At 71.2% G+C, this 453,851-nt stretch carries 413 protein-coding genes, 7 tRNA genes, 9 pseudogenes and 2 riboswitches (1 of these 431 running past the window's edge); of the genes and pseudogenes, 243 read left to right on the top strand and 186 right to left on the bottom strand.

What is annotated here, in order from left to right; genetic code table 11:
* Positions 1-401: 401 nt before the first annotated feature.
* Positions 402-914, top strand: coding sequence for a helix-turn-helix domain-containing protein (locus tag GQF42_RS47290; protein WP_325100339.1), 513 nt, complete (start codon positions 402-404; stop codon positions 912-914).
* Positions 915-993: 79 nt separating this feature from the next.
* Here the strand turns inward: GQF42_RS47290 and GQF42_RS21260 are convergent, their stop codons facing one another.
* The gene (locus GQF42_RS21260) at positions 994-1,665 is read right to left on the bottom strand and encodes an AAA family ATPase (protein WP_158922232.1); all 672 of its coding nucleotides are present in this window, start codon (positions 1,663-1,665) and stop codon (positions 994-996) included.
* Positions 1,662-2,420: a GntR family transcriptional regulator gene (locus GQF42_RS21255; RefSeq protein ID WP_158922230.1), complete on the bottom strand. Its 759-nt coding sequence runs from the start codon at positions 2,418-2,420 to the stop codon at positions 1,662-1,664. The genes GQF42_RS21260 and GQF42_RS21255 overlap by 4 nt, the downstream gene beginning before the upstream one ends.
* 411 nt (positions 2,421-2,831) lie before the next feature.
* Between GQF42_RS21255 and GQF42_RS21250 the strand changes: the two genes are divergently transcribed.
* The 10 genes from GQF42_RS21250 (at position 2,832) to GQF42_RS21205 (ending at position 12,080) form a co-directional block, all read left to right on the top strand.
* Complete coding sequence (locus GQF42_RS21250; protein WP_158922228.1) at positions 2,832-3,215, top strand: RapZ C-terminal domain-containing protein; 384 nt, start codon at positions 2,832-2,834, stop codon at positions 3,213-3,215.
* Positions 3,216-3,411: 196 nt separating this feature from the next.
* Positions 3,412-3,669: a DUF6284 family protein gene (locus GQF42_RS21245; RefSeq protein ID WP_158922226.1), complete on the top strand. Its 258-nt coding sequence runs from the start codon at positions 3,412-3,414 to the stop codon at positions 3,667-3,669.
* Complete coding sequence (locus tag GQF42_RS21240) at positions 3,666-4,679, top strand: DUF2637 domain-containing protein (protein ID WP_158922224.1); 1,014 nt, start codon at positions 3,666-3,668, stop codon at positions 4,677-4,679. Before GQF42_RS21245 ends, GQF42_RS21240 begins: the two co-directional genes overlap by 4 nt.
* A complete protein-coding gene (locus GQF42_RS21235) occupies positions 4,676-5,017 on the top strand; it encodes an RRQRL motif-containing zinc-binding protein (RefSeq protein WP_158922222.1) in 342 nt (113 codons plus the stop codon). Before GQF42_RS21240 ends, GQF42_RS21235 begins: the two co-directional genes overlap by 4 nt.
* Positions 5,018-5,053: 36 nt before the next feature.
* Complete coding sequence (locus GQF42_RS21230) at positions 5,054-5,416, top strand: DUF6251 family protein (RefSeq protein WP_158930398.1); 363 nt, start codon at positions 5,054-5,056, stop codon at positions 5,414-5,416.
* Positions 5,417-5,755: 339 nt separating this feature from the next.
* The gene (locus GQF42_RS21225; RefSeq protein ID WP_158922220.1) at positions 5,756-7,600 is read left to right on the top strand and encodes a P-loop NTPase family protein; all 1,845 of its coding nucleotides are present in this window, start codon (positions 5,756-5,758) and stop codon (positions 7,598-7,600) included.
* Positions 7,601-7,694: 94 nt separating this feature from the next.
* Positions 7,695-8,555, top strand: coding sequence for a bifunctional DNA primase/polymerase (locus GQF42_RS21220; RefSeq protein WP_158922218.1), 861 nt, complete (start codon positions 7,695-7,697; stop codon positions 8,553-8,555).
* Positions 8,556-8,557: 2 nt separating this feature from the next.
* Positions 8,558-10,033, top strand: coding sequence for an ATP-binding protein (locus tag GQF42_RS21215; protein ID WP_158922216.1), 1,476 nt, complete (start codon positions 8,558-8,560; stop codon positions 10,031-10,033).
* A gap of 481 nt (positions 10,034-10,514) precedes the next feature.
* Positions 10,515-10,754, top strand: a complete 240-nt coding sequence (locus GQF42_RS21210) for a helix-turn-helix transcriptional regulator (RefSeq protein WP_158922214.1) — start codon at positions 10,515-10,517, stop codon at positions 10,752-10,754.
* A gap of 90 nt (positions 10,755-10,844) precedes the next feature.
* Positions 10,845-12,080, top strand: coding sequence for a tyrosine-type recombinase/integrase (locus GQF42_RS21205; protein ID WP_158922212.1), 1,236 nt, complete (start codon positions 10,845-10,847; stop codon positions 12,078-12,080).
* Between the two features lie 78 nt (positions 12,081-12,158).
* Here the strand turns inward: GQF42_RS21205 and GQF42_RS21200 are convergent, their stop codons facing one another.
* Positions 12,159-12,920: a phosphoglyceromutase gene (locus GQF42_RS21200; RefSeq protein ID WP_158922210.1), complete on the bottom strand. Its 762-nt coding sequence runs from the start codon at positions 12,918-12,920 to the stop codon at positions 12,159-12,161.
* Positions 12,921-13,110: 190 nt separating this feature from the next.
* Between GQF42_RS21200 and GQF42_RS21195 the strand changes: the two genes are divergently transcribed.
* Positions 13,111-14,400 carry an MDR family MFS transporter gene (locus GQF42_RS21195; protein ID WP_158922208.1) on the top strand — a complete coding sequence of 430 codons (1,290 nt, stop codon included), beginning with the start codon at positions 13,111-13,113 and terminating at the stop codon, positions 14,398-14,400.
* A gap of 114 nt (positions 14,401-14,514) precedes the next feature.
* Here GQF42_RS21195 and GQF42_RS21190 read toward each other — a convergent pair whose 3' ends face one another.
* The 3 genes from GQF42_RS21190 to phoU all read right to left on the bottom strand — a co-directional run bounded on the left by GQF42_RS21190 (position 14,515) and on the right by phoU (position 16,303).
* Entirely contained in the window at positions 14,515-14,724 is a 210-nt protein-coding gene (locus GQF42_RS21190) for a hypothetical protein (protein WP_158922206.1), read from the bottom strand.
* Positions 14,725-15,165: 441 nt separating this feature from the next.
* The gene (locus tag GQF42_RS44980; RefSeq protein WP_199272745.1) at positions 15,166-15,321 is read right to left on the bottom strand and encodes a hypothetical protein; all 156 of its coding nucleotides are present in this window, start codon (positions 15,319-15,321) and stop codon (positions 15,166-15,168) included.
* Positions 15,322-15,613: 292 nt separating this feature from the next.
* The gene (gene phoU / locus GQF42_RS21185; RefSeq protein ID WP_158922204.1) at positions 15,614-16,303 is read right to left on the bottom strand and encodes a phosphate signaling complex protein PhoU; all 690 of its coding nucleotides are present in this window, start codon (positions 16,301-16,303) and stop codon (positions 15,614-15,616) included.
* Between the two features lie 266 nt (positions 16,304-16,569).
* Here phoU and GQF42_RS21180 point away from each other — a divergent pair, with 266 nt between their 5' ends.
* Together GQF42_RS21180 and GQF42_RS21175 are read left to right on the top strand one after the other, a co-directional pair.
* Positions 16,570-17,820, top strand: coding sequence for a sensor histidine kinase (locus tag GQF42_RS21180; protein WP_158922202.1), 1,251 nt, complete (start codon positions 16,570-16,572; stop codon positions 17,818-17,820).
* Complete coding sequence (locus tag GQF42_RS21175) at positions 17,817-18,497, top strand: response regulator transcription factor (RefSeq protein ID WP_030342036.1); 681 nt, start codon at positions 17,817-17,819, stop codon at positions 18,495-18,497. The genes GQF42_RS21180 and GQF42_RS21175 overlap by 4 nt, the downstream gene beginning before the upstream one ends.
* A 91-nt stretch (positions 18,498-18,588) precedes the next feature.
* Here the strand turns inward: GQF42_RS21175 and GQF42_RS21170 are convergent, their stop codons facing one another.
* The gene (locus tag GQF42_RS21170; protein ID WP_158922200.1) at positions 18,589-19,284 is read right to left on the bottom strand and encodes a DUF461 domain-containing protein; all 696 of its coding nucleotides are present in this window, start codon (positions 19,282-19,284) and stop codon (positions 18,589-18,591) included.
* Between the two features lie 674 nt (positions 19,285-19,958).
* Here GQF42_RS21170 and GQF42_RS21160 point away from each other — a divergent pair.
* From GQF42_RS21160 to GQF42_RS21130, 7 genes are all read left to right on the top strand, one after another.
* The gene (locus GQF42_RS21160) at positions 19,959-20,441 is read left to right on the top strand and encodes a CarD family transcriptional regulator (RefSeq protein WP_003953493.1); all 483 of its coding nucleotides are present in this window, start codon (positions 19,959-19,961) and stop codon (positions 20,439-20,441) included.
* A 315-nt stretch (positions 20,442-20,756) separates the two neighbouring features.
* A complete protein-coding gene (gene ispD / locus GQF42_RS21155; protein WP_158922198.1) occupies positions 20,757-21,509 on the top strand; it encodes a 2-C-methyl-D-erythritol 4-phosphate cytidylyltransferase in 753 nt (250 codons plus the stop codon).
* Positions 21,499-21,996, top strand: coding sequence for a 2-C-methyl-D-erythritol 2,4-cyclodiphosphate synthase (gene ispF / locus GQF42_RS21150; protein ID WP_158922196.1), 498 nt, complete (start codon positions 21,499-21,501; stop codon positions 21,994-21,996). The genes ispD and ispF overlap by 11 nt, the downstream gene beginning before the upstream one ends.
* 174 nt (positions 21,997-22,170) lie before the next feature.
* The gene (locus tag GQF42_RS21145) at positions 22,171-22,581 is read left to right on the top strand and encodes a PPOX class F420-dependent oxidoreductase (RefSeq protein WP_158922194.1); all 411 of its coding nucleotides are present in this window, start codon (positions 22,171-22,173) and stop codon (positions 22,579-22,581) included.
* Between the two features lie 59 nt (positions 22,582-22,640).
* Positions 22,641-24,044 (top strand): cysteine--tRNA ligase, encoded by a 1,404-nt coding sequence (gene cysS, locus GQF42_RS21140; RefSeq protein WP_158922192.1) that lies wholly within the window; start codon positions 22,641-22,643, stop codon positions 24,042-24,044.
* 104 nt (positions 24,045-24,148) lie between these two features.
* A complete protein-coding gene (gene rlmB, locus GQF42_RS21135) occupies positions 24,149-25,090 on the top strand; it encodes a 23S rRNA (guanosine(2251)-2'-O)-methyltransferase RlmB (protein ID WP_158922190.1) in 942 nt (313 codons plus the stop codon).
* A gap of 128 nt (positions 25,091-25,218) precedes the next feature.
* Positions 25,219-26,922, top strand: coding sequence for a DoxX family protein (locus tag GQF42_RS21130; protein ID WP_199272744.1), 1,704 nt, complete (start codon positions 25,219-25,221; stop codon positions 26,920-26,922).
* Between the two features lie 122 nt (positions 26,923-27,044).
* On the opposite strand, the gene GQF42_RS21125 is transcribed toward GQF42_RS21130, so the two are convergent.
* The 3 genes from GQF42_RS21125 to msiK all read right to left on the bottom strand — a co-directional run bounded on the left by GQF42_RS21125 (position 27,045) and on the right by msiK (position 29,666).
* Entirely contained in the window at positions 27,045-27,776 is a 732-nt protein-coding gene (locus GQF42_RS21125; RefSeq protein WP_158922188.1) for a nucleotidyltransferase family protein, read from the bottom strand.
* Positions 27,777-27,848: 72 nt separating this feature from the next.
* Entirely contained in the window at positions 27,849-28,310 is a 462-nt protein-coding gene (locus tag GQF42_RS21120; RefSeq protein ID WP_158922186.1) for a hypothetical protein, read from the bottom strand.
* A gap of 219 nt (positions 28,311-28,529) precedes the next feature.
* Positions 28,530-29,666, bottom strand: coding sequence for a diacetylchitobiose ABC transporter ATP-binding protein MsiK (msiK, locus tag GQF42_RS21115; protein WP_158922184.1), 1,137 nt, complete (start codon positions 29,664-29,666; stop codon positions 28,530-28,532).
* Positions 29,667-29,886: 220 nt separating this feature from the next.
* Between msiK and GQF42_RS21110 the strand changes: the two genes are divergently transcribed.
* Positions 29,887-29,960, top strand: a tRNA-Thr gene (locus tag GQF42_RS21110).
* 83 nt (positions 29,961-30,043) lie between these two features.
* Here the strand turns inward: GQF42_RS21110 and GQF42_RS45985 are convergent.
* A complete protein-coding gene (locus GQF42_RS45985; protein ID WP_233273412.1) occupies positions 30,044-30,307 on the bottom strand; it encodes a hypothetical protein in 264 nt (87 codons plus the stop codon).
* 594 nt (positions 30,308-30,901) lie between these two features.
* Here GQF42_RS45985 and GQF42_RS21100 point away from each other — a divergent pair.
* From GQF42_RS21100 to GQF42_RS21085, 3 genes are all read left to right on the top strand, one after another.
* On the top strand, positions 30,902-33,004 hold the full coding sequence (locus GQF42_RS21100; protein ID WP_233273411.1) for a trypsin-like serine peptidase: 2,103 nt from the start codon (positions 30,902-30,904) through the stop codon (positions 33,002-33,004).
* 250 nt (positions 33,005-33,254) lie between these two features.
* On the top strand, positions 33,255-34,133 hold the full coding sequence (locus GQF42_RS21095; protein ID WP_158922180.1) for a hypothetical protein: 879 nt from the start codon (positions 33,255-33,257) through the stop codon (positions 34,131-34,133).
* Between the two features lie 488 nt (positions 34,134-34,621).
* A complete protein-coding gene (locus GQF42_RS21085; protein ID WP_199272743.1) occupies positions 34,622-35,353 on the top strand; it encodes an LAETG motif-containing sortase-dependent surface protein in 732 nt (243 codons plus the stop codon).
* Positions 35,354-35,540: 187 nt separating this feature from the next.
* Here the strand turns inward: GQF42_RS21085 and GQF42_RS21080 are convergent, their stop codons facing one another.
* On the bottom strand, positions 35,541-37,901 hold the full coding sequence (locus GQF42_RS21080) for a bifunctional polysaccharide deacetylase/glycosyltransferase family 2 protein (protein WP_233273410.1): 2,361 nt from the start codon (positions 37,899-37,901) through the stop codon (positions 35,541-35,543).
* Between the two features lie 14 nt (positions 37,902-37,915).
* Positions 37,916-38,686, bottom strand: coding sequence for a hypothetical protein (locus GQF42_RS21075; protein WP_158922176.1), 771 nt, complete (start codon positions 38,684-38,686; stop codon positions 37,916-37,918).
* A gap of 633 nt (positions 38,687-39,319) precedes the next feature.
* On the opposite strand from GQF42_RS21075, the gene GQF42_RS21070 reads away from it, so the two are divergent.
* From GQF42_RS21070 to GQF42_RS21060, 3 genes are all read left to right on the top strand, one after another.
* Positions 39,320-39,961 carry an RNA polymerase sigma factor gene (locus GQF42_RS21070; RefSeq protein WP_158922174.1) on the top strand — a complete coding sequence of 214 codons (642 nt, stop codon included), beginning with the start codon at positions 39,320-39,322 and terminating at the stop codon, positions 39,959-39,961.
* A 369-nt stretch (positions 39,962-40,330) separates the two neighbouring features.
* Positions 40,331-40,891 carry a dynein light intermediate chain family protein gene (locus tag GQF42_RS21065; RefSeq protein WP_233273409.1) on the top strand — a complete coding sequence of 187 codons (561 nt, stop codon included), beginning with the start codon at positions 40,331-40,333 and terminating at the stop codon, positions 40,889-40,891.
* Between the two features lie 162 nt (positions 40,892-41,053).
* Positions 41,054-41,122: transfer RNA gene (locus GQF42_RS21060), tRNA-Tyr, on the top strand.
* A gap of 61 nt (positions 41,123-41,183) precedes the next feature.
* Here the strand turns inward: GQF42_RS21060 and GQF42_RS45975 are convergent.
* A complete protein-coding gene (locus GQF42_RS45975) occupies positions 41,184-43,175 on the bottom strand; it encodes a hypothetical protein (protein ID WP_233273408.1) in 1,992 nt (663 codons plus the stop codon).
* 124 nt (positions 43,176-43,299) lie between these two features.
* Positions 43,300-44,214 carry an aminoglycoside phosphotransferase family protein gene (locus GQF42_RS21050; RefSeq protein ID WP_199272742.1) on the bottom strand — a complete coding sequence of 305 codons (915 nt, stop codon included), beginning with the start codon at positions 44,212-44,214 and terminating at the stop codon, positions 43,300-43,302.
* Between GQF42_RS21050 and GQF42_RS21045 the strand changes: the two genes are divergently transcribed.
* The 4 genes from GQF42_RS21045 (at position 44,213) to GQF42_RS21030 (ending at position 47,597) form a co-directional block, all read left to right on the top strand.
* Entirely contained in the window at positions 44,213-44,866 is a 654-nt protein-coding gene (locus GQF42_RS21045; RefSeq protein ID WP_199272741.1) for a rhomboid-like protein, read from the top strand. The genes GQF42_RS21050 and GQF42_RS21045 overlap by 2 nt on opposite strands.
* A gap of 9 nt (positions 44,867-44,875) precedes the next feature.
* Complete coding sequence (locus tag GQF42_RS21040) at positions 44,876-46,306, top strand: NAD(P)/FAD-dependent oxidoreductase (protein ID WP_158922170.1); 1,431 nt, start codon at positions 44,876-44,878, stop codon at positions 46,304-46,306.
* A 47-nt stretch (positions 46,307-46,353) separates the two neighbouring features.
* On the top strand, positions 46,354-46,836 hold the full coding sequence (locus tag GQF42_RS21035) for a GNAT family N-acetyltransferase (protein WP_158922168.1): 483 nt from the start codon (positions 46,354-46,356) through the stop codon (positions 46,834-46,836).
* 80 nt (positions 46,837-46,916) lie between these two features.
* Entirely contained in the window at positions 46,917-47,597 is a 681-nt protein-coding gene (locus GQF42_RS21030) for a pentapeptide repeat-containing protein (protein WP_158922166.1), read from the top strand.
* A 3-nt stretch (positions 47,598-47,600) separates the two neighbouring features.
* Here GQF42_RS21030 and GQF42_RS21025 read toward each other — a convergent pair whose 3' ends face one another.
* Positions 47,601-48,101: a hypothetical protein gene (locus GQF42_RS21025; protein WP_158922164.1), complete on the bottom strand. Its 501-nt coding sequence runs from the start codon at positions 48,099-48,101 to the stop codon at positions 47,601-47,603.
* A 92-nt stretch (positions 48,102-48,193) separates the two neighbouring features.
* Between GQF42_RS21025 and GQF42_RS21020 the strand changes: the two genes are divergently transcribed.
* Positions 48,194-49,591, top strand: a complete 1,398-nt coding sequence (locus tag GQF42_RS21020) for a M1 family metallopeptidase (protein WP_233273406.1) — start codon at positions 48,194-48,196, stop codon at positions 49,589-49,591.
* A gap of 109 nt (positions 49,592-49,700) precedes the next feature.
* Here GQF42_RS21020 and GQF42_RS21015 read toward each other — a convergent pair whose 3' ends face one another.
* On the bottom strand, positions 49,701-50,276 hold the full coding sequence (locus GQF42_RS21015) for a TerD family protein (protein ID WP_158922162.1): 576 nt from the start codon (positions 50,274-50,276) through the stop codon (positions 49,701-49,703).
* Between the two features lie 169 nt (positions 50,277-50,445).
* On the opposite strand from GQF42_RS21015, the gene arfB reads away from it, so the two are divergent.
* The gene (arfB, locus tag GQF42_RS21010; protein ID WP_158922160.1) at positions 50,446-50,883 is read left to right on the top strand and encodes an alternative ribosome rescue aminoacyl-tRNA hydrolase ArfB; all 438 of its coding nucleotides are present in this window, start codon (positions 50,446-50,448) and stop codon (positions 50,881-50,883) included.
* Positions 50,884-50,983: 100 nt separating this feature from the next.
* Positions 50,984-51,853, top strand: a complete 870-nt coding sequence (locus GQF42_RS21005) for a sigma-70 family RNA polymerase sigma factor (protein ID WP_158922158.1) — start codon at positions 50,984-50,986, stop codon at positions 51,851-51,853.
* 24 nt (positions 51,854-51,877) lie between these two features.
* Here the strand turns inward: GQF42_RS21005 and GQF42_RS21000 are convergent, their stop codons facing one another.
* Both GQF42_RS21000 and GQF42_RS20995 read right to left on the bottom strand, forming a co-directional pair.
* Positions 51,878-52,336, bottom strand: coding sequence for a GNAT family N-acetyltransferase (locus tag GQF42_RS21000; RefSeq protein WP_158922156.1), 459 nt, complete (start codon positions 52,334-52,336; stop codon positions 51,878-51,880).
* Positions 52,337-52,396: 60 nt separating this feature from the next.
* Positions 52,397-52,969, bottom strand: a complete 573-nt coding sequence (locus tag GQF42_RS20995; RefSeq protein WP_233273405.1) for a flavin reductase family protein — start codon at positions 52,967-52,969, stop codon at positions 52,397-52,399.
* Between the two features lie 353 nt (positions 52,970-53,322).
* On the opposite strand from GQF42_RS20995, the gene cdgB reads away from it, so the two are divergent.
* Complete coding sequence (cdgB, locus tag GQF42_RS20990; RefSeq protein ID WP_158922154.1) at positions 53,323-54,978, top strand: diguanylate cyclase CdgB; 1,656 nt, start codon at positions 53,323-53,325, stop codon at positions 54,976-54,978.
* A 118-nt stretch (positions 54,979-55,096) separates the two neighbouring features.
* Positions 55,097-56,056 carry a carbohydrate-binding protein gene (locus GQF42_RS20985; protein ID WP_158922152.1) on the top strand — a complete coding sequence of 320 codons (960 nt, stop codon included), beginning with the start codon at positions 55,097-55,099 and terminating at the stop codon, positions 56,054-56,056.
* A 104-nt stretch (positions 56,057-56,160) separates the two neighbouring features.
* Here the strand turns inward: GQF42_RS20985 and GQF42_RS20980 are convergent, their stop codons facing one another.
* From GQF42_RS20980 to GQF42_RS20970, 3 genes are all read right to left on the bottom strand, one after another.
* Positions 56,161-57,078, bottom strand: coding sequence for a 1-phosphofructokinase family hexose kinase (locus GQF42_RS20980; protein WP_158922150.1), 918 nt, complete (start codon positions 57,076-57,078; stop codon positions 56,161-56,163).
* A gap of 122 nt (positions 57,079-57,200) precedes the next feature.
* Positions 57,201-58,343, bottom strand: a complete 1,143-nt coding sequence (gene nagA, locus GQF42_RS20975; protein WP_158922148.1) for an N-acetylglucosamine-6-phosphate deacetylase — start codon at positions 58,341-58,343, stop codon at positions 57,201-57,203.
* The gene (locus tag GQF42_RS20970) at positions 58,343-59,329 is read right to left on the bottom strand and encodes an ROK family protein (RefSeq protein WP_158930383.1); all 987 of its coding nucleotides are present in this window, start codon (positions 59,327-59,329) and stop codon (positions 58,343-58,345) included. The genes nagA and GQF42_RS20970 overlap by 1 nt, the downstream gene beginning before the upstream one ends.
* Positions 59,330-59,440: 111 nt before the next feature.
* Here GQF42_RS20970 and GQF42_RS20965 point away from each other — a divergent pair, with 111 nt between their 5' ends.
* The 3 genes from GQF42_RS20965 (at position 59,441) to otsB (ending at position 61,929) form a co-directional block, all read left to right on the top strand.
* The gene (locus GQF42_RS20965; RefSeq protein WP_446447341.1) at positions 59,441-60,730 is read left to right on the top strand and encodes an ABC transporter substrate-binding protein; all 1,290 of its coding nucleotides are present in this window, start codon (positions 59,441-59,443) and stop codon (positions 60,728-60,730) included.
* A 49-nt stretch (positions 60,731-60,779) separates the two neighbouring features.
* A complete protein-coding gene (locus tag GQF42_RS20960; RefSeq protein ID WP_158922144.1) occupies positions 60,780-61,004 on the top strand; it encodes a DUF3263 domain-containing protein in 225 nt (74 codons plus the stop codon).
* A gap of 64 nt (positions 61,005-61,068) precedes the next feature.
* Positions 61,069-61,929 (top strand): trehalose-phosphatase, encoded by an 861-nt coding sequence (gene otsB, locus GQF42_RS20955; RefSeq protein WP_158922142.1) that lies wholly within the window; start codon positions 61,069-61,071, stop codon positions 61,927-61,929.
* On the opposite strand, the gene GQF42_RS20950 is transcribed toward otsB, so the two are convergent.
* Both GQF42_RS20950 and GQF42_RS20945 read right to left on the bottom strand, forming a co-directional pair.
* Positions 61,905-63,323 (bottom strand): alpha,alpha-trehalose-phosphate synthase (UDP-forming), encoded by a 1,419-nt coding sequence (locus tag GQF42_RS20950; protein WP_158922140.1) that lies wholly within the window; start codon positions 63,321-63,323, stop codon positions 61,905-61,907. The genes otsB and GQF42_RS20950 overlap by 25 nt on opposite strands.
* A gap of 86 nt (positions 63,324-63,409) precedes the next feature.
* A complete protein-coding gene (locus tag GQF42_RS20945; protein ID WP_158922138.1) occupies positions 63,410-64,354 on the bottom strand; it encodes a glucosyl-3-phosphoglycerate synthase in 945 nt (314 codons plus the stop codon).
* Positions 64,355-64,514: 160 nt separating this feature from the next.
* A riboswitch (SAM riboswitch) is annotated at positions 64,515-64,658 on the top strand.
* Positions 64,659-64,675: 17 nt separating this feature from the next.
* Between GQF42_RS20945 and thrC the strand changes: the two genes are divergently transcribed.
* The 6 genes from thrC (at position 64,676) to GQF42_RS20915 (ending at position 71,842) form a co-directional block, all read left to right on the top strand.
* The gene (thrC, locus tag GQF42_RS20940; RefSeq protein ID WP_158922136.1) at positions 64,676-65,959 is read left to right on the top strand and encodes a threonine synthase; all 1,284 of its coding nucleotides are present in this window, start codon (positions 64,676-64,678) and stop codon (positions 65,957-65,959) included.
* On the top strand, positions 65,956-66,231 hold the full coding sequence (locus GQF42_RS20935; protein WP_158922134.1) for a MoaD/ThiS family protein: 276 nt from the start codon (positions 65,956-65,958) through the stop codon (positions 66,229-66,231). Before thrC ends, GQF42_RS20935 begins: the two co-directional genes overlap by 4 nt.
* Positions 66,232-66,663: 432 nt before the next feature.
* Positions 66,664-66,867, top strand: a complete 204-nt coding sequence (locus tag GQF42_RS20930; RefSeq protein ID WP_004929928.1) for a cold-shock protein — start codon at positions 66,664-66,666, stop codon at positions 66,865-66,867.
* 355 nt (positions 66,868-67,222) lie between these two features.
* On the top strand, positions 67,223-68,845 hold the full coding sequence (groL, locus tag GQF42_RS20925) for a chaperonin GroEL (protein WP_158922132.1): 1,623 nt from the start codon (positions 67,223-67,225) through the stop codon (positions 68,843-68,845).
* A gap of 232 nt (positions 68,846-69,077) precedes the next feature.
* Positions 69,078-70,202 carry an NADH:flavin oxidoreductase gene (locus tag GQF42_RS20920; RefSeq protein WP_158922130.1) on the top strand — a complete coding sequence of 375 codons (1,125 nt, stop codon included), beginning with the start codon at positions 69,078-69,080 and terminating at the stop codon, positions 70,200-70,202.
* An 80-nt stretch (positions 70,203-70,282) separates the two neighbouring features.
* A complete protein-coding gene (locus GQF42_RS20915) occupies positions 70,283-71,842 on the top strand; it encodes a carboxylesterase/lipase family protein (RefSeq protein ID WP_158922128.1) in 1,560 nt (519 codons plus the stop codon).
* A gap of 7 nt (positions 71,843-71,849) precedes the next feature.
* Here the strand turns inward: GQF42_RS20915 and GQF42_RS20910 are convergent, their stop codons facing one another.
* From GQF42_RS20910 to GQF42_RS20900, 3 genes are all read right to left on the bottom strand, one after another.
* Positions 71,850-72,431, bottom strand: a complete 582-nt coding sequence (locus tag GQF42_RS20910; protein ID WP_158922126.1) for a hypothetical protein — start codon at positions 72,429-72,431, stop codon at positions 71,850-71,852.
* 316 nt (positions 72,432-72,747) lie between these two features.
* A complete protein-coding gene (locus GQF42_RS20905; RefSeq protein ID WP_158922124.1) occupies positions 72,748-72,945 on the bottom strand; it encodes a DUF397 domain-containing protein in 198 nt (65 codons plus the stop codon).
* On the bottom strand, positions 72,929-73,768 hold the full coding sequence (locus tag GQF42_RS20900) for a helix-turn-helix domain-containing protein (RefSeq protein ID WP_158922122.1): 840 nt from the start codon (positions 73,766-73,768) through the stop codon (positions 72,929-72,931). Before GQF42_RS20900 ends, GQF42_RS20905 begins: the two co-directional genes overlap by 17 nt.
* Before the next feature lie 110 nt (positions 73,769-73,878).
* On the opposite strand from GQF42_RS20900, the pseudogene GQF42_RS20895 reads away from it, so the two are divergent.
* A pseudogene (locus GQF42_RS20895) lies at positions 73,879-74,058 on the top strand (hypothetical protein); the annotation flags it as partial.
* Positions 74,059-74,157: 99 nt separating this feature from the next.
* Here the strand turns inward: GQF42_RS20895 and GQF42_RS20890 are convergent.
* From GQF42_RS20890 to GQF42_RS20870, 5 genes are all read right to left on the bottom strand, one after another.
* On the bottom strand, positions 74,158-74,331 hold the full coding sequence (locus GQF42_RS20890; protein ID WP_199273077.1) for a helix-turn-helix domain-containing protein: 174 nt from the start codon (positions 74,329-74,331) through the stop codon (positions 74,158-74,160).
* An 88-nt stretch (positions 74,332-74,419) separates the two neighbouring features.
* Positions 74,420-74,746 (bottom strand): hypothetical protein, encoded by a 327-nt coding sequence (locus GQF42_RS20885; RefSeq protein WP_158922118.1) that lies wholly within the window; start codon positions 74,744-74,746, stop codon positions 74,420-74,422.
* Positions 74,747-74,751: 5 nt separating this feature from the next.
* Entirely contained in the window at positions 74,752-76,209 is a 1,458-nt protein-coding gene (locus tag GQF42_RS20880) for a PTS transporter subunit EIIC (RefSeq protein ID WP_158922116.1), read from the bottom strand.
* A 16-nt stretch (positions 76,210-76,225) separates the two neighbouring features.
* On the bottom strand, positions 76,226-77,149 hold the full coding sequence (gene murQ, locus GQF42_RS20875; protein ID WP_158922114.1) for an N-acetylmuramic acid 6-phosphate etherase: 924 nt from the start codon (positions 77,147-77,149) through the stop codon (positions 76,226-76,228).
* Positions 77,150-77,225: 76 nt separating this feature from the next.
* On the bottom strand, positions 77,226-78,131 hold the full coding sequence (locus GQF42_RS20870) for a MurR/RpiR family transcriptional regulator (protein WP_158922112.1): 906 nt from the start codon (positions 78,129-78,131) through the stop codon (positions 77,226-77,228).
* 56 nt (positions 78,132-78,187) lie between these two features.
* Between GQF42_RS20870 and GQF42_RS20865 the strand changes: the two genes are divergently transcribed.
* Both GQF42_RS20865 and GQF42_RS20860 read left to right on the top strand, forming a co-directional pair.
* A complete protein-coding gene (locus tag GQF42_RS20865; protein WP_158922110.1) occupies positions 78,188-78,571 on the top strand; it encodes a hypothetical protein in 384 nt (127 codons plus the stop codon).
* Positions 78,568-78,849, top strand: coding sequence for a DUF4031 domain-containing protein (locus GQF42_RS20860; RefSeq protein WP_158922108.1), 282 nt, complete (start codon positions 78,568-78,570; stop codon positions 78,847-78,849). Before GQF42_RS20865 ends, GQF42_RS20860 begins: the two co-directional genes overlap by 4 nt.
* Here the strand turns inward: GQF42_RS20860 and GQF42_RS20855 are convergent.
* On the bottom strand, positions 78,831-79,934 hold the full coding sequence (locus tag GQF42_RS20855) for a GNAT family N-acetyltransferase (RefSeq protein WP_233273404.1): 1,104 nt from the start codon (positions 79,932-79,934) through the stop codon (positions 78,831-78,833). The two genes, GQF42_RS20860 and GQF42_RS20855, sit on opposite strands and share 19 nt — an antisense overlap.
* Positions 79,935-79,961: 27 nt before the next feature.
* Positions 79,962-80,606, bottom strand: a complete 645-nt coding sequence (locus GQF42_RS20850) for an HD domain-containing protein (RefSeq protein WP_158922106.1) — start codon at positions 80,604-80,606, stop codon at positions 79,962-79,964.
* Between the two features lie 116 nt (positions 80,607-80,722).
* On the opposite strand from GQF42_RS20850, the gene GQF42_RS20845 reads away from it, so the two are divergent.
* Positions 80,723-81,424: a copper homeostasis protein CutC gene (locus GQF42_RS20845; protein WP_158922104.1), complete on the top strand. Its 702-nt coding sequence runs from the start codon at positions 80,723-80,725 to the stop codon at positions 81,422-81,424.
* 274 nt (positions 81,425-81,698) lie between these two features.
* Here the strand turns inward: GQF42_RS20845 and GQF42_RS20840 are convergent, their stop codons facing one another.
* Positions 81,699-82,352: a hypothetical protein gene (locus GQF42_RS20840; RefSeq protein WP_158922102.1), complete on the bottom strand. Its 654-nt coding sequence runs from the start codon at positions 82,350-82,352 to the stop codon at positions 81,699-81,701.
* Positions 82,353-82,394: 42 nt separating this feature from the next.
* Positions 82,395-84,464 (bottom strand): HelD family protein, encoded by a 2,070-nt coding sequence (locus GQF42_RS20835; RefSeq protein WP_158922100.1) that lies wholly within the window; start codon positions 84,462-84,464, stop codon positions 82,395-82,397.
* Between the two features lie 351 nt (positions 84,465-84,815).
* On the opposite strand from GQF42_RS20835, the gene GQF42_RS20830 reads away from it, so the two are divergent.
* Positions 84,816-85,004, top strand: a complete 189-nt coding sequence (locus tag GQF42_RS20830) for a hypothetical protein (RefSeq protein ID WP_158922098.1) — start codon at positions 84,816-84,818, stop codon at positions 85,002-85,004.
* Positions 85,005-85,028: 24 nt separating this feature from the next.
* Here the strand turns inward: GQF42_RS20830 and GQF42_RS20825 are convergent, their stop codons facing one another.
* Together GQF42_RS20825 and GQF42_RS20820 are read right to left on the bottom strand one after the other, a co-directional pair.
* Complete coding sequence (locus GQF42_RS20825) at positions 85,029-86,672, bottom strand: DNA repair helicase XPB (RefSeq protein WP_158922096.1); 1,644 nt, start codon at positions 86,670-86,672, stop codon at positions 85,029-85,031.
* An 86-nt stretch (positions 86,673-86,758) separates the two neighbouring features.
* Complete coding sequence (locus GQF42_RS20820; protein WP_158922094.1) at positions 86,759-89,308, bottom strand: helicase-associated domain-containing protein; 2,550 nt, start codon at positions 89,306-89,308, stop codon at positions 86,759-86,761.
* A gap of 127 nt (positions 89,309-89,435) precedes the next feature.
* Here GQF42_RS20820 and GQF42_RS20815 point away from each other — a divergent pair, with 127 nt between their 5' ends.
* Positions 89,436-90,506 carry a hypothetical protein gene (locus tag GQF42_RS20815; RefSeq protein WP_158922092.1) on the top strand — a complete coding sequence of 357 codons (1,071 nt, stop codon included), beginning with the start codon at positions 89,436-89,438 and terminating at the stop codon, positions 90,504-90,506.
* 79 nt (positions 90,507-90,585) lie between these two features.
* Positions 90,586-91,215 (top strand): HAD family hydrolase, encoded by a 630-nt coding sequence (locus tag GQF42_RS20810; RefSeq protein ID WP_158922090.1) that lies wholly within the window; start codon positions 90,586-90,588, stop codon positions 91,213-91,215.
* Here the strand turns inward: GQF42_RS20810 and GQF42_RS20805 are convergent.
* Positions 91,188-91,442 (bottom strand): hypothetical protein, encoded by a 255-nt coding sequence (locus tag GQF42_RS20805; protein WP_158922088.1) that lies wholly within the window; start codon positions 91,440-91,442, stop codon positions 91,188-91,190. The genes GQF42_RS20810 and GQF42_RS20805 overlap by 28 nt on opposite strands.
* Before the next feature lie 176 nt (positions 91,443-91,618).
* Here GQF42_RS20805 and GQF42_RS47285 point away from each other — a divergent pair, with 176 nt between their 5' ends.
* Complete coding sequence (locus tag GQF42_RS47285) at positions 91,619-92,002, top strand: cold-shock protein (RefSeq protein WP_158922086.1); 384 nt, start codon at positions 91,619-91,621, stop codon at positions 92,000-92,002.
* Between the two features lie 6 nt (positions 92,003-92,008).
* Here GQF42_RS47285 and GQF42_RS20795 read toward each other — a convergent pair whose 3' ends face one another.
* The 4 genes from GQF42_RS20795 to GQF42_RS20780 all read right to left on the bottom strand — a co-directional run bounded on the left by GQF42_RS20795 (position 92,009) and on the right by GQF42_RS20780 (position 95,644).
* Positions 92,009-92,875, bottom strand: coding sequence for a 1,4-dihydroxy-6-naphthoate synthase (locus tag GQF42_RS20795; RefSeq protein WP_158922084.1), 867 nt, complete (start codon positions 92,873-92,875; stop codon positions 92,009-92,011).
* The gene (locus GQF42_RS20790; protein ID WP_158922082.1) at positions 92,847-93,650 is read right to left on the bottom strand and encodes a futalosine hydrolase; all 804 of its coding nucleotides are present in this window, start codon (positions 93,648-93,650) and stop codon (positions 92,847-92,849) included. Before GQF42_RS20790 ends, GQF42_RS20795 begins: the two co-directional genes overlap by 29 nt.
* Complete coding sequence (locus tag GQF42_RS20785; RefSeq protein ID WP_158922080.1) at positions 93,620-94,099, bottom strand: DUF2771 domain-containing protein; 480 nt, start codon at positions 94,097-94,099, stop codon at positions 93,620-93,622. Before GQF42_RS20785 ends, GQF42_RS20790 begins: the two co-directional genes overlap by 31 nt.
* A 141-nt stretch (positions 94,100-94,240) precedes the next feature.
* Positions 94,241-95,644, bottom strand: a complete 1,404-nt coding sequence (locus tag GQF42_RS20780) for an MFS transporter (RefSeq protein WP_158922078.1) — start codon at positions 95,642-95,644, stop codon at positions 94,241-94,243.
* A 286-nt stretch (positions 95,645-95,930) separates the two neighbouring features.
* On the opposite strand from GQF42_RS20780, the gene GQF42_RS20775 reads away from it, so the two are divergent.
* The 5 genes and pseudogenes from GQF42_RS20775 to GQF42_RS45965 form a co-directional block, all read left to right on the top strand.
* Positions 95,931-96,857, top strand: coding sequence for a DUF3027 domain-containing protein (locus tag GQF42_RS20775; protein WP_158922076.1), 927 nt, complete (start codon positions 95,931-95,933; stop codon positions 96,855-96,857).
* Positions 96,858-97,073: 216 nt separating this feature from the next.
* Positions 97,074-100,217: a sacsin N-terminal ATP-binding-like domain-containing protein gene (locus tag GQF42_RS20770; protein ID WP_158922074.1), complete on the top strand. Its 3,144-nt coding sequence runs from the start codon at positions 97,074-97,076 to the stop codon at positions 100,215-100,217.
* Between the two features lie 111 nt (positions 100,218-100,328).
* Positions 100,329-101,087: a calcium-binding protein gene (locus GQF42_RS20765; protein ID WP_158922072.1), complete on the top strand. Its 759-nt coding sequence runs from the start codon at positions 100,329-100,331 to the stop codon at positions 101,085-101,087.
* 125 nt (positions 101,088-101,212) lie between these two features.
* Entirely contained in the window at positions 101,213-102,094 is an 882-nt protein-coding gene (locus GQF42_RS20760) for a hypothetical protein (RefSeq protein WP_158922070.1), read from the top strand.
* A gap of 222 nt (positions 102,095-102,316) precedes the next feature.
* Positions 102,317-102,640: pseudogene (locus tag GQF42_RS45965) on the top strand (hypothetical protein); the annotation flags it as partial.
* A 25-nt stretch (positions 102,641-102,665) separates the two neighbouring features.
* Here the strand turns inward: GQF42_RS45965 and GQF42_RS20750 are convergent.
* Both GQF42_RS20750 and GQF42_RS20745 read right to left on the bottom strand, forming a co-directional pair.
* On the bottom strand, positions 102,666-105,062 hold the full coding sequence (locus tag GQF42_RS20750) for an HAD-IC family P-type ATPase (protein WP_158922066.1): 2,397 nt from the start codon (positions 105,060-105,062) through the stop codon (positions 102,666-102,668).
* A 37-nt stretch (positions 105,063-105,099) separates the two neighbouring features.
* Positions 105,100-105,366, bottom strand: a complete 267-nt coding sequence (locus tag GQF42_RS20745) for a DUF2530 domain-containing protein (RefSeq protein WP_158922064.1) — start codon at positions 105,364-105,366, stop codon at positions 105,100-105,102.
* Between the two features lie 150 nt (positions 105,367-105,516).
* On the opposite strand from GQF42_RS20745, the gene GQF42_RS20740 reads away from it, so the two are divergent.
* Positions 105,517-106,968, top strand: coding sequence for an NCS2 family permease (locus tag GQF42_RS20740; protein ID WP_158922062.1), 1,452 nt, complete (start codon positions 105,517-105,519; stop codon positions 106,966-106,968).
* On the opposite strand, the gene GQF42_RS20735 is transcribed toward GQF42_RS20740, so the two are convergent.
* A complete protein-coding gene (locus GQF42_RS20735; RefSeq protein WP_158922060.1) occupies positions 106,961-107,161 on the bottom strand; it encodes a ribbon-helix-helix protein, CopG family in 201 nt (66 codons plus the stop codon). The two genes, GQF42_RS20740 and GQF42_RS20735, sit on opposite strands and share 8 nt — an antisense overlap.
* Before the next feature lie 154 nt (positions 107,162-107,315).
* Here GQF42_RS20735 and GQF42_RS20730 point away from each other — a divergent pair, with 154 nt between their 5' ends.
* Together GQF42_RS20730 and GQF42_RS20725 are read left to right on the top strand one after the other, a co-directional pair.
* On the top strand, positions 107,316-107,759 hold the full coding sequence (locus tag GQF42_RS20730) for a MarR family winged helix-turn-helix transcriptional regulator (RefSeq protein WP_158922058.1): 444 nt from the start codon (positions 107,316-107,318) through the stop codon (positions 107,757-107,759).
* A 26-nt stretch (positions 107,760-107,785) separates the two neighbouring features.
* A complete protein-coding gene (locus tag GQF42_RS20725) occupies positions 107,786-109,132 on the top strand; it encodes an MFS transporter (protein ID WP_158922056.1) in 1,347 nt (448 codons plus the stop codon).
* Positions 109,133-109,150: 18 nt separating this feature from the next.
* Here the strand turns inward: GQF42_RS20725 and GQF42_RS20720 are convergent, their stop codons facing one another.
* Positions 109,151-109,666: a GNAT family N-acetyltransferase gene (locus tag GQF42_RS20720; protein ID WP_158922054.1), complete on the bottom strand. Its 516-nt coding sequence runs from the start codon at positions 109,664-109,666 to the stop codon at positions 109,151-109,153.
* 39 nt (positions 109,667-109,705) lie between these two features.
* Here GQF42_RS20720 and thpR point away from each other — a divergent pair, with 39 nt between their 5' ends.
* On the top strand, positions 109,706-110,278 hold the full coding sequence (gene thpR / locus GQF42_RS20715) for an RNA 2',3'-cyclic phosphodiesterase (protein WP_158922052.1): 573 nt from the start codon (positions 109,706-109,708) through the stop codon (positions 110,276-110,278).
* A 43-nt stretch (positions 110,279-110,321) separates the two neighbouring features.
* Here thpR and GQF42_RS20710 read toward each other — a convergent pair whose 3' ends face one another.
* The 3 genes from GQF42_RS20710 to GQF42_RS20700 form a co-directional block, all read right to left on the bottom strand.
* Positions 110,322-111,281 carry a L,D-transpeptidase gene (locus GQF42_RS20710; protein WP_233273403.1) on the bottom strand — a complete coding sequence of 320 codons (960 nt, stop codon included), beginning with the start codon at positions 111,279-111,281 and terminating at the stop codon, positions 110,322-110,324.
* Between the two features lie 436 nt (positions 111,282-111,717).
* On the bottom strand, positions 111,718-112,713 hold the full coding sequence (locus tag GQF42_RS20705) for an aldo/keto reductase (protein WP_158922048.1): 996 nt from the start codon (positions 112,711-112,713) through the stop codon (positions 111,718-111,720).
* Entirely contained in the window at positions 112,710-113,456 is a 747-nt protein-coding gene (locus tag GQF42_RS20700) for a GDSL-type esterase/lipase family protein (protein ID WP_158922046.1), read from the bottom strand. The genes GQF42_RS20705 and GQF42_RS20700 overlap by 4 nt, the downstream gene beginning before the upstream one ends.
* A gap of 113 nt (positions 113,457-113,569) precedes the next feature.
* On the opposite strand from GQF42_RS20700, the gene GQF42_RS20695 reads away from it, so the two are divergent.
* The gene (locus GQF42_RS20695) at positions 113,570-114,562 is read left to right on the top strand and encodes a WD40 repeat domain-containing protein (RefSeq protein WP_158922044.1); all 993 of its coding nucleotides are present in this window, start codon (positions 113,570-113,572) and stop codon (positions 114,560-114,562) included.
* 84 nt (positions 114,563-114,646) lie between these two features.
* Here the strand turns inward: GQF42_RS20695 and GQF42_RS20690 are convergent, their stop codons facing one another.
* The 3 genes from GQF42_RS20690 to serC all read right to left on the bottom strand — a co-directional run bounded on the left by GQF42_RS20690 (position 114,647) and on the right by serC (position 117,200).
* A complete protein-coding gene (locus GQF42_RS20690; RefSeq protein WP_158922042.1) occupies positions 114,647-115,087 on the bottom strand; it encodes a PPOX class F420-dependent oxidoreductase in 441 nt (146 codons plus the stop codon).
* A gap of 104 nt (positions 115,088-115,191) precedes the next feature.
* A complete protein-coding gene (locus GQF42_RS20685; RefSeq protein WP_158922040.1) occupies positions 115,192-115,911 on the bottom strand; it encodes a hypothetical protein in 720 nt (239 codons plus the stop codon).
* A gap of 170 nt (positions 115,912-116,081) precedes the next feature.
* A complete protein-coding gene (serC, locus tag GQF42_RS20680) occupies positions 116,082-117,200 on the bottom strand; it encodes a phosphoserine transaminase (RefSeq protein WP_158922038.1) in 1,119 nt (372 codons plus the stop codon).
* A 156-nt stretch (positions 117,201-117,356) separates the two neighbouring features.
* Here serC and GQF42_RS20675 point away from each other — a divergent pair, with 156 nt between their 5' ends.
* From GQF42_RS20675 to GQF42_RS20615, 13 genes and pseudogenes are all read left to right on the top strand, one after another.
* Positions 117,357-120,245, top strand: coding sequence for an FAD-binding and (Fe-S)-binding domain-containing protein (locus tag GQF42_RS20675; protein WP_158922036.1), 2,889 nt, complete (start codon positions 117,357-117,359; stop codon positions 120,243-120,245).
* Between the two features lie 16 nt (positions 120,246-120,261).
* Positions 120,262-121,291 (top strand): annotated as a pseudogene (locus tag GQF42_RS20670) (ABC transporter ATP-binding protein); the annotation flags it as partial.
* A gap of 375 nt (positions 121,292-121,666) precedes the next feature.
* On the top strand, positions 121,667-122,638 hold the full coding sequence (locus GQF42_RS20665) for an EamA family transporter (protein WP_158922034.1): 972 nt from the start codon (positions 121,667-121,669) through the stop codon (positions 122,636-122,638).
* A 193-nt stretch (positions 122,639-122,831) separates the two neighbouring features.
* A complete protein-coding gene (locus tag GQF42_RS20660; RefSeq protein ID WP_158922032.1) occupies positions 122,832-124,616 on the top strand; it encodes an NAD-dependent malic enzyme in 1,785 nt (594 codons plus the stop codon).
* A gap of 138 nt (positions 124,617-124,754) precedes the next feature.
* Complete coding sequence (locus GQF42_RS20655) at positions 124,755-125,549, top strand: TIGR03084 family metal-binding protein (protein ID WP_158922030.1); 795 nt, start codon at positions 124,755-124,757, stop codon at positions 125,547-125,549.
* On the top strand, positions 125,546-127,261 hold the full coding sequence (locus GQF42_RS20650; protein ID WP_158922028.1) for an acyclic terpene utilization AtuA family protein: 1,716 nt from the start codon (positions 125,546-125,548) through the stop codon (positions 127,259-127,261). The genes GQF42_RS20655 and GQF42_RS20650 overlap by 4 nt, the downstream gene beginning before the upstream one ends.
* Positions 127,258-128,856 (top strand): acyl-CoA carboxylase subunit beta, encoded by a 1,599-nt coding sequence (locus tag GQF42_RS20645; RefSeq protein ID WP_158922026.1) that lies wholly within the window; start codon positions 127,258-127,260, stop codon positions 128,854-128,856. The genes GQF42_RS20650 and GQF42_RS20645 overlap by 4 nt, the downstream gene beginning before the upstream one ends.
* Before the next feature lie 8 nt (positions 128,857-128,864).
* Positions 128,865-130,718: an acetyl/propionyl/methylcrotonyl-CoA carboxylase subunit alpha gene (locus GQF42_RS20640; protein ID WP_158922024.1), complete on the top strand. Its 1,854-nt coding sequence runs from the start codon at positions 128,865-128,867 to the stop codon at positions 130,716-130,718.
* 7 nt (positions 130,719-130,725) lie between these two features.
* Entirely contained in the window at positions 130,726-131,886 is a 1,161-nt protein-coding gene (locus GQF42_RS20635) for an acyl-CoA dehydrogenase family protein (protein WP_158922022.1), read from the top strand.
* A gap of 20 nt (positions 131,887-131,906) precedes the next feature.
* Positions 131,907-133,484, top strand: a complete 1,578-nt coding sequence (locus tag GQF42_RS20630) for a 4-coumarate--CoA ligase family protein (RefSeq protein ID WP_158922020.1) — start codon at positions 131,907-131,909, stop codon at positions 133,482-133,484.
* Positions 133,481-134,218, top strand: coding sequence for an enoyl-CoA hydratase family protein (locus GQF42_RS20625; RefSeq protein WP_158922018.1), 738 nt, complete (start codon positions 133,481-133,483; stop codon positions 134,216-134,218). Before GQF42_RS20630 ends, GQF42_RS20625 begins: the two co-directional genes overlap by 4 nt.
* Positions 134,219-134,228: 10 nt before the next feature.
* Positions 134,229-134,822, top strand: a complete 594-nt coding sequence (locus GQF42_RS20620) for a TetR/AcrR family transcriptional regulator (protein ID WP_233273402.1) — start codon at positions 134,229-134,231, stop codon at positions 134,820-134,822.
* Positions 134,823-135,322: 500 nt separating this feature from the next.
* A complete protein-coding gene (locus tag GQF42_RS20615; RefSeq protein ID WP_158922014.1) occupies positions 135,323-136,357 on the top strand; it encodes an isopenicillin N synthase family dioxygenase in 1,035 nt (344 codons plus the stop codon).
* A gap of 98 nt (positions 136,358-136,455) precedes the next feature.
* Here GQF42_RS20615 and GQF42_RS20610 read toward each other — a convergent pair whose 3' ends face one another.
* Positions 136,456-137,556 (bottom strand): citrate synthase 2, encoded by a 1,101-nt coding sequence (locus tag GQF42_RS20610; RefSeq protein ID WP_158922012.1) that lies wholly within the window; start codon positions 137,554-137,556, stop codon positions 136,456-136,458.
* 194 nt (positions 137,557-137,750) lie between these two features.
* On the opposite strand from GQF42_RS20610, the gene pdxH reads away from it, so the two are divergent.
* From pdxH to GQF42_RS20595, 3 genes are all read left to right on the top strand, one after another.
* On the top strand, positions 137,751-138,437 hold the full coding sequence (pdxH, locus tag GQF42_RS20605; RefSeq protein ID WP_158922010.1) for a pyridoxamine 5'-phosphate oxidase: 687 nt from the start codon (positions 137,751-137,753) through the stop codon (positions 138,435-138,437).
* Positions 138,438-138,764: 327 nt separating this feature from the next.
* Positions 138,765-138,941: a hypothetical protein gene (locus GQF42_RS47280; protein ID WP_325100338.1), complete on the top strand. Its 177-nt coding sequence runs from the start codon at positions 138,765-138,767 to the stop codon at positions 138,939-138,941.
* Between the two features lie 223 nt (positions 138,942-139,164).
* Positions 139,165-140,595 (top strand): PAS domain-containing protein, encoded by a 1,431-nt coding sequence (locus GQF42_RS20595; RefSeq protein ID WP_158922008.1) that lies wholly within the window; start codon positions 139,165-139,167, stop codon positions 140,593-140,595.
* 36 nt (positions 140,596-140,631) lie between these two features.
* On the opposite strand, the gene GQF42_RS20590 is transcribed toward GQF42_RS20595, so the two are convergent.
* Positions 140,632-141,387, bottom strand: a complete 756-nt coding sequence (locus GQF42_RS20590; protein WP_158922006.1) for an SIS domain-containing protein — start codon at positions 141,385-141,387, stop codon at positions 140,632-140,634.
* A gap of 272 nt (positions 141,388-141,659) precedes the next feature.
* Between GQF42_RS20590 and GQF42_RS20585 the strand changes: the two genes are divergently transcribed.
* The gene (locus GQF42_RS20585; RefSeq protein WP_067053471.1) at positions 141,660-142,352 is read left to right on the top strand and encodes a metal-dependent transcriptional regulator; all 693 of its coding nucleotides are present in this window, start codon (positions 141,660-141,662) and stop codon (positions 142,350-142,352) included.
* Between the two features lie 317 nt (positions 142,353-142,669).
* A complete protein-coding gene (locus tag GQF42_RS20580; protein WP_158922004.1) occupies positions 142,670-143,545 on the top strand; it encodes an alpha/beta fold hydrolase in 876 nt (291 codons plus the stop codon).
* 113 nt (positions 143,546-143,658) lie between these two features.
* On the opposite strand, the gene GQF42_RS20575 is transcribed toward GQF42_RS20580, so the two are convergent.
* Positions 143,659-144,324, bottom strand: a complete 666-nt coding sequence (locus GQF42_RS20575; protein ID WP_158922002.1) for a bifunctional DNA primase/polymerase — start codon at positions 144,322-144,324, stop codon at positions 143,659-143,661.
* A gap of 348 nt (positions 144,325-144,672) precedes the next feature.
* On the opposite strand from GQF42_RS20575, the gene GQF42_RS20570 reads away from it, so the two are divergent.
* Both GQF42_RS20570 and GQF42_RS20565 read left to right on the top strand, forming a co-directional pair.
* A complete protein-coding gene (locus GQF42_RS20570) occupies positions 144,673-146,058 on the top strand; it encodes a tetratricopeptide repeat protein (RefSeq protein WP_158922000.1) in 1,386 nt (461 codons plus the stop codon).
* Between the two features lie 213 nt (positions 146,059-146,271).
* A complete protein-coding gene (locus GQF42_RS20565; RefSeq protein ID WP_158921998.1) occupies positions 146,272-147,921 on the top strand; it encodes a hypothetical protein in 1,650 nt (549 codons plus the stop codon).
* Positions 147,922-147,960: 39 nt separating this feature from the next.
* Here the strand turns inward: GQF42_RS20565 and GQF42_RS20560 are convergent, their stop codons facing one another.
* Positions 147,961-149,286, bottom strand: coding sequence for an ABC transporter substrate-binding protein (locus GQF42_RS20560; protein ID WP_158921996.1), 1,326 nt, complete (start codon positions 149,284-149,286; stop codon positions 147,961-147,963).
* 117 nt (positions 149,287-149,403) lie between these two features.
* On the opposite strand from GQF42_RS20560, the gene GQF42_RS20555 reads away from it, so the two are divergent.
* A complete protein-coding gene (locus tag GQF42_RS20555; RefSeq protein WP_158921994.1) occupies positions 149,404-149,904 on the top strand; it encodes an SCO4402 family protein in 501 nt (166 codons plus the stop codon).
* 76 nt (positions 149,905-149,980) lie between these two features.
* Positions 149,981-150,862 (top strand): formyltetrahydrofolate deformylase, encoded by an 882-nt coding sequence (gene purU, locus GQF42_RS20550; protein ID WP_158921992.1) that lies wholly within the window; start codon positions 149,981-149,983, stop codon positions 150,860-150,862.
* Between the two features lie 45 nt (positions 150,863-150,907).
* Here the strand turns inward: purU and GQF42_RS20545 are convergent, their stop codons facing one another.
* Both GQF42_RS20545 and GQF42_RS20540 read right to left on the bottom strand, forming a co-directional pair.
* Entirely contained in the window at positions 150,908-151,420 is a 513-nt protein-coding gene (locus GQF42_RS20545) for an EF-hand domain-containing protein (RefSeq protein WP_158921990.1), read from the bottom strand.
* A gap of 151 nt (positions 151,421-151,571) precedes the next feature.
* Complete coding sequence (locus GQF42_RS20540) at positions 151,572-151,982, bottom strand: STAS domain-containing protein (protein WP_158921988.1); 411 nt, start codon at positions 151,980-151,982, stop codon at positions 151,572-151,574.
* 340 nt (positions 151,983-152,322) lie between these two features.
* On the opposite strand from GQF42_RS20540, the gene GQF42_RS20535 reads away from it, so the two are divergent.
* Both GQF42_RS20535 and GQF42_RS20530 read left to right on the top strand, forming a co-directional pair.
* The gene (locus GQF42_RS20535) at positions 152,323-152,895 is read left to right on the top strand and encodes a sigma-70 family RNA polymerase sigma factor (RefSeq protein WP_158921986.1); all 573 of its coding nucleotides are present in this window, start codon (positions 152,323-152,325) and stop codon (positions 152,893-152,895) included.
* On the top strand, positions 152,892-154,310 hold the full coding sequence (locus tag GQF42_RS20530) for a zf-HC2 domain-containing protein (protein WP_199272738.1): 1,419 nt from the start codon (positions 152,892-152,894) through the stop codon (positions 154,308-154,310). Before GQF42_RS20535 ends, GQF42_RS20530 begins: the two co-directional genes overlap by 4 nt.
* A gap of 15 nt (positions 154,311-154,325) precedes the next feature.
* Here the strand turns inward: GQF42_RS20530 and GQF42_RS20525 are convergent, their stop codons facing one another.
* Positions 154,326-155,828 carry a class I adenylate-forming enzyme family protein gene (locus tag GQF42_RS20525; protein WP_158921984.1) on the bottom strand — a complete coding sequence of 501 codons (1,503 nt, stop codon included), beginning with the start codon at positions 155,826-155,828 and terminating at the stop codon, positions 154,326-154,328.
* Positions 155,829-155,931: 103 nt separating this feature from the next.
* Here GQF42_RS20525 and GQF42_RS20520 point away from each other — a divergent pair, with 103 nt between their 5' ends.
* From GQF42_RS20520 to GQF42_RS20500, 4 genes are all read left to right on the top strand, one after another.
* On the top strand, positions 155,932-157,125 hold the full coding sequence (locus GQF42_RS20520; protein ID WP_158921982.1) for an amidohydrolase family protein: 1,194 nt from the start codon (positions 155,932-155,934) through the stop codon (positions 157,123-157,125).
* Positions 157,125-158,258: an acyl-CoA dehydrogenase family protein gene (locus GQF42_RS20515; RefSeq protein ID WP_158921980.1), complete on the top strand. Its 1,134-nt coding sequence runs from the start codon at positions 157,125-157,127 to the stop codon at positions 158,256-158,258. Before GQF42_RS20520 ends, GQF42_RS20515 begins: the two co-directional genes overlap by 1 nt.
* A gap of 2 nt (positions 158,259-158,260) precedes the next feature.
* Entirely contained in the window at positions 158,261-159,127 is an 867-nt protein-coding gene (locus GQF42_RS20510) for an acyl-CoA dehydrogenase (protein ID WP_158921978.1), read from the top strand.
* A 565-nt stretch (positions 159,128-159,692) separates the two neighbouring features.
* Positions 159,693-160,178 carry an ATP-binding protein gene (locus tag GQF42_RS20500; RefSeq protein ID WP_199273075.1) on the top strand — a complete coding sequence of 162 codons (486 nt, stop codon included), beginning with the start codon at positions 159,693-159,695 and terminating at the stop codon, positions 160,176-160,178.
* A gap of 241 nt (positions 160,179-160,419) precedes the next feature.
* Here GQF42_RS20500 and GQF42_RS20495 read toward each other — a convergent pair whose 3' ends face one another.
* Positions 160,420-161,346, bottom strand: a complete 927-nt coding sequence (locus GQF42_RS20495) for a cyclase family protein (RefSeq protein WP_158921972.1) — start codon at positions 161,344-161,346, stop codon at positions 160,420-160,422.
* An 86-nt stretch (positions 161,347-161,432) separates the two neighbouring features.
* On the opposite strand from GQF42_RS20495, the gene GQF42_RS20490 reads away from it, so the two are divergent.
* The 4 genes from GQF42_RS20490 (at position 161,433) to GQF42_RS20475 (ending at position 165,953) form a co-directional block, all read left to right on the top strand.
* Positions 161,433-162,347, top strand: a complete 915-nt coding sequence (locus GQF42_RS20490) for an SDR family NAD(P)-dependent oxidoreductase (protein WP_158921970.1) — start codon at positions 161,433-161,435, stop codon at positions 162,345-162,347.
* 96 nt (positions 162,348-162,443) lie between these two features.
* Positions 162,444-163,592, top strand: a complete 1,149-nt coding sequence (locus GQF42_RS20485; RefSeq protein WP_158921968.1) for an acyl-CoA dehydrogenase family protein — start codon at positions 162,444-162,446, stop codon at positions 163,590-163,592.
* A complete protein-coding gene (locus GQF42_RS20480) occupies positions 163,592-164,641 on the top strand; it encodes a Zn-dependent alcohol dehydrogenase (RefSeq protein WP_158921966.1) in 1,050 nt (349 codons plus the stop codon). The genes GQF42_RS20485 and GQF42_RS20480 overlap by 1 nt, the downstream gene beginning before the upstream one ends.
* 91 nt (positions 164,642-164,732) lie before the next feature.
* Entirely contained in the window at positions 164,733-165,953 is a 1,221-nt protein-coding gene (locus tag GQF42_RS20475; RefSeq protein ID WP_233273401.1) for an MFS transporter, read from the top strand.
* Positions 165,954-165,975: 22 nt separating this feature from the next.
* On the opposite strand, the gene GQF42_RS20470 is transcribed toward GQF42_RS20475, so the two are convergent.
* Positions 165,976-167,004 carry a GlxA family transcriptional regulator gene (locus GQF42_RS20470; RefSeq protein ID WP_158921964.1) on the bottom strand — a complete coding sequence of 343 codons (1,029 nt, stop codon included), beginning with the start codon at positions 167,002-167,004 and terminating at the stop codon, positions 165,976-165,978.
* Between the two features lie 71 nt (positions 167,005-167,075).
* Here GQF42_RS20470 and GQF42_RS20465 point away from each other — a divergent pair, with 71 nt between their 5' ends.
* On the top strand, positions 167,076-168,383 hold the full coding sequence (locus tag GQF42_RS20465; protein WP_199272737.1) for an MFS transporter: 1,308 nt from the start codon (positions 167,076-167,078) through the stop codon (positions 168,381-168,383).
* 41 nt (positions 168,384-168,424) lie between these two features.
* Here GQF42_RS20465 and GQF42_RS20460 read toward each other — a convergent pair whose 3' ends face one another.
* The 5 genes from GQF42_RS20460 to GQF42_RS20440 form a co-directional block, all read right to left on the bottom strand.
* Positions 168,425-169,027, bottom strand: a complete 603-nt coding sequence (locus GQF42_RS20460) for a flavin reductase family protein (protein WP_158921962.1) — start codon at positions 169,025-169,027, stop codon at positions 168,425-168,427.
* Positions 169,028-169,092: 65 nt separating this feature from the next.
* The gene (locus tag GQF42_RS20455) at positions 169,093-169,881 is read right to left on the bottom strand and encodes an enoyl-CoA hydratase/isomerase family protein (protein WP_199272736.1); all 789 of its coding nucleotides are present in this window, start codon (positions 169,879-169,881) and stop codon (positions 169,093-169,095) included.
* Positions 169,878-172,100 (bottom strand): acetate--CoA ligase family protein, encoded by a 2,223-nt coding sequence (locus tag GQF42_RS20450; RefSeq protein ID WP_158921958.1) that lies wholly within the window; start codon positions 172,098-172,100, stop codon positions 169,878-169,880. Before GQF42_RS20450 ends, GQF42_RS20455 begins: the two co-directional genes overlap by 4 nt.
* 119 nt (positions 172,101-172,219) lie before the next feature.
* Positions 172,220-173,407: a flavin-containing monooxygenase gene (locus tag GQF42_RS20445; protein ID WP_158921956.1), complete on the bottom strand. Its 1,188-nt coding sequence runs from the start codon at positions 173,405-173,407 to the stop codon at positions 172,220-172,222.
* Positions 173,408-173,547: 140 nt separating this feature from the next.
* Complete coding sequence (locus GQF42_RS20440) at positions 173,548-173,787, bottom strand: hypothetical protein (RefSeq protein WP_233273400.1); 240 nt, start codon at positions 173,785-173,787, stop codon at positions 173,548-173,550.
* Here GQF42_RS20440 and GQF42_RS20435 point away from each other — a divergent pair.
* The 3 genes from GQF42_RS20435 to GQF42_RS20425 are packed head-to-tail and all read left to right on the top strand — an operon-like array spanning position 173,786 to position 175,556.
* Positions 173,786-174,235, top strand: coding sequence for a DoxX family membrane protein (locus tag GQF42_RS20435; RefSeq protein WP_158921954.1), 450 nt, complete (start codon positions 173,786-173,788; stop codon positions 174,233-174,235). The two genes, GQF42_RS20440 and GQF42_RS20435, sit on opposite strands and share 2 nt — an antisense overlap.
* 25 nt (positions 174,236-174,260) lie before the next feature.
* Positions 174,261-174,656, top strand: coding sequence for a Zn-ribbon domain-containing OB-fold protein (locus GQF42_RS20430; protein ID WP_158921952.1), 396 nt, complete (start codon positions 174,261-174,263; stop codon positions 174,654-174,656).
* Positions 174,657-174,674: 18 nt separating this feature from the next.
* Positions 174,675-175,556 carry a GNAT family N-acetyltransferase gene (locus tag GQF42_RS20425; RefSeq protein ID WP_158921950.1) on the top strand — a complete coding sequence of 294 codons (882 nt, stop codon included), beginning with the start codon at positions 174,675-174,677 and terminating at the stop codon, positions 175,554-175,556.
* 160 nt (positions 175,557-175,716) lie between these two features.
* On the opposite strand, the gene GQF42_RS20420 is transcribed toward GQF42_RS20425, so the two are convergent.
* From GQF42_RS20420 to GQF42_RS20405, 4 genes are all read right to left on the bottom strand, one after another.
* Positions 175,717-176,901 carry an IS701 family transposase gene (locus tag GQF42_RS20420; protein WP_158921948.1) on the bottom strand — a complete coding sequence of 395 codons (1,185 nt, stop codon included), beginning with the start codon at positions 176,899-176,901 and terminating at the stop codon, positions 175,717-175,719.
* Between the two features lie 53 nt (positions 176,902-176,954).
* Positions 176,955-177,620 carry a pyridoxine/pyridoxamine 5'-phosphate oxidase gene (locus GQF42_RS20415; RefSeq protein WP_158921947.1) on the bottom strand — a complete coding sequence of 222 codons (666 nt, stop codon included), beginning with the start codon at positions 177,618-177,620 and terminating at the stop codon, positions 176,955-176,957.
* A 10-nt stretch (positions 177,621-177,630) separates the two neighbouring features.
* The gene (locus GQF42_RS20410; RefSeq protein WP_158921945.1) at positions 177,631-178,056 is read right to left on the bottom strand and encodes a pyridoxamine 5'-phosphate oxidase family protein; all 426 of its coding nucleotides are present in this window, start codon (positions 178,054-178,056) and stop codon (positions 177,631-177,633) included.
* A gap of 83 nt (positions 178,057-178,139) precedes the next feature.
* Positions 178,140-179,312: a thiolase C-terminal domain-containing protein gene (locus GQF42_RS20405; protein WP_158921943.1), complete on the bottom strand. Its 1,173-nt coding sequence runs from the start codon at positions 179,310-179,312 to the stop codon at positions 178,140-178,142.
* Positions 179,313-179,397: 85 nt separating this feature from the next.
* Between GQF42_RS20405 and GQF42_RS20400 the strand changes: the two genes are divergently transcribed.
* Both GQF42_RS20400 and GQF42_RS20395 read left to right on the top strand, forming a co-directional pair.
* Positions 179,398-180,591 (top strand): acyl-CoA dehydrogenase family protein, encoded by a 1,194-nt coding sequence (locus GQF42_RS20400; RefSeq protein ID WP_158921941.1) that lies wholly within the window; start codon positions 179,398-179,400, stop codon positions 180,589-180,591.
* Positions 180,591-181,070 carry a nitroreductase family deazaflavin-dependent oxidoreductase gene (locus GQF42_RS20395; RefSeq protein WP_158921939.1) on the top strand — a complete coding sequence of 160 codons (480 nt, stop codon included), beginning with the start codon at positions 180,591-180,593 and terminating at the stop codon, positions 181,068-181,070. The genes GQF42_RS20400 and GQF42_RS20395 overlap by 1 nt, the downstream gene beginning before the upstream one ends.
* Positions 181,071-181,093: 23 nt before the next feature.
* Here GQF42_RS20395 and GQF42_RS20390 read toward each other — a convergent pair whose 3' ends face one another.
* Entirely contained in the window at positions 181,094-181,711 is a 618-nt protein-coding gene (locus GQF42_RS20390) for a LysE family translocator (protein ID WP_158921937.1), read from the bottom strand.
* An 82-nt stretch (positions 181,712-181,793) separates the two neighbouring features.
* On the opposite strand from GQF42_RS20390, the gene GQF42_RS20385 reads away from it, so the two are divergent.
* Positions 181,794-182,246, top strand: a complete 453-nt coding sequence (locus tag GQF42_RS20385) for an Lrp/AsnC family transcriptional regulator (protein ID WP_158921935.1) — start codon at positions 181,794-181,796, stop codon at positions 182,244-182,246.
* A gap of 100 nt (positions 182,247-182,346) precedes the next feature.
* On the opposite strand, the gene GQF42_RS20380 is transcribed toward GQF42_RS20385, so the two are convergent.
* Positions 182,347-182,982: a TetR family transcriptional regulator gene (locus GQF42_RS20380; RefSeq protein WP_158930375.1), complete on the bottom strand. Its 636-nt coding sequence runs from the start codon at positions 182,980-182,982 to the stop codon at positions 182,347-182,349.
* Positions 182,983-183,236: 254 nt separating this feature from the next.
* On the opposite strand from GQF42_RS20380, the gene GQF42_RS20375 reads away from it, so the two are divergent.
* The 3 genes from GQF42_RS20375 to GQF42_RS20365 all read left to right on the top strand — a co-directional run bounded on the left by GQF42_RS20375 (position 183,237) and on the right by GQF42_RS20365 (position 186,825).
* Positions 183,237-183,911 (top strand): VOC family protein, encoded by a 675-nt coding sequence (locus tag GQF42_RS20375; RefSeq protein ID WP_158930373.1) that lies wholly within the window; start codon positions 183,237-183,239, stop codon positions 183,909-183,911.
* 177 nt (positions 183,912-184,088) lie between these two features.
* A complete protein-coding gene (locus tag GQF42_RS20370; RefSeq protein ID WP_158921933.1) occupies positions 184,089-186,428 on the top strand; it encodes a serine/threonine-protein kinase in 2,340 nt (779 codons plus the stop codon).
* 7 nt (positions 186,429-186,435) lie between these two features.
* Complete coding sequence (locus tag GQF42_RS20365; protein WP_158921931.1) at positions 186,436-186,825, top strand: hypothetical protein; 390 nt, start codon at positions 186,436-186,438, stop codon at positions 186,823-186,825.
* 9 nt (positions 186,826-186,834) lie between these two features.
* Here the strand turns inward: GQF42_RS20365 and GQF42_RS20360 are convergent, their stop codons facing one another.
* The 3 genes from GQF42_RS20360 to GQF42_RS20350 are packed head-to-tail and all read right to left on the bottom strand — an operon-like array spanning position 186,835 to position 189,182.
* Complete coding sequence (locus GQF42_RS20360; RefSeq protein WP_233273399.1) at positions 186,835-187,608, bottom strand: enoyl-CoA hydratase/isomerase family protein; 774 nt, start codon at positions 187,606-187,608, stop codon at positions 186,835-186,837.
* Positions 187,605-188,012: a Zn-ribbon domain-containing OB-fold protein gene (locus GQF42_RS20355; protein WP_158921927.1), complete on the bottom strand. Its 408-nt coding sequence runs from the start codon at positions 188,010-188,012 to the stop codon at positions 187,605-187,607. Before GQF42_RS20355 ends, GQF42_RS20360 begins: the two co-directional genes overlap by 4 nt.
* A gap of 15 nt (positions 188,013-188,027) precedes the next feature.
* Entirely contained in the window at positions 188,028-189,182 is a 1,155-nt protein-coding gene (locus GQF42_RS20350) for a lipid-transfer protein (protein ID WP_158921925.1), read from the bottom strand.
* 105 nt (positions 189,183-189,287) lie between these two features.
* Between GQF42_RS20350 and GQF42_RS20345 the strand changes: the two genes are divergently transcribed.
* Positions 189,288-190,889, top strand: coding sequence for a FadD3 family acyl-CoA ligase (locus GQF42_RS20345; protein WP_158921923.1), 1,602 nt, complete (start codon positions 189,288-189,290; stop codon positions 190,887-190,889).
* Positions 190,890-190,985: 96 nt separating this feature from the next.
* Here the strand turns inward: GQF42_RS20345 and GQF42_RS20340 are convergent, their stop codons facing one another.
* Positions 190,986-191,171 (bottom strand): hypothetical protein, encoded by a 186-nt coding sequence (locus GQF42_RS20340; RefSeq protein WP_158921921.1) that lies wholly within the window; start codon positions 191,169-191,171, stop codon positions 190,986-190,988.
* Between the two features lie 215 nt (positions 191,172-191,386).
* Positions 191,387-194,365 carry an AfsR/SARP family transcriptional regulator gene (locus GQF42_RS20335; protein ID WP_158921919.1) on the bottom strand — a complete coding sequence of 993 codons (2,979 nt, stop codon included), beginning with the start codon at positions 194,363-194,365 and terminating at the stop codon, positions 191,387-191,389.
* 200 nt (positions 194,366-194,565) lie between these two features.
* On the opposite strand from GQF42_RS20335, the gene GQF42_RS20330 reads away from it, so the two are divergent.
* The 6 genes from GQF42_RS20330 (at position 194,566) to GQF42_RS20305 (ending at position 201,899) form a co-directional block, all read left to right on the top strand.
* Positions 194,566-195,798: an amidohydrolase family protein gene (locus tag GQF42_RS20330; protein WP_158921917.1), complete on the top strand. Its 1,233-nt coding sequence runs from the start codon at positions 194,566-194,568 to the stop codon at positions 195,796-195,798.
* Positions 195,795-196,718 (top strand): LLM class F420-dependent oxidoreductase, encoded by a 924-nt coding sequence (locus tag GQF42_RS20325; protein WP_375990257.1) that lies wholly within the window; start codon positions 195,795-195,797, stop codon positions 196,716-196,718. The genes GQF42_RS20330 and GQF42_RS20325 overlap by 4 nt, the downstream gene beginning before the upstream one ends.
* 9 nt (positions 196,719-196,727) lie before the next feature.
* Entirely contained in the window at positions 196,728-197,498 is a 771-nt protein-coding gene (locus GQF42_RS20320) for an SDR family NAD(P)-dependent oxidoreductase (protein ID WP_158921913.1), read from the top strand.
* An 88-nt stretch (positions 197,499-197,586) separates the two neighbouring features.
* Complete coding sequence (locus GQF42_RS20315) at positions 197,587-198,705, top strand: LLM class flavin-dependent oxidoreductase (RefSeq protein ID WP_158921911.1); 1,119 nt, start codon at positions 197,587-197,589, stop codon at positions 198,703-198,705.
* Positions 198,706-198,720: 15 nt separating this feature from the next.
* Positions 198,721-200,451 carry an N-acyl-D-amino-acid deacylase family protein gene (locus tag GQF42_RS20310; protein WP_158921909.1) on the top strand — a complete coding sequence of 577 codons (1,731 nt, stop codon included), beginning with the start codon at positions 198,721-198,723 and terminating at the stop codon, positions 200,449-200,451.
* Complete coding sequence (locus GQF42_RS20305; RefSeq protein WP_158921907.1) at positions 200,448-201,899, top strand: aldehyde dehydrogenase family protein; 1,452 nt, start codon at positions 200,448-200,450, stop codon at positions 201,897-201,899. Before GQF42_RS20310 ends, GQF42_RS20305 begins: the two co-directional genes overlap by 4 nt.
* Before the next feature lie 24 nt (positions 201,900-201,923).
* On the opposite strand, the gene GQF42_RS20300 is transcribed toward GQF42_RS20305, so the two are convergent.
* Together GQF42_RS20300 and GQF42_RS20295 are read right to left on the bottom strand one after the other, a co-directional pair.
* A complete protein-coding gene (locus GQF42_RS20300) occupies positions 201,924-202,319 on the bottom strand; it encodes a nitroreductase/quinone reductase family protein (protein WP_158921905.1) in 396 nt (131 codons plus the stop codon).
* Positions 202,320-202,628: 309 nt separating this feature from the next.
* On the bottom strand, positions 202,629-204,146 hold the full coding sequence (locus GQF42_RS20295) for a CehA/McbA family metallohydrolase (protein ID WP_158921903.1): 1,518 nt from the start codon (positions 204,144-204,146) through the stop codon (positions 202,629-202,631).
* 166 nt (positions 204,147-204,312) lie between these two features.
* Between GQF42_RS20295 and GQF42_RS20290 the strand changes: the two genes are divergently transcribed.
* The 3 genes from GQF42_RS20290 to GQF42_RS20280 all read left to right on the top strand — a co-directional run bounded on the left by GQF42_RS20290 (position 204,313) and on the right by GQF42_RS20280 (position 208,618).
* The gene (locus tag GQF42_RS20290; RefSeq protein WP_158921901.1) at positions 204,313-205,158 is read left to right on the top strand and encodes an LLM class F420-dependent oxidoreductase; all 846 of its coding nucleotides are present in this window, start codon (positions 204,313-204,315) and stop codon (positions 205,156-205,158) included.
* A gap of 217 nt (positions 205,159-205,375) precedes the next feature.
* Positions 205,376-207,961, top strand: a complete 2,586-nt coding sequence (locus GQF42_RS20285) for a bifunctional FO biosynthesis protein CofGH (RefSeq protein WP_158921899.1) — start codon at positions 205,376-205,378, stop codon at positions 207,959-207,961.
* Positions 207,962-208,054: 93 nt separating this feature from the next.
* A complete protein-coding gene (locus tag GQF42_RS20280) occupies positions 208,055-208,618 on the top strand; it encodes a hypothetical protein (RefSeq protein ID WP_158921897.1) in 564 nt (187 codons plus the stop codon).
* Here GQF42_RS20280 and GQF42_RS20275 read toward each other — a convergent pair.
* Positions 208,611-209,120 (bottom strand): DUF2165 domain-containing protein, encoded by a 510-nt coding sequence (locus GQF42_RS20275; RefSeq protein ID WP_158921895.1) that lies wholly within the window; start codon positions 209,118-209,120, stop codon positions 208,611-208,613. The genes GQF42_RS20280 and GQF42_RS20275 overlap by 8 nt on opposite strands.
* Before the next feature lie 88 nt (positions 209,121-209,208).
* Between GQF42_RS20275 and GQF42_RS20270 the strand changes: the two genes are divergently transcribed.
* Positions 209,209-212,217 carry an ATP-binding protein gene (locus tag GQF42_RS20270; protein ID WP_158921893.1) on the top strand — a complete coding sequence of 1,003 codons (3,009 nt, stop codon included), beginning with the start codon at positions 209,209-209,211 and terminating at the stop codon, positions 212,215-212,217.
* Here the strand turns inward: GQF42_RS20270 and GQF42_RS20265 are convergent.
* Both GQF42_RS20265 and GQF42_RS20260 read right to left on the bottom strand, forming a co-directional pair.
* Positions 212,205-212,387, bottom strand: coding sequence for a DUF397 domain-containing protein (locus GQF42_RS20265; protein WP_158921891.1), 183 nt, complete (start codon positions 212,385-212,387; stop codon positions 212,205-212,207). The two genes, GQF42_RS20270 and GQF42_RS20265, sit on opposite strands and share 13 nt — an antisense overlap.
* A complete protein-coding gene (locus tag GQF42_RS20260; protein ID WP_158921889.1) occupies positions 212,384-213,196 on the bottom strand; it encodes a helix-turn-helix domain-containing protein in 813 nt (270 codons plus the stop codon). The genes GQF42_RS20265 and GQF42_RS20260 overlap by 4 nt, the downstream gene beginning before the upstream one ends.
* Positions 213,197-213,309: 113 nt before the next feature.
* Here GQF42_RS20260 and GQF42_RS20255 point away from each other — a divergent pair, with 113 nt between their 5' ends.
* The 4 genes from GQF42_RS20255 (at position 213,310) to GQF42_RS20245 (ending at position 215,057) form a co-directional block, all read left to right on the top strand.
* Complete coding sequence (locus tag GQF42_RS20255) at positions 213,310-213,717, top strand: ATP-binding protein (RefSeq protein WP_158921887.1); 408 nt, start codon at positions 213,310-213,312, stop codon at positions 213,715-213,717.
* 225 nt (positions 213,718-213,942) lie between these two features.
* Positions 213,943-214,695: a helix-turn-helix domain-containing protein gene (locus GQF42_RS44975; protein ID WP_199272734.1), complete on the top strand. Its 753-nt coding sequence runs from the start codon at positions 213,943-213,945 to the stop codon at positions 214,693-214,695.
* Positions 214,623-214,799: a hypothetical protein gene (locus GQF42_RS47275; RefSeq protein WP_325100337.1), complete on the top strand. Its 177-nt coding sequence runs from the start codon at positions 214,623-214,625 to the stop codon at positions 214,797-214,799. The genes GQF42_RS44975 and GQF42_RS47275 overlap by 73 nt, the downstream gene beginning before the upstream one ends.
* A gap of 66 nt (positions 214,800-214,865) precedes the next feature.
* Positions 214,866-215,057, top strand: coding sequence for a hypothetical protein (locus GQF42_RS20245; protein WP_233273398.1), 192 nt, complete (start codon positions 214,866-214,868; stop codon positions 215,055-215,057).
* Here the strand turns inward: GQF42_RS20245 and GQF42_RS20240 are convergent.
* On the bottom strand, positions 215,041-216,072 hold the full coding sequence (locus GQF42_RS20240) for an alpha/beta fold hydrolase (protein WP_233273397.1): 1,032 nt from the start codon (positions 216,070-216,072) through the stop codon (positions 215,041-215,043). The two genes, GQF42_RS20245 and GQF42_RS20240, sit on opposite strands and share 17 nt — an antisense overlap.
* 109 nt (positions 216,073-216,181) lie before the next feature.
* Here GQF42_RS20240 and GQF42_RS20235 point away from each other — a divergent pair, with 109 nt between their 5' ends.
* Positions 216,182-216,925 carry a TetR/AcrR family transcriptional regulator gene (locus GQF42_RS20235; protein ID WP_158921885.1) on the top strand — a complete coding sequence of 248 codons (744 nt, stop codon included), beginning with the start codon at positions 216,182-216,184 and terminating at the stop codon, positions 216,923-216,925.
* A gap of 96 nt (positions 216,926-217,021) precedes the next feature.
* Positions 217,022-218,134, top strand: coding sequence for an ADP-ribosylglycohydrolase family protein (locus GQF42_RS20230; RefSeq protein ID WP_158921883.1), 1,113 nt, complete (start codon positions 217,022-217,024; stop codon positions 218,132-218,134).
* A gap of 83 nt (positions 218,135-218,217) precedes the next feature.
* Here the strand turns inward: GQF42_RS20230 and GQF42_RS20225 are convergent, their stop codons facing one another.
* Together GQF42_RS20225 and GQF42_RS20220 are read right to left on the bottom strand one after the other, a co-directional pair.
* Positions 218,218-219,786, bottom strand: coding sequence for a sodium:solute symporter family protein (locus GQF42_RS20225; RefSeq protein WP_158921881.1), 1,569 nt, complete (start codon positions 219,784-219,786; stop codon positions 218,218-218,220).
* A 142-nt stretch (positions 219,787-219,928) separates the two neighbouring features.
* Entirely contained in the window at positions 219,929-220,717 is a 789-nt protein-coding gene (locus tag GQF42_RS20220; protein ID WP_158921879.1) for an SDR family oxidoreductase, read from the bottom strand.
* A gap of 90 nt (positions 220,718-220,807) precedes the next feature.
* Between GQF42_RS20220 and GQF42_RS20215 the strand changes: the two genes are divergently transcribed.
* Entirely contained in the window at positions 220,808-221,647 is an 840-nt protein-coding gene (locus tag GQF42_RS20215) for a hypothetical protein (RefSeq protein WP_158921877.1), read from the top strand.
* A gap of 3 nt (positions 221,648-221,650) precedes the next feature.
* Here GQF42_RS20215 and GQF42_RS20210 read toward each other — a convergent pair whose 3' ends face one another.
* The gene (locus GQF42_RS20210) at positions 221,651-223,525 is read right to left on the bottom strand and encodes an MFS transporter (RefSeq protein WP_199272733.1); all 1,875 of its coding nucleotides are present in this window, start codon (positions 223,523-223,525) and stop codon (positions 221,651-221,653) included.
* 221 nt (positions 223,526-223,746) lie between these two features.
* Positions 223,747-226,320: a D-alanyl-D-alanine carboxypeptidase family protein gene (locus GQF42_RS20205; protein WP_233273396.1), complete on the bottom strand. Its 2,574-nt coding sequence runs from the start codon at positions 226,318-226,320 to the stop codon at positions 223,747-223,749.
* Positions 226,321-226,515: 195 nt separating this feature from the next.
* Between GQF42_RS20205 and GQF42_RS20200 the strand changes: the two genes are divergently transcribed.
* From GQF42_RS20200 to GQF42_RS20190, 3 genes are all read left to right on the top strand, one after another.
* Positions 226,516-227,289, top strand: coding sequence for a GOLPH3/VPS74 family protein (locus GQF42_RS20200; protein ID WP_158921873.1), 774 nt, complete (start codon positions 226,516-226,518; stop codon positions 227,287-227,289).
* Between the two features lie 280 nt (positions 227,290-227,569).
* Complete coding sequence (locus GQF42_RS20195) at positions 227,570-228,427, top strand: helix-turn-helix domain-containing protein (RefSeq protein WP_158921872.1); 858 nt, start codon at positions 227,570-227,572, stop codon at positions 228,425-228,427.
* A gap of 189 nt (positions 228,428-228,616) precedes the next feature.
* Positions 228,617-228,808: a DUF397 domain-containing protein gene (locus tag GQF42_RS20190; protein ID WP_158921870.1), complete on the top strand. Its 192-nt coding sequence runs from the start codon at positions 228,617-228,619 to the stop codon at positions 228,806-228,808.
* Positions 228,809-228,958: 150 nt separating this feature from the next.
* Here GQF42_RS20190 and GQF42_RS20185 read toward each other — a convergent pair whose 3' ends face one another.
* Both GQF42_RS20185 and GQF42_RS20180 read right to left on the bottom strand, forming a co-directional pair.
* Positions 228,959-229,447 (bottom strand): glutathione peroxidase, encoded by a 489-nt coding sequence (locus GQF42_RS20185; RefSeq protein ID WP_158921868.1) that lies wholly within the window; start codon positions 229,445-229,447, stop codon positions 228,959-228,961.
* Positions 229,440-230,486 (bottom strand): ArsR/SmtB family transcription factor, encoded by a 1,047-nt coding sequence (locus GQF42_RS20180; protein ID WP_158921866.1) that lies wholly within the window; start codon positions 230,484-230,486, stop codon positions 229,440-229,442. The genes GQF42_RS20185 and GQF42_RS20180 overlap by 8 nt, the downstream gene beginning before the upstream one ends.
* A 109-nt stretch (positions 230,487-230,595) precedes the next feature.
* On the opposite strand from GQF42_RS20180, the gene GQF42_RS20175 reads away from it, so the two are divergent.
* Positions 230,596-231,861, top strand: a complete 1,266-nt coding sequence (locus GQF42_RS20175; RefSeq protein WP_158921864.1) for an MFS transporter — start codon at positions 230,596-230,598, stop codon at positions 231,859-231,861.
* Here the strand turns inward: GQF42_RS20175 and GQF42_RS20170 are convergent.
* Entirely contained in the window at positions 231,746-232,639 is an 894-nt protein-coding gene (locus GQF42_RS20170; protein ID WP_158921862.1) for a slipin family protein, read from the bottom strand. The two genes, GQF42_RS20175 and GQF42_RS20170, sit on opposite strands and share 116 nt — an antisense overlap.
* A gap of 251 nt (positions 232,640-232,890) precedes the next feature.
* Between GQF42_RS20170 and GQF42_RS20165 the strand changes: the two genes are divergently transcribed.
* Positions 232,891-233,538 carry a hypothetical protein gene (locus GQF42_RS20165; RefSeq protein ID WP_158921860.1) on the top strand — a complete coding sequence of 216 codons (648 nt, stop codon included), beginning with the start codon at positions 232,891-232,893 and terminating at the stop codon, positions 233,536-233,538.
* Between the two features lie 51 nt (positions 233,539-233,589).
* Here the strand turns inward: GQF42_RS20165 and GQF42_RS20160 are convergent, their stop codons facing one another.
* A complete protein-coding gene (locus GQF42_RS20160) occupies positions 233,590-234,159 on the bottom strand; it encodes a hypothetical protein (RefSeq protein WP_158921858.1) in 570 nt (189 codons plus the stop codon).
* A 315-nt stretch (positions 234,160-234,474) separates the two neighbouring features.
* Here GQF42_RS20160 and GQF42_RS47270 point away from each other — a divergent pair, with 315 nt between their 5' ends.
* Positions 234,475-234,795, top strand: coding sequence for an MDR/zinc-dependent alcohol dehydrogenase-like family protein (locus GQF42_RS47270; protein WP_325100336.1), 321 nt, complete (start codon positions 234,475-234,477; stop codon positions 234,793-234,795).
* A gap of 401 nt (positions 234,796-235,196) precedes the next feature.
* Here GQF42_RS47270 and GQF42_RS20150 read toward each other — a convergent pair whose 3' ends face one another.
* Positions 235,197-235,418, bottom strand: a complete 222-nt coding sequence (locus tag GQF42_RS20150) for a hypothetical protein (protein WP_158921854.1) — start codon at positions 235,416-235,418, stop codon at positions 235,197-235,199.
* 1,683 nt (positions 235,419-237,101) lie between these two features.
* On the opposite strand from GQF42_RS20150, the gene GQF42_RS20145 reads away from it, so the two are divergent.
* Both GQF42_RS20145 and GQF42_RS20140 read left to right on the top strand, forming a co-directional pair.
* Entirely contained in the window at positions 237,102-237,497 is a 396-nt protein-coding gene (locus GQF42_RS20145; RefSeq protein ID WP_158921852.1) for a BlaI/MecI/CopY family transcriptional regulator, read from the top strand.
* Positions 237,498-237,500: 3 nt separating this feature from the next.
* Positions 237,501-238,436: a M56 family metallopeptidase gene (locus GQF42_RS20140; RefSeq protein ID WP_158921850.1), complete on the top strand. Its 936-nt coding sequence runs from the start codon at positions 237,501-237,503 to the stop codon at positions 238,434-238,436.
* A gap of 275 nt (positions 238,437-238,711) precedes the next feature.
* On the opposite strand, the gene GQF42_RS20135 is transcribed toward GQF42_RS20140, so the two are convergent.
* Entirely contained in the window at positions 238,712-240,085 is a 1,374-nt protein-coding gene (locus GQF42_RS20135) for an ATP-binding protein (RefSeq protein WP_158921848.1), read from the bottom strand.
* Entirely contained in the window at positions 240,082-240,753 is a 672-nt protein-coding gene (locus GQF42_RS20130; RefSeq protein ID WP_158921846.1) for a response regulator transcription factor, read from the bottom strand. The genes GQF42_RS20135 and GQF42_RS20130 overlap by 4 nt, the downstream gene beginning before the upstream one ends.
* Before the next feature lie 152 nt (positions 240,754-240,905).
* On the opposite strand from GQF42_RS20130, the gene GQF42_RS20125 reads away from it, so the two are divergent.
* Genes GQF42_RS20125 through GQF42_RS20115 form a run of 3 tightly spaced genes read left to right on the top strand, consistent with a single transcriptional unit; the run spans position 240,906 to position 243,225 of the window.
* The gene (locus tag GQF42_RS20125) at positions 240,906-241,559 is read left to right on the top strand and encodes a DUF4956 domain-containing protein (RefSeq protein WP_158921844.1); all 654 of its coding nucleotides are present in this window, start codon (positions 240,906-240,908) and stop codon (positions 241,557-241,559) included.
* Positions 241,556-242,374: a VTC domain-containing protein gene (locus tag GQF42_RS20120; protein WP_158921842.1), complete on the top strand. Its 819-nt coding sequence runs from the start codon at positions 241,556-241,558 to the stop codon at positions 242,372-242,374. The genes GQF42_RS20125 and GQF42_RS20120 overlap by 4 nt, the downstream gene beginning before the upstream one ends.
* The gene (locus tag GQF42_RS20115) at positions 242,371-243,225 is read left to right on the top strand and encodes a phosphatase PAP2 family protein (RefSeq protein ID WP_158921840.1); all 855 of its coding nucleotides are present in this window, start codon (positions 242,371-242,373) and stop codon (positions 243,223-243,225) included. The genes GQF42_RS20120 and GQF42_RS20115 overlap by 4 nt, the downstream gene beginning before the upstream one ends.
* A 39-nt stretch (positions 243,226-243,264) precedes the next feature.
* Here GQF42_RS20115 and GQF42_RS20110 read toward each other — a convergent pair whose 3' ends face one another.
* Genes GQF42_RS20110 through GQF42_RS20100 form a run of 3 tightly spaced genes read right to left on the bottom strand, consistent with a single transcriptional unit; the run spans position 243,265 to position 245,984 of the window.
* Positions 243,265-244,401 carry an MFS transporter gene (locus tag GQF42_RS20110; protein ID WP_158930364.1) on the bottom strand — a complete coding sequence of 379 codons (1,137 nt, stop codon included), beginning with the start codon at positions 244,399-244,401 and terminating at the stop codon, positions 243,265-243,267.
* 38 nt (positions 244,402-244,439) lie between these two features.
* Positions 244,440-245,006 (bottom strand): Chromate resistance protein ChrB, encoded by a 567-nt coding sequence (locus GQF42_RS20105; RefSeq protein WP_158921838.1) that lies wholly within the window; start codon positions 245,004-245,006, stop codon positions 244,440-244,442.
* A 57-nt stretch (positions 245,007-245,063) separates the two neighbouring features.
* Complete coding sequence (locus tag GQF42_RS20100; RefSeq protein WP_158921836.1) at positions 245,064-245,984, bottom strand: undecaprenyl-diphosphate phosphatase; 921 nt, start codon at positions 245,982-245,984, stop codon at positions 245,064-245,066.
* A 534-nt stretch (positions 245,985-246,518) separates the two neighbouring features.
* On the opposite strand from GQF42_RS20100, the gene GQF42_RS20095 reads away from it, so the two are divergent.
* Positions 246,519-247,157 (top strand): hypothetical protein, encoded by a 639-nt coding sequence (locus tag GQF42_RS20095; RefSeq protein ID WP_158921834.1) that lies wholly within the window; start codon positions 246,519-246,521, stop codon positions 247,155-247,157.
* Positions 247,158-247,198: 41 nt separating this feature from the next.
* Here the strand turns inward: GQF42_RS20095 and GQF42_RS20090 are convergent, their stop codons facing one another.
* From GQF42_RS20090 to GQF42_RS20075, 4 genes are all read right to left on the bottom strand, one after another.
* Complete coding sequence (locus GQF42_RS20090; protein WP_158921832.1) at positions 247,199-247,588, bottom strand: hypothetical protein; 390 nt, start codon at positions 247,586-247,588, stop codon at positions 247,199-247,201.
* Positions 247,589-247,661: 73 nt separating this feature from the next.
* Positions 247,662-249,992: a heavy metal translocating P-type ATPase gene (locus GQF42_RS20085; RefSeq protein WP_158921830.1), complete on the bottom strand. Its 2,331-nt coding sequence runs from the start codon at positions 249,990-249,992 to the stop codon at positions 247,662-247,664.
* Between the two features lie 99 nt (positions 249,993-250,091).
* Positions 250,092-250,385, bottom strand: coding sequence for a hypothetical protein (locus GQF42_RS20080; RefSeq protein WP_158921828.1), 294 nt, complete (start codon positions 250,383-250,385; stop codon positions 250,092-250,094).
* A gap of 255 nt (positions 250,386-250,640) precedes the next feature.
* Positions 250,641-251,603 carry a ferritin family protein gene (locus tag GQF42_RS20075; protein WP_233273395.1) on the bottom strand — a complete coding sequence of 321 codons (963 nt, stop codon included), beginning with the start codon at positions 251,601-251,603 and terminating at the stop codon, positions 250,641-250,643.
* Positions 251,604-251,907: 304 nt separating this feature from the next.
* Here GQF42_RS20075 and GQF42_RS20070 point away from each other — a divergent pair, with 304 nt between their 5' ends.
* Positions 251,908-252,786 (top strand): universal stress protein, encoded by an 879-nt coding sequence (locus tag GQF42_RS20070; RefSeq protein WP_158921826.1) that lies wholly within the window; start codon positions 251,908-251,910, stop codon positions 252,784-252,786.
* 656 nt (positions 252,787-253,442) lie between these two features.
* Here the strand turns inward: GQF42_RS20070 and GQF42_RS20065 are convergent.
* The gene (locus GQF42_RS20065; protein ID WP_158921824.1) at positions 253,443-254,768 is read right to left on the bottom strand and encodes a sensor histidine kinase; all 1,326 of its coding nucleotides are present in this window, start codon (positions 254,766-254,768) and stop codon (positions 253,443-253,445) included.
* 153 nt (positions 254,769-254,921) lie between these two features.
* On the opposite strand from GQF42_RS20065, the gene GQF42_RS20060 reads away from it, so the two are divergent.
* Genes GQF42_RS20060 through GQF42_RS20040 form a run of 5 tightly spaced genes read left to right on the top strand, consistent with a single transcriptional unit; the run spans position 254,922 to position 260,373 of the window.
* Positions 254,922-255,578, top strand: coding sequence for a hypothetical protein (locus GQF42_RS20060; protein WP_158921822.1), 657 nt, complete (start codon positions 254,922-254,924; stop codon positions 255,576-255,578).
* A gap of 5 nt (positions 255,579-255,583) precedes the next feature.
* The gene (locus tag GQF42_RS20055; RefSeq protein WP_158921820.1) at positions 255,584-256,306 is read left to right on the top strand and encodes an ABC transporter ATP-binding protein; all 723 of its coding nucleotides are present in this window, start codon (positions 255,584-255,586) and stop codon (positions 256,304-256,306) included.
* The gene (locus tag GQF42_RS20050) at positions 256,293-256,955 is read left to right on the top strand and encodes an ABC transporter ATP-binding protein (RefSeq protein WP_158921818.1); all 663 of its coding nucleotides are present in this window, start codon (positions 256,293-256,295) and stop codon (positions 256,953-256,955) included. The genes GQF42_RS20055 and GQF42_RS20050 overlap by 14 nt, the downstream gene beginning before the upstream one ends.
* On the top strand, positions 256,952-259,600 hold the full coding sequence (locus GQF42_RS20045; protein ID WP_158921816.1) for an ABC transporter permease: 2,649 nt from the start codon (positions 256,952-256,954) through the stop codon (positions 259,598-259,600). The genes GQF42_RS20050 and GQF42_RS20045 overlap by 4 nt, the downstream gene beginning before the upstream one ends.
* A gap of 38 nt (positions 259,601-259,638) precedes the next feature.
* A complete protein-coding gene (locus GQF42_RS20040; RefSeq protein WP_158921814.1) occupies positions 259,639-260,373 on the top strand; it encodes a response regulator transcription factor in 735 nt (244 codons plus the stop codon).
* Between the two features lie 114 nt (positions 260,374-260,487).
* Here the strand turns inward: GQF42_RS20040 and GQF42_RS20035 are convergent, their stop codons facing one another.
* The 4 genes from GQF42_RS20035 to GQF42_RS20020 form a co-directional block, all read right to left on the bottom strand.
* Positions 260,488-261,762, bottom strand: a complete 1,275-nt coding sequence (locus GQF42_RS20035; RefSeq protein ID WP_158921812.1) for a COG4705 family protein — start codon at positions 261,760-261,762, stop codon at positions 260,488-260,490.
* Positions 261,763-261,800: 38 nt separating this feature from the next.
* Positions 261,801-263,069: a sensor histidine kinase gene (locus tag GQF42_RS20030; RefSeq protein ID WP_158921810.1), complete on the bottom strand. Its 1,269-nt coding sequence runs from the start codon at positions 263,067-263,069 to the stop codon at positions 261,801-261,803.
* Positions 263,060-263,713 (bottom strand): response regulator transcription factor, encoded by a 654-nt coding sequence (locus GQF42_RS20025; protein ID WP_158921808.1) that lies wholly within the window; start codon positions 263,711-263,713, stop codon positions 263,060-263,062. Before GQF42_RS20025 ends, GQF42_RS20030 begins: the two co-directional genes overlap by 10 nt.
* A gap of 223 nt (positions 263,714-263,936) precedes the next feature.
* Positions 263,937-265,013 (bottom strand): bile acid:sodium symporter family protein, encoded by a 1,077-nt coding sequence (locus GQF42_RS20020; protein ID WP_158921806.1) that lies wholly within the window; start codon positions 265,011-265,013, stop codon positions 263,937-263,939.
* A 168-nt stretch (positions 265,014-265,181) separates the two neighbouring features.
* On the opposite strand from GQF42_RS20020, the gene GQF42_RS20015 reads away from it, so the two are divergent.
* Positions 265,182-266,015 (top strand): COG4705 family protein, encoded by an 834-nt coding sequence (locus GQF42_RS20015; RefSeq protein WP_158921804.1) that lies wholly within the window; start codon positions 265,182-265,184, stop codon positions 266,013-266,015.
* A gap of 346 nt (positions 266,016-266,361) precedes the next feature.
* Here GQF42_RS20015 and GQF42_RS20010 read toward each other — a convergent pair whose 3' ends face one another.
* The 3 genes from GQF42_RS20010 to GQF42_RS20005 all read right to left on the bottom strand — a co-directional run bounded on the left by GQF42_RS20010 (position 266,362) and on the right by GQF42_RS20005 (position 268,743).
* Positions 266,362-266,613, bottom strand: coding sequence for a hypothetical protein (locus tag GQF42_RS20010; protein WP_158921802.1), 252 nt, complete (start codon positions 266,611-266,613; stop codon positions 266,362-266,364).
* A 444-nt stretch (positions 266,614-267,057) separates the two neighbouring features.
* A complete protein-coding gene (locus GQF42_RS46975; RefSeq protein ID WP_267906145.1) occupies positions 267,058-267,180 on the bottom strand; it encodes a hypothetical protein in 123 nt (40 codons plus the stop codon).
* 174 nt (positions 267,181-267,354) lie between these two features.
* Positions 267,355-268,743, bottom strand: a complete 1,389-nt coding sequence (locus GQF42_RS20005; RefSeq protein WP_158917100.1) for an IS1380 family transposase — start codon at positions 268,741-268,743, stop codon at positions 267,355-267,357.
* A 337-nt stretch (positions 268,744-269,080) separates the two neighbouring features.
* On the opposite strand from GQF42_RS20005, the gene GQF42_RS20000 reads away from it, so the two are divergent.
* Both GQF42_RS20000 and GQF42_RS19995 read left to right on the top strand, forming a co-directional pair.
* On the top strand, positions 269,081-269,902 hold the full coding sequence (locus GQF42_RS20000; RefSeq protein ID WP_119987691.1) for an SDR family oxidoreductase: 822 nt from the start codon (positions 269,081-269,083) through the stop codon (positions 269,900-269,902).
* Positions 269,903-269,942: 40 nt separating this feature from the next.
* Positions 269,943-270,827 (top strand): helix-turn-helix transcriptional regulator, encoded by an 885-nt coding sequence (locus GQF42_RS19995; protein ID WP_199273016.1) that lies wholly within the window; start codon positions 269,943-269,945, stop codon positions 270,825-270,827.
* 195 nt (positions 270,828-271,022) lie between these two features.
* Here the strand turns inward: GQF42_RS19995 and GQF42_RS44970 are convergent, their stop codons facing one another.
* The 3 genes from GQF42_RS44970 to GQF42_RS19980 form a co-directional block, all read right to left on the bottom strand.
* Positions 271,023-271,205: a hypothetical protein gene (locus GQF42_RS44970; protein ID WP_199272732.1), complete on the bottom strand. Its 183-nt coding sequence runs from the start codon at positions 271,203-271,205 to the stop codon at positions 271,023-271,025.
* An 875-nt stretch (positions 271,206-272,080) separates the two neighbouring features.
* Entirely contained in the window at positions 272,081-272,317 is a 237-nt protein-coding gene (locus GQF42_RS19985; RefSeq protein ID WP_158930360.1) for a hypothetical protein, read from the bottom strand.
* Positions 272,317-272,520, bottom strand: a complete 204-nt coding sequence (locus GQF42_RS19980) for a hypothetical protein (protein ID WP_158921800.1) — start codon at positions 272,518-272,520, stop codon at positions 272,317-272,319. The genes GQF42_RS19985 and GQF42_RS19980 overlap by 1 nt, the downstream gene beginning before the upstream one ends.
* Positions 272,521-272,677: 157 nt before the next feature.
* Between GQF42_RS19980 and GQF42_RS19975 the strand changes: the two are divergent.
* Positions 272,678-273,283 (top strand): annotated as a pseudogene (locus tag GQF42_RS19975) (DUF6879 family protein); the annotation flags it as partial.
* A 12-nt stretch (positions 273,284-273,295) separates the two neighbouring features.
* On the top strand, positions 273,296-274,147 hold the full coding sequence (locus GQF42_RS19970; protein WP_158921798.1) for a helix-turn-helix domain-containing protein: 852 nt from the start codon (positions 273,296-273,298) through the stop codon (positions 274,145-274,147).
* A 388-nt stretch (positions 274,148-274,535) separates the two neighbouring features.
* Here GQF42_RS19970 and GQF42_RS19965 read toward each other — a convergent pair whose 3' ends face one another.
* Positions 274,536-274,733: a hypothetical protein gene (locus tag GQF42_RS19965; protein ID WP_158921797.1), complete on the bottom strand. Its 198-nt coding sequence runs from the start codon at positions 274,731-274,733 to the stop codon at positions 274,536-274,538.
* A 511-nt stretch (positions 274,734-275,244) separates the two neighbouring features.
* On the opposite strand from GQF42_RS19965, the gene GQF42_RS19960 reads away from it, so the two are divergent.
* Positions 275,245-276,033, top strand: coding sequence for a TRADD-N-associated membrane domain-containing protein (locus GQF42_RS19960; RefSeq protein WP_233273393.1), 789 nt, complete (start codon positions 275,245-275,247; stop codon positions 276,031-276,033).
* Here the strand turns inward: GQF42_RS19960 and GQF42_RS19955 are convergent.
* Both GQF42_RS19955 and GQF42_RS19950 read right to left on the bottom strand, forming a co-directional pair.
* Entirely contained in the window at positions 275,972-276,859 is an 888-nt protein-coding gene (locus GQF42_RS19955; protein ID WP_158921795.1) for a site-specific integrase, read from the bottom strand. The genes GQF42_RS19960 and GQF42_RS19955 overlap by 62 nt on opposite strands.
* A gap of 1,589 nt (positions 276,860-278,448) precedes the next feature.
* Positions 278,449-278,883 carry a GIY-YIG nuclease family protein gene (locus GQF42_RS19950; protein ID WP_233273392.1) on the bottom strand — a complete coding sequence of 145 codons (435 nt, stop codon included), beginning with the start codon at positions 278,881-278,883 and terminating at the stop codon, positions 278,449-278,451.
* A gap of 1,816 nt (positions 278,884-280,699) precedes the next feature.
* Here GQF42_RS19950 and GQF42_RS19945 point away from each other — a divergent pair.
* The 3 genes from GQF42_RS19945 to GQF42_RS19935 all read left to right on the top strand — a co-directional run bounded on the left by GQF42_RS19945 (position 280,700) and on the right by GQF42_RS19935 (position 283,392).
* Complete coding sequence (locus GQF42_RS19945) at positions 280,700-281,548, top strand: helix-turn-helix domain-containing protein (protein ID WP_158921793.1); 849 nt, start codon at positions 280,700-280,702, stop codon at positions 281,546-281,548.
* A 360-nt stretch (positions 281,549-281,908) separates the two neighbouring features.
* Entirely contained in the window at positions 281,909-282,490 is a 582-nt protein-coding gene (locus GQF42_RS19940) for a DUF6932 family protein (RefSeq protein WP_158921791.1), read from the top strand.
* Complete coding sequence (locus tag GQF42_RS19935; protein ID WP_158921789.1) at positions 282,487-283,392, top strand: hypothetical protein; 906 nt, start codon at positions 282,487-282,489, stop codon at positions 283,390-283,392. The genes GQF42_RS19940 and GQF42_RS19935 overlap by 4 nt, the downstream gene beginning before the upstream one ends.
* Before the next feature lie 426 nt (positions 283,393-283,818).
* On the opposite strand, the gene GQF42_RS19930 is transcribed toward GQF42_RS19935, so the two are convergent.
* The 3 genes from GQF42_RS19930 to GQF42_RS19920 all read right to left on the bottom strand — a co-directional run bounded on the left by GQF42_RS19930 (position 283,819) and on the right by GQF42_RS19920 (position 285,416).
* A complete protein-coding gene (locus GQF42_RS19930; RefSeq protein WP_158921787.1) occupies positions 283,819-284,196 on the bottom strand; it encodes a hypothetical protein in 378 nt (125 codons plus the stop codon).
* A gap of 337 nt (positions 284,197-284,533) precedes the next feature.
* On the bottom strand, positions 284,534-284,962 hold the full coding sequence (locus GQF42_RS19925) for an ATP-binding protein (protein ID WP_158921785.1): 429 nt from the start codon (positions 284,960-284,962) through the stop codon (positions 284,534-284,536).
* Positions 284,963-285,008: 46 nt separating this feature from the next.
* Positions 285,009-285,416: an NUDIX hydrolase gene (locus GQF42_RS19920; RefSeq protein ID WP_158930354.1), complete on the bottom strand. Its 408-nt coding sequence runs from the start codon at positions 285,414-285,416 to the stop codon at positions 285,009-285,011.
* Positions 285,417-285,526: 110 nt separating this feature from the next.
* Between GQF42_RS19920 and GQF42_RS19915 the strand changes: the two genes are divergently transcribed.
* The 11 genes from GQF42_RS19915 (at position 285,527) to GQF42_RS19865 (ending at position 292,702) form a co-directional block, all read left to right on the top strand.
* Positions 285,527-286,315 (top strand): GntR family transcriptional regulator, encoded by a 789-nt coding sequence (locus GQF42_RS19915; RefSeq protein WP_158921783.1) that lies wholly within the window; start codon positions 285,527-285,529, stop codon positions 286,313-286,315.
* A 66-nt stretch (positions 286,316-286,381) separates the two neighbouring features.
* Positions 286,382-286,639 (top strand): hypothetical protein, encoded by a 258-nt coding sequence (locus GQF42_RS19910; RefSeq protein WP_233273390.1) that lies wholly within the window; start codon positions 286,382-286,384, stop codon positions 286,637-286,639.
* A gap of 161 nt (positions 286,640-286,800) precedes the next feature.
* Entirely contained in the window at positions 286,801-287,157 is a 357-nt protein-coding gene (locus GQF42_RS19905) for an SCO3933 family regulatory protein (RefSeq protein ID WP_158921779.1), read from the top strand.
* On the top strand, positions 287,157-288,533 hold the full coding sequence (locus GQF42_RS19900) for an FtsK/SpoIIIE domain-containing protein (RefSeq protein WP_158921777.1): 1,377 nt from the start codon (positions 287,157-287,159) through the stop codon (positions 288,531-288,533). The genes GQF42_RS19905 and GQF42_RS19900 overlap by 1 nt, the downstream gene beginning before the upstream one ends.
* An 83-nt stretch (positions 288,534-288,616) precedes the next feature.
* Positions 288,617-289,243, top strand: a complete 627-nt coding sequence (locus GQF42_RS19895; protein WP_158921775.1) for a DUF2637 domain-containing protein — start codon at positions 288,617-288,619, stop codon at positions 289,241-289,243.
* Between the two features lie 13 nt (positions 289,244-289,256).
* Entirely contained in the window at positions 289,257-289,448 is a 192-nt protein-coding gene (locus GQF42_RS19890; RefSeq protein ID WP_158921773.1) for a mobile element transfer protein, read from the top strand.
* Between the two features lie 16 nt (positions 289,449-289,464).
* Positions 289,465-289,659: a hypothetical protein gene (locus GQF42_RS19885; RefSeq protein ID WP_158921771.1), complete on the top strand. Its 195-nt coding sequence runs from the start codon at positions 289,465-289,467 to the stop codon at positions 289,657-289,659.
* Between the two features lie 25 nt (positions 289,660-289,684).
* Positions 289,685-289,930 carry a SpdD protein gene (locus GQF42_RS19880; RefSeq protein WP_158921769.1) on the top strand — a complete coding sequence of 82 codons (246 nt, stop codon included), beginning with the start codon at positions 289,685-289,687 and terminating at the stop codon, positions 289,928-289,930.
* Between the two features lie 144 nt (positions 289,931-290,074).
* Positions 290,075-291,373: a replication initiator gene (locus GQF42_RS19875; RefSeq protein ID WP_407699533.1), complete on the top strand. Its 1,299-nt coding sequence runs from the start codon at positions 290,075-290,077 to the stop codon at positions 291,371-291,373.
* Entirely contained in the window at positions 291,366-291,548 is a 183-nt protein-coding gene (locus GQF42_RS19870; RefSeq protein WP_158921767.1) for a helix-turn-helix domain-containing protein, read from the top strand. The genes GQF42_RS19875 and GQF42_RS19870 overlap by 8 nt, the downstream gene beginning before the upstream one ends.
* On the top strand, positions 291,548-292,702 hold the full coding sequence (locus GQF42_RS19865; RefSeq protein WP_158921765.1) for a tyrosine-type recombinase/integrase: 1,155 nt from the start codon (positions 291,548-291,550) through the stop codon (positions 292,700-292,702). Before GQF42_RS19870 ends, GQF42_RS19865 begins: the two co-directional genes overlap by 1 nt.
* A gap of 68 nt (positions 292,703-292,770) precedes the next feature.
* Here GQF42_RS19865 and GQF42_RS19860 read toward each other — a convergent pair.
* The 4 genes from GQF42_RS19860 to GQF42_RS19845 form a co-directional block, all read right to left on the bottom strand.
* Positions 292,771-292,846 (bottom strand) — tRNA-Arg (locus tag GQF42_RS19860).
* A gap of 53 nt (positions 292,847-292,899) precedes the next feature.
* Positions 292,900-294,507, bottom strand: a complete 1,608-nt coding sequence (locus GQF42_RS19855; protein ID WP_158921763.1) for an IclR family transcriptional regulator domain-containing protein — start codon at positions 294,505-294,507, stop codon at positions 292,900-292,902.
* Between the two features lie 146 nt (positions 294,508-294,653).
* Positions 294,654-295,886, bottom strand: coding sequence for a M6 family metalloprotease domain-containing protein (locus tag GQF42_RS19850; protein ID WP_158921761.1), 1,233 nt, complete (start codon positions 295,884-295,886; stop codon positions 294,654-294,656).
* Positions 295,865-296,239: a hypothetical protein gene (locus tag GQF42_RS19845; protein ID WP_158921759.1), complete on the bottom strand. Its 375-nt coding sequence runs from the start codon at positions 296,237-296,239 to the stop codon at positions 295,865-295,867. The genes GQF42_RS19850 and GQF42_RS19845 overlap by 22 nt, the downstream gene beginning before the upstream one ends.
* A gap of 802 nt (positions 296,240-297,041) precedes the next feature.
* Between GQF42_RS19845 and GQF42_RS19840 the strand changes: the two genes are divergently transcribed.
* The gene (locus tag GQF42_RS19840; protein ID WP_158921757.1) at positions 297,042-297,689 is read left to right on the top strand and encodes a TetR/AcrR family transcriptional regulator; all 648 of its coding nucleotides are present in this window, start codon (positions 297,042-297,044) and stop codon (positions 297,687-297,689) included.
* 244 nt (positions 297,690-297,933) lie between these two features.
* Positions 297,934-299,472, top strand: a complete 1,539-nt coding sequence (locus GQF42_RS19835) for an MFS transporter (RefSeq protein WP_158921755.1) — start codon at positions 297,934-297,936, stop codon at positions 299,470-299,472.
* 42 nt (positions 299,473-299,514) lie between these two features.
* Here the strand turns inward: GQF42_RS19835 and GQF42_RS19830 are convergent, their stop codons facing one another.
* The gene (locus GQF42_RS19830; protein ID WP_158921753.1) at positions 299,515-300,027 is read right to left on the bottom strand and encodes a MarR family winged helix-turn-helix transcriptional regulator; all 513 of its coding nucleotides are present in this window, start codon (positions 300,025-300,027) and stop codon (positions 299,515-299,517) included.
* Between the two features lie 107 nt (positions 300,028-300,134).
* Here GQF42_RS19830 and GQF42_RS19825 point away from each other — a divergent pair, with 107 nt between their 5' ends.
* Entirely contained in the window at positions 300,135-300,926 is a 792-nt protein-coding gene (locus GQF42_RS19825) for a dioxygenase family protein (RefSeq protein WP_158921751.1), read from the top strand.
* A 588-nt stretch (positions 300,927-301,514) separates the two neighbouring features.
* Complete coding sequence (locus GQF42_RS19820; RefSeq protein ID WP_158921749.1) at positions 301,515-302,513, top strand: sigma-70 family RNA polymerase sigma factor; 999 nt, start codon at positions 301,515-301,517, stop codon at positions 302,511-302,513.
* Positions 302,514-303,130: 617 nt separating this feature from the next.
* Here GQF42_RS19820 and GQF42_RS19815 read toward each other — a convergent pair.
* Complete coding sequence (locus GQF42_RS19815) at positions 303,131-304,060, bottom strand: MerR family transcriptional regulator (RefSeq protein WP_158921747.1); 930 nt, start codon at positions 304,058-304,060, stop codon at positions 303,131-303,133.
* Positions 304,061-304,169: 109 nt separating this feature from the next.
* Here GQF42_RS19815 and GQF42_RS19810 point away from each other — a divergent pair, with 109 nt between their 5' ends.
* Together GQF42_RS19810 and GQF42_RS19805 are read left to right on the top strand one after the other, a co-directional pair.
* A complete protein-coding gene (locus GQF42_RS19810; RefSeq protein WP_158921745.1) occupies positions 304,170-304,946 on the top strand; it encodes a methyltransferase domain-containing protein in 777 nt (258 codons plus the stop codon).
* Positions 304,947-305,194: 248 nt separating this feature from the next.
* A complete protein-coding gene (locus GQF42_RS19805) occupies positions 305,195-305,782 on the top strand; it encodes a TetR/AcrR family transcriptional regulator (protein WP_158930350.1) in 588 nt (195 codons plus the stop codon).
* A 127-nt stretch (positions 305,783-305,909) separates the two neighbouring features.
* Here the strand turns inward: GQF42_RS19805 and GQF42_RS19800 are convergent, their stop codons facing one another.
* On the bottom strand, positions 305,910-306,881 hold the full coding sequence (locus GQF42_RS19800) for a helix-turn-helix transcriptional regulator (protein WP_158921743.1): 972 nt from the start codon (positions 306,879-306,881) through the stop codon (positions 305,910-305,912).
* Positions 306,882-306,944: 63 nt separating this feature from the next.
* Here GQF42_RS19800 and GQF42_RS19795 point away from each other — a divergent pair, with 63 nt between their 5' ends.
* The 5 genes from GQF42_RS19795 to GQF42_RS19775 all read left to right on the top strand — a co-directional run bounded on the left by GQF42_RS19795 (position 306,945) and on the right by GQF42_RS19775 (position 313,348).
* The gene (locus tag GQF42_RS19795) at positions 306,945-308,489 is read left to right on the top strand and encodes an MFS transporter (protein WP_158921741.1); all 1,545 of its coding nucleotides are present in this window, start codon (positions 306,945-306,947) and stop codon (positions 308,487-308,489) included.
* Positions 308,490-308,716: 227 nt separating this feature from the next.
* Positions 308,717-309,478 carry a DeoR/GlpR family DNA-binding transcription regulator gene (locus tag GQF42_RS19790; protein ID WP_158921739.1) on the top strand — a complete coding sequence of 254 codons (762 nt, stop codon included), beginning with the start codon at positions 308,717-308,719 and terminating at the stop codon, positions 309,476-309,478.
* A complete protein-coding gene (gene pfkB, locus GQF42_RS19785) occupies positions 309,475-310,422 on the top strand; it encodes a 1-phosphofructokinase (protein ID WP_158921737.1) in 948 nt (315 codons plus the stop codon). Before GQF42_RS19790 ends, pfkB begins: the two co-directional genes overlap by 4 nt.
* A 283-nt stretch (positions 310,423-310,705) precedes the next feature.
* Positions 310,706-312,943 (top strand): PTS fructose transporter subunit IIABC, encoded by a 2,238-nt coding sequence (locus GQF42_RS19780; RefSeq protein WP_158921735.1) that lies wholly within the window; start codon positions 310,706-310,708, stop codon positions 312,941-312,943.
* Positions 312,944-313,096: 153 nt separating this feature from the next.
* Positions 313,097-313,348: a hypothetical protein gene (locus GQF42_RS19775; protein ID WP_158921733.1), complete on the top strand. Its 252-nt coding sequence runs from the start codon at positions 313,097-313,099 to the stop codon at positions 313,346-313,348.
* A gap of 80 nt (positions 313,349-313,428) precedes the next feature.
* Here GQF42_RS19775 and GQF42_RS19770 read toward each other — a convergent pair whose 3' ends face one another.
* The 4 genes from GQF42_RS19770 to GQF42_RS19755 form a co-directional block, all read right to left on the bottom strand.
* Entirely contained in the window at positions 313,429-314,175 is a 747-nt protein-coding gene (locus GQF42_RS19770) for a DUF6227 family protein (RefSeq protein ID WP_158921731.1), read from the bottom strand.
* A gap of 157 nt (positions 314,176-314,332) precedes the next feature.
* Positions 314,333-315,565 (bottom strand): L,D-transpeptidase, encoded by a 1,233-nt coding sequence (locus GQF42_RS19765; RefSeq protein ID WP_199272730.1) that lies wholly within the window; start codon positions 315,563-315,565, stop codon positions 314,333-314,335.
* Between the two features lie 236 nt (positions 315,566-315,801).
* The gene (locus tag GQF42_RS19760; protein ID WP_158921729.1) at positions 315,802-316,830 is read right to left on the bottom strand and encodes a P1 family peptidase; all 1,029 of its coding nucleotides are present in this window, start codon (positions 316,828-316,830) and stop codon (positions 315,802-315,804) included.
* Between the two features lie 35 nt (positions 316,831-316,865).
* Complete coding sequence (locus GQF42_RS19755) at positions 316,866-318,104, bottom strand: low temperature requirement protein A (protein ID WP_158921727.1); 1,239 nt, start codon at positions 318,102-318,104, stop codon at positions 316,866-316,868.
* Between the two features lie 265 nt (positions 318,105-318,369).
* Between GQF42_RS19755 and GQF42_RS19750 the strand changes: the two genes are divergently transcribed.
* On the top strand, positions 318,370-318,546 hold the full coding sequence (locus GQF42_RS19750) for a hypothetical protein (RefSeq protein ID WP_158921725.1): 177 nt from the start codon (positions 318,370-318,372) through the stop codon (positions 318,544-318,546).
* Positions 318,547-318,565: 19 nt separating this feature from the next.
* On the opposite strand, the gene mscL is transcribed toward GQF42_RS19750, so the two are convergent.
* From mscL to GQF42_RS19715, 6 genes are all read right to left on the bottom strand, one after another.
* The gene (mscL, locus tag GQF42_RS19745; RefSeq protein WP_158921723.1) at positions 318,566-319,042 is read right to left on the bottom strand and encodes a large conductance mechanosensitive channel protein MscL; all 477 of its coding nucleotides are present in this window, start codon (positions 319,040-319,042) and stop codon (positions 318,566-318,568) included.
* A gap of 138 nt (positions 319,043-319,180) precedes the next feature.
* Complete coding sequence (locus GQF42_RS19740) at positions 319,181-319,867, bottom strand: CpaB family protein (protein WP_233273389.1); 687 nt, start codon at positions 319,865-319,867, stop codon at positions 319,181-319,183.
* 115 nt (positions 319,868-319,982) lie between these two features.
* Positions 319,983-320,816, bottom strand: coding sequence for an S-methyl-5'-thioadenosine phosphorylase (locus tag GQF42_RS19735; protein ID WP_158921721.1), 834 nt, complete (start codon positions 320,814-320,816; stop codon positions 319,983-319,985).
* Between the two features lie 100 nt (positions 320,817-320,916).
* Positions 320,917-321,225, bottom strand: a complete 309-nt coding sequence (locus GQF42_RS19730; RefSeq protein ID WP_158921719.1) for an FmdB family zinc ribbon protein — start codon at positions 321,223-321,225, stop codon at positions 320,917-320,919.
* 67 nt (positions 321,226-321,292) lie between these two features.
* Positions 321,293-322,588 carry an MFS transporter gene (locus GQF42_RS19725; RefSeq protein WP_158921717.1) on the bottom strand — a complete coding sequence of 432 codons (1,296 nt, stop codon included), beginning with the start codon at positions 322,586-322,588 and terminating at the stop codon, positions 321,293-321,295.
* Positions 322,589-322,874: 286 nt separating this feature from the next.
* Positions 322,875-324,431, bottom strand: coding sequence for a potassium/proton antiporter (locus GQF42_RS19715; protein ID WP_199272729.1), 1,557 nt, complete (start codon positions 324,429-324,431; stop codon positions 322,875-322,877).
* A 217-nt stretch (positions 324,432-324,648) separates the two neighbouring features.
* Between GQF42_RS19715 and GQF42_RS19710 the strand changes: the two genes are divergently transcribed.
* Positions 324,649-327,483 carry a penicillin acylase family protein gene (locus GQF42_RS19710; RefSeq protein WP_158921715.1) on the top strand — a complete coding sequence of 945 codons (2,835 nt, stop codon included), beginning with the start codon at positions 324,649-324,651 and terminating at the stop codon, positions 327,481-327,483.
* Between the two features lie 116 nt (positions 327,484-327,599).
* On the opposite strand, the gene GQF42_RS19705 is transcribed toward GQF42_RS19710, so the two are convergent.
* Entirely contained in the window at positions 327,600-328,220 is a 621-nt protein-coding gene (locus GQF42_RS19705; RefSeq protein ID WP_158921713.1) for a 5-formyltetrahydrofolate cyclo-ligase, read from the bottom strand.
* 101 nt (positions 328,221-328,321) lie between these two features.
* On the opposite strand from GQF42_RS19705, the gene galU reads away from it, so the two are divergent.
* The 7 genes from galU to GQF42_RS19670 all read left to right on the top strand — a co-directional run bounded on the left by galU (position 328,322) and on the right by GQF42_RS19670 (position 333,955).
* Complete coding sequence (gene galU / locus GQF42_RS19700; RefSeq protein ID WP_158921711.1) at positions 328,322-329,233, top strand: UTP--glucose-1-phosphate uridylyltransferase GalU; 912 nt, start codon at positions 328,322-328,324, stop codon at positions 329,231-329,233.
* Positions 329,230-330,552, top strand: a complete 1,323-nt coding sequence (gene glp / locus GQF42_RS19695; RefSeq protein ID WP_158921709.1) for a molybdotransferase-like divisome protein Glp — start codon at positions 329,230-329,232, stop codon at positions 330,550-330,552. Before galU ends, glp begins: the two co-directional genes overlap by 4 nt.
* Before the next feature lie 136 nt (positions 330,553-330,688).
* Positions 330,689-331,168, top strand: coding sequence for a cyclic pyranopterin monophosphate synthase MoaC (gene moaC / locus GQF42_RS19690; RefSeq protein WP_158921707.1), 480 nt, complete (start codon positions 330,689-330,691; stop codon positions 331,166-331,168).
* On the top strand, positions 331,165-331,665 hold the full coding sequence (locus GQF42_RS19685; protein ID WP_158921705.1) for a MogA/MoaB family molybdenum cofactor biosynthesis protein: 501 nt from the start codon (positions 331,165-331,167) through the stop codon (positions 331,663-331,665). Before moaC ends, GQF42_RS19685 begins: the two co-directional genes overlap by 4 nt.
* A gap of 20 nt (positions 331,666-331,685) precedes the next feature.
* Positions 331,686-332,390, top strand: a complete 705-nt coding sequence (locus tag GQF42_RS19680; RefSeq protein ID WP_158921703.1) for a GNAT family N-acetyltransferase — start codon at positions 331,686-331,688, stop codon at positions 332,388-332,390.
* Between the two features lie 189 nt (positions 332,391-332,579).
* Positions 332,580-333,755 carry a divisome protein SepX/GlpR gene (sepX, locus tag GQF42_RS19675; protein WP_158921701.1) on the top strand — a complete coding sequence of 392 codons (1,176 nt, stop codon included), beginning with the start codon at positions 332,580-332,582 and terminating at the stop codon, positions 333,753-333,755.
* Positions 333,756-333,881: 126 nt separating this feature from the next.
* Positions 333,882-333,955: transfer RNA gene (locus GQF42_RS19670), tRNA-Ala, on the top strand.
* A 122-nt stretch (positions 333,956-334,077) separates the two neighbouring features.
* Here GQF42_RS19670 and GQF42_RS19665 read toward each other — a convergent pair.
* Positions 334,078-334,554 (bottom strand): GNAT family N-acetyltransferase, encoded by a 477-nt coding sequence (locus GQF42_RS19665; protein WP_158921699.1) that lies wholly within the window; start codon positions 334,552-334,554, stop codon positions 334,078-334,080.
* Positions 334,555-334,582: 28 nt separating this feature from the next.
* Between GQF42_RS19665 and GQF42_RS19660 the strand changes: the two genes are divergently transcribed.
* Positions 334,583-335,437, top strand: coding sequence for an exodeoxyribonuclease III (locus GQF42_RS19660; protein ID WP_158921697.1), 855 nt, complete (start codon positions 334,583-334,585; stop codon positions 335,435-335,437).
* Between the two features lie 31 nt (positions 335,438-335,468).
* Here GQF42_RS19660 and GQF42_RS19655 read toward each other — a convergent pair whose 3' ends face one another.
* Entirely contained in the window at positions 335,469-336,104 is a 636-nt protein-coding gene (locus GQF42_RS19655) for a MerR family transcriptional regulator (protein ID WP_158930342.1), read from the bottom strand.
* 261 nt (positions 336,105-336,365) lie between these two features.
* Between GQF42_RS19655 and GQF42_RS19650 the strand changes: the two genes are divergently transcribed.
* From GQF42_RS19650 to GQF42_RS19635, 4 genes are all read left to right on the top strand, one after another.
* Complete coding sequence (locus GQF42_RS19650; RefSeq protein ID WP_158921695.1) at positions 336,366-338,102, top strand: flavin-containing monooxygenase; 1,737 nt, start codon at positions 336,366-336,368, stop codon at positions 338,100-338,102.
* A complete protein-coding gene (locus tag GQF42_RS19645; RefSeq protein ID WP_158921693.1) occupies positions 338,099-339,124 on the top strand; it encodes an alpha/beta fold hydrolase in 1,026 nt (341 codons plus the stop codon). The genes GQF42_RS19650 and GQF42_RS19645 overlap by 4 nt, the downstream gene beginning before the upstream one ends.
* Positions 339,121-340,005 (top strand): SDR family oxidoreductase, encoded by an 885-nt coding sequence (locus GQF42_RS19640; protein ID WP_158921691.1) that lies wholly within the window; start codon positions 339,121-339,123, stop codon positions 340,003-340,005. Before GQF42_RS19645 ends, GQF42_RS19640 begins: the two co-directional genes overlap by 4 nt.
* 94 nt (positions 340,006-340,099) lie before the next feature.
* Entirely contained in the window at positions 340,100-340,321 is a 222-nt protein-coding gene (locus GQF42_RS19635) for a hypothetical protein (protein WP_158921689.1), read from the top strand.
* 182 nt (positions 340,322-340,503) lie between these two features.
* Here GQF42_RS19635 and GQF42_RS19630 read toward each other — a convergent pair whose 3' ends face one another.
* The gene (locus GQF42_RS19630; protein WP_158921687.1) at positions 340,504-343,866 is read right to left on the bottom strand and encodes a S41 family peptidase; all 3,363 of its coding nucleotides are present in this window, start codon (positions 343,864-343,866) and stop codon (positions 340,504-340,506) included.
* Between the two features lie 179 nt (positions 343,867-344,045).
* Between GQF42_RS19630 and GQF42_RS19625 the strand changes: the two genes are divergently transcribed.
* Positions 344,046-344,654 carry a TetR/AcrR family transcriptional regulator gene (locus GQF42_RS19625; RefSeq protein ID WP_158921685.1) on the top strand — a complete coding sequence of 203 codons (609 nt, stop codon included), beginning with the start codon at positions 344,046-344,048 and terminating at the stop codon, positions 344,652-344,654.
* A gap of 103 nt (positions 344,655-344,757) precedes the next feature.
* Entirely contained in the window at positions 344,758-346,983 is a 2,226-nt protein-coding gene (locus GQF42_RS19620; RefSeq protein WP_158921683.1) for an MMPL family transporter, read from the top strand.
* 80 nt (positions 346,984-347,063) lie between these two features.
* Here the strand turns inward: GQF42_RS19620 and GQF42_RS19615 are convergent, their stop codons facing one another.
* From GQF42_RS19615 to GQF42_RS19605, 3 genes are read right to left on the bottom strand one after another with little or no spacing between them, the layout of a single operon-like run.
* On the bottom strand, positions 347,064-347,603 hold the full coding sequence (locus GQF42_RS19615; RefSeq protein ID WP_158921681.1) for a hypothetical protein: 540 nt from the start codon (positions 347,601-347,603) through the stop codon (positions 347,064-347,066).
* A 4-nt stretch (positions 347,604-347,607) separates the two neighbouring features.
* Complete coding sequence (locus tag GQF42_RS19610; protein WP_158921679.1) at positions 347,608-348,747, bottom strand: hypothetical protein; 1,140 nt, start codon at positions 348,745-348,747, stop codon at positions 347,608-347,610.
* Position 348,748: 1 nt separating this feature from the next.
* The gene (locus tag GQF42_RS19605) at positions 348,749-349,345 is read right to left on the bottom strand and encodes a hypothetical protein (protein ID WP_158921677.1); all 597 of its coding nucleotides are present in this window, start codon (positions 349,343-349,345) and stop codon (positions 348,749-348,751) included.
* Between the two features lie 200 nt (positions 349,346-349,545).
* On the opposite strand from GQF42_RS19605, the gene GQF42_RS19600 reads away from it, so the two are divergent.
* The 6 genes and pseudogenes from GQF42_RS19600 to GQF42_RS19575 all read left to right on the top strand — a co-directional run bounded on the left by GQF42_RS19600 (position 349,546) and on the right by GQF42_RS19575 (position 352,338).
* The gene (locus GQF42_RS19600; protein ID WP_158921675.1) at positions 349,546-350,058 is read left to right on the top strand and encodes a YbaK/EbsC family protein; all 513 of its coding nucleotides are present in this window, start codon (positions 349,546-349,548) and stop codon (positions 350,056-350,058) included.
* A pseudogene (locus GQF42_RS19595) lies at positions 350,055-350,548 on the top strand (EamA family transporter); the annotation flags it as partial. The gene GQF42_RS19600 and the pseudogene GQF42_RS19595, both read left to right, overlap by 4 nt.
* 56 nt (positions 350,549-350,604) lie before the next feature.
* A tRNA-Met gene (locus GQF42_RS19590) sits at positions 350,605-350,678 on the top strand.
* Positions 350,679-350,752: 74 nt separating this feature from the next.
* Positions 350,753-350,882: pseudogene (locus tag GQF42_RS46970) on the top strand (EamA family transporter); the annotation flags it as partial.
* Positions 350,883-351,053: 171 nt separating this feature from the next.
* Complete coding sequence (locus GQF42_RS19580; protein WP_158921671.1) at positions 351,054-351,941, top strand: NAD(P)-dependent oxidoreductase; 888 nt, start codon at positions 351,054-351,056, stop codon at positions 351,939-351,941.
* Positions 351,942-352,062: 121 nt separating this feature from the next.
* Positions 352,063-352,338 carry a DUF1876 domain-containing protein gene (locus tag GQF42_RS19575; RefSeq protein WP_158921670.1) on the top strand — a complete coding sequence of 92 codons (276 nt, stop codon included), beginning with the start codon at positions 352,063-352,065 and terminating at the stop codon, positions 352,336-352,338.
* Between the two features lie 95 nt (positions 352,339-352,433).
* Here the strand turns inward: GQF42_RS19575 and GQF42_RS19570 are convergent, their stop codons facing one another.
* From GQF42_RS19570 to GQF42_RS19545, 6 genes are all read right to left on the bottom strand, one after another.
* Positions 352,434-353,621 (bottom strand): serine hydrolase domain-containing protein, encoded by a 1,188-nt coding sequence (locus GQF42_RS19570; protein WP_158921668.1) that lies wholly within the window; start codon positions 353,619-353,621, stop codon positions 352,434-352,436.
* Between the two features lie 83 nt (positions 353,622-353,704).
* On the bottom strand, positions 353,705-354,151 hold the full coding sequence (locus tag GQF42_RS19565) for an organic hydroperoxide resistance protein (protein WP_158921666.1): 447 nt from the start codon (positions 354,149-354,151) through the stop codon (positions 353,705-353,707).
* Between the two features lie 106 nt (positions 354,152-354,257).
* Positions 354,258-354,752 carry a MarR family winged helix-turn-helix transcriptional regulator gene (locus tag GQF42_RS19560; RefSeq protein ID WP_158921664.1) on the bottom strand — a complete coding sequence of 165 codons (495 nt, stop codon included), beginning with the start codon at positions 354,750-354,752 and terminating at the stop codon, positions 354,258-354,260.
* Positions 354,753-354,883: 131 nt separating this feature from the next.
* Positions 354,884-355,675 carry an energy-coupling factor ABC transporter ATP-binding protein gene (locus GQF42_RS19555; RefSeq protein ID WP_158921662.1) on the bottom strand — a complete coding sequence of 264 codons (792 nt, stop codon included), beginning with the start codon at positions 355,673-355,675 and terminating at the stop codon, positions 354,884-354,886.
* Positions 355,663-356,454 carry a cobalt ECF transporter T component CbiQ gene (gene cbiQ, locus GQF42_RS19550; RefSeq protein WP_158921660.1) on the bottom strand — a complete coding sequence of 264 codons (792 nt, stop codon included), beginning with the start codon at positions 356,452-356,454 and terminating at the stop codon, positions 355,663-355,665. Before cbiQ ends, GQF42_RS19555 begins: the two co-directional genes overlap by 13 nt.
* 1 nt (position 356,455) lies before the next feature.
* Positions 356,456-357,508, bottom strand: coding sequence for an energy-coupling factor ABC transporter permease (locus GQF42_RS19545; protein WP_158921658.1), 1,053 nt, complete (start codon positions 357,506-357,508; stop codon positions 356,456-356,458).
* A gap of 201 nt (positions 357,509-357,709) precedes the next feature.
* Here GQF42_RS19545 and GQF42_RS19540 point away from each other — a divergent pair, with 201 nt between their 5' ends.
* Complete coding sequence (locus tag GQF42_RS19540; RefSeq protein ID WP_158921656.1) at positions 357,710-358,048, top strand: SsgA family sporulation/cell division regulator; 339 nt, start codon at positions 357,710-357,712, stop codon at positions 358,046-358,048.
* Here the strand turns inward: GQF42_RS19540 and GQF42_RS19535 are convergent, their stop codons facing one another.
* From GQF42_RS19535 to GQF42_RS19525, 3 genes are all read right to left on the bottom strand, one after another.
* Positions 358,049-359,719, bottom strand: coding sequence for a penicillin-binding transpeptidase domain-containing protein (locus tag GQF42_RS19535; RefSeq protein WP_158921654.1), 1,671 nt, complete (start codon positions 359,717-359,719; stop codon positions 358,049-358,051).
* A 98-nt stretch (positions 359,720-359,817) separates the two neighbouring features.
* On the bottom strand, positions 359,818-361,446 hold the full coding sequence (locus GQF42_RS19530; RefSeq protein ID WP_158921652.1) for a penicillin-binding transpeptidase domain-containing protein: 1,629 nt from the start codon (positions 361,444-361,446) through the stop codon (positions 359,818-359,820).
* Between the two features lie 106 nt (positions 361,447-361,552).
* Positions 361,553-363,301, bottom strand: a complete 1,749-nt coding sequence (locus GQF42_RS19525) for a dolichyl-phosphate-mannose--protein mannosyltransferase (protein WP_199272728.1) — start codon at positions 363,299-363,301, stop codon at positions 361,553-361,555.
* A gap of 133 nt (positions 363,302-363,434) precedes the next feature.
* Between GQF42_RS19525 and rsmI the strand changes: the two genes are divergently transcribed.
* The 6 genes from rsmI (at position 363,435) to GQF42_RS19495 (ending at position 369,329) form a co-directional block, all read left to right on the top strand.
* Complete coding sequence (rsmI, locus tag GQF42_RS19520) at positions 363,435-364,283, top strand: 16S rRNA (cytidine(1402)-2'-O)-methyltransferase (RefSeq protein ID WP_158921650.1); 849 nt, start codon at positions 363,435-363,437, stop codon at positions 364,281-364,283.
* A 359-nt stretch (positions 364,284-364,642) separates the two neighbouring features.
* On the top strand, positions 364,643-365,053 hold the full coding sequence (locus GQF42_RS19515; RefSeq protein ID WP_158921648.1) for a hypothetical protein: 411 nt from the start codon (positions 364,643-364,645) through the stop codon (positions 365,051-365,053).
* A gap of 48 nt (positions 365,054-365,101) precedes the next feature.
* Positions 365,102-365,998 (top strand): TatD family hydrolase, encoded by an 897-nt coding sequence (locus GQF42_RS19510; RefSeq protein WP_158921646.1) that lies wholly within the window; start codon positions 365,102-365,104, stop codon positions 365,996-365,998.
* 122 nt (positions 365,999-366,120) lie between these two features.
* The gene (locus GQF42_RS19505; RefSeq protein ID WP_158921644.1) at positions 366,121-367,539 is read left to right on the top strand and encodes a resuscitation-promoting factor; all 1,419 of its coding nucleotides are present in this window, start codon (positions 366,121-366,123) and stop codon (positions 367,537-367,539) included.
* Positions 367,540-367,569: 30 nt separating this feature from the next.
* A complete protein-coding gene (gene rsmA, locus GQF42_RS19500) occupies positions 367,570-368,439 on the top strand; it encodes a 16S rRNA (adenine(1518)-N(6)/adenine(1519)-N(6))-dimethyltransferase RsmA (RefSeq protein WP_158921642.1) in 870 nt (289 codons plus the stop codon).
* Positions 368,436-369,329, top strand: a complete 894-nt coding sequence (locus GQF42_RS19495) for a 4-(cytidine 5'-diphospho)-2-C-methyl-D-erythritol kinase (RefSeq protein WP_158921640.1) — start codon at positions 368,436-368,438, stop codon at positions 369,327-369,329. Before rsmA ends, GQF42_RS19495 begins: the two co-directional genes overlap by 4 nt.
* A gap of 59 nt (positions 369,330-369,388) precedes the next feature.
* On the opposite strand, the pseudogene GQF42_RS19490 reads toward GQF42_RS19495, so the two are convergent.
* Positions 369,389-369,598 (bottom strand): annotated as a pseudogene (locus GQF42_RS19490) (Uma2 family endonuclease); the annotation flags it as partial.
* 145 nt (positions 369,599-369,743) lie between these two features.
* Between GQF42_RS19490 and GQF42_RS19485 the strand changes: the two are divergent.
* From GQF42_RS19485 to GQF42_RS19470, 4 genes are all read left to right on the top strand, one after another.
* Complete coding sequence (locus tag GQF42_RS19485; protein ID WP_158921638.1) at positions 369,744-371,552, top strand: ABC-F family ATP-binding cassette domain-containing protein; 1,809 nt, start codon at positions 369,744-369,746, stop codon at positions 371,550-371,552.
* A 342-nt stretch (positions 371,553-371,894) separates the two neighbouring features.
* A complete protein-coding gene (locus GQF42_RS19480) occupies positions 371,895-373,703 on the top strand; it encodes an outer membrane protein assembly factor BamB family protein (RefSeq protein WP_158921636.1) in 1,809 nt (602 codons plus the stop codon).
* Between the two features lie 90 nt (positions 373,704-373,793).
* Positions 373,794-375,623: an outer membrane protein assembly factor BamB family protein gene (locus GQF42_RS19475; RefSeq protein ID WP_158921634.1), complete on the top strand. Its 1,830-nt coding sequence runs from the start codon at positions 373,794-373,796 to the stop codon at positions 375,621-375,623.
* A 228-nt stretch (positions 375,624-375,851) separates the two neighbouring features.
* Positions 375,852-376,535: a helix-turn-helix transcriptional regulator gene (locus tag GQF42_RS19470; protein WP_158921632.1), complete on the top strand. Its 684-nt coding sequence runs from the start codon at positions 375,852-375,854 to the stop codon at positions 376,533-376,535.
* 174 nt (positions 376,536-376,709) lie between these two features.
* On the opposite strand, the gene GQF42_RS19465 is transcribed toward GQF42_RS19470, so the two are convergent.
* Both GQF42_RS19465 and GQF42_RS19460 read right to left on the bottom strand, forming a co-directional pair.
* A complete protein-coding gene (locus tag GQF42_RS19465) occupies positions 376,710-377,063 on the bottom strand; it encodes a hypothetical protein (RefSeq protein ID WP_158921630.1) in 354 nt (117 codons plus the stop codon).
* A 20-nt stretch (positions 377,064-377,083) separates the two neighbouring features.
* On the bottom strand, positions 377,084-378,775 hold the full coding sequence (locus GQF42_RS19460; RefSeq protein ID WP_158921628.1) for a sodium:solute symporter family protein: 1,692 nt from the start codon (positions 378,773-378,775) through the stop codon (positions 377,084-377,086).
* Positions 378,776-378,955: 180 nt separating this feature from the next.
* Here GQF42_RS19460 and galT point away from each other — a divergent pair, with 180 nt between their 5' ends.
* Genes galT through galK form a run of 3 tightly spaced genes read left to right on the top strand, consistent with a single transcriptional unit; the run spans position 378,956 to position 382,163 of the window.
* Entirely contained in the window at positions 378,956-380,038 is a 1,083-nt protein-coding gene (gene galT / locus GQF42_RS19455; protein ID WP_158921626.1) for a galactose-1-phosphate uridylyltransferase, read from the top strand.
* On the top strand, positions 380,038-381,000 hold the full coding sequence (gene galE / locus GQF42_RS19450) for a UDP-glucose 4-epimerase GalE (protein ID WP_158921624.1): 963 nt from the start codon (positions 380,038-380,040) through the stop codon (positions 380,998-381,000). The genes galT and galE overlap by 1 nt, the downstream gene beginning before the upstream one ends.
* 8 nt (positions 381,001-381,008) lie before the next feature.
* A complete protein-coding gene (gene galK / locus GQF42_RS19445; RefSeq protein ID WP_158930338.1) occupies positions 381,009-382,163 on the top strand; it encodes a galactokinase in 1,155 nt (384 codons plus the stop codon).
* A gap of 33 nt (positions 382,164-382,196) precedes the next feature.
* Here galK and GQF42_RS19440 read toward each other — a convergent pair whose 3' ends face one another.
* Positions 382,197-382,487, bottom strand: a complete 291-nt coding sequence (locus tag GQF42_RS19440) for a hypothetical protein (RefSeq protein WP_158921622.1) — start codon at positions 382,485-382,487, stop codon at positions 382,197-382,199.
* Between the two features lie 227 nt (positions 382,488-382,714).
* Positions 382,715-383,164 (bottom strand): GNAT family N-acetyltransferase, encoded by a 450-nt coding sequence (locus GQF42_RS19435; protein WP_158921620.1) that lies wholly within the window; start codon positions 383,162-383,164, stop codon positions 382,715-382,717.
* 377 nt (positions 383,165-383,541) lie between these two features.
* On the opposite strand from GQF42_RS19435, the gene GQF42_RS19430 reads away from it, so the two are divergent.
* Positions 383,542-384,309: a LuxR C-terminal-related transcriptional regulator gene (locus tag GQF42_RS19430; protein ID WP_158921618.1), complete on the top strand. Its 768-nt coding sequence runs from the start codon at positions 383,542-383,544 to the stop codon at positions 384,307-384,309.
* Here the strand turns inward: GQF42_RS19430 and tamR are convergent.
* Positions 384,268-384,765 (bottom strand): MarR family transcriptional regulator TamR, encoded by a 498-nt coding sequence (gene tamR, locus GQF42_RS19425; protein ID WP_158921616.1) that lies wholly within the window; start codon positions 384,763-384,765, stop codon positions 384,268-384,270. The two genes, GQF42_RS19430 and tamR, sit on opposite strands and share 42 nt — an antisense overlap.
* An 88-nt stretch (positions 384,766-384,853) precedes the next feature.
* Here tamR and GQF42_RS19420 point away from each other — a divergent pair, with 88 nt between their 5' ends.
* Positions 384,854-385,678, top strand: coding sequence for a trans-aconitate 2-methyltransferase (locus tag GQF42_RS19420; protein WP_158921614.1), 825 nt, complete (start codon positions 384,854-384,856; stop codon positions 385,676-385,678).
* Between the two features lie 2 nt (positions 385,679-385,680).
* On the top strand, positions 385,681-386,094 hold the full coding sequence (locus GQF42_RS19415) for a VOC family protein (RefSeq protein ID WP_158921612.1): 414 nt from the start codon (positions 385,681-385,683) through the stop codon (positions 386,092-386,094).
* A 118-nt stretch (positions 386,095-386,212) separates the two neighbouring features.
* On the opposite strand, the gene GQF42_RS19405 is transcribed toward GQF42_RS19415, so the two are convergent.
* Positions 386,213-386,890, bottom strand: a complete 678-nt coding sequence (locus tag GQF42_RS19405) for a TetR/AcrR family transcriptional regulator (RefSeq protein ID WP_158921608.1) — start codon at positions 386,888-386,890, stop codon at positions 386,213-386,215.
* The gene (locus GQF42_RS19400; RefSeq protein ID WP_158921606.1) at positions 386,887-387,897 is read right to left on the bottom strand and encodes an acyl-CoA desaturase; all 1,011 of its coding nucleotides are present in this window, start codon (positions 387,895-387,897) and stop codon (positions 386,887-386,889) included. Before GQF42_RS19400 ends, GQF42_RS19405 begins: the two co-directional genes overlap by 4 nt.
* A gap of 316 nt (positions 387,898-388,213) precedes the next feature.
* Between GQF42_RS19400 and ppc the strand changes: the two genes are divergently transcribed.
* Positions 388,214-390,946 carry a phosphoenolpyruvate carboxylase gene (gene ppc, locus GQF42_RS19395; protein WP_158921604.1) on the top strand — a complete coding sequence of 911 codons (2,733 nt, stop codon included), beginning with the start codon at positions 388,214-388,216 and terminating at the stop codon, positions 390,944-390,946.
* A 65-nt stretch (positions 390,947-391,011) separates the two neighbouring features.
* On the opposite strand, the gene GQF42_RS19390 is transcribed toward ppc, so the two are convergent.
* From GQF42_RS19390 to GQF42_RS19360, 7 genes and pseudogenes are all read right to left on the bottom strand, one after another.
* Positions 391,012-391,518: a hypothetical protein gene (locus GQF42_RS19390; RefSeq protein ID WP_199273073.1), complete on the bottom strand. Its 507-nt coding sequence runs from the start codon at positions 391,516-391,518 to the stop codon at positions 391,012-391,014.
* A gap of 75 nt (positions 391,519-391,593) precedes the next feature.
* Positions 391,594-392,196: an aminoacyl-tRNA hydrolase gene (gene pth / locus GQF42_RS19385; RefSeq protein WP_158921602.1), complete on the bottom strand. Its 603-nt coding sequence runs from the start codon at positions 392,194-392,196 to the stop codon at positions 391,594-391,596.
* Positions 392,197-392,271: 75 nt separating this feature from the next.
* Positions 392,272-392,865: a 50S ribosomal protein L25/general stress protein Ctc gene (locus GQF42_RS19380; RefSeq protein ID WP_158921600.1), complete on the bottom strand. Its 594-nt coding sequence runs from the start codon at positions 392,863-392,865 to the stop codon at positions 392,272-392,274.
* Between the two features lie 197 nt (positions 392,866-393,062).
* Positions 393,063-394,043, bottom strand: coding sequence for a ribose-phosphate diphosphokinase (locus tag GQF42_RS19375; RefSeq protein WP_158921598.1), 981 nt, complete (start codon positions 394,041-394,043; stop codon positions 393,063-393,065).
* 154 nt (positions 394,044-394,197) lie between these two features.
* Positions 394,198-395,646, bottom strand: coding sequence for a bifunctional UDP-N-acetylglucosamine diphosphorylase/glucosamine-1-phosphate N-acetyltransferase GlmU (glmU, locus tag GQF42_RS19370; protein WP_158921596.1), 1,449 nt, complete (start codon positions 395,644-395,646; stop codon positions 394,198-394,200).
* 134 nt (positions 395,647-395,780) lie between these two features.
* Positions 395,781-395,851: transfer RNA gene (locus GQF42_RS19365), tRNA-Gln, on the bottom strand.
* Between the two features lie 6 nt (positions 395,852-395,857).
* Positions 395,858-396,743 (bottom strand): annotated as a pseudogene (locus tag GQF42_RS19360) (hypothetical protein).
* Between the two features lie 166 nt (positions 396,744-396,909).
* Between GQF42_RS19360 and GQF42_RS19355 the strand changes: the two are divergent.
* On the top strand, positions 396,910-398,217 hold the full coding sequence (locus tag GQF42_RS19355) for a sensor histidine kinase (RefSeq protein WP_158921594.1): 1,308 nt from the start codon (positions 396,910-396,912) through the stop codon (positions 398,215-398,217).
* A 140-nt stretch (positions 398,218-398,357) separates the two neighbouring features.
* On the opposite strand, the gene GQF42_RS19350 is transcribed toward GQF42_RS19355, so the two are convergent.
* Positions 398,358-398,891, bottom strand: coding sequence for an SUKH-3 domain-containing protein (locus GQF42_RS19350; RefSeq protein ID WP_158921592.1), 534 nt, complete (start codon positions 398,889-398,891; stop codon positions 398,358-398,360).
* A gap of 61 nt (positions 398,892-398,952) precedes the next feature.
* Positions 398,953-399,468: a YwqJ-related putative deaminase gene (locus GQF42_RS19345; protein WP_158921590.1), complete on the bottom strand. Its 516-nt coding sequence runs from the start codon at positions 399,466-399,468 to the stop codon at positions 398,953-398,955.
* A gap of 260 nt (positions 399,469-399,728) precedes the next feature.
* Here GQF42_RS19345 and GQF42_RS19340 point away from each other — a divergent pair, with 260 nt between their 5' ends.
* The 3 genes from GQF42_RS19340 to GQF42_RS19330 all read left to right on the top strand — a co-directional run bounded on the left by GQF42_RS19340 (position 399,729) and on the right by GQF42_RS19330 (position 404,749).
* The gene (locus tag GQF42_RS19340) at positions 399,729-400,739 is read left to right on the top strand and encodes an SMI1/KNR4 family protein (protein WP_158921588.1); all 1,011 of its coding nucleotides are present in this window, start codon (positions 399,729-399,731) and stop codon (positions 400,737-400,739) included.
* A 10-nt stretch (positions 400,740-400,749) separates the two neighbouring features.
* Positions 400,750-403,644: an SUKH-4 family immunity protein gene (locus GQF42_RS19335; protein ID WP_158921586.1), complete on the top strand. Its 2,895-nt coding sequence runs from the start codon at positions 400,750-400,752 to the stop codon at positions 403,642-403,644.
* A 220-nt stretch (positions 403,645-403,864) separates the two neighbouring features.
* Complete coding sequence (locus GQF42_RS19330; RefSeq protein ID WP_233273387.1) at positions 403,865-404,749, top strand: DivIVA domain-containing protein; 885 nt, start codon at positions 403,865-403,867, stop codon at positions 404,747-404,749.
* Between the two features lie 519 nt (positions 404,750-405,268).
* On the opposite strand, the gene GQF42_RS19325 is transcribed toward GQF42_RS19330, so the two are convergent.
* The 7 genes from GQF42_RS19325 to GQF42_RS19295 form a co-directional block, all read right to left on the bottom strand.
* Positions 405,269-406,057: an enoyl-CoA hydratase/isomerase family protein gene (locus GQF42_RS19325; RefSeq protein ID WP_158921584.1), complete on the bottom strand. Its 789-nt coding sequence runs from the start codon at positions 406,055-406,057 to the stop codon at positions 405,269-405,271.
* The gene (locus tag GQF42_RS19320; protein WP_158921582.1) at positions 406,054-407,316 is read right to left on the bottom strand and encodes a cytochrome P450; all 1,263 of its coding nucleotides are present in this window, start codon (positions 407,314-407,316) and stop codon (positions 406,054-406,056) included. The genes GQF42_RS19325 and GQF42_RS19320 overlap by 4 nt, the downstream gene beginning before the upstream one ends.
* Positions 407,317-407,472: 156 nt before the next feature.
* On the bottom strand, positions 407,473-408,777 hold the full coding sequence (locus tag GQF42_RS19315; protein ID WP_158930332.1) for a cytochrome P450 family protein: 1,305 nt from the start codon (positions 408,775-408,777) through the stop codon (positions 407,473-407,475).
* A gap of 100 nt (positions 408,778-408,877) precedes the next feature.
* Positions 408,878-409,480: a GTP-binding protein gene (locus GQF42_RS19310; RefSeq protein ID WP_158921580.1), complete on the bottom strand. Its 603-nt coding sequence runs from the start codon at positions 409,478-409,480 to the stop codon at positions 408,878-408,880.
* On the bottom strand, positions 409,455-409,826 hold the full coding sequence (locus tag GQF42_RS19305) for a DUF742 domain-containing protein (RefSeq protein ID WP_158921578.1): 372 nt from the start codon (positions 409,824-409,826) through the stop codon (positions 409,455-409,457). Before GQF42_RS19305 ends, GQF42_RS19310 begins: the two co-directional genes overlap by 26 nt.
* Positions 409,823-410,224, bottom strand: a complete 402-nt coding sequence (locus tag GQF42_RS19300) for a roadblock/LC7 domain-containing protein (RefSeq protein ID WP_158921576.1) — start codon at positions 410,222-410,224, stop codon at positions 409,823-409,825. The genes GQF42_RS19305 and GQF42_RS19300 overlap by 4 nt, the downstream gene beginning before the upstream one ends.
* Positions 410,221-411,216 (bottom strand): ATP-binding protein, encoded by a 996-nt coding sequence (locus GQF42_RS19295; RefSeq protein ID WP_233273386.1) that lies wholly within the window; start codon positions 411,214-411,216, stop codon positions 410,221-410,223. Before GQF42_RS19295 ends, GQF42_RS19300 begins: the two co-directional genes overlap by 4 nt.
* Before the next feature lie 12 nt (positions 411,217-411,228).
* On the opposite strand from GQF42_RS19295, the gene GQF42_RS45955 reads away from it, so the two are divergent.
* Positions 411,229-411,426 (top strand): hypothetical protein, encoded by a 198-nt coding sequence (locus GQF42_RS45955; RefSeq protein WP_233273385.1) that lies wholly within the window; start codon positions 411,229-411,231, stop codon positions 411,424-411,426.
* Between the two features lie 266 nt (positions 411,427-411,692).
* Here GQF42_RS45955 and GQF42_RS19290 read toward each other — a convergent pair whose 3' ends face one another.
* The 3 genes from GQF42_RS19290 to GQF42_RS19280 all read right to left on the bottom strand — a co-directional run bounded on the left by GQF42_RS19290 (position 411,693) and on the right by GQF42_RS19280 (position 415,582).
* Positions 411,693-413,339, bottom strand: coding sequence for a sodium/solute symporter (locus tag GQF42_RS19290; protein ID WP_158921574.1), 1,647 nt, complete (start codon positions 413,337-413,339; stop codon positions 411,693-411,695).
* Positions 413,336-413,857, bottom strand: a complete 522-nt coding sequence (locus GQF42_RS19285; protein ID WP_158921572.1) for a DUF485 domain-containing protein — start codon at positions 413,855-413,857, stop codon at positions 413,336-413,338. Before GQF42_RS19285 ends, GQF42_RS19290 begins: the two co-directional genes overlap by 4 nt.
* 210 nt (positions 413,858-414,067) lie before the next feature.
* On the bottom strand, positions 414,068-415,582 hold the full coding sequence (locus GQF42_RS19280) for an MFS transporter (protein ID WP_158921570.1): 1,515 nt from the start codon (positions 415,580-415,582) through the stop codon (positions 414,068-414,070).
* Between the two features lie 475 nt (positions 415,583-416,057).
* Here GQF42_RS19280 and GQF42_RS19275 point away from each other — a divergent pair, with 475 nt between their 5' ends.
* The 4 genes from GQF42_RS19275 to GQF42_RS19260 all read left to right on the top strand — a co-directional run bounded on the left by GQF42_RS19275 (position 416,058) and on the right by GQF42_RS19260 (position 423,627).
* A complete protein-coding gene (locus tag GQF42_RS19275; protein ID WP_158921568.1) occupies positions 416,058-416,846 on the top strand; it encodes an ABC transporter ATP-binding protein in 789 nt (262 codons plus the stop codon).
* On the top strand, positions 416,843-419,425 hold the full coding sequence (locus GQF42_RS19270; RefSeq protein ID WP_158921566.1) for an ABC transporter permease: 2,583 nt from the start codon (positions 416,843-416,845) through the stop codon (positions 419,423-419,425). The genes GQF42_RS19275 and GQF42_RS19270 overlap by 4 nt, the downstream gene beginning before the upstream one ends.
* A 232-nt stretch (positions 419,426-419,657) precedes the next feature.
* A complete protein-coding gene (gene mfd, locus GQF42_RS19265; RefSeq protein ID WP_158921564.1) occupies positions 419,658-423,203 on the top strand; it encodes a transcription-repair coupling factor in 3,546 nt (1,181 codons plus the stop codon).
* Between the two features lie 64 nt (positions 423,204-423,267).
* Complete coding sequence (locus tag GQF42_RS19260; RefSeq protein ID WP_158930328.1) at positions 423,268-423,627, top strand: MerR family transcriptional regulator; 360 nt, start codon at positions 423,268-423,270, stop codon at positions 423,625-423,627.
* 18 nt (positions 423,628-423,645) lie between these two features.
* Here GQF42_RS19260 and GQF42_RS19255 read toward each other — a convergent pair whose 3' ends face one another.
* Positions 423,646-424,404, bottom strand: coding sequence for an SDR family NAD(P)-dependent oxidoreductase (locus GQF42_RS19255; protein ID WP_158921562.1), 759 nt, complete (start codon positions 424,402-424,404; stop codon positions 423,646-423,648).
* A 274-nt stretch (positions 424,405-424,678) separates the two neighbouring features.
* Between GQF42_RS19255 and GQF42_RS19250 the strand changes: the two genes are divergently transcribed.
* Entirely contained in the window at positions 424,679-425,398 is a 720-nt protein-coding gene (locus GQF42_RS19250; RefSeq protein ID WP_158921560.1) for an HNH endonuclease family protein, read from the top strand.
* A gap of 73 nt (positions 425,399-425,471) precedes the next feature.
* Positions 425,472-426,212: pseudogene (locus tag GQF42_RS45950) on the top strand (N-acetyltransferase).
* 134 nt (positions 426,213-426,346) lie between these two features.
* On the opposite strand, the gene GQF42_RS19245 reads toward GQF42_RS45950, so the two are convergent.
* Both GQF42_RS19245 and GQF42_RS19240 read right to left on the bottom strand, forming a co-directional pair.
* Positions 426,347-427,069, bottom strand: a complete 723-nt coding sequence (locus tag GQF42_RS19245; protein WP_158921558.1) for a hypothetical protein — start codon at positions 427,067-427,069, stop codon at positions 426,347-426,349.
* A gap of 232 nt (positions 427,070-427,301) precedes the next feature.
* On the bottom strand, positions 427,302-427,994 hold the full coding sequence (locus GQF42_RS19240) for a hypothetical protein (protein ID WP_158921556.1): 693 nt from the start codon (positions 427,992-427,994) through the stop codon (positions 427,302-427,304).
* Between the two features lie 188 nt (positions 427,995-428,182).
* On the opposite strand from GQF42_RS19240, the gene GQF42_RS19235 reads away from it, so the two are divergent.
* From GQF42_RS19235 to GQF42_RS19165, 15 genes are all read left to right on the top strand, one after another.
* On the top strand, positions 428,183-430,387 hold the full coding sequence (locus GQF42_RS19235) for an N-6 DNA methylase (protein WP_158921554.1): 2,205 nt from the start codon (positions 428,183-428,185) through the stop codon (positions 430,385-430,387).
* 110 nt (positions 430,388-430,497) lie between these two features.
* Positions 430,498-431,124: a hypothetical protein gene (locus tag GQF42_RS19230; RefSeq protein WP_158921552.1), complete on the top strand. Its 627-nt coding sequence runs from the start codon at positions 430,498-430,500 to the stop codon at positions 431,122-431,124.
* Positions 431,125-431,162: 38 nt separating this feature from the next.
* Positions 431,163-432,656 carry a serine/threonine-protein kinase gene (locus tag GQF42_RS19225; protein ID WP_267906181.1) on the top strand — a complete coding sequence of 498 codons (1,494 nt, stop codon included), beginning with the start codon at positions 431,163-431,165 and terminating at the stop codon, positions 432,654-432,656.
* Positions 432,657-432,728: 72 nt separating this feature from the next.
* On the top strand, positions 432,729-433,556 hold the full coding sequence (locus GQF42_RS19220; RefSeq protein WP_158921548.1) for a glycoside hydrolase domain-containing protein: 828 nt from the start codon (positions 432,729-432,731) through the stop codon (positions 433,554-433,556).
* Between the two features lie 173 nt (positions 433,557-433,729).
* A complete protein-coding gene (locus tag GQF42_RS19215) occupies positions 433,730-434,392 on the top strand; it encodes a SurA N-terminal domain-containing protein (protein ID WP_158930326.1) in 663 nt (220 codons plus the stop codon).
* A gap of 106 nt (positions 434,393-434,498) precedes the next feature.
* Complete coding sequence (locus GQF42_RS19210; protein ID WP_158921546.1) at positions 434,499-435,548, top strand: nucleoside triphosphate pyrophosphohydrolase; 1,050 nt, start codon at positions 434,499-434,501, stop codon at positions 435,546-435,548.
* Positions 435,545-436,843 carry a cytochrome P450 family protein gene (locus GQF42_RS19205; RefSeq protein ID WP_199272726.1) on the top strand — a complete coding sequence of 433 codons (1,299 nt, stop codon included), beginning with the start codon at positions 435,545-435,547 and terminating at the stop codon, positions 436,841-436,843. The genes GQF42_RS19210 and GQF42_RS19205 overlap by 4 nt, the downstream gene beginning before the upstream one ends.
* A gap of 179 nt (positions 436,844-437,022) precedes the next feature.
* Positions 437,023-438,102: a LysM peptidoglycan-binding domain-containing protein gene (locus GQF42_RS19200; protein WP_158921544.1), complete on the top strand. Its 1,080-nt coding sequence runs from the start codon at positions 437,023-437,025 to the stop codon at positions 438,100-438,102.
* A gap of 182 nt (positions 438,103-438,284) precedes the next feature.
* A riboswitch (cyclic di-AMP (ydaO/yuaA leader) is annotated at positions 438,285-438,459 on the top strand.
* A gap of 4 nt (positions 438,460-438,463) precedes the next feature.
* Positions 438,464-439,180: a LysM peptidoglycan-binding domain-containing protein gene (locus tag GQF42_RS19195; protein WP_158921542.1), complete on the top strand. Its 717-nt coding sequence runs from the start codon at positions 438,464-438,466 to the stop codon at positions 439,178-439,180.
* Positions 439,181-439,715: 535 nt separating this feature from the next.
* Positions 439,716-441,002 carry a phosphopyruvate hydratase gene (gene eno / locus GQF42_RS19190; RefSeq protein WP_067121346.1) on the top strand — a complete coding sequence of 429 codons (1,287 nt, stop codon included), beginning with the start codon at positions 439,716-439,718 and terminating at the stop codon, positions 441,000-441,002.
* Between the two features lie 105 nt (positions 441,003-441,107).
* Positions 441,108-441,584 carry an FtsB family cell division protein gene (locus GQF42_RS19185; RefSeq protein WP_158921540.1) on the top strand — a complete coding sequence of 159 codons (477 nt, stop codon included), beginning with the start codon at positions 441,108-441,110 and terminating at the stop codon, positions 441,582-441,584.
* 51 nt (positions 441,585-441,635) lie between these two features.
* Positions 441,636-442,175 (top strand): DUF501 domain-containing protein, encoded by a 540-nt coding sequence (locus tag GQF42_RS19180; RefSeq protein WP_158921538.1) that lies wholly within the window; start codon positions 441,636-441,638, stop codon positions 442,173-442,175.
* A complete protein-coding gene (locus GQF42_RS19175; RefSeq protein WP_158921536.1) occupies positions 442,172-443,113 on the top strand; it encodes a Ppx/GppA phosphatase family protein in 942 nt (313 codons plus the stop codon). The genes GQF42_RS19180 and GQF42_RS19175 overlap by 4 nt, the downstream gene beginning before the upstream one ends.
* A 506-nt stretch (positions 443,114-443,619) precedes the next feature.
* Complete coding sequence (locus GQF42_RS19170) at positions 443,620-444,999, top strand: NAD(P)/FAD-dependent oxidoreductase (RefSeq protein WP_158921534.1); 1,380 nt, start codon at positions 443,620-443,622, stop codon at positions 444,997-444,999.
* Positions 445,000-445,217: 218 nt separating this feature from the next.
* Complete coding sequence (locus GQF42_RS19165) at positions 445,218-446,510, top strand: class I SAM-dependent methyltransferase (protein ID WP_158921532.1); 1,293 nt, start codon at positions 445,218-445,220, stop codon at positions 446,508-446,510.
* A gap of 79 nt (positions 446,511-446,589) precedes the next feature.
* Here the strand turns inward: GQF42_RS19165 and GQF42_RS19160 are convergent, their stop codons facing one another.
* Both GQF42_RS19160 and GQF42_RS19155 read right to left on the bottom strand, forming a co-directional pair.
* A complete protein-coding gene (locus GQF42_RS19160; protein ID WP_158921530.1) occupies positions 446,590-449,118 on the bottom strand; it encodes an ABC transporter permease in 2,529 nt (842 codons plus the stop codon).
* Positions 449,118-449,888 (bottom strand): ABC transporter ATP-binding protein, encoded by a 771-nt coding sequence (locus GQF42_RS19155; RefSeq protein WP_158921528.1) that lies wholly within the window; start codon positions 449,886-449,888, stop codon positions 449,118-449,120. The genes GQF42_RS19160 and GQF42_RS19155 overlap by 1 nt, the downstream gene beginning before the upstream one ends.
* A 531-nt stretch (positions 449,889-450,419) precedes the next feature.
* On the opposite strand from GQF42_RS19155, the gene GQF42_RS19150 reads away from it, so the two are divergent.
* From GQF42_RS19150 to GQF42_RS19140, 3 genes are all read left to right on the top strand, one after another.
* A tRNA-Leu gene (locus tag GQF42_RS19150) sits at positions 450,420-450,506 on the top strand.
* 126 nt (positions 450,507-450,632) lie between these two features.
* On the top strand, positions 450,633-451,808 hold the full coding sequence (locus GQF42_RS19145) for a 4-hydroxybenzoate 3-monooxygenase (RefSeq protein ID WP_158921526.1): 1,176 nt from the start codon (positions 450,633-450,635) through the stop codon (positions 451,806-451,808).
* Between the two features lie 198 nt (positions 451,809-452,006).
* On the top strand, positions 452,007-452,867 hold the full coding sequence (locus GQF42_RS19140; protein ID WP_158921524.1) for a Bax inhibitor-1/YccA family protein: 861 nt from the start codon (positions 452,007-452,009) through the stop codon (positions 452,865-452,867).
* Between the two features lie 75 nt (positions 452,868-452,942).
* On the opposite strand, the gene GQF42_RS19135 is transcribed toward GQF42_RS19140, so the two are convergent.
* A complete protein-coding gene (locus GQF42_RS19135) occupies positions 452,943-453,173 on the bottom strand; it encodes a DUF4287 domain-containing protein (RefSeq protein WP_067045839.1) in 231 nt (76 codons plus the stop codon).
* A 99-nt stretch (positions 453,174-453,272) separates the two neighbouring features.
* On the opposite strand from GQF42_RS19135, the gene GQF42_RS19130 reads away from it, so the two are divergent.
* Positions 453,273-453,584 carry a hypothetical protein gene (locus tag GQF42_RS19130; RefSeq protein WP_199272725.1) on the top strand — a complete coding sequence of 104 codons (312 nt, stop codon included), beginning with the start codon at positions 453,273-453,275 and terminating at the stop codon, positions 453,582-453,584.
* Between the two features lie 17 nt (positions 453,585-453,601).
* Here GQF42_RS19130 and GQF42_RS19125 read toward each other — a convergent pair whose 3' ends face one another.
* Positions 453,602-453,851, bottom strand: partial view of a hypothetical protein gene (locus GQF42_RS19125; protein WP_158921520.1) — the end only. The gene runs 527 nt beyond the window's last position; the window shows 250 of its 777 coding nt (coding positions 528-777); its start codon lies off the right edge, out of view — the gene reads right to left on this strand; its stop codon occupies positions 453,602-453,604.

Below are 453,851 nucleotides of genomic sequence, written 5' to 3'. Positions count from 1 at the left end.
CGGCTCTTGCGGTTCTTGCTCTTTCGCGAACGCGTAACGTTACCCATTGAGGGTCCCCTTTCCGGAGTGGCGGTCCTTGAGTGGCCCGTCGGCCTGGTTGGACGCCCGCCGACGGGCCATCTCAATAGCAGCACTTAGCGGTCAGCCTGTTCAGATTTCTGGTGTCATAAGCATGCAGACGCAGCCTGGCGGGAGTTCGCGGGAGTTGCCGGGAGTTCCCGAGGCCGGTCACCACAGGAGGGGATGTGCCGAACAGGCGTCGCCCACTCGACCCCAACCATCCACTTGGCCAACTGGCTCTACGCCTACGAGCTCTCCAGCACTCGGCCATCGTTCGTGCGGGCTCAACGAAGGCAGCACAGAAGATCAGCATCACCAACATCGCTGCCGGGGATCGCTGGATGACGAGCGAGACATCGATTTACGCTGCGCTAAGCGGCACCCGGCTTCCCTCGACAGACACCATCTGCGCCATGGCGGCAGCTTGGGACGAAGACGGAGAGGCATCACTGACCAAGTGGTTGCGCTACCGCGACAACGCAGATGACGCGCTCGCTCGTCGGCTGGCCCAGTCAGCGCCCATCCAGCAGCCGTTCAGCCCGCCCCCAGCCGTGCCCGCAATGAGCAATGACGGGGCACCGCAGCCTCCCCAGACTGAGCACGATGACGAACTAGCCCTCCGAGCATTGGCCGAACTCAGGAACCGGCTGGAGGTCAGCCGTAGCACCCTCGGCTTGTCTCGAGTGCAGTTGGCAGCGCGCGCATCTCTCGGCAGGACGACCGTGAGCCAGGCGCTCAGCAGCAGCGCGCCACCGCCTTCCGCCGACACTGTGGTCGCGCTAGCACGAGCCCTCCGCCTAGACGTGAACGAGCTGCTCCGACTGCGACGTACCGCAGTCGAAGGCGTGAGTTAGCTGTTCACCGTTGTTCACCAACGCTCGGCTGAACGATGGTGAACACGCGCGGAGCATGCCGCCCTTGAGCTGTGACAGTTCAGGAGGCTTCCATGGCCGCGATCACATCCGCAGTGTCGCCCTCGTAGAGAAGGTGCGGTTCGTCTTCATGAGGGGGGATGAACCGGGTTCGGTACCGCTGCAGGTCACTTTCTGAGAAGTAGATCGCGTTCGGATCGTCGGCGTGGAACTCGTTGCGTTTACTGATCCTCGCCCAGAGCTCATCGTGGCTGGCCGCGAGGTAGACCAGTACCGGGGTGGCGCCGACTTCGGTGGCGATGGCTCGCCATTTCGCCCGATCTGCCGGGGTCCAAAAGCCGTGGTCGACCACGACGTCATGTCCGGACTTGAGCTGTTCCCTGAGTTCAAGCGCCACGTCTTCGAGCACGGGCCGCTCAAGGGTGGGGAACGTGCCTCGTGGGAAGTCGACTCCGTAGACGCCATGCCGGCGGTACATCTCTTCATCCGGGCACAGACGAACGAACCCGCGATCCGTGAGGGCACGGGAAAGGGTGGTCTTGCCGGAGCCGGGGAGGCCGGCCATCAGGACGCAGAACGGTGGACGTGGTGGCATCGGTCTCGCCATGGTCTGGGAGATGGCGGCCATCTCCGCTTCGGCTTCGAGCGTGATTGTGTCAGCCCTGCGGGCCACAAGCAGTGACCCTAGGCGCTCATCGGGGGCGTTCGCGAGGGAGTCATCCGTCACCGTCACGAGGCCACCTCCGACTCCGTGCGCCACGTACGGCCCGGGCCTCCGAGGTCCACGCCGTATTCCACGATGGTCCCTTCGCTGTCCACGAACTTCGCAGTCATCACGACCACGGGTTCCGTCGGCGGCTGTTCGGGGTCCAACTCCAAGAGCTGCGCGTACTCCGGTGTCACCAGGCGGGCTGAAGCCGTGTCGACGCGGTGACTGATCGGGTTGCCGGTCACCTGGGCGATGAGCTGAAGCGAGGTTCCCCCGGTCAGTCGCTCGCACTCGGCTAGCTGCGGGATCAACTTCCCGTAGCGGGCGGGAATCCATGACGTGCTGTGAGCCACGATGCCGTGCCGGTCTCGGTACACCCGGCTTCGGCGGATCACCTCGGAGCCGGGCTGAATGTCCAGCGCTTGGGCCACATCAGGGGGGGCGGACACGACGGCCGCTTGGTGTGAGTCGGACCTTTCGCCTGCCCCCCAGCTAGATCCGGTACGGCGCCCCCGGTCCTGACGCTGGGACCCCGATGACATGGGAGCAGGCTGGTCCAAGACCTCTGTCCCGATTCCGTGAATCCCTCGTACAAGCCCCTCGTTGCGGAGCTTGCGCAGGGCCTTTTCTGCCGTCGCGGTACTCACTTTCCACTCTTCCGCGAGGTTCTTGATGCTCGGCAAGAGGGTGCCTGGCTCTAGCTGGCCAGACGTAATCAGCTCTGTGTAGTGGGCGGCAATCTTCGCGTACGGCGCCCGGTTGTCGGCCTGGCCTGCCATCACGCCTGCTCCTTTTCGTCACTTCCCTGAGGTTCCCTACCTTACCGCTTGACACCACAAGGAACCCTAGGGAACCTTAGGGATGTGCCCGCCGGTCGGTTCGACGGATCGGAGGGTGCTGGGTCTCGACGTGCTTCGTCGAGATCAAGGGGCCCGGGACAGAGCGGGCCGAGGGCACCGGACAGTCGCCGTTTCGGGGGCGATCCCTTGGCAGTCCGGATGGCAGACCGAAAGGTCAGGTCTCTGCCTACAACGGGGCCCTAGCGAGCTGTTCCTTGATCCGGCAGCCGCGTCCCCGAAAGAGACCACTCATCCACCGCAGCTCACTGCGGCCGGTTGCCTCCGCTGCTCGTCTCGTACGAGCAGCGCCGAGGGGAGCCGGAACCACACCCTTCGTCTCTTGGAGTCCGCATGGCCGCGAATGTCGAGATTGTCTCGTTCGGCTATCTGCATGACGCGCCTCCGTCGGCGCATCTCACGATCGACCTGCGTCACCACTTCCGTGACCCGCACGTGTCACCGGAACTGCGGTGCATGACCGCCGATGATGAACCGGTCCGTGTCGCCGTGATGGGCACGCCCGGCATCGCCGCACTGGTCGAGGCGACCGCCACGGCGGTGGCCGCGTTCGCCGCCGGCCCCAGCGCCGGAACGGTCACGGTCGCCGACGGCTGCGCCGGCGGGCGCCACCGCGCTCCTACCTTCGCCCGCGCGCTCGCCGACCGGCTGACCGCCGCCGGGCACACGGTGAGCGTCCAGCACCGCGACATGGGCAAGGACGTCGTCCAGCGCTAACCCCGCCCCAACAAGCCCCGGCATCCAGCCGTGAAGGGCACCAGATCGAATCCGGCCCGGGGCACAGGCCGCCCCTCGCGCGGCCCGTCGCACACCTCACGTGCGGCACTTCCCCTCTCAACGGCGCGCGGCCCCGGTGCGCGAACACCGGGACCGCTGTTCGGGCCGTTCCACCTGCAAGGGAGACCACGACCCAATGAACCACATCGTCACTGTTCAGGACGCTGTTACCGCGTTCGCCGACTTCATCGAGCCGACGGACGCCGAGCTGGACGCGATCGAGCTGGAGATGCCCGCGATCCTCGCGGACGTCGACCTGTTGGACGCGCAGATCATCACCCTTGACCGCACCCCCACGGAGCTGGACGTGCGGCGTATCCGCCGGGCCCGCCGCCGGCTGCTGGCCGCGCTGGCGAACCAGGCCACGGACGTGCACCGGGGTGGCGCTGCATGAACGCTGTTCAAGTCCGTTCAGCGGAGAAGGCGCTGAGCGTCGGGACGTGGCTGATCGTGTTCGGGGCCATGCTCTACTCGGTCCTCACCGTGACCCCGCTCGCCGCCGCGCACACGCCCGATCGGTGGGCCTGGACCGCGCCCATCCTGCCCCTCGTTGTCGATGCGGCGGTGGTCATCGTGGTCCGCCTTGACGCGGTGCTCGCCCGGCTCGGGGGCCATGGCGGCAAGTGGCCGATCGCGCTGCGGTGGATGACCGGCTGCATGACGCTCGCCCTCAACGTCGCCGACTCCGCCTTGAAGAACGACCTGGTGGGCGTGGCCGTGCACGCGGTCGCGCCGCTGCTGCTGATCGTCACGGCCGAGACCGGGCTTGCCTACCGGCGCGCGATCACCGCCGCCGTGGTGGAGCTGGAAGCCAAGCAGCAAGCCGAACGGGAAGCCCGCGAGCGGGCCGCGATCGAGCGGCGCGAGGAAGCCGCGCGGCGGGCCCGCGAGGAACGCGAGCACACGGCGGCGCTGGCCCGTGAACAGCGCGAGCACGAAGCCCGCCTGGCCCGTGAACAGGCCGAGCGGGAGGCCACCGCACGGCGCGAGGAACGCGAGCGCGAGCAGGCCCGGGAACGTGCCGAGCGCGAGGAGCGTGAACGCCAGGAGCGCGAGCGTGAACAGCTCCGGGTGGAGCGTGAACGCCGTGAACGGGAGGCCGCCGAACGCGCCGAACGCGACCGGCGTGAGCGCGTGGAGCGAGAGCGCCGTGAACGGGCGGAGCGGGAGCAGCGGGCCGCGCGTGAACGCGCCGCGCTGCTGTCCGGCGGCCCGGTCACGGACAAGCTCCCGGAGGACGACGCGCGCGCCATCGTGGCCGCCGCACAAGCCGAGGGCCTGTCGGTGCGTCAGGCAGCGGAGCTGTGCGGCTGGTCGGTCGGCTGGGTCTCCACCCGGTACGCCGAACTACGCGGGAGCGTCAACGGCGTCCCCGTTGACCTCGCCGGAACGAGTCACGGATGACCGCCACTCCGGTGGGTGGCTCGCTGCCGGTGTACCGGTGGCGGCTCGCCCCTGACGGACTGGCCACCCGCAGACAGCTCCGCGCGATGGGGCTGCGCCCGGGCGGTCAGGACGTGGCCGCCGAAGTTCAGCGTCCCCGCCGCAAGCGAGGCCCGCTGGTCGCCTACCTCTACCGCATCGACCGCGCAAAGCCCGTCCGGCCGATGACACCGGGCCGGTGGTCCGCGCTCGCCCGGGCCAACCGTGCCCGCCGCATCTGCCCCACCTGCCGGCGCGATGCCGGATACGTCATCCCCGCCGCTCTCGGCGCGTGCGTGCCCTGCGCCGACTCCAACTGACCTGGGAGGTCCCTGGTGGACTCCGACAACCTGCCCATGCCCAGCGTCGTCCGTCTCCCGGACGGCCGCTACGTCTACAACGACCGGCCCGCCACCCTCACCCCCATGCCGCCCGCGCAGGTGGCGCCGCCGATGGTGGTGCAGCACATCCACCACGCGCCGCCGGACCGCACGGTGCAGCGCATCGCGCTCGGCTCCGGCGTCGGGGCCGGTGCGGTGGCCGCCGGGGTGTACTTCGGCCCGCTGTTGGTCGGCGTGCTGACCGCGATGGCCGCCGATCTCGCCATGCTCGCCTTTCTGGCCGCTGTCATGGCCTGGGGCGTGGTCACCGTCGTCCGCTCGGTCGGCGGAAGTGACGGCAAGGCCGCCGCCAAGAGGCTTGGCCGCAAGGGACGTTGACCCTCTCAACCGCCCGACAAAAGGCGGAAGCCGTAGGCGGCCCGTAGAGCCTTCGTCCCCCCTCGCAGATAGGTCGAGACCCCCCGGGCCGTGAACGGCCGTTCAGGGCCCCGTGAGGGGGTTGCACGGCCCGATTTTCCGGCCCTCCACGCGCGCGTGCGCGTAGGGCCCCCACCCCTCCCACCACTCAACTCTGCAACATCGCAGGTCAGACGTGGTTGCAGGGGTTCAACCGGTGCTGTCGACGCAACCGACAGCCCCATCTCTGCAACTCGGGCGGGCCGGTGACGCCACGCAACGGCGCACCGGCCCTCATCCACGGTCTCGGAGGACCCTTTCGTGGACTGGAAGCAAGCATGGATGACCACCACCAACACCACCACGACGGCACTGGACTCGCTCGCTCCGGTGTGCGCTCCGTTCGCGGCCCGCTGGGACCTTGAGGCGGAGCGGCGCAACAAGCTGCGCACCCCGGAGCACTTGAAGGCGCTCATGGCCGCGCAGAAGGAGCACAACGCCGCGCGCTCCACGCTGTCCACGGCCAAGTCGCAGCAACTGTCCGCGCGGGCCGCGTCGAACAACCCCTTCGCGGCCGGTCGCCGCGCGGCCCGCGTCGCTGCCAAGGCAGCGTTGAAGCACGAGCGCGACACGCGCGCCAAGCTCAAGGCCGCGCGCGTGAACTACCCGACCACGCTCAAGGCCCGCGCCGTTCAGGTGCACTCGGTCCACGCGGTGCCGAGCGCGGTCGCGTCCGCGCTCATGTCCACCGCGCACCTGACCCTGTGGCCCACCGCGACCTCGGCCGTGCTGATCGGGGCGAACGTGGCCGCGCTCGCGCTCGGTCGGCGCAAGCTGCGCGTGCCGGTGGATGCCTCGCTGTCGCCGGAAGAGCGTCAGCTCATGGAACGGCTCGACCCGTCGTACTGGGTCGAGCACGCGCCGGACCGGGGGCTGTCCGGGACGGTCACCACGCCCCCGGCGATCGAGCCGGGCGGCATCCGGTGTGAGATCCGCCTGGACGGCACGTGGACCGTCAAGACGCTCGCGGACAAGGCCGATTCGGTCCGTGCACTGCTGGGTGCGCGCACCGCGCTGCGCATCCGGATCACGTCCGCCTCGCGCGGCGGGTGGGCCGTCCTCACGCTGGCGACCCGGTCGGCAGCCGCGGGCGTCTCCTCGCTGTGGACCCCGGACCGCATCCCGTCCGACCCGCTGATGATGAGCCTCGGTCTGGACACCGAAACCGGCGATGAGGTCCTGGTCCCCTTCGATGAGCGACTGCTGGTATCCGGCGCTTCGGGTACCGGCAAGTCGTGGTCGTTCCGTCCGCTGATGGCCACCGCCCACCTGCGCGGTGACCTGCTGCTCATCGACGGCAAGGGCGAAGAGGCCAACATCTGGGAAGCGGTCTGCCGCGTCGCCGTGGAACAGGACGAGATCACCGACGCGGTGGACCAGGCTCACGCGGAGATGACCCGCCGCAAGCACGACATGAAGCAGCGCGGGATCAGCGTGTGGGACGGCCGTCAGCTCACCGTCGTCGTGGACGAGGGACAGGTGATCCTGGCTCTGATCAGCAAGGACAAGGACCGCTTGCAGCGGCTGATCGAGCTGTCCTCGCTGGGTCGCTCGCGCGGTGTCGTCCTGTGGTGGGCCACGCAGTACCCGCTCACCGACGGCGGCGCCCCGGGCGTGCACAAGCTGATCGCGCCGAACCTCCTGACGCGGTTCTCGCTGCGGGTGGCCGGCACCACTCAGGCACAGGTCGCCTTGGATGACTGCGCGCACTACGCGCCGCACCAGATCCCCGACGGCCGCGAGTACCGGGGCCACGGCTACCTCAAGGGCTACGGGCCGCGCATGCTGCGCACCTGGACCCTGGACGACGCGGGCGTACGCGACCTGCCCAAGTCCATCTGGTCCCCCGCACGGTCCACCAGCGGGCAGGCGCCGCGCACACCGCTGCACCTGGTCAAGAACACCGCCCCGCAGCCGGGAGCCGTGAGCAACCGGGACAAGGTGCTCGCCGCCGTGCAGTCCGGGGCCCGCACCGCCAAGGACGTGGCCGACGCCACCGGCCTCAACAAGGGAACCGTCTCCCGCGAGATCAAGACCCTCACCTCCAGCGGCGCCCTGCACCGGACCGCCGACGGCCGGCTGCTGCCCGGCAGCCAGGCAGCCTGACCGTCCCCGTGAACAACAACGGCGGCCCCCATCCGACCAAGAACCGGGGCCGCCGCCAATCCAGCACGTCCATAGCGAACTGGAGACCTCCAGGATGACCCAACCGACCACCATTCGGGGAGAGCACCTGCGGACCGCTCTCGCCCTGGCCGCCTCTGGACTGCCCGTGCTGCCGTTACGAGCCGGGAAGGTGCCGTTCGGCAACTGCCCTCGCTGCACCAACAACGCCTGCGGCGGCCGACCCAACATGAAGACCCCCGGGCCGTGCACCTGCCCCGGACCCTGCCACGCGTGGGCCGCCGCGACCACCGACCCGCGCATCCTCACCTCCGACCCCTGGCGCCGCGCATGGCTGCACGCCGAAGCCGTCGCCTACCACCCGGGCGGAGCGGGACTGACGGTCGTGGACCTGGACAACGCCGACGCAATCGCGTTGGCCCGCGAGACCCTGCCCGCCACGCAGGTCGTACCCACCACCCGTGGCGAGCACTGGCTTTACCAGGGCGCCATGCAGTCCGCCAACGCCGTACGGCCCGGCGTGGACATCAAGTCCACGATGGCCTACGCCCGTTGGCTCGGGTTCGGCACCGGCACCATGACCACCCTGCCGGATGCCGTGCGCGCGCTGGTCGTGAGCAGGCCCGCCACGGTCCGGCCCGCACCGCAGGCCATCACCATGACCGCACCGGCCGGCACGGGCGAGTGCCGCCATCGCACGCCCACCTATCTCGAACGCGGCATCGCCATGGCGGAGCAGCGCATCACGGAGGCCCGTAGCGCGATCCACGCCACGGTCTACCGCACGTTCCTCGCGGTGCTCTCGACGCACGGCCGGTGTGGCTGCCTGACCGACGCCCACGTTGCCCGGCTGTTCACCGCTGCGCAGGCCAAGGGCGAAACGCCACGGCACTGCACCGACGCGTGGACCAACGCCCGCACCGCACTGGGGATGTAGCCATGCCCGAGGACGAGAAGAACCCCGCCCGCGAGATCATCACCGACTACGCCCAAGCGCACTTCCGCTACTTCCGCACCGCCGACGGCACCGTGTACGCGCAGCGCAACGGCCACCCCGTTGCCCGCCCGATCCGCTCCCAGGGCACCACCGGCAGCCACCGCCAGGAACTCATGGTCGGACTGTTCAAGGACGGGCGCGGCGTGTTCAACGGGACCGCACTCAAGGAGGCGTTGGATTTGATCGAAGCACTCGCGCTGACCGAGGACGTACAGCCCGTGCACATCCGCGTGGCCCCCGGCTTCGACGGCGCCACGTGGCTGGACCTGGGCCGCGACGACGGACAGTCGGTCCGTATCCACCCCACCGGGTGGGACATCGCCGTCCCGGACCCGCGCGAGGTGTCCTGGCGGCGCACCCAGCTCACCGGGGAACTGCCCCTGCCGGCCAAGGACACCAACGGCAAAGGCATCGACCTGCTGCTCCGCCTGTGCAACTTCGCCACGGCGGAGACCGAGTGCCTGGCCATCGCGTGGCTGATCGGCTGCCTCGGGCCGTCCGTGCCCGTCCCCGCCCCGTTCCTCACCGGACCGCAGGGTGCGGGCAAGTCCACCGGCGGGCGGATGCTGGTGCGCATCATCGAGGGCATGAGCGGGGACCTGCGCCGCGCCCCCAAGGATGAGGAGAACCTGATCACGGCGGTAGCGGCCGGATGGGTCACCGCCCTGGACAACCTCTCCCACATGACCCCGGAACTGTCGGACGCGATGTGCTGCATCGTCACCGGAGCCGAGAACGTCAAGCGGGCCCTGTTCACCGACGGGGACGTCTTCCGCGTCGGCTACCGCCGCCCCCTGCTCATGACCGGTATCGACGTCGGTGTCATCCGCCCCGACCTCGCCGAACGGCTGCTGCCGCTGCGGTTGGAGCGGCCCCGGGTACGGCGCACCGAGGATGAGCTGTGGACCGAGTACGCGCAGATCCTGCCCGTGGTCCTCGGCTCGCTCCTCGACCTCACCGTCAAGGTCCGCGCGGCAGAGGCCGAGACCCCCATCGACCTGCGCATGGCCGACTTCGCGCACCTGTGCGCGCAGCTCGACGCAGCCACCGGCCTGGGGGCTCTCACCGCCTACCGGGCCAGCCTGGACGACCTGAACGACGACGTGATCGAGGGCGACCTGTTGGCACAGACCGTCCTCCAGTACGCCGACACCCTCGAACCGGGCGCGGACCAGCGGATGACCTCGACCGAGTGGCTGCACTGCCTCACCCGCCTCTACACCGGCGAGGAGTACCGGCCCCTGCCCAAAGGCTGGCCGACCACCGGAAAGGTGCTCTCCGACCGGCTCAAGCGGCTACAGCCCACCCTCGCCGCCCGAGGCGTCCTCATCGACTCCGGGCGCACTAAAGAGGGCCGCTACCTCGAAATGACCCGGCTGCTGCCACCGCCCCCGCACGAGCAGCAACCGGCCTTCTAGCGGCCTCGCCGCACCACCGCACAAGCAAGAAGAGCACCACTGCCCGCGCGTGCTCTTCTTGCTGTTCGGCGGCGGCGCCGCCCTGCTCAGGTCGTGCCGCGCAGCGGCTCCTTCTTCACGTCCTGAGCGGCACCGCACCACCACAGGCAGCCCCCACTTTTTCCTAAGTAGGGGAACGCTGCGTCACCTGCGTCACCCGGGCCCAGAAAACGGCCGGTGACCTGCGCAGACAGGGGTGACGCAGACGGCCTAGGGCTGCGTCACCCTGCGTCATCTGCGTCACCGACGACGAACGGCCTGCGTCACCGGTGACGCACCCCCACCGCTCTGCGTCACCCGAAACCGCAGGTCAGAAGCCCGGGTGACGCTGATGACGCGGGTGACGCAGAAATCCGAACCTCGGACACACACGAGCCCCGCCCTCGTCCCCACCGCAGGACGCCTCACCCCATCCCACAACGGACATGAGGAGTCACCAGCCATGGCCAGCGAAGAGCCGACCGACCCGCGCGCTCTCCTGCACGGCGGCCTCCCAGACCGCTACCTCACCCCCGAAGACCTGGTCACCATGTTCAGCCTCCCGAGCGTCGAGACCGTCTACCAGTGGCGCCGCAAGCGCATCGGCCCGCCCGGCTTCCGCGTGGGCCGCTACATCCGCTTCAACCCCGCCGCCGTACAGGCGTGGGAGGCCGAACGCACCGCCCTCGAAGACGTCGCCTGAGGCTTCCCGCACTCTGTGCCACCCAACTCCCCGGGGAGGGCCACACCGTGGCCCTCCCCATCCCATGCCCAGAAGGGACCACGCCCCCGCATGGCAGGCAGCATCCAAGACCGCTGGTTCAAGACCGAGACGGACGCCGACGGCAAGAAGCACAAGGTCAAGACAGCCCGGTATGGAACCGGCATGCGCTACAGGGCGCGCTACTTCGCGCCCGACGGGAAGCGCAAGAGCAAGTCGTTCGCCGACGGACAGAAGCGGCTCGCTGAGCAGTGGCTGGCCAAGATGGCTGCGGACGTGGCTCGTGGCGACTACATCGATCCGAACGCGTCCCGGACGTCCTTCCAGGAGTTCGCGGAAGGATGGTTGGCAAGCCAGAGCGGCGACCCGAATACCCGCGCGTCGATGCAGTCTCAGCTCAGCCTGCACGCGTTCCCGCGCATCGGGTCACGCTCGCTGGGATCGTTTCAGCCGAGCCATATTCGCGAGTTCGTGACCCAGCTCGAAGAGTCCGGCATGTCCGGCGCGTACGCGCGCGTGATCTTCTCCAACGTCCGCGCTGTCCTCTCCGCAGCCGTGGAGGACGGTTACCTTCGCCGGAACCCCTGCAACTCTCGGACGGTCACGCTCCCCGAGATGGGCACGCGTCGTGTCGTCCCGTGGCAGCCGGAACGCGTCTTTGCCGTCCGTGACGCCATGGTTGAACGCTTCCGGACCATGGTCGACGTGGGCGCCGGTTGTGGTCTGCGGCAGGGCGAGATTCTCGGGCTGTCCGTTGATGAGCTGGACTTCGAGACCGGCACCCTGCACGTGGTGCAGCAACTCAAGCTGAGCCTGAGTAAGGCCGTTTTCGCGCCCCCGAAGGGCGGCAAGCTCCGTGACGTGCCTCTGCCCGATCCCGTGGTGGAAGCCCTCCAGGAGCACATCAAGCGCTTCCCGCCCGTCGAAGTCACGTTGCCGTGGATGCGAGCGGCCGGCCAGCCGGTGACCAAGCGGCTCATCTTCAGCGGGCCCAATGGCGGCCACGTCTGGCGTACGTCGCTGAACGAGGACCACTGGAAGCCCTCGCTCGCCAAGGCGGGTGTCATCCCCAGGGCGAAGAGCCGTGAGCATGCCGCCGCGCGAGAGCACGGCATGCACGCCCTGAGGCACTTCTACGCGTCGGTTCTGCTGGACGCGGGAGAGAGCATCAAGGCCGTCAGTGAGTACCTCGGGCACTCCGACCCGGGGCTGACGCTGAAGGTGTACGCGCACCTCATGCCCAGTAGCCAGGACCGGGCCCGGAACGCCATCGGTCGCGTACTTCGGCCACAAGATCCGGGGCACTGAGGGCCCACAGTGGGCCCAGGCCGTGAAAACGCCCCTGCCTTGCGCCATGTGCGCAGGTCAGGGGCATGATCACAAACCCTACTTCTTCTTGCCCTGGTTCTTGACCGCCTCGATCGCCGCCGCGGCCGCCTCGGGGTCGAGGTACGTGCCGCCGGGGGTGATCGGCTTGAAGTTCTCGTCCAGCTCGTAGGACAGCGGGATGCCGGTCGGGATGTTCAGGCCCGCGATGTCGGCGTCGGAGATGCCGTCGAGGTGCTTGACGAGGGCGCGCAGCGAGTTGCCGTGGGCCGCGACCAGGACGGTGTGGCCGTCGAGGAGGTCCGGGACGATCGCGTCGTACCAGTACGGAAGCATGCGGAAGACGACGTCCTTCAGGCACTCCGTCCTCGGGCGCAGCTCCGGCGGGAGCGTGGCGTACCGCGCGTCGTCGAACTGGGAGAACTCGGAGTCGTCCGACAGCGGCGGGGGCGGGGTGTCGTAGGAGCGGCGCCAGAGCATGAACTGCTCCTCGCCGAACTCGGCCAGGGTGGCCGCCTTGTCCTTGCCCTGGAGGGCGCCGTAGTGGCGTTCGTTCAGGCGCCAGCTGCGATGGACCGGGATCCAGTGGCGGTCCGCGGACTCGAGGGCCAGTTGGGCCGTACGGATCGCGCGCTTCTGCAGGGACGTGTGGACCACGTCGGGGAGGAGGCCGGCGTCCTTCAGTAGCTCGCCACCGCGGACCGCCTCCTTCTCGCCCTTCTCGTTGAGGTTGACGTCCACCCAGCCGGTGAACAGGTTCTTCGCGTTCCACTCGCTCTCGCCGTGGCGGAGGAGGATCAGCTTGTACGGTGCGTCGGCCATGGGAAAGAGCGTAATCCACGCGTTCGAGGCGCTGCCCGGACCGGCCGGTGGGTGGACGGTTGACGGGGTCTGTTAATTGAGTGGCCACCGACAGCCCGGTTTCTGTAAGTTGTGCCTACCGCTTGCGCCGCTTACATCGCCCCTGCGACCGGGGCGTCGTACATCCATGCATCCACGGGGGTCTCCTGCCATGTCCGTCGCCCGTCTCAGACGAGCCGCCCGGGAGACCGTCTCCGGGCTCCCCCGTGAGTTCTGGTGGTTGTGGACCAGCACGCTGGTCAACCGGCTCGGTGCCTTCGTGGCCACCTTCATGGCCCTGTACCTGACCCTCGACCGCGGCTACTCCGCCTCCTACGCCGGTCTCGTCGCCTCGCTGCACGGACTCGGCGGAGTCGTCTCCTCGCTGGGCGGCGGGGTGATGGCCGACCGGCTAGGACGGCGGCCCACCCTGCTCATCGCCCAGTCCGCCACCGCCGCCTCGGTCGCGCTGCTCGGCTTCATGACGAACCCCGCGGCCATCGCCGCCGTCGCCTTCCTCGTCGGTATGGCCTCCAACGCCTCCCGGCCGGCCGTGCAGGCGATGATGGCCGACATCGTCCGGCCCGAGGACCGGGTGCGGGCCTTCTCGCTCAACTACTGGGCCATCAACCTCGGTTTCGCCGTCTCCTCCACGGCGGCCGGGTTCATCGCCGAGTTCAGCTATCTCGCCGGGTTCCTGATCGAGGCCGGGATGACCCTGGCCTGCGCGCTCGTCGTCTTCCTCAAGGTGCCCGAGTCCCGGCCGGCGGCCACGGACGCGGCCAAGGGCGCGGACGACGCCGTCAGCCTGGGGACGGTGCTGCGCGACGGGCGGTACATGGCGGTGGTCGGGCTGTCCTTCCTGGTCGCCCTGATCTTCCAACAGGGTTCCGTCGGACTGCCGGTGGCAATGGGCCGGGCCGGGTTCTCGCCCGCCGACTACGGCCTCGCCATCGCCGTCAACGGCATCCTGATCGTGGCCCTGCAGATCCCGGTCACCCGGTTCATCGAGCACCGCGATCCGCGCACCCTGCTGGTCGTCTCCTCGCTGCTCGCCGGGTACGGCTTCGGGCTCACCGCCTTCGCCGGGTCGGTCGGTGTCTTCATGGTCACCGTCTGCGTGTGGACCCTGGCCGAGATCGTCAACGCGCCGACCCAGACCGGACTCGTCGTCCGGCTCTCACCGGTACACGGGCGCGGGCGCTACCAGGGCGTGTACACCCTGTCCTGGTCCCTCGCCGCGCTGGTCGCCCCGCTGATGTCCGGCGCGGTCATCGACCGGCTGGGCGCGCAGTGGCTGTGGGGGACGTGCGCCGTGATCGGGACGGTCGCCGGGCTCGGGTACGGGCTGCTCATGCGGGGGCTGTCGCAGGAGAGCCCGGCGGCGGTGTCCGCCCCGGAGGAGGTGTCCGCACCGGCGGCGGATGCGGAAGGTGTCGAGGCCGAGATGGGTACGGTCTGAGCGGCCGGGACGTCCGCGCGGCGTACGCAGCCGGGTCGGCCGTGCTGCGGCATGCGCGGGCCTCCTGCCGGGAGTTCTTCTTCCGGCAGGAGGCCCGGTGCGGTGATCGCTCGATCAGAGAGAGGCGTCGGTGCTGAGCTGGAACTGGCCGAAGAGGCCCAGCGCCGCCCCGCCCTTGGCGCCGTCGAACTGGGAGGTCACGTCGGCGCCGCCGAGGAGCGTGCCGCCCAGCGCGCCGCCCAGCGTGACGCTGGAGCCGGCGGAGACGGTGTCGAGGTCGGCGTCGGAGATCTCGGCGGTCTGAACCTGGTGAGCGGAGTTCATGGGGAAACTGTCCTTCGCATGGAGGGGCCACAGGGGAAACGGACCCGCTGGGGAGAGCGCGGGGCGCTGCCGCGGGTGTGCGCCGTCCCTTCCGGGACCTGGGCGCGAACCCGGCGGTGCGAGCGATCCAACCACGGCGCCCGCCGGGCATCCAGCCAACCGCCCGTCGGGTCCGGTCCGTTGGTCGTAGCGGTGACTGCTGCGTGCGGACGCGGTCACGCGTTGGGGGCAGCTTCTCCACCACCCTGCCACACCGGCGGACCACAGCTCTCGCCGTCGCCGCGCCGACCGGGACAACTCCGTACCAACGGAACCCCGTCGCTGCACAGGTGCGGCGGGTGCGGCGGACACTGTGCAGATTCCGTTCACAGATGCGTACGGCATGACAAAGGGCCGGTGTGAAGCGAGTTCACACCGGCCCAAGGTGTTTCGGGTGTTTCTTCAGTTGCACTGGCAGGGGTTGCCCGACTGGCACCCGCAGCCACAGCCCGAGCCGCAGCCGCACGCACCGAACAGTGGAAGGCTCCTGGTCTCGGCGGGCTGGTCGGTCTCGCGCTCCTGCGTGGGGTCGGGCGTGGTGCCGGGGGATTCGGCCATGGGTCCCTCCTAAACGCTGGGGCAGGGATGCCCTCGCCCATCTCATGCCCGTTTCCCCGGGCGCATCAACGGCGCACGGAGGCGCCCGCGCGCCCTGCCCGGCCTACCGCAAGCCCCGTGGGAGGTCTCGCGCCGGGACGGAGAGATCGCGGGCGCCATGGCCGTCCGGCGGGTCGGCCATCCGGACACCGGGTTCCGGAGATGAGGCCCGAAACCAGACCCGAAGGCCGAAGTCGGTCCCGAAACCAGACCCGAAGCCGGGCCGAAGCCGGTCCCGGAGTCAGACCCGGGATCAGGCCCCCTCGACCCCCGTCACCGGCTGGATGTCGGCCTGCAGCTCGTCCGCGTGCTCGCCCGTGACCAGGTAGACCACGCGCTTGGCGACGGCCACGGCGTGGTCGGCGTAGCGCTCGTAGTAGCGGCCGAGGAGGGTGACGTCGACGGCCGTCTCGATGCCGTGCTTCCAGCGGTCGTCGATCAGGTGCTGGAAGAGCGTGCGGTGCAGCTGGTCCATCTCGTCGTCGTCCTGCTCCAGCTGCATCGCGAGGTCGACGTCCTTCGTGATGATCACCTCGGCCGCCTTCGCCATCAGGCGCTGCGCAAGCTGGCCCATCTCCAGGATCGTGGCGTGCAGGTCCTGGGGGACCGCGCGCTCGGGGAAGCGCAGCCGGGCCAGCTTCGCCACGTGCTGGGCGAGGTCGCCGGAGCGCTCCAGGTCGGCGGACATACGGAGCGAGGTGACGACGATCCGCAGGTCCGTGGCCACCGGCTGCTGCCGGGCCAGCAGGGCTATCGCGCGCGCCTCCAGGTCGTGCTGGAGTTCGTCGACCTTCTGGTCCGCCTCGATCACGCTCTCGGCGAGCTTCAGGTCGGCGTCCAGGATGGCGGTCGTGGCGCGCCCGATCGCCGACCCGACCAGCCGGGTCATCTCCACCAGACCGTCGCCGATCGAGTCAAGTTCCTCGTGGTACGCGTCCCGCATCAGGGTTCCCTCTCCTACGTGCGTGTTCTTGTGGGTTCCGGGGCTGTGACACCCGTCGACAACCGGTCGACACCGGACGCCCCGGTGGTCCGGTGGCGAAAACCGGCGGTGCGGTTCCCACGCTCTCACCGTGTGGCCCGTACGCGTCCGTTTCTGCCACCACAAATGAATCAATGCTGGCTCCAAGGTGAACTCTGGGCGACGAGTGTTCGAGGTCGCACCCGGACGGCTGTGGTCATGTCGTACGCCCTGCTTAACCTGGATGCATGGACGTGAACGCGGCGGTCGCCGCAGCGGCAGCGATCGCCGGGGTAGCCACCGGTGTCATCGCCATGCTGGCGTTCCGCTGGAGCGAACGCGACCAGAAGCGACCCACCAGGACTTCCTTGCACACCGATCCCGTACTCCCGCCGGGCGTGGACACAGTGCTGTCCGTGCTCCGCTCCTCGGCCGTCGTTCTCGACGAGGCCGACGCCGTTGTCAAGGCCAGCTCGGCCGCCTACGCCCTCGGACTGGTGCGCGGCGGCAAGCTGGCCGTCGAGCCCATGCTGCAGATGACCCGGGACACCAGAAGGGACGGTGAGATACGCCAGGTCGAGCTGGACCTGCCGCGGCGCGGCACCGGACGCGGCGAGGCGCTCGCCGTCTCCGCGCGCGTGGCCCCGCTCGGATCCCGACTGGTTCTGCTGCTGGTCGAGGACCTCACCGAGGCCCGACGGATCGAGGCCGTACGGCGCGACTTCGTGGCGAACGTCAGCCATGAGCTGAAGACGCCCGTCGGCGCGCTGTCGCTGCTCTCCGAGGCGGTCATGGACGCCTCCGACGATCCCGAGGCGGTCCAGCGCTTCGCCGGCCGCATGCAGATCGAGGCCACCCGGCTGACCAACCTGGTCCAGGAACTCATCGACCTGTCGCGCGTGCAGAACGACGACCCTCTCGAAGACGCGGAGCCCGTCCGCGTGGACGAACTCGTCGCCGAGGCCGTCGACCGCTGCCGCCACCAGGCCGGTACCAAACAGATCACCATGGCTGCCGGTGGTACGGCCGATCTGCACGTCTGGGGCAACCGCGGCCAGCTGGCCGCCGCCCTCGGCAACCTCGTCGAGAACGCCGTGAACTACTCCCCGGCCCGCACCCGTGTCGGCATAGCCGCCCGCCGGGTCTCCGCACCCGGTGGCGACATGATCGAACTCGCCGTCACGGACCAGGGCATCGGCATCTCCGAGAAGGACAAGGAGCGCGTCTTCGAGCGCTTCTACCGCGTCGACCCGGCCCGCTCGCGGGCCACCGGGGGCACCGGTCTGGGTCTCGCGATCGTCAAGCACGTGGTCGCCTCGCACGGCGGGGAGGTCACGGTCTGGAGCGCCGAAGGCCAGGGCTCCACCTTCACCCTCAGACTGCCGGAGGCGGCCGCGGCCCGCGACCGCACCGGCCAGCACCCCGACCTCGACGAAGAGGCGGGCACCACCGACTCATCCCCGTACGAACCGCTTCCCGCCCCGGAGGTCCTTCCGTGACCCGAGTGCTCGTCGTCGAGGACGAGGAGTCCTTCTCCGACGCCCTGTCGTACATGCTCCGCAAGGAGGGCTTCGAGGTCGCCGTCGCGGCCACAGGGCCCGACGGACTCGACGAGTTCGAGCGCAACGGCGCCGACCTCGTCCTCCTCGACCTGATGCTGCCGGGTCTGCCCGGCACGGAGGTGTGCCGCCAGCTGCGCGGCCGCTCCAACGTCCCCGTGATCATGGTGACCGCGAAGGACAGCGAGATCGACAAGGTCGTCGGCCTGGAGATAGGAGCCGACGACTATGTCACCAAGCCCTTCTCCTCGCGCGAGCTGGTCGCCCGCATCCGCGCCGTGCTGCGCCGCCGCGGTGAGCCGGAGGAGGTCACCCCGGCCGCGCTGGAGGCCGGCCCGGTCCGCATGGACGTCGACCGCCACGTGGTGACGGTGGCCGGCTCCAAGGTCGACCTCCCGCTAAAGGAGTTCGACCTGCTCGAGATGCTCCTGCGCAACGCCGGCCGCGTCCTGACCCGTATGCAGCTGATCGACCGCGTCTGGGGTGCCGACTACGTGGGCGACACCAAGACCCTCGACGTCCACGTCAAGCGCCTGCGCGCCAAGATCGAGCCCGACCCGGGGGCGCCGCGCTACCTGGTGACGGTCCGCGGCCTGGGCTACAAGTTCGAGCCGTAGACCGACCCGCCGCGTGGACCACGCGGACCGGCCGTACGGCGAAGGGCGGCACCCCCGCGGGGGTGCCGCCCTTCGTGCGTGGCGGGGAGGGTCAGTGACCGGCGACCGACTGGGACGCCGAGTCGGTCGGGGTCGCTCCGGTGGACGCGGACCCGCTCGCGGTGGACGACGGGGTCGCCTTGCCGCCCTTGCCCTTGCCGGTGTGCTTGGCCGGCTTGCCGCTGCTGGAGGCGGACGCGCCCGGGGCGCCGGTCGGGGTCGCCGGGGCGGACGGGATCTGGCTCGGGCCCCACTTGTCGAAGTAGCTGGTGGCCGGGACCACGAAGGAGTCCAGGCTCACGGCGCCGGTCGTGCTGAAGGTGAAGGTGAGCTTCTGGACGTTGCCGTCCATGACCGCCGACCGCCCGTTGGGCAGTTCCGCGGAGGCGTTGCCCTGGCCGCCGAGGATCAGGGAGCCGTGCGCCGGGACCGTCAGGCTCTGGCCCTTGGCGGGGGTCAGCGTGACCGTCGAGCTGGTGCCCGGCAGGGAGATCGACTGCAGGGTCTCGTCACTGGCGCCCTGGTTGAACAGGGTCGCGGAGACCACGGCCGGCCCGGTCGACTGCAGATCGGGCTGCGTGATGATCAGCGCGTTCTGGACCTTGATGTTGCCGACCTTGGTGGCTGCGTTGTCCGGCTTGATCTCCAGCGTCTGTGAGTCGTTGCCGGCACCGCAGGCGGCCAGCGAGGCGATCGAGAAGACGATGGCGGAAGCGGCGAGGGCGCCGCGTCGAAGGCTGCTGCTCACGGCGGCGGCAACTCCTTGAACGCACGGGCGGCTCCTCTTGTAAAGCCACCCTAAGTGTCTGTCAGCGGCCTTAGGTTACCGAGCCGTTCCCACGCCACCACACCCGACCCTCCCCAAGCGTCCGGCTTCCCTCCGGCTGGGGGTACTGCCCCACTCTCGTCACTCCAGCCACAAGTGACTCTTGAGTCACTTTGCCGAGCGCTCGTCCGTCATTCACATAACCGCGCGCAAAATTTCCGTGAAGGAATGCGCGAGCTGTCGATGAGGGCTTCGAAGACCGTCTCGGTTGACCGCCCTCGATATTGATCACCGAGCACCCTCCGGCAACCGTTGATCAATTCCGGATTCGTGTCGCATGCCCTCCGGATCCGCCTCCGGATCCGCCTCCGGATCCGCCTCCCGGCACCGAACGGAGTAGCGGAAGTCGTACGCTTGGAACGGGACAAATCGGGACGTTAAGCCACTTGGAGGGGGCGCCCGGAGTGTGTAACGTACGCGTTTCCCTCCGCCCGAAGAGCCCCTCCGACCTGCGAATACCCGCTTGTGCAGGGCCCTCGAAGCACGTTCCTGTTGCTGTTGTCAAGCCCCGAGATATGCCCTGACCTGCGAAAACGCCATTCAGAAGACGCCGTATCCGTGTTACCCTGGATAGCCACGGAAGGGGTACCTGTCACATGACGTTCAAGGTTGGCGACACCGTGGTCTATCCCCATCACGGGGCCGCGCTGATCGAGGCCATCGAAACTCGCCAGATCAAAGGCGTGGACAAGACCTACTTGGTGCTGAAGGTCGCCCAGGGTGACCTGACGGTACGTGTGCCAGCGGACAATGCTGAGTTCGTGGGCGTACGTGATGTGGTCGGTCAGGACGGGCTGGACCGGGTCTTCGAGGTGCTGCGTGCACCGTACGCCGAGGAGCCCACGAACTGGTCCCGTCGCTACAAGGCAAACCTGGAGAAGCTCGCCTCCGGCGATGTCATCAAGGTCGCCGAAGTCGTGCGTGACCTGTGGCGTCGCGAGCGCGAGCGCGGACTGTCCGCCGGTGAGAAGCGCATGCTCGCCAAGGCCCGCCAGATCCTGGTGAGCGAGCTGGCCCTCGCGGAGAACACGAACGAGGACAAGGCAGAGGCCCTGCTCGACGAGGTGCTCGCCTCCTGACGCGCCACGGCGGCGATCCCTCGCCTCCGGCTCGCGCAGCACGCTCAGCACAGTGAAATGCCGCGGTGCCCGATGACACGGATTCGACACTGACTCTGTCGGATCCCGTCGCCGGGCGCTGCGGCATGTTCATACCCGCTTCGTCCCCGCGCAGCGTCGGTCGGGGAACTTCTGAGAAGAAAGCCCCCCGATACTTGGTGTACCGGGCTGATGGCCTCGACCAGGGTCACGGAAGGGTCCGGTCAAGGGCGTCGCGCCCGGCACTCCTCCAGGCCATACCCACCTAGGTCGAGCACACAAACCTGACAGGAACCGATGTCTGACGAATCGCGCCCCTCACCTGCGCAGACCCCCGTCGCCGCCGTGATTCCCGCCGCCGGCCGGGGCGTACGCCTCGGCCCGGGCGCCCCCAAGGCGCTGCGCGCGCTGAGCGGCACGCCCATGCTCATCCACGCCGTCCGGGCACTCGCCGCGTCCCGCCATGTCTCCCTGGTGATCGTCGTCGCGCCCTCCGAAGGCGCCGCCGAGGTCAAGTCCCTGCTCGACGCGCACGCGCTGCCCGAGCGCACGGACTTCCTGGTCGTACCCGGCGGAGAGACCCGCCAGGAATCGGTCAGGCTCGGTCTGGACGCGCTGCCCCCGGAGTACGGCGTCGTCCTCGTGCACGACGCGGCCCGCCCGCTCGTGCCGGTCGACACGGTCGACGCGGTCATCGAGGCCGTGCGCGAGGGCGCGCCCGCCGTCGTACCCGCGCTGCCGCTGGCCGACACCGTCAAGGAGGTCGAGCCCGCGACCGTCGCCGGCACCCCGGAACCGGTCGTCGCCACGCCCGAGCGGGCCCGCCTGCGCGCGGTCCAGACGCCGCAGGGCTTCGACCGCGCGACCCTGGTCCGTGCGCACGAGACCGTCACCGACGACGTGACGGACGACGCAAGCATGGTCGAGCAGCTCGGCCTGCGTGTCGTGACCGTCCCCGGCCACGAGGAGGCCTTCAAGGTCACCCGCCCCCTCGACCTCGTCCTCGCCGAGGCGGTCCTGGCCCGCAGGAGGCTGAACGATGGCTTCTGAGCAGCCCCCGATGCTCCCCCAGGTCGGCATCGGCACCGACATCCACGCCTTCGAGGAGGGCCGCGAGCTGTGGTGCGCGGGCCTGAAGTGGGAGGGCGAGGGGCCGGGGCTGGCCGGCCACTCCGACGCGGACGTCGTCGCGCACGCGGCCTGCAACGCGCTCTTCTCCGCCGCCGGCCTCGGTGACCTGGGGCAGCACTTCGGTACCGGGCGCCCGGAGTGGTCCGGCGCCTCGGGCGTGACCCTGCTGACGGAGGCGGCCCGCCTGGTCCGCGAGGCGGGTTTCGGCATCGGCAACATCGCCGTCCAGGTCGTCGGTCCCCGCCCGAAGATCGGCAAGCGCCGGGACGAGGCCCAGAAGGTCCTCTCCGAGGCGGCCGGCGCCCCCGTCTCCGTCTCCGGCGCCACGACGGACGGCCTCGGCTTCCCGGGGCGCGAGGAGGGGCTGATGGCGATCGCCACGGCACTGGTGGTGCGGACGGGCTGACGGACCGACGGGTCCCCGGGCGGACGGACCGACGGGTCGGCGGATCGACGGGCGGCCGGGCTGATCGGCGTACGGGTCGACGGCGCGTTCCCGGTGCGGGGGAGCCGGGAGCGTGCGAGGGTACCCGGAGAGTCTCCCGAGTCACCGTCGACCACGGCTTTTCCGGAGGTACCCATGTCCGCCGCCCTGTCCGAGGACCTCAAGGCCCTGCTCGACCAGAAGGTGTTCATCGTCGTCGGCACCCTCCAGCCCGACGGCAGCCCGCAGATGTCCCCGGTCTGGGTGAAGCGGGACGGCGACGACATCCTCTTCTCCACGACGGTCGACCGGCGCAAGTACAAGAACCTGCGGCACGACCCGCGGGTGACGATCGTCGTCTCGCCCCCCGAGCAGCCCTACGCGTACGCCGAGATCCGCGGCACAGCCGAACTGACCACCGAGGGCGCCCCGGAACTCATCGACGAACTGAGCATGAAGTACACCGGCAAGCAGTACGCGGACTTCAACCCGGCCTCGAAGGACGACGCCGCGCGGGTGGTCGTGCGGGTGCGTCCGCGCAAGGTCGTCGGGCAGGGGCCGCTCTGAGGCGGCGGCAACGCGGGGAAGGGCGTGAGGCACCCTCTCGCGCCCACTACCCTGGAGTGGTGACCATTCGCCTGTACGACACCAGCGCCCGGCAGATCCGTGACTTCACCCCGCTCAAGCCGGGTTGTGTCTCGATCTACCTCTGTGGCGCCACCGTGCAGGCGGCACCCCACATCGGGCACATCCGCTCGGGGCTCAACTTCGACATCATGCGCCGCTGGTTCGCGTACCGCGGCTATGACGTGACGTTCATCCGGAACGTCACGGACATCGACGACAAGATCATCGCCAAGGCCCGCGAACAGGGCCGCCCGTGGTGGTCCATCGGGTACGAGAACGAGCGCGCCTTCAACGACGGCTACACCGCGCTCGGCTGCCTGCCGCCGACGTACGAGCCGCGCGCCACCGGCCACATCCCCGAGATGGTCGAGATGATGCAGCGCCTCATCGAGCGCGGGCACGCGTACGAGGCCGACGGCAACGTCTACTTCGACGTGCGGTCCTTCCCGCAGTACCTGCAGCTGTCCCGGCAGGAGCTGGACAACCTGCTCCAGCCGTCCGGCGAGGGTGAGACCGGCAAGCGGGACCCGCGGGACTTCGCCATGTGGAAGTCGGCCAAGCCGGGCGAGCCGACCTGGCCGACCCCGTGGGGCCCGGGCCGCCCCGGCTGGCACCTGGAGTGCTCGGCGATGGCGCACAAGTACCTGGGCAGCGCCTTCGACATCCACGGCGGCGGCCTCGACCTGATCTTCCCGCACCACGAGAACGAGATCGCCCAGGCCAAGGCCTACGGCGACGACTTCGCCCGGTACTGGGTGCACAACGCCTGGGTCACCATGGCCGGCGACAAGATGTCCAAGTCGCTCGGCAATTCGGTCCTGGTCAGCGAGATGGTCAAGCAGTGGCGGCCGATCGTGCTCCGCTACTACCTGGGCACCCCGCACTACCGCTCGATGATCGAGTACAGCGAGGAGTCCCTGCGCGAGGCCGAGTCCGCGTTCGCGCGGATCGAGGGCTTCGTGCAGCGCGTGGTGGAGAAGGCCGGGGGCACGGTCGAGCCGGCCGCCGAGGTCCCGCCCGCCTTCGCCGAGGCGATGGACGACGACCTGGGCGTCCCGCAGGCCCTCGCGATCGTGCACACCACCGTCCGGCAGGGCAACAGCGCACTGGCCGCGGACGACAAGGAGGCCGCCGTCGCCCGGCTCGCCGAGGTGCGGGCCATGCTCGGTGTCCTCGGCCTCGACCCGCTGGACGCGTTCTGGGCCGGTGAGGACGCGGGCCGTGGCGAAGACCTGCACGGCGTGGTCGACAGCCTCGTCCGTCTGGTCCTGGACCAGCGCGAGTCGGCCCGCGCCCGCAAGGACTGGGCCACCGCCGACGCCATCCGCGACCAGCTCGGCCAGTCGGGCCTGGTCATCGAGGACAGCCCGCAGGGCCCGCGCTGGTCGCTCGGCCAGCGCTGACCGCCCTGCTTGATCGACTGTGCCGCCCGGCCCTCCGGGCGGCACACTGCATAAGACACAGACGCGTAAGACGTACGTACGAAGCTCACGGAGACGAGTGACTCATGGCCGCGAACAACCGCCGCATGTCCGGCAAGAAGGGCGCGCAGGTCGGCAGTGGCGGCCAGCGACGCCGGGGCCTGGAGGGCAAGGGTCCGACCCCGCCCGCCGAGATGCGCAAGGGACACAAGAAGAACCGCATCGCCACCGCCAAGGCCAAGCAGGCCCAGCGCCGTCCGGTGGCGCGCGGCCGGGGCGGCAGGGGCACGTCCGAGATGGTCGTCGGCCGTAACCCGGTCGTCGAGGCGCTGCGCGAGGGCGTCCCGGCCTCGACCCTCTACGTCCAGCAGTTCATCGACAACGACGAGCGCGTCCGCGAGGCCCTCCAGCTCGCCGCCGAGCGCGGCGGGATCAACCTGATGGAGGCCCCGCGCCCCGAGCTGGACCGCATGACGAACGGCCTGAACCACCAGGGCCTCGTCCTGCAGGTCCCGCCGTACGAGTACGCGCACCCCGAGGACCTCACCGAGGCGGCCTACGACGAGGGCGAGGACCCGCTGATCGTTGCGCTCGACGGGGTCACCGACCCGCGCAACCTCGGCGCGGTCGTCCGCTCCGTCTCCGCCTTCGGCGGTCACGGTGTGGTCGTGCCCGAGCGCCGCTCGGCCGGTATGACCGCCGGGGCCTGGAAGACCTCCGCCGGTACGGCCGCCCGCACCCCGGTGGCCCGCGCCACCAACCTCACCCGCGCCCTGGAGGCCTACAAGAAGGCCGGCATCACGGTCGTGGGCCTGGCGGCGGACGGCGAGGTCGAACTCGGCGACCTCCAGGCCCTGCAGGGTCCGGTGGTCATCGTGGTCGGCAGCGAGGGCAAGGGCCTGTCCCGCCTGGTCGGCGAGACGTGCGACTTCCGGGTGCGCATCCCGATGCCGGGTGGCGCGGAGTCGCTCAACGCCGGTGTGGCGGCGGGCATCGTCCTGTACGAGGCGGCACGCAGGCGGAGCTGAACATCCGTCCAGGTTTTCACCTGTTCGGATTAATTCCGGTGCCCGTGGGGTGCTCCGGGCCCCTTTGACGGGGTCCGGACACATCCGCCCGGTCAAAGCAGTGTCCTAACTCCGGGTCACTCGGTTAGATGAGTGTGGACACCAGAACACCCCGCACACCCACGGGGGGCCGCTCGTCGGGATTCAATTCCGGATTCACGTCCGCGCCCGACGACGCTCCCGCGCTGAGCATGGTGAAGGTGCCGAGCGATCCGGCGCAGGTCATCGTCAATCACGCCAGCTTCCGCGTGCAGCTGGGAGCGTCGGCGAAGCGCACCCAATCCCCGCGGATCGCCCGGCATCTGAGCACCGCCCAGGACACCGGCCGGATGCCGGTGATGGGCACCGCGCGCCGCCGCCCCGTCGTGTGGAGCGGCAGGTCCGCCCCCGACGACACCGGCGCCCACCGGCTCCTCCAGGCCGTACGGGGCAGCGTCCGCCGGGCCGACGAGCCCGAGGCCGGCGCCACCCAGGTCATCCCGCGGGTCGGGACCGGGTACGCCGACGCCTACGACGGCCTGGACCAGACGGTCGAGACCCCGGTCGTGGGCCACCAGCGCACCGCCCCCGACACCGCCGACGGCACCCGCCTCCTGCCGCACATGCGCACGGGCGGCGGCGCCTACGGCGAACCCCCGTACCCGGAAGCCGACTTCGCGCACCCCGACGGCTACGACGGCTACGACGGCTACGACGAGTACGCGGACTACACGGACTACACGGACCCCTCCGCCCCCGACACCACCCCGCGGGCCGCCCGGCGCCAGGGCGACGACCCGGCCCGGCACGCCTACTACCCGGGCCGCCGGATGAACCTCGGCGTGGTCCTGCTCCCGCTGCGGATCTTCCTCGGCTTCATCTCCATCTACGCCGGCATGGGCAAGCTGTGCGACCCCGTCTACTTCGACGGAGGCAAGCGCGGCTCCATGGTCAAGTGGCTCAACACCCTGCACCCGTGGGACGTGGCCGAGCCGCTGCGCCAGTTCGCCCTGCACCATCCGGTCGGCTCGGGCCTGGTCATCGCCTTCCTCCAGGTGGTCGTCGGGGTCCTGACGATCCTCGGCTGCTGGCAGCGCGTGGCCGCGGTCGTCGGGGCCCTGCTCTCCGCCGCCCTGATCGTCACGGTCAGCTGGAAGACGGTCCCGGCCTACGACGCCCCCGACATCATCTACATGGCCGCCTGGTCCCCACTGATCATCGCCGGCGCCCCCGTCTACTCCGTGGACGGCCGCCTCGCCGCCGGCGCCTGGCGCCGGCTCGGCCCCCGCTCCGACCTCTGGGAGCTGCGCCGGTACGTCCTGCGCCGCGGCGCGCTGATCACGACGGTCACGGTCGGCTTCACCCTGCTCGTCGGCTCCCTGCTGGGCGGCGCCGTACGCGACTCCAGCCGCGTGGTCGTCCCCGGCCCCGGCGAGGCCCCCCGCAACAACCTCCCCGGCTCCCCGCTCCCGCAGGGGCCGGGCAGGCGGCACCGTGGCACCACCCCGTCGGCCTCCACGGCCCCCACGGGCGGCGCCACGGCCGGTGCGAGCCCGTCCGGCGCGGCGACGACACCGGGCGCCACGAGGAGCGCCGGCGGGACGACCGCGGCCCCGAGCCAGACCCAGGGCACCACGGGCCAGGTCCCGCCCCGCCAGTCCGCCCCGACCGGCGGCGCGCCGAGTTCGTCGGCGGGCCCGACGAGCACCGGTGGTACGTCGACCGGGGGCGGCTCGTCCTCGGGCGGCACCGGCAGCTCGGGCGGCTCCTCGTCCTCCGGCGATCCGGGCCTGGTGGGCGGCCTGCTCGGCTAGCCCGTCCGGCAGACCAAGGGCCCCGCATCGCGAAGATGCGGGGCCCTTTCGGCTGGGGGGAAGAGGAGGGGGAAGAGACCGTTCCCGGCTCGACGGCCGGGGCGCCGGTCGCGGCGGGCGGCCTAACGACCCAGGGCCGCCAGTTCCTTGGCCGCCTCGGTCAGGTCCTTCGCGGTGTCGATGGCCCGCCAGTACGCCCCCTGCGGAATGGGGAACCCGAACAGCCGTCGTTCCCGGGCCAGCCGGGGAAACGTGGTGCGCTCGTGATCCCCCTGATCCGGGAGCATCTCGGCGAACTCGGGCGAGAAGACGTACACACCGGCGTTGATCTCGAACGTCGACGGCGGCGCCTCGATGAAGTCGGTGATGTGCCCGAACCCGTCGGTCTCGACCGCGCCCCAGGGGATGCGCGGCCGCGCCAGGGCCAGGGTCGCGGCAGCGTCCCGCTCGGTGTGGAAGTCGGCCATGTCCCGCAGGGAGAAGCGGGTCCAGATGTCGCCGTTGGTGGCGTACCACGGCCGGTCGGGGTGGGGCAGACGCGCGGCGGCGTACTTGAGGCCGCCGCCGCGGCCGAGGGGTTCGGTCTCCACGACGGTGGTGACGGAGAGCGGCAGGTCGGCAGAGTCCAGCCACTTCTGCAGGACCTCGGCGAGGTGGCCGCAGGAGACCACCACGTCCGTCACGCCTTCCTCGGCCAGCCAGGTCAGCTGATGGCCGATGATCGGGGTGCCCGTGCCGGGGATCTCGACCATCGGCTTGGGCCGGTCGTCGGTGTACGGACGCAGCCGGGAGCCCTGGCCACCGGCCAGGACCACGGCCTGGGTGGGGCGCGACGCGGCGTTGGGATGGGTCATGTCCGCACTGTACGTGGCGCCCCGTCCGGGCCGGCCCATGGCGACGCGCTTGCTGCGGGCGTCGCCGTGCTCTCAGCTGTGCGCGGCGAGCACGCCCGAGGCGAACGCCGTGTCGCACACCGGGCGGGCGTAGGACTGGGCGCGCGTGGCGCCGTAGATGCGCTCCGCGGCCTGGCCCAGGGCGTGGGCGATGGAGGAGCAGTGCCGGGCCAGCGACGGGCGCCCGTTGACGGCCTGCTGGAGGTGGGTGAGGACCACCCCCGGGTTCTCGTTCTGGAGCTCGCCGATCAGCCGGTCGCGGAGCACGTCCTGCGGGGCGTCGGAGACCGTCTTGGCGGAGACCTCCGCGGGGGAGACGTCCGAGGCGGTCAGCGCCGAGCCGGAGGGGCTCCGGGTCCAGCTGACCCGGGTGACCGCGAGGGTCCCGGAGAGCACCAGGACGACGGGCAGGACAAGGGCGAGAGTGCGGCCGATCCGGCGGGCAGGGCCGCCCCGGTGGCCGCGTCGCGTCTGAGGGGTGGTGGAGTGCTTCACGCGTGTGAGGGTAGCGCCCGGTGATGATTTGGCGACATTGAGTCACTCTTACGGGGGATGAGACTGTGGCGTTTTCTGGGTAAGGGGTTGACGCCGTTCGCCCGGAATGATCGCTGCGCCGGGGTATGTCCGCAAGGACATTCGGGTAGGAAAGGGGCCCCGCGGCGCTCCGCGGGGCCCCTTTCGTCAACTCGCGCGCGAATGCGCAGCTCAGTCCGCTCAGTCGGTCAGGCGCTCGCCGGTGGAGGTGGAGAACACGTGGATCTCGCCCGGCCGCGGCACGACGTGCAGCGTGGAGCCCTTCTCCGGCACGGCGCGGCTGCTGACGCGGACCACGAGGTCCCTGCGCTCGCCGCCGACCTCGACGGTGCCGTAGACGTAGCCGTCGGCGCCGGTCTCCTCGACCACGTTCACGGAGACGGCGAGACCGGCCGGGGCGTCGGCGCTGTCCTTGCTCAGGGAGGCCGCCACGCCTCCGTTGTGCTCGACCACGTCGAAGTGCTCGGGGCGCACGCCCACGGTCACCGTCTTGTCACCCTTGTCGGTGGCGGCCTTGAGGGCCTCGCGGTTGACCGGGACGACGCTGTTGCCGAACTTCACGCCGCCGTCGGTGACCGGGACCTCGATCAGGTTCATGGCCGGGGAGCCGATGAAGCCGGCGACGAAGAGGTTCGCGGGCTTGTCGTACATGTTGCGCGGCGAGTCGACCTGCTGGAGCAGACCGTCCTTGAGGACAGCCACCCGGTCGCCCATCGTCATGGCCTCGACCTGGTCGTGGGTGACGTAGACGGTGGTGATGCCGAGGCGGCGCTGCAGGGACGCGATCTGGGTACGGGTCGAGACGCGGAGCTTGGCGTCCAGGTTGGACAGCGGCTCGTCCATGAGGAACACCTGCGGCTCCCGGACGATCGCGCGGCCCATGGCGACACGCTGGCGCTGACCGCCGGACAGGGCCTTGGGCTTGCGGTCCAGGTACTCGGTGAGGTCGAGGATCTTCGCGGCCTCCTCGACCTTCTGCCGGATCTCCGCCTTGTTGACGCCGGCGATCTTGAGCGCGAAGCCCATGTTGTCGGCGACGGTCATGTGCGGGTACAGGGCGTAGTTCTGGAACACCATGGCGATGTCCCGGTCCTTGGGCGGCAGGTGGGTGACGTCGCGGTCACCGATACGGATGGCGCCGGCGTTGACGTCCTCCAGGCCCGCGAGCATCCGCAGGGAGGTGGACTTTCCGCAACCGGACGGGCCGACCAGGACGAGGAACTCGCCGTCCTCGATCGCGATGTCGAGACCGTCGACGGCGGGCTTGGTGGAACCCGGGTAGATCCGGGTCGCCTTGTCGAACGTGACAGTGGCCATGGTGAAGGGCCCCCTTCTACCGGCAGGAACGTGCCGGACGATCCGTTGTAGGAAGGTGGTTGGTGTAGTCCACGCGGTGTAGTCCACACGGATGAACTGGCTCAGGACCGTACCTGGCGTTCACTCGATCTGTCAGTACCCGGGTGACGGTGAACTTCGCGGAAATTTTCGACAGGAGGGGGTCCGGACCTGGGTACACTGCACGGGCGCCCATGCGCAGGCCTCCTTAGCTCAGCTGGTCAGAGCGCCGCTCTTGTAAAGCGAAGGTCGTCGGTTCGAATCCGACAGGGGGCTCTGGAAAACCGGCTCTGACCTGGGGTTTCTCTCAGGCGGGACGCTCTGTTCGGCCTCGGACTCCGCGTCCGGGGCCGTTTGGGTCAGCGGTGCGTGAGCGGTGCGCCGCCACGGCCCGGCTGGGCGGCGGATGCCTCGGCATCCGCCGGCATCCCGTCGGTGCCGGATTTCCCGCCGTCAGCCGCCTCTGGCTCGGTTTCGGGCTTCTCGGCATCACTCGCCCGGCGGGCGCGCGGTACGAGCCGCGCTGCGGCCTCGGCGATCGCCAGGTCCGCCTCGGGCAGCAGGCTCGTGTACGTGTCGGCCAGGCAAAACCGGATCGAGCATGATCGCCCATCACCCGTCACGATCTTGCAGGCCCTCGTAATCCGTGCCCGGGGTCGATCCGATCCCCGTGGAGGAGTACCGGCAGACAGGGCGAACTCGGGCTTACGAGTAGGACCGAAATCAGCCGTGTCGACGCGTGCCGGTGGTGCTGGTTTCGCCGAGCGTGCATGGCTACAGGCATCTCTGCTCGTCCAGAGTCATTCGCGGCCCATGAGTTGGGCGAGTAGTGCCACCACCGCAGTGGCTCCGACCAAGGCCGCCCCGGCTTCGGGCGCATGCAGGGTCAGAGCGACGACGAGGACTCCGACCAGCAGGAGTACTACGAGGCGCACGCCGATCTGTTCCATGAGGATCCGAGTTGGCTGACCAGCCTGACCTGAAGAAGCTGAACGCGGCGCCTCACCCCGATGCCGCTGTGCGTCCGGGAGCAGGCACCGGCCGCCGGCTCATCACCCAGGCGAATTCGCCCCATAGTTCGATCGCCGAGCAACAGTGCCGTACTCTCTGCTAGTCCTATCGCCTGCGTGGCGGGGAGCCACGCCAAGTGGGGGGAATTCAGCCCAAAAGTGAGCAGAACTGCCGGGCACCGCGCGAGTCGGCGCGGTGCCCTTCTCGTGGCCGCCGTAGGCGCGATCACCGCGCTGGCCGGAACTCTCGTCGTCTCGGTCGAAACGGCAGGCGCCACGAACGCCCCTCCGGCGTACACGTCCGCGATACCGGACACCGCTCCGCGTCTCCCAGCCGCCGCGCCGCACTGGACAGCCCTTGCGGCCAAGCGGTTCTGGACCGCGCAGCGCATGGCAGAAGCGAAGCCGCTTCCGGACGCCAAACCGCGGAGCACGGGCAAGGCCGCCGCCCACCCCACGCTCCAGGGGCTCGTCAAGCCGCCGGTGACCGGTGGTCCGAAGGCCCAGGACCTGCGTGAGGCTCCGATGGACGCCACGCCGAGCGCCACCGTGGGCCCGACGGACACACCCACCGACACCTCGACCCCGGATCCCTCCGCCACCGCTACAGACACCCCGACCGCCGCCCCGACGGACACCTCGTCCGCCGCCCCGAGCACCTCCCCCAGCGCGTCGGACTCGGCGAGCCCCACCGCCTCTCCGAGCCCGTCCCCCACGAGCACGGGCGGGACGGGTCCCGGCAGCTCCTACTTCGGCGGGCTGCCGATGGTCGGCCGGATGTACATGCAGACCAGCAGCGGGTCCTACTTCTGCACCGCGAGCGTCATCAACAGCCCGCACCACAACATCGTGCTCACCGCCGGGCACTGCCTGGACGGGCGGGCAGGCGGCGGCTCGCTCGCGTTCGTCCCCCAGTGGACCGCGGCCAACCCCCAGCCGTACGGCATCTTCCCCGTCGCCACGGACTCCGAAGGCCGCAGCCGGGTCTGGATCGATCCCCGCTACTACGACCGCGGACACGTCCAGGGCGCCCCGTGGGACATGGCGTTCGCCCAGGTCGGCCCGCGCAGCGACGGCAAGCAGGTGCAGGACGTGGTGGGCGGCAACAACCTGGCCACCGGCCGCGGCTACGCCTTCCCCAGCATTCGGCTGGTCGGCTACCCGGGCACCGCCACGCAGCCCCTGACCTGCGACAACAACACCACGCAGTACACCCCGAGCGACGGCACCCCCGGCTCGTACCTCCGGATCGCCTGCGACGGCTTCGCAACCGGCACCAGCGGCAGCCCGTTCCTGGAGAACTTCGACCCGGCCACCGGCACCGGCGACGTGGTGGGCACCATCGGCGGCTGGGACACCGGCGGACCGACCGCCGACGTCTCCTACAGCTCCGCCTACGGCTCCGACGTCCAGAACCTGTACAACGCGGCGGTCGCCGGCACCGCCCCCGCACGTCCCAATGTGCTGCCCGGCGCCTCCACACTCACCCATACCGCCCTCGTCGCCTCCGGCTCCTTCACGCCCTCGCCTTCGCCCGATCCGGACAAGAGCGATCTGATCGTGCGCTGGTCGGACGGCGAGCTGACGCTGTACCGGGGAGGTGGCAACGGACGGTTCGACAAGGAGATACAGCTCGTCGCGGCCAACACCACCTGGACGAAGGCCGTCTCCATCACGGCCGGCGACTTCACAGGCTCTGACACCTACGACCTGCTGGTGCGCTGGAGCGACGGCAGCCTCACCCTCTTCCCCGACGTCGACGCGCACGGCCTGCACAGCCAGATCACGCTCGTCAAGCCGGGCACGCTGTGGCAGCACGAGGTCGGCATGACGGCGGGCCGGTACACCACCGACGACCACTGGCCCGACGACCTGATCGTGCGCTGGTCCGACGGCGAGACCACGCTCTACAAGAACATCAACTCCACCGGCCTCCACAGCGAGGTCCGGCTCAATCCTGCCAACTCCACCTGGACACACGCCACATCCCTCACGTCCGCCGACTTCGCCGGGACCAACGAGTCGGACCTCGTGGTCCGCTGGTCCGACGGCGAACTGACCCTGTACCCGGACATCAACCAGTACGGCTTCCACGGAGAAGTGCGACTGCGGGCCCCGAGCACGCTGTGGACCCACGCCACGCTCACCACGGCGGGCAACTTCACCAGCACCGACAGCCGGTCCAACGACTACCTCGTGCGCTGGTCCGACGGCCAGCTGTCCATGTACCAGGACAGCGGCAACAGCCTCGGCACGGAAGCCGTACTCGCGACCGCGTCCGGCTCGTCGCTGCCGTACTACCGACGCTGACCACGAACTCCCCTGGGCCTCGGCCCAGGGGACTCCTGGACGACGACGGTGGATGTCAGCCCGGCAGCGATCCACGGGGACTGTCTTGGGCCGGTCGGAGCCCCCACATCTGCCCCGGAGATATCTCGCACCTTCTACCGCGTTCGGTTCGCCCAACCCTGAGGCTGGCATGGCCGGTTCCGTGCGCTAGTCTGCGCCCACTATTCGAACATCCGACTCGTCGGACAAGAGAAAACGGGGGAGGCGTGCCATGCGTGGCATGCGGTTCCGTACGGTTCTGGCGGTCACGGCCGCCACGGCGACTCTGGGCACTGTCTCCGCCTGCGGCGGCAAGTCCACTTCTGCGACGGCCCCCCACCCGTCCGCCACGCCGTCAACGGTCGCTGTCTCACCGGTGGCCTACCTGCTTCAGGTGGAGAACGCCACGGCCAAGGTCCACTCGGCCAGGATCGACCAGACGATCACGATGGGCACGCTGCGGCAGATGCGGAACGTCGGGGACCAGGACTGGGCCAACGGTCTGCAGGGCAACGTCACGCTGTCGGTGAAGTCCTCCACCCCGACGCCGGTCCCCCCGATGCAAATGAAGATCCGCAGCGACGCCCTGTACGCGAAGGTGCCCGCGCAGAAGTTGGCCAGGTTCGGCGGCAAGCACTGGATCAAGGAGCCGCTCGCCCTCATCGCTGCGCAAGGTGCCGCCGGCAAGGCCGGCACCGACCAGCTGAAGCAGGCGAACCCCGCCCTGGCCGTACGGATGCTGATCTCCAGCGGCGATCTGCGCAAGGTCGGCCGGGAGACGGTACGCGGCACTGCCACCACCCATTACACGGGCACGTTGGACGTGGCCAAGATGATCGCCGGCAGGCAGGGCCTGACGCCTGACGACGTGAAGTTCCTCAAGAAGCGACTCGCGGCATCAGGTGCTGCCGACGACCACATCGACCTCTGGGTCAACAGCGAGAACCTGCCGGTGCAGATGCAGGAACAGATGCAGACGGACACCGCCGAGGTCACCTCGACCACCTATTTCTCCGACTACGGCGTCGCGGTCGACCTGTCCGTCCCCGATGCGTCGGACACCTTCACTCTCCACTCCGTGACGGGCGGCAACCAGACCGGCACGACCTGATCCGAAAGGTTCCAGCACGCCCCTGGCCCTGTACTGCGGGGCCCAACAGGGCGAAAGGCGCAGCCCAGTTTGTAGGGGTTGGTCCCCTCCCGGCCGCCGGAGAGCGCGCGAGCCGAGGCCGGAGCCGGCATCATCGCCGACTCCAGCCCAGTGGCGGAGGGCCGGGAGTGCCGCGGCAAGGTGGCCCGTGGTCCTCCGCGCGGTGTGTACGGCCGATCGGCCCGGCCCGTAGGTATCAGCGGGTAGGCGGCGCTGGTGCCGCCGAAGACCATCCAGCCGCTGCCCTGGCCGTAGGTGTCGTAGACCGCGACACCGGTGTTGGGGTCGGCGACCGCGGAGACGTCCGCGACCGCCGAGACGTCCGCGACCGTGCGGTTCGCGCAGCCGGAGTCCTTCTGCCAGCTGGGCTTGGCGTCGTAGGCGGAGCAGCCGGAGCCCGCCCCGCTCCACACCGTGTCGGTCCAGCCGCGGGTGTCCCGACGCCGACCGTGGAACCCACCGACCTCGGGTTCTGCGAGGACCAGAACCCGCAGTACAAGGCCACTCTCCGGATCGGGCTGAGCGGCCTGCCCGGCAAGATCGTGAAGGGCAGCGGCTGGCATCCGTTCAAGATGACGGTGGCCAACCCGTCCAAGGACGCCATCAAGAACATCGAACTGGCCGCGGGCGCCGGTCCGGTGAAGGGCGACACCCCGTTCATGCTCAAGCAGGTCGTGCTCCAGGCGTACGACCCGGACGCCAAGCAGTGGTTCGACGTCACGGACGACGGCACATACGCCTTCGGCTCGCTGGGCCCGGGTGACCTGCCCGGCAAGACCGCGGTCGACCTCAGCTTCCGGCTGGACGTCACGGCCAAGGCCCCGGTCGGCAAGGCCCTCACCGTAGGCCTGGGCGTCTACCCGGACACGAAGAACAACTGCGTGGCGACGGGCTTCGCCGCCTACAAGGTCGACATCGTGAAGCCGGGCACCCCGACCACGGGCTCCGGCCCGGTCCCGCAGACCGGCGGAGAGGCTCCGCTGCCGTCCAAGGCCCCGGCCAAGCACGGCACTTCCCACGTGGTCCCGGTCTCGGACACGAACGCGGCGGGCTCGCTGGCCCACACCGGTACCTCCTCCGCGCTCCCGCTGATCGCCGGTATCGGGGGCGCGGCCGTGGTGGTCGGCGCCGGCGCGGTGTTCGTCGGGCGTCGCCGCAAGTCGGGCGGCGCAGCGGTCTGACGCCGTGACCAGGCCGTGAACGAGCCGAGGGCCCGCATCCGGACACGGATGCGGGCCCTTTCACGTGGCAGGGGCAACGGCAGGTCACGCTCTCAATGCTGGACTCTCGTGAGAGCCGGCAGCACCACGGTGAGGACCTGGATGGCGATGACCACCGTGATCAGCATGCCCTCACGGGGCACAACTCTCAGTACCAGTGGGTGGTGTCGTGGGGCGTGGGCTGAGGAGGTGCAGCGTATGACCAGGACTGCGGGTGAGCCTCGTACGCTTCGGGCCCCGGGGCTGCTGTGTACGGTCCGGCATTGGTGACCGCCTCGTACGGTTGCGGCTTCCGGGCGGCCTCGTACGGTTCCGGCTGCACGGCGCCCGTGGTGTCGTCGTCCCGGGAGGGTTCCGCTCCCGTAGGAGCCTGGAGGCTGCCGTAGCGCTCCATGCGCTGCCAGCGCAGGCGTGATCCGGACACGGCGGTGAAGACGGACTGGATGACCACCAGATACATGAGCTGGCGGTAGACGAACTGCTGCAACGGCAGGCTCCACAGCGGGCCGGGGCGTTCCCCGTCCAGGCGGAACGCGTACAGGCCCATGCCGAGTTGCAGGAGGAGGAAGCCGAGCCACAGGGCGGTGATCCGGACCGGGTCCAGGAAGACCAGGCCGTACACGGCGAAGATGTCCACGACCGGTGCGAGCAGGGGCAGCAGGACCTGGAAGAGGAGGAGGTAGACCAGGCCGCGGCGGCCCAGTTTGCCGGCGGCGCCGCGCTGGACCAGTGCGCCGCGGTGCTTCCACATCGCCTGGAGGGTGCCGTAGCACCAGCGGTACCGCTGCCGCCACAGGGTGTTCAGGGAGGCGGGCGCCTCGGTCCAGGCCACCGCGCCCTCCTCGTAGACCACGCGCCAGCCGGCCCGGCACAGCGCCATGGTGAGGTCGGTGTCCTCGGCGAGGGTGACGTCGCTGACGCCGCCGAGGGCCAGCAGTGCCCGGCGGCGGAACGCGCCCACCGCACCCGGCACGGTCGGCATGCACTCGGCGAGGTCGAACAGGCGGCGGTCGAGGTTGAAGCCGACCACGTACTCGATGTGCTGCCAACGGCCCAGCAGGCCACCGCGGTTGACGACCTTGGCGTTGCCGGAGACCGCGCCCACGCGGGGGTCGGCGAAGGGCTGCACGAGGGTGCGGACGGTGCCGGGTTCGAAGACGGTGTCGCCGTCGACCATGACCACCAGGTCACAAGTAGCGGCGGCGAGACCGGTGTTGAGAGCGGCCGGTTTGCCCGCGTTCTCCTGCCGGATCACCCGCACCCCCGGCAGGTGGAGCGACTCGACCAGGTCGGCGGTGCCGTCGGTGGAACCGTCGTCCACCACGATGATCTCCACCGGATGGTCCGAGGCGAGCAGGGAGCGCACGGCCGCCTCGATCCCGGCGCTCTCGTTGTACGCGGGGACGATGACGCTGACGGGTTCGGTCACCGGTGGTCCCCAGGACGCGCTCCGGCGTCCTGCCCTGCGCAGGCGTCGGTGCCGGCGGGCCGTGATCACCACGACTGCCGCGCGCAGCACGCTGATCACTCCGGCTGCGTACATCAGCACGCCCAGCAGCCGTACGATCCAGTCGCCGGCCTGCAACGCGTTGACGAGGGCCATGCCCTGGAGGTGTTCGCCGAGGCCGGCGGGCTGGACGGGGCCGGCCATGCCGACGGCGGCGCCGACGGTCGCGAACTGGAAGCCCTGTGCCTTGAGCCGGGGGATCAGGGTGTTCAGCGCGGTGACGGTCTGGGAGCGGTCACCGCCTGCGTCGTGCATCAGCAGGATCTGCCCGGCGTGTCCGTGCGGGGTCGCGTTGGCGAGGATGCGGTCCACGCCGGGGCGCTGCCAGTCCTCGGCGTCCTGGGTGGAGAGCACCGTGACGTAGCCCGCCGTGTCGGCCTGTTTGAGGACGGACCAGTCGGCGTCGGACAGCGCGTCGTTCTGCGAGGAGTACGGCGGTCTCAGCAGCGCGGTGGTGACTCCGGCCGCGCCGGCCACCGCCAGCTGGGTCTCGTGGAGTTCCAGGGAGCGCTGCCACGGGGCGAGGCGGGACAGGTCGGGGTGGGTGAAGGTGTGGATGCCGATCTGGTGGCCGTCGGCGACGATCCGGCGGACCAGTTCCGGGTGGGCCACGACCTGGGTTCCGACGACGAAGAAGGTCGCGCGCACATGGTTGCGGCGCAGCACGTCGAGGATGCGCGGGGTCCAGACGGGGTCGGGCCCGTCGTCGAAGGTGAGGGCGATGGTGCGGTCCCGGGGCCGGGCGGTGTGCACGGCGCCCGCGGCGTTCGCGATCACCGGGCCGCCGCGGACCACCTGGCCGGGCACCGCCTCGCTGCGGCCACGGGCACCGGTCACGTCGTCCGAGGTGATCCCGAACATGTGATGGGTGTACCCCTGGAGCAGGAGGGCCGTCGACAAGGTCACCGCGAGCACGCTCAGCAGCAGCCAGTGGGTGCGGGGGGTGGTCTGGCGGGTGCGGCCGTGGCGGTGAGCGGGGGCGGTACGGCGGCGATCGGTCACGTCAGGGCCTTGGGTCACTTCGCGGGCTTGTGGGACGTCCCGCGGGCACGTCCCCGGGAGGAGAAGGTCGGGGTCGGACTGGCGGTGGCCGTCGGGGAAGTGACCCTGGTGGGGGTGGTGGTCGCGGGGGCGGTCGAGGCTGTCGGCCGGACGGGCTGGGCGGTCCGCTGAGCCGTGGGGAGGGAGTCGGCGTGCCCTGCGGCGGAGTTCACGCGCCCCGCCGAGTGGCTGGGGGCGGGCGGGGAGTCGGAGGCGGTCACGTGGGGTGTCGCCCGGTGCGCGGCGTCCGACTGCGGGACGAAGGGAGCGCCGGCGCCGGGGCCGCCCAGCACGGTGCTGATCAGCAGGGCGACGTAGCCGCCGGCGGGGATCACCAGCAGCCGTGCGGCGCGCAGCACGCGGCGCTGGCGTCGACCCGAGGCGTCCACGAAGACCGGCCGCACCGGCTCGCCCTCCGCTGTGTCCGGGTCCGGCTCGGATTTGGGTGCCGGCACCGGAACGAAGGGGATGGGCTGTGTGTCGCTCTCCGGGCCGGTCGCGGTGAGGACGTCGCCGTGGGCGGCCCCCCACGCCGGACCGCCTGCGCCGTCCCATGTCGTCGGGTGCGGCTGTGCCCACTGCGTCGGCTGCACCGGGTCCCAGGTCAGCGTGTCCGTGTCGCCGCCGTACGCCTCGTAGCCGTATCCGTTGTGGCCGTACTCCGCGTGGCCGTAGGCATACGCGTACCCGGCACCGGCGTACGGATCCTCGCCGTACGCTCCGCCGTTTCCGTTCGTCCCCTGCACGAGTCGTGTCCCCTGTCCTGGCCGGCCGGTGCGGCCGTCCGTTTGGACAGAGCGCGGCGGGCCGAAACTGTTACACCTCACCCACAACTCACGCCCCGCACATCCACTTCACCACTGCATCCCCGCACCCGGCCGTGCCAGTCGGCGCGGAACACCGGCCGGCCTGCGAGCGCGACCTGGGTCCGGGGCAGGTCCACGGGGTTGTGCGGAACGTGCAGGCGTAACGGAACCGGGGTTGCGGATCGAGCACCGCCCGCCCGACAGGTGCGAGAGGCCGGGGCCTCGGTCAGTGGTCGGGGCCCCGGCCGTCCCGCCCCTCTCCGTGCCGCCCACGGGGGGAGTCACGGACGGCACGGCGAGAGGTCCGGGTGGGTGGCGGCACCGGCACCGGTGGGCGGTCGCCCTGGGCCTGCCCGGTGCCGAACCCGGCATTCCCCCCAGCGCACGGGCCTCACGAAACGTCACCTCACCCGGGCCCGGACTGCACCAGCTACACGTACGAGAACGTGATGGACGCCTGATGCGTGGTGACACTTCTGTGGCGGCGGACGCTGAACACGAGGGGCCGTCGATGCGACCGGAGCGCGGCGGACGACAGGCACTGGCTATGAACCGGCGTGAACGAGGACGATCTTGGGCCAGGTACGGCAGCCCCGGCGCACGCAGCCGCGCGACGGGGAACTGGGCGCGGCGGTCGCACGGGCCCAGGACGGCGACGAGACCGCCTTCGCAATCGCCTACCGGATCGTCCAGCCCGGCCTTCTCGGCTACCTACGCGGCATTGTCGGCGACGACGCGGAGGATGTGGCGTCCGACGCCTGGCTGGAGATAGCCCGCAATTTCGGGCGCTTCAAGGGTGACGGCGCGGGCTTTCGCGGCTGGACCGCGACCATCGCCCGGCATCGGGCCCTGGACCATCTGCGCCGCCAGCGTGTACGGCCCCAGAATGGCGGGACCGAACAGGACGTACTGGACCTGCCGGGTCCGCACAGCACCCATGAGCAGGCGCTGGAGTCCCTCTCCACCGAGCGGGCCCTGGAGCTGGTCCGCGGGCTGCCCAGGGACCAGGCCGAGGCCGTGCTCCTGCGGGTCGTCGTCGGCCTGGACGGTCCCGCCGCCGCACGCGTCCTCGGCAAACGCCCGGGAGCGGTGCGCACCGCCGCCCACCGGGGTCTGAAACGCCTCGGCCACCAGCTCGGGATCGGCGGCGAGGGGGACGAGGGAGTGACGGATGTGACGGATGCGGCTTCCCGCACGCTGGGGAAATCGAGATGAACGACGACAGCGGTCCGGCGGACGGGGCATCAGCACATGCCACGCCGGACGAATCGAACCTGTCGGACAGGAACGGAAGCGGACATGGGTGAACGGCTGAGCGGCGGCAGAGTGCCGGGCCGTCAACATGCGCAGCCTGGCGGCGGCACGTCTGGCCCTTGGGACACGTGTGATGCCCGCGCCCTGGAATCGGTTCTGGCTGCAGCCGTACGCCAAGGCGATCCCGATCTTCGGGCCGAACAGCAGGCGGTGGCCGCCTTCCGCGCCGCGCACGCCGCGGGTCCGCACCGCGCCCGCACCCGACGCCGGGACGACTGGCGGCCTCCCGAGAGGCGATGTGCCCGGCGCCCGCTGAAGATGACGTTCGGCGTGGCGTTCGCCAGCCTCACCCTGGGCGGTGTCGCGGTCGCGGCCGTCGGTTACGTCGGCTCAACGTCAAACGGCTCCAGTGGCGGCAGGGGGACGGCACACCCGTCGGCCCTCGCTCCGGTCCGGCCGGGCGATACGGCCCCGTCGACGCCCTCCGGCGGCCCTCGTCCGACGGACAGGCCGGCCTCCGCCCAGGACGCCGAAGCCCACTGCCGCGCCTACCAGCAGGTCCAGGGCCGGGGCAAGGCGCTCGACGCGAAGGTCTGGCAACAGCTCGTCGCTGCGGCCGGCGGCAAGGACGGGGTGGCCGACTACTGCTCCGAGCAGCTGAGGCGGGCGACCGCGACGCCGAACAGATCAGCCGACACGGGCAAGGCCGGCAAGGATTCAGCGGGCTCCGGAAACGGCGCGACGGGCAGGACCGGTACCTCCTCCGACAAGGGCACGTCCGGCAGCAGCCGTACCTCCGGCAACGGCACGTCCGGCACCAGCACCGGCGGCACGGGCAAGACGGGCGTGGACGGCCGGAGGAGCGGCCAGGGCGGCGGGAAACGCAAGTAGCCCCTGCCGTCCCCATATGGCATCCGAGCAGCGATCGCCGAGGTCACACATGCGTGCGCGATGCGTGAGCGGACTGCCCGGCACAGGTCAGCATGAGCCGGATCGTGCACGAAGCCGCGTGGCGCTGATCAGGGAAAACAGCACCACGCGGCAGCGCCACGCACCACTCGGCAAGGATTCGACCCACTTGTAAAGCGAAGGTCGTCGGTTCGAATCCGACAGGGGGCTCCAAAAAGGCCGATGACCTGGGGTTTTCCCCCAGGTCATCGGCTTTTTCACGGGAGCTTGCGGCTCACGGCACGTCCGTGCGGGTGTCGCTCGCCCACAGGGCGCCGCCCGTGCCGGTGCCGCCGGAGGCGGTGTAGACGACGAAGTTGGCGTCGCTCTGCAGGAGCGCGTACGCGCCGCTGTGGCCGTTGGTGTGGGTGGACCACAGGGCGCCGCCCCTGCCCGGGCCGCCGCTGCTCGAGTAGACGACCAGGTTGCCGTCGGTCTGCATGTACGCGTACGCGCCGGTGTGGCCGGAGGTCCCCGTGGACCAGATCGCCTTGCCGTCGTGCTTGCGGTACAGGACGAGGTTGCCGTCCGGCTGCATCACCAGGCGGACGTACTGGGTCTGGGCCCACCAGCCGCCCTGGAGCTGCTGGTCCGAGGCGATCTTCGTCGACCGCGCGTAGGTGCCGTCCGACCACAGGGAGCCGCCGGTGCTCGGGCCGCCGCCGGAGCCGTAGACCACCAGGTTGCCGTCGTCCTGGACCAGGAAGTAGGCACCGCTGTGGCCGCTGGTGTGGGTGGACCACAGCGCGCTGCCGCTGCTCGAGTAGACGACCAGGTTGCCGTCGGTCTGCATGGAGGCGTACGCGCCGGAGTGGCCGGAGGTGTGGCTGGACCAGATCGCCGGGCCGCTGCCGCTCGTGCCGTTCGTCTTGAGGTAGGCGACGAGGTTGCCGTCGCTGCCCATCGACAGCGTGATGTCCGCGCTGCTCAGCTTGTGCCCGGAGGTGAGCTGCTGGCCCGGCTGGAGCGAGTTGACCGGCGTCGCCCCGCCGGCGAAGGCGGCGGTGCCGTTGGGCGTGCCGAGGCCGGTCGGGCCGTCGTAGCCGGTGCGCGCGGTGCAGAAGTAGCTCGTGGAGCAGGAGCCGTCGCTGCCCGTCGTCACGTCGTTCAGCGCCGAGGTGTGCCCGTAGGGGTACGAGGACGGGTAGCTGTTCGCGACCGGGGTGCCGGCGAGGGCGTAGGTGCCGGCGATGATGGGCGCGGAGGCGCTGGTGCCGCCGTAGACGTCCCAGCCGGAGGCACCGTAGGTGTCGTAGACGGCGACGCCGGTGGCCGGGTCGGCGACCGCGGAGACGTCCGCGACCGTGCGGTGGGAGCAGCCGGTGTCGGTCTGCCAGGTGGGCTTGGCCTCGTCCGCGGAGCAGCCGGATCCGGTGCCCTCGGTGCTGGACGTGGACCAGACCGACTCGCTCCAGCCGCGGGTGCTGCTCGTCCGGCTGAGCGAGGTGCCGCCGACCGCGGTGACGTAGGGGGAGGACGCCGGGTACTCCACGCCGTAGCCGCCGTCGCCCGAGCTGACCGTGATGGCGACGCCCGGGTGGTTGAAGTACTGCACGTCGGCGGTGGTCTCGCTCGGGTCCTCGGTGCCCCCGAAGGAGTTGGAGACGTACTTGGCGCCGAGGGCGACGGCCTCGTTCTCGGCCTTGCCGATGTCGCTCGTGCTCGTGGAGGACGCCTCGACGAGCGTGATGTGACACTGCGGACAGACGGCGCTGACCATGTCGAGGTCGAGGGAGATCTCGCCGGCCCAGCCCGCGTCCGCCGTGGGATAGCTGGTGCCGCCGGTCTGGTTGACCTTGTGGAAGCAGCCGTTCGCGGTGGTGCAGGCGGGAAGGTTGTACTGGGACCGGTAGGCGGCGAGGTCGGACTCGGCGCTGGGGTCGTCCATGGCGTCGACGATGGCCACGGTCCGGCCCGAACCGGCCGTGGCGGACGGCAGGTTGTAGGCGCTCTGCAGGTCCGCGGGGCCGTAGCCGGACGGGGTGGTGTGCGGGGCGACGGTCAGGCGCTGGAGGATGTCCGTCCGGGCCTCGGCGAGGCACGCCACATGGCCCGGCGTGGAGGCGTGCGCGCACAGGTGCTTGACGTGGGCCGCGCCCTTGGCCGACGGCGCGGCCGGTGCGGCGGAGGCGGCGGCCGTGAACCAGCCGGTCGACAGTGCGGTGGATATGAGTGCCGTGGTGGACAGCAGGGCGGTGGATGCCGCCCTATGTCTCCCTGAGAGCAAGGAAGTGCCCTTCTGATGCGGTGGTGTGAGTGACCGAATGGTCTGCTCATGCCAGCCGAATGCTGCCGAGGCACGTCAGCCGCGAACAATGAGAAGCAAGTAAATCCTTGATCAGGTTTCGGAATTATTTTCGCAGCCGGCGGGCGACCTCCAGTTGGTGTTCCTCGACCGGCCGGCCGTCCGCCACGTCCCACAGGGCGTTCTGCAGCAGCCGGCCCAGTGTCCAGGCGCGGGCCCGCTCCCGGTCCAGGCCCAGCGCGTCCGTCAGCGCGTCGAAGCGCCAGGCGACCTCGGCCGCCTCGAACCGGTTGTGCAGCGCGGGCCACAACTCGAATCCGGGGTCGCCGGCCAGCGGCTTGGGGTCGATGGCGAGCCAGTCGGCGCGGTCGGCGGCGAGGACGTTCTCGTCGTGCAGGTCCCAGTGCAGCAGCCGGTCACCGGGTTCGGCGACGACCTCGCGCACGGCGGCCGCGCAGTCGGCGACCAGGCGGCGGGCCGCGGGGTCGCCGATGCGCTCCAGCGCCCACGGGGTCCGCTCCAGCATGGCCCGGGCGATGTCACCGAGCCGGCGCAGGCCGGGCGGGGCCGGGAAGGAGGTCAGGTGCGCCAGCAGCCGGGCGATGACCAGGGTGGTGGCGCGGGTGTCGGCCAGCGAGGCGAGCATGCGCGACTCGTCCAGACGCTCCAGCAGCATCGTGCCCGTCGCCGGGTCGTGGTCGAGGAGTCGTACGGCCCCGTCGCCGTCCCAGACCCGCAGCGCGACCGGTTCGCCGAGGGTCTCCGCGTCGGGCAGCTGGAGCTTGAGGACGGCCCGTGTGCCGTCGGCCCGGGCGACCGGCAGGACCAGGGCGCTGACGCCGTTCATGGAGGGGCCGTCGGGCCGCAGTTGCCAGCGGTCCAGGAAGGCGGCGGCGAGAGCGGGCAGGGCGGCGATGAAGGCCCGCCCCGCCGCGCCGTTGTACGTCTCTTGGGCCTCGGCCAGTTCGGCGGGGATGTCAATCACGGGCCGGACGATACTGGCGTGCGTGAATCGGCTCATGCGAATCAACCGGGGCCTGAGGAGAGTGGGGGCGTGGATCCGCAGTGCCCCCGGCACGTATGTGTGGCTGGTGGTCCTGTTCATCACGACCGTCGCCCTGCACCGCATGTCGCCCCAGTTCGAGCAGCACTTCCTGCGGCAGCGCTCGACCAACATCCACGAGCTGTCGCACAACCCGGTACGGGTGCTGGTGGCGAGCGCGTTCTGGATCGACAGCGGCCACTGGATTCCGTACGCCTTCCTGTACACGGTGTTCCACGCGCCGGTCGAGCGCTGGCTGGGTACGGCCCGCTGGCTCGCGGTGTGCGTGCTGGCGCACGTCCTGGCGACCCTGACCAGCGAGGGCGCCCTGCTGAAGGCGATCCGTGACGGCATCGCCCCACACTCGGCGGTCAACTCCCTGGACATCGGGGTCAGTTACGCGCTGGCGGGGGTCATCGCGGCGCTCACCTACCGGATCGCGACGCCCTGGCGGTACGGGTATCTGCCGGCGGTGCTGGTCGTCTTCACGCTGCCGCTGGTCGAGGGGCGGACCTTCACCGATCTCGGCCACTTCGTCTCGATACTGATCGGGCTGGCCTGCTATCCGCTGGTCAGAGGGCGTGGAAAAGCATGGAATCCGAAGGAGACACTGGCCGCTCTGAGGGGTTAACGTCCGGCCATGAGCAGCTCGGCAAGCAGAGTCCTGGGCGGTGTCGTGGGCGGCGTCGTCAATGGCGGGATCTCCTTCTGGTACGCGGACGACGGTCTGCCGGTGGTGCGTGAGCCGCTGTCCGGGGACGCGTCGGCGGACGTCGTCATCGTCGGCGGCGGCTACACGGGCCTGTGGACGGCGTACTACCTGAAGAAGGCCGCCCCCTTCCTGCGGATCACGGTCCTGGAGCAGAAGTTCTGCGGGTACGGCGCCTCGGGGCGCAACGGCGGCTGGCTGTACAACGGCATCGCCGGCCGCGACCGGTACGCGGCACTGCACGGCCACGAGGCCGCCGTACGCCTGCAGAAGGCGATGAACGACACCGTCGCCGAGGTGATCGCGGTGGCCGGGGCGGAGGGCATCGACGCGGACGTCCACCGCGGCGGCGTCCTCGAAGTGGCCACCGGCCCGGCCCAGTTGGCGCGCCTGAAGGCCTTCCACGCGCACGAGCTGTCGTACGGCGAGAAGGACCGGGAGCTGTACGGCGCCCGGGAGACCGCCGAGCGGATCCGGGTCGCGGACGCGGTCGGCTCGACCTGGACCCCGCACGGGGCCCGGCTGCACCCGGTGAAGCTGGTGAAGGGGCTGGCGGCGGCCGTGGAGGCCCTGGGGGTGACCATCCACGAGTCGACACCGGTGACCGAGATCCGTCCCAAGCACGCGGTGACCCCCTACGGCACCGTCCGCGCCCCCTACGTCCTGCGCTGCACGGAGGGCTTCACGGCCTCCCTCAAGGGCCAGCGGCGCACCTGGCTGCCGATGAACTCCTCGATGATCGCGACCGAGCCGCTGACCGAGGAGCAGTGGGCGTCCGTCGGCTGGGACGGCCGGGAGACCCTCGGCGACATGGCCCACGCCTACATGTACGCCCAGCGCACGGCCGACGGGCGGATCGCGCTGGGCGGGCGCGGGGTGCCGTACCGCTTCGGGTCGAGGACGGACAACGACGGCCGTACGCAGGCGGCGACCGTCGAGGCCCTGCACGAGATCCTGACCCGCTTCTTCCCGTCCCTCGCCGGGGTGCGGGTGGAGCACGCCTGGTCGGGCGTGCTCGGGGTGCCCCGCGACTGGTGTGCGACCGTCACCCTGGACCGCTCGACGGGCCTCGGCTGGGCGGGCGGCTACGTCGGCTCCGGGGTCGCCACCACCAACCTGGCCGCCCGCACCCTGCGCGACCTGGTCCAGCAGGACTCCGGCCAGGGCGGCCGCACCGAGCTGACGGACCTGCCCTGGGTGAATCACAAGGTCCGCAAGTGGGAGCCGGAACCCTTGCGCTGGCTGGGCGTCCACGGCATGTACGCCACCTACCGCGCCGCCGACCAGCGCGAACGCCTCCGCCCGGGCACGGAGTCCTCCCGCCTGGCGAAGGTGGCGGACAAGGTGGCCGGGCGGCACTGACCGGGTCCCCCGGCGGGCCTTGGGCGCGGGGCCGTTAGCCTCGCCTCATGATTCGTGCCGCGACCCCCGCCGACGTCCCTGTCATCCACGCCCTGATCCGCGAGCTGGCCGAGTACGAGAAGTGCGTGGATCAGGCGCGGGCGAGCGAGGAGCAGCTGCGCGAGGCGCTGTTCGGGGCGCGGCCGGCCGCGTACGCGCACCTCGCGGTGGACGACGCGAGCGGCGAGCCGGTCGGCCTCGCGCTGTGGTTCCTGAACTTCTCCACCTGGCGCGGGGTGCACGGCATCTACCTGGAGGACCTGTACGTGCGCCCGAGCGCGCGCGGTGGCGGCCACGGCCGGGCGCTGCTGACCGAGCTGGCCCGGATCTGCGTGGAGCGCGGCTACGGGCGGCTGGAGTGGGCCGTGCTGAACTGGAACCGGCCCGCCATCGGCTTCTACGAGTCGCTGGGCGCCCGCCCGCAGGACGAGTGGACGGTGTACCGGCTTACCGACGAGGCGCTGGAGAAGCTGGGCGGTCCGGCGGCCTGACCCCCTCCCGCGCCGTCCCCGGTGGGCCGCCGTCCTCCCTGGTCGGAAGGATTGTCAGTGGCGGGGTGCAGCATGGGGGCATGGCGAGGAGAGCAGCGGGTGCGGGCGGGAACCGGGTGAAGGGCGCGCGGCGGCCGGAAGTGCGGCTGCCGCCCCTTCAGCCGTGGCCGGGCGGGGAACTGGCGCCCGACGGTGACTACGACGGCCTGGAGTTCCGGGAGGCGGACCTGGCCGGGCAGGACGGCGCCGGGGCCCGGTTCATGGACTGCGCGCTGCGGGAGTGCGCGGTGGCCGAGACCGGGCTGTCCCACGCCCGTTTCCTCGACACCGTCCTGCACGGGCTGCGCGGGGTCGGTACGGATCTCGCCGAGGCGACCTTCCGTGACGTCGAGCTGACCGACGCCCGCCTGGGCGGCACCCAGCTGCACGGCGCCGTCCTGGAGCGGGTCGTCGTCCACGGCGGCAAGATCGACTACCTCAACCTCCGCATGGCCCGCCTCAGGGATGTCGTCTTCGACTCCTGTGTGCTCGTCGAGCCGGACTTCGCCGGTGCCCGCCTGGAGCGGGTCGAGTTCGTGAACTGCTCCCTCAAGGGCGCCGACTTCGGCGGGGCGACGCTGGTGGACGTCGATCTGCGCGGGGCCGTCCCGCTGGAGATCACCCGGGGACTGGACCGGATGTCCGGGGCGGTGATCAGCACGGGTCAGCTGCTGGACCTGGCCCCGGCGCTGGCCGCGGAGCTGGGGATCACCGTGGAGTAGGGGCTAGGGCACGCGGGGAAAGCGGGCCTGGAGGGTCCAGATCGCCGGGTTCTCCGCCAGGCCCTCGTGCAGGTCGGTGAGGTCCGCGATCAGGTCGTGCAGGAAGTCGCGGGCCTCGCGGCGCAGCGCGGAGTGCGCGAAGGTCAGCGGCGCCTCCTCGGCCGGCATCCAGTCGGCCTCGACGTCCACCCAGCCGAAGCGGCGCTCGAACAGCATCCGGTCCGTGGACTCGGTGAAGTCCAGCTCCGCGTGCTGCGCCCGGGAGGCGCGGGAGCCCATCGGGTCCCGGTCCAGCTGCTCCACGATGTCGCACAGCGCCCACGCGAAGTCCAGCACGGGCACCCATCCCCAGGCTGTGGACAGCTCCCGGTCCGTCTCGGTGTCCGCGAGATAGACGTCGCCGCAGAACAGGTCGTGCCGCAGCGCGCGGACGTCCGCGCGGCGGTAGTCGGTCTGCGGCGGGTCCGGGAACTTGTTGGAGAGGGCATAGCCGATGTCGAGCACGCAGAGATGGTGTCACGCTGCGGACGGAGTCCCCGCGCCGCTCTTGATTTCGGGCCCCATAAGTAAGACCGGTGCCCCCTAAGATCGCTGGCGTGCCCCGATCCGTACGCCTCGTCCCGGCTGCCGTGGTCATGCTCACCTTCAGCCTCGTGCTCACCGGCACCGTGTGCGACGGCGGTGTGCGCGGCACTGCGGGCGGCTCCGGCGTCGGCGACCCGTACTTCCCCGAGGCGGGCAACGGCGGCTACGACGTCGCGCACTACGGCCTCACCCTGGACTACACCCCGGCCACCCGGCATCTCACCGGTACGGCGGTGATCACCGCCACGGCCACCCAGGACCTGTCCGCCTTCGATCTCGACCTCGCCGGACTGCACGTCGACTCGGTCACCGTCGAGGGCGAGGACGCGCGCTTCAGCCGGGCCGGGCAGGAACTCACCGTCCGCCCGCGCGCCGATCTGCGCAAGGACCAGACGTTCCGCACGACCGTGCACTACTCGGGCACCCCCGGCACCCTCACCGACCCCGACGGCTCCAAGGAGGGCTGGCTGCCCACCGCCGACGGCGCCCTCGGCCTCGGCGAGCCCGTCGGCTCCATGGCGTGGTTCCCCGGCAACGACCACCCCTCCGACAAGGCGGCGTACGACATCACGGTCACCGTCCCCAAGGGGCTCCAGGCCGTCTCCAACGGTGAGTTGACGGGCCAGAGCACCCGGGGTGGCCGTACGTCGTACCGCTGGCACACCGCCGAGCCGATGGCGAGTTATCTGGCCACGGTCGCCATCGGCCACTTCGACATCGCGCGCACCACCGGCCCGCACGGGCTGCCGATCCTCACCGCGGTCGACGCCGGCGAGGCCGGGGACAGCGCGGACGTGCTGGCGCAGCTCCCCGGCATCATCAAGTGGGAGGAGGACACCTTCGGCCCGTTCCCGTTCTCCTGCGCCGGTGTCGTGGTCACAGGGACCGGTGCCGCGGGATACGCCCTGGAGACCCAGAACCGGCCCACCTTCCCCGGCGCCCCGGACACCGGCACGGTCGTGCACGAACTCGCCCACCAGTGGTACGGCGACTCGGTCACCCCCAAGTCCTGGCAGGACATGTGGCTCAACGAGGGCTTCGCCACCTACGCGCAGTGGCTGTGGACGGAGGACCACGGCGGCCCGACCGCCCAGCAGACCTTCATGGACACGTACAACGGAGACGACGACTCCATCTGGGCCTATCCGCCGGCGAAGCCGTCGGGCGCCGCGCACATCTCCGACAGCCCCGTCTACCAGCGCGGTGCGATGGTCCTGCACAAGATCCGCCAGGCCATCGGCGACAAGGCCTTCTTCGCCCTCCTGCGCGCCTGGCCGGCCACCCACCGGTTCGCCTACGCGGACACCGCCGACTTCACCGCCTGGGTCCAGAAGCAGTGCCCCGGCAAGGACTTCACCGGCATCTGGAAGACCTGGCTGTACGGCAACGGCAAGCCCGCCCACCCGTGACCCCGGTGTCGCCGGCGCCGGACCGGCACCCACCCGGACCCGGCATACGGCCGTACGCCCCGGGCCGTGGCCGGCCATCGCCCGGGGCCGTTGCTCGGTACGGCGTCGGTCAGACGTTCACGCCGAAGTCCTGGGCGATGCCGACCAGGCCCGAGGCGTAACCCTGGCCCACCGCGCGGAACTTCCACTCCGTGCCGTTGCGGTACAGCTCGCCGAAGACCATGGCCGTCTCGGTGGCGGCGTCCTCCGACAGGTCGTAGCGGGCGATCTCGGTGCCGCCGGCCTGGTTCACGATGCGGATGTACGCGTTGCGGACCTGGCCGAAGTTCTGGCCGCGGTTCTCGGCGTCGTAGATGGAGACGGGGAAGACGACCTTGTCGATGTCGGCAGGGAGCGCGGCCAGGTTGACGTTGATCGCCTCGTCGTCGCCCTCGCCCTGGCCGGTGACGTTGTCACCCGTGTGGACGATCGAGTTGTCCGGGGTCTGCTTGTTGTTGAAGAAGACGAAGTGGGCGTCCGAGTAGACCTTGCCCTGTGCGTTGACCGCGATGGCGGAGGCGTCCAGGTCGAAGTCCGTGCCGGTGGTGGTGCGGACGTCCCAGCCGAGGCCCACGGTGACGGCGGTCAGGCCCGGAGCCTCCTTGGTGAGCGAGACGTTGCCACCCTTGGACAGGCTTACAGCCATTCTCGGGAGTCCTTTCCCTTGGTTCGGTACGGCGGAAAAGCTACAGCTACCCCTATGAACGCCAAGGAGGGTGGCGAAGGTTCCAGGTCGCTTTACTTTCTTTACCCGCCGCACCCGATTCCTCCACGGGGGATATTTCGCGTGACGTGGACCTGCCTGTCGGGCGACCATGGTGAGCATGTCCGGTCCCTACGTCATCCGTGGCTCCGTCTCCCTGCCCGAGGCCGAGCTGATGTGGCGTTTCTCCAGATCGTCGGGGCCCGGCGGACAGCACGTCAACACCAGCGACTCGCAGGCGGAGCTGCGCTTCGACCTCGCGCGCACCGAGGCGCTGCCTGCGGTGTGGAAGGAGCGGGCGTTGCAGCGGCTGGCCGGCCGGCTCGTCGACGGAGTCGTCACCGTCCGCGCCTCCGAGCACCGTTCCCAGTGGCGCAACCGCGAGGCCGCCGCCGTACGCCTCGCCTCGCTCCTCGCGGAGGCCACCGCGCCGCCGCCCAGGCCCCGCAGGCCGACCCGCATCCCGCGCGGCATCAACGAACGCCGGCTGCGCGAGAAGAAGCAGCGCTCGCAGACCAAGCGGGGCCGCACGGGCCGCGACTGGCAGTGAGGCGGCGGGCCGGTCCCGGGCCGGCCGCACGTCACACTTGCGGCCCGCCGTTCGTCAGGTGAGCAGAGACCCGACGACGACGCAGAGACCGGAGCGACCCATGAGCGAGCACCACCAGCCGCAGCGCCGGCCCGACGACGACGCCGCCCTCGCCGAGCGGTTCGAGGCGTACCGGGGGCATCTGCGGGCCGTCGCCCACCGGATGCTGGGCTCGGCCGCGGAGGCCGAGGACGCCGTGCAGGAGGCGTGGTTGCGGCTGAGCCGGTCCGACACGAGCGAGGTGGCCAATCTCGGGGGCTGGCTGACGACCGTCGTCGGCCGGGTCTGCCTCGACATGCTCCGCTCCCGCCGCACCCGGGGCGAGGAGCCCCTGGACGTCTGGCGTCCGGCGCCCGCCGTCGAGCCGGACCCGGCGCAGGACGCCCTGCTCGCCGACTCGGTCGGCGCGGCCCTGCTCGTCGTCCTCGACACCCTCACCCCGGCCGAGCGGCTGGCGTTCGTGCTGCACGACCTGTTCGGGGTGCCGTTCGAGGAGGTCGGCGCCGTCCTCGGGCGCACTGCGGCCGCCGCGCGGCAACTGGCCAGCCGGGGCCGGCGCCGGGTGCGGGGCGCGGACGCGCCGGAGGCCGACCTGGTGCGGCAGCGGGAGGTGGTCGACGCGTTCCTGGCGGCGGCGCGGGGCGGCGACTTCGACGGGCTGCTGGCCGTCCTCGATCCGGATGTGCTGGCCCGTTCCGATGCCGGTACGACCGCCGGCGCGGTCATGGTCGCCTCCGGCGCGAGGAGCTTCGCCCACCTGGCCGCCGTAGCGATCCCGGCACTGGTCGACGGCGCCACCGGCCTCGTCCTGTATGCCGACGGCAGCCTCGAGCGCGTCCTGACCTTCACCTTCGTCGCCGACCGCATCGCCACGATCGATGTCGTGACGGACCCGGCACGGCTGGCCGGGCTGACGGTCGAGCCGGTGTAGCCCAAGCGCGCGGAGGGGCGACCCTCACAGCTCCAGCACCCCGACCCGCTCCCCTGCGTCCATCTCTTCGGTGGGGCAAAAGCCCAGGCCCAGATGGAAGGCCTCGGGGCCGTCGGGGCCGGGGTGCCGGCTGACGTACATCTCGCCGGCGCCGCGGCGGCGGAGTTCCGCGGCCACCGACTCCACGGCGAACCGGCCGTACCCGCGGCCCTGTGCGTCCGCCGAGACATTGAGCCGCCACAGGACGGAGCGGTACAGGCTGCCGTCGCGGTGCCAGTCGATGTCGAAGAAGGCCGTCAGGAAGCCGACCGGTCGCCCGTCGTCGACGATCAGGCGCGGCCAGGCGACGCCGGCGGGGTGGGCGTAGGCCTCGGCGAGGGACTGCGCCACGGGGGCGACGGCGTACTCCTGCTCGGGGCGGACACGGATGCCGATCGCCGCGTCGAGATTCCGCGGTGTGATCTCTTCCAGGCGAGGGCTCATACGCGCACCCTGGGCACGCCACCGGGCGCTGACCACGGAATATCGGGCGGCCGGCGTCGTTCAGCCCAACTGCCGGTACCGACCCCGGAAGTACAGCAGCGGCCCGCCCTCGGCGCTCGGCACCTGCGCGGTGAGGACCCGGCCGACGACCAGCGTGTGGTCCCCGGCGCGCACCCGCTGTTCGGTACGGCACTCCAGTGTGGCCAGCGCGCCGCCCACCAGGGGTGCGCCGGTGGCCTCGCCGCGGGCGCAGGGGATGTCCGCGAAGAGCAGCCGGTCGCTGATGCGGCCCTTCATCGCGAAGCGGCCGGCGATGTGCCGCTGGTTCTCGGTGAGCACCGACACGGCCCACAGCGGCTGTTCGTCCAGCAGGTCGTCCATGCGGGAGCCCTCGCGCAGGCTGACGAGGACCAGCGGCGGGTCGAGCGAGACCGACATGAAGGCGGTGGCGGTCATGCCGACGTCCTCCACACCCGGCGCGTCCGGGTCGTTCGGGTCGAGCGGCGGTTCCTGCGCGGTCACCAGGACCACGCCCGCGGCCAGCCGGGACATTGCGGCCCGGAACTCGTCGTTGCTCACGCCCTCAGCATGCCCGGAAGCGGCGAGGGCGGTGGGGGAGGCGGTCTTCAGCACGCCGGAAACGCTAGTCTCCGCCCTGCGCGGGCCGCATCGGGCCGGCGGCCGAGCCTGGTCCTAGGACCAGGGGACCAGGGGGTGACCGGTACGACAACTGCGGGCATCATGTGCGCACGTTCGCAAAACTTGCGTTCAGTATTCACACGTGGCAAACGCAGAAACTCCACTCAATTGTTCACGTTCTCCTGTGACTTGAGTCACAAGGGGTGGGAATTGTTGACCCTGTGTACCGAGTGGGCAGCGCGCTGTGATTCAGTGGCAGGGGGCTGAAAGAGCACCGTAAGAGGCAGAGCAAACAGACGCCGACGACAACCCTTGATTCGCTGCGAGGTCTCGGGGGGAGGGCGAGCATGGAGACCGAGTCGGAGCCGTATGTCCGCCTTGCGTCCCTGCGGCAGCTGCACCAGGTCATGGCCGACATGAACACGGCACGCAGCCTCGCGGACACACTGCAGACCGTCGCCGACGGCGTCGTACAGGCTCTCGGGTACGAGATGGCGTGCGTGAACCTCGTCCGCCCGGACGGCGACCTCGTCGTCGCCGCGCTCTCCGGAAACTCCGCCGCCGAGGCCCTGATCACCGGCCGAGTCGGCTCACGCGACTCCTGGGACCGGCGGCTGCACATGGGCGAGCGCTGGGGCGACCTGGTCTTCATCCCGCACACCGAGGGCTGGGTCCTCGACGACGACGACGTCCCCCAGTGGTACACGGACGGGCCCGCGCCCCGCTTCGAGGACGAGTGGCACCCCTCCGACCGGCTCTTCGCGCCGATGTACACACCCGGCGTGCAGGGCGGCTCCTCCGGCGAACTGCTCGGCGTCATATCCGTGGACCGGCCGCGCAACGGCCGGCACCCGGGCGCCTGGGGCCGCGAGGCCCTGCAGATGTACGCCTTCCAGGCCGCCATCGCCATCAGCAACGCGCGTCTACGCGCGAATATGCAAAGGGCACTTGTCCGCCTGGAACGCGATCAGCAGGCCCTGCGCGCGAGCGAGGAATCCTTCCGGCAGGCCTTCGAGTACGCCCCCTCCGGCATGGCCATCGCCGAGATGGGCGGCGACCAGCACGGCCGCATACTGCGCACCAACGACGCCCTGTGCCGCCTGCTGGGCCGCCCCGCCTCCGCGATGCGCCGCTACTCCTTCTCCGACCTCGTCCACCCCGAGGACATCGGCACCCTCCTGCGGACCTCCGCCGAGGGCGGCCGGGCCGAGCTGCGCCTCGGCCGCCGCGACGGCACGTACGTCTGGGTGTCGCTGCGCAACTCGGTCGTCGCGGACGCGGCCGACGGCCCGCGTTTCCTGCTCACCCACGTCGAGGACATAGAGGAGCGCAAGCGGCGCGAGCTGCAGCTCGCCCACCGCGCCTCGCACGACTCCCTGACCGGCCTGCCGAACTCCGCCGAGCTGCGCTCGCGTCTGTCGGCCCGGCTGTGCCAGCGCCCCGCGCTCCCCGGCGCGCTGGAGTCCCTGGACGCGGCCTACGGCCACCCCGTCTTCGACGGCCCGGCCGGCCACGGCTTCGACTTCCGCCCGGGCACGGAGGGGTTCGACGCCTTCGACCATCATGTGCACACCGCCGCCCCCGAGGACGAGCGCGACGACGGCGCCAAGGGCCTCGCGGTCCTCTTCTGCGACCTCGACGGCTTCAAGTCGATCAACGACCGGTTCGGCCACAACGCGGGCGACGCGGTGCTGATCGAGGTCGCCCGCCGGCTGTCGCGCGGGGTCCGGGACGGCGACACGGTCGCCCGGCTCGGCGGCGACGAGTTCGTGATCCTCGCCGACGGCCTCGGCCGGGCCGACGCCCAGGACCTCGCCGTACGGCTGCGCAACGAGATCATCCAGCCGATCCGGGCCGAGGGCCGGGCCGTTCGGGTGGGCGCCAGTTTCGGCATCGGGTGGGCGCACTGCGGCATGACTGCGGACGAGGTGTTGAAGTCTGCCGACGAGCGCATGTACGTAGAGAAACGATCTCGTCCCAAACAACATCGACGCGCCGGATGAACCGCAGGTCAGCGAGTTGATGCGGTCTGGGTCACCTGTTTGGCTCAGCCAGAGCAGGTAGGCTCGCTAGTCCATACCCCCTATCGCATCCGCCCGCACCTGCTGAGGAGTACCAGGGATGACGCCCGGCGACAACGGCGCGAGCACGCCCGAGGACGACGACCCGTTCGGCTATCTGTACGCCGATGGCCAGGCCAGAGGAGCCCAGCCGCCGTCCGGCGGTTACGGCTACCCGAACGCGGTCAGCAGGGTGCGTGCGGTCGGCGAGCGCCAGTACGGCCAGCAGGCGCCGTACGGCCAGCAGACCCCGTACGGGCAGCAGGCCCCGTACGGCCAGAGCGTGCCCCAGCAGGGCGCCTACGGGCAGCCGAACGCGCACTACCAGGCCCCCGAGACCCTCCCCGGGGGTGCCCAGACCACCGGCCGGCCGGCTCAGCCCGCCCCCGGCCGGCGCGGCCCCAACACCAAGGGTCTGCTGATCGGCGCGATCGCGGTGGTCGCGGCGGTCGTCATCGGCATCAGCGTGGCGATGATGAACGGCAACTCGGGCGACAAGAAGTCCGACAACCAGGCGGGTACGACCCCGAGCCAGTCCCAGAGCAGCGGGCCGAGCCCGTCGGGGAGCAGTTCGGCGGGGAGCGGCGCGCTGAAGACCGACGCGAGCGCCCTCCAGCTGGCCGGCGGTGCGGCGAAGGCCACGGACGTCAAGGGTGCCCAGACCTCCGACGGTTCCTACGTGGGCGGGCTGAACCAGGCCGGCTCCTCGATCACCTGGACCGTCAACAACGTTCCTTCGGACGGCCTTTACACCCTGTTCGCGCACTTCAGCGTGCCCGGTGCGGACCAGCAGATGACGGTCAGCATCAACGGCAAGCCGTTCGCCACCGGGCTGCCGCTGAAGAACTACGCGAATGCCAAGGCCGGCGACTACGTGGGTGGCTGGACCACGACCTACGTGTGGCCCACCCTCAGCAGGGGCTCCAACACGATCTCCATCTCCTGCCAGCCCGGCGACAAGTGCGACGCACTGATCGACCAGTTGTGGCTCCAGCAGGGCAAGCACACACGGAACGGCTAGGCCGGCCGGCCGCCCAGGGCGTCAGAACGCGGTGCTCCGCCCGTCACGGGCGGAGCACCGTCGTGCGTCCAGGGGGGAAGGGTGGTTCTCGGCCGAACCGACTTTCACGCCGCCGTCACCGACACGCGCGTCAGGAGTTCCTCGTACGCCGCCCGGTCGAACTCGCCCGCCGTCGCGGCCCGTACGGTCGCCGTCGACAGTGCGACCGCGCGGGCCAGGCGGTCCGGCCAGGGGAGTTTTTCCACGAGTCCCGACAGCAGGCCCGCGACCGCCGAGTCGCCCGCGCCCGTCGGGTTCCCGTGGGCGGGGGCGGGCGGGACGGCCTGCCAGCGGCCCTCGGGGGCGACGGCCAGGAGTCCTTCGGCGCCCAGGGAGGCGACGACCGCGTGGGCACCGCGCCGCCGGGCGTCCTGGGTGGCGCGCAACGGCTCGTGGGAACCGGTCAGTTCGGCCAGTTCGTCGATGTTCGGTTTGATGAGGTCGGGGCGCGCGGCGACTCCCCGGCGCAGGGGTTCGCCACTGGTGTCCAGCAACACGAAGACGCCGTGGGCCCGCGCGGCCCGCACGAGGTTCGCGTATGCGCCCACCGGCACGCCCGGCGGCAGGCTGCCGCACAGGGCCACCACCGAGACACCGGGCAGCAGCTCCTCGTACCGGTCCAGGAAGGTGCCCCACTCGGCCGGGTCGATCTGCGGGCCCGGCTCGTTCAACTGGGTCGTGTCACCGGACCGTTCGTCCACGACGGCGACCGTGCGCCGGGTCGCGCCGGCGACCGGGAGCAGCGCGTCCGTCAGCCCGGGGACGCCGGCTAGGCGGTCGCGCACCGCGCGCCCGGTCCCGCCGCCCGTGAACCCCGTGACCGTCACCTCGTGCCCCAGCGCGGCCAGCACCCGGGCGACGTTCACGCCCTTGCCGCCCGGCCGCTCGACGACCTCCGAGACCCGGTGCGAGGTGTGCGGACGCAGCGACCGGACCCGGTAGGTGAGGTCGAGAGCGGTGTTCAGCGTGACCGTGAGGATCACCCGGGCCGACCTCCCTCCACGTTCCTGCGCCTGTCATCGGTTTCCGGGGCCACGATCATGCCAAACAGACGGCGGCCGGCCCAGTCGTGGGTCGGCCGCCGTTCGCGGAAAAGACGGGCAGATCAGGCCAGTTGGGGAGTGATCACCCACACGCCGTGCCGCATCACGCCCTTGAGGTCGAAGTGCGCGTCGAGTACGACGAGATCGGCGTCCTTGCCCGGTTCCAGCGAGCCGATGCGGTCGGACAGGCCGAGCAGCCGGGCCGGGTTGACGGACAGGGCCGTCACCGCGTCCTGGACCGACAGCCGGTCGATCGTCACCGCCCGCTTGAACGCGCGGTCCTGGGTCAGTGTGGAGCCCGCGATCGAACCGCCCTGCACCAGCCGGGCCACGCCCTCGCTGACCTCGACCTCCAGCGGGCCGAGCATGTAGCGGCCGTCGCCGATGCCGGCCGCGTCCATCGCGTCCGTGATGAACGCGACCCGGTCCGCGCCCGCGTGGTGGAACGCCAGCTCCAGCGCGGCCGGATGCAGGTGCGTGCCGTCGTTGATCAGCTCGACGGTGACCCGCTCGTCCTCCAGCAGGGCCGTGATCGGGCCGGGGGAGCGGTGGCCGAGCGGGGGCATCGCGTTGAAGAGGTGGGTGGCGACGGTGGCGCCCGCGTCGATCGCCTCCACCGTCTGCTCGTACGTCGCGTCCGTGTGCCCGATCGCCGCGATCACACCGTGCTCGGCGAGCAGCCGTACGGAGTCGACACCACCCGGCAGCTCGGCGGCGAGGGTGACCATCTTCGCCTTGCCGCGCGCCGCGTCGATCAGTTTGCGGACCTCGGCCGGGTCCGGGTGGCGCAGCAGTTTCTCGGAGTGCGCGCCCTTGCGGCACGGCGAGATGAACGGCCCCTCGAAGTGGACACCGGCGATCTCGCCCTGCTCGGTCAGCTCGCTGAGCAGTCCGGCCTGGCGGACCAGCAGGTCCATCTCGTCGGTCACGGTGGAGGCGACGAGGGTGGTGGTGCCGTGCGCGCGGTGGGTGCGAACGGCCTTGAGCACGTCCTCGGCGCTGCCCGAGAAGGAGGCCCCGCCGCCGCCGTGGTTGTGGATGTCGACGAAGCCGGGCACCAGCCAGTGGCCGGTGAGGTCGATCGTCTCGGCGCTCTCGGCGGCCGCAGCCACGATCTTCGTACCCTCGACGGACACGCGCCCGTCGTCCACCACGCCGCTGGGCAGCACCACCCGAGCACCTGTGAGAACCAAGCTGGGAGCCATCAGGCGGTTACCTCCGAGGGGTCGGTGGGATCGAGGTCGGTCGTGTCGGGGGCGGGGGAGCCGGGGCCGGCCGGGTCGAGCAGGTCGCGGGCCAGCAGGCCCGCGCCCAGGCAGCCTGCGGTGTCGCCGAGGGCGGCGGGCACGATGGTCGGCAGTTTCTGGAAGGTGACCCGGCGCCGGACGGCGTCGCGCAGTGGTGAGAACAACACTTCCCCTGCCTCGGCGAGACCGCCACCGATGATCAGTGTGCGAGGGTCCAGCAGGGTGAGCGCGGTGACCAGTCCGTCGGCCAGCGCGTCCACCGCCGCCTGCCAGACCCGGACGGCCTCCGGGTCGCCGGAGGCCACGGCCTTGGCGCAGTCGGCCGCGTCCGCGGCCGGGTCCCCGCAGGCCGCCGCCCAGGCCTCGCTGACGGCGGACGCGGAGGCGTACCGCTCCAGGCAGCCGTGCTGTCCGCACGGGCAGGGCGTGCCGCCGGGCCGTACGACGACGTGGCCGATCTCGCCCGCGAAGCCGTGCGCGCCCGCCTCCACCCGGCCGTCGATGCCGATGGCGCCCGCGATCCCGGTGCCGAGCGGCACGAACAGGAACCGGTCGGCGCCCTTGCCCGCGCCGATGCGGCCCTCGGCGAGCCCGCCGGTGCGCACGTCGTGCCCGAGGGCGACGGGGACGCCGAGCCGCTCGGCGAGCAGGGCGCGCAGCGGTACGTCCTTCCAGCCGAGGTTGGCCGCGTAGGCGGCGACGCCCCGCTCCTCGTCGACGATGCCGGGGACCGCGATGCCGGCGGCGAGCGCGGGTGCGCCGTAGTGCGTGACGCCGTACGCGTGCAGTTCGGCGGCGAAGTCGAGGATCGCCCCGACCACCGCGTCCGGACCGCGCTCGCGGCCGGTGGCGCGGCGGGCGCGGTGGAGCAGCTCGCCGTCGTCGCCGACGAGGGCGGCCTTCATCCCGGTACCGCCCACGTCCAGGGCGATGACATGTCTCACCACGGCCCTAGTGTGGCCCTCGTACCCGCGAGAGGTCTAGTCCACTCACGTGGTGTAGACCTTATGTGTCCATATATTGAACGGTCAGACAGCAGGGTTGGGGCTTTGAGCGTGCGTCGGCGTACGACAGGATCGGTTGCGGCAGCGTCTGCCATGGGCATGACATTGCTGCTGGGGGGTTGCGGGAGCACGGGTTCGTCCGACGTGACTCTGAGACTCGTCGCCGCCGACTACGGCGACTCCGCCGCCAACAGCTCCAAGAAGTACTGGGACAGCCTGGTCAAGGCCTACGAGGCCAAGCACTCCGGGGTGAAGGTCGAGGTCAGCGTCTACTCCTGGAACGACGTCGACGCCAAGGTCAAGGAGATGGTCGCCGCCGGCCACGCCCCCGACCTGGCCCAGATCGGCGCCTACGCCGACTACGCGGCCGCCGGCAAGCTCTACCCGGCCTCCGACCTGCTCTCCATCCGCACCCAGGCCGACTTCCTCTCCCAGCTCTCCGACGCCGGGCAGTGGAACCACACGCAGTACGGCATCCCCTTCGCCGCCTCCACGCGCGTGCTCTTCTACAACAAGACCCTGTTCGCCAAGGCCGGCATCACCCCGCCCACCACCTGGGACCAGCTGGCCGCCGACGCCAAGGTGCTCAAGGACAAGGGCGTGAAGTACCCCGTCGCGCTGCCGCTCGGGCCCGAGGAGGCCCAGGCGGAGACGATGCAGTGGATGCTGAGCGGCGCCGGTGCGGACACCGGCGGCAGCGGCTACACCGACGACGTCGGCACCTACACGATCGACTCCGCGCAGAACGTCGACACCTTCACCTGGCTCAAGGACGACCTGGTCGGCAAGGGCCTGACCGGCCCGGTCGCGCCCGGCAGGCTCAACCGTGCGGACGCCTTCGCCGCCTTCGCCGACGGCCAGGTCGGCATGCTCAACGGGCACCCCACGCTGATCCAGCAGGCCGAGAAGAAGGGCGTGCAGTTCGGCACGGTGCCGATGCCGGGACGCACCGGCACGGCCCGGGCCTCGATGGGCGTCACCGACTGGATGATGGCCTTCAAGCAGAACGGGCACGCCGACCGAATAGGCGACTTCCTCAACTTCGTCTACAGCGAGAAGAACGTCCTGGACTTCTCGCGCGACTACGGCCTGCTGCCCGTCACGGGCTCCGCCTCGACGGCGATGAGCGACTCGGACGCCGCCTCCGACAAGGCCCTGCACCCCTTCCTGGACCAGCTGCCCACCTCCGAGCTGTATCCGGTCGGCAAGACCTCCTGGGCGGCGGTCGCCGCGGCCGTGAAGCAGAACATCGGCCAGGCCGTCGCCCCCGGCGGCAGCCCCTCCGCCGTCCTCACCCGCCTGCAGGCCACCGCCACGGCGGCCGACAGCAGCGCGAGCTGAGCCGCTGAGCCGGGCCGGACTGTCCGTGCCCGGCGTTACGGTGGCTGCCATGGAACTGGGCAGCCGGGAGAAGGCCATCCTCGCGCTGGAACGCCGGGGCTTTGCGGGCCCCGGCGCGAAGGAGCGGGCGATACGCGAACAGCTGGGCCTGGCCCCGGTGCGCTACTACCAGCTCCTCAACGCCCTCCTCGACGACGAGCGGGCCCTGGCCCACGACCCGGTGACGGTGAACCGCCTGCGCCGGGTCAGGGACGCCCGCCGTACGGAGCGCTGAACCGGGCGGGAGAGGAGGCGCAGCCCCAGGCGTGACAACGGGCCGCGCTGGATACTGTCGCTGTATGGACGCTGACGCTCTGCCCACCCCGCAGACCCGGCCCGGCCGGGACGGACTCGCCGCGCTGCTCGCGCAGCCCGGCGCAGCGATCGTCGGCCTGGACTTCGACGGCACACTGGCCCCCATCGTCGCCGACCCCGAACAGGCCCGCGCCCACCCCGACGCCGTACCCGCCCTCGCCGCCCTCGCCCCCAAGGTCGCCTCCGTCGCCGTGATCACCGGCCGCCCGGCCGGCGTCGCGGTCCGCTACGGCGGCTTCGCCGGCGTCCCCGGCCTGGACCACCTCACCGTCCTCGGCCACTACGGCGCCGAACGCTGGGACGCCGTCACCGGCACCGTCACCGCCCCCGCCCCGCACCCCGGCGTCGCCGCGGTCCGCGCGGAGCTGCCGGGCGTCCTGGACCGGGCCGGTGCCTGGCCCGGCACCTGGATCGAGGAGAAGGGCCGGGCGGTCGCGGTCCACACCCGCCGCGCCGCCGACCCCGAGGCCGCGTTCGAGGCCCTGCGCGCCCCGCTCGCCGATCTCGCCGCCCGCCACGGCCTGATCGTCGAACCCGGCCGCATGGTCCTGGAACTGCGCCCGCCGGGTGTGGACAAGGGCGCGGCGCTCGGCGAGTTCGTCCGCAAGACCGGCGCCGAGTCGGTCCTCTACGCCGGCGACGACCTGGGCGATCTGCCCGCCTTCGCAGCCGTCGAGCAGCTCCGCTCGGACGGCGTCCCCGGCCTGCTGGTCTGCAGCGGCAGCACGGAGGTCACGGAACTGGCCGAACGGGCGGACGTGGTGGTCGACGGCCCGGCCGGCGTCGTCGCGCTGCTGCGGTCGCTGGCGGCCGAGATCGATCACCGCTCCAGCGCGGCCAGCTGATCCAGGAACCACTTCGCGGGCGGCAGCGCCGTGGCCGCCGCGGCCAGCCGCTTGGACCGCTCCGCCCGCTCGCCCGCCGGCATGCCCAGCGCCGCGTGCAGCGCCTGGGCCATACCCCCGATGTCGTACGGGTTCACCCCGATCGCGTCCTCGCCCAGCTCCTCGTACGCCCCGGCCTCCCGCGACAGCACCAGCACGCACCCCTCGTCGGAGACGACCGGCACCTCCTTGGCGACCAGGTTCATACCGTCCCGGATCGGATTGACCAGGGCGACGTCGGCGAGCCGGTACGCGGCGAGCGAGCGCGCGAAGTCGTCCTTGACGTGCAGCACCACCGGGCGCCAACCAGCCGTCCCGTACTGCGCGTTGATCTCCTCCGCGACCCGCTGCACCTCGGCGGTGTACTCCCGGTACACGGCGAGATCCTGCCGGGAGGGGTAGGCGAACGCGAGGTGCACCACGCGCTCGCGCCACTCGGGGTGGTCGTCCAGCAGCTGCCGGTACGCCAGCAGTCCGCGCACGATGTTCTTGGACAGCTCGGTGCGGTCCACCCGGACGATCGTCCTGCGGTTCTCGCCGATCTCGCGGCGCAGCGCCGTCATCCGCTCGTCCACGTCCGGCTCGTGCGCCCGTGTGCGCAGGAAGTCCGCGTCCGCGCCGAGCCCGTGCACGCCGATCGCCGTACCCGTGGTGATCCCGGGTCCGAGGACCGCCTCGCAGCACGCCGTGAACGCGTCCGCCCAGCGCCCCGTCAGGAAGGCCGCCCGGTCCGCGCCCAGGATGCCCTGCAGCAACTCGGCCGCGATGTCGTCGGGCAGCAGCCGGAAGTAGTCCGGCGGGGCCCACGGGGTGTGCGAGAAGTGGCCGATGCGCAGGTCGGGCCTGAGGTGCCGGAGCATCCGGGGCGCGAGCGCGAGGTGGTAGTCCTGCACGACCACCGCGGCCCCCACGGCCGCCTCCTCGGCCAGCGCCTCCGCGAACGCCCGGTTGTAGGCCTGGTACGACGCCCACTGCCGCCGGAACCGCGCGTCGAAGACCGGCTCCAGCGGGGTCTGGTACAGCATGTGGTGGACGAACCACAGCACCGAGTTGGCGATCCCGTTGTACGCGTCGGCGAAGACGTCCGGGGCGATGTCCAGCATCCGCACCCGCTGCCCGCCGGTGTCCTCGGCCGGCAGCAGCCCGCCCTGCGCCCGCCGGACGGCCTCCCGGTCGCCGTCGCCCAGCGCCGCGCACACCCACACCGAGTCCGCGTCCGACCCGATGGCCGACAGCCCCGAGACCAGCCCGCCGCCGCCCCGCTTGGCGCGCAGCGAGCCCTTCTCGTCCGCCGTGTACGAAACCGGGCCGCGGTTGGACGCGACCAGCACCTCGGCACCGTGCGTGGAAGCCATGGTCCTCAACCTAGCCCGGCCCGGAAACCCTCAAACGTGTGCCCACGCCCGACACCGCCGCCGTATACGAACTCAGGCCATCCTCCTCAGGCCACCTTGCGCTCGGCGTACTCCGCGATCTCCACCATCGGCGGCCGCTCCTCGGTGTCCACCGAGTAGGTGCGCGGCTCGAAGCCGTCCTCGCCCCGCTCGAACTGGGTCAGCGAGGGGCGCACCAGGTGGCCCCGGGCCAGCCGGAGCTGGGCGGTGCGGTAGATGGCCGCGGCCATCCGGCCGAGCGCCTGGCCGTCCTGGTGCCGGTGCCTGCGCACGCCGACGTCCACCTGGGCCAGCGCGTCGAGGCCCACCAGGTGCAGGGCGTCGACCAGCATGCCCAGTTCCACGCCGTAGCCGACCGGGAAGGGCAGTTGTTCCAGCAGGCCGCGGCGGGCCGCGTACTCGCCGCCGAGCGGCTGCACGAACCCGGCCAGCTGCGGCCAGTGCATGTTCAGCAGCGGGCGGGCCATCAGCTCGGTGACCCGTCCGCCCTGCCCGGCGGCCGAGCCGAGAGGGCGGTCGTACATGGCCTTGACCAGGGCCACCTCGGGGTCGGTGAGCAGCGGGCCGACGATTCCCGAGACGAAGTCGGAGGAGAACTCCCTGAGGTCCGCGTCGATGAAACAGATGATGTCCCCGGAGGTGACGAGAAGCGAGCGCCACAGGACTTCACCCTTGCCGGGGACGGCCGCGATGCGGGGCAGGATCTCGTCGCGGTGAACGACCCGCGCGCCCGCGGCGGCGGCGACCTGGGAGGTGCGGTCGGTGGAGCCGGAGTCGACGACGACGATCTCGTCGACGAGACGGACCTCCTCCACGAGGTCGCGGCGGATGGCCGTGACGATGTCGCCGACGGTCTGCTCCTCGTTGAGCGCGGGCAGCACGACGCTGATCGTCTGGCCCGTGCGCTGCTTGGCGGCCAGGATCCGGTGCAGCGGGCGGTCGGCCACGGACCAGGAACGGGTGGCCAGCCAGCGCTCGACTTCTTCCAGCACGGTCTGTGGCTCCTCACTGTTCGTGATCACGTGGGGTCATGCGGTGATCAATCTCGCGGTTCGGACGACTATCTCAACTGTCCTGGGCTTCGGTTACAGTCTTGAGCAACGCCGATGACCATCGCATGTCGAGGGGCGCGCGCGTTCCACAACCGCATACAGCTCATCCAGAGGGGCAGAGGGACACGGCCCGATGAAGCCCCGGCAACCCTCCAGCCGGTCTCGTTTTTCACAAGCGAGGCTCCCGGCTAGGGAAGGTGCCAAATCCGTCTCACGGCGAGATGCGTCGTGAGGAAGATGAGGAGAAAGGGCCTCGCCTCCATGGCTGTGCAGACAGTTGCAAGTTCCAGCACCTCCACCGTCGACCTCGGTCCCGCCGTGGCGCTGAGCTGTCGCGAGTGCGGTCACCGCGTCCCGCTCGGCCCGGTCTTCGCGTGCGAGGAGTGTTTCGGTCCGCTGGAGGCCGCCTACGACTTCTCCGGCTACGACACCGAGGAACTGCGCCGGCGGATCGAGTCCGGTCCGGCCAGCATCTGGCGGTACGCGCCCCTGCTGCCCGTCCCGGCGGACGTGGCCGACAAGCCGAACCTGAACCCGGGCTGGACCAACCTCGTCAAGGCCGACAACCTCGCCCGCGAACTGGGCGTCACCGGCGAGCTGTTCGTGAAGGACGACTCCGGCAACCCGACGCACTCCTTCAAGGACCGCGTCGTCGCCCAGGCCCTGGAGGCCGCCCGCGCCTTCGGCTTCACCACCCTGTCCTGCTCCTCCACGGGCAACCTGGCGGGTGCCGTCGGTGCCGCCGCCGCCCGCGCCGGCTTCCGGTCCTGCGTGTTCATCCCGCACGACCTGGAGGAGGGCAAGGTCGTCATGGCCGCGGTCTACGGCGGCGAGCTGGTCGGCATCGAGGGGAACTACGACGACGTCAACCGCTTCTGTTCCGAGCTGATCGGCGACCCGGCCGGCGAGGGCTGGGGCTTCGTCAACGTCAACCTGCGCCCGTACTACGCGGAGGGCTCCAAGACCCTGGCGTACGAGATCTGCGAGCAGCTCGGCTGGCGGCTGCCGGACCAGCTGGTGATCCCGATCGCCTCCGGCTCCCAGCTCACGAAGATCGACAAGGGTCTGAAGGAGCTGATCGAGCTGGGCCTGGTCGAGGACAGGCCGTACAAGATCTTCGGCGCGCAGGCCGCGGGCTGCTCGCCGGTGTCCACCGCCTTCAAGGCCGGTCACGACGTGGTCCGCCCGCAGAAGCCGAACACCATCGCCAAGTCCCTCGCCATCGGCAACCCGGCCGACGGGCCGTACGTCCTGGACATCGCGCGCCGTACCGGCGGTGCGGTGGAGGACGTGACCGACGAGGAAGTCGTCGACGCGATCAAGCTGCTGGCCCGCACGGAGGGCGTCTTCGCGGAGACGGCGGGCGGTGTGACGGTCGGCGTCACCCGCAAGCTGCTCAAGGAAGGCCTCCTGGACCCGGCGAAGACCACGGTGGTCCTCAACACCGGCGACGGGCTCAAGACCCTCGACGCGGTGGCCGGCACCGGCCTGAGCGCCACCATCCGCCCGACCCTGGACTCCTTCCGAGAGGCTGGCCTCGCATGAGCGTGACCGTTCGCATCCCCACCATCCTGCGCACCTACACCGGCGGCCGGGCCGAGGTCGCCGCCGAGGGGGCGACCCTCGCCGAGGTCATCGAGGACCTGGAGAAGAACCACACCGGGATCTCCGCCCGTGTCCTGGACGACCAGGGCAAGCTGCGCCGGTTCGTGAATGTCTACGTCAACGACGACGACGTCCGCTTCGAGCAGGGCCTTGAGACGGTGACCCCCGACGGCGCCGGTGTCTCCATCATTCCGGCGGTCGCCGGCGGCTGATATATACCCTCGGTAACCGCAGTTACCGACTGTTCATCGAATGGCCCCTTCCGTGAGAGAAACGGAGGGGGCCATTCAGCGTGATTGAGCGCGGTAGAGTTGGGGAACGCGTTCCGATCTCGAAGGTCACGGGCCCCGGATTCCCCACCGCGGGCCCGATAAGAAGCAGCCAAAGTGTGCGGGCTTTCTGTGGCTTTTGTTCCGCTTTGCGCGGCCCGACTTGCCCTGAATTCAGCCGAAGTTTAGGTAGATTCCGGACCGGGCTCGTCCAGATTTCTCGTCCGATTGACCTGTTGCAGACGGCAGTTGGACAGATACATTCAGCCGCGGTCGACGCGTTCCGGCGCACGCCCCCGACCGATGGGGGGTGAGGTCTGACCCGGGTCCGCGAAGTGTGGATCTGTGCAAGGGCCAGTAATAGGGGAGTTAGGCATGGCTCAGGGCACCGTCAAGTGGTTCAACGCGGAGAAGGGGTACGGCTTCATCGCGGTCGACGGTGGTGCGGACGTCTTCGTCCATTACAGCGCCATTCAGATGGACGGCTACCGCACCCTTGAAGAGGGGCAGCGGGTGGAGTTCGAGATCTCGCAGGGCCAGAAGGGCCCGCAGGCCGACATGGTTCGCCTCAGCGCCTGAACGTTTCTTGTCCCAAGGGCCCGCACCTCGCGAGGGGTGTGGGCCCTTCGCCGTCCCCGGGCCACGCTGTCCGCGGGTGGCCGAGCGCCCCCCCGGACCCGCCGTAGGCGCTTGCGCCCACCCGTCACCCGACCACCACCCCATCGAGCCCGCTTCGCGGGCGCACCTTGCACTCGACCATGCCGAGTGCTAATCATTGGCGTTAGCACTCTGAAGGTGAGAGTGACAAAGAAGGACCGGGTCGGTGAGGCCCGCAGGCCATGTGGGGCAAGGAACCACAGGTCGGCGAGCCGTCCGTCGCGGGCGCGGGCGCGGTCCGAAGGAATCACCCCCAGTCCTGGAGGGACCACTTCACATGGCCAAGATCATCGCGTTCGACGAGGAGGCGCGGCGCGGCCTCGAGCGCGGCATGAACCAGCTCGCGGACGCCGTCAAGGTGACGCTCGGCCCCAAGGGTCGCAACGTCGTCCTCGAGAAGAAGTGGGGCGCCCCCACGATCACCAACGATGGTGTCTCCATCGCCAAGGAGATCGAGCTCGAGGACCCGTACGAGAAGATCGGCGCCGAGCTGGTCAAGGAAGTCGCCAAGAAGACGGACGACGTCGCCGGTGACGGTACGACCACCGCGACCGTGCTCGCCCAGGCCCTGGTCAAGGAAGGCCTGCGCAACGTCGCCGCCGGTGCCAACCCGATGGCTCTCAAGCGCGGTATCGAGAAGGCCGTCGAGGCCGTCTCCGCCGCCCTGCTGGAGCAGGCGAAGGACGTCGAGACCAAGGAGCAGATCGCCTCCACCGCGTCCATCTCCGCCGCCGACACCCAGATCGGCGAGCTGATCGCCGAGGCCATGGACAAGGTCGGCAAGGAAGGCGTCATCACCGTCGAGGAGAGCAACACCTTCGGTCTGGAGCTCGAGCTCACCGAGGGCATGCGCTTCGACAAGGGCTACATCTCCGCCTACTTCGCGACCGACATGGAGCGCATGGAGGCGTCGCTCGAGGACCCCTACATCCTCATCGCCAACTCCAAGATCTCCTCGGTCAAGGACCTGCTCCCGCTCCTCGAGAAGGTCATGCAGTCGGGCAAGCCGCTGCTGATCATCGCCGAGGACGTCGAGGGCGAGGCCCTGTCGACCCTGGTCGTCAACAAGATCCGTGGCACCTTCAAGTCCGTCGCCGTCAAGGCCCCGGGCTTCGGTGACCGCCGCAAGGCCATGCTCGGCGACATCGCCATCCTCACGGGCGGCGAGGTCATCTCCGAGGAGGTCGGCCTCAAGCTGGAGAACGCGACCCTGGACCTCCTGGGCCGCGCCCGCAAGGTCGTCATCACCAAGGACGAGACCACCATCGTCGACGGCGCCGGCTCCTCGGAGCAGGTCGGCGGCCGGGTCAACCAGATCCGCGCCGAGATCGAGAACAGCGACTCGGACTACGACCGCGAGAAGCTGCAGGAGCGCCTGGCGAAGCTCGCCGGCGGTGTCGCGGTCATCAAGGCCGGTGCCGCCACCGAGGTGGAGCTCAAGGAGCGCAAGCACCGCATCGAGGACGCCGTCCGCAACGCCAAGGCGGCCGTCGAGGAGGGCATCGTCGCCGGTGGTGGCGTGGCCCTGCTGCAGGCCTCCTCGGTCTTCGAGAAGCTGGACCTGGAGGGTGACGAGGCGACCGGCGCCAACGCCGTGAAGCTCGCCCTGGAGGCCCCGCTGAAGCAGATCGCCGTCAACGGTGGTCTCGAGGGTGGCGTCGTCGTGGAGAAGGTGCGCAACCTGGCCGTCGGCCACGGTCTGAACGCCGCCACCGGCGAGTACGTCGACATGATCGCCGAGGGCATCATCGACCCGGCGAAGGTGACCCGCTCTGCCCTGCAGAACGCCGCCTCCATCGCCGCGCTGTTCCTCACCACCGAGGCCGTCATCGCCGACAAGCCGGAGAAGGCCGCCGCGGCCGCTCCGGGCGGCATGCCGGGCGGTGACATGGACTTCTGATCGACCTGACGGTTGATCGCGTCCTTACCGAGGGCGGCACTCCCTGTCGTGAGGCAGGGGGTGCCGCCCTCGGGCGTGTTCGCAGTGGCCCGGATCACACAGGGGTGGGTCGTGGTCCGGAATGGGGGCGGCGCGCACGTCGTTACTTAATGAGCTGCAACAATGCGCACACACATACCGGTCGGTTGGCACCCGTCGACCGCTCACCCCGCACTCACGAGGAGCCCCCCACGTGACCGCCACCCCCTCCGCCTCCCGCGCGGCCCAGATCCTGTCCCGCCCGATCGCCCTCAACGGCCTCACCGTTCCCAACCGGATCGTGATGGCGCCGATGACCCGGATGTTCTCCCCCGGCGGCATCCCCGGCGAGGACGTGCGCTCCTACTACGCGCGCCGCGCCGCCGCCGGTGTCGGCCTGATCGTCACCGAGGGCACCTACGTGGGCCACGACTCGGCCGGCCAGAGCGATCGCGTGCCCCGCTTCCACGGCGAGGAGCAGCTGGCGGGCTGGGCCAAGGTCGCCGAGGACGTGCACGCGGCCGGCGGCACGATCGTCCCGCAGCTGTGGCACATCGGCATGGTCCGCAAGCAGGGCGAGCCGCCCTTCGCGGACGCCCCCGCCGTCGGCCCCTCCGGCCTGGTCACCGCCGGTGCCGAGCCCACCGGCAAGGCGATGACCCAGCAGGACGTCGACGACGTCATCGCCGCGTTCGCCGAGGCTGCTGCCGCCGCCGAGCGCATCGGCTTCGACGGCGTGGAGCTGCACGGCGCCCACGGCTACCTCCTGGACCAGTTCCTGTGGGACAGCACCAACACCCGTACCGACGCCTATGGCGGCGACCCGGTGGCCCGTGCGCAGTTCTCGGCGGAGATAGTCGCCGCGGTCCGCGCGGCGGTGTCCGCGGAGTTCCCGATCATCTTCCGCTACTCCCAGTGGAAGCAGCAGGACTACACCGCCCGCCTCGCCGAGACCCCCGAGGAACTGGAGGCCATCCTGGCCCCGCTCGCCGCGGCCGGTGTCGACGTCTTCCACGCCTCCACCCGCCGCTACTGGGTGCCGGAGTTCGACGGCTCGGACCTCAACCTGGCCGGCTGGACGAAGAAGATCACCGGCAAGCAGGTCATCAGCGTCGGCTCGGTCGGCCTCGACGGCGACTTCATCAACGCCTTCCAGGGCGAGGGCTCCGCGGTCAAGGGCATCGACAACCTCCTCGACCGCCTCGAGGCCGACGAGTTCGACATGGTCGCGGTCGGCCGCGCCCTGCTGCAGGACCCGGAGTGGGCGGCCAAGGTCCTCGCCGACCGCTTCGAGGAGCTGAAGCCGTACGACGCCGCCGCGGTGAAGACCCTCAGCTGACTGCGCCCTTGGGGCACTTGTGATCGTCGTCGTCCGTTCCCTGATGAGAGTTGCGGCATGAGGGAAGCGAGGAGTTAGCGATGACGACGACCGAGTCCCAGGCGGTCCCGGACACCGGCGGCCCGGACGGCCCCGTGGTGCGCACCGCGTCCGGCGCGGTGCGCGGCCTGCGGGAGCAGGGCCTGTCGGTGTTCCGGGGCATCCCCTACGCCGCACCCCCCGTCGGCCCGGACCGCTTCCAGGCCCCGCGCCCGCCCCACCCCTGGGACGGCGTCCGCGAGGCCTACGCGTTCGGGCCCCCGCCCCCGCAGGAGGAGGGCCTGCTCGGCCGCGCGCCCCAGCTCCCGGCCGCGTCCGGCGACGAATGGCTGACGGTCAACGTGTGGACTCCCGACCCGGACCCGTCGACCGCCCGCCCGGTGATGGTGTGGCTCTACGGCGGCGCCTTCAAGGTGGGCCACGGCGGCCAGCCGGGCTACGACGCCCAGCATCTCGCCCGCGAGGGCGACGCGGTGCTCGTCAGCTTCAACTACCGCCTGGGCATGGAGGGTTTCGCCCACTGGACCGGCGCTCCCGCCAACCGCGGCCTGCTGGACCAGGTGGCCGCCCTGGAGTGGGTCCAGGAGAACATCACTGCGTTCGGCGGCGACCCGGACCGGGTCACCGTCTTCGGCGAGTCGGCGGGCGCGGGCTGCATCGCCGCACTGCTCGCCATGCCCGCCGCCCGCGGCCTGTTCGGGCGCGCGATCGCCCAGAGCGTGCCCGGCACGTTCTTCTCCCTGGACCTGGCCCGCGACATCGCCACCGCCCTCGCGGCCGAGGCGGGCCGCCCGCCCACGGCCGCCGACCTGGCCGCGCTGGACCCCCGGCAGCTCACCGAGGCGGGCAAGGCACTGGGCGCGAAGATGCGTGCGTACACCGATCGTTGGGGCCAGGTGGCCCCGAGCGCGGTCCCCTTCTCCCCGGTGGTCGACGGCGAGGTCCTGCCGACCACCCCCTGGGCGGCCCTGGCCGCGGGCGCGGCCCGTGACGTGGACCTCCTCGTCGGCCACAACCGCGACGAGTTCCGCCTGTTCCTGGTCATGGCGGGCCTGCCCGGCAAGATCACGGACGAGATGGCGACGCAGACCCTGCGCCTGTACGCGCCGGGCGGGCAGGCAGGAGAGGCGGCCTACCGAGCGGCCTTCCCCGGGGCGGGCGCGGAGCAGCTCTTCGAACGGGTACAGACGGACTGGCTGTTCGCCCTGCCGAGCCTGCGTCTGGCGGAGGCCCAGCGGGCGGGCGGCGGCCGTGCCCACGTCTACGAACTGACCTGGCCGGCCCCGGAGACCATCGGCCGGCTGGGCGCCTGCCACGGCCTGGACCTCCCGCTGCTCTTCGGCACGTTCGGCGCCGACCTGGGCGCCCTCATCTTCCCCGGGGGCAAGCCCACCCCGGAGGCGGAGCGGCTCTCGGCGTTCATCCGCAGCGCCTGGACGACGTACGCCCGGACCGGCGACCCGGGCTGGCCGCAGTACGACTCGCAGGCGCGCCTGGTGCAGGTCCTGGACGTGGAGCCGAGGGTGGCCCCGTATCCGGAGGAGCAGAGCAGGAGCATCTGGGAGGGCCACGAGTTCGGCGCCCTGCCGCTGCTGACCTGAGCGCCGCCTACAGATTGCCCAGAGGACCGTTCATGGGCTCGATGTCGACACGCACGGGCGTTCCCCACACCCGCAGCACCTCGTAGTCGGTGAACTCGTGGACGAGCCGGTAGGCCATGGCGGCCCGGGACGAGCGTCGCTGGGCGGCGAGATACGTCTCGGCCTCGCGCCGGTCCCGCCGGGGCGTGCCGCACAGCTGCCACTCCTGCCCGTTCCAGGCCTCCGGCAGCCAGCGCTGCTGCGGCTGGGGCCGGTCGGCACGGACGCCGTAGCGGGAGGGGGCGGTGGCGGGCGCGGCTTCGGCCCTGCCGCCGCTCTGGTACTCCGACCGGCGGGCGGCCCGGCGCCGGGTCTCGCACAGCAGGCACAGATCGGGCGCGCTCTCGTCCACGGGCCCCTGCGGGTGCTCGGGACACCGGGTGGCGGGCGCGCTGCTGCCGGCGCTCTCCTCCACGAGGTCGAGCGCCCGGCGCAGATCGGCCTTGATCTCGTGCAGCCGGGAGTCCGGGGTGTCGCCGGTCAGGGCCTCCCCGTGTTCCCCGACGAGGCGTAGGGCGCGGCCGAGGGCGGCCAGCTGGGCGTGGTTCATGGTCAGTCCGCGTAGTCCTTCAGTTTCTCGGTGTCCAGTGTGCTGCCGACGGGCGCCGGCAGTTCGACGGTAGCGCCCCAGGGGTAGCCGGGGGGACTGCAGGTAGTGGCCTTCCTTGTAGGTCAGGCCCCTGCGCGGTGTTGGCGCACCGGCGGGGGCCGTTTGCTCATGGCCGCACGCCAGAGCCTCGTGACTCTGTGTCGCAAGTCGAACGCGTCAGGTCAATCGTGGGGTGGGAGGGCGGGTTGAGGCCCTCCACCCATTCCTTGAAAAGGGCGCTCGGGGCTGGGGGCTCGGGGCTTGAGCTTCGGGACGGCTACCTGAGGGACGAGGTGAACGCAGCCCACGCGGCCGAGCTGAAGAAGAGCTTTGGGCCGTGGGGGGTCTTCGAGTCTCGGACGGGGACGAGGGTGGGGTGGCCGTCGGCGACTTCCAGACAGTTGTTGCCGCCTTGGCTGTAGCTGGACTTGCTCCATACGGCCGTGCTCGGGTCGTAGTCAGGGGTGTTCCTCATGCGCGTAATCCTGCGCCAACTCCTCAATCAGGACCAGGGACTTCTCCCGCGAGAGCGCGGAGGCCACAAGGAGGTCGAACGTGAACCTCAGCTGGGCGACGGTGGCCGGGTCGTCCTCCAGGCGCCCGGTGCGGACCCCCTCGAAGTAGACCAGCGGAGGGGCGTCCGTGAACTCCATCAGCTTGACGGCGCCCTGCATCGCCGCATGTGCGCCCGCGCCGAGTGGCAGAACCTGCATGATGACCCGGTTTCGCCGGGCCAGCCCGGAGATGTGGTGCAAGGCCTCCGCCATTACCTTTCGACCGCCGGTCTCCCGGCGCAACGACGCCTCGTCAAGCACTGTCCACAACAATGGCTTTGTTGGATGGTCGAGCAGACGGATCCGCTCCATCCGGCCTTCCGTCCACTCCTCGACGGTCTCCTCCGGCACTGTCGGGTCGTACGCACGGTTCGCAGCCCGTGCGTACGCGGGTGTCTGGAGCAATCCGGGGATCAGGAGCGGTGCGTACTCCCTGATAGCCGTGGCCTGCGCCTCCGCCTCGGCTGCCTCCTCGAAGGGCTCCTCGTACTTCGACTTGGCTGCTGCTCCGCAGTTCCGCTGGAAGAAGCCGTCCGTCCCCAGGGCTTCGTCCAGCATCCGCGCGTACTCCCACTGCATCCGCCGCGTCCCCGACTCCAGCTGCCCGATGAACGAACCGCTCACGAAGAGCAGTTGGCCCAGCTGCTCCTGGCTGATCCCCTTCCGCTCACGGGCGTGACGTAACTCGGCGCCCAGCATGGCGCGGGGTGAGGAGGACGGATCGAGGTCCTTCGGGCCTGCCATAGCGACTCCCTGTCACACAGCTCGGATTGTTGGGGCGCCCTGTCTGGCCAGGCTAGCGACCTGTCGACCACTCTGTGTAGCGGAAGCGGAACTCACTGTGGAGGTAGGGCATGCTGCGTACGACCGAGGACATCGTGGAGTCGCTGCGGGACGCGCTCGCCGGGGTCGGGGTCCTGTTGCCGTCGCTGCGGGTCGACCCGGTGACCGGCGCCAGTGACGAGCCCTTCGCGCTGGTGGACCTGGGGCGTTGCAACGTCCGCACCGCCGAGCGGCTGACGGACGTGCTCAAGGCGATGCCCGTCGCCGAGGAACTGCGGGTCAAGGTGCGGCAGGTGAACCGGGAGCGGCGCAGCCGCTGAGGCCGCGGTGGTCGGCTCCAGGTCCTGTCGTCAAACTCCCGCCGTCCGCCCGCAGGGCAGGCGGGAGTTTGACGACAGGACCTGGGCCGGCTCAGTGGGGTCGTGGGTGATCAGGTCTCCCGGCTGGCACCGCAGGACCTCGCAGATCCTCGACAGGGTCGAGAAGCGGATGGCCTTGGCCCGCCCGTTCTTCAGCACGGACAGGTTGACGACGGGCGGAGCATATCGATATTCGACAAGTCCATGACCGCTGACGAGACCGGCCCGGCGGGCTGGAAAGCGGGTGAGTCCCTCAGTGGTTGGCGTGCGGACCCTGGTTGCCGTGCGGACCCTGGTGGCCGCGGGGGCCCTGGTGGATCAGGCTGCCCTCTCCGCACGCGGGGGCGGTGTCGCGCAGCGGCAGCGGCGAGACCTCCTTGAGCACCGGGACCACCGCGAGGTCGTCGGCGCACTTCGCGGTCCCGGAGATCGTCCAGTGGCCGTTGTCGTGGACCGCGGCGGATGCGGATGCGGGTGCGGGGGTGGTGGAGTGGGAGTGGGGGTGGGTGTCCGCGTGGGCGGGGGCGGCCAGGGCGGCGGCGGAGGCGGCGGTGAGGGCGGCCGTGGCAAGGAGCTTCATGGTCGTCATGCCAGGGGAACGACCGGCAACGGCCGTGCGTCACGCGGGAGTGACCGGTCCGGCCGGCGCGGCAGGCCGAAGAGATACGTCGCCGCGAAGCCCACCGCGTATCCGGTCAGCAGGCCACCGGCGTAGATCGCCATCGCCGCTCCCGCGCCCCTGTTGCCCGTCAGCAGCGGGAACAACGCCCAGCCCGAAGGGCCGATCGCGGTCGCGCCCACCTTGGTGCCGAGCATCGCGAAGAAGCCGACGAACGCCCCGCCCGCCGCCCCGCCCGCGCAGGCCGTCAGGAAGGGGCGGCCCAGGGGGAGACAGACGCCGTAGATCAGGGGTTCGCCCACGCCCAGCAGGCCTGCGGGGAGCGCCGACCTGATCGTCGTACGCAAGGACGTGTCGTGGCGCAGGCGGACGTAGACCGCGAGGGCCGCGCCCACCTGGCCCGCGCCCGCCATGGCCAGCAGTGGGAGCAGGACCGTGTAGCCCTGCTGCTCGATCAGCGTGGTGTGGATGGGGATGAGGGCCTGGTGCAGGCCCAGCATGACCAGGGGCAGGAAGAGACCGCCCAGGAGCAGTCCGGCGCCCGCTCCGGCGGTGGTCAGCAGCCAGTTCGCCGCCGTGCCGATCGCCGTCGCCAGCGTGCCGGCGGCGTACATCAGGCCGTACAGCGTCACCAGGCCGGGCACGAGCACGGTGACGGTGGGGGTGAGCAGGACGTCCAGTGCGCCCGGGACCCGGCCGCGTACCCACTTCTCCACGCGGGTGGCGAGCAGGGCCGCCGCCAGCGCGCCGAGCACTCCGCCCTGGCCCGGTGCCAGGTGCGCCCCGAACGCCGTCACCTTCGCCACGCCCGGATACACCACCACGGCCGCGACGGCTCCGCCGAGCACCGGGGTGCCGCCGAACTCGCGTGCCGTGTTGATGCCGACGAACACCGCGATCAGGGCGAGGAAGGCGGAGGCGATCGCGGACAGGGCGGGGGTGAGGCCGGGCAGCCAACCGGTGTTCAGCAGCAGGCCGTTGAGGCCCGCGAGGATGCCGCAGCCGATCAGGGCGGGGACGAGCGGGACGAAGACGTTCGCCACCCGGCGCAGGGCGGCCTTCACCGGCCCTTCTGCCGAGGGCGCTTCCAGGGGCTTTCCCGAGGCCTCTGCCGAGGGCTTTTCCGAGGGCTCCTCCGCGGACTCCTCCGAGGGCTCCTCCGGCGGCCCGGTGGTGACCCGCTGCGCCACCTCCTGCGTGACCTCCCCGACCACCCCCGGCCCGAGCACGATCTGCCAGCTGGGCCCGGCGGACACCAGGCCCAGCACGCCGGGCACCGCCCTAAGGCCCTCCGCGTCCGCCGCCGCCGGGTCGGCGAGGGTCAGGCGCAGGCGGGTCATGCAGTGGGTCACGGAGGTGACGTTGGCCGGGCCGCCGACCCGGGTGAGGACGGCGGTCGCGGTGGAGGCGGGGTCGATGCGCACGCCCCGAGCGTGCGGGTCAGCGGGCCGCGTGCGCCAGCGCGGCACGCAGATGGCCGCCGGACTCCTCCAGAAGGCGGGCGGCGGTTGGGCCGTCGACGTCGGCGAGGAGGGAGAGGATCGCGTGCTTCACCTCGCCGCCGGACTCGGCGAGGGCCCGCTCGATCTCGTCGTCGCCCGCTCCCGTGGCCAGGGAGACGATCCGGCGGGAGCGGGCGCGGAGCTTGTCGTTCGAGGCGCGGACGTCGACCATCAGGTTTCCGTAGGTCTTGCCGAGCCGGATCATCGTGATGGTCGAGAGCATGTTCAGGACCAGCTTCTGCGCGGTGCCCGCCTTCAGCCGCGTCGAGCCCGTGATCAGCTCGGGGCCCACGACCACCTCGATGCCGTGCTCGGCCGCCGCCGCGAGCGCGCTGTGCTCGTTGCAGGCCAGGCCGATCGTCAGTGCGCCCACCGCCCGGGCGTGCTCGACCGCGCCGACGGCGTAGGGGGTTCGGCCGGAGGCGGAGACGCCGACAACGGTGTCATCGGCCGTGACCTTCAGGGCGTCCAGGTCCTGGCGGGCCAGCTCCCCGGAGTCCTCGGCGCCCTCCACCGAGGTGACCATGGCAGGGGGTCCGCCCGCGATCAGACCGACGACCTGGGCGGGATCGGTGTTGAAGGTGGGCGGGCACTCGGAGGCGTCCAGGACGCCGAGCCGTCCGGCGGTACCGGCACCGGCGTAGATCAGCCGTCCGCCGCGGGCCATCCGCTCGGCCACGGCGTCGATGGCGGCGGAGATCCGGGGAAGCTGGGCGGCGACGGCCGTGGGCACGGTGGCGTCCTCGCCGTTCATCAGGCGGGCGATGTCGAGGGTGGACAGGCGGTCGATGTCGGCGAGTTCGGGACGGAAGGCTTCGGTGGTCAGGGAAGCCAGCTGACTGCGCAGGTCATGGGAGGTCATGGGGGGGGCGGCTCTCTCAGGTCTGGGTGCCGTTGTGCGTGCTGTGCTCACCCGGGGGACTCACCTGGAGGGTGACTCACCTGGGGCTGGTGCGATGCCGATGGGCCAGCGCCTCGTACGACGCGGCCAGCGCGGGCGCCGCCGTCTCGTACGTCCGCTGGGCCACTCCCACGAACAGGCAGTCCACCACGAGCAGTTGACTGGTCCGCGAGGACATCGCGGCCGGTCGCAGCTCGCTCTCCCGTGAGGTGGACGTGGTCAGTACGTGGTCGGCGTACTGGGTGACCGGCGCGTCCGGCCGGCCGGTGATGGCCACCGTCGTGGCCCCGTGCTCGAACGCGACCCGCAACGGCTCGATGACGTCCCCCGTCGTGCCGGAGTGGGTGATCGCGATCGCCACGTCGCCCGAGCGGAGCTGCACCGCGTTGGTCACCGCGAGGTGCGGGTCGCTGTGGGCGTGCGCTATGAGGCCGATGCGCAGGAGCTTCTGGGTGAGGTCCTGGGCGACGAGGCCGGAGGCGCCGATGCCGTAGACGTCGGTGCGGCGGGCGGCGGCCAGCGCGGTGACGGCGGCGCCCAGCTGGGCGGTGTCGAGCCCGGCGGCGGTGTCGGCGAGGGTCTGCTGCTCCTCGTAGGCCAGCTTGGTGACGACGTCGGCGATGGGGTCGTCCACCGCGATGTCGGTCGTGATGGCCGGTGCCCGGCCCGACTGCTGCTGCGCGGCCAGCCCGGCGAGGGCGAGCCGCAGGTCCCGGTAACCCGGATAGCCGAGCAGGCGGGCGGTGCGCACGACCGTGGCCTCGCTGGTGCCGGTCAGTTCGGCGAGGCCGGTGACCGTGAGGGCGGCGCAGCCGGCCGGGTCGCCCGCGACGGCCTCGGCGACGCGCTGCATGGACCTGGTCATGGAAGGGGCGAGGGTGCGCACCTTCGCGGCGAGGGAACCGCCCGGACTGCCGAAAATTTCCTTCACGTCCTGGGTCACGAATGAAAGATATTTTCGGTTCGGTGCGCCGGTCAAGAGTGCGCACAATGGGTTGTATGGAGCCCATCAGTCCCGTTGAACAGGCCTTGCACACCGCCCGTGCCCTCGTGCTCGCCGATCTCGTCGCGGGCGAGGTCGCGCACGCGGACGTGGTCTCGCTGGTCGAGGACTCGGTCGCGGGGCGGCGCTGGTGGGTCGAGCAGTGGCCGCAGGGCGCGACCTATGTCGCCGGGCTGATCGCGCAGGACGTGCAGGACGCGCTGCTGGAGCGGTACGGCCGCTGGCCGCTGTGCCCGGTGTGCGGCTCGGGCGACCCGCACGCCCTCGACGTGGAGCCGGAGCTGGGCCCCGACCCGCACTGGGTCTGCCACAAGGCGGGCGTGAAGGTCGCGGCGGTGGGCTCACTGGGCTCGGCCACCGGCGGAACGATCTCGTCGTGACCCTGTACATCGACCCGCCCACCTGGCCGGGGCACGGGCGCATGTGGTCACACCTGGTCAGCGATGTGTCCTACGACGAACTCCACGCGTTCGCCCAGAAGCTGGACGTGCCGAGACGCGCCTTCGACGGCGACCACTACGACCTTCCGGCGCACCGGTACGCGGACGCGGTGGCGGCCGGGGCGCTCGAGGTCGGCAGCCGTGAGGTGGTGCGGCTGCTGCACGCCTCCGGGCTGCGCCGGCGCAAGCGCCAGGGGGCTCAGGCCCGGCGGATGTAGAGCTGGAGCCCGTCCTCCAGGCCGTGCTCGGCGTGGGCGAGGCGCTCCTCCTCCACGGTCGCCCGGGCGAACCCGGCCCGGGACGCCACGCGCTGGGAGGGGACGTTGGTGTGCTCGATGGTCGCGAACACCATCTCGACGTCGTCCCGGGCCAGCGCCCAGTCCGCCAGCGTGCGCAGCGCCTCGGTGGCGTAGCCCCGGCCCCGGGCGCCCTCGGCGAGGTCGTAGCCGATCTCCACCCAGCCGTGCTCGTCCGGGACGCCGTGGAAGCCGATGCCGCCGACGGCGCGGCCGTCCTCGTGCCGGACGAGCGCGAAGACCCCGAACTCCGGCCGGTGCACGCCTGCTTCGTACGCCTTCACCAGAAAGCCGGAGGCGTCCCGGGTGCCCTCGTACGGGCCGCCCTCGATCCAGTCCAGGCCGCCGTCGCCACCGAGGCGCAGATCGCGGGCGGCGGCCGGGCGCAGGCCGGTGAGCGTGACGCGCTCGGCGGGCAGGGTGAGGTTGTTGCGCCAGCGCCAGTCGGTGACCGGGGCGCGGCCGGGCAGCTCGCCGCGGCCGGTGGCCCACAGCAGGGTCGGCCAGGCCGCGGGGCCGGGCTGGACGTGCGGGAAGAGCCAGGTCAGGACGGACTCGGCCAGATCCTCGTCCGGGGTGTAGGCGAGTTCGAGGCCCTCGGCGATGTCATGCGTGTGCAGCAGTACCTCGGCGATGCCCATCGCCGCGAAGCCCTCACGGTCGGCACTGCGGAACGGGTAGGGGTGGAAAGCGCGCACACCGGGCGCGGTGGTGCGGACGGCGGCGGCGAGCAGCGCGCCGGTCGCCTCGATCACGTGCAGGAGACCGGCGTTGCCGGTGCCCTCGTCGAGGGTGATGTCGAAGGGGACGTACGCGTCCTGGGCGCGGCCGGCCAACTGGCCCGCATAGGCGATGAGATCGCTCGCGACGTGCTCGGCCGTCTGCCGGCAACTCCATTCCAGCCGCCCGGCGTTGACGGCCGTCCAGTCCCGGTCCACCGTCGGCCGCAGCGCCGCCACACAGCTCGCGACGGCCTTGTTCACGTCATCCCCGTTGATCGTTCGCATGAGGCGCACTCTAGGGAAGCGGCGGCCTCAGGTCGACAGCAATTCCAGCTCGGAACCGAGGTTGTAGCGGGCGGTGGCCTCCCAGTGCTCCTGCCCGTGCCGGGTGTGGAACAGCCTTGGCAGATCGAGGAGTTGGCGCAGAACCGCCGAACGGCCCGCGCGGAACGCGTCGTTCGGCACGAAGTGGTACTCCTCGCGGACCTCGGCGGTGTAGGCGGCGTACGCCGACGGGGGCGCGGCCAGGATCGCGAGGTCCGCGTCGCACAGCACCTGGCCGTCGGGGTCGGCCGCGGCCGGGGCGTGTGTGACGGTGAGCCGGACCAGGCGGGCCACCTCGGCCGTCTTCGCCTCCGGTACGCCCGCCTCGCCCAGCGCGCGTTCGGCGAGCCGTGCCGAGCGTTCTTCGTTCTCGGACCGCTCGGGCAGGTAGACGGCGTCGTGGAACCAGGCGGCCAGGCGCACGACGTCCGGGTCCGCGGCATGCCCCTGGAGTACGTCGATGTGATCGAGCACCGCGGTCAGGTGGGCCACCGCGTGGTACCGGCGCTGCGGCTCCTGCCAGCGGGCGAGCAGGTTGTCGGCGTACGGCGCCGGGTCGGGGCCGCCGCCGGGGGCGCGGGCGGCTTCCAGGGCGCGGGCGAAGCGGAGGCGCAGGGCGTCGAGGTCGGCCATGGGCTCATTCTCGCCGGTGTGCCGTGCGGTGTGCCGGGTAGGTGGGCGTAGTCTTGGAATTGGACTAGACCTGTAGACCTTGTTGAGACCTGTCAGCGGCCGATGAATGGGGTGCCATGAGCAAGCGTGCAGTCCTGGAGGTGATCGCGCTCGACGTCGGGGACGCGGTCGCCGCCCAGGCGGGAGGCGCGGACCGCCTCGAGCTGGTCACCGAGATGGCGGCCGACGGGCTCACCCCCGCGCCCGCCACCGTCGCCGGCATCCGGGCCGCCGTCGACATCGATCTGCGCGTGATGCTCCGGCTGGCGGACGGCTTCGCCGCCGGATCCGCCGAGGACGTCGACAGGCTGGTCCGGGCGGCGCACGCGATGCGGGACGCGGGCGCCGACCAGTTCGTGCTCGGATTCCTCGACACGACCGGAGCGGTCGACCTGGCGGCGGTGGAGCGGGTGGTCGGCGCGCTGGACGGCTGTGCCTGGACCTTCCACCGGGCGATCGACCGCGCCGCCGACCGCGACGCCCTGCGCAAGCAACTCGCCGACCTGCCCGGACTGGACACCTACCTCACGGCGGGCGCCGCGGCAGGGGTGGGCGAGGGGCTGCCCACGCTGGTCGCGGAGGCCGGGCGCCGGGGCGAGCCGGGGTACGACCAGACGCTCCTCGTGGGCGGAGGACTGCAGTTGGAGCACGTGCGGCCGCTGCGGAACGCGGGGATCGACGCATTCCACATCGGCGGCGCGGCCCGGCCCTCCGGGTGGCAGGGACCGGTCTCCGAGGAGGCTGTACGGGAGTGGCGCAGGGCGCTGGACGGGGAGTAGACCCGACCCCGACCGGTCCGTACTCGGCCCGGCCCCGACCGGTCCGGCCCCGACCGGTCCGTACTCGGCCCGGCCCCGACCGACCCGACTGCCCCGACCTGCTCGACCTGGCCGATCGGCCCTGTCCGGCTCGACGGGGCTCGAGTGATCCGATCGGCCTTGGCCTGCTCGATCGGCCTGACCGGCCTGACCGGGCCAGTCCGACCCGATCGGCCCGTCCGACCCGATCGGCCCGTCCGGACCCGTCCGGACCCGTCCGGCCCGACCGGCATCGTCACGCCGTCGCGAGTACCGCCAGGACGAAGAGGAACGTCACCGTGAAGCCCGTGAGCGGGATCAGGCCGAACATTCCGGCCGGGCGGCGCAGCACCGGGCGGCCCGGGTCCAGGCCGGGGCCCAGGGGGGCCATCGGCGCGGGGAGTTTGCGGATCTTGGACAGGGTGAACAGGTTGATCAGCAGCGTGATGGGCGTGATGATCATCGACATCGGACCCCACCAGCCCTGCGCCATGGTGTCCGACTGCATCTTCCGGAAGACGGCGAGCCCACAGGTGTGGCAGAAGGTGCCCTTCCGCCACAGGTTGCGCATCACGATCAGCATGCCCTGGTGGCCGCGGATCCTCATCTGTGCGGCGGGCGCGGCTCCGCACACCTCGCACCCGGGGCCGCCGGGAGCGGGGGCGGCGGCAGGGTGGGCGCCGGGGGCCTGCTGGTACGGAGCCTGCTGGTAAGGGGCCTGCTGGTACGGAGTGGGCTGGCCGTAGCCGCCGGGTGCCTGCTGGGGCGGGTACGGCCCGGGCGCGGGCTGCTGGTACGCCCCAGGTGCCTGCGCATACGGCCCGGGCGCCTGCTGGTACGGAGCCGGCTGCTGCGGGTACGGCCCGGGTGCCTGCGGGTAGGCGGGATGCGGGGACGGCGGTGTGCTCAACGGAGACCCTTCCATGGGGACGAGGCGGAACGGATCAGCACCCTACTCACCGTTCTTCTCCGTGAGTTGCGCGGGCAGCGGTGCCGCGTGGGTCACGATCAGACCCGAGACCGCCCGGGTGAGGGCCACGTACAGCCGCCGCAGCCCCGTCCGCTCGTCCGGCTCGCCGTCCACCACCGCCTGGGGCTCGTCCAGGACCACGTAGTCGTACTCGAGGCCCTTGGCGAGGGACGCCGGGACCAGGGTGAGGCGGGTCTCGCGGGTGGTCTCCGCACCGGGGGCGAGATGGGCGAGCCCCGCTGCCGTCAGGGCCTCGGCCAGGGCCGGGATGCGGGCATCGGCGGCGATCAGGCCCGTCGAGCCCTCGTTGCGCAGCAACTCCTCGCAGGCCGCGACGACTTCGGCGGTCCGCGTCGCCGTACGAACCTCGAAGAAGCCGGGGTTCTCACGGACCGAGGCGACCGGAGTGAGGCCCGGCGCGATGTGCGGCAGGAGCCGGGAGGCGTACGTGATGACGTCCGTCGGCACACGGAAACCGGCCGTCAGCTCCTCGATCACGCCCTCGCGCTTGCCGAGATGACCCAGCGCCTCGTCCCAGCTCCGGGTCGCCCACGGGGTCGTGCCCTGGGCCAGGTCGCCGAGGACGGTCGCGCTGCCGGTGCTGCAGCGGCGGCCCACCGCGCGGTACTGCATGGGGGACAGATCCTGCGCCTCGTCCAGGACGACATGGCCGAGCGAGTGGGTGCGCTGGATCAGATCGGCCGCCTCGTCGATCAGCACCGCGTCCGCCGACGACCACTTGGCGGACTTCACGCTGCGCACTGGCCGGTCCCACAGGATCGTCTTCTGCTCGTCCTCGTCGAGGACCCCCTCGGCATGCTCGGCGAGGAAGTCCGCGTCCGTCAGCAGACGCAGCACCAGCTTCGCCGGGTCGACGGCCGGCCAGAGCGCCTTCACGGCCGCCTTGACCGCGGTGTTGCGGGCCACCGCGTCCTGCACCCGGTCGTCCGGCGCCTCCCCGGACCGCTCCATCTGCACCAGCACCGCGTGCGCGATCCGCTGCGGCAGGGCCTCGCGGGCGGCGCCGTAACGGATGTCGCGCTGCAGCAACTCCTTTACAACGTCCTCGAGTTCGTGCGCCGCCACCCGCCAGCGGCGGGAGCCGCGCACCACCACCACCGGCTCCGTCGGCATGCTGACGTGCGCGTACAGGGCCCGGCGCAGCACCTCGGCCATCCGGGCGTCGCCCTTGACCACGGCCGCCGCCGCCTCGTCCGTGCCGCGTACCACCTCCCCGCGCGCCACCAGGTCGTCCACGGTGGCCTGCTGCACGGCCAACTCGCCCAGCGCCGGGAGAACTTGCTCGATGTAGTGCAGGAAGGACCTGTTCGGTCCGATGACGAGGGTGCCGGTGCGGGCCAGCCGCTCCCGGTGGGCGTAGAGGAGGTAGGCGACCCGGTGCAGGCCTACCGCGGTCTTCCCGGTGCCCGGCCCTCCCTGCACACACACCGTGCCGGACAGGCCGGAGCGGACGATCTCGTCCTGCTCGGGCTGGATGGTGGCGACGATGTCCCGCATGGGGCCGACGCGCGGCCGCTCGATCTCCTGCTGGAGCAGCTTGCTGGTGGTGGCCGTCTCGGCCGGGTCGGACAGGTGCTCGTCCTCGTACGCCGTGAGGTCGCCGCCGGTGTAGCCGAAACGGCGGCGCAGCCCGACGTCCATCGGGTTCTTCTTGGACGCCCGGTAGAACGGCTGCGAGACCGGGGCCCGCCAGTCGATGACCATGGGGTCGCCGTCGGCGTCGTGCACATGCCGGCGCCCGATGTAGAACTGCTCGCCCTCGGCGCCCTCGGCCCGGTCCGCGCCCGGAGCGTGCAGATAGTCGAGCCGCCCGAAGAACAGCGGGGTGTCGCTGAGGTCGGCCAGCGCCTTGATCCGCTCGTCGATCTGGCGGGCCAGCACCTCGGCGTTCACCCAGTTCGCGGTGACGTCCTTGATGTCCAGCGCCTCCACGTCCTCGCGCATGGCGCGCAGCGCGCCACGGGACGCGCTCAGGTGGGCGCGCTCCCGGGCGAGGGGGGCTGGTGGCGGCTCATGGGCGGGCGTGGACAAGGGATGCCTCCGGTCGGCCTGCTGGGTGACTACGACGAAGCCGCACGGTTTCCGACCGGGCGACGGCACTCCGCTGGGGGGAGGCGGGCAAGAGCGGAGATTGTAGGTGAGGGGGCGAGGAAGGAGCCAATGGATTTTCCGCCGGTGAATTCCCCGCTCCGCCGCGCCCTGTTGCCTCCTTCTGCGCCGCGCCCCGTCCGGCTCCCCCTCCCACCGTCCCCTAGGGGGCACGTGATCCCTGACGTAGGGGGCGGGGGCCGTCCGTGTCCATCCGCAGGCCTAGTCGCAGACGTCCGGGATTGGCTCCGGAGACCGATGCGGGCGATGTGTCCGGGGATCCACCATGGAGGCATGAGCGCAGCAACCATCTCCCCGTCCCCGTCCCCGGCCCGGCCCCCGTCCGGTGCCACGGCGACGGACGGCCCCCATCACCACCCGCTCGGCAACGCCCTGCGCGCGATCAAGGTGTTCGCGCAAGCGGCGTTCAACGTCGTGCTCCTCGGCGAGTACGGCGAGGAGGCGGGCATACACCGTCGGTGACCGCCCGGTCGGCCCGCCGTCGGCTCAGCCCTCCGCCAGGATCTCGTCGGCGTCCACGATCCGGTAGGCGTAGCCCTGTTCGGCCAGGAAGCGCTGGCGGTGGGCGGCGAAGTCCTGGTCGATGGTGTCGCGGGCGACGACCGAGTAGAAGTGCGCCTGGTGGCCGTCGGCCTTGGGACGCAGCACCCGGCCGAGGCGCTGTGCCTCCTCCTGCCGGGAGCCGAAGGTGCCCGACACCTGGATGGCGACCGTCGCCTCGGGCAGGTCGATGGAGAAGTTCGCGACCTTCGAGACGACCAGCACGCTGATCTCGCCCTCACGGAAGGCGTCGAAGAGCTTCTCACGCTGCGCGTTGGAGGTCTCGCCCTTGATGACGGGGGCGTTCAAGTGCTCGCCCAGCTCGTCGAGTTGGTCGATGTACTGCCCGATGACGAGGATCTGCTGGCCGGCGAACCGGCGCACGATCGCCTCGGTCACCTTCCGCTTGGTGTCCGTCGTCGCACAGAAGCGATACTTCTCCTCCGTCTCGGCGGTGGCGTACGCCAGCCGCTCGGAGTCGGTCAGATTCACCCGCACCTCGACACAGTCGGCGGGCGCGATGTACCCCTGCGCCTCGATCTCCTTCCAGGGCGCGTCGAACCGCTTGGGCCCGATGAGGGAGAACACGTCGGACTCACGGCCGTCCTCACGGACGAGCGTGGCCGTCAGCCCCAGCCGGCGCCGGGCCTGCAGATCGGCGGTGAACTTGAAGACGGGAGCCGGCAGCAGATGCACCTCGTCGTAGACGATCAGCCCCCAGTCCCGGGAGTCGAACAGCTCCAGATGCGGGTAGACACCCTTCCGCTTCGTGGTCAGCACCTGGTACGTGGCGATGGTGACCGGCCGGATCTCCTTCTTCGTCCCGCTGTACTCGCCGATCTCGTCCTCGGTCAGCGACGTCCGCTTCACCAGCTCGTGCTTCCACTGCCGGGCCGAGACGGTGTTGGTGACGAGAATGAGGGTGGTCGACTTGGCCTGGGCCATGGACCCCGCCCCGACCAGCGTCTTCCCGGCGCCACAGGGCAGCACGACGACCCCGCTGCCGCCGTGCCAGAAGTTCTCCACGGCCTGCTTCTGGTAGGGCCGCAGGGTCCAGCCGTCCTCGAGCAGCTCGATCGGGTGCGCCTCGCCGTCGACGTACCCGGCGAGGTCCTCGGCCGGCCAGCCCAGCTTGAGCAGCACCTGCTTGATCTGCCCGCGCTCGGAGGGGTGCACCACGACCGTGTCCTGGTCGATCCGCGCCCCGACCAGCGGGACGATCCGCCTGGACTTGAGCACCTCCTCCAGCACCGGCCGGTCGGTGGTGCTGAGCACGAGCCCGTGCGCGGGGTGCTTGGACAGGGTCAGGCGGCCGTAGCGGTCCATGGTCTCGGCGATGTCGACCAGCAGCGCGTGCGGCACCGGATACCGGCTGTACTGCACCAGCGCGTCCACGACCTGCTCGGCATCGTGCCCGGCCGCGCGCGCGTTCCACAGTCCGAGCGGCGTGACCCGGTAGGTGTGGATGTGCTCCGGAGCCCGCTCCAGCTCGGCGAACGGCGCGATGGCACGCCGGCAGTCGTCGGCCCGCTCGTGGTCGACTTCCAGGAGCAGGGTCTTGTCGGACTGGACGATCAGCGGTCCGTTCACGGGCGGCACACCTTTCCACTACGGCCTTCACTGCGGCCAAACGTCCAGTCTGCCGCATCCGCCGCCCGAGCGGGTCGGTGAGCGGGTCAGTCCTCCGCCAGCTCCGCCACTCCCGTGATCCGGTGCAGGGGATAGGTGCGTACCTCGTCCGCCGTGTGGTCGTACGCCGTGACGAAGCCGCCCTCGACGCGGACCGGGGCGATGACGCGCTGGGTGGCGGAGCCCTCGGCGTTGACGTAGCCGATCCACAGGGCGCCGCCGGTCAGGACGGCCGCCTGCATGGTGGCCAGGGTCTCCGCGGAGGACGTGCGGGGCAGCTCGCCGGCCGCCGGCGGGGCGCCGGCGGCCGTCCCGGCGGGTTTGCGCGGCGTGGTCGCGGCGAGGTCACCGGCCCGGATGGCCCGGATCGCCGCCGTGAGAAGCGTGGCATCGGGCGGCGGCGGGCCGTCCGGGACCGGCTCGGGGGCGGTGCGCGGCGGGGTGCGGTGGGCATGGGCGCGGGCGATCAGCACGTCGCCCTCGGCGGACTCGGCGGCCGGTGCGTAGCCCATCGCGCGCAGCCCTTCCAGCAGCGCCGCCGGGTCGGACTGGGCGGCCAGCACGGTCGGCGCGAGCCGGCGCAGCCGCAGCGGGGCGGAGCGCTTGTCGGCCAGGATCTCGTTCAGCAGGGTGTCGTCGTCGCAGCGCACGTACGCCGAGGCCGCGCCCACCCGCAGATGACCGTGCCTGCGGGCCACGTCGTCGATCAGGTACGCGAGCGGCTGCGGGACCGGCGTACGGGAGTGCTCGGCGAGGAAGGCGTGCAGGTCGGTGGCGGTGCGGCCGGCGTCCAGGGCACGGCGGACCGAGGCGGGCGTGAAGCGGTAGACCGTCGCCCCGCCCTTCGACTCGACGTCCGCGAGCACACCCAGCGTGTCGGCGAGCGGGCGCCGCAGCGGTCCCGGCGCCACCGCCGTCAGGTCGGCCTGGAGCAGGACGTGGTCCAGGGGTTCGGGCAGGAGCGGGGCGAGGACGCGCGCGGCGGCGGCCGTCGCCACCGCCTGCTCCGTGGCGGAGAGCGGGGCGGGAGCGGGCGCGTGGTGGTGATGGACCGGGAGCTTGGCGCCCGGGCCCGCCTCCTCGTCCGCGGGCGCCGTGGCCGCGGACGCCGTCGGTGCGCCCAGCAGCGTGCGGCCGTGTGCCGACAGCGCGCCCCGGCCGGTGATCCCCAGCAGCTCCGCCTCCGACAGGGTCCAGCGGGCCAGCCGGGAGCGCAGGTCCTCCTCGCCGTCGTGCCGAGGGCCGCGCAGGGGCCGTTCCCAGCGCAGCCGGGCCAGGACCGACCCGGTGTCCGGGGCCGTGCCGGTCGGCAGCCCGGCCAGCAGGACCAGCACCCGGTGCCGTACCTCGGAGGCGGCCGAGCGGTCCAGGCCCGGGCCGAGCGCGGAGAGCGTACGGTCCTTCGCGTCCCGCCCGCCCACCAGCCCCGGCGTCCGGGTGACCGCCAGCCAGGTCTCGGCGAGCCGGGCCCAGCGCTCGGCGGCGGGCTGCTCCAGCCACTCGTCGTAGGCGGGCGTGGCCGCGTACCGCTCGTCGGCCTCGCCGTCGGAGGCGATCAGGCCGGCCGCGTACGCCAGTTCCACCCAGAACGCGGCGACCGGCTCCGCCACGTCCAGGGCGACGGCCGTGCGCTTGAGGTCGCGCACGCTCAGGCCGCCCGCCCGCAGCACCGCCGGGCCGCCCTCGTCCCAGTCCTTCAGCAGCTCCTCGACGGTCGCGAGCGCGGTGTACGCCTGCCCGGCCGCCGTCGCGTCCACCACCTGCGGGCTGTGGACCGCCGCCGGTTCCACGGCCGGCGGCAGCGGCTCGGGCGTTCGGTGCGCGCGGCCTTCGCGCAGCCGCAGGGCCACCTCGCGGGGCAGGACGACCGTGCCGGGCGCGGTCGGCAGCAGCAGGCCCCGGTCGAGCAGCCAGCGCAGATGTGCGGCCGGATCCGGGGTGACCTGCCCGTACGGCGGCCCCCACACCAGCCGGTCGAGCACCTCGCGGGCGCCCTCCGGGGCCCCGGCGAGCAGCTTCGCCATCTTCCTGCGGTTGCCGAACAGCGCGGTGAGCGCGGCCACGGCGGACACCGCGTCGTGCGTCGACGGCAGCCCGGCCGTCGCCACGATCTGCTGGATCCGGCCGGGCGACATGCCCGAGGACGCCTCCTGCACGGAGGGCCCGAGCCCGGTAGGGGAGGGGTGCTGCGCGGACGGCGCGAGGAGTTCACGGGCCGTGCGGACCAGCCGCAGCCGCTCGTCGTCACCCCAGACCAGCGCCTGCTCGCGCAGCGTGGCGAGGGCACGCGGCAGCGCCGCGGCCACCGTCTCGTCGCCCGCGTCACCGGCCATCAGCCCGTGCAGGGCGCCGTACGGCGCCGGGTCCGGGGCCACGGCCAGCGCCTCCGCCGTCTGCAGCGCGAACCGGTCCAGCCGCTCCAGCGCGCGCAGCACCGAGGCGCGGGTGCCGGCGCGGGTGGCCAGCTGGGTGAGGTCGGTCGGGACCGGCGTGATGAGGTCGGGCCGGCTGCGCAGGAGCGCGGACAGCGAGGCGTCGTCCCTGGCGCGCAGTGCTTCCGCCAGGGAACGGGGAGCTGGGTGGGCCGCTTGGCTCATCTGACCCACGGTAGCGGGTGCCGTCCCCGGCGGTCCTGCCACCGGACCCCGGTCACGGGCTTCTTGACGCCGCTCTGCGCTACCGTCCTCACGGGGTTCCATCGCCGTCGCCCCGGAGGGGTTTCCGTTGGGGATCGAGAGCGACCAGGTCGTCTACGAGTACCTGAGCCGTGTCGGGGACATCGCTCAGCAGCGGCAGCTGCCGTCGTCCACACGGATGCGGCTCGTGTCCGAGCTGCGGGGCGAGATCGACCGGCACCGGGCCAAGGTGACGGTGGACTCTCCCGCCGCCGTCCGCCGCATCCTGGAACGGCTGGGCAGCCCGGACGAGGTCGTGGAGGCGGCGGGCGGCACCTCCGGCACCCTTGGCCGGTTCCCGCAGTCGTCCGCCGCCGTGCCCGAACAGCCCGTACGGCCCGAGCCTTCCGCAGGGCCCGCGGCACGCGGGCGCAAGCCGGGGCGGGCGGACACCGAGGGCCGGGAACGGCCCAAGGGCCTGCGCCGGGTCGTCCCCCGCCAGCGCCCCGCCGACCCCGAGCCCGGACCCGCCGTCCCGCGCGACGCACCGTCCCCGCCGCATCTCGCCGCCGCCCACGAACTCGGTGACAGCGCGACCCGCCCCGACTGGTGGCGGCTCGGCGGCGGTCCCTTCGGCGGCGGGGCCGAGACCGACTCGGTGCCGGGGTTCGTCGGCGGTGTGGAGATCCCGGAACTGCTCAGGCGCCCGCCGGGGGAGACGGAGCCGAAGCAGACGCAGAGCACCGGGCAGGCGGCGGCGCCGGAGTCCGCGGCCGAGCCGGAGGCGGACGCAGTCGAGGCCGAGCCCGCCCGGCGCCGCCGCCTCCTGCCGCGCCCCGCCGCCGGCTGGACCAACCCCCTCCTGCTGCTGGCCGCCGCCGCGCTGGTCGCGGGCGCGGTGCTCGGGAACTGGTTCGCGCTGCTGCTCGGCTGGGTGATCGCGTACGGCTCCAGGCGGCTGACGCCCACGGAGACCAGGACGGCGGTGATGATCCTGCCCGGCACGGCGGTTGCGGCCGGTCTGGTGTGGCTGTGGGGGCGGGACAGCGGGCGCTGGGGGCAGCCGATCGCTCAGGGGCACATGGGGGACGCGGTCTCGGGGACCTGGCCGTGGGTGGTCAGGGGGGCGGCGATCGCCTCGGCGCTGTACCTGGTGTGGCGGTCGCAGCGGCGGAGGTGAAGCGCCCCGCAGGAGGAGAGCGCCCCGCAGGAGCGGGGGGAACCGCGCGGCGCAGGCCCGTCGGGAGGCACCCGGCACAATGGCGCATATGACTTTCACCGTCGGTTTCGACCTCGACATGACCCTCATCGACTCCCGCCCGGGCATCCACGCCTGCTACCTGGCCCTGTCGGAGCGGACGGGGACGTACATCGACGCCGATCTGGCGGTGACGCGGCTGGGGCCGCCGCTCGTGGAAGAGCTGGTCAACTGGTACCCCGAGGAGCAGATCCCCGCGATGGCCGACCTGTACCGGGAGATGTACCCGACGATCGCCATCGCCGCGACCCCCGCCATGGCCGGCGCCCGTGAGGCCATGGCCGCGGTGCGGGCGGCCGGCGGGCGGACCATGGTCGTCACGGCGAAGTACGAGCCGAACGCCAAGCTGCACCTGGCGCACCTCGGCATCGAGCCCGACGTGGTCGTGGGTGACCTGTGGGCCGAGCAGAAGGCGCAGGCGCTGCGCGAGTACGGCGCCACCGTGTACGTCGGCGACCACGTCGGCGACGTGCGCGGGGCCCGCACGGCGGGTGCCCTGTCCGTCGCCGTGGCCACCGGCCCCTGTCCGGCCGACGAACTGCGCGCGGCCGGAGCGGGTGTCGTGCTGGACGACCTGCAGGCGTTCCCGGGCTGGCTCGCGGGCTACCGCTCGGCGGCGGCCCGCGCCTGACGCCGTCCGGCCGTCACCGACACGAGCACCCCGGCGCCCGCGAGCACGAAACCGACGCCCATGAGCATGCTCAACAGGTACATGTATGTCGGAAATGGCTTGGCGCCGAGGAACAGCGGAGCCACCGTGACGAGGGTGGCCAGGGCACCGATGAAGAAGACGATGGCACCGGTGCGGATCAGTCGGTCACCGGGTGCGGCGGAATTCGTTTGGGTTTTGTCACGCACCGGACCAGGGTAGTTCCCAGCCGCAGAGAACAACCGGGGGACGTCTTGTCACCCGCTGGAAGACCATTAGCCTTGGTAGCGCTTGGTATGGGCGGGTCACGGTCGACCCGCTCCAGTGCTATCAAGAGCCGTTTCCTGAGTAGTTTTCCCGACGACATACGAGGACGAGGACAGACGTGCCTACCGGCAAGGTCAAGTGGTTCAACAGCGAGAAGGGCTTCGGCTTTCTCTCCCGCGACGACGGCGGTGACGTCTTCGTCCATTCCTCGGTTCTCCCCGCCGGAGTCGACGTACTCAAGCCGGGACAGCGCGTGGAGTTCGGCGTTGTCGCCGGTCAGCGCGGTGACCAGGCACTTTCGGTGACTGTGCTCGACCCGACGCCGTCCGTCGCCGCCGCCCAGCGCAAGAAGCCCGACGAGCTGGCCTCGATCGTGCAGGACCTGACGACCCTTCTCGAGAACATCACGCCGATGCTCGAGAAGGGCCGTTACCCGGACAAGGCCTCCGGCAAGAAGATCGCCGGCCTGCTGCGGGCGGTCGCCGACCAGCTGGACGTCTAGGACCCGTCAGGGGAAAGCGAGCGCATCCGGGCCGAGGGGCGGCAGCAGCCCCTCGGCCGCCGCGCGTGTGAGCAGTCCGCGGATCGCCGCGTAGCCGTCCTCGCCGAGGTCGGCGGTGAACTCGTTGACGTACAGCCCGATGTGCTGGTCCGCCACGGCCGGGTCCATCTCCTGGGCGTGCTCCATGACGTACGGCCTGGAGACCTCGGGGTCGTCCCAGGCGGCCCGTACGGAGGCGCGGATGGCGTCGGCGAGCCGGGTGAGCGCCTCCTCGCCCAGCGAGCGCTTGGCGATGATCGCGCCCAGCGGGATCGGCAGCCCGGTGGTCCGCTCCCAGTGCTCGCCCATGTCGGCGAGCTTGTGCAGCCCGTAGTTCTGGTACGTGAAGCGGGCCTCGTGGATGACCAGTCCGGCGTCCACCTTGCCGTCCCGCACGGCCGGCATGATCTCGTGGAACGGCATGACGACGATCTCGCCGACCCCTGCGGGGAGCGTGTCGGCCGCCCAGAGGCGGAAGAGGAGATAGGCGGTCGACTTCTCACTGGGCACCGCGACCGTACGGCCCGTCAGATCGACGCCCTCCTCGCGGGTGAGCACCAGCGGCCCGCAGCCGCGGCCCAGCGCACCGCCGCACGGCAGCAGCGCGTACTCGCCGAGGACGTACGGCAGGACGGCGTACGACACCTTCAGCACGTCGAACTCGCCGCGCTCCGCCATGCCGTTGGTGATGTCGATGTCGGCGAAGGTCACGTCGAGCGCGGGGGCGCCGGGGACGCGGCCGTGGGCGAGGGCGTCGAAGACGAAGGTGTCGTTCGGGCAGGGGGAGTACGCGATCTTCACAGGCTCACCGGTCGTGTGCGTCGTGTGCGTCATGTGCGTTCCAACTCTCCAGTACGGGGGCGAGGTTCCCGAACGCTGCGGTGAGTGCGGTGAGCGCGTCGCCGATGCGCCACGCGGCGCGGTCGCGTGGGCCGACCGGGTTGGAGATCGCGCGGATCTCCAGCACCGGCACCCCGTGCGCGGCGGCGGCCTCCGCGATGCCGAATCCCTCCATGCCCTCGGCGAGCGCGCCGGGGTGCCGGGCGCGCAGGGCGTCGGCGCGGGCGGCGGTGCCGGTGACGGTGGAGACGGTGAGGATCGGGCCGGTACGGGCGCCGGTGGCCGCGGACGCGACCCGCACGAGTGATTCCGGCGTGCGATGGGTGACGGTGCCGAAGCCCAGTTCGGTGACGGCGAGGAAGCCGTCGGCGGTCTCGGCGCCCAGGTCCGCCACGGTGATCGCGTCGGCGACGACGAGCGAGCCGACGGGCGCGTGCGGCGCGAAGCCGCCGCCGATCCCGGCCGAGACGACCAGGTCGTAGGGGGTGCCGTCGAGGGCGGCGGCGGTGAGGGCGGCCGCGGCGGAGGCGGCGGCACGGGCCGGGCCGACCCCGGCGGCGAGCAGATCCCAGCCGGCGGCAGCGCGGCACACGGCCGCGCCGGGCAGCCGTATCTCCGTGAGGCCTTCGAGGCCCGTCCCGGCCCCGGCCTTCGTGCCGGCTCCGGAGAACGCCCGTGCCACCGCGTCCCGTTCGGCGGGTACCGCGGTGGCTACGAGGACACGTGGGGAAGACGTGGTCAGGACGCCTTCTTCAGCTTGAAGGACCACAGGCCCTTGCCCGGGCTGCTGGTTCCCATCTGGATGGAGACCGTGTTGGTGTCGCCCTGGGTGCCGTACTGGGCGTTGAAGAACGCGCTGCCCGGGATCGTGCGGTACGTCTTCTTGCTGGAGTCGGTGAACTGGCGGCCGTTCACCAGGATGACCCAGCCGGCGTCCGCGATCTTCGGGTCGACACCGAAGCGGACCGTGTCGTCCGTGTCCACCGTGATCGACTTGACGTCGTTCACCTTCTTGGCGCACTTCGCCAGCGAGTTGGCGTCCAGCGCGTTGCCGTCGTTGTAGCAGAGGGCCTCGGAGTTGACCGAGCTTCGGCCGACGGTGATCGTCGCGACCGGCGTCGGTTTCTCACAGGCCGAGAGCAGGAGCAGTCCAGCGGAAACGGCGCCGGCAGCGGCGACGGCGCGGCGGCGTCGCACAGCGGATTGCAGCGTGGTCATGGCCGAAGGTTATCGGGCGTCCCGAGCCGTCCGCCCACGTGGGGTGCGGCGTGCCCGGTTCGTTACGCCAGGTGTGCCTGCGGCCGGGGAGGCCGTGTCCGCATCGTTATGCCGGGCGGGTGGTGGCGGACGCCGGGCGCGTCAGACCACGCGGGTCCGGGGACGGCCGCCGTGCCGGGCCGAGGCGAGCAGTCCCCTGAGGGTGGCCAGCCAGCCGACGGCCACGAACGCGGCGCCGATGAACAGGCCGACGGTGCCGTTGAGCGGCAGCACGATGCCGACGGCGCCGCCGAACACCCAGGCCATCTGGAGCAGGGTCTCCGAGCGCGCGAACGCCGAGGTGCGCACCTGCTCCGGCACGTCCCGCTGGATCAGCGCGTCCAGGGCCAGCTTGGCCAGCGCCTGGGCGAACCCGGCGACCGCGGCGAGACAGGCCACCAGCAACGCGCCGAAGAACACGGCGGCCACGAGCGCCGTACCGAGCACCACCGCGACGACGGTCACGATGATGATCTCCGGAGCGCGCGATCTCAGCCAGTTCCCCACGGCCGTGCCGAGCGCGTTGCCCGTCCCCGCGGCGACACCGACTATCCCCAGCGAGACCGCGGCGCTCTCCCCGGTCAGCGGGTGCTCGCGGAGCAGGAAGGCGAGGAAGAAGATCAGAAATCCGGACAGACAGCGCAGGGCGGCGTTGGCGCCGAGCGCGTGGGTCACGGCCGGCCCCACGGTCCGCAGCCCCGGCCGTTTCGCCTGCTCCTTCCTGCGCGGCCCGCGCAGATGCTCCGCGCCGGCCGCGAGCAGCGCCACGTCCTCGCCCTTGGCCGAGTCGACCTTGGGCGGCAGGGTGAACGACAGGACCGTGCCCGCGACGAAGATCACGAAGGCGCCGTAGAGCGGCCATGGATCGCCCACCTTGTGCAGCCCCGCCGCGATCGGCGCGGCGGCCCCGGTGGCCAGTAGCCCGGCCAGGGTGACCCGGGAGTTGGCCTTCACGAGCGAGAACCGGGGCGGCAGCAGCCGCGGTACGACGGCACTTCTGACCACGCCGTACGCCTTCGACGCCACCAGCACGCCCAGCGCGGCGGGATACAGCTCCAGGCTGCCGCTCGCCACCGCGCCCGAGATGATCAGCGCGAGCAGGGCCCGGGCCAGCATGGCGGCGGCCATCGCGGCGCGCCGCCCGTGCGGCAGCCGGTCGAGCAGGGGGCCGATGACCGGGGCGAGGACGGTGAAGGGCGCCATCGTGATGGCGAGGTACAGCGCGACCCGGCCGCGCGCCTCGGCGGTCGGCACGGAGAAGAACACCGTGGAGGCGAGCGCCACGGTGATCATCACGTCACCGGCACCGTTCACCGCGTGCAGCTCGATCAGCTTGCCCAGCCCCGACTCGCCCGCGCCCTGGGCGTGCGTGGCCTTGCGGATCCCGCGTGCGGTACCGGTGACCGGGAAGTGCAGGGCACGGCCGACGGAGCGGACGGCGCCTCCGACCCGGCTCGCACCGCCGCCCCGAACCCCACGCCTGTCCGCGGTCGCCACGTGCTTCATAGTGCCCCGAGAAGCGGCCGGATAGTGCGGTACGGCGCGCACGGCGGCGCACGGACCGAGAACGGGGCACTTACCGGCGGGTGGGCGGGCGAGAGAGAATGCCGCGTAGCGGTGACGAATCCTGTTCGGTGTAGCGTGCGTATCTCAGCCATAACGCAGAATGGATGGCAGAGGTGCGCCCGAGCGCGCGGATGCATGACGTCGATGCGGTCCCCCGGTCCGCTCCGTCGGCGGCCCGCCGGAGGCAGCCGCACTCGTGAGACGGCGTAGGAGAGAAGCGATACCTGTGAGCGCAGCGACAACGCGAAGCCGCACCCCCGACCGTCTGTGCGCGGAGGCCGTCGACCTCGCCCGCGCCGCCGCCGAGGAGGCCGCCGCACCCGGCGTGGTCGGCGAGCACGTCGGCCTGGTGTCGGAGGGCGACCGTGTTGTCACGCACTTCTTCGAGTGCAAGGAACTGGGCTACCGCGGCTGGCGCTGGGCGGTGACGGTGGCCCGCGCCTCCCGCGCCAAGGTCGTCACCCTCGACGAGGCGGTCCTGCTGCCCGGCCCCGACGCGCTCCTCGCCCCCGAGTGGGTCCCCTGGAGCGAGCGGCTGCGCCCCGGCGACCTGGGCCCCGGCGACCTCCTGCCCACCGACCAGGAGGACCTGCGCCTGGAGCCCGGCTACACGGGCGAGGAGGAGCCGCCGGTGAACTCGCCGCTCTCGCAGGAGCTGGCGGAGCTGGCGGAGGCGGAGGACGCCGACGTCACCCCCGGCGCCCCGGCGGCCCAGCCCACGGCCTCCTCCCGGGGCTCCATCGCCGCCGTCGCCGAGGAACTGGGCTTGCGTCGCGCCCGGGTCCTGTCCCGCTACGGACTGCATGTCGCGGCCGACCGCTGGGAGGAGGCCTTCGGCCCCAAGACCCCGATGGCCCAGGCGGCCCCGGCCACCTGTATGACCTGTGGCTTCCTCACCCCGATCGGCGGCTCGCTGGGCCAGGCCTTCGGCGTCTGTGCCAACGAGTTCTCCCCGGCCGACGGCCGTGTGGTCTCCCTCGCCTACGGCTGCGGCGGCCACTCGGAGGCCGCGGTCATGCCCAAGCCCCCGCAGCCGGCCCCGCCGGTCATCGACGAGACCAAGGTCGACCACTTCCCCCTCCGTCCCGCCCGCGACTCCGGCTCGGTCCCGGAGACGAGCGACGAGGAGACGGCGGAACTGGGCCACTCGTAGGTCACTCGAAGGGGCACCGGGTTCGCAGGGGCCGCTCCGCCCGTCGAGGGCCGCCCCGAGCCCGGGGCGGCCCGTTCCGCCGCCCGTCACAGACCGCTTCGCCGCCGCCCGCGACAGGTCCCTTCGCCGGCCCGGGCGGCCACCGCACCCCCCGTCGACAGCACCCCCACCCCCGCCCGCTGTACCTTCGTCCTCACGTCGACGAGGAGTGTGAACGTGACCAGCAAGTTCGTGCGGCCGGCGGCCGAGGGCGCCGACCCCTTCGGCACCGCTCGGCTGCGGCGCGGTGTGCTCGACGCCTGGGCCACCAGCCCCGCCCGGTTCCGGGAGGACGCCAACGCCGAGGAGGACCTGGTCCTCGGCGGCTACCGGGACCGGCTCGTCGTCGAGTTGGCCCAGAACGCCGCCGACGCCGCCGCGCGTGCGAACACCCCCGGGCGGCTGCGGCTCACCCTGCGCGACGGCGTGCTCGTGGCCGCCAACACCGGTGCTCCGCTGGACGCGGCCGGTGCCGAGTCGCTCTCCACGCTGCGCGCCTCCGCCAAGCGCGACACCGTGGGAACCCAGGGCGCCCAGGGAGCCGTCGGGCGGTTCGGCGTAGGGTTCGCCGCCGTACTCGCCGTCACCGACGAGCCCGCGATCGTGGGCCGGCACGGGGGCGTGCGGTGGTCGCTCGCCGAGGCGCGGGAGCTGGCCGCGGACACCGCCCGGCACAGCCCCGGGCTGGGGGACGAGGTCCGGCGGCGGGACGGGCATGTGCCCCTGCTCCGGCTGCCCTTCGCCGCTGAGGGCACCGCCCCGGAGTCGTACGACACCGCCGTCATCCTGCCCCTGCGCGACACGGCCGCCGCCGACCTCGCCGAGCGGCTCCTGGACGCCGTGGACGACGCCCTGCTCCTCGCCCTTCCCGGGCTCGAGGAGGTCGTCGTCGAGACCGACGGCGAGACCGCGCGCGTCCTTCGCCGGCGCAGCGACGGTGCCGTCACCGTCGTGGAGGACTCCCGGGCCGGTACCACCCGGTGGCGCACCGTCCTTGCGCACGGGCCGCTCACCCCCGACCTGCTCGCCGACCGGCCCGTGGAGGAGCGGCTGCGGCCCCACTGGTCCGTCACCTGGGCCGTGCCCGAGGACGAGGCCGGGCGGCCGGTACGGCCCCGGACCGCGTCCGTCGTGCACGCGCCCACCCCCAGCGACGAGCCCCTCGGCGTCCCGGCGCTGCTCATCGCCTCCTTCCCCCTCGACACCACCCGCCGGCACGCGGCCCCCGGCCCCCTCACCGACTTCCTGGTGCAGCGCGCGGCCGACGCCTACACCGAACTCCTCGCCGCATGGCGGCCGGTGACGGACGGAATCATCGACCTCGTGCCCGGGCCGCTGGGCAGGGGCGAGCTGGACGGCGCGCTGCGCCAGGCCGTGCTCGAGCGGCTGCCGCGCACCGCCTTCCTGCCCCCGGCCGTTGCGCCGGAGGCGGGTGACGACGAGCTTCCCGACGTTCTGCGGCCCCGGGACGCGGAGCTGGTGGAGGGTGCCGGGGCCGCGACCGTCCGGGTGCTCGCCGAGGTGCTGCCCACCCTGCTGCCCGCCGGGCTCGAGCGCCGCGCCGAACTGCGCGGCCTCGGCGTCGCCCGGCTCTCGCTCGCCGACGCCGTCGACCGGCTCGCCGGGCTGGAGAGGGACCCCGACTGGTGGTGGCGGCTCTACGACAGCCTCGCCGGGGTCGATCCGGACCGGCTCTCCGGTCTTCCCGTGCCGCTCGCGGACGGCCGGACCACCATTGGGCCCCGGCAGGTGCTGCTGCCCACCCCGGACGCCGCCCGCATCGACGCGGACGTGCTCGGCCGGCTCGGGTTGAAGGTCGCCCACGAAGACGCCGCGCACCCGCTGCTGGAGAAGCTGGGCGCACTGCCCGCCACCGCGCGCGCGGTGCTCACCACCCCGCAGGTGCGGGCCGCCGTCGCGGCCTCCCTGGACGAGGAGGGCGCACTGGGCTGGGAGGAGGACGCGCCGGACGCGGAGGAGCTGGCCGACACGGTCCTCGCACTGGTGCGCGACGCCGGGCTCGAGCCCGGGGACGAGCCCTGGCTGGGTGCCCTCGCCCTGCCCGACGAGGACGGGGAGTTGGCCCCGGCGGGCGAGCTGGTCCTTCCCGGCAGCCACCTCGCCCGGGTGATCCGCGAAGGCGAACTGGCCGCGGTGGACCACGAGCTGGCGGAGCGGTGGGGCGAACAGCCGCTGACCGCCTGCGGAGTGCTCGCGAACTTCGCGCTGGTCCGCGCCGCCGACGTCGTCCTCGACCCGGACGAACTGGAGCCCCGGGAGGGCGACTTCGCCGAGCCGGACGACGCCGGGCTGCTCGACGCCGTCGACGTGTGGTGCGAGGACATCCTCGACCGCTTCCCGGACAGCCCCGTACCGCCGGTCGCCACCGAGCTGATCGCCGTCCGTGACCTGGACCTGGTGGACGACGACCACTGGCCCGAGGCGCTCGCCCTGCTGGCCCGGCCGCCGCTGCGGGACGCCCTCACCCAGCCGGTCCGCATCCTGCTGCCCGACGGCACCCACGAGGTCGTACGGCCGTACACGGCATGGTGGCTGCGCGGCCACCCCGTGCTCGACGGGCGCAGGCCCGCGGGCCTGCTCGCGGCCGGCGGCGACCGGCTCCTGCGCGGCCTGTACGACGAGGCCGACGCGACCGGGTTCGAGGACGAGCAGGTGCTGCGCGCCCTCGGGGTGCGGACCTCGGTCGCGGCCCTGCTGGACGAGCCCGGCGGCGCCGCCGAACTGCTGGACCGGCTGGCCGACCCCGACCGGCCGGTCACCTCGGCGCAACTGCACGGACTGTACGGCGCGTTGGCCGAGCTGGACCCCGAACAGGTGACCCTTCCGGACGAGCTGCGGGCCGTGGCCGACGGGCGGGTGGAGGTCGTGGACGCGACCGAGGCGGTCGTGGTCGACTCGCCCGACCTGCTGCCCTTCACCTCCGGGGTGCCGCTGCTGCCGGTCCGGCCGGCCCGGGCCGCCGAACTGGCGGAGCTGTTCCAGGTGCGGCGGCTGAGCGAGTCCGTCACCGGCGAGGTGCACTCCGAGGGGACCGAGCACGACGTACCGGAGTCGGTGCGGGTGCTGCTCGGGCCGCGCACCCCCGAGACGTACGTCGAACACGAGGAACTGGTCGTGGACGGCGTGGAGATCGACTGGCGGCTCACCGACGACGGGGTGCTGCACGCGGCCACCCTGGAAGGGGTCGCGGCCGGTCTGGCGTGGGCGGCCGGCCAGTGGCCGCGCCGGTTCGAGGTGGCCGCGCTGCTGGAGGACCCGTCGCGGACGGAGGAGCTGGCCCGGGACCGCTGGTTCGACTAGCTTCGCAGTTCTCTCACCAAATCTTCAAACTTCGTACAACTGTCCCCCTGCGTGCCGAGTCTGACGCACCGGAGTCAACGGATTCCGATCACTACGCACGCAGGGGAACACATGCGTATTCGCGCCTCTGTCGCCGTCGTCGGCGGCGCTCTGGCCCTGTCCGCCCTCGCCGTGCCGGCCGCCCAGGCCGACGGCAGCCAGGGCGACACCAGGATCACCAGGGTGGTCGTGGACGGCGACAACAAGGTGTCCATCGGGACCTCGGGTGCGCCGACCGTCGAGGTCAGCGTGACCGCTACGGACAACTCGGGCATCAAGGGTGCCGAGGAGTTCGCGCTCTCCGGCCCGGACAGCGGCTTCTTCCAGACCGTCAAGCCGACCTGCACCGCGGTCAACGCCACCACCTCCACCTGCACCGCCTCGGTGAAGATCGACCCGAAGGTCGACTACCTCACGAACAAGAGCGCCGGCACCTGGTACGTGGACGCGTGGATCGACGCCAAGGACGGCGACTTCGTCTGGAAGGAGAAGGCCGGCTCCTTCTGGTTCCAGCGCGCCTCCAGGCTGTCGGTCAACGCCACTCCGGAGCCGGTGAAGAAGGGCCGGACCGTCACCGTCACCGGTGCCCTCACCCGCGCCGACTGGGAGTCGCTCAAGTACGGCGGCTACGGCTCGCAGTCCGTGCAGCTGCAGTTCCGCAAGAAGGGCAGCAGCACGTACACCACGCTCAAGACGGTCAAGGCGGACTCCAGGGGCAACCTGAAGACCACCACCACGGCCACGGTCGACGGCTACTACCGCTACTCCTTCGCCGGCAACTCCGCCACCGCCGCGGTCAGTGCCGCCGGTGACTACGTCGACGTGCAGTAGTCGCCGCAGATTCACGGCATCACCGGTACAACCACCCACTCCCTTCACGGGTCTGATCACCCGAGTCGACTGACTCCCTGATCACTTGGACCCGTGTCCACCTTTCTCCATACAGGGGAACGCACATGCGCATACGTGCCACCGTGGCCGCCGTCTCCGGCGCCCTGGCCCTCTCCGCCCTCGTCGTGCCCGCCGCCCAGGCCGCCGACGCCGGTTCGTCGTCCTTCCGCGCCGACGCCGCGAAGGTCCTCTCGCACGCCGCGTCCGGCAAGTCCGCCTTCAGCGCCGCCACCGCGACCGCGAAGCTGAACGTCACCTTCTCCAACCTCAAGATCGCCAAGGCGGTCAGGGTCGGGACGACCAACCACGTCTCCACCAGCGTCACCTTCACGCTGACGCACGGCGCCGACGTCGACATCAAGTCCTCCGACTTCGCGACCGGCCCGTTCCTCTACAAGGGCTCCTCCAGCAACCCGGGCAACATGCTGTTCGGCGACAACCCGGCCACCTGCACGGCCACCTCGGCGACCACGGCCAGCTGCAAGGGCCTGATCGACATCTACCCCGGCCCGAAGGACGAGGAGCTGGTCAACTCCGACGCGGGCACCTGGCACGCCGGCGCGCTGGCCCTCAAGTACAGCACCACGGACTCCGCCGCCCAGTTCAACCTCGGCACCACCCTGGTGCAGCGCAACTCCACGCTGACGGTCGACGCCGCCCCGGAGCCGGTGAAGAAGGGCGCCACCGTGACGGTGACGGGCAAGCTCTCCCGCGCCAACTGGGAGGACCACCACTACCACGGCTACACCGGCCAGTCCGTGCTGCTGCAGTTCCGCAAGCAGGGCTCCAGCACCTACACGACGCTCAAGACCGTCAAGACGGACTCCACGGGCAACATCCGGACGACGACCAAGGCCACGGTCGACGGCTACTACCGCTACTCCTTCGCGGGCACCTCGACCACCACGGCGGTCAACGCCACGGGTGACTTCGTCGACGTGAAGTAGGCCTGTGCCCGAGGCGGGCATTGCTCACGTCATGCATGGCTGACGTCATGGACAGGCAATGCCCGCCCCAAATCCGGCCGGAAATCGATTTGCTGTACAACCGGTTGCGGGGGCCACGGATCTGCGTGAGTCAACCGACTCCCCGATCACTTCTCCCTCCAGGGGAACGCACATGCGCATACGTGCCACCGTGGCCGCCGTCACCGGCGCCCTGGCCCACTGGTCCAGCGCGCCTCCAAGCTGACGACCGGCACGAGCGCGACGTCGGTCACCAAGGGCAGGACCCTCACCGTCACCGGCAGGCTGACCCGCGCCGACTGGGAGAAGCACACGTACAACACGGTGGGCGGCCAGTCGGTCAAGCTCCAGTTCCGCAAGTCCGGCACGAGCACGTACACCACGGTCAAGACGGTGACGACGGACTCGTCCGGCAACCTCAGGACCACCGCGACCGCGAGCGCCGGCGGGTACTGGCGCTACAGCTACGGCGGCATCTCCACCACCCCGGGTGTCAGCGCCACGGGCGTGTACGTCGGTGTGAAGTAGTCACCGGCCGGTAAGCAGTCACCGGCTAGTCCGGAAAGCGGCGGTCGACCCACTTCCACATCCACTCCAGGGCGGCCGCCGCCACCACCGCGATGCCGACGGCGGTCCACGGCATCGTCACCCCCACCAGCTTGAGCGCGAAGAAGCGCTGCAGCGCCGGGACGGCCAGGACCAGCAGGAAGGCCACGCCCATCGCGACCACGAGCGTCACCCGCCACCAGGTGTAGGGGCGGGCGATGATCGCAAGGATCCACAGGGAGACCAGGAACAGCGTCAGGGTGGCCGCACTGGTCTCGGCGTTCAACTGGCCGGGTCCGGCGTAGTGGTGGCGGGCGATCAGATACGTCACGAAGGTCGCCACCCCGCACACCACGCCCCCCGGGATCGAGTACCGCATCACCCGCCGCACGAAATGCGGTTTCGCCCGTTCCCTGTTGGGGGCGAGGGCCAGGAAGAAGGCCGGGATGCCGATGGTGAGGGTGGACAGCATGGTCAAGTGCCGGGGCAGGAAGGGGTATTCGACCTGCCAGCACACCACCAGGACCGCCAGCAGCACCGAGTAGACGGTCTTCACCAGGAACAGCGTCGCCACACGCGTGATGTTGCCGATCACCCGGCGGCCCTCGCCGACGACCGACGGCAGGCTGGCGAAGCTGTTGTTCAGCAGCACGATCTGCGCCACCGCCCGGGTGGCCTCCGAGCCCGACCCCATGGCGACGCCGATGTCGGCGTCCTTGAGTGCGAGCACGTCGTTGACGCCGTCGCCGGTCATCGCGACCGTGTGCCCCTTCGACTGCAGAGCGCCGACCATGTCCCGCTTCTGCTGCGGTGTGACCCGTCCGAAGACGGTCCCGGCGTCCAGCGCCTCGGCCATCCGCGCCGCGTCGGCGGGCAGCTGCCGTGCGTCCACCGCCGTACCCTCCAGCCCCAGCTCGGCGGCGACCGCGCCGACCGAGACCGCGTTGTCCCCGGAGATGACCTTGGCGCGGACGTCCTGCTCGGCGAAGTAGCGCAGGGTGTCGGCCGCGTCGGGGCGCAGGCGCTGGGCGAGGACGACGAGGGCGGCGGCGCGGGCGCCATGGGCCGGCTCGGGCTCGTCCAGGTCGCGGCGCGCGCGGGCCAGCAGCAGCACCCGCAGCCCCTGCTGGTTGAGCCGCTCGGTGTCGGCGAGGGCCGGGTCGCCGGGGGCGAGAAGGACGTCCGGGGCGCCCAGCAGCCAGGTGCTGGTCTCGCCGTCGCCCTCGCTGAACGCGGCCCCGCTGTACTTGCGGGCCGAGGAGAAGGGCAGCGATTCCACGCAGCGCCAGTCCTCGCTGTCGGGGTAGGAGTCGATGATCGCCTGGAGGGAGGCGTTGGGGCGAGGGTCGGACTCGCCGAGCGCGCCGAGGACCTTGCCCACGTACGTCTCGTCGTACCCGTCGAGGACCCTGAGCTGGGTGACGTCCATGCCGCCCTCGGTCAGCGTGCCGGTCTTGTCCAGGCAGACGGTGTCGACGCGGGCCAGCCCTTCGATCGCCGGGAGTTCCTGCACCAGGCACTGCTTGCGGCCCAGCCGGATGACCCCGATCGCGAAGGCGACGGAGGTGAGCAGCACCAGCCCCTCGGGGACCATCGGGACGATGCCGCCGACGGTACGGCCCACTGCGTCCTTGAAGCCGTTGCTCTTGACGACGAGCTGGGTGATGACGAGGCCGATCGCGGCCGGGACCATCATCCAGGTGACGTACTTGAGGATCGTGGAGATACCGCTGCGCAGCTCGGAGTGGACCAGGGTGAAGCGGGAGGCCTCCTCGGCGAGCCGGGAGGCGTAGGCCTCACGGCCGACCTTGGTGGCCTCGAAGGCCCCGCCGCCCGCGACCACGAAGCTCCCGGACATGACCTGGTCGCCGCGGCGCTTGACGACGGGGTCGGCCTCGCCGGTCAGCAGCGACTCGTCGATCTCCAGCCTGTCGGACTCGGCACACACGCCGTCCACGACGATCTTGTCCCCGGGACCGATCTCGATCAGGTCGTCGAGCACGATCTCACTGGTGGCGACCTCGACGGCCGTCCCGTCCCTGCGGACCGTCGGCCGGGCCTCGCCGACCACGGCGAGCGAGTCGAGGGTCTGTTTGGCCCGCCATTCCTGGACGATGCCGATACCGGTGTTGGCGAGGATCACAAAGCCGAACAGGCTGTCCTGGATCGGCGCGACACACAGCATGATCACCCAGAGCACACCGATGATCGCGTTGAACCGGGTGAAGACGTTCGCCCGGACGATCTCCCCGAGTGACCGGCTGCTGCGCACGGGGACGTCGTTGACCTGCCCCCGCGCGATGCGCTGCGCCACTTCGGCGCCGGTCAGCCCGGCCGACGGGCTCCTCGGCAGGGCCACGGGATGCACGGGGTCGAGTTCGGAGCCCGCGTCTATGTGGGTCATGTAATCGACGGTACGTGGGGCTTTGCCCCCCTGCCTGCTATCCGACCGATGTCGCCCCCGCGGCGGTCGCCCGCCTGATCGCCGCGTCCCGCTTCCTGACGTACCAGATCCCGATCAGCCCGAGCCCGCCCCCGGCCAGGCAGGTCCACAGCCACCACAGATGGCCATGGCTGTCGAACCAGCCGTAGAAGGGCAGCTGGACGAGGAAGAGGACGAACCACACGATCGTGCCGCCCGTGATGGTGGCGACCACGGGGCCCTCCAGGGGTTCCGGCGCCTCGTGCCTAGGGGTCCACTTAGCCATGGGCACAGCTTACGAGGCCGTCAGGTCTACGCGCGGAGATAGCGATCTAGCACTCATACGTTCATACTGAAACCGTTTGTCTTTGTCCACTTCTGCTCGTATGAAACTCCAAAGAGGCTCGGGGGAACCTCTCTGGTGATGAGGTCCTGCATGTCCACCTCGGCACCCGCCAAGGCCCCCACCCCCGAAGTGCCGGGCGGTTCGCCGGCCCACGGCGCGCTCGACCGCTACTTCAAGATCTCCGAGCGGGGCAGCACCGTCGCCCGCGAGATCCGCGGCGGTCTCGCCACCTTCTTCGCGATGGCGTACATCATCGTGCTGAACCCGATCATCCTCGGCAGCGCGAAGGACATGTACGGGCACCACCTGGACAACGGCCAGCTGGTGACCGCGACCGTCCTGACGGCCGCCTTCACCACCCTCCTCATGGGTGTCATCGGCAACGTCCCGATCGCGCTCGCCGCCGGCCTCGGCGTGAACTCGGTCGTCGCGCTCCAGCTCGCGCCCCGGATGTCCTGGCCGGACGCCATGGGCATGGTCGTGCTGGCCGGTTTCGTGGTCATGCTGCTGGTCGCCACGGGCCTGCGCGAGCGCGTGATGAACGCCGTGCCGTTCGGGCTGCGCAAGTCGATCTCGATCGGTATCGGCCTGTTCATCATGCTGATCGGCCTCGTCGACTCCGGCTTCGTCACCCGTATGCCGGACGCCGCCCAGACCACCGTCCCGCTCCAGCTCGGCGTCGGCGGCCATCTGCACGGCTGGCCGGTGCTGGTGTTCGTCCTCGGCGTGCTGCTGACCTTCGCGCTGATCGTCCGCAAGACGCCCGGCGCGATCCTGATCTCGATCGTCGGCATGACCGTCCTCGCGCTGATCATCAACGCGGTCACCCACGTCGCGTCCTGGGGGCTGACGGTCCCCAAGTGGCCGGGCAATCCGGTCTCCACCCCGGACTTCGGCCTGGTCGGCCAGGTCAGCCTGTTCGGAGGCTTCTCCAAGGTCGGCGTGCTGACCGGCATCCTGTTCGTCTTCACGGTCCTGCTGTCGTGCTTCTTCGACGCGATGGGCACGATCATGGGCGTCAGCGACGAGGCCAAGCTGACCGACGCCCAGGGCTACATGCCCGGCATCAACAAGGTCCTCTTCATCGACGGCCTGTCGGTGGCGGCGGGCGGCGCCAGCTCCTCCTCGGCCACGACCGCGTTCGTGGAGTCCACGGCCGGTGTCGGCGAGGGCGCCCGGACGGGTCTCGCGAACGTCGTCACGGGCGGACTCTTCGCCGTCGCGCTGTTCCTCACCCCGGTCGCCACGATGGTGCCGTCCCAGGCGGCCACCCCGGCGCTGGTCGCGGTCGGCTTCCTGATCCTGTCGAACTCGATCAAGGAGATCGACTGGGCCGACTACACCATCGCGATCCCGGCGTTCGTGACGATGCTGATGATGCCGTTCACCTACTCGATCACCAACGGCATCGGCATGGGCTTCATCACCTTCACGGTCCTGCGCCTGGCCGCAGGGCGGTTCCGGGAGATCCCGGCCGCCATGTACGTCGTCTCGGCCGTCTTCGCCTTCTACTACCTGATGCCGGCCCTGGGTCTCACGTGATCAGGCCGGGGCCCGTGGCCCCGTAGAACTTCTCCGTCTCCTCGACGGCGGCCTGGAACCGCTCGTCGAAGTCATCGCGAATGAGCGTCCGGACGACATAGTCCTGGACGCTCATTCCTCTTTTCGCCGCGTGCAGCCGGAGCCGCTCGAGCAGCTCCCCGTCTATCCGCAGGCTGAGCACACTGGTCCCCATGCCTACGAGGGTCGCCACATCCGGCCGCCCCGCGCGTCACTTTCCGGAATCGACTCACTCATATGGGTGATCGAGGGGTTCAGTGGCCAGGGTCACGGGCATTGCACGGGTGTCGCGGTGGTCTTTAGAAAGAGTAATGAGTTACTCTAAGGACATGCCGGACCTGGACCTGACCCATGGCGACGACGCTGCCGCCGTGAACTCCCTCCGCTCGGCCGTGATGCGGCTGAGCCGTCGGCTCAAGCACCAGCGGGTCGACGAGTCGCTGAGCCCCACCGAGATGTCGGTGCTCGGCACCCTCTCCCGCTGCGGCTCGGCCACACCGGGCGAGCTGGCCCGCAAGGAGCACGTCCAGCCGCCGTCGATGACCCGCATCGTGGCGCTGCTCGAAGCCAAGGGGCTGGTCCGGCTGGAGCCGCATCCCGAGGACCGGCGCCAGAAGGTCGTCACCCAGACCGAACAGGCCGAGGCGATGCTCGAGGAGAGCCGCCGCAAGCGCAACGCGTTCCTGTCCGGACTGGTCGAGGGCCTCGACGAGGACGAGTGGGCCAAGCTGCGCGCTGCGGCCCCCGTGCTGGAGAAGCTCGCACACCTGTAGACCGCCGATAGAGGAGGCGACCGACTTTGAGTACGGGATCCGGAGCACCTTCCGCCCCCGCACCGACCGCACCTACGACCCCCACCGCCCCCAAGTCCTCGATGTTCAGCTCGCTGAAGGTCAGGAACTACCGCCTCTTCTTCATCGGCCAGGTCGTCTCCAACACCGGCACCTGGATGCAGCGCATCGCCCAGGACTGGCTCGTCCTCAGCCTGACCGGTTCCTCCGCGGCCGTGGGCATCACCACGGCCCTGCAGTTCCTGCCGATGCTCCTCTTCGGTCTGTACGGCGGTGTCCTGGTGGACCGCCTGCCCAAGCGCCCCACGCTGCTGGTGACCCAGTCGGCCATGGCCCTGTCCGGTCTGGCGCTCGCCGCGCTGACCCTCACCGGCCACGTCCAGGTCTGGCACGTCTACCTCGCCGCGTTCGCCGTCGGTCTGGCGACCGTGGTCGACAACCCGGCCCGGCAGTCCTTCGTCTCGGAGATGGTCGGTCCCGAGCAGCTGCAGAACGCGGTCAGCCTGAACTCGGCGAACTTCCAGTCCGCCCGCCTGGTCGGCCCGGCCGTCGCCGGCCTGATGATCACCGGCGTGGGCACCGGCTGGGCGTTCCTCGCCAACGGCCTGTCCTTCGCGGCCCCCATCACCGGTCTGCTGCTGATGCGCGCCCGTGAGCTGCACGCCGTCCAGCGCGCGCCGCGGGGCAAGGGACAGCTGCGCGAGGGCCTGCAGTACGTGGCCGGGCGTCCGGAGCTGATCTGGCCGATCGTCCTCGTCGGCTTCATCGGCACTTTCGGCTTCAACTTCCCGGTGTGGCTCTCGGCCTACGCCGAGCACATCTTCCACGCCGGGGCCGGCGGCTACAGCCTCTTCAACACCCTGATGGCCGTCGGCTCCCTGGTCGGCGCCCTGCTGGCCGCCCGGCGCGGCACGGCCCGGCTGCGCATCCTGATCGCCGCCGCGCTCGCCTTCGGCGCGCTGGAGATCGTGGCCGCGCTCGCGCCGTCGTACGGGCTGTTCGCCCTGCTCATGGTCCCGATCGGGATCTTCGGGCTCACGGTGAACGTCACGGCGAACACCGCGGTGCAGATGGCCACCGACCCGGCCATGCGCGGCCGGGTGATGGCCCTGTTCATGATGGTGTTCATGGGTGGCACGCCGCTCGGCGCGCCGGTCGTCGGCTGGATCACCGACACCTACGGCGCGCGCGTCGGCTTCGCCCTCGGCGGCATCGTCTCCGCCGCCGCGGCCGGTGTGATCGGCCTGGTCCTGACCCGCATCGGCGGCCTGCGCCTGTCGGTGGGCTGGTACCACGGCCACCCCCGGTTCCGCTTCGTCCCGCGCGAGCGGGAGGAACTGGCGACGGCGGCCTGACGGTCCGGCCCGCAGGGGCTACAGCACCCTGCGGGCCAGCACCTGCCCCGGCCACTTGTCCTCGCCCACCGTGAACGCCTCGGTGCGGGTGAATCCGTTGCTCTCGTAGTAGGCGACCAGCTTGCCGTCGTCGCCCGCGTAGCAGTCCACGCGCAGCAGCGAGACCCCGGCCCGCCGGGTCTCCTCGGCCGCGTGGGCGAGCAGGGCGGCGCCGGCGCCGAGGCCCTTGAAGCGGCGGTCGGTGGCGAAGAGATGGATGTACCGCTCGGGCTCGTCGGCGGGTTCCAGGTACGGGCCGGGACCCTTGCTGAGCGTGAGGGTGGCCGCCGGGGAGCCGTCGACCTCGGCTATGTACGGCGTGCCCTGGGCGGTGTACCGGTGCACCAGCTCCACGGCCCGTTCGTTCTCCGACCAGGACCCGGTGCCCCACTGGCCGGTACGGCCCTGGGAGACCAGCCACTCCACGGCGCTGTCGAGCATGCCGAGGACCAGGGGAGCGTCGCCGGGACCGCCTCGGCGGATGGTGATCGTCATGGTCCGATCCTGCCGTGTCCGTCTGGGAAGGTGAAGGACATGAGACTCTTCGCCGCGGTGCTCCCGCCGGAGCACGTCGTCCAGGAACTCGCCGCCGAGGTGGCCGAGTTGAAGAGGCTGCCCGGCGCCGGGGCGCTGCGCTGGACGGGCCGCCCCGGCTGGCACTTCACCCTCGCCTTCTACGGCGAGGTCGCCGACGACGTCGTACCCGCCCTGTCGGACCGCCTGTCCCGCGCGGCCCACCGCACGCCACCCTTCCGGCTGGCCGTCCGTGGCGGTGGCCAGTTCGGCCACGGGCGCGCGCTGTGGGCCGGGGCGTCCGGGGACCTGGAGACGCTGCGCCTGCTGGCCGAGCGGGCCGAGGCGGCGGCACGCAAGGCGGGCGTGCCGATGGCCGAGCACCGGCGCTACCAGGCACACCTGACCGTGGCCCGGAGCCGGGACGGCTTCGAGGTACGGCCGTACGTCGACGCTCTGGCCGGGTTCACCAGCAGCGACTGGGCAGTGGCCGAGCTGGTGCTGATGCGCAGCAATCTGCCGCGCTCCGGGGTGCGCGGGGAGCAGCCCCGGTACGAGGCGGTCGGCCGCTGGGCGCTGGGGGCGGGCGGTTAGCCGGGTACCGCCCCCGCGCCGGGGCGCGGGCGTCGGCGGTGGCTCACGCGTGTGTGCTCTGCCGGCCGGTCGTGCTGCCCGCCAGCCACTGGGCCCAGCTGAGGGTGAAGGCCGCATAGCCGTTGTCCGCGGCGGTGTCTCCGCGCGGGGAGCCCTTGATGGTGATGGGGTCGCCCTGCTCGACGTGGTCGTAGAACCACTCGGAGTCGGCCAGCGAAAGGTGGACGCAGCCGTGCGAGCCGTTGGCGTGGCCGGGGTAGGGGTCGGCCTTGGAGTAGTGGACGTACGTGCCCGATGCCGTGAGCTGGACGTCCCAGGGCAGGGTCAGGTCGTAGTAGTTGGCCGTGTCGTTCTTGTCGCAGCTGATGCCGACGCTGCAGGAGGTCATCCGTACCCAGCGCTGCTTGTCCATCACCGCCATGGTGCCGTCCCAGGAGGGGAAGACCGGGCTGCCCGCGTCGATGGGCAGGGTGCGCAGCACCTTTCCGTCGCGGGTGATCGTCATCGTGTGCTGCGGTACGGACACGGTGGTCCGGAAGTCGGCGCCGATGGTGAAGGTGTGCCGGTAACTGCGTGTGCCGTAGCGGCCGTTGCCGTCGGCGACGTCCGTGAGGTCGGCGTCGAGCGTCACCTTGGTGCCGGACGGCCAGTAGTTCTGCGGCCGCCAGTCGACCCGGGTGTCACCGAACCAGTGCCAGGCACCGGTGACCGGTATGGAGGTGGTCACCTTCAGGTGCCGTTCGATCCCGGCCCGCGCCGAGGCGGCCACCGGCTTGCTGAACGTGACGGAGACCGGCATGGCCACCCCGACGGTGGCGCCGTCGCGCGGGACGATCGTGTCCAGCAGCATCGGCGGCCCGGACGGGTGCGTCGGAGCCGGAGTCGGCTTCGCGCCCGTGCCGGTACGGGCCGTGCTCCTGGGCGAGGGCTTCGCATCCGATGCCGTCGCCGTCCCGCCGCACCCGCTGGCGCTCGCCAGTACGGCACCCGCCAGCAGCACCATTCCGATACCGCGTCTCGCTCGCCCCAACACTGCGTCCCCCTCCGGCTCTTATCCGTACATGCCCAGCATCTTCAGACACCTCGATTCGGCCGGATCGGTTGCATGAGTTCGCGTATCCGTACCCGCAGTCCTGTGTGATCCACGTCTCGGTCCGTGTCCGTGCACACCGGAAAGGCGTAACGGACCTCACTGCCCGAAGGCCCCGCCGACCCCACCCGGCAGCCGCGGAGCGCCTGCGAAGGAATTAGGCTCGACGGCGTGGACCCGAAGACGCGGAACCGGATCATGGCCGGTGTGCTTGTGCTGATGTTCGTGGTGGTCGCTGTGTCGGCGGCCGTCAGGTAGCGGCGGGGATCCGGGGCGCGGGGCCGCCTGCCGAACGCGGTCCCGCACCCCTGGGGCGTCGCCCCTCACGAAGCTGCCGGAAGCACCGGCCTCACCAGGCGAAGGCCTCCGGGGACGGTCCCGGACCCGGGAAGACCTCGTCCAGGCCGCTCAGCAGCTCCTCGCCCAGCTCCAGCTCGGCGGCCCGCAGGGCGGACCCGAGCTGCTGTGCCGTGCGCGGACCGACGATGGGCCCGGTCACCCCGGGCCGGGTCAGCAGCCAGGCCAGGGCCACCTCGCCGGGCTCCAGACCGTGCTTGTCGACCAGGTCCTCGTAGCTCTGGATGCGGGCGCGGGCGGCCGGGTCGTTCAGCGTCTCGGCGGCGCGTCCGGAGGTACGGCGACCGCCCTGGGCCTCCTTCCTGATGACCCCGCCCAGCAGACCCCCGTGCAGCGGCGACCAGGGGATGACCCCGAGGCCGTAGTCCTGCGCGGCCGGGATGACCTCCATCTCGGCCCGTCGCTCGAAGAGGTTGTACAGGCACTGCTCGCTGACCAGCCCGATGGTGCCACCGCGCCGCGCGGCGATCTCGTTGGCCTGGGCGATCTTGTAGCCCGGGAAGTTGCTGGATCCCGCATAGAGGATCTTGCCCTGCTGGACCAGGGTGTCGATCGCCTGCCAGATCTCCTCGAACGGGGTGTCCCGGTCGACGTGGTGGAACTGGTAGAGATCGATGTGATCGGTCTGCAGCCGCTTGAGGCTGGCGTCCACGGCCCGCCGGATGTTCAGCGCGGAGAGCTTGTCGTGGTTGGGCCAGGCGGCCTGGCCGTCGGGGGCCATGTTGGCGTAGACCTTGGTGGCGAGGACGACCTTGTCGCGCCGGTCGCCGCCCTTGGCGAACCAGTTGCCGATGATCGATTCCGTACGGCCCTTGTTCTCGCCCCAGCCGTACACGTTGGCGGTGTCGAAGAAGTTGATGCCCGCGTCCAGCGCCGCGTCCATGATCGCGTGGCTGTCGCCCTCATCGGTCTGTGGACCGAAGTTCATGGTGCCGAGAACGAGCCGGCTGACCTTGAGTCCCGTGCGTCCTAGCTGCGTGTACTTCATGGTCCACAAGCCAACGGCTTGAAGTGCGCTCGAGGCAAGCGGGATTGGGCTGGTCGCGGGGAGCCTGTTTCGGTCGCGTACGCCTGTCCGACCCCCCACGCCTGCCACATGGCCCCCGCGAACGCCTCCGCGATCCGGTGTTCGCCGCTCGCGTTGGGATGGGTGCCGTCGTAGGTGTCGGTGTGGATGTCGTACGGCTCGGGGGGTGAGGCCAGCAGCAGGGGTGAGCGGGGCTCGTCCAGGTCGGCCACCGTCTTGGCGAGCAGGATGTTGAAGAGGTCCACCTGGGCTGCGAAGGGCTCGTCCGCCGTGGCCCGGATGTTCGGGATCACCGGGAGGACGACCATGCGTATGCGCGGGGCGGCCTCCCGCGCGCCGGCGACGAACGCCCGTACGTTCTCCGCCGTCTGCTCCGCGTTCGTGTAGAAGCCCAGGTCGATCAGGCCGAGGGAGACCAGCAGGACGTCCGGGCGATGCGCGCGCACCGCGTCCTCGATCAGCGGGGCCATGTGCAGCCACCCCTCGCCCCAGCCGGCCAGATGGCAACGGGGGAAGTCGGGTTCGGCGTACGCATACGACGCGGGCGCGTCCGCCGACTTGTCGTACAGCTCCTCCCGTGGGCCGACGAACGTGAACGGGTCGCCGTACGTCTCGCACAGATGCCGCCACAGCCGGTAACGCCACGTGTGCTCGCCCGCGCTCCCGATCGTCATGGAGTCACCTACGGGCATGAATCTGAGCATCCGCTCATGATGGACGATCACGCCCGCCCATGGGATGTGAGGCCCACCACGTCCGCCGCGGCCCGGACGGACACCTCCGCCGAACCCCCGGAGCAGATGGCAGGCTTGGGCCCATGCGCCGATCATTCGCCGCCGCCCTCGCCACTCTTGCCGCAGCGCTGCTCACCGGCGCCTGCGCGCTGCCCGCCGCCGCCGACGGTACCGGTACCGGTGACCAGGGGTTCACCTTCAAGGACTCGCGGATCGGCGAGTCCAGTGGTCTGGCCGCCTCCCGGCAGCACCCCGGCATCTACTGGACGCACAACGACAGCGGCGACGGACCGTACATCTACGCCGTGGACAGCCGCACCGGGCGGACGGTCGCCCGGATCACCCTGCGCGGCATCGGGGCCCCGCGGGACGTCGAGGCCATCTCCATGGGGCCGGACAACCAGATCTACCTCGGCGACATCGGCGACAACCTCGGCGGCAAGTGGCCGTACGTCTGGATCTACCGGCTGCCCGAGCCGAAGGCGCTCAAGGACGAGACGGTCACGGCGACGCAGTACGTCGTGAAGTACGCGAACGGGCCGCGCGACGCCGAGTCGCTGATCGTGCACCCCAGGACCGGGCGCGTCTACATCGTCGACAAGAAGGAGGACGGCGGGCACCTGTACGAGGGCCCGGCCACCCTCTCCACCTCCGGCGCGAACATCTTCAGGACCATTGCCGCCGTCGACCTGTGGGCCACGGACGCCGCCTTCTCCCCGGACGGCCGGCAACTCGCCGTACGCGGGTACTTCGGCGGGATCTACTACGACTGGAACGGCGGCCGGATCAAGCGCGAGGGCCAGCTCGACGTGCCTCTGCAGGGCCAGGGCGAGGGGGTCACCTACTCCGTCGACGGGACCAGGCTGCTGTACAGCTCCGAGGGCGTCGGCAGTGCGGTCGTGGCGAAGGACGCGCCCGGGCGGTCCGCCGCCAGTTCTTCTTCTGCGGGCGGGAGTTCGGCAGCGGCAGGCGGTGCGGGCGGTGTGGGCGGCGGGGGCTACAAGGTCGGCGCCGTCGTCGTCGCCGTCGTGGCGGTCGCCTTCTTCGGGCTGCGGTGGCTGCGGCGGCGGGGCTGAGCGGTCCCACCGGGCGGTCCCGTCGAGCGGCCCCACCGGGCGGTCCCACTGGGCGGATTCACCGGCCGGACTCACGGCACGGACTCACCGGTCGGAGGGGTCCGCCCACTTGCCGGGCGGCGTCTCGGGCACGGGCCGTACCTCGTAGTGCAGGGTCCGCGCGCGCATCAGTTTGTGCGACAGCGGCACCAACACCCCGTGCATGAGCGGGTACTTGTGCCGCAGCAGCCGTGCCGCGTGCCGGTCCTGCGGGCTGCCGTGCTCCAGCAGCCGGGCCCGCGCGTGGATCTCGGGCCCGGTGGGGGCGCCGCGCACGGTGGAGGGGGCCAGCTCCACCTCGGGGTTGTCGCGCAGCCGCTTGACCTTCCAGGTGGTTCCCGGGGTGCGGAAGTAGGCGTGGTCGCCCTCGACGGCGATGTTCACCGGGGTGCCGACGCCGGTGCCGTCCCGCTTGTGGGTCGTGAGCAGGGCGGCGTACTGCTTGACGAACGGGGCGAGCGCGGGGCTCGTGCGCGCACTGGTCATGCCTCCATGGAGACACCGAACGACGCACTCCTCAAGTCAGGGACGCGCCCCGGCGCCCTGCTGGAGGTGGCCACGCCGTTCGAGGCCACTGCGGTTCTCCCGCCTCACTTCACACACCCCGGCGCCGGGAAGGCCGTCGTGCCCGCGGGGTGGCCGCCGCCCTCCATGTTGGTGAGGAGCGCGGGGGCGGGCCCGTAGGGGTTCAGGATGCGGGCGACGAAGCCGGCGCTCCTCGGCAGCGCGGGGCGCGCGCGGTTGACGACACCGCCGAAGCGTGTGCCGTCACCTTCGTCCTTGAAGAACGCCTCGGGCCCCTTGGGGCCGTTGCTCAGCACGGCGACGACTCCGGCGCCGATGGACGACTCCTGGACGAGGGTGCAGCCCCGTGCGTCAGGGGTGCCGGCCCCGGGGAGCCGGAAGGTGTGCGTGCCGCCCTTGGCGGAGGCCACCCCGAGCGCGGGCGCGGAGCCGCCCGCCCCCACCAGGCGCAGCGAGAGGCCGCGTTCCCGGGCCGTGCCGTGGCCTCGGTCCAGCTTGGCGAGGACGCGGTACATGTAGGCATCGCCCTGCCGCCAGTGCGCCGGCACGGCGCGGATCCACGCCTCGGGGCCGCCGGCGTGGGGGTCGTCGCGCAGAACGGCGACCATGTTCTGGCCGATGGCGACGGCCTTGCCCGCGTAGCGTGCGGACGGGCCGGCGGCGGCACCGGTGGCGGGTGCGGCCGAGGCGGTCGCCACCGGCAGGGCTGCGGTGGCGACCACGGCACCCAGCAGGAGCGAAGCGGTCGGCAGGGAGCGGCGGTGGCGTGCAGACGCGGCTGGCATGGAAGAACTCCTCGACGCGACGACCGGAAACACCGGCCATGTCCCCGTGCCAGAATTGTCGCGCAAAATCAGCAGCTCGCCACGGAGGGGACGGGGCGGCTGCGCGGAAGGCTCTGCCTCGGCCGTGCCTTCCGCGCAGACCAGCAGCTTCTGCTGCGAAGTCGCAGGTGCTACAGCTTCTCGATCACGAAGTCGATGCACTTCGTCAGCGCCTCGACGTCCGCCGGCGCGATCGCCGGGAACATCGCGACGCGCAGCTGGTTGCGGCCGAGCTTGCGGTACGGCTCGGTGTCCACGATGCCGTTGGCGCGCAGGACCTTGGCGACGGCGGCGGCGTCGATCTCGTCGGCGAAGTCGATCGTGCCGATGACCTGCGAGCGCTTGGCCGGGTCGGTGACGAACGGGGCGGCGTACTTGGACTCCTCCGCCCAGGTGTACAGACGGGTCGAGGAGTCCTTGGTGCGGGCCGTGGAGAAGGCGAGGCCGCCCTGGCCGTTGAGCCACTCCAACTGCTCGTTGAGGAGGAAGAGCGTGGCGAGGGCCGGGGTGTTGTACGTCTGGTTCTTGCGGGAGTTGTCGATCGCGGTGGGCAGCGAGAAGAACTCCGGGACGTGGCGGCCGCTCGCGTGGACACGCTCGGCGCGCTCGACGGCGGCGGGCGAGAAGATGCCGATCCACAGGCCGCCGTCGGAGGCGAAGGACTTCTGCGGGGCGAAGTAGTAGACGTCCGTCTCGGACACGTCGACCGGGAGGCCGCCCGCGCCGGAGGTGGCGTCCACGAGGACCAGCGCGCCCTCGTCGGCGCCGGCCACGCGCTTGATCGGCATGGCGACACCGGTGGAGGTCTCGTTGTGGGTGAAGGCGTAGACGTCGACGCCGGCCTCGGCCCGCGCCTGCGGGTGGGTGCCGGGGTCGGTGGAGATGACGGTGGGCTCGGCCAGCCACGGGGCCAGCTTGGCCGCCTTGGCGAACTTGGAGGAGAACTCGCCGAAGCTCAGGTGCTGGGACTTGTTCTCGATCAGGCCATGGGTGGCGATGTCCCAGAAGGCGGTCGAGCCGCCGTTGCCGAGGACCACCTCGTAGCCCTCGGGCAGGGAGAACAGCTCGGAGATGCCCTCGCGGACCTTGCCGACCAGGTTCTTGACGGGCGCCTGGCGGTGGGAGGTGCCCAGCAGGGACGTACCGGTGGCGGCGAGGGCGTCCAGCGCCTCGGTACGCACCTTGGAGGGGCCCGCGCCGAAACGTCCGTCGGCGGGCTTGATGTCAGCGGGAATCTGGATGTCGGCCACGAGTCGGAGAGTATCCGGTGGGCCAAACCGGGCGGAACCGTGTCCGTCCGATGAGACAAGATCGCCGAGCCGCGGACTTGTAAACAAGTACGACGATATGCGCGAGGCTGTGGAAAACTCGGGGTGACTGAGCGTGAGCGGATGCATCCTGGACGCATGACAGAGCTTGCCGTTGCACTGCGCAGGGCCGTCCGGGGCGAGGTGGGTTTCGACGTCACCTCCCGGGCGCTGGTCACCATGGACGCGTCCAACTACCGGCGGGTCCCGGTCGGCGTCGTGGCTCCGGCAGACGCCGACGACGTGGCCGCCGTGCTCGAGGTGTGCCGGGCCCACGGGGTGCCCGTGGTGGCGCGCGGCGGTGGCACGTCGATCGCCGGGCAGGCGACGGGCACGGGCGTGGTGCTGGACTTCACCCGGCACATGAACGGCCTGCTGTCGATCGATCCCGGGACCCGCACGGCCGTCGTGCAGCCGGGGCTCGTCCTCGACCGGCTCCAGGAGGCCGCCGCCTCGCACGGCCTGCGGTTCGGCCCCGACCCCTCCACGCACAGCCGGTGCACGCTCGGCGGGATGATCGGCAACAACTCGTGCGGCTCCCACTCGGTCGCCTGGGGCACGACCGCGGACAGCGTGCGGGAGCTGTCCGTCGTCACGGCGCGCGGGCGGCGGCTGCGGCTCGGGCAGGGCTGGGCGGGCGCGCCCGCGGGGCTGCGCGAGCTGGCGCAGGGGGAGCTGGCGCGGCTGCGTACCGGCTTCCCGGACCTGCCCCGCCGCATCTCCGGGTACGCGCTGGATGCGCTGCTGCCCGAGAAGGGCGCCGATGTCGCCCGCTCCTTCTGTGGCTCCGAGGGCACCCTGGGCGTGCTGACCGAGGCGGTCGTACGGCTGGTGGAGGCCCCCCGCGCGCGTGCCCTCGCCGTGCTGGCGTACGGCGAGGAGAGCGCCGCCGCCGAGGCGGCCGCGGGTCTGTTGGCGTACGGCCCGCTGACCGTGGAGGGGATGGCGGCCGACCTGGTGCGCTCGCCCGCCGGGCTGCCCAAGGGGGGTGCCTGGCTGTTCGTGGAGACCGGCGGGGAGTCGGCGGCCGAGGCACACGCGCGTGCGCAGGAGATCGTCCGCGCGGCCGACGTGGTGGACTCCCTGGTGGTGACGGACGCGGCCACCCAGCGGGTCCTGTGGCGCATCCGCGAGGACGCGAGCGGTACGGCGACCCGGATGCCCGACGGCTCCGAGGCCTGGCCGGGCTGGGAGGACTGCGCAGTGCCGCCCGCCCGGCTCGGCGCCTACCTGCGCGACTTCCGTGCGCTGCTGTCCGCCCACGGCCTGCGCGGCACGCCGTACGGCCACTTCGGCGACGGCTGCATCCATGTCCGTATCGACTTCGACCTGCTCACCGAGGCCGGCATCGGCCGCTTCCGCCGCTTCTCCGAGGAACTGGCCGACCTGGTGGTGGAGCACGGCGGCTCACTGTCCGGGGAGCACGGCGACGGACAGGCCCGCGCGGAGCTGCTGCCGCGCATGTACGGCGCCGAGACGGTCCGGCTCTTCGAGCGGGCCAAGGCGCTCTGGGACCCCGACGACCTGCTCAACCCCGGCATGCTGGTCCGCCCGGCCCCGCTGGACACCAACCTCCGCTTCTCCGCGCTCCCGGCCCGCCCGGTCGACGTGGCCTTCGGCTACCCGGCCGACGGCGGCGACTTCCGCGCGGCCGTGCGCCGCTGCGTCGGCGTCGCCAAGTGCCGTACGACCACGGCGGCCGGCCCGGAGGTGATGTGCCCCTCCTTCCGTGCGACCGGCGAGGAGGAGCACTCCACGCGCGGCCGGGCCCGGCTGCTGCACGAGATGCTGGCGGGCGAACTGGTCACCGACGGCTGGCGGTCCACGGAGGTCCGCGACGCCCTCGACCTCTGCCTGTCCTGCAAGGGCTGCCGCTCGGACTGCCCGGTCGGCGTCGACATGGCCACCTACAAGGCGGAGTTCCTGCACCACCACTACGCCGGCCGCCGCCGCCCCGCCGCACACCACAGCATGGGGCGGCTGCCCGAGTGGCTGCACCGGGTCGCCCGCACCCGTACGGCCCCGCTGCTCAACGCGCTGGCGTCACTGCGACCGCTGGCCACGGCCGGCAAACGCCTCGGCGGGATCGCGCCGGAGCGGGAGATCCCCCGGCTGGCGAGGCGGACGTTCACCTCCTGGTGGCGCGCCAGGCGGACGGCCCCCGAGTCCACGGGAGAACGGGTCGTGCTGTGGCCCGACACCTTCACCGAGCATCTGTCCCCCTCTGTCGGCAGGGCCGCCGTCCGGGTGCTGGAGGCCGCCGGGCTTCGGGTGATCCTGCCGCCGACGCTGCTGCCGCGCGCGGCAGCGCTCGGCACCGGCCCGGCCAGGTCGGCCGCCGCGCTGCTCACCGCCCGCCGGGCCCGTGTCTGCTGCGGTCTGACGTACGTCTCCACCGGCCAACTCGACCGCGCCCGAACGGTGTTGCGCCGCACCCTGGACCTGATGGAGCCGGTGCTGCGGGCGCGGCTCCCGGTCGTCGTCCTGGAACCGAGCTGCGCGGCGGCCCTGCGCACCGACCTGCCCGAGCTGCTGCCCGACGATCCGCGCGCCGCCGCACTGTCCCGGGCCGTCCTCACCTTCGCCGAGGCCCTCGAGCGGCATGCCCCGCACTGGACCCCGCCCGCCGCGGACCGCCCGGTCGCCGGCCAGACCCACTGCCACCAGCACGCGGTGCTCGGTGACACCCCGGACCGTCGCCTGCGCGCGGCGGCGGGCCTCACCGGCGAGCTGGCCGGGGGCTGCTGCGGCCTCGCGGGCAACTTCGGCTTCGAGAAAGGCCACTTCGAGGTCTCCCGCGCCTGTGCGGAGGAACAGCTCCTGCCGTCGGTCCGCGAAGCGCCCGATCGGACGGTGGTCCTGGCGGACGGCTTCTCCTGCCGTACCCAGCTGGAGCAGCTGGCCGGGGTGCGGGGACGGCATCTGGCGGAAGTCCTGGCCGAGGCGCTGGAAAAGGAGACGGGAGGCACAGAGGGCACAGAGATCTGACACCGGATCATCAGGCGCCACCGAGCGGTTCGTGATGCGGTTGCGCGAGCATGTATTCGACCATGTACAGCAGTTGCCGCCCCACTTCTTCCAGCGCCACCGCCAGGGCGATCCGCTCTCCCGGCTGACCGGGGATGTCGAGGCGATCGAGGCGATGGTCGTCTCGGGCCTGGTCGGCGCCGCCTCGGCCGCGTTCTCCGCTCTCTTCTACGCCGCCGCCGCGTTCTGGCTGCGCTGGGACCTGGCCGCCGCCACCTTCGTCCTTGCGCCCCTGTTCTGGCTGGCCGCCCGCCGCTTCTCCGGTTCCATCAAGGACGTCTCCCGCGCGGGCCGGGTCGCCGACGGCGCGATCACCTCCGTGGTGGCGGAGTCCCTCGGCAACATCGTGCTCACCCAGGCCTACGACCGCCGGGACGCCGAGCGCCGCCGGCTGAGCGAGGAGGCGAACGCCTGGTTCCGCGGCCTCGGTCCGTTCCACCCGGCTCAACGAGGCCTACGAGCAGCTCGTCCAGGTCATCGAGACGGTGTGTGTGCTCGCGGTGATCGGCATCGGTGCCTGGGAGATCTCCACCGGCCGGATGACCCTCGGCCGGCTCCTCGCCTTCGCCGCCTTCCTCGGCTACCTCTGCCCGCCGGTGCGCGGCCTCGCCCAGCTCGGCCTGACGATCAACGCCGCCACGGCCGGTGCCGAACGGCTCATCGAGATCCTGGACGTGAACCCCTCGGTCACAGACCCCCGCAGGGCGACCGAGGCAGGCCGCCCGGACGGGACGGTCGAGGTCCGGGACGCCACCTTCACCTGTCCGGGCGCCGACCGGACCGCCCTCCAGGGCCTCTCCTTCACGGTCGGTCCCGGTGAGCTGGTGATCGTCACCGGCCCGAGCGGTGCCGGAAAGTCCACGGTCTCCAAGCTCCTGCTCCGCTTCTACGACCCCGACGCGGGCGAGATCCTGCTGGACGGCGTCCCCCTGCGCGACTTCCCGCTGGCCCGGCTGCGCGAGTACATCACCCTGCTCCCGCAGGAGACCCTCGTCCTGCACGACACCGCTGTGTGAGGAGATCCAGGGGGCGCAGGCCCGGGCGGTGCCCCAGATCCCGCCGCCGGCGTACGACGACGGGGCCCGGGCGCCCGCTGTGCCCGAACCCCGGAGACGGTCGCCCGGCACGCCCGACGCGCCCGACGCGCCCGGTCCCCCCCAGCCCGCCCAGCCCACCTACGAGCCCTACGGGAACGTGCCCGCGTACCTCCCCGACGGCCGTCCTCCGTTCCGGGCGGAGGAGTCCTGGCCGGGACATGACCCCCGTCCGGATCCCCACGGCCGGGACAGCCGCTTAAAGGGTTCACGCTCCTGTCGAAGTCCATTACCCTGGACCTGGTAGTACATCGCGATGGACGTACTCGATCAAGCCCAGGACTGCCCGTGACCGCCGCCCCCCGCACCTCCGACGCCTCCGGCACCAGCACACCGAACCCGGTCGCCCCGCCCGGAGTCCCACGCCGCCTCGGCTCGCTCGGCCCGGTCGGCCTGGTGCTGGCCGGCGGCATCTCGGTCCAGTTCGGCGGCGCCCTCGCCGTGACCCTGATGCCGAGGGCGGGCGCGCTGGGCGTCGTCACCCTGCGCCTGATCGCGGCGGCGGTCGTCCTCCTCGTGGTCTGCCGCCCCCGGCTGCGCGGCCACTCGCGCGCCGACTGGGGCACGGTGATCGCGTTCGGCATCGCCATGGGCGCGATGAACGGCCTCTTCTACGAAGCGGTCGCCCGTATCCCGCTGGGCCCGGCGGTCACCCTCGAGGTTCTCGGCCCGCTGGCCCTGTCCGTCCTGGCCTCCCGCCGTGCGATCAACGCCGTGTGGGCGGGCCTGGCCCTGCTCGGCGTGTTCCTGCTGGGCGGCGGAGGCTTCAGCACCCTGGACCCCACAGGTGTCGGACTGGCCCTGGGCGCCGGCGCCATGTGGGCGATGTACATACTCTTCAGCGCCCGTACGGGCCGCCGCTTTCCCCAGGCGGACGGCCTGGCCCTCGCCATGGCGGTGGCGGCGCTGCTGTTCCTCCCCCTGGGCATCGTCTCGGCAGGCACCCGTCTGCTGAACCCCACCACCCTCGCCCTCGGCTCGGCGGTGGCCCTGCTCTCCTCGGTCCTGCCCTACACCCTCGAACTGCTGGCCCTGCGCCGCCTCCCCGCCTCCACCTTCGCGATCCTCATGAGCCTGGAACCGGCGACCGCGGCGACGGCCGGCTTCCTCATCCTCGGCCAGTCCCTCTCCGCCACGGAGGCGGCCGCGATCGCCCTGGTCATCGCGGCGAGCATCGGCGCCGTCCGCACCCAGGTGGGCCGGGGCAGGGCCCGCGTGGAGCAGGCACCGGCCGCTGCGGAGCCCACACCGGAGGCCTGACGCCGCTGCCCCGTGGGCAGCGGGATTGCGTTGCGGCCCCGGGGCGGCCGGACTGCGGTGGCTCCGTCCGGTCACGCGAACGGCCCTGCCAACGTTTCCGAGGAGCCCGCGCCCGACGGTGCTCCGCCTGCGCAGGCCTTACCTCTCCGGCACACTCCTGATGGGGGCGAATCCGGACGGGAAGGCAGTTCTCATGAGTGACGCTCGCGGTGCCACCCTCGGTCCCGTGAAGATCGCGGCGCGCGGCCGGGCCGTGCTCGCCGATCCCCGGATCAACCGGGGCACGGCGTTCACCGAGGCCGAACGCCGCGCGCTGGACCTGGTCGGGCTGGTACCGCCCCACGTGCTCACGCAGGAGGAGCAGGTGGCGCGCGCCTACACCCAGTACCGCGAACAGCCCAGCGACCTGGCCAAGAACGTGAACCTGAGCGCGCTGCACGACCGCAACGAGACGCTGTTCTACCGGCTCGTCGGCGATCACCTCGAAGAGATGCTGCCCATCGTCTACACCCCCACGGTGGGCACGGCCATCCGTCGCTACAGCAACGAGTACCGCCGCCCGCGCGGCGTCTACCTCTCCGTGGACGCCCCCGGCGACATCGAGCGCTCCCTGCGTGCGAGCGGCCTGGGAGCCGACGACGTCGACCTGATCGTGGCCACCGACGGCGAGGGCATCCTCGGCATCGGTGACTGGGGCGTCGGCGGCATCGACATCTCCGTCGGCAAGCTCGCCGTCTACACGGCCGCGGCCGGCATCGACCCGCGGCGCACCCTGCCGGTCATGCTCGACGTCGGCACCAACCGCCAGGAACTGCTCGACAACCCCCTCTACCTCGGCAACCGGCACCCCCGCGCCGACCGTGCGGCCTACGACGCCTTCATCGACGCCTACGTCACCACCGCCACCCGGCTCTTCCCGGGCGCCCTGCTGCACTGGGAGGACTTCGGCACCGCCAACGCCCGCCGCATCCTGAACCGTTACCGCGACCAGGTGTGCACCTTCAACGACGACATCCAGGGCACCGGCGCCGTCAACCTGGCCGCCGTCCTCTCCGGTGTCCGGGCGACGGGCGTGCCGCTGCGCGAGCACCGGATCGTCGTCTTCGGCGCGGGCACGGCCGGCATCGGCGTCGCCGACCAGCTCCGGGACGCCCTCGTCGCCGAGGGGCTGTCCGTGGCGGAGGCCAACGCCCGCTTCTGGTGCGTCGACCGGTACGGACTGCTCACCACCGACCAGAACGACCAGCTCCACGACTTCCAGAGGCCGTACGCCCGGCGGACGGACGAGACCTCCGACTGGCGGCGCGACGAGAACCTGCCCGGCATTCCGCTCGACGAGGTCGTCCGGCAGGCGCGGCCGACGATCCTCATCGGCACCTCGGGGCAGGGCGGCGCCTTCACCGAGGAGATCGTCCGCGCCATGGCGGCGCACACCGAGCGGCCGATCATCCTGCCCATGTCCAACCCCACCGACCTCGCCGAGGCCACCCCCGCCGACCTGCTCGACTGGACGGACGGGAAGGCCCTGGTGGCGACCGGCAGCCCCTTCGCGCCCGTCGAGCGGGACGGGACGACGTACGAGATCGGCCAGGCCAACAACGCCCTGGTCTTCCCGGGCCTCGGCCTCGGCACGATCGTCGCGCGCGCCTCCCGGATCACCGACGGCATGCTCCGTGCGGCGGCGGACGCGGTGGCCCGTCGCACGGGCGAAACGGGCGAAACGGGCGACGCAGGGGGTGCGGATGGCGCGGGGGGCACGGATGGCGCGGGCGGCACGGGCAGCACGTCCGCCGCCCGCCAGGACGCCTCCCTCCTTCCTCCCGTCCGCGACCTGCGCGCCACCTCGGAGGCGGTCGCCGTGGCCGTGGTCCGCGCGGCGGTGGCGGAGGGCGTGGCGCGGGCCGACGTCGGCGATGCCGCACAGGCGGTCCGGGCCGCCCGGTGGGAGCCGGTGTATCCGCCGGTGGAAGTGGTCTGAGTCCGGCCCGGGTCCGGGCATCCGGGAGCCCGTGAGCGCCACGTCGAGCAGTTCGTCCGGCGCGCGGGCGCAGCCGCCCTCCCCACTATTCATGCAAGCATGCTTGATTGTTTCTGGCGCCGCTGCCATGCTCCCCCCATGGCCGACCCGACGCCCGTCATCGACGACCTGCGTGCCGAGAGCGAGGAACTCGACCTGCTCGTGGCCGAGTTGAGTGCACAGCAGTGGAAACTTGCTTCTCCCGCGCCCGGCTGGACCGTCGCCCACCAGATCGCGCACCTCACCTGGACCGACCGCTCGGCCCTGCTCGCCGTCACCGACGCGGATGCCTTCCAGGAGCTGGTCGGCAAGGCGCTCGGCGCCCCCGACTCGTTCGTGGACGAGGGTGCGCAGGAGGGTGCCCGGCTCGCGCCCGCCGAGCTGCTGCGGACGTGGCGTGCGGGACGCGAGGCCCTCGAGCAGGCCCTGCGCGCCGCGCCATCGGGCGCCCGCTTTCCCTGGTACGGCCCGCCCATGTCCGCCGCATCCATGGCCACCGCCCGGCTCATGGAGACCTGGGCCCACGGCCTGGACGTCGCCGACGCCCTGGCTGTGGTGCGCGCACCCACCGACCGGCTCAGGCATGTGGTCCGGCTGGGGGTCCGCACGCGGGACTTCGCCCATACCGTCCATGGACTCACACCACCCGCCGAGGAGTTCCGCATCGAACTCACCTCGCCCGAGGGTGACATGTGGGCGTACGGCCCCAAGGACGCGCTCCAGCGCGTCATGGGACCCGCCCTCGACTTCTGCCTCCTGGTCACCCAGCGCGCCCACCGCGCCGACCTCGCCCTGACCGCCGTCGGGCCGGACGCCGACCGCTGGCTCGACATCGCTCAGGCCTTCGCGGGCCCGCCCGGCACCGGCCGCCCGCCCAGGGGAGCCGAGCGGTGAACGTCCTGCGCATCGGCAACTTCTCCGGCTTCTACGGCGATCGTGCGAGCGCCCTGCGCGAGATGCTCACCGGCGGTGAACTCGACGTCCTCACCGGCGACTACCTCGCCGAACTCACCATGCTGATCCTCGCCCGCGACCGGCTGAAGGACCCCGGCGCCGGATACGCCCGCACCTTCCTGCGCCAGCTGGAGGACTGTCTGGGTCTCGCCCACGAACGCGGCGTCAAGATCGTCACCAACGCGGGCGGCCTCAATCCGGCCGGACTCGCGCACGCAGTACGGGAGTCGGCGGCACGGCTCGGCATACCCGTCCGCGTCGCACACGTCGAGGGCGACGACCTCACCTCCGAGCTGCCCCGAGTTCTCGGCTCCGCCCGGGACGCGGGGACCCCCGTCGGCACCCTCGCCGCCCACGCCTACCTCGGCGGCTTCGGGATCGCCGAGTGTCTGCGGGCCGGTGCGGACGTCGTCGTCACCGGACGGGTGACGGACGCGGCCCTCGTCACCGGGCCCGCCGCCGCCCACTTCGGCTGGGGCCCCGGGGAGTACGACCGGCTCGCGGGCGCCGTCGTCGCCGGGCATGTGCTGGAATGCGGCACGCAGGCCACCGGCGGCAACTACGCCTTCTTCGGGGAGGGGGATGTACGCAGGCCCGGTTTCCCGCTCGCCGAGATCCGCGCCGACGGCAGCAGCGTCGTCACCAAGCACCCCGGCACCGGCGGCCTGGTCGACATCGGCACGGTCACCGCCCAGCTGCTGTACGAGACCGGCGGCGGCCGGTACGCCGGGCCCGACGTCACCGCCCGGCTGGACACCGTGCGGCTGAGCCAGGACGGGCCGGACCGGGTGCGGATCGAGGGCGTGCGCGGCGAGGCGCCGCCGCCGACGCTGAAGGTCGGACTCAACCGGCTCGGCGGCTTCCGGGGCGAGGTCGTCTTCGTCCTGACCGGGCTCGACATCGAGGCCAAGGCTGCCCTGGTGCGCGAGCAGATGGCCGATGCGCTGGCCAAGTCGTCGCCTGACGAGGTCCGTTGGGAGCTGGTGCGCAGCGACCGGGGCGACGCCGACACCGAGGAGACGGCGAGTGCCCTGCTGCGGCTCGTCGTGCGGGACGCGGACGAGCGGCTCGTCGGGCGGGCGCTGGGCGGGGCCGCCGTGGAGCTGGCGCTGGCCAGCTACCCGGGATTCCATGTGCTCGCCCCACCCGGAAAGGGCTCTCCGTATGGGGTCTTCGAGGATGTGTACGTCCCCCATGGTGCCGTGGAACACAGAGCGGTCCTCCATGACGGACGCCGGGAGCCGGTGCCCCCGCCTCCGGAGGTACGGCCCCTGGACGCCGTACCGGAACCGGCCCTGCCCGAGCCCTACCCGCCCGGGCCGACCCGGCGTGCGCCCCTCGGGCTGGTCGCCGGGGCACGCAGTGGGGACAAGGGCGGCAACGCCAACGTGGGCGTGTGGGCCCGCAGCGACGACGGCTGGCGGTGGCTCGCGCACGAGCTGACCGTCGAAAGGTTCCGCCGGCTGATCCCCGAGAGCCGGGACCTGCCCGTCATCCGGCATCTGCTGCCGAACCTCCGCGCGGTCAACTTCGTCGTCGAAGGCATCCTCGGCGCGGGCGTCGCCGCGCAGGCCCGCTTCGACCCGCAGGCCAAAGCGCTCGGCGAATGGCTGCGCTCCCGCCACCTGGACATCCCGGAGGCCCTCCTGTGACCATCCTGACCTCGGCCCTGGACCCGGGCGGCCCGGACTACCGTGCCCACCGCGAGAGCATGCTCGCCAAGCTCGCCGAACTCGACGCCGAACACGCCAAGGCACTCGCGGGCGGTGGTGAGAAGTATGTCCAACGGCATCGAAAGCGGGGCAAGTTGCTCGCCCGGGAGCGGATCGAGCTGCTGCTCGACCCCGACACGCCCTTCCTGGAGCTGTCCCCGCTCGCCGCCTGGGGCAGCGACTACACGGTCGGCGCCTCGCTCGTCACCGGGATCGGCGTGGTCGAGGGCGTGGAGTGCCTGATCACCGCCAACGACCCGACCGTGCGCGGCGGCGCGAGCAACCCGTGGAGCCTGAAGAAGGCCCTGCGTGCCAATGACATCGCGCTCGCCAACCGGCTGCCCTGCATCAGCCTGGTGGAGTCGGGCGGCGCGGATCTGCCGTCCCAGAAGGAGATCTTCATCCCGGGCGGCGCCATCTTCCGCGACCTCACCCGGCTGTCCGCCGCCGGCATCCCCACCGTCGCGGTCGTCTTCGGCAACTCCACCGCCGGCGGCGCCTACGTCCCCGGCATGTCCGACCACGTGATCATGGTCAAGGAGCGGGCCAAGGTCTTCCTCGGCGGGCCGCCGCTGGTGAAGATGGCGACCGGCGAGGAGAGCGACGACGAGTCCCTGGGCGGCGCGGAGATGCACGCGCGCGTGTCGGGCCTCGCCGACTACTTCGCCGTGGACGAGGCGGACGCCCTGCGCCAGGCGCGCCGGGTGGTGGCCCGGCTCAACCACCGCAAGGCGTACCCGGATCCGGGGCCCGCCGAGCCGCCCAAGTACGACCAGGACGAACTGCTGGGTATCGTCCCCGGCGACCTCAGGACCCCCTTCGACCCGCGCGAGGTCATTGCCCGCATCGTCGACGGCTCGGACTTCGACGAGTTCAAGCCGCTGTACGGGACCAGCCTGGTGACCGGCTGGGCGGCCCTGCACGGCTATCCGGTGGGCGTTCTCGCCAACGCCCAGGGCGTCCTGTTCAGTGCCGAGTCGCAGAAGGCCGCCCAGTTCATCCAGCTCGCCAACCAGCGCGACATCCCGCTGCTGTTCCTGCACAACACCACCGGCTACATGGTCGGCAAGGAGTACGAACAGGGCGGGATCATCAAGCACGGCGCCATGATGATCAACGCGGTGAGCAACAGCCGGGTCCCGCACCTGTCGGTGCTGATGGGCGCGTCGTACGGAGCCGGCCACTACGGGATGTGCGGGCGGGCCTACGACCCGCGCTTCCTGTTCGCCTGGCCCAGCGCCAAGTCGGCCGTCATGGGCCCGCAGCAGCTCGCCGGCGTGCTGTCCATCGTCGCCCGGCAGTCGGCGGCGGCCAAGGGAGCGCCGTACGACGAGGACGCGGACGCCGCGCTGCGCGCGATGGTGGAGCAGCAGATCGAGTCCGAGTCGCTGCCGATGTTCCTGTCCGGGCGGCTGTACGACGACGGCGTCATCGACCCGCGGGACACCCGCACCGTCCTCGGCCTGTGCCTGTCGGCCCTCCACACCGCCCCCTACGAGGGTGCGCGCGGCGGCTTCGGCGTCTTCCGGATGTGAGGGACCACGTGATTTCGACTCTGCTCGTCGCCAACCGGGGCGAGATCGCCTGCCGGATCTTCCGCACCTGCCGTGAGCAGGGAATCCGGACGGTGGCCGTGCACTCGGACGCGGACGCAGACGCGCTGCACGCGCGCGTGGCCGACACGGCGGTGCGGCTGCCGGGGGCCGCGCCCGCCGAGACGTATCTGCGCGGCGACCTGATCGTGAAGGCGGCGCTGGCGGCCGGCGCGGACGCCGTGCACCCCGGTTACGGCTTCCTCTCCGAGAACCCCGATTTCGCCCGCGCCGTCCGCGACGCCGGCCTGACCTGGATCGGGCCGTCTCCCGAGGCCATCGAGGCGATGGCGTCCAAGACACGGGCGAAGGAACTGATGGGGATCGCGTCCCTCGCCGAGTCCGACGTCACCGAGGCCCGCCTGCCGGTCCTGGTGAAGGCGGCCGCCGGGGGTGGCGGGCGCGGGATGCGCATCGTGCGCCGCATGGAGGATCTGAGCGCCGCGCTGGAGGGCGCGCGCGCCGAGGCCACGAGTGCCTTCGGGGACGGCGAGGTCTTCGTCGAGCCGTACCTGGAGCACGGCCGCCATGTCGAGGTGCAGATCCTCGCCGACACCCACGGCACCGTCTGGCCGCTCGGCACCCGCGACTGCTCTCTGCAGCGCCGCCACCAGAAGGTCGTCGAGGAGGCGCCGGCGCCCGGGATCTCCGAGGGGCTCGCGGAGGAGTTGCGCACGCTGGCCGTACGCGCCGCTCGCTCCGTCTCGTACGTCGGCGCCGGCACCGTCGAGTTCCTCGTCGCCGACGGCCGTGCGCACTTCCTGGAGATGAACACCCGCCTCCAGGTCGAACATCCCGTCACGGAGGCCGTGTTCGGCATCGACCTGGTCGCCGAACAGCTCCGTGTCGCCGAGGGGCACGCACTCGAGAAGGAGCCTCCACGCGCGCGTGGCCACGCCATCGAGGCCCGCCTGTACGCCGAGGACCCCGCCCGCGACTGGGCCCCGCAGACCGGCACCCTGCACCGGCTCGCCGTACCGGCCGGCGTCCGCCTGGACACCGGCTACACCGACGGCGACACCATCGGCGTCCACTACGACCCCATGATCGCCAAGGTCGTCGCCCACGCCCCCACACGCGCGCAGGCGCTGCGCCGGCTCGCCGGCGCGCTGGAACGGGCGGAACTCCACGGCCCGGTCACCAACCGCGACCTGCTCGTACGCTCCCTGCGCCACGAGGAGTTCACGACGGCCCGGATGGACACCGGCTTCTACACCCGTCACCTCACCGCCCTCACCGCGCCGGCCCCCGACCCCTACGCCCCGCTCGCCGCCGCGCTGGCCGACGCCCACGGCCGCTCCCGCTTCGGCGGCTGGCGCAACCTGCCCGCGCAGCCGCAGGTCAAGCGGTACGAGGTGGCGGGGCAGGAGCACGAGGTCCGCTACCGGTGCACCCGGGACGGCCTGGCGGCCGACGGGGTGCGGGTCGTGCACGCGGACGCGCACACGGTCGTACTCGAGGTGGACGGCGTACGGCGCAGGTTCGAGGTCTTCGCGTACGGCGACGAGATCCACGTCAACACCACCCGTCTCACCGCCCTGCCCCGCTTCCCCGACCCGGCCGCCCAGCTGGCCCCGGGTTCCCTGGTGGCCCCGATGCCGGGCACGGTCGTCCGGATCGCCGAGGGACTGGAGGAGGGGGTGCCCGTGGCGGCGGGCCAGCCCCTGATCTGGCTGGAGGCGATGAAGATGCAGCACCGGATCACGGCACCGGCGGCGGGCACGCTCACCGCTCTCCCGGTCTGTGCCGGACAGCAAGTGCAGCCAGGAACGTTGCTGGCCGTAGTCGAGGAACTCTCTTCCTAGGAGCCCCATGACGTCCGTCATCGAATCCGAAGAACACAAGGCCCTGCGGTCCGCGGTGGCCGCCCTCGGCACACGCTACGGCCGTGACTATGTCGTCCGGGCCGTGGCCGAGGGCAAACCCCCCGTCGAACTCTGGTCCGAGGCAGGCAAACTCGGCTACCTCGGCGTCAACCTGCCCGAGGAGTACGGCGGCGGAGGCGGGGGCATCGCCGAACTCTCCATCGTCCTCGAAGAGCTGGGTGCCGCGGGCTCCCCGCTGCTCATGCTGGTGGTGTCACCCGCCATCTGCGGCACGGTGATCTCCCGTTTCGGCACCGAGGAACAGAAGCGTGCCTGGCTCCCCGGCATCGCCGACGGCACCCGCCTGATGGCCTTCGGCATCACCGAACCCGACGCCGGCTCCAACAGCCACCGCATCACCACCACGGCCCGCCGTGACGGCACCGACTGGCTGCTCACCGGCCGCAAGGTCTTCATCTCGGGTGTCGACATGGCCGACGCCGTCCTCGTCGTCGGCCGCACCGAGGACGCCCGCACCGGACGCCTCAAGCCCTGCCTGTTCATCGTGCCGACGGACGCCGAGGGCTTCCAGAAGCGGCCGATCGACATGGAACTCAAGGCCGCCGAGAAGCAGTTCGAGCTGGTCCTCGACGACGTACGGCTGCCCTCCGGCGCTCTTGTCGGCGACGAGGACGCAGGCCTCCTGCAGCTGTTCGCCGGGCTGAACCCCGAGCGGATCATGACGGCCGCGTTCGCGATCGGCATGGGCCGCTACGCGCTCGCCAAGGCCGTCGAGTACGCCCGCGACCGCACCGTGTGGAAGGCGCCCATCGGCGCCCACCAGGCCATCGCGCACCCCCTGGCACAGGCGCACATCGACCTGGAGCTGGCCCGGCTGATGATGCAGAAGGCCGCCCACCTCTACGACGCCGGCGACGACACGGGCGCGGGCGAGGCCGCCAACATGGCGAAGTACGCGGCCGGGGAGGCCTGTGTGAAGGCCGTCGACCAGGCCGTGCACACCCTCGGCGGCAACGGCCTCACGCGCGAGTTCGGGCTCGCCTCGCTGATAACGGCCGCCCGCGTGGCTCGTATTGCTCCGGTGAGCCGGGAGATGATTCTCAACTACGTCTCCCATCAGACGCTGGGCCTGCCCAAGTCGTACTAGGCGACCGCACTGGAGGAACCGTGTTCCGCAGCGAGTACGCAGACGTCCCGCCCGTAGAACTCCCCATCCACGAAGCTGTCCTGGGCCATGCGGCCGACTTCGGGGAACTGCCCGCCCTCGTCGACGGCACGGACGGCACCACGCTCACGTACGCGCAGCTGGACCGGCTCCACCGGCGCGCCGCCGCCGGGCTCGCCGACGCGGGCGTGTGCAAGGGCGACGTACTCGCCCTGCACAGCCCCAACACGATCGCCTTCCCGACCGCGTTCTACGCGGCCACGCGCGCGGGTGCCTCGGTCACCACGGTGCACCCGCTCGCCACGCCCGAGGAGTTCGCCAAACAGCTCCGCGACAGCCGGGCCCGCTGGATCGTCACCGTCTCGCCGCTGCTCGAGGCGGCCCGCAGGGCCGCCGAACTCGCGGGCGGGATACGGGAGATCTTCGTCTGCGACCGTGCCGAGGGGCACCGTTCCCTGACCGGCATGCTCGCCGGTACCGCCCCCGAGCCGCGGCCCGACATCGACCCGGCCGAAGACGTCGCCGCGCTGCCGTACTCCTCAGGCACCACCGGCGTCCCCAAGGGCGTCATGCTCACCCACCGGCAGATCGCCACCAACCTCGCCCAGCTGGACTCCGTCGCCCCGGCCGGCCCCGGCGACCGCATCCTCGCCGTCCTGCCGTTCTTCCACATCTACGGTCTGACGGCCCTGATGAACGCGCCGCTGCGCAACGGCGCCACCGTCGTCGTCCTGCCCCGCTTCGACCTGGAGACCTTCCTCGCCGCCATCCAGAACCACCGCATCACCGGCCTGTACGTCGCCCCGCCGATCGTCCTCGCCCTCGCCAAGCACCCGGTGGTCGCCGACTACGACCTCTCCTCGCTGAAGTACGTGATCAGTGCTGCCGCCCCGCTGGACGCGCACCTCGCGCGCGCGTGCGCCGAGCGCCTCGGCCTGCCCCCGATCGGCCAGGCCTACGGCATGACGGAACTGTCACCCGGTACGCACGTCGTCCCCCTGGAGCGCCTGCACGACGCCCCGGCCGGGACCGTCGGCCGGCTGATCGCCGGAACCGAGATGCGGATCGTCTCCCTGGACGACCCCGGCAAGGACCTCGGCACCGGCGAGTCCGGCGAGATCCTGATCCGCGGCCCCCAGGTGATGAAGGGCTACCTCGGCCGCCCCGACGCCACCACCGCGCTGATCGACGCCGACGGCTGGCTGCACACCGGCGACGTCGGGCACGTCGACGCGGACGGCTGGCTGTTCGTCGTGGACCGGGTGAAGGAACTCATCAAGTACAAGGGCTTCCAGGTGGCACCCGCCGAACTGGAGGCACTGCTCCTCACCCACCCCGGCATCGCCGACGCCGCCGTCATCGGCACCTACAACGACGACGGCAACGAGGTCCCGCACGCCTTCGTCGTCCGCCGGTCCACCGCCCGGGACCTCACCGAGACCGAGATCCTCCTCCACGTCGCCGAACGCGTCGCCCCCTACAAACGCGTCCGGCTGATCACCTTCGTCGACACCGTCCCGCGCGCGGCCTCCGGCAAGATCCTCCGCCGCGAGCTACGCGCGCTCAGGGAGCACATGTGAGCACACCCATCGGCCGCACGCGCGCGCGGGGCGTCGAAACCCTCAGCCTCGACGCCACCGACACCCGCAACGCGCTCTCCGCGGCCCTCGTCCGCGGCCTCGCGAACGCCCTGAACGAGTGCGCCGAGGACGACGACGTACGGGCCGTCGTCCTCACCCACACCGGCAACACCTTCAGCGCGGGCGCCGACCTGCGCGACCCGCCGGACCCGGACGCCCTCGTCGGGCTGCTCCGCCGGATCGTGGAGCTGCCCAAACCGGTCGCGGCCCGGGTGACCGGCCATGTCCGTGCGGGCGGGCTCGGCCTGCTGGCCGCCTGCGACATCGCCGCCGCGTCCACCGCGGCCACCTTCGCCTTCACCGAGGTCCGCATCGGGGTCGCGCCCGCGGTGATCTCCCTGCCACTCCTCCCGCGCACCGACCCGCGCGCCCTGGCCCGGTACTACCTCACCGGCGAGCGCTTCGATGCGGCCGAGGCCGTACGCCTGGGCCTGCTGACGACGACGGCGGACGACGTGGACGAGGCACTCGCCCCGATCCTCGACGGCCTGCGCCGCTCCGCCCCGCAGGCCCTGGCCGAGACGAAACGGCTGCTCACAGCTAGGGTGCTGGAATCATTCGACCGGGACGCGGCGGACCTGACCGCGCTCTCGGCCCGGCTGTTCGCCTCCGGCCAGGCCCGGGAGGGGATGACGGCCTTCCTGGAGAAGCGGGACGCGGCATGGGTGGTGTGACCGGATGAACATGACGGCGGAACGTGACCGTGCGCCCAAACAGGACCGCAGCCGGGCCACCCGGCAGCGGCTGCTGGAGGCCGCCGTGGCCTGCCTGGCCGAGCACGGCTGGGCGGGCTCGACCGTCTCCGTCGTCGCCGAACGCGCCGGTGTCTCCCGGGGCGCCGCCCAGCACCACTTCCCGACCCGCGAGGACCTGTTCACCGCGGCCGTCGAGTACGTCGCCGAGGAGCGCTCCACCGCGCTCCGGGCACTCTTCCCGGGCGGCGCCGCCGACCGCCGGGCCGTCGTCACGGCTCTCGTCGGCCTCTACACCGGCCCGCTCTTCCGCGCCGCCCTGCACCTGTGGGTCGCCGCCTCGAACGAGGAACAGCTGGGCCCGCGGGTGACCGAGCTGGAAGCCCGGGTAGGCCGCGAGACCCACCGCATCGCCGTCGAGCTGCTCGGCGCCGACGAGAGCCGTCCCGGCGTCCGGGAAACCGTCCAGGGCTTCCTGGACATGGCCCGCGGCCTGGGGCTCGCCAACCTCCTCACCGACGACACGGGCCGCCGCGAACGGGTCGTCGCCCAGTGGGGCGCCCTGCTGGACGCGGCACTGGGCTGAGTCGCTGAGCTGCTGAGCCGCTGTCTGTGGGGCCGCTGCCTGTGGGGCCGGTCACGGCCCGCGGCCAGGGGGGACACCGCGCGGACCGGGACCGGGCGGTCGACCCCTTGGGCAGGGGCCCGCGACCACCACGCCTTCGGCCGCCCGGGCCTCGGGTCCGGGAACCGGCCCGGCTCCGGCGAGGAGCCCCGCGCACTGGTCACGGAGGCGCTCGGCGGCCACCGCGCGGAGTGCGTTCGGGCCAACCGGTGACCTGGGCGCCGGGTTCGTGAACCGGGCCACATCCGTATCCGGCACGGAGCAGTACTCTTGCCGCATGCTTCCGATGCTCGTTCGCCGCCGCCACGTGGACTTCGTGCGCGTCACGAGCATGGGCTGTCAGAGCTACTCCGCCTGACCAGCCCCCTTCGCTTTTTCTTCCCTTTCTTCCCGTTGTGGCACCCGGGGGCCGCCCTACCCTCGGCGGCCATCCGTGCCCCGTAGACCCTGCGGACGCACCCATGACCACGCACCCCATGACGGCGACCCCGTCCTACGACCAGCTCCCGATCATCGACCTGTCTGCCGCCGACCGCGGCACCCAGGCCCGTGCCCTGCTCCACGCCCAGTTGCACAGCGCCGCCCACGACGTCGGTTTCTTCCAGCTCGTCGGACACGGCGTGACCCGGGCCGAGACCGACGCGCTGCTCACCGCCATGCGCGCCTTCTTCGCCCTGCCCGAGGCCGACCGGCTCGCCCTCGACAATGTCAACTCCCCGCACTTTCGCGGCTACACCCGCACCGGCGACGAGCGCACCGCCGGTGCCCGCGACTGGCGCGACCAGCTCGACATCGGCGCCGAACGCCCCGCACGCGCCCCCGCCCCCGGCGAGCCGCCGTACTGGTGGCTCCAGGGCCCCAACCAGTGGCCGGCCGCCCTTCCCGAGCTGCGCACGGCGGCCCTGGCCTGGATCGACAGACTGAGCGCGGTCGCGCAGCGCCTCCTGCGCGAACTGCTGACGGCGATCGGCGCCCCGGCGGACTTCTACGACCCGATCTTCGGCGCGCACTCCCACCCGCACCTCAAGCTCGTCCGCTACCCCGGCAGCGCGGGCGACGGCACCGGCCAGGGCGTCGGTGCCCACAAGGACTACGGCTTCCTGACCCTGCTCCTGCAGGACACGATCGGCGGCCTCCAGGTCCTGCGCGAGGACGGCCTCTTCCACGACGTCCCGCCCCTGGAGGGTGCCTTCGTGGTCAACCTCGGCGAACTGCTGGAGGTGGCGACCGACGGCTACCTCCTCGCCACCAACCACCGCGTGGTGAGCCCGCCCGGAGCCACGGAACGCTTCTCGGTCCCGTTCTTCTACAACCCCCGCCTGGACGCGCGGATCGAGCCGCTGCCCTTCCCGCACGCGGCAGCGGCTCCCGGCATCACGACCGACCCCGCCAACCCCCTGTACGCGCAGTACGGCTACAACGAGTTGAAGGGCAAGCTCAGGGCTCACCCACTGGTGGCGGAGAGGCACCATGCGCAGTTGCTGACCGCGGCGTGAGAACCAGGGCCCCAAGGGCCCGATTCTCGGGGGCGCGGGGAACCGCGCGGGCAACCACGACGCCCGCCGCAGTCGCCCACGCGCCCCAACGACCCTTCTCAGTGGGCGATATCCGCAAACCCGGAGATCTCCTCGGGCCGCCGCGGTCCGGGACCCACATACCGCGCAGAAGGCCGTACCAGCCGCCCGGTGCGCTTCTGCTCCAGAATGTGCGCCGACCACCCGGCGGTCCTCGCACACGTGAACATCGACGTGAACATGTGGGCCGGCACCTCGGCGAAGTCCAGCATGATCGCGGCCCAGAACTCCACGTTGGTGGCGAGCACCCGGTCCGGCCGCCGGTTGTGCAGCTCCTCAAGCGCCGCCTTCTCGAGCGCCTCCGCGATCTCGAACCGCGGTGCCCCCAACTCCCGCGCCGTACGCCGCAGGACCCGCGCCCGCGGGTCCTCGGCCCGGTACACCCGGTGCCCGAAGCCCATCAGCCGTTCGCCCCGGTCCAGCGCGTTTTTGACGTACGCCTCCGCGTCCCCGGTGCGCTCGATCTCCTCGATCATGCCGAGCACCCGGGACGGCGCACCTCCGTGCAGCGGCCCGGACATGGCGCCGACCGCGCCGGACAGCGCGGCGGCCACGTCCGCCCCGGTGGACGCGATCACCCGGGCCGTGAACGTTGATGCGTTCATGCCGTGTTCGGCGGCGGACGTCCAGTACGCGTCCACGGCCGCGACATGCTTGGGGTCCGGCTCCCCGCGCCACCGGATCATGAACCGCTCGACCACCGACTGGGCCTTGTCGATCTCCCGCTGCGGCACCATCGGCCGCCCCTGCCCGCGTGCGGACTGGGCGACGTACGACAGGGCCATCACGGCGGCCCGCGCGAGATCGTCCCGTGCCTGCTGCTCGTCGATGTCGAGCAGCGGCTTCAGGCCCCACACCGGGGCGAGCATGGCGAGCGCCGACTGCACGTCCACCCGGATGTCACCGGAGTGGACCGGGATCGGGAACGGCTCGGCGGGCGGCAGACCGGGGTTGAAGGCGCCGTCGACCAGCAGCCCCCACACGTTCCCGAACGAGACCTGCCCGACCAGGTCCTCGATGTCGACGCCCCGGTAACGCAGGGCGCCGCCCTCCTTGTCCGGTTCGGCGATCTCCGTCTCGAACGCGACGACTCCCTCGAGTCCGGGTACGAAATCGGACATCAGCGGCTCCTAGTGATGTGTCGGCGGCGGACACCCCGGTGATGCCCCGATCGTCCGGTGGTCATCCGGTGGTCACCCAAACCGCAAGGGGACCAGCACGATATCCCCCAGTGTCATACACGGGGAGCCCGAACGACACTGAGTGTCACGACTGTTCGAGACAGCCTCCGGCGAACGTACGGCAAGATGACCGCGTGACCGACCGCGAACCCCTCCTGGACCCCGCCTTCGATCCCGCCGCCATGCGCAAGCAGTACCAGGCCGAAGGCCTCGCCGAACAGGACCTCGCCACCCGTCCCATGGACCAGTTCGCCCGCTGGTTCGAGGACGCCGCCCGCGCGGCCCTGCACGGCACGCTCTACGAACCCAACGCGATGGTCGTCTCCACGGCGGACGCGGCAGGCCGCCCCAGCTCCCGCACGGTCCTGATGAAGCAGTTCGACAGCGACGGCTTCGTCTTCTACACCAACTACGACTCCCGCAAGGGCCGCGAGCTGGCGGACAACCCACACATCGCCCTGCTCTTCCCCTGGCATCCGCTCTCCCGCCAGGTCATCGTCACCGGCACCGCCCGCCGCACCGGCCGCGACGAGACCGCCGCCTACTTCCGCACCCGGCCGCACGGCTCCCAGCTGGGCGCGTGGGCCAGCACCCAGTCCTCGGTGGTCGCCTCCCGCGCCGCGCTGGACACCGCCTTCGCCGACCTGGAGGCCCGCTACCCCGACGGCGAGCAGGTCCCGGTGCCGCCGCACTGGGGCGGCTTCCGCGTCGTCCCCGAGACCATCGAGTTCTGGCAGGGCCGCCTGAACCGCCTCCACGACCGGCTGCGCTACACGGCACGGCCCGAAGGCACCTGGAAGGTGGAGCGCCTGAGCCCCTGAGACCCGCAGGGGCGCCGCGCCGGACGTGCACCGGCCCGGAACAGCAGACGACCCGCGAACTCGGGTCCTGCGCCTCTCGGCGCGGGAGCCGGCCGGACGTACCGGCGAGTTCGCGGGTCGGGTGGACTGCCTGGGATTGGGCCGGCTGCGCGCGTCTGTCACACGCTGGTCCGGCACCGCACTGGATGGGGTGGCGGACCGCTAGCCCGCAGCCACCTCACGCGTCCGGTTCTCATACATCTGCCGAACCACCTCCCTTCTCGTGTACCCCACACCCTAGGAAGCCGCCCGAATCCGTTCAACCGTTTTTTCGCTACGGTCCCGGGCATGACAGGACTCCGTATCGTCCCCGTCGGCGACGACGCCCTTCTCGAGCGGTGGCGGCACGTCCACAACACCGTCGTCCCGCCCGCCGCGATGTCCTGGCGGACGCGCGGGAGCGGCGGGAGCGTCATCGGCTGCGGTACGCCTTTCTCGGGGATGCGCTCGTGGGTGCGACGGTGATCGAGGAGGGGCTCCGGTTCGCCGGGCGGCGGGGATTTGTGGAGATCGAGCGGTATGTGCTCGACGGGGAGCGTGACACGTGGGTGGATCTGCGGTGGAGCGGCGATTGATTGCCGGGAAGTTGCGGGAACAGGGTGTGGGCTGTGTCACGTTCCAGTTGAATGAAGGGCAGTGAGCGAACCGTGCGCCGTACGGGCGCCGACGCAGCTTCCAGGGGGTCCAGGTGAGTGCTTCCCGGCGGAGTGGGACCACTGACGAACTGGGGCCGGGCGAGCCCGACGAGCCCGGTGACCCCGGTGAGTCCGGCGGCTCCGACCTGCTCGCCGCGCTGCTCGACGGCATGGACGCGGCCCTGTGCGCGTTCGACGCCGACGGGGTCGTCACGCACTGGAACCGCGAGGCCGAGCGGATCCTCGGCTGGACGGCCGCCGAGGCGGTCGGGCGGCACGGCTTCGCCGGCTGGGCGGTGCGCAGCGCCGATGCCGAGGAGGTCCAGTCCCGGCTGATGTCCGCGATGCATGCGCCGGGCCGGCAGGTGCACGAGTTCGCGCTGGTCACGAAGGACGGCGGGCGGGTCCTCGTGCGCACGCAGTCCGCCGCCGTACGGGGCCCGGACGGCAAGCCCGCCGGGTTGTACTGCGCGTTCAGCGAGGTGCACGCGCAGATCGACCTCGAGCGGTCCATCGCGCTGAGCGAGGCCCTGTTCGAGGACGCGGCCTGGGGCGTCGTCCTCATCGACGCCGACCTGCGGCCGGCCGTGGTGAACGCGCACGCGGCCCGGGCGCTCGGCATCGGGCGCACGTCCGCGCTGGGCAGACCGCTCGGCGAGCTGCTCGCCCAGGGCGTGGAGGAGCTGGAGGCCGCGCTCACGCACGTCCTGGCCGAGGGCGCCCCGCCCGCGCCCGCCGAGATGTGGCTGTCCCTGCGGACTGCACAGGGCGAGAAGCGGCGCTGCTGGCGCAGCGGCTTCGTCCGGCTGGCCTCGCCGCTCGCGGAGGAGCCGGTGCCGCTGGGCGTGGGCTGGCTGTTCCAGGACGTCACCGAGACGAAGCAGGGCGAGCAGGAGGCGGCGCTGCTGCGGTTCCGCACCAACCAGCTGCACCGCGCCGCCCGAGCCGCAGCCGAGTGCGAGGACGCGCTCGAGGCGGCCATCGTCCACCTGGACTTCGCCCTCGCCGGCTTCGCCGACCACGCGCTGGTCGACCGGGTGGCACGCGCCCCGCGCGTGGACCCGCACACGGACGGGGAGGAGAGCCCCGTACGGCTGGTGCGGCTCGCCGAGACCCCCGCCGGGGGGCCGGGGCCGAGCCAGCTCACCGGGGCTGCCGGGCTGCCGGTGCGCTACGAGCCCGGGCACCCGGCCGTGCAGTGCGTGGAGCGGGCCGGTCCCGTGCGCGCGGACGCCGGGTCGGTCCCGCCGGAACTGGCCCGGGAGTGGGCGCTCACCCGGCAGTGGCCCGGCGACGCGGTGCACGCCCTGTGCGCGGTGCTGCGCAGCCGGGGTCGGACCCTGGGCGTGGTGACCTTCCTGCGCGGCTCCGGCCGCAGCCGCTTCGAACGGTCCGACACGGCCTATGCCGAGGACGTGGCGGTCCGCATAGCGGCGGCGCTGGATCTGGCGGAGGCGGTACGCGGCCGAAAGGACAGCGAGTAGCAGCAGCCGGTCCGGTGAACGCGGGGTCCGCGGGGCTCAGCGCCGGTAGAAGATCCGGTCGCCGTACTCCCGCATCACGCGGCCGTTCCACTCGTGGCCGCCGTCGACGTTCCCGGAGCGCAGCAGCGGGGGCTCGATGCCGCGCTCGGCGAGGGCGGCGGCCGCGGTGGCCATGACGGCCTGCATCAGGGCCGTGGTGACCACCGTGGAGGCGGGGGCGAAGGGGGCCGGGATGGTGTCGAGGGTGAGTTCCGCGTCACCGACGGCGATCTTCGAGTCGAGGACGAGGTCGCAGTGGTCCTTCAGGAACGTGCCCGAGACGTGCCGGGACCTGGTCTGGGAGGCGTAGGCCACCGAGGTGACGCCGATGACCTTCACGCCCAGCGCGCGGGCGTTGAGGGCCATCTCCACGGGCAGGGCGTTGCGGCCGGACAGCGAGATGATCACGAGGGCGTCCCCGGCGCGGACCGGTGAGGTGTCGAGAACGGCGCTCGCGAGGCCGTCGACGCGTTCCAGGGCGGAGCCGAGGGTGGCCGGGGTGACGTCGACACCGACGACGCCTGGCACCACGAGCAGGTTCATCAGGGCGAGGCCGCCGGCGCGGTAGACGACGTCCTGGGCGGCCAGCGACGAGTGCCCGGCGCCGAAGGCGAACAGGCGGCCGCCGGCCGCGACGGTGTCGGCGAGCAGGGTGCCGGCCGCGGCGATCGCCTCGGCCTCCTCCTCGCGGACCCGTTGCAGCAGGTTGATGGCGGCGTCGAAGAACAGGTCGGCAGGCGTGCCGTCGCTCATGCGGTGCCCCTTCGCAGCGTCTGTGTCGCGGATCACCGTGCGGTCTGGACCAGTGCGGTGTCAATACGGCAGGAAAAGAGCGCCCGAAGGGATGCGGGGACCGCGTGGCAGGCCGCGGTGCACCCCGGCCGGGGGCCGCCGCGGGCACCACGGCCCCGCCCGCTCGTTCCTCGTTTTCGCCGAGGCCCCCGCTTGTCAGTGGGATCCGGCAGAATTGGTGGCAGGGCCAGCGCACGCGCCGGGCTTCCGGCAGAGGTAATCGAGGGGCACGTATGTCCGGACTGATCGACACCACGGAGATGTATCTCCGCACCATCCTCGAGCTCGAAGAGGAAGGCGTCGTGCCCATGCGAGCCCGCATCGCAGAGCGGCTCGACCAGAGCGGGCCGACGGTGAGCCAGACGGTGGCGCGCATGGAGCGCGACGGCCTGGTGTCCGTGGCCAGCGACCGGCACCTGGAGCTGACCGACGAGGGCAGAAGGCTCGCCACGCGCGTGATGCGCAAGCACCGGCTGGCCGAGTGTCTCCTCGTCGACGTGATCGGCCTGGAGTGGGAGCAGGTCCACGCGGAGGCGTGCCGCTGGGAGCACGTGATGAGCGAGGCCGTGGAGCGCCGCGTGCTGGAGCTGCTGCGGCACCCGACCGAGTCGCCGTACGGCAACCCGATCCCGGGCCTGGAGGAGCTGGGCGAGAAGGACGGCGCCGACCCGTTCCTGGACGAGGGCATGGTCTCGCTGGCCGACCTGGACCCGGGCACGGACGGCAAGACGGTCGTCGTCCGCCGGATCGGCGAGCCGATCCAGACGGACGCCCAGCTGATGTACACGCTGCGCCGTGCTGGTGTGCAGCCCGGCTCCGTGGTGAGCGTGACGGAGTCGGCCGGCGGGGTGCTGGTGGGCAGCGGCGGCGAGGCGGCCGAGCTGGAGGCGGACATCGCCTCCCATGTCTTCGTCGCCAAGCGCTGAACGGCGAAGGGCCCCGGCGCCTACTGGCGCCGGGGCCTGTCCTCCCCTGTGCTGACCCGGAGCCCCGAGCTCTCAGGGTCATCCCCTCGGACCGTTTTTCCCCGAGCGGTCCGCCTCCCGCCAGAAAGATCCCCTGGGCGGCGGCGATCATGCATCGAGGGGTGTCACTCGAATGAGGGGTGTTGTCCGCCGAGACGGATCTTTCGAATGAGCATTCGATAGTCTGCGGCGGCAGAGCGAGCACGACAGCGACAGCAGCGAGTACGAGTACGGCAGTACACCGGTACGAGGCAGGCGGAGCTGGGGGTGCCAGGCCGATGGCACGGCGTATCGACGTGACGGGAGCGGGCGGGGTGCGCCTGGCAGCCTGGGAGTTCGCCGATCCCCCCAAACGGGATCCGGACCGGGCGGAGGCGGAGCCCCGTGCTCCGGGCGTGCTGTTACTGCACGGCCTGATGGGCCGTGCCTCCCACTGGGCGTCGACCGCCCGCTGGCTCGCCGCCCGCCACCGCGCGGTCGCGCTCGACCAGCGCGGCCACGGCCAGAGCGACAAGTCCGTGCAGGCCGCCTACACCCGCGAGGCCTACGTGGAGGACGCCGAGGCCGCCGTCGAGCAGCTCGGCCTCGCTCCCGTCGTCCTCGTCGGCCATGCCATGGGCGCCCTGACCGCCTGGCAGCTCGCCGCGAAACGCCCCGACCTGGTGCGGGGCCTGGTCATCTGCGACATGCGGGCCTCCGCGCTCGGCGCGGCCTCGCAGCGCGAGTGGGCCGAGTGGTTCCGCTCCTGGCCCGTACCCTTCGCGACCCTCGCCGACGTCCGCACGTGGTTCGGCGAGGACGATCCCTGGGTGGAGCGGCCGAACCCCGCCCGCGGTGCCTTCTACGCCGAGGTCATGCACGAGTGCGCCGACGGCTGGCGTCCCGTCTTCGAGCCGGAGCAGATGCTCAGCTCCCGTGAGACCTGGGTGTACGACGCGCACTGGGAGGAACTGGCCCAGGTGCGGTGCCCCACGCTGGTCGTACGGGGCCTGGACGGGGAGCTGGGGCGGGCGGAGGCCCAGGAGATGGTGCGGGTGCTGCCGCGCGGGGCGTACGCGGAGGTGACGGACGCGGGGCATCTCGCCCACTACGACCGGCCGGGAGCCTGGCGGGCGGCTGTGCTGCCGTTTCTTGAATCGCTGCCCGGGGACTGAGCCGCCTGGTCGTCGTCCGGCTGGTGTCTGGTCGGCGGCTGCAGGTCGTCTCCTGTTGCTCGCGCGGATCCCTGTGCCCCCGAAGGAGCGCGGGGAGCCGCACGAACGGCTGCTTACCGATCCCGTCCGCACGCATAGGCCAACGGCGAGATCAGCTCCTCCGCATCCGGCAGCCACCGGTTGGCGGGCGTCGGCCGGCAGGCCCACTGCACGGCGCCGCGGGAGCCGAACCGCGTCGGGGGAGCGGCCACGTACGCACCCTCGCCCAGGGCCATCAGGTCGAGAGACGGCAGCGCCCAGCCCAGCTTGCGCACCAGCTCCGGCACCTTCGCGGAAGCGCCCGGCAGCACGAAGAACTGCATGCGCCGGTCGGGAGTCCAGGTCACCGGCCCCAGCGTCAGCTGCATCCGCTCCATCCGGGCCAGCGCCAGGAACCCCGCGCTCTCCGGGACGGACAGTGCGTCGAAGGTCCGCCCCGTCGGCAGCAGGATCGACGCGGTCGGCTGCTTCTGCCACATCCGGCGCGCCACGGTCGCACTGCCGGTCGCCTGGGTCGCCCAGTCGGGGCGCGCGGGGTGCGCACCCGGCGCAGAGCAGGAGGCGTCGCCGCACGAGCAGTGCTGCATCCCGTCGACGGCTTCCAGCCAGGTGCCGGGGAACACGTCCCAGTGCCGTTCCTCGGCGTACCGCACGGCGGTCTCCAGCAGCGATTCCCCGCGCTGCTGCGGAATCTGACCGGCAATCTGACTGTTCTCGGCGCCCGCGATCGTCTCTTCCACGCTCCTCTCAACTCCCGCACCCACCTGTAGTTACGGCTGTACCGCGCGCGGGGGTGGAGCATCGATTCCGCAGTCGGGGCGCATGGGTGCACGTCCGGGGGCGCGCGGGAGGAAGCAGGGCGTGGGGTGGGTAGCCAGGGAGAGGCTGGCACCCGCCTTTACCCCGGCAAACCGCACATGTCGTGCATTGACGGTATGTCAGCTGGGCAGTGATCTTTCCGAACGCATCAGCTCGGCCGGATCTTTCCGATCGGAACGCTCCGGTCGGACCTTCACGTCTCAGGGGATCGCAACCAGGGCAGCGCAGAGGCGTTCCAGGGGACGGCAACGTACCGCAGGGGGTAGTACATGGCCGCAAGGCCTCTCGTGGCGAGGCAGCCGAACGAACGGCTGCAAGCACTCATCCAGGAAGCGGGGTGCTCGAACGCCGGGCTGGCCCGGCGGGTCAACATGTGCGGTGCCGAGCACGGTCTCGACCTGCGCTACGACAAGACGTCCGTGGCCCGCTGGCTGCGCGGACAGCAGCCGCGGGGCCGGGCCCCGGCGATCATCGCGGAGGCGCTCGGCCGCAAGCTCGGCCGTACGGTCACGATCGACGAGATCGGCATGGCCAACGGCAAGAACCTCGCCTCGGGGGTCGGTCTCCAGTTCTCGCCGACGGTACTGGGGGCCATCGAGCAGGTCTGCGAGCTGTGGCGCAGCGACGTGGGGCGCCGGGACTTCCTGTCCGGCTCCTCCGTCGCCGCTTCCGCGCTCGTCGAGCCCAGCCGCGACTGGCTGATCTCGGCGCCGGACGCCCAGGTCGCCCGGCAGGCGGGCCCGCGGGTGGGCCAGGCCGACGTGGCCGCCGTACGGTCCATGACACAGGCGCTGACCGACCTGGACCACCAGTACGGCAGCGGGCATGTCCGGCCGGTCGTCGTGCACTACCTCAACAGCGTCGTCTCCGGGCTGCTCGCGGGCTCGTACCGGGAGGCGGTCGGGCGCGAACTCTTCGCAGCCGTCGCCCGGTTGACCGAGCTGGCGGGATACATGGCGGTGGACACCGGTCAACCGGGCCTGGCCCAGCGGTACTACATCCAGTCGCTGCGGCTCGCGCAGGCCGCCGGGGACCGCGGCTACGGCGGTTACGTACTGGCCGCGTCCATGAGCCATCTCGCCGCGCAGCTCGGGAACCCGCGCGAGATCGCCCAGTTGGCGCGCGCCGCGCAGGAGGGGGCGCGCGGGCAGGTGACGCCGCGCGCGGAGGCGATGTTCCACGCGGCCGAGGCACGCGGGCACGCCCTGCTCGGCGACGCGCGCGCGGCCCAGGCGGCCACCGGGCGGGCGGTCACGGCGATGGAGGGGGCGGACGCGGCCTGCGCGGACGACCCGGCGTGGATCAGGCACTTCGACGAGGCCTACCTGGCCGACGAGTTGGCCCACTGTCACCGCGACCTCGGGCAGGCCGACCAGGCGGCCCGGTACGCCGAGGAGTCGTTGGCCGGGCATCCCGAGTCCCGGGCCCGCCGGCGCGCCATCGGCTATGTGCTGCTCGCCACGGCCCAGGTGCAGCAGCGTGAGATCGAACAGGCCTGCAGCACCGGACTGAAGGCGGTGGAACTGCTCGAGACGCTCCGCTCCAACCGGGGCGCCGAATACGTGGAGGATCTCCAGCAGCGACTGGAACCCTTCCGGGAGGAGGCGGTGGTACGGGAGTTCGGGGCGCGCCTCGATCTCCAGCAGGCCGCTTGAACACTGGCCCCGCGGTGCGGTGAACACACGGAAAACGGAACCCGGGTGGAGGACGGGTGCCGTGAGGACGCCGTGATACAGCGCACTGCGGGGCGGATTTGTTACCACTCTCACAGGGACCAAGATCGCGCACTGAGGTGCGTGGCACCCGGCTCGGCGGACCCGGTAGCGTGACCCGACGATTCACAAGGTCCCCCATTAGTAGGAGTCCCGGTGACGCAGAGTGGACAGAGCGAGGAGCCCTCGGCGCGGCCCGCGCGCGAAGGCATCGTGCTGCCCTCCGACGGAGGCGAGCCCGTGCTGCCCGGCATGAGCGGTGCGCCCGCTCCCGCCGCCCCGGCCGGCGGGCAGGCCTGGGGTGGTTCCTGGGGGCCCGGACAGCAGCCGTCCCAGCCGGACCAGGGCTGGCCTCCGGCGCCGGCTCAGCACTGGGACGCCCCGGCACAGCCGCCGGCGGTGGACCCCGGCCTGCTGCCCCCGGAGGGCGCCCCGGCCCTGTCGTACGGCGGTCACACACCCGGCTACGGCACGGACGGCCCGCCCGGCGGGTACGGCGCACCGGCGTCGTACCAGCAGCATCAGCTGCCGCAGCCGCACGAGCTGCGGCCGCAGCAGCACCAGCAGCCGCAGCAGCAGTATCCGCAGCCGCCCGCGTCCGCCCCGGTGCCCGGCGCGCTGCCGCCCGCCTTGCCGGACGGGCACATACCGTCGCTGCCGCCCGCCCCCGCCGACGAGGGCGCCACCCAGTACATCCCGCCCGTGCAGGCAGCCCCGGCCGACGGCGCGACCCAGTACCTGCCGCCGGTCCCGGCCGGCCCGGCCGACGGTGCCACCCAGTACATCCCGCCGGTGACGGCCGGCGCGCTGCCGCCCGAGTCGAACGGCGAGGAGACCCGCTACCTCGGCATCACCCCGCAGCAGGGGCCGCCCGCACCCGCGTCGTCCGACGCCGAGGCCACCCAGTACATCCCGCCGTTCGCCGCCCAGGCGCAGGGACAGGGCGCGGACCGACACCCGCCGGCCGAGTTCGACAACCTCTTCCGCAGCGGCCCGGCGAGCGGCGACGGCCCGGCCGGATCCACCCAGCAGCTGCCGCGCATCCAGCAGCCGGACGCCTACCCCGGCCCGGCGCAGGCGCACGCCCCGGCGCATTCGTCGTATGCCCAGTCCCCACCGGCGTACGGCGCGCAGCAGCCGGCGTACGACCCGGCGCACGACGACGACCGGCCCCGCGGGCGGTCGCGGGTGCCGCTGATCGCGGCCATCGGGGTCGGCATCGTCGTCATCGGCGTGGGCGCCGGCGCGCTGCTCAGCGGCGGTGGCGGCAAGGACGGGGGCACCGACGGCAAGACGGTGGCCGCCGCGTCCCCGGTCGCGAGCCAGGGTTCCTCCGGCGCCGCGGACCCCGCCCGGCAGCAGGCCGTCGAACTGGACAAGCTGCTCGCCGACAGCGGCAGCAGCCGCGCCTCGGTGATCAAGGCGGTGGCAGACGTCAAGGGATGCGACAACCTCGACCAGTCCGCCTCCAACCTGCGCGACGCGGCCAAGCAGCGCAACCAGCTGGTCACCCGGCTCGGCCAGTTGTCCGTCGACAAGCTGCCGGGCAACGCCGACCTCACCGCCGCCCTGACCAAGGCCTGGCAGGCCTCCGCCGCGGCCGACAACCACTACGCGGCCTGGGCCGACCAGGTCAAGGGCGGTCACAAGGCCTGCCGCAAGGGCCACGCCCGCATCACCGGCGAGACCCAGGCCGGCAACCGGGAGAGCGGCACCGCCAGTGAGCAGAAGGCCAAGGCGGCAGGGCTGTGGAACGCGATCGCGAGCAAGTACGGCCTGACCCAGCGCCAGCCCACCCAGCTGTGACCTCACCGCCGCCGGCACCCGCAACCGGTGCCGGCGGCGTCACTGCACGTCGGCGTTGACCAGCGTCTGCGTCATGTCGGTGATCCCGTCGAGGCCGCCGGTGCCCTTGCGGGCCGCGACCAGTTCGCCGTTCTGGACGACCTGGAGGGTGACGTCGGCGTTGACCAGCCGCGGGAAGCCGACGGAGGCGAGCTTGCCCTCGTAGGTCCAGTGCAGGATCGGGGTGAGGCCGCCGGTGCTGACCCTGAGGCCGCCGTCGAGGGTGCGCCGCACGGCGTCGGCGCTCACCTCACCGGAGCCGATCTTGTCCAGGGCGGCCTTGAGCACGGTGTAGGCGATCCAGGTGGTCTGCACTCCGGCGTCCGCGGGGTCGATGCGGTTGTCGCCGAAGGCCTCCTCGTTGATCACCTTCTTCATCGCGTCCCAGCGCGCGTCGGAGGCCGGCGGGTACCAGCTGGTGATGTACGACCCCTCGTACGGGCCGTTCGCTCCGCCTGTGGCGTTGATCACAGTCTGGTCGACGCTGCCGAGGACGGTTCCCAGGCGCACCGCGGGGTACTGCTCGCGGGCCCGGCGGAAGGAGTCCATGAAGGTGTCGGTGCGGTCCCCGAGCGCGGGCACGACACAGCCCTTGCGCAGGGCGTCCTTGGTGGCGTTGTGCAGGGCCCGGTCGGCCTGGTCGCTGTACTCGGTGGCGTCCTCGGCGGCCAGCTCGTCGTCCGCGTTCGCGTGGCCGCCCTGCTTGAGCCCCGAGTTCAGCAGCGGCGGCAGCTCGTCGCCGGCGATGCTGTCGGGACGGACCAGCGCGACGGTTCCGCAGGTGGCGGAGAGGGCGCGGCCGAGACCGGCGAGCAGGACGGGCTGGCCGCCGTTGACCGGGTACGACATCTGACCGGTGAACTCGGTGTTGGTGACGCCGTAGCCGCCTATGTAGGGGATGCCGGCGCTCTCCAGCGGGGCGAGGAAGGAGTCGCCGAACTGGCTGTAGGAGCCGACGACCGCGACGACGTTCTCGGCGGCCGCCTGCTGGGCGCACTTGGCGGCGGCCACGCTGTCGTTGTGGTCGTTGCAGGTCAGGATCTCCAGCTTGCGGCCGTTGATCCCGCCGTGGGCGTTGATCCACTTGCCGTAGGCCCGGGCCATCGCGGGCATGCCGGGCTTGTTCGTGGCGTCGCTGTTCTCGGGCGCCCAGGTCATGACCTTGATCGGGTCGTCCCCGGAGCCCCCCGTGGCACCGGGGATGACCCCGCATCCGGCGGTGAGCGACGCACAGAGAGCCGTGGCGCCCAGGGACAGGGCGGTGGCTCTGACGGGCCGGGAGAAGGAACGGGCGAGGGTGGTACGTGTGCGAGGCCTGCCGGTCATGTGTGCCCACGTTTCCCTCACATCACTAACCCGGGAGTGACCCTCGGTCAATGAAAGGTGACGCGCGAGTGAATTGCGGGGGCCGGTGAGGCCTGTGTGACGAGGAACGTACGATCGATGACCGTGCAAGGTTCGGAGAACTCTTCCCGTCGCGGCCGTCGCTCCTCCACCATGGGCGGCATGCCTCTAAGCGACATGCCGTGGTGGCGCTGGCGCAGCAATGTGCGTTCGGCGCTGCACATGCTCTCCGACCAGGTGTTCCAGCGGGACGTCTGGCTGGCCGGCGTGGACGGGTACGGCGACGTCACCGACGCCGTGTACCGGCTGGTGGAGGACACCTGGCTGGACAACTGGTCCGCGGAGAAGTACGTCGGCACGATCTTCCGGGACTCGCAGGAAGCGGCGCTCGTGGACACCGCCGTCCTGCGGGTGCTGCGGATCATGCACCAGGTAGGCCCCGACGCGCCGGTCGCCGCCTACCTGGAGCACCAGGGCTGGCCGGAGGCGGTGCGGGCGGCCCGGGACGCGCACGTAAGGATGTCGGTGAGCGACGGGGAGGACCCGGAGACGCCGCCCAGGACCCTGGAAGTGCTGCGGATCATGACGCGGACGGCGTAGGAGGACCCCGCAGGGGGTGTTCCGTCCTGCGGGACGATCACTCACGGCCTGGCGGCGGTATGGGAACCTGTGGTGCATGAGCGAGCAGCCCGCACCCGTCGCAGCACCGGCGGCCCAGTACGTCCTCACCCTCTCCTGCCCGGACAGGATGGGCATCGTGCACGCCGTGTCCAGCTATCTGTTCATGACCGGCTGCAACATCGAGGACAGTCAGCAGTTCGGCGACCGCGACACCGGTCTGTTCTTCATGCGCGTCCACTTCTCCGCCGAGGAGTCGGTGACGCTGGACAAGCTGCGGGCGAGCTTCGCGGCGATCGGTGACTCCTTCCACATGGACTGGCAGATCAACGGGGCCGACGCGAAGATGCGGATCCTGCTCATGGTCAGCAAGTTCGGGCACTGTCTGAACGACCTGCTGTTCCGGGCCCGGATCGGCGCGCTGCCCGTGGAGATCGTGGGCGTGGTCTCCAATCACACGGAATTCGAGGAGCTGGTGGGCTCCTACAACATCCCCTTCCACCACATCCCGGTGACGAAGGACACCAAGTCGGAGGGCGAGGCCAGGCTGCTGGAGATCGTCCGCGAGGAGGGCGTCGAGCTGGTCGTCCTCGCCCGCTACATGCAGGTCCTCTCGGACGACCTGTGCAAGCAGCTCAGCGGCCGGATCATCAACATCCACCACTCCTTCCTGCCGAGCTTCAAGGGCGCCAAGCCGTACCACCAGGCGCACGCGCGGGGCGTGAAGCTGATCGGTGCCACGGCCCACTACGTGACCGCCGACCTCGACGAGGGGCCGATCATCGAGCAGGAGGTCGAGCGGGTGAGGCACGACGTGACCCCGGACCAGCTGGTCGCCATCGGGCGCGACGTGGAGTGCCAGGCGCTGGCGCGGGCCGTGAAGTGGCATGCCGAGCGCAGGATCCTGCTCAACGGGCGCCGGACGGTCGTCTTCGCCTGACCGACCGCCACTCGGCGATGTCCGTCACCCACCCGACGACGTCCGTCACTCGGCGATGGTGAAGTACTCCGCGAACGCGGGGACGACCTCCGCCTCGCCGATCACGCCGTCGCCGTCCGCGTCGAGGGAGGCGGCGGTCGTCGCGGCCACGGCGTCCGGTACGTGCAGGGCCTTCAGCAGCCGTGTGGTGTCGGCGACCGTGATGCGGCCGTCGGAGTCGCAGGCCGCGACCGCCAGGGCCGCGTGCAGGAACGGGCGGGCGATCTCGGCGAAGCGGCCGGGGTTGTCGCGCAGGCGCTTGACCGCGCCGGTGACGAACTCCTCGCGGGTGATGCGCTGGTCGCCGTCGCGGTCCGCGATGCCGGCCATGCCCTGCCAGAACGCCTCCGCGCCGGCGTAGAGCGCCTGTCCCTCGGCGGAGCGGGCGGGCACGGCGAACTCGGCGAGCAGCGCCTTGGCCGCCGCGCTGAAGTCCGCGCGGTCGATCCAGCCGTTGCCGTCCTGGTCGAAGGTGGCGAACCGGGCGGCGATCCTGCGCTCGTACTCGGTGCTGACCATGTCTGTCGGGCCGCCTTAGTGTGCGTGGGTCGATCTCGCACGGAGCGTACGACGCGGATGGCCGCGAGATGGCGGGAAACGGGCCGTTGTGCCAAGACCGGGGGAATACTGCGACAAGCGTGTGGACTCGTCGCGGCGATCGCAGAGGGTGTCAGGCCGACAGCGGTCCGGCGTCCTCGGACGTGGCGGAGTCGAGGTCGGGGCGGACGTCGAAGAGGCGGCGGACGCCGAGCGCGCCGAGCACCCGGTTCACGTGGGAGCCCGCCCCTCGCTCGACCTCGCTCGCACGGGAGGCGCTCCCGTCCGCGCCCCGGTCCGGCAGGATCAGCCGCAGCCGGCCCTGGCAGGAGCGGATCAGCCGGCGGGCGGCGATGAGGACGCCGACCCCGCTGGAGTCGCAGAAGAACACGTCCGAGAGGTCGACGACGAGGCTGTGGTGCCCCTCGGCGACGACGTCGTGCACGCGTTGTCGCAGTACCGGCGAGGTCATCAGATCCAGTTCTCCGGTCACCCGGAGTACGGCCCACCCGTCCTGTTCGACGCCGGTCACGTTGAATGCCACGGCTCAGCCCCTCCGCTCGCCGGAACTCAGGAACCGCCCGGAAATGGAAGCAGTTCCTACGCTTGCTTCCGCGCGGCTGCCCAGCGGCCGTTCCCTGAAACGTGGAGCAGCAAACCGGACGTGATCGACAAGGGGCCTTTTTCGGTCACTATCGATCTCATTCGATCAGAGGTGTACGTGATTCGTGTGAAGTTTATGTGAAGAGGGCACTATCACCTGCGATGCCTCAGGGGCGCTCATTGGCACAAAGGGGCGTGCACTGTCAGGGGTGCCGACTACATTCGGGAGGACGGTGCAGACACGCTGGATGGGCCGGCGCACAGGTGAGGGGAGGGACCGCATGGCCACGAAGGACGTACCACCCCGCTGGGACCGCAAGATGCAGCAGCGGCTCGCCCGCGGTGAGGCGGCCGCCCTGGGCGAGCTGTACGACCGGTTCGCCTCGCTCGTGCACAGTCTCGCCCACCGCGTCCTCGGTGACGAGAAGGCTGCCGACACCGTCACCCGCGAGGTCTTCGCGCATGTCTGGGAGCACCCCGAGAGCTACGACCCCAAGCAGGGCCCGCTGCGTTCCTGGGTGGCCGGCGTGACCCACCGGCTCGCCGTGCAGCGGCTGCGCGACAGCGAGAGCGCCGCGCTGCCCCGCGGGTCCGGCGCCGCCGCCGAGGAACTGGAGCGCATGGTGCGCCGCGCCTCGGTCGCCGCCCGCGCCGACTTCATCGTCCACTCCATGCCCGCCCCGCTGCGCGCCGCGCTCGAGCTGGCCTACTTCCAGCGGCGCGACTACCGCCAGACGGCGGCCGACCTCGGCGTCACCGAGGACGAGGCCCGCCGCCGGCTCCGCCTCGGCCTGCAGCTGCTCGCCACCGCCCACGACGCCGGAGCGCCTTCGGGGTACGGGGGCGCGGTGTGAACGGGGCGGGACGCTTCGAGGCACATGACGGGCCCGAGGCACATGACGGGCCCGAGGAGTACGACGGGCCCGAGGAGTACGACGGTGCGCAGGAGCGCCCCGGCGAGGGAGGCGGCCTCGGCGAGGGAGGCGGCCTCGGCGAGGGAGGCGGCTCCGGACGGACGCCGCCCGGCGCCGGCAGGCCCGGTCCGGACGGGCCGCCGCGCATACCGACGCCCCGCGCCTCCGTGGAGGACGGCGGGCGTCCGCTGCCCGGCCTCGCCGACCCGGGAGATCTTCCGCCGGTGCCGTTCGATCTGCCGCACGACGTGCTGAAGTCGCTCCTCGGCGCCTGGGCGCTGGCCGCCTGCTCGGCGGCGGAGACGGCGGCCGTCGAGGACCACCTGGGCTCGTGCGGAAGCTGTGCCGACGAGGCCCGCCGGCTGCGCGAGGCGGTCGGCCTGCTGCATCAGCCGGAGAGCCTCGATCTGGATCCGGGGCTGCGCACCCGTGTCCTGGAGAGCTGTCTGGACCGCCGGCCGCCGCGCATCCCGCTGCCGCCGTGGGCCGCGCCGTACGACGCCGAGGCCGCGCGGCTGGACGCCCTGCTCCAGGACTTCGGGGACGCGGAGTGGCATGCGCCGGTCCGGCTGCGCTGGTTCGAGGACGACGGGCCGACCAGCCGTCGTACCACCGTGGCCGGGGTGATCGCGCACCTGCTGTCGGTGGACGGGATGATAGCGGTCGCGCTCGGCCTGGAGGACCCGCTGGCCGAGGTCGCCGGGGCGGGCGACCCGGTCGCGTCGGGCCCGGCCGGGCGCACCGAGGCGTTCTGGCGGACCTCGCGCTTCCCGCCGACCCGCTCGGTGCGGGGACCCTGGCGGGAGCAGAGCCACGGCCTGGTGCGCACGGTGTCCTTCACCGGCAGCCACGCGGGCGGACTGCCCGTGTCGTACGGCGACTTCGCGCTGCCGCTGCACGACGCGATGCTGGACCGGGCCTTCGAGTGCTGGGTGCACGCCGAGGACATCGCGGACGCGGTGGACTACCCCTACGAGCCGCCCGCGCCGCGCCATCTGAGCAAGATGATCGACCTCGCGGCCCGGATGCTGCCGGCCGCGCTCGCCGAGCGGCGCCGGTCCGGCCGGTCCGCCCCGGGCCCGACCCCGCATCTGGTCACGGCGGGCGCGCCGGGCCGCAGCCTCCGGCTGGAGATCGAGGGCATGGCGGGCGGCGAGTGGCTGATCCCGCTGGACTCACCGGCGGCGGTGGGCTCGGCGGAGTTCGAGGTGGCCCATGTGGCGCTGGACGGCGTGGAGTTCTGCCGCCTCGCCGCCGGTCACATCTCGCCGGAGGAGGCGGCGGCCGGCCAGGTCGGCGACCGCCAGGCGATCAGGGACGTGCTGTTCGCGGCGGCGGGACTGAGCCGGATGTGAGCCGCCGCGGAGGTGTCACGGCTGCGTGAACCGCTCCCGCAGCTTGTACTTCAGCACCTTGCGCAGCGTGTCGTTGCGCGGGAGCGCCGTCACGACCTCCAGCCGCTCGGGCAGCTTGTGGACCGACAGGCCCTGCGTGCGGAGGTAGGAGACGAGTTCCGGCAGGGTCAACTCCGCGGCGTCCGGCGGCTGTTCCACCACCGCGCAGACCAGCTCCCCGCGGTCGGCGTCGGGCAGGCCGATCACGGCCGCGTCCGCGACCGCCGGATGCGCGGCGAGCAGGTCCTCGATCTCCTTGGCGGAGATGTTCTCGCCCTTGCGGATGATCACGTCCTTCATGCGGCCGGTCAGGACCAGATGCCCGGAGTCCGTCACCCGGCCCAGGTCGCCGGTGCGCAGAAAGCCCTCGGCGTCGAACGCGGCGGCCGTCTGGGCCGGGTCCAGATAGCCCTGGCAGACGGCCTCGCCGCGCAGCCGTATCTCGCCGTCGACGACCCGGATCTCCATGCCCGTGGGCGGCCGGCCCTCGGTCGTCGCCAGGTTCTCCGGGGTGTCCTCGGGGTCGCCCATGGTGATCATCGGGACCTCGGTCATGCCGTACCCGTGGGTGAGCTGTGCGCCCAGTTCGCGCACGACGGCGTGGTAGACCTCGGGCGGCTTCGGGGCGCCGCCGCCCGCGAGCAGCCGCAGGGTCGGGACGACCTTCGTCCGCGGCCGCTTGCGCTGCTCGGCGAGGAACATCGAGTAGAACGCCGTCGAACCGCCGGCCACCGTGACCCCGTGCCGCCGGTACTCCGCGAGCGCGTCCGGCAGCGCGAAGTGCTCGAACATCACTGCCGGGAAGCCGTAGAGCAGGAGCATCACCAGATAGTCGGGGCCGCCTATGTGGGCGTAGGGGAAGGCGATCGAGCCGATGTCGTCCGGTGTCAGGCGCAGGGCGTGCGCGAGGCAGGAGCCGCCCGCGATCAGGGAGCGGTCGGTGTGCAGGACGCCCTTGGGGTCGGAGGTGGTGCCCGAGGTCCAGTAGATCCAGCGGACCGAGGTGCCCTCGGCGGGCGGGGCGGGGAGCACCGACGGGTCGCCGTCCGGCAGGGTGTCGTACGCCTCGAGGATCCCCCTCGCGCCGAGCCGCCGGGCCATCTCCGTGTGGTCGTGGCCCCGCCACACGCCGGGGACCGCGAAGAACTCCGCCTTGGACGCGCGCAGCGCGAAGCCGACCTCGCGGTCCCGGTAGAACGGGATGACCGGGGACTGTACGGCGCCCAGGCGGGCCAGCGCCAGGGAGAGCAGGGCGGTCTCGATGCGGGTGGGCAGCTGCCAGGCGACCACCGTGCCGGGGCGTACGCCCATCCCGTACAGCCCGGCCGCCACCCGCTCGGCACGCGTGCGCAGCTCACCGAAGGTGAGCGTGCGCCGCTCCTGGAGCAGCACCGGGCGGCCGGGGGTCAGGCCGGCCCGGCGGACGACCAGGTCCCACAGCGTGCGGGCGGTACCCAGGGAGTGCGGGGTCTCGTTCACGTGTGCCCCCTGACCGACTTGGCTGACGAACCGTCAGGTGCCATGATATCTGACGGGTCATCAGATAAGTACTGTCCGGCGGAGGGTAACGCGGAGGGGAACCATGACCGAACTGCCCCGCATCATCAGCGTCGACGACCATGTGATCGAGCCCGCCCATCTCTTCGAGACCTGGCTGCCGGCCAAGTACCGGGACCGGGGACCCAAGCCGCTGACCGCGGGGATCGGGGAACTCGCCTACGTCGGCGGGAAGTACCAGATCACCATGGACCCGGCCGGCCAGCCGACGGACTGGTGGATCTACGAGGACCTGAAGTTCCCGTACAAGCGCAACATCGCCGCCGTCGGCTTCGACCGGGACGAGATGACCCTGGAGGGCATCACCAGGGAGCAGATGCGGCGCGGCTGCTGGGATCCCGTGGCGCGCCTAGCCGACATGGATCTCAACCACGTCGAGGCCAGCCTCTGCTTCCCGACCTTCCCGCGCTTTTGCGGGCAGACCTTCGCCGAGGCCCACGACAAGGAGGTCGCCCTCGCCTGCGTGCGCGCCTACAACGACTGGATGGTGGAGGAGTGGTGCGGGGGCAGCGGCGGACGCCTCATTCCGCTGTGCCTGATCCCGCTGTGGGACGTGGACCTGGCCGTCGCCGAGATCCGGCGCAACGCCGAACGCGGGGTGCGGGCCGTGACCTTCTCCGAGATCCCCACCCACCTCGGTCTGCCGTCCATCCACTCCGGCCACTGGGACCCGTTCTTCGCCGTCTGCCAGGAGACCGGCACGGTCGTCAACATGCACATCGGGTCCAGCTCGCAGATGCCGGCCGCCTCCCCGGACGCCCCGCCCGCCGTCCAGGCCTCGCTCAGCTTCAACAACGCGATGGCCTCGATGATGGACTACCTCTTCAGCGGGGTCCTGGTGCGCTTTCCCCACCTCACCCTCGCCTACTCCGAGGGGCAGATGGGCTGGATCCCGTACGCCCTGGAGCGCGCCGACGACGTGTGGGAGGAGCACCGGGCCTGGGGCGGGGTCAGGGACCTGATCCCGGAGCCGCCCTCGACGTACTACTACCGGCAGATCTTCTGCTGCTTCTTCCGCGACCGGCACGGCGTGGCCTCGATCGACGTCGTCGGCCGCGACAACGCCACCTTCGAGACCGACTACCCGCACGTCGACTCGACCTTCCCGCACACCAAGGAGGTCGCGCTCGACCATGTGAAGGGGCTCGACGACGAGACCGTGTACAAGCTGATGCGGGGCAACGCCATCCGCATGCTCGGCCTGGACCTGGACCGCTAGTGGACCTCTCGTACACGGCGGCGGAAGAGGACTTCCGGGCCCGGCTGCGGGAGTGGCTCGCCAAGGTGCTGCCCACGCTGCCGGACCGGCCCTCGCCCGACGACTGGCCCGGCCGCCGCGCCTACGACCTCGGCTGGCAGCGCATGCTCCACGACGCCGGGTACGCCGACGTCCACTGGGACGCCTCCCCGACCACCCGCCTGATCTTCCTGGAGGAGACCGAGCGCGCGGGGGCGCCCTATGTGGGGGCGAACTTCGTGGGCCTGCTGCACGCCGGTCCGACCATCGCCGCCGAGGGCACGGCCGAGCAGCGGGCGCGCTGGCTGCCGCCGGTCCTGCGCGGGGAGGAGGTGTGGTGCCAGGGGTTCAGCGAACCGGACGCCGGCTCCGACCTCGCCGCCCTGCGCACGCGTGCGCGCAGGGACGGCGACGACTACGTGGTGAGCGGGTCCAAGATCTGGACTTCGCACGCCGAGGTCGCCGACTGGTGCGAACTGCTCGTGCGCACCGACCCGGACGCCCCCCGGCACCGGGGCATCACCTGGCTGGCCATGCCCATGGACGCGCCGGGCATCACCGTCCGGCCCCTGCGCACCCTCGCCGGGTCCGCCGAGTTCGCGGAAGTCTTCCTGGACGAGGTCCGGGTGCCGGTGGCCAACCGGGTCGGAGCGGAGAACGACGGCTGGCGCGTGACCATGGTGACCCTGTCCTTCGAGCGCGGTACGGCCTTCGTCGGCGAGGTGGTGGCCTGCCGCCGGGTGCTGCGCGAACTCGCCCGCGCGGCACGGGAGAACGGCCGCTGGGACGACCCCGTGCTGCGCCGCCGCCTCGGCCGGCTGGAGGGGGAGTTCCGGGCGCTGTGGCGGCTGACCCAGTGGAACGTCAGCGTCGCGGAGGCTGGCGGGGGAGTGCCGGGCACGGGTGCCTCGGTGTTCAAGCTCCGCTACTCGCACGCCCGCCAGGAGCTGTACGACGCGGCGGCGGACGTCCTCGGCCCGGACTGCCTCGACCTGGACCGGCCGTGGGTTCTCGACCGCCTGTCGTCCCTGTCGTACACGATCGCCGCCGGCACCTCGCAGATCCAGCGCACCATCGTGGCCGAGCGCGTCCTCGGCCTGCCCAGGGGGAGATGAGCGTGCGATTCCAACTGAGCGAAGACCAGCAGGCATTGCAGGCGGGAGTGCGGAGGCTGCTGGACCGCCGCTTCGACCGTGAGGCCCTGCGGGCGGCCGTCGGCGCACCGGGCCGGCTCGACCGGGCGCTGTGGCGGTCGCTCGGCGAGGCGGGCTTCTTCGCCCTGCGCCTGCCCGAGCCGGACGGCGGGGTCGGCCTGGGGCTGCCGGAGGCGGCCCTGCTCTTCGAGGAGGCCGGACGCGCCCTGCTGCCGGGCCCGTTGGTCGCCACGCACCTGGCGGCCGGGAGGGTGCCGGGTGCGGCCACCGGCGAGACGGTCGTGACGGCGGTGGACGGGCAGTTGGTGGAGTGGCTGGAGGCCGCGGACGTGGTGCTGGGGGAGACGGTGGGGGCCGTGGCGATGCGGTCGGTGGACCCGCTGACGCCACTGCACCGGGTGCCCGGCACCACGCCCGCAGACCCCCTGGCCGTCCTGCTCACCGCCGCCGAACAGCTCGGCACGGCCGCGCGGGTGTGCGAGCTGGCCGTGCAACACGCTCGGACACGCGAACAGTTCGGCCGCCCGATCGGCACCTTCCAGGCCGTTCAGCATCTGTGCGCCGACCTTCTGGTGCGGACGGAAATCGCCCGTACGGCGGTGTACGCGGCGGCCGTCACCGCCGACGGGGCGGACATCGCCGCCGCCCGGCTGCTCGCCGACGAGGCCGCCGTACGGGGCGCCCGCGACTGCCTCCAGGTGCACGGCGGCATGGGCTTCACCTGGGAGGCAGACGTCCATCTGCACCTGAAACGGGCCTGGTTGCGGGCCGCGCGTGGCGGCGGAGGCACACAGAGTGAGGAACTGCTCGCCGCGCGGCTGGCCGCCTGACCGGCCGCCACCGCCCTGGACTGCGCCGTCGGAAAAGCCATGGCCCATGATGTTGCGGATCGTGGCGTATCGCCATCACGGAGCGTCGATATCCGGTTGTGTCCTTCGCTTGACTCGTAACAGCCTGGAGTCGGGCGTCCGCTCCGGTACCTTGTGTGAGATGCGAGTGGCGGTGAGCGCGAGCCGGGCCGGCGATGCCCCTGGGGCGGTGCCGGGCAACGCGGTGCGCGTTGCTGCTCGCGAGGCGGCGGTGGCTTCGGACGCCGCTTCGGGTGCCGCCTGTTCGACTTGTCGGCGCGAGCGTCGCACAGTATGTCGCACGCGTACTCCTTCGCGCTGGAATATGCCCGAAGCGCTTGTTGGCGTGACTGTACGTCAACCATGCTGTCTCATAAGGGAATCACGTTCCGTGACCCCTGCTCTGGCCGTTGTTCTGGCCATGCAGAAAATGGCTACGATCGTGGCCCTCGTCGTGATCGTCGTCGCGGCTCCCGCCGTGACGGCCGGATGGCGCGGGGTCATGAGTCCGCCGGTTCGGATGGTGTGAGCGGTGCAGGTGCTTCAAGTGCAGCTGGAGATCCGGCCCGACCCCGCGGAGGTGGGGCGGGCGAGGAGGTGGGCGCGCTCGCGGCTCGCCGGGCTCGGCATAGCGGCCGACGAGCCGTTGGCCGAGAACCTGATCCTGCTCGTCTCCGAGCTGGTGACCAACGCCGTGGTGCACACGGGCCGTCCGGCCGTGCTGCGGCTCTCCCTGCCGGGCGCTGCGGCCGAAGTTCCGCAAGGGGCCGTCGCCTCGGTCACGGTGCGGGTGGAGGTGGCCGACACCAGCTCCCGTGCTCCCGTGCCGCGTTGTGCCCGCGGTGACGCCACCGGCGGTCGGGGTCTCGCTCTCGTGGCCTGTCTCGCCGACCGCTGGGGCTGGAGCCCCGAGGGTGCCGGCAAGAACATCTGGTGCGAACTGGACCGCTGTTCACAGCCCCGGCAGGGCGCGGAACTGGCGTACGGGGGCGGGCTGTCCGCGTACGAGGGGCTGGCTTTCGAGGTGGTGTAGGGCCCGGCGCGGCGGTGCGCCGGTGGTGCATCCGTGCGCGGGTGTCGTGAGCAGGGCGTACGTAACAAATCTCCGTACCGGCGTTGACGTGACGTGATCGGCTGAACACGCTGGTGTGCGTCGATTCGCCGCGAGGGGACGACGAGGGCCCGGGTGACGGTGGCCCTCGTCGAGTGTGGGTCGCGCCGGATGGCGGCGTGCATGCATGCCGGTGGGGGAGACGCGCCGCCATCCGGTTCCGTCACAGGATCGCCACGGGAGCCACGGGTGTGCCCGTCGCGCCGACGAACGGCTCAGGCATCGCCGACAACAGGAAGGCGTACCGCCCCTGTTGTCCACAGGCTGTGGACAACTCCTCGAGATTCCAGTTCTGGCCCTGGAGCATCCCCATCTCCACCAGGTCCAGTGCGTGCACGGGCAGCCATAGATTGTCGATCTCGGGCGGAAATATCTCAAACGTGAGCGTGTCGTTGGCGACCGCCGCGACATCGCGCGCGTGGAACCACTCCGGGCAGCGCACCGACAGGCCCGGCGACGGATAGCCGTACCCCTGCTTGTCCCCCGTGAGGTACACCTGCACCTGGCCGGTCCGTACGAGGACGATGTCGCCGGGGCGGACCGTGGTCCCGGCGAGTTCCTCGGCCGCGTCGAGGTCCTCCGGGGTGACCGCGTGCCCGCCCGCCAGCCGGTCCACGCCGCGCGCGCGTGCCACGTCCAGCAGCACCCCGCGCGAGACGATGTGCCGGGCCTTGTCGATGCCGGCGAACTCGGCGCCGCCGTGCGCGGTGACCGTGTGTGCCGGGCGGCCGTTGTAGAGCTTGCCGGAGTGCGAGACATGGGTCAGCGCGTCCCAGTGGGTGCCCGCCTGCAGGCCCATGGTCACGGCGTCGTCGCTGCACGCCACCGTGCCCGGACCGAAGAGTTCCTGGTTGATCTGCACCATCGCGTGCAGGGGGTTGACCCGGCCGGGGATCATCCCGGTCTGTACGCCGTCCTGCTGGAGGGGGAGCGCGAGCGGGACGCGGCGGCCGGTGCGGACACAGGTGGCGGCCTGCCGCAGGACCTCGTCGGTGATCAGGTTCAGGGTGCCGATCTCGTCGTCCGCTCCCCAGCGCCCCCAGTTGTTCACGCGCCTCGCGATCTCGTGGAACTCCTCCGGCAGTGTCATCCGGTGCCTCCCCGGGGCTTGTGCCCGTACGTCCGACGGGCCCTAGAATCTAACGGACCGTCAGAAACCGCGGGAAGGGGCCGGACGTGGGGAACTTCTTGGCAGGCAAGGTGATCGCCGTGACGGGTGCCGGACGGGGCATCGGGCGCGCGGTCGCGCTCGCGGCGGCGGCCGAGGGCGCGAAGGTCGTCGTCAACGACTACGGGGTCTCCACGGACGGGACCTCTCCCACGAGCGAGGTCGCCGAGGCGGTCGTCAAGGAGATCGGGGCGGCGGGCGGCGAGGCGGTCGCGGTCGCCGACGACGTCTCCACGATGGCGGGCGGGCAGCGGGTCGTGGACACGGCCGTGGCGACGTACGGCCGTGTCGACGGGGTCGTGTGCGTGGCCGGGATCCTGCGTGAGCGGATGCTGTTCAACATGGCCGAGGAGGAGTGGGATCCGGTGGTCGCCACCCACCTCAAGGGCACTTTCACCGTCTTCCGGGCGGCCTCGGCGGTCATGCGGGGGCAGCGCTCCGGCACGCTGATCGGCTTCACCAGCGGCAACCACCAGGGTTCGGTGTCCCAGGCCAACTACAGCGCGGCGAAGGGCGGCATCATCTCGCTCGTGCGCAGCGCCGCGCTCGGCCTGAACAAGTACGGCGTGACGGCGAACGCGGTGGCGCCGGTGGCCCGTACGCGGATGTCCGCCAACGTTCCCACGGAGCTGACCGAGATCGGCGAGCCCGAGGACGTGGCCGCGCTGGTGGTGTACCTGCTGTCCGACGGGGCGGCGGAGCAGGGGATCACCGGGCAGGTGTACACCGTGGCCGGGCCGAAGATCGCGGTGTGGGCGCAGCCGCGCGAACTGCGCTCGGCCTACGCCGAGGGGGCCTGGACGCCGGAGCGGATCGCCGCGGTCCTGCCGGGATCGGTGGGGATCGACCCGATGCCCATGCTGTCCCGGCTTGCGGCGATGGAATCGGCGGCGCGGGCCGGTGAGCGGCCCAACGCCCGGTAGCCCGGGGCTCGTCACCGTCGCGCGGTTGCGGGTCCGTCGTGGCTTCTCGCGCAGTTCCCCGCGCCCCTTGGGGGCGCTTGACCTCAGGTGGGCTTCATGGAATTCGGGTTCGGCGAAGAGGACGACGCGTTTCGGCGTGAGGCACGGGAATGGCTGGGCGGCCACGTCAACGGCGCGGCCGACCGGCGTGGTTGGGAGCGCACCCTCGGTGCGGCCGGCTGGATCGGGATCGGCTGGGCCGAGGCGGGGTACGGCAATCGCACCGCCACGCTCACGCAGCAGGTCGCCTGGGCCGAGGAGTACGCGCGGTCCGGGGCGCCGGCGCGCTCCGGGCACATCGGCGAGAACCTGCTCGCGCCCACGCTCCTCGCGCACGGAACCGAGGAGCACAAGCAGCGGTTCCTGCCGCCGGTCGCCGCGGGAGCGGAGCTGTGGTGCCAGGGGTACAGCGAGCCCGGCGCCGGGTCGGATCTGGCCGGGGTGCGGACCGTTGCCGTACGGGAAGGGCAGCGGTACCGGATCAGCGGGCAGAAGATCTGGACCTCGCTCGCGCAGGAGGCCGACTGGTGTTTCGTGCTCGCCCGTACCGACCCCGACTCCCGCCGGCACCACGGGCTGAGCTTCCTCCTCGTCCCCATGGACCAGCCCGGCCGCATCGACATCCGGCCCATCCGGCAGCTGACCGGCACCAGCGACTTCAACGAGGTCTTCTTCGACGGGGCGTACGCCCGCGCGGAGCATGTCGTCGGGGGCGAGGGGCAGGGCTGGCGGGTGGCGATGAGCCTGCTCGGATTCGAGCGGGGGGTGTCGACCCTGGCCCAACAGATCGGTTTCGCCGAGGAGTTGGGTCGGGTGGTGCGCACCGCCGTCGCCTCGGGCGCCGTACGGGATCCGGTCGTGCGGGAGCGGCTCGTACGACAGTGGGCCGAGCTGCGGGCCCTGCGTTGGAACGCCCTGCGCACGCTCGGCGGTTCCGGCGACCCGGGCGCGCCCAGTGTGGCCAAGCTGCTCTGGGCCGGCTGGCACCAGCGGCTGGGTGAGCTGGCGGTGTGCGTCCGGGGCGCGGCGGCCTCCGCCGGGCCGGCGCACTGGTCGGCGTCGGCGCCGTACGGACTCGACGCGGACCAGCACCTGTTCCTCTTCTCCCGGGCCGACACGATCTACGGCGGCTCGGACCAGGTCCAGCGCACGATCATCGCCGAGCGTGTGCTCGGCCTGCCCGCAGAGCCCAAGGGGGCCGTGTGATGCGTGGAGTGGTGTTCGACGGCAAGCGGGTCCAGGTGGTGGACGACCTGGTGGTGCGGGAGCCGGGGGCCGGTGAGGTGCTGGTGGCGATCGCGGCGGCGGGGCTGTGTCACAGCGACCTGTCCGTGGTGGACGGCACCATTCCGTTCCCGGTTCCGGTGGTGCTGGGGCATGAGGGCGCGGGGGTGGTCGAGGCGGTCGGCGCCGGAGTCACGCATGTGGCGCCCGGCGACCATGTCGCGCTGTCCACGCTCGCCAACTGCGGTACGTGCCCGGAGTGCGACCGGGGCCGGCCGACCATGTGCCGGCAGGCGATCGGGCGTCCGGGCAGGCCGTTCACGCGGGGTACGGGGCCGGTCCACCAGTTCGCCTCCAACTCGGCGTTCGCGCAGCGCACGGTCGTCAAGGCCGTACAGGCGGTGCCGATCCCCAAGGACATTCCCCTCGAGTCCGCCGCGCTGATCGGGTGCGGGGTGCTCACGGGCGTGGGGGCGGTGCTGAACCGGGCCCGCGTGGACCGGGGGGACAGTGTCGTCGTCATCGGCACCGGTGGGATCGGGCTGAACGTGCTGCAGGGCGCGCGGCTCGCGGGAGCGCTCCGGATCGTCGCCGTGGATGCCAACCCGGCCAAGGAGGCGGTGGCCCGGCAGTTCGGCGCGACGGACTTCCTGACCTCGACGCAGGGCGTGCGGGACATCCTGCCCACGGGCGCCGACCACGCCTTCGAATGCGTCGGCCGGGTGGAGCTGATCCGGCAGGCGATCGACCTCCTCGACCGGCACGGCCAGGCGATCCTGCTCGGAGTGCCCCCGGCGACCGCCGAGGCGTCCTTCCTCGTCTCCTCCCTGTACCTCGACAAGTCCGTCCTCGGCTGCCGCTACGGCTCCTCGCGCCCCCAGCGGGACATCGCCCTGTACGCCGAGCTGTACCGCCAAGGGCGGCTGCTGCTGGACGAGTTGGTGACTGCCCGCTATCCGGTGGAGGACTTCGAGAAGGCGCGGGCCGACGCGGAGGAGGGGCGGGTGGCCCGGGCGGTCCTGACGTTCTGAGTCCCGGGGTCCGCGGGCCGCGCCGGGGAGTTGTCCACAGGCCGGGGGAAATTCGGGGCCCCGTGTCGGTGGTGGCCCGTACCGTCGTTGCATGAGCTATCGCGAAGTCGCCTCCAAACAGGTGCTGACCTGGGCATTCGTGGCCGTGGCCGCGCGTGTGCCGGTGGCCATGGCCCCGTTGGCCCTGGTCTTCCTGGTGCGCGAGCGTCCCGGTGGCTACACCCTGGGCGCCGTCCTGGCCGCGGTGTACGTCATCGGCGAGATCGTGGGCGCCCCGGTCCTCGGCATGCGCCTCGACGCCCGCCGGGCCCGCCCCCAGCTGGCGGCGGGGCTCGCGGCCGGTGCCGTCGGTTTCGCCGGGCCGGGCGTGCTCCCGGACGCGCATCCCGTCGTCCTCGGGGCGTTCGCGCTCCTCGCCGGTGCTGCTCCCGCGGCGGCCTCGGGCGGCCTGCGCGCCCTGCTCACCTCCCTGGTCCCCGGGCACGCGGCGGCGCAGGCGCTGTCGGTGGAGTCGATGCTGACGTCCGCCGTCTGGGCGGTGTCCCCGGCCGCGGTGACCGGCCTCGCGCTGGGCGTCGCGCCCGGCGTGCCGCTGCTGCTCGCGGCGGCGCTGATGGGCGCCTCGGTGCCGGGCCTGTGGCTGCTCCCGGAGGGCTGGCAGAAGGAGGCGCGCGACAGCGGAACCGCACAGCTCAGGGTGCTGGCGGCGGCCTGGCCGGTGTACGTCACGGGCGCGGCGGGGCTGTCCCTGCTCGCCCTCGCGGAACTGGTCCTGCCCGCCCTGCTGGAGCAGCGCGGCATCGCGGTCGGCTGGTCCGGCCCCCTGCTGCTCGGCATGTCGGCGGCGGCGGGCGTGGGCGCTTTCCTGTACGGCCTGCGGACCTGGCCGGGCCGACTGCCCGTGCGCTGCCTGCTGTTGCTGTGCGGGATGTCGGCCGCCGTGGGCCTGGTCGCGCTGCTGCCGGGCCTGCCGGGCATCGCCGCCGCGCTCGCCGTGGCGGGTCTGTTCCAGGCGGGTGTGATGCTCACCCGCAACCTGTCCCTGCGGGAGGCTCTGCCGCCGAGCGCGCTGGCCGCCGGGTACTCGGTCATGTACGCGGCCGTGGGCGCCGGTTACGCGGCCACGGGCACCCTGGCCGGGGCCCTGCTCCGGCTGACGGCGGCCTCGACGGCGATCCTGGCGGGCGTCGGCCTGACCCTGGTCCTGACCGCGATCGCCTGGTGGGGCGAGATACGCGGCAGAACCCACGGCACGGACCCCGGCCGGGCGCCGGCCCCGCTGCCCGGCACGGCCGTCCGACGCCCCGGCTAGGCCCTGCCGCCCGACGCCCCGGCTAGGCCCTGCCGACCCGGACCGATCCGTCCGCCGCCGTGCGGAAGGTGCGGCGGTACGTCGTCGGTGTCACGCCCAGGCACTGCTGGAGATGCCGGCGCATGGACTGGGCCGTGCCGAAGCCCGCCGCGCCGGACACCTGGTCGACGGACAGGTCGGTGGTCTCGAGCAGATGGCGGGCGCGTTCGACACGCTGCTGGGTGAGCCACTGGCCGGGGCTGATCCCGACCTCCTCGCGGAAGCGGCGGGTGAAGGTGCGCACCGACATGGCCTCCTGCCCGGCCATGTCGCGCAGCTGGATCGGCTCGTGCAGGCGGCCGAGCGCCCAGGTGCGGGCGGCGGTCGTGGTCGCCAGCTGCGGGTCGGGGACGGGGCGTTCGATGTACTGGGCCTGGCCGCCGTCGCGGTGCGGCGGTACGACCGTGCGCCGGGCCACGTCGTTGGCGACCGCCGTGCCGAAGTCGCGGCGCACGATGTGCAGGCACAGGTCGATCCCGGCGGCCACTCCGGCCGAGGTCAGCACGTCGCCGTCGTCGATGAACAGCACGTCCGCGTCCACCTTGATCCGCGGGAACATCCGCTGGAAGCGCTCGGCGTCGGCCCAGTGCGTGGTCGCCGGGCGGCCGTCGAGGCAGCCGGCGGCGGCGAGGACGTAGACGCCGGTGCAGATGGAGGCGAGCCGGGTGCCGGGGCGGATGAGGGCGAGGGCGGCGGCGAGGTCGTCGGTGAGCCGGCCCTCCTCGAAGACCGGGCCGAGTTCGTACGACGCCGGGACGATCACCGTGTCGGCCTCGGCGAGCGCCTCCGGGCCGTGCGGGACGTGCACGGTGAAGTCGGCGTCGGTCTCGACCGGCCCGGGCGGCCTTACCGAGCAGGTCACGACCTCGTACAGGTGCCGCCCCCGCTCGTCCTTGGGGCGGCCGAAGATGCGGTGCGGGATGCCCAGCTCGAAGGGGAGGAGGCCGTCCAGGGCGAGGACGACGACCCGGTGCGGACGGAAACCCTCGGATCGCTCAGCGACAGCGGCCATGGCCCGATCCTAGCGAATGCTGTCCTTCGGGCCACTCGCTGTGCGAGGCCGGGGAACGGAAGCTTGATGACGTGACTCAGACAAGCCCAGCCGCAGCCCCCGCCCAGGCCGCTCCGCCCGCACGGCGCCACCGTGTGCACCGCGCCTGGTTCGTCGCCGCCGTCACCTTCGTCACGATCATCGGCGCGGCCGCCTTCCGCTCCCTGCCGGGACTGCTCATCGACCCGCTGCACCAGGAGTTCGGCTGGTCGCGCGGCACGATCGGCGCGGCCGTCTCCATCAACCTCGCGCTCTACGGCCTCACCGCCCCCTTCGCGGCCGCGCTGATGGACCGGTTCGGCATTCGCCGGGTGGTCGCCGTCGCGCTGACCGTGATCGCGGTCGGTTCGGGCCTGACCGTGTGGATGACGGCGGCCTGGCAGCTGTGGCTGTGCTGGGGTCTGCTGGTGGGCCTCGGCTCCGGCTCGATGGCGCTCGCCTTCGCCGCGACGGTCACCAACCGCTGGTTCACCGAGCGGCGCGGCCTGGTCAGCGGCATCCTGACCGCCGCGTCCGCCTCCGGCCAGCTGATCTTCCTGCCGGTGCTGTCCTGGATCGTCGAGCACCACAGCTGGCGCCCGGCCGCCGTGACGGTCGCCCTGGCCGCCCTCGCGGTGGTCCCCTTCGTCTGGATCCTGCTCCGGGACCATCCGGCCGACATCGGCGTGAAGCCGTACGGCGCAGGGGAGTTCGTCCCCAAGCCGCCGCCGGTCACCGGTGCCGCCCGCCGCACCCTCGCCGTGCTGTCCACCGCGGTCCGCACCGGCACGTTCTGGCTGCTCGCCGGCACCTTCGCGATCTGCGGCGCCTCCACCAACGGCCTGGTCCAGACCCACTTCGTGCCCGCCGAGCACGACCACGGCATGCCGGTCACCACGGCGGCCTCGCTGCTCGCGGTCATCGGCGTGTTCGACGTGGCCGGCACGATCGCCTCCGGCTGGTTCACCGACCGCTTCGAACCGCGCCGCCTGCTCGCGGTGTACTACGCCCTGCGCGGTCTGTCCCTGCTCTTCCTGCCGATGCTGCTCGGCCCCGCCGTCCACCCGCCGATGCTCTTCTTCATCGTCTTCTACGGCCTGGACTGGGTGGCCACCGTCCCGCCCACCCTGGCCCTGTGCCGGGAGCAGTTCGGGGAGGACAGCGCGATCGTCTTCGGCTGGGTGCTCGCCTCCCACCAGATCGGCGCGGCCCTGGTCGCCTACCTCGGTGGCCTCGCCCGCGACGTCTTCGGCTCCTACGACCTGGTCTGGTACGCCTCCGGCTCCCTGTGCGCGGCAGCGGCCCTGATGTCCCTGATGATCCGCAGGGCCCCGGCCGTGGTGCGGCCCGCACTGGCGTGAACGCATGCCGGGCCCTCACCCCGGCGGCGCCCGGGTGAGGGTCAGGAAGGGCCGGGGCCGAGCCGGGCGAACCGTCCCCGGTGGAACAGCAGCGGATCGCCGTCCCCGTCCGTACCCAGGGCGTCCACCCGGCCCACGACGATGAGGTGGTCGCCGCCGGTGTGCACGGCCTGGATCGTGCAGTCGATCCAGGCGGCCGCACCGGTCAGGCGGGGCGAGCCGGACACGGGCGCCGCGTCGTACGCCACCCCCGCGAACTTGTCGGCGCCGCTCACCGCGAAGGCCCGGCACAGCTCGCCCTGGCCGGCGCCGAGCACGTTGACGCAGAAGGCGCCGGCCCGGGCGATGCGCGGCCAGGTGGTCGACGTACGGCCCACCAGGAAGCAGACCAGGGGCGGTTCGAGGGAGAGGGACGAGAAGGACTGGCAGGCGAAGCCGGCGGGCCCCGCCTCGCCCTGGGCGCCCGGGGCGGTGATGACCGCGACCCCGGTCGCGAAGTGGCCCAGCACCCGCCGGAACTCGCCCGGCTCCACCGGAGCCCGCTCGTCCTCCCGGACGCACCGCAATTCCGGCCGCGGCAACGGCTCCACGGCCCTCGGCCCCAGATACCGGACGGCGGCGGCCGCCGCTCCTGCGTGTCCCATCACCTCTCCATTGAAGCTGACGGTACGTCAGATGTGAAGCCCGGTGACGACACCCGGCGCGGCCCTCACCGCCCCCGGAACTGAGCCGCCCTGCGCTCCGTGAACGCCCGCAGCCCCTCCTGGGCGTCCTGGGTCGTCATGTTGATCTCCTGGGCCCAGGCCTCCGCAGCGAAGGCGGTCGCGCGGTCCGCCTCCAGGGAGGTGTTCACCAGGTGCTTGGTCAGCGCGAGCGCCCTGGTGGGACCGGTGGCCAGGCGGGTGGCCCAGGCGTGGGCCGTCTTCTGCAGGTCGTCGTCGGGCACGACCCTGTTGACCAGGCCCAGCCGTTCCGCGTCCGCCGCCGGCAGCGCGTCCCCGAAGAACATCAGCTCCTTCGCCCGCTGCGGGCCGAGGAGGCGGGGCAGCAGGTAGGCGCCGCCGGCGTCCGGTACCAGCCCCCGGCGTACGAACACCTCGATGAAGCGCGCCGACTCGGCGGCCAGGACCAGGTCGCAGGCCAGGGCCAGGTGTGCGCCCAGGCCCGCCGCCGTGCCGTTCACGGCGGCGATCACCGGCTTCTCGCAGTCCAGCACGGCCGCGATCAGGCGCTGGGCGCCCAGGCGCAGCACTCGCGCCACGTCCCCGGGCAGCCGCTCCACGGTGCCCGTACCCCGCAGGTCCGCCCCCGCGCAGAAGCCACGGCCGGTGCCGGTCAGGACCAGGGCCCGGATCCCCGGATCCGCCGAGGCCGCCGTGAACAGCTCGGTCAGCCGGTCCCGCAGGGGCGGAGTGAGGGCGTTCAGGGACTCCGGGCGGGACAGGGTCACGTACGCGACGTGGTCCCTGACCTCGTGGTCGATCCCGATGTCCGTCATCGGCACACCACCAGGGCGTCCAGCGCCACCGCGCCCTGCCCCCTCGGCAGGACCATCAGCGGGTTGATGTCCAGCTCGGCGATGCGGTCGCCGAGTTCCATCGCCATGCGCTGGACCCGCAGGATCACCTCGACCAGGGCGTCGAGGTCGGCCGGCGGGCGCCCCCGGACGCCGTCCAGCAGGGCCCGGCCGCGCAGCTCCGCGAGCATGGCGTGGGCCTGGTCCTCGCCGAACGGCGGGACGCGGACCGCCGCGTCGTGCAGCACCTCGACCAGGATCCCGCCGAGGCCCGCCGTCACGGTCGGGCCGAACAGGTCGTCGTGCGTGACCCCCACGACCATCTCCACGCCCTGCTCGACCATCTGGCACACCAGGATCCCGTCCAGCGAGACCCCCTCGTAGCGCGCGATGTCCGTCAACTCACGGTAGGCCTCCCGGACTTGGCTGGCCGACGTCAGGCCGACCTTCACCAGGCCCAGTTCGGTCTTGTGGGCGATCTGCGCGCCGGACGCCTTCATCACCACCGGGTAGCCGATCTGGGCGGCGGCGCGGACGGCCCCCGCCGCGCTGGTCACCAGCTGCTCGCGCGGGACCCGGATGCCGTAGGCGCGCAGGAGCTGCTTGGCCGCGTGTTCGCTGAGCTGCCGGCCCGGGCTCATCAGGGCCTCCGCCTTGCGGAAGGAGGGGGAGGGGGTGCGCGGAGCCTCGTCGAAGGGGGAGCGGTAGCCGTCCACGAACGCATGGTGGTCCAGCCAGGCGCGGACGGCCGTCAGGCAGTTTCCCACCGTGCGGAACGTGGCCACCCGGGACGAGCCGAGCAGCACCTCGCGGTACGCGGGCTCCGTGCCCACCGGGGAGCCCCACACCACGCAGATCAGTTTGTCCGTCTCCTCGGCCGCCGCTGCCAGGTCCGCCACGAGCTTGTCGCTCAGGGGCGGGAAGGGGCCCGTGACCGGGCAGATCAGGACGCCGACGGCGGGGTCCGCGAGGAGGGCGTCGATGATCTTCCGGCCGCGCTGGTCGCCCACCGGGTGCCCGCCGTTGTCCACCGGGTTGGCCACGCTCAGGTACTCCGGTATCCACTGGTGCAGCTCCGCCTGCCGCTCGTCCGACAGCCTCGGCAGCCGCAGGCCCAGCCCGGCGGCCAGGTCGGCGACGTGCGCGCCCGTGCCGCCGGAGATCGAGTAGACGGCCACGCCGTCCGCCAGTGGTGCCCGGGCCCGTGCCAACAGGGCGGCGGTGTCCTGGAGTTCGTCCAGTGCGTCGACGCGGACGATCCCGTACTGGCGCATCGCCGCGTCCACCACGTCGTCGGCGCCGGTGAGCTTGCCGGTGTGCGAGGCGGCCGTACGCGCACCGGCCTCGGTGCGACCCACCTTCACCGCGACCACCGGTACCCTGCGGCGGGCGGCGCGGTCGGCGGCGAGCAGAAAGGCGCGGCCGTCCTTGATGCCCTCCACGTAGGCGGCTATGGCGCCGACCTCGGGCTGTTCGGCGAAGTAGGAGATGAAGTCGGCGCTCTCCAGGTCGGCCTCGTTGCCGGTGGGCGCCCAGTGCGAGAGGCGGATGCCCAGCTGCTGGAGCGAGAACACCGGGCGGCCCTGGTGGCCGGACTGGGTGATCAGCGCGATGGCCGGGCCCGTCAGGTCGTCCCGGAAGTGCTCGAAGGCGTTCAGGTTGGTGTTCGGGCCCAGCAGGCGCAGGCCCGAGCGGTGTACGGCCTGCGCGAGCCGCTCCTGGGCCTCGGCGCCCGCCTCGCCGGTCTCGGCGAATCCGGAGGCGAAGGCGACCGCGAACTTCACCTTGGCGTCGGACAGTTCCTCGATCACCGGCAGCGGGTCGGCGACCAGCAGGACGGCCAGGTCGACCTGGCCGGTCGGCAGTTCGGCGACGGAGGCGGCGCAGGGGATGCCGAAGACGGACGGACGGGTCGGGTGGACCGGGAGCACCCGTGCCCCGACCCGCTCGGCCCAGGCCAGCAGTTGGCGGGTGATCCCGGTGTTGGGCCGTCCTTCGGCGTCCGAGGCGCCGATCACGGCGACGGACTCGGGCCGGAAGAAACGGGTGAGGTCCGGTACGTCCGCGTACAGCGGGCGCCCGCCGACGTCGAGGTCGTCGACCCGGTCGTGGACGGCGGGCCCGGGCCGCTGCTCGCCGCAGGCGATGACCCGGGCCCGGCGGGAGTCGGTGGTGAGGGTGCCGTGGGTTGATCCAAGCATCGGTCCGCCCGCTCCTGTGAGACAGCACAAGTAAAACTGACGCAGTGTCAGATTACTGAACTGACGCAATGTCAGGAACTGCTCGGACGCGCAAAGTTACCGCTGGGTGCGGCGGCACGTCACTGCTGGGGGCGCAGCTGCCCGGCGACCGCCCGCGCGATCCTTCCTGCGTCGAGCGCCATCTCCCGGAACATCCCGCTGATCGGATTGGTGAACCCCGTGAAGTACAGGCCGGGCGCCGGGGCGGGCGCCCGGCCGCCGTGCACGAGGGGCCTGCCGCGCCCGTCGAGGACGTCGAGATGCCCGACCAGGCTCTCCAGTGCCGGGCTGTATCCCGTCGCCGCGATCACGGCGTCCGGCGAGATCCGGGTGCCGTCGGCGAGGACCACCTTGCCGCCCTCGAACGCCTCGACGGCGGCCACGATCTCCACCCGGCCCCCGCGCACGGCGTCGACCAGGCCGACGTCCTGCACCGGGATCGCCCCCTGCTTCACCCTGCTGTACAGGCCGGTGTCCGGACGCGGCAGCCCATGCGCCGCGAGGTCCGGCACGCTCGCCTTCGCCAGCGGTCCGGCCAGCCGGTCCACGAGGCCCACCGGCAGCCGCCGTACCAGCACGCCCGTGTACTGGGCCGCCCAGCCGAGCGTCGAGCGGCGCAGGATGTGCGGGGCGGTCCGCACGGCCAGCCGCACCCGCGCGGCGCCCCCCTCGACCAGGTCCACGGCGATCTCCGCGCCGGTGTTGCCGATCCCGACGACCAGTACGTCCCGGCCCGTGTACGGCCCCGCCTCGCGGTAGTCGCCCGAGTGCAGCAACTCCCCGGTGTAGCCCTCGCCGCCCGGCCAGCCGGGCAGGCGCGGGGTGTGGTTGTAGCCGGTGGCGACGACCACCGCGCTGCCGGTCAGCTCGCGCCCGCCGGAGGCGTGCAGCAGCCAGCCGGTGCCGTCCCCGCTCCGCTCGACGCGGAAGACCTCCACCCCGGTGACGATCTCCAGCTCGTGGTGCTCGGCGTACTTCTCCAGGTATCGCACCACGTCGTCCCGGGCCACCCAACGCCCGTACTTTCGGGGGATCTTGAGGCCGGGCAGGCCGGACAGCCGCCGGGTGGTGTGCAGCCGGAGGCGGTCGTAGTGGCCCCGCCAGGACGCGCCCACCCCGTCGGTCTTCTCCAGGACCACGGCCCGTATGCCCCGGGCCCGCAGCGCGTACGCGGCGGCAAGGCCGCCCGGGCCCGCGCCGATGACGTAGACCGGGCGGCCGTCGGGGGCGGAGGAGGGCTGGGTGGAAGCGGAACGTGAGTGGTCCATGCCCGGAGCGTAACCACCCGTCCGCTTGATGGGTCTCGGTCAAGACCGGAATTGGTTGCGGATTGATCACGGGTGTACGGGAAAGGGGTGCAACCGGTGAAGACGTAATCGCCAAGGGGGGCGCGTGGTGTTGTGGCGCGCTACCGCTTCTTGGGGTGGTGCCCGGTGGCCTTGTCGATCCAGGTGATGGAGTCGCCCGGGTCGTCGTTGGCGCCGTGGCCCTGGTCCCAGCAGTGGAGGTGGTCGACCTCGTCGCCGAGGCCGGCCGCGGCGGCGGCCGGGTTTGCGGAGACGACGTGCGAGGTGTCGGTGGCCGCCGACGATTCAGGGTGGACGCACAGGTGGGCTTCGGCAGTTATCTGACGTACCGTCAGATTCATGGACTCCATAGGGATGGACGGCCCCCACTGGCTGGCGGTGCTGCGGATCGGCCTCGGGGTGTGGTGGCTGGAGAGCTGGCGGCACAAGGACAAGAAGGCCTGGTTCGAGCGGGGCAGCGGCATCGCGTGGGCGGCGGGAATCGCGGAGAAACACCGCTGGGCGCCGGTACGGTCCGGCTTCGAGGCGATGGTGAAACCGCGCCCGAGGCTGATGGCGTACGTCGTCGCCTACGCCGAACTCTCCCTCGGCCTCGGCCTGATCCTCGGCTTCCTGACCCCGGTGGCGCTGGTCGGCGGCCTGCTGCTGAACGCGCTCTACTTCGTCCTGATGATCCACGACTGGGCGGAACAGGGTCAGAACTCGATGATGGCGCTGATCTGTGTGGTCGCCTTCTTCGGCATGTCCTGGCAGACCTGGTCGCTCGACGCCTGGCTCGGGTGGTTCTGATGGGGGAGCTGCAGGGGTGGTCCCGATGAACGCGGCACGCCACGACGTCCCCGAGCCCGACGCCTTCACGCGGCCCTACTGGGAGGCGGCGGCCGGCGGCCGGCTGCTGATCCGCCGCTGCGCCGCCTGCGGCCGGGCCCACCACTACCCCCGCGAGTTCTGCCCGTACTGCTGGAGCGAGGACGTGACCTGGGAGGAGGCGAGCGGCCGGGCCGTGCTCTACACCTGGTCCACGGTCCACCGCAACGACCTGCCGCCCTTCGGTGAGCGCACGCCGTACGTCGCCGCCGTGGTCGACCTGGCGGAGGGACCGCGGATGATGACGGAGATCGTGCACTGCGCGGACGGCGACCTGAGGGCCGGGATGGCGCTGCGGGTGGCGTACCGGGACGGAAAACCGGTGTTCGAGCCGGGCGACTGAGCCCGATCATCGGGAGGCATGAACCCGGAGCAGTGGTATCTCACCGAAGACCTCGACGAATTCCTCGCCCGTGCGGGCGACTTCCTGCACTCCCGCCCGGCGCTGCACACGGTCCCGCTGACGGTGACGCATGCGCTGCGCCGCCGTGGCCTGCACGTCTACGGCCCCGAAGCCCCCCTCTTCGGCCTGCTGTACGGCGGCGACGGCGCGGATCCCATCCGGGCGGTCCTGTTGCACACCCCGCCCTTCCCCGTCCATGTCACCCCGCTCGCCCAGGACGGGACGGACGCGCTGGTGGCCCGCCTCGCGGACCTGGACCGCCCCGTCCCAGGGATCTCCGCGACGCGGGAGACGGCGGCGGCCTTCGCCGCGGCGTGGCAGCGGCGGACGGGGCCGGCCGGCACGGTCGGGCCGCGGCAGCAGCAACGGCTCTACCGGCTCGAGGAGTTGACACACCCGGAGCCCGGGCCCGAGGGGCGCGCGCGGATCGCGGACAGCACGGACCGCGAGCTGCTGGCCCGCTGGTACGTCGCCTTCCACGAGGCCGTCGGAGCGCGGCACGCACAGGACCCGGCCGAGTGGGCCGATGCCCGCCTCGCCCATGCCGGCGTCACCCTCTGGGAGACGGCCGACGGCACGCCCGTCTCCATGGCAGGGACCACCCCGCAGGTCGCCGGCCAGGTCCGCCTCGCCCCGGTCTACACTCCGGCCGAGCTGCGCGGACGCGGCTACGCGGGCGCGGTCACGGCGGAGGCGAGCCGGGCCGCGCGCGAGGCGGGCGCCGCCGAGGTCGTCCTCTTCACCGACCTCGCCAACCCGACGAGCAACGGCCTGTACCGGCGGATCGGCTACCGTCCGGTGGCGGACTTCGCGGTGTGGGAGTTCGACGACAGGACCTAGTACTGCAACGGTGCTTGCCGTGACTGATGGCCAGTTCAGGGGCTGTGTCCGCGTCGTTTGTAGTGGCTGGTGCGGGCCTGGTGTTGTCGTCGTCGGCGCCAGGTCGACCAGTGCAGGATGTGCTCGACGGGGGTGGGCCGGCGGTCGGTGAGGCGGGTGATCAGACGTCGTATTTCGGCGAGGCTGAGGTGGATGAGCTGGGAGGATCCGTTTCTGCTTTCCCGGCATCCAGCTCGCGGGCTCGCAGGACGGTCAGGCAGGCGTGAGCGGCCATGGCCAGGGTCATGTGTCGGTGCCAGCCGGGGTAGCGGCGGACCTGGTAGTCGTCCAGGCCGCATTCCTGCTTGGCGCTCTGGAAGCATTCCTCGATGGCCCACCTGCTGCCCGCGACACGGATCAGGTCATCCAGCGTGGTCTCGGCGGGGCAGTAGGCGATGTAGTAGGAGATCTCCTGAGGGCGGGCGACGCTGCGGCGGGCGATCACCCAGTGGCGGCGATCGGGTCGGTGCCAGGGCCGCACCTCGACGCGGGCCCAGTCGTAGATCCGCAGGCCGTGAGCCCCATTGCCGCAGGAACGGCGCTTCCATTTCTGCCGGGCCAGGCCGTTGAACAGGTCGTGGACGGGATGGTCGATCGCCCAGCGAGTGACCACGGTGTCGTGCCGGGTGGTGGCCATGACGTGGAAGACGTCCGCCCGTTCCAACTCGGATCGCCAGCCCTTGGAAAAGCCGTAGGCGGCATCCGCGGTCACCCACCGGAACGGAATCTTATCCGCGATGGCACGGCGGACCATCGCCTTGGCCATGGCCACCTTCGTCTCGAAGGTGACCTCATCGTCGATGCCGGCCCTGCGGCACCTTTCGCGGTCATCGGTCCAGGAGGTGGGCAGATACAGACGCCGGTCGATCAGTGTCCGCCCGCGGTCGGTTGCATAGGCGAGGAAGACGCCTACCTGGCAGTTCTCCGTCCGCCCGGCGGTGCCGGAGTACTGCCGCTGCACCCCGGCCGACCGCGTTCCCTTCTTCAAGAAGCCCGTGTCGTCCACGACCAGGACGGCGTTCGGGTCGCCAAGGTGGTCGATGACGTACTGGCGCACGTCGTCGAGCACCTCATCGGCGTCCCACTCGATCCGGTTCAGCATCCGGTGGATGCGGTCCGGGCCTGCGTGGCCGGCTTCCTCAGCCAGCGTCCAGCCGTTCTTGCGCTGCAGCGGAGCGATCAGGCCCCGCATATAAGCCAGTGCCGACTCCCGCGGCTCCGACCTGCTGAAACGGTGCACGAACCGCTCATGTACGGCTTCCAGTTCACCCGCCCACAACCTGACATCAGCAAGGTCCCCACCCATAACCACACCAACGACCGACCTGGCCATCAGTCACCGCAAGCACCGTTGCAGTACTAGGGCCACAGCAGCGTCCGGCTCCAGCCGAACTGCGTGCTCCGGTACTCCAGCCGTACGTGCCGGCGGTCCGGGTCGCCCTGGAAGAACTCCACCGTCTCGGGGCGCAGCCGGTACAGGGTCCAGGTCGAGGACGGCTCGGCCGGGTTCGACCGGGCGCGGTCCCAGGCTGCCTGCGACGCCCTGCGCAGTTCGTCCACCGAGGAGAGTTCCTCGCTCTGCCGGCCCGTGAGCGCCGCGGCCAGCGCGCCCGTCGAGCGTGCGTGCAGATCCGCCTGGCTCTCGCTCGACGGCGCCGCGGTCACCGGCCCGCGCACCCGTACCTGGCGGCCCAGCACCGGCCAGTAGAAGGCCAGGGCCGCGTACGGGTGCGCGGCCAGGGCGCGGCCCTTGCGGCTGGTGCGGTGCGTGGCGAACGACCAGCCGTCCGGATCGGCGCCGTGCAGCATCACGATCCGTACGTCGGGCTCGCCCGCCTCGTCCACGGTCGCCAGCGACATCGTGTGCGGCTCCGGCTGCCCGGCCGCCACCGCCTCGGCGAACCAGTCCGTGAACAGGAGCACGGGCGTCGGCGGCGCGGTGTCCGGGTCGAAGGCGGGCAGCGTCGTCGTGGCCGCGTCCCACACCCGCAGCGACCTCAGCAGCGCCGGCAGATCGGTTTCCATGGCCCCATGCTCACATCCGGCCGAGATCCGACGACACCCACCTGTGCGGACGCATGTGCACCACCACCTGCTCGCCGTGGTTCTTCCAGGCGAAGTCGACGTAGGCGTCCAGCTTCTCGGCCGGCACATAGCGCGCCGCGATCTGCCGCAGCCCCTCGAGCGTCGCCGGTTCCGTCCTCACCACCGGGCCCTCCACCGACACGTACCTGACCGTCGGCTCCACCCGGTCGATCATCAGCGTGAACCGGCCCGCCGCGCTGATCAGCCCGAATTTGCGGGAGCCCTGCCCGGTCATGATCCACAGGTCGGTGCCGGGCTCGTACCAGTACCAGATCGGCACGGCCAGCGGCGCCCGTCCCGGACCCGAGTCCACCGCCAGCGCGGCGACGTGGGCCTCGGCCAGGAACGCCTCTCGCTCTTCGCGGGTCAACGCCATGTCGGTCTCCTCCTGCGGCTCGTCCGTGGCCGGCGGCAGCACCGGCCGGCAGGAGCCGTCTTCCCGCACGGGCCCCCGGTGGATCAGTTCCGGCCGAGCACCACCGTCCCGGACGAACAGAACCATCCCCCCGTCCCCGAGGCGACCCCGAGCCGGGGCAGGTCCCCGTCCCGGCCCCGCACCTGCCGTTCGCCCGCCTCCCCGCGCAGCTGCCGTACCGCCTCCACCAGCAGGAACAGCCCCCGCATCCCCGGGTGTTGGGCCGACAGGCCGCCCCCGTCCGTGTTCACCGGCAGCTGCCCGCCCCGCACCAGCAGCCGCCCCTTCTCCACGAACGCCCCGCCCTCGCCCTTCCCGCAGAAGCCCAGGTCCTCCAGGGTCACCAGGGTCATATAGGTGAAGGCGTCGTAGATCTGCGCGAAGTCCATCTCGGCCGGCCCCGTACCGGCCCGCTCGAAGGCCAGCCGCCCGCTCACCGCCGCCGGTGACACCGTGAAGTCCGCCCACTGGGACATCGCCGCGTGCGAGGTGTGCTCTCCGGTGCCGAGGATCCAGACGGGGGCCGTACGGCAGTCCCGTACGTACTCCTCGGCCGCCAGCAGCACCGCCGCGCCGCCGTCCGAGCGGATGCAGCAGTGCAGCTTGGTGAACGGGTCGGCGATCATCGGGCCGGCCAGGACGTCGTCCACCGTGATCGGGTCGCGGAACATCGCCTGCGGGTTCAGCGCCGCGTTGGCCCGGGCCTGCACCGCGACCTCGGCCAACTGCTCGATCGTCGTGCCGTGTTCGATCATGTGGCGGCGGGCGGCCATCGCGTACTTGGCGATCAGCGTATGGCCGTAGGGGACTTCGAACTGCAGGGGGCCGCGGGCGCCGAAGGACAGGTCACCCGTCCTGCGGCCCGCCCTGATGTCCGCCCGGGCCGTCGAGCCGTAGACGAGCAGGACGGCGTTCGCGCGGCCCGCCGCGATCGCGTCGGCCGCGTGCGCCGCCATCACCTCCCAGGTCGAGCCGCCGACCGAGGTGGAGTCCACCCAGGTCGGGCGCAGGCCCAGATACTCGGCGACCTCGACCGGGGCCAGCGTGCCGAGGCCCGCCGAGGCGAGACCGTCGACCAGCGTGCGGTCCAGTCCCGCGTCGGCGAGAGCGCGCCGGGCGGCCTGGGCGTGCAGGGCGTACGCCGTGGCATCGGGCACGCGTCCGCAGTCGGACAGGGCCACACCGACCACGGCGACCTTCCGGCTCCCGCGACTCATGGAAGGGCTCCTCCCCCTGGGCATCTCGCTTCGACCCCCCTAATATGACGCCCCGTCAGATACGGAGGGAAGGGCAGGGACGGCCATGGACACGCGCCTCACCGCCGAGCAGGACGGGATCCGCCGCACCCTGCGCGAACTGCTGCACAAGCGCTGCGGCTCGCCGGAGCTGCGGACCGCCGTCGACAACCCGGCCGGATACGACCCCCAGCTGTGGTCGGCCCTCGCCGACCAGCTCGGCCTGCCGGGGCTCGCCCTGCCCGAGCGGTACGGCGGTGTCGGCTGCTCGGTCACCGAACTGGCCCTCGCCTGCGAGGAGACCGGCCGGGCCCTCGCCCCCTCCCCGCTGCTGGCCACCTCCGTCCTAGCCGCCCCGCTGGTCCTCGCCCTGGGGACGCGGGCCCAGTGCGCCGAACTGCTGCCCCGGCTGGCCGCCGGCGGCCTCACCGCCGCCCTCGCCGTCGCGGGGCCCGCCCTCGCCGGCGCGCTCGCCCTGACCGGCGGGAACGAGCGGTACGCCGCCGGTGGCGGGCGCGCCGGAGGCGTCCAGGCCAGGCGCGCGGCGGACGGCTGGCTGCTGTACGGACAGGCCGACCAGGTGCTGGACGGGCACAGCGCGGGCCTGCTGCTCGTCGCCGCGCACACCGGCGGGTTCGCCCGGTCCCGCACGCGCCTGTTCCTGGTCCCGGCGCAGGCGTCCGGCCTGCTGTGCGTCCGGCAGACCGCCCTCGATCCGACCCGCAGCCAGGCGCGGATCCAACTGCGGAACGTGCGCGCCGAGTTGCTGGGCGAGGAGGAGGCGGACGAGCGGGCCGTCCTCGCGGCCCTCGCCGCCCTCGGGGACGGCGTCGCCACCGTGCTCGCCTGCGAGGCGGTCGGGGCGGCGGGCCGGGTGCTGGAGCGGACCGTGGAGTACGTCGGACAGCGCGAGCAGTTCGGGCGGCCCGTCGGCTCCTTCCAGGCGGTCAAGCACCGGCTGGCCGACGTGTACGTGGCGCTGCAGGCGGCCCGGTCCGCCGCCTACTACGCCGCCTGGGCGACGGCGCACGGCGAGCACGTGGGCGGGCTGGCGCTCGCACAGGCCCTGGAGGCGCTGCGGACGGCCGCCGCCGAGGGCATCCAGCTGCACGGCGGGATCGGCTTCACCTGGGAGCACGACGCCCACCTCTACTTCAAACGGGCGGCCGGCGACGAGCTGCTGTTCGGGCCGCCGCACCGGCTGCGGGACCGGGCCGCCGAGACCTCCGGGCTCTTCGCGCACGGGGAGGTGGCCGTCTGATGGCCGCCCTCGGTGTCCGCCTCGTCCAGCGGGTCTCGTCCACCCGGACCTTCGCCAGGGTCGCCCCGCACGTCGTCCCGGCGCTCGACCGGACGGTCCATCGCCTCACCCGGGGCAAGGTGCTGCTCAGCGCCCGGATGCTGCCGGGGGTGATCCTCACGGCCACGGGCGCCCGCAGTGGCCTGCCCCGCCGCACCCCGCTCGCGTGCATGCCCGAGGAGGACGGCCGGACCTGGATCCTCGTGGGCTCCAACTTCGGCCGGACGGGGCACCCGGCCTGGACCCACAACCTGCTGGCCCGTCCCGAGGCGTCGATCAGCTGGAAGGGCCGGGACATCACGGTCACGGCCCGGTTGCTCACGGGGGAGGAACGGGCGGCGGTCTGGCGGGCGGTCCTGGCGTTCTGGCCGCCGTACGCCGCGTACCAGGAGCGGGTGACGAGGCAGATCCGGCTGTTCCGGCTCACGGCGGCCCCCTGAGGAGTGCGGCACCCGCTGCGGGGCTAGAGCGTGGCCAAGCGTTCCACCAGGAGAAACGCCCCGATCCCCAGCATTGCCGCGCCCGACGTCCGGGTCACCGCCCGGGCCGCCGCCGGCCGCGCGGCCAGCAGGACGCGGGCCAGCACGCCGACTGCGCAGTAGACCGCCGCGCAGCAAGCCATGTGGAGCAGGCCGAAGGCGGCCGTCTGGACCGGGACGGGCAGGTGGGCGCCGTGCAGGGTGAGGAACTGGGGGAGGACGGAGAGGTAGAGCAGCAGGCCCTTGGGGTTCAGGCCGCTGATCGTGGCGCCCCGCAGGAAGAGCCTGCCGGACGGCGCCGGAGCGGCACTGGCATCCGGCACCGCCGGCCGCCGCAGCACGCCCCAGCCCAGCCACAGCAGATACCCGGCGCCCGCCACGGTCAGAACGGTCAGCAGCCCGGGTGAGCCCGCCACCAGGACCGCCAGGCCCGCCGTCGCCAGGACCGTGTGCAGGGCGTACCCCGAGACCAGGCCCGCGACCGCGCGCGGCACCGAACGGCCGCGCAGCGCGGTCGCGATGACGTACGCCCAGTCGGCGCCCGGCACGCACACCAGCAGCAGGTCCACGGCGAGGAAGGAGAGGAGCAGCCCGGAGTTCATGCTGGGGACATTAGGCGTGAATGGCTCGAAAGTGTTCCCGAAGTTTGCCCATGATCCGGGCTTCTGAGGGAAGATCTACCCCATGGACGACATGGACCGGAAAATCCTTGCCGAGCTGCAGCAGGATGGACGGCTGACCGTGACCGAGCTGGCCGCCCGGGTGCGGCTCAGCGTCTCGCCGTGTCACCGGCGGCTGCGCGAGCTGGAGCGCTCCGGCGCCATCGAGGGCTACCGGGCGGTGGTGGACCCGACCGCGCTCGGGCTGAACTTCGAGGCGCTGGTCTTCGTGTCCATGCGGCAGGAGGACCGGGACACGGTCGCCGACTTCGAGCGGGCGGTCAGCGAGCTGGAGCACGTCCTCGACGCCCAGCGGCTGTTCGGCGAGCCCGACTACCTGCTGCGGATCGCCACTGCCGACCTGGCCGCCTTCCAGCGGCTGTACGACGACCGGCTCGCGGCCCTGCCGGGCGTGCAGCGGCTGACGTCGACGCTGGTCATGAAGCACGTCGTACGGGACCGGCCGCTGCCCGCATAGCGGCGCAGGCGGTGGTTCAACCGCTCACCGCGGGTGAACCACCGCCTGCCAGACAGGACTTGGGGTCAGGACGTTTGAAATGTGCGCGCCGGGGCGTGGGTTACCTGGTCGGCTTCTTGCCGGTCACACCCAGATGCACCAGCAGCGCCAGGTTCGGCCTGAGTTCGGCCTGCTTCACGCCCCAGGACGAGAAGCCCTTCTGGTGGGCCGCCACCGCCGCGAGCATCGCGACCAGTGAGCCGGCCACCGCCGCCGGGTTCACGTCCTTGTCGACTCTGCCCTTGGCCTGCAGCTCGGCGATGGAATCCGCGAGGGAGTTGTTCACCGAGTTCAGGATCTTCATCCGGATCTTGTAGAACCGTTTGTCCCCCTCGGCCGCGCCGAGGTCGACGACTCTGAGGATGGCGTCGTTGCGGCGCCAGAACTCCAGGAACCCGTCCACGAGTTCCTGTGCCGTCTGCCATCCGGTCTTCCCGGCCCAGGACCGCCCTTCGAGCAGTTCGGTCAATCCGGCGCCCTCGGTCGCCATTTGCTCGGCGATCTCCAGGACGGCGCCTTCGACGTCGGGGAAGTACTGATAGAAGGTCGCGGGCGAAGTGCCCGCCTTCCGGGCGACATCGATGACCTTGACATCCCGGTACGGGGAGGAGCTGAGCATCTCACTGAGGCAGTCGAGCAGCTTCTGCCGGGTCGCCTGCCCACGCCGGCCGGCCACGCGGCCGTCGACGGTACGCACTTGTCCTGTCATGCCGTCAGCTTACCGAGGGGTGATCGGAGCGCGATTCGGCCGACTGCAAATGGGGTGCACGGGTGCTCTGAGGGTGGTGTGCCAGGTCTGCGGGGTGCGCGCGGCCCGGTTACTTTGGCGACATGGCCGAAAACAGGGCATCCGGGAACGAAGAGGCGGAAGAGGCGGAAGAGGTGCTGGAGGGGGAAGTGGTAGAGGCGGGAGAGACGGAAGAGGCATACGGGGAGGGCGTGCCCTGCTGGGTGGACGCCCAGCTCGCCGACGTCGAGGCGGGCAAGCGGTTCTACGGTGAGCTTTTCGGGTGGACCTTCGAGGACGCGTACGGCTCCTCGGTGTGGGCCCGGCTGGCGGGGGAGCCGGTCGCCTCGCTGGCCCCCAAGCTGGACGGCCGTATGCCCACCGTCTGGACGGTCTCCTTCGCCACCCCGGACGCCGTGGCCCTCGGCCGGCGGATCACCGCGGCCGGCGGGCAGCTGGTCATGGCCCCGTTCCTGGTGGGCGACCTCGGGGTGGCCGCCCTCGCTGCCGACCCCGAGGGCGCGGTGTTCGGGCTGTGGCAGCCGGGCAGCCACCGCGGCTTCGGGCGGCGGCACGAGCCCGGCAGCTTCGTCTGGGCCCAGCTGTACACGCGCGACACGGCCGCCGCCAACGCCTTCTACGGCGGTCTCTTCCATGACGCCCTGTTCGGTGCGGGAGCCCGGCCCGACTTCGGCCGGGCTCCCGTCACCGAGGTCTTCCCGGCCGAGATGCCCCCGCACTTCCTCGCGCACTTCCGGGTCGCCGACCTGGACGACGCCCTCGGGGCCGTCCAGCGCCTCGGCGGCCGGGTGCAGGCGCCGCCCTTCGAGACGTCGTACGGGCATGTGGCCGTCGTCACCGACAATCAGGGGGCGTCGTTCGCACTTCTGCGACGCTGAACTGTCCGCTTTGGTCAGATTGATGGCGAGACACCCTGATTATCACCGGGTTCGCAACCTGCCGCCCGGCCAGGAAGAATCAGGGTGCGTGCCGCCACGGCGGTGCGGTGGTGAGACGCTGCACGTCGGTCGCGTACATATGGGGTGGCGCGGCCAGTACGGGGAGGTGGCAGGCAAGTGGATCAGCTGACGCAGCACGATCCGCGGCGGATCGGGCCGTTCGAGGTGCTGGGCCGGCTGGGTGCCGGCGGCATGGGGCTGGTCTATCTCGCGCGCTCGGCGTCCGGCCGGCGCGTGGCGATCAAGACGGTGCGCACCGAGCTGGCCGAGGACCAGCTCTTCCGGGTCCGCTTCACCCGCGAGGTGGAGGCGGCCCGCGCGGTCTCCGGCTTCTACACGGCGGCCGTGGTCGACGCCGACCCGCGCGCCGCCGTGCCGTGGCTCGCGACCGCGTACGTCCCCGCGCCCTCCCTCGAGGAGATAGTGAACGACTGCGGGCCGCTCCCGGCCCAGGCCGTGCGCTGGCTCGCGGCGGGAGTGGCGGAAGCCCTGCAGTCCATCCACGGCGCCGGGCTGGTCCACCGCGACCTGAAGCCCTCCAACGTGCTCGTGGTCGAGGACGGCCCCCGGGTGATCGACTTCGGTATCGCCTCCGGCGTTTCGAACACCCGTCTGACCATGACGAACGTCGCCGTTGGCACCCCCGCCTACATGTCCCCCGAGCAGGCCAAGGACTCGCGCAGCGTCACCGGCGCCAGCGATGTCTTCTCCCTCGGTTCCATGCTGGTCTTCGCGGCCACCGGCCATCCGCCCTTCCACGGCGCCAATCCGGTCGAGACGGTCTTCATGCTGCTGCGCGAGGGTCCGGACCTCACCGGCCTGCCCGACGAGCTGCGTCCGCTCATCGAGGTCTGCATGCAGATGGAGGCCGCGGGCCGCCCCTCCCCGGCCGACCTCCAGGCCCAGCTGGCGCCGCACCTCTTCGGCTCCGGCTCCGACGACAGCGGCACCGCGTCCGCCTGGCTGCCCGAGAAGGCCGTCGCCCTCATCGAGTCCCGGCGCGGCGGGCGCCCTGCCGTCAAGCCCGCCCCCGTCACCGCCGGCGGCCCGCACAGCGGGGGCCGCCCGGCCATGCCCCCGCCGCCCTCGTACGACCCGCCCGCACCGCCCGTCCCCGCCCATGCCCCCGACGCCGGCCCGGTCCGGCTGGCCGGCGCCCAGGTGCCCATCGGCCCCGGACCGCGCGTCGCCGACGCCCGCGCCGCCGCCGTCAAGGCGCCCCCGCCGGAGGCCGGCCTGGTCGCCACCTGGTCCCGCCCGCGCCCCGGCCCGGCCGGCGCCGACCCCGCCGTACCCCCGGTGCCGGCGGTGCCCCCGGAGACGGCGAGCGGCTGGCGCCCCTGGCGGTTCCGGATGTCCAACGACGTCTGGGGCACCCCGGCGGTCTGCGGCGACCTGGTCTACGTCACCTCCTTCGAGGTGCACGCCCTGGACGTGGGCACCGGCCGCCGGCGTTTCAAGACGCGTGACGTCGCCTGGTCCATGGCGGTCGCGGACGGCCGTGTCCATGCCTCCGACGGCCCCACCCTGTTCGCCCTGGACGCCCGCGAGGGCACCGACCTGTGGCGGCTGTCGACGGACGCCTGGGTGTACTCGCTCAAGGCCGACCGCGGCACGGTCGTCACCGGCACCCGCGGCGGCGGTGTCCAGGCCTGGGAGGCTGCCAGCGGGCAGAAGCTGTGGGAGATCGGCGGCTGCCAGAGCGACTTCGAGTCCCCCGAGGCCGGACCGCTCGTCCACGACGGCACGGTGTACGTCTGGCAGGACGCCCGGCTGCGCGCCCTGGAGGCCCGCACCGGCGAGGAGCGCTGGTCGTACCCGGTCGGTGACGCGGCCTCCTGCGGCGGTGTGCCCGTCCGGCTCGCCCCGGCGTCCGACGGCTACGTCTACGTCTGTGCCGGCACCCGCGTCCTCGCCGTCGAGGCGGCGAGCGGGATGGTCCGCTGGCACTTCGAGTCACCCGCGGTCTTCCTCGGCCCGCCGACCTTCGCGCCCGGCCCGGCGGTCACGGGCGGCGGTGTCTACCTGGCGGACTACCTGGGCACCGTCTACGCCCTCGACGCCACCGACGGCCGTGACCGCTGGCGCATCGCGACGGAGGCCCGTTCCTCGATCGAGCCGGTCCTGGTCGCCGCCGGCCATGTCCACGTCGGGAGCGGCAAGGCCCTGTACACCCTGGACGCGGTCACGGGCACGCCCAAGTGGCGCTTCCAGGCGGGCGGTGACGTCGTGGGTGCGCCCGTGGTGGCCGAGGGCCGCATCCACTTCGGCTCCACCGACCACCTGCTCTACACCCTCAAGGCCGACGACGGCCGGCTGCGCTGGAAGCTGGCGACGGGCGGCGAGATCACCGGTTCCCCGGTGGTCGAGGACGGTGTGGTGTACGCGTGCAGCAAGGACCGCTGCGTGTACGCGCTGGACGCGGAGAAGGGCACGGGCACGGCGCGGACGGCTTGACGGAGGGGTGCGTGACGGCCGTCGTACCGGTTGTCACGGAAAGGGGCTCCAGACGGCGGCCGTCCCAGGGCTGACGCTACCCCCGGCGGACGACGGCCGCCACGCGGTGCGCAGCGGCGCCGGTACCGTCCTGCGAGACGCCACGACGAAGCTCATCGGCTGCGCGACGAAGACGAAGCCGTACGCGACGGTCGAGGTCGCCAACCCGAACACCCGCAAGGGCAGTTTCAGCGTCGACGTCTCCTTCCGGGACCGCACCGATGCCGAGGTCGACCACGGTTTCGCCGATGTCGCCGTGCCGGCGAAGGGCAGGGCGAGGCTCAGGGTGGAGACCGGCTCGGGCAACGGGGACCTGGCCGACCACTGCCGGGTCGGCCCGGACGCGCCCCCGCAGTGACCGGCGGGCTCAGCGCACCCGGAACTCCCCGCGCCGCCCGGCGAACAGTTCCGCCTGCCGTGCGGGGGGCAGGTTGCCGAGGGCGATGAGGTGCGGGGCCTGGGCGAACGCCTGGGCCAGCGCCGCCTCCCGCGCGGCCCACAGGGCCCGCACGGTCCCCTGCACGCCCTGCGCCGGATACCCGGCGATCACGGTCGCACACCGTACGGCGGCGGCCAACGCCCCGCCCTCCTCGGTGACTTCGCCGACCAGCCCGGTCTCCAGGGCCCGCCGGGCACAGATCCGCTCGGCGGTGCCCATGAGCATCATCCGCGCCACCTCCCCGTACGGCATCCGCGCGGCCATCAGCATGGACTCGTAGGCGCTGACCATGCCGTAGGAGGTGTGCGGGTCGAAGAAGACGGCGCTGGGGTCGGCGACGACGAAGTCGCTCTCCCCGAGCAGGTAGAAGGCGCCTCCGCAGGCCATCCCGCGCACGGCGGCCACCACCGGCTTCCACAGGTCGTTCGCCTTCGGCCCGATCGCGAGCAGCGGATCGTCCTGCATGTACGGCGACGACGGCTGCGGCACGACGACGTCCCGGTCGATCCCGGTACAGAACGCCCGCTCCCCCGCACCGGTGAGGACGACGGCCCGCACGGCATCGTCAATACGCAACTCCCGCCAGACGGCCCGGAGTTCACCCACCATCTCCAGGTCGATCGCGTTGAGCCGCTCGGGCCGGTCCAGCGTGACGACGGCCACCCCGCTGTCCTTGTCGGTCCCGACCCGGACGGTGCTCACGCGAGCACCCACTGCGGCAGCCCGTCCGCGAAGACGACGTGCACCCGGGCGCCGATCCGGATCCGTTGCGTGTCGAGGGAGTTGAGGGCCGCACCGGCGTGGTCGACCACATTGCCCACGAGCCGGATCCGCGGGGCGTCCTCCAGCTCCACGACGACGACGTTGTACGGCGCCTGCTGCGCGTAGTCGGGAAGGAGCGGCGGATGCGGAACGACGTACGACCAGATCCGTCCCCGCCCCGACACCGCCCGCCACCGGCTCGCGAACGACTGGCAGTGCGCGCAGCAGGGGCGGGGCGGGAAGCGGGGTTCGCCGCAGTCGGCGCAGGCCTGGACGCGCAGTTCGCCCTGGGCCGCGTACTCCCAGAAGGGGGCGCCGTCGCCGTCCGTGACAGGGGTCAGCATGCTGGGCTCAACTCCTCAGTTCCTCAAGAGCAGGGCGGAGGTGGGAACCCCTTCGCCGGCGGTGACCAGGCAGGTGGCGGCGCCGGGGACCTGGGCGGTACTGCTGCCGCGCAGCTGCTTCACTCCTTCGTTGACGAGGTTGAAGCCGTGTACGTAGGCCTCGGAGAGCCCGCCGCCGGAGGTGTTGAGCGGCAGCCGCCCGCCGATCTCCAGGGCACCGCCCTCGGTGAACGCGCCCCCCTCGCCCCGCCCGCAGAAGCCGTACCCCTCCAGCGAGAGCGGCACGAGGGCGGTGAAGGCGTCGTAGACCTGCGCCACGTCCACGTCGTCGGGCGTGAAGTCGGCGTGCTTCCACAGATGCCGGGCGGCGGTCCAGGCGGGCCCGGTGAGCGGGTCGTCGTTCCAGTAGTTGACCATGCCGTGGTGTTGCGCGGGCAGCCCCTGGGCGGCGGAGTGCACATAGACGGGGGCGTGCCGGCAGTCCCGGGCGCGCTCCCTGCCGACGATCACGCAGGCGAGGGCGCCGTCCGTCTCCAGGCAGTTGTCGAAGAGGCAGAGCGGCTCGCTGATCCACCGGGAGGTCATGTACATCTCGCGGGTCAGCGGCCGTTCGTACATGACGGCGGCCGGGTTCTGGTTGGCCCGGTTGCGGCAGGCGAGGGCGACGTTGAACAGGTGATCCCGGGTGGCGCCGTACTCGTGCATGTACCGCCGGGTGAGCATGGCGATCTCGTCGGCGGGCCGCAGCAGTCCGAAGGGCCGGGTCCACTGGGCGGGTGTGGGCAGCTGGACGGTGGTGTTGGTCCAGGGCCGGGGCCCGCTGCCCCGTTTCCGGGACCGCCAGGCGACGCCGACGGAGGCCTGTCCGCAGGCGATGGCGGCGGCGAGGTGGCCGACGGTGGCACAGGAGCCGCCCCCGCCGTACCCCACCTTGCTGAAGAAGGTCAGATCCCCGAACCCGACGGCCTTGGCCAGCTCGACCTCGTCGGTCTCCTCCATGGTGTACGAGGCGAGGGCGTCGACCTCGCCGGGCGCGATCCCCGCGTCCTCGAGCGCGGCGAGCACGGCCCGGCAGGCGAGCGTCTTCTCGTCCTGCGGAAGGTGCTTGGCGAACGCGCTCTGCCCGATCCCGACGATGGCGGTGGCGTCCTTCAGCCCGGCAACTGCCATGGCGACCCCCTCTTGTCATCCTGACAGTGCGTCAGATTACAGCTAATCTGACGGTCAGTCAGCTGTGTGTGTTCGAGGAGTTCGGAGAGTTCGGGGAGGGGCGTCGTGGGCGAGTGGAACACCATCCCGGAGCTGGTGCGGTGGTCGGCCGAGAGGTACGCGGACGCGGAGGCCGTGGTCGAGGGGCGCACCAGGATCACGTACGCCGAACTGGGCGCCCGCATCGAGCGGGCGGCGGCGGCCTGCCTGGCGAGCGGGGTGCGGGCCGGTGACCGGGTGGCGGTCTGGGCCCCCAACTCCCTGGACTGGATCGTCTCGGCCCTGGGCGCGGTGACGGCGGGTGCGGTCCTGGTGCCGCTCAACACCCGCTTCAAGGGCACGGAGGCGGCGGACGTCCTGCGCCGCAGCGGGGCGCGGCTGCTGTTCGTGACGGGCACGTTCCTGGGCACGTCGTACGTGGCCTCCCTGCGCAGGGCGGCGGGCGAGGGCGCACCGGCGGACGGCGCCCGGGGCCCGCTGCCCGGCCTGCCGGGGCTGGCGGAGGTGGTGGTCCTGTCGGACGACGCGCCGTCGGACTTCCGCGCCTGGAAGGACTTCCTGGCGGCGGGGGAGGCGGTGTGCGCCACCGAAGTCCGCGCTCGGTCGGACCAGTTGGCCGGAACGGACGTGTCGGACATCATCTACACGTCGGGGACGACCGGCCGCCCCAAGGGCGCGATGATCACGCACGAGCAGACGCTGCGGGCGTACGAGATCTGGTCGGACCTGGCAGGCCTGCGGCCGACGGACCGCTACTTGATCGTCAACCCCTTCTTCCACACCTTCGGCTACAAGGCCGGGGTGATCGCCTGCCTGATGCGCGGCGCGGCGATGATCCCGCAGCCGGTGTTCAACGTGGAGACGGCGCTCGCGAACATCGCGGCGGAGCGGGTGTCGGTGCTGCCGGGTCCGCCGACCCTGCACCAGCAGCTCCTGGACCACCCGGCCCGCGACAGTCACGACCTGTCGGCGCTGCGCCTGGTGGTGACGGGGGCGGCGGTCGTGCCGCTGCGCCTGGTGGAACGCCTGCGCGGGGAACTGGGCGTGGAGACGGTCCTCACGGCGTACGGCCTGTCGGAGGCGAGCGGGGTCGTCACGATGTGCCGGCGCGCGGATGCCCCGTCGGTCATCGCGTCCACCTCCGGCCGGGCGATCCCGGGGACGGAGGTGAGGGTGCAGGATGCGACGGGCACCTTGTTGCCGCCGGGTGTGCCGGGCGAGGTACTGGTCCGCGGCTTCCACGTCATGCGCGGCTACTACGACGACCCCAGGGCCACCTCCGAGGCGGTCTCGGCGGACGGCTGGCTGCGCACGGGCGACGTGGGCGTCCTGGACGAGGCGGGCAACCTGCGCATCACGGACCGCATCAAGGACATGTTCATCGTCGGCGGCTTCAACGCCTACCCGGCGGAGATAGAGCAGCTGCTGGGCCTCCACCCGGACGTCCGCGAAGTGGCCGTGATCGGCGTCCCGGACCCCCGCCTGGGCGAGGTCGGCAGGGCCTTCGTGGTCCGCAGACCGGGTTCGGTACTGACGGAGGACGACCTGATCGCCTGGTCCCGCCGCGAGATGGCGAACTACAAGGTGCCGAGGACGGTGGAGTTCGTGCGGGAGCTGCCGCGCAATGCCGGCGGGAAGGTGGTGAAAGGGGTGTTGCGGGCCGGGTGACCGGCCGCCGTGGCCGCGACGGCGGCACCGGACACACCACGGCCGCGACGGCTCCCCCTCGGCGCCGTCGCGGCCGGTTCCCCCGTGTGCGAAGGGTCAGGACTTGGTCGGCGTGAAGGGCTCCGACGTGGCGTGCAGGTCCATGGTCTCGACGGGCTCGTCGGTGGCGTGCAGGTCCTGGGGCGACGCCTTCGCGTCCGTGGCGTGCAGGTCGTCGGGCTTCACCGCCGCGTCCTTCGTGCCGGTGGCGTGCAGGTCCTGAGGCTTGACCTCGTCACTCATGTGCGTCAACTCTCCTTGAGACGGTGCGAGTAGCTGGATCGGCTGATCCGTCCGGTCACTCCCCCGGGCGTGACCGGACGGATCAGCCGGGCCGCTCACCCTAGTTCGTCAGTGCGAGGGCCTCTCCAGTGACCCGCCTGCCCCCCGACGCGGCGGATCGACTGCTTCGAGGATGACGCGGGGCGATAAACGAATGATGAACGTGCCGCCCAGGGTCAGGCCGCCTGGGCGGGGTGCAGCAGCGCGCGTACGTCCGCGGCTTCGGGCGAGCCCAACTCGTCGTAGACGCGCACGGCTTCCTGCCAGCAGACCTGGGCGCGGCCGTGCTGCCCGATGCCCGCCAGCGCACGACCCAGGACCGTCAGGACGTTGCCCCGACGCCACTCCCCGCCGATGCCGCGCAGCACGGTGAGCGCCATCTCGGCGTTGGCGGCCGCCTGCGCCGGGTGTCCGGCCACGAGATCCACCTCGGCCAGGCGGAACAGGCTCATGCCTTCCCACAGGCGCTGCCGGCTGTCGCGGAACACGCCGAGGGCTTCCTGGAGCCGGTCGGTCGCGGACCGCAGTTCGCCGCTCTGGGTGAGCGCGAGCCCCAGCGCGTAGCGGGCGTTGGCGCCGCGCATGGAGTTGCCCATGGCGTCGTAGATCTCGATGCCCTGCTGTGCGAGTGCGACGGCGCTCGTCGTGCGGCCGGTGGCCAGATGGATGCGCGAGAGGTTGCACAGGGCGCTGGCCTCGCCGGGGCGGTCGCCCAGGATGCGGAAGTGCTCGATGGCCTGTGAGAGGTGTTCCTCGCCGTCCTCGTGACGGTTCTGGTAGAGCGCGATGATGCCCCGGGCGTTGCGGGTCCAGCAGACGGGCGGCAGGTCGCCGGCCTCCTGCGCGAGGAGTGTCGCGCGCTCCGCCTCCTGGTCGGCCAGCTCGAACCGGCCGCCCACGTGGTGCACGTTGACCAGAGTCGTGAGGGCCCTGGCCTCGGCGCGTGCGAGCCCCATCGACCGGGCGGCGTCCAGCAGCGCGTTCGCCGTGGCCTCGTACTCCCTGGAGTTGGCCCCCGATTCCGACAGGTCGTGCGCTGCCCACAGCAGGTCGATGGCCCTGGCCAGGGTCGCGGGGCCGGCCGCGTTCTGGCGCACGCAGGCGAGCAGGCAGATCGCCTCCGCGTACAGCCAGTCCTGAGCCAGGTGCCGCTCCTCGAACCGCAGCCCCGGATACTCGGTCGGCTCCATGTGGTCGACGAGCCGGTCGCCCGGGCGCTCGATCGCGTACACCTGTGCCGCCGTGGCCAGGTAGAAGTCCAGCAGCCGCGACATCGCGGCCTCGCGCTCGCTCGGCGGCTGTTCGTCGCGTTCCGCGCATGCGCGCGCGTAGAGCCGGACCAGGTCGTGGAAGCGGTAGCGGCCGGGGGCGGCGGACTCCAGCAGGGACGTGTCCACCAGGGACTCCAGGAGGTCCTCCGTGTCCTCCGCCGCGAGGTCCAGGGCCGCCGCCGCCGCGGCCAGGGAGATGTCCGGGCCGTCGGCCAGGCCCAGCAGGCGAAACGCGCGGGCCTGGGCCGGTTCCAGCTGGCCGTAGCCCAGTTCGAAGGTCGCCTTCACCGCCAGGTCGCCGGCCTGCAACTCGTCCAGCCGCCGGCGCTCGTCCGCCAGCTTCGCCGCCAGGACCGAGACGGTCCAGGTGCGGCGGGCCGCCAGGCGGGAGGCCGCGATGCGGATCGCCAGCGGGAGGAAGCCGCAGGCAGCGACCACGTCCAGGGCCGGTTCGCGCTCCGCCGCCACCCGTTCCTCGCCGACTATCTTCGTGAACAGCGCCAGCGCCTCGTCGGGGGACATCACGTCCAGGTCCACCAGATGGGCCCCGGCCAGGTCGACCATGCGCACGCGGGACGTCACCAGCGCCGCGCAGCCCTCCGTTCCCGGCAGCAGCGGACGTACCTGGGCCGCGTCCTTGGCGTTGTCCAGCAGGACCAGCACCCGGCGGCCGTCCAGGACCGAGCGGTAGAGCGCGGCCCGCTCCTCCAACGAGTCGGGGACCGCCGAGTCCGCCGTACCCAGCGCGCGCAGGAAGGCGCCCAGCACCGTCTCCGGCTCGGCCGGGCGGGGGCCGGCCCCCTGGAGGTCCACGTACAGCTGGCCGTCGGGGAAGGCCGCACGGGCCCGGTGCGCCACGTGCACCGCGAGTGTCGTCTTGCCCACGCCGCCGATGCCCGCCAGCGCCGACACCGCCATCACCCGGCCCGCGGCGTCGGCGGACACCGACGCCGAGGACAGCACCTCGCTCAGCTCGGAGACGAAGCCGCTGCGGCCCGTGAAGTCGGGGACCGACGCCGGGAGCTGGGCCGGGCGGACGGCCGTCACCGGAGGTTCCGTCGCGGGCGAGGACGGTTCCGCCAGCGCCGGGTCCGCGCGGAGGATGCGCTGCTGCAGCTCCCGCAGGCCCGGGCGGGGGTCCACCCCCAGCTCCTCGGCCAGCAGGCGGCGGGTGTCGGCGTAGACCGCGAGGGCCTCCGCCTGCCGCCCGCTGCGGTACAGGGCGAGCATCAGCAGCTCGCGCAGCCGCTCCCGCAGGGGGTGCGCGGCCGTCAGTGCCGTCAGCTCCGAGACCGCCTCCGCGTGGCAGCCCTGCTCCAGGTCCATGTCCAGGCGGGACTCCAGCAGCCCGAGGCGCCACTCCTCCAGGCGGACCCGCTGGGTCTCGGCGTACGGCCCGGGGACGCCCGCCAGGGGCTCGCCGTCCCAGTGGCCGAGGGCCTCGTTCAGCAGATCGCGGGCCCGGTAGAGGTCGCCCGTGCCCCGGGCCTTCTCCGCCTGTGCCGCCCGTTCCTGGGCCTCGGCCAGGTCCAGGGCGCCCTCGCCGAGCCCGCGGATCGCATAGCCGCCGGACTCGCTGACCAGCACGCCGGGGTCCAGGATCTTGCGCAGGCGCGACGCGTACGTGCGCAGGGCCGCCAGGGCCTGCGACGGGGGCTCGGGGCCCCAGAGGGCGTCGATGAGTTCCGCCGCCGTCGCCGTCCGGCCCTCGCGCAGCAGCAGGGCGGCCAGCAGCGCACGCTGCTGTGGGGAGCCCGTGCCGATCTGCTCCGCGCCGCGCCAGGCCCGCACCGGACCGAGCACGCCGAACCGCAGCGCCTCCTGCTCCGTGACGGTCACGGAGCCGGGACGCCGCTGCTCAGGCACTCGCGGCCCACCGTCCATGCGTTCGTCCCCCTCGGCATCACGAACAACCCCGTCAGTTTGCCTTGTTCCGGGCGGTTGCGTCAGCCGTGGGAGACGCCGATCACAGACCGGCACGTCCGAGCACACAAGGCCCTCACACGGTCTTCGCACCCGGAGGCCGGACACCACTGCGCCACGACTAGCTGACGGACCGTCAGATCGGCGCTACCGTGAGGCTCATGGAGACACCACAGTTCCCGCTGATCATCTCCGTCGACGACCACACCGTGGAGCCCGCCACCGTCTGGCAGGAGCGGCTGCCGAAGAAGTACCTGGACACCGGGCCCCGGATCGTGCGCGCCCCGCTGAAGGAGATGACCTTCCTCGGCGGACGTTTCAGGCCCGTCATGGGTGAGCCCGGCAGTACCGACGGGCCTCTGGGCGACTGGTGGGCCTACGAGGACCTGCGCCGGCCGCTCACCCGGCTCGACACCGCCGTCGGGGTCGACCGCGACGAGGTGAAGCTCGAGGTCATCACCTACGAACAGATGCGCGCCGGGTCGTACGACGTCCCCGCCCGGCTCGCCGACATGGACGTCAACCACGTCCGGTCCGCGCTCTGTTTCCCCACCTTCCCCCGCTTCTGCGGCCAGACCTTCACCGAGGCCCGCGACCGCGAGCTGGCGCTGCTGTGCGTGCGCGCCTACAACGACTGGATGGTGGAGGAGTGGTGCGGGCCCGAGGCGCACGGGCGCCTGATACCGCTCACGCTCATCCCCCTGTGGGACGCCCACCTGGCCGCCGAGGAGGTACGGCGCAACGCGGCACGCGGGGTGCGGGCCGTCGCCTTCTCCGAGATACCCCCGCACCTCGGCCTGCCGTCCGTCCACACCGACGACTGGGACCCGTTCCTCGCGGCCTGCGACGAGACCGGCACGGTCGTCGCCATGCACATCGGCTCCAGCAGCAGGATGCCCTCCACCTCCGCCGACGCCCCGCCCGCCGTCGGCTCCACCATCACCTTCGCCAACTGCTGCTTCTCGATGGTCGACTGGCTGATGAGCGGCAAGTTCGAACGCTTTTCGAACCTCAGGGTCATGTACGCGGAGGGGCAGATCGGCTGGATCCCGTACATCCTCGAGCGGGCCGACGTGGTCTGGGAGGAGAACCGGGGCTGGGGCGGGGTCGCCGGCAAGGTGCTCCGGCCGCCCTCGGAGCTGTTCGCCGAGCACGTCTACGGCTGCTTCTTCGACGACGCCTTCGGCCTGAGGAACCTCGACTCCATCGGCGTCGGCAACGTCCTGTACGAGACCGACTACCCGCACTCCGACTCGACCTGGCCCAAGTCCCGCGAGGTCGGTGAGGCGCAGATGGGGCATCTGCCGGCCGACGTGGTCGAGCGGATCGTGCGCGGCAACGCCATCGAGCTGCTGGGGCTGACGCAGGACGGGCTGTGGAGGGGGCCGAGGTGAGCCTCGCGTACGGCATCCAGCTGCCCGTCCAGTCGCAGAGCACCCTGTACGCCGAGCGCTGGGAGGACGCGGCCGGGCCGGCGGACCTGGTGGCCGTCGCGCGGGCCGCGGACCGGGCCGGGTTCGACTACCTCGCGGTCTGCGACCACGTGGCGGTGCCGCGCCGGCTCGCCCCGGCCATGAGCACGGTCTGGTACGACCCCGTCGCCACCCTCGCCCACCTCGCCGCCGTCACCGAGCGGGTGCGCCTGCTCAGCCATGTGGCCGTCGTGGGCCTGCGGCACCCGCTGATCACCGCCAAGCAGTACGCCACCGTGGACCACCTCTCCGGCGGGCGGCTGGTCCTCGGGGTGGGTGCGGGGCACGTACGGGAGGAGTTCGACGCGCTCGGCGCGGACTTCGAGCGGCGCGGGGCCGTTCTGGACGAGACGATCGACGCGCTGCGGGCCGCACTCGGCCCGGAGGAGTTCCCCGAGCACCACGGCAAGGTCTACGACTTCTCCGGCCTCGGCCAGCGGCCCCGGCCCGCCCAGCGGCGGGTCCCGCTCTGGGTCGGCGGCTCCTCGCCCCCCGCCGTACGCCGGGCCGCACTCAAGGGTGACGGGTGGCTGCCGCAGGGCGATCCGCGCGACCGGCTGCCCGCGCAGATCGCCCGCATCCGCCGCCTGCGCGCGGACCGGGGCGTGGCGGGGCCGTTCACCGTCGGGGCCATCACCGAGCCGCTGTACGTCGGGCGGGCCGGCTGGGAGGTCGGCCGGCGGACCCTCACCGGGGCGCCGGAGGAGATCGCCGCGTCGCTGCGGGCGTACGCGGCGATGGGCGTGGACCGGATCCAGGTGCGGTTCCGCAGCCGGGACCGCAGTGAACTCATCGACCAGATCGGCGCGTTCGCGGCCGAGGTCGCACCACGGCTGGACTGAGGAGGGGGCATGGGCAAGCTGGACGGGCGCGTCGTCGTCATCACCGGGGCGGCGCGCGGGCAGGGCGAGCAGGAGGCACGGCTCTTCCGGGCGGAGGGCGCCCGGGTGGCCGTGGCCGACGTGCTGGACGAGCAGGGCGAGGCCCTGGCCGAGGAGATCGGCGCGTTGTACGTCCACCTCGACGTGCGCGAGGAGGACGGCTGGCGGGAGGCCGTCGGGGCCGTGAAGGCGGCGTACGGGCGCATCGACGGGCTCGTCAACAACGCGGGCATCCTGCGCTTCAACGCCCTCGTGGACACTCCGCTGGACGAGTTCATGCAGGTCGTGCAGGTCAATCAGGTCGGCTGCTTCCTGGGCATGAAGACGCTGGCGCCGGAGCTGGCCGACGGCGGGACCATCGTCAACACCGCCTCCTACACGGCAATCACCGGCATGGCGGCCGTCGGCAGCTACAGCGCGACCAAGCACGCCGTGCTCGGTCTGACCCGGGTGGCGGCGCTGGAGCTGGCGGACCGGGGCATCCGGGTCAACGCGATCTGCCCCGGCGCCATCGACACCGCGATGTCCAACCCTGCGCGGCTGGACCCGGACGCAGACCCGGAGGAGATGAGCCGCGCGCTGGACGAGCTGTACCGCAAGCTCGTGCCGCTCGGCCGGGTCGGCCGGCCGGAGGAGGTGGCCCGGCTGGCGCTCTTCCTCACCTCGCAGGACTCCTCGTACATCACCGGGCAGCCGTTCGTGATCGACGGGGGCTGGCTGGCCGGGGTCAGCGTCATCTGACGGATCGTCATCTATTGACGAATCTGACGCTACGTCAGAAAGTTTGAGGCACTCGCACCGAGCACCTGGACCGGGAAGGTGAACCGCCGTGGAATTCGGGCTCTTTGTACAGGGATACGTCGGAAAGCGTGCCGAGACCGACCCGCTGGCCGAGCACAAGGCGCTGATGGAGGAGACCGAGTACGTCATCCAGGCGGACCAGTCCGGCTTCAAGTACGCGTGGGCCTCCGAGCACCACTTCCTGGAGGAGTACTCGCACCTGTCCGCCAACGACGTGTTCCTGGGCTACCTGGCGCACGCGACGGAGCGGATCCATCTCGGCTCCGGCATCTTCAACCCCCTCGCGCCGGTCAACCACCCGGTGAAGGTGGCCGAGAAGGTCGCCATGCTCGACCACCTCAGCGAGGGCCGCTTCGAGTTCGGCAGCGGGCGGGGCGCGGGCTCGCACGAGATCCTCGGCTTCCTGCCCGGCATCACCGACATGAACTACACGAAGGAGATCTGGGAGGAGACGATCGCCGAGTTCCCCAAGATGTGGCTGCAGGACGAGTACGCGGGCTTCCAGGGCAAGCACTGGCAGCTGCCGCCGCGCAAGGTCCTGCCGAAGCCGTACGGGAAGTCCCACCCGGCGATGTGGTACGCGGCCGGGTCGCCCGCGTCGTACGCCATGGCCGCGCAGAAGGGGCTCGGCGTGCTCGGCTTCAGCATCCAGAAGGTCTCCGACATGGAGTGGGTGCTGGAGCAGTACAAGACGGCGGTCGTGAACGCCGAGCCGGTCGGGGACTTCGTCAACGACAACGTGATGGTGACGACCACCGCGATCTGCGCGCCGACCCACGCCGAGGCGATCGAGATCGCGGTGGGCGGCGGGCTGCACTACCTGCCCTCGCTGGTCTTCCGGTACCACGACACCTTCCCCCGGCCGGAGGGCTTCCCGGTGTGGCCCGAGACGCTGCCCGAGTACACACCCGAGTTCGTGGAGCTGCTCATCGAGGAGGAGCTGCTGATCTGCGGCGACCCGGACGAGGTGCTGCGCCAGTGCAAGCGCTGGGAGCAGGCCGGGGCGGACCAGCTGAGCTTCGGGCTGCCGGTGGGGGTGCCGAAGGAGGAGACGCTGCAGACGATCCGGCTGATCGGTGAGCATGTGATCCCCAGGATCGACACGGATCCCGTGCACCGGACGTCCCGGTTCCGTCAGGCCGTCTGAGGAGGGGGCGCAGGGATGCTGGACCACCTGATCAAGGGCGCCACCGTCGTGGACGGCACCGGCGCGCCCGGCTTCACCGCCGACGTCGGCCTGCGCGAGGGCCGGATCGCCGCCGTCGGCAGGATCACCGAGGAGGCCCGCACGAGCGAGGACGCCACGGGACTCGTCCTCACCCCCGGCTTCGTCGATCCGCACACCCACTACGACGCCCAGCTCTTCTGGGACCCCTACGCCACGCCCTCGCTGAACCACGGGGTGACCACGGTCGCCGCCGGCAACTGCGGGTTCACGCTCGCCCCGCTCAACCCCGCCCGGCCCCAGGACGCCGACTACACCCGGCGGATGATGGCCAAGGTGGAGGGGATGTCCCTGGTGGCGCTGGAGGAGGGGGCACCCTGGAGCTGGAACTCCTTCGGGGAGTACCTGGACGCCCTCGACGGACGGATCGCCGTCAACGCCGGCTTCATGGTCGGACACTGCGCGCTGCGCCGGCATGTGATGGGACCGGACGCCGTGGGCGGGCAGCCCGACGCGGAGCAACTGGAGCGGATGGTACGGCTGCTGCACGAGGCGATGGACGCCGGTGCCTGGGGCCTGTCCACCACCCAGTCGAGCACCCACTCCGACGGCGACGGACAGCCGGTCGCCTCCCGGCACGCCCGGCCCGCCGAACTGCTCGCCCTGTCCCGGGCCGTCGGCGAGCACGAGGGCACGCAGATCGAGGCGATCGTCGCCGGGTGCCTGGACCAGTTCAGCGACGACGAGATCGACCTGCTCGTGGAGATGAGCGCGGTCGCCGGCCGGCCGCTCAACTGGAACGTGCTCACCATCGACGCGGCCGTCCCGGAGCGGGTGCCCCGGCAGCTCAGCGCGAGCGAGCGGGCCCGGAAGGCGGGCGGCCGGGTGGTGGCCCTCACCATGCCGATCCTCACCCCGATGAACATGTCCCTCGGCACCTTCTGCGCCCTCAACCTCATCCCTGGATGGGGGCCGATCCTCGCCCTGCCCGTGCCGGAGCGGATCGCGCGGCTGCGGGACCCGGCCGTCCAGGCGGAGATGCTGCGACAGGCCCGGTCCAAGGAGGCGGGCGTCTTCCGGCGGCTCGCCAACTTCGGCCGCTACGTCATCGGGGACACCTACAGCGAGGCCAACCGGGGCCTGACCGGCCGGGTGGTGCGCGACATCGCCGAGGAGCGGGGGCTGGACCCCTTCGCCTGCCTGGTGGAGATCTGCGCGCACGACGAACTGCGTACGGTGCTGTGGCCGATGCCCCGCGACAACGACCCCGCCTCCTGGGCGCTGCGTGCCGAGACCTGGCAGCACGAGGACGTGCTGCTGGGCGGGTCCGACGCGGGGGCGCATCTGGACCGGATGTGCGGGGCACCGTACACGACGCGCTTCCTCGGCGACTGTCTGCGCGGCCGGAAGCTGGTCGGGTTCGAGCAGGCGGTGAAGATGCTCACCGACGACCCCGCACGGCTCTTCGGGCTGCACGAGCGCGGGCAGGTGCGCACGGGCTGGCACGCCGACCTCGTGCTTCTCGACCCGGAGCGGATCGACGCCGGGCAGGCCCGGCTGGTGCACGACCTGCCGGGGGACAGCCCCCGCCTGGACTCCCGGGCGATCGGGATACGGGCCGTGTGGGTCAACGGGGTCGAGGCCATCCGGGACGACGCGGTGAGCGGGGCCGTACCGGGCAGGGTGCTGCGCTCGGGGCGGGACACACGGACGGTGAGCACACGGTGAGCGAGGGGCAGCGGCTGTTCGTCGGAGGGCAGTGGGTGGAGCCGGACGGCGGCCACTACCCGGTGACCGACCCGGCCACCGAGGAGAGTGCCGGCTGGGCGCCGGAGGCCTCGCCGGAGCAGGCACGGGCGGCCTGCGCGGCGGCCCGTGAGGCGTTCGGGGCGTGGTCGCGGACCCGGCCCGAGGAGCGGGCGGCGGTGCTGGGACGGGCGGCGGAGATCATCCGCGGCCACCTGGCGCCGTACGCCGATCTGGCCCGCGCCGAGACCGGGGCGACCACCGGGACGGCCCGCGCGATGCAGGTCGGGGTGGCCGCCGCCCGCTTCCGCCGGTACGCGAGCGTGGAGCCCGCCGAGTGGGCCGTCGCCCCGCAGATCAACGAGGCCGGTCCGATGGGCCGGGCCGGTGTGATGGGCGCACTGGCCGTGCGGCAGCCCGTCGGGGTCGTCACCTGCGTCACCTCCTACAACAACCCGTGGGCCAACCCGGCCGGGAAGGTCGCCCCGGCGCTCGCCATGGGCAACACGGTGGTCGTCAAACCCGCCCCGCAGGACCCCCTGTCCGTCTACCGGATGGCCGAGGCGCTCGAGGCCGCCGGGGCGCCGCCCGGAGTGGTGAACGTCGTGTCGGGGCGGGACGTGGCCGTGGGCGAGGCGGTGGTGGCCTGCGAGGACGTGGACATGGTGAGCTTCACCGGCTCCACCGCCGTCGGGCGGCGCATCGCCGAGGTGTGCGGGCGGGACATGAAACGCCAGCTGATGGAGCTGGGCGGCAAGGGCGCGGCCCTGGTGTTCGACGACGCCGACCTCGGCTCGGCCGTCGCCGGCATCGGCACCACCTTCTCCTTCTACAGCGGGCAGATCTGCACGGCACCGACCCGGGTGCTGGCCCAGCGCGGGGTGTACGACCGGCTGGTGGAGCAACTGGCCGCATATGCGGGCCGGTTGAAGGTCGGGGACCCGGCCGCGCCGGACACGGTCGTCGGGCCGGTGATCTCGGCCGAGCACCGGGCGCGGGTGGAGTCCTATGTCGAACTCGGCCGCAAGGAGGGCGCGTCCGTGGTCGCGGGCGGTGAACGGCCTTTTCTGGAACGCGGGTTCTACGTCGCTCCGACGCTGCTCGCCGACTGCACCAACGACATGCGGGCCGCCCGGGAGGAGATCTTCGGGCCGGTGGTCTGCGTCATCCCCTTCGACGAGGAGGACGAGGGCGTCGCCCTCGCCAACGACTCCGACTACGGGCTCATCGACTACGTCTGGTCCGGTGACGTCGCCCGCGCCTTCCGGGTGGCCCGCCGGCTGCGGGCCGGCGGGGTCGGGGTCAACACCGTCGGCCGCAACATGGAGGCGCCGTTCGGCGGGTTCAAGAAGAGCGGGGTGGGGCGGGACGTGGGCTCGTACGCCCTGCACGCCTACAGCGAGGTGCAGGCCATCGTCTGGCCGGGCTGACCCCCGGCTCCCGGTCCTGCCCCGTCAGTCCTCCAGATCCACCCGCACCGTCATCAGATCCGTGCCGAAGGCCCGTACCGCCGTGCTGTTGAAGAAGGGCAGGGCGCGCAGCCGGGCGACGGGGTCGTCGTCGGGCAGGAGTCGGGCGGTGCCGTGGTGCCAGCGGCCGGACAGGCGGACGCGGACCCTCGGGTCGGCCTGGATGTTGCGGATGTACTGCGCCTTGTGGCCGAACTCGGAGACCAGCCAGAAGGCGTCCCCGACCCGGCGACCGCCGACGGGGGTCTGCCGGGGCAGGCCGGAGCTTCGGCCGGTGGTCTCCAGGAGGGTCTGGAACGGCAGCCGTCGGTTCAGGGGGTTGGCGACGTGCCGCTGGAAGAGGGTCACCACGCGGTGCTTGCGTGCTGCGAGGCCTGACATGTCGGTCCTTCTCCGGTCTGGCGGACGTACGGCGGTGAGGGTGTGTCGGCCCCGTGCGGGGCATGTGACGCCTGGACGTTCCTGCAACTGTCGCGGGCCAGCCTCCCCTGCGGTCTTTATCCACGCAACGGGGGGCGTGATGGGCGCGTCTGCGGACGGCTGCACGGCGAAGTCCGGGATGTCCGGGCAGGCGCACGCGCTGGACGGCGCGGGCGACGACGCCGGTCACATGCACCAGACCGTCCGGCCCGCCCTCTGGCCCGGGCCGCCGGATCGGCAGGCCCGGGCCGGGAGGGAGGGACTCGGTGATCACACGGTGCCGAGGAAGACGGGGTTCGTGAACGCCGCCAGTGCCCCCGGCACCGGCCCGGCCGCCGTCTCGTGCCGCACCTCGGCACGCACGTACGCCGCGTAGGTGGGCGTCGTACGCCACTCGACCGTGCCCGCGCCCGACACCGGCAGCGGATCGCTGGTGTACAGCACGCCCTGGTCGGTGACGAAGCGGACCGAGCAGCGCGGGGCGCCCGCGACCTCCAGCCGTACGGTCACGGGGGTGTCGGCGGCCACCTCCAGCCGCTCCCCGATGCCCGCCTGCCGCCCGCGTCCGCCCGTCACCGTGAAGCCGAGGACGACGTTCTTCGACTCGGCCACGTACGAGCGTCCCGAGCGGATGCCCTCCTGGATCGCCTCCCGGGTCAGGTCGTCGGCGAGGACGACCGTCTGGGGCGAGCCGACGACGTCCGGGTCGCGGTGGGCGTCGCTGTTGCCCATCGCCGGGAGCCAGGCCCGCCCCTGCCGCACGGCCGCGACGAGGGTGTTGTCCCACTCGGCCAGGGTCGCCTCGTCGTCCGGGGTGTACGGGCCGTTCCACACCTCCACGGCGTCCGCCTCGGCGAAGCCGAACTTCCAGCCGCAGCCGACGCAGGTGGCGTGCGGGTGGGCGGGGACGACCAGGCCGCCGGCCCGGCGGACGTCCCGGGCGAAGCGGGCCCAGCGGTTGTCCCGGGTCCGGTAGCGCCAGTCCACGAACGTGCCGGGCTCCGTGCCGAGCGCCACCACATGGCCGTTGCGGGTCGTGATCTCCTCGCCGAGCATGATCAGCAGATCGTCGCCCGCCTGGTCCGCCCAGTGGGGGTGCGAGGAGTGGGTGTTGTGGTCCGAGGAGTTGATGAAGTCCAGGCCCGCCGCCCGCGCCAGGGCCGCGATCTCGGCCGGGGTGCGGCGGCCGTCGGAGTACCAGGAGTGCAGATGGCAGTCGCCCCGGTACCAGTCCCGGCCCCGGCCCTTCGCCCGGGAGGGCGGGTACACCGGGTGCGGTGTCCGGCCCGCCGCGCCGTAGGTGAGGGTGATCGTCAGCTCGTACGTCAGCCCCTGCGGCGCCACCGTGTAGGGGCCCAGCGCGACGTACCAGGTGCCCTCCCGTACCGGGCCGGGGACATAGCCCGGGGTCGCGTCGTCGGCCCGCACGAAGAACTCCGTGCGGGCGCCGCCCGACCAGCCGCGAAAGCCCCGGCCGCCCAGCTCGGTGCCGCGGTCGTCGAAGAGGCCGATGTCGAGGGCGTTGCCCTGGGTGCCGGCCGGGACCGAGGGCTTGTCGTAGGTGTAGGAGACCTTGATCTCCTGGACGCCGGAGGGGACTTCGACCGGCACGTACACGAAGTCGGGGGAGCCGGGCGGCAGGGTGCCGCGTACCGTCCGGGTCTCCTGGTGCTGACCGTCCGCCGCTGCGAAGCTCACGCTTCCCAACGTAAGGGCAGCGGCGGCACCCGTCACGAACAGCGCGCGTCTGCCGATGCCCTGGGCCTGGCCGTGCGTGTCGTCACACATGGCGGTCATTCTCCCCTCTCGGCGTGAACTCCCGTGAAAGAGAAAGGGGTTGGCGAACGGGAGTTGGCGAACGGCTGCGTGTCATGCGCGTGACACGGATGTGCGAACCAGGCTGTGCCGACCGGTCGGTATGGACACTGCGATTCCGGCCCGGTACAGATGGGTCATGCGTATCGCCGTCACCATCTTCCTCACCGACGAGACCATCGCACCGGTCCGGCTCGCCCGCGAACTCGAGCAGCGCGGCTACGCCGGCCTCTACCTGCCCGAGCACACCCACATACCCGTCGAACGGACCACCCCGTACCCGGCCGGTGGCGACCTCCCGCGCGAATACGGCCGCACCCTCGACCCCTTCGTCGCCCTCGGCCAGGCCGCCGCCGTGACCGAGCGGCTGACCCTCGGCACCGGCATCACCCTCGTCGCCCAGCACGACCCCATCGCCCTCGCCAAGCAGATCGCCACCCTCGACCACCTGTCCGGCGGTCGTCTCACGCTCGGCCTCGGCTACGGCTGGAACGTCGAGGAGGCGGCCGACCACGGCGTCGACTGGCGCGCCCGCCGGGAGCTGGTCCGGGACCGGACCCGGCTCATGCAGGCACTGTGGGCCGAGGAACCGAGGTCCTACGAGGGCGAGTTCGGGAGCGTACGGGCCAGCCACGCCCACCCGAAGCCGGCGCAGAAGCCGCGCGGCCGGATCACCGGCCCGCGCACCCTCGTCGGCGGCGCCGCCGGACCCAAACTGTTCGCGCACATCGCCGAGTACACCGACGGCTGGCTGCCGATCGGTGGCCGGGGCCTCACCGAGTCCCTCCCCGTCCTGCGCTCGGTGTGGGCGGACGCGGGCCGCGACCCCGCCGCCCTGCACATCGTCCCGTACGCGGTCCTGCCCGCCCCGGGCAAGCTCGCCCACTACGCCGAGCTGGGCATCGAGGAGGTCGTACTCCAGTTGCCGTCGGCGGGGGAGGCCGAGGTGCTGCGGGTGCTGGACGACTACGCGAGCTTCCTGTAGGCGGTGCGGGAAGAAGGGGCGCGGGGCCGCGTCGAGCTGCGGCTCCGCCCCGTGGGCGCGACCAGTCACGACGCACCCGCGGCCGGCCGTGCACCGCACGCCCCCCCCTCCCCACTCCGCCGGGGGCGCGGGCTGCGTCGATGTGCGGCTCCGCCGTGGCTTCCGGCAGGCCGGATGGAGCCGTAGGCCCTGATCACGCCGAACGTATGGTGGGAGAATGACGACTTCCGCGACCTCCGGAACCGGCCCGACCGAGAACTCCATGCGTCGCGCCCTCAAACGCGCCCGGGACGGTGTCGCCCTCGACGTCGCCGAGACCGCGGTGCTGCTCCAGGCCCGCGGCGAGGATCTGACCGACCTCGCCGCGTCGGCCGCCCGGGTGCGGGACGCGGGTCTCGAGCAGGCGGGCAGGCCCGGTGTCATCACGTACTCGAAGAGCGTCTTCATCCCGCTGACGCGGCTGTGCCGGGACAAGTGCCACTACTGCACCTTCGTCACCGTCCCCGGCAAGCTGCGCCGGGCCGGGCACGGGATGTTCATGTCCCCGGACGAGGTGCTGGACATCGCCCGCAAGGGCGCCGCCCTCGGCTGCAAGGAAGCCCTCATCACCCTCGGCGACAAGCCGGAGGAGCGCTGGCCCGAGGCGCGCGAGTGGCTCGACGCGCACGGCTACGACGACACCATCGCCTACGTCCGCGCCGTCTCCGTCCGCATCCTGGAGGAGACGGGCCTGCTGCCCCACCTCAACCCGGGCGTGCTGACCTGGACGGACTTCCAGCGCCTCAAGCCCGTCGCGCCCTCCATGGGCATGATGCTGGAGACGACCGCGACCCGCCTGTGGTCCGAGCCCGGCGGCCCGCACTTCGGCTCCCCGGACAAGGAACCGGCCGTACGGCTGCGGGTCCTGGAGGACGCCGGCCGCTCCTCGGTGCCCTTCACCTCCGGTCTGCTCATCGGCATCGGTGAGACGTACGAGGAGCGGGCCGAGTCCCTCTTCGCGCTCCGGAAGGTCTCCCGCGCCTACCACGGCATCCAGGAGCTGATCATCCAGAACTTCCGCGCCAAGCCGGACACGGCGATGCGCGGCATGCCGGACGCCGAACTGGACGACCTGGTCGCCACGGTGGCCGTCGCCCGGCACATCATGGGCCCGTCGGCCTGCCTCCAGGCCCCGCCGAACCTGGTCGACTCCGAGTACGAGCGGCTGATCGGCGCCGGCATCGACGACTGGGGCGGGGTGTCGCCCCTGACCATCGACCACGTCAATCCCGAGCGCCCCTGGCCGCAGATCGAGGAGCTGGCCGAGAAGTCGGCGGCCGCCGGTTTCCGGCTGCGCGAGCGCCTCTGCGTCTACCCGGAGTTCGTGCGCCGCGGCGAGCCCTGGCTGGACCCGCGGCTGCGCCCGCACGTGAGCGCCCTCGCCGACCCGCGGACGGGGCTGGCCCGCGAGGACGCGGTGGTCGAGGGGCACCCCTGGCAGGAGCCGGAGGAGGTGTTCACGGCGGCGGGCCGCACGGATCTCCACGTGGCGATCGACACCGAGGGCCGCACCGCCGACCGGCGCGAGGACTTCGACGAGGTGTACGGCGACTGGGCGGCGCTGCGCGAGGCGGCGGCTCCCGGGATGACCCCGCAGCGCATCGACACCGACGTGCGGCAGGCGCTGCGCACCGCGGCCGACGACCCGACGAGGCTGACCGACACCGAGGCGCTCGCCCTGCTGCACGCGGACGGTCCGGCGTTGGACGCGCTGTGCCGGATCGCGGACGACGTGCGCAGGTCGGCGGTCGGCGACGACGTGACGTACATCGTCACCAGGAACATCAACTTCACCAACGTCTGCTACACCGGCTGCCGCTTCTGTGCCTTCGCGCAGCGGCGCACGGACGCCGACGCCTACACCCTCTCGCTGGAGCAGGTCGCCGACCGGGCCCAGCAGGCCTGGGACGTGGGCGCGGTCGAGGTGTGCATGCAGGGCGGCATCCATCCCGACCTGCCGGGCACGGCGTACTTCGACATCGCCAGGGCGGTGAAGGAGCGGGTTCCCGGGATGCACGTCCACGCCTTCTCGCCCATGGAGGTGGTGAACGGCGCGACGCGCACCGGGATGCCGATCCGCGAGTGGCTGACGGCGGCCAAGGAGGCGGGCCTGGACTCCGTCCCGGGTACGGCGGCGGAGATCCTGGACGACGAGGTCCGCTGGGTGCTGACCAAGGGCAAGCTGCCGACGGCCACGTGGATCGAGGTGATCACCACCGCCCATGAGCTGGGCATCCGCTCCTCCTCGACGATGATGTACGGCCATGTCGACCAGCCCCGCCACTGGCTCGGCCATCTGCGCACCCTGGCCCGGATCCAGCGCGAGACGGGCGGTTTCACCGAGTTCGTCACCCTCCCCTTCATCCACACGAACGCGCCGGTCTACCTGGCGGGCATCGCCCGTCCGGGTCCTTCCACCCGGGACAACCGGGCGGTGACGGCCATGGCCCGGCTCCTGCTGCACCCCTGGATCCCCAACATCCAGACAAGCTGGGTCAAACTCGGCACCGAGGGTGCGGCGGAGATGCTCCGCTCCGGTGCGAACGACCTGGGCGGGACGCTGATGGAGGAGACGATCTCCCGCATGGCGGGCTCGTCGTACGGCTCGTACAAGTCGGTCCGCGACCTCGTCGCCGTTGCGGAGGCGGCCGGCCGCCCGGCCCGGCCCCGCACCACCCTGTACGGCGAGGTGCCCGAGGAGCGGCAGCGGGCGGCCGAGGCCTCCGACGGCCACCTGCCGGAACTGCTGCCGGTCCTGGACTGAGGGCGGAGCCGTCATGGCCCCGGAAGGAGACTGAGTACGATGATCCGACCCCGGACCTGAGACGGGGCCCCGTAGCGGAGGAGATGCGTACCCGTGGCTGCCCGACTGCCCTCCTGGGCCTGGGTCACCGGCCTGACGGCGGGCGCGACCGCGGCCGTCGTCGTCCTCGCCGTCCAGGCGAACCACGGGCCGCACCCCACGGCCGCCGTGGCCGATCAGAAGCCGTCGGCGTCGGCGGGCGCGCACGCGTCCACCGCGCCGCACGCCTCGGCGCCGCCCGCGCTGCCGGACGCGTCGGGCCAGGGTCGCCGGATCGTGTACTCCGTCGGCGAGAAGCGGGTGTGGCTGGTCGACGCGACCGGCCGGGCGGGCCGCACCTTCGCGGTGTGGCCGGGCACGGTGAGCCCGCAGCCCGGCCGCTACTCGGTCACCCTGCGCATCCAGTCCCTCAAGGGCTCGGACGGCGTGGAGATCGAGCACGTCATGTACTTCACCAAGGTGGACGGCGTGAACGTCGCCTTCTCCAACGCCCTGGACGGCTCCTCGCCGCCCCCCGCCGACGGCAAGAAGCTGGGCGGCGTCCGTATGCCCAAGGCGGACGGCGCCGCCCTGTGGGCGTTCGGCGACAAGGGGACGACGGTGGCGGTCGTCAGCTAGCGTCCTGAGTCCGTCCGCCGGGCAGGAGATTGACGATGAGGGCGACACCGGCGAGCGTGAAGACACGGATCGCGGCGTCCTCGCCGTTCCACGTCTTCGACTGCCACATCGCGAACCACTCGCCGCCGATCGCGATGAACCCGGCACCGAACAGCAGCAGCAACATCAGCAACCCGTAGGTGGACCAGCGCCGGGCGAGGTCGTCTTTGCGCCAGGCCCAGAGCCAGGTCCCCCAGATCAGTACCAGGGCTGCCACGGTCTCCCACACGATGATGGCGACATACGCGGTGTCCTGAAGGCCGGTACTGGTGATGGCCCGCCACATCAGGTCGTGGTCCCTGAAGGTCGTGTCCATCGCCAGGACATGCCGTACGAACTGCTGGTTCGTGCCGAAATCGGTGATGTTCCCGAGGGCGACCAGGGCGATGTAGAGAGCGAGTATGCCGGTGAGAACTCCGGCGGCGAGTCTGAGTCCCGTGTGACGTGTGGGGGTGGTGTTCATGGCTGAATTCTCCCCTGACAGAAGCCGACTTCTCGCGGGGGCATTGCGCCAGAATGAAGAGACGGGCCGGGCGGGGAGGGGCGGACGCATGACGCGGGAACGGCCGTCGATGCAGGACCTCATCGGGCGGCGCAGACGGGCGGGATTCGTGGGCCGCGGCGGTGAACGGGCCGCCTTCCGGGCCAACTTGGACCTGGCGCCCGAGGACGAGCGGCACCGCTTCCTCTTCCACGTCCACGGCAACTCGGGTGTCGGAAAGACGTTCCTGGTCAGGGAGCTGGAGCAGATCGCGCGCGAACGCGGGGCGCTGACGGCGTACGTCGACGAGAGCGTGGGCAGCGTGCCCGAGGCGATGGCCGCCCTGTGCCGCCAACTGGCCCAGCAGGGGCACCGGTTGAGGAAACTGGAAGAGGCGCTGGTCGCCCACCGGGCGCGGCGGCACGACGCCGAGGCCGAGGCCGCGGCCCTGGAACCCGGGCCCGAGGGCCCCTCCCCGCTGACCATGACGGCCGTGCGGCTGGGCATGGCGGGCGTGGGCACGCTCGTGCCCGGCGCCGGAGTCTTCGCCGGAGCGGTGGACGCGGGCCAACTGGCCGATGCCGCCGCCCGGTTGAAGGCCCGGCTGAGCGCCCGCTTCCGCAACCAGGAGGACGTGCAGCTGGTGCTGTCCCCGGAGCGGGTGCTGACCCCCAAGCTGCTGGACGAACTGGCGGAGGTGACGTCGTCCGTCCGCTGGCTGGTCCTGTTCTTCGACACCTACGAGCGCACCGGCCCCTTCCTCGACGGCTGGCTGCACGAGCTGATGACCACCGACCGCTACGGCGCCCTGCCCGCCAACGTCCTCGTCGTCACCGCCGGCCAGCGCCCCTTCGACACCGCCCGCTGGGGCGGCTTCGCCGACTTCATGACCGACCTGCCGCTCGGCCCGTTCACCGACGCGGAGGCGCGTGGACTGCTGGCGGACCGCGGGGTGGTGGCCGAGCCGGTGGTCGCGGAGGTGCTCCGGCTGACCCGCGGCCTGCCCGTCCTCGTCTCCACCCTGGCCGAGGCCCGCCCCGCCGACCCGGACGACGTGGGTGACCCGAGCGCCACGGCGGTGGACCGGTTCCTCAAGTGGGAGCCGGACCCGGTGCGCCGGTCGGTGGCCCTGGCCTGCGCGCTGCCCCGGCGCCTGGACGCGGATGTGTTCCGGGCGGTGGCGCAGTGCACGCCGGACGAGGCCGACGCCCTGTACGACTGGCTGCGGGGCATGCCGTTCGTCAGCGAGCGGGGCGAGCGGGTGCAGTACCACGACGTCGTGCGCGCCCCGATGCTGCGGATGCAGCGCAGGCGCTCGCCGCGGGGATGGGCGCAGCGGCAGGAGCAGCTCGCGGAGACCTTCGGCAGGTGGCGCCACGAACGGCAGGACGGTCTCGCCGACCCCTGGGCGGACGAGGAGTGGCGGGAGCTGAGGCTCGCGGAGGCCTACCACCGGCTGTGCGCGGGGGAGCGGAGCGCACTCGCGTTCGTGCTCGGCGGGGCGGTGCGGGCCTGCGGCTGGCGCGAGGAGGAAGGCCGCCGCTGGGCCCGGATGCTGGTGGAGGCCGGAGCGGACACCCAGGCCGAGGACGTGACGCGCTGGGGCCGGGACCTGCTGCACGCGCTGGAGTCCCGGACCGCCGAGCAGGCGCTGACCCTGCTCCTGGACCACGCCCCGCTCGACACCGCGTCCCGGGCCATCGCCCACGCCAACCGCGGCACCCTGCTGCGCGTGGCCGAGGCCCCCGAGCGCGCGCTCACCGAGTACGACCGGGCCCTCGCCCTCACGCCCGGGCTGACGCTCGCCCATCACGGCCGCGCCCTCACCCGCGCCGCCCTGCGCGACTACGAGGGCGCCGTCGCCGACCTGGACCGCGTCCTCGCCGAAGACCCCGACAACGCCGCCCATCTCAGCTCCCGCGGCGACTACCGGCGGCTGTGCGGACAGTACGACGCCGCCCTGCGCGACCTGGACCGGGCGGTCGCGCTCGACCCGACGCTGCGCGACACCTGGGCCGTACGCGGGGCCACGCACCACGCCATGCGCCGCTACGACCAGGCGCTCACCGACCTGGACCGGGCCCTGCAGATCGACCCGGAGTTCGTCTGGGGCCTGGCCCGCCGGGCCCGGCTGCACCGCTCGCTGCGCGACCGCGCGCGTCAACTGGCCGATCTGGACCGCGCGGTGGCGCTCCTCCCGGAGGCGCCCTGGGTGCGGTGCGAGCGGGGCGACGCGCTCGCCGCCGTGGGCCGCGAGGCGGAGGCACTGGCCGACTACGACAAGGCCCTCGCGCTGGACCCGGAGTACGCCTCCGCCTACGCCAGCCGGGGCGCCCTGCACGGCAGGCGCGGCCGCGACGAGGAGGCGCTGGCCGACCTCGACCGCGCGCTGAGCCTCACCCCGGACTATCCCTGGGCCCTGGTGCACCGTTCCAGGGCCCGCAGCCGCCAAGGCAGATACGACAGGGCGCTCGTCCATGCCTACCGTGCCGTGGAACTGGATCCCCGGGGCGCGTGGGCCCTCGCGAACAAGATCCAGACGGATATGAGCGTCGGCCGGCTGGAGCAGGCGCGGTCGGACCTCGAACGGTACGTCACGCTGGGCGGGGACACGGACTGGGCCTGCCGTCAACTGGCCGCCGTGCACCTCCTGAACGGCCGGTACGAGGAGGCGGTGGCCGCCCTCGACACGGCCGAGGTCCGCTGTGCCGCCGCGCTGAGCGCCCGGAACTGGCCCCTGGCCCGGCAGGCGGCGACCCCGGACGTGCGCCGGGCCCTGGCGGTGAGCGCAGCCGAGGGCGTGAGCGTCGCCCGCCCCCTGTGGACGAGCCTCGCCCGTGCGAACGGCCGTACCTGGGTGCGGCCGGTGACCAGCGCGGCCCTCCAGAACTGGCCCGAACTGGATCGCGACCTGCACCGCTTCCTGACTGCCCCGCACTCCTGGCCGGACCTGGCAGATCTGGCCGACGCACTCGACATCCTCCGCCTGAGCCCCGCCATGGACCGCACCCGGCTCGCACCCCGGCTGGCGCGGGCGATCGAGGCGCGGGACGCGATGCGGGCGCGCTACGCGGAGTGAACGGCGAAGTCCAGGAACTCCGTCCAGGAGGCTCCGCTCACGGCGAGTTGGCCGTGGTCCCTGTCCTTGGAGTCGCGGATGTGGATGGTGGCGGGGGATATGGCGACCTCGACGCATTCGGGGCCGTCGTTGCCGCTGTAGCTGCTCTTGAACCACTCCAGGGCGGTCATGTCTCCAACTCCAGTACTTTCTCGATGAAGGCGAGTGACTCTCGGGGCGTGAGCGCCTGCGCCCGGATCATCCCATAGCGCATCTCCATGAGGTGGGCCTCCCGAGGGTCGCTGACGACCCGGCTGTAGAGCTGGCCTTCAGTGTGTCCGAGGGTCTTGCCGTTCGGGAGCTTCAGCACCTGGATCGAGCCCATCATGCCCGCGTGATCCTCACAGTCCGTGGGCATCACCTGGATCTCCACATGCCGCAACTTGCTCATCTCCACCAGGTGTTCCAACTGCTGCCGCAGCACCACCTTGCCGCCGATGGGACGCCTCAGCGTTGCCTCTTCCTGGACGAACGTGATGAGCGCCCGGGGTACCCGCTCGAACACCGACTTCCTTGCCATGCGCGCGGCGACGAGGCGGTCGATCTCCTCCTCGGTGTACGAGGGCCGCCGCATGGCATACAAAGCACGTGCGTATTCCGTTGTCTGCAAGAGGCCGTGAACATGGAGGGCGGCGTAAGCCCCCAACTCAGTGGCCTCACCCTCCAGCTTGGCCAGATCCCGAACGTTCTTCGGATACCGGGCCTTCTCCACGTCCTCCTTCATCGCGGACAACTTCCCGTCCGCACCCAGCACTTCATCGGCGGCGTCGAGAAAGTCCGGCTTTGGAGACCGTCGCCCGCGCTCCACGGACGACACCATCTCCTCGCTGTACTTGATCCGCGCCCCCAGCTCTCCCTGCTTCAGCCCGGCAGCTTCCCGCCAGACCTTGATCTGCCGTCCGACCATCTTGAGTACGGCCTCGGCCTCTTCGTCCTCCACGTTGCCCCCTTGCGACGTACGAGCCGTACGACCACACCCAGCCCCCGGACAGTCACGCTGCGTACCGTGGTCGTCGCTGTTCAGAGTAGGGAAGCGCGACCACGCTGGGTGACATGAATCAGAAAAACCACCTCAGGATCCAGCTGTCGGCGACCCGAAGAGGCGCGCGCCTGGCCCGGCTCCTCACCGAGCGTCAACTGGCCGAGTGGGGCGCGCCGTTCGAGGAGGCGACGCAGGTGGTGGCGGAGCTGGCGTCGAACGCCGTACTGCACGGGCGGGTACGGGGACGGGACTTCCGCCTGGGGCTGACGCTCCACGACGACGGCACCCTGCGGATCGAGGTGACCGACGCCCGGGGCGACCGGGTCCCGTGTCTCCATGACCCGGTGGCCGAGGAGTCGGAACGCGGCCGGGGTCTACGGATCGTGGCGGCGTACGCGGAACGCTGGGGCGTGGCGGAGGCGCCGGCCGGGGCCAAGATCGTCTGGGCGGAACTCGTACCGGGTCGCGGTGGCCCGTGACCCGGTGGCGCCCGACGCCAAAGACCAAAGAACCGGGGAAAGAACCAATCCCACCCTCACCGCCCCCGTCGCTCACTCGCCGGAGTGAATATGCCCAACGCAACTGGCGCGACGGGGGAGTTGTGGTGCAGCCTCGGCTGCAACAGCCCGTAAACATGCATCGGCCCTCGCCGGGACTGGCATCCCACTGCGAGGGCCTGATCACCGAGGAAGGCCCACTTCCCGATGACTGAGAAGAAGCGTAACGCTCCCGCGCACCCGAGGCCCCGTCCTTCGTCCGGCGTCACCCATGAGAACGAACCCCTCCGCGACAACTTCACCGTGATCAGCAACGACTTGGCCCAGCACCCGGAGCTGTCGTTCAGCGCGATCGGTGTGGCGACGCACATCCAGTCGCTGCCCGAGGGCACTCCGGTCGGTATCAAGGCGCTGGCGGCGAACTCCCCCGACGGGGAGATCCCGATCGCGGCGGCGCTGCGCGAACTGGAGGAGCACGGGTTCCTCTCACGCACCAAGGAGCGTCTTCCATCGGGGCAGGTGACGACTCGGACGACCTCGTACAACAAGCCCCGACGCGCCCTGGCCGCGGCGGCCCCGCCCATCCCTCCCGAGGCCGAGACCAAGCCCGACCGGCCGTCCTGTGGGACGAAGGCGACCGACCTGCTGTCCTGCCTGCGCGCGCACGACTCCCGCCTGCTCCTCACCGAACGGGACGTGCACCGGCTGGCCCCGGCCGTCGCCGAGTGGCTGGAGCGGGGTGTGCCGCCCACGGCCGTTGTACGGACCCTCACGACGGGCCTGCCCCAGGACCCGATCAAGCACCCGGCTGAGTCGGACTCCCGCCCTCACGCCAGCACCTCTTCGAAGCCACGACCAACGCTCAGCAGACTCAGAGCCTCGCGCCGTTGCGTGCGTTCGTCCACTCCTGGGCCGTGTTCGTCGCCATTGAACGACACCCTGAGCGCGCTGCCCGGCTGAGGGAGCTGGAGCGGATCGTGGATGCGGGGGAGCAGGATCCGACGGCCGCCATCGCGGAGATCGGAACGATCCGACAGGCGGCCGAGGCGGAGGCCGGGCTGTGACGGACCGGGGCTTGGGACTACAACCCGAGTGCGGCGTACGTCACGGGAGGACTGCCGCCGGGAGTGGTGGCGGAGGTGGAGCGCCTCGCGGCCGAACTGGCCGCGCTCGGCCCCGGCTCCGTCAAGGTCGGCCGGGCTTTTGATCGCGAAGGCGGACTCCGCGAGTTCGACATCCTCGGCGGGCGCGGCTTCATCGGCTTTCTCCCCGTACCCCGCCACGAGTGCGTCTACGTCTGCAACGTCACGTGGTACGGCTGACCCCCTCCCCCGTCACCACCGGCCGCACCCTCGTCAGCATCAGGTCCAGGAACTGCTCCGGGTGCCGGAACGACGCGAAGTGGCTCGCCTCGCGGATCAGGGCGAAGTCCTTCACGGGGGCCGTGACCGCCTCGTAGAAGCGGCGGGCCGGTTCCGGTGGGGTGAGGACGTCGTGGTCGCCCTGGAAGAGGAAGAAGGGGAGGCGGAAGGCGGTGCCCTCGGCGTACTCGTCGATGGTCATCGCCTGGGGGCCGAGTTGTTCGGAGAACGTCATGCCCTTCAGGTAGGCGCGCAGGCCGCGGAGGGTGTGGAAGGGGGAGAACCAGAGGGAGCGGATCACGACCGTCTTCATCGTGTCGTAGGTGAGGGGGTCGGTCGTGACCACGGTCTTGGCGTACTCCGACCACTGCTCGGCGCTCCAGGCGGACCGGTCCGGGCCCATCGCCGCCACCTTCGCCCGCTCCTTCCTCCTGCCCGCCTTCGCCAGCCGGGCCAGCAGTGCCTCGTAGGAGGAGGTGTCGCGGCCGCCGCCGATGATGTTCTGGTCGGTGCCGACGTAGGCCGAGTAGAACTCGGGGTGGTCGCGGGCCAGGCGCAGGCCGGTGACCGTGCCGAAGCTGTTGGCGACCAGCAGGACCTTGTCGACGCCGAGGCGGGCGCGGATGTGCCGGGTCACCTCCAGGGCGTCGGCGTACAGGCGGTCGAGGGTCATCTCGCCCTGGCCCTCGGGGCCGCCCGCCGCGAAGGTCCGGCCGGCGCCGCGCATGTCCCAGCGGACGATCGTGAAGTGTCGCTCCCAGGCGCGGGTGCGCGGGGCGAAGACCAGGTTGGAGGCGCCGGGGCCGCCGTGCAGCTCCACGATCACCGGGTTCGACAGGTCCTCGCCCCGGACCGAGAGCCACTGGTCGATGCCGCCGATGCGGACGTACGACGCCTCGTCGATGCCGTTCGGCATCCGGATCTCCAGCTTCTTCGCGTTCGCCCGGCGCTTGAGGGCGCGGTAGGTCAGCAGCACGGTGTTCCCCCTAAACTGTTTATGCCATCAGCTGTTCTGATGTGCTTACGGTATATACAGTTGTCTGCGGCGTCAACGGAATGACGAGTGAAGTGATGGGGAGTGGGGCATGGCGGGGCGCAGTGACAGGGAGCCGGACCGGCCGCGCGATCCGGCGGCGGGCCTCGCGCTGCTGTGGGGCGAGCAGGGGCGGCCCACGCGCGGGCCCAAGCCCAAGCTGTCGCCGCAGCGCATCGCCGCCGCAGCCGCCGAACTCGCGGACGCGGAGGGGCTGGACGCGGTCTCCATGAGCAGGGTGGCGGGCGGGTTCGGGGTCTCGGCGATGGCCCTGTACCGGTACGTCCCCGGCAAGACCGAACTCGTCGCGCTGATGGTCGAGTCCGTGCTGGCCGAGGCCCCGGACCTGTCCCGGGTGCCGGAGGGGGACTGGCGGGCGGCCGTACGCGAGTGGACCCGCTGCTGCGCGCGCGTCTACGCCGACCATCCCTGGCTGCTCGGGGCCACCGCCATGCGGCGCCGGCTGATGGGCCCCTGCCAGCTGTCCTGGCTGGACGCGGCGCTCGCCGCCCTGGAGCCCACCGGTCTCGGTGCCGCCCACCGCCACCAGGTCTTTTTGCTGCTGATCGGGCTCGTCCGCAACCTCGCCCAGCAGCTCGGTGACCACGACGAGGAGGGGAGTGAGGAGTGGGACCGGCTGAGCGGTGAGCTGCTCGCCCGGCACGCCGACCGCTTCCCCGCGCTCGCCCGGGCCGTCACCGAGGGCGCCTTCGAGCCGGACGGGACCGACGCGCTCGCATTCGGGCTCGACCGCATCCTTGACGGGGTCGAAGCGCTCATGACTGGGCGGGAATGAACCTTCGGGGGTGGTTTGCCCCACTGAACGGACCGTTCCAGGTCGATTACAGTGCTGAGCGTCGTACGGACGGACGGTGCCGTGAGGAGGACTTCAGTGGGTACGACGTCCGGCGCCGTCTGGGGACGTGCCGAGCAGCAGGACTTCCGGAGCAGGGTGCGCGGCACCCTGCTGGGGGCCGCCGTGGGCGACGCGCTCGGCGGTCCCGCCGACGCGCTGTCCCTGGAGGAGATCCGGGCCGCCTACGGTCCCGAGGGGCTGCTGGACCTGGCCTTCGGCCAGGGCCGGCGCGGCACGGTCACCCACCACACCCAGCTTGCGCTCTTCACCGTGGACGGGCTGATACGTGCCCAGGTGCGCCGGGACACCGGCGCCTGGCATCCGCCGACCGACCTGCACCGGGCGTATCTGCGCTGGGCGGCGACCCAGCGGGACTGGGGGCCCGACGAGCGCCGCAAGGACGACGGCTGGCTGGCCCGCGAGGAGTGGCTGTACGCCCGCCGCGAGCCGAGCCGGGCCCTGCTCGTCGGCTTCGGCGACGAGGTCATGGGCACGCTGGAGCGGCCCAAGAACCCCGGCGAGCTGGGCCCGGAGGCGGTCGCCCGCTCGGCGGCGTTCGGGCTGCTGGTCGGCTGGGAGCCGCAGCTCGTCGCCCAGCTGGCGGTGGAATGCGCGGCGCAGAGCCACGGGCACCCGATCGCCTACCTCTCCGCGGGCGCGTACGCCGTGATCGTGCACGCGCTGGCCCGCGGCGAGAGCCTCGACGGCGCCGTCCAGCGCACCCTCGCCCTCCTCTCCGCCCACCCCGGTCACCAGCCCGTCGCGGATGCCCTCCAGCACGCCCTCGGGGCGGTGCGCCAGGGCATCCCGAGCCCGACGAGAGTCGAGGAACTGGCGGGGGACGGTACGGCGGACGGGCTGCTGGCGGCTTCCGTGTACTGCGCGTTGGTGGGCGAGGACGTACGGCACGGCCTGTGCCTGGCGGTGAACCAGGGCGGCCCCTCGGCAGCGGCGGGCGCCCTGACCGGCGGCCTCCTCGGCGCCCTGCACGGCGAAACGGCCCTCCCCCCGGCCTGGCTGACCGAGCTGGAGGGCCGTGCGACGATCCTGGAACTGGCCGACGACTTCGCGATGGAGATGACCCAGGGCCCGGCACTGCACGGCCCGGCAGGGTCGTCACCGGGGTGGCTGGCGCGGTATCCGCGCTGAGGGCACTCCCGCTCGCCGCCGCCCGGCCGCTCGCCCCGACCGCCGCGGCCGTGATGACTCCCGGGCCGCACGGCCGCACGGGCCTAGTCCGTCACCGGTGCCCCGATCACGTCGTCCCCGGTGCCCGCCGGCACCGGCACCGCCGCTGCCGCGCCCCCGTCGGTGTTGACCTTCTCGATGATCGCGTCCCGTTCGGGGGTGTCCTCGGGCTTCACGTAGCCGATGACGACGTACAGCACCAGGGAGACGGCCAGCGGGACCGAGACCTGGTACTGGAGCGGTACGCCGCCGGAGACGTTCCAGTTGATGGGGTAGTTGACCAGCCAGAAGGCCAGCAGACCGGCCGCCCAGCTGACGAGCGCCGCCGTGGGACCGGAGCGGCGCAGCGGCCGGAGCAGACCGAGCATCATCGGGATCGCGATCGGACCCATGAGCCCGGCCACCCACTTGATGACGACCGTGATGATGTCCTTGAAGGTGGGGGAGTTGACCTGCGTCGCCACCGTCATGGACAGGCCGAGGAAGACGACCGTCGTCACGCGGGCCGCGACCAGGCCCGAGCGTTCGCCCCACGCCCGCGCCCGGCGTGACAGGACCGGCGCCACGTCCCGGGTGAAGACGGCGGCGATCGCGTTGGCGTCCGAGGAGCACATCGCCATCGTGTGGGAGAAGAAGCCGACGACGACCAGACCCAACAGGCCGTGCGGGAGCAGCTGTTCGGTCATCAGGCCATAGGAGTCGGAGCCGTCCGGCTTCTGCGCGTGCACCAGGAGCGGCGACATCCACATGGGGAAGAAGAGGACGACCGGCCAGACCAGCCACAGGATCGCCGACAGCCGGGCCCCTCGCTCGGCCTCGCGCGCGCTGCCCGTCGCCATGTAGCGCTGGGCCTGGTTGAGCATGCCGCCGTTGTACTCGAAGAGCTTGATGAAGAGGAAGGCCAGGAGGAACACCGTGCCGTAGGGGCCGGCGAGCGCCTTGCCGTGGCCGTGCAGGGCCGGCTGGTTCCACGCGTCGAAGAACCCGATGTGCTTGTCGTTCAGCTTGAGCACCACCGCCACGAACATCGAGACACCGGCCAGCAACTGGATGACGAACTGGCCGAGTTCGGTCAGCGCGTCCGCCCACAGGCCGCCGATCGTGCAGTACACGGCCGTGATCGCGCCGGTGATGAGGATGCCCTGGTTCAGGGTGACCCCGGTGAACACCGACAACAGGGTGGCGATGGCCGCCCACTTGGCGGCCACGTCCACGATCTTGAGCAGCATGCCCGACCAGGCGAGCGCCTGCTGCGTGGAGAGGTTGTAACGGTTCTTCAGGTACTCCAGCGGGGAGGCCACATGGAGCCGGGAGCGCAGCCGGTTGATTCGGGGCGCGAACAGCTTCGACCCGATGGCGATGCCCAGCGCGATGGGGAAGGACCAGGTGATGAAGGAGGTGACGCCGTAGGTGTAGGCGATCCCCGCGTACCCGGTGAACATCACCGCGCTGTAGCCCGACATGTGGTGCGAGATGCCGGACAGCCACCAGGGCATCCGGCCGCCGGCCGTGAAGAAGTCGGAGACGTTGTCCACGCGCTTGTGCGACCAGACGCCGATCGCGACCATCACACCGAAGTAGCCGATGAGTACTGCCCAGTCGAGACTGTTCATGTGCTCGATCGTGGGTGCGGCCACATGAACGCGACAAGCAAGCGTAAGGTCAAGTCACAGTAAAATTGTTCGACTTGATGACTCGCGTTCACTCACGTGAACATCGTAAAGGTGAACGTCGTCAAGGTGTCGGGCGCCTTGCTCACCGCATCAGCTCACCCGCATTGACCAGCAGCGACTGCCCCGTGACGGCCCGAGCCCGGTCCGAGGCGAGGAAGACCGCCGCGTCCGCCACGTCCCCGTCCGTCGCCAGTTCCGGCAGGGCCGTCCGCTCGGTCAGCCGCCCCAGCACCTCCGCCTCCGGCACCCCTTCCGTCTGCGCGGTGAAACGGACGTACGCCTGCACCGGCGGCCCCCACATCCAGCCCGGCAGCACGGTGTTGACCCGGATGCGGGACGGGCCCAGTTCCCGCGCCAGCGAGTACATCGCGCTCGTCAGCGCCCCCTTCGACGCGGCGTACGCCGCCTGCCGCACCTGCGAGGGCGCGGCGACGGCCGACTGCGTCCCGATGATCACGACGGACCCGCCCCCGCCCTCCCGCAGCGCGGGCAGGCAGGCCCGGGTCATCCGCAGCGTGCCGAGCAGGTTCACGTCGATGACCGACTGCCACGTGGTGAAGTCGGCGTCCTCGAGCCCGCCGAAGTACGAGTCCCAGGCGGCCACGTGCACCACCGCGTCGATCCCCCCGAACCGCTCCCGCGCCAGCGCCGCCAGCGCCTCGCACTGTCCCTCGTCGGTGATGTCGGTCGCCCGGTGCGCGGTGCGCGCGCCGCCGGGGTCGATCTCGGCCGCGCTCTTGGCGAGGTTCGCCTCGGTGCGGGCGCCCAGGACGGCGTTACCGCCGTCGCGTACGACGGCCGCGGCGACCTGGTGGCCGAGCCCGGCGCCGACTCCGGAGACGACGACGGTCTTTCCGGTGAGCAGGGACATCCGTACCTCCCGGGCTATGGCGCTTTACCTGACGGAGCGTCAGAGTATGGGCGACCGCAGGAGGACGGAAGGGGAGGGAAGGGGAACCGGATGAGCGAGGAGACCCGCAGCGAGGAGTACGCCGAACTGGCCTCCGTCGGCCCCTACGGCGTCCGTCCCGGCCACGCCCTGATCACCATGGTCGAGCCGCACCCCGGCCACGAGTACGCCTACAACCGCTGGTACGAGGACGACCACTACTACGCCGGCGCGATGGCCATGCCCTGGATGTACGCGGGCCGCCGCTGGGTGGCGACGAGGGACCTGCAACTCCTGCGGTACCCGGAAAAGTCCGCCATCGCCCAGCCCGTCACCGCCGGCTGCTACCTCTCCACCTACTGGATCACCGCCGGCCGCTACGACGACCACATGAAGTGGACCGTCGCCATCAACAAGCGCCTCAACCGCGACGCCCGCGTCCACCACGCCCGCACCCACGTCTTCACGGCCTTCCAGGACCACGAGACGACGGTCTACCGCGACGGCGCGGCCGGCCCGCGCGACTTCCACGCCCTCGACCATCCGTACGCCGGCCTGGTCCTGGAGGTCATCGACGCGGAGTCGGCGGAGCAGCGCACGCAGCTCCTGCACTGGCTGCGCACCCGCGACCTGCCCCGCCGCCTCGCCGGCTCCGAGGCGGCCATGGTCACCGTCTTCCGGCCCACGCCCCTGCCCGGCGACCGCATGACCTACGTCAAGCAGGTCGAGGGAACGGACACCCGGCTGACCCTGCTGTGGTTCCTGGAGAACGACCCGCGGGACTGCTGGCAGGCCCGCTTCACCGGCCGGGACACCGCCATCGCCGCCTCCGGTCTGGGCCGCCTGGAACTGCTGGCCCCGTTCGTCCCGACGGTGCCGGGGACGGACCGGTACGTCGACCGGCTGCGCTGAACCTCAGGGAGTCCTCAGCTCGTCCGGACACGGGGTGCCCCGGGGCAGCTGGTACGGCGCCGCCAGCCGGTAGGTCCCCGCCTTCGGTGCCAGCAGCATCGTCCACTTGTCGCCGTTCTCGTCCTGGGGCGTCTGCATCAGGCACCCGTTGACGTTGTCGTACGACTTGGGTGTGCCGTCGGCCCGGTGCTTGGACGCCTCCGTCTCCTGCGGCGGCTTCACGCTCTTGCCGTGCTCGTCGACGATGCTCAGCCACGGCGAGTACGGGATCCGGATCAGGATCCGCCCGGCCTTGTGCACCTCGAGCGTCATCTCGCCCTGATCGGCGCGGTCCACCACCGCGTTCGGCTCGGCGAGCGGCGTCGAGTCGGTCACCTTGAACAGCTGCCAGTTGGCGTCGCCCCAGATCTGCGTCAGATACGGCATCCCGCGCTGCAGCAGCGTCCGCTCCCGCTCACCGCCGTCCCCGTCCGGGTTGTCCTTGGGCAGCACCACGAAGTGCACGGCCCATCGCTGGAGCCACTCGTGGTAGTTCGCCGAGTTGAGCGTGTCGTCGTAGAAGAGCGGATTGCGCTCCATGTCGGCCTGCCGGTTCCAGCCGCGTGCCAGGTTGACGTACGGCGCGAGCGCGGAGGCCTCGCGGTGCGAACGGGCCGGGACGACCTCGACCCGGCCCTTCTCGGCGCCGACCTTCTGGAGCTGGTTGACCAGCGGCGCCAGCTCCCGCGCCCAGGACGCGGCCGGGGTGGTGTGGATGATGTCGTCGACCGACTTGTAGCCGATCCAGCCCACGAAGCCCAGGAACGCCAGCACGGTCAGGTACCACTTGCGCGACCTGGGCACCGTGAACGGCAGTGCCGCGACCAGTGTCGCGCCCGCGAACAGCATCGGCAGCCGAGAGATGTTCGACCCGATCTGCGAGCTGATCAGCCACACCAGCACCACGCCGACGCTGTAGACGGCCGCGGTCAGCCGGACGGTCACCCACTGCTTGGGCACCAGGAACAGGCACAGCAGGCCGTACAGCAGCGGCATGACCACCGAGCCGAACGTCATCGGCTGGGTGCCGGAGAACGGGAAGAGGAAGTACGAGGCGGCGACCACCACCGTCGGGGCGATGCCCAGCGACCAGGTGCCCGGCCGCCGCTTCTGCAGGAACAGTGCGGCCGCGACCAGGCCCACGAACAGCCCCGAGACCGGCGAGGCCATGGTGGACAGCCCTGCCATCGACGCGGCCACCGTCGCCTTCGCCCAGCGTCTGTGCCGCCACCGGTACGGCCAGCAGAACACGGCCGCGACCGCACCGAGCGCGAACATCGTGCCGAGCCCGAAGGTCACCCGCCCGGACACCGCGTTGGCGATGAACGCGAGGACCCCGGCGAGCGAGGCCCACAGCGGGTTCTTCACCGCCCGGCTGCGGATCAGGACCAGCGTCAGCAGTCCCGCGGAGACGGTCCCGGCGATCATCATCGTCGTACGGACGCCGAGGACGGCCATCAGATACGGCGAGACGACGCTGTAGGACACCGGGTGCATGCCGCCGTACCAGGCGAGGTTGTACGCCGAGTCCGGGTGCCGGCCGACGAACTCCGCCCAGGCGTCCTGCGCCGCGAGATCGCCGCCGCTGTTCGCGAACGTGAAGAACCAGATGATGTGCAGGACGCCGGCGAGCGCCGTGATCGACAGCACGGGGTGCCGGAGCATGCGCCGGCGCAGGGGTTCGGCGGCGATGAGGAGCCGCGCGAGCCTGCCGTTACGACCGCTGCCGCTGCCGGTCGTGGACGGGCGTATTCGCGGGCCGGACCCCGGCCCGGCTTCCGGGGCGGTTCCCGGGCCCGGATCGGCGTCGTCGGCGCGTGTCGGCTCCGCTGTGGCCACCTGAAGGCACTCCCCGTGTCCCGTCTTCTGTTCCCGGCCGTGTCCCTCGGTGTTCCCGGCCGCTTCTCGTCCAGTTCGCCGCCATGTCCCGTGACCGGCGACCTGCCCCGATTCGTGACGCTAGCACGCACCCCGCCGCGGGGCTCCCGGGCGGGGCTCCGTCGACGGGGTGCGCGGGCGGGGTGCGAGGCGGCCCACAGGCGTGGGGCCGCGGTGGTGGGTCAGCCGACGCGGGTCAGCCTGGCGCCGAAACCGGGCTCGGCCAGATCCTTCTGCAGGGCGACCGGGACCTTCACCGCTCCGGCCGATCCGTCACCCACGGTGAGCGTGCCGACGAGGGTGCCGGCCTTCGCGGTGTGCGGGACGGGGTCGGAGGCGAAGGACAGCTTCACCTTCAGACCGGACCAGCCGACCGCGGTGACGTCCTTGGTGACCACGACCGGGGTGCGACCGCCGAGCTGGTCGTCCACATACCCGACGACGTCGCCCTTCGTGAGGATCTTCGCCGAGGTCAGCGCGTTCTGGGCGGCGAGCAGCGCGGTCTTGCTGACCGCGTTGACCGTCTCGATGATCGACGGCTTGTGCTGGCCGAGGATCGCGCCGACGATCGTCACCGTCTGCCCGCCGACCGTCTTGCGGGCGGCGAAGAGCAGATTGCCGCCGGCCGCGGTGGTGCTGCCGGTCTTGATGCCGATCGCGCCGATGAGGTACGGCAGCTCGTTGACGTTGGACCAGTTGCGGCCGGAGGGGTCCGTCCAGCTGGCCGCGCTGGTGATGGCGACCAGGGCGGGGACCTTGACGACCGCGCGGCCGAGCTTGACCTGGTCCTCGGCCGTGGAGACGGTGGACGCCGTCAGGCCCGAGGGGTCGGTGTACGTCGTGTTCGTCATCCCCAGCTCCTTGGCGGTCGCGTTCATCTTCTTGACGAACGCCGCCTCCGAACCCGCGTCCCAGCGCGCCAGCAACCGGGCGATGTTGTTCGCGGAGGGGATCATGACGGCCGACAGGGCCTGCTTCTCGGTGAGGTACTGGCCGGCCTTGACGGTGTTGAGGGTGGACTCGTCGCCGCTCTTGTCGAAGCCGCCCTCCTTCTCCGCCGTGGAGTCGATCTTTATCCTCGGGCCTTCCTGCCCCGGCTTGAGCGGATGGTCCCGGAGGATGATGTACGAGGTCATGGTCTTGGCGACCGAGCCGATGGCCACCGGCGTCTGCTTGCCGAAGCTGCCCATCGTGCCGATGCCGTCGCCGTCCATCCAGCCCTGGCCCTCGCCCGGCCAGGGCAGGTTCACCGCGCCGCCGTCGAAGGTGTAGCTGTCCTTGGCGGTGAGCGAGAGGGCGGGGGACGGCAGCGGGCGCAGCGCCTGTACGACGACGAAGACGATCGCCAGCAACACGACCAGCGGGGTCCAGATCTTGACCCGCCGCACGATCGTGCGGACCGGCGTCTCCGGGGGCGGCGGGGTGTTCGTCAGCTCCGCGAGCAGGTCCAGCGGGGGCTTGGGCGGAAGCGGCTGCTGGGTGGTGCGCTCCGGGCCGACCTGGGGGACGGCGGCGGTGACGTCCGACTTGGGGTCCCTGAGGTCGGGCTTGAGCGCGACGAACTTGCTGGTGCGCTCGGGGTCGGCCTGGTCGGTCTTGCCGGCCTGGTCGGGCTTGGGGGACTCCTGGTCGGTCTTGGGGGACTTGGGGGACTTGGGGGCGCCGCCCAGTTTGAGCATGGTCGTCGGCTGATCGACCTGCGGCTGCCGTACGGCCTTGAAGACAGCGGTCGGCTGATCGACGGCCTCGGCTCCGCCCTTGTCCTCCGCCTCGGCCTTGGGTGCGTCGGCGGGGGCGTCCTCCGCCTCGGCTCCGCTCTTGTCCTCAGCCTCAGCCTCAGCCTCAGCCTCAGCCTCAGCTTCGCCTTCGGCCTTCGCGTGCCCATCCGTGCCGTCCGTGCCGTCCGTGCCGTCCGTGAGGCTCTCGCCGTCGGCTGCGGGAGGCCCCTGCGGGTCGTCCCCGCCGTCGGCGGACTCCCGCTCGTCGGCGTCCGCCGCCGCCTCGGCCACGTCTTCGCCGTCGCCGTCCTCGGCTTCAGCCTCGGAACCCTCGGGCTCTGCGTCGGCCTGCCCGGTGTCGGCGTCCGCCTCGGTGTCGGCGAGGGCATCGGCCTCGGCGTCGGCCAGTTCGGCTTCCGTCTCGGCGTCGGCCTCCCCGGCAGCCTCCGCGTCCGCGTCCGCCGCTATCTCGCTGTCCGACTCCGGCTCCGACTCCGCCTCCGGCTCCGATGCCGACTCCGGCTCCGCGGCACCGTCAACGTCGGCTTCGTCGTCACCGTCGGCCTTCACCTCCGCATCGTCGCGCGGGGCGTCCGCAGCCGCCACGTCGGCCTCGGCGGCCCCGTCCGCGCTGTCGGCGTCGTTCGCGCTCGCAACGGACTCGGCGGCGGTCTTCGCGGGCGTCGGCCGCACCCAGGCCGAGACGGCCTCCCGCAGGGCCGCGTCCTCCGCAGGGGTTTCCTCGTCCCCGGCGTCGGCGGACTCCCGCTTCGCACCGGCCGCGTCCGCGTCGCTCTTCCCGGTCCTCCCGGTCTTCCCGGTCTTCGCGCCGGTCGTCTCGTCGGTCTTCGCGACGTCCCGTACCGTCAGGATCTTCGTCGCCGTGTCCACGCCGCCGCCCTGGGAATCCGAGGAATCCTTTTCCCGGGAGACCGCGAGGCGCGGATCGTGGTCTTCGGGAACCGAATCCCCGCTCCCCGACGTCGCCTTCGCCGACGACTCGCGCTGCTTCGACCTGTCGGGGGACTCGCCCGCCACCGATGCCTCCTCATGCGCCGCACGCCCGTCGGCGCGCCGTGTCCGAACCATGTACCAGTGTCCTGTGTGAGGGCTTGGCCCCTGCGGTAGACGAGAACGACATACCTACCGGTTCCCTCACGAACCGGTCACGCACCCTCGACAGACCAATGTGAGAGGGGTCACCCTGTCATTCATCCACGCGGGGAGGCATGGATGGGCAGGAGCCGCAGAACAATTCCGGAGGAGCTTCTGCTGCTCGCACTGGACCCGACCACGGGTACCACTGCGCAGCCGCAGTCGCTCGACCTCGGTCTGGCCGGAGCACAGCTAGTGGAGCTGGCGCTGGCCGGACGGATAGCCCCAGACGGGGATCGTATCGCCGTGGTGGTGCCACGGCCGACAGGAGATCCGACTCTGGACTGCGCGTTGGAGTTGCTGCGAAGGCGCGGCGCTCCGGTGCGTGCCGTCCATTGGATCGGCGGGCCCCGGCTGGGGCTCCGTCAGACGTATCTCTCGCATCTGGAGCGGTGCGGCATGGTCGCCGCCGTACCGGGTCAGATGTGCGGGGTACTGCCGACGACGCGTTACCAGGCGACGGACACCGCCATCAGCCGGGAGATCCGGTCCCGGCTGGATTCCGCGATCCGCACCGGCGTACCGCCGGACCCGCGGACCGCGGCGCTCGCCGCCCTGGCGCACGCCGTCGGACTCGGCAAGCACCTGTATCCGGGCAACGAGGGACGCTCGTCCCGCTCCCGGCTGCGGGACCTGATCCGGCACGATCCGATGGGCGGGGTCGTCGCGCACGCCGTGATGGACGTGCAGAACGGTGCGGCCGCGCAGCCGCGCCGTGGCCCCACCGCAACCGCCTCGGCCACCGCCACCGGGCGGCAGGGTGCGGCCGGCGCCAGGACCGCTGCGGAACCCGCACGCGGGGTTCCGATGCAGCCGCACCGCGGATCCATGGCGCGCGCCGTCGCCCACTGAGTCGCAACGGGCCGTACGGGCCGTAACTCCGGTCCCCCAGACCCGGTTCGGGAGCCGCTGGTCCGAGCGGGGTGGTGAGATCCTTGTGGTCTCACCGCCCCGCTCGACTGCTTCCGTGGCGGCTTCGGCATCCCCGGAGGTGGCGGACAGTGGCGAACTGACTTGCACGCGCCGCATATCCCTCGTTTCCCAGCGGTAGAAAGCACCTTGGTGGCAGTCTGCTCAACAGCAGATACGGAAAGTGTTAAGCAATAGGCAGGCAGCCGGAGGTGCACGTCCCGTGGCGTCCAATGTCAATCCCACCGTCAGGCGGCGCCGGCTGGGCCAGGAGCTGCGCAGGCTCCGGGAGCTCAAGGGCATGACGGCCGAGGAAGTTGCGGAACGGTTGCTCGTTTCGCAGTCGAAGATCAGTCGGCTGGAGAACGGCCGCAGAAGCATCAGCCAACGCGATGTGCGCGACCTGTGCGGGGTGTACGAGGTCGAGGACCAGCGGATCGTCGACTCGCTGATGGAGATGGCCCGCGACTCGCGGCAGCAGGGGTGGTGGCACACCTTCGGGGACATCCCGTACAGCGTGTACATCGGGCTGGAGACCGACGCCGAGTCGCTGCGGGTGTACGAACCCCAGCTGGTCACCGGTCTGTTGCAGACCCACGCCTATGCGGAGGCCCTCGTCCAGGGTGCCCTGCCGGAGACCTCGCCGGCCGACATCGAGAAGCGCGTCCAGGTGCGCCTGCGCCGACAGGAACGTATCACCGCCGAGGGCAACCCGCTCCGGCTGTGGGTGGTGCTCGACGAGGCGGCGCTGCGCCGGGTCGTCGGCAGCAAGCTGGTGATGCGCGAGCAGCTGGACCATCTGATCGAGATGTCCCAGCTGCCGCATGTCACCGTGCAGGTGCTGCCGTTCGAGGTGGGCGCGCATCCGGGGCTCAACGGCCAGTACGCGATCCTGGAGTTCACCGACGCGGCCGACTCCAGTGTGGTCTACCTGGAGGGCGTCACCAGCGACCTGTACCTGGAGAAGGCGCAGGACGTGCAGAAGTACGCCGTGATGTACGAGCACTTGCGGGCACAGGCCCTCAATGTGGAGCAATCCCGGCAGTACATTGCAGACGTGGCCAAAGAGTACGCGGACTGAGGTCCGGTCACAGAAGGCGCCGGATCGTACACCGTCCGTCCGCTCCAGTGGAAGGCTCGCCTGGAATATGCCATCCGGTCGAGTGAACGACTGCTCCAGCAGAGGCGGTTGCCGGGTAGCGTCGATCACGCCAATCAGTCGAGAAGGTTGGCGCGAACCGCACTACCGCAACTCGCAACAGGAGTGGACATGGCACTGATTCAGGGCGCTTCCGAGACGTGGATGAAGTCCTCCTACTCGGCGGGCAACGGCGCCTGCGTGGAGGTCAGGACGGCCGCCGGCGTCGAGCTGGCCGTCCGCGACTCCAAGGACATCGAGGGCCCCGTCCTGGCTTTCCCCGCCGACGCCTGGAACGTCTTCGTGGACTCGGTCAAGGCCTAGGGGGCTCTCCCTGACCTTCGGCCTCGCCGGTACGGATCGCACCGTCCGTAGAACCCACCGACGAACACAACTTCACAGCACCACCTCCCAAGAGAGCCCTCTCGACCGGTCGCCGTCCTTGCCGAGAGGGCTCGGTGCTGGTCGGCCGGACTAGCTCAGCTGAGCCTCGATCGCCGAGACCACCTCGGCCGACTCGGGCTCGGTCTGCGGCGAGAAACGAGCCACGATCCGGCCGTCCTTGCCGATCAGGAACTTCTCGAAGTTCCAGCGGATGTCCCCGCTGTGCCCCTGGGCGTCGGCAACGCCCACCAGACGCTGGTACAGCGGGTGCCGGTCCGCGCCGTTCACCTCCACCTTCTCGGTGAGCGGGAACGTCACGCCGTACGTCGCCGAGCAGAACTCCGCGATCTCCTCGGCGGTGCCGGGCTCCTGCCCGAGGAACTGGTTGCAGGGCACGCCGAGCACGGTGAACCCCTGCCCGGCGAAGCGCTCCTGGAGCTTCTCCAGGCCCGAGTACTGCGGGGTCAGACCGCACTTGGAGGCCACGTTCACGATGAGCACGGCGGTGCCCTCGTACTGCGGCAGGTTGGCGGAGCCGCCGGCGAGGGCCCCGATCTCGACATTCAGTACGTCAGTCATGAGCGGATGCTACGTGCTGCCCCTCGGGGCCCTCCCGACCGGCCGCCTGCACCAGGACGTCCCCCGCCGCCGTCCGCCCGTACAGCACCGAGCGCCCCGCCCGCCACCGTGCCACCAGCCCCGCCTCCCGCAGCACCTTCAGATGGCGGCCCACCGAGCCCAGGCCCTGTCCGGTCACGGCGGTCAGCTGGGTGGTGCTCATGGGGGAGCGGAGGAGGACCAGGGCGGTGGCGCGGGCCGGGCCGAGGAGGCCGCTCAGGGCGGCCGGGACGGATCGGGCACCGGTGTCGGCGAGCACCCCGGTACACGGGTAGACCGCCGCGTACCGCACCCCGTCCTCCCAGGCCACCCACCCCGTGCGCTGCACGGTCACCGGCACGAAGAGCAGTTCGGCACCGGAGATCTCGCGGGGCGGATACTCGTGCAGGTTGATCTGCAGCCGGTTCCCGCCGAGCCAGCGCGTCCGCCCCGGCCGCAGAGCGTCCAGGACGCTCACCCAGCCGCCCTGGCTGACCTGCGCCGTCCGCGCGACCACATCCGCCTCCAGCACCCGCCGGCGCCGCTCCCAGTACGGTCGTACGGTCTCCTCCCACACCCACTCCAGCAGGACGGCCGCCCGCTCGGGCAGGTCGTCCCGGTCCAGCCCGGCCGGGAGCGGCCCGGCGACGGCGGTGCGCAGATGGCCGCGGGCCGCGTCGGGCGCCGTCGAGCGGACCCGGGCGACCTCGTCGGCGAACGACTCCGCGCCACGCGGGACGGGGGTCAGGAAGTCGGCGATCCACGCCTTGCGCTCGGCCTCGCCCGCCCGGGGGGACCACCCCCACAGCCCGAGCCCGGCCCGCACCAGCGGCCCGGCCACCGGATCCGCCGCCAGCCGCGCCCGGTAGCCGGGCAGATGGCGGCTCAGCCACGCGTGCTCACCGGGATGCGCCCCGGCACCGGCGTGCAGCAGCTTCAGCGACGCGAAGGTCTCGGCGAGCGGCGAGATCACGAACCGGCTGCGGGCCAGGGTGTCCGCGTTGAGCTGCCACCACCCCACGAGAACCCCCCTCATCGCCGTCGTACGACCGTCCCGCCCGGCCCCCCGACCTTTCGCGGGACGGCGAAACAATAACGGCCCCGCGGCGGACCGCCCGAGACTCACGGACATGACCGGCTACCGATCCCTGTTCCGCACCCCGGAGTTCACCCCGCTCTTCCTCGGCTCGGCCGCGCAGACCGCCGCGCAGACCGTCGGCGGGCTGGCCCTGGGCACGCTCGTGTACCGGGCCACCGGCTCCCCGCTGCTGTCGGCGGTGAGCATGTTCGGCCCGTCGCTCGCCCAGGTGCTGGGCGCGAGCGTCCTGCTGTCCGGCGCGGACCGGCTGCCGCCGCGTACGGCCCTGTCCGCGATCGCACTGGTCTTCGCGGCCGGCACGGCGGTGCAGGCGCTGCCCGGTCTGCCGGTCGGCGCCCTCTTCGCGGTCGTCCTCGCCCTGGGGCTCGTGGCCTCCCTCGGCGGCGGGGTCCGCTGGGGCCTGCTCAACGAGATCCTGGCCGGGGAGGGTGCCGTCAAGAACGCCTACCTGCCCGGGCGTTCGCTGTTCAACATGATGAGCGGGCTGATGCAGATCGCCGGTTTCGCCACGGGCGGCGCTCTGCTCGGCACGTTCTCCCCACGGGTCTGTCTGCTGCTGTCGGCGGCCCTGTACCTGGCGGCGGCGCTGGTGCTGCGCCTCGCCCTGACCGCCCGCCCGCCGCGCACGTCGGGCCGTCCCTCCGCGTCGGCGACCTGGCACGGCAACGCCCTGCTGTGGTCGTCCCGCGCGCGTCGGCTCACCTATCTGGGCCTGTGGCTGCCGAACGGCCTGGTGGTCGGCTGCGAGTCGCTGTACGTCTCGTACGCCCCGCACGCGGCCGGCACCCTGTTCGCCTGCGGAGCGCTCGGTATGTTCGCCGGGGACGTGACGGTCGGCCGCCTGCTGCCGGGCGCGGTACGACGCCGGCTGGCGACCCCGCTGCTGCTGTTGCTGGCGGCGCCGTACCTGGCGTTCGCGGCGCACCCGCCGCTGCCGGTGGCGATGGCGTGCGTGACGGTCGCGTCGGTCGGCTTCGGTGCGAGTCTGGTCCAGCAGGAACGGCTGATGGAGCTGACGCCGGGCGAACTCGCCGGCCAGGCGCTGGGGTTGCACTCGGCGGGCATGCTGACCCTGCAGGGCGTGAGCGCGGCGCTGGCCGGGACGGTGGCCCAGGTCACCTCGCCCGCCGCCGGGATGGCGGCGATGGCGGCGGGCTCGGTACTGGTGACACTGGTGCTGGTTACGGCCGCCCGTCGCTCTCCGGAGCCGAAGCCGGAGCCGGAGCCGAAGCCGCGGCTTGCTGCGTCGTCTGAGCCGTCTGAGCCGTCTGCGTCTGAGGCGGCTGAGGCGTGTTGAGGTGGAGATCGGCGTCGATCTTCTGCACGGCCCGGTCGAAGTAGCGCAGCAGCTCGACGGGGAACGGCATCACGAGGGTGGAGTTCTTCTCGGCGGCCACCTCGACGACGGTCTGGAGGAGCCGCAGCTGCATGGCCTCCGGCGTGTCGGACATGATCCGGGAGGCGTTGGCGAGCTGCTGCGCGGCCTGGAACTCACCGTCGGCGGTGATGACCCGGGCCCGCCGCTCCCGCTCGGCCTCGGCCTGCCGCGACATGGACCGCTTCAGCGACTCGGGCAGCTGGACGTCCTTGATCTCGACGCGGTCGATGTGGATGCCCCACCCGGCGGCCGGGCTGTCGATCATCAGGGCCAGTCCCTCGTGCAGCCGCTCCCGGTCGCTCAGCAGGTCGTCCAGGTCGCTCTTGCCGATGATGGAGCGCAGGGAGGACTGGGCGACCTGCCCGACCGCGAAGACGTAGTCCTGCACCTCGATGGCGGCGCGCACCGGGTCGATCACCCGGAAGTAGACGACCGCGTCGACCTTCACCGACACGTTGTCCTTGGTGATGCCCTCCTGGGTGGGCACGGGCATGGTCACGATCTGCACGTTCACCTTGCGCATCCGGTCGGCGAACGGGATGAGGAACGTGATGCCCGGCTGCCGATGGCCCGGCAACGCCTTCCCCCAGCGGAACACCACCCCGCGCTCCACCTGGTTGACGACGCGCATCCCGCTCTTCAGCACGAGCAGCGCCAGCAAAGCCACCACGACGACCGCTACCACGGTGCCTTCCATGGCAGTCCCTTTCTCGCATCCGGCACGGACACCGGCAAGGACACCCCGGACGCCCCCACGGATCCGGTCTCAGCGTCATGACTGCGTCAAAATTCCCGGCTGCCGTGCGCCCCGGCGTCCCGCGCCGACGGCAGTCGTCGGCACCGTCGGCACCCGACGACACGCGTGTCCGGTCGCGGAGCCGTGGCCGGTGAGGCAGCATAAACGTGATGATCAAGACATGTCCGGTCGAAAGCAAAGGAAGCGATGCCATGGGTGGTGGCGTGTCCCGGGTCGGACGACGGCGACGGCACCGCGGCGCGGGTGGCGTGGCGGCGGCCGTTCTGGCTGCTGCGGGAGGCCTGGCGCTCGTGGCGTGCGGCGGCGGCAGCGGCAACACGAGCGGCGGGAGTACGTCGTTCAGTCCGCGCCCCTCGCCGCCCGTCACGGCGTCGTTCTCGGGTACCCCGCCCTCCGCGCTGGCCTCGGCTGCCTCCTCCGCCGTGGCGTCGGCCCGGGCGTCGGCCTCCGCCGCGTCCTCCTCGGCCTCGGCCAGGGCCTCGGAGTTCGAGGCGTCGGTGTCGGCCGAGACCGAACGGGCGAACGCGGCGGCCCGCAAGAAACTGGAGAAGGCGCAGGGGCGCGGCAACGCGGTGTCCGACGTCTCGCTCACCGGCATGCCCCGGTCCGAGACGGAGGGCCTGCTCGCCCTGCACGTCAACATCCGCAACGCGACCGCGGGCAAGGCGTCCTTCGCCGTCCAGGTCGACTTCCGAGACTCCGGCGGGAAGGTCGTGGAGACCCGCTACGTCGGCGCGACCGGCGTCCGGCCCGGCGAGACGGTGCATCCAATCGTCATCAGCCATGAACCGCCCGAGCCCAAGCTGAACGCCGTGGTGGCGAAGGCGCAGCGGTACTGAACGGCGGTGTTGACAACGCCAACCCCCTGCCCCGCAAGGCCGGTGAGGGGGTCACCACTCGTCGTGGTCCCTGACCACCCGGAAGCTGCCCACGACACCGTCGTCACCGAATCCGAATCCGAACCCGAGCCCGGACCCGGACCCGAACACGCCCGCGTGCTCGGTACGGGTCACCGTGCCGTAGGTGTCGGCGTGGGGACCCACGGTGGTGACCGGAGAGCCGTCGTCACAGTTGAAGCCCCGGAAGACCTCGATGGTCCGCCGGCTGTCGTTGACCACACTGAAGCTGCTGGAGCCGGTCGTGGTGATGCAGCCCTCGGCAAAGGGTGAGTAGGTGCGTTCGTTGAAGTAGATCCGGCCGCCGTCCCCGTGGCCGCGGCCCCGTCCACCACCGTCGCGGCCCTCACCTCGCTCCCCGCCCTCGCCCCTGCTCCCCAGGGGAGCCGTGGCAGGAGCGGGCCGTCGCGCAGGCTGGGCCGCCCGGTGGACGGGCTGGGCCGCCCGGTGGGCTGGCTTGGCCGGCTGGGCGGATCCGACGGTCGAGGCGTAGGCGATGCCGGCGGCCACAAGGGCGGTCGCGCCCACTCCGGCGCCGACCACGGCAAAAGTACGCGGGCGCATGTCACTTCCCTCTGTCTCACGGACGTCGGTCGGCCGACCGATCTGCGACGAACGTATCGACAGCTCCCGTAACCGGCATTTCGGGCGTATCTCTGGTGTGACGTTGTGGGTCCGATCGGGTACTGCGTGCGACCTGGAACGGTAGAGGGGGGAGCGCAGCTTTGCGGCGACGAGGTCGTTTGCACCGAGGACGAGGACCTGTTGCAGCGTGTGGCCCGGATCGGGGGACCGGCCGGCGTGCGCAAGGCCGTCGACTGTGTCGCGGGCCGCGTAGGTGCCCAGGTGTCCCGGGCACTGGTTCCTGGAGGAGAGGCCGTGGTCTACGGCGCGCTCTCCACCCACCGGCAGACCGACCCGGCGGCGCTGACGATTCCGCTGTCGGCGCGCTCGGTCGTCTACGAGACCAAAGTGGTCCGGGGCTTCTGGCTGAACCGCTGGTTCGGCACTGCCTCACCCGCGGAAGTGCTGGGCGTGCTGTCCGAGGTTCGCAGCCTCGTCGCCGATGAAGTGCTGAGCATCCCCCGAGGCCGGCCGTTCCCGCTCGAACGCTTCACCGAAGCCATCTCGTTCGCCGAGACACCCGCTCATGGCGCCGAACCCCTCTTCGTCTTCGAAGAGGGCCGGAACGATCCGTAGCTCTGCGGAGATCGGCGAGGGGGGCGGCCATCGCGATCGGACGGGGGACGGCCTCGGATCCCGCCTCAGCGACCGTGAACGGGGCCGAACGAGACGGAGACTGGGACGGCCGCACCCCTCACCGCAGCACCTGGGACCGCCCGCGGGCAGCTCTCGAAACTGCCGCTAGGCAGCCTTGGGCCGAGTCGCACGCGTGCCCGGGGCGGGCTCCGGTGCATCCTCGGACCAGAAGATCTCGTCCTCTCCGAAGTCCGGGGCCTGGAAGGGGTGTGTCGTCGGAGGCGGCGATACGGCAGTGGAACGGCGGGACTGCCCTTCCAGGGCGGAGAACAGCGACGTCGGGTCGATGGGAGGTCTGCCTTTCGTTACGGGTCCCTGATGGGGCCCGGAGTGCCGAGGCCCTACAGCTTGGTCATTTTGGCGTACGGGCTCAGGATCCGCATTTGCTCCGAGCCGAAATCCACGAGCGTCGCGATTCCGTCCTCGATGCCGACCACCCGGCCGAGGCCGTACACGTCATGCGTGACCTGATCACCCAAGGCGAAGTGCTTGGGAGCCGGCGTGACCGGGGCCTTGAAGGGGCTGGTGGGCAGATGACGCTTGGGTGCCGCGGGCTTTGTCATGCCTCAGTATGCGCCCTCGTGCACCCTGCTCGCTGTGGCCGTCGGCACAGATCGGGACGGAAAGGCCCGCGTCACGCCACTGACCTGGTACTTCGAGACCAGAACCGTGCCTGCCGGCAGCTTCCCCGGACCTCGGCCGGGGAAGCTCAGGTGATCTGGGGACGGTCGCGACGCCGCCCTGTGCCGGAGCGCTGCCGACGGCAGGCCGCCGTTCCCTGCTGTTCCCAGGCAGGCGGAACCTCCACCATGAGCGTCGGCGTCATCAGCGGCAACACGGCCAGCGGCGTGAACCCCGGCGGCATCCACGACAACCGCGGCACCGTGACCCTGCGCATCACCGTCCCCCAGTCGGCGATCGGCTGACCCGCGGCGCGCTCATACGTCTTCCGTGCTACTCCACAGCAGTGGCCGGTGGTGGAGGAGACGGGGTGGTGATGCGGCGCCAAGGGGGCGTGTCCTGTCCGGTGTTCGGCTCCGGGGCGCGCCTGCGCTCGCTCTATCCGGCGAACCGCGCGTCCGATGGATGGCAGCTGCGTCGGGCATTGCGATGGACTACGGGTCGCTCATCCGCGGTCGGGATGCACGAGGAGAAGGGCGCACCCTGTCTCGGTGTGTCCAGCTTGCGATCGCATCCTGACAGTGGGGAGCGCCGAGGAGGCGGGCTGCTTCGGCGGCCGGGCCAACTCGTCCATCGTCTGCCTGAGTTAGGGGTTGGCAATGACACGGTCACATTGGCAGAGGGCGTTGGAGTGGCTGGCTTCCGCGGCCAAGGACCCGCGCGCGTGTCGCGAGGACTGGATGCACGGGTTGACCGGGGTGCACCTCTTGGCCGCCGGACGCCTGTGGGATGTCCTGACGGTTCCTGAGTGCCTCGGCCTGTACACCGCCGAATTACTCCGCACCATCTCGGTGGCTGAACGGGGGCCGGTTCTGCACGACGGTCGGGGCCACCGCGTGGGATTCCTTGTGCCACCCGACCCCACTGCCCTGTGGACCGGTCACAACCTGAGATACGTCTCAAAGGGCGGCTGGATCGCGGCCCCCGCCCCGCACTGCCGGTGGGGGACGCTGCACTGGCTCACCCCACCGGACGGAAGCGGCGCTCTCACCCCACCTGAACTTCTGGAAATGGCCCTGGACCAAGCCCTTCGCGAGATGACCCGTACCCATGGCTGCTCTCGTCGCCACCTTGTGCCGTGTCGCCGGACACTCGGGCCGGCTGCGAGCCGCACCGGAGATCGGGGCTGATCACTCCGGGGGATCCGCAGGATTCCTGGCGCCGTCGGCCGGGGGACCGATGTCCCCCCAGGGGCTTCGTCAGCGTTCTGCACCTGCTCACCGCGGTGCGTGACGGCCGCCCCGGGGCGAAATGGGCCGCTTGTGCCGGCCTGCGCAACCGACTTCTGGAACAGCGTCAGGGAGTCGAACGTGGCCTGCGCCGCCTCCAGCACCGTCCGCACTGCAACACACGCTGCATACCTGCAGTGAATACCTGCAGTGACGAAAAGGCGGCCTGGAACTGAGGCACAAGTCCACGCAACACCACCGCCACCCGTTGCCGAGGGTCGGGTGGCCAGGTGGGCGAGACGGGCCGGCCGTCGAGGAGGGTGTTGTTCTACGTCTTGTAGTAGTTTGAACGGGCCGACGACAGGGCTTGCTGGAGCAGGCAGAGGGAGGTGCCGGGTGGCGGACGGGGCGGACAACCGGACGGGGGCTCGGCGCCGTGCGCGGGGGGAGTTGGAGGGGGAGGTGCTGGCGGCCCTGTGGGCTGCCGGCGGGTCGGTGACGGCTGTGGTGGTGCACGAGGGCCTCGGTGGTGACACGGCCTACACCACCGTGCTGACGATCCTGATGCGGCTGTGTGACAAGGGACTGGTGACCCGGCGGCGAGAGGGACGCAGCTACCTGTACACGCCGGTGGACGACCGGCCGGGGATGGCAGCCGCCGGGATGCACTCGCTGCTGGACGAGGGCGGGGACCGTGCGGCGGTGCTGGCCCGGTTCGTGTCGGACCTGTCGGCGGAGGACGAGCGGCTGCTGGGGCGGCTGCTGCACGGCGACGGCCCCCGGCAGGGGTGATCCGTGTTCTGGCCCGTACCGATGTATCTGCCGCTGCTGGTGAGCGCGGCGCTGGCGCTGGTGGCGCCGTGGGCGGGGCGCAGGATGCCGCCGCGGACGGGGACGTGGGCGATGGCGTGCGCGGCGGTCGTGGGCGCCGGCACCTGGGTGACGGAGTTGGCGATTCTGGCGTTCACCGCGATAGGGCAGGTGCCGCTGGTGGCGGCGCAGGGACCGTGGTCGGTGAGTGTGCTGGCGGCGGAGGACCCGGTGAGCCGGGAGGTCGCCGCGGTGTGTGCCGGGGTGGTATTGGTCCTCGTGGTCAGTGTGACGGTGGCGTCCTGGCGCCGAGGGCGGGCGCTGGTCGACGCGTGGCGGGAGTGTCGGGACATCCCGGTGGGTGGGGACTTGGCCGTGGTCGACGATCCGGTTCCGGCGGCCTTCGCCGTGCTCGGTGTGCCGGGGCGCGTGGTGGTCTCCTCCGGGATGCTGAGGCTGCTGGAGGCGCCGGAGCGTGTGGCCCTGCTCGCCCATGAGCGTGCGCAGCTGCGCCATCGGCACCATGTGTTTTCGCTCGTGCTGTATCTGGCGGCCGTGGTCAATCCGTCGCTGCGGCCGTTGGAGCGGGCCGGTGCGTTCGCGGTGGAACGGTGGGCGGACGAGGAGGCGGGGGCGGAAGTGGCGGACCGGCCGCTGGTGGCCCGGGCCATCGCGCGGGCGGCCCTGGCGGCGAGCCGGGGCCGACGCGCGGCTCTGGGCGCCACCGGCGGTCCGGTACCCCAGCGTGTCGAGGCTCTGCTGGCCCCGCCGGTGCCGCGCCACAACGGTGCGACGACGGCCTTCGCGATGCTGATGGCGGCATGCTGCGCGAGCCTGGCCCTCACCGCACATGACACGGAGCGGTTGTTCGAGGCCGCGATGCACGCCCATGCCGCCGGGGCACGCCTGTCCTCCAGGTGATCGCTTCGTACGTTCGCCTACCGTGGAGGCGCCGGAGGCTGGGGACTTGTCGGCCTCCTTCCCTCCCGCATGAATTGCCGGGCGCGCCAAGGAGGGACGCCGGGTCCGGCGGTCAGCAGCGGGCGCAGCGCGCCGCGGCTCAGGGCGGTGACCGGAGAGGCGACCCAGCGGCGCAGGGCCAGACTGTGAGGGCGGGTCCACGTCGGAGCCCACTGCCCCCACGGATCCGTCGAAAGCGAGTTGCGCGGTGGTGGCCGTGGTCATAGCGGGTGGCGTCAGCAGGGCAGGCGCAGGGTGACAGCCGCTCCCTGTCCCGCGTTGTCGGCGTGGGTGGTACCGCCGTGGGCGGCGGCCACCGCGTGTACGAAGGCGAGGCCCAAGCCGGATCCGTCGCTGGTGCGGCTGGTCTCTGCGCGGGCGAAGCGGTCGAACGCCCGTGGCAGGAACTCCGGTGGGAAACCGGGGCCTTGGTCCGTTACGCTCACGCACAGCATGTCCTCCTCGACCGTCGCGGTGAGGCGGACGGTGCCGTGGCCGTGCCGCAGGGCGTTGTTGACGAGGTTGCCGATGGCGGGCCGCAGCCATCGGGCGTCGACGTCCACGATCAGGCGGGTGGCGTCGACGGTCAGCGTGCGCCCGGTCCGCGCCGCGGTGCGCCGGTGCGGGGTGACGGCGGCGTCGAGGAGTTCGGCGAGGAGCACGGGCGCCCGGGTGATGTGGTCGGTGCTGCCGAGTTCCTCCAGCTCCAGCAGGGCGTTGGACAGGTCGATCAGGCGCTGGACCTCGGCGTCGACGGAGCGCAGTGTCTCGGTGAGTTCCCCGGCGGTGCGTGGGCGGTGCAGGGCGACGTCGAGTTCGGCTCGCATCAGGGTGAGTGGGGTGCGCAGTTCGTGGCTGGCGTCCGCGACGAACCGGCGCTCGCGCTCGGCGGACGCCTCCAGGCGGTCGAGCATGTGGTTGAGGGTGTGACCGAGGCGGGTGATCTCGTCATCCCGGTCGGCGGGCACGTCCAGGCGCGGGTTCTGCGTGCCGTCGGCGAGGGTGGCGGCACCGGCGCGGTAACGCTCGACGGGGCGCAGGGCTGCGCGGGCGGTGCGGTAGCCGACGTAGGAGGCGGCGATCAGAGTCAGGCCGGAGGCGATGGCCAGTTGGGCGAGGAGTTCTCGCAGTGCTTCGTCGCGGTGGCCGCGGCGGACAGCGGCGATCACGGTCCGGCGGTGGCCGCCTGCCGTGACGAGACGGGCCTGGAGGCGCAGGGTGCCCGAGGTGATCGGCAGCAGGGAGCCGACGTCACGCCGGACCGTGGCTCCACGTGCGACGGCGGCCAGTTCGGCGTGGGTGAGCAGGATCCGGTGGCGGACGGCTCCGCTGGAGTCCAGTACCCGGCCGTGTGCGTCGAGGATTTGCTGAAGGCTGCCGCTGGGGCCGGGCGGGAGCTGCGCTTGGTGGCGTACGGCGTGGTCGAGGCTGCGCTGGTAGGTGGCCAGGTCGTCGTCGAGCTGCCGGTCCAGGGCCATCCGGACCCGCCAGTAGACGAAGCCTGCCGTGCCGGTCAGGACCAGCGACATGGTGATGGCCACGGCGAGGACGAGGCGCGTGACCACGGGCAGCCGACGGAACCTCGGCAGCAGTCGGGCGGGCAGGGTCACGGTGCGGTCTCCAGCCGGTAGCCGCGTCCGCGCAGGGTCGTGATCGTCGTACGGCCGAAGGCCCGGTCGGCCTTGGACCGGACCTTGGAGACGTGCACGTCGATGGCGTTGCTGCGCAGATCGGCCTCGCCGTCCCACACCTCTTCCAGCAGCTGCAGCCGCGACACGACACAACCGGCGTTCTCCATCAGCACACGCAGCACGGCGAACTCGCGCCGGGAAAGCTCCAGCTCGGTGTCCGCGCGCCAGGCGCGCTGCTGCTCGGGGTCGAGGACGAGGTCGCCGACCTGGAGCCGGCCGGCCGGGTCGGGGCGGCGCCGGGATGTCGCGCGCAGCCGGGCCAGCAGTTCCTCCATGGCGAACGGCTTGACCACGTAGTCGTCGGCGCCGGCGTCCAGCCCGGCGACCCGCTCGCTGATCGCACCGCGCGCGGTCAGCAGGATCACGGTCACGTCGATGCCCTCGGAGCGCAGCGTGCGGCACACCTCCACGCCGTCCATGCCGGGAAGCATCACGTCCAGAAGTACGGCGTCCAGTCGGGGGTCGCGGGCGGCGGCGAGCCCGGAGGGCCCGTCGTAGCGGCCCTCGGCGGTGTGTCCGGACTCGGTCAGGTAGCGGACGACCAGATCGGTCAGGCGGGTCTCGTCGTCGACGACCAGGCAGTGCATGGCGGGCAGACTAGCCGCCCGCCGGCTACGGCCGGCCGACGGGAAGGCTTCATGGTCTGTTCATGTGACATCCCCTACCGTCCCTCCGGTCGCGGTGCTCCGCGGACCGCGACCGGTCCGCCGTCCGACGCGCCGTGACGGAAGGGACAGCCATGCACGCACTGGTGCTCGCCGCCAAGGGCATCACCACCCACATCGCGGTCACCGACCTCGTGACCCGCGGCGGTCTCGACGTCATCGCCCTGCTGATCCTGGTCGGCCGACTCTACCGCCGCCGCCCGAGCGTACCGGCGATGCCGCTGGTCCTGGCCGCGCTGAACATCGGCCTCTTCGCCGCGATGAGCACGATGAGCGCCGGCAAGTTCCCGGCCGGTGTCGGCTTCGGAATGTTCGGCATTCTCTCCCTGGTCCGGCTGCGCAGCGCGGCCTTCACCCTGCGCGACGTCGCCTACACCTTCATCACCCTGGTGATAGCCCTGTGCACGGGCCTGCCGCAGCGCCAGACGTGGCTCGTCGTCGCCCTGGACATCGTGGTGCTGGTGGCAGTGCTCGTGGTCGACGACCCCAAGTCCTACGAGCCGCCGACCCGGACGGTGAAGCTCACCCTGGACCGGATCTATCCCGATCCCTCCCTGATCGCCGAGGACGTCACCTTCCGCTTCGGCCGGGCCCCGCTGTCCGTGGCCGTGGACGAGGTCGACTACGTCCGCGAGACCACCCGCGTCTCCGCCCGCTACCCCACCGAGCCGCAGGAGCCCGTGCTCACTGCTGACGCCGAGCCGCGCGAGCCGGTGACAGTGCCATGACCCGCGGCTCCTCCCTCGCGGCGGGGCTGGGCCTGGAGAAGCTGCGTGGCGCGACGCTCGCCGAGGTGGACGCGGCCGCGGCCCTCCAGCACCGGGTCGACCGCAAGTACCTGGTCCCACTCGACCATGCCCGCCGTCTCATCGCCCGCCTCTCCGACAGCCACCACGTCCTCGACCTCGGCGGGCGCCGCACGACGAGCTACCTCAGCACCTACTTCGACACCGAGCAGCTCGGCGCCTGGCGGGCGCACGTCCAGGGGCGCCGGCGGCGCTGGAAGGTCCGCACCCGCCTGTACGCGGAGGACGGGCTGTGCCGGGTGGAGGTGAAGACGAAGGACGGCCGTGGCGCCACGGTCAAGTACGCCCTGAAGGTCCCGGCCGCCGAGTACGGCGAACTGACCGGCCAGGCATTGGAGTTCGTCGACGAGGTGCTGGACCGGTCCGGTATCGCCGTCACCGCCAAGGAGCTGTCCGCCGCCACGGAGGTCCGCTACGCCCGCGCGGCCCTCGCCGACCTCGACCAGGGCAGCCGCGTCACCCTCGACGGCACCCTCAGCTGCCACCGCGACGACCGCACCGCCACCCTCGATGCCGGGCACGTCCTGATCGAGACCAAGGGCGGCGTCCAACCCGCCTTCGCCGACCGGCTGTTGCTCGGCATGGGCGTCCGGCCGGTCTCGCTCAGCAAGTACATCGTCGGCCAGTCCCTGCTCACCCCGGGCCTGCCCGACAACGACGTACGCCGCCTCGCCCGCGCCCACTTCACCACCGCGGCGAACCCGGCACCGCTCCCCGAAAGGATCCCCGCCGCATGAACGTCCTGCGTGGCATCAAATGGCCGTACGCCCTGATCGCTCTTCTCGCCGTCGCGGCCGTCGCCGTCGGCACGCTGCAACCGCAGCTGGTCTCGGCCGCCGCCGGCCTGGTGAAGAAGCCCGGCGCGACACAGAAGATCAAGCAGGATCCGCCGCCCACGCTCTTCACCGACGCCGAGATCGCCACCATCGGCAGGCAGGCGGCGGCCCAGCGCAAGAAGACCGACGCCCTCTTCGCCCAGTGGAAGAAGGCGCACGGCACCACCCGCGACGACAAGGCGTTCACCGCCTGGGCCGCTCAGCAGGTCCCCGCCCCGCCCACGGCGGCGCAGCGCACCGCCGAACTCCACCAGGACCAGCAACTCGCCAAGACCCGCACGGCGGCCGGGAAGAAGGCCGCGACCTGGCTGGAACTCCACGGCAAGCAGGACCTCTGGAAGCTCTATCTCCACGACCAGAGCGAACTGATCCCCGCCAAGCAGGGCACGGCCGAGAAGGCGCAGCTCAAGGCGGTGCTGAAGCTGGCCAAGACGATCAGCGACCAGGTGGCCGCCAAGGACGAGCAGCCCGCCCCGTACGTCCTGGACCCGACCCTGCGCCCGGACAAGCACATCAAGCCCGGTGCCCAGGGCCCGTACTCCTACCCCTCCAGCCACGCCGCCCGGTCCGCCGCCGCCGTCACCTACCTCAGTGCCCTCTCCCCGCACCGGGCCGGGGACTACCAGTGGATGCAGGACGAGATCCTCTACTCCCGCCTCTACATGGCCGGCCACGTCACCAGTGACATCACCGCCGGAACCCTCCTCGGCGACCTGATCGGCGACTACGAACTCGCCGTCAGCGGCCACTGACACCAGCCGTCGTACTCGGTGCCGTCCGCAGGGCGGGGGTCACCCGCCGGCAGGACGGCGCCGTACGACGGTGAGGGCCGGGCCGAGGGCGAGGATGACGCCGAGCACGGCGTAGCCGTGGGTGAGGGTGGTGAGCGAGGCGACCACCGCGACCAGCAACGGGCCGCCCGCGTCGCCGAGTTCACGGCCGAGTTCGGCGGCGCCCATGGTCTGCCCGAGACGCTCGGTGGGGGTGCTCGCGGCGAGGGCGGCGAAGCCGAGCGGGGTGATCAGGCCGGTTCCGGCGCCGATCAGTGCGGCGCCGACGAGGACGCCGGTCAGGCCCGGCAGCATGGCGCACCCCATTCCGGCAGCGGTGAGCAGCAGCCCCGCCGTGATGCCCGTACGGGTGGTGAGCCGGCCGTTGTCCAGCGCCCGCCCCGCCTTCGGCTGGACGACGGCCGCGCAGGCGGCCAGCACGGACACCGCGGCACCGGTGGCCACCGTGCTCAGACCGGCCGCCCGCCCGGACACCGGCAAAAAGCCCACTCCGACCGACAGAGCGGCGGTCGCCGCGGCCAGCGCCGAGGTCGGGGCGAGGAAGGCCGGATCGGCCAGTCGACGGGCCAGATCCAGCACCGTCTGCCGGGCCTTGGGCAGCGGCGGTACGACCGGAACCCCGAGTGCGGCCCACGCGGCGACCGCCCCGCCGAGTACGGCCAGGACGGCGAACAGCAGCCGCAGGCCCCCGCCCCACACCAGCACCCCGCCCAGCAATGGGCCGAGGGTGTAGCCGATCGACTTGTAGAAGCCGTAACTCCCGAACGCCCGCCCGTGCTTGGCCGCCGGGTTGAGCCGGGCGACCAGCGCGGAAGCGGACGGAGAGAAGGCGGAGGCCGCGGCGCCCTGCCCGAGCCGGGCGGCCCACAGCCAGCCGGGGCTGTCGGCGACGACGTACAGGGCGGACGTGACGGCGAAGGCGACGAGCCCGCCGAGCAGCACGGGCCGAGCGCCGACGCGGTCGGCGAGCGTGCCGAAGACCGGCTTGAGCAGCACCTCGGCACCGTCGTACAGGGCGAGCAGTCCGCCGAGCACGAGCAGCGAGGTCACCGCACCCCGGGCGTGGCCGCCGAGGTTGGCGGCGATCCCGTGCGCCCCGAAGGCGGTGGTGAAGCCGGCGGCATACAGCGGCCACATGTGCTTGGCCGCAGCCGCATGCCCCGCCGATGCCGTGCTCACCGTTCCGTCCCCGGGACCTGGTGCAAGGCGGCGAAGACGCGCTCGGCGTAGTCCTCGCAGATGACCGCGCACCGCTTGAGCCGCTCGCCGGCCTCGGCTGCCTCGCAGGTCCCGAACACGTCGCGTGCCGTCAGGTCCCGGTGCCACCGTCGCAGCCGCTCCAGCGACTGCTCCTCTTCCTCCAGTTCGGCGAGCGTGAACTTGGCGATACGGATCTCCTTGGTGATCTCCGCCTCGAACTCGGCGCACTCGGCCAGGAACTCCGCCCAGTTCGCCGACCGGGCGGCACCGAACATCTCCTGGAGCCTTGCGGCATCCTGCGGGCCGCGCCCGGAGGCGTCCAGCGTCACGACCTGGCCGCCGGCCCGCTCGGTCAGCGCGACCGCCCGCGCGACGCCGTCGGCGAAGACCGGCACGTCCGGCACGGCCCAGATCCCCTGCCCGAGCGTGAGCGCGCCGATCCTGCGCAGCGCCCGCCAGACCGCCACGCGATGCCGCGACGGCTGGGCAGGCAGTTTGATCACGAGGACGAGCCAGCGACTCGCCGGTTCCACAGCCGACACGCTGTGGAATGTAGCATCTGTTACATACGCTGATGTGCGGGCCGGATGCCCGGTCCGTCACGCCAGCGTGAAGTACGCGAGGCTGCCCAGACCGGCCACCGAGCAGTAGACGGCGAACGGGATGAGGGTGCGGTTCTCGAAGTACTTCACCAGAAAGCGGGTCGCGAGATAGGCCGCCACGAACGCGGCGACGCTGCCCGCCAGCAGCGGACCGCGCAGGCCGTTGCCCTGCGGCCCGAGCAGCGGCGGCAGCTTGAGCAGCGCGGCGCCGCCGATGACCGGCGTGGCGAGCAGGAACGCGAACCGGGCCGAGTCCTCGTGGCCCAGGCCCTTGAAGATGCCCGCGCTGATGGTGGAACCGGAGCGGCTGATGCCGGGCAGCAGGGCGAGGATCTGGGCAGCGCCGATCGTCACGGCCTGGCGGATGGTCATCCGGGTGATCCGCAGGTCCGACTGCTCGTCCGCCGACAGATGCTCCTCCCCGGGGGCGACCGAGGCCCTGGCCCGCCTGCGGCCGGACCCACCGCGCCGCAGCTGCTCGGTGACGAAGAGCACGATGCCGTTGAGCGCCAGGAAGATCGCGGTGGGGACGGGCTTGCCGAGCGTCGTGCGGAACACCTTGTCGAGGGCGACGCCGGCGACGGCGACCGGGACGCACGCGGTGACGATCAGCCAGGCGAGCTTCTGGTCCACGGTCTGGATGCGGCGCTGGGTGACCGAGGTCGTGAGGCCCTTGATCACGCGGACCCAGTCCCGCCAGAAGTAGACGACGAGCGCGAGCGCGGTGGCCAGGTGGAGGCCGACCAGCTCGTTGAGGTAGAGGGATCCGTCGGCGGATACGTCCAGGTCGTGCTTCCAGTGCCCGCCCAGCAGTGCGGGTATCAGGATGCTGTGCCCCAGGCTGGAGACGGGGAACAGCTCGGTGACGCCTTGCAGCAGGCCTACGCCCACGGCTTCGGGATAGGTCAGAACGGACATCGATGGCCTTTGGCTTGGAATGCAGGGTCGGGCTCCGGGCGACGCTCGCGGGCGGCTCCGGCCGATCCGCAAACTACTACATCTTGTAAAAATTGTCGGGTCGGCGAGAGGTGTTCATCCGGACGGTCTGCAAGGTTCACCGCCCCGTCGCCGTGGTCGCCTGGGGCGCCGGCGCGGGGGTGGTCGATGAACTCTGGGGCGGGGCTTCCTCGCGTGCCGCACGGGCGTGCGCCACTTCGCGCGGGCGACAAAGAGGAACAGCAGGGTGGTGGTGCCGCTGTATCGCTGCCGACGCCGCCGAGTACTCCGGCCTGTCGCGCGACCGCGCGGAGCCGGATTTCATGTGGCTGACGCAGGGCGGATCGAATCCCAATGTGACGCGATGCAGCGGACCGGCAGCCGCCCGCCGGGGACGTGATCCAGTTCTTCACCGCACGTCAGTCATACTTCTGCCCGCTCCAGCGCACGGCGCGGGAGTAGCGAGAGCACTGCCATCCGGGCCGGGCGGGGCCTGATCACCAGGAGGACGGACGAGTGACTGTGATCGGCGGCAGGACACCGGTGGACGGCACGTTCGAGCGGACCGGCACGACGCCCGGCGGGCCGGAGGGGAACGAGCGGCTGACCGCCGCGACCGGCGCGGTGCTGCTGGTCCTGTTCGCCGTCGAGGGCGTCCCCGTCCTCTTCCTCGGGCAACTCCTCACGCTGCACTTCTTCGTCGGACTGCTGTTGACCGGCCCGGTCTGCCTCAAGATCGGATCGACCGGCTACCGGTTCTACCGCTACTACACGGGATCGCCCGCGTACCGCCGCAAGGGGCCGCCGGCACCGCTGTTGCGCGTGCTCGGCCCGCTGGTCGTCGCCACGAGCATCGCCGTCCTCGGCACGGGAGTGGCGCTGGCCCTGCTTGGCCCGGGGACCGGCCCGGTTCCGGTGCTCCTGCTGCACAAAGCGAGCTTCGTCTGCTGGGCCGCCGTCATGACCGTGCACGTCCTCGCCTACGTATGGCGCCTGCCGAGCCTGGTCGGCGCCGACCTGCGCCGCCGTCCGGCACGCCACGGGATCGCCGCCCCGTGGCGTGCCGGACGCTGGTCTCTGCTGGCGGTGGCGCTGGGCGGGGGTCTGGTCGTCGCGCTCGCCGGAGTCCACCTGGTCTCCAGCTGGAGCAGATAGCGCGGCCGCGCCAGCGAACCGACAGTGCGTCAGGTAGGTGTTCAGACGTCGGTGGACCCGCGCGCCATCGAGTCCACGAGACCCGACAGCCCCAGGACCACCACGACTGCCTCGACGAACACAGAGGCCGGCCCCAGCGGTTCCAGCCAGTTGCCGATGTCGTCCATGGCCCCCGGGAGACCGACGCTGCGGTTGACCACGCAACCGAGGAGTACGGCTGCGGCGAGCACGGTCGCGGCCGGCCGGGCCCGGCGGTCACGGCGCCGCATCGGATACTCCGCTACCCCCACGCTCGCGACGATGAGCAGGATGTACGCGGCTCCAAGGTAAAGGGTCTCCTTGAGCTTGCCGGGCAGGTCGAGCAAGTGGATCAGGGCGATGCCCAGCAGGCCGAGTGCCGTTACCGCGCGTCTCGGCCGAAAATCTGTCATGTACGCCGCGATTCCTGGCGGTGGTGAGCCGGACGGCCGCTCGCTTGTCGGCAGTCCCTCCTGATGCTGTTCTTCACGGAGCGAGGGAGAAGTAGTTCTCCTCTTCCTGGGTGAAGTGCAGGCGTAGGACGGTGTTGAGGCCGTAGAGGCAGGAGCGCAGGTCGTCGAGTTGTTCGGAGGAGAGGCCCTCGCTTGCGTGAGCCAGTTGCAGGTGGGTGGCGATGCGGCGGGAGAGGCGTTCGATCTCGGTGTGGGCGCGGCTCATGGTGGCGGTGGCCTCGGGTCCGCCGAGTGTGGGGGCCAGGGCTGGGTAGAGCTGGTGTTCCTCGGCGTGCTCGTGGGGCAGCAGCCGCTCGTTCAGCAGCCGGTGTGTCTCCTCCACGGCCGCCAGTGCCGTTGGGCCGGAGCTGTCGGAGAGGCGGTCGGCTGCGTCGCGTACGGAGTCGAGGACGTCCTGGAGGTCGTAGTGTTCGGCGGCGAAGCGGTGGATGAGGGCCTCGGCGGCGGGGGTGAGGACCGGTCGCGTGGCTTGGTCGACGCGCAGCGCGCGCAGGGCGTTGAGAATGACGACGACGTCGATCCCCTCCTGGAGCAGGGCGCCGGCGGCAGGCGGGAGGAGACCGGCCGCGGCGGCGGCCATGGCGGCCAGGGACATGAGCATGCCGCCGAGGGCGCTTTGTACGGCGATGTGCCGGGCGCGTTGCGCGATGGTGACGGCGTCGGCGAGGCGGTCGACGCGGTCGGTGGCCAGGACGATGTCGGCGGCTTCGGAGGAGGCGGTGGAGCCGCGGGCGCCCATGGCGACGCCGATGTCGGCGGCGGCGAGGGCGGGGGCGTCGTTGACGCCGTCGCCGACCATCACGGTGACGGCGTGCTCGCGTTCGGCGCGTACGGCGGCGACCTTGTCGGCCGGGGAGAGTTCGGCGCGGACGTCGTCCAGACCGAGGACGGCGGCGACTTCATGGGCGGGTGCGGCGCGGTCGCCGGTGAGCATCAGTAGCCGTTCGAAGCCTGCCGCACGCAGGTAGCGCAGGGTGCGCGGGGCGTCGTGGCGCAGGGGGTCGCGCAGGAGTACGGCGCCGGTCAGGTGTCCGTCGACGGTGAGCCAGGCGACGGTCGCGCCGTCGAGAAGGGCGCGGGTGTCGACCGCCTTCGCCCAGTCGGGCCGGGCGGTCGCGGCCCCCGTACGGCCGATTGAGATCTGGTGCCCGTCCACGGTGCCGGTGGCGCCCCGGCCCGGTTCCTCGGTGACGTCCGTCGGGACCGAGAGCGTCATTCCGCGTTCCCGGGCGGTGTCGACGATGGCCTGGGCGAGGACGTGGGGCGAGTACTGGTCGAGTGAGGCCGCCAGGCGGAGGACTTCGGTGGGTCTGACGTCCGGGGCGGCGATGACGTCGAGGACGCGGGGGCGGCCGCGGGTGAGGGTGCCGGTCTTGTCCAGCAGCAGGGTGCGGGCGCGGCCGAGGTTCTCCAGCGCTCCGCCGTCACGAATGACGACGCCAAGGCGGGAGGCGCGAGAGAGTCCCGAGACGATCGCGACAGGAGCGGCCAGCAGCAGCGGACAGGGAGTGGCGACCACCAGGACGGCGACTGCGCGCACGGGGTTCCCGCTGATCAGCCAGGCCAGTCCCGCCACCACGAGCGATAGCGGCAGAAACCATGCCGCGTACCGGTCGGCCAGCCGTACCACTGGCGCGGACTCGGCGCCGGCCTGCTGGGCCAGCCGTACGATCCCGGCATAGGTGCTGTTCGGCTCGGTGGCGGTGGCGCGCAGTTCGAAGGCGCCTCCGGCGTTGACCACGCCGCTGCGCACCAGCTCATCCCGTGCCCGCTCGATCTGGAGGGACTCCCCAGTGAGTACCAACTCGTCGAGGACGGCGGCGGCGTTCTCCACCCGGCCGTCGACGGGGACGACCTCGCCGGGGCCGACGACGAGCAGATCACCGACTGCGACCTCGGCAAGTGGCACCGTGGTCACCCCGGCGTCGGTGCGGCGGCGCGCGGAGCGCGGTGCGTGCTCCAGCAGGGCACGCAGGTCGTGGGAGGCGCGGCGCTGGGCCGCGGCTTCGAGGGTGCGGCCGGTGGCGAGCATCAGCGCGATCAGCGCGCCGGCCAGGTATTCGTGGACGGCCAGGGTGCCGCCCAGCGCGAGGACGGCGATCAGGTCGACACCCGCATGTCCGTGCCGCAATGAGGCAAGCACCCATCCCACCGCGGGGAGCACGGCGGCCAGGGTGCCCAGGGCCCAGAGGAGGTCGGCGAGGCTGGCGGCCCCCGAGAGCCAGGCGATGCCGCCGGCTGTCAGGGCCGCCGCGGTGACGGCCAGGAGAGCGGGTTCGAGCCGTGACGACACGACCGCTGCGGTCAGGCGGCGCAGCTGGGCGGTGAACGTGCGGTGGGTCATGACATACCTCGGTCCGTCCTGCGCGGCGATCGTGGGGCCGGTCCCCCTCCAGCACATCGCGCCATCGGGTGTCGGCGGGAGAGGACGTCCGGCCCTGTTTCAGGGCCGAACAGACGGTGCTTGCGTGTGCTGGTCATGGCCTGCGCCGGTCGGTGTGGAGGGCCGGGCGGGGGCAGGCGGCGACGGCTTGGCGGGCGTGGGCGCGCAGATGGCCGGGTACCGCTCGGTCTTCAGGATGGGGTAACCCCATTCGTCGAGGTCGATCAGTTCGGGCAGATCGGGGAGCAGACCGGCCGACGACCACGCCCGGCCCTCCGCGATGCCCCGGTCGTCCTCGACGACCAGCACCCGCGTCTCCTCGGCCACGCCCACGCCCGCGTCCCTGGCGCCCACGCCCGCGTCCCTGGCGCCCAGGCCCGTTGCCCGTCCTCCCCGGCCGTGAGATCAGATATCCGTACCCGACATCCAGCCTGCCCCTCGCGCCGGATGCGACGGCAGGCCCGTTCGTCCCTGTATCGCGCTGTCCGGGCCACTGCGTCGTACCGGCACGCAAGTCGGTCACGAGGTCACCAAACCGTTCAAACCGACGGCGGCCAGGTGGCTCCTGATGCCACCTGGCCGCCATGGGGTTCAGCCAGGGCGTGGCGCTCAGCGCAGCTGGTTCAGCGCTGCCTGGAAGGCGGCGGCGTGTCGGGCCTCGTCCGCGGCGGTGTTACGGAAGTAGGAGGCGGCGGCGGTGTCACCGACGGCGGTCGCCTGCTTGGCGAACCCCGGGTAGATGGTGGTCGCCTCCGAGCGCTCCCCGGTGATGGCCTTGTTCAGGTTCGCCTTCGTGGTGCCCACCCGCCCGGCCAGGACCGCCTCGCCGGCGAAGTGCTCGTGCAGCTCGACGGCGGCCGTCCCTTCCCACAGACGGGCCAGTGCGGGGTTTCCGGTCTGCTTCGCCTGCGCCGCGAACAGCATGTACTTGGCGTAGGCCAGGGCCTCGCCGTGCATCGCGGTGTCCAGGTTGGTCTTCGTGCGGGCGGCGCTCACCTGTGGCAGCCCGGCGGGTACCGCGACCGTCTTGGCGGCGCTCGGGGCCGGGACGGTGCCGTGGCCGGAGGTCACGGCTGCGAGCGCCGTGCGGAAGGCATCGCGGTGGTGGCCCTCGTCGGCGGCGATCTCCGTGAACAGCTCGGCGGCCTTCGTGTCCCCGTCCTGCCGGGCTTGGGTCGCGAAGCCGCGGTACATGACCTGGTGCTCGTACGTCTCCCCCTTGATCGCCTGGCGCAGGTTGGCCGCGTTCGTGCCGACCACTCCGGCCAGCGTGGCTGCCTCGTGCAGGTGCTCGTTCAGCTCGGTCTGCGCCGTGGTCCGGAAGAGCCGTCCGATGGCAGCGTGGGCCGCGCCGTCGGCTTGAGTGCCGAAGAGGCTGTAGGAGGCATGGGCGAACGCCTCGCCCTTCATGGCGGTGGTGAGGTCCGTGAGCGTCTGCGCGTGAAGCGCCCGGGCGGCTTGCTGCGGGTGGGGGTCGGCCGGGGCGGCGAGGGCCAGGGCGGGGGCCGCCTGCGATGCCGCGGTCAGCGCGCACAGACTGACCAGGAGCGTACGTATCGAGTGGCGGAACACGACTTCCTCCTCCGGGGGCCCCTTGGGTGACAGCGCCCCTTCCTCATGGGACCCGTTCGGGTGCACCCATGCCGTGTCTGCTGGGCCTTCCGGGTGATGACCGAACGTGACCAGGCGCGGGTGAGCTGCCGCGACGGCGGTGGTACGGCAGCACCTGGGAGCACGCCCACGGGCACGTGCGGCATCGCTGTCTCAGGGGTTGCCGGGAGGGCCATCGGGGCCAATGCGCTGCGCGGCACAGTGGCGGAGGACGGACGAGAGCCGGGCGGGCGGTCCTAGAGTCGGCTTGGCGAGGAGGCGCGGCATGGCCAAACCTGTCGTCGTGGGAGTCGACGGCTCACAGTCCAGCCTGGACGCGGTCGAGACGGCGGCAAGCGAGGCGGCGCTGAGCGGGGTCGGCCTGCGGCTGGTGCATGCCTTCGGGTGGCCCTCGATCCATCCACCGCCTGGTGGGCCGCCCTGGGATCCTGCCGGGGCGGGCGTGCGCGAGCTGCTGGACAGCACGCTCGCCGAGGCCGGACAACGGGCACGCGAGATCGCACCGCAGGTGGACTTCACCCGAGAGGCCACCGTCGGCGAGCCGCTGATGGTGCTGGAGATCGCGTCGCGCACCGCCTCGCTCGTCGTGGTGGGCAGCCGCGGGCTGGGCGCGTTCGGCAGCCTGCTCCTCGGTTCCACCGCCGTACATCTGGCCGCCCACGGTCGCTGCCCGGTGCTGGTGGTACGGGGCAGGCCGAACCCGACCGGTCCCGTGCTGCTGGCGGTGGACGGCTCCCCGGCAGGCGAGCGAGCTGTCGAGTTCGCCTTTGCCGAAGCGTCGATGCGCGGTGCGGACCTGCTGGCCTTGCACGTGTGGAACACCTGGAGCGAACGGGCCTACGAGGGGCCGGGCGACCCGCTGAACATGGTGGTCGACATCGACCGGCTCCGCGAGGAGGAGCAAAGGCTGCTGGACGACACCCTGTCGCCGTGGCAGACGCGCTACCCCCAGGTCACGGTGGAGCGGCGCCTGGTGCGCTCCCGGATCCGCCCGGCGCTGATCGAAGCGAGTCACGACGCGCAGCTGGTCGTGGCCGGTGCGCGCGGACGCGGTGGCTTCACCGGCCTGCGGCTCGGCTCGGTCAGCCAGGCCCTGCTGCATCACGCGCACTGCCCAGTCGCCGTGGTCCGCGGCAAGGAGTGACCACCGCCACCTCTCCGTTGGCTTTGATGTCGGCGCCGGTCAGCTGAACCGACAGCCGAGGGCGGTCACGAGATCCCGACACAGAACGAAGGCCCTTACCAGCGGCACAGGCATCTCCTGATGCCCCGCCCTCGCGCAACCGACGGCTGAAGTTGCCTGTGCAGCGAATGGGAGCGGGAGGGGGCTGGCCTGGGGTTTCGTGTGCTGCAAGCGCAGGAGCCCTCCCGTCCGCTGGATGGAAAGGCTCCTGACCTGGTGTTTCTCTGTGCCCCCGGCAGGATCCGAACCTGCGACACCCGCTTCAGGAGTGGGATCGAATCCTTGCCGGGGCGTGCGTGGTGCTGTCGCGTGATGCTGTCTCGCCTGGTCAGCGTCACGCGGCTGGGTGCTTCATCCGGCTCATGGTGGCCTGTGCCGGACAGTCCGCTCACGCATCGCGCACGCACGTCGGCATCGGTCGGACAATGTCGGAGCGGGCCTCCCCGTCCCGGAAGGCCCGCTCCGGCGAGGGCACGGCTGCGGGACTGTCACGCCCCCCGGTATCGCAGGTCCCCCGTCTGAGCGGTGGCCGTCGTGGATCTGGGCCCATCGGACCGGCTCGACACAACGGCAGGCCAACAAGCCACACCCCTGAGCCGAGCATGTCGGAGAGGCATTCATCCGCAGGCCGGTGCGTTGCCTTCGGAGCCGACCCCGCGGACCGGGACGAGGAGGGTGAACGTGGCCGGAGCCCTTCTGGTGAGGGAGAGTCGGCCGCCGATGGATTGGGCCAGTTCGGAGGCGAGGGCGAGTCCGATGCCTGTCCCGTGGCCGCCGCCGGTGTGTCCCCGGTCGAACAGCTGCGCCGGCTCGCCCTCCGCGGCTCCCTCGTCGCTCACGTCGAAGGCGAGGGCGTCGTTCAGGTCCCGCACCACCAGTCGCACGGTTCCGCGTCCGTGCGCCCGTGCATTGTCCAGCAGGACGCCGAGCACCTCCGAAACGGGGCCACCGGGGACCAGGACATCCGCGGGTGCGTCATGTGTGCCGCACTCCAGGCGTCTGCCGTCGGCGGCGAACAGGCCGTGCCAGTGCTCCTGCGTCTCCAGAAGGAGGTGTGCCACCCCAATGTCCCGGGCGGCCGGGCGGGGCCGGTCGGGGGAGCGGGACAGGCGTAGCACTTCCTCCACGGTGTGGTGGAGGCGATGGGTGGTGTCCAGTGCCTCGGTCAGCACGGGGCGTAGTCGGGTGTCGTCGTCCTGGGCGAGGCCCGCCTCCAGAGTGAGTTGCAGGCCGGTGAGCGGGGTGCGCAGCTGGTGGGAGGCGTTGGTGGCAAAGTCGCGTTCGCGGCGTAGAAGTTCGGACAGGCTGCGAAGCATCGCGTTGTGCGTGCGGGCCACCTGATCGATCTCGGCGATGCTGTTGGGGGCCGCCCACGCGTTGAGGTCCCCTTCGGCGACGGCTCGGCAGTGGCGGGAGAGGTTCTCCAGCGGGGCGGCCAGCGCCCGAGCCTGCCGGCGGGCGACCAGTACCGCGATGGTCAGCGCGACTACGGTCACGCCGAGCAGTACGGCCCACGCCGCCAGGACCCGGTCGCGTACGGCGCCGGCGGGGGAGGACGCGCGGACCACGCCGATCACCTGCTCGGCGTGGGAGACCGGTACGGCGGCGACCAGATCGCCGCCCGACTGCCCCCGGACCACCTCTCCGCCAAAGGCGCGGTGGACCGGCGCGTCCGCCGTCCCAGGGCCGCTGCCCGCCCGCTTGGCCTGCTGCGGGTCGTACAGGCCCAGATGCCCCCCTGCCGGCGCCCTGGGCAGTTCCACCGGGTCACCGGTTGCATAGTCCGGGCTCACCCGTACGGCCGCGGCGAGGGCCGCGCGCTCCAGGGTGTCCCGCTGCCCGGCATACAGGGAGGACCTGATGGCCAGGGCCAGGGGGACGGCGAGCAGGACCACGGCGACCAACGCGGCGGTGAGGGCGACTCGCACCACGCGCTGTCTCATGCCCTCATCATGCGGCGGTTCGGCGGGGTGCGCGGGGCTGGGCTCACGCTTTTGCCGTCGTCTAACCCTCGGCGAGCAGGGCGTTAACCGGCCGCTTCCTAGCGTGGGTGCCATGACCGTCCGGTCCGGCGGATTCCTTGGAGGGCAGTGGTGATGGCAGCACATGCACGGACGTCCGCGGCAGTCGGGCTGGTGATCGTCGCGGCGGTGACCGCGGGCTGTTCCGGTTCCGGCTCGCACTCCGGTTCCGGTTCGACGACATCAACGCCGCCAGCCTCCTCGGAGCGCGCCGGAAACGGGCAGAACAAACCGACACCCGCTCCCACCGAGTCCAATCCGCCCGGTGACATCCCCGACAACCAGGTGTACGTCGTCTACCGGCCGACAGGCGGGTCCTTCTCCGGTTTCACGGTGAAGGTGCCTGAGGGCTGGGCCCGTACCGAGCAGGGCGGCAGCACGGTGTTCACCGACAAGTTGAACACCGTGAGGATCACGGCGGTCTCCGCGTCCACCGCGCCCACGGTCGACTCGGTCACCAAGACGGTTGTCCCCAAGCTGCGCTCCCAGGTGCCGAAGTTCGCCGCGCCGAAGGTGTCGGAGGTGTCTCGGCACGCGGGCCGTGTCGTCCGGTTGACCTATCAGGGTGACTCGGCGAAGGACCCGGTCACGGGCAAGGTGGTGCGCGACGGGTTCGAGCGGTATGCCTTCTACAAGTCGGGCCACGAGGTGGATCTGACCTTGTCCGGCCCGGTCAACGCCGACAACGTCGACCCGTGGCGGATCATCAGTGACTCCTTCGCCTGGCGGTGAGCACCATGGCGTCCGAGTCGGTGCTGGCTGCTCGTGAGCTGTACCGCTTCTACCGGGCCGGCGAGGAGGAGACGCTCGCGTTGCGCGGGGTGTCGCTGCGGGTCGGGCGGGGTGAGACGGTGGCGGTCGTGGGTCCCTCGGGATCCGGCAAGTCGACTCTGCTGGCGTGTCTGGCCGGGCTCGACGAGCCCTCCGGCGGGGAGGTCCGCGTGGACGGCGTGCGCATCAGCCACCGGCCCGAGACCGAGCGGGCACGGCTGCGCGCCCGGCACATCGGCGTGCTGCTGCAGACCCGCAATCTGCTGCCCCATCTGAGCGTGCGGGACAACGTCCGCCTGCCGCAGCGCGCCGCGGGCCGTAAGCCGGCCGCCTCGGCCAGGGAACTGCTGACCCAGGTGGGTCTCGGTGAACGGATGCACGCGCTGCCCCGGCAGCTGTCCGGAGGGGAGCTGGCGCGGGCAGGGCTGGCCGTCGCGCTGGCCAACTCCCCCGCTGTCCTCCTGGCGGACGAGCCGACCGGCGAATTGGACGGGGAGACCGAGCAGATGGTCCTCGCGATGCTGCGGGAGCGGGCAGCGCAGGGATGCGCGGTGCTGATCGTGACGCACAGCACCGACGTCGTCAGGAGCGTGGACCGGGTGATCGCACTGGAGGACGGCAGGGCCACCGACGCCTCGGCCCAAACCGCCCGGCCTGCGCCGCAGGGGGTCCCCGATGCCACCGGATGAGGTACTCGTGACCTGCACCGACGCGGCTCTCACCTTCGGTCGGGGCACGCAGGCCGTCGTGGCCGTGCACGGTGCCCACCTGGAGATCGGGGCCGGCGATCGGCTCGCAGTCGTCGGCCCCTCCGGGTCGGGGAAGAGTTCGTTGCTGCACCTGCTGGCCGGGCTGGAACAGCCCACCAGCGGAACGGTGACCCGGGCCACCTCCCTCGGGCCGTACGACATCGGCCTGGTCTTCCAGGGCGACAGCCTGATCCCAGCCCTGAACGTGGTCGAGAACACGGCCCTGCCCCTGGTCCTCGCCGATCGCCCGGAAGGCGAGGCCCGGCAGGCGGCCCTCGCGGCGCTCGCGCTGGTCGACGCCGTCGACCTGGCGGACCGGCTGCCCGAGGAGATCTCCGGTGGTCAGGCCCAGCGGGTCGCCGTGGCCCGGGTCCTGGCCCAGTCCCCCCGCCTGATCCTCGCCGACGAGCCCACCGGCCGCCTCGACCACGCCACCGGCGGCCGTGTCCTCGACGCCCTCCTCACCGCCGCCGACCACACCGGCGCGGCCCTCGTCGTCACCACCCACGATCCCGCCGTCGCCGCCCGCCTCACCACCCGGCGCGCCATGCGCGACGGCCGACTGCTCGCACCCGAGGAGGTGCCATGATCGGCTCGTGGACGGCCGGCCTGGCCCGCCATCGCACCGGACGTCTGCTGGCTGCGCTGGCCGGGATCGCCCTCGCGGTCGCCCTGGTCGCCGCGCTGGGCTCTTTCCTCACGGCGTCGAAGGCGACCATGACCCAGCGTGCCGTGCGCTCGGTCGCCGTCGACTGGCAGGTCCAGGTACAGCCAGGCGCCGACCCCGGCGCGGTGATGTCCCTGGTCCGCAAGGCGCCGGGAACCCGCGCCGCCCTGCCCGTCGGTTTCGCCCACACCACCGGCTTCACCGCGCGCGTCCAGGGCAGCACCCAGACCACAGGCCCCGGCATGGCCCTCGGCCTGCCCGACGGCTACCGCGCCCTCTTCCCCGACGCCATCCGCACCCTCTCCGGCTCCCCGACGGGCGTCCTGCTGGCCCAGCAGACCGCCTCGAACCTGCACGCCGCTCCCGGCGACACCATCGGCGTCCAGTTTGCCGGCATCGGAGTGCGACAGGTGAAGGTGGACGGTGTGGTCGACCTGCCCCAGGCCGACTCGCTCTTCCAGACCGTCGGCGCACCCAGCCAGTCCCAGCCGACTGCACCGCCGGACAACGTCGTCCTGCTGCCCGCCGCCAGGTTCGCCGCGCTGACCCGCGGTGCCTCTGCGGTCACCACCCAGATCCACGTGGCGCGCGACGACGCCCGCCTGCCCTCCGATCCGGCTGCCGCCTTCACCGCCGTCACCGGCGCCGCCCACAACCTGGAGGCCCGCTCCGCGGGCGCCGCACTGGTCGGCAACAACATCGGCGCCGCCCTCGACTCCGCCCGCCAGGACGCCCTGTACGCCCAGATCCTCTTCCTCTTCCTCGGCGTCCCCGGCGCGGTCCTGGCCGCCGCCCTGACCGCCGCGGTCGCCTCGGCCGGCAGCGAACGGCGCCGCCAGGAGCAGGGCCTGCTGCGCCTGCGCGGCCTGCGCCCCCGCCAGATCACCGCCCTCGCCGGGCTGGAAGCGGCGCTGATCGGTCTCCTCGGCGGCCTGGCAGGACTGGGCATCGCCGCGCTGAGCGGCCGCCTCGCCTTCGGTGCCGCCTCCTTCGGAGCGGGCGCGGGCACCTGGGCCTGGTACGGCACCGCCTTCGTGCTGGGTGCCGCCGTAGCTGCCGGAGCCGTCCTCGTCCCCGCCCTGCGCGACCTGCGTACGGTGACCGTCGCCGAGACCCGCAAGGAGTCCGGTGCCCGCAGCACCAGGAACCCGTGGTGGATGCGGTACGGCCTGGACTTCGCCCTCCTGATCGGCTCCTGGCTGGTCTTCCGCGCCTCCTCCGGCAACCAGTACGCGTTGGTCCTCGCCCCGGAAGGCGTGCCCAGCATCTCCGTGTCGTACTGGGCCCTCCTCGGCCCCGCTCTGCTGTGGATCGGCGCCGCGCTGCTGCTGTGGCGGCTCACCCTCCTCGCCCTCACCCACGGCCGCCCCGCCCTGGCCCGGCTGGCCCGCCCGCTGACCGCGACCCTCGCCGGCACCACCGCCGCCACCCTCTCCCGGCGCCGCCGCCCCCTGGCCCGCTCGGTGGTGCTGCTCGCCCTCGCCGTGTCCTTCGCGCTCTCCACCGCCGTCTTCAACGCCACCTACCGCCAGCAGGCCGAGGTCGACGCCCGCCTGACCAACGGCGCCGACGTCACCGTCACCGAACCACCCGGTGCCCGTGTTCCACCCGGTGCCGGATCCGCCCTGAAGATCTCCGGCGTACGGCACGTCGAACCCCTCCAGCACCGCTTCGCCTACGTCGGCTCCGACCTGCAGGACCTCTACGGCGTCCGTCCCGACACCATCGCCCGGGCCACCTCCCTCCAGGACGCCTACTTCGCCGGCGGCACCGCCCAGCAGCTCATGCGCAAGCTGGCCCAGCGCCCGGACAACCTGCTGGTCAGCGTCGAGACCGTCAACGACTTCCAGCTCGCTCCCGGCGACACCGTCAACCTGCGCATCCAGGACGCCCGCACCAAGGCCCTGCGCACCGTCCCCTTCCACTACGCCGGCATCGCCAAGGAGTTCCCCACGGCACCGAAGGACAGCTTCTTCGTCGCCAACGCCGCCTACATCGCCAAGGCGACCGGCAGCGACGCGGTCGGCGCCTTCCTCCTCGACACCGGCGGCACCCACCAGAAGCAGATCGCCACGCGCCTGCGCTCGCAGCTCGGCACCAGCGCCACCGTCACCGACCTCACCCAGACCCGCGGCACCGTCGGCACCAGCCTGACCTCCGTCGACCTGGCCGGACTCACCCGCATCGAACTCGCCTTCGCGGTCCTGCTGGCCGCCGGAGCCGGGGGACTGGTTCTCGCCCTCGGGCTCGCCGAACGCCGTCGTACCTTCGCCATCGCCACCGTCCTCGGCGCACGCACACGCCAGCTGCGCGGCATGGTCCTCACCGAGGCCCTTCTGCTGGCCGCAGGAGGCCTGGCCGGGGGTGCCGTCATCGGATGGGCGCTGTCGGAGATGCTGGTCAAGGTACTCACCGGCGTGTTCGACCCGCCGCCCGCCACCTTGGCGGTGCCCGGCGTCTACCTGACCCTGACCGGAGTGGCCGCCTTGACCGCCGTACTGGCGGCAGCCCTGAACGGCATCCGCGGTGCCCGGCGCCCCGCGGTGGAGGAACTGCGCGACCTGTGAGCCCGCCTGCAGGGGAGCGACCTGTCTACTCTGTTGCCATGGGCACGCCTGCCGCACCGGACCGCAGCCGCCTGCACATCCTGGTCGTCGAGGACGACGACACCATCGGACACCACCTGGAAGCCGACCTCCGCGTCAACGGCTACCGCCCCACCTGGAGCCGCACCGGCGCCTCGGCCCTGGCGGAGACGGACCGCACTGCCTACGACGCGGTTCTCCTGGATCTCGGCCTGCCCGACCTCGACGGACTGGACCTCGCCCGCACCCTGCGCGCCCGCCTCCCCGACGTGCTGATCGTGATCCTCACCGCCCGTACCGACGACATCGACGTCATCGCCGGCCTGGACGCAGGCGCCGACGACTACCTGGTCAAACCCTTCAGCCTCACCGTCCTGCTGGCCCGCCTCCGCGCCCACCTGCGCCGCCAGACCAGCACGTCGCAGCCGCAGCCCCCACTACGGCTCGGCGACCTGGTCATCGACACCACGTCCCGCCGCTGCACCCTTCACGACACGGAGATCGCCTTGCGGCCGAAGGAGTTCGACCTCCTCGCCCTGCTCGCCAGGAACCCCGGCACCGCCGTCTCGCGAGAAACGCTGATGGCACAGGTGTGGGACGAGAACTGGTTCGGCCCCACCAAGACCCTCGACGTCACCATGGCCGGCCTGCGCCGACGTCTCACCCAGGCCGCCGAGGAGTCCGCCCGCCCTTGCCGGTTGCCTCACATCACCACGCTCAGGGGACATGGTTACCGCCTTGAGTGCTGCGGCTAGAGCGGTGGGCCGGGACGAAGAGTTGACTGGCCCTGGTCAGCGCCAGTCCCATGGGATTCTGCGGCACACTGAGCCCGCCCGGCCGGGTGGGCCGGGCGGGCTCAGTGCGGTCTGTCAGCCCATGTCCGTCAGGAGGGCGTTCAGTTCCTTCTCCTGCTGTGCAGGCGACATCGGCGGGTTCGGGTGATCGATGCCGAACGTCTTGAGCACCTTGTCCATCTGGGCGTCGATGGAGGTCCAGCCGGTCTGGTCCAGCGGCTGCAGCGAATCCTGGTCGGCGTCCCACAGGTCACGCAGCTTCTGGGCTGCCGCATGGGCTCCGGCCGCGTTGCCCGAGCGTGCGTCCTTGAGCGAGGTGGAGGCGAGGGTCTTCAGTGCGTCGACCTTGGCGGGCGGGAACTTCTTCACCGCCTGGCCGGGAGCCATCTGGACGGCGGAGGTGTTGTCGGTCTCCGGCGCCGGGCCGACGTGCGGCTGGCCGTGGGCCCAGACCAGCAGGCCCGCGGTGGCGACGGCGAGCAGTCCGAAGCCGGCCAGCGCGGTGCGCTCCTTGCGCGGGTTGCTGGTGGCCGGTGCCGCGTGGGTCGCCTCGTGGGTCTCGGTCACGTCCGAGCGCGTCACCGTCAGGTAGACCACCGTGGCCAGGATCAGGCCGAGGAAGATCAGGCTGGTGGTGAATGTGCCCAGGTCGAGACCGGTCGGGTCGCCCGGGTTCTGGGCGACCTTGGGGGAGGCGAGCCAGTCGCCGATGTTCGCGCCGAGCGGGCGGGTCAGGATGTAGGCGAGCCAGAAGGACAGCACCGGGTTCGCGCCGAACCTCCACAGCGCCGTGATCGCCGCGATGAGGCCGAGCGGGAGCAACACCGAGACCCCCGGGCTCCAGCCGGTCAGCTCCAGGGTCCAGTCGCCGGTCGCGGTGCCGAGCGCGAAGGTGACCAGGACGGTCAGCCAGTAGAACGACTCCCGCGGAAGCGTCGTGACCGAGTGGATCGACAAGGTGCGCTCGCGCAGCCACCAGACACCGAAGACCACCGCAAGCAGCACCGAGAAGACCGCGGAACTGATCCACAGCGGCACGTTCAGCTGGTCGGTGAGGATGTCGGTGTACAGGGTGCCCGTGACGCTGACAACGACCACGGTCAGCCAGTAGGGGAACGGAACGTACCGCTTCAGCCGCAGCTGGACGGCCAGGACCACCACGAACACCGCGGTGAAGATCCAGGCCGTGTTCACCAGGCCGACGCCCAGCTTCATGTTGATCCAGTCGGCGAAGCTCTCACCGACGGTCGTGCACAGGATCTTGATCACCCAGAACCAGACGGTGACCTCGGGAACCTTGTTGAGCATGAGCCGCCCGCTGCGCGCGCGTGCTTCCGTTGTCGTTGTCATGCGGGGAGGTTTACGCGGGGAATCTGCACATAACCTGACTACGCGGTTGCACGGGCGGCCGGGAGCGTCACCTCGACGTGACCGCGGCCGTCCGCGATCGCACGGACCTCCACACCGGCCGAGGCGGCGATGCGCCGGACCACCGGCAGCCCCAGCCCGTACCCGCCACCGCCGGTCACCCCCGCCTCGAAGACCCGGTCGACGTCCGCGGGATCGAATCCGGGGCCGTCGTCCAGGACATCGACCACGACGGCCTCGCCCTGGTTGCGGGCGGTGATCCACACACGGGACTTCGCATGCCGCAGGCCGTTGTCCAGCAGGGGTGACAGCAGCGACACGGCGACGTCGGCCGCCACGGCGACCTCGACCTTCGCGGGGAAGGCGACCTCGACCGCGCGGCCGGCGATCACCTGTCGTGCGGCGGAGCGCAGGTCGCACCGGGTCACCTCGTCCGTCCGTGCCCGAGCGGCGCGCAGAAGCGTCGTGATCGCCGCATCGAGGCGGTCGACCTCGCTCAGCACCGCCTCCGGCGGCACCGGCTTGCCGGACAGCTGCGCCAGCTGCGCCTCGGCCCGCAGGACCGTGAGCGGTGTCCTGAGCTCGTGGGCGATCTCATCGGTGAGCCGTCGCTCGTCCGCCAGCGCGTTGTCGACGCGTTCCAGGAGGTGGTCCAGGGTCCGCCCCAGTTCCCCGAACTCGTCGCGGGGGACTCCGAGGTTGAAGCGGCGCCCGGGTTCGTGATGGCCCCAGTCGTCGGCGAGGGCGGCCATCTCGTGCACGACCCGCAGCGCGCGGTGTACCACGAGGTGCGCGACACCGCCGGCGAGGAGGATCGTGAGGCCGCCCAGTATCAGGGACAAGGCCAGGCTGCGCTGCTCGGATGTCTCGTAGGGCGTGAGGTCCACCCGGACGATCACCATGACGTGGTGGCCGTGGATCGGGACCTGCCGCGCGTACAGGAGGTAATCGCCGACCGTCGCGGTCTGCGATCGCCCGGAGTCCGCCAGCTCCTCGACGCGATCGACCACGCTCGGCGGCACGTTCCCGTCGATCAGGCGGCCGTCGGCATACACCCAGGCGACCTCGTCCAGCGCCTCGCTGCTGTTCTCCGTCAGAACGACACGGCCGCCTTTGGCGGTGACGTTCGCCGCGACCGCCTCGGCGCGAGTACGTGCCAGATCGTGCGCGTCGGTGTCCGTCACCCGGCTCAGCAGCACGTGCGAGACCACGACCAGTATTGCCACCACGGCGGTGGCGATCAGCACGGTGAGCGCGACGACCCGCTTACGGAATCCCGTCACTGCCATCGGTAGCCCACGCCGCGGACGGTCGCCAGCCGCTCGGCCACGCCCAGCGGACCGAGCTTGGCCCGCAACCGGCGCACATAGGAGTCGAGAGTGTTGTCGCTGACCTGCGCCCCGTGCGGCCAGCCGGCAGCGATGAGGGCGTGGCGGCGCACCGCGTCGCCCTGCGAGGCGATCAGGCGGCCCAGCAGCCGGAACTCGGTCGGGGTCAGGCTCATGCTCACCGCATCGTAGGTCACCACGTGCTTCGCCGGATCGAGGACGACCTCGCGCGGTGCGGGCGCGACGGTGGCCCGGCGCAGCAGCGCCCGGACCCGGACCAGCAGTTCCGGGATGTCGAAGGGCTTGGTCATGTAGTCGTCGGCGCCGGCCTCGAAGCCGCCCACCTTGTGATGCAGGCCGTCCAGGGCGGTGAGCATCAACACCGGCGCGTCGACGCCGCGAGCCCGCAGGGCCACGCAGACGTCGCGGCCGTCGGCGTCCGGGAGCCCGAGATCCAGGACGACCAGATGGGGCGCCGGTGCGAGCTGCCGCAGCAGGCTGTCGGCCGTGGCGGCGACGGAGACGGTGTGGCCGTCGTGCTCCAGGGCGCGCTTGAGGACGCCGCGGACCGCCGCGTCGTCTTCGCACACCATGATGAAAGCCACGTGCTGACCCTAGATACTCCCGTCCAAGTTCTCTATCTTCCCTGCTCAGCCGCCTGACGGTGGGGAGCAGGCCGCTGTTGACTGCCTCACGTGCGGGCCGGCCCGCGTCGAACCGTACGGTCGCAGCCATCGACGCGTGTCGCATCCCGGATCCCGGGGACATGCTGTGACAGCTTGCGCGCACCGGTGTCCTGCGGCCCCCGGCGTCGGGCCGGGGACCGTTCTAGGCAATAGAACGCAACACCGTGGGAGGCCGGACCCGTACGACTCGGTTGGCGGCTGTCTTCTGGAGCAGGCCGTAGGCGAGGACCGGGAGCAGTAGATGTGGTTTGTCCGGGAGCACGGCGGTGATCAGTACGGCGCTGGCGCTGCTGTTGTTCATGCCGCAGGCGAGGGTGAGCGAGGAAGCGGCGGGCGGGTCCAGCCGCAGCAGCCGCGCCGCGCAGCGGCCGAGCACGAACGACAGCTGGCAGACCAGTGCCGCCACGACCAGCGCGGCGCCCAGCAGCAGCGGGCGTGGCCGAGCGATGAAGGAGCCGAGGGCGCCGCTGGCGTTGACGTACGTCAGGACCAGCGAGCCGGCCAGGGCCACAGGCACGACTGCGCCCAGCGCCCGGCCGAGCAACGACGCGGGCAGGGCGAGCCGGACCAGGATGCCCGCCGCGCAGGGCAGCACCACGCCGACGAAGGTGAACCCACCGCCCGCGGTGTGGACACTCGCGGCCAGCGAGCCGGCGTAGCCGCCACTGAGCAGCGGAGACAGCAGCTCGATCACCAGTGGTGTGGTGAGTGGGCTGATGAGGGTGGAGGCGAGGACCAGGCCGACCATGGTCGGCTGGTCGCCGTCGCCCTTGCCGGTCCACACCGTGGCGCCGGCCGCCACGGGCATCGCCACGATAAGGATCATCGCGGTGACCAGGCCGCTGCCGCCGTCGGAGTCGGGCGAGGCGTGCAGCAATACCGCGACGAACGGGATGACCAGCAACGGGATCGCCAGGTGCAGCGCAAGCCCGGCGAGCAGTGCACTCGGGCGCCGCAGCACTCGGCCCAGCTCACGGACCGGGACCTGGAGTCCGGCAGAGAACAGCACCAGCCACAGCAGGCACGGTGCGGTGGAAACCGGCAGTCGGATCAGTGGCCCGAGCGGCAGCGCGTGGGAGTGGCGCAGCCACAGGCCGGGGCCCGGCACGAGCAGGGCTGCGCCGTAGGACAGGACGACGGCCCGGCCCAGACGGCGCCGCAGCCAGGCGGTCGCGCGGTCAGTGGGCGCCGGTGTGGCGGTGGGAGCTGGTGCGTGCATGGCGGTCTTCTTCCGTCGCGGGGGCAGGGGCGGGACGGAAGACCGTTATGCGGAGACCGCGTGCGTGTGTGTGCATGGAGCCATGGTGCGCGCACGGAACGGGCGGGGCAGGTGATCCACGGCGGCAGTCAGGATGTGTTCAGGCACCCGATGGCACGGTCGGGCAACATGGCATACGAGACGTCTGAGGATCCGGTGCTTGAGGAGGTCGGCCAGGCAGCCCCTTCCCGTCAACGGCTGCGCTGGAACAAGGTGCCCGAGGTCACCGTCTGCTTCTGGGTGATCAAGGTGCTGTGCACCACGGTCGGCGAGACCGCCGCCGGCCTCCTGAACGAGAAGGCCGGCCTCGGGCTGACCGGAGTCTCGCTGCTGATGAGCGCGCTGCTCACCGTCGTCCTGGTGGTGCAGTTCCGCACAAAGGGCTACCGCCCGGGCGTGTACTGGCCCGCCGTCGCCCTGATCAGCGTCGTCGGAAGCCTGGTCAGCGACAATCTCACCGACAACAGGGGCGTGCCGCTGGAGACCACCACGGTCTTCGCGATCGCCCTGCTGATCGTCTTCGCCCTCTGGTACCGCACCGAGCGCACCCTGTCGATCCACCACATCGACACGACCCGCCGCGAGGCGTACTACTGGCTCGCCGTCCTGTTCACCTTCGCGCTCGGCACCTCCGCCGGCGACCTGGTCGCCGAGGAGATAGACCTCGGCTACTGGGTATCGGCCGTGCTCTTCGCCGCGGCCATCGCCGCGATCGCCCTCGCGTGGTTCTCCCTCGACCTGAACGCGGTCTTGAGCTTCTGGATCGCCTACATCCTCACCCGGCCTCTCGGCGCCTTCGTCGGCGACTACCTCTCTCAGCCCACCGGCGACGGCGGCTTGGGCCTGGGTACCGTCGTCACCAGCGTGCTGTTCCTGGCAGTCATCCTCGGCCTGGTCGTGTACCTCTCGGTCACCCGCAAGGACATCACCGCACCAGAGAAGGCAGGGACACTCGTGGCCTGAGCCACCACAATCCAGACCACACCAGGCAACGCTGCCGGTGCCCTGGCCCGATCCGGACGATTTTGAGGAGCCGGACACCCACGCTGACGAGGGCGAACAGCCCCTGCCATACACGGCGGCCCCCGGCACCGGGCAGGAACCGGGGGCCGCCAGCACGAGCGCCGGTTCAGGGAACAGGTGCATGTATCCACCGGACCAACGCTCCGGCGGCAGGGAAGTCACGCGCAATGCAGGTCGAGCGCCCCGGATCACCACCCGGACTGCGAGGCGGCTTCGATGGCGAACGTGCCGTGGCGGCCGGTCAGGCGCATGATGCGCGTGTCGCCGGTTGTCCGCTGAGCCACTCTCAGGCCGTCCTCTCATATGTCGTCCCCAGGTACTCCTTCACCGGTCCCACCAGTTCCTTGTAGAACGGCGTGCGGTCGGCTGCCTGGAGGATCTGGGCGCAGATGGTCAGTTCTGCCACGCGTGCAGCCGGGGTGTCGAGGACGTGACCGAGGGTCTGGCGGACGCGGGCGGCCAGCATGAGAGTGGCGCACGCGAACGCCCTGGCGGTACGCATGCGCTGGGCGGTGGCGTCGTCAGGCGCCGAGAACATCGATCACCTCGTGCAGGGTCTTGTCCGGGAGCGGAGGTAGAACGAGGACGCGATGAGCGGCCTCCCAGTGTTGCGCATGCCCGGACCCCAAGAGGACGTGATTCACGGACGACGCTTCGGAAGCCTGAAGTCGTACATGGTCCGGGTCATGGAGCTGATGCCTGAACCGGCGGTGGACTTCGAACACCCCTCCCTTGCAACACCTCTGATCATTCGTGACATGCCCAGGTCCGTCACCGGCTTCAACTCCTCTCCGGAGGTATCGCCCGAACCTGAAGACGCCGGACCTGATCGACATGTACGACGTGCCGTCAAAGACCTGGCTGAACACGTTCCTTCGCCTCGTGATCGACGCTCTGTGATCAGCCCCCGCCTTGGTTGGCCGGGCGGGAACCGTCACGTCGTGTGATAGCCGGCCACCACTCGTCATGGCTCTTGGAAGCCCTATGCGGCCATGGGCGGGTCCTCGCCGTCAGCCGGGATCGCCACGCGGGGCTGCTCCTCGGTCTCCTGCGGCTTGGCTGCCTCGTCCTGCTTCTTCTTGAAGCGCTCCACGGCGTCACGCACTTTCCCAGCTGAGCCCGGATCCACCGGCTTGATTCCCGGTTGATCGTTTCGGGGTCGTGCAGGCCGTGTTGGGGCTGAGTTGCGGTTTCGGGCATGGGGTGGCCGCTGGTCTGCCCAGCTCTTCCACTCTGTCCACAGGTCTCGGGCCCTTTCGGGCAGGTCGGTCAGGGAGCGTCAGAGGGCTGGCGGTGCATGCACCGTGCTGAACAGCTGGGTGAAGTCCTCGCTCCAGGGCCAGCGCTCGGGCAGGTGCAGGGTGAGGCGGCGGGCGGAGCGGGCCAGGCGGGCGGGCACGTTGATCAGGCGGTCACGGATGGTGGCGGTGGTCGCCCTGGCATGGAACGCGGAGGCCAGGGCGCCGACGGCGCGGGTCAGGTTGTGTGCCAGGGCCGCCAGGGCGAGCCACGCGGCGTTGGCCTGGAAATGACCGGACGGCGCGTGGGCGAAGCCGCTGTTCTTGACATCGGCGATCACCTGCTCGACGACAGCGTGCCGGCGGTGATCACGCTCGGCATCCCTCACGGCGAGCGGGGAGTCGGTGAACGCGGCGTGGTAGCGCCAGGTATCGAAGAGCGTGCCCTGTCCGGCGGGGACGGTGCCGGCGCTCAGGCGTTTGACGCGGCGCACGATCAGTCGGGCGGTAACTTGCTGTTTCTTCGGCTTGGAAGTGAAAGCGGTGTAGAGGATCTCGGCTATCTCGGCGTCGGAGATCCAGCACTGGCCCTCATCGTCCCAGACCGCTTGGGGATATTTGATCGGTGTCCAGGCGTCCTCGTCGATGCGAGCGATGGTGGCCTTGACAGAGGCGTTCATCCGCATGGTGATGGAGTAGCGGGCACCCAGGGCCCGGCAGACGTTGATGACGTCGGCGCCGTAGAACGCGGAGTCCGCCCGCAGCACCAGCAGGCCGCTGGCGCCGCAGGCGCGTGCGGTGCGGATGGTCTCAGCGACGAACGCTGCCGCCCCGCGCGCCGAGTTCGCGGGTCCCTTACGCAGCCTGGTGGCAGCGATCACGGGGGCGGACAGGGGTGTGGAGACGACGCCGAGCAGTGCATTCAGGCCCTTGACCTTGCTGTATCCGTAGCCGGCGCCCTGTTTGGCGTAGCCGTGGGTGCGGCGGATGGTGTCGTCGATGTCCACGTATGCGGCCTGGTCCGCGCCGGGCAGCAGCGGGGTGTGACGGGCCAGTTCGTGCAGGAACCGGCGGGCCACGGCGTGCACTTGCTTCACATGCCCGTGGGTGAAGGAGCGCAGGAACGACCCCAGCGTGGACGGGGCCCGCACACCGGTGAACAGGCGGCCCATCGCGCCGTGCCGCAGCCGGTCCATGTCGTCGATGCTGTCGGCGCCCGCGGCCATGCCGCCCACCAGCGACATCAGTTTCGCCGCTGGGAAGGCGCCGGTGCCGTCCTTCGAGGCGGGCAGCCGGACGTGCTCGCCGGCCAGCTTGGGCAGACCGCACCGCTCGGCCAGCCGCACCACCGGCTCCAGCCCGCCGTACGCGATCAGGTTCGGGTCATCGAACGCGGATGAGACCGCCGCCGCGGCATGGGAAGATCGCATCTCGGAAGTGCCTTGTCGATCGTGCCTGATGTGGTCCTAGAAAAACCCCATTATCGCAGGTCGCAAGGCACTTCTTCGTTTCTGGGTGAACCATCCGCCGGCATCAAGCCGGGGTGATCCGGGCTCAGCGCACCAGGAAAGGGGGGTTCTGACAGTACCTGTATCACCAGGGCCTCCCAGATGTGCACAACGCCTGTCAGCCTGGCGTGAGTCGAAAGCGCCGACAGCACTTCATGGACACGCACTGCAGATTTACCTCCGTCAGCTCAATTCAGCTGCTGCCCCGAATGCGTGACCGTGTCGGCGCATTCTGACACGACAGAAGGAACGGATACCAATGACGGACAATCAATTCACCACTCACGCGGAACTTTTCGATCTGAGTGGGAAGTACGCACTTGTCACTGGCGGCACCAAGGGCATTGGGATGATGATTGCGCGCGGCCTTCTCCAGGCGGGCGCCCGCGTCGTCATCAGCTCACGTAATGCGGACACGTGCGCGGAGGCACAGCAGCTGCTATCCGAATTCGGCGACGTCCAGGCAATTCCCGCCGACCTGTCCAGGCACGACGAGTGCCAGCGCCTCGCTGATCTCGTCATGGCCGACTCGGAACGCCTGGACATCCTCGTCAACAACGCGGGAGCGATGCGTAGCGAGCCGCTGGAGACGTTCCCGGACGAGGCCTGGGATGCAGTGCTCGACCTCAACCTCAAGTCGCCGTTCTGGCTGGTGCAGGCACTGCTTCCCGCACTTCGCAGGGCGGGAACCGCCGATGATCCGGCACGGATCATCAACATCGGCAGTATCGCCGCCATTCACGTCGCCCAGGCGCCCACCTACTCGTACGCCAGCAGCAAAGCGGCTCTCCATCAGCTCACCAGAGTGCTTGCCCGGGAGCTGGGTCCACAGCACGTCACGGTGAACGCGGTAGCACCGGGAGTCTTCCCGTCGCAGATGATGGGGGCCACGCTCGATGCCATCGGCGACAAGATCGCGGCGGCGGCCCCACTGCGCCGGCTCGGCCGCGACGACGACATGGCGGGTGCCGCTGTGTTTCTCGCCAGCCGGGCTGGGTCCTACCTCACGGGCGCCATCATCCCGGTAGATGGCGGCACCGCGACGACTGCAACGGGTACTCCCCCCGTCATGGGCCACTGACTAGTACGGCGAACGGGCCTATGGTACGGAGATGGCCACGATGGATCCACGCACCGAGATCCGGGAGTTTCTCAGCTCGCGTCGCGCCCGCATCGCACCCGAGCAGGCGGGCCTGCCCGCTTACGGCGGCAACCGCCGGGTCAAAGGTCTGCGCCGCGAGGAGGTCGCGCTGCTCGCGGGGGTATCGGTCGACTACTACGTGCGCATGGAGCGCGGCAGCCTCGCCGGTGCCTCCGACGGAGTGCTCGACGCGTTGGCCTCTGCCCTGCAACTCGACGAGGCCGAGCGCGACCACCTGTTCCACCTCGCGCGCCAATCGAGGGCGCCCCGCAGCCCACGCCAGCGCATGCCTGCCGTGGCGGTGCGCTCGACGCTGCAGCAGGTGCTCGACGCGATCTCCGATGCGCCGGCCTGGATCGGTAACGGCCGTTATGACGTGCTCGCCATGAATCAACTCGCTCGCGCGCTGTATTCGCCGGTGCTGGCCGATTCGCGACGGCCTGCGAACACAGCGCGGTTCGTCTATCTGAAGCCCGAGGCGGCCAGAGATTTTTTTGTTGACTACGACCAAGTCGCCGGTGCCGTGGCTGCGAAGCTGCGCATGGAAGCCGGCCGCAATCCGCACGACGAGGAGCTGATCGCCCTGGTCGGCGAACTGTCAACGTGCAGTGAGCTATTTCGGCAGCGGTGGGCATCTCAGGACGTGCGGCTGCACCGGTCCGGCCGTAAGCGTATGCACCATCCGGCCGTGGGCCAGCTCGACTTGGACGTCGAGTCCCTGGAACTGCCCGCCGAACCCGGCCTGTACCTCAACATCTACACCGCACCCGCGGGCACACCGACCGCTGACAATTTGGCGCTCTTGGCGTCGTGGGCGGCCACCCAACAGACGCTGGCGACCGAGCTCGAAGCACACAACGGATAGTCCAACCCCTTCAGCCGTACTAGGGTCCGTTTCCCCGACCAGCGCGGGCAGACCACACCGCTCGGCCAGCCGCACCACCGGCTCCAGCCCGCCGTACACCATCAGGTTCGGATCATCGAACGCGGATGAGACCGCCGCCGCGGCATGGGAAGACTGCATCTCGGAAGTGCCTTGTCGATCGTGCCTGATGTGGTCCTAGAGAAACCCCATCATCGCAGGTCGCAAGGCACTTCTTCGTTTCTGGGTGAACCATCCACCGGCATCAAGCCGGTGGATCCGGGCTGAGTCGATCACGTCCGGGAGCTGGTCCAGCACGCCCTTCAAGGCGAAGAGGCCAATGGAGATCAATCCGGCGATGGCAAGGATGGCGAGAGTCACAACCCCGTCCAACTTCTCGGTACCTTTCGGATCAGGTGACCGAGCTGAGGGCCATGCACAGGGCGTTCCTCAGCTCGGCCACAACGCTGCTGTGGCTCGAACTGAGAAGCCCTGCGTCCGACGTATCGCCGGGATCTCAGTCGGCAGGGCCAAGCCCTACCGTGGATCTATACTTCGGTGATCAAAATTAGGCGCCAGTTGGCAAGCAAAGATCCCACACCGCTACGGCAGGCCAACGTCGGTGAGTGGGCCTCTCTCCGCCTCAAGACGTAGGCATAGCCCGCTCAGTAGCCCGCCCACTGACTAGTTCGCACGCGAAAGTGCGGACGCCGCCAAGAACGGAAAAGCGATCTTGCTTGGTGCTCAAAGCGAGTCGCACGCGAAAGTGCGAACGCCGCTAAGAACGACAAGGCGATCTTGCTTGGTGCCCCAGGTGAGTTCAATACTCTCCAGGGCATGTACGCGAGCATATCGCACCATCGCTGAACTATGCTCCGGAACAAGGTAATTGGGCGTTGAGCTGCTGAAACGTGGCCGCCCCCGGCTGCGTGATTCATAGGAGGGACGGGGGCGACGGAAGCCGGACAACCTGTGCGGGGGCCGTCACCAGCACAAAGGGAGGAGATGGCCACCGGCGCACTCCGGACACCGGACTTTTGCCCGTTCGGCGGCACGTGATGCAACCCTCGAACCCCCAGCAGTCGGGACACCAGACCTCGCGGTGACCGGCACACACACCGCACAGGTTCGAGATCTGGTGGAGGGCTTCGAGTAGGGATGGCTGGCCCGGGTCGAAGCCGCGCCGACCCGCACGGGGCTTGGGGGCAGTCCGCTCGGGCTGAACGGCGGTCATTCAGCGCACCTGGCCGTGGCGCTCATCGGAAGTTCCCCCCGCTGCTGAACGAGTTCATGGCGCGGGTGCGCTCGCGCATCGCCTGAAGGCGCTCGGCCTCGGTTGCGGAGCGGACGCGAACAGGGTCGGCGTTCCACTCGCGTCCGCCGGTCACGGGGCGTAGCTGTACGTATGGGCCTTCGTGGCCCATGACGTACCCCAGCTTGTTGGTCTCGGCGTCGACGACCAGGGCGCCCTCTGGCTGCTGCTCCTCGGCCATCATTCACGGCCCTCTCGCCGGAGTGCCTGGGCGAGACGGTCGGCCACGTCGGCCCGTACGCGGCCCAGTTCAACGAGCTTCAGCGCGGGTGACGCCGGGGCGACTCGCAGGGAGGGGAGGACGATTCCGGCGTCGTCCAGAGCCGCTCTCAGGGCTTCCACCGCCGCGTACGGGTCGACGTCCCGCTTCTGCTTCGTAGCCATGAACCGGACGCTAGAAGTGCGGAGTTGGCTGGCGATATGCTGTTTTCTCGCGTTTGCTCGACGGGTAGCTCAGATTGCTGGTGTTTTCTCCTGCACCCTGCCTCATCCCGTAGTGCCGAGCTGGGGCCCCGTCCATGCTGATTGGATCAACGCCCCCCCGGACGAGGCCGCCGTGGTCGTGCCACGCGACCTGCTCGTGAACTGGGGACCGAAGGAGATGGAGCCGGTGCCCGAACTGGTCGACCGGGCGACCTTCCGGCGCCTGTTCGAGACGTTCGAACACACTGCCTGGCGCCTGGAGACGCGGCGCGGCTACGCCTCCGACCGGCAGGACCCCGATTACCAGGCGTTCCTGGACACGGGTACTTCCACCTGCGACCCGGACGAGCCCTGGTTCATCAACATCAAGGCACAGACGGACGCTGGGAAGCGGGTCGGCCGGGTCCGCATCGCCGACAAGCCACCCACCACGGAACAGCTGTTCCTGCTCGACTACGCCCGGCACAACGCGGCCGTCGGCGAGGACATCCGCTATCTGTGGCGCGAGGACGCGGACCATTCAGGTCTGCCCGCAGAGGACTTCTGGATCTTCGACTCGCGCATCGTCGCCCTGCTGCACTTCGACGATGCCGACAACCTGCTCAACATCGAACTGATCACCGAACCGGCAGAGGTCGTGCGGTACTGCATCGCACGGGACGCGGCCATGCACCACGCCGTGCCGTACGACCAGTTCGCCGCGCAGGTGACCCAGGCCGACTAGCGTGCGTGCCCGGTGAGCACTGACTACCAGCAGGCACGGGCAGCGTTGGGGGCGCGGCTCCGCGAACTCCGGTTCTCGTGCCCTGGCGGTCGGCTCACCGGTCAGCAGCTCGCCGAGCGGCTCGGCTGGCCGGGTTCCAAGGTCAGCAAGCTGGAGAACGGCAAGCAGACCGCCACCCCCGAAGATCTGAGGGCGTGGGCCGCCGCGACCGAGCAGCCGGACGTATACCCCGAACTTGCTGCGAGGCTTGCCGGCTTCGAAAGTCACATCAGGTCGTGGCGACGAGCCCTGGCGAACGGCTTCAAGCCCCTGCACGAGAGCCTGACCAAGGAGATCGAGCGCACCTCAGAGATGTGGGTGTGGGAAGAGTCGGTGGTCGCCGGACTGATGCAGACCCCCGAGTACGCGAGCCACGTCATCCGGCGCTATGCGGAGCTGCTGGGGTCGGCCAGCGACATCGAGGATGCCGTACGCGCCCGGGTACAACGCCAGGAGTGGCTGTACCGGTCCGGCCGTAAGCTCCACGTTCTGATGTGGGAGGCCGCGCTGCGGTCACTGATCTGCCCTCCCTCGGTACTCGCCGCCCAGCTCGACCGGCTGACCGGTGTGATCGGGATGGACACGGTCGAGCTGGGCATCATCCCGTTCACCGCTTCCGTGAAGATCGTGCCCGCCAACGGTTTCTGGGTCCTGGATGACCGCCTCGTCGTCGCGGAGGACTGGCACGCGGAACTGTGGCTGGACGACGCCGACAACATCGCCCTTTACTCGAAGGTCTGGAAGACCCTGCGCGAGTCCGCCGTGTACGGGGGCGACGCCCACAACGTCATCAACGCGGCCAGGCGAGCCTTGAACCCCCGTTGAAGCATTTGGCCACATGAAAATAAAGAAGGGCCCACCGCGTTCGGTGGACCCTCTTTCTGTTGTGCCGTTTGCCGGGCTTCAGCTACATGTGCCACTGCGTTGGCTACACTCGCGGCCGACATGAACAATTTCAATCTATTCATGACGACCACCGTCCTTCTCTTCTTGCTTGAATTCGCTCTTCTTTTATTTGACTTCTTGCGGTATTCCCTGATGCGTTCAGGCAGGTCAAAAAAGTCCCACAATATGAAGATGACCGCGATGATAGCAACTGCCGGATTTGAACCGTGCATGTGAGCTGTAGCTCGGTAAGCGGACCAACTCTCAAGGGTATAGCGCAAATTCGAAGCCCCGGGGTGTCGGCTGCACCTCCGGGGCTTCCGCACGTTCACAACACGCCGAGCGCGGACAGTACGGTCATGCACAAGATCATGCAGCCGCCGAAGACGCCGCCCCCGAATAGGGCGGCCGCCGCTTTGCGCCCGCCTGGGGTGTGGCTCAGGAACCCGCCCACCAGGACGACGATGATGGAGACCAAGGCGCAGATGACGACGATCAGCACCTTGACGCCGAGAGGGAGTTTCACGGCCCGATTACCTTTCCGGTGATCGGGCGGGGACGGACCTCAGCCGATCACCACGTGACATACGTGTGATCTTGCTGAGGCCCACCGACGTATGGGGCTCAAGGGTGGCCTGGCCGGAGCCGTCGGTTAGCCGTTCTCCCTTTTAGGACCCGGTACTGAAGCGACACGCAGCCGCAATGCGGACCGCTGGCCTGGGACGGCCGGGCTCAGGCTCGCCAATGACCGTAGGTGATGGGGAACTGTCCCCCTCTCCGTTCCAACTCTGGCGGACTACAAGCGGGTTAGCGGGGCGATGGGCACGAGAGCCGTTCCGGGGCCTCTTCCGGGGATCTCCGACCGGACCCCGTCCAGCCCACGAGAGGCCGCCGGAGACCCCGCGGGAGCCCGGGACGGGTGTGCCGACTAGACAAGGCGATGCTCACGCGGGAGCTGGGGCCGATGTCACCGACCGGCGCTACGCTGAAGCGAGTTGGCGCGCGCGTCAGTTGGTGCGGAGCGGGGGAGGCCGGGGATGGCGACGACGACAGACGATGGCAACACCCCTGACGACCCCGACAAGAAGGAGCCCCCTCGGGTGCTCGAACCGGACCTACTCAACCTAGCGGCGAGTCTGGTCGATGCCGAGAACAACCCCGCAGCGAAAGCATCGTTGCGTGACGTACTGAGTCAACTCCAACAGAAGGCGCGCGCCGAAGCACGGGAGAGGGAACTCGCCGCACTGAGACAGCAGGTGGTGCAGTCGGCGGGCGAGGTCAACAACGTCTTCATCGGGGGGTACTACCGCGACGCCGCGCCCCAACCTGCGCCGGACAAGCCGAGCCTGGCCGAGCAGCGACAGAAGTTCCACTTCGAGTTTCTCAACCACTCGCTGAAGCAGGCCGAGTGGACGTTCCGCTTGAGCGTGTGGTTCATGACTGGTGGCGCGGCGGTCATCCTGGTCGGGGCGGTCCTGGCGCTACTGCACGCCGGGAGCCCCAGCCACGGTTACGTGCCGCTCGTGACGAGCCTGACGGGCGCGTTGATTACGGTCGGCGGTGGAGCGCTGGCGGTCCACGCGCGACGTGCCAGGGCTCACGTAACCGAGCAGGCACAGCGCATCGAGGACAAGATCGACGCTGACCACCAACTTGAAACTGCGACGACCTTCATCAACCGAGTCAGTGACCCAGACGCCAAGGACCGTCTCAACGCGGCAGCCGCCATGAAGGCCCTCAACATGCAGGCAAATCAGACGATGGTCAACCGCCTGCTCCCCAGCGACCAGCCCAAGGAGATCGAGCCGGGCGACACCACCGAGTGAGCCTCGGACGCAGGCCGGCCACCTCCCGTGTCTTGGTGTCCTTGATTCTGCGACCGTTGTTGGAGTGCTTCACGAAGAGTTCGAGGCGGTCGAGGTTGATGTCTGACCAGCGCAGAGCGCACATCTCGCCGCGGCGTGAGCCGGTGACCATCGTCATGAACAGGAACGTTCCCCAGTCCAGGTCCCGCTGCCAGGCAGTGTTCAGAACCAGGGCTGCCTCCTCGGGAGTGGGTGGGTCGGGGTTCGGCTTGGGCTGGGATGGCGGCTCGGCGAGGGCCGCCACGTTCGTCGTCACGTAACCCCAGCGCAGGCCGCGGTTGAGGGCCGGGCGCAGGATGAAGTGAATCTTGCGGACGGAGTTCGCGGCGAGTGGCTCGCAGACGTGCTTCTGCCTCGTCTTGGGGTCGGTCTTGCCGTTGCGTCGGCCTTCGCACTGTTCCTGGCACTGCCGGAGACGGGCGTAGAACAGCTCCAGCATCTCGGCAGTCAGCTTGCTCGCTCTGAGGGCGCCGAACGCGGGCTTGAGGTAGTTGCGGATGATGCCCTCGGCCCGCTCGTACGACGTCTCGTCGAGCTCGGCGACGCCCAGCCACCGGTCGAGCAGGAACGACATGGTCACCTGCGTCTTGGGGTGGCGGTTCTCGTCGACCTGGCGGAGGAGCTTCGTGCGTGCCTTCTCGGCCTCGACCTCCGTGTCGGCCTGCTCGTGGAGGTAGACGTCCTTCTTCGTGAGCGGGTCACGCCCGGCGTAGACCCGGACCTGGAAGCCGGCCCCGTTGGGGCGGATGCTGCCGCGCTGACGTCGCTTGCTCTTGGTGTTCGCCATGGTTCTGGAACCTATTCATGGTTAATGCCATGGCTACGACGAACAGCGCGCCTACCTCAGAGAGGTAAACGCGCTGGTCAGACCTTGTGCCCCCGGCAGGATTCGAACCTGCGACACCCGCTTTAGGAGTTCGATGAACCGTGCCCCACGGGCCTCGGACGTTCGGGGTGCGGCGACGCCACGAGTCGCTCGCGGTTGCTGCCGTCTACCGTCGTTGATGTCAGCTGTGGATGTCAGGAACGGCGCTCGGCGGGTGCGTAGAGATCTGCATGGACAACGTGTCGACGACCCGCCGGACGGCCAGCCCCACGCCCTTATCTTGCAGTGCTTTGGTTGTGAGCGCGCCACGGCCTCGGACGTACACGGATGGCAACGTGCACATGTTGAGCCACGGGTATCACAAGACTGCCGCGGACCGGATGAACTGCTCACCTATGAACTAGCCAGGCTCCAAGGGCCGCACCGGCGGTGGATCCCGCCGTGATCACCCATGTGGGGATGCGCTCAACTGTGATCCGTAGACCGCCCCAACGAAAATCGATCTGCGGTGCGTTGGCCGTACGGCACTTGTGCCGGTCAGTCATGTAGGCCCCCAAGGACTTGTGATTCAGCGGGAGTCTTGGGGGTGGCGAGGGTGGCTCACAATCTGGCGAGGGGTGGCGCGACAAGAGTGAAACAGCAGATTTTGCATTCTTTACCTGGCCTTCCGAGGCGCCCTGCATCATCTGGGGTTGTTGCCCGAAGTACGGATGCAAGGCACGGTGGCAGCGTGGGACGGGCGCGCTCTGGCAGTGCACCAGAGCGCTACCTGCACGCGCATCGGGCAAACGGATGTCCAGAACAAGGGGAGGGGACCTACGCAGGATGCCGGCTGTCACACACCCTCAGCTTGGGAAGCTGCGATCTTTTGATGCTGCCTCTGGCGCTGACCTGGGCAGGAACGCCAGATGGTGCCTCGTCGGCTCCGGCGTTCTTTCACCGTGATTCCCCGCTGTTCCCCGCTCCATCTGGTGCGGTTGTGGTGCGAGTCTTGGTCCGTCTGCGCCCGTCGGGGCTAGCGGGCGTAGGCGTACAGCAGGACGATGACCACCACGACGCCCAGCCAGACCGGCATGCCGGTCTTGGTGAATCGGCCGCGGCTGTCCCTGGGTTGCGGCCTTCGACGCTTCGCCATGACTCCCCCTACGGTCGTGACGCTCCTCTATGGCTCAGAGTGCGGTTGGCTGGAGCGTGTAGGTAGAGCGCGAATTGGACACGGAGCATGGCAAGGTCCCGAGCGCACTGGTGCTCGCTGTACTGCGCCGGCGGATGCGGTCATGCGTGGCACAACTTGCGGGGTCCGCCACGCAGCGCAACCTGAGATGTCTTCTTGCCCTGGGTCTTGCCGGGGATCTCGGGGAGCTGGGCTTTTGCTGGTCAGGGCGGTGCTCATGGATAGCCGAGTGGTCGTCATTGGTCGTTGTTGGCCACCATCGAGCGCCCTCGGACGGCCCAGAGACGGCCCAGACAACAGCCCGTCGGGCCATCCGCTGGCCTACGAGCTGATGGGCAACTCCCGCGCTCGGTGGCGTGCTTGTGCCCGTAGCTCCTTAAAGGCGACTGTGGAAAGCGTGGTGACGGTTCTGGTCGAGGTTCAGCGGGAGGTCGAGCTGAGAGATGAGCCGTGACTCCAGGTCCCACGGCTCGCTCTGCTCGATCCAGCACACTCGCGCGTTGTCTGCCATCCACTGGGTCAGGGTGGCTTCGCCTGCCATGCCGAAGGTCATCCGCTTACCGCTGCCCACGCGGCGCAGCACGAGTCCGAGCAGGCAGCCGAGGGTGAGCCGCAGGGTCGAGCCGGCTGCGTTGCCCCGGTAGTGGTAGCGCACCCGCTTGCGTAGGTTCTGCGTGCTGGTCCGGTTCGCCATGTACCGCGGGGCTATTCCGACGTAGAGCAGACGCCCGGCGTCGAGGTTCGGGTGGGGCGTCTGCTTGAAGTGCCACCCATAGACGCCTGCCGCCGCCGGGACAGGGCTCGGACGCACCAAGACCTCCTGCGCCGACCACAAACGATCGGGACTGACGAGAGCGGTAGCTTCCACGAGACCTCCCGGCGTGCCATGGCTGATCGTCGCAGGCTACTGGTCGACGCTGACATGTGACATCAGCTTGGAAAGCTTGGGTTCTACAGGGTTCATAGGCTTGCTGACCTGCTGCGTAGTGGCGTCATGACCTGTGGATCTGCTGGATGGGTGACCGCTGTTCCCCGTGGATTTCCGCAGTACCTGGTATGGGTCTGGCACGCACGCCGCTTACCGTGGCTCCGGGGCTTCAGTCTGGCGTAGGTCCCCAGGGGCATGACGGCAAATGGACTGAGCAGAGGTCGGGAATCGGCGTGCCGGCCGGGCACCCTAATACTGGATGCACGCGGGTGCCCGACCGGTGCGGGAATCGCGGAGGCGTTCCCCTAGCGGCGCCCGTCGACGTCAGTTGAGGTCGTCTGGGGGAAGGTCAAGAAACCTTCGCAGCCGACGCCGGAGCCGCGTTTTGAGCGCGGTCATGCCATTCTTCAACTTTGTGGTGCACCACCGACAGATGCGCTTCGCGGCGGGGCGGCCTAGCTCTAGCACCACCAATCCAAGATACGGGTGGTGGACCCAATCAAATAGCCTCAAGGTCATCCTCGTGCAGGGCTGCCGCCCCACACAGGGGCTAAGCAGCTAGGGGCATGGTCGTGTCGCGAAACCACGACCAGGCGCCCGGTGCACCTGGGACAATCGGCGCCGCTAGTCGCATGACACCGCACGGTGATTTCTCGCGCGGTGGTACGACGCTGGAGGGACGCACTGCGCCAGCCCACAAGCGAAGGGTCAGCAGAGCGGCGGCCTTGATCGTTCGCACTCTGCGAGCGATGGCTTCGAGTGCCGCCCTGGCCACGTCAAGTGCGTTGGTGTAGGTGGGTTCGTCTGACCACCAAGGGACGCATTCAACCGAACCGTCCTCGGCCGCGTAGGGCAAAAAGTCGCTGACGAATCGAGCCCATCCCCAACGGGGTGATGAGCGAGGTAGATCGTTCGGGTCACCAAGGATGCAAGGAAGCCCTGTGTCCTGTTCTGCGGTGCTCCTTAGCTGGCTGTTGAAGCGCCGCTGCTGCGCAGCGCCTTCGTCTAGCTCGGAAGCCAGATCTCGCAGACCATCAAGGACATCTGAGGCGGTCAGAAGTTGGCGAAGGGCCCTACCTGCCGTGCCGCTTCTTTTGCTCTCGCTTATGGCGCTGTATAGCCCGACGTAGTTTGCCGTCTTACCGCTCCCTGTGTACGTCGTGACGACGTACTGCTTCGACCCGTGGAGCGTGTCTGAGGGAGGCCGAGAGTCGTGGCACAAGGTTGAGAGCGAGAGTTGCCTCTCAAGCTCCCACTGCCATGCCTCCATGGTGGAAGGTTACAACACCCGCACGACTGGGACTGGTTGTGGCGACCGCACAGCAGGCTGCTACGGGTTGAGGTTGGACATCGTCGCCGTCGGGGTGGTGGGGCTTGAACTCACGACCTCTTCGTCCCGAAGCAACTTTGGTGGGAACTCCGCCTTGGGTTGATGTGCCTCTCACCTGCGGCGTCGGTCCGCAGTCGTCCGTGCCCGTTCGCCGTCGTCCGCCGGCGTTGTCACGCAGTTAGACACTCAGCCTGGGCGCGGCCAGGCTGACAACGCCGTGGACGGTGCGAGTCTCAGCCCTATGGAGGCCGGGCCGTAGTGACTGCCCAGCGGATTTTGCCAGCTAACCAGCCCGGAGGATGGTCTGATGGTCCCTACCCTTTGATACCTGCATGAGGAAGCTACGCAGCGGGACCCGCGGAGGTGGTCGTGGCCAACACGTCAGAGTCGTCCGATGAGCCTCTGCCCCTGCATGAGGAGCTTCGGCGCCTCCGGACGGCTTCAGGCAAGTCGATTGCTCAGGTGGGCCGGGAGATTGAGCGTAGTCAGCTGATGATCCATGAGGCTGAGGCAGGAAGGCGGCGCCCCAGCCTCGCCCTAGTTGAGGCCTTGGACGAGTTGTACGGCGCCGAAGGCCGTCTCGTGAGTCTTTGGCACGATACGCCCGATCCCCGACAGCAAATCGTAGTTACGGGCGGAAGTAACGTCATCGCTACTGGAAGCGATGTGACGATTTCTCAATTAAGCGCTTCTGAGTCAGTGGTTGAAAGCAGGCCGTTGACGCTCTCTGAACAGCGGCGCAAGTTTCACTTTGACTATCTGCAGCGCTCACTAACGCAGTCCACAGTCATGTTCTGGGTCAGCCTCGGGGTCATGACCCTCGGTGCCGTCATCATCCTGGCTAGCGGAGCTATCGTCGCGTTCCGAGACGGTGGGCAGGGCCTGAAGTGGGTTACTGGCCTCTCTGGCACCCTGATTACAGCAGTGGGCGGTGCTCTGTATCGTCAGGCGAAGCAGAAGGAAGACGGAGTTGCCAAGATAGCCGGAGAAGTTGCAGCCAAGGTTGAGTCCGACGACCGCTTCGAAAAAGCGACAGCCCTAATCGAACGCGTAGAGGATCCAAAGCTCAAGGATCAGCTCAAAACCACGGCAGCTTTGACACAACTTGGCCTCGAACCGAACGCCGATGAGGTGGCTGGCCGTTTGCTGCCTCAGGAGAACCAGCGTCCAGAAGTCACGCGTGGTACCGACTCGGATGAAACGGATTCCGGAACGTGATTGCCAATCACGGGCATATATGCCGATTTCCCCGCAAATAGGGCTTCTCGCCTCAAATATTTGTGATCTTCACGCAGGGTCCGAGTCTGGTCAGCGCGTGAGGATCCGGTTAGCGCTGCGTCGGCCCTCGGGGGCCTGCAGTCCGTGCTGCCTGCATGGGGCGCGCCTCCTGGGCCGCAACGGCTCGCAGCCGGACTCAGTGCGCCACCAACTCAGGCAGCACGCCCGGCGCCAATGCCTCATGGCTTGCTGCTGGGCCCTTTGGTGTACGCAGGCGAAGTAGACCGACCAATGGTCTTGTCGTTGGGCGTCAAGCCGCCGATCATGAGGTAGGGGAGGCAGTAACGCTGAGGGGGGTACATGCATCTCGAGTGGGGGGATAACGGCTTTCTCGCGCCTGGTAGGTACCAGCTGAGCCCAGAAGAAGCCGAGCGCCAGTTAGTCCATGATCCGCGCTTCGCCGGCTCCGACACCCGTGAGTTGTTATGGGAGGGCCTGGTGACGTACCTCAGTCGCTTTTTTGATCTTGAGGATCGACATAGAGCGGCCATCGGAGACGGATCCCTCATCCACGCCATCTGGTTGGGCGGCAGTTACGTCAGTACCAAGCTGCACCCTCGGAACGTAGATCTCACGGTCTTGATAGACGAGAGGGCTGCGGACTCCATACGCGGCCTGGACGACGCGCGATGGCTCGTGTCGGCGTTCAACCTGAAGGAGCGCTTGGCGGAGCTGGGAGTCTCACCAGTCAGAGTCGGGTATCGCCCGGTAGCGTCGGTCTTCAGTTCGGAGCAGCTCGATCCCGCCGAACAGGCGTACCTGAGGGAACGGGGAGCTTGGGACGACTGGTGGCAGCGTTGTCGGTCCGATGGGGTAAACAAGGGTAGACCGCCGCTAGACAGCGCGGCTCCTCGACGCGGCTACGTGGAGGTGACCTTGTGAGCACCACTTGGCGGCAACGTGCCGTGGAACGGAACCGGGTGGCAAACGCGCGCTTCTTCTCTGATCAGGACTCGGCCGCCTTGAGTGAAGACGCCTACGATGAGGCTTTGCGCCGGCATTGGCTTGAGGCGGTACGCTACTACGATCCCGCGGCACAGCTTCATGAAGAACTAGTTGTCCGACTTCGCGGTGAGGCGGCCGACCGTGGCGCTCTCGACTTCCGAATTGGTGACGCATTATTGAAGCCGCTTCGAGAGGGTGTTTCTGCGTCTGCTCGTAAAGATGTGGAGCTTGAGCTCACGGGGATCTCAAGCGGAAGTACTGTCCTGCATGTGCGGGCCAGTGTGCCCGAGATCGTGAGTGAAAATGACGAGAATCTCGGAGTTGTGGATTCCTCCATCACTGATCCTGCGATGCGTGATTTTCTCAAGCTAATTGATGCTGTGGAGAAAGAGCAGGATGTGCGGCGTTGGGAGCGTGTAGTTCCTGGTCTAGACGGAGTGGTCGAAGCACTAGACAAGTTCGACTTGTCCATGGATATGCGGTGGTTCAGTCTGGACGGAACGGTTCGGTCGTCGCATCTGTCCAGGCGAGGGAAGGAATACGTGCGGGGCCTTCGGAACACCGAGGTGCAAAAGTCCAGGAAGGGAATCACTGGTCGGATCACTGAACTTCGAGAGTCTGGAGTTATTAAGATCAAGACCGGCGTGTCAAAGACATCACCCGCATACGAAGTTCGGGTGGAGCCTGAAGGGCTTTTCGGCATGCATTTGGAGCTCGGTGTGACCGTCTCATTTGTTGTCGAAGTGCTACGAAAGACAGACAAGCTCGGGCGTACTCGTTCGACTGAATACCGTTTCCTGCGTGCCAGTGACGGCCAGGAGAGCTTGTTCGACCAGTGAATTAGTTGCGGCTGCTAGTTGGCAAGCCCGTCGTGGAGTCTGGCGTCTTTCCGTTGGCGATGAGTGCTGTGCGGTGAAGTGTAGGTCGGCGGAGCGGCTTTGGGGTGGCGCTGCTTTGGCGCGAGTGATCATGGCCCCGTAAGCTTCCGGCGCGTCGGGCAGTCTGTGGACCTGCCCGGTAAAGCACGACGTTGGGGCCATGATCTTCGAGGCTCGCGCCAAAGTGGCTCCGTAAAGCCGTGGAGCCGACCGCCCCAGCCACGACGCACCCCCTTCTCTGGCATCAGGTGGCTGATTGCTGTGCGCGCGGCACGGGCGCCGGCCGGGCTGGAGCGGGGCGGAGACAGGAGCGCAGGCCCGGCCGGGGGCCGGGCCGCGCGCGGGGAGCGGAGCGAGCCGCCTTGAACCAGTAGAGAAAGTTGTAACTCAGTCGGCCGCATGGGGTTTGAAGTCGTGTGCACAGGCTGGCAGTTCGACCCCTTGGCGGTGGGCGAGCGGCACGAAGAGCACCGGCCGGATCGTCCACGTGATGCGGGTGTGGTCCTGAGCGACCGTGACCGAGCAGGGCTCGAAGCGTAAAAGGGCTCGTCGGGTTGCGATCCGGCCCTGGGACAGCCAAGCCCACGCGATGTCGGAGGCGTCGGAGTCCAGCGCTGGTGAGATCGTGCGGAGTGTGACCGCGACCCACCTGTCTGCCTGGGGTGCCGAATACGCGTCGAAAGCTGCCCGGAGTGCTGGCGGTTGGTCGCCGCTGAGGTCCTCGGTCCAGCACTCGCACCAGTAGCCGCGCACGAGTCCTGTCACGATGTCGCTCCTTGGGGGTAGGCCACGAGCACGTAGCGCGTGTTCTCGTCGTACAAGGTGAGTTGGTAGGCCGTTCCTGTGGCCAGATACGTGAGGGCTCGTTCGTGCTCCGGCTCGTCAGTGAGCCAATGGCGACCTGGCTGTGCGTATGCGGCGTCGAGCTGGTCCGTGATGTGACTCGTACGCTCCCGAAGCCAACGCAACGCCATACGGGGACTTGTGGCGGCGTGCGACCCCAGCGTGATGGAACGGACCTCGTGCAAGGGGTAGGCGGCGGCCCAGCACTGATAAGAGCCGTACTGCCCGCCCGCATGTAAGTCCTCGGCAAGGGCCGACGTCAGCATGACTGTCCTTCTGAGCCCGGTTGTGCGAAGAGTTCCGCGGTGACCGTGTGGCCGCCGTCGCTGTTGTGGACCACGACCCGGTGAGCGATCGCGCTGACCATGCCCAGGCCCCGGCCGTGCTCGGTGTCCTCGGCCTGGTCCTCGACCTTCGGGGCCGTCGCCGCGCCTCCGTCGTCCGTGACGGACAGGGCGATCACCTGTGGGGAGACCGCGAGGGCCAGGTGGAACCTGCCGGATTCCAGACCGCTGGCCGTGTGGAGGATCGCGTTCGCGCTCAGCTCGCTCACGATCAGCTCGGCGTCCGCCGCTAAGGGCGATCCACGCAGGATGTCCCGGGTCCAGCGGCGGGCCCGGCTCACTTCTTCTGGGAATCCTGGGCAACTCAGCCCCCAGACCCGGGCTGTACTCGTATACTCGTGCATACAAGTTCCTTCGTGCTGGTAGGCCGCCATGTGCAGCGGGTTCGGGCTAGACGAGTTTCACGCCGTCGTGGGCGCGGATGGCCGGCGGGGATGCCGCGTCGAGTGCGTCCAGGACACGGATCGCGTACGCCTCGTCGGCAAGCTCGGTGACCTCTTCACGGGTGGCCCAGCGCAGCGCGCGGGTCTCGTCACCGGTGGTGGGCGTGCCGTCGGCGACTTCACAGCGGAAGACCAGCGAGACGATCAAGCCCTTCATGTTCTTGTAGACGCCGGTCAGGGTCGCCGGAAGAGCGATCTTGATACCGGTCTCTTCGAGTACTTCGCGCTGGAGGGCTTCCGGGATGGTCTCCTCACGTTCGAGGACTCCGCCCGGCGGTTCCCAGTGACCGTTGTCCTGGCGTTGGATCAAGAGGGCCCGGCCGTGGCCGTCGACGACGACCCCGGCGACGCTCACGGAGTGCGGGCGTTCTGTGCTCACGTTCCTCGGCCCTCTCGGCTGGCTAGGCTCTCCACCGTAGCAACAACACTCGCCCACTCGTCTAGATACCTAAAGGAGTACTCAACGTGAGCCCTCTCCCTTCCGGCCTCCTCGGCGATCTCGACCCCACGAGTGATCGTGCGGTCTTCCGTCAGATCGCTGATCAGCTGCGCGAGGCCATTGATCGTGGGCGATTCCGCGAGGGTGAAAAGCTGCCCTCAGAGGCCGAGCTTGTCGAGCACTACGGAGTGTCCCGGATGACCGTCCGGAACTCCTTCTCCATCCTCACGGGCGAGGGCCTGGTGCACGCCGAGCACGGCAAGGGCGTCTTCGTCCGGCCGCGTCCTCCCGTGCGCCGACTCGCCTCCGACCGGTTCGCCCGCCGGCACCGGGAGCAGGGTAAGTCCGCCTTCATCGTCGAAGCCGATGCCGCTGGCAGTCACCCCCAGGTCGACAGTCTTGAGGTCAAGGAGGAGAAGGCCAGCCAGGACATCTCCACACGGCTCGGATCCGTGCGGCGGGTGCTCGCCCGTCGGCGGCGCTATCTCCTCGACGGTCGGCCGGTCGAGTTCGCCACCTCCTACCTCCCCCTCGACATCGCGCGGGGCACCCCGATCGCCGAACCCAACCCTGGTCCTGGTGGCATCTACGCCCGCCTCGAAGAGCTGGGCCATCACCTCGACCACTTCGAGGAAGAGATCCGCGCCCGGATGCCCTCGCCCGCCGAGGTCAAGACGCTGCACCTGGCGGCCGGCGTGCCCGTCATCCACCTGATCCGGACCGCTTTCGACACCGAGGGGCGTGCTGTCGAGGTCTGCGACACGGTGATGGCGGCGGACGCGTACGTGTTGTCGTACCAGCTCCCGGCGACGTGATCGATGGCTGGTGGAGGGGGCTCAGTGTCGGAACAGAGTTGGCGGCTAACGCGAGGAAACCAGCTGGTGGGCACGCTTCGGCTGGATGAGGTCGACATGTTCTGGACGGACTGTCGTTTCGAGCCTGGTCCGGGATGGCCGGCGATTCGCCCGCTGTTCGATGCCTCACGTGACGCCTGGTTGGCACATGATCTGAAGGCCGCTCTGGCCGCAGACGAGCGCATCCGTCAGGAAGGCCTCGTCCTCGTCCCGGAGGGAGACGGGGAGCCGGTGAGGGACTTCGTGATCCGGATCCGTGGAGACCGAGCCCGGTTCAAGTGGTGACATCAGGGGCGCTCGGGCTCCAGCGCAATCAACTCGTACACCCCAACATGCTTACTCGTATAGACGAGTGGGCAAGTTGTGTGGCACAGTGGTCCGCATGAACCCGGGAGATCGGGTTTGCAGAGTGGCACATGTATAGACGAGTAGATAGGGGAACTTCCTTGCGTACCATCCGTGTTGAGACCTCCGCCGCGACGATCCTCCTCACCGAGGCCCCTGAGCCGAAGGTCCGTGACCGGCAGACGGGCGAGATCGCCAAGGACGCGAACAGCGGTGAGGTCCTGATGACGATCGGCGTCGTCTACATCGAGGACGGCGAGTCGTCGCTGATCAAGGTCACCGTCCCGGAGGGCGGCATCTCCGAGGGGCTGACCCTCGGGGCGCCGGTCTCGCTTCCGGGACTGGTCGCCCGGCCGTGGGAGTCCGTGTTCAACGGACAGCAGCGGCACGGCATCGCCTACCGGGCCGCCGCCGTCACCCCGGCCGCGTTCCCGGTCGCTGCCGGGGCCGCTGCCTGATGACCGATCTGACGACGCTCCTGGAGGTGGGTGGTCCCCTCGCCGCGCTTGGCGGTGGGGCCGCCTACACCCGGGCCAAGCACCCGGCGGTGTACTGGTCCACGGTCGGTCTGCCGATATCCACGGCTCGGCTGCTCGGCTCGTACAGCTCGGTCATGGAAGCGTGCGGCCTGACCGTGGCTCCCTCCCGGCTCAGGGTCCTCGCGGTCAAGGCCACGACCAACCGTGAGGTTCGGCCGGTGCCGCCCCGTCGGGGACTCATCCGGCCCACCTCGACCGGTCTCCGGATCCGGCTTCGGCTCGCGCCGGGGCAGGAACCTGCCGACGTCGCCGCCTCGGCGGAACGGCTGCGGCATGCCTGGGGCGTGCACGCCGTGTACGTCACGACCGTCAAACCGGGCGTGGTCGAACTGCGGCTGGTCGGCTACGACGTGCTACGGCGGGTGCGGATGCCCCGCAAGGTCGCGGGCGGCCTTCTCAAGGTGCCGGTCGCGCTGCGGGAAGACGCCATGCCGTTCGTACGGGACTACCGGACCATCCCGCACCAACTCACCCTCGGCGCCACGCTGTCCGGCAAGTCCATGTACCTACGCCACCTGATCGCCGGACTCGCCCGACAGTCCGTTGCCCTGGTCGGCATCGACTGCAAGCGGGGAGTGGAGCTGGCGCCCTTCGCCGCTCGGCTCTCGGCGCTGGCCACCGACCCGGAGCAGGCGGCTGAACTGCTGCCTGTGCTGGTCAAGGAAATGGAGGACCGATACGACCTGATCAAGGCCCGACAGGGGATCGCGCCGGACACGCCGGACGAGGAGATCACCTCCGACGTCTGGGGTCTGCCCGAGAAGCAACGCCCGGTGCCCATCGTGCTGTTCGTTGACGAGGTGGCGGAACTCTTCCTGGTCGCTACGCGCAAGGACGAGGATCGGCGGGACGAGATGGTCACCCAGCTCATCCGTCTCGCCCAGCTCGGCCGCGCCGCCGGCATCTACCTGGAGGTGTGCGGACAGCGTTTCGGGGCCGAACTCGGCAAGGGCGCCACCATGCTCCGGGCCCAGCTCACCGGCCGTGTCTGCCACCGCGTCAATGACGAAGCCTCCGCCAAGATGGCGCTCGGCGACATCGCCCCTGAAGCGGTCTACGCCGCCTGCGCCATCGCTCCTGAAAGTCCCGGCCTCGCCGTGGCCGGTGACACCTCCGGCGGCTGGTCCCGCATCCGCACGCCGTACCTCTCCCTCGGCGCGGCCGCCGAGACCTGCCGTGAGTCGGCACACCTGGTGCCCGACCTACCCGCCCTCAAGCCCTTCCGGCCCGACGTCCCCGTACGACCGGTCGAAGCTCCGGTCTCGCTGGTCAAGCCACGCCCGGTGACCGACTGACCCTCACCCCAACCCGGTTGGCGTGACCGACTCGCGCCACGTCCCTACCCCTCCCATGCCTGCATCCGAAAAGGAGCCGCTTCATGCGCGCCCATCTGGCCCGTGTCGACGCGGTACTCATCCAAGCGGTCATCGCCGCCGCACTGTCCTTCGCCCACCTCCACGACATCGCCTCGGCGGCGGGACAGGACGGCTGGAAAGCGTGGGCCTACCCGATCAGCGTTGACCTGCTGCTGGTCGCCGCCTGGCGTCGGCTGCGGTCCGGAGACGCGAAGGCGGCCGGGTGGTGCTGGTTCGTCATTGCGCTCATCGCGTCCCTCGGCGCCAACGTCGCCACTGCCGGCCTGCTCGATGTGACGCAGGTACCGGCATGGCTGCGGATCCTCGTTGCGGGCTGGCCTGCGATCGCCTTCCTCGGCGGAACGCTCCTCGCCCACTCCACATCAACGCCGACGCCGAGCCTCAACATCGAGGACCGGGACGACGCACCCGAACCTTCGCCGGAACTACCTGCCCAACCGGCCATCGAGGCACCCGCCGAACGCCCCACACCACCGGTCGTGCCAGTCCCGACCGCCCTGGTCGAACACGCCCGCAAGGTCGCCGCCGACCATCACACCCGCACCGGAACCCCCATCGACACGGCCACCCTCCGCGCCCGCCTCGGCGTCCCGGCGCCCATGGCCGAAGCCATCGCCGCCCGCCTCTGAGAGGAGCACCCGCATGACCGCGAACCGCCGCTTCCGCGACGTCACCCGCATCGGCCCCGTCCAGGTCGGCACCGCCTTCGACAACCGGGGCCGTGAGAAGCACACCGCCGCCTGCACGGCACCGCGTTGCGGCTTCTCCGCCGACTACGACAGCCGCGCCGCCGCCGAGCTGGCCGCGCGTACCCACCGCTGCCCCGTCCGCTGAAAGGACTGCGCCCACCGTGACCGTCAGCCTGCCGCTGGTCTTCGTCCTCGGCCTGTTCGCCTGGGGAGCGGTCAAGTTCCTCGGCGTCCGCCCGTGGATCGTTGTCCTGATCGCCCTCTTCGGCTTCTGGCTCTCGCACACCTTCATGGCCCCGGCCATCGAGTCCGGCACGCGTTCCGGCGTGACCGTCATAAACGGCACACATAACTAGACGAGTAGATGAGGAAGGGTCCGCCGTGTTCCTGCCCAAGTACCCCGACACCCCGACTCCGCCGCCAGCGCACACCCACGCCCCGGCCGAACCGGCCCCCGTCCGGCGCTCGCTCCCGTCGTTGTCCATCGACAACAAGACGATCGCGACCCTGATCGTCGGCGGGGTGGTCCTCACCGCGCTCCTGACGGCCGTCGCCGTCACAGCCATTTCGGTGGCCATCGCCGCCGTGGTCCTGCGCTCTCTGCTCCGCGAACACCACCGGCGCTGACCAGCTCCCGGGCCGCCGGGGCGGCGCGACACGGCCAAGCATCCGCCACCCCGGGGCCTGTCCTCCCTGACCAAGCCAGCCAGCCAGAAGGAGAACGCCATCTTCACCCGCACCACCCCGGCCCCACTGCCGGAAATCGCGAACCTGGCCTCACAGGGCACGCTCCCGGGTATCCTCCAGCAGCTCTCCGGCCTCGGCGGCTGCACCCACCCGATCCGTCTCGACGGCCACCGCACCGAGTACGACATCGACACCGCGACCGGTGAGATCGGCCGCGTCCTGCACCACCTCGACTCGACCGCCCTCCCGGCCGGCCAACTCCTCGTCCGCTGCAACAACCGCCGCACGACCCGTTGCCCGGCTTGCGCAGAGGTCTACCGCCGCGACACCTTCCACCTGATCACCGCCGGACTGCACGGCGGCAAGGGCACCCCGGAACGCGTCGCTGCCCACCCCCGCGTCTTCGCCACCTTCACCGCCCCCGGTTTCGGCCCCGTCCACAACCGCCGCACCGACGGCCGCCGGTGCCGCTGCGGCACACACCACGACCAGGAGGACAACGCCCTTGGCACCCCGCTCGACCCGGACACGTACGACTACGAGGCAGCCGTGCTGTGGAACGCGCACGCCGGGCAGCTCTGGCGCCGCTTCTCCATCTACCTGCGCCGCGAGGTCGCCAAGCGCGCGGGCCTGTCACAGCGCCGGTTCCGCGAACACGCCCGCGTCTCCTTCGCCAAGGTCGCCGAGTACCAGAAGCGCGGCGCGGTCCACTTCCACGCCGTGATCCGCATCGATGGCCCCGAGGGCGGAGAGACTCCGCCCCCGGCCTGGGCCACCGCTGACTTGCTCACCGACGCCATCAAGGCAGCAGCCGCCGGTGTCCGTGTCGACGGCCCGGAGATCGAGGGCCGCACCCACACCTTCGCCTTCGGCCGCCAACTCGATGTCCGCACCATCCGCTCCGCCGACTTCAACGACGGTCAGGAGCTGACCGAACGGGCCGTAGCGGCGTACATCGCCAAGTACGCCACCAAGGGCGCCGAGACCGCGACGGGTGCCCTCGACCGCCCGCTCAAGTTCGCCGCCGAACTCGCCCAGTTCGACATCAGCGACCACGCCCGCCGCCTCATCCGGACCGCATGGACCCTCGGCGCCCGTAAGGAGCTGGAACACCTCCGGCTGCGCACCTGGGCTCACATGCTCGGATTCCGCGGCCACTTCTCCACCAAGTCCCGCCGCTACTCCACCACCCTCGGCGCCCTCCGCGACGCCCGCGCCGAATGGCGCCGTGCCCAGGCAGCAACCGACGAACGACCGACGGACACGACGTACGTCCTCGCGCATTGGGTCTTCGCCGGCACTGGCCTGTCCGACGCCGAAGCCTGGCTCGCCGCGTCCCTCGAACCCGCCCCCGGAACGGAAGGAGAACCGACCCGTGCATGACGAAGAGCTGCTGACAGTCCCGGACGTTATGGCGCGACTCAAGCTCGGCCGCTCTACGGTCTACGACCTCATCCGCTCCCGGCGCCTGCCTTCGCTCACCATCGGCCGATGCCGCCGCATCCCGGCGGGCGCCGTCCGCGACTACATCACCAACGAACTGGAGGCGGCGGCCTGATGGCCCAGCAACGCAAGCGCAACCCCAACGGCGCTGGCACCATCACCAAGCGCAAAGACGGCCGCTACCAGTGCGCGGTCTACGTGCTCCAGCCCGACGGCACCCGCGCCCGCAAGTTCGCCTACGGCAAGGACTGGGCGGAATGCGATGCCAAGCGCCGGGCGCTGCTCGACAAGGTGGACCAGGGCGTGCCCGTGCCCACCAAGTCGGCCAAGCTCTCGGAGTGGCTGCCGTACTGGCTGGACAACGTCATCAAGCCCCGTCGGAAGCTCAGCACCTTCGACAAGTACGAGGCACACGTCCGTCTCTACCTGGTGCCGCTCCTCGGTACCAAGCGGCTCGAATCCCTCGGCGTCGCTGACGTCCGCCGGTTTCTCGTGCGCCTGGAGAAGGACACCACCGCAGCAACCGCCAAGGAATCGCACCGAGTTCTGCGCTCCGCACTGTCCTCCGCCTGCCGGGAGGAACTGATCACCCGCAATGTGGCCAAGCTCGTTGAGCCGCCCCGCACGGACACACCCGAGCTGCACCCCTGGACCCTGGACGAAACGCTCGACTTCCTAGCCGCCTCCCGCAAGGACCCGCTCTACGCGGCCTTCGTGCTCGCCATCGCCATGGGCCTACGACGGGGAGAGATCGTCGGCCTTCGCTGGTCGGACGTCGACCTCGACAACCGCGTCCTGTACGTCCGCCACCAGGTCCAGCGTCGTCGTGGCGTCCTGTATGACGACGATCCCAAGAGCCGCCGTCGCCGCGCTGTCCCATTGCCCGCCCTCTGCATCGCGCCCCTGCGCTGGCAGCGCATGCGGCAGGCAGCAGCTCGGACCAAGGCGGGGGAGAAGTGGCAGGAGTCGGACTACGTCTTCACCACCCGGAACGGCCGCCCCGTCGAGCCGCGCAACCTCTACCGCTCTTTCACCCGCGTCGCCGAGTCCGCCGGCCTCCGCGTCATCCGCCTGCACGACGCTCGCCACGGCACGGCCACGCTCCTCACGGCGGCCGGAGTCGCGCCCCGCGTCGTGATGGAGATCCTCGGTCACTCCCAGATCAGCATCACCATGGACGTCTACACCCACGTCGTCCAGGACACCCAGCGCGAGGCCATGAGCCACATGGACCGGCTGCTCAGGAAGAGGCGCCCCGACCGTGGGTGATCGCCCCCGTTGATGTCAGAAGTAGATGTCAAAGGCCCCGGACCATGATCGGTCCGGGGCCTTTTCCCTGGTGCCCCCGGCAGGATTCGAACCTGCGACACCCGCTTTAGGAGAGCGGTGCTCTATCCCCTGAGCTACGAAGGCGTGGTACTCGATCAACAGGGTACCGGATGGCGCCCGGGGCAGTGGCCGGGCTGTCAGGTTGGGGGGACGGGGGCGAAGCGGGAGGCCGTGTGGAGGTCGGTCTGGATGCGGGCGGCGGTTCTGTGCAGCTCCGGCAGGAGGTCCTGGACGCAGGACTCCAGGGTGCGGCGGGCCGTATGGGTGGCCACGCACACCGCGGCGACCGCCCGGCCGGTGCGGTCCCGTACCGGTACGGCGATGGAGCGCAGGCCCGATTCCAGTTCCTCGTCGGCCAGGGCGTAGCCCTGTGCGCGGACCTCCGGGAAGGCGGGCGAGGTGTCCGCCAGGAGGACGCGGCCCAGGGAGGTCGCGGAGGCCGGGAGGCGGGCGCCGACCGTGATGTGGACCGTGAGGACGCGGCTCGCGCCCGCCCCGGCCGTGTACTGGATCTCGGTGCCGTCGGGGGTGAGGACCGCCAGCGCCGTCGGCTCGTGCAACGCGTCGGCCAGGGCGCGCAGGTGGGGCTCGGCCAGGCGCGGGAGCGTGGTGCGGGACAGGGGCGGGAAGCCCAGGCCCAGAACGCGGGGGGTGAGAGTGAAGGCGCGGTCGCGGCCGGCGGACACCAGGCCCAGGTGTTCATGGGTGAGCAGGGCGCGGCGGGCCGTGGCCCGGGACAGTCCGGTCGCCCGTGCCACCTCGGTCAGCGGCAGCGCCGAGCGGCCCGCGCCGAACGCGGTCAGCACTGTCAGCCCCCGGGCCAGTGACTCCACGAAGTCCCGGCCCAGTTGGTGCTTGGACGCCGTCGTCCAGGTCGCCAGGCCGGCGGGGGGCGGGCCGGGCTTGGGCTCGGTTGCGGTGCGCAGGTCCGACTCCATCGCCGTCACCGCCGTACGCAGGCGGGGCAGGAGGGTGGCGCGCAGGTCGGCCGCCGAGTGCCGGCTGGTGTGGCTGACGACGCTGGCCACGCACACCGGACGTCCGGTGCCGGGGTCCCGTACCGGTACGGAGACCGCGACCAGGCCCGGTTCGATCAGCTGGTCGTCCAGTGCCCAGCCGTCCCGGCGCGCCCGCTTCGCCCGCTGCGTGAAAGCGGCCTCGTCCGCAGGTATCTGCCGGGGCGGTACGGCGGGAAAGGCGGCGTCCTGCGGGTCCGCGGCCCGGCGTGCCCGCCAGCGGACCCAGTCCGGCTCGGTCCACTCGGCCGCGAACAGCGCTCCGGGCGCGGTGCGTTCGGCGGGCAGCAGGTCGCCGATGCGGAAGCTCACGGACAGCGCACGGCGGCGGGTGGCCTGATGGATGAAGCGGACGCCGTCGAGGTCGGCGACCGCGAGGGACACCGACTCGTCCAGCGCGTCGGCGAGGGCGTCGGCGCGCGCGCCCAGCAGCGCGGGCAGGCGCAGAGCGGCCAGATAGGCGTTGCCCAGCTCCATCACCCGCGGCGTGAGGACGACGTCCCGGCCGTCGAGGCGGACGTAGCCCATGCGGGCCAGGGTGGCGGTGATCCGGTCGACCGTGGACCGTGCGAGTCCGGTGGCCCGCTCCAGCGCGCTCGGGCTCAGCGCGCCGCCCGCCTCGGTCAGCCGCCGCAGCACACCGACGCCACGGATCAGCGGCCCGACCGCCTCCTCCGGCGGCCCGGCCTCGGCAGGGACGTCGGCATCCAGTGCGGGATTCGCGGGCATCGGCTCTCCGGTACGGCAATCGGGCACGCCTACGGTAAACCCCGTCCGGAGTCGTTCCGCTCCGTCAGTCGTTCCGGTCCGTCAGCCGTTCCGGTCCGTCAGCCGTTGCGCCTCCCCCCCCCGGCCCACCCACCCGGAGCCCACCCCTACCTCCGTGTCACCCGCACCCGGTAGTTCCCCTCGCCGTCCGTGCCGAGCACCTCGGCCGTGACGCCGACGCGCGGGTCCTTGAAGGTCTCGCCGGGGGAGAAGGGGGCGTCGGAGAGTTCTGTCTGGACGTTGGGGCTGCGGGTGCAGCCGTTGCTGTGGGGGTGGGCGTCGTTGACCGTGATCGGTCCGCGGCCGGTGTCGACCGTCGCGTCGACCTTGTAGATCAGGATGCCCGGGTGACACACCGCCTCGTCGTTGCCGCCCTGGGTGCGCAGCTCCAGTGCGTATCCGCTGTGCGAGTCGGTCGGTACGAACACCAGCTTCTCGCCGCCCTTCCGGGACAGCGGTGTCAGGGTGTACTCGGTGCTGCCGGGCACCGCCGCGCAGCCGACCTGCGTGGCGTCCAGCCAGCCCAGCTTCCACTTGTGCCAGCCGAGCAGATCGTTGTTGGCCCCCCAGTCCTCGCTCATGATGTCCCAGTGCCCGACCGCGCCCCCGCCCTCCTGCGTGTACAGGTCGGGCAGGCCGAAGGTATGACCGTTCTCGTGCGGCAGTACCCGGTAGCCGGTGTGGGCGTAGGAGCCGGAGCCGTCGTCCTGGCGGGAGTAGATGAAGGACGCGTTGGAGACGGGGACGCCGTCGGCGATCGGGGCGTCGCCGTTCCCGGCGAAGGTCACGGACAGCACCGTGTCCAGGGCGGACGGGCCGGCGTTCGGGGTGACCAGCACGTTGAGGAGGTCGTACGAGCGGAAGTCCACGTTCGGGTCGGCCGCGGCCACGATGTCCTGCACCAGCCGGCGGTAGCCGGGATCGAAGGGGGCGCCGCGTTCTATGCCGTACGCCTTGTAGGCCTTGGGCATCCGTAGCCAGCCGGTGATCGGGGTCTCCGGCTGGTAGTCGAGCCGGCCGTACGAGGCGGTGCGGAACCACTCCTGGGTCTGCGGGAAGAACTCGTGGAAGCGGTCCATCGCGCTGCCCTGGCCGGGCGCGTCGGAGAAGTCGACCATCACGGTCAGGGCGTGCACCGTGCCCGTGGAGCGGGAGTAGCCGTGCGGGGTCGGGATGGCCTCGGTCATCTGTACGTCGGAACTGCCGTGGATCATGCAGGGTGCGAGGGCGGAGCGGCCCAGGCCGATCGGCCCGGCGGTGGTCGGCGCAGCCAGGTGCCCGGTCCCGGCCGAGGTGCCGACCGCGAGGGTCAGCGCGGTCACCGCGGTGAGAGCGGCCAAGCGGCGCAGGCGTATCCGACGGCGGCCATCCCCGCCACCCGAGTCACCCCCTCCACTCGTGCCGTGCCCGCCACCCGGGCCGTGCCCACGACCTGTGCCGTGTCCGCCGCCTGCGTTGTGCCCGCCACTCGGGCCGTGCTCACGACCTGCGCCGCGTCCGTCACCTGTGCTGTGCCCGCGCCCTGGGCTGTGTCCGTCACCCGTGCCGTGTCCACCACCCGCGCCGAGCCCGCGACCTGGGTCGCGTCCACCACCTGCGCCGCGTCCGTCACCTGTGCCGTGTCCGCCGCCCGTTCCGCGACCTCCGCCCGCGCAGAACCGGCCGCCGTCGCCGAGCCAGGTGCCCGTGCCATGCCCGCCACCCGAACCGAACCCGCCTCCCTCGCCAAGGTCAGGTCCCGCGCCCTCGCGGATCCCTCTGCCCCTACCGAACCCACCACCCTCGCGGATCCCTCTGCCCCTACCGAACCCACCACCCTCGCGGATCCCTCTGCCCCTACCGAACCCACCACCCCCGCGGATCCCTCTGCCCCCGCGGATCCCCCCACCTCCGCCAAATCCACCGAGTCCGCCAAGTCCACCGGATCCCCCAAGTCCACCGGATCCACCAACTTCATCCGATCCGTCGGCCCCGTCCGATCTGTCAACCGCGTCCGATCCGTCGGTCTCATCGGATCTCTCGGTCTCATCGGATCTCTCGGCCCCATCGGATCCCTCGGCCCCATCGGATCCCTCGGCTTCGCCGACGACGTCCTCGTCGGCCGAGCCGCCGCGGGCCGGGCATGACGGATACTCGTGGGGGATCCGCTCGTGCGGCAGGCGTATGCGGCGGGGCGGCTGCGGCTGCATGCAGGGACCTTTCGCGCCACGGCAGCCGCCGGTCTCCGGCTGCACCCTTGCGATCACCCTGTGTCGGCAGGGCAAGGGACGCGCGCTGAAGGAGACCGATCGTGGGAAAGCCGGACCGCACGCGGGTGAATCCCGGCCCAAGATGAATGTGGTTCAGGTCACAGTGAATCTTTTCGCGGGCGGGAAATAACCGGGGACCCGTTCCCCGTTTAGCCCTGTGTCCGAGCGAAACGGGGACAGCTTCCCCGGATCGCGACTTCGCCCCTCCCCGGGGGCGCCCATCGCTTCGAGTTCGAGGAGTACGCCGTGTCGACCGCGACCGCTTCCCCACCGCGCAAGGTGCCCCGGCCCCGGGCCGACGCCGTGCGCAACCGGGAGCGGATCGTCACTGCCGCCCGGGAGATGTTCGTCGAGCACGGCCCGCACGTGCCGCTTGACGACATCGCCCGCCGGGCCGGCGTCGGCAACGCCACGGTGTACCGCAACTTCCCCGACCGTGAGGCCCTCGTCCGCGAGGTCGTCTGCTCCGTCATGGACCGTACGGCCGAGGCGGCCGAGGTGGCCCTCGCCGAGACCGGGGACGCATTCGCCGCACTGGAGCGCTTCGTGCACGCGTCCGCCGACGAGCGGATCAGCGCGCTGTGCCCGATGATCTCCAGTGCGTTCGACCAGAACCACCCCGACCTGGAAGCCTCCCGCGAGCGCCTGGAACGGCTCGTGGAGGAGGTCATGGGCCGGGCCGCGGCGGCCGGGCAGCTCCGGCCGGACGTAGGTGTCGGCGATGTGATGATCGCTGTGGCGCAGCTGAGTCGGCCCCCGGCCGGCTCGGACTGCCTGCACAGCGACCGGTTCGTCCACCGTCTTCTTCAGCTGTTCCTCGACGGCCTGCGGGCGCCCGCCCGTTCCGCCCTGCCGGGCGAGGCCGTGACCTTCAAGGAGCTGCGCAAGCCCTGACCGATCCGCTGCGCAAGCCCTGACGATCCGCTACGCAAGCTCCGGCCCATCCGCCGTGCAGGCTCCGTTCGTTCGGCGGACTGCGCAGGCCCTGACCGATTAGTTCGGCTTACGACCCGAGTCCACCTCTCGCACCGTCCGTCCACCTGCACCGTTCGGTTTCCGTTTTTTCGCTGTACTTCGGTTTTTCCAACGAAGCTTCCGTCACTTCTTCCGTCACGAAAGTCCCGAAGTGGGTAACCCCATGTCCGAATCAGCCCTCAAGGCTCCCCGCGCCGCCGCCCCGGGTGGCGACACCAACCGCTGGAAGGCGCTCGTCTTCATCGCGCTCGCCCAGCTGATGGTCGTCCTCGACGCCACCATCGTGAACATCGCTCTGCCTCACGCCCAGACCGACCTCGGCATATCCGACGGCAACCGGCAGTGGGTCGTCACGGCCTACGCCCTCGCCTTCGGCGGTCTGCTGCTCTTCGGCGGCCGTATCGCCGACAAGTGGGGCCGCAAGCGCGCCTTCGTCACCGGCCTGGCCGGCTTCGCCCTCGCCTCCGCGCTCGGCGGCGCCGCCACCAGCGGCCCGATGATGTTCGGCGCCCGTGCCCTCCAGGGCGTCTTCGGCGCCCTGCTCGCACCGGCCGCGCTCTCCCTGCTCGCGGTGATGTTCACCGACGCCAAGGAGCGCGCCAAGGCGTTCGGCATCTACGGCGCGATCGCCGGCGGCGGCGGCGCCGTCGGCCTGATCCTCGGCGGCTTCCTCACCCAGTACCTGAACTGGCGCTGGACCTTCTTCGTGAACATCCCGTTCGCCATCGTCGCCGCGGCCGGCGCCTACTTCGTCATCCGTGAGCCCGAGGGCGGCCGCAACCGCGCCCCGCTCGACATCCCCGGTGTGATCCTGTCCTCCCTGGGCCTGATCGCGCTCGTGTACGGCTTCACCCGCGCCGAGTCCGACGGCTGGGGCGACTCCGTGACCGTCTCGATGTTCGTCGCGTCCGCGGTGCTGCTGCTCGCCTTCGTGATCGTCGAGTCCCGGGTCAAGACCCCGCTGCTGCCGCTGCGCGTGGTGACCGACCGCAACCGCGGCGGTATCTACCTCTCCCTCGGCCTCGCGATCATCGGCATGTTCGGCCTGTTCCTCTTCCTGACCTACTACCTGCAGGTCGTAAAGGGCTACTCGCCGGTCAAGACCGGCTTCGCGTTCCTGCCGATGGTGGCCGGCATGATCACCGGCTCCACCCAGATCGGCACCCGCCTGATGACCCGGATCCCGGCCCGCTTCCTGATGGGCCCCGGCTTCCTGGTCGCCGCGCTCGGCATGCTGATCCTGACCCAGCTGAAGATCGACTCCTCGTACGGCACCCAGCTGCTGCCCGCGATGGTGCTGCTCGGCCTCGGCATGGGTACGGCGTTCATGCCGGCGATGTCCCTGGCCACCCAGGGCGTCCAGCCCCGGGACGCCGGTGTCGCCTCCGCGATGGTCAACACCTCGCAGCAGGTGGGCGGCGCGATCGGCACCGCCCTGCTGAACACCATCGCCGCCTCGGCGACCACGTCGTACATCAAGGGCCACATCGCCACTGCGGCCGTCAGGCCGCAGCAGGAGCTGGTCAAGCTCCAGGGCATGGTGCACGGCTACAGCACCGCGATCTGGTTCGCCGTCGGCATCCTGGCCCTGGCCTCGCTGATCGCCTTCACCTTCGTCAACGCCGGCCGCCCGGGCTCCACCCCGGTGGCCTCCGGCGAGGGTGTCGAGGACGAGGTGCCGGTGCCGGTGGTGGCCCACTGACGGCGACCGGTGACCCACTGATGGTGACCTCTCGGTGACCCCTTAGCGGAGCCAGGGCAGGTCCGCACCCGCTTCGTTGGGCTGGAGGCCCTCGGCGACGATCTCCATGATCTCGCCGAGGGCCTTCTGCTGTTCCGGGGAGAGCCGGTCGAACATCGCCTGCCGTACGGCGGCCACATGGCCCGGCGCGGTGCGCTCGAGCACCTCGAGCCCCTCGTCGGTGAGTACCGCGAACTGGCCGCGCTTGTCGGAGGGGCAGTCCTCGCGGCGCACCCAGCCGTTCTTCTCGAGGCGGGCGATCGCGTGCGACAGCCGGGAACGGGTGATCTTCGACCTCATCGCCAGCTCGGTCATCCGCAGCCGCCGGCGCGGCGCCTCGGCGAGGCCGACGAGCAGGCCGTAGTAGATGTGCGGCATACCTGCGTCGCGTTGCAACTGCCGGTCGAGGTGGTCCTCCAGCAGGGTGGTGGCGTGCATGTACGCGCGCCAGACGCGCTGTTCCCCGTCGGTGAGCCAGCGGTGCTGTGCGGCAGCGGGGCCGGGAGCCGTGTTCATGTGTCCCACTGTACGAGGCATCTCCTTGAAACTTGAACAACTCGGTCGTATGCTCTGCGAAGAGCTTGAGAGTTAAAGCAACCTCTCGCACCTTTGGAGCCGCCGCGATGTCCGCCACCGCCCAGGAGCGCATGCCCGCCCTGTACCTCAGTCATGGCGCCCCGCCGCTCGCCGACGATCCCGTCTGGCCCGGCCAGCTCGCCGCCTGGTCCGCGGAACTGCCCCGACCCCGGGCGATCCTCATGGTCTCCGCCCACTGGGAGGAGGCCCCGCTCGCCCTCGGTGCGGTGCGCACCGTCCCGCTCGTCTACGACTTCTGGGGCTTCCCCGAGCACTACTACCGTGTCCGGTACGCCGCCCCCGGCGCCCCCGAGCTGGCCGCGTCCGTGCGCAAGCTGCTGCGCGCCCCCGGCATCCCTGTCCAGGACATCCCCGACCGCGGCCTCGATCACGGCGCCTACGTCCCGCTCGTCGAGATGTACCCGGACGCCGACATCCCCGTGCTGCAGGTGTCCCTGCCCACCCTCGACCCGGTCCGCCTCATGGACATCGGCCGCAAGCTCGCCCCGCTGCGCGACGAGGGCGTGCTGATCGTCGGCTCCGGCTTCTTCACCCACAACCTCGCGGCCCTGCGCCACACCGGCAGCGGCGTGCCCGGCTGGTCCTCCGAGTTCGACGACTGGGGGCGGCGCGCCCTGGAGGCCCGCGACTGGGACGCCCTGCTGGACTTCCTGGACAAGGCCCCGGCCGGCCGTTACGCCCACCCGCGCACCGAACACTTCGCCCCGCTCTTCGTCACCATGGGCGCGGCCGAGGCGGGTGGCGAACTGGATGCGCAGAAGTCCGTGATCGACGGTTTCTGGATGGGCATGGCGAAGCGGTCGGTGCAGTTCGGCTGAGTCGGGCCTGGTCGTACCTGTTGGGCCCGGTCGTACCCGTTGGGCCCGGTCGTACCTGTTGGGCGTGGGCTTGTGTGCGGGCTTCGCCCGGTAAGGGTCGGATATGGCGTAGCTCTGGATTTGATGTGATTCCGCGTCCGTGGCAACCATTGGGGGGTGCGGGCCGTCTTCCGTGTCGGGAGGGCGGCCAAGGGCGGCACTCTCCCGGCTCGTCCGGAGTGAAGATCGCGGTGTTAAGCGTGACAGCCGTCTCATGAACGCACCGGTGTCGGATCGTCACGAGGGCGCCGAGAACATCCTCGACCCCCGGCCTGACCTGCGTCTCTGTGTGTTCCGGCGGCATCCTGTCCCCGTGCGGCGGAACAGGGTACTGCATGATCAGAAAAATTGAGGGGCGGGTTGGGAATTCTGTCCGGATTCCAGTCGTTGTTTCCCACGGATGCAGGGCACCGGAGAGAGTCGCAGGAGGACTCGGAAGGAGTGAGTCCCGGAGACGGTCCCCGGAGCCGAGCGTTCAAGGACCACCCGCCAGCCCTCCCCCGTTCTCGACTCCGCTCGAGCGGGGGACCCCAACGCAAGGGAGCACGCATGGCAACCCGTGCCGTCGCCCGTCGTCAGTCCGCCTCCGGCGAGACGGCCGACTCGGCAAGCAGTGTTCGCGCTCATGGCGGCGAGATCGCAGACCGCGACCTGGTCGGCATGTACCTCGACGAGATCGCGCGTACGCCGCTGCTCGACGCCGCAAAGGAGGTCGAGCTGTCCCAGACCATCGAGGCGGGTGTGTTCGCGCGGCAGGTCCTCGACGGCGAGGAGGAGTCCGCGACGGACGCCACCCGTGAGGAGCTCGAGGCGCTGGTCGCCGCCGGTGATCGGGCCAAGGACGTCTTCATCCGCTCCAACCTCCGTCTGGTCGTCGCGGTCGCCCGGCGCTACCCGCGCAGCGGTCTGCCCCTGCTTGACCTGGTCCAGGAGGGCAACGCCGGCCTGGTGCGCGCGGTCGAGAAGTTCGACTACCGCAAGGGCTTCAAGTTCTCCACGTACGCCACCTGGTGGATCCGTCAGGCCATCACCCGCTCCATCGCCGACCAGTCCCGCACCATCCGGCTCCCCGTCCACCTGGTGGAGGAGCTGGGCCGCATCCGTCGCATCCAGCGCGAGTTCAACCGTGAGAACGGCCGCGACCCGGAGCCCGCGGAGATCGCCGCCGAGCTGGGCTCGACCCCGGAGCGCGTCACCGACGTCCTCGACTGGGCCCGCGACCCGGTCTCGCTGAACATGTCGGTGGACGACCAGGGCGAGACCCAGTTCGGCGACCTCCTGGAGGACACCTCGGCGGTCTCCCCCGAGCAGTCCGTCCTGACCCTGCTCCGCAGCGAGGAACTGGACGACCTGATCGGCCGCCTGGACCAGCGCACGGCCTCCATCATCAAGATGCGCTACGGCATCGAGGACGGCCGCGAGCGCACCCTGACCGAGGTCGGCAAGGAGCACGGCCTGACCCGCGAGCGCATCCGCCAGATCGAGAAGCACGCACTGCTCGAGCTGAAGAAGCTGGCCCGGGACACCGGGTTCGACGCGGCGGCGTAGTCGGTATCGGCCGGCGGCATGGGGGCGTCTGCTGTGGTGGGGGTGAGCGGCGTGCGGGGTGTGCGTGGTTGTGGGCGTGCGATGCCCGGGACCGCGCACGCCGGTGGCGAAAGACGGCGCAAACATGGCGTGGTCCTGTCGCTTCAACGCCCGGGCCCGCGGGAACAACCCTTGCGGGCCCAGTGCCGGGCCCCGGGAACCGCGACCGCACTCCCCGATCGCGCCACCAAGCCACAGCGCCACGGTGCCACAGCGCCGCAACGCCACGGCGGACCCGTACCGCACCGAGACAGACCGCACCGAGACACACCGCACCGAGACGCACCGCACTGACACACACCGCATCGCAACAGATCGCCGCACTGCAACAGGCCGCCGCACCGCGACAGGCCGCACTGCGACACACCGCACCGCGACCGACCACAGCCACGCACCGCCCGGCGGGCATCGCACCGCGCCGGCCGTCCCCACGCGAACCACGTCCCGACGCACCATCCCCCCCGGCGCCGGGACTTCCCCAAGCCGGGCTCCGGCACCCATCCCCCCTGGGTGCCGGAGCCCGGCTCTCTTGTGCACGCGCTCGGGTCAACGCCCCTCCGCGGTATGCCTGTTCACGCTCACGCGGCCTGTGCGTGTGCGCGCAGCGCAGTGACCGTCCAGTCGATCAGGGGCGCCGTGGGTTCCGGGGCCGGCCAGCCGTTGACCAGGGCCAACAGCTGGAAGTAGCGGTCCCGGCGCGGATCACGCGCGGACTCCAGACGCCGGAGCAGCGAGGCGGTCGGCCCGCACCGGGCGAGCAGGGCAGCGACGACGGGCTCCGCCTGGGGCGCGTCGGGCCTGGTGCCGGCGGCGACGACGGGGCCGGCCAGCTCTCGGGCGAGGGCGACGGTATCCGGCCGCGGCGGACTTGAGACCCCCTGCCCGTACTCGCCGACCAGCCGCCGTACGGCCGCCCGGAACCCGTCGTCGAGGGCCAGTTCGGCCAACTCCAGCCAGGCCGCGACCTGTTCCCCGGTGGGATCGGCCGGCGGCTCGGGGGTCATGGAGCGACGGGCTGCGGCGGTCGCGGCGGCGGTGGCGTGGGTGCCGACGGGGGCGGAGCTGGGTGTGGGGTTCGCGAAGACAGTGTCCAGGAAGTCGTCGAACAGCCGTCGCCGTTCAGTCTCGGACAGGGTCGCCAACCGGTGCATGAGTTCTGCCTCCTCGAGGGTGGGTGCGCGCCCGGCTAAGGCCGACAGCACCGCCCGGCGCAGGCGCAATGCGCTGATCTGCACGTCCAGCGCGGCCACCTGCTCCGCGGCGATCCGGCCGAGCGCGGGCGGCCGGTCCAGGACCAGCCCGATCACGTCCAGACCCAGGCCCAGTTCGCGCAGCGCCCGTACGAGTGCCAGCCGGGCCATGGCGTCCGGGCCGTAGCGGCGATAGCCGGCCGCGGTGCGGTCCGCCGGTACGACGAGACCGCGGTCGGAGTAGAAGCGGATCGTCTTGACCGACAGCCCGGTACGCCGGGCCAGCTCACCGATCGAGTACAGGGTGCCGTCGTGCATGGGCCCACCTTCCGGTCTCCCGCTGGGGGAGACTCAAGTGTGCGTGCCGTGGCCGGAAGCAGTCGGGCGACCCCCCGTGTCCGGTGGTCCGGCTGATTGACTGGGCTGCATGTCGTCATCCGCGTTCGAGACAGCCAGGCCCGAGGCCGTCGCCTATCTCGACCGCCTCGCCGCGAGCGACCCCGGCCGGTCGTACAAGGGCCGCATGCTGGCGGAACTCGGCCTCCGGGCCGGGCACACCGTGCTCGACCTCGGCTGTGGTCCCGGCACCGATCTGCGGGCCCTCGCGGAGGCTGTCACCCCGGACGGTTGCGTCATCGGCGTCGACCACGACCCCGCCATGGTGGACGCCGCCCGCACACGCACCGCCGACCTGTCCGTGGTGGACGTACGGTCCGGCGACATCCACGACCTCGCGCTGCCCGACCGCCTCGCCGACCGGGCCCGTACCGACCGGGTCCTGCAGCACGTCTCCGATCCCCGGGCGGCGCTCGCCGAGATCCGCCGGGTCCTGCGGCCGGGCGGCCGGCTCGTCATGGGCGAACCCGACTGGGAGACCCTGGCAGTCGACCACCCGGACGGCGAACTGACCCGCGCCTACACCCGCCACGTGGCCGAACGCGTCGTACGCAATGCGGCCATCGGCCGGCAGCTCGCCCGGCTGGCGGCGGACGCGGGCTTCACCGTCCCGGAGGTCGTCCCCGTCACCCCGGTCTTCCGTGACGTGCAGGCTGCCGACCGCATCCTCGGCCTGGAACGCACCACGCGCCGCGCCGTCGCCGCCGGTTACTTCACCGAGGCGGGGGCGGAAGCCTGGCTGGGTCATCTCAGCCGGGGGCCGTTCCTCGCGACGGTCACCTTCCACGTGGTGGTGGCGGAGGCGTAGGCACACAGCGGTGGCGGTGGCGGTGGCAGGGGTGGCGTGGCCGCCGCCGGAACGTCCCCGATCGTCGGGGGAGGGTGCTGGAGCGGCGGCCCACCCCGTACCTGAACCCCGGGGTGGACCGCCGGATGGCAGATTCTGCCACATGGGCATAGCCTGCCGTGATGAGCACCACCCCCAGCGCCGCCCACCAGCCGTTTTCCGCCTCGGCGCCGGTCACGCTGACCGAACGCCGGAAGGCCGAGACCCGGATGGAGATCGCCCGGGCGGCGAGCGCCCTGTTCGTTCGCCAGGGCCTGCGGGCGACCCGCGCCGAGGACATCGCCCAGGCCGCGGGCATCGCACCCCGCACCTTCTACCGCTACTTCGCCACCAAGGAGGAAGCGGTCGCCCCGCTCTACGCCGCCGGCGCCCAGCGCTGGGCGGAAGCGGTCCGTACGGCGCCGGCCCACCTCGCGGTCCCCGAAGCTCTGGAACACGCCGTCCACCACACCCTCACCCCGGGCATCGGCGTCTCGGCGGCGTCCTGGGAATGGGTCCGGACCCTGATCCGCCTGGCCGACACCAGCCCCGCCCTGCGCAAGGTCTGGGCCGAGGTGTGCCAGGCGTCGGAGACGGTCCTGGGCGAGATCCTCGTGACCCGCTCGACGTCCACCGGACCCCGTCCGATCACCCCGGCTCTCCGCTTCACCGCGGCCGTCGCCGGCGCGGCCGTCCGCGTGGCCGTGGAGTCCTGGGCCGCCACCTCCGCCCCACCCAACGGCCCGGAGGGCCCCGCATCCCTGGCACTGCACAACCTCCACGCCTTGCGAAGCTTCGACTGGGGCGGCGAGGACTAGACCGCCCAGCGAAAGCCGGCTCCGACTCCGGCTCCGACAGTGACTCGGGCTCCGACCATGACCCGGGCTCCGACCATGGTGCCGACGCCGACGCCGACGCCGGGTCCGGCTACGACGCCGGGTCCTACTACGACTCCAGACCTCCGGCCCGGCTCAGCCGTCCACCCAACTCCCGTACGCATGCCACGAGTTCGTCAGGTCCCAGGGCCGTGAACTCGTACCCCGCCATCACCAGGCGTACCGCCAGCCACTGCACGGGGTCGCCCGAGGTGCCCCGGAGTACGCAACCGCCCTCGCCGTCGTCCTCCGGTGCCCCGAGCCATGCCGGCACCCGCGCGGCGACCTGCTCGGCCGGTGCGGCGAAGCGCACCGCGAACTCGTAGGTCTCCTGCCGCCGGTTGATGGACTGCCGCAGATACTCGGCGGCGTCCCCCGTCGGCAACTCCCGCGGCGCGAACCGCACTCCGGTCGCGAACGGCTCGCTGACCCGGTCCACCCGGAACGTGCGCCAGTCGGTGCGGTCGAGGTCGTAGGCGACGAGGTACCACCGCCGTCCCGTCGACACCAGCCGGTACGGCTCGGTCAACCGTCGCGACTCACCCCCTTCCCTGTCCCGGTAGGCGAACCGCAGCCGCTCGTGCCCCGCCACCGTCGACGCCATGACGGTCAGCGTCTCCGGCGCGATGCTTGCCCCGTCCCCGCTGGTCAGCGGCGTGGTCGCGGCCTGCAACGTGGACACCCGGTGACGCAGCCGGGCCGGCAGCACCTGCTCCAGCTTGGCCAGAGCCCGTACCGACGCCTCGTCCACGCCCGCCACCGCGTGCCCGGCACCGGCCCGCAGCCCGACCGCGATCGCCACCGCCTCCTCGTCGTCCAGCACCAGCGGCGGCATCGCTTTTCCCGCGACCAGCCGGTAGCCGCCGTCCGCGCCCTTCGTCGCCTGCACCGGGTAGCCCAGCTCCCTGAGCCGGTCGACGTCCCGCCGCACGGTACGGCGGGACACCCCGAGCCGATCGGCCAGCTCACCGCCGGGCCACTCGCGCGGGGTCTGGAGGAGCGAGAGCAACTGCAGCAGCCGGGCCGGTGTGTCGGTAGTCATACAGACGAGAATGCCGTACGACTAGGACACGATCTGACCTAATGGACTCCTAACTTGACGGACATGACCTCGACGGAACAGACCCTCACTCCTCGGCCGGGCCCGGACCACCGGCCGGCCTCCGCCGACCGGCGACGCTGGTTCGCGCTGGCCATCGTCATGACCGCAGCCTTCATGGACCTGGTGGACGTGACGATCGTCAACATCGCCATTCCCTCCATCCAGCGGGAGGCGGGGGCGTCGGTCAGTCAGATCCAGTGGATAACGGCGGGCTACGCCCTGGCCTTCGCCGCAGCGCTGATCACCGGTGGCCGCCTCGGTGACATCCACGGCCGCAGGCGCGTCTTCCTCATCGGTATCGGCGGCTTCACGCTCGCCTCCGCCCTGTGCGGTTTTGCCGTGAACCCGGACATGCTGGTCGCCTCGCGGATTCTGCAGGGCGGTATGGCGGCGATGATGGTGCCGCAGGTGCTGTCGATCGTGCACGCCACCTTCCCGGCCCACGAACGCGGCAAGGTGTTCGGTCTGTTCGGAGCGATCGTCGGCCTGGGCGCCGTCTCCGGGCCGCTGCTCGGCGCGCTGCTGACGGAGTGGAACCTGTTCGGCCTCGAATGGCGGCCCATCTTCCTCATCAACCTCCCCGTCGGTATCGCGGCCTTCCTCCTCGGCCGCCGTTTCATCTCCGAGTCCAAGGCCCCGAAGGCGCTCAAGCTGGACCTCGTCGGTGTCGCCCTGGTCTCGCTGGGCCTGCTGATGCTGCTCTACCCGCTCACCCGCGGCCGTGAGCTGGGCTGGCCGGTGTGGGGCTACGTCTGTATGGCCGGTGCGCTCGTCGTTTTCGCCGCGCTGGTGTCGTACGAAAAACGGAAGGCGGCCAGGGACGGTTCCCCGCTCATCGAACTGTCCCTCTTCCGGGTGAAGAGCTTCGCCGCGGGCATCGCCGTACAGACCGTCTTCGGCGTCGCGCTGGGCATCTTCTTCCTGGTCTGGACGCTGTACATGCAGATCGGACTGGGCTGGAGCCCGCTGCGGGCAGGGCTGACCGGGGTGCCGTTCTCGATCGCGGTGTCCGTGGCGGCCGGGATGTCGGTGCAGAAGCTGGTGCCGCGCTTCGGCCGCAAGGTGCTCCAGGCCGGCGCGCTGCTGATGGGCGCGGGCGTACTGCTCTACCTGTGGGAGGCCCACCGCTACGGCCTCGCCATCGCCTCCTGGCAGATGGCCCTGCCGCTGGTCGTGATGGGCGCCGGGATGGGGCTGATCGTCGCCCCGCTGACCGACGCGGTGCTCTCGGAAGTGCCGCGCGAGCACGCCGGTTCCGCGTCCGGGCTGATCAACACGGTGCAGCAGATGGGCAACGCGCTCGGCCTGGGGCTCGTGTCGGTGGTGTTCTTCGGCGAGATCGGCGACCGGCTGGCCCCGGTGCAGGTCGGCCCGGCCTTCGTGCATGCCTTCCAGCACGCGCTGTGGTGGGTCGTCGGGATCATGGGCGCGATCTTCCTGCTGATGTCCGCCCTGCCTGAGCGGCCCGCTCAGCATGCGGAGGACGTGGCGGCCGAGCCGGCGACCCCGGCGGGGGATCGGGAGCCCGAACCGGAGCTGGTCCCCTGAACCGGCACTGACCAGGCGCCGACCGGCACTGCGCAGACACTCACCAGGGACGACGAGGGCCCGGCACTGATCAGGTGTCGGGCCCCTGTGCTGCCTGCGCGTCCGTTCATGCCCGATTGAAGTCTGAACCTGTTTACTTTCCGGAAATCAGGGCGTAGCCTCGCGGTGAAACCACACGTTCGGGCATCAGTCAGAAGCGAACGGGCATCGAGGCGGAGGCAAGCGACATGTACGCACCGGAGCGGCAGCAGGAGATCCTCCGGCTCGCCCGTGACGGCGGCCGGGTGGACGTGCTGTCGCTCGCCGAGGAGTTCCAGGTCACGGCGGAAACGATCCGCCGCGATCTGAAGGCCCTCGACCGCGCGGGCCTGGTCCGCCGGGTGCACGGTGGTGCCATCCCGGTCGGCCGCCTCGACTTCGAACCGGACCTCGCCGAGCGCGAGTCCACCGCTGCCGACGAGAAGGACCGCATCGCCAAGGCCGCCCTCGCCGAACTGCCGACCGAGGGCACGATGATCCTCGACGCCGGTACGACGGTCGCCCGCGTCGCCGCCGCGATCCCGCTGGAGGCCTCCCTCACCGTCGTCACGCACAGCCTCCCCATCGCCGCCCGCCTCGCCGACCACCCGGGCATCCAGCTCCACCTGGTCGGGGGGCGCGTACGGCACCGTACGCGCGCCGCGGTGGACGCCTGGGCGCTGCGCGCGTACGGCGAGATCCGGGCGGACGTGCTGTTCGTGGCGGCCAACGGGTTCTCCGCCGAGCACGGTCTGACCACTCCCGACCTCGCCGAGGCCGCGGTGAAGCGGGCTGCTGTCGCGGCCGCCCGCCGCGTGGTGCTGCTGGCCGACTCCGCCAAGTACGGCCAGGAACACTTCGCCCGCTTCGGCGACCTGAGCGACGTGGACCTGCTGATCACCGACAGCGGGCTGAGCCCCGAAGACTCCGCCGCCATCGAACGCGGCGGCACGGAAGTAGTGCGCGCATGATCCTCACCGTCACCCCCAACCCGTCCCTGGACCGTACCTACGAGGTCCCCGCCCTGGAGCGCGGCGAGGTGATCCGCGCCACCGGCGAGCGCATGGACCCGGGCGGCAAGGGTGTGAACGTCTCGCGGGCGGTCGCCGCCGCCGGACAGCGCACGGTCGCCGTTCTGCCCCTCGGTGGTGCGCCGGGAGCGCTCATCGCCGAGCTGCTCGACGCGCAGGGCATCGAGGTCGCGCCGGTCCCGGTCGCCGGAGCCACTCGCTCCAACATCGCGCTCGCGGAGTCCGACGGGGTGCTCACGAAGATCAACGCCCCGGGCCCGGAACTGTCCGCGGAGGAGCAGGAACTCCTCTTGGACACCGTGCGTGCCCAGTCGCGTGATGCCGACTGGATCGCGTGCTGCGGCAGTCTGCCCCGGGGGCTCACGCCCTCGTGGTACGCCGATGTCGTCACGCGGGCGCATGCCGGGGGCGCGCGGATTGCCCTGGACACCTCAGGACGTGCGCTGCTCGAGGCGCTGCGCGCGCGGCCCGACGTGGTGAAGCCGAACGCCGAGGAACTCGCCGAAGCCGTCGGGCGTCCCCTGGCGACGGTGGGCGACGCACTCAAGGCGGCCGAGGAGGTGCGCGGCATGGGTGCGCGCGCCGTGCTTGCGAGCCTGGGCGCCGACGGGCAGCTCCTCGTTCAGGACGCGGGTGCCTGGTTCGCCCACGCGCGCGTGGACGCCGTCCGCAGCAACGTCGGCGCCGGCGACTCCTCCCTCGCCGGCTTCCTGATCGCCGGCGGCAGCGGCCCCGAGGCCCTGGCCTCCGCCGTCGCTCACGGCGCTGCCGCCGTCCAGCTCCCCGGCAGCGTGATGCCGACCCCTGCCGACCTGGACCCGGCGGCGGTGACCGTCACGGCCGAGATCCCGCTCGACCGCGTACTGACGGAGCCGGTGTCATGACCCCCCTCGCGCTCCGCGGCGTACGCCCCGGCGCCCGGCGACCGGGAGCGCACCCCGCACCCGCGCGCCCAGCCGCACCCATCCGGCCGGCCCCGAAGCGGCGAGACTCCCCGTTACTCGCCGCGGCCACCGGGCGTCACCACCGGCGGAGCCACGGTGCCGCCTTCGGGAGGCGGGGTTTCCCCGGCCCCGCCTCCCGCCCGACCCCATGCCCCCACCGCACCCCCGTCCCCTTTTCCGCCCACGCCTTCCCCCGGGCGATACGCGTGCATTGGAGCCCGCGATGAGCGACATGATCACCGCGGACCTGGTCGACCTCGACCTGTCCGCCGACACCAAGGAAGCGGCGGCGCGCGCCCTCGCCGCGCGCATGGTGGCCCAGGGCCGGGTGACCGACCTGGAGGGCTTCCTCGCCGACGTGGCCGCCCGCGAGGCCCAGATGCCGACCGGTCTCGACGGCGGCATCGGCATCCCGCACTGTCGCAGCGCCCATGTCGTCGAGCCGACCCTCGCCTTCGGCCGTAGCGCCACCGGCATCGATTTCGGCGCCCCGGACGGTCCGGCCGACCTGATCTTCCTCATCGCGGCTCCCGCCGGCGCCGACGACGCCCACCTGACGATCCTGTCCTCCCTGGCCCGCCAGTTGATGAACACCGAGTTCACCTCGGCGCTGCGGGACGTGGGTGACGCGGGGACGGCGGCGGCGCTGATCCGCGGCGACGAGGCGCCGTCGACGTCGCGTGCGTCGACCGAGCCTTCGGGGGAGGGCGCGGAAGAAGTGGCCGGCTCGGACGCCGCGACGAGCGCCGAGAGCGCACACGGCGCTGCGGGCGCTGCTGCGGGCGCCGCGGGCGCCTCCCAAAACTCCGCTGCGACGCCGGTGGCGGCCTCCACCGGCGCCGCAGCGGGCACCACGGCAGCACAGGCGCAGGCACAGGGCGCGTCCGCCCCCGCGCAGGCGACCTCCGCAGGCGTCGGCTCCGGCGCGGAGTCAGGCTCCGACTCCGGTGTGCGCCCCTTCCGGATCGTCGCCGTCACCTCTTGCCCCACCGGCATCGCACACACCTACATGGCAGCCGAGTCCCTGGAGAACGCGGGCCGAGAGACCGGCGTCGAACTGGTCGTCGAGACGCAGGGCTCGGCCGGTTTCACCCGGCTCGACCCGGCGGTGATCGAGGCGGCGGACGGCGTGATCTTCGCGCACGACGTCCCGGTGCGGGACAAGGACCGCTTTGCGGGCAAGCCGACCGTGGACGTGGGTGTGAAGGCGGGCATCAACCGCCCCGCCGAACTCATCGGCGAAGTGCGCGAGAAGGCGGCGCGCGGTGAGGCGAGTGCGCCGGCGCCCGCAGCCGGTGCCACGCCGGTCGAGCGCGCGGGCGACTCCACCGAGGGCTACGGCACCAAGCTCCGCAAGTGGCTGATGTCCGGCGTCAGTTACATGGTCCCGTTCGTCGCCGCGGGCGGTCTCCTCATCGCCCTGGGCTTCGCGATCGGCGGATACAAGATCAACAAGGCGCCGTCGGTGATGGACCACTTCATGTGGACCCAGGCCGACAGCTGGGGCGCCCTGCTCTTCCAGATCGGCGGCGTGGCCTTCGGCTTCCTGGTCCCGGTCCTGGCCGGCTACATCGCCTACGGCATGGCCGACCGGCCCGGTCTGGTGCCCGGCTTCGTGGGCGGCGCGATCTCGCTGACCATCAATGCGGGCTTCCTCGGCGGTCTGGCGGCCGGTCTGATCGCCGGTGGCGTGGTGATGGCGATCCAGAAGGTGCGGATCCCCACGGCGTTGCGCGGCATCATGCCGGTGGTGGTGATCCCGCTGATCTCCTCGGCGATCGTCGGATTCCTGATGTTCGTGGTGATCGGCAAGCCCATCGCCAGCGCCCAGAAGGGACTCACCGACTGGCTGAACGGCCTCACCGGCACCAATGCCGTCCTGCTCGGCGCCCTCCTCGGCCTGATGATGTGCTTCGACCTGGGCGGTCCGGTCAACAAGGTCGCCTACACCTTCGCCACCGCCGGCATCGCGGTCTCCAACCCCAGCGACTCCGCCATGAAGATCATGGCCGCGGTGATGGCGGCCGGCATGGTCCCGCCGCTGGCGATGGCCCTGGCCACCACCGTACGCGGGAGGCTCTTCACCCAGACCGAGCGCGAGAACGGCAAGGCCGCCTGGGTCCTGGGTGCCTCCTTCATCTCGGAGGGCGCGATCCCGTTCGCCGCGGCGGACCCGCTGCGGGTCATCCCGTCGGCCATGGTGGGCGGCGCGCTCACCGGCGCCCTGTCCATGGCCTTCGGCGCCACCCTGCGCGCCCCGCACGGCGGCATCTTCGTGGTCCCGTTGATCGGCAACCCGTTCCTGTACCTGATCGCCATCGCGGCCGGCGTCTGCGCCACCACGGCCCTGGTCGTCGTCCTCAAGGGCATGCGCAAGCAGACCCCCGAGACCACGGCCGCCGACCCCGCCGCGAACGCGGCCAATCCGTCGAAGGAGCCCAAGCAGCCGGTGGCGGCCTGACCGCCCCACCAGCCGCACGGCACACCTCGTCCCGTCGGCCACCCGCCCCTTCCGCCTCTTGTCCCTTTAGTTCGCTGTGAGTTGTTCACGGCACCTGCGAGATACGTCACGGTCCGGGGCCAAAGTCCCGGACCGTGGTGTGTACTGGGATGCATGCCTGAGTACGTCGCGACTCTTCAGCTGATCGGCGTGGCCGTTCTCGCCGTGGCGGCCGTCGTCTGGACCGTCGTCCTGCTGCGCCTGCTGGGCCGCACCGGCCTGCGGGCACCCGTGCGGCGCACCACGACCGTTCTCCCGGCCCTGCCGCACCAGAACCGGGTCGGGCCTCCGCTCGAGTCCGTCGAGCTGACCCCCGCGGAACAGGACGCGTTCGCGGGCCTGGTGCGGCAACTCGCCAACGGCTGACGGAGGAAGGGCGCCCACAGCGCCCTGAAAGCCGGCGCACACCTCTCGCGCCGGGCATGCGCCCCCTGCTTTCGCGCCTGCTACCCCTGCCGCGCCGCGCGCCGCTCCATGGCATCCCGCGCCGCGTCCTCCGACATGTAGACCTCGCACATGTGCCGTCCGTCGGGCGTCGCCGTGTGCTCGACCTCCCACAAGGAGACCTCGCTCCCGTCCGGCAGCAGGAACGCGTGCTCGTACAGCGCGTAGCTCAGTCCCATGCGTCCGGCCCGCCCCGGACGCCCGAACGCCTGCGTGATCTCGTGCGCGGTCGCCGTTGCCAGCAGGGCCGCCGTCTCCGCGTCGGGCCGGTCCGGATTCTCCGCACGGCGCAGCAGCCGGCGCGCGTGGTCCGCCGATTCGTCGGAGGCGAACACGTGCCGGGGCTCGGGAATCGCCCACAGCCGCATCAGCGCGGGCAGCTCGAACTCCGGGGTGTCCGCCGGCATCCCGAGCCGCGCCGCGGCCGTCTGCAGCTCCTCCTCGTCGGCATACACCTCGTGCTCCGGGGCTTCGCCCGGCATGGGGTTGTGCACGAGTTCCCAGAGCGTGACCGCCGAGCCGTCGGCGAGCAGCCAGCTGTGCCGGTACGTCTCCCGGTGCAGCCCCGCGCTGTGGTACGCGGAGTGCAGCGAACTGTCGTACGCCAGGGCGCAGTCGAGCCGCCTTATCACCTCGTCCGGCAACTCGAAGGAGTTCAGGGCACGGCCGAGGAGTCGCGCGAGATGCTCCTCCGGAGACTCGGGCGACTCGGCTGGTTCGTACGCTGCTGTCTCGTACGGAACGCTCAAGGCTTCTCCCGGCGTTGCTGCATGTCACCTTGTGGGTGCATACCGTAGCCCCTCGGTCGGACATCATGTCCGGGAACCGAGAAAACGTACGCCGGGAAAACGCTCCGGCCGCGCGAGAAGTTCCCGCGCGGCCGTACATGGCGTCAAAAGATGCCGCTCAGACGGCACTTCCGGCGGTCCAGGCGCTCCACGACATGTTCCAGCCGTTGAGCCCGTTGTCCGGGGCGACCGTCGTGTCCGGGGAGTTCTTCACGATCACGACGTCCCCGATGAGCGAGTTGTCGTAGAACCACTTGGCCGAGGTGTCGCCCTGCGCCCCCTGCACGTCCGCGAGCCCGACGCAGCCGTGGCTGGTGCCCGCGCGACCGAAGGGCGGGTTGCCCTTGCTGTACCAGTAGTTGCCGTGGATGAACGTCCCCGAGGACGTCAGCCGCATCGCGTGCGGCACGTCCGGGATGTCGTACTCCCCGCCGAAGCCGACCGTCGAGCCGTTCATGCGGGTCTGCACGAACTTCTCGGAGATCACCATCTGCCCGTTGTACGTCGTGTGCTGCGCGCTGCCCGCCGAGATGGGCACCGTCTTGATCGTCTTGCCGTCCCGTACGACCGTCATCATCTGCGTGTTGGCGTCGACCGTGGAGACCTGCGCGCGCCCGACGGTGAAGGAGACGGTCTTCTTCTGCACCCCGTAGGCGCCGTTCGCACCCTGGACCCCGTCCAGGTCGATCTTCATGGTGACCTTGGATCCGGCCTTCCAGTACTCCTGCGGCCGGAAGTCCAGCCGCTGGTCCCCGAACCAGTGCCCGACCGCCTGCTGGCCGCTGCTGGAGTTCACCGTGATGTGCGACTGCACGGCCTTCTTGTCGGTGATCGCCTTGTCGAAGGTGAACGACACCGGCATGCCCACACCGACCGTGCTGCCGTCGTCCGGCGTGTAGGTGCCGATGAAGCTGTTCGCCGAGGTGACGGTGGTGAAGATGGAATTGGCCGCCGCGGTACGCCCGCTCGCGTCCTTCGCGGTCGCGTCGATCTCGTACTTCGTCCCGCGCTCCAGCTGCTGCTTCGGCTTCCAGCTGCTGCCGTCCGCCGATATCGTCCCGGCCACGGTCTGCCCGGACCCCGCCACGGTCATCTTCACGTCGGTCAGCTTCCCGCCGCTGACCTTCACACCGGTCGCGTTGATGGACGCACCGGTCGAACCGTCCTTCGCCGAGATCACGAGCTTCGCCGTCGACGTCTTGGGGGAGTCCTTGCTGCCCTTGTCGTTGCTGGCGTTGGCGCTGCCACCGCAGGCGGTCAGGGTGAGGGCGCCGACCATCAGGGCGGCACAGGCCCCCAGTGCGCGCCGCGCTGTAATGTCCGGCGATGTCACGGGCTGCTCCAGGTTCATGTGATGTGCGTGATCCGTTCCAGTGCGTGGAGAAAGAGTGCACCGGCGCCAGGGAAGGTTCCCTCCGGCTCCCGTGAACGCCATCACGTGACAGAACCGCGACAATTCAGCCCCGACAGACGCCCCGTGCCCGCCTCCTCGGTGTGCTCCTGCCCCATGTGACGAGGGGTTCCGGAGACCGGGGCGGAGTACGGACGGGCTGCGTGCAAGGGCGCAACCCGAACCCGCACCACTTCCTACCGCTTCCCGTACAACTCCTCGTACGACGGCCACACTCCGCCCGGCCCGTCGACCGACTCGGCAGCGCGCACACCCCGGACGATCGCGCGCGTCACGAGATCCGCGCCCGCGGCCAGGATGTCGTTGAGCGCCAGGGGATGTCCGTCGAGCGGGCGCGCTCCCGTCGCGAGCGCGAACACCGTGTCCCCGTCGTGCAGGAGATGCACCGGCCGTACGGCGCGCGCGATCCCGTCGTGTGCCGCCCCCGCCAGCTTCTGCGCCTGCGCCCTGGAGAGATCCGCGTCGGTCGCGACCACCGCCAGCGTCGTGTTGAGCGGAGGCGGCGCGTTCTCGGCGGCGGCTTCGTCGAGGCGCCGGCCCGCGGCTGCGACCACGTGCTCCTTCGGATACTCCATCCGCCCGTCCAGCAGCAACTCCCCGTACAGCGCGCCTGTTGCCGGATCCGCCACGGCTCCCGCAGCGTTCACGACCACCAGCGCGGCCACGGTGATCCCCGAGGCGAGCACCGTGCTCGCGGTGCCCACTCCGCCCTTCACCCGGCCCGCCACGGCGCCCGTGCCGGCCCCGACGCACCCCTGCGGCACCGGAGCGCCCGGCGAGGTCGCCGACGCGGCCTCCACCGCCGCGCGCCCCGTCGCCGCGTCGGGCCGCGCGCGGAAGTTCCCCCCGCGCCTCAGGTCGAAGACACACGCGGCGGGCACGACCGGCACGACGTGCGCCGGATCCGGTCCCACCCGCACTCCGCGGCCCTGCTCCTCCAGCCAGGCCATCACCCCGGACGCCGCGTCGAGCCCGTACGCGCTGCCACCGGTCAGCACGATCGCGTCGATTCGCTGCACCACATTGCGCGGGTCGAGCGCGTCGGTCTCCTTCGTGCCGGGCCCGCCGCCGCGCACCTCCACGGCCGCGACGGCGCCGCCCTCGGGAGCGAGAACGACCGTGGTGCCGGTGAGCCAGCCGTCCCCACGACGGGTGGCGTGCCCCACCCGCAGTCCGGTGACGTCCGTCAATGCGTCAACTGTCATGGGAGCAAGTGTGGCTCGCGCAGGCGCCCGAGGGCTCAGCCGGCCGACGCCGTGCCGCTCGTCGTACGCTCCCCGCGGGCCGTGCGCGCCGTCAGGGCCGTTCCGGTCGTCACCGCGGCCGCGGACACCAGCCCGGCCGCCGGCACCGCCCAGTGGCCGAGGAAGGTGCAGCAGATCACCAGCAGCGCCGTGACCGGCAGCACCAGCTGCTGAGTGATGCCGACCTTGAAGTGCCGTGAGTGCAGCGCCCAGACGGTCAGCAGATACAGCGCCGTGGGCAGCGTCACGGCCGCCGCGGCGGACAGCGCGGAGATGTGTGTCCTGCCGACCTCCTGTTCCACGGCCACCTCCAGGCCGGCGCCGATCGCTGCGGCCGAGGCGAAGATCAGGAAGTGGCCGTAGCCCCAGAGGAACGCCTCCCTGTTGGAGCGCAGGTGGCCGTGGATGGGCACCACGAAGTAGATCCACCATGCGGAGAAGACGATCAGCAGCCCGCCCGCAGCGGTCGGCAGCAACTCGCCCAGCGCGCTGTGCTCGTCCACGGCCGACTTCACGGCGACGGTCGCCGCGGAGATCGTCTCGCCGAGCACGATGATGGTGAACAGGCCGTACCGCTCGGCGATGTGATGCGGATGCCAGGAGGTCCCGGAGCCCTTCTCGGCGAAGAGCGGCACGCACATCTCTGCGACCGCCATCACGAGAAACACCCAGGGCCGGACCGGACCGGGCAGCACCACCAGCCCGAGCCAGCCGACCTGGCACAACAGCACGCCGCACGCGTAGCGCAGCGCCATGCTTCTCTCCGCGCCCGACGCCGACCCCGCGGCTCTCAGCCACTGCGCGGCCATTGCGAGGCGCATGATCACGTAGCCGAGCCAGACCATCAGGTAGTCGTGTTGCTGGAAGGCCCGGGAGACGCCGGCGGCCAGCACCAGGACGCCGGCGATCTGCACCAGGGTGACGACCCGGTAGAGCGCGTCGTCGTTGTCGTACGCCGAGGCGAACCAGGTGAAGTTCATCCAGGCCCACCAGATGGCGAAGAACAGCATGGCGTAGTTGAGGATGCCCGTGGCCCCGTGCCCTTCGGCGCCGGCATGCACCAGCTGCCCGCCCGCCTGTGCGATCGCCACGACGAAGCACAGGTCGAAGAAGAGCTCCAGCGGGGAGGAGACCCGGTGGGCCTCGTCGCGCCCGCGCGCGGTGAGCCGCCGCAGGAGTCCGGGGGGCTTGGATGCGCCCGAGGAGGCGGGCGCCGGAGCGGAACTCGACGTCATGCCTCCCAGGACAGCAGAAAACCGGGCCGAAATCTTGTGAACGCATTCACAAAGGAGGGAGGGCCCCAAGGGTCCTGAACTCCCACCGAAGCGCCAGGTCGGGACGTGCTTCTTCGGGCCGGGGATCTCTTCGCCGCCCGCGGCCTCCACGCAGTGCGGGCCGGCATCCTCACCCCTCGGCCTGGACGGCTCAGGCGCGAGGCCGGCCTGCGCCGGGGGCGAGCACTCCGCTCGGCCGCCGGGCGCGGGGCCGTACTCTTGAGGCATGAGCAGTGCCCCCGAACCCGAGCCCCGCGCCCCGAAGCCCGCGCTGGTCTTCGACGACCCGCTGGACCAGCAGTCCTCGGACGACACCGATCGCGGATGGGGCGAGCGCACGGAGGGGGACAGCACCGCCGACCTGAGGCGCTTCCTCGACGAGAAGCCGCCCCACCACCTCTGAGCCGTCCGCAGCAGCGCCGCTAGCGTGCGTCGTGCCCCGATCCGCGCTGCGCGACCAGCGCGTCGCGGATCTCCTTGAGCACTTCCAGCTCGGTCACCTCGACGACCTCCTTCGTGCCCTCCCGCGCGGCCTTCTGGGCCGCCTGGCGGGCCAGGTACCTGGCCATCGGCAGGACCATCAGGAAGTACACGACCGTCGCGGTGATCAGGAAGGTCAGCGTGGCACCGAGGACAGAGCCCCACAGGATCGGCACACCGCTCTTGACCGTGCCGTCCGCGGCCACCTGGCACGGGGACTTGAGACAGGAGCTGTAGTGATCCAGGTTCTGCGTACCGATCGCTCCGACCAGCGGGTTGATGACCCCCTTGACCACCGAGGTCACGATGTTCGTGAAGGCCGCGCCGATGACCACCGCGACTGCCAGATCGACGACGTTGCCGCGCATCAGGAAGGCCTTGAAGCCCTGCAGGACGCTCGGTTCCTTCTTCTCGCTCACCTCGGGGACTCTCCTCGCATGCACAGGTTGTGGAACGAAACGCTCCGCAACCTACGGCACCGTGAGGCCATTGTGTCCAATCCCGTCGCTCGATCGAGCGACTTGACAGCAAGTCGCCGAGAAAGCGTCCAAGTCGGTTCAGCACAGCGTCACCGCCAGGCGCGCCGTGGCGCTCGCGCCGACGAGCCGGGCCGCCGTGGCACGCGGCACCGACAGCACGACGAGTGCCCCACTCTCGCCCCCGCCGTCCACGGGCTCCGGCACCCCGGTCACCCGCACCCCGCGCGCGAGCACCCGCGCGACGCCCCCGGCCGACGCGTCCTCCGCGGCGATGACGTCGACGTGGTCGCCGGGCCGTAGGAGCCGGACGGTGGCCGCGTCGGCGATCCGCACCGGCGCCGTCACCACGTCCACCCCCGCGTGCCGTCGTACGGGTGCCGTGACCGGATGACCGCGGGCCCGCTCCGCACGATGCGGTTCGGTCGCCGCGCGCGGCCCCGCGGCGACGAGGGCGGCCGCGGTCACCGCGAGACCGGCCGCGATGGCCCGCCCGCGGTGCCGTACGAGCCGCTGCAGCTGGTAGCGCCCACCGCGCACCCACACCGGAGGGAACTGCGGGACCTCGCAGGTAGCGGGTGCATCCGTGCCCAGCGGACGCGGGAGCCGGATGGGAGGCGGGAACGGGGAGGTGCCGGGAGGCGGAGAGGGCGGGTGCGGGGGAGAAACGGGGGGAGGTGAGAACGGAGTCGGGGACGACGAGGACCAAGGCACGGGAAACCACCGCCTGCGACGAGGAGTTCGGCTTGCGATGTCACGATGAGACATCGCGCCGAATCCCGTCGGAGACGGTGGACGACGGACGGGTTGTGGACAAATCGGCCACCCGAACGGGGAATTCCGCCCGGTTGTCCACAGGTTCGGCCGTGAACCGGCAGGTGCTCTACGGGAGTTCGAAGCCCGGGTCCATCCCGCCGAGCGCGTTCACGCACAGGCAGTCCCGTGCCCCGGTCTCGGGCAGTGCCGCCACCGCGTCGAACAGCACGCCGCGCAGCCGGTCCACGTTGGCGGCGAACACCTGCAGCACCTCCTCGTGCGAGACGCCCTCGCCGGTCTCGGCGCCCGCGTCGAGGTCGGTGACCAGGGTCAGCGAGGTGTAGCACAGCTCCAGTTCGCGCGCGAGCGCCGCTTCGGGGTGACCCGTCATGCCGACGACGGACCAGCCCTGCGCCTGGTGCCACAACGATTCAGCACGGGTCGAGAAGCGCGGCCCCTCGATCACGACCAGAGTGCCGGCGTCCACCGGCTCCCAGTCCCGGCCTCGAGCCGCCTTCAGGGCGACGGCCCGTCCGGCGGGGCAGTAGGGGTCGGCCATGGAGACGTGCACGACGTTCGGCACGGTGCCGTCGGGCAGCGGCAGTCCGTCGAAGTACGTCTGCGCCCTGGACTTCGTGCGGTCCACCAGCTGATCCGGCACGAGCAGGGTGCCGGGGCCGTACTCGGGACGCAGCCCGCCCACCGCGCACGGGCCGAGGACCTGCCGGACACCGAGGGAACGCAGCGCCCACAGATTGGCGCGGTAGTTGATGCGGTGCGGCGGAAGGTGGTGGCCGCGGCCGTGCCGGGGCAGGAAGGCGACCCGTCGGCCGGCGATCTCGCCGAGGAAGAGGGAGTCGCTGGGCGGCCCGTAAGGGGTGTCCACCTGGACCTCGGTCACTTCGTCGAGGAACGAGTAGAAGCCCGAGCCGCCGATTACGCCGATCTCTGCGTTCGCCATGACCAGCACACTAGCTGGCGGCGCAAGGGCGGGGGAGCCGGTGCCCGCAAGCGCCGAAAACCCTGCCGTCGTGCGACGGCAGGGCCCGATGCGTGAGGTGTCAGGCGGCGGAGCTGCTGGCGGAGCCCGACGACGAGGACGAGGAGGACGACGAGGACGGCTTCGAGTCGGTCGAAGACGTGCTGGACGAGGAGCCGGACGACTTCGACGCCGGGCTGCTGCTCGACGTGGAGCCGCGGGAGTCGTTGCGGTAGAACCCGGAGCCCTTGAAGACGATGCCGACCGCGGAGAACACCTTCTTCAGGCGGCCACCGCAGTTGGGGCACTCGGTCAGGGCGTCATCGGTGAACTTCTGCACCGCCTCAAGGCCATCGCCGCACTCGGTGCACTGGTACTGGTAGGTCGGCACTGTCTTCCTCCTGGCACTCTCACTCAATGAGTGCTAACGACGGTCCATAGTGACGTATTCCCGGGGATCAGTCCACCGTCACCGGCACGCGGTGACCGACGCCACGTGCGACGGTCAGGTTCCGCTGCCGCGCGACGAGGCGCGATCGCAGGGCCACCAGGGTCACCAGCGCGAGCACGGTGCCGACCGCCGGGACCAGGAATCCCGCGCCGTCCCACAGCCGGTCCTCGAGCTGGCCGGCGACGGTGACGGCGGCCGCCTGCCCGAGCGCGACCGCACCGGTCAGCCAGGTGAAGGCCTCGGTTCGGCTGCCGGCCGGGACCAGGCCCTCGACCAGCGTGTAGCCGGTGATCAGTGCCGGCGCGATGCACATGCCGACCAGCAGGCCGAGCCCGGCGAGCAGCAGCACCGAATGCGCCGTCCACAGGGCGGACGCGACGACAGCGAGCGCCGTGTAGCCGACGACCAGGCGGCGCTGGGGAGCGACCTTCCAGGCGATCGCGCCGCAGACGATGCCCGAGAGCATGTTTCCGGCGGCGAAGACGCCGTACAGGACGCCGTTCAGGCCGGGCTCACCGATCGACTCGGTGAACGCCGCCAGCGACACCTGCATGCCGCCGAAGACGGACCCGATGCCCAGGAACGTCACGACCAGCACACGCACGCCCGGCACGCGCAGTGCGGAATCGTGCTTCACGCGCGCGTGGGCGCCCCCGGCGGTCACCGGCGGCTGCGTGCCCTTCTGCGCGGCGAACAGCAGACCACCCACGAGGGTCAGCGCGCCCTCCGTGACCAGGCCCGCCGCCGGGGTCACGGCGGTGCACAGCGCGGTGGCCAGCAGAGGGCCGAAGACGAAGGTCAGCTCGTCCGTGACCGACTCGAACGCCGCCGCGGTGGTCATCAGGGGCGAACCCTGCAGCTTCACGCCCCAGCGTGCCCGCACCATGGGGCCCACCTGCGGCACCGAGGCGCCCGTCGGTACGGCTGCCAGGAAGAGCGCCCACAGTGGGGCGTGCGCCAGCGCGAGCGCCGTCAGGGACAGGCCCGACAGTGTGTGCACCAGAATGCCGGGGACCAGCACGGCGCGCTGGCCGTAGCGGTCGGCGAGACGGCCGCTGTACGGCGCGAACAGCGCCATCGAGACACCGGTCGCGGCTGCCGCGGCGCCCGCGGCGCCGTACGAGCCGGTCGTGTGCTGCACGAGCAGCACGATGGAGATGGTGAGCATCGCGAACGGCTGGCGCGCGGCGAAACCGGGTAGCAGGAACGTCCAGGCGCCGCGGGTGCGCAGCAGCTGTCCGTATCCGGGGCGGGACGGCGCCGGCGGGTTCTCCGCCGACTCGGTGGTGACCGTGGACTCCACGGCCCGTGCCTTTCTTCCGCCTGGTAGCGCGCCCGTGCGGGGGCACCGAGAGCTGTCCTCTTGCGCGGAACTGCGGTAGATACCGGTGCCATTGCGGAGGGCGTTCCGGCCGCCATACGGTCGCGCCAGCTCTGCATCAGACAGAGTTGGTTCGATCTGGTGCCTTCATGTTACAGGGGTCAAAGGCTTGTGCACCTGTGAAAACGAGCACGGTCGGCGAGGTTCACCTGTGATTGGCATAGGTGCGAATCGTGTGAAACCCACCTGTAACGCATGCTTTCCCAGCTCATCGCGTGGCGCCCGCTCCGTTCGTGCCCAGCCAGCCCGCCAGCTTGCCGCCGTGGGCGACCGCGCGCAGGCGCCGCTCGGCCGCGTCGCGCACCGGATCGGTTGCGACGACTAGCAGCTCGTCGCCCCGGCGCAGCACCGTCGTAGGCAGCGGAACGAACGATTCTGCGTCGCGCACGACGAGGGTGACGGCGGCGCCGGCCGGCAGCCGCAGCTCGTTGACCTCCACGCCGTGCATCCGGGATCCCTCGGGGATCGAGACGGAGAGCAGGTGCCCGCGCAGCCGCTCCAGGGGCGCCGACTCGATGCCGAGGTCGGAGGCCTCGCCCTCCTCGCCGAGGCGCAGTGTGCGCGCGACCCAGGGCAGGGTCGGCCCCTGGACCAGGGTGTAGACCACGACCAGCACGAAGACGATGTTGAAGATGCGGCGGCTGCCGTCGACGCCGTTCACCATCGGGATGGTCGCCAGGATGATGGGCACGGCACCTCGCAGTCCGGCCCACGACATGAGCGTCTGCTCCTGCCAACGCACGCGGAACGGCGCGAGGCTGAGGACCACGCTCAGCGGGCGGGCCACCATGGTCAGGACCAGCCCGATCACCAGGGCGGGCCAGACGTCGTCGCCCAGCTCGTGCGGGGTGACCAGCAGGCCGAGCAGGACGAACATGCCGATCTGGGCGATCCAGCCGAGCCCCTCGGCGAAGCCGCGGGTGGCGGGCCAGTGCGGCAGCTTGGCATTGCCGAGCACCATCGAGGCCAGGTAGACGGCGAGGAATCCGCTGCCGTGGCCCAGGGCGCCGGCGGCGTACGCCGTCACGGCGATGGCCAGGACGGCGATCGGGTAGAGGCCGGAGGCGGGCAGCGCCACGTGCTTGAGCCCCCAGGAGCCGAACCAGCCCACCGCGAGCCCTATGACGGCGCCCACCGCCAGCTCCAGGAGAATCTCGGCCAGCAGGACGTACCAGTGCTCGACGGGTCCGGCCGTGCAGAAGGCGACGACCAGGATGACCACCGGGGCGTCGTTGAAGCCGGACTCCGCCTCCAGCGTGCCCGTCACGCGCGCGGGGAGGGGAATTCTCCGCAGGACCGAGAAGACCGCGGCCGCGTCCGTCGACGACACCACCGCGCCGACGATGAGCGCCTGCCGCCACTCCAGTCCGACCAGGTAGTGCGCGCCCGCGGCGGTGACGCCCACGCTGATGGCGACTCCGGCGGTCGCCAGGACGGAGGCCGACGCCAGGACCGGCCGGACCTCCTTCCACTTCGTGCCGAGACCGCCCTCGGCAAGGATCACGACCAGGGCCGCGTACCCCATGACCTGGGTCATCGCGGCGCTGCTGAAGTGGATGTGCCCGATGCCGTCCTGGCCCATGAGGACGCCGATCCCCAGGTACACGAGCAGGCTGGGGAGCCCGCTGCGGGAGGAGATCCGCACGGCCGCGACGGCGACGAGCAGGACCAGGGAGCAGACGAGCAGGAGCTGGTTGAGGTGGTGAACAGTCAGCGGCGGTTCCCTTCCTTGGCTCGCGCGCGGGGCGCGCGAGCGCACGTACACAAGACCCGAGGCTGCGGCGCACCGCACCCAAGTACTTCGTTACCTTACCTAACTCTTGACGCTTTCTTGACGCTCGCCGGGGGAAGATCGAACGCCCGTACACGCTGGTTCCCCACTCCGCGTCAAGTGGGACAGGGCCCTACGCCTATGGTTGCTCCAGCGCTCATTCAAAGTCACAGCCCGACCTGCCGCTCGCGTTAGGACAGCAAGGACAGCGATGCCCCCGAACACCACCGCCACAACGGGTGACAAGCCCGCCAAGTCCGGCAGGAAGAAGGGGCGCAGAGCCCGACTCATCGTGCTGGTACTGGTCCTGGCCATCGTCGGAGGCATTGCCTACGGGGCGTACTGGTCGATCAGCACGGTTCGCGCCTCCTTCCCGCAGACCACAGGATCGATCACGCTCCAGGGACTGTCCGGACCGGTCGACGTCAAGCGCGACGGCAACGGCATCCCGCAGATCTACGCGTCCTCCGACGAGGACCTGTTCATGGCGCAGGGCTATGTCCAGGCACAGGACCGGTTCTACGAGATGGACGTGCGCCGGCACATGACCTCCGGGCGCCTGTCCGAGATGTTCGGCAAGGGGCAGGTCAAGAACGACGAGTTCCTGCGCACGCTCGGCTGGGACCGGATCGCCAAGCAGGAGTACGACACCAAGCTGTCGGCCTCCACGAAGCAGTACCTCCAGGCGTATTCCAAGGGTGTCAACGCCTACATCCAGGGCAAGGACGGCAAGGACATCTCCCTGGAGTACGCGGCGCTGAACTTCACCAACGACTACACGCCACAGCCGTGGACCCCGGTCGACTCCATCTCCTGGCTGAAGGCGATGGCCTGGGACCTGCGCGGCAACATGCAGGACGAGATCGACCGCGCCCTGATGACCAGCCGCCTCGGGCCGCAGCAGATCCAGGACCTGTACCCGGAGTACCCCTACAGCCGTAACAAGCCGATCGTGCAGGAAGGCCAGTACAACCAGCTGACCAAGACCTTCCAGCAGAGCGGCTCCTCGGGCACCTCCCAGAGCGGCGGCACGACGGGGGTGACCGGCACGTCCGGTACGACCGGCGGCACCACGGGCGCCACGGGTACCTCCGGCGGCGCGACGGGCACGACCGGCTCCTCCACCTCGACCGCGTCGGGGTCGTCGCTCACGAGCCAGCTGGGGGGCCTCTACAACGTCCTGGACAACGTCCCGACCGCCGTCGGCGTGAACGGCCAGGGGATCGGCTCCAACTCCTGGGTCGTCTCCGGGCAGTACACCATCACCGGCAAGCCGCTGCTCGCCAACGATCCGCACCTTTCGGCGTCCCTGCCGTCCGTCTGGTACCAGATGGGCCTGCACTGCCGAACCGTCTCCAGCAAGTGCCAGTACGACGTCACCGGGTACACCTTTGCCGGCATGCCCGGTGTGATCATCGGCCACAACGCCGACATCGCCTGGGGCATGACCAACTCCGGGGTCGACGTCACCGACCTCTACCTGGAGAAGGTGACCGCGAACGGCTACCTGTACGACGGCAAGGTCCGGCCCTTCAAGACCCGCGAGGAGACCATCAACGTCGCCGGCGGCTCGGCCAAGACGATCGTCGTCCGTCAGACCCAGGACGGGATGCCGCTGCTGTCCGACCGTGACGACGAACTGGTCCAGGTCGGCAAGAGGGCCACGGTCAACACCGCCGCGCCCGACCGCGGTGACGGCTACGGCATCGCCCTGAGGTGGACCGCGCTCGACCCGGGCACCTCCATGGACGCCATCTTCGCCCTCGACAAGGCCGCGAACTGGAGCGAGTTCCGGCAGGCGGCCGCCCGGTTCGACGTGCCCTCGCAGAACCTGGTCTACGCCGACACGGACAACAACATCGGCTACACGCTGCCCGGCAAGATCCCCACGCGCTCCTCGGCGGACGACGGCTCCATCCCGGCGCCGGGATGGGATTCGAAGTACCGCTGGACCGGCTTCATCAAGCAGGGCGAACTGCCCTACGAGTTCAACCCCAAGCGCGGCTACATCGTCACCGCCAACCAGGCCGTGGTCGACAAGAGCAAGTACCCCTACACGCTCACCACCGACTGGGGCTACGGCACGCGCAGCCAGCGCATCACCGACCTGATCGAGTCCAAGATCAAGGACGGCGGCAAGATCTCCACCGACGACATGCGGCAGATGCAGCTGGACAACAGCAGCGAGATCGCCAAGCTCCTGGTGCCCAGGCTGCTGAAGATCAACCTCGACGACAAGAACGTGCGTCAGGCGCAGAAGCTGCTGGAGGGCTGGGACTACACCCAGGACTCCGACTCCGCGGCGGCGGCGTACTTCAACTCCGTGTGGCGCAACATCCTCAAGCTCGCCTTCGGCAACAAGCTCCCCAAGGAGCTGCGCGTCCAGGGGCAGTGCCTGTGGGTCAGCAAGATCGACAGCACCGGTCCGGTGGACGACGACACCAAGGTGCGCGAGTGCGGCGAGCGCGACGCCGACCAGGCGCAGCCGGACGGCGGCGACCGCTGGTTCGAGGTCGTGCGCAACCTGATGGACAAGCCGGACAGCGACTGGTGGAAGACGCCCAAGTCGGGCACCCGCCCCGCCGCGAACAACATGGACCAGCTCTTCGCCCGCGCCATGATCGACGCCCGCTGGGAGCTGACCGCCAAGCTCGGCAAGGACATCGACACCTGGAGCTGGGGCCGGCTGCACCGCCTGTTCCTCAAGAACCAGACGCTCGGCACCGACGGGCCCCAGGTCCTCCAGTACATCCTCAACCGCGGCCCCTGGAAGCTCAGCGGCGGCGAGGCCACGGTCAACGCGACCGGCTGGAACGCCGCGGGCGGCTATGGCGTCGTCTGGGTGCCGTCGATGCGGATGGTCGTCAACCTCGCCGACTTCGACAAGTCCAAGTGGATCAACCTGACCGGTGCCTCCGGGCACGCCTTCAGCGCGCACTACACGGACCAGACGAGCCTGTGGGCCAAGGGTGAACTGCTGCCCTGGTCGTTCTCGGGCAAGGCGGTCGACAGCAGCACGAGCGACACGCTCACGCTCAAGCCGTGAGCACCTGACGGCACGGACCCGAAACGGCCCTCCACGCGCACGCGTGGAGGGCCGTTTTCCGTCGGGGGGCTTGGCGCGCGGTGTTGGCCGGCGCGGCGGGGTGTGCGGGCGCCGCGTCAGGCGCTCGGGAAACGGCGCGCGCCGGAGGGAGTCACCACCGCGTGCACCGGCTTGTCGTGCGCCTCCACCGGGACGTGCGCGACGACCTCCGTGTCGTACAGCAGCACCACGAGCCGAGGGTGTGCGCCTGCCCGCTCCAGACGGGCCAGCACACGGTCGTACGACCCTCCGCCACGCCCCAGGCGCATCCCGCGCGCGTCCACCGCGAGCCCGGGCAGAAGGACCACGTCGGCGGAGGTCACGGCGTCCGGGCCGAGGCGCGCGCTCCTGGGCTCGAAAAGTGCCATTTTCCCGCTGTGTTGGACCCGCGCGAGGGAGTTCGGGCCGGTGTACTCGCCCCAGTCCAGGTCGTTGTCGGGCAGGAGGGCGGGGAGCAGGACCCGTGTGCCCCGCGCGCGCAGCGCGTCCAGCAGCGCCCGCGTGCCCGGCTCGCTCCCCACGGAGACGTACGCCGCCACCGTGCGCGCCCCCGCCAGCTCGGGCAGCTCCAGGGCGCGCTCCGCCAGCGCGCGGCCCGATGCGTCGATGTCATCGGCAGGCAACCTGTTCCTCACCGCGAGGAACTCCCGCCGCAACGTTCGCTTGTCAGGCTCGCTCGTGCGTCCGTTGTGTTCCACTGGTCGTTCTCGCGCCCTTCTCGATTGTTCAATCCAGTCATAAAGGGCCAACCAACCGGAGCTACAGATTCTCCACAAAGGCACCGGTTATGGTGGCGGGCATGACTCAGTCGCACCCCAGGATCAGCAAGGCTGTCATTCCCGCGGCAGGCCTCGGTACCCGGTTCCTGCCGGCCACCAAGGCCACTCCCAAGGAGATGCTGCCGGTCGTCGACAAGCCCGCGATCCAGTACGTGGTCGAGGAGGCCGTGGCGGCGGGGCTCGACGACGTACTCATGGTCACCGGGCGCAACAAGCGGCCCCTCGAGGACCACTTCGACCGCAATTACGAGCTGGAGTCGGCGCTCGAGAAGAAGGGCGACGAGAAGCGGCTCGCGAAGGTGCGGGAGTCCAGCGATCTGGCGACCATGCACTACGTGCGCCAGGGCGACCCCAGGGGCCTCGGTCACGCCGTTCTGTGCGCCGCCCCGCACGTGGGTCACGAGCCCTTCGCGGTCCTTCTCGGTGACGACCTGATCGACCCGCGTGACTCGCTGCTCCAGCGCATGATCGAGATCCAGGAGCGGCACGGCGGCAGTGTGATCGCCCTGATGGAGGTCGCGCCCGAGCAGATCCACCTCTACGGCTGCGCGGCCGTGGAGGCGACGGCAGACGGCGACGTCGTGCGCGTGACCGGACTGGTCGAGAAGCCGGACCCGGCGGACGCCCCGTCGAACTACGCGGTCATCGGCCGCTACGTTCTCGACCCGCACATCTTCGACATACTTCGCCAGACCGAGCCGGGCCGCGGTGGCGAGATCCAGCTCACCGACGCCCTCCAGCAGCTCGCGCAGGACGAGAAGGTCGGCGGTCCGGTGCACGGCGTCGTCTTCAAGGGCCGTCGCTACGACACCGGTGACCGTGGCGACTATCTGCGTGCCATTGTCAGGCTCGCGTGCGAACGTGAAGACCTGGGCCCGGACTTCCGGGCCTGGCTTCGCAGTTACGTAGCCGAGGAGATGCAGCAATCTTGAGCAGCGCCGCGACCCGCCCTACCGGCCCGGACGACCTGTGGTCGGTGGACGAGCACCTGGAGGACATCCTCTCGACCGTCCGCCCTCTCGAGCCGATCGAGCTGCAACTGCTCGACGCCCAGGGCTGTGTCCTGGTCGAGGACGTCACGGTGCCGGTGTCCCTGCCGCCGTTCGACAACAGCTCCATGGACGGGTACGCGGTCCGGGTCGCGGACGTCGAGGGCGCCGGCGAGGAGTTCCCGGCCGTCCTGGACGTCGTCGGTGATGTCGCGGCGGGCACGGCCGACCTGGTCCACGTCGGACCCGGGCAGGCCGCCCGGATCATGACCGGCGCCCCGCTGCCGCCCGGCGCCGAGGCCGTCGTGCCCGTCGAGTGGACCGACGGCGGGCTCGGCGAGGGCCCGGTGAGCGGAATGCGGGCGCGCAGCCTGGCCCCCGAGGGCGCCGAGGGACAGGTGCGCGTGCACCGCCCCGTCGAGGCACGCGCGCACGTGCGCGACAAGGGCAGCGACGTGAAAGCCGGTGACCGCGCCCTGGAGGCCGGCACGATCCTCGGCCCGCCGCAGATCGCGCTGCTCGCCGCGATCGGCCGCGGCACGGTACGCGTGCGCCCGCGCCCGCGCGTGGTCGTCCTGTCCACCGGCAGCGAACTCGTCCAGCCCGGCGAGGAACTGGCCGGTGGCCAGATCTACGACTCCAACAGCTTCGCCCTCACCGCCGCCGCGCGGGACGCCGGTGCCATCGCCTACCGGGTGGGCGCCGTCGCGGACGACACCGACACCCTGCGCTCGGCCATCGAGGACCAGCTCGTCCGCGCCGACCTGCTGGTGACCACGGGCGGGGTGAGTGTCGGGGCGTACGACGTGGTCAAGGAGGCGCTGTCGTACGCAGGCGACGAGGACGAGGCGGGCGGCGGCGTGGAGTTCCGCAAGCTTGCCATGCAGCCCGGCAAGCCCCAGGGTTTCGGCTCCATCGGTCCCGATCACACGCCTCTCCTGGCCCTGCCCGGCAACCCGGTGTCGTCGTACGTCTCCTTCGAGCTGTTCGTCCGCCCAGCCATCCGTACACTGATGGGCCTCACGGACGTCCACCGGCCCCGCACCCGGGCCCGTCTGGAGGCGGACAAGGCGCTGCGCTCGCCCAAGGGGCGCCGGCAGTTCCTGCGGGGCGCGTACGCAGACGGCGAGGTGACCCTCGTGGGCGGCACCGGCTCGCACCTGATCGCGGCGCTGGCGCACGCCGACGCGCTGATCGTCGTCCCCGAGGACGTGGAGTCCGTCGAGCCCGGCGCCGAGGTCGAGGTCGTACTGCTCGGCTGAGGCACGCGCGCGTGAGCATGCGACGGCCCCACAGGGGTCCTGGCCCGGTGCGCGCGCCGACTTGGCGGTAGCGTGGCGCGCACAACAGGCCCGTGCACCGCACTGCGACGGGCCCGGACCGGGAGCGGCACAGAGCATGAGTACGCAGGACGGACTGACGCACATCGACGAGGCGGGCGCGGCCCGCATGGTCGACGTATCCGGGAAGGACGTGACCGCGCGCACCGCCCGCGCCAGCGGCCGTGTCCTTGTCTCACCCCGCGTGGTCGGGCTGTTGCGCGGCGAGGGGGTACCCAAGGGGGACGCCCTCGCCACCGCGCGGATCGCGGGCATCATGGGCGCCAAGCGCACCCCGGACCTCATCCCGCTGTGTCACCCGTTGTCGGTGTCCGGTGTGAAACTGGATCTGTCGGTTGCGGACGACGCCGTGGAGATCCAGGCCGTCGTGAAGACGACGGACCGCACGGGCGTCGAGATGGAGGCCCTCACCGCCGTGACGGTCGCCGCACTCACCGTGATCGACATGGTGAAGGCGGTCGACAAGGGAGCGGTCATCACGGACGTACGGGTGGAAGAGAAGACGGGCGGCAAGTCGGGCGACTGGAGCCGGGCATGACCTACCGCGCTCTGGTGGTCACCGCCTCCAACAGGGCCGCGGCCGGTGTCTACGAGGACAGGGGCGGCCCCCTGGTCGCCGACGGCCTCAAGGGCTTCGGGTTCCACGTGGACGGCCCCCGGGTGGTCCCGGACGGGGATCCGGTCCAGGAGGCCCTGCGCGCGGGCGTGGAGGCCGGGTACGACGCCATCGTCACCACCGGCGGCACCGGCATCTCGCCCACCGACCGCACGCCCGAGGCGACCCGCGCGGTGATCGACATCGAGGTGCCGGGCATCGCGGAGGCCATCCGCGCGTTCGGCCGGGAGAAGGTTCCGACCGCCGCGCTGTCCCGGGGCCTGGCCGGGGTGGCGGGGCGGACCCTGATCGTCAATCTGCCCGGCTCCACGGGCGGGGTGAAGGACGGCCTCGCCGTACTGGAGCCCCTGCTGATCCACGCCGTCGACCAGATCCGCGGCGGCGACCACCCCAGATCCAGCAGCGGGGGTGCGAGCTGAACAGCCTTTCCTGGCCCGTCGTGCTGGCGGACGGCGATGTCGTCCTCCGACCGATAAAGCTGCGCGACCAGCGGGCCTGGCGCGAGGTGAACCGGCGCAACCGGGACTGGCTGCGCCCCTGGGAGGCGACCATCCCGCCGCCCACACCGAGCGGACCGATCGTGCACCGGCCGACCTACCGCCAGATGGTCCGGCACCTGCGTTCCGAGGCCAACGCGGGTCGGATGCTGCCGTTCGTCATCGAGTACCAGGGGCAGCTCGCCGGGCAGTTGACGGTCGCCGGGATCACCTGGGGGTCGATGTGCTCGGGGCACGTCGGGTACTGGGTGGACGAGGCGGTGGCCGGGCGCGGTGTGATGCCCACGGCCGTCGCGCTCGCCGTGGACCACTGCTTCCGCGCCGTCGGGCTGCACCGTGTCGAGGTCTGCATTCGCCCCGAGAACCGGCCCAGCCGCCGGGTCGTGGAGAAACTCGGATTCCGCGAGGAGGGGCTGCGGCCACGCTATCTGCACATCGACGGGGCCTGGCGCGACCACCTGGTCTTCGCGCTCACCGCGGAAGAGGTGCCCGACGGGTTGCTCGCGCGCTGGAAGCGGGCACGCTCCCAGAGGGAGAGCCGCGCCGAGCGCCCGGCGGACGAAGGGGGCGCAGCCGGTGCTTCGCGCACCCCCGGGGTCGCCGAGCCGTCGCGGAATCCCCAGAACACTCCCGGGAATCCCGCCTAGGGCCCTCAGGAATTGAATACGTGTTCGAAATTGATGGGCTGCCGACCCTCGCGAGGTATTGAATTTCGCGCCCGTGTCGGTCCTCTGATCGCATCGATCGCAAAAAAAGCTGGCAATATCAGCCAGATCGTGCGACACACCGGCCCAATTGGCGGATGGCCTCACGCAAACCCCTCTACCGTGTGAGGCGTGAGCAGCAGCGGCCTCATCTACGCAGTCATTGTCGGGGCCTGGGCCGCCTACTTGGTGCCTATGTGGCTCCGTAGGCAGGACGAGCTGAACGAGGCCCGTCCGACGGAACGCTTCAGCACCGCCATCCGGCTGCTGTCCGGACGGGCGGGCATGGAGCGTCGATACGCCAGGGACCTGCGGGCGCGCTCCGCCCAGGAGGGGGAGCCGGACGCCGGTGATCCGGACGCCGTCACCGACTCGGTGGACGTCCGGGCCTTCGCCATGCCTCCGACCCGTCGTCAGGCGCACGCGGAAGTCGGGCCCGAGGCGCCCGGAAGAGCGGAACCCGCACGCGACAAGCCCGCCGTGCCGGCATCCAAGTCCGGGGCCGTGCCCGGACCCAAGCGGGTGCCGACCGCGCGTCGAACGGCCTCCGCGCAGGCGGCCGCGGCACGTGCCAGGCGCTCGAAGGTTCTCGCGCGCCGTCGGCGTACCACCGTGTTGCTCTTCCTCGCCTTCACGCTCGGTGCGATCGTCGCCGCCGTCGGAGGACTCGCCTTCCTCTGGGTGCCCGCCGTGCCTGCCGTGCTGCTCAGCACGTACATCGCGTACCTGCGCTCCCAGGAGCGCCGGCGCTTCGCCTATCAGATGGACCGTCGGCGGGCCGAGGTTGCGGCGCAGCGGCTGCGGGAGCGCCAGCCGCGCCGGCGCGCGCCCCTCGAGGCGAGTACCGGCGCGGACGAACCGGAGGAGGTTCCACGGACGGACACGGACCCCTCTCTCTCCGCGCTCGCCGCGGATCGGCGCGCCCTGGTCGAGCAGACCGACCACGCCGAGTGGGTCGACCAGCAGCGTGAGCGGCAGCGGCGGCCGGGCGGGGACAGCTGGGACCCGGTGCCGGTGCCCCTGCCGACGTACGTGACCGCGCCCGTCGCGCCGCGTGCCACGTCCGACGTGGATCTGGGGGCCCCCGACGCGTGGAGTTCGGCGCGATCCAGCTCGGTGGCGCCGGAGCACGAGGCGGCCCCTGCGCCGGAGGCGGGTGAGCAGACGCCCATGGCCGAGGACAAGCCGACAGGCGGCCGTAGTGACGCGCGCCGCGCAGCCTCCGCGCGCCGGGCGCGCGAGCGCGGGCGCACGCCCCTCTTCGATCAGTACGAGGACGGCGACCGCCCGCGCGCGGCGAACGAGTAAGTCCGCCGGCATGCCCTGCGGCGCGCCCCCGGCGGTCCGCGCTGCCTGCGGGATCCCCGTCGTGACCAGTCAGGGAACGGATTTCCAAGCACCCCGATGGGGATGCTAGAGTTTCACTCGTTGCAAGGGCCTGTGGCGCAGTCCGGTAGCGCACCTCGTTCGCATCGAGGGGGCCAGGGGTTCAAATCCCCTCAGGTCCACGCAGCATGAAGCCCCTGTCGGCATTGCCGACAGGGGCTTCATCGTGTGCGCGGGCAGGGTGCCGGCTCGCGGCCGGGCCCGCCGGGGCTCAAGCGGGCCCGGTGTGATCCGAGTTACGGCTTCAGAGCTGCTTCGCGAAGCAGCGGCTCTCGTCATGGAAGCGGTAGTAGCCGAACTTGGCGCACGGCTCGTAGCCGCTGGAGGTGTACAGGGTGATGGCCTCCGGCTGCTTGGTGCCCGTTTCCAGGACCATGCGGGAGCGGCCGGCGGCGCGCGCGTCCTCCTCCAGGGCCGTGAGCATCCGGCGTGCCAGGCCGCGGCCACGAGCCTGCTCGATCACGTACATGCGCTTGAGTTCGGCGTCGCCGTCCTCGTTGCCTTCGTCGTTGAGGTCCTGGCTGCGCCAGCCGCCGGTCGCGACGGGGCGGCCCTGCTCGTCGTACGCGATCAGGTAGACGCCCCGTGGCGGGGCGAAGTCCGCGGCGTCGAGGGTCGTGGCGTCGCCGCCGTCGCCGTAGCGCAGGTGGTATTCGGCCTGGACCTCGTCGTTGAGCTTGACGGCGTCGGGGTGATCGAATCGGATACGACGTATATTCATGCTGGATATCGTACTTCTATGCAGGTGAATGTCGGATGGTGCGGACGGGCTCCGACCAGTGTGCCGGTATCGTGCCCTGGTGCTGACTGTGACCTCGGTGAACGTGAACGGGCTGCGGGCCGCCGCCAAGAAGGGCTTCGTGGAGTGGCTCGCCCGGACGGAGGCGGACGTCGTCTGCCTCCAGGAGGTGCGCGCCGAGCCGCACCAGCTGCCCGAGGAGGTGCGGCAGCCCGACGGCTGGTACGTGGTGCACGCCCCGGCCGCCGCCAAGGGCCGGGCGGGCGTCTCCCTCTACACGCGACGTGAGCCCGACCGGGTCCGGGTCGGCTTCGGCTCGGCCGAGTTCGACGGCAGTGGGCGCTACGTCGAGGCGGACCTGCCCGGCGTCACGGTCGCGTCCCTGTACCTGCCCTCCGGCGAGGTCGGCACCGCGCGGCAGGACGAGAAGGTGCGCTTCATGGGCGAGTTCCTCGCCCACCTCAAGGCGCTGCGCGCGCGGGCCGCGGCCGACGGGCGCGAGGTGGTCGTCTGCGGCGACTGGAACATCGCCCACCAGCAGACAGACCTCAAGAACTGGCGCGGCAACACCAGGAACTCCGGCTTCCTGCCCGAGGAGCGGGAGTGGCTCGGCGGCGTCCTCGATCCGGCCGACGGCGGGTACGTCGACGTCGTGCGCGCCCTGCATCCCGATGTCGAGGGGCCGTACAGCTGGTGGTCGTACCGCGGGCGGGCCTTCGACAACGACTCGGGGTGGCGCATCGACTACCACGTCGCCACGCCCGGGCTCGCCGGCAAGGCCGTCAAGGGGTTCGTGGAGCGCGCGGCCACGCACGCCGAGCGGTGGTCCGACCACGCGCCGGTGACCGTCGTCTACGACCTCTAGGTGGGCCCCTGTCCGCCGGGCGCGAGCGGACTCACGCGCCCCGCTCGTCCGTCTCCTTGGTCAGGCGGCGGTCCAGGGCCAGGGAGAGTTCCGCCTCCACCACGCTGCGGGCCAGTGGGCGCAGGCGGTGGAGGTCTTCCTCGGGGGCGTGGCGCAGGATCAGGTCGGCGAAGAGTTCGGCGAGGGCGTCGGCGTGTTCGCGGACGCGGGCGGCGGCGGTGAGAACCTCGCCGAGCGGGATGCCCTCGCGGACCAGCGCGGAGGAGACGTCCAGCAGACGGCGGCTGATGTGGACGATCTCGTCGCCGTCGGTGCCGAGGTAGCCCAGCTCCATGGCGGCGGCGAGGTTCTCGGGTGTGACCTCGCCCTCGAAGCGGGCGGCGAGTTCCTCCGGGGTGAGGCGGACCGGCTCCTCCTCCGTGGGGGTGCCGACGCCGAGCAGGTCGGCGACGTTGCGGCCCTGGTCGAGGGCCTCCGCGAGTTCCGCGATGCCGTTCAGTGTGTGACCGCGCTCCAGCAGGGCGGCGATGGTGCGCAGGCGCGCCAGGTGGTGGTCGTCGTACCAGGCGATCCGGCCCTCGCGCCGGGGCGGAGGGATCAGCTTGCGCTCCCGGTAGAAGCGCAGGGTGCGCACGGTGATGCCGGCGAGTCGGGCCAGCTCTTCCATGCGGTACTCGCGCAGGCGCGTGTCGTGGGCGCCGTGGTGCGCGCCGTGCGCGCCCTGCACGCCGTCCCGGCCGTGGCGCCGGCTGCCCCGACCGCCCTGGCCTTCCTTGCGTCCACCCTCGTCTGCCACGCCCGCAGCCTATGTTGTACCGCCGGTAACTTTCCCGCCCGCGACCCCTACCGCTCGGTACGGAGCTGTTCTACAGTCCCATTGCGCCAGTGTTCACTGGCGGAGTCCAAGGCGATGCGTGGAGGCTTCGGGATGGCCGAGCACGAGCATGTACGGGTGGCGGTGATCGGGTCCGGGTTCGGCGGGCTGGGGGCCGCCGTGCGGCTGCGCCGCGAGGGGATCACCGACTTCGCCGTACTGGAGCGGGCCGACAGCGTCGGGGGCACCTGGCGGGACAACAGCTACCCCGGGTGTGCCTGTGATGTGCCCTCCCACCTCTACTCCTTCTCCTTCGCGCCCAACCCCGACTGGCCGCGCACCTTCTCCGGGCAGCGGCACATCCGCGCCTACCTGGAGCACGTCACCGACCTGTTCGGGCTGCGCCCGCACATCCGCCTGGACTCCGAGGTCAAGCTGGTGACCTGGGACGCCGAGAACCTGCGCTGGACCATCGAGACCACGCGCGGCTCGCTGACCGCCGACGTCGTCGTCTCCGCCACCGGGCCGCTGTCCGACCCGAAGGTCCCCGGGATACCGGGCCTGGAGTCCTTCCCGGGCAAGGTGTTCCACTCCGCCCGCTGGGACCACGACCACGACCTGAGGGGCAAGCGCGTCGCCGTGGTCGGTACCGGTGCCTCCGCCATCCAGATCGTTCCGGCGATCCAGCGCGAGGTCGGCCGGCTCACCCTCTTCCAGCGCACCCCGCCGTGGGTGATGCCCCGCATGGACCGCGCCATCAGCGGCGCCGAGCGGTGGCTGCACCGGTCCGTGCCCTTCACCAGCCGGCTCAGGCGCGGACTGCTGTGGGGCATCCGGGAACTGCAGGTCCAGGCGTTCACCAAGCACCCAGACGAACTCGGCCTGATCGAACAGCTCGCCAAGCGCAACATGGCTCGCGCCGTCAAGGACCCGGCCCTGCGCGCCAAGCTCACCCCCGACTACCGCATCGGCTGCAAGCGAATCCTGCTGTCCAGCACGTACTACCCGGCGCTGGCCAGGCCGAATGTGGACGTCGTCGCCAGCGGGCTGAGCGAGATCCGCGGCTCGACGCTCGTCGCGGCCGACGGCACCGAAGCCGAGGCCGACGTGATCATCTTCGGTACGGGCTTCCACGTCACGGACATGCCGATCGCCGAGCGCGTGGTCGGTGCGGACGGCAGGACGCTCGCCGAGTCCTGGAAGAACGGCATGCAGGCGCTGCGCGGCACGGCCGCGGCCGGCTTCCCGAACTTCATGACGATCATCGGGCCGAACACCGGCCTCGGGAACTCCTCCATGATCCTCATGATCGAGTCCCAGCTGAACTACATGGCCGACTACCTGCGGCAACTGGACGTCCTGGGGGTCCCCCCGGGCCCTCAAGGCACCGGGGGAGGCCGTACGGCCCTCGATGCCCGGCCCGCGGCCGTCGAGGACTGGAACCGCAAGGTCCAGGAACGCATGAAGCGGACCGTGTGGAACACCGGCGGCTGCACCAGCTGGTACCTGGACGCGAGTGGCCGCAACACCACCGTCTGGCCCGGTACGACGACCGAGTTCCGTACCGCGACCCGGCGGGTGGACCTGGCGGAGTACGAGGTCGTCCGCAAGCCCGGCGTGCGGGTCACGGGCGTCGGCGCGGGGAGCGCGAAGGCCGCGGAGCCGGGTGCGGGCGGCGTGAAGGGCGCAGAAAGCGCCGGCTCCGGCGCGAAGAGCGGCGCGAAGAGCACGGTGAGCGGCGCGAAGAAGACGAGCCTGCCCGCGCGTACTGCCAAGCAATCCGCGCGCGCCACCGGGAAGTCCGCGGCCACGCGCGCCGGCGGCGCTCAGCAGAGCGAGGGCGCGGCATGAGCCGGCCCACCCCCGTCGCCCACGGACGCTACGCCCCGCCCGTGCCCTCCCGGGAACTCACCGTCGACTCCTCCGACGGCGCGCGACTGCATGTAGAGGTGCACGGGCCCGAGAGTGCGCCCCCCGTTGTCCTCTCCCACGGCTGGACCTGCTCGACCGCCTTCTGGGCGGCGCAGATCCGGGACCTGGCGACCGACCACCGGGTGATCGCGTACGACCAGAGGGGGCACGGGCGCAGTCCTGCGAGCCCCGCGTGCACCACCCAAGCGCTGGCGGACGATCTCGAAGCCGTGCTCGCCCGGACACTCGCGCCGGGGGAGAAGGCCCTGTTCGTCGGCCACTCCATGGGCGGCATGACCGTCATGGCCGCGGCTGCGCGCCCCCGCTTCCGTGACCACGCCGCCGCCGTCCTGTTGTGCAGCACGGGCAGTTCGCGCCTGGTCGCGGAGGCGCGGGTGGTGCCGATGCGCGCCGGGCGCGTGCGCACATGGATCACCGGGCGCATTCTCGGTTCGAGTGCTCCGCTCGGTCCGGTCACGCCGGCCGCGAAGCGCATCCTCAAGTACGCCACCATGGGCGCCGGTTCCGCCCCGCACATGGTGGAGGCGTGCGCGCGGATCGTGCACGCCTGCCCGCGCACTGTGCGCCGTGCCTGGGCCGGCGTGCTCGAGGCGCTCGATCTCGACCACGGCGTACGGGAGTTGCACGCGCCCACCGCGGTGGTGCACGGCGCGTCCGACCGCCTCACGCCCCCAGTGCACGCCCGCGCACTGGTCGCCGCCCTGCCGCGCTGTGTCGGTCTCACCGAGCTGCACGGCGTCGGGCACATGAGCCCGATCGAGGCCCCGGACCTGGTGACCGGCAGGATCCGGGAACTCGTCACCACCTACGTCACGGGGGACACCCCCGACACTCCGGGGACCGCCGACACCCGCGACACCCCCGACTCCGCGGGGACCGCCGACGTCCCCAACGACACCGAACGCCGTTCCACCCCGGCGCAGATCAAGGAGGGCGCATGAGCAGGGTCAGCCTCGAAGGGCAGGTCGCCGTTGTGACCGGAGCGGCGCGCGGCGTCGGTGAGCTGCTGGCACGCAAGCTCTCGGCGCGCGGCGCGAAGGTCGCGCTGGTCGGGCTGGAGGAGGAGGCACTCAAGGAGGTCTCCGGCCGGCTGCACAGCGACAGCGCGTACTGGTACGCCGACGTCACCGACCACGAGGCGATGAGCCGGGTCGCGCGGGAGGTGAAGGAGCGGTTCGGGAAGGTGGACATCGTGGTCGCCAACGCCGGTGTGGCGACGGGCGGTCCGTTCATCGACTCCGATCCCGGCGCGTGGCGGCGTGTGATCGAGGTGAACCTGATCGGTTCGGCGGTGACCGCGCGGGCTTTCCTGCCGGTGCTGGTCGAGAGCCGCGGCTATCTCCTCCAGATCGCCTCGCTCGCCGCGATCACGCCCGCGCCGATGATGACGGCGTACTGTGCCTCCAAGTCGGGCGTGGAGGCGTACGCGCACAGCCTGCGCGCCGAGGTCGGCCACCAGGGCGTGCGCGTCGGCGTCGGCTATCTGTCGTGGACCGACACCGACATGGTGCGCGGCGCCGACCAGGACGACGTCATGCGGGAGTTGCGGCAGCGGCTGCCGTGGCCGTCGAACAAGACCTATCCGCTGGGCCCCGCCGTGGACCGGATCGTGGCCGGGATCGAACGCCGCTCGGCGCACGTGTACGGACAGTGGTGGCTGCGCGGCATGCAGGGCGTGCGCGGATACCTGCCGGCGCTCATCGGGACCGTCGGGCAGCGCGAGATGCAGCGGTTCGGGCCCCGCCTGCACGGTATGCGCTCGGGGCTCGTGGGCGCGGGCGGGGCTGCCGACGAAGCGGCGCGGGCTACGCACCGTAACTGATCCACATGCGTGACGTGTTCCTCCGTGTGAATCTGGTCGAGGCCCCACCAAGGGGCCGATTCCCCACTCTCGCTCACCACAGGAGTGAACCCACATGGGTACGAAGGACCAGATGCAGGGCAAGGCCCAGCAGGCCAAGGGCAAGCTCGACCAGGCCCGTGAGCAGGCCGGGCAGCGGGGCAAGCAGCAGCGAGGCCGGCAGGGTCAGCCTGGCCAGCAGCAGCCGCAGCCCGGTCGCCAGCACGAGAACATGCGCGACATCGAGGACACGGAGCGTGAGATGGAGGACCGGTTCGACCGGGACTACGACGCGTAGCCGCTGCCCTCGGCTTCGGCTGGTTTGACGTGGGCGCCCTTCGTTCTACGGAGGGCGCCCTGCGTTGTTGTCCGGCTTTGGTTGTTGTGCGGGTGCGGGTGCGTGGAGGCTTGTCGCGCAGTTCCCCGCGCCCCTTGGGCGCGCGCTCCCTGCCGTTACGCGCCCCTTGCCGTTACGCGCTCCTAACCATTGTTCCTCGGCGGCAGCTTCGGGCGGGCCCTGTTGGGGACGTCGGAGTAGTCCGGGGGGATGGCTGCCGGGTTGGACTCCAGGAGGTCCAGGGCGAGTTGGATCGCGTCGTCCATCTGGGCGTGACGGCCCTCGGCCCAGTCCAGGGGCGTGCGCATGATCTCCAGGTCGGGGGTGACGCCATGGTTCTCCACGGACCAGCCGTAGGCGTCGAACCAGGCCGCGTTCATCGGGACCGTGATGACCGTGCCGTCGCCCAGCGCGTGGCGGCCGGTCATGCCGACGACCCCGCCCCAGGTGCGCGTGCCGACCACCGGCCCGAGCTGGAGCAGCTTGAACGCGGCGGTGATCATGTCGCCGTCCGAGGAGGTCGCCTCGTCGGCCAGGGCGACCACCGGGCCCCGCGGCGCGTTCGAGGTGTACGACACCGGCTGGGCGTCCCGGGTCAGGTCCCAGCCCAGGATCGTCCGGGTCAGCTTCTCGATGACGAGTTCGCTGATGTGCCCGCCCGCGTTGCCGCGCACGTCCACGATCAGCGCGGGCCGGGACACCTCCATGCGCAGGTCGCGGTTGAACTGGGCCCAGCCGGAGCCGCCCATGTCGGGGATGTGCAGATAGCCGCACTTTCCGCCGCTCAACTCCCGTACGACCTCACGGCGTTTGGCGACCCAGTCCTGGTAGCGCAGCGACCGGTCGTCGACGAGCGGGACGACGGCGACCCGTCGGACCTGGTCCGCCTCCCCCTGTGCCGGGGTGAACGTCAGCTCCACGGTCGTCCCCCCGGAGCCGGCGAGCAGCGGGTACGGCCCCGTCACCGGGTCGACCGGACGGCCGTCGACGTGGGTCAGTACGGCGCCCTCGCGGATGCCCGTGCCGGCCAGCGGTGAGCGGGCCCGGGAGTCGGAGGAGTTGCCGGGCAGGATGCGCTTGATGGTCCAGTGGCCGTTGCGTCGGACGAAGTTGGCGCCGAGGAGACCCTGGCGGCGCTGGTAGTGCGGCGGGCCCTCGTTGCGCCGGGCGGCGGTGACGTAGGCGTGCGAGGTGCCCAGCTCGCCGAGTACCTCCCTGAGGAGATCCGCGAACTCGTCGGGAGAGGTGACCCGTTCGACCAGCGGGCGGTACTGGTCGAGCACCCCGTTCCAGTCGATGCCGCACATGCCCGGGTCCCAGAAGTAGCCGCGGATGAGGCGCCCCGCCTCCTCGTAGGCCTGGCGCCACTCGGCGGGCGGGTCGACCTCGTGCAGGATGCGGCGCAGGTCGATCCACACGGTCGTGTCGCCGTCGCCCGGCTCCGTGGCGGGAACGGCGCGCAGCTCGCCCTCGTCCATGACGACGAGCCGGGTGCCGTCGCCGCTCACCGTGAACCAGTCCATGTGGTCGACCAGTTCGGACTTCTTCGCCTTGGTGATGTTGAAGTACTCCAGGGTCGGGCGGCCGCTGATGTCGGCAGGATTGACGAAGGTCTCGCCGAGTGCACCGGAGATCGGCCAGCGCAGCCAGACCAGGCCGCCGCCGGCGACCGGGGACAGCGCGGAGTACTTGGAGGCGATGACCGGGAACGGCGTGACCCTGTTCTGCAGGCCCTCGATCTCCACGGTCACCGTGCCGGCCTCGCCCGTCTCCTCGTCCTCGACCGGGTCGAGCCCGCCGGCGGCCGGGCGTCCCTCGGGGTTCAGGGCGAAGGGGGAGGGGGTCGCCGAGTTCAGCGGGACGAGGTACGGGCGGCAGCCGAGCGGGAAGGAGAGGTCGCCGGTGTGGACGTCGTAGACCGGGTCGAAGCCGCGCCAGGACAGGAAGGCGAGGTAGCGGCCGTCGCGGGTGAAGACGGGGTTCTCGTCCTCGAAGCGGCCGTTGGTCACGTCCACGATCAGCCGGTCCTTGATGCGGGCCAGCTTGATCTGGCGCAGCGAGCGGCCGATGCCCGGGTGGGACCAGGTGAGCCAGGAGCCGTCGGGGGAGAAGGCGAGGTCGCGCACGGGGCCGTTGATGGAGCGGATCAGCTCGGTCACCCGGCCGGCCGGCCCTCCGGCCCCCTCGGCTGCCTCCGTCCCCTCTCCCGCCTCGCCGACCTCGCTCGCCTCGGCCTCCTCGGAGTCCTCCGCGGCACCCGCCGTGACCTCCCCGCCCTCGCGCTCCCCGGTGTCGATCAGCAGCAGCCGTCCGTCGTGCGAGGCGATGGCCAGGCGTTCGCCGAGCGGGTCGGAGACCAGTTCCAGGACCCGGCCCAGGGCGCCGGAGGCGAGCCGGCGCGGGGCGCGGTCGCCGGTCGCGCGCGGCAGCTGGGCGATCTCGACGGCGTCCTCGCCCTCCGCGTCGGTGACGTACGCGACCTGGCCGGTCGTGCCGAGCATCTCCGGCAGCCGCACCCGGACGCCGGGCGTGTCGGCGATCGTACGGGCCGGTCCGTCGCGGTGGGTGAGCCAGTACAGGCTGCCGCGTACCACGACGGCGCTGGCGCGGCCGGTCTCGTCCACGGAGATGCCGTCGACGTTCTGTGCGGCCGGCACCTGATAGCGGCGCCGCCCGGTGGCGGGCCCGGCGAGGCGGATGTCCAGCTTGCGCGGTACGGCCTTGGGGGAGAAGTCGTCCACCAGCCACAGGTCGCCCGCGCACTGGTAGACCACCCGGGTGCCGTCGCTGGAGGCGTGCCGGGCGTAGAAGGCGTCGTGGTCGGTGTGGCGGCGCAGGTCGGTGCCGTCGTACGTGCAGGAGTAGAGGTTGCCGACGCCCTCGTGGTCGGAGAGGAAGGCGACGCGGCCGGCGACGAACATGGGGCAGGCCAGATGGCCGCCGATGTCGGGCACGAGCTGGCGCCCGTGCAGCCAGAGGCGTCCCATGGCGCCGCCGCGGTAGCGCTTCCAGGAGGCCGGTTCGTGCGGCGGGGTGCCGGTGAGCAGCAGCGTCCTGTGCTCGCCGTCGACGTCGGCGACCTGGATGTCGGTGACCGGGCCCCAGGGCAGCCGCGCGCCGGGATCGCCGTCGGTGGGGACCTTGTAGGCCCAGGTGAAGTAGGAGAAGGGCTGGTCGTGCGAGGCCACGGCCAGGATGTCGGCCTTGCCGTCCCGGTCGGGGGGCGTCCACCCGCAGACCTGGGTGTCGGAGCTGCCCCAGTACGTCAGCTGCCGTGCGGGGCCGCCGTCGGTGCCGACGAGGTGGATCTCGGGGTCGAGGCTGCGCCAGGTCGAGTACGCGATCCGGCGGCCGTCGGGTGAGAAGCGCGGATGACCGGTCTTGGTGCGGTCCGCGGTGAGGCGCCAGGCGCGGCCCGGGGAGTCGAGGGGGGCCAGCCAGAGGTCGTCCTCGGCCACGAAGCACAGCAGGTCGCCGCTGAGGTGGGGAAGGCGCAGATAGCTCACGTCCCTATGCTTTTCCGGTCAAAGGGCCCCAGCAACTTGTACACGGGTGAGCGAGCCGGACTTATGGGGACCGAACAACCGTGACCCAACCCACGTACGAAACGGTTTCGTTTCGCATGCTCTCGGGGTATCTTCACGGTGGTACGAACAGCAGGCTCCCGAGCGGGAAGGTGAGTGGCATGACCGAGGTCGTCGCAACGGCGCGTCGCAGTCGGATCACGCCCGAGCGTGAGGCCGAGCTGTACGAGGCCGTGCTCGACCTGCTCCGGGAAGTCGGCTACGACGCCCTCACCATGGACGCCGTTGCCGCTCGCACCAAGTCCAGTAAGGCGACGCTCTACCGCCAGTGGGGCGGCAAGGCCGAGCTGGTCGCGAAGGCGGTGCGGCACAACAAGCCGGGGGGCATGGCGCTCGACGAGATCGACACCGGGTCGCTCAAGGGCGATCTGCACGCTCTCACCATGCGTTCCGACGACTGCGAGATGGAGCAGAACTCCGCGCTGATGCGGGGTCTGGCCATGGCGGTGCACAGCAATCCGGACCTCCTGCGGGCGTTCCGGGAGCATCTCATCGAGCCGGAGATGGCGACGTTCCGTCGTGTCGTGCAGCGGGCCGTCGACCGGGGTGAGGTCCGTGCGGACAACCCGGCGATCGAGTTCATGATGCACATGATGCTGGGCGGGTTCGCCGCCCGGACGATGCTCGACGAGCTGCCGCCGACGCAGGCCTTCCTCATGTCGTACATCGACGCCGTGGTCCTCCCCGCCCTCGGCATCCCCACCGACTGACTTCTCTCCCCGGCAAGCCCACCATCTGACGTCACCGCTCACGTCGTCGGGCTGACCACCCCTGCCCTGATCAACCCCACGACCTGACCGGGAGTACGCCTCCGTGGCCACGTTTCTGTACAAACTGGGCCGTCTCGCCTTCCGGCGACGGCACTTCGTCGCCCTGATATGGGTGGCGCTGCTGACCCTCGCCGGGGTCGGCGCCGCCTCCGCGCCGCCCGCCGGCAGCACCTCCTTCTCCATCCCCGGCACCGAGGCGCAGAAAGCGTTCGACCTGCTCGAACAGCGCTTCCCCGGGATGAGCGCCGACGGCGCCACCGCGCGCGTCGTCTTCAAGGCGCCGGCCGGCGAGAAGATGACCGACAAGCTCAACAAGGCGACCGTCGAGAAGACCGTCAAGGAGCTGGGCGGCGGCTCCGAGGTCGTCTCCGTCGCCGACCCCTACGCCGGGCACGCCGTCAGCAAGAACGGCGAGATCGCCTACGCCTCGGTGAAGTACAGGGTCTCCGGCATGGAGCTGAAGGCCTCCTCCAAGAACAGCCTGAAGGAGGCCGCACAGCAGGCGCGCGACGCCGGGCTGAGCGTCGAGGTCGGCGGTGACGCACTGACCGCGACCCCGGAGACCGGCTCCAGCGAGGTCATCGGCATCGTCATCGCCGCGGTCGTCCTCGTCATCACCTTCGGCTCGCTGCTCGCGGCCGGATTCCCGCTGCTCACCGCGCTCATCGGCGTCGGTATCGGCGTGTCCACGATCACGGCGCTCGCCAGCGCCCTGGACCTGGGCACCACGACCTCCACACTGGCCTCGATGATCGGCCTCGCCGTCGGCATCGACTACGCCCTCTTCATCGTCTCCCGCTACCGCGCCGAACTGGCCGAGGGCCGCGAACGCGAGGAGGCGGCCGGGCGGGCCGTGGGCACGGCGGGCTCCGCGGTGGTCTTCGCGGGCCTGACCGTCGTCATCGCCCTGGTCGGCCTGTCGGTCGTCAACATCCCGATGCTGACCAAGATGGGCATCGCGGCGGCGGGCACGGTCGCCATCGCCGTCCTGATCGCGCTCACGCTGATCCCGGCGCTGCTCGGCTACGCCGGCCGCAAGGTCAAGCCCGCGGGCCAGAAGAGCAAGCTGCTCGGCGGCGGCCGTACGCCCAAGAAGCCGGGCCGGCCCAACATGGGTACCCGCTGGGCGAGCTTCGTCGTACGGCGGCCCGTCGCGGTCCTGCTGCTCGGCGTGATCGGCCTCGGTGCCGCTGCGGTCCCGGCCGCCTCGCTCGAGCTGGGCCTCCCGGACGACGGCTCCCAGCCGACCTCCACCACCCAGCGCCGCGCCTACGACCTGCTCTCCGAGGGCTTCGGACCGGGCTTCAACGGCCCGCTGATGGTCGTCGTCGACGCCAAGGGCAGCCATGACCCCAAGGCCGCCTTCACCAAGGTCGGCGACGAGATCAAGGGCCTGAAGGACGTCGTCACGGTCACCCCGGCCGTGGCCAACAAGGCCGGCGACACCGCGACCATCACGGTCGTCCCCGGGTCCAAGCCGTCCTCCAGGACGACCGAGGACCTGGTGCACACCATCCGCGACAAGGGCGCGGACGTCGCCAAGGAGACCGACTCCAAGATCCTGGTCACGGGCTCGACGGCGATGAACATCGACGTCTCGCAGAAGCTGAACGACGCGCTGCTGCCGTATCTGGCACTCGTGGTCGGCCTCGCCTTCCTGCTCCTGATCGTGGTCTTCCGCTCGATCCTCGTCCCGCTGAAGGCGGCCCTCGGCTTCCTGCTCAGCGTGACGGCGGCCCTCGGCGCAGTGGTGGCGGTCTTCCAGTGGGGCTGGCTGTCCGGCCTGTTCAACGTCTCCGAGACCGGCCCGGTCATGTCGATGATGCCGATCTTCATGGTGGGCGTCGTCTTCGGTCTCGCCATGGACTACGAGGTCTTCCTCGTCACCCGGATGCGGGAGGCGTACGTCCACGGCGAGAAGCCGACCCAGGCCGTGGTCACCGGCTTCCGGCACGGGGCGCGGGTCGTGACGGCCGCCGCGATCATCATGATGGCCGTCTTCTCCGGCTTCATCGGCTCCAGCGAGTCGATGATCAAGATGATCGGCTTCGGCCTCGCGATCGCCGTCTTCTTCGACGCGTTCATCGTCCGCATGGCGATCGTCCCGGCGGTGCTCGCCCTGCTCGGCAAGCGGGCCTGGTGGCTGCCCAAGTGGCTCGACCGCGCGCTGCCGAACGTCGACGTCGAGGGTGAGGGCCTGCGCTCGCAGTCCTCCGCGGACGGCAAGGACGCCGACCCGGACGGCGAGCGGGAGCTGGTACGCGCGTGACGTACCGCTTCTAGTCCACATCGGCCTCCGGCCGATGCCGACCAGCCGGTGAGGGTGCCCGTGGGGACGGGGCTGCACCCTCACCGGCTGCTTTTCGTCCCAGGACCTGGCGCGCCCGAAGAGGTCATCTTCAGGCGGAACTTGGGACAGACGTCCGGGTCGTCGTTCTCGTAGAGGTACGTCCGCCCGGAGCCCTCGGCGATCGACAGCTTGTCGAGGGTGTCGTCGTTCAGGAAGAGTCTTGGGCTGGTGAGGGAAAGGCTGACGTGCGGGGGTTTGCCGGATCCGCCGCTGTAGTCCACGTCCCAGGTGCCCGACCCGTTGAACGTGTCACCGAGTTCGCTCCTGTACCAGTCGCCGGTCGGCCAGTTGCGGACGGTGACGCTGCCGCCGGACCTGCCGACGGGCGGCCTGAGAGTCAGCGTCACCGCCTTCGCGTCGCCCTCCCCCGTGTAGGTGCCCGTCAGGTCGACGGAACCGACGGAGGTCGCCTGCTTCGCCATACAGGCCTCGACGGCGGTGGACGAGGAGGAGCAGCCGGCCAGGGGGGACAGCAGCGCCGGCACGGCGACGGCCGTCATCCAGCGCAGCCGCCGGCCTGCCGGGAGGACTCGGGACACGGGGCTACTTCTCCTTCGCGGGAATGCGTTCGGTCCAGACGATCTTCTGGTCCTCGGACGAGAAGACGCCGTGGTCGCGGTTGGTCTCCTTGAGCCAGTCGTAGTAGCCGATGTAGTGCAGGAACGACTCGTTGCTCGTGGTGTTGTGCAGCGTGTACTCGACGACCACGGAACCGTCGGGGTCCTCGCCCTTGACGTCGTAGTGCAGGTTGTACGAGCCGGTGAACGCCTCGCCCAGGTGGGCTTTGTCGCCGGTGACGATCGCGGGCAGGTCGGTGGTGATGAGCTTCTCGAGGGCTCCCACCTTGCCGCCGGAGGAGATCGAGTAGGCCACGTCGCCCTCGGGCTGGCCCGTGGAACGCCACTGCTGCAGCGTGTCCACTCGTAGCTTCTGCATGCTCTCGCTGGACCGGATCAGCTCGGTCATCCTGTCCCCGCTGAAGTACTCGCGGTGCCGGGGGCCGTCGCCGGTCACCCAGTCCCAGCCGAGCGAGTACGGATCGTCCGAACTGGACGCCGGATACGGGTTCTTGCCCTGCATGGCGAGATCCAGCGCGTTGTACTCGTCCTCCCCGATCCTGCCGGTGGAGTCGATGTCCGTGAACCCGGGTCTGTCGTTGAACCACGGGCCCAGGCCGATGTCCGCCATCAGGCTGAAGGCGAGGTTGCGGTCGGCCGTGACGCCGCGCTTGAGGATCTCCGCGATCTCGTGCCGTGCCGCCTCGATGTCCTTCTTGTCGTCCTTGGTGGGGTTCGCCTTGCAGACGCCGCCCGTGACGTCCGGGGCGGGCGTCCCGTCCGACTGGATGTACAGGCCCTTGTCCGTGGCCCGCCGGACGGCGTCCTTGAGATCCTTCTGAGCGGACTTGAGATCGCCCACCGCGTCCTCGATGACGCGCCGCGAGGCGTCCGCCACGGACGTCGCGTGCTCCAGCTGCCGCTGGATGTCGTCGATCATCTTCCAGGCGTACGGGGCCGCGGCCCCCTCCCAGTAGCCCTTGTCGCGCAGCGGGGTGAGGACTTCGTCGTGCAGGCGCTTGCCGAGGCCCTTGATGGAGGTGTGGATGCTGTCCCAGCGGTCCGCCAGCTTGTCCAGGACCGTCAGATCCGCCGTCATCAGGGCCTGGTGGAAGGAGTCGGCCATGTCAGTAGTCCATCAACGCCGAGCGGATCTGCACCTGTCGCGCCGTGTCCCCGACGGCGCAGTCGGTCTTCTTGTAGGTGTCGTCGGCCGACCGCAGGCTCTCGGCGATGTGGGTCAGCCATGCCGTGACCGTGCCGGACTGCAGTTCCCACTGCCGGTGGGCCAGCCGGATCGCCCGCGCCGACTCGAACTCCGTCAGTGCCGCCACGGCCTTCAGCGCCGGCTCCTCCAGCGAGGCGGCCGGCTTGTAGAAGTCGTCGTGGACGTCGTCCACCTGACCGGCGGCCGTCTTGAGCACGGCCGGCGCGATCTTGAGCGGGTCCTGCGGTCGGCCGGAGTGTCCCGGCGGTTCGAGGAGCCCGGGGATGTCCCCCGGTCGGCCGGACTTTCCCGGCGGCGGGAGCAGTCCGGGTGCGCCCGGTTGCACCGGCGTGATGTTCAGCGGGTCCTTGGTGCTGGAGGCGGGCGGAGCCGAGTACATACCCTCGAAGCCCGGAATGACGTGATGCTTGTTGAACTCGTCCGGCGTCAGCGGCAGTTGCGTCTGACCCGGTTCCGGAAGTCTGTCGTCCGCCGGTACGGCTTTGCTTTCGCTCACAGTGATCCCCCGTAGGCCGGACCGCCGCGGCGGCCTGGCCGTGAACGCCTGTTCTGATGCGTGTCAGGTAATCACAAAGTCGATGGATGATCACAGTCGGAACAGTGCCCCGCTGTGCATGTCCGCTGGACCGAGCGGTGCACGAGCGGCAGCCGAAAACCCCGTGAGCACCGCCGGAACGATGCCGTAGCGTGCCGGTCATGACGACGACCGCCACTGCTGCCGGAGAGTCCGCTGCCAACCCCCGATTCGCCGAAGCGATGCGTGCGCTCGGGCTGGACGACGTCCTCGCGCGCACCCGCCGGTTCCCGGAGGCCACCCGGACCGCCGCCGAGGCCGCCGAGGCGATCGGGTGCGGGCTGAACCAGATCTGCAAGTCGCTGGTCTTCGCCGCCGACGGCGTCCCGGTGCTCGTCCTGATGGACGGAGCCTCGCGCGTGGACCTGGAGCGGGTGCGTGAGCAACTGGGCGCGGGGAAGGTCACCCGGGCCGACGCCGGCGTCGTGCGGGACACCACCGGGTATGCCATCGGCGGCGTCCCGCCCTTCGGGCACCGCACGCGCACGCGAGTCCTCGCCGACCGCTCGCTGCTCGTCCACGCCGAGGTGTGGGCGGCGGCCGGCACGCCTCATGCCGTCTTCCCGATCGAGCCGCGGGCGCTGGTGTCCCATGCCGGTGCCGAACTGGTGGACGTGCGCGAGCAGACCGCGTGACCCCGCTCGTCACGGCCGCCGTCCTGTGCGCCGCCGTGACCCATGCCGACTGGAACGCCATCGCACACCGCATCACCGACAAACTCGTCGGATTCGCCCTGATATCCGGCGGCGGTGCCCTGATCGGGCTCGCCGCGGTGCCGTTCGCGGCGTTCCCGGCGGGGCCCTCCTGGCCTATCTGTCCGCCTCGGCGACCGTGCACATCCTCTACTACGCCCTGCTGGTGACCTCCTTCCGGCTGGGCGACTTAGGACAGGCCTGCCCCATCGCGCGCGGGACCGCCCCGCTCGTGGTCACCGTGCTGGCGGCCGTGTTCGCGCACGAGGTGCCCGGCGGCCGGGCGCTGGCCGGGATCGCCGTGTCCTGCGTGGGCCTCACCGGTGTCAGCCTCTGGGGCTGCGCGGAAACCGGCCGCACTGGGCCGCGATCGGCGCGGCCCTCGCCACCGGGCCGACGATCGCCGGGTACACGGTGATCGACGGCCTGAGGTCAGCCGAGGCCTGGTCACTGGATGCCACTGATTGGCGTAGGGTGTTCTTACACCGACGCGGGGTGGAGCAGCTCGGTAGCTCGCTGGGCTCATAACCCAGAGGTCGCAGGTTCAAATCCTGTCCCCGCTACTACATGAAGCGGAGCCTGGGCATACATGCCAGGCTCCGCTTCGTATTTGCCAGGCGGTTTCCTTTCGGCCCGGCGGGTGACGTCGATCATCGTCGGCGCGGCGATCGGCGCGGTGTTCTTCAAGGAGCGGGTCGGGGTGCGGAGGATCGCGGCGGCGGGATTGCTGGTGGTGGGGATCGGGGTTGATGCTGCACGCCGGGTAGCCGGGTAGCCGGGTAGCCGGGGCGAGAGGGGCGTGCGCCGGTGGTGCACCATTTCGTCCGCGTCCGGTGGTGTGCGACTTGGCGGGTCTGCAAGGGTGCGTGAGTCCGTCGGCGCCACGAAGATGACCTGGAACCACCAGGCAGCAGCCGGACGACGACAGGGAGCCGTCAATGACCGACAAGCCGAGCGTCAGCGTTCTGGGCACCGGCATCATGGGGGCGGCCATGGCCCGCAACCTGTGCCGGGCCGGGCTCGACGTACGGGTCTGGAACCGGACGCGCGAGAAGGCCGAGCCGCTCGCCGCCGAGGGCGCCCGGGTGGCCGGCACGCCCGCCGAGGCCGTCGAAGGCGCGGACGTCGTCCTGACGATGCTCTACGACGGCGCCTCCGTCCTGGACGCCATGCGCGAGGCGGCTCCGGCGCTGCGCCCGGGCATGGTGTGGGCGCAGTGCACCACCGCGGGGACCGACCTGGTCACCGATCTGGCGGCGGTCGCCCGCGAGCACGGCCTCGTCTTCTACGACGCCCCGGTCCTCGGCACCCGCCAGCCCGCCGAGGCCGGCCAGCTGTCCGTGCTGGCCGCCGGGCCGCAGGAGGGGCGGGAGACGGTCCGGCCCGTCTTCGACGCGGTCGGCGCGAAGACCGTGTGGACCGGGACCGACGGCGCGGCGGGAAGTGCCAGCCGGCTGAAGCTGGTCGCCAACAGCTGGGTGCTCGCCGCCACCGCCGCGGTCGGCGAGACCCTCGCCCTGTCGCGGGCCCTCGGCGTGGATCCGCAGGGCTTCTTCGACCTCATCGAGGGCGGTCCGCTCGACATGGGCTACCTGCGGGCCAAGGCCGCGCTGGTGCTCGACGGCAAGCTGTCCCCCGCGTCGTTCGCGGTGGCCACCGCCGAGAAGGACGCCCGGCTGATCGTCCAGGCGGGCGAGCGCGGTGGTGTGCGGCTCGATGTCGCCGCCGCGACCGCCGAACGGTTCGCCCGCGCCGCCGCCCAGGGGCACGCCGACGAGGACATGGCCGCCGCGTACTTCGCCAGCTTCGACGAGCGGGCCGAGTAGGGCCGGGCGTCCGCGCCGGGCAGGGAGCAACGGGGGAGCACGGACGACGCAGTTCGCGTCGACATGACGGCCGGGGAGCCGGGGCGCACCCTGGAAGCAGCGGCTTTCGGAGGTGGTCGTCATGATGCACACCGCTGTCGGATGGCATGTCGAGCTGGAGTTCACGGAGGACGATCAGCACACGCGCGCGGTGGCCCTGGTGCGCTTGGCCGACGGAACGGAGGTACGGGCGCACGGCCGGGCCAGCCGGCACAGCGTCGACTCCAACCAGCCCCGGGTCGGCGAGGAGATCGCCGGCGCGCGTGCTCTGAACGAACTGGCCATGGAACTGCTCACCAAGGCGCACGGAGAGATCGACGCGGCGTCCGGGCGGACCTCGCACCCGATCAACGTGTGACACCGGGCGGGGCCGACGGCCGCTGGGCCGGGCGCTGCACATGGGCGTGCGCTCCGGAGCGCCTGCTCCGCGGTGTGCGACCGTCGACGCGCGTCCTAGGCGAGCGCCGTGCGCAGCGCCCGTACCAGTGCCTGCGCCCTCGGGTCCGCCGTCACGCTCTGCCTGAAACCGTTGGTGACATAGCCGAAGGAGATGCCGGTCTCCGGGTCGGCGAACGCGAGGGCGCCACCCCGGCCCGGGTGGCCGAATGACCCGGGGGAGAGCAGCGGGGACGCGCTGCCGTGGAGCATGTAACCGAGGCCGAACCGGGTGCCCACCACCAGGACCCGGTCCGGTCCGGCGGACCGCTCCGCGCGGGCCAGCTCGGCCGTCTCCGGGGTGAACAGGCGTGTGCCGCCGTCCACGTCGCCGATGAGCGAGGCGTAGAAGCGGGCCAGCCCGTCGGCGGTGGCGATGCCGTTGGAGGCGGGCAGGGCGGCCGCGCGGTAGGCGGGGTCGTTCTCGTCGGGAAGCGGGGTGATCGCCGCGAACGCGCGCCGGGTCAGGGAGTCCGGGTCGGCGTAGGCCTCGGCCACCGCGCGCTTGGGGCGGGTCTTGAGCACGCCCGCGGCCTCCGGCGCCTCGACCGGCCCGACACGGCCCACGCGCGCGTGCTGCGAATCCGGCAGGCCGAGCCACAGATCCGCGCCGACGGGTCCCGCGATCTCGTCCGCGATCCACTCGCCGACCGGGCGGCCGGTGACCCGCCGGACGAGTTCGCCGGTGAGCCAGCTGTAGGTCTGGGCGTGGTAGCCGTGGTCCTTGCCCGGCTCCCACACCGGCGGCTGCGCGGCGACCGCCGCGGCGCCCAGCTCGGGGTCGGCGGCCTCGGCCGGGGTCAGGGGGCGGTCCAGCACGGGTATGCCCGCGCGGTGGGCGAGCAGGTGCCGGACGAGGGTGTGCTCCTTGCCGGCCGCCTTGTACTGGGGCCAGTACGTGCCGACCGGGGCGTCCAGGTCCAGTTCGCCGCGCTGGTGCAGGAGCAGGAGCGCGGCGGCGGCGACGCCCTTGGTCGCGGAGCGCACGATCTGCGCCGTGCCCGCCTCCCAGGGAGCCGCCCCGGCCGCACCGTCCACACCGGCCGCACCATCGACATCCCTGGTACCGGCCCACAGGTCGACGATCTTGTGGCCCTCGCGGTACACGGCCACCGCGGCGCCGCGCTCCCCGAGCAGCGCGAAGTTCGCGGCGAACGCCTCACCGACCGGCTCGAAGCCCTCGGCCACAGTGCCGTTCACGTCCACGTCCGCCGTCCTTTCTCACGCTGTCCCATCGCCTGCGACAGTGCGTGCAACACGGGCGGCGCACCTGCGATTCCTCGGTGGGATCAGCCCAGCAGAATCGTTACGTCGATGTTGCCGCGCGTCGCGTTGGAGTACGGGCAGACCTCGTGCGCCGCGTCCACCAGCTCGGCCGCGAGGTCGGCGTCCAGGACCGGCAGGGAGACGCTGAGGGCGACCGCGAGGCCGTAGCCGCGCTGCTTGTTCGGGCCGATACCGACCTTCGCGGCCACAGTGGAGCCGGTCAGGTCGTAGCCCGCGCGGTTGCCGACCAGGATCAGCGCGTTGTGGAAGCAGGAGCTGTAGCCGGCCGCGAACAGCTGCTCCGGGTTGGTGCCCTTGCCGTCGCCGCCCAGCTGCGGGGGCATCGCGACCTGCAGTGCCAGTTGGCCGTCCTGACTGGTGACATAGCCGTTCCGGCCGCCGTGGGCGGTGGCCTCGGCGACGTACATGATCTTCGTCGGACGGGTGTCGACGGCGGAGTCCTCGGTCATGGCCGGCCTTCCCCGGAACAAGTGGTGCACAGATACATCGTGCACAAGGTACTGGCCGGTAGGTCAGGGAACGCGGGCAGGGTGGCCAACCGCGGGTAACGCCGGTTCAGTACGCTCGGCGCCGGTCGGCCACCATGGTGGCGCGCTCGGTGAGTCCCCACAGCTCCTCGCGCAACCGCACGACCTCCTGCGCGCCGAGCCCCGTCGTGGTCAGCAGCGCGCCGGGAACGTGCGCTGCGCGCTCCTTGAGTTCCGCTCCGCGCCCGGTGCAGGCGATGAGCACCGAGCGCTCGTCGCCCGCCGCGCGCTCTCTGCGCACCAGACCCGCCCCCTCCAGCCGCTTGAGCAGCGGCGAGACGGTCCCGTAGTCCAGGCGCAGGGCGCGCGCCAGCTCCTTCACGCTGGTCTCGCCGTGCTCCCAGAGGACCAGCAGCACCAGGTACTGGGGGTAAGTGAGCCCGAGGTCGTCCAGAAGCGGACGGTATGCGGCGGTCACGGCGCGCTGCGCGGCGTACAGCGCGAAGCACAGCTGGTCGTCCAGCAGCAGCGACCCGGCGGCCCCTTTGTCGTCTCGGTCGTCTTGAGGCGTCACGCGCCCCATTCTCTCGGACGCGCCGTACCACCCGCCGCGCACACCCAACGCGTGCGCCGTGGCGTGCCCAACGCGTGCGCCGTGGCGTGCCCAACGCGTGCGCCGTGGCGTGCGCATTCACCACACGCGCCGCGCGGCCCTCACACCCGCCCCGGCTCCGGCGCCGGCCCCCGCCCCCGCGCCCCGGCCCCCGCCCGCGGATCGAACCCGAACGGCAGCTCCAGCCGGTGAGCGCGCATCAGCTCCTCGTCGGTGAGGAGGTCGGCGGTCGGGCCGTCGGCCGCGATCACTCCGTCGCTGAGGATCAGGGAGCGCGGGCACAGCTCCAGGGCGTAGGGCAGGTCGTGGGTGACCATGAGGACCGTGACGTCCAGGGAGCGCAGGATGTCGGCGAGTTCGCGGCGGGAGGCCGGGTCGAGGTTGGAGGAGGGCTCGTCCAGGACGAGGATCTCCGGCTCCATCGCCAGCACGGTGGCCACCGCGACCCGGCGGCGCTGCCCGAAGGACAGGTGGTGCGGCGGGCGGTGGGCGAAGTCCTGCATGCCGACGCGCTCCAGGGCCTGCCGTACCCGTTCCTCCAGGGCCGCGCCCTTGAGGCCGGCGGCGGCCGGACCGAAGGCCACGTCCTCCCGGACGGTCGGCATGAACAGCTGGTCGTCGGGGTCCTGGAAGACGATGCCGACCTTCTGCCGGACGGCGGCCATGTGCTGGGCGCCGACCGGCAGCCCGGCCGCCGTCACCGTGCCCGCGCCGCCGCCCAGGATGCCGTTGAGGTGCAGGACCAGGGTGGTCTTGCCGGCGCCGTTCGGGCCGAGCAGCGCGACCCGCTCGCCGCGCGCGACGGTGAAGTCGACGCCGAACAGGGCCTGGTGGCCGTCGGGGTAGGCGAAGGCCAGGCCGGCCACTTCCAACGAAGCTGTCACAGGAACCATCCCAGGAGGCAGATGACGAGGGCGGCGCAGGGGAGCGCGAGGGCGTAGGACCACTGCGCCCGGGACGCGGTCACCTCGTCGATGACCGGCATGGTGCCGGGGGCACCGCCCCTACGGGTGGCAGCGGGGGAGTATCCGCGGCTCACCATGGCCAGGTGCACGCGCTCCCCACGCTCGTAGGAACGGATGAACAGCGCGCCGGCGGACTTGGCGAGCACGCCCCAGTGGCGCACGCCCCTCGCCTCGAAGCCGCGCGACGCACGGGCGATCCGCATCCGGCGCATCTCGTCGGTGATGACTTCGCCGTAACGGATCATGAAGGACGCGATCTGGACCAGCACGGGCGGGAGCTTCAGCCGCTGCAGACCCAGCACGAGGGCGCGCAGTTCGGTGGTGGCGGCCAGCAGCACGGAGGCGGCGACGCCGAGCGTGCCCTTGGCGAGCACGTTCCAGGCGCCCCAGAGCCCGCTCACGCTGAGCGAGAGGCCCAGCACCTGCACCCGCTCGCCCTCCGCGACGAACGGCATGAGCACCGCGAACGCCACGAACGGCACCTCGATCAGCAGCCGTCCGAGCAGCAGGGTGGCGGGCACGCGCGCGAGGTGCGTGACATGGGCGAGCAGGACGGCGTACAGCGCGAACGACCACATCGCCGTGCGCGGGGTGGACACCACGACCACCACGAACAGGAAGGCGGCGGCGAGCTTGGTGTGCGGCGGCAGGGCGTGCACGGGCGAGTGCCCGTGACGGTAGAGCCGATGGGTGTGTCCCGCGCCCACGTCAGAGGCCCGTGCCAGCTGTCGACACGGGGGAGACCTCGTCGTCGCGGCGCCGGCGCACCGCCCAGAACACCGCGCTGCCCGCCACGACCGTGACCCCGACACCGATCACGCCCGCGAGACCGCCGGACAACCGGGCGTCGGAGACGTCCTTGACGCCGTAGTCGGCGAGCGGGGAGCCGGCGGCGGCGTGCTCCTCCTCCTTCTGGTCGATCCCCTTGTCGTGCGCGACCTTCTCCAGGCCGTCGGGGTTCGCGGAGGCGTAGAAGCTGACGAAGCCGGCGAGGACGACGGAGGAGACCAGGCCCGTCACCCACAGCGCCCGCCGTGAGGTGCGCACCGCCACGGGTGCCGTGGGCGCCGGCGCGTCGACCAGAGCGCCGTTCACGCGCAACGTGAGCCGCTGCCGCAGGCCGCGCGCGCCGTGCACCAGGTCGGGACGTACGGCGATGACGGCGCTCACCGTGAGCGCGGTGATCACCGCTTCGCCGATGCCGATCAGGACGTGGACGCCGATCATCGCGGTCGCCACCTTGCCGAGGGAGACGTCGGTGGTGCCGCCGACCGCGTAGATCAGTGTGAAGGCGACGGCGGCGGCGGGCACGGAGACCAGTGCGGCGACGAAGGAGGCGACGGTCACCGAGCGCCGCTTGCGGGGCAGCACGGCGAGCAGGGCGCGGAAGACGGCGTACGACACGACCGTGGTGACGACGGCCATGTCGGTGATGTTCACGCCGAGGGCGGTGAGCCCGCCGTCCGCGAACAGCACGCCCTGCAGGAGCAGCACCACGGACACGCACAGCACGGCCGTGTACGGGCCGACCAGGATCGCGGCGAGCGCTCCGCCCAGCAGGTGGCCGCTGGTTCCGGCGGCCACGGGGAAGTTGAGCATCTGGACGGCGAAGAGGAACGCCGCCACCAGACCGCCCAGCGGGGCCGTCTTCTCGTCCAGCTCATGGCGGGCGCCGCGCAGGCTCACCGCGAGCGCGCCGGCGGCGACCACTGCGGTGACCGCGGAGGTCGGGGCGTCGATGAATCCGTCAGGTACATGCACTCTTTGATTTTAGAGGTTTGTTGCGAACCCTTTGCAAGAACCATGCTGTCTGGGGGCGGTTCGCCGTCGATCCGCGAGCAGTCCTTGAGATCTGCCGCTCCCGAGAAGCGTGAACCGGAAAATATGGCACATTGGAGAGAAAGCGGGAGAAAGCGGATGAACGACTCCCGTGTAGGTGACTCAGCGTGAGAGGGCGATCCGATGTCTGTGGTCGAGCAGTACGCCAACGCCCACATCGTCACGGACGAGGAGGACCCGGGGGCCGTACCGGTGGTCCTGCGGTACGACCCCGACAGTGATCCACGGTCGGTCCGGATCGGCCTGCCGGGCCCGCACGAGTGGACCTTCTCGCGCGCGCTGCTGGAGCAGGGACTGCGCTCACCGGCCGAGAGCGGGGATGTGCGGGTGTGGCCGTGCGGGCGCGTGCAGGCCGTGGTGGAGTTCCACTCCGACAGCGGGGTCGAGGTGGTCCAGTTCGACTCGAAGGCACTGCTCAGATTCCTGCGCCGCACCTACACCGCCGAGCCTGTACGGACCTGATCAGCCGCCCGCCTTCAGCAAGGTCGCCACGATCGGACCGGCCGTGTCGCCGCCGTGGCCGCCCGCCTGGACCACGCCCGCGGCGACGAGATCGCCCCGGTAGGCCGTGAACCAGCCGTTGGGCTTCTTCTGCCCGTCGACCTCGGCGGAACCGGTCTTGGCCCCGTAGTCCCCGCTCATGCCCGCCATCGCCTTGGCGGCCGTGCCGTAGTCCGCCGTGAACCGCATGACCTGCTTGAGCTGGGCCTGGGTCTTCGCCGACATCGTGCGCGCAGCCTTCGCCAGCGTGCGGTTGTCCACCGACGGGGCCACCAGGTACGGCTGGTGGAAGGAGCCCGCTTCGACCGTCGCCGCCACCGACGCCATGTTCAGCGGGTTCATGCGCACCGCGCCCTGCCCGATCAGCGAGGCACCCATCTGCGCGCCGCTCTGCACGGGCACGGAGCCGTCGAACGACGGCACGCCGATGGCCCAGTTGTCCATACCGAGGCCGTAGACCTGCTGGGCCTCCTTCGTCAGGTCGTCGTCGGACAGCTTCGGCGCGAAGTCGATGAAGGCGTTGTTGCAGGAGGCCCCGAAGCTCTGCTCGAACGTGCCCTTCTTGATCTCGGAGTTGTCGTCGTTGTGGAACGTCCAGCCGGCGAGCTTGTACGTCTTGGGGCAGGGGTGGGAGGCGTCCGGGGTGATGAGGTTCTTCTCGAAGAGCATCGTCGACGTCACGATCTTCATCGTGGAGCCGGGCGCGAGGGAGCCCTGGAAGGCGACGTTGAAGCCGTGCCCGCTGTTGGCGAGGGCGAGGATCTCACCCGTGGAGGGCCGCACCACCACCACCGACGCCTTCGCCTGCTTGTTCACCTGCTGCTCGGCGACCGCCTCGAGGCCGGGGTCCAGCGTCGTCTTCACCGTGCCCGGCGTGCCCTCGCTCAGCGTCACGAGCGTCTTGTCGGACAGCCCGGCCTTCTGCGACGCCTTGCCGCGCACCACACGCAGCTCGATGCCCGCCCTGCCGCCCGCCGTCTTGCCGTACTTCTCCCGCAGCCCGTCCAGCACCGGGCCGAGCGAGGGGTACTTGGCCGCCGTCAGCTCGCCGCCGTCGCGGTCCAGGGCCTTGACGGGCGGGGTGCCGGACGCGCCCGTGACGAGGGTGTCGCCGTCCTGCAGATCAGGCTGGACGACGGAGGAGTGCCAGTCGACCAGCGGGCTGCCGTCGCTCGCGCGCCGCACCACCGTGAGCGAACTTCCGTACGCCAGCGGCTTGCTGAGCTTGCCGTCCGACACCGTCGCCTTGACGGAGAACGGCACCTTCGCGCCCGTGGCCGTGCTCGGGGTGAGCGTGACGCCCTTGAGGTGGGCGTCCTTGGCGACGCCGTTGAGCAGCGTGGCCGCGGCCGAGGCGTCGTCCGTGGCGGCGGCCGCCTCGGAGACCCGGCCCTGCTGCCAGGCCGTCAGGAAGCGGGTGGCGGCCGTATGGACCTCGGCGGCGCTGAGCGGGCCGGTCTTGACGGCCTTGTGGTCGGCCGAGGCCGACGCGCGCTCGTCGGCCGCCGCCCCGCCGCCGGTCAGCGCGTAGACGGCGAATCCTGCGCCGCCGACGACAAGGGCGATCATCCCGCCGACCACAGCGGGCCTGGTCGTCTTCCGTCGCTCGGCGACGTGCCTTCTGTTGCCCACAGCCTCAGTTCCTCCGTGCCTTCCCCAGGGTCCCCGCCGCCCCTTCACACTCCCCAACGACGGCAAACACCTTAAAGTCCCTGCCTTTGAGAGTGACGTCAGCCGGCATTCCGTAGCACGCTTGCGACAATCGGCCCGGCCGCGTCAATGCCGTGCCCGCCGTCCTGGGTCATCGCGGCGGCGGCCACGTCACTGCGGTAAGCGGTGAACCAGCTGTTGGACCTCGCCTGTCCGTCGACCTCCGCCGAGCCGGTCTTGGCGCCGATGTCACCGCCGAGCCCGGCCATCACACCGGCCGCGGTGCCGTTGTGCGCGGTGCGGCTCATCATGGCGCGCAGTTGCCCGACCGTGCCGGACGACAGCCCACGCGCGCGTGCCGGGTCGCGGCCGTCCAGGCCGAGCGGCACGATGACGGGCTGACGGAAGGTGCCGGTCGTCGCGGTGGCCGTCACGGAGGCCATGTCCAGGGGGTTCATCTGGACCTGGCCCTGGCCGATCAGGTTGGCCGCCGTGTCCGGGCCGCCGGAGGCGGGCACCCGGCCGTCGAAGGAGGGGACGCCCACCTTCCAGTCACCGCCGATCCCGAATCGTTCCTGCGCCTCCCGGGTGAGGGAGTCGACCTTCACCTCGTCGGCGAACTTCACGAACGCCGTGTTGCAGGACCGGGCGAAGCTCTCGGACAGGGTGGCGTTCTCGTCCGGCGCGAGGTCCTTGAGGTTGTGGAAGGTCTGGCTCTGCCAGACGGCCGACGGCGGGCAGGGCGCCGGTCCGTTCGCCGTGGTGAGTCCGGCGTCGATGAGGGTAGCCGCGCTGAGGATCTTCATCGTGGAGCCGGGCGCGAGGGTGCCGAGGAAGGCCGCGTTGAAGCCGTCCGCTCGGTGGTTGGCGACGGCCAGGATCTCGCCCGTGCTCGGCTTGACCGCCACCACGGAGGACTCCGCGTACGTCTGCACGGCCGCCTCGGCAGCCGCCTGCACGCCCGCGCTGAGCGTCGTGCGCAGCCTGCCCGGCCTGCCCGCGGCGAGGGTGAGGAGCGGGGTGTCCGCGTCGTTGCCCTCGTGACGTATCGCCAGCTCCACGCCGGCCGTGCCGCCCGCCTTGTCGCCGTACCGCTCGCGCAACTGATCCAGAACGGGGCCGAGGGACGGGTACTTCTCCTTCGTCAGCACCACGCCGTCACGGTCCACGGCCTCGATCGGCGGGGCCGCCGACTCTCCGGTGGTGAGCGTGTCCCCCTCGCGCAGCTGCGGATGGACGACCGACGGCCGCCAGTCGACGAGCGCGCGGTGCGAGGTCTGTCCGCGTACGACGGTCAGCGTGCTCCGGTACGCCAGCGGCCGGGCCTTCCCGTCGTACGACACCGTCGCCCTGACCGTGAAAGGCACGCGCGCGCCGGTCGCCGTGCCGGTCGCCGTGCCGGGCGTGATGCGCACCCCCGTGATGTGCGCGTCGCCGCCGTAGGCCGTCAGCAGTTCGCGCGCCGCCTGCGGGTAGTTCGTGTACGACGCCGCGGTCGCCGCGTCACCCTTCTCCCAGGCGGCGAAGAAGCCCTTGACGGCCTCGCTCGCCTCGGAGCCGCTGGGCGGACCGGTCTTCACGCGCGCGTGGCTGTCTGTTCCACCGTCGCCGCTCAGCGCCGAGGCGACGTTGTGGACGCCATAGCCGGCACCGCCGACCACGGCCGCGCACACGGTGCCGACGACGGCACCCTTCACTCCTTTGCGCATGACGCGCTCCCCCTCCCCGTGCGCCTTGTTGAACGTGTTCAAAAGGCTCGGGGGGAACTGTATGCGTCTGTGAGGTCGGTGTGACCGTTGTTGTCGAAACCGTGACTCAGACCCAGGTGTCCAGCCACATCCGCGACCGCCACGAGTCGATCGGGATCGCCGTGCCCGTGTACAGGGGCCAGAAGTAGATGAAGTTCCAGGCGATCAGCAGCACCAGCACGCCCGCCGCCGACGCGCCGACGACCCGGCGGGTGTCGCCGGCGCCGGGTGGCCCGATGATCGCGCCGATCATCATCGCCACCGCCAGGCTCAGGAACGGCAGGAAGACGACCGCGTAGAAGAGGAAGATCGTGCGCTCCTGGTACATGAACCAGGGCAGGTACCCCGCGGCGATGCCGCAGGCGATCGCGCCGGCCCGCCAGTCGCGGCGGAACGCCCAGCGCCACAGCACGTAGAGGATCGCGAAGCAGGCCGCCCACCACAGCAGCGGGGTGCCGATCGCGAGCACCTCCCGGGCGCACTTCTGGCCCGCGTTCGCGGGGCAGCCGTCCACGCCGGGGTTGGGGGACTCGTAGAAGTACGACACCGGGCGGCCCAGCACGATCCAGCTCCACGGGTTGGACTGGTAGGTGTGCGGGGACGTCAGCCCGACGTGGAACTCGTACACCTCGTGCTCGTAGTGCCACAGACTGCGCAGCCAGTCCGGCAGGAAGGTCCAGCTGCCGCCCCTGCCGTCGGTGGCCGCCCAGTTGCGGAAGTAGCCGCCCGTGCCGTCGCTCGGGGAGAGGATCCAGCCGAGCCAGGAGAGCAGGTAGACGGCGACGGCCGTCGGAAACGTCGCAAGGAAGGCGATGCCGGTGTCGTACTTGAGAGCTGCGGCATACGGGTGATGGGCACCGGCCGTCCTGCGGGCGCCGACGTCCCACAGCACCGCCATCACACAGAAAGCGGCCAGGATGTACAGGCCGTTCCACTTGGTGCCGATGGCCAGGCCCAGCATCAGTCCGGCCGCCCAGCGCCAGGGGCGCAGGCCCAGGCGGAGGGTGTCGCCGACGTGCGCGTCCGGGCGGACCCGGCCGTCGGCGTCCACGGGCAGGGCGGCGGCCAGTCTCGCCCGTGACCGGTCCCGGTCGATGACCAGGCAGCCGAAGGCGGCCACCACGAAGAACATCAGGACGCCGTCCAGCAGCGAGGTCCGGCTCATCACGAACTGCAGGCCGTCCAGTGCCATCAGCGTGCCCGCCAGGCAGCCGAGGAACGTCGAGCGGAAGAGCCGGCGCCCGATCCGGCACAGCAGCAGCACGGAGAGCGTGCCCAGCACCGCGGTCATGAACCGCCAGCCGAACGGGTTGAACCCGAAGACCAGCTCGCCCAGCCCGATGATGTACTTGCCGACCGGCGGGTGCACGACATACGCCGCGTCCGTCGGGATCGCGAGGTGCCCGTGCGTCTGCAGGACCAGGTCGTTGGCGTTCTTGTCCCAGTTCACCTCGAAACCGCGGTGGACGAGCGCCCAGGCGTCCTTGGCGTAGTACGTCTCGTCGAATATCACCGCGCGCGGGCTGCCCAGGTTCCAGAACCGCATCAGGCCCGCCATCAGCGTGACCAGCAGCGGACCGCCCCAGCCCGACCAGCGCAGGATCCGCTCGGCGAGCACCGGCGGCACACCGAGCGCCTGCCACAGCCGGGGGCTCGGCTCGGCGTACGGGGGCACCAGACGGTCGCGTACGTCGCCCGACGGCGCGTCCTTGGCCGGTACGTACCCGAATCGGCGCAGCCGCTGCTGCCACGACGGCCGCTGGTCGTGCGGTGCCTGGCCCTGCCGGAGGTCCATGGAGGACGCGGTACTGGTCACCGCGCCATCGTAGGGAACCGCGCTGTGCGAGTCCCGTGCATGTGGGGTACCGGTGGGATCACGGCCGTTTTCCCGGGGTCCGGGCACCGTGCTCGGGTCCCGGGGTGCGGGCGGTGCCTGCGAGGATGGGAGCGTGACTGGAACCCTTGTCCTTGCAGGTACCCCCATCGGCGACATCGCGGACGCCCCGCCCCGGCTGGCCGAGGAACTGGCCGGCGCCGACGTGGTCGCCGCCGAGGACACCCGGCGGCTGCGCCGGCTCACCCAGGCCCTCGGCGTCACCCCGGGGGGCCGCGTGGTGTCGTACTTCGAGGGCAACGAGTCCGCCCGCACGCCGGAGCTGGTCGAGGAGCTGCTCGGCGGCGCGCGCGTGCTGCTCGTGACCGACGCCGGGATGCCGTCGGTCTCCGACCCCGGCTACCGGCTGGTCGCCGCCGCCGTCGAGAAGGACATCCGCGTCACCGCGGTGCCCGGGCCGTCCGCCGTGCTGACCGCGCTCGCCCTGTCCGGGCTGCCGGTCGACCGGTTCTGCTTCGAGGGCTTCCTGCCGCGCAAGGCGGGCGAGCGGCTGTCCCGGCTGCGCGAGGTCACGGACGAGCGGCGCACGCTCGTGTACTTCGAGGCCCCGCACCGCCTCGACGACACCCTCGCCGCCATGGCCGAGGTCTTCGGCGCGGACCGGCGCGCCGCCGTCTGCCGGGAGCTGACCAAGACGTACGAGGAGGTGCGGCGCGGTCCGCTGGGCGAGCTGGCGAGCTGGGCCGCGCAGGGCGTGCGCGGGGAGATCACCGTGGTGGTCGAGGGGGCGCCCGAGGCCGGGCCCGAGGAACTCGACGCGGAGGAACTGGTGCGGCGGGTGCGGGTGCGCGAGGAGGCCGGGGAGCGGCGCAAGGAGGCGATCGCGGCAGTGGCCGCGGAGGCGGGACTGCCCAAGCGTGTCGTTTTCGATGCCGTGGTTGCCGCCAAGCGTTCCGCCGAGTGAGGCCGTTTCGGGTCACGCGCTTGAGGTTTCGGGCCGCGCCGTCGACGTTTCCGTCCGTGGCGGGCTCTTTCCTGTCCGTGGTTGAGCGCGCAATTTCCCACGCCTTTTCGGGGCGCTGTCCCTGACCTGCATAAAACCCCCTCTGAGCAGGGGTGTTCTCGGGTGAGCGAATCGGCCATGGGAGAGCAAAAGGCTGTCGCCGATGGCAAAGGGAAGTCGGGCCGGACAGGGGTCATTCGGCAAGGAACCGCCAAATCGCCTCCAACACTCGACAGGCCGGATGCATTCGCGGCGGCGGAAGCGTCCACTGGTCGAAGGGACGCATTCGTCCCTCTGACCAGCGGACCAGAGGAGCTGGCATGAGCGAGATCGCAGGGCAGACCGGCCTCCGGGGTACGGCCACAGCCGTCGTTCACGAGTCGTATTCGTTCGCCTGCATGCGCTGCGGGCACGGCTGGGAGCAGTCGTACGAGATAGAGCACCACACGGATGCCGGCGGGCAGGAGTTCGTGCTGTATGTGGCCGACGGCCGGGTCGTGCCGTCGCCGCTGAGCAAGCCCAGCTGCCACAACTGCGACGGCCATGTCGTGCGGATCATGCGCGCGGGTCAGGTCTCGTCGGTACGAGGCGCCGCGCAGCGGCACCACAGCGTGCCGCAGGCAGGCCCGGTCGAGACGCCGCAGGTGCCCGCGGTGGCCATGGCGCCCCGGGAGCCGCACCACTGGCATCTGTCCGATCTCCTGCACGCCTTCCAGCGCAAGGCGGGCTGAGCACCGCTCCGTCCGCCGGGGGGCATGTCCCTTTCGTAGGATCGGGGCATGCCTTCGAACGCCGGCCAGAGCTCCAAGGACGACAAGTACGGCGCGCCGCCGCTTCCGGCGCCCCTCAACGTGCCCGTCGCCGACTCCCACACCCACCTCGACATGCAGTCGGGCACGGTCGAGGAGGGTCTTGCGAAGGCCGCGTCGGTGGGGGTGACGACGGTCGTCCAGGTCGGCTGCGACATCAAGGGCTCGCGGTGGGCCGCCGAGACCGCGGCCGCGCACGCCGGCGTCCACGCCACCGTCGCCCTGCATCCCAACGAGGCCCCGCGCATCGTCCACGGCGACCCCGACGGCTGGTCGCGGCAGGGTGCCCGGCAGCCGGGCGGTGACGCGGCGCTGGACGAGGCCCTCGCCGAGATCGACCGGCTGGCCGGACTGCCCCAGGTGAAGGGCGTCGGCGAGACGGGCCTGGACCACTTCCGCACCGGCCCCGAGGGCAAGGCGGCCCAGGAGCGGTCCTTCCGTGCCCACATCGAGATCGCCAAGCGGCACGGCAAGGCGCTGGTCATCCACGACCGCGACGCCCACGCCGACGTCCTGCGCGTCCTGAAGGAGGAGGGCGCCCCCGAGCGCACCGTCTTCCACTGCTACTCCGGTGATGCCGAGATGGCGGGGATCTGCGCGCGCGAGGGCTATTTCATGTCCTTCGCCGGCAACGTCACCTTCAAGAACGCCCAGAACCTGCGGGACGCGCTCGCGATCGCCCCGCTGGAACTGGTCCTCGTGGAGACCGACGCGCCCTTCCTGACCCCGGCGCCCTACCGGGGCCGGCCGAACGCGCCCTACCTGATCCCGGTCACGGTCCGCGCGATGGCCGCCGTGCGCGGGATCGACGAGGACACGCTGGCGACGGCCCTGGGCGTCAACACCGCCCGCGCCTTTGGTTACTGAGCGCACACACACGCGCGTACGCGCAACAGTACGTAGTCGCGTCGCTTTGGAGAGTGACGGTCGCTCCGCTAGGTTCTGGGGGCCCGATCCGGACCCCTCTGGCACCTCTGGAGCGTGTCGGCGTGAGCAAGTCGCAGTACGAGACGTTCGAGACGCACGAGCCCTACGGCCGTGACGTGCCCGTCGACCTGTACGGCCACGGCCGTGGGATGCCCGTGCACGCCGCGCAGACCCTGCCGTACGGGCCGTACAAGGACACCTACCGGCCCGCCTACGAGGCGGAGGCGTACTTCGTCGCCGAGCCGGTGCTGCCCCGGCAGGGCCGGGGCAATACCGCGCACTCCGGGAGCGCGCCGGAAGAGCACGCCGGGAGCGCACCAGAAGCCGCGGCACGCGCCGCAGCGGGCGGGCGTGCCGAGCGTCGGCGCAGGGCGCGCTGCGCCGAGCGCCCCGAGTCCGCCGTGCGCCGCCTGCTGCCGCAGGCGTTGGTCGTGGCCTTCCTGGCCGGCGGCACCAGTGCGTTCGTGGCCAACGACAAGGCGATCGAGCTGACCGTCGAGGGCAAGCAGCGCACCCTGCACACCTTCGCCGACGACGTGCACGAACTGCTCGCCGACGAGGGCGTGCGCGTGGGGGCGCACGACATGGTCGTCCCCGCCCCCGGCACGGCGCTCGCCGGCGGGGACACCGTCGCCGTGCGCTACGGGCGCCCCGTCCGGCTCACTCTGGACGGTGAACGGCGCGAGGTGTGGACGACGGCGCACACGGTGGAGGGAGCGCTGGACGAGCTGGGGGTGCGCGCGGAGGGCGCGTACCTGTCCACTTCGCGCTCCCAGAACATCGGACGCGCCGGGCTCGCACTCGACGTGCGCACCGAGCGCGCCGTCACGATCATGGCGGACGGGCGGCCCCGCACCCTGCGCACCAACGCGGCCACCGTCCGCGAGGCGGTCGAGGAAGCCGGGATCACCCTGCGCGGCGAGGACACCACGTCGGTGCCGTCCGACAGCTTCCCGCGCGACGGGCAGACGATCACCGTACTGCGGGTCAGCGGCAGCCGGGAGGTCCGTGAGGAGCAGATCCCGTTCACGACCCAGCGGACCGAGGACCCCACCCTCTTCAAGGGCACCGAGATCGTCGAGCCCGGGCAGCCCGGACTGCGGCGCGACACCTACTTCCTGCGCACCGTCAACGGCGTCCACGAGAAGCCGCGCCGCGAGACGTCCGAGGTGGTGCGCAAGCCGCACCCGGAGGTCGTACGGGTGGGCACCAAGCCCCTGCCGGCCGCCGTGGACGGCGCCGACGGCCTGAACTGGCGCGGCCTCGCCGCCTGCGAGTCCGGTGGCCGCCCGCACGCGGTCGACCCCTCGGGAACGTACGGCGGGCTCTACCAGTTCGATGCGCACACCTGGCACAGCCTCGGCGGCAGCGGACGCCCACAGGACGCATCGGCCGAGGAGCAGACCTTCCGCGCCAAGAAGCTCTACAAGCGGCAGGGGTCGACACCCTGGCCGCACTGCGGGGCACGCCTGCACGGCTGAGCAGGCCGTACGGCCCCGTACCCTTGTCCCGTGAGCAGCCCCACCTCCGACGCCCTTCTCGGACCCGCCGACATCCGCGAGCTGGCGGCAGCGCTCGGTGTCCGTCCCACCAAGCAGCGCGGCCAGAACTTCGTGATCGACGCCAACACGGTCCGCCGTATCGTCCGCACCGCCGAGGTCCGACCCGACGACGTCGTCGTGGAGGTCGGGCCGGGGCTCGGATCCCTCACGCTGGCGCTGCTGGAGGTCGCCGACCGGGTCACCGCCGTCGAGATCGACGACGTGCTGGCCGGAGCGCTGCCCGCGACCATCGCCGCGCGCATGCCGGAGCGGGCCGAGCGGTTCGCGCTGGTCCACTCCGACGCGATGCACGTCGCCGAGCTGCCCGGCCCCGCGCCGACGGCACTGGTGGCGAACCTGCCCTACAACGTCGCCGTGCCCGTGCTGCTGCACATGCTCGACACCTTCCCGACCATCGAACGCACCCTCGTCATGGTGCAGTCCGAGGTCGCCGACCGGCTGGCCGCCGCGCCCGGCTCGAAGGTGTACGGCGTGCCGTCCGTGAAGGCCAACTGGTACGCCGAGGTGAAGCGGGCCGGCGCCATCGGCCGCAACGTCTTCTGGCCCGCGCCCAACGTCGACAGCGGACTGGTCTCCCTGGTCCGGCGGACCGAGCCGATCAGGACGACGGCTTCCAAGGCGGAGGTCTTCGCGGTGGTCGACGCGGCCTTCGCGCAGCGCAGGAAGACCCTGCGGGCGGCGCTCGCCGGATGGGCCGGGTCGGCGGCTGCCGCCGAGGCCGCCCTGGTCGCGGCAGGGGTCTCGCCGCAGGCGCGCGGGGAGGCGCTGACAGTGGAGCAGTTCGCGCGGATCGCCGAGCACAAGGAGTCCGGCAAGTGAGTGTCACGGTGCGGGTGCCGGCGAAGGTCAACGTCCAGCTCGCGGTGGGTGCCGCGCGCGCGGACGGTTTCCACGACCTGGCCAACGTCTTCCTCGCGGTCGGCCTCTACGACGAGGTCACCGTGACCCCGGCGGAGGAACTCAGGATCACCTGCGTGGGCCCGGACGCCGACCAGGTCCCCCTGGACCGCACCAACCTCGCCGCGCGCGCCGCGATCGCGCTCGCCGCACGCCGGGGCATCGAACCGGCCGTGCACCTCCACATCGCCAAGGACATCCCGGTCGCCGGCGGCATGGCGGGCGGCAGCGCGGACGGCGCCGGCGCGCTGCTCGCCTGCAACGCGCTGTGGAACGCCGGCGCCTCCCGTGCCGAACTCCTGGCAATCTGCGCCGAGTTGGGCAGTGACGTGCCGTTCAGCCTGGTCGGTGGCGCGGCCCTGGGGGTCGGGCGGGGAGAGCGGCTGACGGCCCTGGAGGTCGGCGGCACCTTCCACTGGGTGTTCGCGATGGCCGGGCGGGGGCTGTCGACTCCGGCGGTCTTCGGTGAGTTCGACCGGCTGGCGCAGGGGCGGGAGATTCCGGAGCCGGTGGCTTCGGCGGAGCTGCTCCAGGCGCTGGCGAAGGGTGACGTGGACGCGCTGGCGGGGGCCGTTTCCAACGACCTCCAGCCCGCGGCGCTGTCCCTGTTCCCGGAGCTGGCGGACACGCTGGCGGCGGGCCGGGGGGCGGGTGCGCTGGCCGCGCTGGTCTCCGGGTCCGGGCCCACGACGGCGTTCCTCGCGCGCGATGCCGAGTCGGCGGAGAAGGTGGCGGCGGCCCTGCGGGCGTCGGGGACGTGCAGGGCCGTGCGGATGGCCCAGGGGCCGGTGGCGGGGGCGACGGTTCTCTAGGGCTTCAGAGTTCGTCGATCGCCGTCAGGTCGATGTCGATGGGCCTCTGCAGGCAAGCCACTGCTGCGCAGGCCGAAGACGAGCAAGTCGACCACGTTGCCGTGGAATCGGCGCTGTGGGCTCCCGAAAACCAGACTCCCGTCGATCAACTCGGTGTGCGGCGGGAGATCCGGCAGCGTGAACAGGTCGTCCACGGTGTATCCGTCCAGCGGTGGCACCGGCCATTGAACGCGGTGCTCCACGGACTCGACGGTCGTGGTTCCTCCCATGGACGGGATCCTGCCGCCCGCCCTCCACGGCAGCGGTCGCTTCTCCATCGCGTCATTACAAAGAGTGACCGCACCCTCGCGCTCCGCCCCCGCCCCCCGAGGCCCTACGCTAGAAGGCTGACCGACCCCCGCGCACAGGAGTGAAATGGCCGTCAACCTGGTCAATGTCGAGAACGTCAGCAAGGTGTACGGCACCCGTGCCCTGCTGGACGGCGTCTCACTCGGCGTGTCGGAGGGTGACCGCATCGGCGTTGTGGGCCGCAACGGCGACGGCAAGACCACGCTCATCCGGATGCTCGCCAAGCTGGAGGAGGCCGACACCGGGCGCGTCACGCACTCCGGCGGGCTGCGGCTCGGCGTGCTCACCCAGCACGACTCCCTCGACCCCGCCGCCACCGTCCGGCACGAGGTCATCGGCGACATGGCCGACCACGAGTGGGCCGGAAACGCCAAGGTCAGGGATGTCCTGACCGGGCTGTTCGGCGGCCTGGACCTGCCGGGCTTCCCCAAGGGGCTCGACACCGTCATCGGGCCGCTGTCCGGTGGTGAGCGGCGCCGGATCGCGCTCGCCAAACTGCTGATCGAGGACCAGGACCTGGTCGTCCTCGACGAGCCCACCAACCACCTCGACGTCGAGGGCATCGCCTGGCTCGCCCAGCACCTGCAGAACCGGCGGTCCGCGCTGGTGTGCGTGACGCACGACCGGTGGTTCCTCGACCAGGTGTGCACCCGCATGTGGGACGTGCAGCGAGGCGACGTGTACGAGTACGAGGGCGGCTACTCCGACTACGTCTTCGCCCGCGCCGAGCGCGAGCGCATCGCCGCCACCGAGGAGACCAAGCGGCAGAACCTGGTGAGGAAGGAGCTGGCCTGGCTGCGCCGCGGCGCCCCCGCCCGTACGTCCAAGCCGCGCTTCCGGGTCGAGGCCGCCAACGAGCTGATCGCGGACGTGCCGCCGCCCCGGGACAGCTCGGAGCTGATGAAGTTCGCCTCCTCGCGGCTCGGCAAGACCGTCTTCGACCTCGAGGACATCACCGTCCAGGCCGGGCCGAAGGTGCTGCTCAAGCACGTCACCTGGCAGCTCGGCCCGGGTGACCGGATCGGTCTGGTCGGCGTGAACGGCGCGGGCAAGACCTCGCTGCTGCGGGCCATGGCCGACGCGGCCCGCACGCAGGGCGAGGCGCAGCCGGCCGCCGGGCGCGTCGCCGTCGGCAGGACGGTCAAGCTCGCCTACCTCTCCCAGGAGGTCGCCGAACTCGACCCCTCCTGGCGGGTTCTGGAGGCCGTGCAGCAGGTCCGCGAGCGCGTGGACCTCGGCAAGGGGCGCGAGATGACCGCCGGGCAGCTGTGCGAGACGTTCGGCTTCAACAAGGAGAAGCAGTGGACGCCGGTCGGCGACCTCTCCGGTGGTGAGCGGCGCCGGCTGCAGCTCCTGCGCCTCCTCATGGACGAGCCCAACGTCCTCTTCCTGGACGAGCCCACCAACGACCTCGACATCGAGACCCTCACCCAGCTCGAGGACGTCCTCGACGGCTGGCCCGGCTCGATGATCGTCATCTCCCACGACCGGTTCTTCGTCGAGCGCACCACGGACCGGGTGTTCGCCCTCCTCGGCGACGGCGCCCTGCGGATGCTGCCGCGCGGCATCGACGAGTACCTGGAGCGGCGCCGGCGCATGGAGGAGGCGGTCGCCGTGCAGTCCGCCGCCGCGGCGCCCAAGCCGGCCGCGACGGAGAAGAGCGCCGCCGACCAGCGTGCCGCCAAGAAGGAACTCCAGAAGATCGAGCGGCAGTTGGACAAGATCTCCGAGAAGGAGTCCAAGCTGCACGCCCAGATCGCCGACAACGCCACCGACTTCGCGAAGGTCGCCGGCCTGGACGCCCAGCTCCGCGACCTCGCCGGGGAGCGCGAGGAACTGGAACTGCGCTGGCTGGAGTTGGCGGAGGACGCGTAACGGGGAGCGCGGGGCTGCGTAGCGGCGCGGGCGCCAGGCGGCCACCATGGCGTGAACCAGCCGCCCCACGCCCCCACTTGACCCCCCTCGTCGCCCGGGGCGCCCTCGTCCTCGGCCGGCGCGCGGTGCTGGTGCGTGCGCCGCGTGAAGGGGGCGTGAAGGCGTGTAACGGCGGCATCACGGGCCGGTTCTCCCTTGAGAACAGGGGCGGATCCGAGCCCGTGGGCTGTCAGTGGCGAGTGATAGAAAGATCCGTCTGAGAACTTTCTGAGTAACGACCCAGGGTTTGTCAAGAACCTCAGGGCGTGGCTAAAAATCAGTGAACGAGGGGGAAGAGCGCTGATGACTCAGCCGCCCAACCAACCGCCGCAGGGCGGTTTCGGAGCGCCACAGGACCAACCGCCACAGGGTGGTGGCTTCGGCGCCCCGCAAACGCCACCGGCCCAGGGCGGTTTCGGCCCGCCGAACGTCCCACAGACCCCTGCGGCCGCCCCCGGCGCCCCAGGCGTGCCCTCCGCTCCGCCACCGGCCCAGCCGCCCGCCGCGCCGCCGATGCCTCCCGTCCCGCCTGCCCAGCAGCCGCAGCCGCCCCAGCCCGGGTACGGCTACCCGCAGCAGCCCGGCCCGTACGGCTACCCGCAGCAGCCTCAGCAGCCGGGCCCGTACGGGGCCGCGCCGCAGCCCGGTTACGGCTATCCGCAGCAGCCGCAGTACCCGGGCGCTGCCGCCACCGCGCCCGCCGGCAAGAGGAAGACCGCGCTGATCATCGGCGCCTCGGTGGCCGCGCTGCTCGTCATCGGCGGCACGGTGTACGCGGTCACCAGCGGCGACGGCGGTGGCAAGAAGAAGCCCGTCGCCCAGCAGAGCGACGACCCCAAGCACTCCGCCTCCGCATCGCCGAGCGCGTCCGGCGGCGGCGACGACCCGGAGAACCTCAACGCGGGCCGGAAGGCCGGCGAGGCCAAGGTGCTCTGGTACCAGTCGGCCCCGGACGCCCCGGCTTCCGGTGCCGACGCGCCCAGCATGTGGATCACGGACAAGGTGGCCGCGAAGGCGGCGTACAAGCAGGTCTTCGCCTACGGCGTCGGCGACGGCAGGCCCGCCTGGGGACCGATCGGCTTCCCGCAGAAGATCTGCGCGGTCACCTCGCAGAAGTCGGCCGACGACAAGGTCGTCGTGGCGTACATGAACGGCGCCGGTGACGGCGCCAAGTGCAACCAGCTCCAGCAGATCGACCTGAACACCGGTCAGAAGGGCTGGAGCGGCCAGGTCGCCGACGGCGGGCTGTTCGACAGCGCGCTGAACGTCTCGCTGTCCGTGACCGGCAGGACGCTGATGGTGGCCCGTTCGGAGTCGGGCACGGCGTACGACATCGACACCGGCAAGAAGCTGTACGACAAGACGAAGTACGGCCAGGCCTGTTTCCCGGCCGCCTACGCGGGCGGCACGAACCGGCTGGTCCAGGTGTCCTCCTGCGCCTCCGGCACCAGCAGCGAGCACGACGAGATCCAGGAGCTGGACCCGGCCACCGGCAAGGTCAGGTGGACCCAGCCGGTGAAGAAGGGCTGGCAGGTCTCCCGGGTGTTCTCCGTCGACCCGCTGGTGGTCTACCTGACCAACGAGGACAAGAAGGCCTGGAACATCTCCACCTTCACCAAGGACGGCAGGTTCCGCTCGGAGGTCAAGGTCGACGAGAAGTTCGGCCCCCGCTGCGGCTGGGCGATCCTCGAGCGCGACCTGCAGGGCTGCCAGGGTGTCGTCGCGGACGCCGACACGCTGTATCTGCCGACGGACACCACCAGCAGCGCCAACGAGATCGTCGCGATCGGCCTCGCCGACGGCAAGGCGAAGTGGCGGGCCAAGTCCCCGGCGGACGAGCCGATGTACCCGATGAAGGAGGACGGCGGCAAGCTCGTCGCGTATGTGCAGCCGTCGTACGGCACGGGCGGTCAGGTGGTGTCGATCCCGGTCACCGGCTCTTCCCACACCACCGCCAAGCTGCTGCAGAACCCGTCGGGCACGGCCGAGATCGAGAACACCTTCTACGACGGCGTCATCGACTGGGCCGACGGGCGGTTCTTCATCTCCACCGGCCGGCTGTCCGGCAGCGACCAGACGAAGGAGAAGCTGATCATGGCCTTCGGCAACTGAGCCGCAGCCAACGGTCCTTCCTCGCTTCCACCGAGTCACCGAATCCCCAGCGCCGTTCGGCCTGCCGAGCTTCACCGAGGTACCTTCGCCATGACCCAGCCGCCCCCTCCGCCGCCCAACCAGCCTCCGCAGCAAGGCGGTTTCGGCCCTCCGAGCCCGCCTCCGGGCCCGCCCCCGAGCCCCTCTGCGCACCAGCCGCCGGCCGCCCCGCCGGCGCCCCCGGCCCCGCAGCCCCAGCCCGGCTACGGCTACCCGCAGCAGCCCCCGGCCCCGCCGCAGCCCCAGCCCGGCTACGGCTACCCCGGCCCGCAGCAGAACCCGTACGGGCAGCAGCCGGCCGCCCCCTACGGCGTCCCCGGCCCGCAGAACCCGTACACGCAGCCCACCCCGCCCATGCAGGCCGGGCAGCCGGGCTACGGCTATCCGGGGCCGCCGCCGACCGTGCCGATGCAGCCGCAGCCGGGACCGGGCGGCGGCGGGCGGAACAACACCACGCTGTTCATCGTCGTCGCGGCGGTCGTCGCCATTGCGCTGATCGTCGGCGGCGGGCTGTGGTATGCCAAGTCCTCCGGCGACGACGGCAAGAAGCACGACAGCGCCTCCTCCAGCGGCGGCTCGGCCGGCGGGAGCGGCACGGGCGGCTCCGGGGGCACGTCCACCGGCGGCAAGGAGACGGTGCCCGCCGACCCGGCCTCCCACGTGCTCTTCCAGGTGCCGCTGCCCACGGCGGACGACACGACCAGCACCGCGGGTTCGTGGCTGACCGACAAGGTGTACGCCAAGAGCGGCCTCGCCGAGGTCGTCGGCTACGACCCGGCCAAGGGCTCCAAGCTGTGGACGATCAAGCTGCCCGGCCCCATCTGCGCGGCCAGCCAGCACGTCACGTCCGACGACAGGACGGCGATCGTCTACCAGCCCAAGTGGAACACGAAGAACACCATCGCCGGGTGCACGCAGATCGCCGCGATCGATCTCGACGCGGGCAAGAAACTGTGGACGCAGTCGGTCAAGTCCGGTGACTACCCGGTCAACTACCAGAATGTGACGGTCGCTCAGCGCACCGTCGCGGTCGGTGACACGAACGGCGGTGCCGCCTTCGACCTCGACTCGGGCAAGGCCCTGTGGCTGCCGAAGCCGGGCGACAGCTGCTACGACGCGGGCTACGGCGGTGGCGACAGGCTGGTCGCGGTGCGCCACTGCGGAGACTCCGGCAACGAGCAGCTCAGCATCCAGACCCTCGACCCCAAGACGGGGAAGGTGGTCTCCGAGTACCGGATGGACCCGGGTATCCAGTACGCCTCCATCGTCTCCACCGACCCGCTGGTGGTGGCCGCCGACGTCGGCGACGGCGCCGGCGACGGCAGCGGCGTCTCGGACTACTTCTCCATCGACGGCAAGACCGGCAGGCTGCTCGCCCACATCTCCGCGCCGGGCGGCACCTACGGGGGCCGCTGCGACGGCATCACCCGCATCGAGTACTGCAAGGAGATCGTCGCGGGCAACGGCAAGCTGTACCTGCCGACCGAGCAGCACGACGGCTCCGGCCAGTACAGCAAGACCAACGAGATCGTCGCCTTCGACCTGAACACCGGCAAGCCGACCGGCCAGCGCGTCGAGGCGGGCGACGGCTATCTGCTGTCCCCGCTGCGCATGGACGGCGGCAACCTGATCGCCTACAACCAGCCGCCGTACAACAAGGGCGGTCAGGTCGTCGGCATCGACGGCGGGTCGTTCAAGATGACCAAGCTGCTGGAGAACCCGCAGAGTTCGCGGGAGGCGGAGGGCAACATGCTGCCGGAGTACGCGGAGATCCTCTTCGCCAAGGGCCGTCTGTACATGTCGCAGATCTTCGCCCAGCGCAAGGGCACCTCGTCGTCCGGCCAGGAGGACCTGGTGGTGGCGTTCGGCACGAACGGCTGACCGGCCGGCCGGCGCCGCCCGTGACGCTCGCCCGAACGGGTGACATACAAGAAGTGCCCCGGATTTCATCGATCCGGGGCACTTCTCATCGAGAGGGGCAGCAAGACGTCGAACAAGCGTGTAGCTTCCGGGGACATGAAGGGCGAGGTGCCGGGGGGCCCTCTGTCCTTGTGGAGCGGTGGACGTCCGTAGTGGGGCATCCATGGGGGGGGACTGGGGGGTTGCTCTATGGGAGTGCGGCTCATGGTCGTCGACGACCATCGCCTGCTCGCGGAGGCGCTGGCGTCGGCGCTCAAGCTGCGCGGACATCGGGTGCTCGCCGCCGCGGCGCCGGCCGTGGGCGCGGCGGACCTGGTGATCGCGCGGGCGCCGGAGGTGTGCCTGCTGGGTACGGCGGCACCCGCCGAACCGGGGGCCTTCGACCCGGTGGTGAAGATCAAGCGGGAGCGGCCGCAGGTGGCCGTGCTGGTGCTCGGCCCGGTGCCGTCGCCGCGGGGCATCGCGGCGGCGTTCGCTGCGGGGGCGTCGGGGTACGTCCGGCACGACGAGCGGATCGAGGGCGTCGAGCGGGCCATCATGAAGGCCCGGGCGGGAGAGGCGGCGGTGGCGCCGCAGTTGCTCCAGGGCGCGTTCGGCGAGCTGCTCAATCCGGCGGCCCAGCCCGACGACGAGGCGCAGCGACTGCTGGAGATGCTCACGCCGCGGGAGGTGGAGGTACTGGTCCGGGTGGCCGACGGGGAGGACACGCGGCTGATCGCGGCCGGGATGGGGATCGCGCCGAGCACCGCGCGGACGCATGTGCAGCGCGTGCTGATGAAACTGGGCGTGGGCTCGCGGCTGGAGGCCGCGGCACTGGCCGCGCGAACGGGCCTGTTGGACCGGGCCGGACCGCTGAACTCCGGCCCTGAATGAGCCCGTGCCGCCCGCGCCCCCGTGCCGCCCGCGCCGCCCGGGGTTCCTCCAGGCGGACGCGCGGTGGCTGTGGTCCTGGGCCTGGGGGCGCGGGGAACGGCGCGATCAGCCACGAAGAACCCGCAGCCGGGGACGGCCTGCACCGCTACGGCGGAAACCGTCCCCTGCCGACGGTCACTCCTCCGGCGACCCCTGCGGAGCAACGGGCTGGGGCGCCGCAGGCCTGAGCTTCAGCCAGGCCAGGAAGAAGATGCCCAGCAGGAGCATGCCGATTCCGGTCCACAGGTTGATGTTGACGCCCTGGGCCTTGTCGATGGCGGCCCGGGAGTCGGTGATGCCGGTGATCGTGACGATGACGCCGTACAGCACGAACAGGCCGCCGATGATGCGGCGCAGGTCGAAGATGCGGGCCGCGGTCGCGGACCTGCCCTCCAGCTCGGTGACCTCCCTCTGGACGTCCTCCTCGTTGTAGTGGAAGCCCTCGTGACGGCGGTCGGAGTGCTCTGCGGGGTCGGGGTGTTCGCTCATGGTTGCTCTGTCCTTCCGCGTCAGAACGAGAACGGGATGTAGCAGGCGGCGGCCAGTGCGACCGCGCCCCAGCCCAGCAGGGCGGGCTTGCGGTACCAGGCGTCGTCACCGGCGGCGGGTACCTCGGACATGCCGGGGGAGCGGGTGCCGTAGACCAGGCCCTGCAACTGCTCGACCGGCTTGGGCCTGGTGAACAGGGACACCGCGACCATCACGACCGCACCGGCGACGAAGCCCGCGATCGCCGAGACGAAGTTGGCGCCCTGGTCGGTGGGGATCGAGATGATGCCCTTCTTGTAGAGCACGAAGTAGTTCACCATCGCGGTCACGGTACCGGCGAGCAGGCCCCAGAAGCCGGACTTGGCGGACGCGCGCTTCCAGAACATGCCGACGATGAAGACGACGAACATCGGCACGTTGAAGAAGGAGAACAGCGTCTGCAGGTAGCTCATGATGTTCGAGAACGACGATGCCAGGAACGCCGTTCCGACCGAGGCGGCGACGCCGATCGCGGTGATCAGGCGGCCGAAGCGGACGTAGTAGGCGTCCTCGCGGCCGCGCACCACGTACTTGGCCCAGATGTCGTTCGTGAACACGGTGTTGAAGGACGACACGTTGGCCGCCATGCCCGCCATGAAGGCCGCCAGCAGACCGGTGACCGCGATGCCGAGCACGCCGTTGGGCAGCAGTTCCTGCATCAGGTACGGGATGGCGTCGTTGTACTGCAGGCCCGAGCCGCTGGTGCCGATCCTGGGCACGAGCGCGGCGGCGACCAGGCCCGGGATCATCACCAGGAAGACGATGAAGATCTTGGGGTAGGCGGCGATCAGCGGGGTGCGCTGTCCGGCGGAGAGGTTCTTCGCGGACAGGGCGCGCTGCACCTCGGCGAAGTTGGTGGTCCAGTAGCCGAAGGAGAGCACGAAGCCGAGGCCGAGGACGATGGTCAGCCAGTTCGCGCCGAGCGGGTTGGTGCTGCCGATGCCGGTGCCGCCCCAGGCGGTGGTGAAGTTGTGGCCGTGGGTGGCGGTGAGCTTGTGGGTCAGGCCGCCCCAGCCGCCGACCTTCTTCAGGCCGAGGATGGTGATCGGGATGAGGGCGGCCAGGATCACGAAGAACTGGAGCACCTCGTTGTAGATCGCCGAGGAGAGGCCGCCGAGGGTGATGTACGCGAGGACGAACGCGCCGGCGACGACGATCGCGACCCACTGCGGCCAGCCCAGCAGCGCCTCGACGACGATCGCGAGGGCGTAGAGGTTGACGCCCGCGATCAGGATCGCGGCGAACGCGAACAGGATCGAACTGAGCAGGTGGGCGGCCCGGTCGAAGCGCAGCAGCAGGAACTCGGGGACCGAGCGGACCTTGCTGCCGTAGTAGAAGGGCATCATCACCAGGCCCAGGAAGACCATGGCGGGGATGGCGCCGATCCAGTACCAGTGCACGGTGTAGGCACCGTACTGGGCGCTGTTCGCGGCCATGCCCAGGATCTCGGTGGCCGCCAGGTTCGCCGAGATGAAGGCGAGACCGGTGATCCAGGCGGGCAGCGAGCGTCCCGAGAGGAAGAAGTCGAGGCTGGTCTTGACCGAGCGGCGGGCGGCGAAGCCGATGCCGAGCACGACGACGAAGTAGATCGCCAGGATCGTGTAGTCCAGCCAGTTGACGGGGAGCTGTAGCCCCGCCGCCAGATACGTGGGTCCGTATGTGGGGGTTTGCATGAGAACTCGCTTCGTTGCGCGAACTGATCCTCAGCGGAACCTACGCCGCCGCGTTTAGTAATTGAACACTTCTGTTGGTGTTCTTTGTTTGATTGTGATGATCCTAGAGGTTGTGAGGTTGTGGTCTGTTATGTTTGATTGTGTTGGGTGATTGGGTGCGGGACGTAGAGGAGTCCGGCGTTGAAGAAGACCTCGACACGGCTGGCCGACGGTCGTGAGCTGATCTACTACGACCTCAGGGATGACGCCGTGCGGGACGCCGTCGACCGCCGTCCCCTGGACCGCACGGTCACCACCTCCGAGATCCGCCGGGACGTGCTCCTCGGCGACTCGGTGGCGATCGCCTCGCACCGCCAGGGCCGTACGTACCACCCGCCGGCCGACCAGTGCCCGCTGTGCCCGACGCGCGGCGAGCGGCTCAGCGAGATCCCGGACTCGTCCTACGACGTCGTCGTCTTCGAGAACCGTTTCCCCTCCCTCGCCGGCGACTCCGGCCGCTGTGAGGTCGTCTGCTTCACCTCCGACCACGACTCCTCCTTCGCCGACCTCACCGAGGAGCAGGCCCGGCTGGTGCTGGACGCCTGGACGGACCGCACCTCGGAGCTGTCGCACCTGCCCGCCGTCGAGCAGGTCTTCTGCTTCGAGAACCGGGGCGAGGAGATCGGCGTGACCCTGGGCCACCCGCACGGCCAGATCTACGCCTACCCCTTCACCACTCCGCGCACCGCGCTGATGCTCCGCTCGCTCGCCGCCCACAAGGAGGCGACCGGCGGGGAGAACCTGTTCGACGCCGTCGTGGAGCGGGAACTCGCCGGCGAGCGGGTCGTCCTCGAGGGTGAACACTGGGTGGCCTTCGTGCCGTACGCGGCGCACTGGCCCTACGAGGTGCACCTGTACCCCAGGCGCCGGGTCCCCGACCTGCTCGCTCTGGACGAGGCGGCACGCACAGAGTTCCCCCAGGTCTATCTGGAACTCTTGAGGCGCTTCGACCGGATCTTCGGCGGACGGGACGCAGGGGAGAACTCCGTGGGCGAGCCCGCGACGCCGTACATCATGGGCTGGCACCAGGCGCCGTTCGGCGCGCTGGAGGAGTTCGACGGTGTGACGCGGGACGACTTCGCGCTCCACCTCGAGCTTTTCACCATCCGCCGCACTTCCGGCAAGCTGAAGTTTCTCGCGGGTTCCGAGTCCGGCATGAGCGTGTTCATCAACGACGTGCCGCCGGAGCGCGCGGCCGAGCGACTGCGAGAGGTAGCGAGCTGATGAGGTACCTGGTGACGGGCGGGGCGGGTTACGTCGGCAGCGTGGTGGCCCAGCATCTGCTGGAGGCCGGCCACGAGGTGACGGTCCTCGACAACCTCTCCACGGGCTTCCGCGAGGGCGTCCCGTCCGGTGCCGCCTTCGTCGAGGGCGACATCCGCGACGCCGCCAAGTGGCTCGACCCCTCCTACGACGGCGTGCTGCACTTCGCTGCGTCCTCCCAGGTCGGCGAGTCGGTGGTGAAGCCGGAGAAGTACTGGGACAACAACGTCGCCGGCTCCCTGGCCCTGCTCGGCGCGATGCGCGACGCGGGCGTGCGCCGGCTCGTCTTCTCCTCCACGGCGGCGACGTACGGCGAGCCGGAGCAGGTCCCGATCGAGGAGAGCGCCCCCACGAGGCCGACCAACCCCTACGGGGCCACCAAGCTCGCCGTCGACCACATGATCACCAGCGAGGCCGACGCCCACGGACTGGCGGCGGTGTCCCTGCGCTACTTCAACGTGGCGGGCGCGTACGGCGCCCACGGCGAGCGGCACGACCCCGAGTCGCACCTGATCCCGCTGGTCCTCCAGGTCGCCCAGGGCCGCCGCGACGCGATCTCGGTCTACGGCGACGACTACGCCACCCCCGACGGCACCTGCGTGCGCGACTACATCCATGTGGCGGACCTGGCCGAGGCCCACCTCCTGGCCGTCGCGGCGGCCCGCCCGGGCGAGCACCTGATCTGCAACCTCGGCAACGGCAACGGCTTCTCCGTCCGCGAGGTCATCGAGACGGTCCGCCAGGTCACCGGCCACCCGATCCCCGAGATCGTGGCCCCGCGCCGCGGCGGCGACCCGGCCGTCCTGGTCGCCTCGGCGGAGGTGGCCCGCGAGAAACTGGGCTGGAACCCGTCCCGCGCGGACCTCGCGGGAATCGTCGCGGACGCCTGGGAGTTCGCGCAGCACATCGCTAAGGAGCACTAGTGGCACCAGTGGGGGCACAGCAGGTCGCGCAGCGCTTCACCGAGCTGTACGGCACCGAGCCGCAGGGGGTGTGGGCGGCGCCGGGCCGGGTCAACCTGATCGGCGAGCACACCGACTACAACGACGGCTTCGTCATGCCGTTCGCGCTGCCGCACCGGGCGACCGCGGCACTCTCGCGCAGGGACGACGGCGTGCTGCGCCTGCACTCGGCGGACATCGAGGGCGGCGTGTCGGAACTGCGCCTGGACGCCCTCGCCCCCGGGAGCGACGAGAACTGGACGGCGTACCCGGCGGGCGTGGTCTGGGCCCTGCGCGGGGCGGGCCACGCGATCACGGGCGCCGACGTCCACCTGTCCTCCACGGTCCCGACGGGCGCGGGCCTGTCGTCGTCGGCGGCCCTGGAGGTCGTGATCGCCCTGGCCCTGAACGACCTGTACGAACTCGGGCTCCAGCGCTGGCAGTTGGCCCGCCTGTGCCAGCGCGCCGAGAACGTCTACGTCGGCGCGCCGACCGGCATCATGGACCAGACGGCGTCGGCCTGCTGCGAGCAGGGCCACGCCCTCTTCCTCGACACCCGGGACCTGTCCCAGCGGCAGATCCCCTTCGACCTCGCGGCCGGGGGACTGCGCCTGCTGGTGGTCGACACCCAGGTCAAGCACGCGCACAGCGGCGGCGAGTACGGCAAGCGCCGGGCCGGCTGCGAGAAGGGCGCGGCCCTGCTCGGCGTCGACGCCCTGCGCGACGTCCCGTACGGCGAACTCGACGCGGCGCTGGAGCGGCTGGGCGACGAGGAGGAGGTACGGCGCCTGGTCCGGCACGTCGTGACCGAGAACCACCGGGTCGAGCGCGTCGTGGAACTCCTCGGGGCCGGCGACACCCGCGCCATCGGCCCGGTCCTCACCGAGGGCCATGCCTCCCTGCGCGACGACTTCCGCATCTCCTGCCCGGAGCTGGACCTGGTCGTCGACACCGCCCTGGCCGCAGGCGCGCTGGGTGCCCGGATGACCGGCGGCGGCTTCGGCGGCTCGGCGATCGTCCTGACGGAGGCCGACGAGGTGGACGCCCTGACGAAGACGATCGAGGACGCCTTCGCCAAGGCGGGCTTCACGGCTCCGCGCCTCTTCGAGGCGGTGCCGTCGGCGGGGGCGCGGCGGCTGGTCTGAGTTCCACAGCCCCGGGGTCCGGCGGCGCCGGTGTCAGAGGCCGGCGTCGCCGTCCGCGAAGCGGACCGGTGGAACGAGGGCGATACGGATCGGTCCGGGCGCGGGTGGCGGGGCGTCGTGGACGTATGTGACCGTGAGCGCCGGGCCGGCGTTCGCGGCTTCGACGCGTGTCGTGTACAGCTTCATGCCGCCGACCGCGCCGCGCGCCTGCCGGCCGAGGGCCGGGCTCTTCCCCACTTCGGCGCGGAGGGCTTCGGCGACCTCGAGGGCCCCGTGGCCGATGGCCCGACAGCGCGCGAGGGCCTCAAGCGTGAGCTCGGCCACGACCGGCTGGTGGTTCTCGGTCGGCGGTCGGGCCCTCGGGCGGCCCGGATCTCGGCGACGGCCGCGGCCACGGCGCAATCGAAACCGGGATCCCGCCGGGCGGTGATCCGGCCCCGGAACTCCTCCACCAGACGGACGCTGAGATCGGCCGGGTCGGTGTGGTTGATCTCGCGCGCCAGGTCGGCCTCGAGGTCACCGGCATCGCGAGACGGGTGCCGGTGAGGGTTTCACCGTACCGGTAGCCGCTTCGTCAGCGTGTACTCCGTGATCCCCGGCGGGTAGTCGGGGATCACGCACACCACCTCGTAGCCCTGCTTCTGGTAGAAGCGCGGAGCCTGGAAGTCCCACGTCTCCAGGCGGGACGCCGTGCAGGCGCGGTCCGTGGCGGCGATGTGTTCCGCCTTCGCCAGCAGGTGCGAACCGAGGCCCGTACCGCGGTGGACGCTGTCCACCCACAGGTAGGTGACGTGCAGCCAGGTCGCCCAGGTGTGCCCGACCAGGCCGCCCGCCAGATCCCCGGCCTCGTCCAGCGCCCAGACGTGGAGGGGGACTTCGCGTGCGCCGGGCGTACCGCGCAGGGACGCCAGCACCGGGGACGCCGCCGTGTTGGTGTCCCGCAACCGTGAGCGGAGCAGATCACGTCGGGCTTTGTCGACTTCCGCCTCAATACGAAACATGCGGCACACGATAAACGCGCCGGACAGCCAGTTCTGCAAATCGGCTTCCGCTGCGTGCTCGCATCCGTACTCTGAGGAGCAGCACCGGTGGGGGCCGGTGCCGATCAGGGGGCGAGACATGCGGGTACGACGCCCGCGGTGGGGGTAGCAGTCTCCGCGACGGCGGCGGCCGTGCGGTGCGCGCCCTCTGCGTGGGTGTCGTACCCGTGCGGGTCGTCGTTCTCGTTCTCCGGGCTTTTTCCGGTCTGTGGACCGGCTGACGGCCGGGTCGTTTCCGGACCGGCCGACCGCCGGTCCGGCATGGGCCGGATTGCCGCCGGGCTTGTCCAAACCTTGGGTGTCCCCAGCTCCGCGCGGAGCCCGGGGAAGGGGGTTTCGTGGTTCGTATCCGAGTCCTGGTCGTGGACGACCACCGGATCTTCGCCGAGTCGCTCGCCGCGGCCCTGGCCGCCGAGCCGGACGTCGACGTCTCCGCCGCCGGCAGCGGCCCCGCCGCGCTGCGCTGCCTGGAGCGCGCCGCCGCCGAGGGCCGTCGCTACGACGTCCTCCTGGCCGACGCCGACCTGGGCGGCACCGTCCCGGGCAGCCGCCCGGCCGTGCCCGTGCGGGAGGGCAACGAGGAAGGGCTCGTCGACGGGATCTCGCTGGTCGCGGGCGTGCGCGCGGCCCAGCCCGGCGTGCGGATCGTCGTGCTCGCCGAGAAGGACGATCCCCAGCGGGCGGCGCTCGCCCTCCAGGCCGGTGCCTCGGGGTGGGTCGCCAAGGACTGCTCGCTGTCGCGGCTGCTGACGGTGATCCGGGGGGTGCTGCGCGACGAGACGCATCTGCCGCCCGCCCTGCTCACCGGCGTGCTGAAGGAGCTGACGGCCGCGCGCCGGCACCGCACCGAGAGCGAGCAACTGGTGGAGTCCCTCACGCCCAGGGAGCGGGAGGTGCTGCGCTGCATGGTCGCTGGGCTGGGCCGAAAGGCCGTCGCCGAGCGGCTGTTCCTGTCTCCGCACACGGTGCGCACCCATATGCAGAACGTCCTCGGCAAGCTCGGTGTCCACTCCACGCTGGCCGCCGTGGCGCTCGCCCGGCGCGCGGGCGTCGGCCCGGCCGAGCTAGCCGGGGATGTTGTCGAACGGGGCGGTCAACTGGCGTAGCAGCCCGGCCAGTTCGGCGCGCTGGCCGCGGGACAGCTCGGCGAGGATCGCCCGCTCCTGCTCCAGCAGGCCCGCGAGCGCCTGGTCGGCACGGTCCCGGCCGGTGTCGGTCAGCCGGACCAGCACGCCCCGCCGGTCGCTCGGGTCGGGCAGCCGTTCCACCAGGCCCTTCTTCGCCAGCCGGTCGATCCGGTTGGTCATCGTGCCCGACGTGACGAGCGTCTGGGTCAGCAGCTGGCCGGGGGAGAGCTGATAGGGCGTGCCCGCGCGCCTGAGCGCGGTCAGCACGTCGAACTCCCAGGGCTCCAGCTGGTGCTCGGAAAAGGCGAGCCGGCGTGCGCGGTCCAGGTGCCGGGCCAGTCTGCTCACCCGGCTGAGCACTTCCAGCGGCTCCACGTCGAGGTCCGGGCGCTCCCGGCGCCACGCTGCGACCAGCCGATCGACCTCGTCCTCCATGGCGATCAGTGTAGTGGTTGTGTCGACATGAAGTCTCTTGACTTCAAGTCTCTTGACATCAAGATAAAGGGAAGGGGACAGTAGGGGCATGACGAACCCCAGGACGAACCCCGTGTGGGACCCCGGTCAGTACCTGCGGCACGCCGGGCACCGGGCCCGCCCCTTCGCCGACCTCCTCGCCCGCGTCCCCGCCCTGCCCACGGCGGCACCACGCATCGCCGACCTCGGCTGCGGCCCCGGCAACGCCACCGCCCTGCTCGCCGAACGCTGGCCCGGCGCACACATCACCGGATACGACAACTCGCCCGAGATGCTCGACGCGGCCCACACCGGCCACGCGGGCCCCACGGCCGGGGGCGGCCGGCTGGACTTCGCCGCCGCCGACATCCGCACCTGGACGCCCGCGGAGCCCTACGACCTGATCGTCTCCAACGCGACCCTGCAGTGGGTGCCGGGCCACGCCGACCGGTTCGCCGACCTCGTCGCCGGCCTGCGCCCCGGCGGTTCCTTCGCCTTCCAGGTGCCGGACAACATCGACGCGCCACTGCACGCCCTGATGCGCGACCTCGCCGGCACGCCCCGCTGGAAGGCCCGCCTCGCCGACGTCCTGCGCCGCACCGACTCCGTGCACACCCCCGGCGCCTACCTGGACCGCCTGGCCCGACTCGGCTGCGCCACCGACGTGTGGCAGACGACGTACTTCCATGTCCTGCAGGGCGAGGACCCGGTCCTGGACTGGGTGAAGGGCACCGGTCTGCGGCCCGCCCTGACCGTGCTCGCCGACGACCCCGAGGCGCGGGAGGCCTTCCTCACCGAGTACCGGGACCTGCTGCGCGAGGCCTACCCGAGCGCGCCCTACGGCACGGTCCTGCCGTTCCGCCGGCTGTTCGCCGTCGCCGTGCAGGAGGCCTGAGCATGCTCATCGCGGTCGATCACGTGCAGCTGGCCGCCCCGCCCGGCTCGGAGGACGCACTGCGGGCGTACTACGTCGACGTCCTCGGCATGACGGAGATCCCCAAGCCTCCGGTGCTGGCGGCGCGCGGCGGCTGCTGGTTCGAGGCGGGCCACGTCCAGCTCCACGTCGGCATCGAGAACGGCTTCCGGCCGGCGAAGAAGGCGCATCCGGGGCTCAGGGTGACGAGGATCGAGGAGTACGCGGCCCGGCTGGAGCAGCTGGGTGCGCCGGTGACCTGGGACGACAACCTCCCCGGCCATCTGCGCTTCTACTCGCTGGATCCGGTGGGCAACCGGCTGGAGTTCCTGGAGCCGGTCGGGCCGTACTCGAGATCCGCTTCCACCTGCGGCGGGACGAGGAACGCGGCCACGTGACCGTGGTCGGTGAAGATGCTGGTCCCGCGGCCGTGTGCCGCACGTCGGACAAGGTCAGCGGGCCGGGAGCGGCCTGGGCGGATCCAGCTGCCCATCAGTGCCACTTCTCCGGTGGACCTCAGCTCTTCCGGTGCCCTATCAGCCGTGGCTTCTGCTCCAGTCCGTCCAGCCCGTGCCACGCCAGGTTCACCAGATGCGCCGCGACCTCCGCCTTCTTCGGGCGGCGCACGTCCAGCCACCACTGACCGGTCAGGGCGACCATGCCGACCAGCGCCTGGGCGTAGAGGGGCGCGAGCTTGGGATCGAAGCCCCGGCTCTTGAACTCGCGGCCCAGGATGTCCTCCACCTGCGTCGCGATGTCCGAGATGAGGGAGGCGAAGGAGCCCGTGGACTGCGGGATGGGGGAGTCGCGGACCAGGATGCGGAAACCGTCCGTGTACTCCTCGATGTAGTCCAGCAGGGCGAACGCCGCCTGTTCGCACAGCTCACGCGGGTGGCCGGCCGTCAGACTGCCGGTCACCATGTCCAGCAGGCGGCCCATCTCGCGGTCCACCACCACGGCGTACAGCCCCTCCTTGCCGCCGAAGTGCTCGTACACCACCGGCTTGGACACGCCCGCCTTCGCCGCGATCTCCTCCACCGAGGTGCCCTCGAAACCCTTCGCGGCAAAGAGGGTGCGACCGATCTCCAGAAGCTGCTGGCGGCGCTCGGCGCCGGTCATCCGGGTCCGGCGGGTCCGCCGCGGTTTGTCGTTGCTGGAAGTGCTGCTGGAGTCGGTCGCCACGGCCTCAATCATGCCGCCTCGGCGCTCACCTTCCGGCGCTGGGAGCCGTCATCACCGGTGTTGCGCCGCGAATCGATACGGGAGCGTGACGGCCAGCGCACGTCGTACGCCCAGCCGAGCAGCTCGAAGAGGCGGATGAATCGGGCCGAGGAGTCGACCTGGCCGCGCATCACCCCGTGCCGCGCCGAGGTCGGGTCGGCGTGATGCAGGTTGTGCCAGGACTCCCCGCAGGACAGCACCGCCAGCCACCACACGTTGCCCGAGCGGTCCCGCGACTTGAAGGGCCGCTTGCCCACCGCGTGACAGATCGAGTTGATCGACCACGTCACATGGTGCAGCAACGCCACCCGGACGAGTGAACCCCAGAAGAACCCGGTGAACGCGCCCCACCAGGACATCGTCGCCAGGCCGCCGACCAGCGGCGGCAACGCCAGCGACACGACCGTCCACATCACGAACTGGCGGGAGATCATCCGGATCGCCGGGTCCTTGACCAGATCCGGCGCGTACTTGTCCTGCGGCGTCTGCTCCTCGTCGAACATCCAGGCGATGTGAGCCCACCACAGGCCCTTCATCAGCGCAGGAACCGTCTCCCCGAACCGCCACGGAGAGTGCGGGTCGCCCTCGGCGTCGGAGAACTTGTGATGCCTGCGGTGATCGGCCACCCAGCGCACCAAAGGCCCCTCGACGGCCAGCGACCCCATGATCGCCAGCGCGATCCGCAGGGGCCGCCTGGCCTTGAACGAACCATGCGTGAAGTACCGGTGGAAACCGATCGTGATGCCGTGGCACCCGAGGAAGTAGAAGAAGACCAGCAGGCCCAGATCCAGCCAGCTCACCCCCCAGCCCCAGGCCAGCGGCACCGCCGCCACCAGTGCCAGGAACGGCACGATGATGAACAGGAGCAGCGTGATCTGCTCGAGCGAACGCTTCTGCTCACCGCCCAGCGTGGCGGAAGGAGCGGCAGTGCCGGTGGCCTTACGGGCTTCTTCGATCACATCGGAACTCGTCGAGGTCATGCGCGTCCCCTGGGGGGTCGAGGGTCGGGGGTCGGGGGTCGGGGCAGTAGCCGGGCCGCGGGGACCGGACGGGAGCGGACGGTACGTCCCTACGGTTCCGTAACCTACGGCGTCGTAAGTATGGCAGCGTGTCGAGCCCCGGCAAGAGCCCGACAGCCTGCGCGTCCACGCGGACACCTATCCTTGGACTCGGTCGGACAGCGCGGTCCGCTGAAGTTTCCTTCCCGGACGCTCAGGCCCGTATGCGGCTCCCGCCGCGTGGCAGCCGCCCGGGTTCCCTCCCAGACGAGCTTCAACACTGCAAGGAGCCGCACCTGTGAGCAGTGCCGACGACCAGACCACCACGACCGGCAGCGAGCTGCGCGCCGACATCCGCCGCCTGGGTGATCTCCTGGGCGAGACCCTCGTACGGCAGGAAGGCCCCGAGCTGCTCGACCTGGTCGAGAAGGTCCGCCGCCTCACCCGCGAGGACGGCGAGGCCGCCGCCGAGCTGCTGCGCGGAACCGAACTGCAGACCGCGGCCAAGCTCGTCCGCGCCTTCTCCACCTACTTCCACCTCGCCAACGTCACCGAGCAGGTGCACCGAGGCCGCGAGCTGCGCGCCCGGCGCGCCGCCGAGGGCGGCCTGCTCGCCCGCACCGCCGACCGGCTCAAGGACGCCGACCCCGAGCACCTCAAGCAGACCGTCCAGAACCTCAACGTCCGCCCGGTCTTCACCGCACACCCCACCGAAGCCGCACGCCGTTCGGTACTGAACAAGCTCCGGCGCATCGCCGCCCTCCTGGACACCCCCGTCCTCGACTCCGACCGCCGCCGCCACGACGTCCGCCTCGCCGAGAACATCGACCTGGTGTGGCAGACGGACGAACTGCGCGTCGTGCGGCCCGAGCCCGCCGACGAGGCCCGCAACGCCATCTACTACCTGGACGAGCTGCACGCCGACGCCGTCGGCGACGTCCTGGAGGACCTGACGGCCGAGCTGGAGCGCGTCGGCGTCAAGCTCCCCGACCACACCCGCCCCCTCACCTTCGGCACCTGGATCGGCGGCGACCGCGACGGCAACCCCAACGTCACCCCCCAGGTCACCTGGGACGTCCTCATCCTCCAGCACGAGCACGGCATCAACGACGCCGTGGAGATGATCGACGAGCTGCGCGGCCTGCTCTCCAACTCCATCCGCTACGCCGGCGCCACCCGCGAACTGCTGGACTCCCTCGACGCCGACCTGGAGCGGCTGCCCGAGATCAGCCCCCGCTACAAGCGGCTCAACGCCGAGGAGCCCTACCGGCTCAAGGCCACCTGCATCCGGCAGAAGCTGCTCAACACCAAGCAGCGCCTCGCCAAGGGCACCGCGCACGAGCCGGGCCGCGACTACCTCGGCACCGGCGAACTGCTCGGCGACCTCCGCCTCATCCAGACCTCGCTGCGCGAACACCGCGGCGGCCTCCTCGCCGACGGCCGCCTCGGCCGCGTCATCCGAACCCTGGCCGCCTTCGGCCTCCAGCTCGCCACCATGGACGTCCGCGAACACGCCGACGCCCACCACCACGCCCTCGGCCAGCTCTTCGACCGCCTCGGCGAGGAGTCCTGGCGCTACACCGACATGCCCCGCGAGTACCGCGCCAGGCTCCTCGCCAAGGAACTGCGCTCCCGCCGCCCGCTCGCCCCCACCCCCGCGCCCGTCGACGCGGCCGGCGCCAAGACCCTCGGCGTCTTCGAGACCGTCAAGAAGGCCCTGGAGATCTTCGGCCCCGAGGTCATCGAGTCCTACATCATCTCCATGTGCCAGGGCGCCGACGACGTCTTCGCCGCCGCCGTCCTCGCCCGCGAGGCCGGCCTGATCGACCTGCACGCCGGCTGGGCCAAGATCGGCATCGTGCCCCTCCTGGAAACCACCGACGAGCTCAAGGCCGCCGACACCATCCTCGAGGACATGCTCTCCGACCCGTCCTACCGGCGCCTGGTCGCGCTGCGCGGCGACGTCCAGGAGGTCATGCTCGGCTACTCCGACTCCTCCAAGTTCGGCGGCATCACCACCAGCCAGTGGGAGATCCACCGCGCCCAGCGCCGACTGCGCGACGTCGCCCACCGCTACGGCGTACGCCTACGCCTCTTCCACGGCCGCGGCGGCACCGTCGGCCGCGGCGGCGGCCCCTCCCACGACGCCATCCTCGCCCAGCCCTGGGGCACCCTGGAGGGCGAGATCAAGGTCACCGAGCAGGGCGAGGTCATCTCCGACAAGTACCTCATCCCCTCCCTCGCCCGGGAGAACCTGGAACTGACCGTCGCGGCCACCCTGCAGGCCTCCGCCCTGCACACCGCCCCCCGCCAGTCCGACGAGGCCCTCGCCCGCTGGGACGCGGCGATGGACGTCGTCTCCGACGCCGCCCACGCCGCCTACCGCAGGCTCGTGGAGGACCCCGACCTCCCCGCGTACTTCTTCGCCTCCACCCCCGTCGACCAGCTCGCCGACCTGCACCTCGGCTCCCGCCCCTCGCGACGCCCCGACTCCGGCGCCGGCCTCGACGGCCTGCGCGCCATCCCCTGGGTGTTCGGCTGGACCCAGTCCCGGCAGATCGTCCCCGGCTGGTTCGGCGTCGGCTCCGGCCTCAAGGCCCTGCGCGAGGCGGGCCTCGACAGCGTGCTCGACGAGATGCACGAGCAGTGGCACTTCTTCCGCAACTTCATCTCCAACGTCGAGATGACCCTCGCGAAGACCGACCTGCGCATCGCCCAGCACTACGTCGACACCCTCGTCCCCGACGAACTCAAGCACGTCTTCGACACCATCAAGGCCGAGCACGAGCTGACCGTCCGCGAGATGCTGCGCATCACCGGCGAGCAGGAACTGCTCGACGCCCAGCCCGTCCTCAAGCAGACCTTCACCATCCGCGACGCCTACCTGGACCCCATCTCCTACCTCCAGGTCACCCTGCTCAAGCGCCAGCGCGACGCGGCAGCCGCCGGCGCCGAACCCGACCCGCTGCTCTCCCGCGCCCTGCTCCTGACCGTCAACGGCGTGGCGGCAGGCCTGCGCAACACCGGCTGACCGACCGCGAACAACACAAGGGTGCCCCCGGGGTCGTACGCCCCCGGGGGCACCCCTGTGTCAGCTCACTGGACCGCCACGAACGCCGCCGTCAGCAGCCCCCCGCCCGACAGCCCCAGCACCCACGCCACCCGCGTCAGCCGCATCCCGCCCGCGACCACCACCGAGGCCAGCAGCAACGCCCCGCCGAGCGGCAGCCAGGCGTACAGGATCCCCGCGGGACCCGAACGCACCGCGTCCGACGTACCCGGCTTCAGCACGACGTCGTACGTCCGCCCCCTGCGCACCGCGACGGACTCCGTCAGCTCCACACGCGTGCGTGCGCGCGCACCCACCGACGTCGGCGTGAACGGGCCGGTGCACATTCCCCCGGCACAGGAGCCCACCCGGACCGTACCGGCCTCGCGGCCCTTGGCCAGCATCACGTACTGCGCGGTCCCCCAGGACCCCCACACCCCGGCGAACAGAATCAGCGCGGCGACCGCGCCCATGACCGCGACCCGCCCGAAGCGCAACGCGGACACGGACACCTGGCGAGCAGTGGTGGCTGTGGCAGGCATGGCCGGGATCATTGGCCATACCCGCACAGCAGGTCAACTCCCCTGTCCGCCGTAGAAGTACATGTCAGGAGTTGTACGCGACCGGCCTCAGGAGTTGTACGCGCCCTGCGCCCGCTCCAGCCCCTCCGCCAGCAGACACTCCACCGCGTCCGCCGCACGGTCCACGAAGTAGTCCAGCTCCTTGCGCTCCGCCGACGAGAAGTCCTTCAGCACGAAGTCCGCCACCTGCATCCGCCCCGGCGGCCGCCCGATCCCGAACCGCACCCGGTGGTACTCCGCCCCCATCGCCTTCGTCATCGACTTGAGACCGTTGTGCCCGTTGTCCCCGCCGCCCAGCTTCAGCCGCAGCACGCCGTAGTCGATGTCCAGCTCGTCGTGCACGGCCACGACATTCGCCACCGGCACCTTGTAGAAGTCCTTCAGCGCGTTCACCGGACCACCGGACAGATTCATGTACGACGTCGGCTTCGCCAGCACCACCCGACGGCTCGCCGGACCCGCCGGACCGACCCGCCCCTCCAGCACCTGCGCCTGCGCCTTGCCCGCCCGCTTGAACTTCCCCCCGATCCGCTCCGCGAGCAGGTCCACCACCATGAACCCGACGTTGTGCCGGTTCATGGCGTACTCCGGCCCCGGATTACCGAGCCCGACGATCAGCCAGGGATCACTGGCGGAGGTGGTCACGTCCATGTCTCCTTGATACGCGCCAGCCGCCGCCCCCGGAGCAGGGAGCAGCGGCTGAGCAGATGATGACGCCTACGGCGATCAGGCCTCGGCGACCTCTTCGCCCTCGGCGGCCTCGCCCTCGGTCTCCTCGGCCTGCGCGGCCAGGATCTGGAGGACGACCGCGTCCTCCTCGACGGCCAGGGTCACACCGGCCGGCAGCTTGATGTCCTTGGCGAGGACGGAGGCACCGGCCTCCAGGCCCTCGACGGAGACCGTGACGGCCTCGGGGATGTGCGTGGCCTCGGCCTCGACCGGCAGCGCGTTCAGAACGTGCTCCAGCAGGTTGCCACCCGCGGCCAGCTCGCCCTCGGCGTGCACCGGAACCTCGACCGTGACCTTCTCGCCACGCTTGACCAGCAGCAGGTCGACGTGCTCCAGGAAGCCCTTGATCGCGTCCCGCTGGACGGCCTTCGGGATCGCCAGCTCGCTGGTCTTGCCGTCGATGTCCAGGGAGATCAGGACGTTCGGCGTACGCAGCGCCAGCAGCAGGTCGTGGCCCGGCAGGGTCAGGTGCAGCGGCTCGGTGCCGTGGCCGTACAGAACGCCCGGAACCTTGGCGTCACGGCGGATGCGACGGGCGGCACCCTTGCCGAACTCGGTACGGGTCTCGGCGGTGAGCTTCACCTCGGACATGCTGATCACTCCTCGTAGAGGTAGAAACGGACGGGGTCACCCGGCCACGAACGGCCTGCTACGAAGAGCGCGTCGATAACGGACCGCCGTACACACGTACGGCCTCCCTCGCCGAGCAACTGCAGCAGTCTACTCGGAAAGGAAGGCCGTACCCAAAAGGATCAACGGCTAGCGCCGGTGACGGGTGTGCAGAAACCTCACTGCTCGTCGAAGAGGCTCGTCACCGAGCCGTCCTCGAACACCTCACGCACCGCGCTCGCGATCGTCGGAGCGATCGACAGCACCTTGATCTTGTCCAGGTCCGCCGCCAGCTCACCCGGCGTCGGCAGCGTGTTCGTGAACACGAACTCACTCACCCGCGAATTCTTCAGCCGGTCCGCAGCCGGACCCGACAGCACACCGTGCGTGGCCGTGACGATGACGTCCTCGGCACCGTGCGCGAACAGCGCATCCGCCGCCGCACAGATCGTCCCACCCGTGTCGATCATGTCGTCCACCAGGACACACACACGCCCCTTGACCTCACCCACGACCTCGTGGACGGTCACCTGGTTCGCCACGTCCTTGTCCCGACGCTTGTGCACGATCGCCAGCGGCGCACCCAGCCGGTCGCACCAGCGATCCGCCACCCGCACCCGGCCCGCGTCCGGCGACACCACCGTCAGCTTGTCCCGGTCCACCTTCTCGCCCACGTAGTCGGCAAGCAGCGGCAGCGCGAACAGATGGTCCACAGGCCCGTCGAAGAAGCCCTGGATCTGATCCGTGTGCAGATCCACGGTCAGAATGCGATCCGCACCCGCCGTCTTCATCAGATCCGCGATCAGACGCGCCGAAATGGGTTCACGACCCCGGTGCTTCTTGTCCTGCCGCGCGTAACCGTAGAAGGGCACAATCACCGTGATGGAGCGGGCCGACGCACGCTTGAGCGCGTCCAGCATGATCAACTGCTCCATGATCCACTGGTTGATCGGAGCCGTGTGGCTCTGGATCACAAAGCAGTCCGCACCACGCGCCGACTCCTGGTACCGGACGTAGATCTCGCCATTGGCGAAGTCGAAGGCCTTCGTCGGGACGACCCCGATACCCAGCTGGTGGGCGATCTCCTCGGCAAGCTCGGGGTGGGCGCGGCCGGAGAAGAACATCAGCTTCTTCTCGCCGGTCGTCTTGATCCCGGTCACAGCACTGTCTCCTCAGAGGTTGTCTCATCCAGCCGGCTGCTCGTACGGCCTGCCGTCTGGGCGTGAGAGGCCGAACCAGCTGGTAGGGGTGCGGGTGCACGTGTGCGGATGTGCACTTATCACGGTACGCCGTGTTTGGCGCACACGTTTCCGGTCAGTCCTCGCTCCCGCCCTCCCGGGACGCCGCCTCGGCCGCCTTCGCCGCCGCGCTCCCCGGCCGCTTCCGAGCCACCCAACCCTCGATATTCCGCTGCTGACCACGGGCCACGGCCAGCGAACCGGGCGGCACGTCCTTCGTGATCACGGACCCGGCAGCGGTGTAAGCACCGTCCCCGACCGTGACAGGAGCCACAAACATGTTGTCCGAACCCGTCCGGCAATGGGACCCGACCGTGGTGTGGTGCTTGTCCTGACCGTCGTAGTTCACGAACACACTCGCCGCCCCGATGTTCGTGTACTCACCGATCGTCGCGTCACCCACATAGGAGAGATGAGGCACCTTCGTGCCCTCCCCGATGGCGGCGTTCTTCGTCTCGACGTACGTACCGATCTTGCCCTTGGCACCCAACCGGGTACCGGGCCGCAGATACGCGTACGGCCCCACGGACGCCTGCGGACCGACCTGGGCGGAGTCGGACACGGTGTTGTCCACCCGCGCCCCCGCACCCACCTCGGTGTCCTTCAGCCGGCTGTTCGGCCCGACCTCCGCACCCTCACCCAGATGCGTGGCACCGGTCAGCTGCGTACCCGGGTGCACCACGGCATCCCGCTCGAAGGTGACCGTCACATCCACCCAGGTCGTAGCCGGATCGATCACCGTGACCCCGTCGAGCATCGCAGCCGTCAGCAGCCGGTCGTTCAGAATCCGCCGCGCCTCGGAGAGCTGCACCCGGTTGTTGATCCCGGCGATCTCCCGGTGGTCACCCGCCACCGACGCCCCGACCCGGTGCCCGGCCTCCCGCAGGATCCCGAGCACATCCGTGAGGTACTCCTCACCCTGGCTGTTGTCCGTCCGCACCTTCTTCAGCGCGTCCGCCAGCAACTGCCCGTCGAACGCGAACACCCCGCTGTTGATCTCCCGGATCGCCCGCTGGGCCTCGGTCGCGTCCTTGTGCTCCACGATCGCCGTGACGGCACCGGTGGCGTCGTCACGGACGATCCGCCCGTACCCGGTCGCGTCCGGCACCTCGGCGGTCAGCACGGTCACGGCGTTGCCGTCGGCGGCATGCGTCCCGGCGAGCTGCTGCAACGTCGCGGCGGTCAGCAGCGGGGTGTCCCCGCACACGACCACGACGGTCCCGTCCACGGCCCCGCCCAGCTCCTCCAGGCCCATGCGCACCGCATGCCCGGTGCCGTTCTGCTCGGCCTGCACGGCGGTCCTGGTACCAGGGTCGATCTCGGCGAGATGCGCGGCGACCTGCTCACGGGCGTGGCCCACGACGACGACGAGATGCTGCGGGTCCAACTCGCGGGCGGCGGCCAGCACATGACCGACCAGGGAACGGCCACAGATCTCGTGCAGGACCTTCGGTGTGGCCGACTTCATACGGGTGCCCTCACCCGCTGCGAGAACGACGACGGCTGCCGGGCGGATGGCGCTCACGGGGTTGCCCTTCGGCTCTGGATGGGTGGGGATACAGCCGCAGGATACCGGGGTGACTTCTGGCGGACATGAGAGCGGGCCCTGACGGTGGTGACACCGGTCAGGACCCGGACTCAGGTCGTGTGTGCTGTGCGCTCCCGGGGGAGGACTCGAACCCCCATGATCAGAACCAAAATCTGACGTCTTGCCCTTAGACGACCCGGGATTACTCTTATGTCCGATTTCCTAGATCGGTCTCGGCCACAGCCCCTACTATGCCGTACCAGGCGCCTTCGATGCGACGGTACGGATCGGCTCCTTGGCGCACTTCGATGCCGAGGCAACCTCGGTAGGTGTTCCCGGTGTTCTTGCGCACGGTCGTGGGGTTGTGTTTCTTGAGCGTGGTCTTGCCCAGGAGTGCCCTGTCGATCCCGACGAGGTCGGCCCAATGGTGCTCGGCGGCGTCGATGTCTGCCGATTCGTGGATCATGACCCGGCAGTGCAAGCGTTCACCTGCTACGCCCAGTAGGTCCAGCCAGGCAAGGAAGACGGTGATCATCCCGGGGTCGCTGTTGACGAACTCCAAGCTCTCGCGGCGGGCGTGTGGTTTGTCCTTTGTCCCCTCGGCCCAGTACAGGGCGACGCCCGTAATGAACAGCTCCCGATCCGAAAGGCCGCCGATCGCCGCTGCCGCTGCCGCTGCCGCTGCCTGCTTGGTGGCTGTCCGCTCGCGGTCCTGCGAAGCCCGCAGCTCGACCAGCCCGGCGTTCATACGTGCCCGCTGTTCCTCCGGAGTGCACTTGGGCTCAGGGTGTGGCAGATCTCGCACCCACAGCGACACCGAACTCTTGGAGCAGCCCAACTCCGCCTGGATCTGGTTGTACGTCCCCCCCCTGCTTGCGCAACTCTCGGGCCTTCTCGCGCAGGTCGTCCTTTGCGTTCGGGCGCTTCGTCCACTCCGGCGGTGGCTCGCCCTGCAGCAGCTGGTTGAGGATGTCGTTGTTGAAGATCTTCAGCTCGTCGCGGATCTGCCGGAGGCTGTGGCCGGAGCGGCGCAGTGCGACCGCCTGTTCCCGGAGGGTCTCGAAGTCGGCGTATTTGCCGAATGAATGTGCCATGGACATACCGTCCGGGCGGAATGATCCGTTCCGGCGTCGAACGGGTGTGGTTCGCCAGTTCGAGGGATACCGGTGGGTTTCGAGGTCGTCCGGTTACGGAGTGTGGTGTGTGGTGGGTGGGGAAAGTCGCCGGAAATGGTGTACCGGTCGCCCGTAGGCTGGACGCATGACCACGACGGGGGAAGAGCGTGCCAGGGGACTGACCGGTCCCTGGTGGTGGGCCAGGTGGCGTAGTGCGGCGCTCGACGGGAGTCTCGCACTGATGTCCGCCGTGGAGTGCGGTGCGGAGGGCGTGCCCTTCGCCCGGGACGCGGGGATTCCGCTGTGGGTCGGGGTCCTGTTCGGGGTGATCGCCGGTTCGGCGCTGCTGGTGCGGCGCAAGTGGCCGATCGCCGTCGTGCTGGTCGCCATCGCGATCACGCCGGCCCAAATGGGTTTCCTGATGGGCGTCGTCGGTCTGTACACGCTGGCGTCGTGCGAGCTGCCGCGGCGGATCATCGGCGCGCTGGCGGGGATGTCGTTGCTGGGCACGATGATCGTGACGTTCGTGCGGGTGCGGCAGAGCATGGCGCGGGGGGATCTGACGCTGGGTGACTGGTTCGAGCCGTTCGCCGCGGTGACGACGTCGTTGGGGCTGACGGCTCCGCCGTTGCTGTTCGGGCTGTATGTGGGGGCGCGGCGGCGGTTGATGGAGAGTCTGCGGGAGCGGGCGGACAGCCTGGAGCGTGAGCTTCAGTTGCTGGCGGAGCGGGCGGAGGAGCGGGCCGAGTGGGCGCGCAACGAGGAGCGGACGCGGATCGCGCGGGAAATGCATGACGTCGTCGCGCATCGGGTGAGTCTGATGGTGGTGCATGCCGCTGCTTTGCAGGCCGTCGCCCGGAAGGATCCGGAGAAGGCCGTGAAGAACGCGGCGCTGGTGGGGGACATGGGGCGGCAGGCGCTGACCGAGTTGCGGGAGATGCTCGGTGTGCTGCGGGCCGGTGAGGACGTGGTGGGCGTGCGGCGGGGTGCGGGGGTGCCGTTGGCGGCGGTGGGGGAGGCGGCTGCGGCGGCGGCTTCGCGGGCGGTGGCGGAGGACGGGCCGTGTCTGTCGGAACTGGACGACCTGATCGGGCAGTCGGCGGCGGCGGGGATGGCCGTGGAGCTGTTGGTGGTGGGGGAGGTGCGGTCGTACGCGGCGCAGGTCGAGCGGACGGCGTACCGGGTGGTGCAGGAGGCGTTGACGAACGTCCACAAGCATGCGGCGGGTGCGAAGACGCATGTGCGGCTGGCGCATCGGGTGTCGGAGATCGCGATGCAGGTGGAGAACGAGGCGCCGCCGGAGCCGGGTTCCGCGTCGGCGGCGCGGTTGCCGTCGGGTGGGAACGGTCTGGTGGGGATGCGGGAGCGGGTCGTGGCGCTGGGCGGGGTGTTTGTGTCGGGGCCGACGGATGCGGGGGGTTTTCGGGTGTCGGCGGTGATTCCGGCGGCGTAGGTCTGGCGCCGCCGTTCCGGTCGTGCCGGGGGCGTGGGCCTGTTCGGGGCGGGTGGGTCTGTTCCGGGTGGGTGAGGGCCGGTCGGTGGTGTGGGTGCGCCTGGGGCGTGTGGAGTTCTGCGGGGCTGTGCGGTGGTGGGTCAGCCGGCGGTGAGGCGTACGGGTTCGATGCCGGTGATGAGGGTGGTGAGGGCGTGGTCGATGTCGGGGCCGACGTACCAGTCGCCGGTGTGGTCGAGGGTGTAGACGCGGCCTTCGGCGTCGATGGCGAGGGCGGCGGCGGTGTCGGTCTCCTCGCCCAGGGGGCAGAGTTCGGTGCCGAGGGCGAGGCCGAGGTCGCCGAGGGTGCGGGCGAGGTGGCGGCCGTGCAGGGGGTCGAGGTGGAGGGTGGCGGGGGCGATCTGGCGGCCGGGTCCGCCGGGGGTGATGTGGAGGCCGCCGAATTCGGCCCAGGCTTCGACGGCGGCGGGGAAGACGGTGTGCCGGTGTCCGGCGGGTGAGGCGTGCTCGCGCAGGGCGTCGGCCCAGATTTCGGCTTGTTTTATGTCCCAGCGTCCGGGTTGCCAGCCGGCGGTGCGCAGGGCGGTGTCGACGGGTCCGGGGAAGCGTGCTGGGGGTGCCCCGTGCTCGGTGTGGTGGGGGAGCTTGGGGGTGGTGGCGCGGTCGGGGTGCATCGGCTCTTCGTTCGTCGTGCTGGCGGTGGTGCGGCGGTGGTACAGGGGTTGACGGTGGTTTTCAGCCGTCGGTTGCCGTGGGGTCGACGATGCGGACGCCGAAGTGGGCGCTGAGGGCGGTGCAGGCGCGGCAGGGGGTGGCGAAGTTGCCGTGGAGGGGGTCGCCGTCCTCGCGTATGCGGCGGGCGGTGAGTTTGGCGTGTTTGAGGGCTTTGCGGGCTTCGCCGTTGGTCATGGGTTTGCGGGCGGCGCGTTTGCTGCGGGTGGCGTCGGCGGCGGTGAGGTGCCGGGAGATGAGGATGGTTTCGGCGCAGCGGCCGGTGAAGCGGTCGCGCTGTGCGCTGGTGAGGGTGTCGAGGAAGTCCTGGACGAGGGGGTGCAGGGCGGGGGGTGTGTCGCCGCGGGCGGCGGTGCCGGTGAGGGTGGCGCCGCGGACGGAGAGGGCGGCGGCGACGGTGGGCAGGATGCCGTCGCGGCGGTGACGCAGGGTGGGGGCGGGGGGTGTGTCGGTGCCGCTCCAGCCGATGCGAGGATCGCCGGCCCGCAATTCGGTACCTCCGGTATGCAAGGTATTCATGATCGTTTTCCCCTCCCGGGCCTCCCCCGAAGGACACAGAGTGCCAAATGCCGTGGCTGGTGGGGAAGCTGGGGCGGTGCGACACGCCCGGGTCCGGGCTGGTCGTCACGGTGGGGTGACGGCGGGTGACGGAAGCGGAGGGGTGGTTTCCCCGGGTTGCGGTGGGCCGGTGACCGGGGTGCGCGTACCGCATAGGCTGTCGCCATCCGCGATCGACACCGCCGCTAGGGCCAGAGAGAACGCCGCAGGGGGCAACCGCCATGACGACAGGTCGGCTCGGGCAACAAGCCGCGCCACCGAACGCGGCCTACGCCGGGCAGGTCGTGCACTTCCCGGATCCGGTCCGGGCGGCGCGTCACCCGAGAGGAGTACGGGTCGATGAGCGCGGTTACCCGGATTTCTCGCCGTACGCGCGCGTGGCGGTGGAGATCGCCGAGCCGCCGGACGGGTTCGGGGTCGACGAGCTGCGGCTGACGGACCATGTGTCGGCGAACGCGGCGTTGGCCGCGGCGGAGCACGAGTTGTGGGACACGGTGCCGGATGTGGCGACGCCGCACGGCTGGACGTGGCATCACGTGCCGGGGGCGCGGCGGCTGGAGCTGATTCCGGTCGAGGTGAAGGCGTTGCTGCGGCATCACGGTGGGATCACCACGGCGCCGGTGGACCACGGCAAGCGGGGGACGCGGCCGTTGCAGGAGACGCGGCCGGCGCATTTCGGGCTGCCGAAGTCGGGTGTGGCGGTGACGGAGGCGCAGGTGCAGGGCGTCGAGGAGGATCTCGGCTACCGGCTGCCGGGCGCGTACCGCTCGTTCTTGAAGGCGGCGGGTGGTTGCGCGCCGGTGGGTACGGCGTTGGACGCCGCGTTGGGTCTGCTGGTGGACCAGCCGTTCTTCACGGTGCGGGACGAGGCGGCGGTCAACGATCTGGTGTACGTGAACAAGTGTCTGCGCGACCATCTGACGAAGGACTATCTGGGCGTCGCGTTCGTGCAGGGCGGCCTGCTCGCGGTGAAGGTGAAGGGCGAGCGGCTGGGTTCGGTGTGGTTCTGCGCGTACGACGATGCGCGTGACGTGGATCCGTCGTGGTCGCCGGCGGAGCGGGTGGAGCGGTTGCTGCTGCCGGCGGGTGACGACTTCGACGCGTTCCTGTCCCGGCTGGCCGGTAATCCGCCGGAGTTGGAGACGGTGGCGAATCTGATGGTCGACGGGGGTTTCGCCCGTGTCGTTCCGGTGTCTTCCGGTTCGGCGTCGTCCGGTCCGGTGGGGGAGTGAGCTTCAGGCGATGGTGACCTACGCGCAGGCGCAGGAGCGCGCCGAGGAGTGGATCAACGGTGATGTGCCCGCGTACCAGCATCGTGAGGTGCGGGTGCGGGAGTTCGAGCTGGGTTTTGTGGTGTGGGGCGAGGACCGGGCGGAGGGGCCGCGTTCGGACGCGGGTGCGCAGCGGCTCGTGATCGCCCGGGACAGCGGGGAGGCGACGCTGTGGCCCGGGCTGCCGGTGGGTGAGGTGATCCGCCGCTTCGAGGAGGAGTACGGCGGTCCCGACGGCCCGCAGGACGCGGCGGGGGTGCCGGCGCCCGCCCGGGTCGACCTGAACCAGACGTCGTTCCTGCTGACTCCGCCGCAGTGGTTGCAGGAGGCGGCGGACAAGCTGGGCATCGGGGAGCGGCGCCCGGAGGGCGCCGGTGCCGGTACGGGTGCCGGCAGCGGCGCTGCGGCTGTGGCTGGGGTTTCGCCGGGTGCCGGGGTGCCTGCGGAGACGCAGGCCGGAGTGCCGGCGGGGGCGCCCGGCGTACCCGGTTCGCCCGCTTCTGGAGGCGTGCCTGCGGCGGAGGTGCCGGTGGGTGCCACGCCGTGGACCGGTACCGACACGAACGCGGGCTCCGGTGAGGACGACCGTTCGGTGCCGTTGCCCGCGACGGTGTTCGCGCCGCCGTTGAGCGATCCCCAGGCGCCTGCCCGGCCGCCGCTGTCCACGCCGGACGCGAAGACGGCGCTGATGTCGGGGGGCAGCCAGCTGCCGCCCACGGCGGTCGCGCCGGCGCTCGATGCTTCGAACGTGCCGGGAGCGCAGGGCTTTGCGCCGGGCACGCCGGCACGCCCGCCCGCCCCGGACGGTGCGCCGGGGGCTCCCGGTGTCCCGCCTGTGCCGGGCGCGCCTGGTGCGCCCGGGGCGCCTGCCGCTCCTGCCGTGCCGGGCGTTGCGCTGGGCAGCGCGCCGCCGCCCCCGCCGCCCGGCACGCCGCCGTACGGCTACGCGCAGGCTCCGGGCGTGTCCGGCACGCCTGCGCCGGGCGTACCCGCCCATCCGTCGGCGCCCGGCACCCCGCTCCCGCCCCCCGGGATGCCTGGCGCGCCGGTCGCCCCGCAGGGCAGTACACCTCCGCCCGCGCCTGCGGGCGCTCCTTCGTACGGCTATCCGCAGGGTGCCCCGGGCTATGGCTACCCGCCGGCGCCGGGCGGTGCGCCGGGCGCGCCGCAGGCCTCGGCGGATCCGGGAGGCTCCGGGCGGCAGCTCGCGGCGAACGCGGGGGACATCGCGGACGCCGCGACGAGCAAGGCCGCACCGCCGCCGAAGAAGGCGCGCGGTGGGGCGGGTGCGCCGCCCCCGCCGCCGGGCGCCCCGGGAGCGCCGGGCGCCCGCCCGGGGAGTACGCCGCCGCCCCCGCCGGGTGCGTCTGCGGGCGCGTATGCGCCGACGCAGTTCGCGCCGGCGCTCGGGCCGGAGGGGGTCGTGGGGCCGGGTGCGCCTGGCGCGCCGCAGCCTCCGGGCGCCCCCAACCCGCCCGCCGCGCCTCCGAGCCATGTGCACCATGCGGCCACGGTGCTGGCCGATCCCAGCCAGTTGGGCGGGGGCATGCCGCCTGCGCCCGGTGCAGCCGCGGCTCCCGGTGCCCCGGGTATGCCCCCCGCGCCCGCGCCGGGCGCGCCACAGCCTCCGGGCGCCCCCGGTGCGCCGCAGCCTCCGGGCGCTCCCGTCGGTCCTGGCGCGCCCGGCGGTGGCCGGGGTGCCGTGCACCATGCGGAGACCGTGCTGGCTGCGCCGCCGGTGGCTGGGCCTGGCGTGCCTCCGCCGCCGCCTGCCCCCGGCGCGCTCGGTGCGCCGGGCGCCCCCGGTATGCCTCCGGGTGCTGCGCAGCCGATGCCGCCGGGCGGGCCCGTTCCGGGGCAGCAGCCGGCGTACGGGTATCCGCAGCCGGGGCAGCCGACGGTCGGCCCGGGCTATCAGGCCGTGCTGCGCTACCGCGCGCAGGACGGGTCGGAGCAGCAGCTGATCCGGCGGTCGGCGCCGGGTACGCCGCACCCGGAGTGGCAGATCTTCCATGAGCTGCGGGCGATGAACGTGCCGCCGGACCAGGTGCTGGAGCTGCACACGGAGCTGGAGTCGTGCGAGCTGCCGGGTGCCTACTGCGCACGGATGATCCGGGAGCAGTGGCCGCAGGCGCGGATCGCGAGCATCGCGCCGTACGGCACGGACCACGCGAGCCGGCAGCAGGGCATGCAGCAGCTGCTCGCGCACCAGGGCGAGTTGCACCAGGTGGCGGACGGGCCCGCGCGGCCCGCGCCGGTGCGGGCGCCGCTGCCGCCGGTGCAGGCCACACCGCCGATCCCGCCGGAGGGGATCGCACAGGAACTGGCGGCGGCGTTCGGGCCGGGGGTCTTCCGGTTCGAGCAGCAGGCGGTGTCGCGGCAGGGGGTGCCACCGATCGTGGCGCACATGCTGGTCGTGGCCGGTCTGCCGGTGGACATGGGCCCGTTCTTCTGGGCGCAGGCCCAGCCGGGCCGGCCGGTGCCGACGCTGGCGGAGCTGGCGGCCGAGCGCGGCGTGCAGCCGGCGCCGGACGCGGGCTCGTACCTCGTGATGGGCACCGACTTCGGCAAGGCGATCTGTGTGCAGTACGGCACCGCGAACATCGTGGCCGTCCCTGTGGAGGCGGGGCCGGGCGGTGCACCGGTGCCGCCGCAGTTCGTGAACACCGGCCTGCCGGAGTTCGCGCGCTGTCTGGCGCTGCTGGGCCGGATGTGGCGGCTCAGGTACGGCCTGAACCAGGAGCAGGCCGGGCGCTGGACCGTCGACTTCCAGGCGCAGCTGGCGGCCCTGGACCCGGCGGCGCTCGGTTCGCCGGAGAGCTGGTGGTCGGTGCTGCTGGAGCAGATGTGGGACGGCCTGCTGTAGCGCGGGCTGCCCGGGAGTGAGTGTCCAAGTGCCCTTCACGCGTGCGTGAAGGGCACTTGGGCGTACTGCTGCCATGCATTCGAGGGCCTGCGCAGGGCGGTGCGGGTCTTCGAGCGTGACGTGAGTGCGGAGTGTCGCGTTATGAACACTTACGCCCTATCCATCAAGATGTGCGCGAAATCAACCTGTCGTGCATGTCCGGTGGAGAGGGGTTCCCAGGGTGAGCAGTGCATCGATGCCGCCGTACGGCTTCGCGACCGGCCGGGGACGCGGCTACCGCCCCGATCAGGTGGACGCCTTTCTGCAGGCGCTGTCGCACGACCGGGACGCCGCGTGGGAGCGGGCCGCACGGCTGACCGTGCTCGCCCGGGAGATGGGGGAGGAGGCCGCGCGGATGCGCGAGGTCGTCGCCCGGCTTGCGCCACACGGGTTCGAGGCGCTCGGGGAGGGCGCGGCGGGCCTCTTCCAGCACGTGCTGGCAGAGGCGGCGGATCTCCGGGAGCGTACGCGGCGCGAAGCGGACGAGCTGGTCGCGCAGGCCGAGGCGCGCGCCGACAGCGTACGTCGGGAGGCGCAGGAAGCGGCGGACGCGCTGAGGGCGGAAGCGGACGCATACGCCCACCAGCGGCTCCTCGCTGCACGCACTGAGTCCGACGACCTGCGCATCGGCACCCGGCGCGCGGTGAAACAACGGCGCGCAGAGGCGCTCGCGGCGTTGCGCGAAGCACGGCAGCGCACCACCGGCAGGCTCGCCGAGCAGTCCCGGGAGCAGGCCGAGCGGTGGGCAGAGGCCGAGCGCGAGGAGGCCGAGCGGGTCGCCGCGCTGGACGCCCGGTTCGCCGAGCGGATGAGCCGGGCCGAGGCCGCGCTGTCCGAGGCGGAGCGGGCCCTGGAGGAGGCCAAGGAGGCGGCGGGCCGCAGCCAGGAGGAAGCACGCGCGCGTGCCGTGGAGATCATCGCCGACGCGCGCGTGCGCGAGGAGCGCATCGCCCTGGAGACGGAACAGGTGCTGCGCGAGCACGGCGAGACCTGGGACGTCGTGCGCGAGCAGATGGACAGCGTGCAGAACAGCCTGACGATGCTGACCGGACGCGCGGCGGACTAGCGGCGGGCGGGCGGGCGGACAGGCGGTGGACGGGCGGGCGGACAGGCGGCGGACGGACAGGCGGCGGACGGGCGAGCGGCGGACGGGCGGGCGGACAGGCGGCGGACGGTCGCTGGGCCGGGGAGCCCGGCGCCCGGCACCCGCTTCCCCCGGTCCAGTGAAACTCGGTGCCCTGGAACCGGCCCTCAGCCGCCGGCTGTCAGCCGCCGGCCCTCAGCCACCGGCCGCCGGCCCCCGGCTGTCACCCCTCAGCCACTGGCCGTCGGTCGCCAGCATCCGGCCGCTGCCACCGGCCACCGGCCGCCAGCCTCCGGTCAATCGGCCCCCGGCTGTCACCCCTCAGCCACTGGCGATCGGTCGCCAGCCTCCGGCCACCGCCACCGCCACCGGCACCGCCACCAGCCATCGGCCCCCGGCCGTCCCCCTTCGGCCGCCAGCCCTCAGCCACTGGCCATCGGCCACCAGCCCCCGGCCTCCAGCCCCGGGCCCCGGCCTCAGCCCCCCTGCCCCGCCCCCGGTTCAAGCGTGTCCGCGTGCCCGGTGTTGTTCTGCCACCACCGCCGCCATCAGTTCGGCGTCGAGGGCGGAGGCGTCGGCGAGGCGGGCGGAGGCGGTCAGGGAGTTGAGGAGGGTCTTGGTGACTCTCAGGCCGGCCGAGGGGCGGCGGACGATGGGCTTGGCCCAGGCGTCGACGGCCGTGTCGAGTTCATGGGCGGGGACGGTCTTCTGCAGGACGGACAGGGACGCGGCCTCGGCGGCGTCGAAGACGCGTCCGGTGAGGACGAGGTCGCGGACACGGGCGGCGCCGACCTCGCTGATCAGCCGCGGGAGCAGGCCGCCCCAGGCGGTCGGCAGGCCGAGGGCGAGTTCGGGCAGGCGGAAGGTCGCGTCGTCGGCGCCGGCGCGCAGGTCGCAGGCGAGGGCCAGGGCGAGGCCCGCGCCGATGGCCCTGCCCTGGACCCGGGCGATGGTGACGGCCGGGTTGGCGGTGAGCGCGTCGCAGACGCGGCGCGCCTTGGTGCCGGACAGCCGGATGCCGCTCGCGGTCGGGTCGTCGGCGAGGTGCTCGGCGAACTCGCTCCGGTCGCCGCCGAGGCAGAAGTCGTCACCGGCGGCGCGGAGCACCAGGACCCGGACGGCGGGGTCCTGGTCGTCGAGAACGGCCAGCAGGTCGTCCAGCATGGCGTCGGTGACGGCGTTGCCCTGATCGGGGACGTTCAGCTCGATGGTCAGGACGGGACCCTTCCGCTCGGCGCGCAGGGTCTTGAGTATCCGGTCGGTCGGCGGCGCGAGGGGCGGGGCGGTCATGTCGTCACTTTCAGGCTGGTGGCACGTCTGAAGACCATACGAGGGGCGTAGGCGGGCGGTTCGATCGGCCGCAACGTGGGGAAGCGGCGCAGCACTTCGGTGAGCAGGACGCGCGCCTCGAGCCGGGCGAGACCCGCGCCGAGGCAGTAGTGGGCGCCGCCGCCGAAGGTGAGGTGGCTGCCGCGGCGCCGGATGTCGAAGACGTGGGGTTCGGCGTTGCGGCGGGGGTCGTGGTTCGCGGCGCCGTACAGGACGTGGACGGTGGTGTCCTTGGGGACCGGCACGCCGGCGAGGACGGTGTCCTCGGCGGCGAAGCGGGAGTTGAGGTGGATCGGCGGGTCGTAGCGCAGTACCTCGTCGACGGCGTCGTCGAGGTACTCGGGGTGGCGGCGCAGCCGCGCGGCCCGGGCGGGCTCGCCGGTCAGGAACCAGACGGCGTTGGTCAGCAGGGTCGCCGTGGTCTCCAGGGAGGCGATGGTGATGAACATCGTCAGGTCGTAGAGCATCCGGTCGGCGGCCGCGCGGTCGTCGGCGTGCACGACGTCCCAGTAGCGGATCCAGTCGGACAGGACGTCGCTGCCCGGGTGGGCGCGCCGCTCGCTGATCAGGCGGGTGAAGAAGGCCCGCATCTCGAGCGTGGCCTCGGCCGATACGGCGAGTTCGCTCTTGGTCGGCAGCAGTTCCTGGGCGTGCACCTGGCGGTGGGTGAAGCTCAGGACGTGGCGGTAGTGCTCCTCCGGGATGGCGAGCCACCCGCCGACGGTGTGGATCGGGAGCTGTTCGCTGACCAGGCCGGCGAAGTCGGCCTCGCCCCGGGTGCGCAGTTCCTCGTCGAGGTGGTCCAGGAGCCGGGTGACGTGCGCGGTGACCTGGGGCTCCATGTCCTCCAGGGTGCGGCGGTCGAAGAGGTTTCCCAGGGCCCGGCGTTGACTCGTGTGGATGGGCGCGTTGAGGCGGGAGAGGGTCCGCGTCATCTCCTGCGTGGCAGGCGCATGCCAACGCTCGGCGTCGGGCCGGCGCTCCTGCCAGTCGAAGTCGGGGGTCAGCCAGTTCCTGCCGCGCAGGACCTGGCTGCAGGCCTCGAATCCGGTGACGAAGAAGCCGCCCCAGGGGGCGGCAACCAGGTCACCGAGGGCGCGCAAATCGTTCCAGACGGGCAGGGGGTTGGCCTGCCCCTCGGGGGAACGCAGGCGACGCAGAAGGGAGATGACGGTTCGGCGGTCCGTGGTGGTGCCGCGTATGTCGCCGACGGCGGTCACGCGAAGCTCCTTAGTGGCTGGGCGCTACCGTTACCGACGGAACCTACCCTTCCCCCCTCCTGCATCATGCGCCTCTGCGTGTTGCTCCTGTCACATGCCGTGGCTGGATTTCACCGCCGTCACGATCCCGCCACATGTGAGCTGTCGCGTTCCGTGTCAGACGCGGAAAATGTCCAGGAACGAACTCCAGAAGCCCTTCTTCCTGGCCGGTTCCTGGCGCAGGTGGGAAGCGGCCGGCGCCGTCGGCTGCGGCTGCTCCGCCGGGACATGGACCGACCGGTTCTGGATCTGCGTCGCCATCCGGGTTGCCGGTGTCGGGCTGAACGCCACCGGCATGGCGACAAGGGCCCGGTGGAAGGGGCCCGGCCGCCACTGGAGGTCCTTCTCCGGGACGGTCAGGGTCAGATCGGGCAGCGCGTTCAGCAGCCGCTCGACCGCCGTGATCGCGATGACCTGCGCCGGGTCCTTGGCCGGGCAGGCGTGCGGGCCCGCGCCCCACGCCAGGTGGGCGCCCTTGCCGTGGGCGCGCCGGGCCTCGGTGAGCACCGGGTCGCTGTTGGCGGCGGCGAAGCCGATGACGACCGGAGTGCCCGCCTCGGCCACCACACCCCCGAGGTCGACGTCCTGGACCGGGTAGTGCGTGGCGTAGTTGGCGATCGGCGTCTGGTGCCAGAGCACGTGGTCGATCGCCTCCTCGACCAGCATGCCGGCACCGTGGTCGTCGTCGGGCGAGAGCAGCAGGAGCAGGGCGTTGCCGATGAGGTTGCGCTCGGGTTCGACGCCCGCGCCCATCAGCATGACCAGTTGGTCCTTGAGTTCCTCGTCGGTCAGGCCCGCCGGGTGCTGGATGAGCCAGGAGGTGACGTCGTCGCCGGGCTGGCGGCGCTTGAGGGCGATCAACGCCATGAGGCAGGCGGTGAGTTCCTCGTTGGCGCGCACCGCGTCCTTGCCGTCGAAGATCGCAGACATGGCGCTGGTGAGGGTGTCACCGATGTCCGCCGGGCAGCCGAAGAGCTTGTTGAACAGCAGCAGCGGCAGCAGCTTGGCGTAGTCGTTGAGCAGGTCGGCCCGGCCGCGCTCGCTGAACTGGTCGATCAGGTAGTCGGCGATCGGCTCGACGTCGCGCCGGATACGGCTGAGGTTGAGCCGGGTGAGGCTGTCGGTGACGGCCTTGCGCAGCCGCAGGTGCACCGACCCGTCCGTGAACAGGCAGTTGGGCCGGTACGCCATCATCGGCAGGACCGGGTTGTCCAGGCCGATGCGTCCCTCGTTCAGGGCCTTCCAGCGGCGGGAGTCGCGGGCGAAGAGGGTGGGGTTCTGCAGGACGCGCAGCGCCGTCTCGTACCCGACGACCAGGGTGGCGTCGACGCCGGGCGCGAGCTCGACGGGTCCGGCCGGACCGTGCGCGCGCAGCCGGTCGTAGACCTGGTGCGGGTCGGCGGCGAACGCGGCGTCGTGCATGGGGCATCTGCCACCGGCGGCAGCGGATGCGATCGGGCTGTCCATGAAAGTTCTTCCTCCAGTTCCCGGCCCGGTGGCCGGGAGTGGGCTACACGGCCGGTCAGGCCGCGCGGTCGAGCAGATGACGGACCAGCGCGATCAGCGCGTGGCCGGAGGACTGCCGGTCGCGGGCGTCGCAGTAGACGACCGGGGTGTCCGGAAGCAGGTCGAGCGCCTCGCGGACCTCCGTCTCCGCGTAGACCCGCTCGGCCGCGAAGGTGTTGACGGCGATGGCGTACTCCAGCCCGTAACTCTCGATGAGGTCGATGACGGGGAACGTCTCCTCCAGCCGTGCGGGGTCGACCAGGAGCAGCGCGCCGAGCGCACCGCGGGCCATGTCCTCCCACAGCTGCATGAACCGCTGCTGCCCCGGGGTACCGAACAGGTACAGCACGAGTTCGTCGCTCAGCGTCAGCCGGCCGAAGTCGAGCGCCACGGTGGTCGTGGTCTTGTCCGTCACCCCCCGCAGGTCGTCCACGTGGAGCGACGCCTGCGTCATCTTCTCCTCGGTGCGCAGTGGGGTGATCTCCGACAGCGAGCCGATGAAGGTCGTCTTGCCGACGGCGAAGTGCCCGACCACCAGGATCTTCGCCGCGCTGGTCACCGCGCTGGAGACGTAGATGGATCCGCCTGCCGTCTCAGCCGATGAGGGATTGGAGTCCATTCAGAACCTTTTCGAGGGTCGCTCTGTCTACGTTCTGGTGTCGGGGCGGTTCGGCACGCAGCAGCAGGTGCCCCTGGGCTGATAAATCGGTCAGCAGCAACCGGACCACACCGACGGGCAGTTCGAGGTGGCCGGCCACCTCGGCGACGGACAGGTATCCCCCGGAACACAGCTCCCAGATCGCCCTCACCTCGGGTCCGGCCCCCAGCGGAAGGGTCCGCTCGGGAGCCAGGGTGACGAGGGTGTGCAGGGCCAGGTCCTCGGAGGTGGGCAGGCTCCGGCCGCCGGTGATGACATAGGAGCGGACGAAGTCGCTGGTGACTGCTTCCTCTCCCGGCGTCCTCATGAGAGGGCACCGTGATCCGAGCGGAGCGCCACGCTCATCGCCTTGCTGAGGGCGTTCACCGTCTTTTGCATCCGGAACGACACCGCCTCCATGTCGACGTCCAACGCGGCCGATACGGCCAGGTAGGAGCCTTGGCCGGCGGCGCTGAGGAAGATCCACCCGCCGTCGTACTCCAGCAGCGTCTGCTTCCAGATGCCGTGACCCGCTCCCACGAACCCGGCGACGGCGCGGCTGAGCGACTGCATCGAACTCATCGCCGCCGCGTTGGTCTCCGCGTCGTCCCGGTTGATGCCGTCCGAGCGTTGCAGGAGCAGGCCGTCGCCCGAGACGAGGATGGCGTGGCGGGCCCCGCGCACCTCGAGCACGTCGTTCAGCACCCACGACAGGTCGGTGTTCACTGCTTCTGAGGTCCTTCCGTGGTGTTCGTGTCCCGTCCGAGCTGCGTTCCGCGGGCGAACGCTCCGATACGCGACGCCGTCACCTCGCTGGCCGGTCCGGACGTGCCTTCGCTTGCGGTGGACGCGGCGTCGGGGACGGCCGCCACCGCCACGGAACCCTTGCGCCGCCGGCGCTTGGGCAGACCGCCCTGTGTGGTCCCCACCACGTGCGAGGGGCCCACGACCGGGACCGGTGCCAACCGCTGCAGGACGGCGGCCTCTTCGGGGCCGGTCTCCTGGACGACGGGCTCGGGCTGCGGGACGTCGGGTGTCAGGAGGCCCTCCGGGACACGGATCACTGCGCGTACACCGCCGTAGGGTGAGACCGAACCGACGGACACGGCGAAGCCGTAGCGGGCGGCGAGCATGCCGCAGACGGCGAAGCCGAACCGGGGCGGGTCACCGAGCGCGGTGATGTCCACGGGGCGGTCGGGGGACAGCAGGGCGGCGGCGCGGTCCTTGGTCTCCTGGTCCATGCCGAGGCCCGCGTCGTCGACGATGAAGCACACGCCGGTGGGCACGGCCTGGATGTTGACCTCGACCGGCGTGCCCGGGGCGCTGTAGTTGGTCGCGTTGTCCAGCAGCTCGGCGAGGACGACGGCCAGCGGTTCCACTGCCTTGCCCGCGATGGAGATGCTGACCTGGGAGTGGACGCCGACACGGCTGAAGTCCTTGATCCGCCCCTGGGCGCTGCGGGCGACGTCGTAGACGCCGGCGGCACCGTCGCGGCGGCCCAGCCAGCCGCCGCACAGCACGGAGATGCCCTTCGCGCGGCGGCTGAACTGGCTGCCGGTGTGGTCGACGGACATCAGGTCGGCGAGCACACCCGTGTCGTCGCCGTACTTCTTCAGCAGCCCGTCCAGGAGGACCTGCTGTTCCTCGGCGAGGGACTGCAGGGTGCCCATCGCGGACTTGAGCACGGCCTTGGTCGCCGCCTCCGCGTCCGCGCGCACGTCGGCGAGTGCATGGTCGTGCTGGTCGTTCAGCGCCGCGATGTGCGCATGCAGGTGGCCGACCTCGCCACGGGCGGCGGTGATGCCCGCTTCGAGGTCGTTTCGCTTTCTTCGGAGAGCCAGGTTGGTTCTCCGGGCCCGCAGCACTGCGATCACCGCAGCGACGAGCACAACAATCAAGATCCACAGCAGTGGATCTCGGATCAATGACGTCATGAGACTCTCTTCAAGTCGCGTCGCGCGGGGAATCAGGCCCCAGTCCTACAGGCGGACCAACATCCACTCCTTCGCGACGGGGCCTTGCAGACTGCCCCCGCACGCGTCAATCACGACGCGCCGCCAGCCTACCGAAAAGTGGCATGATCGTATCAGTCATATGACACCAACAAGGTTGTGTCTGTTGCTGTTTAACTGGTCGTCACGAAATGCGCACACGGCGGGTCGGCGGCGACGGCACCCGGCTGCGGACCGCCGGGCTAACTCCCCTTGCGTACCGCCCCCGCCAGGATCCGTCCCTCCACCGCCTCGTACTGGCGTCGCTGCCGCTCCGCCTTCGCGCGGCCCGAGGTCATCGTGCCGAGCCAGCCGAAGAGGAAGCCCGCCGGGATGGAGACGATGCCGGTGGTGGTGAACGGGAACCAGTTGAAGTCGGCGTGCGGGAAGGCCGCGAAGGGCGAGCCGGAGACCAGATTGGTGCCCGGCATGAGCAGCAGTACGGTCAGCGAGCCCCCGATCAGCGTGGCCAGCAGCCCGCTGCGGGTGTAGCGGCGCCAGAACAGGCCGTAGACCAGGGCGGGCGCGATGGCCGAGGCGCCCAGGCAGAACGAGAGCGTCACCAGGGGCTGCAGATTGTGCCGCTGCACCAGGGTGGCGAGCAGGATCGTCGGCACGCCGATGGCGAGCGCCGACACCCGCGCGAGGGCCATCTCGCGCCGGGGCGGCATCTCCTGCACGCGCGCGGAGAGGACGTCGTGGGCGAGGGAGTTGGCACAGGCGAGGATCATCCCGGCGACCGAGGCGAGCAGGGTCAGGAAGATCGCGGTGGTGACCAGGGTGAACAGGAAGGTCTCCGCCGTCGACACGTCCGTGCCGAAGGCCGCGCGCGAACCCAGCAGGTAGGCGGTGTTGCCCTGCGGATCGGCCCCGGCGATCACGGTGCGGCCCAGCAGCGCGGTGGCACCGAATCCGACCACCGTGATGACCAGCACGAACAGGGCGACGATCGACACCGCCCAGGACATCGAACGGCGCACCTGGCGGGCGCTGGAGGCGGTGTACATGCGCATGGTGATGTGCGGCAGGCAGGCGCCGCCGAGGACCACGGTCAGCTCGGAGGCGATCATGTCCAGGCGGGACCGGGTCCCGGTGCCGAACTGCAGCCCGGAGTGCAGGAAGGCCGGACCCGCCCCGCTGTGCCGGGCCGCCGCTGCGACCAGGGCGCCCGGGTCCCAGTCGAAGCGGTGCAGGATCAGTACGGAGACCAGGGCGCCGGAACCGACCAGCGTCACGATCTTCAGGATCTGGATGAGCGCGGTGCCCTTCATGCCGCCGATCGCCGCGTAGGCGATCATCAGGGCGCCCAGCCCGACGACGCACGCGGTCTTCAGCGACTCGTCGGAGAAGCCCAGGATGAACGCCAGCAGCTGCCCGGTCCCGGCGAGCTGGACCAGCATCAGCGGCAGCAGCGCCGCGATCGTCACCGCGCAGGCCGTGATGCGCACACAGCGGCCCGGCAGCCGGCGGGCGAGCGCGTCGCCCATGGTGAACCGGCCCGCGTTGCGCAGCGGTTCGGCCAGCAGGAACATCAGCAGCATCAGCGACAGCGCCGTACTGAGGGCGAGTACGACCCCGTCGTAGCCGCACAGCGCGATCACCCCGCCGGTCCCGAGGACGGTGGCCGCCGAGATGTAGTCCCCGGCGATGGCAAGGCCGTTGCGCAGCGGGGACAGGGAGCCGTAGCCGGTGTAGAACTCGTCGAGGTCGTCGTGGTCGGGCCCCGTCATCACGCACAGCAGCAGGGTCACCGTGGCGACCGTGGAGAAGGCGACCAGGGACATGGTCTGGGCCCGGGCGCTGAAACCGGTGAAGCCCCACACGGCGGGGGAGGCGGCGGCCGTGCTCATCGCGTCGCTCCGCGCCGGGCGTCCAGCGCGGCCTGCGCACGGATGCGGTCCGCCAGCGGATCGACGTGCACGCGCGCGGTGTGCTCGTACAGGGCGATCGCCAGCCAGGTGACGGGGAGTTGGAGCAGGGCGAGCAGCAGCCCGGCCGGGATGCCGTCCACGACCGTGCGCGCCATGACGCCGGGCGCGCACGCGGACAGGACCAGGAACAGGGTGAAGTAGCCCAGCGCGGTGAGCGTGGCGGTACGCCGCTGCCAGCGGTAGGCGCTGCGCAGGACGCGCAGGTCGCCGTGGTGGCCGACGGGCGCGCGGGGCGGGCGGCGGTGCGCCGCCCGGGGCGGCTGCGGGGCCGGGGGCTGCCAGGGGTAGGTGAGAGAGGCGGGGTGCGGAGGCTCGTACGGCGCTGGGGGCGGCTCGTACGGTGCACGGGACGTGTCGTGGGGCGTCGGGAGTGGCTCGTACGGGGGACGGGACGGGTCGTACGGCGGGCGTGGGGGGCGCGGCGGGTCGTAGGGCATCCCGGGGCTCCTTGCGTGGCTCGGGTCCATGGCGGTGGACCGCAGGGAGGTGGGGGGCGTGTGGAGCCACGCACGCTACTCGCGGGTTCCCGGACCGCGCGGCGTTTTCACCAAACTGGCCGGTCGGTATGCGCTTACTACGCAAAAACGTTTCCGACCTGGGGTGTTACCCGCGTTAACCGCGCCTTGCCGTCACCTGTACGTGCCCGTTCACTCGCTGAGGACCGGGAACCGCCGCGGCGCCAGAAGCAGCAGCACCAGGAACGCCAGAGCCGCCGCGCCGGCCGCGCCGAGGTACACCGCGTGCACCGCGCCGGCGATCGCCCGCCGGGTCGCCTCGGGGGCCGTGCCGGCGTTCAACGCGCGCGTGACGGTGTCCAGATCGCCCGCGCCGCCCAGCCGTGCGGCCAGTACCCCGTTGGCCACGGCGCCGAACAGCGAGGCGCCCAGGGTCTGTCCGGTCTGCCGGCAGAACAGTACGGACGCGGTCGTGGTGCCCCGCTCGGACCAGCCCACCGTCGACTGCACACCGACGATCAGCGGCAGCTGGAACAGGCCGAGCGCGCCGCCCAGCAGCAGCATCAGCAGCGTCGGCTGCCACCACGACCCGGGATACGGCAGGAACGGGAACGCGAACAGGATCAGCGCCGCCAGGCCGATGCCGAGCAGCGCGGTGTCGCGGAAGCCGATGCGCCGGTAGACATGCTGGCTCAGCGCCGCCGACACCGGCCAGCTCAGCGTCCACACCGACAGCACGAAACCGGCGGCCACGGGCGCGAGCCCCAGCACCGACTGCGCGTACGTCGGCAGGAACACACTCGGCGCCACCATCAGCAGCCCCAGCGCGCCGAGCGCCAGGTTGACGGCCGCGATCGTCCGGCGCCGCCACACCCACCCCGGGATGATCGGCTGCGCCGCCCGCCGTTCCACCACGACCACGGCCCCGGTCAGCGCCAGGCCCGCCGCGAACAGCGCCAGCGACGGCGCCGACAGCCACGGCCAGGCGACCCCGCCCTGCACCAGCGCGGTCAGCAGCACCCCGCCGGCCGCGAACACCGCGAGCGCACCGGCCCAGTCCACGCGCGCGCGTGCCGTCTTCGCGGCGTTCTGCGGCTGCTCCCGCTGCGGCTCGTGCAGATGCCGGACGACCAGCCACAGTGCGGCGGCACCGATCGGCAGGTTGACCAGGAAGATCCAGCGCCAGTCCGCGTATGCGGCGAGCACCCCGCCGAGCCCCGGCCCGGCGACCGCCGACACCGCCCACACCGTGGACAGCTTCGACTGGATCTTCGGGCGCTCCTCGAGCGGGTACAGATCCGCGGCCAGCGTCTGCACGGTGCCCTGCAACGCCCCGCCCCCCAGGCCCTGGACGACCCGGAAGGCGATCAGCGCCGCCATGTTCCAGGCCGCCGCGCACACCAGCGAGCCCAGCAGGAACACGGCCGCGCCCACCACCAGCACCGGCTTGCGGCCGAAGGTGTCGGACAGCTTGCCGTAGACGGGCAGGGAGACGGTGACGGCGAGCAGATAGCCGGAGAACAGCCAGGAGAAGACGGAGAACCCGCCGAGGTCGCCGACGATCTGCGGTACGGCCGTGGAGACGATCGTGGAATCCAGTGCCGCCAGAGCCATCGCCAGCATCAGCGCGGCGACGACCGCCCCGCGCCGCCGGGTGTCCGGCCGGCTGCCGGTGCCGCCGCGTATCGCGGGTGTCGTACTCCCCACCGCAAACCCCTCCCCATGGCTCACCGAGTCACCGACCCGCTTCCCGAGTCCCTGCCGGAACCTACCCCGTGCCCCTTGCAGCTATCTGCGCGAGGAAAGCCTCCCACGACACGGTCTCCTTGACCCTCACGCGACGGAAGGGTGGAGGCTTGCCGTGCCCAAGGGTGGAGGCGACCCCGAGACGACTCCACCCGGAGGGGGAGCACCCCTAGGGGAGCCTCCGTACTACGGCTCGGGGAGGGTTCGTCCCGGCGGAGGAGGAGCCGGGCCGGGTCCGGTCCTTAACCTGGCTTTACGCCGCTGGGGGCGGCTGACCGAACCGGCGGGGGTGGGGTTTTCCCCCCAACAAGACGGGGCTTCGCACCAGCGCGCGGCACCACCGCCGACCGCGAGACTCATCTCGACGTCAAGCAGGGCGCCACCGGGGCGCACCGGCACCACTCATCGACCTGTCAACCGATATAGGAGACATACCGTGACATCGGCTGTGACCATCCCCAGGCACGGGGGCACTGGAGGGCGTACGGCCGTTGCCGCTCGGGCGCGGCAGGTCGTGAAGGCGTACGGGTCGGGCGAGACCCGGGTCGTCGCCCTCGACCACGTCGACGTGGACATCGCCCGCGGCCAGTTCACCGCGATCATGGGCCCCTCGGGGTCCGGCAAGTCCACCCTGATGCACTGCCTCGCCGGGCTCGACACCGTGACCAGCGGTCAGATCCACCTGGACGAGACCGAGATCACCGGCCTGAAGGACAAGAAGCTCACCCAGCTGCGCCGGGACCGGATCGGCTTCATCTTCCAGGCGTTCAACCTGCTGCCGACGCTGAACGCGCTCGAGAACATCACGCTGCCCATGGACATAGCCGGCCGCAAGCCGGACCGGGCCTGGCTGGACCGCGTGGTGGAGACCGTCGGCCTCGCCGGGCGCCTCAAGCACCGGCCGACCCAGCTCTCCGGCGGCCAGCAGCAGCGTGTCGCCGTGGCCCGCGCGCTCGCCGCCCGCCCGGAGATCATCTTCGGGGACGAGCCGACCGGAAACCTCGACTCGCGCGCGGGCGCCGAGGTTCTGGGCTTCCTGCGCCGCTCCGTGGACGAACTCGGCCAGACCATCGTGATGGTCACGCACGACCCCGTGGCCGCCTCCTACGCGGACCGCGTGCTGTATCTCGCCGACGGCCGGATCGTCGACGAGATGTACCAGCCGACGGCCGATCAGGTCCTCGACCGCATGAAGGACTTCGACGCCCGGGGACGTACGTCATGACCGTCCTGAAGACCTCGATGCGCAACTTCTTCGCGCACAAGGGCCGGATGGCGCTCTCGGCGGTCGCGGTCCTGCTGTCGGTGGCGTTCGTGTGCGGCACGCTGGTGTTCACCGACACGATGAACACCACCTTCGACAAGCTCTTCCAGGCCACGTCCTCGGACGTGACGGTCAGTGCCAAGGGCTCCTCCGACACCGGCCAGACGACCTCCAGCACCGGCAAGCCGCCGGTCATGCCGGCCTCCGTCGTCGGCGAGATCCGCGGCGCCCGGGGTGTCGAGAAGGCCGAGGGGACGGTGTTCTCCACCTCGGTCACCGTGATCGACGCCAAGAAGGACAAGCTGTCGCCGAGCAGCGGCGCGCCGACCATCGTCGGCAGCTGGAACGGCAACGACGCCCGCACCATGAAGATCACCTCCGGTACGGCGCCCAAGGGCCCGGACCAGGTCATGGTCGACGAGGACACCGCCGCCAAGCACCACCTGAAGATCGGCTCCGACATCGGCATGATCTCGGTCGTCGGCACGCACCACGCGCGCGTGTCCGGCATCGCCGCCTTCAAGGTCACCAACCCCGGCGCGGCCATCTTCTACCTGGACACGAAGACCGCCCAGCAGACCCTGGTCGGCCGGACCGGCGTCTACACCAACGTCAACGTCACCGCCGCCAAGGGCGTGACGAACGACCAGCTGAAGAAGAACGTCACGGCCACCCTCGGCCACGGCTACAAGGTGCAGACGGCCAAGGAGGTCGCCAACGCCAACCAGAAGAGCGTCGAGAGCTTCCTGAACGTCATGAAGTACGCGATGCTCGGCTTCGCCGGGATCGCCTTCCTCGTCGGCATCTTCCTGATCATCAACACCTTCTCCATGCTGGTCGCCCAGCGCACCCGTGAGATCGGCCTGATGCGCGCCATCGGCTCCTCCCGCAAGCAGGTCAACCGCTCGGTGCTGGTCGAGGCGCTGCTGCTCGGCGTGCTCGGCTCCGTCCTCGGCGTCGGCGCGGGCGTCGGCATCGCGGTGGGCCTGATGAAGCTCATGGGCCAGATGGGCATGAACCTGTCCACCGACGACCTGACCGTCGCCTGGACGACGCCGGTGGTCGGCCTGCTCCTCGGCGTCGTGGTCACCGTCCTCGCCGCCTACCTGCCCGCCCGGCGCGCCGGCAAGGTCTCCCCGATGGCCGCCCTGCGCGATGCGGGCGCCCCGGCCGACGCCAAGGCCGGTGTCGTGAGGGCCGTGATCGGCCTGCTCCTCACCGGTGCCGGCGGCTTCAGCCTGTACGTCGCCGCCACCGCCGACAAGGCCAAGACCGGCTCGGGCTGGCTGGGCCTAGGCGTGGTCGCCACGCTGATCGGCTTCGTCGTCATCGGCCCGCTGCTCGCCGCCGGCCTGGTCCGCATCCTCGGCGCGGTAATCCTGCGGATCTTCGGCCCGGTCGGCCGGATGGCCGAACGCAACGCGCTGCGCAACCCGCGCCGCACCGGCGCCACCGGCGCGGCCCTGATGATCGGCCTGGCCCTGGTCGCCTGCCTGTCGGTGGTCGGCTCCTCCATGGTCGCCTCCGCCACCGACCAGCTCGACAAGACCGTCGGCACGGACTTCATCGTCCAGCCGGACAACCAGCAGCTCATCACCCCCCAGGCGGTCAAGCTCATCAGGAACACCCCGGAACTGGCGCGGGTCACCGAGTACCGGCCGACCCAGGCCGACTTCACCACCCCGGACGGTCGGACGCTCAAGGACACGGACATCACGGCGGCCGACCCGACGTACGCGACCGACCTGCGCAAGAAGACCGTCGCCGGCAACCTCAAGGACGCCTACCTGCCCGACTCGATGTCCGTCCACGAGAAGTTCGCCAAGGCCCACGGCATCCACCTCGGCTCGAAGATCACCATCGCGTTCAAGGACGGTTCCACCGCCCACCTGACGGTCCGCGCGATCACCAGCAGCGACGACGTGATCGACCAGGGCGCCATGTACACATCGATCGCCACGCTCGCCAGGTACGTGCCCGCCGACCGGATGCCGCTGGACCAGATGCTCTTCGCCACTGCCAGGGACGGACAGCAGGCGGCCGCCTACAAGGCGATGAAGTCGGCCCTGCACGACGACTTCCCGCAGCTGACCGTGCGCGACCAGACCGACTACAAGAAGGCGCTGAAGGACCAGATCGGCCAGCTGCTGAACATGATCTACGGCCTGCTCGCACTCGCGATCATCGTCGCGGTCCTGGGCGTGGTGAACACCCTGGCCCTGTCGGTGGTCGAGCGGACCCGGGAGATCGGCCTCATGCGAGCCATCGGTCTCTCCCGCCGCCAGCTGCGCCGCATGATCCGCCTGGAGTCCGTGGTGATCGCCCTCTTCGGTGCCCTGCTCGGCCTCGGCCTGGGCATGGGCTGGGGAGCGACCGCCCAGAAGCTCCTCGCCCTCCAGGGCCTGAAGGTCCTCGACATCCCCTGGCCGACGATCATCACGGTCTTCGTCGCCTCGGCCTTCGTGGGACTGTTCGCCGCCCTGGTCCCGGCGTTCCGGGCGGGCCGGATGAACGTCCTGAACGCCATCGCCACGGACTAGCCGCGCAGGCTCGGCCGGGCAACGACCACCGCATACGGGGGTTGCGGGGGAAACCCGGTGCCGGGAAGTCCTTCGGGGGGACTTCCCGGCACCGGGCTTTTGCCGTCATGCGAAACGGGGGTTGTCCACAGCCCCGACGGCAACGGCGCCGGCGTCGTACGCTGGACAGCCCCGGCCCGTCCCACGAGTCGGGCCCTTCGTGTTGCCGACACCCTGGACGGAAAGCCCCTCCATGAGCCTGCACGGTCTGCTCGACGCCGTCGCCAAGGACCCCGCCCTCGCGGAAGCGATCACGGCCGCCGCGGACGGCAACCGCATGCATGTCGACCTGGTCGGCCCCCCGGCGGCCCGCCCCTTCGCGGTCGCCGCCCTCGCCCGTGAGTCGGGCCGCCCCGTACTCGCCGTCACGGCCACGGGCCGCGAGGCCGAGGACCTGGCCGCGGCCCTGCGCTCGCTGCTGCCCGCCGAGGGCGTCGTGGAGTACCCCTCCTGGGAGACACTGCCGCACGAGCGGCTCAGCCCGCGCAGCGACACCGTCGGCCGTCGCCTCGCCGTCCTGCGCCGCCTCGCCCACCCCCGCCCCGACGACCCCGGGACCGGCCCGGTCTCCGTCGTCGTGGCCCCCGTACGATCCGTGCTCCAGCCGCAGGTCAAGGGCCTCGGCGACCTGGAGCCGGTGTCCCTGCGGACCGGCCAGAGCGCGGACCTGAACGACGTGGTGGAAGCTCTCGCGGCCGCCGCCTACGCGCGCGTGGAGCTGGTCGAGAAGCGCGGTGAGTTCGCCGTGCGCGGCGGCATCCTGGACGTCTTCCCGCCCACCGAGGAACACCCCCTGCGGGTGGAGTTCTGGGGCGACGACGTCGAGGAGATCCGCTACTTCAAGGTCGCCGACCAGCGCTCCCTCGAAGTCGCCGAGCACGGCCTGTGGGCCCCGCCCTGCCGTGAGCTGCTGCTCACCGACGACGTCCGCGCACGCGCGCGTGCCCTCGCCGAGGAGCACCCGGAGCTGGGCGAACTGCTGAACAGGATCGCCGAGGGCATCGCGGTCGAGGGCATGGAGTCCCTCGCCCCGGTCCTGGTCGACGACATGGAACTGCTCCTCGACGTCCTGCCCAAGGACGCGATGGCCGTCGTCTGCGACCCCGAGCGGGTCCGCACCCGCGCCGCCGACCTCGTGGCCACCTCCCAGGAGTTCCTCCAGGCCTCCTGGGCGGCCACCGCAGGCGGCGGCGAGGCCCCGATCGACGTCGGCGCGGCCTCCCTGTGGTCCATCGCCGACGTCCGCGACCGCGCGCGCGAGCTGGACATGATGTGGTGGTCGGTCTCGCCGTTCGCCGCCGGCGAAGAGCTCGACGCGGACACCCTCAAGCTCGGCATGCACGCGCCCGAGACCTACCGCGGCGACACCGCGCGGGCGCTGGCCGACACCAAGGGCTGGCTCGCGGACGGCTGGCGCGTGGTGTTCGTCACCGAGGGCCACGGCCCGGCCGCCCGCACCGTCGAGGTCCTCGGCGGCGAGGGCATCGCCGCCCGCCTCGACGCCGACCTCGCGGTGCCGAGCCCGTCGGTCGTGCACGTCTCCTGCGGCTCGATCGAGTACGGCTTCGTCGACCCGGGCCTCAAGGTCGCCGTGCTCACCGAGACCGACCTGTCCGGGCAGCGCACGGCCGGCCGCGAGGGCGCCCGGATGCCGGCCCGCCGCCGCAAGACCATCGACCCGCTCACCCTGGAGCCGGGCGACTACATCGTCCACGAACAGCACGGCGTCGGCCGCTACATCGAGATGGTGCAGCGCACCGTCCAGGGCGCCACCCGCGAGTACCTGGTGGTCGAGTACGCCCCCGCCAAGCGCGGCCAGCCCGGCGACCGGCTGTACATCCCGACCGACCAGCTCGAGCAGATCACCAAGTACGTCGGCGGCGAGGCACCCACCCTGCACCGCCTCGGCGGCGCGGACTGGACGAAGACCAAGGCCCGCGCGAAGAAGGCAGTCAAGGAGATCGCCGCCGACCTGATCAAGCTCTACAGCGCGCGCATGGCCGCCCCCGGCCACGCCTTCGGCACCGACACGCCCTGGCAGCGCGAGCTGGAGGACGCCTTCCCCTACGCCGAGACCCCGGACCAGCTCACCACCATCGCCGAGGTCAAGGAGGACATGGAGAAGTCGGTCCCCATGGACCGCCTGGTCTGCGGCGACGTCGGCTACGGCAAGACCGAGATCGCGGTGCGCGCCGCCTTCAAGGCCGTACAGGACGGCAAACAGGTCGCCGTCCTCGTCCCGACGACCCTGCTGGTGCAGCAGCACTTCGGGACGTTCTCCGAGCGCTACGGCCAGTTCCCGGTCAACGTGCGGGCCCTGTCCCGCTTCCAGACCGACACCGAGGCCAAGGGCGTCCTGGAGGGCCTGAAGGAGGGCGCGGTGGACGTCGTCATCGGCACCCACCGCCTGTTCTCCTCCGAGACGAAGTTCAAGGACCTCGGCCTGGTCATCGTCGACGAGGAGCAGCGCTTCGGCGTCGAGCACAAGGAGCAGCTGAAGAAACTCCGCGCCAACGTCGACGTGCTGACCATGTCGGCCACCCCCATCCCGCGCACCCTGGAGATGGCGGTCACCGGCATCCGCGAGATGTCCACGATCACCACGCCCCCGGAGGAGCGCCACCCGGTGCTCACCTTCGTCGGGCCTTACGAGGAGAGGCAGATCGGCGCCGCCATCCGGCGTGAACTGCTGCGCGAGGGCCAGGTCTTCTACATCCACAACCGCGTCGAGTCCATCGACCGCGCGGCGGCCCGGCTGCGCGAGATCGTCCCCGAGGCGCGCATCGCCACGGCCCACGGCCAGATGTCGGAATCGGCGCTGGAGCAGGTCGTCGTCGACTTCTGGGAGAAGAAGTTCGACGTGCTCGTGTCGACCACGATCGTGGAGTCCGGCATCGACATCTCCAACGCCAACACGCTGATCGTGGAGCGCGGCGACACCTTCGGCCTGTCGCAGCTGCACCAGCTGCGCGGCCGGGTCGGCCGGGGCCGCGAACGCGGGTACGCCTACTTCCTGTACCCGCCGGAGAAGCCGCTGACCGAGACCGCCCACGAACGGCTCGCCACCATCGCTCAGCACACCGAGATGGGCGCCGGCATGTACGTGGCGATGAAGGACCTGGAGATCCGCGGCGCCGGCAACCTGCTCGGCGGCGAGCAGTCCGGGCACATCGCGGGCGTCGGCTTCGACCTGTACGTCCGCATGGTCGGCGAGGCCGTCGCGGACTACCGGCGCCAGCTGGAGGCAGGGGAGCCCGGGGCGGGAGGGGTGGAGGAGCAGCCGCTCGAGGTCAAGATCGAGCTGCCCGTCGACGCGCACGTCCCGCACGACTACGCGCCCGGCGAGCGCCTGCGCCTGCAGGCCTACCGCGCGATCGCCTCCGCCAACAGCGAGGAGGACATCAAGGCCGTCCGCGAGGAACTCACCGACCGCTACGGCAAGCTGCCCGAGCCGGTGGAGAACCTGCTGCTGGTGGCCGGACTCAGGATGCTCGCGCGCGCGTGCGGGGTCGGTGAGATCGTCCTGCAGGGCACCAACATCCGCTTCGCGCCGGTGGAGTTGCGCGAGTCCCAGGAGCTGCGGGTCAAGCGCCTGTACCCGGGCACGGTCATCAAGCCGGCCGTGCACCAGGTGCTGGTCCCGCGCCCGAAGACCGCGAAGGTCGGCGGCAAGCCGCTGGTCGGCCGCGAACTGCTCGGCTGGGTGGGCGAGTTCCTCGCCTCGATCCTGGGGTCGTAGCGGGTCGTAGCGGGTTGTAGCGGGTCGTGCCGGGCCGGAGAAGGCGAAGGTGAGGGAGCGGGGCGTGCGGATCGGTGAGCTGGCGGCGGCGACCGGGACGACACCGCGCGCCCTGCGCCACTACGAACAGGCGGGCCTGATCGCCTCCGAGCGCGCCGCCAACGGCTATCGCGTGTACGCCGCCGCCGCGGCCGTCCGTGTCCGCAACATCCGGCACCTGCTCGACGCGGGGCTCACCCTCGACGACGTACGGGTGTTCCTCCCGTGCCTGGACGGCGACGTCACCGCCGGTCCCGTCGCCGCCAAGGGGATACGGGTCGCCCGGGACCGGCTGGCGGTGCTGGACGCACGGATCGCGGCGCAGACACAGGTCCGCGACCGCCTGGCGGCGGCACTGCGCGCGGCGGACGCCGGGACCCCTTGAGGGCCGGCGGCCCGGTGTTCAGGCGACGACCGCCCCGCCGTCCACGGGCAGCACCACCCCCGTCACGAACGACGCCCCGGGTTCGGCCAGCCGGGTGATGGCCCAGGCGACCTCCTCCGGGCGGCCGATCCGGCCGAGCGGGGTGTGCTCGAGCTGCCACGCGCGGATCGCCCGCCGCTGTTCGGGGGTGTAGCCGTTGTGGTCCGCGATCGGCGTCTCGATCGCGCCCGGTGCCACGGCGACGACCCGGATGCCGAGCGGCGCCAGTTCGACCGCCCAGCTGCGGGTCAGCGTCTCCAGGGCCGCCTTCCCGGCCGCGTACAGCGAGTTCCCCGGCCAGCCGCGCTGGCCGACGGAGGTCGTCACGTTCACCACCACGCCCCGGCTGTCCTCCAGCGCGGGCAGCGCGGCCTGGGTGAGCAGGACGGGGGCCAGCAGATTCGTCTCCAGCAGCGGTCGTACCGAGGCGCGGGTGCAGCCGCGCAGGGAATCGCTGGTGACCACCGCCGCGTTGTTGACCAGCACGTCGATCCGGCCGCACCGCTCCAGCGCGGCCCGTACGACGGTCCCGGGGCCGTCCTCGGCGGTCAGGTCGGCGGACACAGCAGTGATCCCCGGGTGCCCCTCGGCGGTCTCGGCCAGCGGCCCGGGGCGGCGGCCGACGGCGACGACCCGGGCGCCTCCGGCGGCGAACGCGCGCGCGGTGGCCCGGCCGATACCGGTGCCGGCGCCGGTTACCAGGACGGTACGGGGGTGCTGAACGCTCTCGTTGTTCATGCTGGGATCGTCGGACCCTGACGCCGGTGTCAGGGTCAAGTCCGCGCGGGGGCAGGGGAAGCGGGCGGGAGCGGGGGAGGCGAGCGGGCGCATGCCTGCGGCGGCCGTGCTCCCCCCCGAGAGGCTCCCCATGCCTCAACTCGGGTGCGGATTAACCGGAAACGTCCCTTTGGTGACCATCTGCAGTCTGCCGCGGGGCGGTTAACGTGAGGGAAGGAACGATTCCGCCTGTGTCCACCGGCGGGTCAGGGTGAGCGAGCGAGGGGGACGTACCGTGACACGTCTGAGGGGCGGGGCGGTCGCCGCCGTGGTGGTGCTGACCGCCGTGGCCGGCTGCCACCCGGACAAGACCAAGGGGGCCTCCGGGCCCGAGCAGCGGTCCGGCGGCAACGGCGCGGTCCTGTCCGCCGTCGACTCGCTGGCCGTCAAGGGGCGGGCTCCCAAGACCGGTTACTCCCGTGCCCGGTTCGGCGCCGCCTGGGCGGACACCGACTCCAACTCCTGCGACACCCGCGACGACATACTCAAGCGCGATCTGAAGGACATGAAGACCGCCGGCGGCACCTGCAAGGTCACGTACGGCCTGCTCGAACCCGACCCCTACTCCGGCAAGGAGATCACCTACAAGCGCGGCGCCAGCCAGGTCGACATCGACCACGTCGTCCCGCTCTCCGACGCCTGGCAGAAGGGCGCCGAGTACTGGGACGCGAGCAAGCGCATAGCGCTCGCCAACGACCCCCTCAACCTCGTCGCGGTCGACGCGAGCACCAACCGTGGCAAGGGGGACGGCGACGCGGCCACCTGGCTGCCCCCCAACGGGGCGTACCGCTGCACCTATGTGGCCACCCAGGTCGCCGTCAAGAAGAAGTACGGCCTGTGGGTCACCGACGCCGAGAAGGCCGCGATGAAGAAGGTCCTCGCCGGCTGCCCGAACCAGAAGCTCCCCTCGGGCGGCAACCCGACCAAGGCACCGGAGCGCTTCACGGCGCGCTGAGCCGGGCCCGTCGTACCCGGAGCCGCGGATGAACCGGTACCGGGCCGGGCGTGTGTTGCCTGCCGTGGCCGTCATGGACGTCAGGGTGAGCAGCATCGCCGAGCGGCCCGACCGGCTGCCCGCGGTGGTCGAGATGGCCGACGCATGGCCCGAGTCCGTGACCAACGGCCCTGTGGGCGCCGCCCACCACGACCGCATCCCCACCGAACTGCCCCGGCACGCGCGGCTCGCCGAGGACGAGCACGGCGAGATCGTCGCACACGCCTTCGGTGTGCCTTCGCCCTCGACGCCGAGGGCCGGGGCGCACTGCCCGCCCGGGGTGGGGACCAGGTCCTGCCGTGGGCCTTCGCCGACCTGCGCCGCGGCACCCGCCCGGACACCGCCGGTGCCGTCTCCGTCACCGTCGCCCCGCACGCCCAGGGCCACGGCCTGTCCGCCGTCCTGCTCACCGCGATGCGGGACAACGCCCGCACCCACGGCTTCCGTGAGGCCGTCGCCCCGTCCGCCCCAGCGCCAAGCACCGCGAACCGCACACTCCGATCACCGGGTACGCCCACCGGGTACGCCCCGACGTGCTGCCGGAGGACCCGTGGCTGCGCGTCCACGCGCGCGCGGGCGCGCACATCGACTCCATCGCCCCGGCCTCCATGACCGTGGGGGCCTCGATCGAGGAGTGGCGCCGCTGGACCGGGCTGTCCTTCGACGTCACCGGGGACGTCGAGGTGCCCGGCGCGCCGGCCCCGGTCCGCTGCGAGGCGGAGCGCGGGTACGCCTCCATGTCGAGCCCAACGTGTGGATGTGGCACACCGTGTGAGCACACCGGCGGCTTGCGCGCGCATGGCCGGACGATCAGGGCCGCGGCCCGGGGCCACGGCTCGGGGCCACGGCTCGGATCGTCCTGTGTGCGGGCGCCGACCCGTCTGCGCTGGCGCCGACCCGGCTCCTGGGTCAGGCGGACTTCATGTCCTTCAGGGACCCCAGGATTCGGGTCGTCACGCGCTGTGCGGACGCCGCGCCGTTGTCGGTACCCGCCGTGGACAGCACGGTGACCACGGCACTGCCGGAACGGACGGCGATGAGCGTGGAGCCGTTCTGCCAGGTGCCGCTCGTCAGCGTCATCGTGTAGGCCTCGTCACCGAGCCCGGGCGTGGAACGGCCCTTGAGCCTCACCGTGGTGTGGGCGTCGGTGTCCGTGAACGTGGCGCACTGGGAGGCGACGGTCCGCAGGTCCTTCATCACCGTGGTCGCCGTGGTGCCCTGGAACTCGTCGGTCTCCTGGGCCACTTCCTCGGTCCTTTCCTTGTTCGCGTAGTCGTTCTGCGCGAACGACACGCCCCCCTTCAGGCCGGCCACCTGGATCCAGGACGTGCCCTCCAGTCTGGTGCAGTCCGGCTTCCCGGTGCTCTTGCCGGACGGCGACAGGAACATGCCGCCGCTGTCCGAGGCGCTGTCGGCCTCGAGGGCGAGCCCGGCCGGGAACGCCGACGCGGGCGCCAGCGCCTTCTTCAACTGCGTACCGGTGGCCAGACCGGCGTTGAGGTCCTTCGCCTTGACCGGCGCGGCACCCGCACCGGAGCCGGATCCGCCGGAGGAACCGGACGAGCAGGCGGCGAGGGCCAGCGGCAGTGCCGCGACGGCGAGCAGGGTGGCGACACGGGACGAGCGGCGCATGACAGTCCTTCAGGTGATGAGCGGAACAGAGAGAGCAGAGAGAGCAGGGAGAACGCAGAGAGAGCAGGGAGAACAGAGAGAGCGGAGCGAACGGGCTGAGAGAGCAGCGAGAGCAGCGGGAGCAGAGAGCACTGAGAGAACTGAGAGAACTGAGAGGAGTGAGCGGTGTGAGTGCGGATGGCGGCCGTCGGATGCCGGACGGCGGGCGGGGTGTGCCGGACGGGCCGGCGGGTCAGGACGCCTTCTTCCAGTCGCCGCAGCCGGTCGTCTTGAAGTAGGCGTCGGTGGGGCTGATGGTCACGACGGCCGTGCCGGTCACGTTGTTGTTGGCGATGATCGAGTCCATGCCGTGCTCGGCGTCCTTGGTGCGCTCCCAGTAGCAGGAGCTGTCCTTCTTCCCGGTCGACCTGTAGGTGCCCGGCGCGATGTCCGTGCCGACCTTGAACATCCCCCCGTTGCCGGCCATTGAGGAGGCCGGCGCGCCCTTCGCCTTCGGGTCGACGGCCTCCCAGTCCTTGCAGCCGCTGGACTTGAAGATCTTGTCGGTGGCCTTGACGGTCACGTAACTCGTGCCGCTGACGTTGTCGTTGGCCAGCAACGAGTCCGTCTCGCCCTTGGCGTCCTTGGCGCGCTCCCAGTAGCACGTGTCATCGGTGTTGCCGCTCGTGCGGTACGTCCCCGGCTTCACGTCGGAGCCGACCTGGTACTCGCCGTCACCGGCCAGTGTGGTCTTCTTCCCGGGGGCGGCCTTGCCGCCCCCGGAGTCCTTCGTACCGCCGGACTTGTGCTCGGCGGAGGCGGAAGAGCCCTTGCCGCTGTCGCCGGAACCGCTGTGCTTGCCGTTGCTCCCTGCGTTCGCGGACACGGCACCGATGACGACGACGCCCACGACGGCGCCCAGAGCGATCTTGGCCTTCATGCCCATGGCGAATTCCCCTCCCCAGCGCGGCGGCCTCCCCCTCCGGTGACCGCTCGTTCGCTGGGTCAATAAGAACAGAGCTTGTGAACCGAGTCAACACGGTTCACTTGGTTGGGTATGTACACGGTCGTGAATGCCTCGATCTTGTGTTCGCCGGTATGCTCGGCACACACGGGACGAGGGGAGCGGGGCCGGTGCAGGACAACGCGACAGAGGTGACCGCGGCCGGTATCGCCCGGCTCGCCGGGGTGGGCCGGGCGGCCGTGAGCAACTGGCGCCGTCGGCACGCCGACTTCCCCAAGCCGGTGGGCGGCACCGAGACCAGCCCGTCCTTCGCGCTCGCCGAGGTCGAGACCTGGCTGCGCAAGCAGGGCAAACTCGCCGAAGTGCCGCTGCGGGAACGGGTCTGGCAGCAACTCGTCGGCCATCCGGCGGGCCCGTTGACCGCCCTGGTGCACACGGGCTGGGTCCTGCTGCTGATCCATGAGCGCCCCACCGTCTGGCTCGACGCGAGCGCCGGCTCGGACGAGCGCCTGGCCGCGGTGCTGCCCGGCGCACTGGAGCAGGTGATGACCCCGCGCTTCGGGGGTGCGCCGGGCCGGGGAGTTCACAGTGGCGGGCGCGGGGACGTCGGGGCGGCTGTGAACACGTCGGGCGAGGAGCGAGGTGGGAACGAGGGCGGTGAGCCGCAGACTGTGAACGCGCCCAGTGACGCACAGGCTGTGAACACCTCGTCGGCTGTTCACGGCGTGCCTGCCGCTCACACCACCACCGCCCTGCGCACCCCCACCGGCCCCCAGCTCTTCCTCTCCGTCCCTCTCCTGCGCGGGGCCGCCGAGCTGGCCGCCGAGGCGGGGGCGCGGCAGGCCTTCGAGTTCCTGCTGGGACGGCACCTGGACGCCAACCCCCGCCAGTACACGCTCACCCCGGCCGAACTCGCCGGGCTCATGGCCGACCTCGCCGGTCCCGCCCGTACCGTCCTGGACCCGGCCTGCGGCACCGGAGCCCTGTTGCGTGCCGTGGACACCCGTCCCGACCAGGAGGTGTACGCCCAGGACAGCGCCCCGGACCTGGCCGTGATCACGGCGCTGCGGCTCGCGCTGCACTCCCGGGCCGGTGTGCGCGCTGCCGCCGGGGACACCCTGCGCGCCGATGCCCACCCCGAGCTGCGGGCCGACGCGGTGCTGTGCCATCCGCCGTTCAACGAGCGCAACTGGGGCCATGACGAACTCGCCTACGACCCGCGCTGGGAGTACGGCTTCCCGGCCCGCACCGAGTCCGAGCTGGCCTGGGTGCAGCATGCGCTGGCCCGGCTGGCCGACGGCGGCGCCGCCGTGCTGCTGATGCCGCCGGCCGCCGCGTCCCGCCGCTCCGGACGCCGGATCCGCTCCGACCTGCTGCGCCGGGGGGCGCTCAGGGCCGTGGTCGCGCTGCCGGTCGGGGCGGCGCCGCCGTACAACATCCCGCTGCACGTGTGGGTGCTGCGCCGCCCCGACCGGACGCCCACGGCGCCCGAGGTGCTGCTCGTGGACACGGGGCGGTTCGCCGCGGAGGGGCGCGGCGGTCCGGACTGGGCGGCGGTGCGCGAGGCCGTCCTGGACGCCTGGCGGAGCTTCGAGCGCTCCGGCCGGCTGGAGGAGCGGCCGGGGCTCGCGCGGTCCGTGCCGGTCATCGAACTCCTCGACGACGACGTCGACCTCGCGCCCGCCCGGCACCTGCCGCCGGCTGCCGTGGCCGACGGTGCGGAACAGCTCACGGCGGTGCGCGAGCGCCTCGGTGCGACCCTGCGCCTGACCGCCGACCTCACGCCGCCTGCGGCCGTCCCCGCGCCGCCGGGCGCGCGCTGGCCGCTCACCACGATCGGCGAACTCGCGCGCGGGGGCGCGCTGATGATGCGCACCGGCGGAAACGGCGGCCGCGCGCGCGTGCCCGTACTCACCGACCACGACGTCCTCGCCGGAACGGCACCCTCCGGGATGCTTCCGGAGAGCGAGGAGGAGGCCGTGCTGACCGAACCGGGCGATGTCGTCGTACCGGTGCTGGGCGGAGGCTCGGTGGCGCGCATGATCGACGAGACGACAGAGGGCGCCGCCCTCGGGCGCAACCTTGTGCTTCTGCGCCCTGATCGCACGGCGCTCGACCCGTGGTTCCTCGCCGGCTTCCTGCGCGGCACCGCGAACAACCGGCAGGCCAGCAGCTACGCCTCCACCGCGACCCGGCTCGACGTGCGCCGTCTCCAGCTGCCCCGGCTCCCGCTGGACGAACAACGGCGCTACGGCGGGCGTTTCCGCGCACTCGACGAGTTCGAGCGGGCGCTGCGTCACACGAGCCGGCTCGGGGAACAGCTCGTGCGCGGGATGTACGACGGGCTGACGGACGGGACCGTGGCACCGGGCTGAGGTCCGGAACGCGGCAACGGTTCGGTACACCCGGGACCGGCTGTCCTTGTCGGCCTATACGCTCGGACTCAGCACACACGTCCGCACGCACCAGGCCTCCAGGAGCAGCCATGCACGGCCACGGCTACGCGCCGCCTCCGCCGCAGCCACCCTCGACCGGGGTGCTGGTCGTGCTGCGCGTGATCTTCGTGGCTGTGGCGCTGCTCAGCATCGGATTCCTGGCGTGGGTGGCGCCGCTGCGCGCGGCGATCGTGACCCGCAGGCCGGCCGAGTGGTGGTTCTTCGGCGGATCCGTGGTGGTCCTCGGTATCTGTTTCTCGCTCTTCAGCACCGACCACACCGACGACTTCAGCTCGCCGAACGGCACCCTGGGCATGAGCATGCTGCTGCTGAACGCCGTTGCCTGCGCCGGCTACTACCTCTATGCGGACATACGCCACTTCCACCGGCTCCGTCAGGCCCACGCCGGACAGGTGCCGTTGATGCCGGGCTACGGATACCCGCAGCCCGTGCCGCCGTTCACCGCGACGACCGCGCCGAGCACACCGCAACCCCCGTACGCCCCGGCCCCGATGCCCCACGCCCACACCCCCGCGCCCCGGCCACCCGTTCCCGCACCGCCGCAGCGCCCCGCGCCCGTCCGCATCGACCAGGTGCGCGCCGAACTCGACGAACTCAGCGACTATCTGCGCAAGCACCCCGGTGGACAGGGCGGCAGCCACGAGAGCGGAAGGTGAGTGTGGCGACAGGGCGTGTCGTCGCCGGCCGGTACGAACTGTCCACGCTCATCGGGCAGGGCGGCATGGGCCAGGTGTGGACGGCGTACGACCGGCGGCTGGACCGGCGCGTGGCGGTGAAGCTGCTGCGCCCCGACAAGGTGGCGGGCCAGGAGGCGGACGAGCTGCGCCGCCGGTTCCTGCGCGAGTGCCGGGTGACGGCTCAGGTCGACCACCCCGGTCTGGTCACGGTGCACGACGCGGGCAGCGAGGGCGAGGAGCTGTTCCTCGTCATGCAGTACGTCGACGGCGCCGACCTGTCCGACCATCTGGCCGAGCACGACCCGTACCCGTGGCCGTGGGCGGTCGCGGTGGCCGCGCAACTGTGCGCCGTGCTGAGCGCCGTACACGCCGTGCCGATCGTCCACCGCGACCTCAAGCCGCGCAACGTGATGGTGAAGCAGGACGGCACGGTGACCGTGCTCGACCTGGGCGTGGCCTCGGTCATGGACACCGACACCACCCGCCTGACCCACACCGGCTCCCCGATCGGCTCGCCCGCCTACATGGCGCCGGAACAGGCGATGGGCGGCGCGGTCGGCCCGTACACCGACCTGTACGCGCTCGGGGTGCTGCTGCACGAACTGCTCAGCGGGGACGTTCCGTTCGCGGGCTCCACGGCGCTCGGTGTGCTGCACCGGCACCTCTACGAGCCCCCGCTGCCCGTGTGCCGGATCCGCCCCGAGGTCCCCGAGGCGCTGGAGACGCTCGTCCTGCGGCTGCTCGCCAAGGACCCGCAGCACCGGCCGGCCTCCGCGCAGGAGGTGTACGAGGACCTGGCACCGCTTCTGCCCGCGCGTGGGATCCCCACCGGGGCGCCCTTGGACCCCACGCGCCCCTTCCTGCGCCCACATGCCCCCTGGCCGGACCGCGCGCGGACCTCCGCGCCCCAGCCCGCCCCGGTCTCGCCCGCGCCGCCGGTGGCCGACAGGCCCGACGTCGCCGCGGCCGTCGACGAGGTCAAGCGGCTGCTGGGGGAGGGGCGCATCACCCAGGCCGTGGACATCCTGGGCGCGATCCTGCCCGCCGCCGCCGAACAGCACGGTGAGCACTCCCCGGTCGTGCGCTCCCTGCGCAAGCAGTACGCGGCCACGCTGATGGACGACGGCCAGTACCGGCGCGCGCTGCCCGAACTGCGCCGCCTGGCCGACGAACGCGCCGCCGAGGCAGGCCAGGCCGACCCGCAGTCCCTGCGCTACCGCTATGAGGCCGCGCAGTGTCTGGAGCAGCTCGGCGAACCGGCGGCGGCGCTCGCCGAGTACCGCGCGCTGCTGCCCTACTACGAGAACCAGTACGTCTCCGGCGACCCGCAGCTCGCGCACGAAGTGCGCCGCCGCATCGGCCACCTCCTGCTCGCGCTCGGCGACCGGCCCTCCGCCCACGACACGCTCGCGCGCCTGCTGATGGACGTGGAGCGGCTGCACGGCCCCGGCCACCCGATGGCCCTGGAGATCCGGCGCACCCTGCAATGGCTGGGCCAGGTGCGCGGCTAGCGGGGGCGGTTGATACCTTGCGCTTCGCTCTGCCAGGTGAGGCAGGGGCGGCACACGCAAAGGGTGGGGATCATGGCAGGCCATCGGCAGTCGAAGAAGCGCAGATACATCACGTGGGCGGCGGTCGGCGCCGCCGTGGTCGCCGGGGCCGGGATAGCCGCGCAGACCTCCATGGCCGCCACCACGTGGCCGGCGCAGAAGACGTTCACCGGGCGCGCGTTCGACACGTGCGCCGCACCGTCGCTGTCCGCGATGAAGGCCTGGCACACCGGCTTCTACGGCGCCGCCGCCGTCTACGTGGGCGGCAAGAACCGCGGCTGCACCCAGCCCAACCTCACCTCCTCCTGGGTGAAGTCGGTCAGCTCCCTCGGCTGGAAGCTCGTCCCGCTCTACGTCGGCGCCCAGCCGCCCTGCCAGTCCGGGTCCAACCCGGAGAAGCTGACCGCCTCCACGGCCGCCTCCCTGGGCGCTCAGGACGCCGCCGACGCCGTGGCCAAGGCCTCCGCGCTCGGCATGAAGGCGGGCAGCCCGGTCTACCTCGACATGGAGGCGTACGACATCACGAACAAGGCGTGCAACGACGCCGTGCTGACGTATGTGCGCGCCTTCGACAAGGGGCTGCGCGCGAAGACGTACCGCAGCGGCTACTACGGCTTCACCAGCTCCAGCGCCAAGGCCGTCGCGACCGCCGCCGACAAGACGGACCTGCCGGGCAACCTCTGGTACGCGCTGTGGGACAAGCAGAACACGACGACCGCGGACTGGCCGTGGGGCGCGACCCAGTTCACCGGCCACAGCCGCGCGCACCAGTACATGGTCAACAGCAAGGAGACGTACGGCGGGGTCACCCTCACCGTCGACCGCGACGCGTGGGACGCGCCGGTGGCCATAACCGGCTGAGCCCGCACCGCCGAGCCCTCATCGGCCGAGTCCGGAGCGGCCGGGGGCGGTGACGGTGCCCGAAGCGCGCGTGAATCGTTGGTCCGATGGGTTGGCCCCGGCCTTCCCACTGCCTACCATCGATCATCGCAAGACTTTGTGCACCGTCGCACAATCTCCCCTTGGAGGTTAACTTGCACCGCCGCCGTCGCACCGCGCTCGTCCTCACCGCCGCGATCGCCGCTGCGGCACCCCTGCTGACCGCCTGCGGAAGCGATGCGCACCCGGGCGCCGCGGCCGTCGTCGGCGGGCAGCGGATCACCGTCGCCCAGCTGGACAGCCGGGTCAACGAGGTCCGCAGGGCGCAGCGGGCCGCGGTACCGGACGAGGCCCAGTACCAGCAGGTCCTCGCCTCCACCAGCAGCCTCACCCGCGACACCCTGCACAACATGGTTCTCGACCAGGTGCTGCACCGCGCCGCGCAGGACGAGGGCATCTCGGTCACCCGCAAGGAGGTCGAGCAGATGCGCGCGGGCCTGGAGCAGCAGGCCGGCGGGGCCGCGGCGCTGCAGACCGCCTGGCTGCAGAAGTACGGCATCGCCCCGGCCCGCCTCGACGAGAACCTCCAGCTCCAGCTGGAGGCGCAGAAGCTGGCGGCGAAGCTCGGCACCGACACCAGTCAGCCCGACTTCTGGAAGGCGCTGTCCAAGGCGTCCCGGGAACTGCGCATCGACCTCAACCCGCGCTACGGCGCCTGGGACGTGCAGAAGAGCAGCCGGGTGGATGCCAAGACACCCTGGGTGCGGGAGGTCACGACGGCCACCGGGACCAGCGGCGGGCAGCCGGTGACGGCGTAGCGCGCTGCGGATGCCAGGAGCAGACTCCGGGCATACGTTCACACGACCCGCCCCGCCCTGTGGATAACCGAATCCGCTCCGTCCCGCCGTGGGTTACGTTCGGATCGTGAACGCATCCAGCTCCGACCTCGCCCCGCCGGCCGACCCCGGTCGCATCGTCCTGCTCACCACCAGCCACCGGGTCGCCCCCGGCCTGCTGTCCTGGCCCGCCTGGCAGGCCCTGCGCACCGCCGACGCCGTGCTGTGCGCGGACGGCGCGCATCCGCAGCTGCCGTATCTGCGCGAGGCCGGGGCAGCGGTGGCTGAGGCGTCCCCCAGCGCGCAGGAGCTGGTCGACGCGTGCGCCGGCGGGCGGACGGTGGTGGTCGTGGCCACCGGAGAGGGCGAGCCCGCGCTCACCGACGGCCTGGCCCGGCTGGCCGGCTCGGGCCGTGTCTCCATGCCGGAGCTGGAGCTGCTGCCCGCCTCCTACGACCTGCCCGGCGCCCGCCTGCTGGACCTCGTGCAGGTCATGGACCGCATCCGTGCCGAGTGCCCCTGGTCCTCCCGGCAGACGCACGAGGGCCTCGCCAAGTACGGCATCGAGGAGGCGTACGAACTGGTCGAGGCGATCGAGGCAGGTGACCGGGAGGAGCTGCGCGAGGAGCTGGGGGACGTCCTGCTCCAGGTCGTCTTCCACTCCCGGATCGCCGAGGAGCACCCGGACGAGCCGTTCTCCGTCGACGACGTGGCAGGCGGCATCGTCGCCAAGCTCATCCACCGCCACCCGCACGTCTTCGGCGACGAGAAGGCCGAGACACCGGAGGACGTCAAGGAGCACTGGCTGCGCACCAAGGCCGAGGAGAAGCGGCGCACCTCGGTCACGGAGGGCGTCCCGCTCGGCCAGCCCGGCCTGGCCCTCGCCGCCAAGCTCGCCTCCCGCGCCCGCACGGCGGGCCTGGACGTCCCCCTGCCGCGCGGCGAGGGCGTCGGCTACGAACTGCTCGCCCTGGCGGTCCGCGCGGAGGCGGCCGGTGTCGACCCGGAGGCGGCGCTGCGCGCGGCGGCCCGCACGTACCGCGACGCGATACGGCAGACCGAGGGCACGGCACCCGGGACGGCGGCCACGGCACCGGAGCAGGAGCGGCGGACGGGTCCGGATACGGTCGAGGGGTGACCGACCAGCACCACCCCCCGACCACTCCCGGCCCCCCCGCGGACCGCGCTGGGGCCCCCGCCCTGTTCACCTGGGAGTTCGCCACCGATCCCTACCCTGCGTACGCCTGGCTGCGCGAGCACGCCCCGGTGCACCGGACGCGGTTGCCCAGCGGTGTCGAGGCCTGGCTGGTCACCCGGTACGCCGACGCCAAGCAGGCGCTCGCCGACCAGCGCCTGAGCAAGAACCCGGCGCACCACGACGAGCCCGCGCACGCCAAGGGCAAGACCGGCATCCCCGGCGAGCGCAAGGCCGAGCTGATGACGCATCTGCTGAACATCGACCCGCCGGACCACACCCGGCTGCGCCGGCTGGTCAGCAAGGCGTTCACACCCCGGCGAGTCGCCGAGTTCGCCCCTCGGGTGCAGGAGCTGACCGACCACCTCATCGACCGGTTCGCGCAGCAGGGTTCGGCCGACCTCATCCACGAGTTCGCCTTCCCGCTGCCCATCTACGCCATCTGCGACCTGCTCGGCGTCCCGCGCGAGGACCAGGACGACTTCCGGGACTGGGCGGGCATGATGATCCGGCACGGGGGAGGGCCCCGCGGCGGCGTCGCCCGGTCGGTCAAGAAGATGCGCGGCTACCTCGCCGAGCTGATCCACAAGAAGCGGCAGGCGCTGCCCGCCGAGCCCGCACCCGGCGAGGACCTGATCTCCGGCCTCATCCGCGCCTCGGACCACGGCGAGCACCTCACCGAGAACGAGGCGGCCGCGATGGCCTTCATCCTCCTCTTCGCCGGTTTCGAGACCACCGTGAACCTGATCGGCAACGGCACCTACGCCCTGCTCACCCACCCCGAGCAGCGTCGGCGGCTGCAGGACTCCCTGGTAAGAGGGGAGCGGGCCCTGCTGGAGACCGGAGTCGAGGAGCTGCTGCGCTACGACGGCCCGGTGGAACTGGCCACCTGGCGGTTCGCCACCGAGCCGCTCGCCGTCGGCGGGCAGGACATCGCGCCCGGCGATCCGGTGCTCGTCGTGCTCGCCGCGGCCGACCGGGACCCGGAGCGGTTCGCCGACCCGGACGTGCTGGACCTCGCCCGCCGTGACAACCAGCACCTCGGCTACGGCCACGGCATCCACTACTGCCTGGGCGCGCCGCTCGCCCGCCTGGAGGGTCAGAGCGCGCTCGCCACCCTGCTCACCCGCCTGCCCGACCTGCGGCTCGCCGCCGATCCGGCCGAGCTGCGCTGGCGCGGCGGGCTCATCATGCGGGGCCTGCGCACCCTGCCGGTGGAGTTCACGCCCACAGCCTGAACACCCCGTCGGCACACCTCGTCCAGGGGAGGACGACAGTGCCTCAACCCTGTGATCTTCACGTGATCTGCGCGGCATTAACTTGTGACAAGTGATCGTCAGCCGCTACGTTCACCCATCAGCGTGGCGACAGGCACCAGCCGCCGCGCCGGTCCTGCTGTCGCACGAAAGGCTTCCGCATGCTCACCGGGAACGGTCGTCACCGTCGCCCCCGTCAGGCTCCGGCCCTCCTCGTCGCGGCCGGAGTCACCGGCTCCGCCATCGCCATCCCGCTGCTCGGCGCCGCGAGCGCCAACGCGGCCGACGGCACCACGTGGGACAAGGTCGCCGAGTGCGAGAGCGGCGGCTCGTGGAGCGCGGACACCGGCAACGGGTACTACGGAGGCCTGCAGATATCGCAGGACGACTGGGACAAGTACGGCGGCACGCAGTACGCGGACACCGCCGACCAGGCCAGCCGCTCCCAGCAGATCGCCGTCGCCGAGAAGATCCTGGCCGGCCAGGGCACCAAGCCGTGGACCATGTGCGCGCTGACCGCCGGGCTGACCTCCAACTCCGCTTCGGTCGACGTCGACACGGGTGTCGGGAACTCCGGCAGCGGCAAGGGGTCGGGCAGCGACTCCGGATCGACCGACGAATCGGACTCGTCCGGTCTGTCGGATTCCTCCGGTGCCGGGTCCGGGCACGGGTCCGGTTCCGAGTCCTCCTCCGGCTCCGCGTCCTCCTCCGGCTCGGACTCCTCCGCGGACGCCGGTGTCACGCCGTCCCCTGGCCCGAGCACGGACAAGACGCCGGGCGCCGGGCGCGGTTCCGTCCCGAGCGGCACCCCCAAGTCGGACAAGACCGATAAGCCGGGCTCATCCGATTCCTCCGGCTCGGGAAACCCTCAGGGGAGCGACACCTCTCCCACGGCGACCCCGGGAACGGACGAGTCGGACAATCCCCAGCAGGCCGCCGGTTCGTGGAGTCTCGTCGACACCGGGGCCCTCAGTAGTGGCGGGCGTCACCGTGGTGGCAGCGCGGACGAAAGCGTGGCAAACGGTCAGGACGCCGCGTCCTCGGGTCGCCATGCGGGCCGTGGGCCGGGCGCGTACATCGTGCGCGAGGGCGACACCCTCACCTCCATCGCCGACGACCTCGGTGTCGACGGCGGATGGCGTGCGCTCTATACCGGCAACAAGAAGGCCATCGGCGCCGACCCGAACCACATCACCGCCGGTCAGACCCTGAAAGTCGGGGGCGAAAAGGGCGCCGAGTAGCGGGAGTTGACACCCTATTTCGCGACTGATGTCCGGTTTGGCGAAAGTGTGGGATGAGTCTCAGAAGCCCTGATCGTCTTTGAAATTCCGCCGAACGCATGTCTACGGTCAGGACCGCTCGTCACCACGAGCCCCGGCAGTCGCAACGCCGAATCCTGCCAGCGGTTGCCCGGGAACAGTCGTCGCGTCAAGCGCCGTAGGCAGGAGCGGGGGACCCAAGGTAGGTGCCGGAACCGGTGGTTGACACCGGAACCGGCTGGGGGTGAAGCCGCGGCTCGCGAACAGCGGGCCCGCGGCCGGGCAACTCAACCGGCCCGAACCCGACAGCTCACCTCGCAGGCGTCGGTGAGGGGATCGATTCATGCTGTTTTCCGGCAAGGGCAAGCACCGTCGTCCGTCCAAGGCCACTCGCGTCATCGCGCTCGCCGGCGTCACCGGTGCGGCCGTCGCCGCCCCGCTGATGGCGGCCGGCAACGCCTCCGCCGCCACCGCCTCCGAGTGGGACGCGGTCGCCCAGTGCGAGTCGGGTGGCAACTGGTCCATCAACACCGGCAACGGCTTCTACGGCGGTCTCCAGTTCTCCGCCTCCACCTGGGCCGCGTACGGCGGCACCGCCTACGCCTCGACCGCCAACCAGGCCACCAAGGCGCAGCAGATCACCGTCGCCGAGAAGGTCCTCGCCTCGCAGGGCAAGGGCGCCTGGCCGGTCTGCGGCTCGGGCCTGTCCTCCGCCGCGTACAACGGCTCCGCCCCGAGCACCGGCTCCAGCTCCGCCGGCAGCAGCTCCTCCTCCAGCAGCTCGTCGAGCAGCACCGCCACCCGCTCCGCCGATCAGCAGGCCGCCACCCGCTCCACCGAGCGCACGGCCCCGAAGGCGAGCAAGACCGTCACCACCCCGACCGGCAAGAAGGTCAAGAAGGGCGACGGCGAGTACAAGGTCGTCAAGGGTGACACCCTCAGCGCCATCGCCGAGAAGCACCACGTCCAGGGCGGCTGGAAGAAGCTCTTCGAGCTGAACAAGGACATCGTCGAGGACGCGAACCTCATCTACCCGGGCCAGCAGCTGCACCTGAAGTGACACCCGGCTGCGAGCCTGCCCACAGCGCCCTCACATCCCCTCCCCCCACGCTGAAGGCCCCGTGAGGGCCACCCCCGTCCCCACGGGCTCCCCGCCCCGGCGCGTGTTCCCCCGTACGCGCCGGGGCGGGGCTTTTGTCTCCCCGTCTGCCGTCTCCCCGTCTGCCGTCTGCCGTCTGCCGTCTCCCCGTCTGCCGTCCGGCGTCCGGCGCGCGCCGGCGGCCCCTCTCTCCGCGTGCGCCCCGGCTCTCATGTGCGCGTCCCTATATACGCGCCCGTCATATACGCGATATGCGCGCCCTCGTCCGCCGCATACGCGCCCGCGTACGCCGCCGCGCGTACTCCACCCGTTTCCCCGCTCTTCACCCCCACCCCTCTTTGTTCCGCTCATGAACAATGGGTACCGTCTGCATGTCCTTCCCTGTCCACGGGGCGGTCGGTCGACGGCCGCGGCCCCGGGGACGGTTAGGCTCTAGTCGCAAGGCGCAGCCGTAAGGCGCCCGCCCCGCACTTTCAGCGTCACATCCAAGAAGGAGATGCTCGTGCCGTCCATCGACGTCGTCGTAGCCCGGGAAATCCTGGACTCCCGAGGCAACCCCACGGTCGAGGTCGAGGTCGGCCTCGACGACGGCAGCACGGGTCGTGCCGCCGTTCCGTCCGGCGCCTCGACCGGTGCCTTCGAGGCCATCGAGCTGCGCGACGGTGACCCGAACCGCTACCAGGGCAAGGGTGTCGAGAAGGCCGTCCTCGCCGTCATCGAGCAGATCGGCCCGGAGCTGGTCGGCTACGACGCCACCGAGCAGCGCCTGATCGACCAGGCCATGTTCGACCTGGACGCCACCGACAACAAGGGCTCCCTCGGCGCCAACGCCATCCTCGGCGTCTCCCTCGCCGTCGCCCACGCCGCCTCCGAGGCCAGCGACCTGCCGCTGTTCCGCTACCTGGGCGGCCCGAACGCGCACCTGCTGCCGGTGCCGATGATGAACATCCTCAACGGCGGCTCGCACGCGGACTCCAACGTGGACATCCAGGAGTTCATGATCGCCCCGATCGGCGCGGAGTCCTTCTCCGAGGCCCTGCGCTGGGGCACCGAGGTCTACCACACGCTGAAGAAGGTCCTGAAGAACAAGGGCCTGTCCACCGGTCTCGGCGACGAGGGTGGCTTCGCCCCGAACCTCGGCTCCAACCGTGAGGCCCTCGACCTCATCCTCGAGGCCATCAAGGAGGCCGGCTACGCCCCCGGCCAGCAGATCGCCCTCGCGCTCGACGTGGCCGCCTCCGAGTTCTACAAGGACGGCAAGTACCTCTTCGAGGGCAAGGAGCGCTCCGCCGCCGAGATGACGGAGTACTACGAGGAGCTGGTCGCGGCCTACCCGCTCGTCTCCATCGAGGACCCGCTGTTCGAGGACGACTGGGCCGGCTGGAAGGTCATCACCGACCGTCTCGGCGACAAGGTCCAGCTGGTCGGCGACGACCTGTTCGTCACCAACCCCGAGCGCCTGGCCCGCGGCATCGAGGAGGGCACGGCCAACGCCCTGCTGGTCAAGGTCAACCAGATCGGCTCGCTGACCGAGACCCTGGACGCCGTCGAGCTGGCCCAGCGCAGCGGCTTCAAGTGCATGATGTCCCACCGCTCCGGCGAGACCGAGGACGTCACCATCGCCGACCTCGCCGTCGCCACCAACTGCGGCCAGATCAAGACCGGCGCCCCGGCCCGCTCCGAGCGCGTCGCCAAGTACAACCAGCTGCTGCGCATCGAGGAGATCCTCGACGACGCCGCGGTGTACGCGGGCCGCAGCGCCTTCCCCCGCTTCAAGGGCTGAGCCTTCCCGGGCTACGTCTTAGCCAGTCGTACGTACGTCCCCGTACCCGGTCCCGTACCGTGTCCGGGGACGTACGCACGTGTGAAAGGGGAGGCGGAGAGCCAGATGGCCGTCAGGGACCGGGACCGTTTCTCCACCGCGACCAGGCTGCGGCTGCTCGGCGAGCAGACGGCCGCCCGGGTCTACCGCTCCCAGACCAAACGGCAGGCCCGCCGCTCCCGGCTCACCGGCCGAGCGGCGCTGCTCGCACTGGTGCTGTGCTCGATGATCGTCGCGCTTGCCTACCCGATGCGCCAGTACGTCACCCAGCGCGCTCAGATCTCCGACCTCCAGCGGCAGCAGCAACAGGCCCGCAAACGCGTCGAGCAGCTGCGCGACCTCAAGGCGCGCTGGCAGGACGACTCCTACGCCGAGCAGCAGATCCGGCGCCGGCTGCATTACGTGATGCCGGGGGAGACCGGGTACGTGGTCGTCGACCCCGGTGCGGCCAAGCAGTCCCGCGCCGACCTGAGGGCCGCCCGGCGGCCGTGGTACGCCAATGTCTGGGACGGGGTCGACAAGTCCGACGCCTCCGACCAGTGATCGATCCGGTGATCGATTCCGTCATCGATAGAAAGCCAACCTGAAGCAGTCATGCAAACGCCCCCGCCGCCCACCCCGCGCACCGAGCCCACCGACGCGGACGTCGAGGCCTTCAAGCAGCAGCTGGGCCGCCCGCCGCGCGGCCTGAGGGCCATCGCGCACCGCTGCCCGTGCGGTCAGCCGGACGTCGTGGAGACGGCGCCCCGGCTGCCGGACGGCACGCCCTTCCCGACGCTGTACTACCTGACGTGCCCGAAGGCGTCCTCCGCCATCGGCACGCTGGAGGCCAACGGCGTGATGAAGGAGATGACCGAGCGGCTGCAGAGCGACCCGGAGCTGGCCGCCGCCTACCGGGCCGCGCACGAGGACTACATCCGGCGCCGGGACGAGATCGAGGAGCTGAAGGGCTTCCCGAGCGCGGGCGGCATGCCGGACCGGGTCAAGTGCCTGCACGTCCTGGTCGCCCACTCGCTGGCGGCGGGGCCCGGTGTCAACCCGCTCGGCGACGAGGCGCTGGCGATGCTGCCGCAGTGGTGGAGCAGGGGCGCGTGCGTGACGCTCACCGAGGACACCGAGGGGGACGAGAAGTGACCCGCGTTGCCGCTGTCGACTGCGGTACGAATTCCATCCGCCTGCTGGTCGCGGACGCGGACGTCCGGACGGGCGACATCGTCGACCTGGACCGGCGGATGACGATCGTGCGGCTCGGCCAGGGCGTCGACCGCACCGGCCGGCTCGCGCCGGAGGCGCTCGAGCGGACGTTCGCCGCCTGCCGCGAGTACGCCGCGATCATCAAGGAGCACGGTGCCGAGAGGCTCCGTTTCGTCGCCACCTCCGCCTCCCGTGACGCCGAGAACCGCGACGAGTTCGTGCGCGGGGTGTTGGACATCCTCGGGGTCGAGCCGGAGGTGATCACGGGCGGGCAGGAGGCCGAGTTCTCCTTCACCGGCGCCACCAAGGAACTGATCGGCCGAGACGACCTGGCCAGGCCGTATCTCGTCGTGGACATCGGCGGCGGTTCCACCGAGTTCGTCGTCGGCGAGGAGCACGTACGGGCCGCGCGCTCGGTGGACGTCGGCTGTGTGCGGATGACCGAACGGCACCTGGTGCAGGACGGCAAGGTCACCGACCCGCCCACCGAGGAGCAGATCGCCGCCATAAGGGCCGACATCGAGGCCGCGCTGGACCTCGCGGAGCAGACCGTCCCGCTGCGCGAGGCACACACCCTGGTGGGCCTGGCCGGCTCGGTCACCAGCGTCTCGGCCATCGCCCAGGACCTGCCGGAGTACGACTCCGCGCGCATCCACCACTCCCGGGTCTCCCACGACCGGGTCCGCGAGATCACCGAGTGGCTGCTGCGCTCCACGCACGCCGAGCGCGCCGCGATCCCGTCGCTGCACCCGGGACGGGTCGACGTCATCGGCGCGGGCGCCCTCGTCCTGCTCGCGATCATGGAGCGGATCGGCGCCGCGGAGGTCGTGGTGAGCGAGCACGACATCCTCGACGGAATCGCCTGGTCGCTGGCGTAGTCCGGCGGCCCGAGCGGGCCCGGCAGGGCCCGCTCGGGGCCCGCTCGGGGCCTTCCTGCGGAGGCTGCTTTCCCAGTTGTTTGCTACTGGTCGGTAGCCTCCGTTGAGCAGGTTGGATAACGTGTGAGCGGGCCGTTCGGGGGCTGCGGTGACACGCCGTCGGAAAAGTTCGTGAAGTTCTTCACAAGGAATTGGGTCCCGACGAGGGATCAAAGAGCCTTCATTGGCCCATCCGGGGGCTCACCAGCTCATCGAGCGGACCTCCCGGACCCTCGCCCAGGTGTCCGTGGGGGATGTCGTGGGGCTCGCTCGGTGGCCTTCGCGGAGGCCCTGAACGGCGCGGAGTGGCAGCTCACGCGGCCTTGACATCGGGGCGAACCGCCCCGGGGTACCCCGGTGGCCGCATGACCTGCGTCACGCGGGCCGCGCAGTTTAGCACAGGCCCTGTCGAACCTTGTGAAGGGGCGCACGAGCACCCCTCGAGGTGCGGGTGGATACTCGATGCCATGAGCACCACGGAGCGTCCCAGGATCCTCGTAGTAGGCGGTGGGTACGTAGGCCTGTACGCAGCTCGGCGCATTCTCAAGAAGATGCGCTTCGGCGAGGCGACCGTCACGGTCGTCGACCCCCGGTCGTACATGACCTACCAGCCCTTCCTCCCCGAAGCCGCCGCCGGCAGCATCTCCCCTCGCCACGTCGTCGTCCCGCTGCGACGCGTGCTGCCGAAGGCGGAGGTCCTCACCGGTCGGGTCACCACCATCGACCAGGACCGCAAGGTCGCCACGATCGCCCCGCTGGTGGGCGAGGCGTACGAGCTGCCGTTCGACTATCTCGTCATCGCGATGGGCGCGGTCTCCCGCACCTTCCCGATCCCCGGCCTCGCCGAGCAGGGCATCGGCATGAAGGGCATCGAGGAGTCCATCGGCCTGCGCAACCACGTGCTTGAGCAGCTGGACAAGGCCGACTCCACGACCGACGAGGAGCTCCGCCGCAAGGCGCTCACCTTCGTCTTCATCGGCGGTGGCTTCGCGGGTGCGGAGACCATCGGCGAGGTCGAGGACATGGCCCGGGACGCGGCCAAGTACTACAAGAACGTGTCCCGCGAGGACATGCGGTTCGTCCTCGTCGACGCCGCCGACAAGATCCTTCCCGAGGTCGGCCCGAAGCTCGGCCAGTACGGCAAGGAGCACCTGGAGAGCCGGGGCGTGGAGATCTACCTCTCCACCTCCATGGACTCCTGTGTCGGCGGTCACGTGGTGCTCAAGAACGGCCTCGAGGTCGACGCCAACACCATCGTGTGGACCGCCGGCGTCAAGCCGAACCCGGCCCTGTCCCGCTTCGGTCTGCCCCTCGGCCCGCGCGGCCACGTCGACTGCGAGCCGACCCTCCAGGTCAAGGGCACGGACTACATCTGGTCCGCCGGTGACAACGCACAGGTCCCGGACCTCGTCGGCCGCAAGGCGGGCAACGAGAACGCCTGGTGCCCGCCCAACGCCCAGCACGCGCTGCGTCAGGCCAAGGTCCTCGGCGACAACGTGGTCTCCGGTATGCGGGGCTTCCCGCAGAAGGAGTACGAGCACGCCAACAAGGGTGCGGTCGCCGGTCTCGGCCTGCACAAGGGCGTGGCGATGATCGTCATGGGCAAGATGAAGATCAAGCTCAAGGGCCGTCTCGCCTGGTACATGCACCGCGGCTACCACGGCATGGCGATGCCGACCTGGAACCGCAAGATCCGCGTCTTCGCCGACTGGACCCTCGGCATGTTCCTCAAGCGCGAGGTCGTCTCCCTCGGCGCCATGGAGAACCCCCGCGAGGAGTTCTTCGAGGCCGCCAAGCCGGCGCCGGTCGCCGCCGCCAAGACCGAGGAGAAGGCCAAGGCCTCCTGACCCCCGGTCAGCACCCTGCGGCCCCGGCCGATGAACGAACCGGAAGACCTCCCGCCATCCGTGGTGCGGGAGGTCTTCCGGCGTTTGTGGACCGGCCATCTACATGGCCGCTACAACTATTTTGCCCCGTTGTAACTCCTTTGCGGGACTGCGCCGAAGGGCCGACGGTGTTTACGTGGTAACCGGCATCCGGGATCGACGTCTTGGAGGTGTGCGCCATGGCCGACGCCGCGTCGCGGCTGAGGAGTCTTGCCGAACAGATGCTGGGAGTACCGCTCCCGCTGAGGATTCGGGCCTGGGACGGATCACAGGCCGGGCCGCCGAACGCGCCGGCACTGGTCGTCCGCAACCGCCGTGCCCTGCGCCGCATGCTGTTCAAACCGGGTGAACTGGGCCTCGCCCGCGCCTGGGTCGCCGGTGACCTGGACGTCGAGGGCGACCTGTACACCGCGCTCGAGGCGATGGCGGGACTGGTGTGGGAGCGCGGGGAGGACTCCCGCGGCCTTCTCCAGGCCGCGCGCGACCCCGGCGTCCGCGCCGCCGCCCGCGAACTGCTCAGGCTCGCCGGGCCGCCCCTGCCGCCCGCCCCGCCACGCGAGGAGGTCCGCAGGCCGCGCCGGCATCTGCACACCCGGCACACCGACAAGCGGGCCATCAGCCACCACTACGACGTCGGGAACGACTTCTACGAACTCGTCCTCGGCCCGTCCATGGTGTACTCGTGCGCCTACTGGGAGGAGGACGCAACCCTCGAGTCCGCCCAGCGCGACAAGCTCGAACTCGTCTGTGCCAAGCTCGGCCTGAAGGAGGGCCGGCGGCTGCTGGACGTCGGCTGCGGCTGGGGCTCCATGGCCCTGCACGCGGCCCGCGAGCACGGCGTGAGCGTCGTCGGGGTCACCCTCTCCCAGGAACAGGCCACCCACGCCCGCAAGCGGGTCGCCGACGCGGGTCTGGCCGACCGGGTGGAGATCAGGGTCCAGGACTACCGGGACGTCGCGGACGGCCCCTTCGACGCGATCTCCTCCATCGGCATGGCCGAACACGTCGGCGCCGAACGCTATCTGGAGTACGCCCGCAGGCTGCACGGCCTGCTCAAGCCCGGCGGACGGCTGCTCAACCACCAGATCGCCCGCCGCCCGCAGCACGACGAATCGGCGTACCACGTGGACGACTTCATCGACTCCTATGTCTTCCCCGACGGCGAGCTGGCCCCGATCGGCACCACGGTCACCCAGCTGGAGCGCGCCGGGTTCGAGGTGCGGGACGTGGAGTCCATCCGCGAGCACTACGCCCGCACCCTGCGCCGCTGGGTCACCAACCTGGAGGCGGACTGGGACCACGCGGTCCGGCTCACCAGCCCCGGCCGCGCCCGTGTCTGGCGGCTGTACATGGCCGCCTCCGCGCTCGCCTTCGAGCGCAACCGCATCGGCGTCAACCAGGTCCTGGCGGTCCGCACGCCCGACTCGGGCGCCTCCGGACTGCCCCTGCGCACCCGGACCTGGAACGCCTGACGCTCCGTACGGCGAAGGGGGCCTCGCGACGGCGAGGCCCCCTTCTTGCTGGTGCCTTTCTCCTGCTGATGCCGTACGGCTACTCGGCCTTGATCGACGCGAGCATGTTCAGCCGGGCCGCGCGCCGGGCCGGCCACAGGGCGGCCAGGATGCCGACCAGGCCCGCCAGCAGCAGGAAGACCGCCATCCGGCCCCAGGGCAGGACCAGTTCGTACGTCGGCATCTTCGTGCCCAGCAGCTGACCGGCCGCCCAGCCGAAGAACACGCCCAGGCCGATGCCGAGCACCCCGCCGAACAGGGAGATCACCAGGGACTCCAGGCGGACCATCCGCTTCACGGCCTTGCGGTCCAGGCCGATCGCGCGGAGCATGCCGATCTCCTGGGAGCGCTCGAAGACCGACATGGCCAGGGTGTTGATGACCCCGAGGACCGCGACGATCACCGCCATGCCGAGCAGGCCGTAGAGCATGTTCAGCATCGTCGAGAAGACCTGCGCGATGCTGTTGGAGATGTCCTGCTTGTCCTGGATCTTGATCGCCGGGTTGGTGCCCAGGACCTTCGCCAGCCGCTCCTTGGTCGCCTCGGAGGCGCCGGACGCCGTCTTGACCATGACCTGCATGTCGGCCGGGTCCTTCAGGTGCGGGGTGAGGACCTTGTTGTCGAGCATGATCCCGTTGATCATGTCGTTGCCCTCGTAGACACCGGCGACCGTCAGCTGCCGCGCCTTGCCGTCCTCGAAGTGCGCGGTGAAGTGCGAACCGGGCGTCCAGCCGTACTCCTTGGCCCGGTCCTTGTCGACGACGACCTGCGAGCCGCCCACCGTGAAGGAGCCGTCGTCCACCTTCAGGTCCGTCAGCTTCGTGATGGACGCGCCGTCGACGCCGGTCAGGTACTCGGACTTGCCGTCGATCCGGGACGCGGCGTTGCGCAGCGGGCTGCTGGCGGTGACGCCGTCGGTGGTGGCGAGCTTCTCCGCCACGTTCGGGGAGAGCGGGGAGCGGTTGGCCATCGAGACGACGTAGTCCGCGCGGATCGCCGAGGACGCCATCTTGTCGATCGCCGCCTGCAGGCTGCCCGCCATCACCGTCATGCCGGTGATCAGGGTCAGGCCGATCATCAGAGCCGAGGCGGTGGCCGCCGTACGGCGCGGGTTGCGCACCGAGTTCTGCCGGGCCAGCTTGCCCGAGACGCCGAAGACGCGCAGCACCGGGGCGGCGGCCGCGATCAGCGGGCGGGACAGCAGCGGGGTCAGGATGAACACGCCGATGATGAGCAGGACCGCGCCGATGCCCATCGGGCCCTGGGCGGAGTCGGCGCTCATCGTGGTGGCCGAGAGGACCACCGCGACACCGGCCCCCGCGAACAGCGCGCCGAACGTGTTGCGCAGCACCAGCGACTTGGTGGTGGCCTTGGCGTGCACGCTGCTCATCGCCGCCACCGGCGGGATCTTCGCGGCCCGGCGGCCGGGCAGCCAGGCGGCCAGCATGGTGATGAGGATGCCGACCGCGAGAGCGGCCACCACGGTGCCGGGGCTGATCACCAGCGGTCCGTCGGGCACGCTCGCGCCGAAGGAGCCGAGCAGCGAGCGCAGGCCCGCGCCGATGCCGATACCGGCGGCCAGACCGGTCACACCGGCGACCGCACCGACCGCGAACGCCTCGATCAGTACCGAGCGGGTGACCTGGCGGCGCGAGGCGCCGACCGCGCGCAGCAGGGCCAGTTCCCTGGTGCGCTGGGCGACCAGCATGGTGAAGGTGTTGGCGATGATGAACGTGCCGACGAACAGCGCGATGCCGGCGAACACCAGCAGCGCCTGCTTGAGGCCGCTCATCGAGTTCGCGATCGCCTTCGCCTGGTCGTCGGCGAGCTGCTTGCCGGTGGTGGTCTCCACCAGGTGCGCGGGCAGGGCCTTGTCCAGCTCCGCCTTCAGCGCGGACTGGCTGGTACCGGCCGCGGCCTTGACGTCGATCTCGTCGTACCCGCCCTTCTTGCCGAACAGCGCCTGCGCGGTCGGGGTGTCGAAGAGCGTGAGGCTGCCGCCCGCCGCGACGTTGCCGTCGTCGGTGGTGAAGACGCCCGCGACCTTCGGGGTCAGGACCGGGCCGTCGACCGAGAGCCGCACGGTGTCGCCGACCTTGTAGCCGGTGCGCTCGGCGGTCCTGGAGTCGATCAGCACCTCGCCCCTGCCGTGCGGGGCGTGACCGCTGACCAGCGGGTAACGGGCGTCCTTGGTACCCCAGTAGTTGCCGCCGGTGGACTGCCAGTCGCCGCCGGCCAGCTTGCCGTCCTTGTCGGCGAGGGCGGTGAAGCCGCTGACGACACCGGTCGCGGAGGCCGCGCCCGGCACCCCCGAGGACTTCTGCAGCAGCGCCTGGGTCAGATCGGGCGTTCGGCCGACCTTGTCGCCCTCGGAGCCCTGGTACTTGGGGTGTACGGCGACGTCGACCTGGTCGAAGCCCTTGGCACTGCTCTTCTGGTAGGCGTCGGAGATGGTGTTGGTGAAGACCAGCGTCCCGGACACGAACGCCACGCCGAGCATGACGGCGAGCACGGTCATCAGGAGCCGGGCCTTGTGCGCGAGGACGTTGCGCAGGGCGGTGCGGAACATCAGCTGGTACGGCCCTTCGCGTCGAACTGCTTCATCAGGTCGAGGACGGCGTCGGAGGTCGGGCCGTGGATCTCGTCCACGATCCGGCCGTCCGCGAGGAAGACCACGCGGTCCGCATAGGCGGCGGCGACCGGGTCGTGGGTCACCATGACCACCGTCTGGCCCAGTTCACGCACCGAGTTGCGCAGGAAGCCGAGCACCTCGGCGCCGGAGCGCGAGTCGAGGTTTCCGGTCGGCTCGTCGCCGAAGATGATGTCGGGCCTGGAGGCGAGGGCACGGGCGACCGCCACGCGCTGCTGCTGGCCGCCGGAGAGCTGGGAGGGCCGGTGGCTGAGCCGCCCGGACAGGCCGACCATCTGGATGACCCGGTCGAGCCACGCCTTGTCGGCCTTGCGGCCCGCGATGTCCATCGGCAGGGTGATGTTCTCCAGCGCGGTCAGCGTCGGCAGCAGGTTGAAGGCCTGGAAGATGAAGCCGATCTTGTCCCGGCGCAACTTGGTGAGCTGCTTGTCCTTCAGGGAGCCCAGCTCGGTCTCGCCGATGCGCACCGACCCGGAGGAGAACGTGTCGAGGCCCGCCACGCAGTGCATCAGCGTGGACTTGCCCGAGCCGGACGGGCCCATGATCGCGGTGAACTCGGCCTGCCGGAAGTCGACGGAGACCCGGTCCAGGGCGACCACCCGGGTCTCACCCTGCCCATAGATCTTCGACAGCTCCGTGGCGCGTGCGGCCACTGCGGTGGTCCGGCCGGCGAGGGGTGTGGTGGTCACGGGACAGTGCTCCTGTCGGGGATGACGTGTGTTCCTGGGGACTGCTCCATCCTCCCGGCGCGGGCGGCGCGTGTAGTCAGTCGCTGTTCCCGTTCCGGGGGGCGACTCGGGTCGGACGCAAGGGCGCCGTGTCATACCTGGGGAGGACGGCGGACCCTGAGCGGCGGCCGACTCGCGGGCGGTGCCGCCGGGCCGCGCTCGGGAAATTGCGGAAGCCGCCACCGAGCCGCACTCGAGATGTGCTCAAGGTGCAATCGAGAGGGAATCGAGGAACGGTGGAGGCGTCGTCGAAATGGTGTCGGACGATGTCGAGAACAGGTGGAACGCCCTCGTTCGGACGGTGAAATTCCGTCATTCCACGTACACACCTGCCCCTGTCACGTCACGCTGTTTGGCAAGTGCGGATGGCGCGTTCCACGGGCTGATGCACCCTCAGACCTCAATAAAATAAGACAACATCGGTCCGCCCTTCCGCTGTTCGGGGGATGGGTCCCGATAGGCTCGGACTCCTCGACGCGGAGCCCATGGCCTGCCCGGATGGTGGAATGCAGACACGGCGAGCTTAAACCTCGCTGCCCCTTCGCGGGCGTGCCGGTTCAAGTCCGGCTCCGGGCACCACCGCGTCCTCTTGTCCATTGACATCGGTTGCATCCCGGCGGAGACTCAACGCTCGAAAGTCGGTGAAGAAAATTTCACCAGACGAACCACCTGGCATGAGCGGCACTACGGGAAGGGGCGGAGCCGATGCGCACGACCGTCGGGATCATCGGGGCGGGACCGGCCGGGCTGCTGCTCGCACGGCTGCTGCACCGCGCGGGCATCGACTCGGTCGTCCTGGAGGGCCGCGACCGCGCCTACGTCGAACACCGCCAGCGCGCCGGGATCCTGGAGCAGGGCACGGTCGACGTCCTGCGTGCCGTGGGCGCCGGGGAGCGGCTGGACCGGGAGGGGCTGCGGCACGACGGCATCGAGCTGCGCTTCGACCGCCGCCGCCACCGCGTCGACTTCCCCGGCCTGACCGGCGGACGGTCGGTGTGGGTGTACGCCCAGACCGAGGTCTGCAAGGACCTCGTCGCCCTGCAGCTGAAGGAGGGCGGGCCGCTGCTGTTCGGGGCGCAGGCGCTCGCGGTGCAGGGCGCGGACGGCGACCGGCCGCGCATCCCCTTCCGGTACCAGGGCCGCGAGGACGTGCTCGAGTGCGACTACGTCGCCGGGTGCGACGGGTTCTGGGGTGTTTCCCGGGGTGCCGTACCGGCCGCGCTCTCGCGCACGTTCGAGCGGACGTACCCCTACGCCTGGCTCGGCATCCTCGCCGATGTCGCGCCCTCGCACGACGAACTCGTCTACACCCGCCACGACCGCGGCTTCGCCCTGCTCTCCATGCGCTCGCCGTCCGTCTCGCGCCTCTATCTCCAGGTGCCCGCCGGAACGGACGCCGAGGAGTGGAGCGATGAGGAGATCTGGGACGAACTGCAGCGGCGCTGCGAGACGACGGACGGCCGGCGGCTGGAGCGCGGCCGCATCACCCACAAGTCGGTCACCCCCATGCGCTCCTTCGTCCACGAGCCGATGCGCCACGGCCGGCTCTTCCTCGCCGGTGACGCCGCCCATATCGTCCCGCCCACCGGCGCCAAGGGCCTGAACCTCGCCGTCGGCGACGTCGTCACCCTCGCCCGGGCGCTCGTCCACGAGAAGGAGACCGGCTCCCCGGACCTCCTCGACGCCTACTCCGCAACCTGCCTGCGCCGCGTCTGGCAGGCCGAGCGGTTCTCCTACGACATGACGACCCTGCTGCACCCCGCCCCCGACGCCACGGCCTTCGACGGACGCCTGCAGCAGGCCCGGCTGGAGCGGATCGCCTCCTCCCGTGCGGCCGGGACCGACCTGGCCGAGGCGTACACCGGGTTCCCCCTCGGGTAGGCCGACCGGGCGGTTTTCTCTCGGTTCGGTAGCAGGTTCGTCATGGATCGCGATCACCCATGGCCGGGAATCGCCGTCCCGCGTAGCGTGTTGGTCAGCAGGGCAGGGGAAAGATCCTCCTCAAGTATCATGGTCGATCCTTTGCCAATCCATTACGCTTTGAGCCAAGGCTGCGCACGGCAGCCATGGAGGAGTGAGATGAGGAGCAGTAACCCGGTCTTCTCGCGACGGGGGTTCAGCCGCGACAACGGCTACGCCGGCTTCAACACCGCACCGCAGGCCGGGTACGCACAGGGCAACCCGTATGCGCAGAACCCCTACGCGCAGAACCCGTATGCCCAGCAGGGCGTGCAGTACGGCGCGCCGCCGCAGGCCCCGGTCACCACCGACCGGATGACCATGGACGACGTCGTCGTCCGCTCGGCCATGACGCTCGGCACGGTCGCCCTCGGCGCCGTCCTCGCCTGGGCGCTGCTGCCGGTGTCGACGACGAGCTACGGCCTGGCCGTCGGCTCCGCGCTGATCGCGTTCGTCCTGGCGATGGTCCAGAGCTTCAAGCGGACCCCGTCGCCCGCCCTGATCCTGGGGTACGCCGCGTTCGAGGGTGTCTTCCTCGGCGTCATCAGCGAGATGTACAACAGCCGCTGGAGCGGCGCCCCGTTCCAGGCGGTGCTCGGCACGATGGCGGTCGCGGGCGCGACCCTGCTCGTCTACAAGGCGGGCTGGATCCGCGTCACCGCCCGCTACGCCCGGATGGGCCTCGCCATCGCGATGGCCTTCATGGTCGTCATGGCGATCAACCTGCTGCTGGTGGTGTTCGGCGTCGCGGAGAACGGCGGCCTGCGCAGCTTCGGCCCGCTCGGCGCGCTCGTCGGCATCTTCGCCATCCTGCTCGGCGCCTTCTTCCTCACGCTGGACTTCAAGCAGATCGAGGACGGCATCGCCTACGGCGCGCCGCGCAACGAGTCCTGGCTCGCCGCGTTCGGTCTCACCATGACCCTGGTGTGGATCTACGTGGAGATGCTGCGGCTGGTGGCGATCTTCACCAACAACGACTAGCGGTTGCGCCGTTCGGCGAGCGTGCCGGACAGGCGAAGGGCCCCGGGCTGTCACAGCCCGGGGCCCTGTCGCGCTCTAGAGCAGCTTGCGGGCCGCCCTCCTCAAGTCGTACTCGTGCACGATGGCCTTTGCGTGGCCGTACGCGAGGTCGTACTCGTGCCTGAGCCAGCTGACCTTCTCCTCGAAGCGGACCAGGGCGGGGCCCTCTTCTACAGTGCGCAGCCAGTCGGAGACTTCACGACCGGTGCAGTGGGGGATGCGGGCGAGCAGATTGCGGTGGGTCTCCTCGGAGAAGAGCTGGGACATCGGCGCCTCCGAACGCAAAGGGGATGTAAGCCGGTCCTTCACGTCACCGTGCCTGAGCGTTCGCGTATTGGCAACAGTGCGGCGCGTTACGCTCGGCGCGTGGTTGATACGACGCCCTTGACCCAAGCAGTGGATCACTTCGCCGACCGGCTGCGCGCGGCCCCGCAGAGCCGGCTGCAGAGAGGAGCCGCGGCCGAGGCTCTGGCACTGGCCAGGGAGTTGGCCCGGTGGGCCCAGCGGGTCGAGGAGCCCGGGAGCGAACCCCGGGAGATGCCGGACGCGGGGATGTTTGCGGCGGCCGATCAGATTCTTGTGGCCGCGCACGACTTGGAGCTGGTGCTGCGCAGCGACGGTGAAGTCACCGAAGCTGTGAAGCTGGTGGAGGAGGCGCGGCGGCGGGCGGGGGTCTGAGCCCCTTGCGGGGCCCGTTACAGGGACGCGATGACCCGGTCGGCGAGGATGTAGACCATCTCCTCGCCGCAGGCGAAGGTGAGGGTGTACGCACCGGAGATGCCGGAGCCGCCGAGGAGGTAGGGGGTGTCACCCGTCTCCACCGCCGCCGCCAGGCGCTCGGCGGTCTCGCGGTGGCCCGGGGTCATGCACAGGGTGGTGCCGTCGGCGAAGACGTAGACGTCGAGGGTGCCGAGCGGGCCCGGGCGGACGTCGGCGAGTTCGACG

This window comes from Streptomyces broussonetiae, from assembly GCF_009796285.1.
GTDB lineage: Bacteria > Actinomycetota > Actinomycetes > Streptomycetales > Streptomycetaceae > Streptomyces > Streptomyces broussonetiae.
Note: the sequence above shows the minus strand (reverse complement) of the source record. Positions and strands in the feature narration are given on the sequence as shown.

Excerpts from the sequence above, each read along its gene's own strand:
- GQF42_RS47290 (WP_325100339.1), top strand. The coding sequence starts at position 402 with ATGACGAGCGAGACATCGATTTACGCTGCGCTAAGCGGCACCCGGCTT.
- GQF42_RS21255 (WP_158922230.1), bottom strand. The coding sequence starts at position 2,420 with ATGGCAGGCCAGGCCGACAACCGGGCGCCGTACGCGAAGATTGCCGCC.
- GQF42_RS21250 (WP_158922228.1), top strand. The coding sequence starts at position 2,832 with ATGGCCGCGAATGTCGAGATTGTCTCGTTCGGCTATCTGCATGACGCG.
- GQF42_RS21245 (WP_158922226.1), top strand. The coding sequence starts at position 3,412 with ATGAACCACATCGTCACTGTTCAGGACGCTGTTACCGCGTTCGCCGAC.
- GQF42_RS21240 (WP_158922224.1), top strand. The coding sequence starts at position 3,666 with ATGAACGCTGTTCAAGTCCGTTCAGCGGAGAAGGCGCTGAGCGTCGGG.
- GQF42_RS21235 (WP_158922222.1), top strand. The coding sequence starts at position 4,676 with ATGACCGCCACTCCGGTGGGTGGCTCGCTGCCGGTGTACCGGTGGCGG.
- GQF42_RS21230 (WP_158930398.1), top strand. The coding sequence starts at position 5,054 with ATGCCCAGCGTCGTCCGTCTCCCGGACGGCCGCTACGTCTACAACGAC.
- GQF42_RS21220 (WP_158922218.1), top strand. The coding sequence starts at position 7,695 with ATGACCCAACCGACCACCATTCGGGGAGAGCACCTGCGGACCGCTCTC.
- GQF42_RS21215 (WP_158922216.1), top strand. The coding sequence starts at position 8,558 with ATGCCCGAGGACGAGAAGAACCCCGCCCGCGAGATCATCACCGACTAC.
- GQF42_RS21210 (WP_158922214.1), top strand. The coding sequence starts at position 10,515 with ATGGCCAGCGAAGAGCCGACCGACCCGCGCGCTCTCCTGCACGGCGGC.
- GQF42_RS21205 (WP_158922212.1), top strand. The coding sequence starts at position 10,845 with ATGGCAGGCAGCATCCAAGACCGCTGGTTCAAGACCGAGACGGACGCC.
- GQF42_RS21200 (WP_158922210.1), bottom strand. The coding sequence starts at position 12,920 with ATGGCCGACGCACCGTACAAGCTGATCCTCCTCCGCCACGGCGAGAGC.
- GQF42_RS21195 (WP_158922208.1), top strand. The coding sequence starts at position 13,111 with ATGTCCGTCGCCCGTCTCAGACGAGCCGCCCGGGAGACCGTCTCCGGG.
- GQF42_RS21190 (WP_158922206.1), bottom strand. The coding sequence starts at position 14,724 with ATGAACTCCGCTCACCAGGTTCAGACCGCCGAGATCTCCGACGCCGAC.
- GQF42_RS44980 (WP_199272745.1), bottom strand. The coding sequence starts at position 15,321 with ATGGCCGAATCCCCCGGCACCACGCCCGACCCCACGCAGGAGCGCGAG.
- phoU (WP_158922204.1), bottom strand. The coding sequence starts at position 16,303 with ATGCGGGACGCGTACCACGAGGAACTTGACTCGATCGGCGACGGTCTG.
- GQF42_RS21180 (WP_158922202.1), top strand. The coding sequence starts at position 16,570 with ATGGACGTGAACGCGGCGGTCGCCGCAGCGGCAGCGATCGCCGGGGTA.
- GQF42_RS21160 (WP_003953493.1), top strand. The coding sequence starts at position 19,959 with ATGACGTTCAAGGTTGGCGACACCGTGGTCTATCCCCATCACGGGGCC.
- ispD (WP_158922198.1), top strand. The coding sequence starts at position 20,757 with ATGTCTGACGAATCGCGCCCCTCACCTGCGCAGACCCCCGTCGCCGCC.
- ispF (WP_158922196.1), top strand. The coding sequence starts at position 21,499 with ATGGCTTCTGAGCAGCCCCCGATGCTCCCCCAGGTCGGCATCGGCACC.
- GQF42_RS21145 (WP_158922194.1), top strand. The coding sequence starts at position 22,171 with ATGTCCGCCGCCCTGTCCGAGGACCTCAAGGCCCTGCTCGACCAGAAG.
- rlmB (WP_158922190.1), top strand. The coding sequence starts at position 24,149 with ATGGCCGCGAACAACCGCCGCATGTCCGGCAAGAAGGGCGCGCAGGTC.
- GQF42_RS21130 (WP_199272744.1), top strand. The coding sequence starts at position 25,219 with ATGAGTGTGGACACCAGAACACCCCGCACACCCACGGGGGGCCGCTCG.
- GQF42_RS21125 (WP_158922188.1), bottom strand. The coding sequence starts at position 27,776 with ATGACCCATCCCAACGCCGCGTCGCGCCCCACCCAGGCCGTGGTCCTG.
- msiK (WP_158922184.1), bottom strand. The coding sequence starts at position 29,666 with ATGGCCACTGTCACGTTCGACAAGGCGACCCGGATCTACCCGGGTTCC.
- GQF42_RS21095 (WP_158922180.1), top strand. The coding sequence starts at position 33,255 with ATGCGTGGCATGCGGTTCCGTACGGTTCTGGCGGTCACGGCCGCCACG.
- GQF42_RS21045 (WP_199272741.1), top strand. The coding sequence starts at position 44,213 with ATGCGAATCAACCGGGGCCTGAGGAGAGTGGGGGCGTGGATCCGCAGT.
- GQF42_RS21050 (WP_199272742.1), bottom strand. The coding sequence starts at position 44,214 with ATGAGCCGATTCACGCACGCCAGTATCGTCCGGCCCGTGATTGACATC.
- GQF42_RS21040 (WP_158922170.1), top strand. The coding sequence starts at position 44,876 with ATGAGCAGCTCGGCAAGCAGAGTCCTGGGCGGTGTCGTGGGCGGCGTC.
- GQF42_RS21035 (WP_158922168.1), top strand. The coding sequence starts at position 46,354 with ATGATTCGTGCCGCGACCCCCGCCGACGTCCCTGTCATCCACGCCCTG.
- GQF42_RS21030 (WP_158922166.1), top strand. The coding sequence starts at position 46,917 with ATGGCGAGGAGAGCAGCGGGTGCGGGCGGGAACCGGGTGAAGGGCGCG.
- GQF42_RS21015 (WP_158922162.1), bottom strand. The coding sequence starts at position 50,276 with ATGGCTGTAAGCCTGTCCAAGGGTGGCAACGTCTCGCTCACCAAGGAG.
- arfB (WP_158922160.1), top strand. The coding sequence starts at position 50,446 with ATGGTGAGCATGTCCGGTCCCTACGTCATCCGTGGCTCCGTCTCCCTG.
- GQF42_RS21005 (WP_158922158.1), top strand. The coding sequence starts at position 50,984 with ATGAGCGAGCACCACCAGCCGCAGCGCCGGCCCGACGACGACGCCGCC.
- GQF42_RS21000 (WP_158922156.1), bottom strand. The coding sequence starts at position 52,336 with ATGAGCCCTCGCCTGGAAGAGATCACACCGCGGAATCTCGACGCGGCG.
- cdgB (WP_158922154.1), top strand. The coding sequence starts at position 53,323 with ATGGAGACCGAGTCGGAGCCGTATGTCCGCCTTGCGTCCCTGCGGCAG.
- GQF42_RS20985 (WP_158922152.1), top strand. The coding sequence starts at position 55,097 with ATGACGCCCGGCGACAACGGCGCGAGCACGCCCGAGGACGACGACCCG.
- nagA (WP_158922148.1), bottom strand. The coding sequence starts at position 58,343 with ATGGCTCCCAGCTTGGTTCTCACAGGTGCTCGGGTGGTGCTGCCCAGC.
- GQF42_RS20960 (WP_158922144.1), top strand. The coding sequence starts at position 60,780 with ATGGAACTGGGCAGCCGGGAGAAGGCCATCCTCGCGCTGGAACGCCGG.
- otsB (WP_158922142.1), top strand. The coding sequence starts at position 61,069 with ATGGACGCTGACGCTCTGCCCACCCCGCAGACCCGGCCCGGCCGGGAC.
- GQF42_RS20950 (WP_158922140.1), bottom strand. The coding sequence starts at position 63,323 with ATGGCTTCCACGCACGGTGCCGAGGTGCTGGTCGCGTCCAACCGCGGC.
- thrC (WP_158922136.1), top strand. The coding sequence starts at position 64,676 with ATGGCTGTGCAGACAGTTGCAAGTTCCAGCACCTCCACCGTCGACCTC.
- GQF42_RS20935 (WP_158922134.1), top strand. The coding sequence starts at position 65,956 with ATGAGCGTGACCGTTCGCATCCCCACCATCCTGCGCACCTACACCGGC.
- GQF42_RS20930 (WP_004929928.1), top strand. The coding sequence starts at position 66,664 with ATGGCTCAGGGCACCGTCAAGTGGTTCAACGCGGAGAAGGGGTACGGC.
- groL (WP_158922132.1), top strand. The coding sequence starts at position 67,223 with ATGGCCAAGATCATCGCGTTCGACGAGGAGGCGCGGCGCGGCCTCGAG.
- GQF42_RS20915 (WP_158922128.1), top strand. The coding sequence starts at position 70,283 with ATGACGACGACCGAGTCCCAGGCGGTCCCGGACACCGGCGGCCCGGAC.
- GQF42_RS20910 (WP_158922126.1), bottom strand. The coding sequence starts at position 72,431 with ATGAACCACGCCCAGCTGGCCGCCCTCGGCCGCGCCCTACGCCTCGTC.
- GQF42_RS20905 (WP_158922124.1), bottom strand. The coding sequence starts at position 72,945 with ATGAGGAACACCCCTGACTACGACCCGAGCACGGCCGTATGGAGCAAG.
- GQF42_RS20900 (WP_158922122.1), bottom strand. The coding sequence starts at position 73,768 with ATGGCAGGCCCGAAGGACCTCGATCCGTCCTCCTCACCCCGCGCCATG.
- GQF42_RS20885 (WP_158922118.1), bottom strand. The coding sequence starts at position 74,746 with ATGAAGCTCCTTGCCACGGCCGCCCTCACCGCCGCCTCCGCCGCCGCC.
- murQ (WP_158922114.1), bottom strand. The coding sequence starts at position 77,149 with ATGACCTCCCATGACCTGCGCAGTCAGCTGGCTTCCCTGACCACCGAA.
- GQF42_RS20865 (WP_158922110.1), top strand. The coding sequence starts at position 78,188 with ATGGAGCCCATCAGTCCCGTTGAACAGGCCTTGCACACCGCCCGTGCC.
- GQF42_RS20855 (WP_233273404.1), bottom strand. The coding sequence starts at position 79,934 with ATGCGAACGATCAACGGGGATGACGTGAACAAGGCCGTCGCGAGCTGT.
- GQF42_RS20850 (WP_158922106.1), bottom strand. The coding sequence starts at position 80,606 with ATGGCCGACCTCGACGCCCTGCGCCTCCGCTTCGCCCGCGCCCTGGAA.
- GQF42_RS20845 (WP_158922104.1), top strand. The coding sequence starts at position 80,723 with ATGAGCAAGCGTGCAGTCCTGGAGGTGATCGCGCTCGACGTCGGGGAC.
- GQF42_RS20830 (WP_158922098.1), top strand. The coding sequence starts at position 84,816 with ATGAGCGCAGCAACCATCTCCCCGTCCCCGTCCCCGGCCCGGCCCCCG.
- GQF42_RS20820 (WP_158922094.1), bottom strand. The coding sequence starts at position 89,308 with ATGAGCCAAGCGGCCCACCCAGCTCCCCGTTCCCTGGCGGAAGCACTG.
- GQF42_RS20810 (WP_158922090.1), top strand. The coding sequence starts at position 90,586 with ATGGCGCATATGACTTTCACCGTCGGTTTCGACCTCGACATGACCCTC.
- GQF42_RS20795 (WP_158922084.1), bottom strand. The coding sequence starts at position 92,875 with ATGACGCACACGACGCACACGACCGGTGAGCCTGTGAAGATCGCGTAC.
- GQF42_RS20785 (WP_158922080.1), bottom strand. The coding sequence starts at position 94,099 with ATGACCACGCTGCAATCCGCTGTGCGACGCCGCCGCGCCGTCGCCGCT.
- GQF42_RS20780 (WP_158922078.1), bottom strand. The coding sequence starts at position 95,644 with ATGAAGCACGTGGCGACCGCGGACAGGCGTGGGGTTCGGGGCGGCGGT.
- GQF42_RS20765 (WP_158922072.1), top strand. The coding sequence starts at position 100,329 with ATGCGTATTCGCGCCTCTGTCGCCGTCGTCGGCGGCGCTCTGGCCCTG.
- GQF42_RS20760 (WP_158922070.1), top strand. The coding sequence starts at position 101,213 with ATGCGCATACGTGCCACCGTGGCCGCCGTCTCCGGCGCCCTGGCCCTC.
- GQF42_RS20750 (WP_158922066.1), bottom strand. The coding sequence starts at position 105,062 with ATGACCCACATAGACGCGGGCTCCGAACTCGACCCCGTGCATCCCGTG.
- GQF42_RS20745 (WP_158922064.1), bottom strand. The coding sequence starts at position 105,366 with ATGGCTAAGTGGACCCCTAGGCACGAGGCGCCGGAACCCCTGGAGGGC.
- GQF42_RS20740 (WP_158922062.1), top strand. The coding sequence starts at position 105,517 with ATGTCCACCTCGGCACCCGCCAAGGCCCCCACCCCCGAAGTGCCGGGC.
- GQF42_RS20735 (WP_158922060.1), bottom strand. The coding sequence starts at position 107,161 with ATGGGGACCAGTGTGCTCAGCCTGCGGATAGACGGGGAGCTGCTCGAG.
- GQF42_RS20730 (WP_158922058.1), top strand. The coding sequence starts at position 107,316 with ATGCCGGACCTGGACCTGACCCATGGCGACGACGCTGCCGCCGTGAAC.
- GQF42_RS20720 (WP_158922054.1), bottom strand. The coding sequence starts at position 109,666 with ATGACGATCACCATCCGCCGAGGCGGTCCCGGCGACGCTCCCCTGGTC.
- thpR (WP_158922052.1), top strand. The coding sequence starts at position 109,706 with ATGAGACTCTTCGCCGCGGTGCTCCCGCCGGAGCACGTCGTCCAGGAA.
- GQF42_RS20710 (WP_233273403.1), bottom strand. The coding sequence starts at position 111,281 with ATGGTGCTGCTGGCGGGTGCCGTACTGGCGAGCGCCAGCGGGTGCGGC.
- GQF42_RS20705 (WP_158922048.1), bottom strand. The coding sequence starts at position 112,713 with ATGAAGTACACGCAGCTAGGACGCACGGGACTCAAGGTCAGCCGGCTC.
- GQF42_RS20700 (WP_158922046.1), bottom strand. The coding sequence starts at position 113,456 with ATGCTCAGATTCATGCCCGTAGGTGACTCCATGACGATCGGGAGCGCG.
- GQF42_RS20695 (WP_158922044.1), top strand. The coding sequence starts at position 113,570 with ATGCGCCGATCATTCGCCGCCGCCCTCGCCACTCTTGCCGCAGCGCTG.
- GQF42_RS20690 (WP_158922042.1), bottom strand. The coding sequence starts at position 115,087 with ATGACCAGTGCGCGCACGAGCCCCGCGCTCGCCCCGTTCGTCAAGCAG.
- GQF42_RS20685 (WP_158922040.1), bottom strand. The coding sequence starts at position 115,911 with ATGCCAGCCGCGTCTGCACGCCACCGCCGCTCCCTGCCGACCGCTTCG.
- GQF42_RS20675 (WP_158922036.1), top strand. The coding sequence starts at position 117,357 with ATGACAGAGCTTGCCGTTGCACTGCGCAGGGCCGTCCGGGGCGAGGTG.
- GQF42_RS20660 (WP_158922032.1), top strand. The coding sequence starts at position 122,832 with ATGAGTGACGCTCGCGGTGCCACCCTCGGTCCCGTGAAGATCGCGGCG.
- GQF42_RS20655 (WP_158922030.1), top strand. The coding sequence starts at position 124,755 with ATGGCCGACCCGACGCCCGTCATCGACGACCTGCGTGCCGAGAGCGAG.
- GQF42_RS20635 (WP_158922022.1), top strand. The coding sequence starts at position 130,726 with ATGACGTCCGTCATCGAATCCGAAGAACACAAGGCCCTGCGGTCCGCG.
- GQF42_RS20620 (WP_233273402.1), top strand. The coding sequence starts at position 134,229 with ATGACGGCGGAACGTGACCGTGCGCCCAAACAGGACCGCAGCCGGGCC.
- GQF42_RS20615 (WP_158922014.1), top strand. The coding sequence starts at position 135,323 with ATGACCACGCACCCCATGACGGCGACCCCGTCCTACGACCAGCTCCCG.
- GQF42_RS20610 (WP_158922012.1), bottom strand. The coding sequence starts at position 137,556 with ATGTCCGATTTCGTACCCGGACTCGAGGGAGTCGTCGCGTTCGAGACG.
- GQF42_RS47280 (WP_325100338.1), top strand. The coding sequence starts at position 138,765 with ATGACAGGACTCCGTATCGTCCCCGTCGGCGACGACGCCCTTCTCGAG.
- GQF42_RS20590 (WP_158922006.1), bottom strand. The coding sequence starts at position 141,387 with ATGAGCGACGGCACGCCTGCCGACCTGTTCTTCGACGCCGCCATCAAC.
- GQF42_RS20585 (WP_067053471.1), top strand. The coding sequence starts at position 141,660 with ATGTCCGGACTGATCGACACCACGGAGATGTATCTCCGCACCATCCTC.
- GQF42_RS20580 (WP_158922004.1), top strand. The coding sequence starts at position 142,670 with ATGGCACGGCGTATCGACGTGACGGGAGCGGGCGGGGTGCGCCTGGCA.
- GQF42_RS20570 (WP_158922000.1), top strand. The coding sequence starts at position 144,673 with ATGGCCGCAAGGCCTCTCGTGGCGAGGCAGCCGAACGAACGGCTGCAA.
- GQF42_RS20560 (WP_158921996.1), bottom strand. The coding sequence starts at position 149,286 with ATGACCGGCAGGCCTCGCACACGTACCACCCTCGCCCGTTCCTTCTCC.
- GQF42_RS20555 (WP_158921994.1), top strand. The coding sequence starts at position 149,404 with ATGACCGTGCAAGGTTCGGAGAACTCTTCCCGTCGCGGCCGTCGCTCC.
- purU (WP_158921992.1), top strand. The coding sequence starts at position 149,981 with ATGAGCGAGCAGCCCGCACCCGTCGCAGCACCGGCGGCCCAGTACGTC.
- GQF42_RS20545 (WP_158921990.1), bottom strand. The coding sequence starts at position 151,420 with ATGGTCAGCACCGAGTACGAGCGCAGGATCGCCGCCCGGTTCGCCACC.
- GQF42_RS20535 (WP_158921986.1), top strand. The coding sequence starts at position 152,323 with ATGGCCACGAAGGACGTACCACCCCGCTGGGACCGCAAGATGCAGCAG.
- GQF42_RS20520 (WP_158921982.1), top strand. The coding sequence starts at position 155,932 with ATGACCGAACTGCCCCGCATCATCAGCGTCGACGACCATGTGATCGAG.
- GQF42_RS20495 (WP_158921972.1), bottom strand. The coding sequence starts at position 161,346 with ATGACACTGCCGGAGGAGTTCCACGAGATCGCGAGGCGCGTGAACAAC.
- GQF42_RS20485 (WP_158921968.1), top strand. The coding sequence starts at position 162,444 with ATGGAATTCGGGTTCGGCGAAGAGGACGACGCGTTTCGGCGTGAGGCA.
- GQF42_RS20480 (WP_158921966.1), top strand. The coding sequence starts at position 163,592 with ATGCGTGGAGTGGTGTTCGACGGCAAGCGGGTCCAGGTGGTGGACGAC.
- GQF42_RS20475 (WP_233273401.1), top strand. The coding sequence starts at position 164,733 with ATGAGCTATCGCGAAGTCGCCTCCAAACAGGTGCTGACCTGGGCATTC.
- GQF42_RS20470 (WP_158921964.1), bottom strand. The coding sequence starts at position 167,004 with ATGGCCGCTGTCGCTGAGCGATCCGAGGGTTTCCGTCCGCACCGGGTC.
- GQF42_RS20460 (WP_158921962.1), bottom strand. The coding sequence starts at position 169,027 with ATGGGACACGCAGGAGCGGCGGCCGCCGCCGTCCGGTATCTGGGGCCG.
- GQF42_RS20455 (WP_199272736.1), bottom strand. The coding sequence starts at position 169,881 with ATGACGGACATCGGGATCGACCACGAGGTCAGGGACCACGTCGCGTAC.
- GQF42_RS20450 (WP_158921958.1), bottom strand. The coding sequence starts at position 172,100 with ATGCTTGGATCAACCCACGGCACCCTCACCACCGACTCCCGCCGGGCC.
- GQF42_RS20445 (WP_158921956.1), bottom strand. The coding sequence starts at position 173,407 with ATGGACCACTCACGTTCCGCTTCCACCCAGCCCTCCTCCGCCCCCGAC.
- GQF42_RS20435 (WP_158921954.1), top strand. The coding sequence starts at position 173,786 with ATGGACTCCATAGGGATGGACGGCCCCCACTGGCTGGCGGTGCTGCGG.
- GQF42_RS20440 (WP_233273400.1), bottom strand. The coding sequence starts at position 173,787 with ATGAATCTGACGGTACGTCAGATAACTGCCGAAGCCCACCTGTGCGTC.
- GQF42_RS20430 (WP_158921952.1), top strand. The coding sequence starts at position 174,261 with ATGAACGCGGCACGCCACGACGTCCCCGAGCCCGACGCCTTCACGCGG.
- GQF42_RS20425 (WP_158921950.1), top strand. The coding sequence starts at position 174,675 with ATGAACCCGGAGCAGTGGTATCTCACCGAAGACCTCGACGAATTCCTC.
- GQF42_RS20420 (WP_158921948.1), bottom strand. The coding sequence starts at position 176,901 with ATGGGTGGGGACCTTGCTGATGTCAGGTTGTGGGCGGGTGAACTGGAA.
- GQF42_RS20415 (WP_158921947.1), bottom strand. The coding sequence starts at position 177,620 with ATGGAAACCGATCTGCCGGCGCTGCTGAGGTCGCTGCGGGTGTGGGAC.
- GQF42_RS20410 (WP_158921945.1), bottom strand. The coding sequence starts at position 178,056 with ATGGCGTTGACCCGCGAAGAGCGAGAGGCGTTCCTGGCCGAGGCCCAC.
- GQF42_RS20405 (WP_158921943.1), bottom strand. The coding sequence starts at position 179,312 with ATGAGTCGCGGGAGCCGGAAGGTCGCCGTGGTCGGTGTGGCCCTGTCC.
- GQF42_RS20400 (WP_158921941.1), top strand. The coding sequence starts at position 179,398 with ATGGACACGCGCCTCACCGCCGAGCAGGACGGGATCCGCCGCACCCTG.
- GQF42_RS20395 (WP_158921939.1), top strand. The coding sequence starts at position 180,591 with ATGGCCGCCCTCGGTGTCCGCCTCGTCCAGCGGGTCTCGTCCACCCGG.
- GQF42_RS20390 (WP_158921937.1), bottom strand. The coding sequence starts at position 181,711 with ATGAACTCCGGGCTGCTCCTCTCCTTCCTCGCCGTGGACCTGCTGCTG.
- GQF42_RS20385 (WP_158921935.1), top strand. The coding sequence starts at position 181,794 with ATGGACGACATGGACCGGAAAATCCTTGCCGAGCTGCAGCAGGATGGA.
- GQF42_RS20355 (WP_158921927.1), bottom strand. The coding sequence starts at position 188,012 with ATGCTGACCCCTGTCACGGACGGCGACGGCGCCCCCTTCTGGGAGTAC.
- GQF42_RS20350 (WP_158921925.1), bottom strand. The coding sequence starts at position 189,182 with ATGGCAGTTGCCGGGCTGAAGGACGCCACCGCCATCGTCGGGATCGGG.
- GQF42_RS20340 (WP_158921921.1), bottom strand. The coding sequence starts at position 191,171 with ATGAGTGACGAGGTCAAGCCTCAGGACCTGCACGCCACCGGCACGAAG.
- GQF42_RS20335 (WP_158921919.1), bottom strand. The coding sequence starts at position 194,365 with ATGGACGGTGGGCCGCGAGTGCCTGAGCAGCGGCGTCCCGGCTCCGTG.
- GQF42_RS20330 (WP_158921917.1), top strand. The coding sequence starts at position 194,566 with ATGGAGACACCACAGTTCCCGCTGATCATCTCCGTCGACGACCACACC.
- GQF42_RS20320 (WP_158921913.1), top strand. The coding sequence starts at position 196,728 with ATGGGCAAGCTGGACGGGCGCGTCGTCGTCATCACCGGGGCGGCGCGC.
- GQF42_RS20310 (WP_158921909.1), top strand. The coding sequence starts at position 198,721 with ATGCTGGACCACCTGATCAAGGGCGCCACCGTCGTGGACGGCACCGGC.
- GQF42_RS20300 (WP_158921905.1), bottom strand. The coding sequence starts at position 202,319 with ATGTCAGGCCTCGCAGCACGCAAGCACCGCGTGGTGACCCTCTTCCAG.
- GQF42_RS20295 (WP_158921903.1), bottom strand. The coding sequence starts at position 204,146 with ATGTGTGACGACACGCACGGCCAGGCCCAGGGCATCGGCAGACGCGCG.
- GQF42_RS20290 (WP_158921901.1), top strand. The coding sequence starts at position 204,313 with ATGCGTATCGCCGTCACCATCTTCCTCACCGACGAGACCATCGCACCG.
- GQF42_RS20285 (WP_158921899.1), top strand. The coding sequence starts at position 205,376 with ATGACGACTTCCGCGACCTCCGGAACCGGCCCGACCGAGAACTCCATG.
- GQF42_RS20275 (WP_158921895.1), bottom strand. The coding sequence starts at position 209,120 with ATGAACACCACCCCCACACGTCACACGGGACTCAGACTCGCCGCCGGA.
- GQF42_RS20270 (WP_158921893.1), top strand. The coding sequence starts at position 209,209 with ATGACGCGGGAACGGCCGTCGATGCAGGACCTCATCGGGCGGCGCAGA.
- GQF42_RS20265 (WP_158921891.1), bottom strand. The coding sequence starts at position 212,387 with ATGACCGCCCTGGAGTGGTTCAAGAGCAGCTACAGCGGCAACGACGGC.
- GQF42_RS20255 (WP_158921887.1), top strand. The coding sequence starts at position 213,310 with ATGAATCAGAAAAACCACCTCAGGATCCAGCTGTCGGCGACCCGAAGA.
- GQF42_RS44975 (WP_199272734.1), top strand. The coding sequence starts at position 213,943 with ATGACTGAGAAGAAGCGTAACGCTCCCGCGCACCCGAGGCCCCGTCCT.
- GQF42_RS20235 (WP_158921885.1), top strand. The coding sequence starts at position 216,182 with ATGGCGGGGCGCAGTGACAGGGAGCCGGACCGGCCGCGCGATCCGGCG.
- GQF42_RS20225 (WP_158921881.1), bottom strand. The coding sequence starts at position 219,786 with ATGAACAGTCTCGACTGGGCAGTACTCATCGGCTACTTCGGTGTGATG.
- GQF42_RS20220 (WP_158921879.1), bottom strand. The coding sequence starts at position 220,717 with ATGTCCCTGCTCACCGGAAAGACCGTCGTCGTCTCCGGAGTCGGCGCC.
- GQF42_RS20215 (WP_158921877.1), top strand. The coding sequence starts at position 220,808 with ATGAGCGAGGAGACCCGCAGCGAGGAGTACGCCGAACTGGCCTCCGTC.
- GQF42_RS20200 (WP_158921873.1), top strand. The coding sequence starts at position 226,516 with ATGGGCAGGAGCCGCAGAACAATTCCGGAGGAGCTTCTGCTGCTCGCA.
- GQF42_RS20190 (WP_158921870.1), top strand. The coding sequence starts at position 228,617 with ATGGCACTGATTCAGGGCGCTTCCGAGACGTGGATGAAGTCCTCCTAC.
- GQF42_RS20185 (WP_158921868.1), bottom strand. The coding sequence starts at position 229,447 with ATGACTGACGTACTGAATGTCGAGATCGGGGCCCTCGCCGGCGGCTCC.
- GQF42_RS20175 (WP_158921864.1), top strand. The coding sequence starts at position 230,596 with ATGACCGGCTACCGATCCCTGTTCCGCACCCCGGAGTTCACCCCGCTC.
- GQF42_RS20170 (WP_158921862.1), bottom strand. The coding sequence starts at position 232,639 with ATGGAAGGCACCGTGGTAGCGGTCGTCGTGGTGGCTTTGCTGGCGCTG.
- GQF42_RS20165 (WP_158921860.1), top strand. The coding sequence starts at position 232,891 with ATGGGTGGTGGCGTGTCCCGGGTCGGACGACGGCGACGGCACCGCGGC.
- GQF42_RS20160 (WP_158921858.1), bottom strand. The coding sequence starts at position 234,159 with ATGCGCCCGCGTACTTTTGCCGTGGTCGGCGCCGGAGTGGGCGCGACC.
- GQF42_RS20150 (WP_158921854.1), bottom strand. The coding sequence starts at position 235,418 with ATGACAAAGCCCGCGGCACCCAAGCGTCATCTGCCCACCAGCCCCTTC.
- GQF42_RS20130 (WP_158921846.1), bottom strand. The coding sequence starts at position 240,753 with ATGCACTGCCTGGTCGTCGACGACGAGACCCGCCTGACCGATCTGGTC.
- GQF42_RS20125 (WP_158921844.1), top strand. The coding sequence starts at position 240,906 with ATGCACGCACTGGTGCTCGCCGCCAAGGGCATCACCACCCACATCGCG.
- GQF42_RS20120 (WP_158921842.1), top strand. The coding sequence starts at position 241,556 with ATGACCCGCGGCTCCTCCCTCGCGGCGGGGCTGGGCCTGGAGAAGCTG.
- GQF42_RS20115 (WP_158921840.1), top strand. The coding sequence starts at position 242,371 with ATGAACGTCCTGCGTGGCATCAAATGGCCGTACGCCCTGATCGCTCTT.
- GQF42_RS20110 (WP_158930364.1), bottom strand. The coding sequence starts at position 244,401 with ATGTGGCCGCTGTATGCCGCCGGCTTCACCACCGCCTTCGGGGCGCAC.
- GQF42_RS20100 (WP_158921836.1), bottom strand. The coding sequence starts at position 245,984 with ATGTCCGTTCTGACCTATCCCGAAGCCGTGGGCGTAGGCCTGCTGCAA.
- GQF42_RS20090 (WP_158921832.1), bottom strand. The coding sequence starts at position 247,588 with ATGACAGATTTTCGGCCGAGACGCGCGGTAACGGCACTCGGCCTGCTG.
- GQF42_RS20085 (WP_158921830.1), bottom strand. The coding sequence starts at position 249,992 with ATGACCCACCGCACGTTCACCGCCCAGCTGCGCCGCCTGACCGCAGCG.
- GQF42_RS20070 (WP_158921826.1), top strand. The coding sequence starts at position 251,908 with ATGGCCAAACCTGTCGTCGTGGGAGTCGACGGCTCACAGTCCAGCCTG.
- GQF42_RS20065 (WP_158921824.1), bottom strand. The coding sequence starts at position 254,768 with ATGAGACAGCGCGTGGTGCGAGTCGCCCTCACCGCCGCGTTGGTCGCC.
- GQF42_RS20060 (WP_158921822.1), top strand. The coding sequence starts at position 254,922 with ATGGCAGCACATGCACGGACGTCCGCGGCAGTCGGGCTGGTGATCGTC.
- GQF42_RS20055 (WP_158921820.1), top strand. The coding sequence starts at position 255,584 with ATGGCGTCCGAGTCGGTGCTGGCTGCTCGTGAGCTGTACCGCTTCTAC.
- GQF42_RS20050 (WP_158921818.1), top strand. The coding sequence starts at position 256,293 with ATGCCACCGGATGAGGTACTCGTGACCTGCACCGACGCGGCTCTCACC.
- GQF42_RS20045 (WP_158921816.1), top strand. The coding sequence starts at position 256,952 with ATGATCGGCTCGTGGACGGCCGGCCTGGCCCGCCATCGCACCGGACGT.
- GQF42_RS20040 (WP_158921814.1), top strand. The coding sequence starts at position 259,639 with ATGGGCACGCCTGCCGCACCGGACCGCAGCCGCCTGCACATCCTGGTC.
- GQF42_RS20035 (WP_158921812.1), bottom strand. The coding sequence starts at position 261,762 with ATGACAACGACAACGGAAGCACGCGCGCGCAGCGGGCGGCTCATGCTC.
- GQF42_RS20030 (WP_158921810.1), bottom strand. The coding sequence starts at position 263,069 with ATGGCAGTGACGGGATTCCGTAAGCGGGTCGTCGCGCTCACCGTGCTG.
- GQF42_RS20020 (WP_158921806.1), bottom strand. The coding sequence starts at position 265,013 with ATGCACGCACCAGCTCCCACCGCCACACCGGCGCCCACTGACCGCGCG.
- GQF42_RS20015 (WP_158921804.1), top strand. The coding sequence starts at position 265,182 with ATGGCATACGAGACGTCTGAGGATCCGGTGCTTGAGGAGGTCGGCCAG.
- GQF42_RS20010 (WP_158921802.1), bottom strand. The coding sequence starts at position 266,613 with ATGTTCTCGGCGCCTGACGACGCCACCGCCCAGCGCATGCGTACCGCC.
- GQF42_RS20005 (WP_158917100.1), bottom strand. The coding sequence starts at position 268,743 with ATGCGATCTTCCCATGCCGCGGCGGCGGTCTCATCCGCGTTCGATGAC.
- GQF42_RS20000 (WP_119987691.1), top strand. The coding sequence starts at position 269,081 with ATGACGGACAATCAATTCACCACTCACGCGGAACTTTTCGATCTGAGT.
- GQF42_RS19995 (WP_199273016.1), top strand. The coding sequence starts at position 269,943 with ATGGATCCACGCACCGAGATCCGGGAGTTTCTCAGCTCGCGTCGCGCC.
- GQF42_RS19985 (WP_158930360.1), bottom strand. The coding sequence starts at position 272,317 with ATGGCCGAGGAGCAGCAGCCAGAGGGCGCCCTGGTCGTCGACGCCGAG.
- GQF42_RS19980 (WP_158921800.1), bottom strand. The coding sequence starts at position 272,520 with ATGGCTACGAAGCAGAAGCGGGACGTCGACCCGTACGCGGCGGTGGAA.
- GQF42_RS19960 (WP_233273393.1), top strand. The coding sequence starts at position 275,245 with ATGGCGACGACGACAGACGATGGCAACACCCCTGACGACCCCGACAAG.
- GQF42_RS19955 (WP_158921795.1), bottom strand. The coding sequence starts at position 276,859 with ATGGCGAACACCAAGAGCAAGCGACGTCAGCGCGGCAGCATCCGCCCC.
- GQF42_RS19940 (WP_158921791.1), top strand. The coding sequence starts at position 281,909 with ATGCATCTCGAGTGGGGGGATAACGGCTTTCTCGCGCCTGGTAGGTAC.
- GQF42_RS19925 (WP_158921785.1), bottom strand. The coding sequence starts at position 284,962 with ATGCACGAGTATACGAGTACAGCCCGGGTCTGGGGGCTGAGTTGCCCA.
- GQF42_RS19900 (WP_158921777.1), top strand. The coding sequence starts at position 287,157 with ATGACCGATCTGACGACGCTCCTGGAGGTGGGTGGTCCCCTCGCCGCG.
- GQF42_RS19895 (WP_158921775.1), top strand. The coding sequence starts at position 288,617 with ATGCGCGCCCATCTGGCCCGTGTCGACGCGGTACTCATCCAAGCGGTC.
- GQF42_RS19890 (WP_158921773.1), top strand. The coding sequence starts at position 289,257 with ATGACCGCGAACCGCCGCTTCCGCGACGTCACCCGCATCGGCCCCGTC.
- GQF42_RS19865 (WP_158921765.1), top strand. The coding sequence starts at position 291,548 with ATGGCCCAGCAACGCAAGCGCAACCCCAACGGCGCTGGCACCATCACC.
- GQF42_RS19855 (WP_158921763.1), bottom strand. The coding sequence starts at position 294,507 with ATGCCCGCGAATCCCGCACTGGATGCCGACGTCCCTGCCGAGGCCGGG.
- GQF42_RS19845 (WP_158921759.1), bottom strand. The coding sequence starts at position 296,239 with ATGGCACGGGCACCTGGCTCGGCGACGGCGGCCGGTTCTGCGCGGGCG.
- GQF42_RS19835 (WP_158921755.1), top strand. The coding sequence starts at position 297,934 with ATGTCCGAATCAGCCCTCAAGGCTCCCCGCGCCGCCGCCCCGGGTGGC.
- GQF42_RS19830 (WP_158921753.1), bottom strand. The coding sequence starts at position 300,027 with ATGAACACGGCTCCCGGCCCCGCTGCCGCACAGCACCGCTGGCTCACC.
- GQF42_RS19825 (WP_158921751.1), top strand. The coding sequence starts at position 300,135 with ATGTCCGCCACCGCCCAGGAGCGCATGCCCGCCCTGTACCTCAGTCAT.
- GQF42_RS19820 (WP_158921749.1), top strand. The coding sequence starts at position 301,515 with ATGGCAACCCGTGCCGTCGCCCGTCGTCAGTCCGCCTCCGGCGAGACG.
- GQF42_RS19815 (WP_158921747.1), bottom strand. The coding sequence starts at position 304,060 with ATGCACGACGGCACCCTGTACTCGATCGGTGAGCTGGCCCGGCGTACC.
- GQF42_RS19810 (WP_158921745.1), top strand. The coding sequence starts at position 304,170 with ATGTCGTCATCCGCGTTCGAGACAGCCAGGCCCGAGGCCGTCGCCTAT.
- GQF42_RS19805 (WP_158930350.1), top strand. The coding sequence starts at position 305,195 with ATGGAGATCGCCCGGGCGGCGAGCGCCCTGTTCGTTCGCCAGGGCCTG.
- GQF42_RS19800 (WP_158921743.1), bottom strand. The coding sequence starts at position 306,881 with ATGACTACCGACACACCGGCCCGGCTGCTGCAGTTGCTCTCGCTCCTC.
- GQF42_RS19795 (WP_158921741.1), top strand. The coding sequence starts at position 306,945 with ATGACCTCGACGGAACAGACCCTCACTCCTCGGCCGGGCCCGGACCAC.
- GQF42_RS19790 (WP_158921739.1), top strand. The coding sequence starts at position 308,717 with ATGTACGCACCGGAGCGGCAGCAGGAGATCCTCCGGCTCGCCCGTGAC.
- pfkB (WP_158921737.1), top strand. The coding sequence starts at position 309,475 with ATGATCCTCACCGTCACCCCCAACCCGTCCCTGGACCGTACCTACGAG.
- GQF42_RS19780 (WP_158921735.1), top strand. The coding sequence starts at position 310,706 with ATGAGCGACATGATCACCGCGGACCTGGTCGACCTCGACCTGTCCGCC.
- GQF42_RS19775 (WP_158921733.1), top strand. The coding sequence starts at position 313,097 with ATGCCTGAGTACGTCGCGACTCTTCAGCTGATCGGCGTGGCCGTTCTC.
- GQF42_RS19765 (WP_199272730.1), bottom strand. The coding sequence starts at position 315,565 with ATGAACCTGGAGCAGCCCGTGACATCGCCGGACATTACAGCGCGGCGC.
- GQF42_RS19760 (WP_158921729.1), bottom strand. The coding sequence starts at position 316,830 with ATGACAGTTGACGCATTGACGGACGTCACCGGACTGCGGGTGGGGCAC.
- GQF42_RS19755 (WP_158921727.1), bottom strand. The coding sequence starts at position 318,104 with ATGACGTCGAGTTCCGCTCCGGCGCCCGCCTCCTCGGGCGCATCCAAG.
- GQF42_RS19750 (WP_158921725.1), top strand. The coding sequence starts at position 318,370 with ATGAGCAGTGCCCCCGAACCCGAGCCCCGCGCCCCGAAGCCCGCGCTG.
- GQF42_RS19740 (WP_233273389.1), bottom strand. The coding sequence starts at position 319,867 with ATGTCTCATCGTGACATCGCAAGCCGAACTCCTCGTCGCAGGCGGTGG.
- GQF42_RS19735 (WP_158921721.1), bottom strand. The coding sequence starts at position 320,816 with ATGGCGAACGCAGAGATCGGCGTAATCGGCGGCTCGGGCTTCTACTCG.
- GQF42_RS19710 (WP_158921715.1), top strand. The coding sequence starts at position 324,649 with ATGCCCCCGAACACCACCGCCACAACGGGTGACAAGCCCGCCAAGTCC.
- galU (WP_158921711.1), top strand. The coding sequence starts at position 328,322 with ATGACTCAGTCGCACCCCAGGATCAGCAAGGCTGTCATTCCCGCGGCA.
- moaC (WP_158921707.1), top strand. The coding sequence starts at position 330,689 with ATGAGTACGCAGGACGGACTGACGCACATCGACGAGGCGGGCGCGGCC.
- GQF42_RS19685 (WP_158921705.1), top strand. The coding sequence starts at position 331,165 with ATGACCTACCGCGCTCTGGTGGTCACCGCCTCCAACAGGGCCGCGGCC.
- GQF42_RS19665 (WP_158921699.1), bottom strand. The coding sequence starts at position 334,554 with ATGAATATACGTCGTATCCGATTCGATCACCCCGACGCCGTCAAGCTC.
- GQF42_RS19660 (WP_158921697.1), top strand. The coding sequence starts at position 334,583 with ATGTCGGATGGTGCGGACGGGCTCCGACCAGTGTGCCGGTATCGTGCC.
- GQF42_RS19655 (WP_158930342.1), bottom strand. The coding sequence starts at position 336,104 with ATGGAAGAGCTGGCCCGACTCGCCGGCATCACCGTGCGCACCCTGCGC.
- GQF42_RS19650 (WP_158921695.1), top strand. The coding sequence starts at position 336,366 with ATGGCCGAGCACGAGCATGTACGGGTGGCGGTGATCGGGTCCGGGTTC.
- GQF42_RS19645 (WP_158921693.1), top strand. The coding sequence starts at position 338,099 with ATGAGCCGGCCCACCCCCGTCGCCCACGGACGCTACGCCCCGCCCGTG.
- GQF42_RS19640 (WP_158921691.1), top strand. The coding sequence starts at position 339,121 with ATGAGCAGGGTCAGCCTCGAAGGGCAGGTCGCCGTTGTGACCGGAGCG.
- GQF42_RS19635 (WP_158921689.1), top strand. The coding sequence starts at position 340,100 with ATGGGTACGAAGGACCAGATGCAGGGCAAGGCCCAGCAGGCCAAGGGC.
- GQF42_RS19625 (WP_158921685.1), top strand. The coding sequence starts at position 344,046 with ATGACCGAGGTCGTCGCAACGGCGCGTCGCAGTCGGATCACGCCCGAG.
- GQF42_RS19610 (WP_158921679.1), bottom strand. The coding sequence starts at position 348,747 with ATGGCCGACTCCTTCCACCAGGCCCTGATGACGGCGGATCTGACGGTC.
- GQF42_RS19600 (WP_158921675.1), top strand. The coding sequence starts at position 349,546 with ATGACGACGACCGCCACTGCTGCCGGAGAGTCCGCTGCCAACCCCCGA.
- GQF42_RS19580 (WP_158921671.1), top strand. The coding sequence starts at position 351,054 with ATGACCGACAAGCCGAGCGTCAGCGTTCTGGGCACCGGCATCATGGGG.
- GQF42_RS19575 (WP_158921670.1), top strand. The coding sequence starts at position 352,063 with ATGATGCACACCGCTGTCGGATGGCATGTCGAGCTGGAGTTCACGGAG.
- GQF42_RS19565 (WP_158921666.1), bottom strand. The coding sequence starts at position 354,151 with ATGACCGAGGACTCCGCCGTCGACACCCGTCCGACGAAGATCATGTAC.
- GQF42_RS19560 (WP_158921664.1), bottom strand. The coding sequence starts at position 354,752 with ATGGGGCGCGTGACGCCTCAAGACGACCGAGACGACAAAGGGGCCGCC.
- GQF42_RS19555 (WP_158921662.1), bottom strand. The coding sequence starts at position 355,675 with ATGGTTCCTGTGACAGCTTCGTTGGAAGTGGCCGGCCTGGCCTTCGCC.
- GQF42_RS19540 (WP_158921656.1), top strand. The coding sequence starts at position 357,710 with ATGTCTGTGGTCGAGCAGTACGCCAACGCCCACATCGTCACGGACGAG.
- GQF42_RS19530 (WP_158921652.1), bottom strand. The coding sequence starts at position 361,446 with ATGCGCAAAGGAGTGAAGGGTGCCGTCGTCGGCACCGTGTGCGCGGCC.
- GQF42_RS19515 (WP_158921648.1), top strand. The coding sequence starts at position 364,643 with ATGAGCGAGATCGCAGGGCAGACCGGCCTCCGGGGTACGGCCACAGCC.
- GQF42_RS19510 (WP_158921646.1), top strand. The coding sequence starts at position 365,102 with ATGCCTTCGAACGCCGGCCAGAGCTCCAAGGACGACAAGTACGGCGCG.
- GQF42_RS19485 (WP_158921638.1), top strand. The coding sequence starts at position 369,744 with ATGGCCGTCAACCTGGTCAATGTCGAGAACGTCAGCAAGGTGTACGGC.
- GQF42_RS19480 (WP_158921636.1), top strand. The coding sequence starts at position 371,895 with ATGACTCAGCCGCCCAACCAACCGCCGCAGGGCGGTTTCGGAGCGCCA.
- GQF42_RS19475 (WP_158921634.1), top strand. The coding sequence starts at position 373,794 with ATGACCCAGCCGCCCCCTCCGCCGCCCAACCAGCCTCCGCAGCAAGGC.
- GQF42_RS19470 (WP_158921632.1), top strand. The coding sequence starts at position 375,852 with ATGGGAGTGCGGCTCATGGTCGTCGACGACCATCGCCTGCTCGCGGAG.
- GQF42_RS19465 (WP_158921630.1), bottom strand. The coding sequence starts at position 377,063 with ATGAGCGAACACCCCGACCCCGCAGAGCACTCCGACCGCCGTCACGAG.
- GQF42_RS19460 (WP_158921628.1), bottom strand. The coding sequence starts at position 378,775 with ATGCAAACCCCCACATACGGACCCACGTATCTGGCGGCGGGGCTACAG.
- galE (WP_158921624.1), top strand. The coding sequence starts at position 380,038 with ATGAGGTACCTGGTGACGGGCGGGGCGGGTTACGTCGGCAGCGTGGTG.
- GQF42_RS19435 (WP_158921620.1), bottom strand. The coding sequence starts at position 383,164 with ATGTTTCGTATTGAGGCGGAAGTCGACAAAGCCCGACGTGATCTGCTC.
- tamR (WP_158921616.1), bottom strand. The coding sequence starts at position 384,765 with ATGGAGGACGAGGTCGATCGGCTGGTCGCAGCGTGGCGCCGGGAGCGC.
- GQF42_RS19420 (WP_158921614.1), top strand. The coding sequence starts at position 384,854 with ATGACGAACCCCAGGACGAACCCCGTGTGGGACCCCGGTCAGTACCTG.
- GQF42_RS19415 (WP_158921612.1), top strand. The coding sequence starts at position 385,681 with ATGCTCATCGCGGTCGATCACGTGCAGCTGGCCGCCCCGCCCGGCTCG.
- GQF42_RS19405 (WP_158921608.1), bottom strand. The coding sequence starts at position 386,890 with ATGATTGAGGCCGTGGCGACCGACTCCAGCAGCACTTCCAGCAACGAC.
- GQF42_RS19400 (WP_158921606.1), bottom strand. The coding sequence starts at position 387,897 with ATGACCTCGACGAGTTCCGATGTGATCGAAGAAGCCCGTAAGGCCACC.
- GQF42_RS19390 (WP_199273073.1), bottom strand. The coding sequence starts at position 391,518 with ATGATCCCGGCCATGCCTGCCACAGCCACCACTGCTCGCCAGGTGTCC.
- pth (WP_158921602.1), bottom strand. The coding sequence starts at position 392,196 with ATGGACGTGACCACCTCCGCCAGTGATCCCTGGCTGATCGTCGGGCTC.
- GQF42_RS19380 (WP_158921600.1), bottom strand. The coding sequence starts at position 392,865 with ATGTCCGAGGTGAAGCTCACCGCCGAGACCCGTACCGAGTTCGGCAAG.
- GQF42_RS19355 (WP_158921594.1), top strand. The coding sequence starts at position 396,910 with ATGACCACGACGGGGGAAGAGCGTGCCAGGGGACTGACCGGTCCCTGG.
- GQF42_RS19350 (WP_158921592.1), bottom strand. The coding sequence starts at position 398,891 with ATGCACCCCGACCGCGCCACCACCCCCAAGCTCCCCCACCACACCGAG.
- GQF42_RS19345 (WP_158921590.1), bottom strand. The coding sequence starts at position 399,468 with ATGAATACCTTGCATACCGGAGGTACCGAATTGCGGGCCGGCGATCCT.
- GQF42_RS19340 (WP_158921588.1), top strand. The coding sequence starts at position 399,729 with ATGACGACAGGTCGGCTCGGGCAACAAGCCGCGCCACCGAACGCGGCC.
- GQF42_RS19335 (WP_158921586.1), top strand. The coding sequence starts at position 400,750 with ATGGTGACCTACGCGCAGGCGCAGGAGCGCGCCGAGGAGTGGATCAAC.
- GQF42_RS19325 (WP_158921584.1), bottom strand. The coding sequence starts at position 406,057 with ATGACCGCCCCGCCCCTCGCGCCGCCGACCGACCGGATACTCAAGACC.
- GQF42_RS19315 (WP_158930332.1), bottom strand. The coding sequence starts at position 408,777 with ATGCACGACGCCGCGTTCGCCGCCGACCCGCACCAGGTCTACGACCGG.
- GQF42_RS19310 (WP_158921580.1), bottom strand. The coding sequence starts at position 409,480 with ATGGACTCCAATCCCTCATCGGCTGAGACGGCAGGCGGATCCATCTAC.
- GQF42_RS19305 (WP_158921578.1), bottom strand. The coding sequence starts at position 409,826 with ATGAGGACGCCGGGAGAGGAAGCAGTCACCAGCGACTTCGTCCGCTCC.
- GQF42_RS45955 (WP_233273385.1), top strand. The coding sequence starts at position 411,229 with ATGGTCGTGCTGGTCGTTCAGCGCCGCGATGTGCGCATGCAGGTGGCC.
- GQF42_RS19290 (WP_158921574.1), bottom strand. The coding sequence starts at position 413,339 with ATGAGCACGGCCGCCGCCTCCCCCGCCGTGTGGGGCTTCACCGGTTTC.
- GQF42_RS19285 (WP_158921572.1), bottom strand. The coding sequence starts at position 413,857 with ATGCCCTACGACCCGCCGCGCCCCCCACGCCCGCCGTACGACCCGTCC.
- GQF42_RS19270 (WP_158921566.1), top strand. The coding sequence starts at position 416,843 with ATGACCGTCCTGAAGACCTCGATGCGCAACTTCTTCGCGCACAAGGGC.
- mfd (WP_158921564.1), top strand. The coding sequence starts at position 419,658 with ATGAGCCTGCACGGTCTGCTCGACGCCGTCGCCAAGGACCCCGCCCTC.
- GQF42_RS19255 (WP_158921562.1), bottom strand. The coding sequence starts at position 424,404 with ATGAACAACGAGAGCGTTCAGCACCCCCGTACCGTCCTGGTAACCGGC.
- GQF42_RS19245 (WP_158921558.1), bottom strand. The coding sequence starts at position 427,069 with ATGCGCCGCTCGTCCCGTGTCGCCACCCTGCTCGCCGTCGCGGCACTG.
- GQF42_RS19240 (WP_158921556.1), bottom strand. The coding sequence starts at position 427,994 with ATGGGCATGAAGGCCAAGATCGCTCTGGGCGCCGTCGTGGGCGTCGTC.
- GQF42_RS19230 (WP_158921552.1), top strand. The coding sequence starts at position 430,498 with ATGCACGGCCACGGCTACGCGCCGCCTCCGCCGCAGCCACCCTCGACC.
- GQF42_RS19220 (WP_158921548.1), top strand. The coding sequence starts at position 432,729 with ATGGCAGGCCATCGGCAGTCGAAGAAGCGCAGATACATCACGTGGGCG.
- GQF42_RS19200 (WP_158921544.1), top strand. The coding sequence starts at position 437,023 with ATGCTCACCGGGAACGGTCGTCACCGTCGCCCCCGTCAGGCTCCGGCC.
- GQF42_RS19195 (WP_158921542.1), top strand. The coding sequence starts at position 438,464 with ATGCTGTTTTCCGGCAAGGGCAAGCACCGTCGTCCGTCCAAGGCCACT.
- eno (WP_067121346.1), top strand. The coding sequence starts at position 439,716 with ATGCTCGTGCCGTCCATCGACGTCGTCGTAGCCCGGGAAATCCTGGAC.
- GQF42_RS19185 (WP_158921540.1), top strand. The coding sequence starts at position 441,108 with ATGGCCGTCAGGGACCGGGACCGTTTCTCCACCGCGACCAGGCTGCGG.
- GQF42_RS19180 (WP_158921538.1), top strand. The coding sequence starts at position 441,636 with ATGCAAACGCCCCCGCCGCCCACCCCGCGCACCGAGCCCACCGACGCG.
- GQF42_RS19170 (WP_158921534.1), top strand. The coding sequence starts at position 443,620 with ATGAGCACCACGGAGCGTCCCAGGATCCTCGTAGTAGGCGGTGGGTAC.
- GQF42_RS19165 (WP_158921532.1), top strand. The coding sequence starts at position 445,218 with ATGGCCGACGCCGCGTCGCGGCTGAGGAGTCTTGCCGAACAGATGCTG.
- GQF42_RS19160 (WP_158921530.1), bottom strand. The coding sequence starts at position 449,118 with ATGTTCCGCACCGCCCTGCGCAACGTCCTCGCGCACAAGGCCCGGCTC.
- GQF42_RS19145 (WP_158921526.1), top strand. The coding sequence starts at position 450,633 with ATGCGCACGACCGTCGGGATCATCGGGGCGGGACCGGCCGGGCTGCTG.
- GQF42_RS19140 (WP_158921524.1), top strand. The coding sequence starts at position 452,007 with ATGAGGAGCAGTAACCCGGTCTTCTCGCGACGGGGGTTCAGCCGCGAC.
- GQF42_RS19135 (WP_067045839.1), bottom strand. The coding sequence starts at position 453,173 with ATGTCCCAGCTCTTCTCCGAGGAGACCCACCGCAATCTGCTCGCCCGC.